Source organism: Enterobacter cloacae complex sp. 397G4, assembly GCF_050031515.1.
Classification (GTDB): domain Bacteria; phylum Pseudomonadota; class Gammaproteobacteria; order Enterobacterales; family Enterobacteriaceae; genus Enterobacter; species Enterobacter hormaechei_C.
This window is the reverse complement of record NZ_JBLGWE010000001.1, coordinates 4,566,422-4,913,743: the sequence shown is the minus strand read 5'-3', so window position 1 is coordinate 4,913,743 and position 347,322 is coordinate 4,566,422. Positions and strand designations below refer to the sequence as shown.

Sequence of the window (347,322 nt, the reverse complement as noted above, 5' to 3'; positions counted from 1 at the left end):
GGCGGACTCCACTCGAACAATAAAAGAAAACTATTGAATATTCATGATTGTTGGCGCACATCGACATGACCCCATCAGGGTGATGTGCGAACCGCTATCTGCGGTTATACACGCTATCGTTGATACAACCTGAACGATGTTGTGTTTATGCCCGACCAGGATCGCTGGATCCCGATCGGGACCGCGGATCATAGCCTAAACTGAGCCAGAGATCTTCTGTTTCTCACAGATTCTTCCCGATTTATCCACAGGAAGATCCGGAATCGGGTAAGTGTAAACGATCCTGACGCGAGTGCCTCGCGATTTAGGCCGCATATTGGAAAATTTAATGAGCACAGACAATTTTTGGCTTAAATGATCTAACGAAGATCCGGGACGATCCTTGCGCTTTATCGTTGAGCCCGTATAATCCTCGACCCGGCGCGTGATGCTCATCTTCCTGCGTCGTCCGCTGCTCATTTTCCACGCGAAAACGTGCGGAAATACACAGGGATTTAAGGAAAGAGAATTGACTCCGGAGTGTACAATTATTACAATCCGGCCTCTTTAATCACCCACGGCTTCGGCGTCCGTCATTCGAAACTCGGTCGGGCATCCGCAAAAGTCATGAATTTTTTCAAGTTTAGGTAGAAATCGCCATGAAACGCACTTTTCAACCGTCTGTACTGAAGCGCAACCGTTCTCACGGCTTCCGTGCTCGTATGGCTACTAAAAATGGTCGTCAGGTTCTGGCACGTCGTCGTGCTAAAGGCCGCGCTCGTCTGACCGTTTCCAAGTAATAAAGCTAACCCCTGAGTGGTTAAGCTCGCATTTCCCAGGGAGTTACGTTTGTTAACTCCCACTCATTTCACTTTCGTCTTCCAGCAGCCATTACGGGCTGGCACGCCGCAAATCACCATCCTCGGCCGCCAAAATTCGCTGGGGCATCCCCGCATCGGTCTCACAGTCGCCAAGAAAAACGTTAAGCGTGCGCATGAACGCAACCGGATTAAACGTCTGACGCGTGAAAGCTTCCGTTTACGTCAGCACGAACTGCCTTCAATGGATTTCGTGGTGGTGGCTAAAAAAGGGGTTGCCGACCTCGATAACCGTGCTCTCTCGGAAGCGTTGGAAAAATTATGGCGCCGCCACTGTCGCCTGGCTCGCGGGTCCTGATAGCCCTCATTCGGGTCTATCAACGCCTGATTAGTCCGCTACTCGGGCCACACTGCCGTTTCACGCCAACATGCTCAAGCTACGGAATTGAGGCATTGCGCAGGTTTGGAGTGATAAAAGGCAGTTGGTTGACGGTGAAACGCGTATTAAAATGCCACCCTTTACACCCAGGTGGAGACGACCCCGTCCCTCCAGGACCTTTTGATACCAGAGAACACTAACGATGGATTCGCAACGCAATCTTCTTATCATCGCTTTGTTGTTCGTGTCTTTCATGATCTGGCAGGCATGGGAGCAGGATAAAAATCCTCAACCCCAGCAGCAGACCACGCAGACCACGACCACCGCAGCGGGTAGCGCCGCCGACCAGGGCGTACCGGCCAGTGGCCAGGGGAAACAGATTACGGTTAAGACCGATGTGCTTGAGCTGACTATCAACACCCGTGGTGGTGATGTTGAGCAGGCGCTGCTGTTGACCTACCCGAAAGAGCTGAAGTCTACCGAACCGTTCCAGTTACTGGAAACTACGCCTGAATTTATCTACCAGGCGCAGAGCGGCCTGACCGGTCGTGATGGCCCGGATAACCCGGCTAACGGTGCGCGTCCACTGTATAACGTCGAGAATGACACGTTTGTGCTGGCTGATGGTCAGAACGAACTGGTTATCCCGATGACCTACACCGACGCGGCAGGCAACACCTTCACCAAAACCTTCACCCTGAAACGCGGTGAGTATGCGGTGAACGTGGGCTACAGCGTACAGAACGCCGGTGCGAAACCACTGGAAATCTCTACCTTTGGTCAGCTGAAGCAGTCCATCAATCTGCCGTCTCACCGTGACACCGGAAGCAGCAACTTTGCGCTGCATACCTTCCGTGGCGCGGCTTACTCCACGCCAGATACCAAGTACGAGAAATACAAATTCGACACCATTGCCGATAACGAAAACCTGAACGTCAGCTCTAAAGGCGGTTGGGTCGCAATGCTGCAACAGTATTTCGCGACGGCGTGGGTACCGAATAACGACGGTACGAACAACTTCTACACCGCGAACCTCGGCAACGGTATTGCAGCCATCGGCTACAAATCTCAGCCGGTTCTGGTGCAGCCGGGTCAAACCGGTAAACTGGCAAGCACCCTGTGGGTCGGCCCGGAAATCCAGGACAAAATGGCTGCCGTTGCGCCGCACCTGGATCTGACCGTCGATTACGGTTGGTTGTGGTTCATCTCTCAGCCGCTGTTTAAGCTGCTGAAGTTCATCCACAGCTTCCTGGGTAACTGGGGCTTCTCCATCATCGTTATCACCTTTATCGTTCGTGGCATCATGTACCCGCTGACTAAAGCGCAGTACACCTCCATGGCGAAGATGCGTATGCTACAGCCGAAGATTCAGGCTATGCGTGAGCGTCTGGGCGATGACAAACAGCGTCAGAGCCAGGAGATGATGGCCCTGTATAAAGCAGAGAAAGTGAACCCACTGGGTGGTTGCTTCCCGCTGCTGATTCAGATGCCAATCTTCCTTGCGCTGTACTACATGCTGATGGGTTCCGTTGAGCTGCGCCACGCACCGTTCGCTCTGTGGATCCATGACCTGTCCGCACAGGACCCGTACTACATCCTGCCGATCCTGATGGGCGTGACGATGTTCTTCATTCAGAAGATGTCTCCGACCACCGTGACCGACCCGATGCAGCAGAAGATCATGACCTTTATGCCGGTCATCTTCACCGTGTTCTTCCTGTGGTTCCCGTCAGGTCTGGTGCTGTACTATATCGTCAGCAACCTGGTGACCATCATCCAGCAGCAGCTGATTTACCGTGGTCTGGAAAAACGTGGCCTGCATAGCCGCGAAAAGAAAAAGTCCTGATTCGGTAACTTAACGCTAAAATAAGGGCGGTCGATTGACCGCCTTTTTTATTTGTATTGAACGAGAGCAACCATGAGCCATAACGACACTATCGTCGCCCAGGCAACCCCACCGGGACGCGGTGGTGTAGGCATTCTGCGCATCTCCGGCCTGAAGGCGCGTGAGGTGGCCGAAGCGGTGCTGGGTAAACTGCCAAAGCCGCGCTACGCTGATTATCTGCCGTTTAAGGATGCCGACGGCACACCGCTGGACCAGGGCATCGCGCTGTGGTTCCCCGGCCCAAACTCCTTTACCGGCGAAGATGTGCTGGAGCTTCAGGGTCACGGCGGCCCGGTGATCCTCGACCTGCTGTTAAAACGTATTCTGACCCTGCCTGGCCTGCGCATTGCAAAGCCGGGTGAGTTCTCCGAGCGTGCTTTCCTCAACGATAAGCTCGACCTGGCGCAGGCCGAGGCGATTGCCGACCTGATCGACGCCAGTTCCGAACAGGCAGCCCGCTCCGCGCTGAACTCGTTGCAGGGGGCATTTTCCGCACGCGTGAATCACCTTGTGGAAGCACTTACTCACCTGCGAATCTATGTCGAAGCGGCTATCGACTTCCCGGACGAGGAGATCGACTTCCTCTCAGACGGTAAAATTGAAGCTCAGCTCAATCAGGTGATGAACGATCTCGATGCCGTTCGCGCCGAAGCGCGCCAGGGCAGCCTGCTACGTGAAGGAATGAAGGTGGTGATTGCTGGTCGCCCCAATGCCGGAAAATCGAGCCTGCTGAACGCCCTGGCGGGCCGTGAAGCGGCGATCGTGACCGACATAGCCGGCACCACCCGCGATGTCCTGCGCGAGCATATCCATATCGACGGCATGCCGCTGCACATCATCGACACCGCTGGCCTGCGCGATGCGAGCGATGAAGTCGAGCGTATCGGTATCGAACGCGCCTGGCAGGAGATCGAGCAGGCCGACCGCGTGCTGTTTATGGTGGACGGCACGACAACCGACGCCGTTGACCCGGCTGAAATCTGGCCAGACTTTATCGCCCGTCTCCCGGCTAAACTGCCGATCACCGTGGTCCGCAACAAGGCCGACGTTACCGGCGAAACGCTGGGCATCAGCGATGTGAATGGTCACTCACTTATTCGCCTGTCGGCCCGTACCGGTGAAGGCGTGGAAGCCCTGCGTAGCCATCTCAAACAGAGCATGGGCTTCGACACCAGTATGGAGGGCGGCTTCCTGGCACGTCGTCGTCACTTGCAGGCGCTGGAAGAGGCGGCTCGCCACCTTGAGCAGGGTAAAGCCCAGCTGATCGGCGCGTGGGCCGGTGAACTGCTGGCGGAAGAGCTGCGTCTGGCGCAGCAGAACCTGAGCGAGATCACCGGGGAGTTTACGTCGGACGATCTGCTGGGACGGATTTTCTCGAGCTTCTGCATTGGTAAGTAATTCCCGTTAATACAGGGTGATTTCCTCCAGGGAAATCACCATTGTCCAAATGGCAACTCGCTTAATCCCTCCACGCCCCCTATCCTGCTTGCCTGCATCTATGGGGGATTTATGGCTCGTTTTCTGTTCTGTAGTTTTGCGCTGGTTCTGCTGTATCCGTCCGGCATTGATATGTATCTGGTGGGGCTACCGCATATTGCCCGCGATCTGGGCGCCAGCGAGGCGCAACTGCACATCGCGTTTTCGGCCTACCTCGCGGGAATGGCGTCGTCGATGGTATTTGCCGGGAAAATCGCGGATAAAGCAGGCCGTCAGCCCGTCGCCATTACGGGTGCAGTTATCTTTGCGCTGGCATCAGTACTGTCTTCAGTAGCTCAGGAAAGCACAATGTTCCTGTCAGGCCGTTTTATCCAGGGCATTGGCGCGGGTGGCTGTTACGTGGTGGCGTTTGCTATTCTTCGCGATACCTTAAGCGCCCAGCGCCGCGCTAAAGTGCTGTCGATGCTGAACGGCATTACCTGCATCATCCCGGTGCTGGCACCGGTTGTAGGCTACCTGATTATGCTTAAATTTCCGTGGCAGAGTCTTTTCTGGACCATGGCCGCAATGGGCGCCATCGTCTTTATCCTGTCCGTGACGGTGCTGAAAGAGACCCATCCCGGTTCGCAACAGCCATATCACACCGCAACCCTCCATCCGGCTGAAAAGCTGATGAATCGCTTTTTCCTGAGTCGGCTGACAATCACCACGCTTAGCGTGGCGGTGATCCTCACCTATGTAAACGTTTCCCCGGTGTTGCTGATGGAGACGATGGGCTTCGATCGCGGTGAGTATTCGACGGTGATGGCGCTAACCGCGATGGTGAGCATGGCGGTTTCATTCTCCACGCCCTTTGCGCTCAACATCTTCCGCCAGCGCACGCTGATGCTCACCTCACAGACGCTGTTCCTCGCCGCAGGCGTGATCCTGGCGACCGCCACCTCACACGCTGTAATGCTGGTGGGCATTACTCTGATCTGCGCCGGATTCTCCGTCGGCTTTGGTGTGGCGATGAGTCAGGCACTTGGCCCGTTTTCATTGCGGGCAGGCGTGGCAAGCTCGGTGCTGGGCATTGCGCAGGTCTGCGGTTCGTCACTATGGATTTGGCTGGCGGCGGTGATCGGCCTTAACGCGCTGAATATGCTGATCGGGGTTCTGATTGGCTGTAGCATACTCTGCATTACCTTACTTATGGTCATCCAGCCCGCGGCGCACTATGAAGAAGCCCATCAGCAGTCTCGATCTTAATCTTTTACTTTGCCTGCAACTTTTGTTGCAGGAGCGCAGCGTCACCAAAGCCGCGAAGCGGATGAACGTGACGCCGTCCGCGGTGAGTAAATCGCTGGCGAAGCTGCGCGACTGGTTCGACGATCCGCTGTTTGTGAAAACGCCTTTAGGGCTATTGCCCACGCCGCTGACGGTGAGTCTGGAACAGGATTTGGCCGACTGGATGCAGATTGGCAACCAGATCCTCGATAAATTCCACCATAGCTCTCCTGGCGGGCTTAAGTTTGTGCTCGCCGCCGAAACACCGCTGATGCTGATCCGCTTTAATACCCTGCTGGAGCAGGTGAATGAACGCTACCCACAGGCGACGGTGAAGCTGCGCCAATGGGATTACGATTCGCTGGACGCCATTACGCGCGGAGAAGTGGATCTGGGCTTCACCGGGCGTGAAACGCACCCTCGCTCGCGCGAACTGCTAAAGCTGATGCCATGGTTTATCGACTACGAAATCCTGTTCAGTGACCGTCCGTGCGTGTATTTGCGCGAGGATCATCCCGCGCTCCAGGAAGCATGGGATCTGGAGACGTTTCTGCGCTACCCGCATATCAGCATCTTCTGGGAACGCAGCGACACCTGGGCGCTCGATGAGGTGCTAAGAGAGATGGGTCGGGAGCGTAACATCGCCATGAGTTTGCCCGGTTTTGAACAGTCGATGTTTATGGCGGCCCAGCCGGATCACAACTACATTGCCACTGCGCCGCACTACTGCCATCACTACAATCAACTCCACCAGCGTAATCTGGTCTGTCTGCCCATTCCCATCGATGAGGCGCAGGCAGAAAAGCTCACCGTCCCCTTCACGCTGATCTGGCATAAACGGAACAGCCATAATCCGAAAATCCTCTGGCTGCGCGAGACGATCAAAGCGCTGTATACCGCACCAGGTCAGGTTTTTGCCTAAGATAATGTAAAGTTCGGTGCTCAGGCTTCTCTTATTTCCATTTACTGATTAAAACAGAAGCTGAGTTAAGCGATAATCATGTAACCGTTTAACCGACTACGACCATTATCAAGGAGCGAAAAATGGCTACGCACTTTGCACGAGGAACATTAACGGAAGGGCATCTCGTATCGGCCAGACTTTCTTCAGCCTGTCACAATGAGGCGCTCAAACTACCTGAACACCGCAGGACGCGGTTTTTAGCTTCCAGAGCGCTCCTCGCAGAACTGCTTTTTATGCTCTACGGCACCAGCGAATTACCGGACATACTCACCCAGCCAGAAGGTCGTCCGGTTTTTGCGGACCCGGCACTCCCCCATTTTTCCATTGCGTACACCGGCAACATTGTTGGCGTCGCGCTGACGACGGAAGGTGATTGCGGCCTGGATATGGAGCTACAACGCGTCACGCGCAGCTTCCATGGTGCTAACGCGCTCGATGAATACCCGCTCTCCAGCAATGAAAAGCTGTGGATACGTAACCAGAACGACCCCGTTGAAGCCAGAGCGCAGCTCATCACCCTTCGCCAGAGCATCCGCAAACTGAGCGGCGCGGCGTCAGACGACGCCAGCCTGTTGCAGCTGCTCCCCGGCTCCGGACGCCTGCGCGCGACAAAAGCCTCGCTGGTAGAGGCGCTCTGCGACGCTGAGGACGTACTGATCTGGTCCGTTGCGGTGACCCCCGCCATCGAACGGCTGAAAATCTGGGAGTTTGACAGCACTCGCGGTTGGCGTAGTCTTCCGGATGTACCTGAGCGCGCCAACGAGCCCGCCGCGCGCCTGATGCGATTAACCAGTTTACCGGCAGAAAAAGCATACACCCATAGCTGATCCGTCCAGGATCATCATGATGAAACAGGAGTAATCATGTCTGATACGTTGAAAGTTGTTACGTTACTGGGAAGCCTGCGCAAAGGTTCTTTTAACGGGATGGTTGCCCGTACGCTGCCGCAGCTGGCGCCTGCGGGAATGGAGATCAGTGCCCTGCCGTCCATTGGCGACATCCCGCTTTATGATGCTGACGTTCAGCAGGAAGAAGGGTTCCCGCAGAGTGTGGAAGCGATAGCCGAGCAAATCCGTCAGGCTGACGGCGTGGTGATTGTGACGCCTGAATATAACTACTCGGTGCCGGGTGGTCTGAAGAACGCCATTGACTGGCTGTCCCGTTTACCGGAGCAGCCGCTGTCTGGTAAACCTGTGCTGATCCAGACCAGCTCAATGGGCGCCATCGGCGGCGCGCGCTGCCAGTATCACCTGCGTCAGATCCTGGTGTTCCTGGATGCGATGGTGATGAACAAGCCGGAATTTATGGGCGGCGTGATTCAGAACAAGGTCGACCCGCAGACGGGTGAAGTGGTGGATCAGAGTACGCGTGACCATCTCTCTGGCCAGCTGACCGCGTTTGGGGATTATATTAAGCGGGTGAAGGCCTGATAAAAAAGCCCGGTGGCGCTAGCGCTTACCGGGCCTACACTCGTCAGTAGGTCAGGTAAGCGAAGCGCCACCTGACACCACCAGCATCTTAGTGTGCATCAATAAACACAATCTTCAGCACAAACAGCAGCGCCACAATAATCACGCACGGGCTAAGTTCGCGGAAGCGGCCGGTACCGATCTTCATCACGCAGTAAGAGATAAAGCCCAGCGCGATACCTTCGGTGATCGAGAAGCTGAACGGCATCATCACCGCGGTAATAAATGCCGGAACGGCTTCCGTCAGATCTTCCCACTTCACGCGCGCCAGGCTTGAGGTCATCAGCACGCCGACGTAGATCAGCGCGCCGGCTGCCGCGTATGGTGGCACCATCCCCGCCAGCGGAGAGAGGAAGATCACCAGCAGGAACAGCAGACCCACAACTACCGCAGTCAGGCCGGTACGACCGCCCACGGACACACCGGAAGAGGATTCAATGTAAGCGGTAACAGACGAGGTACCGATGAAAGAGCCAGCAACGGAAGAGATGCTATCCACATACAGCGCCTGCTTCATGCGCGGGAATTTGCCTTTTTCATCTGCCAGACCCGCTTTGTCGGTCACGCCAATCAGCGTACCGGAGGAGTCAAACAGGTTGACCAGCATGAAGGAGAAAATCACCCCGGCCAGTCCCAGGTTCAGCGAGCCCGCCAGATCAACGTGGCCAATCACGGTAGAGACGCTCGGTGGCGCAGAGACGATACCGCTGTAATGCACGTCACCCAGCATCCAGCCCAGCAGCGTGGTCACAATGATAGAGACCAGCACCGCAGCATGGATGTTGCGCGATGCCAGGATCGCGATGATAAAGAAGCCCAGCACGCCCAGCAGCACGCTGTGAGAGGTCAGGTTACCAATGCTCACCAGCGTTTCCGGGTTCGCCACGATAACGCCAGCGTTTTTCAGCCCCATCATGCCGATGAACAGACCGATACCGCTGGTGATGCCCACGCGCAGGCTCACGGGAATGTTCGCAATCATCCAGTAGCGCACGCGGAAGATGGTCAGCAGCAGCAGGCCGACCGCGCCCCAGAAAATAGCGCCCATCCCAACCTGCCACGGCAAGCCCATCGCCTGAACCACCACGAACGCAAAGAACGCATTCAGACCCATTGCCGGGGCCAGCGCCACGGGCAGATTAGCGAAAACGCCCATCAGGATGCTGCCAAGGGCCGCGATCAGACAGGTGGTTACAAAGACGGCGCTGGTGTCCATGCCAGCTACGCCCAGAATTTGCGGGTTAACGAAAACGATATAGACCATCGTCAGGAAGGTAGTAAAACCGGCGATCACTTCGGTGCGTGCCGTTGTGCCGTGCTCGCGCAGTTTGAACACGCGCTCAAGCAGCCCCTGACCAGATGTCTGGGTAGTGTGTTGTTGACTCATCATCAATTTCCGAACAAGGAGGGAAAATTCGTCGCTATCCTATACCAAAATGCGACAATAGTGGCGGTTACGGGATACTTTTTTCATTGATTTTGCTTATACGGCAACGATTGCGTCCCGGTGAACTGCCGTACGAAAACGTTAAACTTGTTAAAAGGGAAAGGCATGTCCGGAATTGAAGCGGTATTTTTCGACTGTGACGGTACGCTGGTCGACAGTGAGGTCATTTGTTCCCGCGCGTATGTCGCCATGTTCCATGAATTTGGTATTACGCTCGATCTCGAAGAGGTGTTCAAACGCTTTAAGGGCGTGAAGCTGTACGAGATCATCGACATCATTAACGAAGAGCACGGGGTGGATCTGGTGAAAGCGGATCTGGAACCGGTGTACCGCGCCGAGGTCGCACGCCTCTTCGACGCCGAGCTGGAAGTTATCGCCGGCGCTAACGCGCTGCTGGATGCGATGACGGTGCCAATCTGCGTGGTCTCTAACGGCCCGGTCAGCAAAATGCAGCACTCGCTCGGCAAGCTGGAGATGTTGCACCACTTCCCGGAAAAACTGTTCAGCGGCTACGATATCCAGCGCTGGAAGCCCGATCCGGCGCTGATGTTCCACGCGGCGAAGGCGATGAACGTCAACGTGGAGAACTGCATTCTGGTGGATGACTCATCTGCCGGCGCGCAGTCAGGGATTGATGCGGGGATGGAGGTGTTTTACTTCTGCGCCGATCCGCACAACAAGCCGATCGACCATCCAAAAGTGACAACCTTTACCGATCTGGCGCAGCTGCCAGCGTTGTGGAAGGCGCGCGGGTGGGATATTACGCGTTGAATTAACGTAGGGCGGGTAAGCGTTAGCGCCACCCGCCACACATATCACTCTTTCGGATCTTTACCCGCCAGCAGCTTGTCCAGCTCGTCGCCGCCCACGTGTCGGAAATCCTGCCCCTTCACGAAATAGAAAATGTATTCGCAAATGTTCTGGCAACGGTCACCGATACGCTCGATGGAGCGCGCACAGAACAGCGCGGTCAGTACGCTTGGAATGGTACGAGAATCTTCCATCATGTAGGTCATCAGCTGACGCACAATGCCTTCGTATTCCTGGTCAACTTTCTTGTCTTCACGGTAGATACGGACCGCTTCGTCCAGATCCATGCGCGCGAAAGCGTCCAGCACGTCGTGCAGCATCTGCACGGTGTGGCGCCCGAGAGACTCCAGGCTCACCAGCAGCGGCTGGTGCTGCTGGGAGAATTTCTCCAGCGCGGTACGGCAGATTTTATCCGCCACGTCACCGATACGCTCCAGCTCGGCGATGGTTTTGATGATCGCCATCACCAGACGCAGGTCGCTCGCCGTCGGCTGACGCTTCGCAATGATGCGCACGCAGGCTTCGTCGATGGCGACTTCCATCATATTGACGTTGTGGTCGCCTTCAATAACGCGCTTCGCCAGCTCGCTGTCCTGGTTGTGCATCGCCGTGATCGCGTCAGAAAGCTGCTGCTCGACCATGCCGCCCATGGTCATCACCTGGGTGCGAATGCTTTCCAGCTCTGCGTTAAACTGGCCGGAAATGTGTTTATTAAGATTGAGGTTGTCCATGGTTTCTCCACATGCACTAAGGCAAATCAACCGTAGCGGCCAGTAATATAATCTTCGGTTTGTTTCTTCGCCGGACGAGTGAACAGCGCGTCCGTATCGCTGAACTCAATCAACTCGCCCAGATACATAAACGCCGTGTGGTCAGAACAACGTGCAGCCTGCTGCATGTTGTGGGTCACGATCACCACGGTGTAATCCTGCTTCAGCTCGGTGATCAGCTCTTCGATACGCCCGGTTGAGATCGGGTCCAGGGCTGAGCACGGCTCATCCAGCAGCAAGACTTCCGGGCGAATGGCGATACCGCGCGCAATGCACAGACGCTGCTGCTGACCACCGGAGAGAGAGTACCCGCTCTGGTGAAGTTTATCTTTGGTTTCGTTCCATAATGCGGCCTTGGTCAATGCCCACTGCACGCGCTCGTCCATATCCGCACGGGAGAGCTTCTCAAACAGACGCACACCAAAGGCGATGTTGTCATAGATCGACATCGGGAACGGCGTGGGTTTCTGGAATACCATCCCCACTTTCGCACGCAGCAGGGCGATATCCTGGGTATTGGTCAGGATGTTGTCACCGTCCAGCAGAATTTCACCTTCTGCGCGCTGCTCCGGATAGAGCGAATACATTTTGTTAAAGGTGCGCAGCAGCGTGGATTTGCCACAGCCGGACGGACCGATGAATGCCGTTACCTGGTTCTTCGCGATATCCAGGTTGATATTCTTCAGGGCATGGAATTTGCCGTAGTAGAAGTTCAAATCACGAACCTGAATCTTACCCGGGGCAGTATCAACCATACTCATTGACTCATTTCCTCATTCGGCGCCGCGATGTGCCGCGCCGTAAAAATTTAACCGTGTTTCTTCTTCGCGAAAATGACGCGCGCCAGAATGTTCAGCAACAGTACGCAAAGGGTGATGATCAGCACCCCGGCCCAGGCCAGCTGCTGCCATTCCGCGAATGGGCTCATCGCAAATTTAAAGATCGTCACCGGCAGGTTGGCGATCGGCTGCATCATGTCCGTGCTCCAGAACTGATTGGAGAGGGCGGTAAACAGCAGCGGTGCGGTTTCACCGGCGATACGGGCGATAGCCAGCAGGATACCGGTCATGATCCCCGAGACGGACGCTTTCAGGGTGATAGCCGAAATCATCTTCCATTTAGGCGTACCCAGCGCGTAAGCCGCTTCACGCAGGCTGTCCGGCACCAGTTTCAGCATGTTTTCAGTGGTACGAATAACGATAGGCACCTGCAACAGCGCCAGCGCAATCACACCCGCCCAGCCGGAGAAGTGTTCCATTTGCGCCACCACGATGGTGTAAACAAACAGACCCACGACAATCGACGGGGCAGAAAGCAGAATGTCGTTAATGAAGCGGATGACTTCAGCGATCCAGGACTTGCGGCCATATTCCGCCAGATAGATACCCGCCATGATGCCCAACGGCGTACCGAAAACGGTCGCCCACAGGATCAGCAGGCCGCTGCCCGCCAGAGCGTTTGCCAGACCACCACCCGCCGTGTTCGGCGGCGGCGTCATCTCGGTGAACAGCGCCAGGGACATTCCATCAATACCCCGGGTGATGGTGGACATCAGGATCCAGATCAGCCAGAACAGGCCGAACGCCATCGTCGCCATGGAAAGCGTCAACGCAATGCGGTTTTTAATCCGGCGCTTTGACTGCATTTTGCGACGGGATTCCGCAAGCTGAGCGGTGTTTTGCATGTCGAGAGTCGCCATTAGCGTGCCCCCTCGTTTTTAGCCAGACGCATAATCATCAGCTTGGAGATAGCCAGCACAATAAAGGTGATAATAAACAGGATCAGACCCAGTTCCATCAGCGCGGCGACGTGCAGCCCGGATTCCGCTTCGGCAAATTCGTTCGCCAGCGCAGAGGTAATACTGTTCCCCGGCATATAAAGCGAGGCGCTGTCGAGCTGGTAGGTGTTGCCGATGATAAAGGTGACCGCCATGGTTTCACCCAGCGCGCGGCCTAAGCCCAGCATAATGCCGCCAATCACCCCATTTTTGGTGAACGGAAGGACGATGCGCCAGATAACTTCCCAAGTGGTGCAGCCGATGCCGTAGGCGGACTCTTTCATCATCACCGGGGTTTGTTCGAAGACATCGCGCATGACCGCCGCAATGTACGGAATAATCATGATGGCGAGGATCACACCTGCCGCCAGAATGCCGATACCGAATGCCGGGCCGGAGAACAGCGCCCCCACAAACGGAATGGCAGAGAGAACGTTACCGACCGGCTCCTGGAAGTACGTCGCAAACAGCGGCGCGAAGATAAACAGGCCCCACATGCCGTAAACGATACTTGGGATGGCCGCCAGCAGTTCAATGGCGATACCCAGCGGACGTCGCAGCCAGCCTGGCGCCAGTTCCGTCAGGAACAGGGCAATACCAAAGCTCACCGGAACCGCAATCAGCAGGGCGATAAAAGAGGTCACCAGCGTGCCGTAAATCGGCACCAGCGCACCATAAATATCGTTCGGCGCATCCCACTCTTTGGTCCACAGGAAGGCGAAACCAAATTTTTGAATGCTCGGCCAGGAGGAGAAAATCAGGGACACGATAATGCCGCCCAGCAGCAATAGCACAATCAGCGCAGCCAGTTTCACCAGCGCGCTGAAAATCATGTCACCTTTTTTACCCGGAGGGTTAAATGCAGGCTTGGTTGCAGCCATAAATTACTCTTCTGTTTGAGACGTTTTTACGAATATGCCCGGCGGCGCTGACGCTTACCGGGCCTACAGAGTAAACCGTAGGGCGGGTAAGCGCAGCGCCACCCGCCATCTTCGTTAAATATATCCTGTTAGTACAGCGCTTTACCGCTGCTGTCTTTCACGTTGGTTTTCCATGCAGCACGGATCTGCTCAACCACGCTGTCTGGCAGGCTGGCGTAATCCAGATCGTTAGCCTGTTTGCCGCCATTTTTATATGCCCAGTCGAAGAACTTCAGCACTTCAGCACCCTGCTCAGGCTTCTTCTGCTCTTTGTGGACCAGAATGAAGGTGGTAGACGTGATAGGCCATGCATCGTCGCCTTTCTGGTTGGTCAGGTCCTGCGCGAAGGATTTGCTCCAGTCAGCGCCTTTCGCGGCGTTGGCGAAGTTCTCTTCGGTCGGGCTAACCGGTTTGCCGTCGGCAGAAACCAGTTTGGTGTAAGCCAGGTTGTTCTGCTTAGCGTAAGCGTATTCTACGTAACCGATGGAGCCTGGCAGACGCTGTACGAAGGCTGCGATACCGTCGTTGCCTTTACCGCCCAGACCGGTTGGCCAGTTAACGGTAGAGCCGGAACCGACTTTAGATTTCCACTCTTCGTTCACTTTCGCCAGGTAGCTGGTGAACACGAAAGAGGTACCAGAGCCGTCAGCACGACGAACCACCGCGATATTCTGCGAAGGCAGCTTAACGCCCGGGTTCAGCTTAGTGATGGCTTCGTCATCCCATTTTTTGATTTTGCCCAGGTAGATGTCACCCAGGGTTTTGCCGTCCAGCACCAGCTCGCCTGATTTCAGGCCAGGGATGTTAACAGCCAGCACAACGCCGCCGATCACGGTCGGGAACTGGAACAGGCCTTCCTGATTCAGTTTCTCATCAGACAGCGGAGCGTCGGATGCGCCGAAATCAACGGTATTCGCGGTAATTTGTTTTACGCCACCGGAGGAGCCGATACCCTGATAGTTGACCTTGTTACCGGTCTCTTTCTGGTAGGTATCCGCCCATTTGGCATACACCGGCGCAGGGAAGGTTGCACCAGCGCCAGTCAGGCTTGCTGCTGCAAAGGCAGAGAAAGCGCTCATTGATAAGGTCGCGGCGACAACAGTTGCGACAGTGGTACGCATAACTTTCATAATGTCTCCTGCAAGGATTTCGTAAATCATTGTTTAAGTGGCTACGATGAGCAAAATAGGACAAACAGGTGACAGATAAATGTACGAAATATGACAGTTTTATGACAAAGCCAGCGATGGATGTAACCACATGAAAAATAAAGCCATTAATTCACAGCATGGTCATATTTTTGTCATCTTTTTTGCAATGAATCAGTTTTAGCGTAGCTGATATGACAACGGCTGTCATAAACAGCCGTTGTCATTTTAATGAGCGATTTCAATCGTCAGAGTTGCCGTTGCATTGAACTGGCCTGGTTTGGGTCTCGCTCCTGTCGCGCTGGCAGGCGCGCTTGAAAATGTCAGCGTGCCCAGCGTATCCCCCATGATGTCGGGAATTTTAGTCGTTTCCGCTTCAAGGGCACCGCCATTCGTATTCACTTCCCGATTATATTTATCGTAGACTTTAATTCCTACGTCTTCGTTGTCCGTCGCAATCATCGAATTATCAGAAGCCACGGCTGAGGCATGCAGGGTTGCGTCGAGCTTGTCGTAGAACATCATATTGGTGCATTTGATGTTCACGGTACGAGTGATTTTGCGATCGGTCAGCGCTTTCCCTTTCGTCGACGAAAACTCTGACGCCAGGATTTTATTGAAATCAAAAACAATGGCCTGCCCCTCGTCAATCTCACAAGATTGAGGAACCGTCACTGTTCCCTGAACAATCACATCAGAAATAATCTCATTCGAAACAGTACGCGGGTCGATCGTGGCATAGATATTCGCCACCAGCGTCGCCGGGATCGTCATCACCCCGGTAAAGGCTTTTTTTACGTACAAATAGACCAGCCCCGAGCCGCCACTATAAAACGAGGTGGCAGAACTCACGCCGTTATGACATTGATAGGGAGTACCGGTTTTATTCGGCAGATGATCAAAAGGCACGGCCGTATAACCGACACCGAGTATGTAAACAAGCAAGCCAATATCAACGTTTTCATTCAGGTTAAAATAGGCGACATTGTTCCTGCTTCCCGCTGGCTCCAGCGCCGGATTAACGACGCTGGTTATATAGGTGTGATCGTAACTCTGATTCGGCCCGGTCAGACAATAGCAAGTACCTTTAAACGAGGTATTGTTGTTATTCACATCAATAAGCGTTGTCGTCCCGGCTATATTGTCCGTAATGGAAAACTGCTCTGTAAAATTGAGGTAGTTATGATATTTGCCATTGTCTGGCACACAATAACCGGTTGGGGCCGCATGCGCATAAAAGACGCAGGTCAGTAAGGCTAAAAGCCAGTATTGCAGTTTCATTTTAATCCTTTATCGACACGTGACGGGCATCTGCACCAGTCCAGCGTCAGGCTGTTGTTGAAGCGTGTATTCCGCCCGACAGGTTGCGCCGTCGTTTAGCGTCAACGTAAATTGCCCCTTTTCCGGCAGGCCTGAGAGATAGAGTTCGCCCTCTTCTCCGACAATGCCCGTAACGCTTCCGGTGTCCAGCGTTGCCGATCCCGTTGCCCCAAAAGGCGCAGGTTTGCCATTGCTGAGATGAACGTTGAAAAGGATGCGGTAGCCGATATGCGTAACGAATTCCGCTTTTACTACCGCTCCACGGGTGGGAACCAGATTCTGGACGCTTTTTTCCAGTTCAACATTGCCAGAGGCAAAGTCGCTGTCGCCAATTGCGATACGATTTTCATCATAGGGTGACAGCTGCGTTTTTACGGTGTAGCCGCGCCAGTCCGTCGCGACACCGCTGCTGTTTTCCACCGCCAGGCCCGCCGCTCCTGGAGCTTTCACCAGCGCGACGGTTTCTCCCATTTCCTGTGAGAAGGTGACACCTTCTGAATGCAGTAGTATGCCGCCGCTGACGCCATAATTGAGACTTCGGGTTTCGTTGCTCCAGGCATAGTTACCTTTCATGGAGCCATAAGCCGCGTCCCATGCCAGTCCCGCATTCCCCCCCGTACTGCCGCCACTTTCATCAACGGATTGCTGTATGTTCCAGTTCAAGTTGTTGTTCTGAAGCAGCCTTCCGTTCAGGCCTACCTGATGGGAGACGCTGTTTTTATTGTTGCCAGTAACGTTATAGTTGGCGTAGGTGTTCGGTAACCACTGGGAGAGCGGAAGCGAGAGTGACAGCATGAAAACGTGTTCGTTTTCGCCATCCTTTTCCCAGTCCCCATCGTGATGATTCGCAGTATCGGTATAGTTCCATGACGCATTCCACGTCATCTGTTTCCAGCTGTTGCTGTAACCAATCTGGATCAGCCGTTCAACGCTATCCGTTCGCCAGTACTGTTCACGGCTCAGCGTCAGGTAAATATTTCCATACCCCTGCGCAAAAGGTTGTGTCCACGTTCCCTCCAGACGGCTTCTGCGGTTACCCGTTTGCCAGAACGACTCGCTATCGCTCCTGCGGGAAGCCCACTCATCCAGGGTATAAAATCCTTCCGTTGAATAGCGATAGCCTACTATTCGCAGGCTGGTATTACTTACATCGAACGTCTTGGAATAGAGAAAACGCCAGGATTGCCCCTGCTCCGTATCATCGACAAAACGAGACGCCGCATGGGTGACATCCATCGATATCGCCCCGATCTCGCCGAGATCCTGACCAATACCAGCCGCTATGGCAGTGTAATTCTCAGCTAACTGTGTGCCGCCATACAGCGTCATTCCCCCTTGCATGCCGCGTAAAAGCTGAGCCTGCAATAAATCAGGTGAATAGCGATCGCTGTTGTTCAGTTCGCCAATGCTGATATCAAAGTCCGTCTGGCCTTCCCGTCGCAATATTGCCAGGGAAGCATAAGGCTGCGTAAAATGCTGCTCACTACCATCCTTTTCTTTGATCGTAACGTCGAGATCGCCCCCACTGCTGGTGGTGTTGAGATCGGTCAGGGCAAACGGCCCCTGAGGAACAGCAGATTGATAGATAATGTAGCCATTCTGACGAATGGTGACGACGGCATTACTTTTAGCAATGCCCCGGACGACGGGTGCGAAGCCGTTCAGACTATCCGGCAGCATGTCATTATCGGTATACAGGCGCACGCCGCGCACCTGGCTGCTATCGAATAGATCATTTGCCGTCCAGGTATCCCCCATCATTATCTGGCTTCGCAGGCTGGCAATATCACGTTGTAAATACGTACTCGCAGAATGATAACTGCCGTTGCTGTTTACCGCATTGAGGGTGCTGTAGTTGCGAAGTCGCCAGCTGCCAAGGTTAATACCGCTACGCATGTTCAGATAATACAGATCGTCACTGTCATAGTCTGATTTCAACGTCTGGGTGGTTGAAAAATCATAATTCACCATCAGGGCATTAATACCCTGATCCCAGCGTGAAGGCGGAATGGCGTCACGCGCTGAAGAATCCATATAAATCTGCGGTATAGAGACCCGTAACGCGAGCTTTTCGTCATCCAGAACCCATGTAGCTCCCGCCAGCGGGGGAACGGGCTCGCAGCGGCTGGTGTTAATCGTAGCCAGTGCTTTTATGGCATCCACTTTTATGCCAAACGTAGCCAGCGTATTTTTTAAGTCGCGGAAACAGGGCTGGAGTGCGCTCTCGTTGTTTGTTCGAAAAAAATGGATTTCACGGCGCTCAAAAAAGCGCTCGTTGATATAAATATCAACCTGATAATCCCCTTCAGGGAGATTATCGGGCCGGCTAAACTGGCTGATATCAATGTCGACCGGATGTTCAAGTTCTAACAATCGTGAGTTAAAGGTTTCACCAGCAGCATGCCCGGAATACGTGCCGCTGACCCACAGCGACACCAGGGATAACATAAAATAGATGCGCTTCAACGTTAACCATCTCGCCTGAGTCAAAGGGGGTGTTTGATGGCGTCGCTTATCGCGCCATAATCATTGATGCTATGCCAGATGAGTGTCTTACTCGCGACACCAGCGGGTAAGGGAATGTTGAGCGTCTCAAAGGGCTTAATCATCGCCAAATCCAGCGGTTTGCCGTCTACAGCAACATCAATAACGTTGATATGGATAGCCGTAGGATTATTAACCACCAGGGTATTGCCTTGTTTGCGCCAGATGACTTTTAGGCTGGCGGTTTCAGGCTTTTCAGTAATGCTGGCAGGGCGCCAGAATAACTTAATGCGCGTTTTAATCGCGATTTCCAGCTTGCTGTTCTGTTTGTCCGGCGTTGGAGGGATATTCTTAACATTCAGCCAAAAGACAGATTCCCGCTCGGTGGGTAAATCGCCTTTTGTTTTAATAATGCGCAATACGCGCTCCTGTTTTGGCTCCAGCCTTGAAACAGGAGGAATAACGGTAAACGGTGGTTTCGTTTTCTCTGTGGCTAAAAAAGGATCAATCCATGCCTGAATCAGATAGGGTAAGGAAGTATCATTATTTATTACAGAAATAGTGGTATCTGTTTTATTGCTGGGGAAAATAATCCGCGTACCACCGATAATAATCCCACCCCATGAGGGAGAGGCACACACGACTAAAAAGAGAATAATAAAAATATCGATAAAACGCCTGCGCATATCATATCCTGTGACAGGCCTGCGAGGTTTCGCTGTCCATTAGACGTAAAGAAACCTGCCTTGCCAGGCCTGATTTTATTTCGGAAAGCTAGAGGTTAATTACTGTAAGTGATAGTAAATTCAGAATCCGCATTTGCCACACCTGGCGTTACGGTTGCGGAGGTAGCCATATAGCGAGCCATGAACGGCAGTGTCGCCTTGCCATCAGCGTCGATATCTGCACTGACTGACTGGTTGTAAAGCTTCAGCAAGCTGTTGTCAGCACGGTTGTAGATGGCAACGGCAACCCCTGTAGCTCCACCAGCGTTCAGTTTAAGGTAACCGTCTCCATCTTCTGTACCATCAAAGCGAGCGGTGGCTTTTTTATATGTATCAGGGCAATTTTCAAGATCGATCTGGAAAGCCTGTACGGAAGCCGTCGAGCCTGCACCAGAAAAGGCGGATTTATTGACTTTACCAAGGTCAACGGTTTGAGTTTGTGTTGGCGCAGTAACCTCACAGGTGCTGTCAATAATTTCGCCTGTAAAGTGTACAGTACCATTGCCGTTCCCCGCGTGCGCCTGCCAACCTAAAATCAAAGATGAGCAAACTAATGCGCTTTTAAAAAGTTTTCCATTCATTATGACATTATCCTGAAGTTATGAATAATCATGTTTCATTATTAAAACAAATATTGCCGAACCATCCCGGCCAGGAAATAGTAAACTGAAAAATGAAAATAACAAGGAGAAATAATATTGTATTAATTATTACTAATGGAATAAGAGAATAAATATAAGCGTTTTATTACTTAATATAATTTTATATCACACAGAAAAGTCGACACACTGTAATTAGTTTTTATTTAATAAGAAGTGGGAAACTTTATTTTTCAGAAAATATTTATGTTTTGATATAAAAATAACCCCGTAATCATAAATTAACGGGGTTATTCCTAAGTGATATATAATATTATTCTACGGTAACAGACTTCGCCAGATTTCGCGGCTGATCAACGTCGGTGCCTTTGATCAGCGCGACGTGATAAGCCAGCAGTTGCAGCGGAACGGTATAGAAGATCGGCGCAATCACCTCTTCCACATGCGGCATCTCGATGATGTGCATGTTGTCGCTGCTGGCGAAACCGGCATCTTTATCCGCAAAGACGTACAGAACACCACCACGGGCGCGCACTTCTTCGATGTTAGATTTCAGTTTTTCCAGCAGTTCGTTGTTCGGTGCCACCACGATAACCGGCATATCCGCGTCGATCAGCGCCAGCGGGCCATGTTTCAGTTCACCTGCCGCGTAAGCTTCAGCGTGAATGTAAGAGATCTCTTTCAGCTTCAGTGCGCCTTCCAGCGCAATCGGATACTGATCGCCACGCCCCAGGAACAGGGAGTGATGTTTGTCAGAGAAATCTTCCGCCAGCGCCTCAATGCGTTTGTCCTGAGACAGCATCTGCTCGATACGGCTCGGCAGCGCCTGAAGGCCATGCACAATGTCGTGTTCAACGGAGGCATCCAGACCTTTCAGACGCGCCAGTTTCGCCACCAGCATCAGCAGAACGGTTAACTGAGTGGTAAACGCCTTGGTGGAAGCCACGCCAATTTCAGTACCGGCTTTGGTCATCAGCGCCAGATCGGATTCACGTACCAGCGAAGAGCCCGGCACGTTACAGATGGCCAGCGAGCCCAGGTAACCCAACTCTTTAGACAGACGCAGCGCCGCCAGGGTATCAGCCGTTTCGCCAGACTGAGAAAGGGTGATCATCAGGCTGTTACGACGCACCGCAGATTTGCGGTAGCGGAACTCAGACGCGATTTCCACATCACACGGCACGCCCGCCAGGGATTCAAACCAGTAGCGCGAGACCATACCGGAGTTATAAGAGGTACCGCAGGCCACGATCTGAATGTGCTCGACTTTGCCCAGCAGTTCGTTGGCATTGGCGCCCAGCTCACTCAGATCCACTTCGCCGTGGCTGATGCGCCCGGTCAGGGTGTTTTTAATGGCGTTTGGCTGTTCGTAGATCTCTTTCTGCATGTAGTGACGGTAAGCACCTTTGTCGCCCGCGTCGTATTGCAGGTTTGATTCGATCTCCTGACGCTTAACCTGCTCGCCTTTCGTGTCGAATACGGTCACGCTGCGACGTGTCACCTCGGCAATGTCTCCCTCTTCCAGGAAGATAAAGCGACGGGTAACCGGCAGCAGCGCCAGCTGGTCGGAAGCGATAAAGTTTTCACCCATGCCCAGACCAATCACCATCGGACTACCGGAACGCGCGGCCAGCAGCGTGGACGGGTCGCGGGAATCCATGATCACCGTACCGTAAGCACCACGCAGCTGAGGGATAGCGCGCAGCACCGCATCACGCAGTGTACCGCCCTTTGCCAGCTCCCAGTGCACCAGGTGAGCAATCACTTCGGTGTCGGTTTCAGAGACGAAGGTATAGCCGCGCGCTTTCAGTTCTTCACGCAGCGGTTCGTGGTTTTCGATAATGCCGTTATGCACCACCACAATGTGTTCAGACACATGCGGGTGTGCGTTGCCTTCAGATGGCTCACCGTGGGTCGCCCAGCGGGTATGTGCAATACCGGTGCCACCGTGCAGCGGATGTTCTTCCGCAGCCTGGGCCAGCATCTGCACTTTACCGAGACGACGCAGACGGGTCATATGACCTTCTGCATCGACCACAGCCAGACCGGCTGAGTCGTAACCACGGTATTCCAGACGACGTAAACCTTCGAGAAGGATTTCAGCAATATCACGCTGCGCAACTGCGCCAACAATTCCACACATAGTTAGATTTCCTGATTATGGCGTTATGCCATGCGTTGTCGCTGACCTGTATTTGCCCTTTCCGGGCGCCCCGAGCCTTGTAGAGAGTGGGTGTATTTTTATGGGTACTGCTTGTGGGGGGAGATATATATTTATCTCCTCTCCCGGGTTTGCCTGATGTCGGCTACGCCTTATCAGGCCTACTCAATCGTAGGGCGGGTAAGCATAGCGCCACCCGCCTTGTTGTTACTTCTTCTTCACCGGGCGTTTCCAGCCCTGCTTGCTGACCTGCGGCACACGGCTTAACACCAGCTCGTTCTCGGCCACATCGCGCGTAACGGTTGTCCCGGCGGCAATGGTCACGCCTTTGCCCACGGTGACAGGCGCCACCAGCTGGGTATCGGAGCCTACAAACACATCATCACCGATGATGGTTTTAAACTTATTGGCACCGTCATAGTTACAGGTGATGGTTCCAGCACCGATGTTTACGTTGTCGCCAATTTCCGCATCGCCCAGATAGGTCAGATGACCGGCTTTCGAGCCCTTACCCAGACGCGCTTTTTTCATTTCCACAAAGTTACCTACGTGAGCGCCTTCCAGCAGCTCAGCGCCCGGGCGCAGACGCGCAAACGGGCCGATGGTACATGCCGCCTCAAGATGGGCATCTTCCACCACGCTGTACGGGCTGATTTCGCAGTCGTCACCGATCACGCTGTTTTTAATCACGCAGCCAGTGCCGATTTTGACGCGGTTGCCCAGCGTGACGTTACCTTCCAGGATAACGTTAGTATCTATTTCAACGTCGCGCCCGTGGGTCAGCGTGCCACGCAGATCGAAACGCGCCGGATCGCGCAGCATAACGCCCTTGAGCAACATCTTTTCTGCCTGCTCGGACTGGTAAATACGCTCCAGGCGAGAAAGCTGGAGACGGTTGTTTACCCCGTCCGTTTCGCTGATGCGAGCCGGGTGAACGGCGGCAATCTCACGCCCTTCCTGGTACGCCATCGCAATGATGTCGGTGATGTAGTATTCACCCTGCGCGTTGTTATTGTTGAGTCTGGACAGCCAGCGCTTCATATCCGCACCGTTCGCAATCAGGATGCCGGTGTTGATCTCCTGAATCTGGCGCTGTTCGTCAGTGGCATCTTTATGCTCAACAATCCCTGTTACCTTGCCGTTTTCACGCGTAATGCGGCCATAGCCGGTTGGATCGTCCAGCACGACGGTCAACAAACCGATGCCGCCCTGCGGTTTGGCTTCACGCAGGCGAGTGAGGGTTTCAACGGAGATCAGCGGGACGTCGCCGTAGAGCATCAGGATATCTTCATCATCAGCGAAGAAGGGTGCAGCCTGCTGCATCGCATGGCCTGTACCCAACTGTTCTGCCTGTAGCACCCAGTTGAGATTGTCGTCATGCAGCGTTTTTTTCAGCAGATCGCCGCCATGTCCATAAACCAGATGCACCTGGCTGGCGCCTAATTCATTCGCTGCATCAATAACATGCTGAACCATTGGCTTTCCTGCCAGCGTGTGGAGCACCTTAGGCAGATCGGAATACATGCGGGTACCTTTGCCTGCGGCAAGGATCACCACGCTCATCGCACTGTTTAACATACGCATCCTGACGGTAGTTTGTGTGAGAAGTAAAAACGTTTGATGCTTAAAATTCTACATCTTTTTCATCATGAATTAAGGCCGAAAAAAAAAGCCAGCCTGGGATCCAGACTGGCTTTTGTGCTTTTCAAGCCGGTGTTACATCGCTTTTTTGGTCAACTCGATAACGCGCAGTTTCGCGATCGCTTTGGCCAGCTCCGCAGACGCCTGAGCGTAATCCACGTCACCATGAGAGCTGCTAATGTGCTCTTCAGCCTTACGCTTCGATTCCAGGGCTCGCGCTTCGTCGAGATCCTGGCCACGAATAGCGGTATCGGCCAGAACGGTCACACTGCCTGGCTGCACTTCAAGAATGCCGCCGGACAGATAGATAAACTCTTCATGACCGAACTGTTTAACGATGCGGATCATACCAGGCTTAATGGCGGTGAGCAGCGGTGCGTGACCCGGGAAAATACCCAGTTCACCTTCACTACCCGTTACCTGGATTTTCTCGACCAGACCAGAGAACATTTGTTGCTCTGCGCTGACGACGTCCAGGTGGTAAGTCATTGCCATATCACCCTCCGATTAAGGCGTTAAAGTTTTTTGGCTTTTTCCACGGCTTCTTCGATGGAACCAACCATGTAGAACGCCTGCTCTGGCAGGTGATCGTATTCGCCTTCCATGATGCCTTTAAAGCCACGGATGGTGTCTTTCAGGGAAACGTATTTACCCGGAGCACCGGTGAATACTTCCGCAACGAAGAACGGCTGGGACAGGAAGCGCTGGATCTTACGCGCACGTGCTACCACCAGTTTGTCTTCTTCAGACAGTTCATCCATACCCAGGATGGCGATGATGTCTTTCAGTTCCTGATAACGTTGCAGCAGGGACTGTACGCCACGCGCGGTGTCGTAGTGCTCCTGGCCAACAACCAGTGGATCCAGCTGACGGCTGGTGGAGTCCAGCGGGTCAACGGCCGGGTAGATACCCAGAGACGCGATCTGACGGCTCAGTACCACGGTTGCATCTAAGTGAGCAAAGGTGGTGGCTGGGGATGGGTCAGTCAAGTCATCCGCAGGTACGTATACCGCCTGAACGGAGGTGATAGAACCGGTTTTGGTAGAGGTGATACGTTCCTGAAGAACACCCATCTCTTCCGCAAGCGTAGGCTGATAACCTACCGCTGAAGGCATACGACCCAGCAGTGCAGATACTTCAGTACCGGCCAGGGTGTAACGGTAGATGTTATCAACGAACAGCAGAACGTCACGACCTTCGTCACGGAACTTCTCAGCCATGGTCAGGCCGGTCAGCGCAACGCGCAGACGGTTTCCTGGTGGCTCGTTCATCTGGCCGTAAACCAGGGATACTTTATCCAGAACGTTGGAGTCGGTCATTTCGTGGTAGAAGTCGTTACCCTCACGAGTACGTTCACCCACGCCCGCAAACACGGAGTAACCGGAGTGCTCGATCGCGATGTTACGGATCAGCTCCATCATGTTTACGGTTTTACCTACACCCGCACCACCGAACAGACCGACTTTACCGCCCTTCGCGAACGGACACATCAGGTCGATAACTTTGATGCCGGTTTCCAGCAGTTCCTGAGAGCTGGACAGCTCTTCGTAGGAAGGTGCCGCGCGGTGGATAGCCCAACGCTCTTCTTCACCGATGTCGCCTTTCATGTCGATTGGCTGACCCAATACGTTCATGATACGACCCAGTGTTGCTTTACCTACCGGGACTTCGATCGGGTGCTCAAGGTCTTTTACTTCCAGACCACGACGCAGACCGTCGGAAGAACCCATGGCGATGGTACGCACGATACCGCCGCCGAGCTGCTGCTGAACTTCCAGCACCAGGCTCTCGTTACCATTCTGTACCTCAAGCGCGTCGTACACGCGTGGTACGGCGTCCTGAGGGAACTCGACGTCCACCACGGCGCCGATTACCTGGACAATCTTTCCAGTAGCCATCTTGAATCCTCTACGTAATTCGTAAACCTGGTTAAACCGCGGCGGCCCCCGAGACGATCTCGGTGAGTTCCTGAGTAATGCTGGCCTGACGAGCTTTGTTGTAAACCAACTGCAGCTCTTTAATCAGGCTGCCGCCATTATCGGTCGCGGCTTTCATCGCCACCATTCGTGCGGCCTGCTCGCTGGCCAGGTTTTCTACAACGCCCTGATAAACCTGAGATTCAACGTAACGACGCAGCAGGGTATCCAGCAGCGGTTTCGGATCGGGTTCATACAGGTAATCCCAGGCTTTCTGTTTCAGCTCGTCATCTTCTGATGCCGGTAACGGCAGCATCTGAGTGAGCGTAGGCACCTGAGACATGGTGTTAATAAATTTGTTGCTGACAACGTACAGTCTGTCCAGACGGCCTTCATCGTAGGCCTGCAACATCACTTTAACCGGGCCGATCAGTTCGGACAGGGACGGGTTATCACCCATACCGGTCACCTGAGCGACAATGTTGCCGCCAACGGAGTTAAAGAAAGAGACGCCTTTAGAGCCAATCAGTGCCAGATCGCACTGAACGCCTTTATCGGACCAGCCTTTCATATCCGCCAGCAGTTTTTTGAACAGGTTAATGTTCAAGCCGCCACACAGACCACGGTCAGTCGACACCACCAGGTAGCCCACGCGCTTAACGTCGCGTTCTTCCAGGTAAGGGTGCTTATATTCCAGATTACCGTTCGCAAGGTGACCAATCACTTTGCGCATGGTCTCTGCATAAGGACGGCTGGCCGCCATGCGATCCTGCGATTTACGCATTTTGGAAGCGGCGACCATCTCCATCGCTTTAGTGATCTTTTGCGTGTTCTGGACGCTTGCGATCTTACTACGTATCTCTTTTGCGCCGGCCATGAGCTTCTCCTCAATGCCAGACGGCTTGTCCTGAGACAAGCCGCCGGACGATTACCAGGATTGGGTTGCTTTGAAGGAATCGAGGATAGCTTTCAGCTTGCCTTCGATTTCGTCGTTATAGCCACCGGTCTGGTTGATCTCTTGCATCAGCGGAGCGTGATCACGGTCGACGTAAGCCAGCAGAGCGGCTTCGAAGCTACCGATTTTCGCCAGTTCCACATCTTCGAGGTAACCGCGTTCAGCCGCGAACAGTACCAGGCCCTGCTGAGCAACAGACATTGGCGCGTACTGTTTCTGCTTCAGCAGCTCGGTCACTTTCTGACCGTGGCTCAGCTGTTTACGGGTTGCTTCGTCCAGATCGGATGCGAACTGAGAGAACGCAGCCAGTTCACGATACTGTGCCAGCGCGGTACGGATACCACCGGACAGTTTCTTGATGATCTTGGTCTGAGCAGCACCACCCACACGGGATACGGAGATACCCGGGTTAACCGCCGGACGAATACCGGAGTTAAACAGGTTGGTTTCCAGGAAGATCTGACCATCGGTAATGGAGATTACGTTGGTCGGAACGAACGCAGAAACGTCACCCGCCTGGGTTTCAATGATCGGCAGAGCGGTCAGAGAACCTGTTTTACCCTTCACTTCACCTTTGGTGAAGTTCTCGACGTATTCCGCGTTAACGCGGGAAGCACGCTCCAGCAGACGAGAGTGGAGGTAGAATACGTCGCCCGGGAATGCTTCACGTCCAGGTGGACGACGGAGCAGCAGGGAAACCTGACGATAAGCAACGGCCTGTTTAGACAGGTCATCGTATACGATCAGCGCATCTTCACCGCGGTCACGGAAGTATTCGCCCATTGCGCAACCGGCGTATGGCGCCAGGTATTGCAGTGCAGCAGATTCAGACGCGGTTGCTACCACAACGATGGTGTTAGACAGTGCGCCGTGCTCTTCCAGTTTACGAACCACGTTGGAAATGGTGGACGCTTTCTGGCCGATAGCCACGTACACACATTTGATGCCGGAATCACGCTGGTTGATGATGGCGTCGATTGCCATCGCGGTTTTACCGGTCTGACGGTCACCGATGATCAGTTCACGCTGACCACGACCGATTGGGATCATGGCGTCAACGGACTTATAACCCGTCTGCACTGGCTGATCAACGGACTGACGGTCGATAACGCCTGGTGCGATAACTTCGATTGGGGAGAAGCCATCGTGCTCAACCGGACCTTTACCGTCGATTGGCGCACCCAGGGTGTTAACAACGCGACCCAGCAGGCCACGGCCAACCGGTACTTCCAGAATACGGCCAGTACACTTAACCTTCATGCCTTCGGCAAGGTCAGCGTATGGACCCATCACAACGGCACCTACGGAGTCGCGCTCCAGGTTCAGTGCGATAGCGTAACGGTTACCCGGCAGGGAAATCATCTCACCCTGCATACAATCGGCCAGGCCGTGGATGCGGATAACACCGTCACTTACAGAAACAATAGTACCTTCGTTGTGAGCTTCACTCACAACATTGAACTGAGCAATGCGCTGCTTGATCAGTTCGCTGATTTCGGTGGAATTCAGTTGCATGCTCCAGTCCCCTTAAGACTGCAAGACGTCTGCAAGGCGCTCAAGACGGCCGCGTACGCTGCCATCAATGACCATATCACCCGAGCGGATGATTACGCCTGCCATTACAGACTTATCGATTTTGCAATTCAGCTTAACTTTGCGTGACAGACGTTTTTCCATCGCGGCGGTGATTTTCGCAAGCTGTTCGTTACTCAGTTCAGTCGCAGAAGTTACTTCAACTTCAGCGGTAGCTTCACTAAGGGCACGTAAGTGCTCAAACTGCTCGAGAACATCCGGGAGCACACGGAGACGACCATTTTCCGCCATCACCTTAATCAGGTTCTGGCCGTTGGCATCCAGTTGCTCTCCGCACACGGCGATAAACGACGCGGCGAGGGTTTCAGGCGCTAACGCACCAGAAAGCAACTCGGCCATTTGTTCGTTTTTCGTCACCTCAGCGGCAAACGCCAGCATATTCTGCCAGCGATCGACATTTTGGTGTTCGACAGCAAAGTCAAAAGCTGCTTTGGCGTAGGGGCGAGCTACCGTAACAAATTCAGACATCAGCCCCTCCCTCCTTACAGTTCAGCGACAAGTTTGTCCACGATGTCGCTGTTAGCAGCTTCATCCACGGAACGTTCGATGATCTTCTCGGCGCCAGCAACAGCCAGAATCGCAACCTGCTTACGCAGTTCTTCACGAGCACGTTTACGCTCAGCTTCAATTTCAGCCTGAGCCTGTGTCACGATCTTAGTACGTTCCTGTTCTGCTTCAGCTTTGGCTTCGTCCAGGATCTGAGAACGGCGTTTGTTAGCCTGTTCAATGATTACCTGAGCTTCAGCTTTCGCTTTTTTCAGCTGGTCTGTCGCGTTGGCCTGTGCAAGGTCCAAATCTTTCTTAGCGCGTTCTGCGGAAGCCAGACCGTCAGCAATTTCTTTCTGACGTTTTTCGATGGCAGCCATTAAAGGCGGCCATACATACTTCATGCAGAACCAGACAAAGAGAATAAACGCGATGGCCTGGCCGAGGATTGTTGCGTTCATGTTCACAGCACAATACCTCTTAAATTTCTGTGGCTTGGGGTTTTAAAACAACTACTACGCGACAGCAAACATCACGTACAGACCCAGACCTACAGCGATCATTGGGATTGCATCCACCAGACCCATAACGATAAAGAACTGAGTACGCAGCAGAGGAATCAGATCAGGTTGACGCGCTGCGCCTTCCAGGAATTTGCCCCCGAGGATGCCGATACCGATCGCAGCACCGATAGCCGCCAGACCCATCATCACAGCGGCAGCCATGTACAGCAGATCCATATTCAGGTTTTCCATGACAGTCTCCAGTTTGTTTCAATTAAAACGTAGTAGTGTTGGTAAAAAATCAGTGCTCTTCAGACGCCATCGACAGATAGACGATCGTCAGAACCATGAAGATAAAGGCTTGCAGCGTAATGATCAGGATGTGGAAAATGGCCCATGGCACATTCAGAATCCACTGTGACCACCACGGCAGAAGACCCGCGATCAGAATGAAAATCAGCTCACCCGCATACATGTTGCCGAACAGTCGCAGACCCAGTGAAACAGGTTTGGACAGCAGGCTAACGCCTTCCAGGATCAGGTTGACCGGAATAAACGCCCAGTGGTTGAACGGCTGCAAGGTAAGCTCTTTCACAAAGCCGCTTACGCCTTTCATTTTGATGCTGTAGAACAGAATGAGGATAAATACGCCCAGCGCCATCGACAGGGTGATGTTCACGTCGGCAGACGGAACCACGCGCAGTGCAGGCAGGCCGAGTACGTGCTCACCGATCCAAGGTAAGAAATCGATAGGCAGGAGGTCCATCAGGTTCATCAGGAAGACCCAAACGAACACGGTCAGGGCCAGCGGAGCAATCAGTTTGCTCTTACCATGGTACATGTCTTTCACGCTGCCATGGACGAAGCCGATGATCATCTCGATGAACGTCTGGAATTTCCCTGGAACACCGCTGGTCGCCTTTTTAGCAACGCTGCGGAACATGGCCAGGAACAGAAGACCCAAAACCACCGAGAAGAACATGGAGTCGATGTTGATCGTCCAGAAGGTGGCCGGGGGGTTATGTGGATCCACCAGCGAGAATGTACGCAGGTCCAGCTGAAGGTTATTCAGATGGTGACCTATGTAATCCTGCGGCGTCATATTTTCTGAAGCCATGATGCCTTTTACCCTTTGTTATTGATTACAGCTGGAGCCAGAACTTGTACCACCAGCACCAAAACCCACGTTGCTATCAGCGGCATGAATACCACTTTCAAAACCGCCAGCGCCATCACCAGTAGAGCAAAGGTCAGCAACACCTTACACACTTCGCCGAGAGCGAAGGACCAGGCCACGCGGCCTTTGGCGGGTGTATGCGCCTGATGACGCCAGGCAAAAATCATAAACAACACGTTTGGCAGAACCACCGCCAAACCTCCGCACGCGGCGGAGATGCCCCAGAAGGGGTCTTTGAGGCTAAACAGCAGTCCACTTGCTATCACAGCCAGAAACTGAATGAACAGAAGCTTACGAGCAACGTTTCTACTCAAGAGCGACACAGACATCACGTTTTTACTCCTGCTCCCTTCGAGGTATGCCGCGTGTCGTATAAAACGTCCTTTAAGGCTCAGAGTCAAGCATCAAAAAGCGGTCAAATTATACGGTGCGTACCCGTGATTTCAAACATTAAGTAGCGAAAAGGTGAATAAATGTTTAAATATTTTTCCCCAGTCCTATTTTTCAACTTTTGACCTAAGTGCCGACCTTCAGGCAAAACTGCAAACAGCGCGGAAACGTTGGTGATAAAGCGTGCACGAGATCACAAAATACACATTTGCGATAAAGTGGTATTTATCAAAGACGTAAAACGATTTATTTCATCTGTATGAAATTAAAGCAAAAAAATCGCAACTATTTTTAAAACAGAGCCGTATACAACAAAAACCTTTTATTGACATTCTTAATAAATATTTAACATTCCATTCTTGTTGCCTTTACCCACTTTTAGCAGGCTGATATTTTCATGGTTGATTATCCTCAGAGTGAACAACTCACTTCAGGTTAACCATAAGAAAACCCATGGTAACAACAAGGTTAAATTAACAACGGACAAAACAGACGGGATGTGCTGCTTTTTAACACGATCAGAACAGCACAAATTCCACATTTTTTATTAATTTTTAAAAAGTGTTTGGCTTAATTATCACCAGATGACGCTCACCTTCGAGCTGAGGGATCTGAAGTTTCTCAATGGATTCGACAGCAAAACCGTCCGGAAGCTGCTCGATTTCGTCCCCCGGAAGTTGCCCTTTCAGCGCATAAAAACGCCCCTTCTCCGCCGGCAGGTGTTTGCACCAGCTCACCATGTCATTGAGTGACGCAAATGCGCGGCTGATAACGCCGTCAAACGGTGGCTCAGCCGGGAACTCCTCTACCCTGCTCTGCACGGGCGTGATGTTTTCCAGCTTCAGCTCATGCTGGACCTGGCGTAAAAAGCGTACGCGCTTACCCAGGCTGTCCAGCAGCGTGAATTGACTCTCCGGTCGAACAATAGACAACGGAACGCCCGGCAAGCCCGGGCCGGTGCCCACGTCGATAAAACGTTCCCCGTTCAGATATGGCGCCACGACGATGCTATCGAGAATATGGCGAATCAGCATCTCGTTGGGATCGCGTACGGAGGTGAGGTTGTACGCTTTATTCCATTTGTTCAGCATATCGACATAGGCCACCAGCTGATTTTTCTGGTGATCGGTGAGCGAAATACCTGCCTGTTCCAGCAGACGAGAGAGTTTATTGAGCACGGTGGATACCTGTTGAGAAACTTAAGTGGCGGGTGGCGCTTCGCTAACCCGCCCTACGGGTTCAGTAGGCCCGGTAAGCGCAGCGCCACCGGGCAATTTTCAGAGCATTACGCGCTGCGGCGCAGCATACCCTGCTTTTTCAGCCACACCAGCAGAATCGAAATCGCGGCAGGTGTGACGCCGGAGATACGTGAGGCCTGGCCAATCGACACAGGTTTGTGATCGTTCAGCTTAGCGATCACTTCGTTGGAAAGGCCCGTCACCTGACGATAGTCCAGCATTTCCGGCAGCAGCGTGTTTTCGTTGCGCTGCTGTTTTTCGATCTCATCCTGCTGACGCGCGATGTAGCCTTCGTATTTCACCTGGATCTCGACCTGTTCAGCCGCTTCCGCGTCTTCAAGGCCCGGCGCGAACGCGGTCAGTTTGACCAGATTCTCGTAAGTGACTTCAGGACGACGCAGCAGATCTTCCCCGCTGGCTTCGCGCGACAGCGGTGCTGTTAAGTGAGCGTTTACTTCGGCAGCGGTTTCCGCCTGCGGATTCACCCAGGTGGTTTTCAGGCGCTGACGTTCCTGTTCGATACGCTCCAGCTTCTCGTTGAAGCGCGCCCAGCGTTCGTCATCCACCAGACCCAATTCACGGCCCACCTCAGTCAGGCGCAGATCGGCATTGTCTTCGCGCAGCATCAGGCGATATTCCGCACGAGAAGTAAACATGCGGTACGGTTCTTTGGTCCCCAGCGTGCAGAGATCGTCGACCAGAACGCCCAGGTAAGCCTGAGAACGCGCCGGTGCCCAGCCCTCTTTCTCGGCAGAGAAGCGAGCGGCGTTCAGACCGGCCAGCAACCCTTGTGCGGCAGCTTCTTCGTACCCGGTGGTACCGTTAATCTGGCCTGCGAAGAACAGACCCTGGATGAATTTGCTTTCCAGCGTCGGCTTCAGGTCGCGCGGATCGAAGAAATCGTACTCAATAGCGTAGCCAGGGCGAACGATTCTTGCGTTCTCCATGCCCTGCATTGAGCGAACAATTTGCATCTGTACATCGAACGGCAGGCTGGTGGAGATGCCGTTCGGGTAAATTTCATTTGAGGTCAGCCCTTCCGGCTCCAGGAAGATCTGGTGCTGGTTACGATCGGCAAAGCGCATCACCTTGTCTTCGATCGACGGGCAGTAGCGCGGGCCGATCCCTTCGATCACGCCAGCATACATTGGGCTGCGATCGAGGTTATTGCGGATCACGTCATGGGTTTTCTCGTTGGTATGCGTGATGTAGCACGGTACCTGCTGCGGATGCTGAGCCGCATTGCCCATGAACGAGAACACCGGCATCGGGTTATCGCCGTGCTGTTGCGCCAGCACGCTGAAATCAATGGTGCGCGCGTCAATACGCGGCGGTGTACCGGTTTTCAGGCGGCTGACGCGCAGCGGCAGTTCACGCAGACGACGTGAAAGTGGGATAGACGGCGGATCGCCAGCACGGCCACCGCTGTAGTTATCCAGGCCGATATGAATTTTTCCGTCCAGGAATGTCCCGACGGTCAGCACAACCGCTTTTGCGCGGAACTTGAGCCCCATCTGGGTTACGGCACCCACGACGCGATCGTTCTCGACGATAAGATCTTCAACTGCCTGCTGGAAGATCATCAGGTTCGGCTGGTTCTCCAGCGCGGTGCGCACAGCCTGACGGTAAAGCACGCGGTCTGCCTGTGCGCGGGTCGCACGAACAGCAGGCCCTTTACTCGCGTTTAGTATCCTAAACTGGATGCCTGCATGATCGATCGCTTTCGCCATCAGGCCGCCAAGTGCATCCACTTCTTTTACCAGGTGTCCTTTCCCAATGCCGCCAATCGCCGGATTACAGGACATTTGTCCCAGCGTGTCGATATTGTGTGTCAAAAGCAGGGTCTGCTGACCCATTCGCGCTGCGGCCATTGCGGCCTCAGTGCCTGCGTGACCCCCGCCAATGATGATGACGTCAAAAGGATCCTGATAAAACATGGTGGTCTGCCTCGCGTAAAGCGGTATGAAAATGGATTGAAGCCCGGGCCGTGGATTCTACTCAACTTTAGTCTTTCGAGAAAGCATTGGGATCCTGGGCTATTAAAAAGAAGATCTTTTTATTTAGAGATCTGTTCTATTGTGATCTCTTATTAGGATCGCAGACCTCTGTGGATAAGTCCGATCCCATAAATAAGATCATGCAGTTAGGAAGGATCGTTTGCTGTGAATGATCGGTGATCCTGGACCGTATAAGCTGGGATCAGATCGCCACTTTATACACAGGTCAAAAACTAAACCAACGTTGTTCTTTGGATAACTACGGCTTAATACGAGCTTTTAACCAGAGTTATCCACATCTGATCGCACGATCTTTAATCGTTTTTGAGTAAATTTTTCCATTCCGCGAGCCAGATCTCGGCTGGATCTTCGGGAATGTCATGATCGAGGATGTTGATCTTCAGCGTTTCACCCAGCTGTTTTGCTCCGCAGGCGGTCACCGCAGCTTCTACTTTCTCTATGGCGCCACAGAAAGTGTCATATTCACGGCTGCCGATCCCCACAGCGCCAAACCGGACGTTTGACAGATCGGGCTGTTGTTCCAGCAGTTCGTCATATAAAGGTTGCAGGTTATCCGGCAGATCGCCCGCGCCGTGCGTGGAGGTGATCAGCAGCCAGACCCCGTCAGTCGGGAGATCTTCCAGCAGCGGTCCGTGCAGCGTTTGTGTTGAAAAGCCCGCATCTTCCAGCTTCTCAGCCAGATGTTCCGCTACATATTCCGCACCGCCCAGGGTGCTGCCGCTGATAAGAGTAATGTCCGCCATTGATCGCTCGCTCAGATAAAGAGGCGGCCATTGTACGCTGTGAACGAGCTGGGATCTACCTGTGGAAAATGTGGGAATGAAATTGCCCGATCACGGGCGGATAGTACGCATGATCGGGTTTTGCAGGGAGATCAGGGTTTCAGTGGACTGAATTTCATCGATTGTTTGGATCTTGTTGATAAGTACCTGCTGGAGGGCGTCAATGGATCGGCACATCACCTTTATAAAGATGCTGTAGTGCCCGGTGGTGTAGTACGCCTCGGTGACTTCATCCAGCGCGTTCAGTTTCTCCAGCGCGGAGGGGTAATCTTTGGCGCTTTTCAGAATAATGCCAATGAAGCAGCAGACGTCGTAGCCAAGTTGCTTCGGGCTGACATCAATGCGTGCGCCGGTGATGATCCCGGCCTGCTTCATTTTCTCGACGCGAACGTGAATGGTCCCCGGGCTGACGCCAAATTGTTTCGCCAGTTCGGCATACGCGGTGCGTGCGTTGGCCATTAGCGCTTCCAGAATGCCGCGGTCCAGATTGTCGATCTGATAATTTTCCATAGGTTTTTCTTATGAAGATTAATGATTCCCTCTATTCTAGCGTCTTATTTTAACGAATCAAAAGTGAAGGCGGCTTTTTGTTGATGGGTTATTGAATTAAGCGCCTGTTCTGTTGCTTAATCAGTATCAACAGGACGCAGGAGTATAAATAATGAAAACCGCTTACATCGCAAAACAACGCCAGATCAGTTTCGTAAAATCCCATTTTTCCCGCCAGCTGGAAGAGAAGCTTGGCCTTATTGAAGTTCAGGCGCCGATTCTGAGCCGCGTGGGTGACGGGACGCAGGATAACTTGTCTGGTTGCGAAAAAGCGGTACAGGTAAAAGTGAAAACACTGCCAGACGCCCAGTTCGAAGTGGTTCATTCCCTGGCGAAGTGGAAGCGTCAAACCCTGGGACAACACGACTTCAGCGCGGGCGAAGGGCTTTACACGCACATGAAAGCCCTTCGCCCCGATGAAGACCGCCTTTCCCCGATTCACTCTGTCTACGTTGACCAGTGGGACTGGGAGCGCGTAATGGGAGATGGCGAGCGTCACGTCGGTACGCTGAAATCCACTGTTGAGGCGATCTACGCCGGGATCAAAGCAACCGAAGCGGCCGTGAGCAAAGAGTTTGGTCTGGCACCGTTCCTGCCGGAAACGATCCACTTTGTTCACAGTCAGGAATTGCTGAGCCGTTTCCCGGATCTGGATGCCAAAGGCCGTGAACGCGCGATCGCCAAAGAGCTGGGCGCGGTATTCCTTATCGGCATTGGCGGGAAATTGTCTGATGGTAAACGTCACGACGTCCGTGCGCCGGATTACGATGACTGGAGCACCGTGGGCGAAAGCGAATATGCCGGTCTGAACGGCGATATTCTGGTCTGGAACCCGGTTCTGGAAGATGCGTTTGAACTCTCTTCGATGGGGATCCGCGTGGATGCTGAAGCACTGAAGCGTCAGCTGGCCGTGACCGGTGATGAAGATCGTCTGCAACTGGAGTGGCACCAGGCACTGCTGCGCGGTGAAATGCCGCAGACCATCGGCGGTGGGATTGGCCAGTCTCGTCTGACCATGCTGCTGCTGCAACTCTCTCACATTGGTCAGGTACAGTGTGGGGTCTGGCCGCAGCAGGTACGTGAGAGCGTCGGTTCTCTTCTTTAATTAACGTCGCCAGCGTCTGAGCAGGCGGCTACGCAACCCGGTATCAAAGCGCCAGATGTGATCGAAGATGCGCATGATGCCGGGTTTTCCATGTGCAGACATCGCCACGGCATGGAAACGGTGCTGGTGCACGCGCTGCATCTCCTTCACTTTATTCACGACGTCGTCCGGCAGCCGCTGGGCGATAAAATCGGAAATCACCACCGCATCCGCGTCGTACCAGTCTCCGCCCTGCATGCGCTCAATGATGCTGCGAAAACAGCTGGCCAGATCGGTGCCGCCGCGAAAGCGCTGGCTTAAAAAGCGGATCGCCTGCTCCAGCCCCTGTGGGCTGGTCAGTTCATACCCAACAACTTCGCTGGAAAAGAGCATGATGTAGCAGCGACGACGATCGGCAAGCGCCACGCGCATCAGAGCCAGGCAGAACGCTTTTGCACACTGTTCATTAAAGCCCCCCATCGATCCAGACGTATCGACGCAAACAATGAATGGGCCGCGCGGTTGCTCATCAAAATCCTGGTGTACCACCGGACGCTGGCTGATCTTCTCGCGCCAGGCTTCGCCATGCAGTCGATAGGTAATGAGCTGTTTTTCCACCAGCCGACGATAAAACTCATACTCCAGTTCGGTCATGCCCAGCGTGCTGAGTTCCGTAGGCAGCAGGCGCAGGATGTCATCGCTTTGCTGTAGCCCGTCCACCTGCTCCGGTACGGTGGAGGGTTCGCGTACCAGCGTACGGAAGGTCTCCATCGGCGCATCTTTCTTTGGGACCGACCGGGCCTCCCGGGAGCGGCCGAGCTGTTCTGCAAGCTTCATCAGCTCCGGCTGTTGCGCCAGAAAGTCGCCGTACTTCACGATCAGCTGATAATCGCCCCGCTTTAACTGGCCGGCACTCATATCCCAGAGTCGACCGGCGGCGTTTTCATTCTCCACCAGCACCTGTTCTAACTGGCCGCTCAGGGTCATTCGCTCCTGGACTTCACTGAGCAACTGTTCGCGCTCTTCGTCCAGCAACTGCTGATTAAGGGCCGTGGCCTGGACCACAAGGCTCAGACGCCAGCGCTGTAAAAACAGCGTATGCAGGGCGGGAGTAAAGCTGGGGTTGTCCGTGACCAGCGCTCTGGCCTGGCTGGCAAACGGGGAGTGAACGTTATCAAGCAGCGTCAGGGTTTGCTGTAGCTGGGCAATAAACTGCGGCGTTGAAAGCCGCTGGCACTGCTGGTAACCAGCCACTTCCTCTGTCAGTTCCGGCGGGACTTCCGTCTCCTTAAACTGCTGTCGCAGGTTATCGCGCCAGCGGGGCAGATCGTCCGTCATTGCTTTTCGGAGCTTCGGGAATTTTTCAAAGAAGGCCGCCAGCTGCGGTGAAGCGAGCAGGGTAATGACGACCTCTTCGATCAACCCTTCCTCGCTAACCGCCAGCATGACGTTGAGCGTGTCCAGCGTTAGCATTGACGCGCCTGTTTGATCTGCGCGCTGACATCCTGCAAGCTGGCTTCAATGCGACCTAACCAGTCGCTATGGATAAAGAGGCATTTCTGCTGCTCGCTGAAGCGCGTGTGCTGCTGATGCCATTCGTTATCCAGCGCGTCGAGCTGCTGTTTAATCTCCTCCGGAACAGTATCGGAGGCCGTGCCCGGCAGCGCCAGGCGCGATCCCTGAAGGCTGACGTCACGGATCACAAGGTGCTGGCTGCTGTCGACTTCCATCGACAGCGGCTGTGCAAAGCCTATACCGTTGAGTTTACCGCGGATCTCACCGCCTTTATCCAGCCACTGAACCAGCGCAACGCGTTCGATCGTCACGTGCACAACCTGCATATCATGAAGCTTCAGCGGTTGCTGAAGAAGAAGCGTGAGCGAGGCGTCAGTCAGCCCGGCGGGCAGTTCATAGTGCGGTTTACGGGCAAACATCCCGCCAAGACGGTTCACCTTCAGCGCGGTTTTGTCACTTTGCTGCTGCTGGAGCTGAAGGCGACGTTGGGCAATCGCGCCCAGTTGATTAAGCATGGATTGTTGACCCCACGCGTGTCCGGTCATCAAAACGTCCAGCTGCTGTTGCATCAGATTCATCCCTTCTGCGTCGTGCCACAGGCAGTCTTTCAGCAGGATCAGATCGATTGGGGCGACAGCATCGCGGCCGCTAAACAGCGCGCTTGCCTGGAGCAGGCGAATGGCTTTTTTCCAGCGACGATCGGAGACGTACGGCGCGGAAGGCAGCAAATCAAGCTGCTGGCGCAGCATAAAGATCAGCTCAAAAACGGGATCGGGCAGTTTTATCTTGCCGATCTCCTCCTGCCACTGGTGGTATTCCTCGTCCGTGACCTGCAATGACGCTGCCACCGGGTTTTCGTTTTCATCCTGCTGGCTTACCAGCATGGAACGGAAGTTTGATTTATCCTGGACTTTATCCAGCCACAGGCGGATCAGCATACGGTCATACAGCGCTTCCAGGCTGCTGTCGGCTTCGGGCAGTTCGTTAGATGCGGCCACCAGCAGGCGCATGGGGATCTTCTCTTCGCTGGCGCCGTTGCGGAAGCGGCGTTCGTTAATTGCCGTCAGCAGGGTATTCAGAATGGCCGGGCCGGCTTTCCAGATCTCATCAAGAAAGACAATTTCCGCTTCCGGAAGATAGCCCGCCGTCAGACGTTCATAGCGTCCCTCATCTTTTAACGCCTGAATGGAGAGTGGGCCGAAAACTTCTTCCGGCGTGGAGAAGCGCGTCATCAAATACTCGAATGCGCGCGCGTTCTGGAAAGCGAATTTGAGGCGGCGTGCGATCAGACTTTTGGCAATGCCCGGCGGGCCCAGCAGAAATACGCTTTCCCCACTCAGCGCCGCCAGTAAACAGAGGCGAATGGCGTGGCTACGCTCGTAAAGGCCTTTCTCCAGCGCACTGCTGAGGCGGGAAATTCTTTCTGCTAATAAATGTGAGTGAGCCATAATAGTTTTGCATCCTTTCGCCGTCGTGGCGGCTAATTGAAGCGAGTATAGACGTTTCGGTCTGGCCTGGTAATAGGCTGAAGTGCGGCGCTATTTTCTTTGCGCTACATTAATGCGGCTGCATTTAGGGGTACGATTTTGCATTGAATCGTGCATACTGTGCGCTTTTTGTGGGCCAAGGGACTAAGCACACATTTGTTATTCAAACGAAAAGACTAGTCTATGAGCACTGATAATAAGCAATCATTACCCGCAGTAACGCTTGCGGCGATCGGGGTTGTCTACGGTGATATCGGCACCAGCCCGCTTTATACGCTTCGTGAATGTCTGTCCGGTCAGTTTGGTTTTGGTGTAGAGCGTGACGCCGTATTTGGTTTCCTCTCGCTCATCTTCTGGCTGCTGATCCTGGTGGTCTCCCTTAAGTATCTCTCTTTCGTAATGCGGGCTGATAACGCGGGCGAGGGCGGTATTCTGACCCTGATGTCCCTTGCCGGGCGCAATACGTCCGCAAGAATGACCTCCGTGCTGGTCATCATTGGCCTGATTGGCGGCAGCTTCTTCTATGGAGAAGTCGTGATTACGCCGGCGATTTCTGTAATGTCGGCCATAGAGGGGCTGGAGATTGTCGCGCCACAGCTTGATACGTGGGTGGTGCCACTCGCTATTATCGTGCTGACGTTGCTGTTTGCCATACAAAAACACGGTACCGGGCTGGTGGGTAAGCTGTTCGCGCCTATTATGCTGGCCTGGTTCCTGATCCTGGCGGCGCTGGGCTTACGCAGTATTATCGCCAACCCGGATGTCCTGCACGCGCTGAACCCAATGTGGGCGGTGCATTTCTTCCTTGAATATAAAGTGGTGTCGTTTGTGGCGCTGGGCGCGGTGGTGCTGTCCATTACCGGTGTTGAAGCGCTGTATGCAGATATGGGCCACTTCGGGAAACTCCCTATTCGCGTCGCCTGGTTTAGCGTGGTCTTGCCTTCACTGGTGCTGAATTACTTCGGTCAGGGCGCGCTGCTGCTTGCACACCCTGAAGCTATTAAAAACCCGTTCTTCCTGCTGGCGCCGGACTGGGCGCTGGTTCCGATGCTGATCCTGGCGACGCTGGCGACGGTCATTGCCTCTCAGGCTGTCATTTCCGGCGTATTCTCCCTGACGCGTCAGGCCGTGCGTCTGGGATATCTCTCCCCAATGCGCATTATCCATACCTCGGAGATGGAGTCTGGCCAGATCTACATTCCGTTCGTCAACTGGCTGCTCTATTTCGCGGTGGTGATTGTTATCGTCAGCTTTGAGCACTCCAGTAATCTGGCGGCGGCGTACGGTATCGCGGTAACCGGAACGATGGTGTTGACCTCTATTCTCTCCACCACCGTGGCGTACCGTAACTGGCACTGGAATAAGTTCCTCGTGGGGCTGATCCTGGTTGGCTTCCTCTGCATCGACGTGCCGCTGTTCTCTGCGAACCTCGACAAGATTGTCTCCGGCGGCTGGCTGCCGCTGACGCTGGGTCTGGTGATGTTTATTGTGATGACGACGTGGAAGAGCGAACGTTTCCGCCTGCTGCGTCGTATGCACGAGCACGGTAACTCTCTTGAGGCGATGATCGCCTCGCTGGAGAAGTCCCCACCGGTGCGTGTGCCGGGCACGGCGGTGTATATGTCTCGCGCGCTGAACGTGATCCCGTTTGCGCTTATGCATAACCTCAAGCACAACAAAGTGCTGCACGAGCGCGTGATCCTGCTGACGCTGCGTACCGAAGATGCGCCGTACGTTCACAACGTGCGTCGCGTACAGATTGAACAGCTGTCGCCAACCTTCTGGCGCGTGGTGGCAAGCTACGGCTGGCGCGAAACGCCGAACGTGGAAGAGGTGTTCCACCGCTGCGGTCTGGAAGGCCTGAGTTGCCGCATGATGGAGACGTCGTTCTTTATGTCCCACGAGTCGCTGATCATCGGCAAGCGCCCATGGTATCTGCGCCTGCGCGGCAAGCTGTATCTCATTCTGCAACGTAACGCCCTGCGTGCGCCTGACCAGTTTGAGATCCCGCCTAACCGCGTGATTGAGCTGGGGACGCAGGTCGAGATTTAACCCTTCTGAATATGCCGGGTGGCGCTGCGCTTACCCGGCCTACCAGACCCGTAGGCCCGCGCAAGCGTAGCGCCGCCGGGCAATTTTCCTCTATTGCATTTCACTTAGCGAAACGTTTCGACGTTGATCACAAATCCGTTACGTCATGATGGTTTTCTGAACACTTCTGCGGCTACACTGTTTTTAGCGAAACGTTTCGCTAGTGGAGCAAAAAATGAAGAAATGCACAGTACTCAACTCAGAAATCTCATTGGTGATTTCCCGTCTTGGGCATACCGATACGCTGGTGGTTTGCGATGCAGGCTTACCGGTTCCGCGCAGCACAACCCGTATCGATATGGCGTTAACGCAGGGCGTACCCTCGTTCATGCAGGTACTGGAAGTGGTCACCGCGGAGATGCAGGTTGAGGCGGCCATTCTCGCGGCGGAAATCAAACAACATAATCCGCAACTCCACGAAACGTTGCTCAGCCACATTGAGCAACTGCAACAGCACCAGGGAAATACCATAGAAATTCGTTACACAACGCACGAGCAGTTCAAACAACAAACCGCAGACAGTCAGGCGGTGATTCGCAGCGGGGAGTGCTCCCCGTATGCGAATATCATTCTCTGTGCTGGCGTCACCTTCTGAGGCCATCATGGACGCATTACTGCAACTCAAAGGGATCGATAAGTCGTTCCCGGGCGTAAAAGCCCTCTCCGGTGCGGCGCTGAACGTCTATTCCGGGCGCGTCATGGCGCTGGTGGGCGAAAACGGCGCCGGCAAATCCACCATGATGAAAGTGCTGACCGGTATCTACCAACGCGATGCCGGTTCGCTGCTGTGGCTGGGTAAAGAGACCACCTTTAACGGCCCGAAATCCTCTCAGGAAGCGGGCATCGGCATCATCCACCAGGAGTTGAACCTGATCCCGCAGCTCACCATTGCGGAGAACATCTTCCTCGGCCGTGAGTTCGTGAACCGGTTTGGCAAAATCGACTGGAAAACCATGTATGCCGAAGCGGACAAACTGCTGGCGAAGCTGAATCTGCGCTTTAAGAGCGACCGACTGGTGGGCGACCTTTCCATCGGCGATCAGCAGATGGTGGAAATCGCGAAGGTGCTGAGCTTCGAGTCGAAGGTCATCATTATGGATGAACCGACCGACGCCCTGACCGATACCGAAACCGAATCCCTGTTCCGCGTGATCCGTGAGCTGAAATCCCAGGGCCGCGGCATTGTCTATATCTCACACCGCATGAAAGAGATCTTCGAGATCTGCGACGACGTCACCGTCTTTCGCGACGGGCAGTTTATTGCCGAGCGCGAAGTGGCAACCCTGACCGAAGATACCCTGATTGAAATGATGGTGGGACGTAAGCTCGAAGATCAGTATCCGCATCTGGAGAAAGCGCCGGGAGAAATCCGCCTGAAGGTGGATAACCTCTGTGGGCCGGGCGTGAATGACGTCTCCTTTACTCTGCGCAAGGGCGAGATCCTTGGCGTCGCGGGCCTGATGGGCGCGGGGCGCACCGAACTGATGAAAGTGCTCTATGGCGCACTGCCGCGCACCAGCGGCTACGTTACCCTCGACGGCCATGAGGTGGTCACCCGCTCGCCTCAGGATGGCCTGGCGAACGGCATTGTCTATATTTCCGAAGACCGTAAGCGCGACGGCTTAGTGCTGGGCATGTCGGTGAAAGAGAACATGTCCCTGACGGCGCTAGGCTATTTCAGCCGCAGCGGCGGCAGCCTGAAACACAAAGATGAGCAGCAGGCGGTCAGCGATTTTATCCGTCTCTTTAACGTTAAAACCCCATCGATGGAGCAGGCGATTGGCCTGTTGTCCGGCGGGAATCAGCAGAAAGTGGCGATTGCCCGCGGGCTGATGACGCGCCCAAAAGTGTTGATCCTGGATGAACCTACCCGCGGCGTGGACGTGGGCGCGAAGAAAGAGATATATCAGCTGATTAACCAGTTCAAGGCCGACGGTCTGAGCATCATTCTGGTCTCTTCCGAGATGCCAGAGGTATTAGGCATGAGCGATCGCATTATCGTCATGCATGAAGGGCATCTCGGCGGTGAATTCACTCGCGAGCAGGCCACCCAGGAAGTTCTGATGGCTGCCGCTGTGGGCAAGCTTAATCGCGTGAATCAGGAGTAAGAAGATGACTACCCAGGCTGTTTCTGGTCGCCGCTATTTCACAAAGGCATGGCTGATGGAACAAAAATCGCTGATTGCCCTGCTGGTGCTGATCGCGATTGTCTCGACCATGAGCCCGAACTTTTTTACCGTCAATAACCTGTTCAACATTCTTCAGCAGACCTCCGTCAACGCCATTATGGCGGTGGGGATGACGCTGGTGATTTTGACCTCGGGTATCGATTTGTCCGTCGGTTCCCTGCTGGCCCTCACCGGCGCGATCGCCGCGTCGATTGTTGGTATTGAGGTCAACGCGCTGGTGGCCGTTGCGGCTGCGCTGGCGGCAGGTGCGGCAATTGGCGCCGTAACCGGCGTGATTGTGGCGAAAGGTCGCGTTCAGGCGTTCATCGCCACGCTGGTGATGATGCTGCTGCTGCGCGGTGTGACCATGGTGTACACCAACGGCAGCCCGATTAATACCGGTTTTACCGATAACGCCGATCTGTTTGGCTGGTTCGGTATTGGTCGCCCGCTGGGTGTCCCGACCCCGGTCTGGATCATGGCTATCGTCTTCCTGGCGGCATGGTACATGCTGCACCATACCCGTCTGGGTCGTTATATCTATGCGCTGGGCGGTAACGAAGCGGCAACGCGCCTGTCCGGTATCAGCGTTAATAAAGTCAAAATTATCGTTTACTCCCTGTGCGGCCTGCTGGCGTCTCTGGCGGGCATCATCGAAGTGGCGCGCCTCTCTTCCGCGCAGCCAACGGCGGGTACGGGCTATGAGCTGGATGCCATCGCGGCAGTGGTTCTGGGCGGTACGAGCCTTGCGGGTGGTAAAGGTCGCATTGTTGGGACATTGATCGGCGCACTGATCCTCGGTTTCCTGAATAATGGTTTGAATTTGTTAGGTGTTTCCTCCTATTACCAGATGATCGTTAAGGCAGTGGTGATTTTGCTGGCGGTACTGGTAGACAACAAAAAACAGTAACTGACGACACTACAGGACATCTTAGATATGAACATGAAAAAACTGGCTACCCTGGTTTCTGCTGTCGCGCTGAGCGCAACCGTAAGTGCTAACGCCATGGCGAAGGACACCATCGCGCTGGTTGTCTCTACCCTGAACAACCCGTTCTTCGTCTCCATGAAGGATGGCGCGCAGAAAGAAGCAGATAAACTGGGCTACAACCTGGTGGTGCTGGATTCTCAGAACAACCCGGCGAAAGAGCTGGCTAACGTTCAGGACTTAACCGTTCGTGGTACCAAAATCCTGCTGATCAACCCAACCGATTCCGACGCGGTCGGTAATGCCGTGAAGATGGCAAACCAGGCGAAGATCCCGGTCATCACCCTTGACCGTCAGGCAACGAAAGGGGATGTGGTCAGCCACATTGCGTCTGATAACGTACTGGGCGGTAAAATCGCCGGTGACTACATCGCGAAGAAAGCAGGTGAAGGCGCGAAAGTGATCGAGTTGCAGGGTATCGCCGGGACTTCCGCAGCCCGTGAACGTGGTGAAGGCTTCCAGCAGGCTGTAGCGGCGCACAAATTCAACGTGCTGGCGAGCCAGCCGGCAGACTTCGACCGTACAAAGGGCCTGAACGTCATGCAGAACCTGCTGACCGCGCATCCTGATGTGCAGGCGGTATTCGCACAGAACGACGAAATGGCGCTCGGTGCGCTGCGTGCGCTCCAGACTGCGGGTAAATCAGATGTGATGGTTGTCGGATTTGACGGCACGCCGGATGGTGAAAAAGCAGTAAATGATGGCAAACTGGCTGCGACCATCGCTCAGCTGCCTGAGCAGATTGGCGCGACTGGCGTGCAAACTGCCGATAAAGTGCTGAAGGGCGAAAAAGTTCAGGCCAAATATCCTGTTGACCTGAAACTGGTCATTAAGCAGTAAAGGCGATTCAGGCAGTCGCTGGCTGCCTGAGGGACACCAAATAAAAGAAAAGTGTGGCATACGCCACCGGGTAAGACCGGTGGCGCTCTCAGATGGACACCTCAATACATGAAAACCGCAGGCAACCTCGTCGTCCTTGGCAGTATCAATGCCGATCACATTCTTAACCTTGAAACGTTCCCCACTCCGGGCGAAACCGTCACTGGTAATCAGTATCAGGTGGCGTTCGGCGGTAAGGGCGCAAACCAGGCGGTTGCCGCCGGACGCAGCGGGGCGAATATCGCGTTTATCGCCTGTACGGGTGATGACGATACCGGCGAGCGCGTACGCAAACAGCTGGCAAGCGACAACATCGACATTGCACCCGTCAGCGTGGTTGCAGGGGAATCTACCGGCGTGGCGCTGATTTTCGTCAATGCGGAAGGTGAGAATGTCATCGGTATTCATGCGGGGGCTAATGCCGCGTTAACGACTGAACGCGTCGAAGCGCAGCGTGGAATCATCGCCGGAGCGGAAGCCCTGCTGATGCAGCTGGAGTCACCGGTTGAAAGCGTGCTGGCCGCCGCGAAAATTGCGCATGAAAATCATACGTCTGTCGTACTTAACCCTGCGCCTGCCCGTGTATTATCAGATGAGCTGCTGGCGCTGGTGGATATCATCACCCCGAACGAAACCGAAGCGGAAAAGCTGACGGGTATCCGTGTCGAAAATGATGACGATGCCGCGCGTGCCGCGCTTGCACTGCATGAAAAAGGCATCGGCACCGTAATCATCACCCTCGGCAGCCGTGGGGTCTGGGCTAGCGTCAATGGCGAAGGCCGTCGCGTACCGGGCTTTAAGGTCAAAGCCATTGATACCATCGCCGCAGGAGACACCTTCAACGGTGCACTGGTAACGGCGCTGCTGGAAGGAAAAGCAATGGATGACGCGATCCGCTTCGCGCATGCCGCCGCTGCGATTGCGGTGACGCGTAAAGGCGCTCAGCCTTCTGTTCCATGGCGTAAAGAGATTGATGAATTCTTAAGTCAGCAGGGGTAACGCTTGGCCACAATGAAAGATGTCGCCCGTATGGCGGGCGTTTCTACCTCGACTGTTTCCCACGTTATCAATAACGATCGCTTCGTCAGCGAGGCGATTCGGGAGAAAGTTGACGCTGCAATTAAAGAACTCAACTATGCGCCGTCTGCGCTGGCCCGCAGCCTGAAGCTCAACCAGACGCGCACCATCGGTATGCTGATCACGGCCAGTACCAACCCTTTTTATTCTGAACTGGTGCGCGGCGTGGAGCGCAGCTGCTTCGAGCGCGGCTACAGCCTGGTGCTGTGCAATACCGAAGGCGATGAGCAGCGCATGAACCGTAACTTGGAAACGCTGATGCAAAAACGCGTCGACGGGCTGCTGCTGCTCTGTACCGAAACGCATCAACCTTCGAAAGAGATCATCCAGCGTTACCCTTCTATTCCCACGGTGATGATGGACTGGGCGCCGTTCGACGGCACCAGCGATCTAATCCAGGATAACTCGCTGCTGGGCGGCGATATGGCGACTCAGCATCTGATCGATAAAGGTCATACCCGCATTGCCTGTATTACCGGCCCGCTGGATAAAACCCCGGCGCGCCTGCGTCTGGAAGGCTATCTTTCGGCCATGGAACGGGCGGGGCTTGCCATTCCTGATGGCTATCGCATCACCGGCGATTTCGAATTTAACGGTGGATTTGAAGCAATGCAGAAACTGCTGGCGCAAGAGCCGCGTCCGCAGGCGGTGTTTATCGGTAACGATGCGATGGCATTCGGAGCTTATCAGGCGCTGTATCAGGCGGGATTACGTGTTCCGGACGACATGGCGATCGTCGGTTACGATGATATCGAACTGGCGCGCTACATGACGCCCCCACTGACCACCATCCATCAGCCGAAGGATGAACTGGGCGAGCTGGCCATCGATGTGTTGATCCACCGCATGGCCCAGCCCACGCTGCAACAGCAACGTTTGCAGCTTACTCCTGTTCTGATGGAACGCGGTTCGGTTTAGCCTTCTCTTTGTGACGCTCTTTAATCAGGTTCCGGCCGTCTTTTGGTTTTAACAACATAAAGACCACCGCCGATACCACGGTAAGCGCACCCATAGTGATAAAGGTATAGTGGAACTGCTCAACGGTATTAGTTCCCTCGAACCCTTCATAAAACCGCAGTACCGCCGCGCTCACGGCAACCCCGAGGCTGATCGACAGCTGTTGAGTGACCGCCAGTACGCTGTTGCCGCTGCTGGCATTCTCGTCGGTGAGGTCCGCAAGGGTGATAGTGTTCATCGACGTAAACTGCGTCGACATGGCCATACCCAGCACAAACAGCGGCAGGATCAGCATCCAGATTGGTAACGCCGCAGATTGCAGGGAGAACTGCGCAATCATCAATCCGATAAAGATCGTCACGCCAACCAGCGTCTTACGATAGCCAAACCAGCGCAGCACCTGCGTGACCGTCGATTTTGCCAGAATCGAGCCCATCGCCGTGGGCGCCATCATGCAGCCAGCAATCAGGGCCGGATAGCCGAAACCGACCTGGAGCATCAGCGGCATCAGGAACGGTACGCAGCCCGTGCCCAGACGCGAGGCAATATTGCCCGCGATCCCGACGGAGAACGTTCGGGTGTTAAACAGTGATAAAGAGATAAGCGGTGTCGGATGGCGACGCGCATGACGTATATATAGAAGGAACAGCAGAATACCGCTGAGGATGACGGCCAGCGCCAGCCACGTCGCTACGATTTTCTCGCCAAACAGCTCCATCCCGCTGGAGAACAGGACCAGGCTCAGGCCAAACAGGAAGAAACCACCCATATCGAAGCTGCGTCTTGGCGTGGTGAAGTTCGGCATATATTTGCGGGCATAAATCAGCCCTGCCACACCAATCGGAATATTAATCAGGAAGATCCAGTGCCAGCTAGCCCAGGTCACCAGTACGCCGCCGAGAACCGGGCCAAGTATCGGGCCGACCAGCCCCGGCATAGTCACAAAGTTGAGCACCGGGAGCAGTTCGCTGCGCGGATAGGCGCGTAATAACGCCAGACGCGCGACGGGCATCATCATCGCGCCGCCTATCCCCTGTAGAACGCGGAAGATAACCAGTTCCGTCAGAGAGGTGGAGAGGGCGCAAGCCAGAGAACCGAGCGTGAACAGCGTCACCGCCAGCATGAACACTTTGCGTGTGCCGAAACGATCGGCCAGCCAGCCGCTGACCGGAATAAGCATCGCCACTGTCAGGGTGTAGCTGATGATGGCGGATTGCATCGCCAGCGGGGAGCGGTTAAGGCTTTGGGCTATGGCGGGAAGGGCGGTATTGAGGATAGTGGCATCCAGTGCCTGCATAAAGAACGCCATGGCTGCAATCCACGGCAGTCCGGCCATACTGCGTGCTTTTTTCTCTGTCATTTATTTACCTGCTGGTGGGTTGGCGCGGCCAGCAACGCCTGGCACGCACTCAGGGCTCGCTGCCCGTCGCTCTCCTGAATGGCATCGACTATCGCCTGATGCAGATCCAGCTTCACCACCTCATCCTGCGTGATAGAGGTAAAGTAAGTGTGGTACACAGAATGGAATAAAGAAGCAAAGGAGGTCAGGAAAGGATTTCCGCTCATATTATAGATATGTTCATGCCAGGCCATATCGACCGCTATCCAGCGCTCGCGGTTAAAGTGCTTTTTCAGATCCACCATCTCTTCCATCAAAGTATTGAGCTGCGCTTTTTGCTCGGCTGTGCCGAGCGTGGCGGCAAGCAGGCAGGCCTGAGGCTCAAGACTGCTGCGCATGACCAGAAAGTGATCGACGACCTGATTAAAGTTATCTTCGGTCATCCACCAGGTGAGTAACTCCTGATCGAGAAAGTTCCAGTTTCCCTGAGGCATAACGCGGGTGCCAATGCGCGGGCGTGGAAGCACCATCCCTTTCGCCGTTAATGTTTTTACCGCTTCGCGAACGGCGGTACGGCTAACGCCAAACTGATCTCCCAGCTCCATCTCGCTGGGCAGGATGCTACCTGGAGCATATTTACCCGCTAAGATCAGCTGCGCCAGTTTCTCTGCCAGCACATAGGACAGGTTTTTTTGAGCTGCCAGCTGTTGTGCGCTTAATGGCATCGCTTTTATTCCTTAAATATTGATGCGGTTAATTATGCCATCTCAGGTGTGATTGTGGTTGCAGATACATCAAATAGAACAATTTGTAGCTTGAACTCATCGCTTTTGGTGAAAAAAAACACGGTCAGAAACTTTTTTTAAATTTCCTCTTGTCACTTCAGAAGAACTCCCTATAATGCGCCTCCACTGACACGGAACAACGGCACGCAAGCCGCCGGGTCAGCAGAGAAAAGCAAAACAAACGCTTGACTCTGAAGCGGGAAAGCGTAATATGCACACCCCGCGCCGCAGCGAAAACGAAGCGGCACTGCTCTTTAACAATTTATCAGACAATCTGTGTGGGCACTCAAAGTGACATGGATTCTTAATGTCCTCGGACACTAAATGAATACCAAGTCTCAACGAGTGAACACGTAATTCATTACGAAGTTTAATTCATTGAGCATCAAACTTTTAAATTGAAGAGTTTGATCATGGCTCAGATTGAACGCTGGCGGCAGGCCTAACACATGCAAGTCGAACGGTAACAGGAAGCAGCTTGCTGCTTCGCTGACGAGTGGCGGACGGGTGAGTAATGTCTGGGAAACTGCCTGATGGAGGGGGATAACTACTGGAAACGGTAGCTAATACCGCATAACGTCGCAAGACCAAAGAGGGGGACCTTCGGGCCTCTTGCCATCGGATGTGCCCAGATGGGATTAGCTAGTAGGTGGGGTAACGGCTCACCTAGGCGACGATCCCTAGCTGGTCTGAGAGGATGACCAGCCACACTGGAACTGAGACACGGTCCAGACTCCTACGGGAGGCAGCAGTGGGGAATATTGCACAATGGGCGCAAGCCTGATGCAGCCATGCCGCGTGTATGAAGAAGGCCTTCGGGTTGTAAAGTACTTTCAGCGGGGAGGAAGGTGTTGAGGTTAATAACCTCAGCAATTGACGTTACCCGCAGAAGAAGCACCGGCTAACTCCGTGCCAGCAGCCGCGGTAATACGGAGGGTGCAAGCGTTAATCGGAATTACTGGGCGTAAAGCGCACGCAGGCGGTCTGTCAAGTCGGATGTGAAATCCCCGGGCTCAACCTGGGAACTGCATTCGAAACTGGCAGGCTAGAGTCTTGTAGAGGGGGGTAGAATTCCAGGTGTAGCGGTGAAATGCGTAGAGATCTGGAGGAATACCGGTGGCGAAGGCGGCCCCCTGGACAAAGACTGACGCTCAGGTGCGAAAGCGTGGGGAGCAAACAGGATTAGATACCCTGGTAGTCCACGCCGTAAACGATGTCGACTTGGAGGTTGTGCCCTTGAGGCGTGGCTTCCGGAGCTAACGCGTTAAGTCGACCGCCTGGGGAGTACGGCCGCAAGGTTAAAACTCAAATGAATTGACGGGGGCCCGCACAAGCGGTGGAGCATGTGGTTTAATTCGATGCAACGCGAAGAACCTTACCTACTCTTGACATCCAGAGAACTTTCCAGAGATGGATTGGTGCCTTCGGGAACTCTGAGACAGGTGCTGCATGGCTGTCGTCAGCTCGTGTTGTGAAATGTTGGGTTAAGTCCCGCAACGAGCGCAACCCTTATCCTTTGTTGCCAGCGGTTAGGCCGGGAACTCAAAGGAGACTGCCAGTGATAAACTGGAGGAAGGTGGGGATGACGTCAAGTCATCATGGCCCTTACGAGTAGGGCTACACACGTGCTACAATGGCGCATACAAAGAGAAGCGACCTCGCGAGAGCAAGCGGACCTCATAAAGTGCGTCGTAGTCCGGATTGGAGTCTGCAACTCGACTCCATGAAGTCGGAATCGCTAGTAATCGTGGATCAGAATGCCACGGTGAATACGTTCCCGGGCCTTGTACACACCGCCCGTCACACCATGGGAGTGGGTTGCAAAAGAAGTAGGTAGCTTAACCTTCGGGAGGGCGCTTACCACTTTGTGATTCATGACTGGGGTGAAGTCGTAACAAGGTAACCGTAGGGGAACCTGCGGTTGGATCACCTCCTTACCTTAAAGAACCTGCCTTTGTAGTGCTCACACAGATTGTCTGATGAAAAGTAAATAGCAAGGCGTCTTGCGATTGAGACTGTACGTCCCCTTCGTCTAGAGGCCCAGGACACCGCCCTTTCACGGCGGTAACAGGGGTTCGAATCCCCTAGGGGACGCCACTTGCTGGTTCGTGAGTGAAAGTCACCTGCCGTCATATCTCAAAACTGACTTGCGAGTCATGTTTGAGATATTTGCTCTTTAAAAATCTGGATCAAGCTGAAAATTGAAACGACACACAGCTCATGTGTGTTCGAGTCTCTCAAATTTTCGCAAGTCGATGGTGAATCGAAAGAAACATCTTCGGGTTGTGAGGTTAAGCGACTAAGCGTACACGGTGGATGCCCTGGCAGTCAGAGGCGATGAAGGACGTGCTAATCTGCGAAAAGCGCCGGCGAGGTGATATGAACCCTTGACCCGGCGATGTCCGAATGGGGAAACCCAGTGCAATCCGTTGCACTATCGTTAACTGAATACATAGGTTAACGAGGCGAACCGGGGGAACTGAAACATCTAAGTACCCCGAGGAAAAGAAATCAACCGAGATTCCCCCAGTAGCGGCGAGCGAACGGGGAGCAGCCCGGAGTCTGAATCAGCTTGTGTGTTAGTGGAACGGTCTGGAAAGTCCGACGGTACAGGGTGATAGTCCCGTACACGAAAGCACACTTGCTGTGAACTCGAAGAGTAGGGCGGGACACGTGGTATCCTGTCTGAATATGGGGGGACCATCCTCCAAGGCTAAATACTCCTGACTGACCGATAGTGAACCAGTACCGTGAGGGAAAGGCGAAAAGAACCCCGGCGAGGGGAGTGAAAAAGAACCTGAAACCGTGTACGTACAAGCAGTGGGAGCCTCTTTATGGGGTGACTGCGTACCTTTTGTATAATGGGTCAGCGACTTATATTCTGTAGCAAGGTTAACCGTATAGGGGAGCCGAAGGGAAACCGAGTCTTAACTGGGCGTTAAGTTGCAGGGTATAGACCCGAAACCCGGTGATCTAGCCATGGGCAGGTTGAAGGTTGGGTAACACTAACTGGAGGACCGAACCGACTAATGTTGAAAAATTAGCGGATGACCTGTGGCTGGGGGTGAAAGGCCAATCAAACCGGGAGATAGCTGGTTCTCCCCGAAAGCTATTTAGGTAGCGCCTCGTGAACTCATCTTCGGGGGTAGAGCACTGTTTCGGCTAGGGGGCCATCCCGGCTTACCAACCCGATGCAAACTACGAATACCGAAGAATGTTATCACGGGAGACACACGGCGGGTGCTAACGTCCGTCGTGAAGAGGGAAACAACCCAGACCGCCAGCTAAGGTCCCAAAGTCATGGTTAAGTGGGAAACGATGTGGGAAGGCACAGACAGCCAGGATGTTGGCTTAGAAGCAGCCATCATTTAAAGAAAGCGTAATAGCTCACTGGTCGAGTCGGCCTGCGCGGAAGATGTAACGGGGCTAAACCATGCACCGAAGCTGCGGCAGCGACACTATGTGTTGTTGGGTAGGGGAGCGTTCTGTAAGCCGTTGAAGGTGTGCTGTGAGGCATGCTGGAGGTATCAGAAGTGCGAATGCTGACATAAGTAACGATAAAGCGGGTGAAAAGCCCGCTCGCCGGAAGACCAAGGGTTCCTGTCCAACGTTAATCGGGGCAGGGTGAGTCGACCCCTAAGGCGAGGCCGAAAGGCGTAGTCGATGGGAAACAGGTTAATATTCCTGTACTTGGTGTTACTGCGAAGGGGGGACGGAGAAGGCTATGTCAGCCGGGCGACGGTTGTCCCGGTTTAAGCATGTAGGCGGAGGTTCCAGGTAAATCCGGTACCTTATTAACGCTGAGGTGTGATGACGAGGCACTACGGTGCTGAAGTGATAAATGCCCTGCTTCCAGGAAAAGCCTCTAAGCATCAGGTAACACGAAATCGTACCCCAAACCGACACAGGTGGTCAGGTAGAGAATACCAAGGCGCTTGAGAGAACTCGGGTGAAGGAACTAGGCAAAATGGTGCCGTAACTTCGGGAGAAGGCACGCTGATATGTAGGTGAAGCCCCTGCGGGTGGAGCTGAAATCAGTCGAAGATACCAGCTGGCTGCAACTGTTTATTAAAAACACAGCACTGTGCAAACACGAAAGTGGACGTATACGGTGTGACGCCTGCCCGGTGCCGGAAGGTTAATTGATGGGGTTAGCGGCAACGCGAAGCTCTTGATCGAAGCCCCGGTAAACGGCGGCCGTAACTATAACGGTCCTAAGGTAGCGAAATTCCTTGTCGGGTAAGTTCCGACCTGCACGAATGGCGTAATGATGGCCAGGCTGTCTCCACCCGAGACTCAGTGAAATTGAACTCGCTGTGAAGATGCAGTGTACCCGCGGCAAGACGGAAAGACCCCGTGAACCTTTACTATAGCTTGACACTGAACACTGGTCCTTGATGTGTAGGATAGGTGGGAGGCTTTGAAGCGTGGACGCCAGTCTGCGTGGAGCCAACCTTGAAATACCACCCTTTAATGGCTGGTGTTCTAACGTAGACCCGTAATCCGGGTTGCGGACAGTGTCTGGTGGGTAGTTTGACTGGGGCGGTCTCCTCCCAAAGAGTAACGGAGGAGCACGAAGGTTGGCTAATCCTGGTCGGACATCAGGAGGTTAGTGCAATGGCATAAGCCAGCTTGACTGCGAGCGTGACGGCGCGAGCAGGTGCGAAAGCAGGTCATAGTGATCCGGTGGTTCTGAATGGAAGGGCCATCGCTCAACGGATAAAAGGTACTCCGGGGATAACAGGCTGATACCGCCCAAGAGTTCATATCGACGGCGGTGTTTGGCACCTCGATGTCGGCTCATCACATCCTGGGGCTGAAGTAGGTCCCAAGGGTATGGCTGTTCGCCATTTAAAGTGGTACGCGAGCTGGGTTTAGAACGTCGTGAGACAGTTCGGTCCCTATCTGCCGTGGGCGCTGGAGAATTGAGGGGGGCTGCTCCTAGTACGAGAGGACCGGAGTGGACGCATCACTGGTGTTCGGGTTGTCATGCCAATGGCACTGCCCGGTAGCTAAATGCGGAAGAGATAAGTGCTGAAAGCATCTAAGCACGAAACTTGCCCCGAGATGAGTTCTCCCTGAGACTTTAAGTCTCCTGAAGGAACGTTGAAGACGACGACGTTGATAGGTCGGGTGTGTAAGCGCAGCGATGCGTTGAGCTAACCGATACTAATGAACCGTGAGGCTTAACCTTACAACGCCGAAGGTGTTTTGGCGAAGAGACAGACACGATTTTCAGCCTGATACAGATTAACAGAATTTGCCTGGCGGCTTTAGCGCGGTGGTCCCACCTGACCCCATGCCGAACTCAGAAGTGAAACGCCGTAGCGCCGATGGTAGTGTGGGGTCTCCCCATGTGAGAGTAGGGAACTGCCAGGCATCAAACAAGTGAAGAGGCCATCCGGAAGGATGGCCTTTTTGCGTTGTACGTCGAAAAACGGCAGGCCGGGCAAGGCGAAGCCGCCACCCGGCAGATCTCAGACTGCACACCACGCCAAAATAAACGCTGCAATCCCCTCCACATTATTCAAATCCAGAACCGGTACTTCCAGCGACAACGCAACGTCACTGGCCACGGCAATCACATGCTCATCCAGCATTAGTTCGCTAACATCATGCCCGGCGCCGTTTCTGAACAGCAAGATCTTAGGCACGGCCTCATGCTTAAACCCCTCAACCAGCACCAGATCCAGCGTGGAGTGATCCATCCGGCTGACAAGATAAGCGAGATCCAGCGGTGCTTCATCTGGTGTTTCTGTCATTAACGCCCAGCGCTGGTTACTCGCCACCATCGTTTGTGCAGCGCCAGCCTTACGCAGCTCATAGCTATCTTTCCCGGGCTTATCGACATCCATATTATGGTGCGTATGCTTAATCAATCCGGGACGAATGCCTTTGGCGCAAAGTGCAGGTATTAGTTTTTTTAGCAGCGTAGTCTTCCCGGTGCCACTCCAGGCAGAGATCGCTAATACGGGTATCATTTCTTCTCCTGCATTATCTGCAAATCTTCCGTCGTGTTTACATTCACAAACGCCGATTTCATGTCGCTGAAATCAACGGAATGCCCTCCGGACTGACGCATAAATACCATGACGCGCCGCTCTCCTGCGGCCAGGTAATCTTCCAGCGCGGATATTAACGAGCGATTAATCAATGCGATCGTTGGATGGTCGCGTTCACCGTCGTGTACCCAGACGACGGGAGCACCACCGCGCCGCTGCACCAGACGTTCAACCAGGCAGGACGGGATGAAGGGCGTATCACATGAACAAAAGAGAAACCACTCTCCATGCGACTGCTGCATAACGGAAAGCATTCCCGCCAGCGGACCGGGATAGTCCAACAGGTTATCCTGATAAACCGGATACCCGCTGCGCTGATAAATATCAACATGTCGGTTAGCGCTGATCGCCATCGAGGACACCTGATCTGCAAGCGTATCAGCAACATGCTGCCATAATGGTGTGTTGTTCAGGAGCTGAAGCCCCTTATCCTTTCCGCCCATTCGCGTTGCCCTGCCCCCGGCCAGAACAACTCCGATGATTTCCTGGCATTGATTCACGAATATCGCCTCTTTTATTGTGGGATTGACCCTGCTAACGTGTCTCTCTAAATGAAAGGAGCACTACCATGAAATGTAAACGTCTTAATGAAGTCATTGAGCTTCTCCAGCCGGCCTGGCAAAAAGAGCCAGAGCTGAATCTGATGCAATTTTTACAGAAACTGGCGAAAGAGTCAGGTTTTGATGGCGAACTGGCAGACCTTTCTGACGACATCCTGATCTACCACCTGAAAATGCGTGACTCGGCTAAAGATGCTGTTATTCCTGGCATTCAGAAAGATTATGAAGAGGATTTTAAAACCGCATTACTGCGTGCCCGAGGCGTAATTAAAGAGTAAAAGCTTGTAAGCGGAGCCACCGAAATCGCCACAAGATGATATCCTGAATCATTCGTATAATTTCCGGATGATCGGATGAACGACCAGGCTTTTACTTTCCAGACACTACACCCGGATACCATTATGGATGCGCTGTTCGAACAGGGTATTCGGGTGGATTCCGGGTTAACCCCTTTAAACAGCTACGAAAACCGTGTCTACCAATTTCAGGACGAAGAGCGCCAGCGCTTTGTCGTAAAGTTTTACCGTCCACAGCGCTGGTCCGCAGAACAAATTCAGGAAGAGCATCAGTTTGCCCACGATCTGCTGGATGACGATGTTCCCGTTGCGGCACCCATTAAATTCAATAACCAAACGCTGCTGACCCATCAGGGCTTTTACTACGCGATATTTCCGAGCCTGGGCGGAAGACAGTTTGAGGCGGATAATATTGATCAGATGGAATGGGTTGCCCGCTATCTGGGGCGCATTCATCAGACGGGACGTAAAAAACCGTTTGTTGCCCGTCCGACGATTGGTGTTCAGGAATATCTTATTGAGCCGCGACAGGTATTCGAAACATCGGCGCTGATCCCGAATGCGCTAAAGGATAATTTCCTCACGGCGACCGATAAGCTTATTGATGCTGTAAAAGCCTGCTGGCGGGATGATATTACTACTCTGCGCCTGCACGGTGACTGCCACGCCGGGAATATTCTCTGGCGCGATGGCCCACTATTTGTCGATCTTGATGACGCACGTATGGGACCCGCGGTGCAGGATCTGTGGATGCTGCTCAACGGTGATAAAGCCGAGCAGCGCATGCAGCTTGAGACCATAATTGAAGCTTATGAAGAATTTAGCCCCTTTAATTCAGACGAAATTGCCTTGATAGAACCTTTACGTGCGATGCGATTTGTTTATTATCTCGCGTGGTTAATCAGGCGTTGGGAAGACCCGGCTTTTCCCCGAAATTTCCCCTGGCTTACCGGGGAGGATTACTGGCGCAACCAGATATCCACATTTACCGAGCAGGTTAAGGTTCTACAGGAACCCCCTTTGCAATTAACGCCGATGTATTAATTGGACACACCCAGGAGAGAGTTAATCATGAAAAAAATTTGGCTGGCGCTGGCTGGTATGATTCTGGCATTTAGCGCAACTGCTGCGCAGTTTACCGACGGCAAGCAGTACATTACGCTGGACAAGCCTGTTGCTGGCGAGCCTCAGGTGTTGGAGTTCTTCTCCTTCTACTGCCCGCACTGCTACGAGTTTGAGCAGGTACTTCATGTTTCTGACAACGTGAAGAAAAAGCTGCCGGAAGGCACCAAAATGACGAAATACCACGTTGAGTTCCTTGGCCCACTCGGTAAAGATCTGACTCAGGCATGGGCGGTCGCGATTGCGCTGGGTGTGGAAGATAAGATCACCGCGCCTCTGTTTGAAGCCGTACAGAAAACCCAGACCGTACAAACTACGGCAGATATCCGTAAAGTGTTCGTGGATGCCGGTGTTAAAGGTGAAGACTACGACGCTGCCTGGAACAGTTTCGTGGTGAAATCTCTCGTGGCACAGCAGGAAAAAGCTGCCGCTGACTTCCAGTTGCAGGGCGTGCCGGCGATGTATGTTAACGGCAAATACCAGGTGAATATGCGTGGTATGGACACGACCAGCATGGATATCTTCGTACAACAGTACGCTGATACCGTGAAATACCTGGTTGAGAAAAAGTAACAAACATAAAGAAAAACGCCGGTCACTGACCGGCGTTTTTGTATGAAGATTTAATCTTAGCTATCTGCTCGTCTTTCTCTTTCCAGAGTGTATTAAGCCAAAGCTGGAAACGACGTTTGAAGTTTTTATCGTTGACATAATCCCCGTGCAGTTCAGTGTTGACGGGCATCAGATCAACGCGGACAACGATACGCGTCAGCCTGCCGCTGAGCATATCGTAGAACGGCGTCCTGTCATTTTCCGGATAGCAGAGCGTTACGTTCAACAATTTATCGAACTGCTCACCCAGCACGTTGAGCGCCATTGCGATGCCCGCAGCCTTTGGCGGCAACAGGTTCCGATAAGGAGAACGAGTCTGCTGGCGCTTCTCTTCGGTAAAGCGTGATCCTTCGACGAAGTTAACAATGGTGGTGGGATGCGCGCGAAACTTCTCGCAAGAACGGCGCGTGGTTTCCACGTCCTTACCGCGGCGTTCCGGATGACGAATTAAATAGCTGCGTGAATAGCGTTTCATAAACGGCATATCCAGCGCCCAGCAGGCCAGTCCAATGAAAGGCACCCAGGCCAGCTGCTGTTTCAGAAAGTATTTGTTCATCGGAATGTGTTTGCGAAACAGTACGCACAATACAACGATGTCGGCCCAGCTGTGGTGATTGCAGATCAGCAGATACCAGTTCTTTTTGTTCAGCTTCTCCAGCCCCTGAACATCCCACTTCAGCCAGGGGTTCAGATGCAGCAGGATCGCCAGCCCTTCACACCAGCAGTACATCATAAAATTACAAAAAGCAGACACCGCGCGCCATACCGGAGGGACAGGCAGCAGAAGTTTAATTATTCCGGCAACGATGATTGGCACAGAACAGGCGATGGTAACCAGAATAGTTAAAATGACGCTTAACCATAATGTTATCGCTGCGAGTATTCTCGACATAATGAATTTATTCAGATAGTTAGCTGTAATTGAGCAGCCGGCTATCCGGTGCTGGGCGCCGATCTTATCAGAAATTCGCTCAGACCAGGGCGGTTTCACACCAGGAGGCTGCGGCTTTTACTGCCAGGCAGCGAATTTTTGCATATAGACAGAGTGCTTAAGTCTTATATCCACATAGACTAAATAAACATCAGTGAAGCGCGATCTTAAGTGATCTTATAGCAACACTTTGATTTTATTAGATAAGTAAGTTTTCAGTATCACTTTTATAAAGCTGTTATTCACCTGTATTAAAAATATGCACAAACTTATCCACAGTTTTGTTTTGCGAGCGATCTTCCCGATCGCAAAATCTTTTTCTGTATAAAGCGCTAAAACCTGATGTTTTCATCCTTCTGTGGCATCCTTTACCCATAAATTCATAAAAGGCACGGACATTATGGTTCAGATCCCAGAAAACCCACTTATACTCGTCGATGGCTCTTCTTACCTGTATCGGGCGTATCATGCGTTTCCTCCTCTGACCAACAGCGCAGGGGAACCTACCGGCGCAATGTACGGCGTGCTGAATATGCTTCGCAGCCTGATTCTGCAATACCACCCAACCCATGCGGCCGTGGTGTTTGATGCGAAGGGTAAAACCTTCCGCGATGAATTATTTGAGCATTACAAATCTCACCGTCCCCCTATGCCTGACGATCTGCGTGCGCAAATTGAACCGTTGCACGCTATGGTGAAAGCGATGGGGCTGCCACTGCTGGCGGTCTCAGGCGTTGAAGCTGATGACGTAATTGGTACCCTGGCGCGCGAAGCGGAAAAAGCAGGCCGCCCGGTTCTGATCAGTACCGGTGATAAAGACATGGCGCAGCTGGTAACGCGCGGGATCACGCTGATCAACACCATGACAAACACCATTCTTGGCCCGGAAGAAGTGGTCGCCAAATATGGCGTGCCGCCAGAGCTCATTATTGATTTCCTCGCCCTGATGGGCGATTCCTCGGATAACATTCCGGGCGTACCGGGCGTAGGCGAAAAAACAGCTCAGGCGCTGCTGCAAGGGCTGGGCGGGCTGGATACGCTGTATGCAGAACCCGACAAAATTGCCGGTCTTACCTTCCGTGGCGCAAAAACCATGGCCGGAAAGCTCGCCGATAACAAAGAGGTGGCTTATCTCTCCTATCAGTTGGCCACCATCAAAACTGACGTAGAGCTGGAGCTTACCTGCGAGCAGCTGGAAGTGCAGGAACCCGCCGCCGACGAACTGCTTGGCCTGTTCAGAAAATACGAATTTAAACGCTGGACCGCGGATGTTGAAGCCGGGAAATGGCTTCAGGCGAAAGGGGCTAAACCTGCGGCGAAGCCGAAAGAGACCATCGTTGTCAATGCCGAAGAGCAGGCAGAAGAAGAGGCGGTAGCGCTCTCCTTCGACAACTATGAAACCATCCTTGAAGAGCCACGGCTCATCGCCTGGATTGAAAAGCTGAAAAAAGCGCCAGTATTTGCTTTCGATACCGAAACGGACAGCCTTGATAACATTACGGCTAATATGGTGGGCCTGTCATTCGCAACGGAGCCGGGTATTGCAGCCTATGTTCCGGTGGCTCACGACTATCTGGATGCGCCGGAGCAAATCTCCCGCGAGCGCGCCTTAGAACTGCTGAAGCCGATTCTGGAAGACGAGAAAGTGCTGAAGGTTGGGCAAAACCTGAAGTACGACCGCGGTATTCTGCAAAACTACGGCATTGAGCTGCGTGGTATCGCTTTTGACACCATGCTGGAATCTTACATTCTGGACAGCGTGGCGGGCCGCCATGATATGGATTCCTTATCCGATCGCTGGCTGAAACACAAAACCATCACCTTTGAAGAAATTGCCGGTAAGGGCAAAAATCAGCTGACCTTTAACCAGATCGCGCTGGAAGAAGCAGGCCGCTACGCCGCGGAAGACGCTGACGTCACGCTACAGCTGCATCTCAAAATGTGGCCGAAATTGCAGAAGCACGAAGGGCCGCTGAATGTGTTCCAGAACATTGAGATGCCGCTGGTGCCTGTGCTGTCCCGCATTGAGCGCAATGGCGTTAAAATCGACCCAACGGTGCTGCATAACCACTCTGGTGAGCTGGCGCAGCGCCTGACCGAGCTTGAACAGAAAGCGCATGAGCTTGCTGGCGAGGCATTTAACCTGTCTTCACCGAAACAGCTGCAAACCATCCTGTTTGAAAAACAGGGTATCAAGCCGCTGAAGAAAACCCCGGGTGGCGCCCCTTCAACGTCTGAAGAGGTGCTGGAAGAGCTGGCGCTGGACTATCCGCTGCCAAAAGTTATTCTGCAATACCGTGGTCTGGCTAAGCTGAAATCGACCTATACCGACAAACTGCCGTTGATGATCAACCCGAAAACGGGCCGCGTGCACACCTCCTATCACCAGGCTGTGGCGGCGACCGGGCGACTTTCGTCAACCGATCCTAACCTTCAGAACATTCCGGTGCGTAATGAAGAGGGCCGCCGTATTCGCCAGGCTTTCATTGCGCCAGAGGATTATCTGATTGTCTCCGCGGACTACTCGCAAATCGAACTGCGTATTATGGCGCACCTGTCACGCGACAAAGGCCTGCTGACGGCCTTTGCCGAAGGGAAGGACATCCACCGGGCAACCGCTGCCGAAGTGTTTGGGCTGCCGCTGGAGAGCGTGACAAACGAGCAGCGTCGTAGTGCAAAAGCGATCAACTTCGGTCTGATTTACGGCATGAGTGCCTTTGGTCTTTCACGCCAGCTCAATATACCGCGTAAAGAGTCGCAGAAGTATATGGATCTCTACTTCGAGCGGTATCCGGGCGTGCTGGAATATATGGAACGTACCCGCGCACAGGCGAAAGAGAAAGGCTACGTTGAAACGCTGGATGGCCGTCGTCTCTACCTTCCGGACATCAAATCCAGCAACGCCGCGCGCCGGGCTGGTGCTGAACGTGCTGCGATCAACGCCCCTATGCAGGGCACTGCGGCGGACATCATTAAACGCGCAATGATTGCCGTCGATGCCTGGCTCGAAAAAGAGAAACCGCGCGTGAAAATGATCATGCAGGTACACGATGAACTGGTCTTTGAAGTTCATAAAGACGATCTGGAGACGGTCTCTCAGAAGATCCATGAACTGATGGAAAACAGCATGAAGCTGGACGTACCATTGCTGGTGGAAGTGGGTAGCGGCGAAAACTGGGATCAGGCTCACTAAGGGTTATCGGAATAACGCGCGTTTTATGTAAGTAAGCAACATAAGTACGCGCGTTTTGTGACGATCATTAGAATTCCCTATGTAAAGAATGAAAAAAAACTACAAAAAGTGCTTTGTCCAGCGATAAAAAAAGAGTAGAGTTAACGACGTAGGGTACAGAGGTAAGATGTTCTATCTTTCAGACCTTTTACTTCACGTAATCGGATTTGGCTGAATATTTTAGCCGCCCCAGTCAGTAATGACTGGGGCGTTTTTTATTGCGGCAAAGAAAGTTTCAGGCGAAAAAAAGCGCGGTCATCGCCGCGCCTGTTGTTACTCTGCTTCCGCTTCAGTCGCCGGTTCCAGATCGTTAAACCAGCTGTCGAGCTTCTGTCGCAGTTTATCCACGCCCTGCTTTTTCAGCGAGGAGAACGGTTCAACCTGTACATCACCGTTGAATGCCAGCACCGCTTCACGAACCTTGTTCACCTGCGCCTTGCGCGCGCCGCTTGCCAGCTTATCCGCTTTTGTCAGCAGCACCAGCACCGCAATATCGCTTGCCACCGCCCAGTCAATCATCTGCTGGTCGAGATCTTTTAGCGGATGACGAATATCCATCAGCACCACCAGACCTTTCAGACACATGCGTTTTTCCAGGTATTCACCCAGCGCACGCTGCCATTTGATCTTCATCTCTTCCGGTACCTGCGCGTAACCGTAGCCCGGTAAATCGACCAGGCGTTTGCCTTCAGCCACTTCAAACAGGTTAATCAGCTGAGTACGGCCAGGTGTTTTCGAGGTACGCGCCAGGTTTTTCTGATTGGTGAGCGTATTCAGGGCACTGGATTTTCCCGCATTGGAGCGGCCAGCAAATGCCACTTCAATCCCTGTGTCTGAGGGCAGGTGGCGAATATCGGGCGCACTGGTGACAAAATGCGTCTGTTGGTAGTTCCAGGTAGTCACGTGGTCGTCTCCAAAAATCGTAATCTGCGGGGATTATACCTGAATGCGGGCAAAAGGCTTTTCCCTTCGTCATTGACATGTAAGTGAAAGCCCTACGGAATGTAAGAGATCTGCCCTTAAGCGTATGAGAAATTTAAGAGAAATCGCAGGCGCTAAAAAACTCAAAATATTAAAATTCAAAGAGTTATTAATGAGTAATTATCTGAAAATCCGGTTTTGTACCTTTTCATAGCTTGTTAGTTTAAGGGAACAAGGTAAAGTGTGTGCCAGGGCGAGGATGCCAACAGGATAACGACTTAAGGATAAGGGTCAGGAGCGCCAGGAGGCGAAGACTCAGGATTGTCAGGACGACCGGCGCCTGGAGGCGTTTTTAACAGGAAACGGAACCGTATCACGGACGGTAGTAGCCAAGGGATAAACAGGGTTTGTTGCAGGCAAACAGGGAATGTCTGACCCGTTAAGGGTTGTGAGTCAGGAAAAAAGGCGACAGATTGCTCTGTCGCCTTTTTTCTTTGCTTGCTTTCTGCTAGATTTCGCCGCAATTCTATACTGAAGAAAACGACTTAAAGATAAAACATCATGAAAAAACCGACCTCCGCTGCGGGCGTGAAACGCCCTGCAAAAGCACGCCGCAAAACGCGCGAAGAACTGAATCAGGAAGCGCGCGATCGCAAACGCGATAAAAAACATCGTGGCCATGCTGCGGGTAGCCGTGCTAACGGTGGCGGTGCCGCAGGCGCTTCTGCAAAAGGCAAACAGCAGAAAGATCCTCGTATCGGCAGTAAAACTCCCATTCCACTGGGCGTGACAGACACGCCGGTCACTAAGCAGCACAAACCAAAGAGCGAGAAACCTATGCTTTCACCGCAGGCTGAGCTGGATATGCTGGAGAACGATGAGCGCCTGGATGCGCTGCTGGAACGTCTTGAAGAGGGTGAAACCCTGACCGCTGAAGAGCAGTCCTGGGTGGACGCCAAACTGGACCGCATTGATGAACTGATGCAGAAGCTGGGTCTGTCCTACGATGATGAAGAAGACGAAGAGGAAGACGAAAAGCAGGAAGATATGATGCGTCTGCTGAAAGGTGGAAACTAACATTTGCACCCGGCAGGTACACTCGTCCTGCTTATAACCCTTCCGGTTATATGTTATCTGGTGTGGTTATTCGTTAAACTACGGCGGTTGTCGCGGCGACAGAAGTGGCTGCGCACCCGAATGATGTCCCGCAACGGGACCAGAAGGGGCCGCCGTATACGAACGCGACACCAACGGAAGGAGTGAGCATGTCTGTACCATCTATCGACTGGGATTTGGCCCTGATCCAGAAATATAACTATTCCGGGCCGCGTTATACCTCATACCCCACCGCGCTGGAGTTTTCTGACGCTTTCGGCGAGGCGGATTTTCAGCAAGCTGTGGCGCGCTATCCCGAACGCCCGCTGTCGCTCTACGTCCATATTCCGTTCTGCCATAAGCTCTGCTACTTCTGCGGCTGCAATAAAATCGTTACCCGCCAGCAGCACAAAGCCGATCAATACCTCGATGCGCTCGAACAGGAAATTCTGCACCGCGCACCGCTGTTTAAAGGGCGTCACGTCAGCCAGCTTCACTGGGGCGGTGGTACGCCAACCTATCTGAATAAAGCGCAGATCAGCCGCCTGATGGCGCTGCTGCGCGGCAATTTTAGTTTTAACGACGACGCCGAAATTTCGATCGAGGTCGATCCGCGTGAAATCGAGCTGGATGTGCTGGATCATTTACGCGCCGAAGGTTTCAACCGCCTGAGTATGGGCGTACAGGACTTCAACAAAGAAGTACAGCGCCTGGTAAACCGCGAGCAGGACGAAGCGTTTATCTTTGCCTTACTCAACCATGCGCGTGAAATCGGCTTTACCTCAACGAATATAGACCTGATTTACGGCCTGCCGAAGCAGACGCCGGAGAGCTTCGCCTACACGCTTAAACGCGTGGCTGAGCTTAACCCGGACCGTCTGAGCGTCTTTAACTATGCGCACCTGCCGACGCTGTTCGCCGCTCAGCGCAAAATCAAAGATGCGGATCTGCCTTCCGCCCAGCAGAAGCTGGACATTTTGCAGGAGACCATCGCCTCGCTGACCGAAACCGGCTATCAGTTTATCGGAATGGATCACTTTGCCCGCCCTGACGATGAACTGGCGATTGCCCAGCGCGAAGGTGTTCTCCACCGTAACTTCCAGGGCTACACCACCCAGGGCGATACCGATCTGCTCGGAATGGGCGTCTCCGCCATCAGCATGATTGGCGACTGCTACGCCCAGAATCAGAAAGAGCTGAAGCTGTACTATCAGCAGATAGACGAAACCGGCAACGCGCTGTGGCGCGGCATTGCGCTAACGCGCGACGACTGCATCCGTCGGGACGTAATTAAGGCGCTTATCTGCAACTTCCGTCTCGAATTTCGCGAGGTGGAGTCGCAATGGGATCTGCAATTCAGCGATTACTTTGCCGAAGACCTGAAGCTTCTGGCGCCGCTGGCGAAAGACGGGCTGGTGGATGTGTCGGAGAGTGCGGTTGTCGTCACGCCGAAAGGACGTCTGTTGATTCGTAATATCTGCATGTGCTTCGATGCCTATCTGCGTCAGAAGGCGCGTTTACAGCAGTTCTCGCGGGTGATTTGAGCTGTAATGCCGGGTGGCGGCTTTGCCTTACCCGGCCTACTTAAGTGCGAGATGTAGGCCGGGTAAGCGAAGCGCCACCCGGCTTTTCATCGACAGCTCGTTAGCTAAACAGCCCAACCAGTGCCGCACACAATACCGCCGCAACGGCAGTTTGTGGCGTGTGGCTTTCTGCTGCTCCGCTCGAAAGCAAAGTCACTAATGATTCCAGCATGATGCTCCCCCCTGTTTCCGGGCACGATCATACAAAACTCATCGGAACAGTAAAGCGCAAAATAACGGCACTTTGCGCTCAATTAGTAACCTTTACACAGCGGAGTAAGATCACTCCATTCCCAGCTCTTTCAGCTTGCGCGTCAGGGTGTTTCGACCCCATCCCAACAGGCGAGCCGCTTCCTGTTTGTGGCCCTGGGTATGACGAAGCGCGGTAGTCAACAGCGTGCGCTCCATCTCAGGCTGCGCTTCGGAGAGCAGATTTTGATGACCGGAACGCAGCGCGCGATCTGCCCACTGCGCCAGCAGCGTCGCCCAGCTGTCCGGCAGCGCATGTCCGGCGGTGCTTTCGGGCACGGTGGCTTCAAACAGCTCGGCGGGGAGATCCTGAATCAACACTTCCTGTCCGGCGGCCATCACGGTCAGCCAGCGACAGGTGTTTTCCAGCTGACGCACGTTGCCCGGCCACGCCAGACGGGTGAGGGCGGCATCCGTTTCCGGATGAAGCTGCTTGGCTTCCACGCCCAGCTCGCGGGCCGCCACTTGCAGGAAATGGCGCGCCAGACGCGGGATATCTTCCCGACGCTCGCGCAGCGGCGGCAGGTGGACGCGGATCACGTTCAGACGATGGAATAAATCCTCACGGAATTTCCCCTCCTGCACGCGCAGCTCCAGGTTCTGGTGCGTCGCGGCAATAATACGCACGTCCACCTTCACCGGCGCATACCCGCCCACGCGGTAAAACTGGCCATCTGCCAGCACGCGCAGCAGTCGGGTCTGAACATCCAGCGGCATATCGCCGATTTCATCCAGGAATAGCGTTCCGCCGTCAGCCTGTTCAAAGCGTCCCTGACGAATGGTATTTGCCCCGGTAAACGCCCCTTTTTCGTGGCCGAACAGCTCAGATTCAATCAAATCTTTGGGGATCGCCGCCATGTTCAGGGCGATGAAAGGCGCTTTCGCCCGCGGGCTATGGCGATGCAGGGCGTGCGCAACCAGCTCTTTACCGGTCCCTGATTCACCGTTAATCAAGACGCTGATAGACGAGCGCGACAGACGCCCGATGATGCGAAACACGTCCTGCATGGCCGGCGCTTCACCGATGATGTCCGTCGTAGGCCCGAAATCCGGCGCGTGTCGGGGCTGCTGTTGCTCCTGATAGTGGCTGATGGCGCGTTCGACCAGGGCAACGGCTTCGTCGATATCAAACGGTTTTGGCAGATAATCAAACGCCCCCTGCTGGTAGGCGCTAACGGCGGCATCCAGGTCGGAGTGGGCGGTCATTATGATGACCGGAAGCATGGGGTGGCGCTGTTTGATCTGCTTTAAGAGCGCCAGTCCGTCCATGCCCGGCATGCGAATATCCGAGAGCAGAACGTCCGGCGTTTTGGTGGTGAGTGCGTCGAGCACTTCGCTGCCGCTCTCAAATGTCGTGCAGCTTAATCCCGCTCCTGTGAGCGCGCGTTCAAGCACCCAACGGATGGAGCTATCGTCATCGACTACCCAGACTATCCCTCGTTGCATAAACGTCACCTTTATTTTTTAATCGGCAGGAAAACCGAAAACTCGGTATGTCCCGGCCAACTGGTAAATTCAATTTTGCCGGAGTGTTGGTCAATCAAATTACGGGCTATGGATAACCCCAGCCCGGTGCCGCCTTCGCGACCGCTGACCATCGGGTAGAACAGGGTGTCCTGGAGATGCGGCGGGATCCCCGGCCCGTTATCTTCCACATCAATACGTGCCGCCAGACGATAACGCACGCCGTGCAGCGTCAGCTGGAACGCGGTGCGGGTACGCAGAATAATTTCGCCACCCTCCGGGCCCAGCGCCTGCAACGCGTTACGCACAATGTTCAACAGCACCTGTTCAATCTGGTCTGGATCGTGCGCCAGCTCCGGCAGGCTTGGGTCGTAATCACGCACCAGCATGACGTTATCCGGCAGCTCCATTGAGACGAGTTTCACCACCCGCTCCGCGACCTTGTGAATGCTTTCTGACACATGCATCCCCGGCTGCTGCGGCCCGAGCAGGCGATCGACCAGATTACGCAGACGGTCCGCCTGCTCGATAATGACGTTGGTATACTCCGCCAGGGCAGGGTCAGGCAGCGCTTTGGTCAAAAGCTGTGCCGCACCGCGTAAGCCGCCCAGCGGGTTTTTAATTTCATGAGCCAGCCCGCGTACCAGGTCGCGCGCCGCAATCTGCTGAGCATGCTGTAGCTGCTCCTGGCTGAGACGACGCTGGTTATCCATCGGCGCCATTTCCAGCAGAATCATGCCATCTGGCAGGCGCTGTGCGGTGAGGGACAAAATATGCGAGCGTCCGTCAATCACCAGCGTCACTTCGTTATCGGTGAAGCCCTGACCCGCCTGCAAACTCTCCTGCATCAGGCCAATATTAAGCGAGAAATAGCTCAGCAGTTCCGGCAGCGGCGTGCCAAACAGTTTACGGGCGCTTTGAGCGAGCAGCTGCTGCGCCGCCGGGTTGGCGTAATGCACCGCCAGCTCGTCGTCGACCAGCAAGATACTGTTAATCAAAGAATTGAGGATCTGCCCAGCATCGGGCAGCGTGCCAGTTGCCATTCAGCAGTCTCCTGGAGTCGTTGCACTATTTTAGTGCAGTATAGCGTTTTAGAGGTAAAAAGCGCGTGAGATCAGGTTGTTGGTGGAGAAAAAAGCCCATCCGAAGATGGGCTAAAGTTTCCACGGCAACTACTCCCGACGCGTATGCGCCGGGTAAAACAAATCAATTAAACGCTGTAGTACAGTTCGAACTCAACCGGGTGCGGCGTCATGCGAACGCGGTCGTTTTCTTCGGTACGCAGCGCGATGTAAGCGTCGATTGCTTCATCGGTGAACACGCCGCCAGCGGTCAGGAACTCACGGTCTGCGTCCAGCGCTTGCAGGGCTTCTTCCAGCGAGCCAGCGACCTGTGGGATCTCTTTCGCTTCTTCTGGCGGCAGGTCGTACAGGTTTTTGTCCATGGCTTCGCCCGGGTGGATCTTGTTCTTGATACCGTCCAGACCGGCCATCAGCAGTGCTGCGAAGCACAGGTATGGGTTAGCCGCCGGGTCCGGGAAGCGCACTTCGATACGACGCGCTTTCGGAGACGCCACCACCGGGATACGGATAGAAGCAGAACGGTTACGGGCAGAGTACGCCAGCATCACCGGTGCTTCGTAGCCTGGGACCAGACGCTTGTAGGAGTTGGTGGTCGGGTTCGCCAGGGCGTTGATCGCTTTAGCGTGTTTGATAACACCGCCGATGTAGTGCAGCGCCTGCTCAGACAGACCCGCGTATTTGTCGCCAGAGAACAGGTTGGTGCCGTTCTTGGACAGGGACATGTGGCAGTGCATGCCGGAACCGTTGTCGCCGAACATGGGTTTTGGCATGAAGGTCGCGGTTTTACCGAAACGGTGCGCAACGTTGTGCACAACGTATTTGTAGATCTGAATCTCATCCGCTTTTTTGGTCATGGTGTTGAAGCGGGTTGCGATTTCGTTCTGGCCAGCCGTTGCCACTTCGTGGTGGTGCGCTTCAACAACCAGGCCCATCTCTTCCATGATCAGACACATGGTAGAACGGATGTCCTGTGAAGAATCGACCGGAGGAACCGGGAAGTAACCGCCTTTCACGCCCGGACGGTGACCTTTGTTACCACCTTCGTATTTGGTGGAAGAGTTCCATGCGCCTTCGATGTCATCGATAGCGACGTGGGAACCAGAAATGGAAGCACCAAAACGGATGTCATCGAACAGGAAGAACTCTGGCTCTGGCCCGAACAGAACGGTGTCTGCGATACCGGTAGAACGCAGGTACTCTTCAGCGCGTTTTGCGATGGAGCGTGGGTCACGGTCATAGCCTTGCAGCGTGCCAGGTTCCAGGATATCGCAGCGGATGATCAGCGTAGGTTCTTCGTAGAACGGGTCAATGAGCGCAGTGGTTGCATCTGGCATCAGAACCATGTCGGATTCGTTAATGCCTTTCCAGCCGCCAATGGAGGAGCCGTCAAACATTTTGCCTTCTTCAAAGAATTCGGCGTTCACCTGATGAGCAGGGATCGTGACGTGCTGTTCTTTACCTTTGGTATCGGTGAAGCGCAGATCAACAAACTTCACTTCATGTTCGTTCAGCATCGTCAAAACGTGTTCAGCGGACATACTTAACTCTCCAGATTGGTCATTGTCGTCGTGGTAACGAGGTCTTCAAATCGGCTGGGCTGCCATATTTTTACTGTATTTCTGTAAAGCGAAATCTGTGCCAACTTTTAAAACACCCCAAAAAGGCGTTATCATGCGCACCATAGTGCAGAAGGGCTGCACCACATTGGATTTGTTGCACCATTATAGTGCTTCTGTGTGAACATCGAGCACCATATTGGTGCAATTTACGTTAAAGTGCCCTTTTACCGCTCCGTGAAAGCGATCACAAAGCATCTCTGCAATACTTGTTTGCGGGGGATGTTTGTGATCCTGTTTTGTAGTGCGATTAATCCGTGTACAATAACGCGCTATTTCTAAATGCCTGAGGCAAAGTTGTGATCGAAAAATTGCGTAATATCGCCATCATCGCGCACGTCGACCATGGTAAAACTACCCTGGTTGATAAGCTGCTACAGCAGTCCGGTACGTTTGATGCTCGTGCCGAAACTCAAGAGCGTGTGATGGACTCCAACGATTTGGAGAAAGAGCGTGGGATTACCATCCTCGCCAAAAACACCGCTATCAAATGGAATGACTACCGTATCAACATCGTTGATACCCCAGGGCACGCCGACTTCGGTGGTGAAGTTGAGCGCGTGATGTCCATGGTGGATTCCGTGCTGCTGGTGGTTGACGCATTTGATGGCCCTATGCCGCAAACGCGCTTCGTGACCAAAAAAGCATTTGCCCACGGCCTGAAACCTATCGTTGTGATCAACAAGGTTGACCGTCCTGGCGCGCGTCCTGACTGGGTTGTTGACCAGGTCTTCGACCTGTTCGTTAACCTCGACGCTACCGACGAACAGCTGGACTTCCCTATCGTTTATGCGTCTGCGCTGAACGGTATCGCCGGTCTGGATCACGAAGACATGGCGGAAGACATGACTCCGCTGTACCAGACGATTGTTGACCGCGTTCCTGCGCCAAACGTTGACCTGGAAGGCACCCTGCAAATGCAGATCTCTCAGCTCGACTACAACAACTACGTTGGCGTAATCGGTATTGGTCGTATCAAGCGCGGTAAAGTGAAGCCTAACCAACAGGTCACTATCATCGATAGCGAAGGCAAAACCCGTAACGGTAAAGTCGGTAAAGTTCTGACTCACCTGGGTCTTGAGCGTATCGAGAGCGACATCGCTGAAGCGGGCGACATCATCGCCATCACCGGTCTGGGTGAACTGAACATCTCCGACACCATCTGCGATCCGCAGAACGTCGAAGCGCTGCCAGCCCTGTCCGTTGATGAACCAACCGTATCCATGTTCTTCAACGTCAACACCTCTCCGTTCTGTGGTAAAGAGGGTAAGTTTGTTACCTCTCGTCAGATCCTTGACCGCCTGAACAAAGAGCTGGTGCACAACGTTGCGCTGCGCGTTGAAGAAACCGAAGACGCTGATGCATTCCGCGTTTCGGGTCGTGGTGAGCTGCACCTGTCTGTTCTGATCGAGAACATGCGTCGTGAAGGTTTCGAGATGGCGGTTTCCCGTCCGAAAGTTATCTTCCGCGAAATCGATGGCCGTAAACAAGAGCCATTCGAAAACGTAACGCTGGACGTTGAAGAGCAGCACCAGGGTTCTGTGATGCAGGCACTGGGTGAGCGTAAAGGCGACCTGAAAAACATGAATCCAGATGGCAAAGGCCGCGTACGTCTCGACTACGTGATCCCAAGCCGTGGCCTGATCGGCTTCCGTTCTGAGTTCATGACCATGACTTCCGGTACTGGTCTGCTGTACTCCACCTTCAGCCACTACGACGACGTTCGTCCGGGCGAAGTGGGCCAGCGTAACAACGGCGTGCTGATCTCCAACGGTCAGGGTAAAGCGGTTGCGTTTGCGCTGTTCGGTTTGCAGGATCGCGGTAAGCTGTTCCTGGGCCACGGTGCTGAAGTTTACGAAGGCCAGATCATCGGTATTCACAGCCGTTCTAACGACCTGACGGTAAACTGCCTGACCGGTAAGAAACTGACCAACATGCGTGCGTCCGGTACTGACGAAGCAACGGTTCTGGTTCCACCGATCAAGATGACGCTGGAGCAGGCTCTGGAATTCATCGATGATGACGAACTGGTCGAAGTGACGCCTCAGTCAATTCGTATCCGTAAACGTCACCTGACCGAGAACGATCGTAAACGTGCAATGCGCGGTGCGAAAGAAGAGTAATTCGGTTATGCCGTAGGCCGGGTAAGCGCATGCGCCACCCGGCAACGAAAAAGCCGCTGAGCGATCAGCGGCTTTTTTTATTAGAACGAATACCGCAACCCTAAACGGATCCGGTACTGCTCGCGGTTGTAATCATTCCATCGGTTCAGCCACTGTAGCTCAAGATACGGCAGCCAGTTTCTGTCGATCTTATAGCTGAATTTATTGGTAATTTCCCAGTGATGGTCTTTGCCATTTTTGCTGTGGTAATCATTCACCCGCTGGAAAAAGTGCGGCTCAAAGGTGTAGAAAAACGCATCCGTCACTTTGAAATTCCAGTAGTTGGCAAATTCATGTGTGTCGTTCTTATCCATCTGCCCGTTATAGTCCGGCGTATCGTAATTGTTATGGTTATAGCGATAGCGGAACGTCAGATTAAACCAGTCCGTAAATTTATAGTTAGTATCTAAATAAACCGCGCCACCTGATCCTGCGCTGCTGTCATTAATCAAGCCGCCGGGCTGGAAGGTCAGTTTGTCGGTCGGTTTGAAGAGTGGATACCACCCCTCAATTTCGTTATAGCTGTGCTTCAGTTCGTCCCATTTCCCCACGTTATAAGCGTTGGTGAACATCAGTCCCGCGCCCATATCTAAGTTATAGCCCGCACGCAGGATCACTTCGTGCAGCTCAGAGGCGGTGTTGTAGGCTTCGCGCGTTTCGACATAGGCCCCGGCAAAAACCGGGCAGGACACAGACGACACGATCAGTACGGTGATGATTCTTTTCATAATTTGTCCATGTATCAGGTACAGAAAGGCCTCCCTCCTGATAAACAGGAAGGACATACTGGCCGGATTTATTGTTATAAAGTGACTGCTGACGCTTTATTGTTGGTGGTTATCTCAGGGGTATTCGCGGTTTGTTTTTTCCGTTTTCCAATCTCCTCAATAATAAAGGCGAAGCGCGCTTCGTTGAGTTTATAAAACAACCCCATGGTCACGGCGGCCACGATTGCCAGACCGCACGGCCAGAGGAAAATAAGCTGGCGCAACCCAAGCAGCGTGCCTGCGCTCTGCACGGCATGGGGAATGTAGCCAATCTGGGTCAGCATAATCCCGGGCAGGAAACCGGCGAGCGCGGCGGAGATTTTGCGCGAGAAGGTATAGCCGGTATACACCGACCCTTCGGCGCGGATCCCGGTTTTCCACTCGCCGTAATCAACCGTATCCGGCACCAGCGCCCAGTTCAGGCTGTTCACAAACGCGGTGCCGAAAAAGGCCATGCAGGAAAACAGCACGAACAGCAGGGAGCTGGTTCCCCAGAAGAAGTTCAGCACGTCGCCCACTGCCCATAGCGTCAGCCCGCCCAGATAGACCGGCTTCTTGCCAAAGCGCTTCACCGCGCCAGGCACCAGAAACACGCCAATCAGAATGCAACCCATGCTGAAAAAGCCCATCCACGACAGGAGATGCAGATCGTTCAGCACGTACTGGGTGTAATAGACCTGAATCGCCAGCTTGATGTTAAACGCGGCGAGGGTACACAGGTTGGCGATGCACAGCACCAGCAGCGGCGGATTGCGGAAAATCGCGCAGAACGATTTCAGAATGCCGGGTTTATGGTGATCGGGCGTAAGCTCGACGTAGCGCTCTTTCACCCCGCTGTAGCACCACCACATGCAGAACAGTCCCCCGGTGACGAACATCAGCGCGGCCACCAGATAGCCGAGTGAGGGCTGGCTGACGAACAGCGCCTGAATCGGCATAAAGCCGACAGTGCAGAGCAACAGTCCTACCGTTGCGCCGCCCTGACGCCACGCCGCAAGCTGCGCGCGCTCGTTCGGGTTTTTGGTGATGGCCGGAACCATTGCACCGTAGGCGCAGTTCATCAGGCTGTAGCAGAGGCCAAACAACATGAAGAGCACGGTGGCGAGGGCCGTTTTCACCGTCAGGCTAAAGTCGTTGGCCATAAACTGCGCCGTGGCCACCAGCGCCACCGGAACGGAGGCGTAGAGAATGAATGGCCGGAATTTACCCCGCGCGCCGATATTACGCCGGGAGTCCAGCAGCACCCCGGTCAGCATGTCGGTAAACGCGGTAAAGAACTTGGCGACCAGAAAAATGATGCCGCCGTAGAACGCGGGCATGCCCAGCTCGTCCGTGTAAAACTTCAGCAGATACAGCGTGCCAATACACAGCATCAGGTTCGAGCCAAAATCACCCATCCCGTAGGCGCACTTCTCTCGCAGGCTCAATTTCAGGGTTAACGGATCAGTATTATGTGTCATGGTCGATCCTCAAAGCGCCCCGCAGGGCGCTCAATCACGTCATTTATGCCGTACGTTTGCGCAGCTCAATTTCTTCCACGATGCGCACATACATCTTCTCGTTAAGGTTGTAGAAGCAGCCCATCGCCACGATGGTGATGACTGCCAGCAGACTCGGATAGATAAATATCAGCTGCCGTAGCCCTTCAACCGTGCCGGCGGATTGAACCACGTTGGGCACATAGCCGATCTGCGTGAGCATGATCCCCGGGAAGAAGCCCGCCAGCGCCTGCGAGACCTTACGGAAGAAGGTAAAGCCGGTGTAGACCGTCCCCTCGGAGCGTACGCCGGTGCGCCACTCGCCGTATTCCACGGTATCGGACACCAGCGCCCAGTTCAGGCTGTTCACGAACGCGGAGCCGAAGAACGCCAGGCAGGAGAACGCCACGAAGCTCACCGAGCCGCCGCCGAAGAAGTAGTTAAGCAGATCGCCCGCCACCCAAATCATCAGCCCGCTGATGTAGACCTTTTTCTTACCGAAGCGCCGCACCGCGCCGGGCATCATAAAGACGCCGATAAAAATACAGCCCATGCTGAAGAAGCCCATGTACGACAGCAGGATCGGGTCGTTCAGTACGTACTGCGTGTAGTAGACCTGAATGGCGAGCTTAACGTTAAAGGCGCCCAGCGTGCACAGGTTAGCGATGCACAGGATAAACAGCGGACGGTTCCCGGCGATGGCGCGAAACGACTGCAACAGCCCCGGTTTCTGCGCCGGGTTAGCAGGCTGCGTCTCGACGTAACGCTCGGTTACGCCTTTATAGCACCACCACATAAAGAACAACCCGAACAGCGAGAAGAGGGTGGCGGCAAAGATGTAGCCAAGCTGGTCGTTGCCCTCAATCAGGTTCATCACCGGGACAAAGCCCACCGTACAGAGCAGCAGACCCAGCGTGGCGCCGCCCTGGCGCCAGGCGGCCAGCGAAGCACGCTCGTCCGGGTTTTTGGTAATGGCGGGCACCATCGCGCCGTAGGAGCAGTTCATCATGCTGAAGAACAGGCGTTACAGCATGAACAGCACCGTCGCCATCACCGTTTTACCGGTAATTTCAAACGGTGTGCCGACGAAGTTAGCTATCGCCAGCAACGTTACCGGGAAGGCTGCATACAGCACGAACGGGCGGAATTTCCCTTTCGGGCCGATCTTGCGCCGGGAATCGAGCATGATCCCGGTGCCCATGTCGGTGAAGGCGGTAAAAAACTTCGCAATCAGGAAGATAATCCCGCCGTAGGTGCCAGGCAGCCCCAGGACGTCGGTGTAGAACTTCAGCAGATACAGCGTGCCGATATCAAGCAGGATGTTAGAGCCGAGATCGCCCATCCCGTAGGCGAGTTTTTCTTTAAACGGCAGGCGCAGGGTTGCCGGATCAGAAGTATGTTGACTCATTATTGTTCTCCGTCTGCCCGCAGGTTTCCCCGCGGGCGAGCCTTATCAGATATGACGTAAGGTGCTAAACAGATCTGCCCATTCGCTGTGCTGGCGATAGAAGACCGGCGGTTTGCCGAGCGGGGCATCAACGGTGATGTCACCGTCCTGGCAGGTTTCCCCGGTCCACGCATTGACCCAGGTGTCCTGCGGCAGATAGAGCGACCAGTCGCGGCGTCCCTCTTCATGAACCGGCGCCACCAGCAGATCGCGGCCAAACAGGTACTGGTATTTCAGCGTGTAGGCGCGCGCGTCGTCCTCGTAGTGCAGGAACAGCGGGCGCATCACCGGTAGGCCGCTCTTCGCGTTCTGCGCTACCGCAGCTTTGATGTACGGCTTCAGAGTGGTGAAGACGGTGGTCATGCGCGCGAAGTGGGCGATGGTTTCCGCGTCGCCGTCGAACTGCCAGTTGTCGCCAGGGCGGTTGCCCTCGTGGGTACGCATCATCGGCGTAAAGGCGCTGAAGTCGCACCAGCGCAGCAGCAGCTCTTTGCTGCGCTTCATCTCGAAGAGGGTCGTATAGCCGCCAATGTCGCTGTGGTGCAGCCCGTGCCCGGTCATCGCCAGCGACAGCGCCGCCGGTACGACGGACGCCAGACCATCGTCCAGGCTCCAGTCGACGTTCTGATCCCCCGCCCACATCATCACCGAGTGCTTCTGGCTGCCGGTGTAGCCCGCGCGCATGAAGAACAGGATCTCCCCGAGCTTGCCGGTCTCCTCCAGCGCTTCGTAGTTACATTTCGCCCACAGGGCAGGCCAGGCGTTATGCATGATCTCCGCGCTCACGCCGTTGTGCAGGAAGGTATCGGTCGGCAGATATTCCCCGAAATCGGCCATCCAGCCGCCGCAGCCCAGTTCGATCAGGTTCTTTTTGATCACCTCTTTGTACCAGCTGTAGGCTTCCGGGTTAGTCAGGTCGATAACGCCCGCGTAGAACTCGCCGAACTCAACGTGGTAATCCTTGCCGTCGGCATCTTTGGTCAGATAGCCGCGCTTCGACGCCTCTTCGCAGAGATCTTTATCGCTGGCGACGTACGGGTTGATATAGGAGAGGAACTGCACACCTTCCTCTTTCCACTGCGCAATCCGCTCATCAAGCTGCGGATAGAGCGTGCTGTTCCACTTCCAGTTCCACATTACGCGTTTGCCGAAGGAGGTCATGCGGATGCCGGACCAGTCCTGCGCCCAGATGCCGTTCACCTTCACGCCGCCCTCGCGCATGGCGTCGAGCTTCTGCTGACACACCTCGGTGCCGCCCTGAATACCCAGCGTCACGCCGTCGTAAACCCAGTCCGGCAGTTCAGGCTGACGCCCCAGCAGGCCGGTCAGTTTTTCCAGCAGATCGACGTAGGTTTCTGCGCATTCGAAGCGCAGCGTGGCGTTATCTTCCCAGAATGCCAGCTCGTGGAAGTCCGGCGCGCTGAAGTCGAAGTTCATATAACAGCTGTTATCCACGTGGCAGTAGTACTTCTGGGTGCTCACGAAGGTAGGCTGTGGGAAGAAGGTCCAGTAGTAGTCGCCGCCCGCGTTCTCTTTGCAGTCGGCCTGCCAGGTGACGTAGGTCTGCTTATTGCGGCCCACGCCCTGCTCGCTGGTCCACAGCGGGAACGGCTTGCCGCGCAGATCGAAATACGAGAACTGCTCGCCGCAGCCGTAGATATGATCGTCAGGCTGAGCCGCCAGCCGCAGCCAGATGCGGTTATGGCTGGCGGCGTCATTTTTCAGCTTCAGCTCCAGACGGCCCTCACCATCCACGCCCACCAGCAGAGTCGCGCTCACCGCGTCGCCGCGGGTAAAGCGGATTGCCCAGCCCGCGCTTTGCTGCGTGACGGTCGCGTTCGTCAGGGCAATCTTTTCGTTAAGCTTGTCTTTGATGCTGAAATTGCCGCGAAACATCTCGATATCCGCTTCGCCTGCACCGATCCACAGGCAGGGGGCATCCGCAGAGTGGGATAAAATCAGACGGTCCTGCCAGCGCAGGGTGAAACCACTTTCGTTATTTTTCAGGTCAATATTGTGTAGGGTACGCATAAAAACTCCGTCTTTATTATTTGGCCAGGCTATCCAGTAATCCGGCGGCTACGGCAGGGGCTAAGCCCGGCGCCAGCGGCAGGCGGGGGATCACCAGGCAGTGCAGCAGGTGGTAAATATCCTGCTTGCCGTCCCAGACTTTGGTGGTCACTTCGTTATTGGTGTCCAGCTCCTGCCACCATGAACCGTTTTCGTAATCCATCAGGTACTTGATGCAGTAATCCCACCATTTCTGATACCAGGCTTCGTACTGCGCCTCGCCGGTGACGGTGTAGAGCGCGTAAGCCGTGCCCATCGCCTCGACGATTGGCCAGCGCACGCGTTCGCGCACGATAGGCTTGCCGTCCCAGCCCACGGAGTAGACAAAGCCGTCCGCCCCGTCGGGTGCCCAGGCGTCGCGAATAGTGGCGTGAAACAGGCCTTTCGCATCTTCCAGCAGCCACTCCGGCGGGGTTTCAAAGCGGGCTTCCAGCGCGGCACGCAGGTGCAGCATCAGGCGGCCCCACTCGATCCAGTGCCCCGGCGTGCCGCCGTAGGCGCGGAAGCGGTGGGCAGGGTTATCGATGTTGTAATCGCGGATCGGGTTCCAGCTGGTGTCGAAATGCTCGTTAACGCGGTACTCCCCTTTGCGCGCCACGTCGTGAATAATCACCGAGGCGATACGCAAGGCGCGGTCGAGCCATTTCCGGTCGTGGGTCACGTCATAGACGATGAGGAAGGCTTCCACGGCGTGCATATTGGCGTTACCGCCGCGATAGTCTTCCGTCTTGCTGAAGGCTTCGTCCCAGGACTCCAGGCACATCTGCTCCTGTTCGCTCCAGAAGTAGCGCTCAATCACCTCGATGGCATCGTCCAGCAGCTTGCGCGCCTCGGGGTGGCCGGTGGTGACGGCGCTCGCCGCGCCCAGCAGGACGAAGAAGTGCTGATAGCCCTGCTTGGACGCATCAATCACGCCTTCATCGTTTACGCAGGCGTACCAGCCGCCGTGCTGTTTATCGCGCAGCGGACCGTTCAGGGCATTAATGCCGTGCTCAACCAGCGCGTACGCGCCGGGGCGCCCCATGTTCGCCGCCACCGCGTAAACGTGCAGCATGCGGGCGGTGATCCACAGATGGGTGCCCATATCGCTGCGCACCTGCCCGTTATTGCCCAGCCAGCCAAAGCCGGTTGGTACGGCGGCGTTTTTGCCGAAATCGAAAATGCGGTCGGTCTCTTGTTCGAGCCAGCGGTTATGGCTCAGGGTGTTAAACCATTTCATGTTCGGGTCCTTTTTCAACGGCGAGCCATCATTTCGTCGACGATCTCACCCAGACGCTGAAGTTTTGGTACGGAAATATCACGCAGCATCAGCTCGGTGTCCGGCAGGCCAATCACCGATGACCAGACGGCGCGCCCGGCTAAAAAGCCCGATGCCCCCGCCTGCATGGCGACGCTTACGGCACGCGGGAATAACTTATCGTCCACACCGGAGGAGAGGATCACCCACGGCATGGCGATGTTCTCGTTCAGCTTCTGCGAGGCCGTCAGTAGCTCGTGCTGTGTGCCCTTACCAAACAGCGGCATTTCCACTTTGTAGAGGTCGGCGCCGCTGTCGCCCAGCTCTTTGGCCGCATCGATGATCGCCTGCTCGCGGTCAAACGCGGCGCCGCGGCGCGGGGGACGCACCACCGGCTCGATAATGCTCAGCAGCCCGTTGTCGTGGCACAGCGTATTGAACGCTTTCACCATTTCCAGGCGCTGCTGCGGATCTTCATCGCTGCGCCACAGCACTAGCAGCTTCAGCGCCTTACCGCCATCGCGTTTGACCGCCTGCGCGTCAACGTTCTTGTCGATCACCACGCTGTCGACCGGAATGCCGTTCCCCGGGATAAACTCGTCGGCGGCGACAATCATTGCGCAGCTTTTGGCCACGGCCTGCTGCTCGACAATCTGGCGGTAGCAGAACTGCTGGTCGACGAGGATCGCAGAGGCGTACGGCGACAGAATTTTCGCCGCATTGACCTTGAAATCCGTCAGGTGCTGGTCGGTTACCGGCACCGGCGCGCCTGCGGCAGCAAACATCAGGCGCATCGCTTCGCGCTGATCCACGGCCAGCATCGCAAAACCGCCGGAAGGTCGGGTGATATCTTTCAGGGTGTACATCGTCATTCCTCAGTCCTTTCGTATCAGTGTGTTTTTTTCAGCCCGGCAGATGCGCGAACCTGTTCAAGAATGGCTGTCCAGTCTTCGCGCCCGCGCCCGGCGGCGCGTGCCTGGTTGTAAACTTCGCGGGACGCCGCGCCCAGCGGCATCGGAACGTGGAGCTGGTTGGCCACGTCGAGGGCGATCCCCAGATCCTTATGCGCAAGGTCGATCATGAAGGCGGGTGAAAGATCCCCTTTCAGCACCTTGTTCGGCCAGGATGTCGTGAAGTGGCCTTTACCCGCCGGCGTGCCGCTCATCACCTTGAGCGCCACGTCAAAGGAGAGGCCGAGCGCTTCGCACAGCACGGCCGCCTCTGCCGACAGGGCGTTCAGGGCGATGCTCATGTAGTTATTGATGAGCTTCACGCGGATGCCCATTCCCGGCCCGCCGGCGTTAATCATTTCATTGCCCATCGCCATTAAAACGGGGGTGGCGCGCTCAACCTGCTGCGCCGTACCGCCCGCCAGCAGGAGCAGCGTACCGGCGATGGCATGATCAGAGGTGCGTCCGACGGGCACGTCCATCAGGCTGAAGCCTTGCTCAGCCATGTCGCGGATCAGTGCGTCGGTTTGCAGCGGGTGAATGGTGGACATATCAATGACCAGCGCGTCGCGGGATAACCCTTCGCATACGCCGTGCTCGCCGAACAGCACGCTGCGCACCAGGTCGCCGTTTGGCAGCATGGTAATGACGAATTCGGCCTCCGTTACGGCCTGCGCTGGCGTTCCCGCCGCCCGGGCGCCGCTCTCTACCAGCGCCAGAACCGCCTGCGGGTTCACATCAAAAACGTTAAGCTGGTGGCCCTGTTTCAACAGATTCTTCGCCATGGGCGCGCCCATCTGCCCTAAGCCGATAAATGCGATTGCTGACATGCCTCTCTCCTGTCACATCGTGTCAATTTTTGCGCGTTTGTGGTGTCTGTTTTTGATCGTATTTGTAATTTATAGTCAAAAAATTGACACGGGTCACTTTTTAAACATTTGGTGAAATTAAAATGAAGGCATCAGAAATCGCAGAAGGAATCACCATGACTCGCATCGTTTGTGTCGGCATTACCGTGCTGGATCGCATCTGGTATCTCGATGATTTACCGAAAGAAGGTGGGAAATATGTCGCAAAAGACTATACGGAAGTGGGCGGCGGCCCGGCGGCAACGGCGGCAGTGGCAGCCGCGAAACTGGGCGCGGAAGTGGATTTTATTGGCCGGGTGGGGGACGACGATACCGGCAGACGACTGCTTGCGGAGCTGGAATCCCTGGGGGTGAACACCCGCTATACGCGCATAGTTAAGGGAGCCCGATCGTCGCAATCGGCGGTGCTGGTGGACGCAAGCGGAGAGCGCGTTATTGCCAACTACCCCAGCCCCGATCTCCCTGCGGCGGCAGACTGGCTGCATGAAATCGACTTCTCTCAGTGGGACATTGTCTTAGCCGACGTGCGCTGGCATGACGGGGCAAAACAGGCATTTACCCTGGCCCGCCAGCAGGGCGTACCGACGCTGCTGGATGCGGATGTCACCCCGCAGGACATCGCGGATCTGATTGCCTTAAGCGACCACGCGGCCTTCTCCGCGCCAGGACTGCGGCGGTTAACGCAGCTGGATGAAACCGAAAACGCGCTGAAGAAAGCACAAACGCTCACAAATGGACATGTGTATGTCACACAGGGGCGAGACGGCTGTTTCTGGCTGGAAAACGACACGCTATGTCATCAGCCTGGTTTTGAAGTGAACGTCATTGATACCACCGGGGCGGGCGACGTGTTCCACGGTGCGCTGGCGGTCAGCCTGGGGCAGAAATTACCCGCCGCAGACGCCGTGCGTTTTGCCAGCGCCGTCGCAGCACTGAAATGTACAAAGCCCGGCGGGCGCGCGGGTATACCCGACTGTGATCAAACCCGCTCTTTTTTGTCACTTTTTGTATAAAATGCGGGGCGTGATGGTTTTCAGAGGACAGCCCATGAGCCTTACCGAACTGACCGGCAACCCGCGTCACGATCAGCTGCTGACGCTGATTGCCGATCGCGGCTATATGAACATTGATGAACTGGCGCAGCTGCTGGATGTCTCCACGCAAACCGTGCGCCGGGATATCCGCAAGCTCAGCGAGCAAGGGCTGATCACCCGTCATCACGGCGGCGCGGGCAGGGCATCCAGCGTGGTCAACACGGCGTTCGAACAGCGTGAAGTCTCGCTTACCGAAGAGAAACGGGCGATTGCCGAAGCGATTGCGGACTATATTCCCGACGGTTCGACCATTTTTATCACCATCGGGACGACCGTGGAGCACGTTGCCCGGGCACTGCTTAACCATAATCATCTGCGCATCATCACTAACAGCCTGCGGGTGGCGCACATTCTTTATAAGAATCCGCGCTTTGAGGTGATGGTGCCCGGCGGTACGCTGCGCCCGCATAACGGCGGCATTATCGGTCCTGCGGCAACGGCGTTCGTGTCAGGATTTCGCGCAGATTACCTGGTCACCAGCGTCGGGGCGATAGAGCACGACGGCGCGATGATGGAATTTGACGTTAACGAAGCCAGCGTGGTGAAAACCATGATCGCTCACTCCCGTCACATTTTACTGGCGGCCGATCATACGAAATACCACGCCTCCGCGGCGGTTGAAATTGGCAACGTGGCGCAGGCGACGGCGCTGTTCACCGATGAGCTGCCCGGCCCGGCGCTGCAAAATCACCTCAAATCCAGCAAGGTTGAGGTTGTCGAAGTCAATTCCGGAGAAGAGCAGCAGGCTGGCTGAAAATCCTATGGCCCGATATTGCGATTCGGGCCTTTCCTTTCTCTAGGCTGAATCTGGCGCATAGCTAAAGTTTCTCTTTCCCGCTACAGTTACTTTTCCACGGCGAAAGGAGATAAACATGCTTTATATCTTTGACTTAGGAAATGTAATCGTCGATATCGATTTTAACCGGGTGCTGGGCGCATGGAGCGATTTTAGCCGTGTTCCGCTGGCGACGTTAAAGCAGAATTTCGCGATGGGTGAGACTTTCCATCTGCACGAGCGCGGTGAGATCAGCGATGAAGCGTTCGCAGAGCGTTTCTGTCAGGAAATGGGTCTCTCGTTAAGCTACGAGCAGTTTTCCCACGGCTGGCAGGCCATATTTGTCGCGATCCGCCCCGAAGTGATCGACATCATGCACAAGCTGCGCGAGCAGGGGCATCGTGTCGTCGTCCTGTCGAATACCAACCGCCTGCATACCACCTTCTGGCCGGATGAATACCCGGAAATCCACGCGGCGGCAGATAAGGTGTATCTCTCCCAGGAGATGGGGATGCGTAAACCTGAGGCGCGCATCTATCAGGCGGTATTGCAGGAAGAAGGATTCACGGCGGCGGATGCGGTCTTTTTTGACGACAACGCCGATAATATAGAAGGGGCTAATCAGTTAGGTATCACCTCCATTCTGGTGACCGGAAAAGAGACGATACCGAACTACTTTGCGAAGCAGTTATGCTAAAAACCGTTCATCAAAAAGCCAATCACCACACGCGCCCGCTGAGGGCGTGGCTGAAACTCCTCTGGCATCGCATTGACGAGGACAACATGACCACGCTGGCGGGCAATCTCGCTTACGTGTCCTTGCTCTCGCTGGTGCCGCTGGTGGCGGTGATTTTTGCGCTTTTTTCGGCGTTTCCGATGTTTGCCGATGTGAGCATGCAGCTTCGCCATTTTGTTTTCGCGAACTTTATTCCTGCCACCGGCGATGTGATTCAGAACTACATTGAACAGTTTGTCGCAAACTCCAGCAAGATGACGGCGGTGGGGGCATGTGGGCTTATTGTTACCGCGCTGCTGCTGATGTACTCCATCGACAGTGCGCTCAACACCATCTGGCGGAGCAAAAAAGTCCGCCCGAAGGTTTACTCCTTTGCCGTCTACTGGATGATTTTAACCCTTGGCCCATTGCTGGCGGGGGCAAGCCTGGCGATCAGTTCCTACCTTCTTTCGCTGCGCTGGGCGACCGACTTAAACAGCGTGATCGATAACGTGCTGCGTATATTCCCGCTGATTTTATCGTGGCTTTCGTTCTGGCTGCTCTACAGCGTGGTACCAACCACGCGCGTACCCAACCGGGATGCCGTGGTGGGTGCGCTGGTCGCGGCGTTGCTCTTTGAGCTGGGCAAGAAAGGATTCGCGCTTTATATCACCATGTTCCCCTCTTATCAGCTGATTTACGGCGTGCTGGCGGTGATCCCCATTTTGTTTGTCTGGGTCTACTGGACGTGGTGTATCGTCTTGCTTGGCGCCGAAATAACTGTCACTCTCGGGGTCTACCGCGAACTCAAAAAAGCAGCAGAAGCTGAAAAACAACAAGAAGCAGACCAACCATGATTGCATTGATTCAGCGCGTAACCCGTGCCAGCGTCACCGTGGCGGATGAGGTGACGGGTGAAATTGGCCCAGGACTTTTGGTGCTCCTGGGTGTCGAAAAGGATGACGACGAACAAAAAGCCAACCGCTTGTGTGAGCGCGTACTGGGCTACCGCATTTTCAGCGATACGGAAGGCAAGATGAACCTGAACGTTCAGCAGGCGGGCGGCAGCGTGCTGGTGGTCTCCCAGTTTACGCTGGCCGCGGATACCGAACGCGGCATGCGCCCGAGTTTTTCGAAGGGCGCGGCACCGGATCGCGCAGAAGCCCTTTACGAGTACTTTGTTGAGCGCTGTCGCCAACAGGACATGAATACACAAACCGGACGATTCGCTGCGGATATGCAGGTTTCGCTGGTGAACGATGGCCCCGTCACATTCTGGCTCCAGGTATGAGCCAACTGGCGGCATGGCCGCGGGTAACAAGAGAGAGTACAGCTATGTATCACCTTCGAGTACCGCAAACGGAAGAAGAATTAGACGCTTATTACCATTTCCGCTGGGAAATGCTGCGCAAGCCACTGCATCAACCTAAAGGCTCTGAACGCGACGCCTGGGACGCGATGGCGCACCACCAGATGGTGGTTGATGAAGAGGGCAACCTCGTTGCCGTGGGACGTCTGTATATCAATGCCGACAACGAAGCTTCAATCCGCTTTATGGCCGTTCATCCCTCCGTGCAGGACAAAGGCCTTGGAACGCTGATGGCTATGACGCTGGAATCCGTTGCCCGTCAGGAAGGGGTCAAGCGTGTCACCTGTAGCGCCCGCGAAGATGCCGTTGAGTTCTTTGCCAAGCTTGGTTTCGTGAATCAGGGGGAAATCACCGCCCCGCAAACTACGCCGATTCGTCACTTTTTGATGATCAAACCCATCGCCACGCTGGACGATATTCTCCATCGCGCCGACTGGTGCGGGCAGCTCCAGCAGGCATGGTATCAGCATATTCCGCTCAGTGAAAAAATGGGTGTGCGTATTCAGCAATATACCGGGCAAAAATTTATTACCACCATGCCGGAAACCGGCAACCAGAACCCGCACCATACCCTGTTTGCCGGCAGCCTGTTTTCACTCGCCACGCTCACCGGCTGGGGACTGATCTGGCTAATGCTGCGCGAACGTCATCTCGGCGGCACCATTATTCTGGCCGATGCCCATATCCGCTACAGCGCCCCGATCAGCGGCAAGCCGAGCGCGGTTGCTGACCTGGGCGCACTGGGCGGCGATCTCGACCGTCTGGCGCGTGGACGTAAAGCACGCGTACAGATGCAGGTGGAGCTGTTCGGCGATGAAACGCCAGGCGCGGTGTTTGAAGGCACCTATATCGTTCTGCCTGCGAAGCCGTATGGCGCGTATGAAGAGGGCGGGAACGAGGAGGAGTAGTCTCCTTTACACTCTCGCCCGGCATGGTTAATGCGCCAGGCAATATCTCGCGTAACGTCTCGCGCTGACTGGCTAATTCCACCCAACTGGAAGAAGCCGTGAATTACACCCCGCCATCGTTGAGCGGTACACTTCACGCCTTGCTCCGTGAGGCGCTGATAAAGCGCCTCGCCTTCGTCGCGTAACGGATCATACTCCGCGGTAACAATATGGACCTTCGGCAGACCGCTAAAGTCGTTGCGCCACAGTGGGCTGACTTCAGGATGTTGACGGTCGGCTCCAGCCAGATACATTTCATAGCCGCTCAAAAGGGTATCGCGAGTAATCACGTAATCCATGCCATTGAGGGTATAGCTTTCAAAACTGGCCGTAGCGTCGAGCATGGGGTAGATAAGAATGAGCTGCGCGGGATCCCAGAGACCTTTGGCCTTAAGCCGCAATGACGTTACCAGCGCAAGATGACCTCCCGCGCTGTCTCCACAAAGTGTAATCCGGTTTTTATCCACACCTAATTGTTCTGCATTTTGCCAGACAAGATCTGCCGCTCTCTCTGCATCGTCATGCGCAGCGGGGAAAGTATTCTCGGGTGCGAGTCTGTACTGAACCGCAATGACCCGGCAGTTACCGTAAAACGCCAGTTGGCGAAGCTGATTATCATGGGTTTCAAACCCACCGCTGACAAAACAACCGCCATGATAGTAGAGGGCACAAGATAACGTTTCAGGGGCATTGAAAGGCGAAAATACCCGAAAGGTCATATCCTCAAGAACAAGCGTTTCAACCTGGACACGCGTTTCTGTTTCCCCGGCTAGCGCTGTGCTGGCAACATATCCGCTTCTCCGGTCATCAATACTCTGCTTTCGCGAGGAAGGTCGTCCTGCGGCAATAAACTCCTGTACCAGCTTATCAATACCCTTTTCCAGTGCCATGATTACGTCCTTTTACTGTGTTTTTATACAGTTTATAGCCTGGTTTACAGCAGATGAAAACAGAGAAATGTTGAGAGGTGCATGTTGTGGAAAGTGGCTCGCAAAATCGATCATTCCCTAAAAAACGTCCTTTCACCCTAAATTGATAAAGAGTATTTTGCCTGAAAATTAACCAAAGATGATATACTAAGGTGATATATGAGCGTTTTGGCGGAACTTGATATGGGCAGAATACTTATTGATTTGTCTGATGACGTGATTCAACGTTTGGATAATCTCAAGCAATTGCGAAATCAGCCACGTGCTGAACTGCTTCGGGAAGCGATAGAGCTGTATCTCGACCAGCAGAGTTCTTCTGTTATCCGAAATGCGCTTGGTCTGTGGGGAGACAGAAAAGAGGACGGGCTTGAGTATGAACGCAAGCTGCGTGAGGAGTGGTAATCATGGAGCACATGGCAGTGTTTGATACCAATATTCTCATTGATCTCTTCAACAACCGTATTGAAGCTGCGGATGCGATTGAGCATACCGCGTCGCATCGTGCCATCAGCTTAATTACCTGGATGGAAGTAATGGTGGGCGCTCGCAGGCATGGTCATGAAGCGAAAACGGCAGCCGTTATGGGCGCTTTTGAAATTATTGATGTGTCTCGGGATATTGCGGAAAGAAGCGTTTTACTACGTGAGAAGCATGGAATGAAACTGCCTGATGCTATCATTCTGGCCACAGCGCAGAGCAGAAAATGTCCGTTGATTTCTCGCAACACGAAAGATTTTGCGGGTATTGACGAGGTCCTTACGCCTTACCAGGTGTAGGCCGGGCAAGCTCGCGCCGCCCGGCACTCTCACAGGAGATTACTCCCCTTCACCCGGGAACAGGAACGGGTTGATCGAGCTGCGGGCAAAGCCCTCCTGCTCCATCTTCGCGTCCAGAATCAGCGAGGCGAGATCGTCGGCCACGGCTTCGACTTTCGGGTCTTTTTCCTGATACAGAATCTTCAGGTAGGTCCCGCAGTCGCCGCAGCTCTCCGCTTTCACCGCCGCGTCTTCATTTTCCAGCGACCAGTAGTTCAGATCGCGGGTCTGTTCGCAGTTGCTGCACTTGATGCGCACCACGTGCCACTCGGTTTCACACAGGTTGCAGTGCAGGTAGCGCAGCCCCTGAGTGGTGCCGATTTGCACCATGCTGGAGACCGGCATTGAACCACACACCGGGCAGAACTGGCGCGCTTCGCCGTATTCGGCGCGGGCTTTACCTGGAATCAGGCTCGCCATTTGCGCCCAGTAGAGAGACAGCGCAGCCCAGATGAACGGCGCTTTATCGCTGCTCACCAGTGAGAAGTCGGAAGCAAACAGCGCGCTCGCCATCTCTTCCAGCTCCTGATCGGAGGCTTTTTCCAGGTTCTCAATGACTGCCAGCGCCGTGCCGCTCATCTCGGGCTTCAGCTCGGCGATCAGGGAATGCAGCAGCTTATGCCAGTGCTTGTCGCGCGGCAGGACGTGAATATCCAGCGGCGGTTTGCCATGCTCATTGGCTTCTTTGATGCGTGCGGTCAGGTCCATTTGCAGCGGATGGTCGTACAGCACCACTTCCTGCGCATGGGCGACCAGCGCGGCAAAACGCAGAAAATCGCCCAGCGGGTTGTTCTCTGCCAGCTCGCGCAGACGCTCTGCGCGGCGGTTGTAGAGGTTCTTGAGTCTGGGGAATAACAACGGCGGAATATACTCCGCCGTACGTTTCTCGCTCGACCCCAGCTCATCTTGCGGGATTATGCGAATACTCATTCAGATGACTTTTCCTGTTTCTGGCGGACTTCTCGGTACCAGCGCGGGTGATGTTTCTTCGCCCACGTTTTGGTGACCCAGCCTTCCACCATCGCGGTAATGGTGCCTTTCACCCAGAGGGCGGCGTAAATATGCACCATGATAACCACAATTAACGCCACTGCGGCAAATGAATGCAGCATCAGCGCGAATCGGATCACCGGGATTGAGAAAGCAGGCGCAAAGTACGGACGCCAGATGATCACGCCGCTCACCAGCAACAGGACCAGGAAGATAATCGCCGCCCAGAATACGCATTTCTGGCCGAAGTTATAACGCCCGGTATCACCCACTTCCTCGTTGACGACGATCTTACGAATATTCTTCGCCCAAAAGATATCATCCCGATTGATTAGGTTATGGTGCCAGTAACGGAAAAACATGATGATGAACGACGCGAACATGATGACGCCCACAAACGGGTGCAGTATACGCGCCAGCTGTGGTGTCCCCATGATCTGCATCAGCCAGTTGAAGGACGGGAAGAAGAACCCCAGCCCGCTTATCGCCGCCAGCATGAAGCAGAAGGCGGTGACCCAGTGGTTGATGCGTTCCGGCGCGGTGTAGCGCACGATGGTGTCACGTTTTCTCATTTGCGCACCTCGTCTTTCTCTTCATGCAGGTTGTCGTCTTCCTCTTCCGCACGGTTCGGACCAACGCCGACGTAGTGGAAGATGCTCGCTGCGAAGGTGGCCGCAAAACCGACCGCGGCCAGCGGTTTCCAGATGCCTTTCCAGAACTTCACGGTCGCGCTGATTTCCGGGTTCTCCGGCAGGCCGTGATACAGATTCGGCTTGTCGGCGTGGTGCAGCACGTACATCACGTGCGTACCGCCAACCCCGGCCGGATCGTACAGGCCTGCGTTATCGTAACCACGGGTTTTCAGCTCGCCCACGCGCTCTGCCGCCAGCGTTTTCATATCCTCTTTGGAGCCAAAGTGGATAGCGCCAGTTGGACAGGTCTTCACGCACGCTGGCTCCTGGCCGACATTTACGCGGTCAACGCACAGCGTACATTTGTAGACGCGGTTGTCTTCCGGGTTCAGGCGCGGCACGTCAAACGGACAACCCGCGATGCAATAGCCGCAGCCAATACACTGCTCGGACTGGAAGTCGACGATGCCGTTGGCATACTGAATGATAGCCCCTTCTGACGGACACGCCTTCAGGCAGCCCGGATCCGCACAGTGCATACAGCCATCTTTGCGGATAAGCCATTCCAGTTTATCGTTCTGCTCCACTTCCGAGAAACGCATTACCGTCCAGGACTTGGCGGTCAGGTCCGCCGGGTTGTCGTACACCCCGACGTTGTGACCCACTTCGTCACGGATGTCGTTCCACTCTGAACAGGCCACCTGACAGGCTTTACAGCCGATACAGGTGGTCACGTCGATAAGCTTCGCCACTTCCTGCTGGTGGTCCCGCGCCTGAGGCGCGGGCGTGAAACCGTTAGTCGCGGAACGACGGATAATGTCTTGAGATTGATAAGCCATAAGTCGTCTCCGTTACACCTTTTCCACGTTCACGAGGAAGGCCTTAAACTCCGGCGTCTGCGTGTTCGCATCACCGACGAACGGCGTCAGGGTGTTCGCAATGAACCCTTTCTTCGCCACGCCCTCATAACCCCAGTGAATTGGGATGCCGATGGTATCCACCTGCTGACCGTGAACGTTCAGCGTGCGAATACGCTTGGTCACCACCGCCTTGGCTTTGATGTAGCCGCGGTTAGAGGAGACCTTCACGGTATCGCCATGGGCAATGCCGAGTTTGTTCGCCAGCTTCTCGCCGATCTCCACAAACTGCTCCGGCTGCGCGATGGCATTCAGCAGCGCGTGCTTGGTCCAGTAGTGGAAGTGCTCGGTCAGACGGTAAGTGGTGCCGACATAAGGGAACTTGTCCTTTTTACCCAGCGCTTCAAAATCGCCCTTGAAGATGCGGGCTGCCGGGTTAGAGACCACGTTCGGGTGCAGCGGGTTAGTACCCAGCGGCGTCTCAAACGGCTCGTAGTGTTCCGGGAACGGACCTTCCGCCATCTTATCGATAGCAAACAGGCGCCCCATCCCTTCAGGCTGCATGATAAACGGCCCGACATCGCTGCCTGGTGCGGCAGTGCTGTAGTCCGGAATATCCACGCCGCCCCATTTCGCGCCGTCCCACTTCAGTAGCTGACGCTTCGGATCCCACGGGTTGCCTTGCGGGTCAGCAGAGGCGCGGTTATAGAGGATGCGGCGGTTAAGCGGCCACGCCCATGCCCAGCCCAGCGTATTGCCGAGGCCCGACGGGTCGGCGTTATCGCGGTTGGCCATCTGGTTGCCTTTCGGCGTCCAGCTACCGGCAAAGATCCAGCAGCCGCTGGAGGTCGTACCGTCATCGCGCAGGTGCGCAAAGGTGCTGAGCTGATCGCCTTTCTTCGCCAGCACCGCACCGGTCGCCGGGTCGATAACGTCCGCCAGCGCCTTACCGTTGCTCTCCATCGCCACTTCTTCCGGAGACGGATTCTCTGGCGTCGAGTAGTTCCAGGTCATGTTCAGCACCGGCTCAGGCGTTGCGCCGCCTTCAGCCGCGTACATTTTACGCAGACGTAAGAAGATACCGGCCAGGATCTCGCCGTCGTTCAAGGCGATGCCCGGGGCATCCGCGCCTTTCCAGTGCCACTGCAACCAGCGGCCGGAGTTGACGATAGACCCGTTCTCTTCCGCGAAGCAGGTAGACGGCAGACGGAACACTTCGGTCTGAATCTTCGACGGATCGACATCGTTCGACTCACCGTGGTTCTGCCAGAACGTCGACGTTTCGGTATTGAGCGGGTCAATCGTCACCAGGAACTTCAGCTTCGACAGAGACTCGACAACCTTGTTCTTGTTCGGGAACGACGCCACCGGGTTAAAGCCCTGGCAGATATAGCCGTTGACCTGGCCCTGGTGCATCATTTCGAAGTACTGAAGTACGTCGTAACCTTTGTCCCACTTCGGCAGCCAGTCAAAGCCCCAGCTGTTTTCTGCCGTCGCCTTGTCGCCGTAGAAGGCTTTCATCAGCGAGACGAAGAACTTCGGATAGTTGCCCCAGTAGTTCACCTGGCCTTCGAGCAGCGGTTTTGGCGTGCTGGCCGTCAGGTAGGTTTGCAGGTCGGTCTGTTTCTCGCTCGGCAGGTTCATGTAACCCGTCAGGCTCTGAGACAGCAGGCCGAGGTCGGTCAGACCCTGAATGTTGGAGTGACCGCGCAGGGCGTTCACACCGCCGCCTGCCATCCCCATGTTGCCGAGGAGCAGCTGAACCATCGCCATGGTGCGGATGTTCTGCGCGCCGATGGAGTGCTGCGTCCAGCCGAGCGCATACAGGAACGACGCGGTTTTATCTTTCGCGCTGGTTTCCGCTATCAGCTCGCACACCTTCAGGAAATCCGCTTTCGGCGTCCCACAGATGTTTTCGACAACCTCCGGCGTGTAGCGGGAAACGTGCTCTTTCAGCAGGTTCCACACGCAGCGAGGGTGTTGCAGGGTGGTGTCGCGCTTCGCAAAGCCGTTTTCGTCCAGCTCGTAGTTCCAGCTGGTTTTGTCGTATTTGCGTTTTTCGGCGTCATAACCGCTGAACAGGCCATCTTCGAAGTGGTAATCCTCACGCACGATCAGGCTGGCGTTGGTATAGGCTTCGGTGTACTCGCGGTTATATTTTTCGTTGGTCATCAGGTACAGCAATACGCCTGACAGGAAAGTGATGTCAGTACCTGAACGAATAGGGGTGTAGAAATCCGCCACTGACGCTGTACGCGTAAAGCGGGGATCGATCACAATCAGCTTCGCGCCGTTGTGGATTTTGGCTTCCATCGCCCAGCGGAACCCGACAGGGTGCGCTTCAGCGGCGTTACCGCCCATCACCACAATGAGGTTGGCGTTTTTGATGTCGACCCAGTGGTTGGTCATCGCACCGCGACCAAATGTTGGAGCAAGACTTGCTACCGTTGGTCCGTGTCAGACACGCGCCTGGTTGTCGACCGCGAGCATACCGAGTGCGCGCGTAAATTTCTGGGTTAAATAGCCGGTTTCGTTACTGGACGCAGAAGCACACAGCATGCCAGTGGAGAGCCAGCGGTTAACGGTGGTGCCTTCGGCATTCTTCGCGATAAAGTTGGCATCGCGGTCTTCTTTCATCAGCTTAGCGATGCGATCGAACGCTTCCTCCCAGCTGATTTGCTGCCATTTGTCAGAGCCGGGAGCGCGATACTCAGGAAACTTCAGGCGGCTTTCGGAGTGGATAAAATCTACCAGACCGGCCCCTTTCGGACACAGCGCACCACGGTTGACCGGGTGATCCGGATCGCCTTCGATGTGGAAAATGGATGCTTTGGCGTTTTTCGCACCGTCGCCGAGGCTATACATTAACAGCCCACAGCCGACGGAGCAGTACGTACAGGTGTTACGGGTTTCGCGGGTGCGCAGCAGTTTATACTGCCGTGTTTCCGCCAGCGCTACACCGGGCGCAAAGCCCAGTGCCGCCGCCGTGGTGCCTGCCATACCGCCAGCGCAGATCTTAAAGAACTGCCTTCTGCTGACCTGCATGGGTCACTCCTTGGTTCATTACGACATTGCTATGTAGTTTTACTTTGCGGTTGAGAATTAACCGCAAAGGAGAAAAATTTGCATTAATCCCTCATTTCTCCGAGGGATAAGCCCAGAATACCACAATGTCGGTACGCCTGTTCTAACGGGGTTAAAACAAAGTGAACGTATTATCACGGCATTGATTATAAAATGTGATATCAATCACATTTTATCCTGTGCATGTTAAAGAGGTGTAGCAGCTGATCGGTTGCACCCCTCCGTATTGAGTAGGAGAATGGTTGCTGAAAAGTTGATCCATACTATGCGTAAGGCCTGCCGTTTGTGTTGCAATAGCAGGCTCACTTCCGTGGTTGTTCAGGAATACCGTTGTGTCTAAACAAAACCGTGCTGCCCACGTGTCGCCACTGCCTGCGGGCATTGTGGAACTGTCGGTACACAGACCGCCTCACATTTCACATGCCACGCCGGATTTTCTGGCGGAAGAGGTCCCCGTTGCCCTGGTTTACAACGGGATTTCGCATGTGGTGATGATGGCTTCGCCGAAAGATCTGGAACTGTTCGCCATAGGTTTTTCCCTCTCGGAAGGCATCATTGCGCATCCGCAGGAGATCTACGGTATGGATGTGGTTCAGGCCTGTAATGGCCTTGAAGTACAAATCGAACTCTCCAGTCGTCGCTTTATGGGGCTGAAAGAGCGCCGCCGGGCGCTGGCCGGACGCACCGGCTGCGGCGTGTGTGGCGTTGAACAGCTTAACGATATCGGTAAGCCCGTCGCGCCGCTGCCGTTTACCCAGACTTTCAACCTCGGTAACCTCGACAAAGCCCTGGAGCACCTCAATGATGTCCAGCCCATAGGTCAGCTGAGCGGCTGTACACATGCTGCGGCGTGGTTGCTCCCGTCGGGCGAGATCGTCGGAGGTCATGAAGATGTGGGCCGCCATGTGGCGCTGGATAAGCTGCTGGGCCGTCGCGCGCGTGAAGATGCCGTCTGGCAGCAAGGGGCCGCGCTCGTTTCCAGCCGCGCCAGCTATGAAATGGTGCAGAAAGCGGCCATGTGCGGCGTGGAGATCCTGTTTGCGGTGTCGGCTGCGACAACGCTGGCGGTCGAAGTGGCAGAGCGCTGCAACCTGACGCTGGTGGGGTTCTGCAAGCCGGGCAGGGCGACAATTTACACCCATCCGCAGCGATTAATTGTTAATCAGTAATTTTGAATGAGTATAGCAAAACCTTCCGCTTTTAGTTGTTCATGATGAGGGCTAGTATTTGTCTCATCAAGGTACGGTGCCTTATCTAAACAACTTAACGAAAAGGTTTATCTCATGAAAAGCATCAAAACTTTTGTCGCTTTAATCGCTCTGGCTACTTCTTTCGGTTCTTTCGCTGCGCAGACTGTGACTGCATCCGCCTCTACGCTGGATGGTGCAGAAGCTAAAATCGCCGCACAGGCTCAGGAAGCGGGCGCGTCATCCTACAAAATTACCCAGGCATTCACCGGTAACCGCGTACACATGACCGCTGAACTGAACAAATAAGTCATATAGCCGCTGTCCCTTGCTTTTCGGAGCAGGGACAGGTTTCATTCTTCTTCCTTCTGCTTAATTTTCTTTTGACTCCTCCCAAAACAGTCATATCCTCCTGGATAAACCTTATTAACTAAATAAAATAAGTAATAATCCGCTTTTTAATGTGACTTTTGTTTAAAAAACAACAATCCCATAAGTATATTAAATAAATGGTCTGGCCAGTTGATTCCTTGTATTTATTCAATGAATGTTTTTGGCGGTTGCATTCGGTTATTTTAAGTTTCATATATAAAATATTTATTATTGATCTTGAGATTTAAGGAATTCCTCAGGCTCTAATCCTAAAACGTTTTGGGGTTATTGATCTGAGCTATCTGTAATGCTACTTTCTAAAACAATGTTTAGTAGTACCCCCTTAGGCCAAATATTAATTATTTGGCATATTTTGTATTTCACTTTTATAAGGAAATTAAATGAACGCGATGTTTAAAAAAGGAATGCTGGCGTCCGCGCTGGCTGTCGTGGCGTCCTCTGCTCTGGCAGCTTCCAGTGTTGATATTCAGGTGACGGGTAAAATCGTCCCCTCTTCCTGTACGCCTACATTTATTAGCGGTGGTGGTATTGCCGATTATGGCACGATAAGTGCGTCTTCACTGAATTCCACTTCGGCTACACCATTGGCGGATGTTAAAATTATTCCTGTTTCCATTACCTGTGAAGAGGCCACCCGCATTGCAGTAACGTTTAATGATGCCCATGCAGACTCAGGACCAACTCAAGTTTTGCCGACCAGTTTTATTGATACGGAATTTGGGAGAGAGGCGTACCAAACCGCCGGGCTGGGTATGTACAATGGTAAGAAAATTGGTGCCTACTCATTAGGGATTCAGCTTACGAAAGGCGCTGTCACGAACGACGCAGGCGATGAACTGTATCCTACTGCATCGCGCGATAACGGAACAACGTGGGCAACAACAGGCGGACAGCGCTATTTAAAAGTAAACACAGACAAAAGCGAATTATATTCCTTCAGTGACACATTGGGCGGCACGCCTGTCGCACAAACCAAGGTTAACTTTAATGTGGGTGTCGCCGCGATGATTAACCCAACCGATGATTTAAATATCACGGATGAAGCCACCCTGGACGGCTTAACCAACGTTGAGCTGGTTTATCTGTAATCGCACCCACGCATCATGAAATACCTGACACCCCACTCCGGCGGGGTGTCATTACCAATATTAATGGACTAATATTATGCTGCTTTTAAAGAGAACGCTGATCTGTGCCTGCCTGCTGGCCTCATTTAACGGTATGGCTGCCGGGATGGTGCCGGATACCTCGCTGCTTATTGTCAATGAAGACAAGCAGGGGGCCAGCATGGATGTTAAAAACACGGATGCTGAAGCACAGCTGCTGTACACCAAAATTATTGATCTCCCGGACGACCCCAAGCCGGGCCTGTTTGCCACGCAGCCGGTTGTGCGCGTAGATGCGGGTAAAACCCAGCGCGTACGTTTTGTGCTGAAAAGCAGCGCTGAGCCGCTGAAGGTGGAACATTTCAAGCGTGTCATTTTTACCGCTATCCCTCAGCGTGAAAAAAATAAAGTTAAAGTGGTGTTTAGCCAGAACCTTCCCGTCATTATTCACCCGGCTGGCCTGGCGGTAAATATTGAACCCTGGAAGGCACTCACCTGGCAGATAAAAAATGGCAATGTCACGGTTGAGAATAATACGCCTTATGTCGTCCGACTGGAGCAAAAGGTGAAATTAATGGCCTCGGGTACGATCGCGACATTAGCTAAGACTTACATTCTTCCTGGCGAAAAAATGATGGCCAGCGCCCCAGCCAAAATATCAGCATCCGAAAAACAAATCGAAATCTATCCGGCAACGCGTTATGGCTATAAGGCAGGGAATTATATCGCCGACCTTCAGCAATAAAATCACTTAACAAACATGGAGTAGTTATGTTAAACGGTTCCTGTAAAAAGGGAATGCTCGTGTTTTGCCTTAGCGTGCTGGCATTTAATATTCGGGCTGAGATTTCCTCTAATGCGAATGAATCTCTGGAACTGGCGCGAGCCATATTTGACAGCGATGCTTTAAAAAATAACGGGCTTGATCCGGCCATTGCGGATTACTATTCCCTCACTCCCCGTTTTACCCCTGGCTACCATAATGTGACGGTTAATATTAATGGTAAGCAGCGCAATATTATGCCCGTGAAATTTGATGAGGAAGGAACGCCCTGTATTGATAAAGCGTTTCTGGAAAACGCGGGCCTGATTAAACAGACGAAAAGAGGCACCTGCCCGAAGATTTATCACTACTGGTCCGGATCAACGATTCAGACTTCGCCGGATATTGATGAAATATCGGTTGTTGTACCACCTGAAGCGATCGACCCTGATTATGGCCGACAGTTCGCCGAGGTGCGTGGCGGACGTGCAGCCATGCTGAATTACTCCATGTTTGGCACCCATAATCACTATGATGATGAGAACGCTGACCGTTTCCAGTCGACCTTTGAAATGGGCTTTAATGCCGGAGACTGGATTGTGCGCAGCACGCAGTTCATTAGCGACGGCAGCGATCAGGATTTTGAGGTTGACTCCCTCTACACCTATGCCCAGCGTACCTTTACCGATTATGGCGTGATGGTGCAGGGTGGCCAGATTAACATCGCCAACAGCCGCTTCAGTATTCCGGGAATTTACGGGGTCCAGATGATGCCGGATACCGCACTCACTCCTCAGGTGGGGACGGGCGTCGAAGTCAGCGGTATTGCCCGTAATCCGCAGGCGCGCGTCGATATCCGCCAGGGCGGACAGCTTATTTACTCAACGCTGGTTCCTGCCGGTCCGTTCAACCTGGATGACGTGCCGCTGGCGAACCTCAACACCGACCTGAACGTAACGGTCACCGAGACTGACGGCAGCGAAAACCGATTCACTGTCTCGGCAAGTACGTTCCGCAGCAATCATATAGGCCGTGCCCCGGGCTTTACGCTGGCTATGGGCCGCGTTGAAGACATGGACTCACGCTTTGAAAATCCGTGGGTGGTGTCCGCCAACAACGGCTGGTCTGTCAATAAGCGTGTCAATTTCCTGGCCGGTATGGTGATGGCGGATAACCACTATTATGGCTTCTCCGGCAACCTCGATACCATACCGATGCAGAACCTGTATGCCTCGTTGGGTTTTCTGGCGTCAATAGACAACCAGACGCAAACCGACGGCAACAAAACGACGCTGGATCTGGGTTACTCCCTGCCGTGGGGCATTGGGCTTTCGCTGGGCGGTAGCTATGGCACACCGGACTATCGCGAGATGGCGGAACTTTACGGCGACGATGACGATATGTCGCAAACCAAATACGACACCAGCGTCGGTATCAACTGGTCGAGTACCACGCTGGGCCGCTTTTCCCTCAGCTATTATCGCAACGAGAGCTGGAACAGCGACTATGACAGTCGCCGGTTTATCTCGTCGTGGTCACAGACTTTTAAATACTTCAACGTGAGCGTGAACTGGGAGTCGGATGTCAGCCGGCACGACAGCAGCGACAACGATCAGTTTTACGTAAACGTGTCGATCCCGCTGGGACGCTCAGGCGTGACAACCAGCTCCTGGTATCGCGAGAGCGAAGGTAAGCGTTCTTACGGCACGCGGGCGATGGGCTCGCTCAACGCTGAGAACCAGTACACGGTGGGGGTCACTCAGGACCAGGAAGAGAACACCACCAGCTGGGACAGCTCGCTGAACAGTAATCTGCATTACACCAACCTGGCGCTGGCGGCAGGAGGAGATAACGACAGCAATACCAACTACTCAGCAGCATTAAGCGGCGGGATTGTCGCCCACAGCGACGGGGTGACCTTCTCGCCTTACCGCGTGACCGATACGTACGCCATTGCCAGACTGGATAAACCGGTGGCTGGCATCGAGATAGGTACCCCGCGCGGCGCGGTATGGACCGATAAATGGGGCCAGGCGATTATTCCTGCGCTGTCGCCGTTCCGTGAAAGCACGATTGAGATCAACACGGAAAGCCTGCCAGGCAATCTGGACGTAAGAAATGGCAGAACAGCGATCAAAGCGTCTCACGGCGCTGTGGCGAAGTGGGAGTTTGCGACGTTAAGCCAGCGCCGCGTGCTGCTCAGTATACGCCGTGCGGACGGTACGCCGCTGCCGGAAGGTGTCTCGATTGTGGACGCGGCAGGGGAGTATGTGACGAGTGCGCCAGAAGACGGCGTGATCTTCCTGAACGATATCTCTGCCAGCCAGCAGCTGTATGCGAAGCTGGATGAAGGGCGTTGCAGGCTGACGTACACCCTGCCGGAGGCAGAACCGAATAAATTCTATGAAGAGGTGACAGGGAAATGTCTCTGAATAACGTTCGTCAATACGCGCTGATGCTTATGCTGCTCTGCGGCGCAGCGGGACTTTCGGGAATGGCGCAGGCCGATGACGGCGCCTGTGAAATGATGTCGGCGGTAAAGAAAGTCGATTACGGGCGCTACCGTAAACAGGATATGCGGCAAACGTCCGCTGAACATATTGGCAAAGTGTACAACGGTTATGCTTCTGTGATGCGTGAAGTTCAGGTTTCGGTGCTGTGTCCGGATGTGCGCAAAATGCGCATCTCCGTAGACGGGATTGCCCGACAGAACCTGGCGTATCGTTTTACGGACAGCGGCGCGATGAAAATCGAATTCAAAGATGGGCGGGTGGACGGGAACCCCGTGCAGCTGGCCGCGGTCGATATTGGCGCGGTAGCCGTTCAGGGAGGCGCTTCTCAGGTGACGCTGAAGCCGGAAAAAGCGCTGGCGGCGGTAAACGGTACAGAAGTGGCGGGCGAGCAGTTTGTCGCCACCATGATGATCACGACCTATCTCTCTGACAAGGCGTTTAGCGTTACTAACACCACGGATTTTGAAGAAACGCTGACGCTTAACGTCGATACGCTTCCTGCGCATTAACCCCTCAGATGCCCGGCAGCGCTGTTCTGTCGGGCATTTTTCTTAGTGGATCCCCGCCAGACGCAGCAGCGCCGTCACCACCGCCGCCGCGACGATCACCACAATTAACGGCATTTTGCGCCAGGCCAGAAACACCGCGAACCCCACCCCCAGTACGCGCGCCATCCCGGCAAAATGGTCCCCTTCATAAAACGTTGTTGCCAGCGCGACGGAGAACAACAAAACGGTTGCCGCGTCTGAAAGCAGCGCCTGCGACCGTTCAGAAAGCGCCAGCCGGCTACCGAGTTTCGCCCCGCCGAGACGCATCAGATAGGTTCCGGCAGAAAGAATGGCGATGCCGAGAATAAAGACCGTCATGTTTTCCATTATTTTTTCCTCGCGGCAAGGCCGAGCAAAGAGAGCAGCACCGGCAGGCCAACCGGCGCAAACGGTACGGCGGCCAGCGACAACACTGCGCCGCTACATGCGCGGATCAGCGTGGTACGGTTTTTAAATGCCGGCACCACTAACGCCAGCAGGATCGCCGGGAACACCGCGTCCAGCCCGATGGTTTCCGGATCTGGCAGCAGCTTGCCGACCATCGCGCCCAGCACCGCCCCCAGCGGCCAGATGATTGCCACGCCCAGGCCGCACAGCCAGTAGGCCGCTTTACGCTGCTCGGCGGTTTTTTGCGACAGGCCGAACACCACACTTTCATCATTCATGATATGACAGCCCAGAAAGCTCAGGCCGCGCTTGCCCACCAGTTCACGCACCGTAACGCCGAACGGCACATGGCGCGCGTTAACCAGTAAACCGGCCGCTGCCGCTGCCAGCGGATTGCCGCCGCTCGCCACGATGCCGATAAACATAAACTCGGATGCGCCTGCCAGCACCGTGAGGGAGAGGACAAACGGCACCCACAGCGGGAAACCGTAGGCCATCGCCAGTGAGCCATAAGACATGCCGACCACGCCCACCGCGAGGCAGACCAGGACGATCGCTTTTATCGTGTCGCCTTTCAGGCAAGAGAGGTGATTCTTCATACCATTTTAGCCATATCGAACGTATTTCCATTATAATGAACGCATCAGAAACGTTTTACAAGACGAACGATTCGTTCGTTATAGAGAGAAAGAGGCCGTTATTATGACGCAGCCAATCAGCGTGATCGCCAAAAGCCTGGTGCGAGAACGCTTGCGAACCGGGCTCTCACTGGCGGAAATTGCCCGCCGTGCCGGGATCGCCAAATCCACGCTTTCTCAACTGGAGTCTGGCAACGGCAATCCTAGCCTGGAAACGCTGTGGTCGCTTTGCGTGGCGCTGGATATTCCGTTTGCCCGGTTACTGGAGCCGCAGCAACCCGTCACGCAGGTGATCCGCCGCGGCGAGGGCACAAAAGTCGTCGCCGGGCAGGCGAACTACGAGGCGATTTTGCTCGCGGCGTGTCCGCCTGGCGCGCGTCGTGATATCTATCTGCTGCTGACTCAGCCGGGGGCAGACCGTATTTCCCAGCCCCATCCGCCTGGGTCGGTTGAGCATATTATCGTGACCCAGGGGCGGGCGGTGGTCGGTCTGATCGACGCGGCGGAAGAGCTCGGCCCGGGAGATTACATTTGCTACCCCGCTGACCAGCCGCATATCTTTAAGGCGCTGGAGCCAGATACGCACGCGCTGCTGGTGGCGGAACAAAACTAACAAAGATACGGAAAATCATGTCGCTTAAAGCCATTGCCAAAGAACTGGGGCTGTCTGTTACCACCGTCAGCCGCGCCCTCAACGGGTATGACGACGTTTCTGCTGAGACGCGCGCCCGCGTGGAAGCGGAGGCCCAGCGCCGTGGCTACCGACCAAATACCTTTGCCCGTCGCCTGAAGATGGGCAAAATCGACGCCGTCGGGCTGGTGTTTCCGGTGCATCCTGTTCCGCTCAATAACAGCGTTTTTATGGACATGGTCGGCGAAATTAGCCACGAACTGGCGCGACATGAGATTGACCTGCTGCTCATCGCTGACGACGATCTGGCGGACAAACACAGCTATATGCGCATGGTGCAGAGCCGACGCGTGGATGCGCTGATTGTGGCGCATACGCTGGATCACGATCCGCGTCTTGAGCAGCTACAGGCCGCCGGGTTCCCGTTCCTGGCGCTCGGCCGCAGCCAGCTCCCGCAGCCGTACGCGTGGTTCGATTTCGACAACTATGCCGGCACATATCAGGCCACCCGCTGGCTGATCGAGAAAGGCCATCAGCGCATTGCGCTGCTGGGCGAAAGCAACAACCAGGCATTCATCACCCAGCGCCGCCAGGGCTACCTGGACGCGCTGCGGGAAGCCGGACTTTCCAGCGAATGGCTGCGTGCCATGCCCCCTTCGCGTCGCGTGGGGTATGCCACCACGCAAGAACTTCTCTCCCTGCCGCAGCCGCCCACGGCCATCATTACCGACTGCAACACCCACGGCGACGGCGCAGCGATGGCCCTGGCGCAGATGGGGCGCTTAACCGGTGAAAATGCCGTTTCGCTGGTGGTCTATGACGGCTTACCGCAGGACAGCATTGTCGATATCGACGTCGCGGCGGTGATCCAGTCTACCCGTCAGGGTGTCGGGAAACAGATTGCCGATATGGTGCGCCAGCTGATTAATGGCGACGACATTGACACCCTTCAGGTGCTCTGGCAGCCAGAATTCTCCCCAGGCCAAACGGCCTGATTACACCAAAAATTTCAAACCCGATCACAGATCCGAAACGTTTTGGTTTGTATCCGAAACGTTTCGGATCAACACTCAGGACATCCCGATGACAGGAGATGTCTGATGCAAGATTCCATTTTTCGACTTGAAAGCAATACGGTTGACGTGGTGGTAAAAACCCACCCGTTCGCCGAAATTCTCTACTGGGGGGCACACCTTCAGCACTTTTCGCCGCAGGATGTGCTGAGTATTGCGCGCCCGGTTGCTAATGGCAGGCTGGACGTCGACTCCCCCGTCACGCTGATGGCAGAGCTGGGGCATGGGCTGTTTGGCTCGCCGGGCATCGAGGGGCACCGCCAGGGGCTGGACGGATCGCCGGTATTTAAAACCACGCAGGTGCAGCAGGCGTTAAACGCCCTGACAATCACTGCTGAAGACGAGCATGCAGGCCTGCGTCTGACCAGTGAAATAACGCTGGATGCCAGCGGCGTACTGGTGGTGCGTCATGGGTTAACCAACCTGAAAATGCAGGCGTGGCAGGTGGATCGCTTTGCCGTGACGCTGCCGGTGGCCGAACGCGCGCAGGAGGTGATGGCCTTCCACGGACGCTGGATCAGGGAGTTTCAGCCGCACCGCGTGATGCTTGAACATGACAGCTTTGTGATTGAAAACCGTCGGGGTAAAACCTCCCATGAACATTTCCCGGCGCTGATTTCAGGTACGCCGTCATTCAGTGAAATGCACGGCAACGTCTGGGGTATACATCTGGGCTGGAGTGGTAACCACCGCCTGCGCGCAGAGGCGAAAACCGATGGCCGCCGCTATGTGCAGGCCGAAGCGCTCTACCTGCCGGGTGAAATGGCGATTGAAGAGGGGGAAACGCTCTGGACGCCGCGCCTGTATGCCAGTCACTCCCCGCACGGGCTGAACGGCATGAGCCAGCAGTTCCACCGCTACCTGCGCGACAATGTTATCCGCTTCCCGGAAGATAAACCGCGCCCGGTGCACCTCAACACCTGGGAGGGGATCTACTTCAACCACGATCCGGACTACATCATGCGCATGGCCGACGAGGCCGCTGCGCTGGGCGTGGAGCGCTTTATTATCGACGACGGCTGGTTTAAAGGCCGCAACGACGACCACGCCGCGCTGGGCGACTGGTATCTGGACAAGAAAAAATACCCGAACGGCCTAAAGCCGGTAATCGATCACGTTAAACAGCTCAGCATGGAGTTTGGTATCTGGGTTGAGCCGGAGATGATTAACCCCGATTCCGATCTGTATCGCGCGCACCCTGACTGGGTGCTGGCGCTGCCGGGCTATGCCCAGGCGACCGGGCGACACCAGCTGGTCCTCAATCTCAATATTCCGCAGGCCTTTGAATATCTGGTCGAACGCATGAGCTGGCTGCTGGGCGAACACGCGGTCGACTACGTGAAATGGGATATGAACCGCGAGCTGGTGCAGCCAGGGCACAAGGGCAAAGCCGCCGCCGACGCCCAGACGCGCCAGTTTTACCGCCTGCTGGACGTGCTGGGCGAGCGCTTCCCGCACATTGAGTTTGAATCCTGCTCGTCCGGCGGCGGGCGAATCGATTATGAAGTGCTGACCCGCTGCCACCGCTTCTGGGCGTCCGACAACAACGACGCGCTGGAGCGCAACACTATCCAGCGCGGCATGAGCTACTTCTTCCCGCCGGAGGTGATGGGGGCGCATATCGGTCATCATAAATGTCACGCCACCTTCCGCCAGCACAGCATTCAGTTCCGCGGGCTAACAGCGCTGTTTGGTCACATGGGGCTGGAGCTGGATCCGCTCACCGTCGATGCGCAGGAGCGTGAAGGCTATCGCCATTACGCCGCGCTGCACAAGCGGTGGCGAGAGGTCATTCATCACGGCACCCAGTGGCGCGTGGATATGCCGGACGCCACCACCCTGGCGCAGGGTATAGTGAGCGAAGATAAGACGCAGGGGCTGTTTTTGGTCAGCCAGCTCGCGATGCCGGATTACACCCTGATGATGCCGCTGCGCATGCCGGGGTTAGACGCCAGCGCGCTGTACCGCATCACGCTGCTCGATCACCCGAACATCCAGATTACGGGCGAGGGCGGGCACACCATGCGTAAGCTGCCTTCGTGGATGGAAGCGCCGCAAACGGTAAGCGGTGAGTGGCTGATGCAGGCGGGTATTGCACTGCCGATTCTGGATCCGGAAACCGCCATTCTGATTGGTGTGGAACGCGTGTAAGGGTGACGGGCCGGGCAACCGGCCCTCCGTTGAGGATAAAAATAATGAACACAACAACCTGTACCCACAAAGACAACCCTAATTTCTGGATCTTCGGGCTGTTCTTCTTTCTCTACTTCTTCATCATGGCCACCTGCTTTCCGTTCCTGCCGATCTGGCTGTCGGACATCATCGGCCTGAACAAAACCCATACCGGGATTGTTTTCTCCTGCATCTCGCTGTCGGCCATTGCCTTCCAGCCGGTGCTGGGGGTCATTTCGGACAAGCTGGGGCTGAAAAAACACCTGCTTTGGATCATCTCGGTGCTGCTGTTCCTGTTCGCGCCGTTCTTCCTGTACGTCTTCGCCCCGCTGCTGAAAACCAATATCTGGCTGGGGGCGCTGAGCGGTGGGTTGTATATCGGCTTTGTCTTCTCAGCGGGGTCGGGGGCGATTGAGGCCTATATTGAGCGCGTAAGCCGCAACAGCTTTTTTGAGTACGGCAAGGCGCGTATGTTCGGCTGTCTCGGCTGGGGGCTGTGCGCCTCAACGGGCGGCATCCTGTTCGGCATCGATCCGTCGTACGTCTTCTGGATGGGGTCGGCCGCGGCGCTGTTGCTGATGCTGCTGCTGGTGGTCGCGAAACCGAAGCCTAACCAGACGGCGCAGGTGATGAACGCCCTGGGCGCGAATCAGCCGCAGATCACCGCTAAAACCGTTTTTACCCTGTTCCGCCAGCGCAGAATGTGGATGTTCATCCTGTACGTGATTGGCGTGGCCTGCGTGTATGACGTCTTCGACCAGCAGTTTGCCACCTTCTTCAAAACCTTCTTCGCCACGCCGCAGGAGGGGACCCGTGCCTTTGGTTTCGCCACCACGGCGGGGGAAATCTGTAACGCGATCATTATGTTCTGCTCGCCGTGGATCATTAACCGCATCGGCGCGAAAAACACGCTGCTGATTGCCGGGGTGATCATGGCGACGCGCATTATCGGCTCGTCGTTTGCCACCACCGCCGTGGAGGTGATTGCCCTGAAGATGCTGCACGCGCTGGAAGTCCCGTTCCTGCTGGTGGGGGCATTCAAGTACATCACCGGGGTGTTTGATACGCGCCTGTCGGCCACCATCTACCTGATTGGCTTCCAGTTTGCCAAACAGTCGGCGGCGATCTTCCTCTCCGCCTTTGCCGGAAATATGTATGACCGGGTCGGCTTCCAGGAGACGTATCTGATACTGGGCTGCTTCGTGCTGGCGATCACGGTGGTGTCGGCGTTTACGCTGAGTGGCAGGCGGGAGATTGCTGCCGCCTCGGGGGCAGCAGCGTTAACACATCAGTCCAGGTAAAACACCTCTTTCAGCGCCGAACTCACCGGGCTGTTATCCGGGTTCGACGGCATAAGGTCACCCATATATTTCCACCAGCGCTGGCAGACATCGGTGTTTGCCAGCGCGTTCCAGCGCTCTTCCGATTCAATCTCCACCGTCGCAAACAGCAGGTTGCGAGCTTTGTCGAGATAGATGGCGTAGTGGTGCGCGCCGTGGGCTTTCAGTACCGCCTCCAGCTCAGGCCAGATCGGGTTGTGGCGACGTGCGTACTCCTCGTGCGCGTCCGGGTTTACCTGCATCACAAACGCTTTGCGGATCATAAAGCCTCCAGGTACAGCTCGCGGACCTCATCGCGGCTGGCGGTGCGCGGGTTGCACGGCGCGCACGGGTCGGCGAGGGCTTTATCCAGCCAGCCTTCAATATCGGCTTTGGTGACGCCGAGCTGGCTAAATCCGGACGGAATGCCGACGCGAGCGCTCAGGTCGCGAATCGCCTGAATGGCCGACATGCTGGCCGCTTCATCGCTCATGCCGCGCGTGTCAACGCCCATCGCCTGCGCCACGCGGGCGAAACGTGCGACCGCGTTCGGGCGGTTAAAGTTTTCGATGATCGGCAGCAGAATGGCGTTGCACACGCCGTGTGGCAGGTTGTGCGTCGCGCCCGGCTGGTGCGCCAGGGCGTGCACCAGCCCCAGACCGGCGCTGTTAAACGCCATGCCCGCCAGATACTGACCAAAGGCCATCTGCTCGCGCGCTTCCAGGTTGTGACCATCGTCAACCGCTTTCGGCAGCCAGAGGTTGATCAGGCGAATCGCCTCCAGCGCGTTAGCATCGGTCAGCGGGTGCGCGCCGACGGACACGTAGGCTTCAATCGCATGGGTCAAGGCATCCATGCCGGTTGCGGCGGTCACGGAGGCCGGAATATCAAGCATCACGCTGGCATCGTCCACGGCGATATCCGGGATGATGTTCGGGTCGATAATCACCTCTTTCACCTGTCGCGCGGCGTCAATGATCACCGCGTTGCTGGTCATCTCCGCCGCCGTGCCTGCTGTGGTGTTGATCGCCACCAGCGGCACGCCCGCGTTTTTCACCTTGCCGACGCCGGAGTAATCGGTTGACGGACCTGGGTTGGCGGTGAGGATTTTGATCGCCTTGGCAGTATCAATCGGGCTGCCGCCGCCAAAGGCAATCAGGTAATCACACTCCGCATCCTGATATGCCGCATAGCCTTTTTGCACCAGCGCTTCCGTCGGATTCGGGAATACCTCATCGAACAGGTGATACGACATCTGATGGGCGTCGAGCGCGGAAAACAAACTGTCGAGCAGGCCAAGTTTCACCAGCTGGCCGTCGGTGACAATCAGCGCTTTTCCCCACTGTTTGTTTGCCACCAGATTGACCATATCGCCGATCGCGCCCGCGCCGTGCAGGCTGATTTTGGGGAGCGCCAACATAAAGCTCATGATAATTCTCCTTAATTGCTGTGATTTTTATGCCCGGCGGCGCTGCGCTTGCGCGGGCCTACGGTTAAGTAGGCCGGGTAAACGCAGTGCCACCCGGCTATGAGATCCGTCTTCGCTGCATCACCCGGCGGGTAATAATCGGCAGCGAAATCACCACGATCAGCATCGCGCCGATAATCACCGACATCACAATGCCGGGCACGTTGAGCAGGCTCAGGCCGAAGGTCACCAGCCCCATCAGGAAGGCGGCGATAATCACGCCCACCATGCTGCCGGACCCACCGAGAATATTGACGCCGCCGAGCACCGCCATCGTCACCACCGCCAGCTCCCAGCCCATCGCGATGGTCGGGCGGGTACTGCCCAGACGCGAGGTGAGTAGCACCGACGCCAGGCCGGACATCAGTCCTACCAGCGCAAACAGGATCAGGTTGTGGCGCTTCACGTTGATGCCGGAGTACCACGCGCCGGTCGGGTTGTTGCCGATGGCGTAGGTGCGGCGGCCAAAATTGGTGCGGTGCAGCACAAAGGCAAACAGAGCGGCCAGCACGATAAACAGCGCGAACTCAAACGACAGCGCACCCCAGACGTAGCCCTGGCCGAACCAGGCGAAGCTCTCCGGGTAGCTGTTCAGCGCCTGGTCCCCGAGCAGGATGTAGGTGATCCCGCGGTACAGGCTCATGGTGCCGATGGTGATGACGATGGACGACAGGTTAAAGCGCGTCACCAGAATACCGTTGAACAGCCCGCACAGTAGCCCGACGCCTAATCCCACGCACACCAGCAGTGGCGTATCGACGCCCGCTGCCGCGCAAAAGCCCATCACCGTGGAGCTGAGCGCGATGGTGGAGGCCACAGACAGGTCAATTTCCCGGGCGATAATCAGCATCGCCATCGGCAACACAATGATCGCTTTTTCCGTGAAGTTGAACGTCGCGTCGGAGAGGTTCCAGATATTGAGGAAGTAGGGCGAGGCGAGCGCGTTCACCACAAACACCGCCAGCGTCACCGCCAGCAGGAAGCCCTCCCAGCACAGCAGGCGCTGGAAGATGCCCGGCGCAGAAGTGGGTTTGAACTCTTCAGATGTCATCATTTTGCTCATGGTTTCACCGCCAGTTTCTGACGTGCCAGCGCCGCGTCGCGCAGGATCAGCCTGCCTTTGCGCTTGTTGCCGCGCTCGTTCAGCAGCACAGCGATGACAATGACCGAGCCGGAAATCGCCATCTGCCAGAACGGGGAGACGCCGATCACCGGCAGGGCGTTGTTGATGACGCCAAGGAACAGCGCCCCGAACAGACAGCCGAGCACGCGGCCGGTGCCGCCCATGGTGCTGATCCCGCCAATCACACAGGCTGCCACCACCTGCAATTCAAAACCGTTAGCGACGTCAACATACGCAACGGCAAAGCGTGATATCCACAGGTAGCCGCAGAACCCGGCCAGCAGACCGGAAAGGCAGAAGCTGATGAACTGCATTTTCCCGGCGTTGATCCCGGTGTAGTACGCTGCCGTGGCGTTCCCGCCGGCGGTGTAGAGCGCCCGTCCGGTGCGACTGTAGCGCAGGAAGTAGCCCACCAGCAGCAGTACGGCGATGGCGCACCAGCTCAGCACCGGCAGGCCCAGCACTGACGCACGCGGCAGGCCGAGGAAGTCTGCACCCATCTGGTTGGAGTTCACCCAGCCGCCGCCGGAGAGCAAAAAGATCATTCCGCGGTAGATGCTCATGGTGCCGAGCGTCACCACAATCGCCGGAATGCCCAGTTTCCACACCAGCAGGCCGTTTATTGCGCCCATCAGCAGCCCAAGCGCGCTGGCAAGGATCAGCAGCGCCCAGACGGGCACGTCCGGGTAATGGAAATTAATCAGGGCGACAATCATCCCGGTCAGGGCCAGATTAGCCGCCATCGACAGGTCGATGCCTTTAGTGAGCAGCACCAACATCTGCCCGAGCGCGAGGACGATCAGAATGGCGGTGTCGTTAAACATCTCCACCAGGTTTCCCGGTGCGATAAACGATGGCACGCGGCTGCCAATGGCGACGACCATCAGGACAATCACCGCGCCAAGCAGCGCCTCGCGGTGTTTTAAGAGTGAGCTAAGCATTTATGCCGCCTCCTGTTTTGCACCGCTGGCGGCGCTGACGATGGTTTCCGCCGTCGCGTCTCCCGCCTGGTATTCGGCCACCATCAGCCCCTCGTGCATGACGATAATGCGATCCGCCATGCCCATCACTTCCGGCAGTTCGGACGAGACCATAATCACCGCCAGCCCCTGACTGACCAGCTCGGACATAAACTGATGCACGGCTGCCTTTGAGCCGATATCGATGCCTTTTGTTGGCTCATCGAGGATGATCACGTCAGGGTGCGTCGCCAGCCATTTGCCGATCACCACCTTTTGCTGGTTGCCGCCAGAGAGGGTCTCCACCGCCTGCTTCCAGCTGAAGGCTTTCACTTGCAGGCGTTTGGCGTACTCGTCTGCCAGCTTCCATTCGCGGTTGTCGTGCAGTACGCCGTTCGGATTGAGCCTGCTGAGCTGAGGCAGGCTGATGTTCTGGGCAATCGGCAGGGCGATAATCGCCCCCTGTTTCTGCCTTTCTTCCGGCACGCAGACGATACCGGCCTTGATCGCATCCGCAGGCTGGCGGAAGCGCCGGGGCTGGCCATTAAGGATAATTTCCCCGGACGATGGCCGCGTGACGCCGGAAAGCGCCTGCATCAGCTCGGTACGCCCGGCACCCACCAGCCCGTAAAAGCCGAGGATTTCCCCTTTACGCAGGGAGAACGAGATATGCGCAAACTCGGTTGGATGGCAGAGGTTTTTCACCTCCAGCACCGTCTCGCCTTTTTCGCAGTCGATTTTCGGGAAGGTTTGGGTAATGGCGCGCCCGACCATCATCGACACCATCCGCTCCTCGGTGATCTCATTTATTGCCCCTGCACCGACGAACACGCCGTCGCGCAAAATGGTGTAGTGATCGGCCAGCTCAAAAATCTCGTCGAACTTGTGGGAGATAAACAGGATGGCTTTTCCCTCCTGCTTTAAGCGCTCCACAATCTGGTAAAACTCGAGGATTTCATGCTGTGACAGCGCCGCCGTGGGTTCATCGAGGATCACCACCTGCGCCTCAAACGACAGCGCGCGGGCAATCGCCACCATGTGACGCTGGGCGATGCTCAGGGTTTTCAGCGTTGCGCGCGGGTCGATTTGCACCTCAAGGCGGGCGAGAATAGCCTGCGCCCGGCGGTGCATTTCCGGCCAGTCGAGCTTTTTCAGGAAGCCTTTGTGAAGGTACTGACCGACAAAGATATTTTCGGTGACCGAGAGTTCATCGAACAGGACGGTTTCCTGGTGAATGGCGGTGATGCCCATTTTATGCGCCGACTCCGGCGTCGGAAGGTGAACGGGGATCGCCTTGTAGAGAATTTCGCCCTCGTCGGGCTGGTATATGCCGGTCATCACTTTGACCAGCGTCGACTTGCCCGCGCCGTTTTCGCCGATAAGCGCCGTCACTTTGCCGGGCCACAGCGCAAGCTGCACGTTCTCAAGAGCACGCACGCCGGGGAACACCTTGGTGATGCCAGAAAGCTGTAGCAATGGGGTCATGATAGTTCTCCTGGACAGGGGAATTTGTAGGGCGGGTAAGCGGCAGCGCCACCCGCCTTTTGCCGGATGGCGCTACGCTTATCCGGCCTACAAATCGCATCAAAAGATTTTTGAGAACTTATCAATATTGCTGGCATCGTAAACGAACGGCTCGGCCATCGCGCCGTTGCCGTCGGCATCCAGCTTCACTTTGCCCAGCTTGCCCATGCTGGCCTCGCCTTTCGTGGCGTTGCCTTTCACCAGGTCATCCGCCAGGTAGGTTGCGGCATAGCCCAGGTCAATCGGGTTCCAGATGGCAAAGCTCTTGCTTGCGCCGGACTTCACCGCGCCCGCCATCTCAGACGGCAGGCCTAAACCGGTGACGTACACTTTGCCAATCTTGCCCTGGTCCTTCACCGCCTGCGCGGCAGCCACAATGCCCACGGAAGAAGGCGAAACAATCACTTTCAGCTCCGGGTAGGTTTTCAGCAGGCCGACCGCTTCGCGGTAGCTCTTGTCAGAGAGATCGTCCCCGTAGGCCACGGTCACCAGATTGACGGACGGGTACTTCGGCAGCACCTTTTTCATCTCCGCAATCCAGGTGTTCTGGTTGGTGGAGGTTGGCGTGGCGCTCAGCACCGCCACATCGCCTTTCTCCACGTTCAGCGCTTTCAGGGCATCGGCGGCGAGCTTGACGTTAGTTTCGCCAATCAGGGCGTTATTGGACGGGTTGAGGTGGATCTGACGCCCGGCTTTCGCCACGCCGGAATCCCACGACACAACCTTGATGCCGCGCTGCATCGCTTTTTTCAGCACCGGCACGACGGCGTCCGGATCGTTCGCGGAAATCGCGATCGCATCCACGCCCTGGGCGATCAGCCCGTTCAGCACCTCGATCTGCGCTTCCGCCGTGGTGGTGGTCGGGCCGGTATAAATCACTTTTACATCGCCTAACTCTTTGGCCGCCTCCTGCGCGCCGACGTTCGCTGCCTCGAAGAATCCATTCCCTAAGGACTTCGCCACCAGGGCGATTTTCACTTCTGCTAAAGCGGAACCGGACAACGCCAGAGTGGCAACGGTGAGGATCAAGCTTGCTTTTATTTTCATTGCTTTTACTCCACTGACTTGAGTTAGTTGTAGGGATTGCAGGTGGTTTTCGCCCCGTCTCGGTGAGCGGGGCGCGATGTTGTTATTGGTACAAATCTAACGCCGACTGCATTGGGGTGACGCCAAAGCGTTTACCCAGGGCGATCAGTTCTTCCCGGGTGATGGTCTGCTTCATGCCGCCCATGGAATAGACCTTCACCAGCACTTCCGCGGATTTCTCGGCGGTGTCGATCAGGCCGAAGGTTTCATCCAGCGTCGGGCCGCTGCCGAAGACGCCATGGAACGGCCACAGCACCAGTGAATGTTTCTGCATGTCCGTCGCGGTTGCCTGGCCGATTTCGTCGGTGCCCGGCACCATCCACGGCAGAATGCCGACGCCGTCCGGGAACACCACCAGACACTCGGTGCTGCCTTCCCACAATTTGCGGGTGAAGAAATCAGAATTGTTTTCCAGCACGTAGGTCAGGGCGATCAGGTTGGTGGCGTGGCAGTGCATGATCACGCGGTCCTTGCCATTGGTCGCCTTGATGCGCTCGCAGTGGGAGAGGAAGTGCGCCGGCAGCTCAGAGGTTGGCACCGCCTCATCCGTCAGCCCCCACAGAATGTGGTAGCCCGCGCCGTCGCTATCCACTTTCACTACGCCGAGGTTGGCCTGCGGGTCGAGCTGAACGTTGCGGAAGAACTTCCCGGAACCGGTGACGATAAACGGCGTGTTGGCGAGCAGCGGCATCGGCTGGCTCAGGGCGATATAGCGCGGCTTCTGGTGGAAATCGGCGGCAAATGGCTCGATATCCGCGTCGTCCAGGCGTAGCGTCAGGTTGCCGCCGTTGCGCTCGTCCCAGCCCTTCAGCCAGGCATCGGAGGTGGCTTTGATCATGCCCTGGACGAACCAGGAGGTGGTGATGGTCTGCATACTGTGTTTCCTTTGAAAATGCCGGGTGGCGCGTTGCTTACCCGGCCTACTTTTACCTGTAGGCCCGGCAAGCAACGCGCCGCCGGGCAATGTTTTTTACTGACGAGCGGCAAGAACGTCTTTCTCATATGCCCGCACGTTGTCCAGCCACTGGCTGCCCGCAGGCGCATCGTGACGCTGGCAGTACATCTCCCACACCGCCTGCCACGGCAGGGATTTCTGCTCTTCCAGCAGCGCCAGGCGCGCGGTGTAGTCGCCGTTTTCTTCCAGCTGTTTCAGGGCGGCGACAGGCTCCAGCAGCGCGCGCAGCAGGGCTTTCTTCATGTTGCGGGTGCCGATAACCCACGCCGCGATGCGGTTGATGGAGGCGTCGAAGAAGTCGAGGCCAATGTGTACGCGGTCAAAGAGGTCGTGGCGGATGATTTCGCTGGCAATGGCCTGGGTTTCGTCATCCAGCAGCACTACGTGGTCGCTGTCCCAGCGCACCGGACGGCTGACGTGCAGCAGCAGGCGCGGGACGTAGAGCATGGCGGCGGAGATCTTGTCGGAGATCACCTCGGTTGGGTGGAAGTGGCCGGCATCCAGGCACAGCGCGGTCTGGCGGCTGGTGGCATAACCCATGTAGAACTCGTTCGAGCCGACGGTATAGCTCTCTGCGCCGATGCCGAACAGCTTGCTCTCGACGGCATCGATGTGGTGCGCCGGGTCCAGCTTCTCGCTGATGACCTCATCCAGCGCGGCCAGCAGGCGCTGGCGCGGAGCCAGACGGTCGACGGTGATGTCCTTCATACCGTCCGGGATCCAGATGTTCATCACCGACGGCGTGCCAAGCTGCTCGCCGAAATACGCAGAAACTCGGCGGCTGGCTTTGACATGGTCGATCCAGAACTGGCGGATTTCGTCGTTGGCGTGCGCAAGGGTAAAGCCGTCCGCGCTCAGCGGGTGCGAGAAGCAGGAGGGGTTAAAGTCCAGGCCCAGCTTGTTGGCTTTCGCCCACGCCACCCAGTTCGTAAAGTGCTCCGGTTTGATTTCATTACGCGCCACCGGCTCGTCGGATTCGAGATAAATGGCGTGCAGATTCAGGCGCTTTGGCCCGGGGATCAGGCTCAGCGCCAGCTCCAGATCCGCACGCAGTTCGGTGGCGTTGCGCGCTTTGCCCGGGTAGTTACCCGTGGCCTGAATACCCCCCGTCAGGGAACCGCCCGGGTTCTCGAAGCCAGCAACGTCATCACCCTGCCAGCAGTGCATGGAGACGGGCAGACGGTCGAGCTGGCGCAGCGCCTCTTCGACATCCACGCCGACGGCGGCGAAACGCTGTTTAGCCAGGTCCCAGGCTTGTTCAAGTTGAGTGGTCATGCGCAAAGCTCCTTAGTCAGTCGTTTTTGCTGAAACTGCGCCCGGTAGCGGGCAATTTCATGGCAGGGATGGGGGGTGAAGGTGGTCAGGCTGTTATTCGCCGTCACCACCGAACGGAAATCGTCGACGTTTGAAAGTTCGTCCAGGGTCATCAGCTGAATGCCGATATTGCCGAGCGTGGAGGCTTCAATCGGACCTGCCACCACGGTAATGCCGCAGGCATCCGCGCAGAGCTGGTTCAGTAGCTGGTTCTGGCAGCCGCCGCCCACGATATGCAGCTGCGTGAACGGTTTGCCGCGAAGGTCAGCCAGCTCGCTCAGGATGTCGGCATAGAGCAGGGCGAGACTGTCAAAAATGCAGCGCGCCAGCTCGGCGGGGCGGGAAGGTACCGGCTGCCCCGCTTCAAAACAGGCGGCCTGGATTTCAGCGCTCATGTGCGCCGGGTTGATAAAGCGGTCGTCGTTCGGGTTAATCAGGAAGGTGCAGGCCTTCAGCGTTTCGGTTTCCGCGATAAGCGCGGGCAGGTCGGTGATGTTCTGCTCTTTCAGCACCCGCTGGAGCAGCCACAGGCCCATGATGTTCTTCAGCACCCGGTAGCGCCCTTCGGCGCCACCTTCGTTAGTGATGTTCGCCGCCAGTGCGGCATCGCTGGTGTAGGGTGTTTTGCTCTCAAAGCCCATCAGCGACCAGGTGCCGGAAGAGAGGTACGCCGCGTCTTTGCCGGCGAGCGGCGAGGCAATGACCGCGCTCGCGGTGTCGTGACTGGCGACGGCGACAACAGGGATTTCATTCCCCTGCGGGCAAAGCCAGTGGCCGATCACATTGCCCGGATGGGTTGGCGCGCCGAACCAGGACGGCGAGGCGCCCGTCCAGGCCAGCAGATGTTCATCCCAGTTATCGGTGTTGATGTTAACCAGCTGCGTGGTGGTGGCGTTGGTGTATTCCCAGTTCATGTTGCCGGTCAGACGGTAGCTTAAGTAGTCCGGGATCAGCAGCGCATGCGCCACCTTTTCGACCAGCTCTGGCTGTTGCTCAACCAGCGCGCGCAGCTGATACAGCGTGTTAAACGGCAGAAACTGAATGCCGCTGCGACCATAGATGTTCTCCTTGCCAAGCTGGGCGATGGCGTGCGCCATTAGCCCATCGGTGCGGCTGTCGCGGTAGGAGACGGGCAGGCCGACGCGTTCGCCGTGACTGTCCAGCAGTACGTAATCCACACCCCAGGTATCAATGCCGATACTGTCGATGCGAATACCGTCTTCGCAGACGTTGTGAAGTCCGGTGCGGATCTCTGCTTCCAGGGCGTCGATATCCCAGGTAACAAAACCGTCCTGTTTTTGCAGACAATTGGCGAAACGGTGCATTTCGCGAAGCGTAAGGGTGTGCAGGTCGCAGTCCCAGGTGGCGAGCATTACACGGCCGCTGGATGCGCCTAAATCGACAGCCACACAATGGCGAAAAGTCATGGTCGGGTCCTTTCTTAAGTCATTAGCGAGGAGTGTAAGAAAGGGAAGAAATAGCCACCTTCTCGCCACTGACAGCCCAAATCTCGCGCTGGCAAGAAAGCAAAGATGAACGTGAGGGAGTTCACAGTTTCCAGTAATGGCGGGGTTTGCAGGCAGTGTGACGCTGACCGCATTTCCTGATCTTTCCGTCTGTTTCTTGAAAAACCGACAGCTTTTGCGCGGTTTGCTGTCAAAAATTTAAGGTGAGCGTGGAAGGCCTTAATTACTATTTTGAGAACTTTTCTCATTGGTGGGGGCCGTTATGACCGTACTGCACAGCGTCGATTTTTTTCCTTCGGGGGCTTCGCCGGTCGCGATTGAGCCACGGCTGCCTCAGGCTGCGTTCCCGGAGCATCATCATGATTTTCATGAAATTGTGATTGTTGAGCACGGAACGGGCATCCACGTGTTTAACGGTCAGCCGTATACCATCAGCGGCGGTACGGTGTGCTTCGTGCGCGATCACGACAGGCACCTGTATGAACATACCGACAACCTTTGCCTGACCAATGTGCTCTATCGTTCTCCGGATGCGTTCCAGTTTCTCTCCGGGCTGAATCAGCTGTTGCCGCAGGAGAAGGACGGTCACTACCCCTCGCACTGGCGGGTGAATCAGTCCACGTTGCAGCAGGTGCGTCAGCTGGTGAGCCAGATGGAGCAGAGCGAGGATGGACAGGAGACGCACGCCATTGCTACCCGCGAGCTGCTGTTTATGCAGCTGCTGGTGCTGCTGCGGCGCAGCAGCCTGGTGGAAGGGCTGGAAAATAACGACGCGCGCCTGAATCAGCTGATGGCCTGGCTGGAAGATCATTTTGCCGAAGATGTCTGCTGGGAAACGCTGGCGGATGACTTTTCGCTCTCGCTGCGCACGCTACATCGTCAGCTCAAGCAGCATACCGGGCTGACGCCGCAGCGCTACCTCAACCGTCTGCGCCTGATCAAAGCGCGGCACCTTTTACGTCATACCGACGAAAGCGTCACCGATATCGCCTATCGCTGCGGATTCGGCGACAGTAACCACTTTTCGACGCTTTTTCGCCGGGAGTTTAACTGGTCGCCGCGCGATATTCGTCAGGGGAAAGACGCGTTGCTTCAGTAACGCGAGGGCAGTCACCGTTTTTTTGCTGCAAAAAGGCTAATAATGTCCGGTTATTCGCCGTAGAGGTTGTGGTGTGGCTGCTCAGCTCATTCTTCGCAAAGATGATTTTTTTGCCTCCGCGAGTCAGGCCGTCGCGGTGGCCGACCGCTACCCGCAAAACGTCTTTGCCGAGCACACCCACGAGTTTTGCGAGCTGGTGCTGGTATGGCGAGGCAACGGCCTGCACGTCCTCAACGACCGCCCCTACCGCATCACGCGCGGAGACCTGTTCTACATCCGCGCTGAAGACAAACACTCCTACGCCTCGGTTAACGATCTGGTGTTGCAGAACGTCATCTACTGCCCCGACAGACTTAAACTGAATGTCGACTGGGCGGGCAATATCCCCGGTTTTCATGATGCCAGAGGCGAACCGCACTGGCGCTTAAGCAGCAACGGCATGGCTCAGGTGCGCCAGACGATTTCCCAGCTGGAGCAGGAGAGCCAGAAGAGCGATCCGGTGGCAAACCAGATGTCGGAGCTGCTTTTTGCCCAGCTGGTGATGACCCTGAAGCGGCATCGTTACGCTACGGATAATCCCTCTGCTACCACGCAGGAAGCGCTGCTGGATAAGCTCATCACCCGGCTTGCGGGCAGTCTGAACAAGAGTTTCGTGCTGGAAAAATTCTGCGAGCAGGAGCAGTGCAGCGAGCGCGCGCTGCGCCAGCAGTTCCGCACCCAGACGGGGATGACGGTCAACCACTATCTGCGCCAGCTGCGCATCTGCCACGCCCAGTACCTGTTACAGCATACGGAGCTGATGGTGAGTGAAGTGGCGATGCGCTGCGGCTTTGAGGACAGTAACTACTTTTCGGTGGTGTTTAACCGTGAGGTGGGGATGACGCCGGTTCAGTGGCGTCATCGCAGTCGAAAGGCAGCGTAATCAGTTCGCCATGCCGAGGCCGACGATATTGGCCGCAATGATAATCACCACACAGCCCAGGCTCAGCACGCCAACCGGACGACGCCCGGCATTGTTCCACTCTTTCAGCACCAGCCCAACCAGCCCGCCGCACAGCACGTAGAAGCTCATGTGCAGCATCCAGCTCATGTAGTCATACTGCGCCGGAATACTGGCGTGACCCCAGGCGTAGAAGAAGAATTGCAGATACCACATCAGACCGCCGAGGGCGGAGAGCAGGACGTTGGTGACGATCAGCGGTTTTGCCAGCGAGAAGTCGGCTTTTACCGACAGGTTCTTCACTTTTGCCAGACGAATGAAGCAGAAGCCGAGGTTTACCAGCGCGCCGCCGCCCATGATCACCACGTAGCTTGGCAGGGCAGCGTACAGCGGATCGACGCCCAGCGCCGCAGCGGCGTCGTGCATCGGTTTGGCGGCGTTCATGGCGAACGACATGCCCGCCGAGAATACGCCGCACATCACCGCCAGCAGCAGCCCTTTCTTCAGGTTGAACTCTTCGGCTTTGATGCCCATCTTGCGTTCTTTCAACTGGCCTGCGCGGGTGACGATGCCCACGCCGATCACCGCCACCAGCACGCCCAGCAGCGTCATTCGCCCGCCCTGAGTGTTGATCAGCACGTCGAAGTGGCCGTTGAGGATTGGCGTCATCAGGGTGCCAACAATCAGCGTAATGCCAATCGCGATGCCAATCCCCATCGACATGCCTAGGTAGCGCATGGTGAGGCCGTAGTTGATATTACCGATGCCCCACATCGCGCCGAACAGGAATACCGGCAGCAGGGTGGAGGCGTTGAAGGAGGAGAAGTAGCCCCAGAAATCGGGCAGCAGCATGGCGCTGATTGTCCACGGCAAAATCAGCCAGGACACGGTGCCGCCAACGGACCACATGGTTTCCCATGACCAGCCTTTCACCTTTTTAAACGGGGCATAGAAACAGGCTGCACTGGCCGCGCCTATCAAATGCCAGAAAATACCCATCGTAATCGCATGATTCATTTTTACATCCTCATCGTTTTTATAGCCGGAGGCTTCCCGCCGACTTGATGAGTGTAAAAATGAGGCGGTTTGGGAACCTTCAGAAGGTTGCCGCACTTTTGTTCAGGATGGCAATCAGCACGTTAAGCACGTGAGCAGACTCACAATTTTGTCATTTATCAAAAATCTAATAACCTTATAAAAACTGCGGCATTGATAATCATTTTCAATATCATTTAATTAACTATAATGAACCAACTGCTTACGCGGCATTAACAGCTGTGCCGCCCGACAATAATGGAGAGGATTATGAGTTATACACTGCCATCCCTGCCGTATGCCTACGACGCACTGGAACCGCATTTCGACAAGCAGACGATGGAAATCCATCACACTAAACACCACCAGACCTATGTGAACAACGCGAATGCTGCGCTGGAAAGCCTGCCAGAGTTCGCTAATCTGCCTGTTGAAGAGCTGATCACCAAACTGGACCAGCTGCCGGCAGACAAGAAAACCGTGCTGCGCAACAACGCGGGCGGTCACGCTAACCACAGCCTGTTCTGGAAAGGCCTGAAAACCGGCACCACCCTTCAGGGCGACCTGAAAGCGGCTATCGAGCGTGACTTCGGTTCCGTTGACAACTTCAAAGTGGAATTCGAAAAAGCCGCTGCAACCCGTTTCGGCTCTGGCTGGGCGTGGCTGGTCCTGAAAGGTGACAAACTGGCGGTCGTTTCTACCGCTAACCAGGACTCCCCGCTGATGGGTGAAGCTATCTCTGGCGCATCCGGCTTCCCAATTCTGGGTCTGGACGTGTGGGAACACGCTTACTACCTGAAGTTCCAGAACCGTCGCCCTGACTACATCAAAGCCTTCTGGGATGTAGTGAACTGGGACGAAGCAGCAGCGCGTTTCGCCGCTAAAAAATAAGGTTGCATTGACGCCTGTGAGAAGCGAGTCTGATGACTCGCTTTTTTTGTATCTGAAGGAGTGGAGATGCATTACCCGGTGAATGTGTTTACAGGCAAGGTAAGGGAGTACGAAGGCAGCCGCCCGAGCGCCATCGCCAAAGTGCAGGTCGACGGTGAGCTGACGTTGACCGATCTCGGGCTTGCGGGTGACCAGCAGGCTGAAAAGAAAATCCACGGCGGGCCCGATCGCGCGCTGTGCCACTATCCGCGCGAGCACTATCAGCACTGGAAAGCCGAATTTCCTGAACAGGCGGACCTCTTCGTCGCCCCCGCGTTTGGCGAAAATCTCTCAACGGAGGGGCTGACGGAGAAGAACGTCTTTATCGGCGACATTTACCGCTGGGGCGATGCTTTGATTCAGGTCACCCAGCCGCGCTCACCGTGCTTTAAGCTTAATTACCATTTCGGCATTCAGGATATGTCGGCCCAGCTGCAAAACGCGGGTAAAACCGGCTGGCTGTATCGCGTTGTGCAGGCGGGACAGGTTTCGGCGGATGCGCCGCTTGAGCTGGCTTCGCGCTTGAGTGAGGTGTCGGTATACGAGGCCTGCGCAATTGCCTGGCATATGCCGTTTGATGACGAGCAGTATCACCGCCTGCTGTCAGCGGCGGGATTATCCACCAGCTGGACCAGAACGATGCAGAAGCGGCGGTTAAGCGGCAAGATCGAGAGCAGTTCGCGGAGATTGTGGGGGAAAGAGATTCCGTAGAAAGTAGGCCGGGTAAGGCGAAGCCGCCACCCGGCACATACGGTTACGAACGCTTATACAGCGGCAGCCACAGCGTTAACCTCAGCCCGCCCAGCGGGCTGTCATCGGCTTTCACCCAGCCACGGTGCTGTTGCATGGCGGTTTCAACAATCGCCAGACCTAGCCCCGTACCACCAGATTCACGGTCGCGCGCCTCGTCGGTGCGGTAGAACGGACGGAAAATCTGCTCGCGATCTTCCGGGCTGACGCCAGGACCATCGTCATCGACAATGACGGTAATCCCGTCTTTATCCACCGAAAACGCCACTTCAATCTTCGTGTGCGAATAGCGCAGGGCGTTACGCACGATATTCTCCAGCGCGCTTTCCAGCGTGTTGGGGTTACCGTAGAGCGGCCACGGGCCCGGCGGGAAGTTGACGGTGAACGATTTGCCCATCTGCTCCGCTTCGAACGCCGCGTTGTCCAGCACCTCATGCCAGAGGTGATTGGCTTTCACCGTTTCGCTCACAAGCGCGTTTTTCTGCTGATTGCGAGACATCACCAGCAGATCGTTGATCATGCTGTCCAGGCGATGCGCTTCCGTCTCAATACGCTCCAGCTCTTTGCTCTCACCGCTGCGGCGGCGCAGCAGGGCGGTACCCAGCTGTAAGCGCGTGAGCGGCGTCCGCAGCTCGTGGGAGATATCCGACAGCAGGCGTTGCTGCGCGGTCATCATGCGGTCAAGAGCAGAGACCATCTGGTTAAAACTGGTTCCGGCGGCCAGGAACTCCTGCGGCCCGGATTCCAGCTCCGGATGCTGCCTCAGGTTGCCCTGCGCCACTTCGTCCGCCGCATTTTTCAGCTTACGCGCCGGTTTCGCCAGGCTCCACGCCAGCCATAACAGCAGCGGGGAACTGACCAGCATCGTGACAATCAACAGCAAAAGCGGACGGTCAAACAGCAGGTTGATAAAGTCGGACTGTGAACTGCTCGCAGGGCGAATCAGATAGAGCTGGTAATTGTCTTCCCCATCCCGCACCGAGAAAGGACCGACCATCTCTACCCGACCATATTTCTTTTTCTGTGGGTGATCGGCATTATCCGCTTGGCCAATAAAGTTGCGGATAATCTGCATTTCATTGCGATCGGCCCCAATCACGCGGCCTTCACTGGTGACCAGTAAAAGACGTTGTCCGGGGGGCGCCCACTTGTCGATAGCGCGAAACAACCTGCGCCACCACATTAAATCGTTCGGCGGATCGTTTGCCAGCTCCGCTTCCACGTGCTGCTCGATCATCACGCCCTGACGTTGCTCGCTGTCGAGTAGCTCCGTCATCTGGCGTGAGTCGAGTTTTGGCAACATCAAAACGAGCATTAAAACCAGTGCCAGCGTCAGCCAGAAGATGGCGAAGATGCGGGCGGTTAAGCTGCCTATCATGAAGCGGAAACCATCAGATAACCGCGACCACGCAGGGTTTTAAACCATGGGTGACCGTCTTTACGCTCCGGCAGCTTACGGCGCAGGTTAGAGATGTGCATGTCGATGGCGCGGTCAAACGGGGTGAGGCGTTTGCCGAGCACTTCCTGGCTTAAGTGTTCACGCGACACCACCTGGCCGAGATGCTGCGCCAGCAGATACAGCAGGGTGAACTCGGTGCCGGTTAGCTCCAGCGTTTCACCGTCGAAGCTCGCTTCCTGGCGGCCCGGGTTCAGGCTCAGGGAGTCCACTTCCAGCGTAGGTGAGCTGTTGTCGGTATTCTGCTGCTGCTCGCTCCAGTGAGAGCGGCGCAGGATCGCGCGAATACGGGCCACCAGTTCACGGTCGTTGAACGGCTTAGGTAAATAGTCATCCGCACCCAGCTCAAGGCCGAGTACGCGGTCAAGCTCGCTGCCGCGTGCAGTCAGCATAATGACGGGGGTCTGGTGTGTCTGGCGAAGCTCTTTCAACGTATCAATACCGTTTTTCTTCGGCATCATGACGTCGAGCAAAAGTAAATCGATGCTGTCGTCAAGGAGACTCAGCGCCTGCTCGCCATCATGGGCAACCAGGACGTTGAAACCTTCCATGTCGAGCAACTCCTTTAAAAGAGATGTGAGCTCTCGGTCATCATCAACTAACAGGATTTTATTCATTGTTTAAATACCTCCGAGGCAGAAATTACGACATCAAGGCTATCTAATCCATGACTTTACGTTGTTTTACACCCCCTGACGCATGTTTGCAGCCTGAATCGTAGACTGTCTCTCGTTGAATCGCGACACGAAAGATTTTGGGAGCAAGTGATGCGCAAAGTTACCGCTGCCGTCATGGCCTCAACGCTGGCCTTCAGTGCGTTTAGCCAGGCTGCTGTAGCTATCATCAGCGATAACGGTTCCTCAGCAGAGGGCGCAACGCAGCACAGCAGCCAAAGCCATATGTTTGACGGCATAAGTTTAACCGAACATCAGCGTCAACAGATGCGAGATCTGATGCAGAGGGCAAGACACGACCAGCCCCCTGTTAATGTTAGCGAAATGGAGACAATGCATCGCCTTGTCACCGCAGAAAATTTTGACGAAAGCGCTGTACGCGCTCAGGCCGAAAAAATGGCGCAGGAACAGGTTGCCCGCCAGGTAGAGATGGCGAAGGTTCGCAACCAGATGTTCCACCTGCTAACGCCCGAGCAGCAAGCGGTTTTGAATACCAAACATCAGCAACGTATGAATCAGTTGCGTGAGGTTGCACGGATGCAGCGAAGCTCAGATATGACGCTTTTCAGTAGCAATAGCAGTACCCGTAGTAACCAGTAAACCCTGTTTTCCTTGCCATAGACACCATCCCTGTCTTCCCCCACATGATGTGGGGGTTTTTTTTGCCCATTGTTCAGGTTTGTTAACGCTTTATTCATCCTTTCACTCCACCACCATCCGTTATACTAGCGCCATGGCATGACAGGAGTGTTTATGAATCAATCCTATGGACGGCTGGTAAGCCGGGCCGCAATAGCCGCGACGGTGATGGCGTCGTGTTTGCTGATCATTAAAATTTTCGCGTGGTGGTACACCGGGTCGGTCAGTATTCTGGCGGCACTGGTGGATTCACTGGTGGATATTGCCGCCTCGCTGACCAACCTGCTGGTGGTGCGCTACTCGCTGCAACCGGCGGATGAAGAGCATACGTTTGGCCACGGCAAAGCGGAATCGCTGGCCGCGCTGGCACAAAGCATGTTTATTTCGGGCTCTGCGCTTTTCCTGTTTTTGACCGGTATTCAGCATCTTATTTCGCCTTCTCCGATGAACGATCCGGGCGTTGGCGTGGTCGTAACGGTAGTTGCACTTATAAGCACACTTGTTCTTGTAACGTTCCAGCGCTGGGTTGTACGCAAAACACAAAGCCAGGCTGTACGGGCCGATATGCTTCATTATCAGTCTGATGTTATGATGAATGGGGCTATTCTTATTGCGCTTGGTCTGGCCTGGTATGGCTGGCATCGGGCCGATGCGTTGTTTGCGTTAGGGATAGGGATCTATATTTTATACAGCGCCTTGCGGATGGGGTATGAAGCGGTACAGTCGCTTCTTGACCGTGCGCTTCCGGATGCAGAACGTGATGAAATTTATGCCATTGTGACCAACTGGCCTGGCGTCAGTGGTGCTCACGATCTTCGTACGCGGCAGTCAGGGCCGACCCGCTTTATTCAGATTCATTTGGAAATGGAAGACAACCTGCCACTGGTTCAGGCGCATATGGTCGCTGAACAGGTGGAGCAGGCGATTTTGCAGCGTTTCCCTGGGTCAGACGTCATTATTCATCAGGATCCGTGCTCTGTCGTACCCAGGGCGTTTTGAGCTTTCGTAATTCGTTGTAAAAAAGTGAGCCAGAGCAGCATTTTGTGGATAAATTACCACCATATGGCCTGACCTGAATCAATTCAGCTGGAAGGGATTGATATACTATTTGCAGTATTCGACGGTTGAACAGTTTCTTCCGGCAGCAGATTTCAATTTTGCATTCCTAAGTTCAGAGGTAGTCATGATTAAGAAAATCGGTGTGTTGACAAGCGGCGGTGATGCGCCGGGCATGAACGCGGCAATCCGTGGGGTTGTCCGTGCAGCGCTGACGGAAGGTCTGGAAGTTTTTGGTATCTATGACGGTTACCTGGGTCTGTATGAAGACCGCATGGTTCAGCTCGACCGCTACAGCGTGTCTGACATGATCAACCGTGGCGGTACTTTCCTCGGTTCTGCACGCTTCCCGGAATTCCGTGACGAACACATCCGTGAAGTGGCTATCGAAAACATGAAAAAACGGGGTCTGGATGCGCTGGTGGTTATCGGCGGCGACGGCTCCTACATGGGTGCAAAACGTCTGACTGAAATGGGCTTCCCGTGCATCGGCCTGCCTGGCACCATCGACAATGACATCAAAGGCACCGACTACACCATCGGTTACTTCACCGCGCTGGGTACCGTTGTGGAAGCGATTGACCGCCTGCGTGACACCTCTTCCTCTCACCAGCGTATTTCTATTGTTGAAGTGATGGGCCGTTACTGCGGTGACCTGACTCTGGCGGCGGCAATTGCCGGTGGCTGTGAGTTCGTGGTGGTGCCGGAAGTGGAATTTAGCCGTGAAGATCTGGTCGCTGAAATCAAAGCCGGTATCGCGAAAGGTAAGAAACACGCCATCGTTGCTATCACCGAGCACATCTGTGACGTTGACGAGCTGGCGAAGTACATCGAAACCGAAACCAAACGCGAAACCCGCGCGACCGTTCTGGGTCACATTCAGCGTGGTGGTTCCCCAGGCCCGTACGACCGTATCCTGGCGTCCCGCATGGGCGCGTACGCGATCGAGCTACTGCTTCAGGGCCACGGCGGCCGCTGCGTCGGTATTCAGAACGAGAAACTGGTTCACCATGACATCATCGACGCCATTGAAAACATGAAGCGTCCGTTCAAAGGTGACTGGCTGGACTGCGCGAAAAAACTGTACTGATTGATTGACTCTGTTGCCCGGTGGCGCTGCGCTTACCGGGCCTACAAAAGCACGATTCGTAGGCCGGGTAAGGCGTAGCCGCCACCCGGCTTTTTTATGCGTGCACGCTTTTTTATTCCACTACGTTATAGCCAATCTTTTTTTATTCTTTAATCATCGGTTAGCTTTCTGGCACGCTGCATTCATCAAAACACTACACAAGAGAGCTGGGCGATGAATAAATGGGGCGTGGGGTTAACATTATTGCTGGCATCGACCAGCGTTCTGGCAAAGGACATTCAGTTACTGAACGTGTCGTACGATCCGACGCGTGAACTGTACGACCAGTACAACAAAGCTTTCGCGGCGCACTGGAAACAGGAAACCGGCGATAACGTGGTGGTTCGCCAGTCTCACGGTGGTTCTGGCAAGCAGGCGACCTCCGTCATCAACGGTATTGAAGCCGACGTGGTGACCCTGGCGCTGGCCTACGATGTTGACGCTATCGCCGAGCGTGGCCGTATCGACAAAAACTGGATCAAACGCCTGCCGGATAACTCCGCGCCATACACCTCGACCATTGTTTTCCTGGTGCGTAAAGGCAACCCGAAACAGATTAAGGACTGGAACGACCTGATTAAGCCAGGCGTGTCTGTCATTACCCCGAACCCAAAAAGCTCCGGCGGCGCACGCTGGAACTATCTGGCAGCCTGGGGCTACGCGCTGCACCACAACAACGGCGATCAGGCCAAAGCACAGGACTTCGTCAAAGCACTGTTTAAAAACGTCGAAGTGCTGGACTCCGGCGCGCGCGGCGCAACCAACACCTTCGTCGAACGCGGCATTGGCGACGTGCTGATCGCCTGGGAAAACGAAGCCCTGCTGGCGACCAACGAGCTGGGTAAAGACAAGTTCGAGATCGTCACCCCGAGCGAATCCATCCTCGCTGAGCCGACCGTCTCCGTCGTCGATAAGGTTGTTGATAAGAAGGGCACCAAAGCGGTGGCGGAAGCCTACCTGAAGTACCTCTACTCACCTGAAGGGCAGGAAATTGCGGCGAAAAACTTCTACCGCCCACGCGATGAGGCTGTCGCGAAGAAATACGAAAACGCCTTCCCGAAACTGAAGCTGTTCACTATTGATGAGGTTTTTGGCGGCTGGACCAAAGCGCAGAAAGAGCACTTCTCTAACGGCGGCACCTTCGACCAGATCAGCAAGCGCTAAGCGTTTTACAAAGAACGACACGGTAACCCGGTGTGAGAAATCCGCCGGGTTTTTTATTTGGTCATCATTTTGCGTTACTCTTTTGCCTCTATTGAAAACAGGGAACGCGTTGTGAAAAAAATTATCTTACTGATTCTGATCGTTATCGCCCTTGCCGCAGGGGGCGTGTACTGGATGAAAGCGGGTAATCCGAATGCGTTGCGTCATATCGTTCTCGACCAGTGTGTGCCCAACCAGCTGCATAACCGTAACCCGGCACCGTGTGCGCAGGTGAAGCCAGATGCGGGCTACGTGGTGTTCAAGGACCGCAACGGGCCGCTGCAATACCTGCTGATGCCCACGTACCGTATCAACGGCACCGAAAGCCCGCTGCTGACTGAGCCGCAGACACCGAATTTCTTCTGGCTGGCATGGCAGTCTCGCCATTTTATGAGTATGAAACGGGGGGCCGACGTGCCTGACAGCGCCGTTTCGCTGACCATCAACTCCCCGACCGGGCGCACGCAAAACCATTTTCATATCCACATCTCCTGTCTGCGCCCAGACGTGCGCGAGAAGCTGAACGCGTCGCAGGGGCAAATCAGCACCCAGTGGTTACCGCTTCCGGGCGGGCTGGAAGGGCATGAATACCTTGCCCGTCGGGTGACGGAGAACGAACTGGTGCAGCGCAGCCCGTTTATGATGCTGGCGGAAGAGCTGCCGGAAGCCCGCGATCATATGGGACGCTTCGCGCTGGCGATGGCACAGCAGTCGGACGGCTCGTTTGTATTGCTGGCGACAGAGCGTAACCTGCTTACCTTTAACCGCGCGTCGGCTGAGGAATTGCAGGATCATCAATGCGATATCCTGAAGTGACCCCACCATAAATAGCGTTTACTCGCCCTGCCTGTCGCCGTAGACTTGCTGAAAAATTCTACAGGAGACAGGTATGTCGCTCTGGTTAACGCATCCTCTGCTGCTTCCCTCGCTGATCGTCGGCGTCACCATCGTGCTGTGGGCGACGTCGCTGTTGCCGGAATTTATCACCGCGCTGTTGTTTTTCACGGCGGCGATGACCGCCAGAATCGCCCCGCCGGAAGTGATCTTCGGCGGCTTCGCCTCGTCTGCCTTCTGGCTGGTGTTCAGCGGCTTTGTGCTGGGCGTGGCGATTCGGAAAACCGGCCTGGCGGACAGGGCCGCCCGGGCGCTGTCGGCAAAGCTTACCGACTCCTGGGTGCTGATGGTGGCAAGCGTTGTGCTGCTGAGCTATGCCCTGGCATTCGTGATGCCGTCGAACATGGGACGTATTGCGCTGCTGATGCCGATTGTCGCCGCGATGGCGAAGCGGGCCGGCATCCCTGATGGCTCGCGGGCCTGGTTTGGCCTGGCGCTGGCGGTCGGGTTCGGCACCTTCCAGCTCTCGGCCACTATTTTGCCCGCCAACGTGCCCAACCTGGTGATGAGCGGCGCGGCGGAAGGCTCATACGGTATCCACCTCAACTATGTCCCGTATCTGCTGCTGCACACCCCGGTGCTGGGTATTCTCAAAGGCCTGATTCTGATTGGCCTGATCTGCTGGCTGTTCCCCGGCAACCCGAAACCGGCGAAGGATCTCACGCCATCGGAACCGATGGGGCGTGACGAAAAACGGCTCGCCTGGCTGCTGGCGGTGGTGTTGACGATGTGGGTGACGGAGAGCTGGCACGGCGTTGGGCCAGCGTGGACGGGGCTGGCGGCCTCGGTCATCGTTATGCTGCCGCGCATCGGTTTTATCACCGGGGAAGAGTTCTCGGCGGGGGTGAATATGCGCACCTGTATTTACGTCGCGGGTATACTCGGGCTGGCCATTACGGTGACGCAGACCGGTATCGGTGCGGCCGTAGGCGAGGCGTTGCTCCATATCATGCCGCTGGATGCAGACCGCCCGTTTACCAGCTTCCTGGCGCTGACGGGGATCACCACGGCGCTCAACTTCATTATGACCGCCAACGGCGTTCCTGCGCTGTACACCACGCTGGCGCAGAGCTTCTCCGACGCGACCGGCTTCCCGCTGCTGTCGGTGATCATGATTCAGGTGCTGGGGTATTCCACGCCGCTGCTGCCGTATCAGGCGTCGCCGATTGTAGTGGCGATGGGCTTAGGGAAAGTGCCTGCGAAGGCGGGGATGCTGCTTTGTCTGGCGCTGGCGATTGCGACGTATCTGGTGCTGCTGCCGCTGGATTATTTGTGGTTTAGCGTGTTAGGTCGTTTGTAGGGCGGGTTAGCGAAGCGCCACCCGCCACAAAGGCGATTACGCCTGCTTAGCCGCTTCTGCCGCTTTAACGATCACCGCGAAAGCGTCTGCTTTCAGGGATGCGCCGCCAACCAGTGCGCCATCGATGTCTGGCTGGGTGAACAGCTCAGCTGCGTTTGATGCGTTAACGGAACCGCCGTACTGGATGATGACCTGCTCAGCCACTTTCGCGTCTGCTTTTGCAATGTGGTCACGGATGAACTTGTGCACCGCCTGTGCCTGCGCTGGAGTTGCAGATTTGCCGGTACCGATCGCCCAGACTGGCTCGTAAGCGATAACCGCGCCTTCGAACGCTGCCGCGCCCTGGGTTTTCAGCACAGCGTCGATCTGACGTGCGCACACTTCTTCGGTTTTGCCTGCTTCGTTTTCTGCTTCGGTTTCACCGATGCACAGAACCGGGATCAGACCCTGCTCTTTCAGCACAGCGAATTTCTTCGCGATGAACTCATCGGATTCTTTGTGATAGGTGCGACGCTCGGAGTGGCCGATGATGATGTATTTCGCGCCGATATCTTTCAGCATTTCAGCGGAGGTTTCACCGGTGAACGCGCCAGACAGGTTAACGTCAACGTTCTGCGCGCCCAGAATGATGTGGCTGCCGTCAGCGGCACGTTTAGCCAGATCCAGGTACATATCCGGCGGAGCGATAGCAACAGCGCAGCCGGTCACGCCAGCCAGCTCTTTACGCAGGTTAGCAACCAGTTCGTTTACCATGTGGCGGCTGCCGTTCAGTTTCCAGTTACCCATCACTAAAGGATGTCGCATTTCAATTCTCCACGCTCAATAAGCGAATTAAGGAATATGGCCGCCCTGTCGGGCAGCATGGTCTGTGAATCAGTATAGAGATTTTCCCTCGAAAGGCTTTGCTTTTTGTCATTAATTCGCCCCCTCGAGTGCGTCTGATAGGGCCAGCTTAATCGGTTCAACCGCGAAGGTCAGCCCCTTTTCGCCGTTATCTGCGACGACATAGCGAACGGCACCTTCCGTATCGGCGTAATAGCGTTTGTTTTTCCCGGCGGTAAGCAGTTTTTGCAGCTTTTGCTGGCTTTGCGCTTTCGTGAAGGTGGGGGTAAAGGCGCGCAGAATAGCGCTCATGTACTCCAGCGCTTTCGCTTTCGCCGCTTTCTGCTCTGGCCCCTGAATCGGCAGCCAGGTGATCTGCATACTTTTGATTTTTAACGTTCCGCGCTCAAGGGCGGTAGAGGCATACAGATTCTCGTTAATTTTGCTGGCCGCGCGGGTCAGGGTCGGCGTATCGCGGGCGCTGTCAATCGCACGGAACTCTCCCAGCGGAAGTGAGGGGTTTTCTTTGTTGAAGGCTTCGCGGAACTGGCTGATAGATTGATCGAAAGAGGGGGCGCCCGCCAGAAGATAGGGGGCGGTGACCGGGGAAGCCGTTTCCGCGGCATACAGGGAAAAACTGGCGCTCAGCATCGCTAAACACAAATAAAGAGAGTGTGCCGAACTTTTCATCAACATTGCCCCTGGCCGTCATTGCCCATGATTAAAACGATATCTGGTCGGCTTGTCAAAAGGTCACAACTCCAGGGTAAAATGCGGGCTAAACAATAATAAGGAACCTTACATGACCATACAGCAGTGGCTGTTTTCATTCAAAGGGCGTATTGGACGCCGTGACTTCTGGATCTGGATTGCAACGTGGGTTGTCGCCATGCTGCTTCTGTTTTTTGTTGCCTACAACGCATGGCTGAGCACGCAAACGGCGGCATTTGCGCTGGTCTGTTTACTGTGGCCAACCGCTGCCGTAGTGGTGAAACGTCTGCACGATCGTGGCCGCTCCGGCGCATGGGCTTTCCTGATTATTCTGGCGTGGATGCTGGTGGCGGGGAACTGGTCAATGCTGCCCTCAATCCTCCCATGGGTGGTGGGCAGACTGCTGCCGACGGTTATCTTTGTAATGATGGTTGTCGAACTGGGCGCGTTTATCGGCACCCAGAGCGAGAACAAATATGGAAAAGATACCCTTGAGGTGAAGTACCGCTGATCACCAGTAGTGTTCGGCGGTCATGTGGCCCGGCCGGCGGCGAAGGTGCTTCGTCATCTGCCGGGTATCCTTCAGCAACTGCTGCGTATCGCGTACCATCTGCGGGTTACCGCACAGCATCACATGGCTGGTTTCGGTATTCATCGGTAAACCCACCGCTTCTTCCAGCGCGCCGCTTTCAATCAACGCCGGAACGCGACCGGTTAACGAGCCGGCTGCGGTTTCGCGGCTGACCACCGTCTGAATTTTTAACTTCCCGCCATATCGCTGTTCCAGCGCCTGCATCTGCGGCAAATAGCTCAGGTCTGCGGCGTAGCGCGCGGCGTGAACCAGCACGATATTTTTAAAGCGCTCCAGATTTTTGCCGTATTGCAGAATGGAGAGATACGGGCCGATGGCCGTGCCGGTCGCCAGCATCCAGAGCGTGTCACAGTCGGGGATTTCATCCAGCACGAAGAACCCCGCCGCGTCGGAGACAATCTGCACGTCATCGCCCGGCTTCAGCGCGGCGAGGCGCGGGCTGAGCTTACCGTCCGGGACGGTGACCAGATAGAACTCAAGGTCCGGGTTATCAGGCGCATTAACGTAAGAGTAGGCGCGCTGTACGCGTTCACCGTCGATATCCAGCCCGAGTTTGGCAAACTGCCCGGCAGTAAACGGATGAACGGGAGCGTGCAGCGTGAGGCTAAATAGCGCATCGGTCCAGAACTGTACCTTTGTGACTTTACCTGTTACCCAGTCCGCCATGATCTTCTCCTGTGCTGTTTCTCTCTTCTATCTTCCGTACTTGCGGGAAACATTTCCAGCCCATTCGGGCCGGAAAGCTCTATCGATCAAACGGTTTTACAGAATGTGCGTCTGTACGTCCGGATCTTTACGATCGAGATAATGAATGGACTTAATGCGACGAATGGTGCGGGATTTACCGCGGATCAGCAGGGTTTCAGTGGTGGCCATGTTGCCCTTGCGGGTGATGCCGTCCAGCAGATCGCCTTTGGTGATGCCGGTTGCGGAGAAGACCACGTTATCGCTGCGGGCCATCTCGTTCAGCGCGAGCACTTTATTGGCCTCGATGCCCATCGCCGCGCAGCGCGCCAGTTCGTCTGCTCCAATGCGAAGGTTCTCGTCGCTGTCGCCTTTGACCTCATGGCGTGGCAGCAAACGCGCCTGCATATCGCCGTCCAGCGCGCGGATCACTGCCGCAGAGACCACACCCTCCGGCGCGCCGCCGATGCCGTAAAGCACGTCGACTTCGCTGTCAGGCATGCAGGTCAGAATAGAGGCGGCAACGTCGCCATCCGGAATAGCAAACACGCGTACGCCGAGCGCTTGCAGGTACGCAATGGTGGCGTCGTGGCGCGGTTTCGCCAGAATGGTCACGGTGAGTTCGCTGAGCGCTTTATCCAGCGCCGCAGCGATATTGCGCAGGTTGGCGTCCAGCGGCAGGCTAAGGTCGATAGCGCCTTTAGCACCAGGACCGACGATCAGTTTTTCCATGTACATATCGGGCGCGTTGAGGAAGCAGCCCTTATCGCCCACCGCCAGTACCGCCAGCGCGTTGGCCTGGCCCATCGCCGTCATGCGCGTGCCTTCAATCGGGTCGACCGCGATATCCACGGCATCGCCTTTGCCCGTCCCGACTTTTTCACCGATGTAGAGCATCGGCGCTTCGTCGATTTCGCCTTCGCCAATGACGATAGTGCCATCGATATTGACCTGATTAAGCACAATGCGCATGGCGTGGACGGCTGCACCATCTGCGGTATTTTTGTCGCCACGGCCCAGCCACTTGTAGCCTGCGAGGGCGGCAGCTTCGGTGACGCGGGAAAACTCGATAGCAAGTTCACGTTTCATGAGGTACTCGTACAATCAAAAGGAATTGCACGAAGTTTATCACAGAGTGGGGAGGGGCGAAGGGACCGGTGCGGTCGGAGCCCCTCACCCTAACCCTCTCCCAGGGGAGAGGGAATATAGGTTTACTCGTCGTGCTCTTCCCACGCCAGGGCACGTTTCACCGCTTTCTTCCAGCCGCTGTAGCGGTAGTTGCGCTCGGTGGTTTCGATGCCAGGACGGAATTCGCGTTCGATAACCGCTTTTTCCTGAAGCTCGTCGAGGTTTTGCCAGAAGCCAACCGCCAGACCTGCCAGATACGCCGCGCCCAGCGCCGTCACTTCTCGCACCTCAGGACGTTCAACGCGGGTGCCCAGAATGTCGGACTGGAACTGCATCAGGAAGTTGTTGGCTACCGCACCGCCGTCCACGCGCAGGGCGTGCAGACGAATGCCGGAGTCAGCCTGCATCGCTTCCAGCACGTCGCGCGTCTGGTAGGCGATGGATTCCAGCGTCGCGCGAATGATGTGGTTTGAGTTCACGCCGCGCGTCAGGCCGAAAATCGCGCCGCGGGCATACGGATCCCAGTACGGTGCGCCCAGACCGGTGAACGCTGGCACCACGTACACGCCGTTGGTGTCTTTCACTTTGGTCGCGAAGTATTCGGAGTCAAACGCGTCGCTGATCAGCTTCATCTCGTCGCGCAGCCACTGAATGGAGGCACCCGCCATGAATACCGCGCCTTCCAGGGCATAGTTCACTTCGCCGCGCGGGCCGCAGGCGATGGTGGTCAGCAGACCGTTTTCTGATTTCACCGCTTTCTCGCCGGTGTTCATCAGCATAAAACAACCGGTGCCGTAGGTGTTCTTCGCCATCCCTTCCTTGACGCACAGCTGGCCGAACAGGGCCGCCTGCTGGTCACCGGCGATACCGGCGATAGGAATACGGGTGCCACCTTTACCGCCAATGTTGGTCTGGCCGTACACTTCTGAAGACTTACGGACTTCTGGCAGCATCGCGCGCGGAATGTCCAGCGCGTCCAGCATCTTGTCATCCCACTCAAGGGTGTTGATGTTGAACAGCATGGTGCGCGAGGCGTTGGTGTAGTCGGTGACGTGAACGCGTCCCTGAGTCATCTTCCAGATAAGCCAGGTATCGACGGTGCCGAACAGTAGCTCGCCACGTCGTGCGCGCTCGCGTGAACCTTCCACGTGGTCGAGGATCCACTTCACTTTGGTGCCGGAGAAATAGGGGTCAACCACCAGGCCGGTGGCGCTGCGCACGTACTCTTCCATTCCTTCGCGCTTCAACTGTTCGCAGATCTCTGACGTACGACGGCACTGCCAGACAATGGCGTTGTAGATGGGCTTACCGGTTTCGCGCTCCCAGACCACAGTCGTTTCACGCTGGTTGGTGATACCGATAGCGGCAATCTGGTCAGAACTGATGTCGGCTTTCGCCAGCACTTCCACCAGCGTGGAGCTTTGCGACGCCCAGATCTCCATCGGGTCGTGTTCTACCCAGCCTGGACGCGGGTAAATTTGCTCAAATTCGCGTTGAGACACGCTGACAATGTTCGCGTCATGATCCATTACGACAGCGCGGGAGCTGGTGGTGCCCTGGTCGAGCGCAACGATATATTTTTTTTCGGTCATGGTATGTGTCCCGTAGTCAGATTACAGCGAAGCTTTTTGTTGTGTGGTGGAAGCCGTCTCTTTCTCCTCTTCCACACAGGTGTCGCACGGTAAGTGGCGACCAATTAATTTGCGATAGCCGAATGCGCCCAGCGCCGCCCCTACGATTGGCCCGAACAGCGGAACCAGGAAGTAAGGAATGTCTTTGCCGCCCGTGAAGGCGACATCGCCCCATCCCGCAAAGAAGGCGAAGGTTTTTGGACCCAGGTCACGCGCCGGATTCATCGCAAAGCCGGTCAGCGGACCCATGGATGCGCCAATTACCGCAATCAGAAGGCCAATCAAAAGTGGCGCCAGCGGGCCGCGCGGAATGCCGTTTCCGTCGTCGCCCAGCGCCATGATGACGCCCATCAGAATAGCGGTAATCACCATCTCAACCGCGAACGCCTGCACAAAATTGATATGCGGATTCGGATACGTTGAGAAAATGCCTGCCAGATCCAGACTTTCGACACTGCCACGCACCATATGATGCGTCTGTTCGAAGTCGATGAAAAGATTGTAATAAAGCCCGTAAACTAACGCCGCTGCGCAAAAGGCGCCGGCAAATTGCGAAATGATGAAAGGAACAACTTTGCGTCCGTCAAAACACGCGAATAGCCACAACGCGATGGTCACCGCCGGGTTAAGATGTGCACCGGAAACCCCTGCGGTCAGGTAGATGGCCATCGCCACGCCCAGACCCCAGATAATACTGATTTCCCACTGACCAAAACTGGCACCCGCCACTTTCAGTGCTGCGACACAGCCTACTCCGAAGAATATCAACAACCCGGTACCCAGGAACTCGGCAATACACTGGCCTTTTAAGGTTGATGTCTGACTCATAATCGGAATCCTGCAAAAGAGTAATGTTTATTGTTTGCGTGACCGCCAGTGACAGTCACGATGCCCTGTAGACATAGTGTTAATTTATCGTTAACGAGCACAAACGAGAAATATCGAAATCTAAATGTGTGGTCTGCGTCAATAAAATGAGCGTTTTCGCGCCATAAAGCGCGTTTTTGCATCAGATAATGATTATGGGCTGAATCATTTCTTTAACTTATGGGTTAACAACTTAGGGGTATATGCGGCGAACGCACCAGGACGAGGCCGAAAAGTGTTGCAAACCGCGATCTGCGTGGCATGCCGCTGGACAGGGGCGACGGCGCTCCATACAATCGGAACATATGTTGTGCGCGTTTATGTTAAAGCGTCGCCTTGCAATTCAGGAGAGGTAGGATCATGTCTTTAGAAGTGTTTGAGAAACTGGAATCGAAAGTACAGCAGGCGATTGACACCATCACGCTGCTGCAAATGGAAATTGAAGAGCTGAAAGAAAAGAACAACTCCCTGTCACAGGAAGTTCAGAATGCTCAACACAGCCGTGAAGAACTGGAGCGCGAAAACAACCAGCTGCGCGAACAGCAGAACGGCTGGCAGGAACGCTTGCAGGCGCTGCTGGGACGTATGGAAGAAGTTTGATTTCCTTAGGGAATGCATTGAACAGGCCGGGTAAGGCGAAGCCGCCACCCGGCTTTTTTATGGTTTTCGCTAACCGATATCAAACCATAAAAAAGGCCGCCCCGGGCGGCCTTAACGCTACTTGTCCTGCGCTGTCGTAGCAAAAGCAACAAACCCAACAGGTTCATCGCTCTTTACAACGAGTACGCTGGCGACAATGAACGCGATACATAAATAGCGTTTCATTATGCGGTCCCTGCTGCTTACCGCTCCACCGTTCACCACCGGTGATAAGTCGGTGGACACAAGCCTTGATGTTAGCCTGCTTTACGGTAGTGAATACACCTTTCCCTGGACCGATGCCCATTTGCGAGATGGCGGAAAGGGACGCGGTATCATAATGAGCATCAACCAGGTAGTTAAGGTATTCACAAACAATTAGGATTTTATAAAGGTTACGAAGGGTTGCCCAAGGTTTGGGCGAGAGTATGATGAAGTTCCTTGGTGTTAGTCTGTAAGACGTCCCAACGGACCGCGAATCCCGAGGGACAAAAAAAACCGCCACATTGCTGTTGGCGGTTTTTTTATGCATCTCGCTTACCGATTAACTACTCAATATCCAGCGCATCCTCAGAAAGGATAATGCCGGTATTGTCAGCATAAAGGTGGTCGCCCGAGAAGAAGGTCACGCCGCCGAAATTGACGCGCACGTCGCTTTCGCCGATGCCGTCGCCCGCTGCGCCTACCGGTATGGCCGCGATGGCCTGAATCCCGATATCCAGGTCTTCGAGATCGTCCACCTGACGCACGGAACCGTACACCACAATGCCTTCCCACTCGTTCTGGACGGCAATTCCCGCCAGTTCAGCATCAATCAATGCACGGCGCACGGAACCGCCACCATCCACCAGCAGGACGCGACCACGACCGTTCTCTTCGAGCAGATCGTACAGCAACCCGTTGTCCTCGAAACATTTCACCGTGATGATTTGTCCGCCAAACGACGACCGTCCACCAAAGTTGGAGAACAGGGGTTCAACGACGTTGACATCTTCCTGGTAGATGTCACAAAGCTCGGAGGTATCGTATTTCATAGGTTTAACGCTCTGTTGCTGCGAATGTGTTCAGTATATCGTGCGAAATGCGTTGTTGGCAAAATCATCAATTGTTAATTGATATTTATCAGCTAACTCAGCGTCTGGCTTAAGACAATCCCGATGACGAACAGCAGGTTAGTCAACAGCGCGCCTTTTACCGTACGTTCCAGCATCGGTGGCATGGCGGCCGGGCTGAGTTCACGCATGACGTAGCGGGCCTGCTTAATCAGCAGCGGTGCGGCGAGCACAAACAGCCAGCCCCAGAGGCTGTGCAGCGAAATCAGATTGAACAGCGCCAGGCAGACCAGCGCGCCGATGAGCAGGCAGGCGTGATAGCGGCGTGCATTCACCGGACCCAGACGCACGGCCAGCGTGTTTTTACCGTTCTCGCGGTCGCTGTCGATGTCGCGCAGATTATTGATATTCAGCACCGCCGTCGCCAGCAGACCACAGGCGGTCGCCGGCAGGAACAGGGCAGGGATCACCGTGTGCGCCTGTAAGTACCAGCTTCCCATCACGCTCAGCCAGCCGAAGAACACCAGCACGGAGATGTCGCCCAGACCAATATACCCGTAAGGACGCGTCCCGACGGTATAGGTAATGGCTGCAATAATGGCGAGCAAGCCCAGCACCAGGAAGCCAATGAAATCACTGGTGGTTTTCGAGGCGACCGTCACCAGCGCCAGCCCGGACAGGCAAATCAACACCACGGTGATAATCAGCGCCCGCTTCATCTGTGCCTGGGTAATCACCCCTTTTTGCATGCCGCGCAGCGGCCCGATGCGGTCAGGCTTGTCGCTGCCTTTTACCGCATCGCCGTAATCATTGGCGAGATTAGAGAGGATTTGCAGCAGCCCGGCGGTGACAAGCGCCAGACCTGCTACCAGAGGATCGAAATGACCCTGCCACCAGGCAAGCGTGGTACCGACGATAATGGCGGCAAAAGCCAGAGGAAGCGTTTTAGGACGCAGACTTTCGAGCCACGCCTGTGTACGGCTGATATCAGTCATAGTTATTTAGCCAATAAAAATGGGGGCCATAGCCCCCATCAACAGTGATGAAAATGCATTGAACGCGATTATAGAATAAAACGGCTCAGATCTTCATCTGCCACTAACGCATCCAGGTGTTTGCCCACATAGTCTGCGTCAATGGTAATGCTTTGACCGTTAAGGTCGCTCGCATCATAAGAGATGTCTTCCATCAGGCGTTCCAGCACGGTGTGCAGACGACGCGCACCGATGTTCTCGGTGGTTTCGTTGACCTGCCACGCGGCCTGGGCGATGCGCTTGATACCGTCATCGGTAAATTCAATGTTCACGCCTTCGGTCGCCATCAGCGCTTTATACTGTACGGTCACAGAAGCGTTTGGCTCAGTCAGGATACGTTCGAAATCTTCGGTGGTCAGCGCCTGCAACTCGACGCGGATTGGCAGACGTCCCTGAAGTTCCGGGATCAGGTCAGACGGGCTGGCAATCTGGAACGCACCGGAGGCGATAAACAGAATGTGGTCAGTTTTAACCATGCCGTGCTTGGTGGAGACGGTGCAACCTTCCACCAGCGGCAGCAGGTCGCGCTGAACGCCTTCGCGTGAGACATCCGGGCCGGACGCGTTGCCGCGCTTACAGATCTTGTCGATTTCGTCGATAAACACGATACCGTGCTGCTCAACCGCGTCGATAGCATCCTGTTTCAGCTCTTCCGGGTTAACCAGCTTCGCGGCTTCTTCTTCAATCAGCAGCTTCATCGCGTCTTTGATTTTCAGCTTACGCGCTTTCTGCTTCTGCCCGCCCAGGTTCTGGAACATGGACTGCAACTGGCTGGTCATCTCTTCCATGCCCGGAGGTGCCATAATTTCCACGCCCATTGGCGCGGCAGCGAGATCGATCTCAATCTCTTTGTCGTCCAGCTCGCCTTCGCGCAGTTTTTTGCGGAATGCCTGACGCGCAGCAGAAGGTTCAGGCTGCTGTTCAGCCTGTCCCCAGTTGTTTTTTGCCGGTGGGATCAGCACGTCGAGAATACGCTCTTCGGCCATCTCTTCGGCGCGATAGCGGTTTTTCTCAATTGCCTGGACACGCACCATCTTAATCGCCGAGTCGGTCAGGTCGCGGATGATGGAGTCCACTTCTTTACCCACATAGCCCACTTCGGTGAACTTGGTGGCTTCAACTTTGATGAACGGCGCGTTAGCCAGTTTGGCCAGACGACGGGCGATTTCGGTTTTACCCACACCGGTCGGGCCGATCATCAGAATATTTTTTGGCGTCACTTCGTGGCGAAGCTCTTCGTCGAGCTGCATGCGACGCCAGCGGTTACGCAGTGCGATAGCCACGGAGCGCTTGGCGTCGTCCTGGCCGATAATGTGTTTGTTCAGTTCGCTGACAATTTCGCGTGGGGTCATTTCAGACATGGGCGATCCTTACGCTTTAGACGGTAATTCTTCGATGGTGTGATTGTGGTTGGTATAGATGCAGATATCACCTGCAATATCCAACGCTTTCACCGCGATATCGCGCGCGTTCATGTCGGTATTTTCCAACAGCGCACGGGCTGCGGCCTGGGCGTACGGGCCGCCAGAGCCGATGGCAATCAGGTCGTTTTCAGGCTGAACCACGTCGCCGTTACCGGTGATGATCAGCGAGGCGTTTTCGTCAGCCACGGCCAGCAGCGCTTCGAGCTTGCGCAGCATGCGGTCGGTACGCCAGTCTTTTGCCAGCTCAACGGCGGCTTTCACCAGATGACCCTGATGCATTTCCAGTTTGCGTTCAAACAGTTCAAACAGCGTGAAGGCATCAGCCGTGCCGCCTGCGAAACCGGCGATCACTTTGTCGTTATAAAGACGACGTACTTTCTTCACGTTGCCTTTCATGACGGTATTACCCAGCGTGGCCTGGCCATCACCGGCAATTACCACCTGGCCGTTACGGCGTACACTTACTATTGTTGTCACGAGCAGACCCCCTGGTTACAGATTCGGGAAACAGAAGCCCTGAGCCTGTGCTCAGGGCTGAATTAAATGATAGATGGGGGGGATTTTGGGGGTTTCAACCCCCGGAGGCGAGTCGAATGCAGTTTGTGTGGCCAGCCACTTTCAAACGGGAAATGGTGCCGTCTGCGTTTTCTTTGCCTTTGACCGGTCCAATCACTACGCGATTCCAGCCGTTGTTGGTGGTAATGCGAGAGTCAAATCCTTCAAATGCCAGCTGAGCACGCACCGTTTCTGCCTGTTCGGCGCCTTTAAACGAACCGCACTGAACCATCCAGCGGCGTTCATCTTTTTTCTCAGCCGTCTGCTTCGGTGCCTCGGTCTCTTTGGTGACCGGCGCAGCCTGCTGCGTTTTTGGCTGTTGCGCAGTGGTATGCGCAGGCGTCTGCAACAGATCCTGATACGGCTGTGCCGTTTGCTTCTGCGGCTGCGCCTTCGGTTGCTGCTGGACAGGCTGAGTTTGTACGGTACGCGTCTGCTGCTGCGGTTGTGTACGCGGCTGCTGTACCGGCTGCGTCTGCGTCCACTGCTGCTGTTGCGTTTGCTGCTGAGCCTGACGCTGGCGCTGCAACGTTTGCTGACGCTGCGCCGGGGTTTGTTCGTTCCACGGTACTTCGTTCAGCTGCGTAGGCTGCTGGCGCATGTCCGCCTGCATCTGAGCGAGCAATTGACGCTGTTCGTCCGTCAGCTGATCGGCATTCTTTACTTCACCCCCGGCAGAAGGCTCGGTAGGCGCACGTACGCCAGGCTGGCGGCTTTCCAGCTCTTTAATGTAGCGCCAGCGCTCTTCAGGCTTCGGCGGCAGGCCGTTGCCGACGACCTTATTACCCTGAAGGGCTTCAGACTCTTCTTTTTTATGATGCGTAATGAAGTAGAGGCCGCCAATAAAGGCCACCAGCACAGCCGCAGCAATGGCGACCATAGCTGGGGAGACAGCAGACAGGCTGCGTTGCTTGCTTTTTGAACTACTCTTTTTGCGTCGCGAAGGTGCCGGCTGGCCGCGACGTACATAATCTCGTTGTGCCACTATCGTTTCGCTGTATTTATTCGTTCGTCAGCCCGCCATGTTACTTAAGCGACGGGGCTTTGACCAGATAAGGGTGTCGAAAGGTATTTACTTTAAGTTAATGCCTGGGTAGAGCCGCGCACAATCAGCTCACAATCCAGTAGTCGTGACCCACTGCTAACTGATTGACCGTGCAGCTGATCCAGCAAAAGCAGCATCGCTTCACGGCCGATGTCATACCGCGGCTGTGCAACGGTCGAAAGCGGCGGATCGCAAAACTCCGAAAGTGAAATATTATCAAAACCGATTATCGACAGGTCCTGCGGCACGCGCAGGCCGTGACGTTTGGCGTAGGATAACGCCCCCAGCGCCATCACGTCGCTGTGGCAGAAGACCGCGGTGGGCGGTTCTGGCAAGGCCAGCAATTTTTCCAGCGCCTGCCCGCCCGCTTCAAAGGTGAAATCACCGCGCGCAATGTAGTGCGGATCGACGATAGCCCCGGTACGGCGCAGCGCCTGAACGTAGCCCTGCAAGCGGTAATGACACAGCGGCATCTCTTCTGGTCCGGCGATACAGCCGATACGCTTATGCCCCAGTTCCTGAAGATAGTTCACGGCGTTGAATGCGGCGGTGAGGTTATCGATATGAACGGTTGGCAGCTCCAGCTCCGGCGCGAATTCGTTCGCCATGACCATCGGCGGTAAATTGCGCTGTTCTTCAATGCTGGCATCAAACGGCAGGCGTGAGCCAAGCAGCAGCATGCCATCAATCTGCTTGGTGATGATCAGGTCGATGAACGTTTTTTCCTGCTGGTTCTGGTGAGCACAATCGCCAATCAGCACCAGATAGCCCTGGGCGGCGGCCGTGACCTCAATGCCGCGGATGATTTCGCTGAAGAAGGGATCGCAGATATCCGGCACGATCACCAGGATGGTGCGGGATTCGTTGCGTTTAACGTTGCGCCCCATGGCTTGCGGGAAATAACCGACCTCAAGCGCCGCCTTTTCAACCCGGTTTCGGGTCGCCTGGGAGACTTTGTCAGGGTTCATCAATGCGCGGGACACGGTTGCTGTTGAGACTTGTGCTTTCTCGGCAACGTCTTTCATGGTCGCCGAGGCAACCTCTTTCCTGGACTTCAACGTCTTCTCCTCGCCTGAACACCGAACTGCGGACAGCACCATTTTTACAGATAGTTAATGGAATCGGTTACAGAATTTTCATAAAAAGTGTGAGGCGCATTAAATTTTTCGATCCGTCTTCAGCCTTCAATCGGATCGACGTCAAGAACCCACTTCACTTTTCGCGCTTCCGGTAGGGTATTGATCAGCGCCAGCGTGCCGCTGACGATCTGCTGTAAACGGATACGCGAGGGGTGCTGAAGTAAGAGTTGCCAGCGGAAACGGCCCCCGCGTTTCGGGGCGAGCGCGGGTACCGGGCCTAAAATCCACAGCTGATTATCCACCAGCGGGCTGGCTTGCAGGAGGTTTCTCAGCTGTTGCAGGAACAGCGGCGCCTGCTGGTTATTATGATCTTCCGCACGGATGATAACGTGGCTGGTCCACGGGGGAAGCTGCATCGTCTGACGTTCGGCCAGCGCCTGGTCCGCGAAGGCGTCATAGCCTTTGTGCAGCAGAGTTTGCAGCAGCGGATGTTCAGGGTGGTGCGTTTGCAGCACCACCTCGCCCTGCTTACCCGCCCGACCAGCGCGACCGGCAACCTGGGTATAAAGCTGGGCGAAACGCTCGGCGGAGCGAAAATCCGCGGAGAACAGCGCGCCGTCGACGTCCAGCAGGGCGACCAGCGTCACGTCCGGGAAGTGGTGCCCTTTCGCCAGCATCTGAGTACCAATCAGGATGCGCGCGCCGCCGCGATGCACTTCCGCCAGCTGCTGCTCCAGCGCCCCTTTACGGCTGGTGGTATCCCTGTCTATACGGGAGATGGGCACGTCCGGGAAGAAGGGCGCGAGCGCCTGTTCAAGCTGTTCCGTTCCCAGACCGACCGGCACGATGTGCGTTGAGCCGCAGGACGGGCATTGACGGGGGACCGGACGCTGGCTGTCGCAGTGGTGGCAGCGTAAATGGCGCTGAGCCTGGTGGAAGGTGTAGTAGTGATCGCAGCGCGGGCACTCCGCGATCCAGCCGCAGTCGTGGCACAGCAGCGCAGGCGCGAAGCCGCGGCGGTTCAGGAACAGGATCACCTGGTTGCCCGCCTGCAAATGCTGGCGCATGCGGCTAATCAGCGCAGGCGCTAACCCGGCCTGCACCTGCTGGCCTTTCAGATCCAGCACATGCTGAATGGCCGGGCGAGCATTCCCCGCACGGCGCGTCAGGCGCAGCATGTGGTATTTACGCTGGCGAACGTTGTGCAGCGTTTCAAGCGCGGGGGTGGCGGACCCGAGAATAATGGGGATTTGTTCGCTGTGGGCGCGGTACACGGCTAAGTCGCGGGCGTGATAGCGCCAGCCTTCCTGCTGTTTATAGGAGCTGTCATGCTCTTCATCGATCACGATAACGCCGAGATTTTTAAACGGCGTAAACAGCGATGAACGGGTGCCGATCACAATCGCCGCTTCGCCGTTTTTCGCTTTCAGCCAGGCGCTGAGGCGCTCGCTGTCGTTCAGGCCGGAGTGCAGAACCTCAACTGGCGCATTAAAGCGTTCACGGAAACGCGCGATGGTTTGCGGCGTCAGGCCGATTTCCGGCACCATCACCAGCGCCTGTTTGCCCTGCGCGAGCACGTTTTCCAGCACGCTCAGATACACTTCGGTTTTACCGGAGCCGGTGACGCCCGCCAGCAGCCAGGCGGAAAAATGGTCGGCGGCGCTGTGAATCGCGCCCACGGCGGTGGCCTGCTCGGTATTCAGACGCAGGCGATCGCCCGAGACGGAAAAGCCGTCGCGCCAGTCGTGAAGGGCAGGGGCTTCACTGGCCAGCTCGCTCAACCCTTTCTTCCTTAATGCCTGCAACGCGGTTTCGCTTACCTCAAGCTCGTCGACCTGATGGCGCCAGATTTTTCCCTGGCGCAGCGCGGCCAGCGCCTGCTGCTGTTTCTGCGAGCGCTTCAGGCTGTTAATGTCCACAGCCTGGCCCTGCTCGGTGGCAAACCAGTACCACATTGGCGCGTGGCTGGCGCTCTTGCCCTGGCGCAGCATAATGGGCAGGGCATGGAACAGCACGTCGCCAATCGGATGATGATAATAATCTGCCGCCCACAGCAGCAGTCGCCAGGTGCTGGTGGAGTAAACCGGCTCGCTGTCCAGCACCTCAACAACCGATTTCAGCTCGTTAAGCGGCAGTTCGCTGTGTTCGCTGACGGACACCACGATCCCCACGCGCTGCTGTTTGCCAAACGGCACGGTCACGCGACAGCCCGCTTTGGCGCTCATGCTGTCGGGCAGCAGGTAGTCAAAGGTGCGGGGAAGCGGAACGGGCAGGGCAACGTGAGCGACGGGCATCGAATCTTCCTGACTTGAAAAGTGGCGCGTTAGTATACACATTAGTGAAAGCGGCGTGCGGATCAGTTTGCATACGTTGGTCAAATTCTGTATGATTCGCCGCCTTTGGTGTATTTTACGCCAAAGAACTTACATTCAACATCGCGTGGTGTCTGGCGTTAGGGCTGGAAGAGCGACGCGGCCTTAACTGAGGTTCTCCCATGAAAAAAGATATTCACCCGAAATACGAAATGATTACTGCAAACTGCTCTTGCGGTAACTCTATCCAGATCCGCTCTACCGTGGGTCACGATCTGAACCTGGACGTGTGCGGCAAATGCCACCCGTTCTACACTGGTAAGCAGCGTGATGTTGCAACCGGTGGCCGTGTTGACCGCTTCAACAAGCGTTTCAGCATCCCGGGCGCTAAATAAGTTTCCCGAAAAAAAGGCACCGCAAGGTGCCTTTTTTGTATCCGCTTATCAGTATTCCCACGTATCCGGGTCGATACCCAGTTCACGCATGATCACCTTCGCCTCTTCTGGAATTTCGTCACTGCGCTCTTTGCGCAGATCGTCATCGTTCGGCAACGGTTGGCCGGTAAACGCATGCAGGAACGCTTCGCACAGCAGTTCGCTGTTGGTGGCGTGACGCAGGTTGTTCACCTGACGACGCGTACGTTCATCGGTGAGGATCTTCAACACCTTCAGAGGAATGGACACCGTGATTTTCTTGACTTGCTCACTCTTCTTACCGTGCTCAGCGTATGGGCTGATATATTCGCCGCTCCATTCAGCCATGAGATACCTTTAATCCTCTCAGTCATTAATCTAAAGGTGCAAAACCGGTAACCATCAGTTTTGAACCGTAATCTTGCGTAGTTTACCGTAGAGACGATACCGAGGCACGGATATTGCCGCTGTAGCGTGTCCTAAAGCATATAATTTTAACGGCTATTTGCACATTGCTCAATCTATACGCAAAGAAGTTTAGATGTCCAGATGTATTGACGTCCATACTTTCAATGTTTACTCTGGTGCCTGACTTTTCACCTCATTCGCCAGGAAGCCTCACCATGACGCGTAAACAGGCCACCATCGCAGTGCGTAGCGGATTGAATGATGACGAGCAGTACGGCTGCGTTGTCCCGCCAATTCATCTCTCCAGCACCTATAATTTCACCGGATTTAATGAACCCCGCGCGCATGACTACTCGCGTCGCGGCAATCCTACGCGTGACGTCACCCAGCGCGCGCTGGCGGAACTGGAAGGCGGCGCGGGTGCGGTATTAACCAATACCGGCATGTCTGCCATTCACCTGGTGACTACGGTGTTCCTGAAACCTGGCGATCTGCTGGTGGCGCCGCACGACTGTTATGGCGGCAGCTATCGTCTGTTTGATAGCCTGGCGAAACGTGGCTGCTACCGTGTGCTGTTTGTCGATCAAAACGACGAACAGGCGCTGAAACAGGCGCTTGCCGAGCAGCCGAAGCTGGTGCTGGTGGAAAGTCCAAGCAATCCATTGTTGCGCGTAGTCGATATTGCGAAAATTTGTCAGCTCGCAAGGGATGCGGGAGCGATAAGTGTAGTGGATAATACGTTCCTCAGTCCGGCCCTTCAGAACCCACTGGCACTGGGTGCCGATCTGGTGTTGCATTCATGCACTAAATATCTGAACGGCCATTCTGACGTAGTAGCAGGTGTGGTGATTGCCAAAGATCCTGAGGTAGTCACCGAACTGGCATGGTGGGCCAATAACATTGGCGTCACCGCGGGCGCGTTCGACAGCTATTTGCTGTTGCGCGGCATCCGTACGCTGTCGCCGCGTATGGACGTGGCGCAGCGTAATGCCCAGGCGATCGTGGATTTCCTGAAAACCCAGCCGCTGGTGAAGAAGCTTTATCACCCGTCGCTGCCGGAAAATCAGGGGCACGAGATTGCCGCGCGCCAACAGAAAGGATTTGGCGCGATGTTAAGTTTTGAACTGGACGGTGACGAGCAAACGCTGCGTCGCTTCCTGAGCGGGTTGTCATTGTTTACGCTGGCGGAATCCTTAGGGGGAGTAGAAAGCTTGATCTCCCACGCCGCAACCATGACGCACGCAGGTATGGCACCCGAAGCACGTGCCGCCGCCGGGATTTCCGAGACGCTGCTGCGTATCTCGACCGGTATTGAAGATTCTGAAGATTTAATTGCCGATCTGGAAAATGGCTTCCGGGTCGCAGCCAAGGGGTAATCATGAGTGTGATAGCGCAGGCAGGGACGAAGGGTCGTCAGCTGCACAAGTTTGGTGGTAGTAGTCTTGCTGATGTGAAATGTTACCTGCGTGTCGCAGGGATCATGACCGAGTATTCACAGCCGGGGGACATGATGGTTGTCTCTGCGGCGGGCAGCACCACCAACCAGTTGATTAGCTGGCTGAAACTGAGCCAGACCGATCGCCTCTCTGCGCATCAGGTGCAACAGTCCTTACGTCGTTACCAGAGTGAACTGATTGCCGGTTTGCTGCCTGCGGACGTGGCGGACGGGCTGATTAGCGCTTTTACGCACGACCTTGAGCGTCTGGCCGCTCTGCTGGACAGCGGCATTACCGATGCAGTGTATGCGGAAGTGGTTGGCCACGGTGAAGTGTGGTCTGCGCGCCTGATGGCCGCCGTGCTGCAACATCTTGGTGTGGAAGCCGCCTGGCTCGACGCGCGTGATTTCCTGCGTGCAGAACGTGCCGCACAGCCGCAGGTGGACGAAGGGTTGTCTTACCCGCTGCTGCAACAGCTGCTGGTGCAACATCCTGGTAAACGTATTGTCGTCACCGGTTTTATCAGCCGCAGCAATGCTGGCGAAACCGTTCTGCTGGGCCGTAACGGCTCTGACTACTCGGCAACGCAGATTGGCGCCCTGGCGGGCGTGTCCCGCGTCACCATCTGGAGCGACGTGGCCGGTGTCTACAGCGCGGACCCGCGCAAAGTAAAAGATGCCTGCCTGCTGCCGCTGCTGCGTCTCGACGAAGCGAGCGAACTGGCGCGTCTGGCGGCCCCGGTGCTGCACGCGCGCACGCTACAGCCGGTTTCCGGCAGCGACATCGACCTGCAACTACGCTGTAGCTACACGCCGGATCAGGGTTCCACCCGCATTGAACGCGTGCTGGCATCCGGTACGGGCGCGCGCATTGTCACCAGCCATGATGACATCTGCCTGATTGAGTTCCAGGTGCCTGCGGGCCAGGATTTCAAACTGGCACACAAAGATATCGACACCATCCTGAAACGTGCCCAGGTGCGTCCGCTGGCCGTTGGCGTACATAACGATCGTCAGCTGTTGCAGTTCTGCTATACCGCTGAAGTGGTGGACAGCGCCCTGAAAATTCTGGATGAAGCGGGCCTGCCGGGCGAGCTTCGCCTGCGTCAGGGGCTGGCGCTGGTGGCGATGGTGGGCGCGGGCGTCACCCGTAACCCGCTCCACTGCCACCGCTTCTGGCAGCAACTGAAAGGTCAGCCGGTGGAGTTCACCTGGCAGTCGGAAGAGGGCATCAGTCTGGTTGCCGTGCTGCGTAAAGGGCCAACCGAAAGCCTGATTCAGGGTCTGCACACCTCCCTGTTCCGCGCGGAAAAACGCATCGGCCTGGTACTGTTCGGGAAAGGGAACATCGGTTCCCGCTGGCTGGAGCTGTTCGCCCGCGAGCAGGTAACGCTTTCGGCGCGTACCGGGTTTGAATTTATTCTGGCAGGGGTGGTGGACAGCCGCCGCAGCCTGCTGAACTACGAAGGGCTGGACGCCAGCCGGGCGCTGGCCTTCTTTAACGATGAAGCGGTTGAGCAGGATGAAGAGTCGCTGTTCCTGTGGATGCGCGCGCACCCGTACGACGATCTGGTGGTGCTGGATGTGACCGCCAGCGAACAGCTGGCCGATCAGTATCTGGATTTCGCCAGCCACGGTTTCCACGTCATCAGCGCCAACAAACTGGCGGGCGCGAGCAGCACTGATAAATACCGTCAGATCCATGACGCATTCGAAAAAACGGGCCGTCACTGGCTGTATAACGCCACCGTTGGCGCGGGCCTGCCGGTGAACCATACCGTGCGCGACCTGATTGAAAGCGGCGACAGCATTCTGGCGCTGAGCGGGATCTTCTCCGGCACGCTCTCCTGGCTGTTTTTGCAGTTTGACGGCACCGTTCCGTTCACCGACCTGGTGGATCAGGCGTGGCAGCAGGGCTTAACCGAGCCGGATCCGCGCGTTGACCTTGCCGGTAAAGATGTGATGCGTAAGCTGGTGATCCTGGCGCGTGAAGCCGGCTACGACATTGAGCCGGGTCAGGTACGCGTCGAGTCTCTGGTGCCTGCGGGCTGCGAGGAAGGGTCCGTCGATCACTTCTTCGAGAACGGTGACGAGCTGAACGAGCAGATGGTGCAACGTCTGGAAGCGGCTAACGAGATGGGCCTGGTGCTGCGTTACGTGGCGCGTTTCGAGGCGAACGGTAAAGCGCGCGTGGGCGTGGAGGCGGTGCGTCCTGAACATCCGCTGGCGGCGCTCCTGCCGTGCGACAACGTCTTCGCCATCGAAAGCCGCTGGTATCGCGATAACCCGCTGGTGATCCGTGGCCCGGGCGCGGGACGCGATGTCACCGCCGGAGCCATTCAGTCTGATATTAATCGTCTGGCTAAGCTGCTGTAATTTCGCTTGTTCCCTCTCCCCGTGGGAGAGGGTTAGGGTGAGGGCAGCAGACCGCACTCACCCCCATCATGAACGCCCTTCATCTTCCCTGAACAAACCTCACCGTTAATGTTGATTATTTCTGTTGACGTCATCTCGCTTTTCCGTCATTTTTACATCTGGACGTCTAAACGTATAGAAGTTCACAACACAACAAACAACGACACGCGAAAGATAGAGGTAAGGTATGAGCTTTTTTCACGCCAACCAGCGGGAAGCCCTGAATCAGAGCCTGGCCGAAGTAAACGGCCAGATTAACGTCTCTTTTGAATTTTTTCCGCCGCGCACCAGTGAAATGGAGCAAACCCTGTGGAGCTCTATCGATCGCCTGAGCAGCCTGAAGCCGAAGTTCGTCTCCGTAACCTACGGCGCCAACTCCGGTGAGCGTGACCGCACGCACAGCATCATTAAGGGCATTAAAGATCGAACCGGTCTGGAAGCGGCACCGCACCTGACCTGTATCGACGCCACCCGTGATGAACTGCGCGCCATTGCCCAGGACTACTGGAATAACGGCATTCGCCACATTGTGGCCCTGCGCGGCGACCTCCCGCCAGGCAGCGGCAAGCCGGAGATGTATGCCACCGATCTGGTCGGGCTGCTGAAAGACGTTGCCGACTTTGATATCTCCGTGGCTGCCTACCCTGAAGTTCACCCGGAAGCCAAAAGCGCCCAGGCGGATCTGCTCAACCTGAAGCGTAAAGTGGAGGCCGGTGCTAACCGCGCGATTACTCAGTTCTTCTTTGACGTGGAAAGCTACCTGCGCTTTCGCGACCGCTGCGTCTCGGCGGGTATTGATGTCGAAATCATTCCTGGCATTCTGCCGGTCTCGAACTTCAAACAGGCGAAGAAATTCGCAGATATGACCAACGTGCGCATTCCGCTGTGGATGTCCAAAATGTACGAAGGGCTGGACGACGATCCGGAAACACGTAAGCTGGTGGGGGCCAATATCGCGATGGACATGGTGAAGATTTTAAGTCGCGAAGGGGTGAAAGATTTCCATTTCTATACCCTGAACCGCGCGGAAATGAGCTACGCCATTTGCCATACGCTCGGTGTTCGCCCGGCGCTGTAAAGTAAAAAACCCTCATAAAATGAGGGTTTTTTAATCGAACGGAGAGTTAAAAGGTATTAGCTATCGAATCTGTGGATTAATTCAACTATCTCTTATCGCTAGTGGTGTATATCGTAACGGTAACACTGTAAAGGGAGCATAGCGATGAGCATGTCAGACGAGACCAATAACGCGGCATTCGCCGGCAAATGTCCGTTCCACCAGGGCGGCGTCGATCATAGCGCGGGTGCAGGTACCGGCAGCAAAGAATGGTGGCCTAAACAACTTCGCATCGATCTACTTAATCAACACTCCAGCCGTTCTAACCCTCTGGGTGAAGACTTCGACTACCGCAAAGAATTCAGCAAGCTCGACTATTCCGCCCTTAAGGGCGATCTCAAAGCACTGTTAACCGACTCACAACCGTGGTGGCCTGCCGACTGGGGCAGCTATGCGGGCCTGTTTATCCGTATGGCCTGGCACGGTGCGGGTACCTATCGCTCCGTTGACGGTCGCGGCGGCGCCGGACGCGGTCAGCAACGCTTTGCACCGCTGAACTCCTGGCCGGATAACGTCAGCCTGGATAAGGCTCGCCGCCTGCTGTGGCCAATTAAGCAAAAATACGGACAAAAAATCTCCTGGGCTGACCTCTTTATCCTCGCGGGTAACGTGGCGCTGGAGAACTCCGGCTTCCGCACCTTTGGTTTCGGTGCCGGGCGTGAAGACGTCTGGGAACCGGATCTGGACGTGAACTGGGGCGATGAAAAAGCCTGGCTGACCCACCGTGACCCGGAAGCGCTGGCGAAGCGCCCGCTTGCGGCCACCGAAATGGGCCTGATTTACGTGAACCCGGAAGGGCCGAACGCCAGCGGTGAACCGCTGTCTGCGGCGGCGGCGATCCGCGCTACCTTTGGCAACATGGGCATGAATGACGAAGAGACCGTCGCGCTGATTGCGGGCGGCCATACGCTCGGTAAAACGCACGGCGCAGGTGAAGCCACGCACGTGGGCACTGACCCGGAAGCGTCGCCGATTGAAGCGCAGGGCCTGGGCTGGGCCAGCACGCACGGCACCGGTATTGGCGCTGACGCCATCACCTCCGGGCTGGAAGTTATCTGGTCTCAAACCCCGACCCAGTGGAGCAATTACTTCTTCGAGAACCTGTTCAAATACGAATGGGTGCAGACGCGTAGCCCGGCGGGCGCCATTCAGTTTGAAGCCGTGGATGCGCCGGAAATTATGCCTGACCCGTTCGACCCGTCGAAAAAACGCAAGCCAACCATGCTGGTCACCGACCTGACGCTGCGTTTTGATCCGGAATTCGAGAAAATTTCCCGTCGCTTCCTGAACGATCCGCAGGCCTTCAACGAAGCCTTTGCGCGCGCGTGGTTCAAGCTGACCCACCGCGATATGGGGCCAAAAGCGCGGTACATCGGCCCGGAAGTACCGAAAGAAGATCTGATTTGGCAGGATCCGCTGCCTCAACCGGTGTTCCATCCGACGCAGGAAGATATTGAAAGCCTGAAAGCGGAAATCGCGGCCTCTGGTCTCTCCGTGAGCGAGCTGGTTTCCGTGGCCTGGGCGTCGGCATCGACCTTCCGCGGCGGCGACAAGCGCGGCGGTGCCAACGGCGCGCGTCTGGCGCTGGCGCCTCAGCGCGACTGGGATGTGAACGCCGCAGCGGTGCGGGCGTTACCGGCTCTGGAAGCCATCCAGCGCACCACCAACAAAGCTTCACTGGCCGATATCATCGTGCTGGCGGGTGTCGTAGGCGTTGAGCAGGCGGCGAAAGCCGCGGGCGTTTACGTCAACGTACCGTTCACCCCGGGCCGCGTGGATGCGCGTCAGGACCAGACGGACATCGAGATGTTTAACCTGCTCGAACCGGTTGCTGACGGTTTCCGCAACTACCGTGCGCAGGTGGATGTGTCCACTACGGAGTCGCTGCTGATCGACAAAGCCCAGCAGCTGACCCTGACCGCGCCGGAACTGACGGTGCTGATCGGCGGTCTGCGCGTACTGGGTGCAAACTTCGATGGCAGCAAGAATGGCGTGTTTACCAACCGCGAGGGCGTGCTGAGCAACGACTTCTTCGTTAATCTGCTGGATATGAACACCCAGTGGAAAGCGACCGACGACTCAAACGAGCTGTTTGCCGGTAGCGATCGCGCCAGCGGGGAAGTGAAATACACCGCGACCCGCGCCGATCTGGTCTTCGGTTCAAACGCCGTCCTGCGTGCGCTGGCCGAAGTTTACGCCAGCAGTGATGCACACGAGAAGTTCGTTCGTGATTTTGTTGCCGCGTGGGCGCGAGTGATGGATTTGGACCGGTTTGACGTGAAGTAGCCATTGTGCCGGGTGGCGGCTACGCCTTACCCGGCCTACAAATTAAAGTGCCATGTAGGCCGGGTAAGCGCAGCGCCACCCGGCTTTTTTATTACTCCCACTCCTGAAGGAAACGCTGTCCGTACTGGTCCGCCACCAGCAGCGCCGCATAGACCTGATCCGGCGTTACGCCGCCAGGCATGTTGTGAATGGTTTCCCCTTCGGCACAGGACGCCTCCGCGATCAGCCGCATTTTGGCCGGAATATCCTCTTTGATATTCAGCTGCGCCAGCGTGATCGGCAGCCCAACACTGTGGCAAAGCGCGGCGACGGTCTCAATTTCTTCAACCGGCGCGTTCTCCAGTACCAGTTGCGTCAGCGTGCCGAACGCGACCTTTTCACCATGGTAGAAATGATGCGCATCCGGCACCGCCGTCATGCCGTTGTGAATGGCATGCGCCGCCGCCAGCCCGCCGCTTTCAAAGCCCACGCCGCTGAGATAGGTGTTGGCTTCGATAATGCGTTCCAGAGCCGGTGTGACCACGTGCTGTTCCGCCGCCAGCATCGCTTTCTCGCCCTCTTCAACCAGCGTGTTGTAGCACAACTCTGCCAGCGCTAGCGCCGCCTGCGTGCACTTGCCGCCCGCCATGGTCGTGGCGCCACTGCGCGAACAGGCGCGCGCTTCAAACCAGGTTGCCAGGGCATCGCCAATCCCGGCGGCCAGCAGGCGCGCAGGTGCGCCCGCCACCACTTTGGTATCGACAATCACCATGTTCGGGTTGTGCGGTAGCATCAGGTAGCGATCGAACTCGCCGCTGTCGGTATAAATCACGGAAAGGGCGCTGCACGGCGCATCGGTGGAGGCAATGGTCGGGGCAATGGCCACCGGCACGTCCATAAAGTGGGCCAGCGCTTTGGCAGTATCCAGCGTTTTTCCGCCGCCGATACCCAGCACCGCCAGACAGTCAGCGCTGTCGGCCAGCTTTTTCAGGCGATCGATTTCATTTTGCGAACATTCGCCACCAAAGGGTGCAATTTCGGCATGGAGTCCGGCTTTTTTAAAACTCTGGCGCAGGGTTTCTTCAGCAAAACCCAGCACAAATTTATCGCCCACCACCAGCCAGCGATTTGCCAGCGGCTTCAGGTAGTCGCCGAGGCGAGTGAGAACATCTGCGCCCTGGATGTATTTTCCCGGGGATTGAATGACACGGTCCATAACATTACTCCCTTAGTGTTTGAGGTAAATTCTGTCCTGTTCGAACTGCACTAAGAGTGACTCTACTCCCGGCGTGCCGGTCATTTGTTGCGCTACGTCTAAGGGAAACGTGATTGCCTTACCGGTGGCAAAGATTGAGGGGGAGATCAGGGAAGGGGGAAGATCGAGAAGTGCCCGGCAAGCGTAGCGCTGCCGGGCACTGAGCATTAACCGGTGTTGCGCATACCTGCCGCAACGCCTGCTATCGTTACCATCAGCGCCTGTTCAACGCGCGGATCCGGCTCTTTACCTTCCTCCTCCGCCAGACGCGAACGGTGCAGCAGTTCAGCCTGTAAAACGTTCAGCGGGTCGGTGTAGATGTTACGCAGCTGGATAGACTCGGCGATCCACGGCAGGTCTTCCATCAGGTGGGAGTCATTAGCGATATCCAGCACCACTTTAATATCGCCTTCAAGCAGCTCGCGCAGCTCTTTACCCAGCGCCCACAGCTCTGGTTTCACCAGCCGCTGATCGTAGTATTCCGCCAGCCACAGGTCGGCTTTCGAGAAGACCATCTCCAGCATGCCCAGACGGGTAGAGAAGAACGGCCAGTCGCGGCACATGGTTTCCAGTTCGCTCTGCTTTCCGTCTTCCACCACTTTTTGCAGCGCCGCACCGGCACCCAGCCAGGCCGGCAGCATCAGACGGTTTTGCGTCCAGGCGAAGATCCACGGAATGGCGCGCAGGGATTCAACGCCGCCGGTCGGGCGACGCTTGGCCGGGCGCGAACCCAGCGGCAGTTTACCCAGCTCCTGCTCAGGCGTTGCTGAGCGGAAGTAAGGCACAAAGTCTTTGTTTTCACGCACGTAGCCGCGATAGAGGTCGCAGGAGATGTCAGACAGCTCGTCCATAATCCGGCACCAGGACTCTTTTGGCTCCGGCGGCGGCAGCAGGTTGGCTTCCAGGATCGCACTGGTATAGAGCGACAGGCTGCTGATGGTCACTTCCGGCAGGCCGTACTTGAAGCGGATCATCTCGCCCTGCTCGGTCACGCGCAGGCCGCCTTTCAGGCTTCCTGGTGGTTGAGAGAGCAGCGCTGCGTGTGCAGGCGCACCGCCACGACCAATGGAGCCGCCGCGTCCGTGGAACAGGGTCAGTTCAATACCGGCTTTTTCGCAGGTTTTGATTAGCGCATCCTGCGCCTGATACTGCGCCCAGGAGGCTGCCATCACGCCCGCATCTTTCGCGGAGTCGGAATAGCCAATCATCACCATCTGTTTGCCCTGAATAAAGCCGCGATACCAGTCGATGTTCAGCAACTGGGTCATCACGTCGTTAGCGTTGTTCAGGTCGTCGAGGGTCTCAAACAGCGGGGCCACTGGCAGGGCATAGTCAATGCCCGCTTCTTTCAGCAGAAGGTGAACGCCCAGCACGTCGGACGGGGTCTTCGCCATGGAGATCACATAGGCGGCCACCGATCCTTTCGGCGCATCCACGATCGCTTTACAGGTGTTGAGCACTTCGCGGGTGTCGTTGCTTGGCTCCCAGTTGCGCGGCAGCAGCGGGCGCTTGGAGTTCAGCTCGCGGATCAGGAACGCCTGTTTGTCGGCTTCTGACCAGCTTTCATAGTCGCCGATGCCGAGGTAGCGGGTCAGCTCGCCCAGTGCTTCGGTATGACGGGTACTTTCCTGACGAACGTCGATACGCACCAGCGGCACGCCGAAACACTTCACGCGGCGCAGGGTGTCGAGCAGTTCGCCGTTGGCAATGATGCCCATCCCACAGGCCTGGAGCGATTTATAGCAGGCGTACAGCGGCTCCCAAAGCTGTTCGTTCTGGCTCAGCAGACCTTCCGGCTTCGGCAGGCGCTGGCCTTTCAGGCGCGCTTCCAGCCAGACCTGAGTGGCCATCAGCTGACCGCGCAGTTTTTTCATCAGGAAACGGTACGGTTCGCTGGCGCCTTCTTCACCGGCCAGCGCGCGCAGTTCCGGCGTGGCTTCCACCATCGACAGCTCGGAGATCAGCACCTGAATATCTTTCAGGAACAGGTCGGTCGCTTTCCAGCGGCTCAGCAGCAGGACGTGACGGGTGATTTCCGCCGTCACGTTCGGGTTGCCGTCGCGGTCGCCGCCCATCCATGAGGTGAAGCGCACCGGAACAAAATCAACCGGCAAGCGGTAGCCCAGGTTCTCTTCCAGCTGTTCGTTCAGCTCGCGCAGGTAGTTGGGGACCCCTTCCCACAGGCTGTTTTCCACCACCGCAAAGCCCCATTTGGCTTCGTCGACCGGGCTTGGGCGATGCTTACGAATTTCATCGGTGTGCCAGGACTGGGCAATCAGCTGGCGCAGACGGCGCATAAGCTGGTTACGTTCGTAGTCGGCAATGTCTTTGTTATCCAGTTGCTTCAGACAGCTGTTCACTTCCACCATTTTGTGGATCAGCGTACGACGGGTGATTTCAGTTGGGTGTGCGGTCAGCACCAGCTCCAGCGAAAGGGATTCTACCGCTTTTTTGATGGTCGCTTCGTTGAGGTCGGGCTGGTCTTTGAGTTTACGAAGGGTGCGGGCAATGACTTCCGGGTTGCTGGCCGCTTCGCCTTTTGGCGAAATGCTGTGGTATTGCTCAGCGGTGTTTGCCAGGTTCAGAAACTGGCTGAAGGCGCGGGCAACGGGCAGCAGCTCATCGTTAGAGAGGTTCTGCAAGGTGGTGAGCAGCTCCTGACGATTGGCCTCGTTACCGGCGCGGGAAGATTTGGACAGCTTGCGGATGGTTTCAACGCGGTCGAGGATGTTCTCCCCCAGTGCGTCTTTGATGGTATCTCCAAGCACTTTGCCGAGCATACTGACATTACTACGCAACGCGGAATATTGTTCGTTCATAAAAACCCAGTCACCCCATCATTTTTGTTTATGCCCATGCGAAAATCTTCTGGACATTATTTTGTCATCTCCCTTTATAAAGCCACGTAAAACCCCCGTCGTCAATTGCTGCGAAAACGGTTCAGCAAACGAATAAATGTGGGCAATTTACGAAATTTAATTCGTATTGCGTCAGATAAGAGATGCTTATGGGAATGTGACGAAGATCATGCGATTTGTTGCCCTCACCCTAACCCTCTCCCACAGGGAGAGGGGACTGTTCGGTGCGTTTTTAATGCCAGCAGAAGTGATGCACAACCTGGGTAATGAGTTCGCGAGTGGGCTTGATGAAGCGGGTTTCGAGATATTCGTCCGGCTGGTGGGCCTGGTTGATGGAGCCAGGGCCCAGAACCAGCGTCGGGCACAGCGTCTGAATAAACGGCGCTTCGGTGCAGTAGTTCACCACGTCGGTTTTCTCGCCGAGCAGTTTTTCCACCACCTGAACCAGCTGATGGTCAGGCGGACATTCGTAGCCTGGAATCGGCGGATGCAGTTCGGAGACCGTCAGACGGCCCGGCCAGCGCTCGCTGACCGGTGCCAGCGCTTCGTTCAGTAAGCCATCCAGATCGCTTAGCGTCATGCCCGGCAGAGGACGGATATCCATATGCAGTTCGCAGCAGGCGCAGATACGGTTGGACGCATCACCGCCGTGCAGGCTGCCGAGGTTTAGCGTCGGATACGGCACGGTGAACGCCTCGTAGTGATAGCGCTCTTTCAGATCGTCGCGCAGGGTCATGATGCGGCCAATCGCGTCATGCATCAGCTCGATGGCGTTCACGCCGCGCGCCGGATCGCTGGAGTGGCCGGACTGTCCGAGCACGCGCACCGCGGTAGAAATATGGCCTTTGTGCGCCCGAATCGGTTGCAGAGAGGTCGGTTCGCCGATGATCGCGCAGTCAGGACGAATCGATGTGTTTTCAGAGAAATAACGTGCGCCCGCCATGCTGGTCTCTTCATCGGCGGTCGCCAGAATGTAGAGCGGCTTTTTCAGGGTTGTCACGTCTACGTCACGCAGCGCGTCGAGGATAAAGGCGAAAAAGCCTTTCATGTCGGCGGTGCCCAGACCATAAAGCTTGTTGTCATGCTCGGTCAGCGTGAACGGATCGCGCGTCCAGCGGCCATCATCAAACGGCACGGTGTCAGTGTGGCCAGCCAGCAGCAGGCCGCCCGCGCCATGTCCGGTACTGGCGAGCAGGTTAAATTTGTGGCGTGTTCCGGGGACGGGCTGAACCTCAACGTTAAACCCAAGATCGCTAAACCAACCCGCCAGCAGATTGATTAAAGACTCATTGCTCTGATCCAGGGCTTCTTCCGTCGCGCTGATGGAGGGTGTGGCAATCAGGGCGCGGTAAATCTCGATAAATGGCGGTAAGTTCATTTTCATTGTTGACACACCTTAGGTCGTGATAGTATCAATATTCATGCAATAAATGTGAATAAAAATACATTATCGTTGAGCATAAAGGAACCCGATGTTGAATACGCTGATTGTAGGCGCTAGCGGTTATGCGGGCGCAGAGCTTGTAAGCTACGTAAATCGCCACCCTCATATGACCATAACCGCTTTGACCGTGTCAGCGCAAAGCAATGATGCCGGAAAGTTAATTTCCGATTTGCATCCACAGCTTAAGGGCGTGGTTGATTTGCCTTTGCAGCCCATGTCTGACATCAGCGAGTTCATCGACGGCGTTGACGTTGTGTTTTTAGCCACGGCGCATGAAGTTAGCCACGACCTGGCACCGCAATTTTTAGCGGCCGGCTGCGTGGTCTTTGATCTCTCCGGCGCGTTTCGCGTTAACGACAGCGCGTTCTACGAAAAATATTATGGTTTCACCCATCAGCACCCGGATCTGCTCGAAAAAGCGGTGTACGGCCTGGCGGAGTGGAGCGCTGACAAACTGAAAGAAGCGGATCTGATTGCCGTGCCGGGCTGCTACCCGACGGCGGCGCAGCTTTCCCTGAAGCCGCTGATCGACGCCGGTCTGCTGGATCTGCATCAGTGGCCGGTGATCAACGCCACCAGTGGCGTGAGCGGCGCCGGGCGCAAAGCGGCGATCTCCAACAGCTTCTGCGAAGTGAGCCTTCAGCCGTATGGCGTGTTTAATCACCGTCATCACCCTGAAATCACCACCCATCTGGGCGCGGACGTGATTTTCACCCCGCACCTCGGCAGCTTCCCGCGTGGGATCCTCGAAACCATTACCTGCCGCCTGAAGCCGGGTGTGGCCAAAGAACAGGTGAGCGAGGTCTTCACGCAGGCGTATGCGGATAAACCGCTGGTGCGCCTGTATGACAAAGGCGTGCCGGCGTTGAAAAACGTGGTTGGCCTGCCGTTCTGCGACATCGGCTTTGCCGTGCAGGGCGAGCATCTGATTGTGGTCGCCGCAGAAGATAACTTACTCAAAGGCGCTGCCGCACAGGCAATGCAGTGTGCAAATATTCGTTTCGGCTTCCCTGAAACGCAGGCTCTTATTTAAGGTGTGATGATGAATCCATTAATTATCAAACTCGGTGGTGTACTGCTGGACAGCGAAGAAGCGCTGGAGCGCCTGTTTACCGCACTGGTGAACTATCGCGAATCACACCAACGTCCGCTGGTGATTGTGCACGGCGGCGGCTGCGTGGTGGATGAGCTGATGAAAGGGCTCAACCTGCCGGTGAAAAAGAAAAATGGCCTGCGCGTGACGCCTGCGGACCAGATTGACATCATTACCGGCGCGCTGGCGGGAACGGCGAACAAAACGCTGCTGGCGTGGGCGAAGAAACACCATATCGCCTCCGTTGGCCTCTTTCTGGGCGATGGCGATAGCGTAAAAGTGACCCAGCTCGACGAAGAGCTTGGCCATGTTGGACTGGCGCAGCCAGGTTCGCCTGAGCTGATTAACACCCTGCTAGAAGGCGGTTTCCTGCCGGTGGTGAGCTCAATCGGCGTGACCGAAGAGGGCAAACTGATGAACGTCAATGCGGACCAGGCGGCGACGGCGCTGGCGGCAACGCTGGGCGCAGACCTGATCCTGCTCTCCGACGTGAGCGGCATTCTGGACGGCAAAGGCCAGCGCATTGCGGAAATGACCGCCGCAAAAGCCGAGCAGCTGATCGATCAGGGCATTATCACCGACGGCATGATCGTTAAAGTTAACGCCGCGCTGGATGCGGCCCGCACGCTGGGCCGCCCGGTGGATATCGCCTCCTGGCGTCACGCAGAGCAGCTTCCGGCGCTGTTTAACGGTACGCCGATTGGCACGCGTATTCTGGCTTAAGATTCTGTGCCGGATGGCGCTTCGCTTATCCGGCCTACGTGAATTTTGTAGGCCCGGTAAGCGCAGCGCCACCGGGCAAAAATATCATCATTAAGGAAATTCGTTATGGCACTTTGGGGTGGGCGTTTTACACAGGCAGCGGATCAGCGGTTCAAACAGTTCAACGACTCTTTGCGCTTCGACTACCGCCTGGCCGAACAGGATATTGTCGGCTCTGTGGCCTGGTCCAAAGCGCTGGTGACCGTTGGCGTGCTGACCGCAGACGAACAGCAGCAGCTGGAAGAGGCGCTGAACAACCTGCTGGAAGAGGTGCGTCTGGATCCGGAGCAAATCCTCCAGAGCGATGCCGAAGATATTCACAGCTGGGTGGAAGGCAAACTGATCGACAAAGTCGGCCAGTTGGGTAAAAAGCTCCATACCGGGCGTAGCCGTAATGACCAGGTGGCGACCGACCTGAAGCTGTGGTGCAAAGAGACCGTCGGCGAACTGCTGGCGGCGAATCGTCAGTTGCAGAGCGCGCTGGTGGACACCGCGCAGAGCAATCAGGATGCGGTGATGCCGGGTTATACCCACCTGCAACGCGCGCAGCCGGTGACGTTCGCGCACTGGTGTCTGGCCTACGTTGAGATGCTGGCGCGTGATGAGAGCCGTTTACAGGATACCTTAAAGCGTCTGGACGTCAGCCCGCTGGGCAGCGGCGCGCTGGCCGGTACGGCGTATGAAATCGACCGTGAGCAGCTGGCAGGCTGGCTGGGCTTTGCCTCCGCCACCCGCAACAGCCTGGACAGCGTCTCTGACCGTGACCACGTGCTGGAGCTGCTCTCGAATGCCTCTATCGGGATGGTGCACCTGTCGCGCTTTGCCGAAGACCTGATCTTCTTTAACTCTGGCGAAGCGGGGTTTGTAGAGCTGTCCGACCGCGTGACGTCCGGCTCCTCCCTGATGCCGCAGAAGAAAAACCCGGATGCGCTGGAGCTGATCCGCGGCAAGTGTGGCCGTGTGCAGGGCGCGCTGACCGGTATGATGATGACCCTGAAAGGGCTGCCGCTGGCATACAACAAAGACATGCAGGAAGACAAAGAGGGGCTGTTCGACGCGCTCGACACCTGGCTGGACTGTCTGCATATGGGCGCGCTGGTGCTGGACGGCATTCAGGTGAAACGTCCGCGCTGCCAGGAAGCGGCGCAGCAGGGGTATGCTAACTCTACCGAGCTGGCGGACTACCTGGTGGCGAAAGGCGTACCGTTCCGCGAGGCGCACCATATTGTGGGTGAAGCGGTGGTGGAAGCGATTCGTCAGGGTAAAGCCCTTGAAGAGCTGGCGCTTGCCGACCTGCAAAAATTCAGCGCGGTTATCGGGGATGATGTCTACCCGATTCTGGCCCTGCAATCCTGCCTGGATAAGCGTGCAGCGAAAGGTGGCGTGTCGCCGAAGCAGGTAGCGCAGGCGATTGCGGATGCGAAAAACCGGTTGGTTTGAATAGTGCGGGCTGGTGCCCTCACCCCGGCCCTCTCCCACAGGGAGAGGGAGAAAAACGGAGCCTGGCTTAGTGCTGGGCTTTTTTTTACGCAAAAAAAAGCGGACCACGGGGTCCGCAAAAGTTCACGTTGGCTTTAGTTTTTCGAGTTTTGAGAGAAACTCGCTGACGGTGCGGGGACGTCAAGGGTCAAACACGTGCCGCCTCGTCTATGTGATGTATTATTCAACAGAATGCTTGATAGGGATAATCGTTCGTTGCTATGCTATCTATCGCCATGAACTATCGTGGCGACGGAGGATGAATAATGAATATTCGTGATCTTGAATACCTGGTAGCGTTAGCTGAGCATCGCCATTTTCGCCGCGCGGCAGACTCCTGCCACGTCAGCCAGCCAACGCTGAGCGGTCAGATCCGCAAGCTGGAAGATGAGCTGGGCGTGATGCTGCTGGAGCGCACCAGTCGTAAGGTACTGTTCACGCAGGCAGGTCTGCTGCTGGTGGATCAGGCGCGCACCGTACTGCGCGAGGTCAAAGTGCTCAAGGAAATGGCAAGCCAGCAGGGGGAAGCGATGTCCGGCCCGCTGCATATTGGCCTGATCCCAACCGTTGGCCCGTACCTGTTGCCGCAAATCATTCCGATGCTGCACCAGACGTTCCCGAAACTCGAAATGTACCTGCATGAAGCGCAAACCCATCAGCTGTTGGCGCAGTTAGACAGCGGCAAGCTCGACTGCGCGATCCTGGCGCTGGTCAAAGAGAGTGAAGCGTTTATTGAAGTACCGCTGTTCGATGAGCCGATGATGCTGGCGATCTATGAAGATCACCCGTGGGCGAACCGCGATCGCGTGCCGATGGCCGATCTGGCCGGTGAAAAACTGCTGATGCTGGAAGATGGCCACTGTCTGCGCGATCAGGCGATGGGCTTCTGCTTCGAAGCGGGTGCCGATGAAGATACCCATTTCCGCGCAACCAGCCTGGAAACGCTGCGTAATATGGTGGCGGCGGGAAGCGGTATTACGCTGCTGCCGGCGCTGGCGGTGCCGCACGAGCGTAAACGTGATGGCGTGGTCTATCTGCCCTGTATTAAGCCGGAGCCGCGTCGCACCATTGGTCTGGTTTATCGTCCGGGGTCACCGCTGCGCAGCCGCTATGAGCAGCTGGCAGAGGCCATCCGGGGTGCGATGGATGGCCATTTCGACAGCGCGTTAAAACAGGCGGTTTAAGCCGTTCAGCGCAGCTACCCGATAAGCTTCCGCCATGGTCGGGTAGTTAAAGGTGGTGTTAACGAAGTACTCAATGGTGTTGCCACCACCTTTTTGCTCCATGATCGCCTGGCCGATATGAATGATTTCCGCCGCGCGTTCACCGAAGCAGTGAATACCGAGGATCTCTTTCGTCTCGCGATGGAACAGGATCTTAAGCGTACCTACACTCATCCCCACGATTTGCGCCCGCGCCAGATGTTTAAACTGGGCACGACCCACCTCGTAAGGCACCTTCATGGCCGTCAGCTGCTGCTCGGTTTTGCCGACAGAACTGATTTCCGGAATGGTGTAGATGCCCGTCGGGATATCTTCAATCAGATGCGCCGTCGCTTCACCTTTCACCAGCGCCTGTGCGGCGATGCGGCCCTGATCGTACGCGGCGGAGGCCAGGCTTGGGTAACCAATCACGTCGCCCACCGCGTAAACGTGCGGCAGCGCAGTCTGGTACATGCTGTTGACCTTGAGCTGACCGCGGCTGTCGGTTTCAAGCCCGATATTCTCCAGCTGCAATGAATCCGTGTTGCCGGTACGGCCGTTGGCGTACAGCAGGCAGTCCGCCTTCAGCTTCTTACCAGATTTCAGGTGCATGATCACACCGTCGTCGCAGCCTTCGATTTTCTCGTACTCTTCGTTGTGGCGAATCACCACGCCGCTGTTCCAGAAGTGGTAGGAGAGGGAATCTGACATCTCCTGATCGAGGAACGCCAGCAGCCGGTCGCGGGTGTTGATCAGATCAACTTTGACCTCCATTCCCCGGAAAATCGACGCATATTCGCAGCCAATCACGCCCGCGCCGTAGATGATCACATGGCGTGGTTCGTGGTGCAGGCTGAGGATGGAGTCGCTGTCGTAAATGCGCGGGTGCGAGAAATCCACGTCTGCCGGATGGTAAGGACGGGAGCCGCAGGCGATCACAAATTTTTCAGCGGTGAGCGTCTCAACCGAACCGTCGTGGCACTCCAGCGCCAGGGTGTGTTCATCCACAAAATGCGCGTTCCCTTGCAGAATTTCACAGTGGTTGCGCTCATAGAAACCCTGACGCATGCGCGTCTGCTGGTTAATGACCGTGTCTGCGTGATTCAGGATATCGGCAAAGGAGGAGCGAAGAAGTCGGGAGTGGTCGCTGTAAAGAGGGTTCTGGTTAAATTCGATAATGCGGCTAACGGCGTGGCGGAGGGCTTTCGAAGGGATGGTGCCCCAGTGGGTGCAACCGCCGCCGACGTTATGGTAGCGCTCAATAACCGCTACTCTGGCTCCCTGTTTTACCAGACCCATAGCAGCACCTTCGCCGCCGGGGCCGGAACCAATAACTATTGCGTCGTAATCGTAGGAATGTGGCATGGCAAGGCTTACCTGTTCTTATACATAAAAGCAACAGAATCATAACATCATTGCCAGGGTAACCCAATTATCGTTGTGCTTTTTTCGGGCAGTGGAGCACAAACCGCCCGTAAACAATCATTCACAAAGCCAGGTAAACAGATTAATTTTATTCTCTGGTATAGTGCCAACGGGCCTTTGGAAGGATTCAACTATCGTGATGGGCGTAAGAGCACAACAAAAAGAGAAAACCCGGCGTTCGCTGGTGGAAGCCGCATTCAGTCAACTGAGTGCTGAGCGGAGTTTTGCCAGTTTGAGCCTGCGTGAAGTGGCGCGCGAGGCCGGGATTGCGCCAACGTCCTTCTATCGTCATTTCCGTGATGTGGATGAACTGGGCTTGACCATGGTCGACGAGAGCGGTTTGATGCTGCGCCAGCTTATGCGTCAGGCGCGTCAGCGTATCGCCAAAGGCGGCAGCGTGATCCGCACCTCCGTGTCGACATTTATGGAATTTATCGGCAATAACCCTAACGCGTTTCGCCTGCTGTTGCGTGAGCGTTCCGGAACGTCAGCCGCGTTTCGTGCCGCCGTCGCGCGTGAAATTCAGCATTTCATCGCGGAACTTGCCGACTATCTTGAACTCGAAAACCATATGCCGCGTGCGTTTACTGAAGCACAGGCCGAGGCGATGGTGACGATTGTTTTCAGCGCGGGTGCCGAAGCGCTGGATGTCAGCATTGAACAACGTAAGCAACTCGAAGAGCGACTGGTATTGCAGCTGCGGATGATTTCTAAAGGTGCGTACTACTGGTATCGCCGTGAACAAGAGAAGTTGGCACATCAAAACGATGAGTGAAGGTGAGTAATGAAACAGTCAGGTCAGGATAAAGGAACGCTGTTGCTGGCATTGATCGCTGGCTTATCCATTAATGGTACGTTTGCGGCGGTTTTTAGCTCAATTGTACCGTTCTCGATTTTCCCGATTATCGCGCTGGTGCTGACGGTGTACTGCCTGCATCAACGTTATCTGAACCGCACCATGCCAGTTGGGTTACCGGGACTGGCCGCAGCCTGTTTTATTCTGGGTGTACTGTTGTACAGCACCGTCGTGCGCGCGGAGTATCCGGATATTGGCTCTAACTTCCTGCCTGCGGTACTGTCTGTGGCGCTGGTGTTCTGGATTGGCTCGCGCATGCGTAGCCGCAAGAGCCAGTTACCGGAGTAATGAATTATTTGTAGGGCAGGTAAGCGAAGCGCCATCTGCCAAAAAATGCCGGATGGCGCTACGCTTATCCGGCCTACAGATCACCGTGCGGTAAGTAAAACGCCGCACTCCATATGGTGCGTATACGGGAACTGATCGAACAGCGCCAGACGTTCAACCTTGTGCGTCTGGCTTAATGTTTCCAGATTCTTGCACAGCGTCTCCGGGTTACAGGAGATGTACAAAATACGCGGGTACGCCTGCACCATCTTCTCGGTTTCGCTGTCCAGGCCACTGCGCGGCGGATCGACAAAAATTGTCTCACACTGGTAGCTCTTCAAATCAATCCCTTGCAGGCGGTTAAACTCGCGTACGCCGTTCATCGCCTGGGTAAATTCTTCTGCCGCCATACGAATAATTTGTACGTTATCAATATGGTTAGCGGCGATGTTGTACTGCGCGGCGGCCACCGACGGTTTGGCGATTTCCGTCGCCAGCACGCGCTCGAAATTACGCGCCAGCGCCAGCGAGAAGTTGCCGTTACCGCAGTAGAGCTCCAGCAGATCGCCCTTAGACCCTTCTGTCGCCTTCAGCGCCCACTCAAGCATCTGCACGTTCATGGCGGCGTTCGGCTGGGTGAAGCTGTTCTCTACCTGACGGTAAACCATCTCTTTACCTGCTACCGGCAGACGCTCGTCGATGTAATCCTGGTCCAGCATGATTTTGGTTTTGGTCGCGCGGCCAATCAGGTGCACGTTGATGTTCTGCGCGCGCAGCGCATCGCGCAGGGCTTCTGCCTGCTCGCGCCACTCGTCGGTCAGCGCTTTGTGATAGAGCAGAGAAACAATGGCCTGATTGCTTTGGGTGGTCAGGTAGTCAATCTGGAACAGCTTGTTGCGCAGCACCGGATTATTGCGTACACCGTCGATCATTAGCGTCATCAGCTGGTTGATGAGCTCACTCGCCGCCGGAAAACTGTCTACGCGAATGCGGGATTTCGTCTGCTGATCGAAAATGATGTGGTACAGGTCATCGCCATCGTGCCAGATGCGGAACTCAGCGCGCATACGGTAGTGGCTGACCGGAGAACGAAACACCTCGGGAACCGGCGCGTTGAAAGGCGTCATCATACTTTGCAGGCGGACAACTTTTTCTGCCAGCTGTGCGTCGTACTGTTCTGTCGGGAGGTGTTCGGGGGTCATGATGCGTCCTGAGTGATAAAGAATTACGCGGGGATTGTAGGGATTGTGCAGTGGATGTCCAGATTTAATGGCTAATAGCTATCTGGACATCTATACGTGTCTAATTGTAGCATTCTGTTTCCGGTCTCCTGAGAGTGAAAAGGGAATCCAGTGCAAATCTGGAGCTGACGCGCAGCGGTAAAGACTGGCGGGATGAGAGTTGTAGACACTGTGAAAATGGGAAGTCTTCATCCGTATAACGCCACCCAGCCCGAAGACCTGCCGGGATCACGTCGCATTTGGTTTCATCATCGCGTGCTATCGATGAGGCCTGCGGCATCCTTCTTATATTGTGGATGCTTTAACAATGATTAAAAAAGTATCGCTGTTGACGGCGTTTTCCGTCACGGCATTTTCGGGCTGGGCGCAGGAAAGCGCCGACTCGTTGGTGGTGACAGCAAACCGTTTCGAACAACCAGCAAAAACCGTTCTGGCTCCGACCTCCGTCGTGACCCGTGAGGATATTGAACGCTGGCAGGCAACGAGTGTTGTGGAAATCATGTCACGCCTGCCGGGTGTGGACATCGCACAAAGCGGCGGGATGGGGTCAACCTCTTCAACGTTTATTCGCGGTACGGAATCCCGCCATGTTCTGGTACTGATTGATGGTATCCCCCTGAATAATGCCGGGATCAGCAATGTTCCCGATTTAAGCCAAATTCCGACGTCGCTGATTCAGCGTATTGAGTACATTCGCGGCCCACGTTCGGCGCTGTATGGCTCCGACGCGATTGGCGGTGTGATTAACATCATTACCGGGCGCGACAAGCCGGGTGCAGAAATTTCTGCGGGTGTCGGTTCAAAGGGGTATCAAAACTATAACGGTGCCTTCCAGCAGGTGTTCGATAAAACCAAAATCACCATGGCCGGTGATTATACCTATACCCGTGGTTTTGATATTGCCGCAAAAGATGCCCCGCGCCAGCCAGACCGCGATGGTTTTATGAGTAAATCGCTGTTTGGCTCGGTGGAGCAGCAGTTTACCGACAGCGTCAGCGGATTCGTCCGTGGCTTTGGCTACGATAACCGCTCCGCGTATGACGGTTACGATCACTATGGCGCGACCGGCATTGATGGGCGGCCGGACACGCGTCAGGTTTACAGCCAGAACTGGGACACCGGGTTGCGCTATAACCAGGGTATTTTCCAGTCACAGCTGGTGGCAGGGTATGGCCGTAGCAAAGATCAGAACTATGATCCGAAAAAAGGCCGCTACGCTGACTCCGCAACCATGGATGACGTGAAGCAGTACACCACCCAGTGGCTGAATACGGTTGAAGTGGGTCACGGCAATATCGGCGCGGGTCTGGACTGGCAGAAGCAGAAAACCCAGGCGGGTACGGGCTACCTGGAAAAAGGTTACGAACAACGTAATACCGGCGTGTTCCTTTCGGCGATGCAGCAGTTCAACAGCGTGACGCTGGAAGCGGCGGCGCGTAATGACGATAACTCTAATTTTGGCAATCACGCCACCTGGCAGACCAGCGCCGCATGGGAGTTCATCGAGGGGTATCGCATCATCGGTTCTTACGGTACAGCGTATAAAGCACCGACCATGAGCCAGATCCACAGTAAAGATTACGGTAATCCGGATCTGAAGCCAGAAGAGAGTAAGCAGTGGGAAGGTGGCTTTGAAGGTCTGACGGGGCCGGTAAACTGGCGTGTGACGGGCTATCGTAATGATATCGATAACCTCATTAATAGCGACCCGCGGACTTACCGTTATTACAACGTCGATGAAGCCCGTATTAAAGGAATCGAGGCGACGGCCCAGTTCGACACTGGCCCGGTAGGGCATCAGATTTCTTACGACTACGTCGACCCGCGTAATGCGAAAACTAACGAAGTCCTGGCTCGTCGCTCAAAGCAACAGGTTAAGTATCAGCTTGACTGGCAGGTGTGGGATCTCGACTGGAATCTGGCGTACCGTTATCTGGGCACTCGCTATGATGTTGCCGTTGATCCGAATACCTACGCCACAGAACGCGTGAAAATGGGCGGCGTCAGCCTGTGGGACGTCGCGGTTTCATATCCTGTCACCTCTCATCTCACAGTTCGTGGTAAAATAGCCAACCTGTTCGATAAAGATTACGAGACAGTTTATGGCTACCAAACTGCAGGACGGGAATACACCTTGTCTGGCAGCTACACCTTCTGATCCGCGTCCCACCGTGCTGGTGTTTGATTCCGGCGTCGGTGGGCTTTCGGTCTATGATGAGATTCGGCAGCTCCTGCCGGATCTCCATTACATCTACGCCTTCGATAACGTCGCGTTCCCGTATGGGGAAAAGAGTGAAGACTTTATTGTTGAACGTGTGGTTGAAATCGTCACCGCGGTACAAAAGCGTTATCCCCTGGCGCTGGCGGTCATTGCCTGTAATACGGCAAGCACGGTCTCTCTTCCTGCCCTGCGCGAAAAATTCCCGTTCCCGGTTGTGGGCGTTGTTCCGGCAATCAAACCCGCGGCGCGTCTGACGGCGAACGGCATTGTGGGGTTGCTGGCTACGCGCGGTACGGTAAAACGTCCTTATACGCGTGAGCTTATTGAGCGCTTTGCCAATGAATGCCAGATCGCCATGCTCGGCTCCGCGGAGCTGGTGGAAATGGCGGAAGCAAAACTGCACGGCGAGACGGTATCGCTTGAAGAGCTGCGTCGTATTCTGCGTCCATGGCTGCGGATGCAGGAACCACCGGATACGGTTGTTCTTGGCTGCACCCATTTCCCGCTATTACAGGAAGAGCTGTTAAAGGTTCTGCCTGAAGGGACCCGGCTGGTGGATTCCGGTGCTGCAATTGCGCGTCGGACGGCCTGGCTGCTGGAACACGAGGCGCCGGATGCGAAATCAGCGGATGCGAACATCGCTTTCTGTATGGCGATAACAAAAGAAACCGAACAACTTTTGCCCGTTTTACGTCGTTATGGCTTCGAAACGCTCGAAAAACTGGCGCTGTAGCACGGTTTTGAGCAAAAAAGAGACGGTTGAACGTTTTTTTTCAAAGAGGGGTTGTCAACGTCGGAGAACTCCCTATAATGCGCCTCCACTGACACGGAACAACGGCTTACAAGCCGCCGGGACAGCGGGGTTCAGAGATGAACGCCAACAGAGAAAAGTGAAAATAATTGCTTGACTCTGAATGAGGAAAACGTAATATACGGGACCTCGCAACGATGAGCTGAAAGCCGCGTTGCAACTGCTCTTTAACAATTTATCAGACAATCTGTGTGGGCACTCAAAGTGACATGGATTCTTAACGTCGCAAGACGAAAAATGAATACCAAGTCTCAACGAGTGAACACGTAATTCATTACGAAGTTTAATTCATTGAGCATCAAACTTTTAAATTGAAGAGTTTGATCATGGCTCAGATTGAACGCTGGCGGCAGGCCTAACACATGCAAGTCGAACGGTAACAGGAAGCAGCTTGCTGCTTTGCTGACGAGTGGCGGACGGGTGAGTAATGTCTGGGAAACTGCCTGATGGAGGGGGATAACTACTGGAAACGGTAGCTAATACCGCATAACGTCGCAAGACCAAAGAGGGGGACCTTCGGGCCTCTTGCCATCGGATGTGCCCAGATGGGATTAGCTAGTAGGTGGGGTAACGGCTCACCTAGGCGACGATCCCTAGCTGGTCTGAGAGGATGACCAGCCACACTGGAACTGAGACACGGTCCAGACTCCTACGGGAGGCAGCAGTGGGGAATATTGCACAATGGGCGCAAGCCTGATGCAGCCATGCCGCGTGTATGAAGAAGGCCTTCGGGTTGTAAAGTACTTTCAGCGGGGAGGAAGGTGTTGAGGTTAATAACCTCAGCAATTGACGTTACCCGCAGAAGAAGCACCGGCTAACTCCGTGCCAGCAGCCGCGGTAATACGGAGGGTGCAAGCGTTAATCGGAATTACTGGGCGTAAAGCGCACGCAGGCGGTCTGTCAAGTCGGATGTGAAATCCCCGGGCTCAACCTGGGAACTGCATTCGAAACTGGCAGGCTAGAGTCTTGTAGAGGGGGGTAGAATTCCAGGTGTAGCGGTGAAATGCGTAGAGATCTGGAGGAATACCGGTGGCGAAGGCGGCCCCCTGGACAAAGACTGACGCTCAGGTGCGAAAGCGTGGGGAGCAAACAGGATTAGATACCCTGGTAGTCCACGCCGTAAACGATGTCGACTTGGAGGTTGTGCCCTTGAGGCGTGGCTTCCGGAGCTAACGCGTTAAGTCGACCGCCTGGGGAGTACGGCCGCAAGGTTAAAACTCAAATGAATTGACGGGGGCCCGCACAAGCGGTGGAGCATGTGGTTTAATTCGATGCAACGCGAAGAACCTTACCTACTCTTGACATCCAGAGAACTTTCCAGAGATGGATTGGTGCCTTCGGGAACTCTGAGACAGGTGCTGCATGGCTGTCGTCAGCTCGTGTTGTGAAATGTTGGGTTAAGTCCCGCAACGAGCGCAACCCTTATCCTTTGTTGCCAGCGGTTAGGCCGGGAACTCAAAGGAGACTGCCAGTGATAAACTGGAGGAAGGTGGGGATGACGTCAAGTCATCATGGCCCTTACGAGTAGGGCTACACACGTGCTACAATGGCGCATACAAAGAGAAGCGACCTCGCGAGAGCAAGCGGACCTCATAAAGTGCGTCGTAGTCCGGATTGGAGTCTGCAACTCGACTCCATGAAGTCGGAATCGCTAGTAATCGTGGATCAGAATGCCACGGTGAATACGTTCCCGGGCCTTGTACACACCGCCCGTCACACCATGGGAGTGGGTTGCAAAAGAAGTAGGTAGCTTAACCTTCGGGAGGGCGCTTACCACTTTGTGATTCATGACTGGGGTGAAGTCGTAACAAGGTAACCGTAGGGGAACCTGCGGTTGGATCACCTCCTTACCTTAAAGAACCTGCCTTTGTAGTGCTCACACAGATTGTCTGATGAAAAACAGCAGTAAAAAACCTCTACAGGCTTGTAGCTCAGGTGGTTAGAGCGCACCCCTGATAAGGGTGAGGTCGGTGGTTCAAGTCCACTCAGGCCTACCAAATTTTTGCTGATGCTGCGTTGCGGCGACACTCACATACATAAGTATGCTTCGTGTCACCACGCCTTGCCTCAACAAAAATTACCGGTACAGAGGTGACTACGATGGGGCTATAGCTCAGCTGGGAGAGCGCCTGCCTTGCACGCAGGAGGTCTGCGGTTCGATCCCGCATAGCTCCACCATCTTTTACTGCGAACACAAGAAAACTTCAGAGTGAACCTGAAAAGGTGCACTGCGAAGTTTTGCTCTTTAAAAATCTGGATCAAGCTGAAAATTGAAACGACACACAGCTCATGTGTGTTCGAGTCTCTCAAATTTTCGCAATCAGAAGTGAAACATCTTCGGGTTGTGAGGTTAAGCGACTAAGCGTACACGGTGGATGCCCTGGCAGTCAGAGGCGATGAAGGACGTGCTAATCTGCGAAAAGCGCCGGCGAGGTGATATGAACCCTTGACCCGGCGATGTCCGAATGGGGAAACCCAGTGCAATCCGTTGCACTATCGTTAACTGAATACATAGGTTAACGAGGCGAACCGGGGGAACTGAAACATCTAAGTACCCCGAGGAAAAGAAATCAACCGAGATTCCCCCAGTAGCGGCGAGCGAACGGGGAGCAGCCCGGAGTCTGAATCAGCTTGTGTGTTAGTGGAACGGTCTGGAAAGTCCGACGGTACAGGGTGATAGTCCCGTACACGAAAGCACACTTGCTGTGAACTCGAAGAGTAGGGCGGGACACGTGGTATCCTGTCTGAATATGGGGGGACCATCCTCCAAGGCTAAATACTCCTGACTGACCGATAGTGAACCAGTACCGTGAGGGAAAGGCGAAAAGAACCCCGGCGAGGGGAGTGAAAAAGAACCTGAAACCGTGTACGTACAAGCAGTGGGAGCCTCTTTATGGGGTGACTGCGTACCTTTTGTATAATGGGTCAGCGACTTATATTCTGTAGCAAGGTTAACCGTATAGGGGAGCCGAAGGGAAACCGAGTCTTAACTGGGCGTTAAGTTGCAGGGTATAGACCCGAAACCCGGTGATCTAGCCATGGGCAGGTTGAAGGTTGGGTAACACTAACTGGAGGACCGAACCGACTAATGTTGAAAAATTAGCGGATGACCTGTGGCTGGGGGTGAAAGGCCAATCAAACCGGGAGATAGCTGGTTCTCCCCGAAAGCTATTTAGGTAGCGCCTCGTGAACTCATCTTCGGGGGTAGAGCACTGTTTCGGCTAGGGGGCCATCCCGGCTTACCAACCCGATGCAAACTACGAATACCGAAGAATGTTATCACGGGAGACACACGGCGGGTGCTAACGTCCGTCGTGAAGAGGGAAACAACCCAGACCGCCAGCTAAGGTCCCAAAGTCATGGTTAAGTGGGAAACGATGTGGGAAGGCACAGACAGCCAGGATGTTGGCTTAGAAGCAGCCATCATTTAAAGAAAGCGTAATAGCTCACTGGTCGAGTCGGCCTGCGCGGAAGATGTAACGGGGCTAAACCATGCACCGAAGCTGCGGCAGCGACACTATGTGTTGTTGGGTAGGGGAGCGTTCTGTAAGCCGTTGAAGGTGTGCTGTGAGGCATGCTGGAGGTATCAGAAGTGCGAATGCTGACATAAGTAACGATAAAGCGGGTGAAAAGCCCGCTCGCCGAAAGACCAAGGGTTCCTGTCCAACGTTAATCGGGGCAGGGTGAGTCGACCCCTAAGGCGAGGCCGAAAGGCGTAGTCGATGGGAAACAGGTTAATATTCCTGTACTTGGTGTTACTGCGAAGGGGGGACGGAGAAGGCTATGTCAGCCGGGCGACGGTTGTCCCGGTTTAAGCATGTAGGCGGAGGTTCCAGGTAAATCCGGTACCTTGTTAACGCTGAGGTGTGATGACGAGGCACTACGGTGCTGAAGTGATAAATGCCCTGCTTCCAGGAAAAGCCTCTAAGCATCAGGTAACACGAAATCGTACCCCAAACCGACACAGGTGGTCAGGTAGAGAATACCAAGGCGCTTGAGAGAACTCGGGTGAAGGAACTAGGCAAAATGGTGCCGTAACTTCGGGAGAAGGCACGCTGATGTGTAGGTGAAGCCCCTGCGGGTGGAGCTGAAATCAGTCGAAGATACCAGCTGGCTGCAACTGTTTATTAAAAACACAGCACTGTGCAAACACGAAAGTGGACGTATACGGTGTGACGCCTGCCCGGTGCCGGAAGGTTAATTGATGGGGTTAGCGGCAACGCGAAGCTCTTGATCGAAGCCCCGGTAAACGGCGGCCGTAACTATAACGGTCCTAAGGTAGCGAAATTCCTTGTCGGGTAAGTTCCGACCTGCACGAATGGCGTAATGATGGCCAGGCTGTCTCCACCCGAGACTCAGTGAAATTGAACTCGCTGTGAAGATGCAGTGTACCCGCGGCAAGACGGAAAGACCCCGTGAACCTTTACTATAGCTTGACACTGAACACTGGTCCTTGATGTGTAGGATAGGTGGGAGGCTTTGAAGCGTGGACGCCAGTCTGCGTGGAGCCAACCTTGAAATACCACCCTTTAATGGCTGGTGTTCTAACGTAGACCCGTAATCCGGGTTGCGGACAGTGTCTGGTGGGTAGTTTGACTGGGGCGGTCTCCTCCCAAAGAGTAACGGAGGAGCACGAAGGTTGGCTAATCCTGGTCGGACATCAGGAGGTTAGTGCAATGGCATAAGCCAGCTTGACTGCGAGCGTGACGGCGCGAGCAGGTGCGAAAGCAGGTCATAGTGATCCGGTGGTTCTGAATGGAAGGGCCATCGCTCAACGGATAAAAGGTACTCCGGGGATAACAGGCTGATACCGCCCAAGAGTTCATATCGACGGCGGTGTTTGGCACCTCGATGTCGGCTCATCACATCCTGGGGCTGAAGTAGGTCCCAAGGGTATGGCTGTTCGCCATTTAAAGTGGTACGCGAGCTGGGTTTAGAACGTCGTGAGACAGTTCGGTCCCTATCTGCCGTGGGCGCTGGAGAATTGAGGGGGGCTGCTCCTAGTACGAGAGGACCGGAGTGGACGCATCACTGGTGTTCGGGTTGTCATGCCAATGGCACTGCCCGGTAGCTAAATGCGGAAGAGATAAGTGCTGAAAGCATCTAAGCACGAAACTTGCCCCGAGATGAGTTCTCCCTGAGACCTTGAGTCTCCTGAAGGAACGTTGAAGACGACGACGTTGATAGGTCGGGTGTGTAAGCGCAGCGATGCGTTGAGCTAACCGATACTAATGAACCGTGAGGCTTAACCTTACAACGCCGAAGGTGTTTTGGCGAAGAGACAGACGAAATTTTCAGCTTAGATTCAGAGTCCGAAGGATTTTGCGCTGAGACAAGGCGGCAAACGAAGGAAAGGAAGGAGCATACTGAGGTATGTGACTGACTTTACGAGAGCAGCCAACGCAGTATCAGTGCGAAAGACACAGGACAGAGCACAGGAATTTGCCTGGCGGCTTTAGCGCGGTGGTCCCACCTGACCCCATGCCGAACTCAGAAGTGAAACGCCGTAGCGCCGATGGTAGTGTGGGGTCTCCCCATGTGAGAGTAGGGAACTGCCAGGCATCAAATTAAGTAGTAAGCCGGTGCATTAATCCGGTGGTTACAGAAGTATTCGGTGGAGCGGTAGTTCAGTCGGTTAGAATACCTGCCTGTCACGCAGGGGGTCGCGGGTTCGAGTCCCGTCCGTTCCGCCACTTATTAAGACATTAAGCCTGCCCTTCCGGCAGGCTTAATGGCAAAAACTTTAGGGGCGTAGCTCAGTTGGTAGAGCACCGGTCTCCAAAACCGGGTGTCGCGAGTTCGAGTCTCTCCGCCCCTGCCATATAGAATCCTTTGCTTCGGCAAAGGATTTTTTTTGCCTGCAAAATAGCTCAACACCTTCCTGAAGAATAAGCAGCCTGCGTTTCCGCAGGCTTTTGCGTTAATCCAGTATGCTGGTTTTTAACAGATCTTTTATCTGCGACTGCTTATCGCTGTTTTGCAGCCAAATGGCATACAGCGGCCTGGAGAGCGTTGTCGAATCGGTGACAACATGGAGTGCGGGTTTATTATCCGCCCAGCGAACAGGTAACCAGGTACAGCCTTTCAATGCGGGAAGATGCTGGCATGCGATCTCCGCTGAGCTTGTCGTGAGCTGCGGGATATCATCGCTGGCAATTAACCCCGTCTCGTGTTGCTGAAAATCAGGCCCCCATTCCAGGCGTAAATAATTCAGGTCGGCCTTCATCATTGCAGGCTCCGATGCATAGAGCGCCAGGCTAAATTGTCCAACAATCTGGCTGCTAAATTCGTCCATCTTGGGTGCTTCTGTGGTGATCAGCAGATCAAGCTGCCGCTCGTGGAGTTGCTTAACCAGCGACTGACGTTGCGCAATCCTCGCCTCAAATTGCAGATGGTTGTGTGTGCGATATAGCCGCATAAGCCACTGGCTGAGCATGCATTCCCATAGTGAAGCGCTGGCACCGATCGAGAATTCATTATGCCGGGAGGTGTGCGCAACCTCCTTTCGCGCTGCCTGCCAGGTATTCATCAGGGTTTCTGCATAAGGCAACAACTTTTCACCAGCCGGAGTTAAACGAATATTGTTGCGATGGCGGGTAAAAAGGTTCACACCCAGTTGATTTTCCAGCTGTCGAATACGAAAACTGACTGCTGACTGCGTCAGGTAGAGGGCTTCAGCTGCTCGCCCAAAGTGTCGCGTTCTGCTCACTTCGAGGAAAGTTTTTAGCAATTCCGTATCCACATCTTTCTCCACAAAATTATTTGTCGTTATGATTTAAATGTTTTGTTTTACACTCTGTCAAGCGTAACTAATACTCCGCGCCATAAATAGCTCGGCCAAAGAATTAGGAGCGTGTAGGATGGCGGAAAGCTTTACGACGACTAATCGTTTTTTCGACAATAAACATTACCCGCGCGGGTTCTCTCGTCACGGCGATTTCACTATCAAAGAAGCTCAACTTCTTGAGCGCCATGGTTATGCCTTTAACGAGCTGGATCTGGGTAAACGTGAACCGGCAACCGAAGATGAAAAACAGTTTGTCTCTGTTTGCCGTGGTGAGCGTGAGCCGCAGTCTGATGCAGAACGTGTCTGGATCAAGTATATGGCTCGCATTAAGCGTCCTAAGCGTTTCCATACGCTGTCTGGCGGTAAGCCGCAGATGGAAGGTGCAGAAGACTACACCGAGTCTGACGATTAAGAAGAGAAGGGGCTACGGCCCCTTTTTTTACGCCAGCATTTTTTGCAGATGCAACAGCAGCCGATCGATCGCACGGTAACTTAATGCCTCCTGCAAATGCCGCCTCTCTATTCCGGGGCAGCCCTCCACGTCGGCGACCGTGCGCGCTACTTTCAACAAACGCTGCCACGCGCGAATGGATAGCCCAAACCGCGTCAGTGTCTCTTCCAGCCAGCCTGCATCTTCAGCGTTGAGAGAACAAAACTGTCGGATCCCGCTGTTATCCAGCCGGGCATTCAGCCTGTTCTGACGAGCATACTGCCGCGCCTGCGCCGCAATAACCCGTTCACGCACAGTTGCTGAGCTTTCGCCCCTAATACCGGTTTGCCTCAGCAGACCGGGCGGGGGCAGGGGGATCTCGAGAGATAAATCAAAACGGTCGAGGAAGGGGCCAGACAGCTTACTCAGATAGCGCAGCGTCTGCTCCGGCGTACAGCGGTTATGATTGCCCTGATAATGACCCGTAGGACTAGGGTTCATCGCCGCGACCAGCTGAAACTGCGCAGGGTAGCTTATTTTGGCCCGTGTACGAGACAAATGGATTTCGCCGGATTCAATCGGCTCCCGCAATGCATCCAGCACGCGGCGTTCAAACTCTGGCAATTCATCCAGAAACAAAATGCCGTTGTGCGCCAGTGAGATTTCACCCGGTCCGGGGATCGAACCCCCGCCCACCATCGCGGTAAGAGACGCACTGTGGTGTGGAGAGCGGAAAGGACGGCGGCGCCACTGTTTATGCAGCGAGGTAGAACTGACCAGGCTAAATATCGCGGCGCTTTCCAGTGCTTCATGATTATTGAGGGGTGGCAACAGGCCGCTCAATCTGCTCGCCAGCATCGTTTTCCCCGTGCCTGGCGGACCTATCAGTAACAGGTTATGCCCACCCGCGGCCGTTATCTCTAACGCCCGTTTACCCTGTTCCTGACCCATAATATCGCTGAGATCCTCGGGCGAAGCTGGCGACACCTCGTCATTCTCCTGCGGCTCGGCAAGCTCGTGTCGGCCTTCCAGCCAGGCGCAAACCTCTTGCAAATGTCCCGCGACAAGACACCCCTTTTCGGCGATAAGGCTTACTTCAGAGGCATTTTCATTGGCCACAATGATTTGTCTTCCCGCGCGTATGGCTTCAAGCGCACCCGAGATTGCTCCGGGAACGCCTCTTAACGCCCCTGTAAGCGCTAATTCACCCACGAACTCACACGAGCTTAGCCCTGGCGTATTGAGCTGTTCAGAAGCCGCGAGAAGCGCTATAGCAATAGGTAAATCATATCGCCCTCCCTCCTTTGGCAAATCGGCGGGCGCAAGGTTAATGGTGATCTTCTTCGCCGGAAAAGCATAACCGCTATTAATAATTGCGCTGCGCACGCGATCCCTCGCCTCTTTAACGGTCGTTTCTGGTAAGCCGACCAGCGTCAGTCCGGGCAGTCCATTACTTAAATGAACCTCTACAGAAATAAGCGGTGCCTTCACGCCGATGGCCGCGCGTGTATAAACAACTGACAGTGACATAAGCCCTCCTTGGCGGTGACTATGCCAGCATCATTTTTTCCTGTTTAGCACTAATTCACTGAATTACGGCACTCGTTCCAGCCTTTTAGCGGCAAAATGTAATCCTTACATGTCGGTGGAATCGGCCTCGCAGAAAAGAAATCATGCGCGCCTTGCCTGATGAAACAGGACAAAAAAATGAAAAATCTTCATTTCTGTTTTTTCCCTATATAAAACAACGATTTTGAAAGAAATAGTTCGCATGCTACAGATATAGGTCATAAAAAAATCTTGTGTCAGATGAAATATCTGTGGTAACTCTTTAGGTATTCCTTCGAACAAGATGCAAAAAGAACTGAAAATGACAGCCCTTCTACGAGTGATTAGCCTGGTCGTGATTAGCGTGGTGGTGATTATTATCCCACCGTGCGGGGCTGCACTTGGACGAGGAAAGGCTTAGAAATCAAGCCTTAACGAACTAAGACCCCCGCACCGAAAGGTCCGGGGGTTTTTTTATGACTAAAAAACTTAAATGAGGAGCAGAGAATGACGACTAGCATAAAATTCTGTTTCTCTAGATTTATGACGGGGAACTAACTATGAATGGGGCACAATGGGTAGTACATGCGTTGCGCGCGCAGGGAGTCGAAACCGTATTCGGTTATCCGGGTGGCGCAATTATGCCGATTTACGATGCACTGTATGACGGCGGCGTGGAACACCTGTTGTGCCGACACGAGCAGGGCGCAGCGATGGCCGCCATCGGTTATGCCCGTGCGACCGGTAAAACCGGCGTCTGTATGGCCACCTCCGGTCCGGGCGCAACGAACCTGATCACCGGCCTGGCTGACGCGCTGCTTGATTCCGTACCCGTGGTGGCGATCACCGGCCAGGTGGCCTCTCCGTTCATCGGCACCGATGCCTTCCAGGAAGTGGATGTGCTCGGTTTATCGCTGGCCTGCACCAAACACAGCTTCCTCGTTCAGTCTCTCGAAGAGCTGCCGCGGGTGATGGCCGAAGCGTTCGAGGTTGCCAGCTCTGGCCGTCCTGGCCCGGTTCTGGTTGATATCCCGAAAGATATCCAGGTTGCACTCGGCGAACTGGAGCCGCATTTCTCTACCGTGGAAAGCGATAATGCGTTCCCGCATGCAGAGGTGGAAGAGGCGCGTCAGATGATGGCGCAGGCCAAACAACCGATGCTGTACGTAGGCGGCGGCGTGGGCATGGCGCAGGCTGTTCCGGCGCTTCGCGCGTTCATTGCGACCACGCAAATGCCCGCCACCTGCACGCTGAAAGGTCTCGGTGCGGTAGAGGCAGATTACCCGTACTACCTCGGCATGCTGGGGATGCATGGTACCAAAGCGGCAAACCTGGCGGTGCAGGAATGCGACTTGCTTATCGCCGTCGGCGCCCGTTTTGACGACCGCGTTACCGGCAAGCTGAATACCTTCGCGCCGAACGCCAAAGTGATCCATATGGACATCGACCCGGCGGAGATGAGCAAACTGCGTCAGGCGCATGTCGCGTTGCAGGGCGATCTTAACGCGCTGTTACCGGCGCTGGAGCAGCCGCTGGATATCAACCCATGGCGTCAGCACACCGCTGATATGCGTACTGAACACGCGTGGCGTTACGATCACCCAGGCGACGCCATCTATGCGCCGCTGCTGTTGAAACAGCTGTCAGACCGTAAACCCGCAGACAGCGTGGTAACGACGGATGTCGGCCAGCATCAGATGTGGTCAGCCCAGCACATGACCTACACCCGCCCGGAGAACTTTATCACCTCGAGCGGGTTAGGGACGATGGGCTTCGGTCTGCCCGCTGCCGTGGGCGCACAGGTTGCCCGCCCGAACGATACCGTTATCTGTATCTCCGGTGACGGCTCCTTCATGATGAACGTCCAGGAGCTCGGCACCGTGAAGCGTAAGCAGTTACCGCTGAAGATCGTCTTGCTCGATAACCAGCGTTTAGGCATGGTTCGCCAGTGGCAGCAGCTGTTCTTCCAGGAGCGTTACAGCGAAACGACCCTGACCGATAACCCCGATTTCCTCACCCTGGCCAGCGCCTTTGGCATTCCTGGCCAGCACATCACCCGTAAAGACCAGGTTGAAGCGGCACTCGACACCATGCTGTCAAGCGAAGGGCCATACCTGCTTCATGTCTCAATCGACGAGCTTGAGAACGTCTGGCCGTTGGTACCGCCCGGTGCCAGTAACTCACAAATGCTGGAGAAATTATCATGATGCAACATCAGGTCGCCGTGCAGGCTCGCTTCAACCCGGAAACGTTAGAACGCGTATTGCGCGTGGTTCGCCACCGTGGCTTTCAGATTTGCTCTATGAATATGGAAACGGCCACCGACGCGCAGAACATCAGTATCGAATTAACCGTTGCCAGCCCGCGGCCGGTCGACTTACTGTTTAGTCAGTTATCAAAACTGGTAGACGTTGCCCATGTTGCCATCTGCCAGAGCACAACCACATCACAACAAATCCGCGCTTAAGCGTGACAGGACGAAAAAATGACGACAAAAAAAGCTGATTACATTTGGTTCAATGGTGAGATGGTTCGCTGGGAAGACGCGAAAGTTCACGTGATGTCCCACGCGCTGCACTACGGCACCTCCGTGTTTGAAGGGATCCGTTGCTACGATTCTCACAAAGGGCCAGTGGTGTTCCGCCATCGCGAACACATGCAGCGTCTGCATGACTCAGCCAAAATTTATCGTTTCCCGGTCTCCCAAAGCGTTGATGAGCTGATGGAAGCCTGCCGCGAGGTGATTCGCCAGAACAAACTGACCAGCGCCTATATTCGTCCGCTGGTGTTCGTGGGCGACGTTGGCATGGGCGTGAACCCGCCCGCCGGCTATAACACCGATGTGATCATTGCCGCGTTCCCGTGGGGCGCCTACCTGGGCGCGGAAGCGCTGGATCAGGGGATCGACGCAATGGTTTCTTCCTGGAACCGCGTGGCGCCAAACACTATCCCGACTGCGGCTAAAGCGGGCGGTAACTACCTTTCCTCACTGCTGGTCGGCAGCGAAGCGCGCCGTCACGGCTATCAGGAAGGTATCGCGCTGGATGTGAATGGCTACATCTCCGAAGGTGCGGGCGAAAACCTGTTTGAAGTGAAAGACGGCATTCTGTTCACCCCGCCGTTCACTTCGTCCGCGCTGCCGGGCATCACCCGCGACGCCATCATCAAGCTGGCAAAAGATCTGGGTATCGAAGTGCGCGAGCAGGTACTGTCCCGCGAATCCCTGTACCTGGCTGACGAAGTGTTCATGTCCGGTACCGCGGCTGAAATTACGCCGGTGCGTAGCGTAGACGGCATTCAGGTGGGCGAAGGCCGCTGTGGCCCGGTCACCAAACGCATTCAGCAAGCCTTCTTCGGCCTGTTCACCGGCGAAACAGAAGACAAATACGGCTGGTTGGATCAGGTTAATCACTAAATATAAATTTGGGACGGCACGCACCGTCCCATTAAATAGTCAGACGGGAGTAAATAAAGCATGCCTAAGTATCGTTCAGCCACCACCACCCACGGCCGTAATATGGCGGGTGCCCGCGCACTGTGGCGCGCCACCGGAATGACCGACGCCGATTTCGGCAAGCCAATTATCGCCGTGGTGAACTCCTTCACCCAGTTTGTACCGGGCCACGTGCACCTGCGCGATCTCGGCAAGCTGGTTGCCGAGCAAATCGAAGCCTCCGGCGGCGTGGCGAAAGAGTTCAACACCATTGCGGTGGATGACGGTATCGCAATGGGCCACGGGGGAATGCTCTATTCACTGCCGTCGCGCGAGCTGATCGCCGACTCGGTGGAGTACATGGTTAATGCCCACTGCGCCGATGCGATGGTCTGTATCTCCAACTGCGACAAAATCACCCCGGGGATGCTGATGGCTTCCCTGCGCCTGAACATTCCGGTGATCTTCGTTTCTGGTGGCCCAATGGAAGCGGGGAAAACCAAGCTCTCCGACAAAATCATCAAGCTCGACCTGGTCGATGCGATGATCCAGGGCGCGGATCCGAAAGTCACTGACGAGCAGAGCGACCAGGTGGAACGCTCCGCGTGCCCGACCTGCGGCTCCTGTTCCGGGATGTTCACCGCCAACTCCATGAACTGCCTGACCGAAGCGCTGGGTCTTTCTCAGCCGGGTAACGGCTCGCTGCTGGCGACCCACGCCGACCGTAAACAGCTGTTCCTTAACGCGGGCAAGCGCATCGTTGAGCTGACCAAACGCTACTACGAGCAGGACGACGCCAGCGCGCTGCCGCGTAACATCGCCAGCAAAGCGGCGTTCGAAAACGCCATGACGCTGGATATCGCCATGGGCGGTTCCACCAACACCGTTCTGCACCTGCTGGCCGCCGCGCAGGAAGCTGAAATCGACTTCACCATGAGCGACATCGACAAGCTCTCCCGCAAAGTGCCGCAGCTGTGTAAAGTCGCGCCGAGTACCCAGAAGTACCACATGGAAGATGTCCACCGTGCGGGTGGCGTGATTGGTATTCTCGGCGAGCTGGATCGCGCCGGGCTGCTGAACCGCGACGTGAAAAACGTGCTCGGCCTGACGCTGCCGGAGTCGCTGGAGCAGTACGACGTGATGCTGACCAAAGACGACGCGGTGAAAAACATGTATCGCGCCGGTCCGGCGGGCATCCGTACCACCCAGGCGTTCTCGCAGGATTGCCGCTGGGACACGCTGGATGACGATCGCGCCGAAGGCTGCATTCGCTCGCTGGAACATGCCTACAGCAAAGACGGCGGTTTGGCCGTGCTGTACGGTAACTTCGCGGAAAATGGCTGCATTGTGAAAACCGCAGGCGTGGACGACAGCATCCTGAAATTTACCGGCCCGGCAAAAGTGTATGAAAGCCAGGACGAAGCGGTAGACGCTATCCTCGGCGGCAAAGTGGTGGAAGGCGACGTGGTGGTCATTCGCTACGAAGGGCCGAAAGGCGGTCCGGGCATGCAGGAGATGCTCTACCCGACCACCTTCCTGAAATCGATGGGCCTCGGCAAAGCCTGCGCGCTGATCACCGATGGTCGATTCTCTGGCGGCACGTCAGGCCTCTCCATTGGTCACGTCTCGCCAGAAGCGGCAAGCGGCGGCAATATCGCGATCATCGAAGATGGCGACCTGATCGAAATCGACATTCCGAACCGCGGCATTCAGCTGAAGCTGAGTGACCAGGAGATTGCGGCCCGTCGTGAGGCGCAGGAAGCCCGCGGCGACAAAGCCTGGACGCCGAAAGATCGTCAGCGTGAAGTCTCCTTCGCCCTGCGCGCTTACGCGAGTCTTGCCACCAGTGCAGATAAAGGCGCGGTGCGCGATAAATCTAAACTGGGGGGCTAATGATGGCCGAGTCACAACCCTTATCCGCCGCCCCGGAGGGGGCGGAATACCTGAGAGCGGTACTACGCGCGCCGGTCTATGAAGCGGTGCAGGTCACGCCCCTGCAAAAAATGGACAAAATCTCTTCGCGTCTCGACAACGTCATTCTGGTGAAGCGTGAAGACAGGCAGCCGGTGCACAGCTTCAAGCTGCGCGGCGCCTACGCGATGATGGCCGGGCTGACGGACGAGCAGAAAGCGCGCGGGGTGATTACCGCCTCGGCGGGCAATCACGCGCAGGGCGTGGCGTTCTCCTCGGCGCGTCTGGGGCTGAAGGCGCTGATCGTGATGCCGGTCGCCACCGCAGATATCAAGGTCGACGCGGTGCGCGGGTTTGGCGGAGAAGTGCTGCTTCACGGCGCTAACTTTGACGAAGCCAAAGCCAAAGCGATTGAGCTGGCGCAGCAGCAGGGCTTCACCTGGGTGCCGCCGTTCGATCACCCGATGGTGATTGCCGGGCAGGGTACGCTGGCGCTGGAACTGTTGCAGCAGGACGCCCATCTCGACCGCGTTTTCGTCCCGGTGGGCGGCGGTGGCTTAGCCGCAGGTGTGGCGGTGCTGATCAAACAGCTGATGCCGCAGATCAAAGTGATTGCGGTTGAAGCGGAAGACTCTGCCTGCCTGAAGGCGGCGCTGGACGCCGGACATCCGGTAGATCTGCCGCGCGTCGGGCTGTTCGCCGAGGGCGTGGCGGTGAAGCGCATTGGCGACGAAACGTTCCGCCTGTGCCAGGAGTATCTCGACGATATCGTCACCGTCGACAGCGACGCTATCTGCGCGGCGATGAAAGATCTCTTCGAGGATGTGCGTGCGGTGGCGGAACCATCCGGCGCGCTGGCGCTGGCGGGAATGAAAAAATACATCGCCCAGCACAATATTCGCGGCGAGCGTCTGGCGCACGTGCTTTCCGGTGCCAACGTGAACTTCCACGGTCTGCGCTACGTTTCCGAGCGCTGTGAGCTGGGTGAGCAGCGTGAAGCGCTGCTGGCGGTGACCATTCCGGAAGAGAAGGGCAGCTTCCTGAAGTTCTGTCAGCTGCTGGGCGGTCGTTCGGTAACGGAGTTCAACTACCGCTTTGCCGATGCCAAAGATGCGTGCATTTTTGTCGGCGTGCGTCTGAGCCGTGGCGTGGAGGAGCGCAAAGAGATCCTCAGCCTGCTGCATGACGGCGGTTACAGCGTGGTCGATCTCTCCGACGACGAGATGGCGAAGCTGCACGTGCGTTACATGGTCGGCGGCCGTCCATCCAAGCCGCTCAAGGAACGCCTGTTCAGCTTCGAGTTCCCGGAATCGCCGGGCGCGCTGCTCAAGTTCCTGCACACGTTGGGCACGCACTGGAACATCTCTCTGTTCCACTACCGCAGCCACGGCACCGACTATGGCCGCGTACTGGCGGCGTTCGAGCTGGGCGAGCACGAGCCGGATTTCGAAACGCGCCTGAACGAGCTGGGCTATGAGTGCCATGACGAAACCCACAACCCGGCGTTCCGTTTCTTCCTGGCGGGTTAGGTTGTTCGGGAAAATGCCTGATGGCGCTGCGCTTATCAGGCCTACGTTCTAAGGTTTGAACTGCGTGTAGGCCGGGTAAGCGCAGCGCCACCCGGCTTTAGTGGTTCGGCAATATCGTCCAGAACGCATCAATAAGCGGCTCATGCAGCCGCTTTTTTTGTGCGCACACGCCTAGCTCGAACGGCGTTTTCTCGTCGCTGCGTTCTAAAATCATCACGCGATTGCGCACCGGCTCTGGGCTGTTTTCCAGCACCACTTCCGGTAGCAGCGCTACGCCGCAGCCGAGCGCCACCATCGATACCATCGCCTCATGGCCGCCGACCGTGGCGTAAATCGACGGGTTACTGATCTTCTGGCGGCGGAACCACAGCTCAATGCGGCGGCGCACCGGCCCCTGATCGGCCATGATAAACGGCACCGTGGACCAGTCCGGTTTCTCCACCGAAACCTGGTTGCGCACCGGGCAGGGCAGCGCCGGGGCAATCAGCACTACCGCCAGATTCTCCAGCATCGAGAACGCCACCGCCCCCGGCAGCGTTTCAGGTTTTCCGGCAATCGCCAGATCCGCTTCGCCCGTTACCACTTTTTCCATCGCGTCGGCGGCATCCCCGGTGGTGAGCTTAATTTCAACCGACGGATGTTCCGCGCGGAAGCGGTCGAGAATGGGGGGAAGATGGCTGTAGGCAGCGGTCACGGAACAGAAAATATGCAGCTCGCCGGAAAGCGACGGCCCCTGCTGGTCGATGGTGTGTCGCAGCTGCTGGTACTGCAACAAGGTCTGCTGGGCAAAGACGCGCAGTTCTTCACCGGCTTCCGTCAGCGTGACGGTGCGGTTATCGCGCACGAACAGCGGCTGGCCGAGGTCTTCCTCAAGGCGCTGGATCTGGCGCGACAGTGTGGAGGGGCTGACGTGCATCGCTCGGGCGCTACGGCCAAAGTGACGGCTTTCCGCCAGGTGCAGGAACATTTTCAGATCGCGTAAATCCACCGATTCCACTCCCTCTTTTTACATTGCATAAATTGCAATATGACGTTGTGAATATATCAATTTCCGCAATAAATTTCCTGTTGTAATGTGGGTACATTCTCGCTGAAACGCGAACCGAACAATAAGACACACAACATCACGAGGTATCACCCATGGCTAACTACTTTAATACACTGAACTTGCGCCAGCAGCTGGCGCAGCTGGGCAAATGCCGCTTCATGGCGCGCGATGAATTTGCTGATGGCGCGAGCTACCTTCAGGGTAAAAAAGTGGTCATTGTCGGCTGTGGCGCACAGGGTCTGAACCAGGGCCTGAACATGCGTGACTCCGGGCTGGATATCTCCTACGCCCTGCGTAAAGAAGCGATTGCCGAAAAGCGTGCTTCCTGGCGTAAAGCGACCGAAAACGGCTTCAAAGTGGGCACCTACGAAGAGCTGATCCCGCAGGCGGATCTGGTGGTTAACCTGACGCCGGACAAGCAGCACTCTGACGTTGTGCGTTCCGTACAGCCGCTGATGAAAGACGGCGCCGCGCTGGGTTACTCCCACGGCTTCAACATCGTTGAAGTGGGCGAGCAGATCCGTAAAGACATCACCGTGGTGATGGTGGCACCGAAGTGCCCGGGCACCGAAGTGCGCGAAGAGTACAAACGTGGCTTCGGCGTACCGACGCTGATCGCCGTTCACCCGGAAAACGATCCGAAAGGCGAAGGCATGGCGATTGCCAAAGCCTGGGCTGCGGCCACTGGCGGCCATCGTGCGGGCGTGCTGGAATCTTCCTTCGTTGCGGAAGTGAAATCTGACCTGATGGGCGAGCAGACCATCCTGTGTGGCATGCTCCAGGCCGGCTCTCTGCTGTGCTTCGACAAGCTGGTGGAAGAAGGCACCGATCCGGCATACGCGGAAAAACTGATTCAGTTCGGCTGGGAAACCATCACCGAAGCGCTGAAGCAGGGCGGCATTACGCTGATGATGGACCGTCTGTCCAACCCGGCAAAACTGCGCGCGTTCGCACTCTCTGAACAGCTGAAAACCATCATGGCGCCGCTGTTCCAGAAACATATGGACGACATCATCTCCGGCGAGTTCTCTTCCGGCATGATGGCGGACTGGGCGAATGACGATAAGAAACTGCTGACCTGGCGCGAAGAGACCGGTAAAACCGCGTTCGAAACCGCACCACAGTATGACGGCAAGATCACCGAGCAGGAGTACTTCGATAAAGGCGTCCTGATGATCGCGATGGTGAAAGCGGGCGTTGAGCTGGCGTTCGAAACCATGGTGGATTCGGGCATCATTGAAGAATCTGCGTACTACGAATCGCTGCACGAGCTGCCGCTGATCGCAAACACCATCGCCCGTAAACGTCTGTATGAGATGAACGTGGTGATCTCCGATACCGCCGAGTACGGTAACTACCTGTTCTCTTACGCCTGCGTACCGCTGCTGAAAGAGTTCATGACCACCCTGCAAGCGGGCGATCTGGGCCAGGCGATTGCGGAAGGAGCGGTTGATAACGCGCAGCTGCGTGACGTCAACGAAGCGATTCGCAGCCACGAAATCGAGAAAGTGGGCCAGAAACTGCGTGGCTACATGACCGATATGAAACGTATCGCGGTAGCAGGCTAAACACGACGAATCGGGTGGCGTAAGCCACCCGAACTGTTTTAGCTACGCAATATCGCGCCGGGATAACCCAGCTGGCGCCACGCCTCATACACCACCACCGACACCGCATTCGACAGGTTCATGCTGCGGCTGTCCGGCATCATCGGAATACGAATTTTCTGCTCAGCGGGCAGGGCATCCAGAATGGTGGCCGGCAGGCCGCGGGTTTCCGGACCAAACATCAGATAATCCCCGTCCTGATAGCTTACGGCGCTGTGCGCTGGCGTACCTTTGGTGGTCAGGGCGAACATGCGCTGTGGTTTTTCGGATCCCAGAAACGCGGCGTAATCGTGATGACGAACGACGGCGGTAAACTCATGGTAGTCCAGCCCCGCGCGGCGCAGACGTTTGTCGTCCCACGTAAAGCCCATCGGCTCAATGATGTGCAGACGAAAACCGGTGTTGGCGCACAGGCGGATAATATTGCCGGTGTTCGGCGGAATTTCTGGTTCGAATAAGACGATGTTAAGCATGCTGCCCCCTTAATTGCGGGGGCAGAATAGCAGAAAAGAGAGGGACTAGGCGACGCCCGGCTCCTGCGCGCGGCTATACAGCATTTTGTAGACGGTTGCCGCCGCAGCCACGAGAGCAGGTACGCTGAGGATCATTAAAATACTGTCCGCCTGCCACTGCATGGAAAGAAGCTGGGCGCTGGTCATGGTGCCCGCCACGCCGCCGAAGCGGCCGATCCCCTGCATCCAGGCGATACCCGTCGCACGGCACTCGGTAGGGTAAAAGGTGGCGGCCAGGGTCTGCATGCCCGACTGCGCGCCGTTCATCGCGATCCCCATCAGGAAAATTAACCCGCCAAACAGGGCGATATGGTTATGCTCAATGCCGAGTAAAAGAATCAGGCCCATCGTCAGCACGAAACCACACGCGACCACCTTGTGCGCTTCCCAGCGATCCATCATCCAGCCCGCGAGCAAAATGCCAGCGGTGCCGCCGAAGGTGAACAGCGAGGTAAGCCAGGCGGATTCCGCCAGCGCATATCCCATCCCCTGCATCAGCGTTGGCATCCAGCTCAGCAGGACGTAATAAATCACCAGCCCCATAAAATAGGTGACCCACAGCATTAGGGTGCCGGGCAGCCAGGGCATGGAAAACAGCTGCGACACGCTGCCTTTTTTCGACGCGACTTTCTCCTCCGCGAGGAAAAAGCCCGTGACGCTATCCAGCGTGCTGCGGGCGAACCGGCTGGCGATGCGGCGAACCTGGGCGACGTCTTTCCCGCGCTGCACCAGAAACTTCACCGACTCCGGCAACAGCAGCGCCAGCAGCACCGTTAAAATCAGCGGCGCAATCGCGCCGGTCAGCAGCACGCTTCGCCAGCCATGGTGAGGGATAAGCCAGGACGAGATTGCTCCGCCGCCCGCCGCACCCAGAGGGAAGCCGCAGTACATGGTGTTAATTGCCATGGCGCGGCAGCGCTGGGGGGCAAACTCGGAGATCAGCGTGATGGCGTTAGGCATGGCAGCGCCGAGGCCGAGGCCTGTCAGAAATCGCCATAGCGTCAGGGTATTCAGACTTTGCGCCCAGGCCGTGCCCAGGCTCGCCAGGCCGAAGAACAGACACGAAAAGACCAGCACGCGCTTGCGTCCCATCCTGTCCGATACCGGACCTGCAATAAGGGCTCCCAGCGACAGCCCCAGCAGCGCCGCACTCAGCACCGGCCCCAGATCCTGTTTATGTATTCCCCACTCCGTCGACAGCGTAGGCGCAATGTAACCCATCGCTGCGGTATCAAACCCATCGATCGCCAGCACCAGAAAGCCCAGCACAATAAGAAGCCAGTGAAACCCTGAAAAAGGACTTTCATCGATCACCTGCTGAATATCCACCTTACCTGAATACGCCATACGCTCCACTCCGATCTGATGTTGTTTTTGTGTTCTTGTATTTGCTTGTCTATACAATTGCGGACGGCAGGTGGATGTCAAATTTTATTATCCAGAATGTTACGCAGGTGTTATTTTCGACAAAAAAAGCGCCCGAGGGGGAAGTCGGGCGCGGAAGAAGGGGAGGCTAACCGGGGGAGATCAGGCCGCGTTTCCCTGAGAAAGAGGGGCCAGCGCCGCAGGCAGCTTACTGAGCTCCTGCACCAGCGAGTCTTTGCTGATTTCACCGATTGTTTTCGCACCGGTCAGCGTCATCGCCACCTTCATCTCTTTCTCGATCAGGTTCAGCAGATTCGCCACGCCCGCCTGGCCGCTGGTGGCCAGCGCGTACAGGTAAGCACGGCCCAGCAGCACGCTGTCCGCGCCCAGGGCGATCATGCGCACCACGTCCAGCCCGTTACGGATGCCGCTGTCGGCCAGGATCGCAATATCGCCCTTCACCGCATCGGCAATGGCCGGCAGGGCGCGGGCGGAGGAGAGCACCCCGTCAAGCTGGCGGCCACCGTGGTTAGAGACCACGATCCCATCGGCGCCAAAACGCACCGCGTCGCGGGCATCTTCCGGGTCGAGGATCCCTTTGATCACCATCGGGCCGTCCCAGAATTCGCGGATCCACTCCAGGTCTTTCCAGGAGATGGATGGATCGAAATTGTTCGCCAGCCAGCCGATGTAATCCTCCAGCCCGGTCGGTTTACCCAGGTAGGCCGAAATATTGCCCAGATCGTGCGGACGGCCGTTCAGCCCGACATCCCACGCCCACTGCGGGTGCGTCACCGCCTGCCAGTAACGGCGCAGGGCCGCGTTAGGGCCGCTCATGCCGGAGTGGGCGTCGCGGTAGCGCGCGCCGGGGGTCGGCATGTCGACGGTAAAGACCAGCGTTGAGCAGCCCGCCGCTTTGGCGCGCTCCAGCGCGTTGCGCATAAAACCGCGATCGCGCAGGACGTACAGCTGGAACCACATCGGGCGCTTGATGGTCGGGGCGACTTCTTCAATCGGGCAGACGGACACGGTGGAAAGGGTAAACGGAATGCCTTTGGCATCTGCGGCGGCGGCGGCCTGCACTTCACCGCGACGGGCATACATGCCGCATAAACCGACAGGTGCGAGCGCTACCGGCATGGAGAGCGTTTCGTTAAACAGCTTCGTCTCAAGGCTCAGGTCAGACATATTCTTCAGCACGCGCTGGCGCAGGGCCACCTCCGACAGGTCTTCCACGTTGCGGCGCAGGGTGTATTCGGCATACGCCCCGCCGTCAATGTAGTGGAACAGGAACGGGGGCAAAATGCGCTGCGCCGCGGCGCGATAATCACTGGCTGCTGAAATAATCATGCTTTGTTCTCCCTGGAAATATCACTCTCGCCAGGCAGACGGGTAATACGCGCCTGTCGGGCCTGATCTTCATCGAATCGTTTAATGGTGGTATGCACGAAGCCGAGATGCGCCATCATCGCCTTGCGCGCGGCCTCGGCATCACCGGCCAGAATGGCGTTGAGCACCGCCTCGTGCTGTTCGGTCAGCTGAGCAAACACCGGCGGGACCAGATACATGCGCTGGCGGCTCTGCTTCACGGAGGATTGCAGCAGGTCGAAGAACCCGCGCATGGTTTGCAGCAGTACCACGTTGTGCGAGGCCTCGGCAATCGCCAGATGGAACCGCACGTCCGCCTGGGAGGCGATGTCCGGGTCGCTGCTTTGCGTGGCCTCAAAACAGGCTTTGAGCTTCTCTTTGTCGGCGTCGGTTGCCCGCATCGCCGCGTGCCACGCTGTACTGGTTTCGATGGCGTGACGCGCTTCGAGGATGTCGAAGCTGTAGTCCGGGTCGTTTTCCATCAGCGTCTTCAGCGGCTGTACGATGTTTTGTTCGGACCAGTCGTCATGCTGCCAGCGCACGAAGGTGCCGCCGCCGCGACGGCTCAGCAGCACCCCTTCACTAACCAGCGTCGCCAGCGCCTCGCGCAGCGAGTTGCGCGACACGCCAAGCTGAGCGGCAAGCTGACGCTCGGCGGGCAATCTCATGCCCGCTTCCAGCTGTTGTTCTTCTATCAGCGCCCGTACGCGAGTGGCAATCTCGTCGGACAGGCGTCTGGGCATCACTATCATGGAATCATCCAGGTTAAGACATAGGCCTGCAAGGTGGTGATCACGCCCACCATGCAGGTAAATATCAGGCTGTGTTTAACGGTAAAGCGGAACAGGTCCGACTCTTTGCCTACCAGCCCCACCGCGGCACAGGCAATGGCGATGGACTGCGGCGAGATCATCTTCCCGGTCACGCCGCCGGTGGTGTTCGCGGCGACCAGCAGCACGTCCGAGACGCCAATCTGCTGCGCAGCCGTGGCCTGTAGGGCGGCAAACAGGGCGTTAGATGACGTATCTGAACCAGTCAGGAACACCCCCAGCCAGCCGAGGAACGGCGAGAAGAAGGTAAACGCGTGGCCGGTATGCGCCAGCGCTAACGCCAGCGTCGACGACAGGCCGGAGTAGTTCGAAATAAACGCGAACGCCAGCACCATGCCGATGGAGTAAATCGGCAGCATCAGCTCTTTAATCGTCGCCGCAAAGGTCTGCACCGCGGCGGCAGGCTTCATGCGCAGCCACACTACGGAAAGGATAGCGGCAAACAGGATGGCCGTGCCGGTGGCTGAGAACCAGTCGAACTTAAACACTGCCGCATATGGCGTGACGTCGTGCACCACCGGCGGCATACGGGCGACCATTTTGTCGAGGAACGGCACGGAGATATTAATCACCATGTCGTACAGCGCGCCGCCCGGGGCGAACAGGGCTTTAAACGGCGGAATGCTCCACAGCGTCACGGTGGCGGTCAGGAACAGGAACGGTGACCATGCGCGCACAATCTGTCCGGCGGTATAGCCGGTGCGCGCCAGCGTCTGATCCACATGTGAGGCACCCATATCGGCAAAGCGGAAGATGCGCACCGGCTGCCAGCGTTTCAGGAACAGCGTCAGACAGACCAGCGACACCAGGGAAGAGATGATGTCCGGCAGTTCCGGGCCGAGGAAGTTGGAGCTGAGATACTGGGCAATGGCGAACGAACCGCCCGCTACCATCACCGCAGGCCAGGTCTCCTTCACGCCGCGCCAGCCGTCCATAATCGCCATGATCCAGAACAGCACGATAATGGTCAGGAACGGCAGCTGGCGACCTACCATCTGGCCGATCTCGAAGCTGTCCAGCCCGGTCACCTGGCCCGCCACCAGAATCGGAATGCCCATCGCGCCAAACGCCACCGGGGCGGTGTTCACAATCAGGCACAGGCCAGCGGCATACAGCGGGTTAAAGCCCAGCCCGACCAGCAGAGCGGCGGTGATCGCCACCGGCGCGCCAAATCCTGCCGCCCCTTCAAGGAACGCCCCGAAGGAGAAACCGACAATCAGCATCTGTAAACGCTGGTCCGGTGTAATAGAGAGAATCGACGAGCGAATAATGTCGAACTGCCCGGTTTTGACCGAGATTTTGTAGACAAAGACGGCGGCGATGATGATCCACGCAATCGGCCACAGGCCGTAGAAGAAACCATACACCACGGAGGCCAGCGCGCGATCGACCGGCATTTTATAGAAGAACAGCGCCACCATCAGGGCGATGGCAACGGTGTACGTTGCGGCAAGGTAGCCCTTCAGCTTGAGCTTAATTAGCGCAAAGAAGAAGAACAGGATCGGTAGCGATGCGATCAGGCTCGACAGCCAGATATTCCCGGCCGGATCGTAGTTTTGTTGCCAGAGGCTCATGCAGGTCTCCTGAGGACCACACAGGTGTTCGTCGGGTGAGTCTCTGCTCATCTCAGCGTCACACTTAGTGTAAAAGTGGTCCATCCAATATTGTGATGTAGGGTTAATGGCAATAAATGGTTAACCAGGTGTTGCTATTCAGCAATGGTTTTGTGAAGTGGAGCATCAAAACTGTGAACGATGGATAGCTTTGCGCATGATTGGTAGGACCAAACCCGCAAAATTAACTCACCGTGTGCGTTGGGAGCGGTAGTCAGGTGGAGAGCATTACATTCGTTTTTGAGCAGATACGGCGCGTAAAAGATGTTGAATAAAATGGGGAGGTGATAATATTACGTGAATTGAATGAGGTTTGTTTGCTTTATTTGTGTTTTTGAAAAGCTGTATATATGTGAGCAGAGTGATTTATTTCCTATAAATAAAATTTTTTTTGGTTAAAAATGCGAAATCTAAGCTGTAGCAAAAAATTTTAATTAAGGTAAATTTCACATATAGATTTTAACAGTGTATTACAAACGATCAATTGCTGATCGATAAAGAAATATCCTGTTTAACCGTGATTTTTCAGGATAAAGGGCAAGAATTTTTTGCTGAAGTGACATTTTTTGGCTAATAATATTCTGAAATAAATTGATCAAACAATGATCAGTTGGCTCTCTTGTAATTTAGTTACGGTATTAAAAGCAAATTAATAATTATCAGGGCAATCGAAAGGGGTTAAATTTGTTAGCTGAGTGTTAATTCCAGAGTGTTTACAGACGCGGCGTACTGCTTTTCAATACGTAGACGCTAAAAGGCATATGATTTACTATTTATTCAGAAGCAACGTTACAGAAGATATTAAATTTATTACTAACCACAACGTATTCAGTGTTATTTTCGGCCAGAAGTCATTTCCTCAGTTGCAGGATATCTGTGTATGGCCTTCTGAAAATATACGGATTATCACCATGGGATGGACCCTGCTTTATTCTATAAGGTCGCGTCACCCATTCTGCTAAAACCCTTTTGGTGGCGTTTTTAAATCCTTATAGCGGTTATTGTACCTGGTACAACAAGTCTATATCTGTTTAATTTACAGAGGGGAAAGTGTTCCAAATGAAAATCAAAAATGTGGCGCTGGCGATTGCCGCGGCGGGGCTGCTGTTATCTTCTCAATCAGTACTGGCAAGCAGTGATTCTGGCGTTAATGCTTCCCTGGATACAGGCGCTGGCTCGCAGAGCACAGGCGGCGTGATCAACTTTACCGGGAAAATCACCCTTATTTCCTGTGATATTACCCCTGCGTCAAAAAGCAAAACGGTAGACCTCGGCGCGTGGGCGAAAAGCTACTTTGACGATCACAGCGAAACGACGCCGCGTGAGTTCAAAATCAACGTAGAGAACTGCCCGGAGACGGTTGAATCGGTTGCGGTACTGTTTGACGGAACCAAAGATACGGTGAATGACACACTGCTACAGGTTACGCCAGGCGAAGGTATGGCGACGGGCGTCGGCGTGAAGCTTTATAACAGCGATCGCAGCACCGCGATTAAACCGGGTACGGTATCTGAAACAACCGCACCGGATGCTGAAGGCAATGCTGAATTAACGTTTTATGCCTCTCTCGACAAAGACGGGTCGGAAATTAACGCGGGCGACGTCAATGCCGTTTCTAACTTCCTGATGGTTTATAACTGATTTCACTCTCAGCCACCTCCAGAGATAATAATGATGAAACGTTTATCGTATATTATGCTCACTGCATTAATGGTTAGTTCTGCGTCAGTTTCCGCTGGCGTTGTAATGGGGGGAACACGGATCGTATACCCACAACACAGCAAGGAGGTGGCATTCTCTGTTTCTAATATGGAAAGTGCGGTTCCCTATCTTATTCAGTCGTGGGTTGAAGGTGATGGGCAGGATAAAAATAACGCTGCGCCATTTATTGTCACACCACCTCTGTTCAGACTTGATCCGGAGCAGACCAACACGCTGCGTATTCAATATACCGGCGCTCCGCTGCCCACAGATCGTGAATCTGTATTCTGGCTCGATATTAAAGCGATTGCGCCAAAGCCAAAAGAGAGCAGCAACGAATTACAAGTTAACGTTAAATCGAAATTTAAAATTTTCTACCGCCCGGACAACCTTAAAGGGGACGCTGCCACTGCCTGGCAGAAAATAACGTTTTCGCGGACGGGAAAAGGGCTTAAGGCCGCCAACCCGACGCCATACTACGTCTCTTTTTATCGACTGTCCGTTGGCGGGCATAAAATTGAGCAGCCGGGCATGATCGGTCCAGGGGAAATCCGCGAATGGCCTGTGTCCGCCTCCGGGGGCGTAAGCTGGTCGGCTATTAATGATTTTGGTGCCATCACCGCCACCCACACCCAGCCTCTTTAAGACCATGTCTTTTCGCCTGTTTCGTTACGCGCCGCTTTCGGTGTTGCTGCTTAGCTTCAGCCGCGCGGGGATGGCCGAGGATTACTTTGATCCCGCCGCGCTGGAGCTTTCCTCTACCGAACAGAAAACGGCGGATCTGCACTATTTCTCTGAAAAGGGCGGGCAGATGCCAGGCACCTGGCTCGTGACGCTGGAGATTAACGGACGCGAGGAGCGGCATCAGGAGATCACCTTCGTCAATGAGAAAGGCAGCCTGCAACCCGTTTTTAGCGTATCGCTGCTGGAAGCGCTTGGGGTAAATGTCAGGGCCATTCCTGCATTCTCACGGTTGCGGGAGGGAGAAACGTTCACGCACCTCGCGGATTTCATTCCGGCAGCGCGAACCTCCTATGATTTCAACCAGCAGCGTCTCTTTCTCAGCCTGCCGCAGGCGGCGATGAAACACCGCAGCCGTGGCTACGTGCCGCAGTCGCAGTGGGACGATGGTATCCCGGCGGCCTTTACTGATTACAGTCTGTCGGGCGGCCAGGCACATCATCAGCGTGGCGTCACGACATCCAGCTATCTGAGCCTGCGTAACGGTATCAATCTGGGGGCGTGGCGGTTGCGCAACACCTCCGCCTGGAGCCACAGCGACGCGGGCGGCGACCATTTTCAGTCGCAAAGTAGCTGGCTGACCCGGGATATTCGCCGTCTTAACAGCCAGCTACGGATCGGCGATGCCTGGACCGCAGGCGACGTCTTCGATAGCGTGGCGTTTCGCGGGGTACAGCTTACATCAAGCGAAAGCATGTTGCCCGACAGCCAGCGCGGCTTCGCACCAACCATCCGCGGCGTCGCACACAGCTTCGCTAAAGTCTCCGTTTCGCAAAATGGCTATGTGATCTATGAAACCTGGGTGGCCGCCGGGCCATTTATCATTAACGATCTGTTCCCCGGCGCACAAAGTGGCGATCTACAGGTGACGGTCACGGAAAGTGACGGCTCAACGCGCGTCTTTACCCAACCCTATTCTGCGGTGCCGTTTATGCGACGCCTGGGCAGCCTGAAATACAGCCTCAACGCCGGACGATTTCACTCCGGCTCCGGCGATGCGCGTTCACCTGAGTTTGTTGAAGGCGCTTTCTTCTACGGCCTGCTCTCGAGGATGACGGTGTATGGCGGCTTTCGTACGGCGAGCAACTATCAGGCCGGTGCAATTGGCGTAGGCAGAGGGTTTGGCGCATTTGGCTCGCTGGGCATTGACGATACGCTGGCAAAAAGCCGTTTACCCAATGGCAAAAGCGCGATGGGGCAGGCGTGGCGCATTCAGTATCAGAAAGATTTCAGCGCTACCGGCACCGCCTTCAACCTGGCGAGTTATCGCTATGCCTCGCGCAATTACTATGAATTCAGTGAACTGAATCAGTCTGACAGCCAACAGCTGCAACTCAATAATCGCCGTAGCCGCTCGCAGGTCACCTTCTCACAGACGCTGGGTCAGTTCGGCAGCCTCAGCGTCTCGGCATGGATGCAGGATTACTGGCATACGTCCGGGCAGGATAAAACCATCCACATTGGCTGGTACACCAGCTGGCGAGGCATTACCTGGGGCGCGGGGTATGACTACACCGACTCAGCGCTTGAGCAGCATCCCGATCGTACCGTGTCGTTTAACGTCAATGTTCCGCTTGGTCACTGGTTACCGGACAGCTCGGTCAGTTACTTCATCAACCACAACAATCGTGGGATGACCACTCAGCAGGTGTCACTCAACGGCAGTGCGCTGGCGAATCGCAACCTTAATTACAGCGTTCAGCAGAGTAAGGCCAGCGAGGGACAAGCCGACAGTACCAGCCTGGCGCTGCAATACAACGGTGGCTACGGCAACGTCAGCCTCGGTTATGACCACAGCCGAAGCGGTAGCAACGCGAGCCTCGGACTCGCCGGAGGCGTTATCGCCACGCAGTATGGCGTCACGCTTAGCCAGCCGCTGGGCGATACCGTCGCACTGCTACGCGTGCCCGGCGCGGCGAACGTTGAGCCGGAGGGCTACAACGGGATCCATACCGACAGCCGCGGCTATGCGGTCATGCCAACGCTCTCGGCGTATCGCAAAAATACCGTCAGCCTTGATACGGCGACGCTGGGTGAGAACGTCGACGTTGAGCAGAGCGGTCTGACGCTCATTCCCACCAGCGGCGCGGTGGTGCTGGCCAATTACAAAACCCACATTGGTTATCGCGTTCTGTTTTCCCTGCGCTACCACGGCGAACCGTTGCCGTTTGGCGCGCAGGCTGAAGTGGTGGAGCAGAACCGCCATTCTGCAAACCGAAGCATGGTCGCTGACGGCGGTCAGGCCTACCTGAGCGGGGTACCAGAGCGCGGCACCCTGCGCGTCAGCTGGTATCAGGACGGGGAGCAGCAGCAATGCCAGACACCTTTCAGACTGGGGAAAGCTCATATGGCCCCCGGTATCGCCACGCTATCCGTTGAGTGCCATTAGAGGAATATCATGCGTCGTTTTATTCACTGGTTTTTCTATCTGAGCCTTCTTTCGCTTTTTGGCATGCTGAGTTTTCATGCCCATGCTCAGACCTCATCTTGCCGCACCACGCGCGATCAGTGGGTCGTTCAGGTGCCCTACGCCATAGGGTATGCGCCCGGCACGGCGGACTGGACGCCGATATCTGCGCCGATACAGTCTACCGGGGCGGATTTCTACAGCTGTGATGGCGGGAATGATGCCTGGCGTAGTATCGGCTTTGTCGACATGGATAACCCCGTCGGCACCGTGGTTGGTGAAGACGGCGCGTCACGTCACGTCTATAAAACTCAGATCGACGGCATCGGCTACGCGCTGGGGTTCCGGGAACAGCAGTACTGCGGCGCCGATGCGGTACGCTACATTGACGGCACAAGTCAGGTGAATGGCAATGAGTCCCGGCGCATTTGCGACGCATCGCAAAACCCCGCCTTTGCCAGCGCCTCAATGTATAAAATGCAGTTCTGGGTGGTGTTTTACAAAATTCCAACGACCAGCGCCATGCCTGACGATAACGCCAATTCCCAGGAGCAAAATGTCGGATCGCTGATATTGCAGGCGGGAGAAAATCAAGCCAGCGCCACCAACGTGGCGACACCGGTACAGATCCATCTCGCCAGCTTCACCGTCAGGCGTACCAGCTGTTCAGTGGGCTCTCGCAGCATTCTTGTTCCCATGGGGAGCGTGAGCCAGCGTGAATTTCATGGCATAGGCTCCCGCGCCGGAGGCGGACGCTTCAGCATTCCGGTGACCTGCGAAAATAACACGGCGGTGAAGATGGGTTTCTTTGGCGATACCACGCCGGGCAACGATCGGGCGCTGGCGTTGACGAAGCAGGAGGATAGCGCCAGCGGTGTCGGGATCGAACTGCTTTACGGTGACAATACCGGTTCGGTTCAGGGGCAGGTGGTACCGTGGAACACCCCACAGGTGTCAGCATTTGAGCAAGTGGGGGATAACCAGACGCAAACCTTCTGGTTTGATGCCCATTACCTTCAGACGGAAGAGAACGTGACGGCGGGAAAAGCGGATGCGATGGCGACGTTTAACCTGATTTACAACTGAGTTTCCCCTGCCGCAGCGGCAGGGGAGGACGATTAGAACGCGGTCTTACAAAAACCCGTCATCTCTTTCAGGCCCATTTCGCGACCAAGCTCAGTCATCGGGTGCACCACTACCAGGCCACGGACGCTTTTCTTCAGCTTGCCCATGTCGGCCTGCTCTTTTTTGGTGATCGCGCGGCGATGCGGCATGTTCATCAGCTTCTGCGCTTCTTTACTCAGCTTCTGGCCTTTCACTTCGCGCAGGCGTTCAATTTCCGCCTCCAGCTTCACGGACTCTTTTTCCAGCTCGGCATATTTCTCGGCGGAATCGACCAGGGAGAGGCCAGCCATCTGATGGCGGATCAGATCCAGACGGTCGCTCAGGCGTTTAATTTCGTTCTTTTCGACTTCTTTCATGACAAATAACTCTGAAAACGGGGAATTTACAGGGAAGGATACACCAATGTGTGCGGGCTTACTTCTGAAACGCTTTTTTTAAGCTGATTTTAGAAATCAGCTCAGTCAGGGAAAGCACCATGGTGGAGCGCACAACCTGTTGATAACGCAGCTTTTGCATCGCGTACAGCTCAGGGTCGCTGTTATCAAACTGAGGTGCGGGAGGGAGCGCGGATACGCAGTGCAGTTCGCCGAAGGGCCCCAGTATCTCATCATCGGTAAAGGTGTACTCATTACCGTCATGATTGAGCTCTTCGCGCAGCGCCATTAACAGCTCGGCGTCTTCATACTCCTGGCGGTTCAGCACGCCAAGACCGTAAATCAGCTTCAGCCGTACCGATAAATCGCCCAGCGGTCCGTCTCCGTCCAGTAACGGTTCTACAGCATACTTTACCGCGTAGTCGTCTTTGCGAAACACCTGAAGCACCAGAATGTTCACCGCCTCGGTTAACAGCTCGACGGCGGCAATCAGGAAACTTCGTACGGTTTTGCCAGCATTCAGACGCTCAAGCACACGATTTTCAAAGGCCTGGGTTTGTTCCATTATTGCCTGCATATCTGACAATCTGTTATTCGGGCGCAGGCTAACCTGCGCCGGACTCTGCATCATTTGGTTGCGTTGTATGCGCTGACCGCCTCCGCAACTACGTCACTGTTGGCATCCAGACCGGAGATCTGCGCCAGCGCAGCCTGCGCGCCTTTGTCATCAATCAGCTGAGCCAGCTCAATCGCCTGCGGGTCCTGCTCGCTGCGGTAGTGCATGGCGGCAGCGATGCCCTTCACCAGGTTTGCGTGCGGCAGGCCGTATTCCAGCGTGCCCAGCAGCGGTTTAATCAGGCGGTCGCCCGCGCTCAGTTTACGCAGCGGCTGACGACCCACGCGCTCAACGTCATCTTTCAGATACGGGTTTTCAAAACGACCGAGGATTTTCTGGATGTATGCTGCGTGTTTATCAGCATCAAAACCGTAGCGTTTGATCAGCACCGCGCCGCTCTCTTCCATTGCCCCTTTGACCACCGCACGGATGTTCTCATCGAGGATCGCGTCACGAATCGTCTGATGACCGGCCAATTTTCCGAGGTACGCGGTTATAGCATGCCCGGTGTTCAGCGTGAAGAGTTTACGTTCGACAAATGCCATCAGGTTATCGGTTAATTCCATTCCCGGAATGGTCGGCAGCGCGCCCTTAAACTGGGTTTTATCAACGATCCACTCGCTGAAGGTTTCCACGGTCACTTCCAGCGGATCGTTGGTGGCGGATGCTGACGGCGGAACGATGCGATCCACGGCGGAATCCACAAAACCTACGTGCGCTTCAACCCAGGCTTTATCTTCGTCTGCGACGGCCGCAAGAACGTGGCCTTTCAGCTGCGTGGTGCCGCGCACCATGTTTTCACAGGCGATGATGTTCAGCGGCGTTTCAACGCCCTGTGCTTTACGCTTCGCCAGGCCTTTCGCGACCGCCGGGGCGATACGCTCAAGCACCACCGGACCCACGGCGGTGGTGACCAGATCAACGCTCGCGATAAGGTCAATCACGTCGTCGCCAATGCTGCTTACCGCGTTGACGCCAGAGACCGTTTCAACCTGTTCGTTTTCACCCACCACGTGAACCTGATAGCTATGACGGGCATTCAGGGCATCCAGAACCACCTGATTCACATCGGCGAATGTCAGGGTAATGCCCGCGTCTGCCAGCAGTTTACCGATAAAGCCACGACCGATATTACCTGCGCCAAAATGTAATACTTTCATAGTGTTAACCTTCATCAATGTTTTTACCCGAGAGGGCTGGGGTGAGGAACGTTTTCCCCTCACCCTAGCCCTCTCCCCGGGGGGAGAGGGAAGAGGCGCTGTTATTTGTTCAGCAGGGCCAGAACTTCTTCAACGCTGGTGGTGTTGGCCAGACGCTCAATAACCGTTTCGTCATCCAGCGCGTTGGTCAGGCTGGTAATCACCTGGATATGCTCGTTGTTGCGAGCGGCGATACCAATCACCAGACGGGCGATGTCGTCCTCTTCTTCACCGAAGCGCACGCCATCAGGATACTGACAGAACACCACGCCGGTTTTCAGCACGCGGTCTTTGGCTTCCACCGTACCGTGCGGAACCGCGATGGATTCACCCAGGTAGGTTGGGGTCAGCTTTTCGCGTTCCAGCATCGCCTCAACGTACTCAGGCTGAACGTAGCCGCCTTTCACCAGCTGCTCACCGGCGAAGCGAATGGCCTCTTCTTTATTGGTCGCCGTGCGGCCAAGGAAGATGTTTTCAGCGCCCAGTTTGAACAGATGCGCGTTGCTCTCGTCGAAGCTGTCTTGCAGGCTGGTACGCACTTTCACTTCGTTATCTTCATGGCGCTGCGCCGCCACCAGGCGTTCGGTCAGGCTGGCGTACAGGCCGCTGTCGAGGAAGTTGGTCAGGGAAATGTGCTGTGCCTGCGGTACCTGACGCATAGCGCGTTCGGTCAGATCGCGGTGCGTGATCACCAGGTCAACGTCCGGCGGCAGGCTGTTAATCGCGCTGTTGGTGACGGAGATGTTGGTCAGACCCGCATCCTGCACTTTCTTCCGCAGTACGCCCGCACCCATTGCGCTGGAGCCCATACCGGCATCACAAGCCACGATGATTTTACGCACGTGGCTCAGGTCGTTAGAGACATCACCCGCCGCCAGCGGCGTTGCGCCTTTGGATTCGGCTTTCATGTCATGCATACGACGGGTTGCCGCTTCGATATCGTCGTCTTCTTTCACCTTGCTGGTTTTCAGCAGGATAGCGGAGGCCACGAAGGAGACCGCCATGGCCGCACAGATCGCCGCGATGTTCGCGAAGTAGGCGCCTTTCGGGGTCATCGCCAGCACCGCCAGGATAGAGCCTGGAGAAGCAGGAGACACCAGACCACCGCCCAGTACGCTCAGGGTGAACACGCCGGTCATACCGCCAAGGATAACGGCCAGGATCAGACGTGGGTTCATCAGCACATACGGGAAGTAAATTTCGTGAATACCGCCCAGGAAGTGAATGATCGCCGCGCCGCCAGCAGACTGTTTCGCGCTGCCGCGACCAAAGAACATGTATGCCAGCAGAACGCCCATACCCGGACCCGGGTTCGCTTCAATCAGGAAGAAGATGGACTTGCCGAGATCGTGTGACTGCTGAATACCCAGCGGTGAGAAGATACCGTGGTTGATGGCGTTGTTCAGGAACAGGATTTTCGCTGGTTCAACAAAGATAGACGCCAGTGGCAGCATGTCGTGCGCCACCATGAAGTTAACGCCCGCCGCCAGCAGCTTGGACAGCACTTCAACCGCCGGGCCAATGCCGAGGAACGCCAGAATCGCGAGGATCATCCCGATGATGCCCGCAGAGAAGTTGTTCACCAGCATTTCGAAGCCGGATTTGATCTTGCCATCAACCCAGACGTCAAATTTCTTGATCGCCCAGCCGCCCAGAGGACCGGCAATCATCGCACCGAGGAACATCGGCATATCCGCACCGACGATCACCCCCATGGTTGTGATGGCACCCACGACGCCACCGCGGTCACCGCCCACCAGACGACCACCGGTATAACCGATGAGCAGTGGCAGGAGATAGGTAATCATTGGGCCAACAAGTTTTGCCAGCGTTTCGTTAGGCAACCACCCTGTCGGAATAAATAATGCGGTGATAATACCCCACGCGATAAACGCGCCGATATTTGGCATCACCATGTTGCTGAGGAAACGACCAAAGCTTTGCACTTTGATCTTGAAATCGGATGACATAAAACACCCCTTCTTATGTTTACGCTTAGGCTTGTGGCCCGAGGTTTATCGTTAATGTGCGGCGGCAGAGGTAGCCGGGCCCTGTTCTGATGCTGTGAAATCTGGCACTGAATCGTTCAACTGTCCAGACAGTGAAATTTTGTGTGATCTGAATCACATGAATGTAGGGGGTGAGGATATTAATGAAGTGATCATGATCACAAAATGAGTGTGTAAAAAAAATACATCGCTCAGAAATACGCCATAATGGGCGGCGTTTTGTGATTTGCATCACAATGTTAAGTTGGTTGTTTGTTTCCAGATTGTGATTTGATTCACAAAATATTTTTATGCAGATTTCTCCCGTATCCCCTCATGGCAGGAATGCGATACGCACACCTGCCTTTTTCCACGGCTTGATCCATACTGACCTCTTTGTGGGCATTAAGGATAAGCAATGAAACTCATCGGCAGTTATACCAGTCCTTTCGTGCGTAAGATTTCGATTCTCCTGCTGGAGAAAGGGATTGAATTTGAATTCGTGAATGAACAGCCCTACAACGCAGAGAACGGCGTTGCGCAGTACAACCCGCTGGGGAAAGTCCCGGCGCTGGTAACGGACGAGGGCGACTACTGGTTTGATTCCCCGATCATTGCGGAGTACATCGAACTGCTTGGCGTTGCGCCAGCCATGCTGCCGGCGGACCCAAAAGCAGCGCTGGTGATGAAGCAAATTGAAGCCCTGGCGGATGGCATTATGGATGCGGCATTGACGTCCGTACGCGAGCAGGCAAGGCCCGCCGCCCAGCAGTCAGAAAATGAGCTGCTACGCCAGCGCGAAAAAATCAGCCGCAGCCTGGATATGTGCGAACAGCTGATCCGCGACGGGAAAATTCAGAGCGATAGCCTGAATCTGGCGACGATCGCCATCGCCTGCGCCATTGGCTACCTCAATTTCCGCCGCGTCTCGCCGGGCTGGTGCGTGGATCGTCCGCTGCTGGTCAAGCTGGCGGAGACGCTCTTCCAGCGCGAAAGTTTTGCCCGGACTGAACCGCCAAAGGCTTGATGCGGGTTATAACACTTCCTGGCGGGAGGCGGTACAATCCCCCCACATGTTAACTCCCTCTCCCGTCGGGAGGGGGGAAAATATTTACTCGCCAGGCGCATTCATGACTACTCATCATTCCCTCTACAGCCAGATCCCCGCTACCGATCGACTGCTTCGTGACCCGCGCATCACTGCGGTGCTGGAGCAGTTTGGCCATACTGCAACGGTCGACATGCTACGCCAGCTTCAGGACGATGCGCGTCGCCATATTCAGGCTGAGAACGCGCTACCCGGCTGGTGCGTGGCGTGGGAGCAGGAAGTTGAACGCAGGCTGAGCAAGCACGGGCAAAGCGCGTTGCGCCCGGTTATTAACCTGACAGGCACGGTTCTGCACACCAATCTGGGCCGGGCACAGCAGGCAGAAGAGGCAACAGAGGCCGTCACCCGTGCCATGCGCTCGCCGGTGACGCTGGAGTACGATCTGGACGGCGCCGGGCGTGGGCATCGCGATCGCGCACTGGCGGATCTTCTCTGCCAGATCACCGGCGCGGAAGATGCCTGCATTGTGAATAACAACGCGGCGGCGGTGCTGTTAATGCTGGCGGCCACCGCGAGCGGAAAAGAGGTTGTCGTCTCTCGCGGCGAGCTGGTGGAGATCGGCGGGGCGTTTCGTATTCCGGACGTCATGCGCCAGGCGGGCTGCACGCTGCATGAAGTGGGCACAACCAACCGTACCCATGCAAAAGATTATCGCGCGGCGGTGAATGAAAACACCGCCCTGCTGATGAAAGTGCATACCAGCAATTATCACATTGAGGGTTTCACCAAAACGGTGGAAGAGGCCGAACTGGCCGCCATTGGGCGCGAGCTAAACGTGCCGGTGATTGCCGATCTCGGCAGCGGGTCGCTGGTGGATATGCGCCAGTACGGTCTGCCGAAAGAGCCCATGGTGCAGGAAATGGTTGCCGCGGGCGTAAGCCTGGTCAGTTTCTCCGGTGATAAATTGCTGGGCGGGCCGCAGGCGGGGATTATCGTCGGCAGGCGCGAGCTGATTGCGCAGCTACAGCAGCACCCGCTGAAGCGCGCCCTGCGTGCCGATAAAATGACGCTGGCCGCGCTGGAAGCCACGCTGCGGCTCTATCTCCACCCGGAGAAACTGGCTGACCGCCTGCCCACGTTGCGTTTGCTGAGCCGTGATGCGGCCTCCATTCGCGCGCAGGCGGAAGCGCTACTGCCGCAGGTTGCTCCTCATTACCCTGAGTTTGACGTTCGTATCGAGCCTTGCCTGTCGCAAATTGGCAGCGGCTCGCTGCCGGTGGACAGGTTACCGAGCGAAGCGCTGACGTTCACCCCGCGCGACGGACGCGGAAGCCAGCTTGAGGCGCTGTCGGCGCGCTGGCGCGCATTACCGACGCCGGTGATTGGCCGGATCGGTGAGGGTCGCATGTGGCTGGATTTACGCTGTCTGGAAGATGAAGTGCGGTTTCTGGAGATGATGTTGAAATGATTATTGCCACCGCCGGTCATGTTGACCACGGCAAAACCACGTTATTGCAGGCCATTACGGGCGTGAATGCCGATCGCCTGCCGGAAGAGAAAAAGCGCGGCATGACCATTGACCTGGGTTACGCCTACTGGCCGCAGCCCGACGGTCGCGTGCTGGGCTTTATCGACGTGCCCGGCCACGAGAAGTTTCTTTCCAATATGCTCGCGGGCGTGGGCGGGATCGATCACGCCCTGCTGGTGGTCGCGTGCGATGACGGGGTGATGGCGCAAACGCGCGAGCATCTGGCGATCCTCCAGCTGACGGGAAACCCGCAGTTGACCGTCGCCCTCACCAAAGCGGACCGTGTGGATGAGGCGCGTATCGACGAGGTGCGTGAAGAGGTGCTGGCGGCGCTGAGTGAGTACGGTTTTAGGGATGCCGCACTGTTTGTCACCGTGGCGACAGAAGGCCGCGGTATCGACGCTCTTCGCGACCATTTGCAGCAGATCTCGTCTCGTGAACATGCCAGCCATCACCGCTTCCGTCTGGCGATCGACAGGGCATTTACCGTGAAAGGGGCTGGGCTGGTGGTGACCGGCACCGCGCTGAGCGGCGAAGTGAACGTGGGCGATACCCTGTGGCTGACGGGCGTGAACAAACCGATGCGCGTGCGCGGGCTTCACGCGCAAAACCAGCCGGTGGAACAGGCCCACGCCGGGCAGCGTATCGCGCTGAATATTGCCGGTGATGCCGAAAAAGACCAGCTTAACCGCGGCGACTGGCTGCTGGCCGACGCGCCGCCGGAGCCTTCTGAACGGATCATCGTTTCTCTCCAGACCCATACCCCGCTGACCCAGTGGCAGCCGCTGCATATCCACCACGCGGCCAGCCACATCACCGGACGCGTGTCGCTGCTGGAAAACGATCTCGCCGAACTGGTGTTCGACTCCCCGCTCTGGCTGGCGGATAACGACCGCCTGGTTCTGCGCGATATTTCGGCGCGGGAAACGCTGGCGGGCGCGCGCGTGGTCATGCTGGATCCGCCCCGTCGCGGCAAGCGTAAGCCCGAGTATTTACAGTGGCTGGCCGCACTGGCCCAGGCCCGCGATGATAAGTCTGCGTTAGATATCCACCTTGAGCGGGGTGCGGTGGATCTGGCGGCGTTCGCCTGGGCGCGCCAGCTCAGCGGCGAAGGATTGCGTCTTCTGACGCAGGAGCCAGGTTTTATTCAGGCCGGCAACAGCCTGCTGAACGCGCCGGTGGCGGCGAGCTGGCAGCGCAAAGTGCTGAGCACGCTGGCGACCTACCATGAACAGCATCAGGATGAGCCCGGTCCGGGTCGTGAACGTCTGCGGCGCATGGCGTTGCCCATGGAAGACGACGCGCTGGTGCTGTTGCTGATTGAAAACATGCGTGAAAGCGGCGTGATTGCAAGTCATCACGGCTGGCTGCACCTGCCGGCGCACAAGGCCGGTTTTACCGCTGAGCAGGACGCGGTCTGGCAAAAAGTGGCGGCGCTGTTTGGCGATGAACCGTGGTGGGTGCGCGATCTGGCGCGTGAAACCAATACCGATGAGCAGCTGATGCGTCAGGTACTGCGCCATGCGGCGCAGCAGGGGATGATTGTGGCGATCGTGAAAGATCGTTATTACCGCAACGATCGGATCGTGGCATTTGCGAACCTGATCCGGGAGCTGGATCAGGCGCGCGGATCAACCTGCGCCGCAGACTTCCGCGATCGGCTGAACGTAGGACGCAAACTGGCGATTCAGATCCTGGAGTATTTCAACCGCATCGGGTTTACGCGTCGTCGTGGCAATGACCATGTGCTACGCGACGCGCAGTTATTTCCCTAAGCGTTAAGCGCTGCGCGCCTGCTTCTGCTTAGCCAGCCAGACCGCGCCCAGCCTTCCCGCCTGGTTACCCAGCTCGCAGGGAAGGATGGGCACCCGGAGCGCTTCCCACTCCTCGAATCGCTGTAGGTATTTATCCAGCAGGAGATAGATTTTCTCCTGCTCGCTAATGCCGCCGCCAATCAGCACCGCCTGCGGATCAAACATGGAGATCACGCTGTAGATGCCCCGCGAGAGGAAATGCGCCCACTCTTCTATGGCCTCACGCAGATGCACGTCGCTGTCCATGCGTCTAAACAGCTCCTCACCATCAGGCATCTCATCTTCCGACACGGCCAGCGCACGGCGGCAGGCTTTCATCAGGCCGCTGGCGGACGCCACTTCGTGCATCGGCTCGCCGTTGTTGCCAACGGGCAGCACGCCAAACTCACCCGCCCGGTAGTGCGACCCACGGTAGAGATCGCCCTCCATGACGATACCGCCGCCGATGCCGGTGCCGATGGTGATGCAGACAAAATGCTCATAGTCCTTGCCGGCGCCCTGCCAGCGTTCGCCCAGCGCCGCGCAGTTGGCGTCATTTTCGGTTGTTACGGGGAGATCGGTCAGCTGTGCGAAAAGCTCGCACAGGTTTTCACCGTCAAGGTAATCCAGCGCCCCGGCCTTGGCCGCTTCGCCGGTATGATGATTGATGTGGCCCGGAAAACTCACGCCGATGCCGACGATCTCATGCTCCTGGCGGTACTTATCCACCACCGCTTTCCACTTCTGTTTGAAGGTGCTTTCATCGTCAGGCGTATCATATTCATCGGATGTCAGTTCTTCGCCGTTTTCGTTGATCACGCCGTGTTTGATGTGGGTTCCGCCCACGTCAAAGCCGATAAATAGCTGCATTGCATTGTTCCTCATGAGCCCCTGAGCTATTAAGTATGGCTCCGGCGGCAGAAACGAAACGTAAAGTACGGTAATCCGTGATACGGCTCGTAAACCCGTTACCGACTGGCGAGAAAATCACCAGCCGGAACTACCCTTGTTGTACACCTACTGCAAGGAGACGGTCATGACAAACAATCCTCCCTCATCGCGTATCCAGCCAGGCGAGTATGGTTTTCCTCTTAAGCTGAAGCCCCGCTATGACAACTTTATCGGCGGCGACTGGGTGGCGCCCGTCGACGGTGAATACTATTCCAACCTGACGCCCGTTACCGGCCAGCCGCTGTGTGAAATTGCCAGTTCGGGCAAGCGGGATATCGATTTAGCGCTGGATGCGGCGCATAAGGCGAAAGATAAGTGGGGACAAACGTCCGTTCAGGACAGAGCGGCCATTTTGTTCAAAATCGCCGATCGGATGGAGCAGAATCTGGAGCTGCTGGCGACCGCGGAAACGTGGGACAACGGCAAGCCGATCCGGGAAACCATGGCGGCGGACGTGCCGCTGGCGATTGACCATTTCCGCTATTTTGCGTCCTGCATTCGTGCCCAGGAGGGGGGAATAAGTGAAGTTGACAAAGATACCGTGGCGTATCACTTCCACGAGCCGCTCGGCGTGGTGGGGCAAATTATTCCGTGGAACTTCCCGCTGCTGATGGCGAGCTGGAAAATGGCGCCCGCGCTGGCGGCGGGTAACTGCGTGGTGCTGAAACCTGCACGCCTAACGCCGCTTTCGGTACTGCTGCTGATGGAGGTGATTGGCGACCTGTTGCCGCCGGGGGTCATTAACGTGGTCAACGGGGCCGGGGGAGAGATCGGCGAATATCTGGCTACTTCAAAGCGTATTGCTAAAGTGGCGTTTACCGGCTCAACGGAAGTGGGTCAGCAGATCATGCAGTACGCGACCCAGAACATCATTCCGGTCACCCTGGAGCTGGGCGGGAAATCGCCGAACATCTTCTTTGCCGACGTGATGGATGAAGAGGACGCCTTCTTCGACAAAGCGCTGGAAGGGTTTGCGCTGTTCGCGTTCAACCAGGGTGAAGTCTGCACCTGTCCGAGCCGCGCGCTGGTGCAGGAATCCATTTATGAGCGCTTTATGGAGCGGGCGATCCGGCGCGTGGAGTCGATTCGCAGCGGTAATCCGCTGGATAACGTCACCCAGATGGGAGCGCAGGTATCGCATGGCCAGCTGGAAACCATCCTCAACTATATTGATATCGGTAAAAAAGAGGGGGCCGATGTGTTGACCGGCGGTCGTCGTAAGGTGCTGGGCGGCGATTTGCAGGAGGGTTACTACCTTGAGCCGACCATCCTGTTCGGTAAGAACAACATGCGCGTTTTCCAGGAGGAAATTTTTGGACCGGTGCTGGCCGTCACCACGTTTAAAACCATGGACGAGGCGCTGGAGCTCGCCAACGACACGCAGTATGGCCTGGGGGCGGGCGTCTGGAGTCGTAACGGTAATCTGGCCTATAAAATGGGCCGCGGCATTCAGGCCGGACGCGTATGGACAAACTGCTATCACGCCTATCCGGCTCATGCGGCGTTTGGCGGCTACAAGCAGTCGGGCATCGGGCGTGAAACCCATAAGATGATGCTGGAGCACTACCAGCAAACGAAATGTCTGTTAGTCAGCTACTCCGATAAACCGCTGGGGCTGTTTTAATCTCCGGGCTCAGGTCGTCCCGGGTAGGGTGACCTGAGCCGGGTTAAAGCCGGGTGGTGGCTTCGCCTTACCCGGCCTACGAGAGTGTCCGCATTTTTATCTGCAACATGACATGCCTCCTTCTTCTTTTCTCGACGCCTCTTCCTGTTTCGACAAAGCCTGGCTGCACTGCCTTTTTTAATGCGCTAATGTCATTCAATCCAGTAGTGGTGGTGTGTATCATGTGTATAACCAGGGAAGGGTTGGGATGTGAAAAGTGCGGATATCATTGCTGTTCTGGTTAGCCATGGCTGGAAATGTGTAAGAACGAAGGGAAGCCATCATCAGTTTCGCCATCCAGTGCAAAAAGGGTTGGTAACCGTTCCGCATCCTAAAAAGGACATTAAACCGGGCACTCTCGCACAGATCTGGCGACAGGCGGGCATTAAACACTGATATCAGGAGTAGTTATGTTTTATCCGGCTTACATTCATTCTGATTCCGACGGTAGCGCCAGCGGTTTCTTCCCCGACGTTCCGGGATGTTTTTTTGCGGGGGATTCACTTGATGACGCTTTTCAGGATGCACGTGATGCGCTCACGGCGCACTTCGAAGCGCTGTTTGAAATGGATGAAGCATTGCCTCTCCCGGGTAGTGTCGAAGTGCACCTTGAAAATCAACCTGACGACTTCACAGGCGGGCAATGGTTGCTGGTGGATATTAATATGAAGCAATTCGACGGCAGAGCCGAACGCATCAACATCACGATGCCTCGACGTTTGCTGGTGAAGATTGATTCCTTTGTCAGCGAGCATCCTCAATTCGGCAATCGAAGCGCATTTCTGGCCGAGGCAGCACGTCGCGTGCTGCCTCGGTGAAGATTAGATGTAAAGAGCAGCAGTTGCTTTCAGGATATCTGCAAAGGAATAAATATCATCAACTGTAGAAATTGGGTGCCGTGTTTCATTTTTTTCGAGATCAAAGAGCCCGATGTATTTTTGAGTCCGATTAAAATGCAGCCGGCAAAGAGGCTTGCGGTTATTGTCGTCTACAAGAATGCCGCAATAGCTCTTTGTATCTCTATGGGTAATGCGAGGTGCCTCCAACACTGCTCGCGTGATTGCTTTAACAATATGAAAACCTTCCAACTCTTCTAAAGTCGTGATGATTTCACTCTCATCTTTTTGTTCATCATCTTCACTTTGCTGTGTTTCCGTTGGCGCTTCGACGACAGCCGGAGTAATACCTGTAATGGCAGACTTAAGCCTCTCATTAACTTGATCGTTTATGTACTGACTTGCTGCCTTTTTCGTGAGATTTTGAAAAGATTCTCTGACTTTTTGGGTTAGCATTCCGTCATATACTCGCGAAGCAAAAAACTTAACGAAATCGTCTTCTGGATTGTTAAGTTGAGTATGCAATATTCTCTTGATTTGACTAACGTATTTTAATTCTCCAGCCGCGTTTATGATGGATTCAAGATCAAAAGAAGATTTGGTGAGTTTTTTTAATTCAGGTATAACGTTTTCATCAATATCAAGCAGGTCTACTTCTAAAAAAGGTTTCTCATCCATTTTATTAGGAGCATCGAGGTCGGTATAAAATCTGTATATTTGCCCATTCGTTAAGATGGAGATCCTTGCATTTGTAACGTGAAAGTATCTGAAAAGTTGTGAAGCATGATTTATATGCAAAGGCTCACCAATTTTTTTACATTCGATGAGTATTTGCACATCGTTATTTTTCATTATCGCATAGTCAATTTTTTCACCTTTTTTTGTACCGATATCACAAACAAATTCAGGCGTAACCTCTGACGGATCAAATACGTCATAACCTAAAACATTATGAATAAAAGGCATTACAAATGCCGTTTTGGTTGCTTCTTCTGTATTAATTACTTCAATTTGCTGCCTAATTTTAGTAGATAACGCATTTAGTCTTTCTGTAAATTCCATGGGATATCCTTATTTCTTTGCTGTGTGCCTTGATGAAATATCATTAAAATGCATGCCATTCAATAAGCGCTTGTGGGTGGCACCAGTAAAAAAACGTTTCCGGGGTTTGGATCACAGAGTGATTTAAATCATTCAAAGAAAATAAACCCGACAACGCCGAGCTTATTGAGTATATTATATATATAACGATGTATTATTTTTTTAAATTATGCCCTCATCCATCCATATCCGCATTTCCCCTTCTCCCCGGTTTGCCCAGCTAAACCACGGAATAAAGGTCAGGGTCCGGGGCTGACGTTCTACCGGCGAGTGGTCGTACTGCCATAGGGCATCAGTGTCCTTCGCCTGACACCCGATCTCTTCCGCCTGTATCAGCATCTTGTGCGCGAAAATGCCTTTGCCTTCGAAGACCCGAAACGCGCTGTCCTGGGGCAAAGAAAGGTTATGCAGATTTGCGCCGTTATCGGCTTCTTCCAGGCAGTAAACCAGCGGTCCACGCTGCAATGCGACTTTCCTCGCCTGCTGGCGCACCTGCGGGTTGCCGTACACACGGCGGACCGGCATCGGTAACGTCAGCGTGGACTGCCCCTGTCCACTTCGCAGCTGGCAAAAGAGCTGCACTGCAACGCAGATTACCTGGGGCGAGTATTTCGTCGGACGTTTCATTTAACCCTGACGGAGGCAATTCACCGCCAGCGCGTCAGGGCCGCTGAAAAACTGCTGCTGAACGATGCGGCCTCATTAACTGAAGTGGCCGCCCGGTGCGGTTTTAATGACGTGGGTTATTTCCGGCAAATATTCTCAAAACATACCGGGTTAACGCCCGCCGTCTGGAAACGGCGGTACTGTAAAGAGCATATTAATTCCGGATGATCACTGGCCGTAATAGGCATTTGCGCCATGCTTGCGCAGGTAATGCTTATCCAGCAATTCCTGCTGCATAACCGGAAGCTGAGGTGCAAGCTGGCGCGAGAAAAGCCCCATATAGGCGCACTCTTCCAGCACCACGGCATTGTGTACCGCATCGGCAGCGTCTTTGCCCCAGGCAAACGGGCCGTGAGAATGAACCAGCACCGCCGGGACCTGCATCGGGCTTATGTCGCGCTCCTCGAAGGTTTTGATAATGACTTCCCCCGTCTGGTATTCATATTCACCCGCGATTTCAGCCGTGGTCATCAGCCGCGTGCAGGGGATCGCACCGTAAAAATAGTCCGCGTGCGTCGTTCCCCACGCGGGTAAATCTTGCCCCGCCTGCGACCAGATGGTGGCGTGGCGGGAATGGGTATGCACAATGCCGCCAATTTCCGGGTAACGACGATACAGCGCGAGATGGGTCGGGGTGTCGGAGGAGGGTTTTTTACTCCCCTCGACCACTTTACCCGTGGCGATATTTACCACCACCATATCTTCTGCGTTCATCACGTCGTACTCCACGCCGGATGGTTTGATCACCATCATGCCGCTGGCACGGTCAACCGCGCTGACGTTGCCCCAGGTGAACGTCACCAGCTGGTGGGCGGGCAGGGCGAGATTTGCCGCCAGCACCTCGGCTTTGAGTTGTTCTAACATGTCATGCCTCCTTCCTGCATTCGGGCTTCAATCCAGCGGCGCGCCTGGATGATCTCCAGCACCGGCTCTTTGGCTTTCTCGGTCCACATTTCAATCAGAAATGCGCCGCGATAATTAAGTTGATTCAGCGTGTTAAACACGCCAACGAAATCGACGCAGCCCTCGCCAAACGGCACGTCGCGGAACTGTCCGGGGCTTTGCTCGGTAACGGGCCGGGTATCTTTCAGGTGGATAGCGGCGATGCGGTCAATGCCCAGCGTCAGCTCGGCGGTGACGTCGTTGCCCCACGCGCTCAGGTTGCCGACGTCCGGGTAAACGCTGAACCACGGCGAGGCGAGCATGTCGTCCCACTTTTTCCACTTGCTGATGGAGTTCATAAACGCAGTGTCCATGATCTCTACCGCCAGCATTACCTGCGCGGCTGCAGCCTGCTCTACGGCCCACGCCAGCCCTTCGGCAAAGCGCTGTTGCGTGCCCTCGTCGTGCTCCTCGTAGTACACGTCATAACCCGCAAGCTGGATGGTGCGAATACCCAAATCACGGGCCAGCCGGATGGCTTTGGTCATGATCTCGCGGGCGCGTTCGCGCACGATTTCATCGCGGCTGCCAAACGGGAAGCGACGATGGGCAGATAAGCACATCGACGGGATGGCCACGCCGGTCTCCAGCATCGCTTCCACAAGAGAGGCGCGCTGCGTGGTACTCCATTCAAGGCGCGATAAACGCTCGTCGGTCTCATCCACCGACATCTCCACAAAATCGAAGCCGCAGCTTTTTGCCAGAACCAGGCGCTCCGGCCAGGAGAGATCTTTTGGCAGCGCTTTTTCGTAAATGCCTAACGGATGCTGACGCATGGTTACTCTCCCCAGATGTCGCGGATTTGCGAATGGAATGCCTGTGCCACCTGCGGCGGATTATCGGCGCCTGCCAGCGCGCGCCCGGCAATGAAGGCTTTGACGTTGATCTGCTTAAACAGCGACAGGTCAGCGGGGGTGATACCGCCAGTTATAGAAAGCTGCAAACCGATATCGGACAGCGCCTTCATTTTGCTGAGATCCGCCTCACCCCACTGCTGGCCGCTGGCCTGTGCGTCGCGCCCGCGGTGGTAAATCGCCTGCTTCACCCCGATGCGATGCCACGCGCGCGCGTCGTCCAGCGTCCAGTTGCCAAACAGCTCCATCTGGATCTCGCCGCCGCCGCGTAGTGCGACCTCGTGACCACGTTCAACGGTGGCCAGCGGGGCGGCACAGATGATGGTCATCCAGTTTGCGCCTGCGCCAAACGCCTGATCAGCCAGCGTTTCTCCGGCATCGGCGACTTTCCAGTCCGCCACGATAATTTTATCCGGACACTGCGCACGCAGGGCGCGAACGGCGTTTAGCCCTTCGGTCAGGCATAGAATGGTGCCGGCTTCGACGATGTCGACGTGATCGGAAAGCGTCGCGACATCGCGCTGCGCGGCCTGAAGCGAGGTGTGGTCGAGCGCCAGCTGCAATAATGGTCGGCTCATAGGTCGTACTCCTTAACACGGGCGTGATAGCCCTGTAATGCTGAAATCAGTAGCTGGTAACGGTTATATTTGCGCTGGTAGGCGGCATGGGCACGCATGTCAGGTTCAATCATCCGGATGTCATGCCTGAGGGCGCGCTGAGCGGCGTAAAAATCGGGATAAAGGCCTGTACCGACGAGCGCGGCCAGCGCCGCACCGGAACAGCCGGTCTCTTCCACCTGCGGGAGTTCAATCGCCAGGCCGCTGACGTCCGCGAGCATCTGCATCCACACGTCCGAATGGGTTGGGCCGCCCGTCACGCGCAGGGCCTGCACGTGGGGAAAGCGTTCGAGCATACGGTTGAGGTGGGTCATGTGGCTGAATACCACCCCTTCATAAACCGCCTGGAGGAGGTGCGCGCGGGTATGCAGCGCCTGCAAGCCATAGAAGCCGCTGGTCATCTCCAGCCCGGCGTTGCTGCCGTAGAGGAAAGGCAGGAAGAACACATCGCTTTCAGCTTTTGGCAGGCTGGCCACGGCGTGGTTAATCTCATCGAATGACATATCGCCCCATTGGGCCGTCAGCCATTCCAGGTTGCCGGACGACGTGGGGCTGGCTTCATGAACGATGAACTGCTGCGGATGGACGTAGCGGCCATAGACGTAGGGGAAAGGCTCGTTGTCGCGGATGCCGTGGACAATCCCACTGGTTACGGCCCAGGTCCCCATTACGGCATTCAGCGTATGTTCGTCATGCAGCCCGGCGCAGATCGCGGTGGAAACCACATCAAACAGTCCACCAACGACGGGAGTACCCGCCGTGAGACCGGTCAGTGCGGCTGCCTGAGCGGTGATTTCCCCGCAAATTTCTGCTGAACCGATAATAGGCGGCAGGGCACCGTCAATGTCGCTGATGCCGAGCCAGCGCGTGAGCTGCGGATCGTACTGCCCGGTATTCATGTTGTAGAGATTGGATTCCGAGATGTTGCTCTCTTCGCAGCCTTTGACCCCGGTCAGACACCAGCGCAGGTAATCGTGCGCCATCATCACGCTGCCAATTTGCTGATACCGCTGAGGCTCGTTCTCTTTAACCCAGCGCAGGAGTGAGGCCGGATGCCCCGTCCACAGCGTCTGGCGAGTATGCGGATAGAGCTTTTCGGGTATACCGTCCTGCTGCCAGCGTTGCACGATCTCCTGCGCACGGCGATCGGAGGAGAGAATGGCGTTACCCAGGGGGCGATCCTGTTTATCGAGCAGAAATAGCCCCTTGCCCTGGGCTGAAATGCCAACGCCTTTGATCTGACCGCCGTCAGCGCCTGAATTTTTGAGCAGCAGGGCGACGGTTTTGTGGCAGTGCTGCCAGAGCTGGTGCATATCCCGCTCGGCGTAGCCGGCGCGTGGGCTGAGCGTGGCCACTGAGCGGCGTTCAATACAGACTTCTTTGCCCTGGCTGTTGTATAAACCGGCTTTCAGATAAGTACCGCCACAATCGATACCCAGCCAGAAGGGCTCTTTTTCACTCATCTTCTTCTCGCTTAATTGCCGGGTGGCGCTTCGCTTACCCGGCCTACGGTTTGGTTTAGTGGGTCAGATGAGGGCCTCAGACCGCACGTTTATGTGGAGTTACCGTGGGGTTGGGCTCTGCTCCGGCATCGCATTTCGCCGGTAACAGCAGGGCCAGCAGCGATGCCAGCGCCAGCGAAACTGCCAGGCAGTAAACGCCTGCGTCTTTGCTGTACAGGGTGATCAGTACGCCTACCGCATAAGGACCGCAGAACCCGCCGAGGTTGCCCAGGGCATTAATCACGCCGCGAGCGCCGCCCGCCATCTCAGCGCTGAACAGACGCGCCGGGATGGTCCAGAACACCCCCGCTGCGGATTGCAGGAAGAAGCCACAGCCCACCAGCGCGGCATAGGCCAGCCAGGTGTGCTCTTTCAGCGCCACGGAGAGGAACATGCAGAGCGCAAAGCCAATCAATGGCAGGGAGACAAACAGCTTGCGCTTGCCGGTGCGGTCAGAGAGCGTAGAGAACAGGAACATGCCGGCAATGGCGCCGATGTAAGGCAGAATGGCGAGCATTCCCACCTGGCCGATGCTGGTGTGTGTCAGTTCTTTCAGAATGGTGGGCAGCCAGAGGGTGTAACCGTAAATGCCAGTCTGGTAGAAGAAGTTGAGGGCGATCAGCTGCCACATGGTTTTGTCAGACAGCACCGCGCTGAGCGAGGCGTTTTTCACCTCTTTACCCGCAATGGCCTGCTGCTCTGCCGCCAGGGTTTGTACCAGGTAGTTTTTCTCGGCCTCAGAGATCCAGCGTGCTTCCTGCGGCCGGTCGTAGACGGTGAACGCCCACAGCACCAGCACAACAACGGACATCAGACCTTCAATAATGAACAGCCAGCGCCAGTCGAGAGCGGTAATAATCCAGCCCGACAGCGGGGCGGTGATGATTCCGGCGATGGGCACGAACATGATCACAATCGCGTTGGCGCGGCCGCGCTCGGCATCCGGGAACCAGTTACTGATCATCGTGAGCACAACGGGCAGCATCCCACCTTCCGCCACGCCGAGTAAGAAGCGCAGTACCAGCAGCTGATACTGGTTGGTCACAAGCCCGGTCAGAACCGAGATCACCGCCCAGGCAACCAGCGACCAGCCGATAAACTTCTTACCGCTGCCGTGCACGGCAATTTTGCCGCCGGGAACTTGCAGGAACAAATAGCCGATAAAAAAGATCCCCCCCGCCAGGCCCGCCATCGTGGCGGAAATGCCCAGCTCTTCATCCATACCGCCGGGCATCGCAAAAGCTATATTTACGCGGTCCATATAGGAAATAATGCAGGCGATAAGAATAGGGGGAATGATCCTTAGCCAGCGCTGGCGCGGAATGTCCGCGTGTAGAGCATTAGAAGAAATATTCATAGTTAATATCTCATTGAAGGTAACCGGAAAATGTATTCTTTATTTTTATTGTGACGCTTTATTCATAGCGCTAATGCCGTCGCGCAAAATAGCGATGCGATGGCTGACGTCAGCATTAGCATTTATTTCCAGTAATTTAATACCGGAGAATTTCAATGTTGCGGCGCTCGCCGCAGTAAACAGCGTTTTTACATGTTCAGTGGACATGAGACTGTCGGCGCAGAACGAAGAAAACGGCGCGTGCAGATCCTGCCATTCTCCATACTCACCGTGAGGGGTCGTGCCCGAAAACATCAGCGCCCCCAGCTTCCCGGCAGCGAGTGCCGCCTGAACATGTTCCAGCGGAAGGGCGGTGTTGCGACCTTCGATGGCCGAACGTGCCCAGTTGATACAGACGCTGATATCGGTCTCTTTCACTACCTCCAGCACCTGCTCTAAGGGCAAGAACCCTTTACGCGGCGCCGGGCCATTCATCGCATCACAGTGTTCCAGCACCAGATCGCAGCCCCAGTCCCAGCTCGCGATTTCCCGTACCGAGCGGGAGAATGATTCTGTCGCTTGCTCGACAGAATCATTACCCGCCTGCGGTGCGGCCTGCATTTCCAGAGCGATCACTTTCCCGGGAAAGCGGGTGTTAACGGCATCAATCTTTTGATGCAGATGGCGGTAATATTCAATGCACGCTTTACGCTGTTCTTCGTCCGCGGACGCCAGGCCAAACGCGCCGTTGCTGCCGCGGCGGCGCATGGTTTCCATAACGGCTGTGACAACGATCTGCCAGTCGCCCGGCGTATGACGAAACAGCCATTCATCACCAAACGGATGGAGATTTTCAAGGCAAGGTTGTTCCAGCCCGCGAATATTTGGCGTGTCGGAAAGTTCCCGCCAGAAGGCGTATTCTTCCTGCTCCCCTTTCTGGTGAAATGAGGGTGCACAGGGGTACGCACCAATAATAAAACCGGTGTTGGTCATTTCGCATTCCTGTATTTATCAGAAAATTAATCTAATTCGCTGATGGCCACTTTCACCACAATTTTACGAATTGCGGATCCCTTGTTTTTAATACAGGCAGGACGGTGAACATCCTGCGGGAAAAATATGGCGTAACTGCCAGGTATCATTTCGATAAATGACTCATGTTCGCTGTCGTGATAAAAAATAATATCCCGTTGCTCCAGCAATGATTCGCTGATTTTGTTATTCCCGGTATCAATAGCAATACCGATTTTTTCTTCGCCCCAGGCCAGAAACTGGATATCCAGATAGCGGCGATGTACTTCAGGGCGGTTCTCGTGTTGTTCCTTTGTGGTGAGGTCGAGAACCTGGGCAAAAATGTTGCGGCCTTCAATTTCGATCACGCCCGGCGCCAGGGTGGTGAAATCCGTGGTACGCAGAAAATTAAGCGCCTTTTCTATCGCCAGCGGCAGGCGACATGGATTTGGCTGTGCAATATGTCCGAATATCATGACCCACTCCTTACAGAGACTGGATTTTCGCCCACACGCTGTCGTCAACCGTGATGCCGTTGCGGCGATTCTCCTCCAGCAGGCGTGTGAACTCATGGCCTGGCAGACGGACGGCGACATTTTCATCAGCGCGTTCTGCGGTGGTGATGAAGTCCATGATGCGCTGTAGTTTGGCATCGCGGGTTGGACCGTCGATCAGGCGATCCACTTCGATGGCGATAAAGATCTGCGATACGCCGTATTCGTCGCTGTTGTCCTGGGTCACTTCCGCGACGGACGCGCCGTCAGAGAGCAGGGTGGCGATCATGTCGAGCACAATCGACAAGCCGGAACCTTTCCAGTAGCCCATGGGCAGAATGCGACGGTTTTTCTCAATCACGCCCGGCTCTCTGGTCAGATTGCCTTCATCGTCAAAGCCGCCGTCGACCGGTAATTCGCGTCCGGCCAGGCGATTCACCTCCAGCATGCCGTAGGAGAACATCGACATCGACATATCGACCATGGTGATTGGATTCGACGGGATAGCGACGATCAGCGGGTTTGTGCCGATGCAGCATTCTTTTGATCCCCACGCGGGCATCACGGCAATAGAGTTGGTCCAGCAGATGCCGATATAGCCTTTCTCCGCCGCCTGCCAGCCGTAGCTGCCGCCGCGCATCCAGTGGTTAGCGTTACGCAGCGCCACCAGGCCGATCCCGTGATCGGACGCCAGCTCGGTAGCACGGTCCATCATCTTCTTCGCCGTCAGGTTGCCGATGGAACGCTGGGCATCCCACTGTTCGATGGCGCCTAATGTCGTTACGCGTTTCGGCTGGGCGTCAGGGATGATGTCGCCTGCGTCAAGCTGCTGAATAAATCGCGGGAAGCGGTTGACGCCGTGTGAATAAACGCCGGACTCCGTGGTGCGGGCGAACATCTCGGCGCAGGCGTCTGCGGTATCCGCTTTTACACCGCGATCGAGCAGAACCCGATTGAACGCCGCTTTCAACTCTTCGAAGGTCACTTTCATCCCTGTTCTCCTGTTTTTTTAGGGGCAAGTGCGAGTGCTTTTTTATCGCTAAATTTCACTATACGAAATCTGATTTCAAATATAACGATCAAATTTTGTCAGATCAACGACATTCACGTTTTTCAAAATCGATTAAAATCAAATGGTTGTGTTTTTTCTGTTGAGATCGTGAACTAAACCACACTTTGCGCTACCATCAGGGCGCGATAAACAGGAGCCATTTGATGAGCATAAAAGAGAGCGAAATGACGCAAGAAAAAGAGAGGCCAGCAGGTAGCCAGAGCTTGTTTCGCGGCCTGATGCTGATTGAAATCCTCAGTAACTATCCGAACGGGTGTCCGCTTGCGCATTTATCAGAACTGGCGGGGCTGAATAAAAGCACCGTGCACCGGTTATTGCAGGGGTTGCAGTCGTGCGGGTACGTGACGCCGGCGCCGGCGGCAGGGAGCTATCGTCTGACCACCAAATTTATCGCCGTCGGGCAAAAGGCGCTTTCATCGCTCAATATTATTCACGTGGCGGCGCCGCACCTCGAGGCGCTGAACATTGCCACCGGCGAAACGGTCAACTTCTCCAGCCGTGAAGATGATCACGCGATCCTGATTTATAAGCTTGAGCCGACAACCGGTATGCTGCGCACGCGCGCATATATCGGCCAGCATATGCCACTCTATTGTTCTGCGATGGGCAAAATCTATATGGCGTTTGGTCATCAGGATTACGTGGCGAGCTACTGGGAAAGCCACCAGGAACAGATCCAACCTTTGACCCGCAACACCATCACCGAACTGAGCGCGATGTATGATGAGCTGGCGGAAATTCGCGATCACAGTATGGCGATGGATAAAGAAGAGAACGAGCTGGGGGTGTCATGTATCGCCGTGCCGGTCTTTGATATTCACGGGCGCGTGCCCTATGCCATCTCCATTTCGCTGTCGACGTCGCGCATGAAGCAGGTGGGTGAGAAAAACTTGCTAAAACCGCTGCGTGGCACGGCGGAAGCTATCTCGAAAGAACTGGGGTTTAACGTGCGCGAGGCGTAACTGATGAACCGATTTATTCTGACGGATCCAGAAAAATGTATCGGGTGCCGCACCTGTGAGGTGGCGTGCATGATGTCGCATCAAAGCAGCGCCACGCCAGAAGCGCTTACGTCACGGATCCGCGTGGTTAAGGGGGGTACCTTCACCACGGCCGTGGGCTGCCACCAGTGTGAAGATGCGCCCTGCGCGAATGTCTGCCCGACGGGGGCCATTCACCGTGCTGCGGGAGCCTGGCTCGTTGAGCAGGCTCGCTGTATCGGCTGCAAAAGCTGTATGGTGGCGTGCCCGTTCGGGGCAATGCAGGTTCGGGTCGTGGAAGATCGCGTTCAGGCGCTGAAATGTGATTTGTGCGCGCATCGCGAGGGCGGTCCCGCCTGCGTCGAAGCCTGTCCCACCCACGCGCTGCGCTGCATAGACCCCGCCAGATTACGCGCGGAACGGCTGCGTAATCTGGCCTGAGGTTTTATTAACCGGCCTCGCGCCAGGCGTTCTCAATCTCTTCGGCGAGAATTTTCACACCCGCTTCGATTTTTTCCGGGTCCGGGACGTAGTTCATGCGCATGCACTGGTGCGTGTGCGGCCACGGCTTATCCAGCCCCGGGAAGAAGTAATCCCCTGGCACCATCAGTACGCCACGTTTTTTCAGACGCTGATAAAGCAGCTCTGTCGTAATGGGCAGATCCTTAAACCACAGCCACAGGAAAATTGCCCCTTCCGGTTTATGGATCAGGCAGCGTTCTTCCGGTAAGTAGCGGCGAAGGATGGCAATAGTTTCCTGAACGCGCTGAGAGTAAAACGGCTTAATCACCTCATTCGACAGGCGCAGCAGGTCGTTACGCCTGATCATCTCGCACATCATCGCCGGGCCGATGCCGCCAGGAGAAAGGCTAATAATGCCGTTCATGTTGGTAATGGCGGTGATGATTTTCTCGTTAGCAATGATAATGCCGCAGCGGCTGCCCGGCAGGCCCAGCTTGGAGAGGCTCATGCAGAGGATGATATTCGGGTTCCATAGCGGACGCGCTTCGCTGAAGATGATCCCCGGGAACGGTACGCCATAGGCGTTATCGATCACCAGCGGGATGCCGTGCTGATTCGCCAGCGCATCCAGCTTCATCAGCTCGTCGTCGGTGATCACGTTGCCCGTCGGGTTGGTGGGACGTGATACGCAGATCATGCCCGTCTCTTCACCGATATGCAGATGTTCAAAATCGACGTGATATTTGAACTGGCCCTCTGGCAGCAACTCGATATTCGGACGTGCGGAAACAAACAGGTCTTCTTCGAGGCCGGCATCGGCATAGCCGATATACTCCGGTGCCAGCGGGAACAGCACTTTTTTCGTGGTGCCGTCGGCGCGGCGTCCGGCGAACAGATTGAATAAGTAGAAAAACGCGCTCTGACTGCCGTTTGTCAGTGCAATATTCTGTGGTTCGATATCCCAACCCAGCGCTTCCCGCAGCATTGCCGCCAGAAGCGTCAGTAGTTCTGTTTTACCCTGAGGGCCGTCGTAATTACATAGCGCATCGGTTGCTTTACCGTTTTCCAGCATCTCTGCCAGCAGCGTCTGGAAGTAGGTGTTCATCTCCGGAATTTGAGCCGGGTTTCCGCCGCCAAGCATGATGGCGCCTGGGGTGCGCAGCCCGTCGTTGAGGTCCTCCATCAGGCGGGTAATGCCTGAATGGCGGGTAAATTTGTCGCCGAATAGTGAAAACGTCATAGCAGGTGATCTGTCGGGCTTAATATGAAAGGCAGTAACCATAACGCCAGCACCGTGTTGGTGCAAATCGGCGGATGTGGTCGGATTTGTTGTTTTATGTGGTAGGTTTGTATTTGTGTGGTGAATTGTTCTGGTGAACGCCCCTCACACCGGCCCTCTCCCCCTGAGGCTGAGAGTTCCCCACAAAATAATGCCTGCACAGACGGCCCCCTCTCCCTTGAGGGAGAGGGCTGGGGTGAGGGGGAACATACGGCTCTGGTGGTCATTCCGTTCACGTTATGTTCCTTGCTACTCTGTCACGACATGAGCGGTGAACGTGCCAGGGTGGCTCAGTCGCCACCACCCTGGCGACCCGGGCTTCCGGCGGAAAATCGCCGCTTCGCGGTGCCTTCGGCTTATTCCTTCCGGCTTATCGGGGACGGGCGGAGGTAACATCCCTGTAAAGCCCGCCCTCTCGGCGCATCCCTGCGCCTCGCCCCGGCCTACAGGAAACGCCTCAGCGATTTACAGCCGGACCGAGGCATCGCTGAAAGCCCTCAGTTATTCTGAGGCAACGTTATAGCTTTTGCTTTCAAATTACTGGGGATCCCTCAGCCCCTGGGGAGAGGGTTAGGGTGAGGGGGTCTATTGATTACCCGCCCACACCACCATCACCTTATCGCCCTTGTGCTCGCGCACAAAGCCGTAGCCCTCTTTCATTGACAGCGTTGTTTGCTTGCCTTCACCCACCGCCGGATGACGGGCGCGGAACTGCCCCAGAAGCTGCCAGTGGGCGACAGTTAACGCCTGTTTACCCGTGACGTCCTGCCAGTTCATATCCGAACGGGTTCCCTGTAGCGGATCGGAGCCCGTCGGGCCGAATGGACGCTCTGATTCATCGCCGTAATAGATCTGGACGCTTCCCGGTGCCAGTAGCAGTAACTCAGCGGCGCGCTGGCCCCCTTCACGGAACAGACGCGTATCATGGGAGGAGAGATAGCTCAGCACATTAAAACTTTGCAGCTTTTCTGCCATTTGCTGCCAGGTCAAATCCATATCGGCCAGACAGTCCACCGCTTTCGCCGCCTGCTCCTGATAGTCAAAGTTGATCATCGCATCGAAGCCGTGGCGGTAATAATCGCTCTGCATCACGCCGTGGCCCCAGGATTCACCGGTCATCCAGAATGGCGCATTGTCGAGTTTTTTGTCCGGGTTGGCGGCTTTCCACGCGGCCAGCGCCTGGCTGGCCTGGTTTTTCAGTTGCTGCCAGGCTTCAGGCTCAACGTGCTTAGCGGTATCGACCCGGAAGCCGTCGATGCCGTAGTCACGTACCCACTGGCTGAGCCAGTGGGTCAGGTAATCTCGCGGCGTGAAATTCGTCATCACTTTCGCGTTGGTGTCGGGCTTGTGTTGATAAAAGTTCGGCAAACCTGACGGGATCTTAGATTCCGTTTTCAGATCCGGCAGGAAGGCCAGCGACATGGTCAGATCGTCAAAGCCCGGGTTGTCATAATCACCGATATCGGTACGGATCCATTTTTTACCCCACCATTTTTCCCATGCGGCTTTGTCACTGAAGTTGATGTAATCGTTGAAGCTGTGCCAGCTTTGACCGGCGCCTGGCTTCCAGTCAGTCCAGCGCTCGCCGAGGGTTTTTTTCAGCTCATCGCCCTGCAAATAGAGCGCGCCAAACTGATACTCCTGCATATCTGCAAGCGTCGCATAACCCGCGTGGTTCATGACAATGTCAAACAGGACGCGGATACCACGCCTGTGCGCGTCGTCGACAAGCTGGCGTAAATCATCTTCGCTGCCCATGTTGGCGTCGAGTTTCGTCCAGTCCTGAGTGTAATAGCCGTGATAGGCGTAGTGGGGGAAATCCCCTTTGGTGCCGCCGCCAACCCAGCCGTGGATCTGCTCCAGCGGCGAGCTTATCCAGAGCGCATTCACGCCCAGCTGCTGAAGGTAATCCAGTTTGCTGGTAAGCCCTTTCAGATCGCCGCCGTGGAAAGTACCAATCTCCTGCATACCGTCTTTATGGCGGCCATAGCTGTTGTCGTTGGTGGGGTCGCCATTCACGAAGCGATCGGTCAGCACGAAATAGACGGTGGCGTTTTGCCAGCTGAACGGCGCGGGTTTGTCCGTCTCGGCGCGCTCAAGCAGTAGCAGACCATTGCTGTTGGCGGCTGGCTGAAGAATTACTTTGCCGTTTTGAACGGTCGCGGTCTGTTTGCTGTAAAAATCACGCACCACCGTGCCTTCCGGAAAGGTGTTAACGACATCGATCGTGAGCGGTTTGCCGTCCCACTTCGGGCACTGGCGGGTAACGTTTGCGACAGGCTGTGGCGCCGCACTTTGTACCGTCAACATCAGCGTCGGCGTTCCCGAGCGCGTATCAATACGCATCTGATAAACGCCGTCACGGAATAACCGCCACTGCGGTGGGGTCCCTTCGCAGGGTTTGAGCGACAGCATCTCGTTGAGTTTAATGGCACCTGTCGGCTGCCAGCACGCGTTATCAAGACTCAACGTCAGCGGGCGGGTACCCTTCGCAAGCGTTGCCTGGCTGGTAAAGACGCCGGTACCTTCAGCGCTAAACGCGTTAAATCCCGGCGATGACCAGTCGGCATGCGCGAATGCGGGTAACATCAGAACAGCTAATGCAGTGCGTTTCATTCCATTTTCCTGTCGCGGCATTTTTGACCAGTGTGCCACTCGGCTCAGGGGAAAAACTCCTCCTCTGAGGCTTTCTGCCAGGAGGACGCGAAGGGATGAGTGATCCCGCGCAAAATTAGGCAGTTATCTGCGATATCGCGCACATTTTTCCAGTGCTGGTGATTTAATGAGCATGTTCCGGATGACATAGTTTCGGAATTGGACTATTTGTATACGTGCTCTTGAGGACTATTTTTGGTATGATTTGAGATTCCGCTCTCAAATTTTTGAAGAAAATAAGGTGTTGGAATGTTTATATCCGACCAGGAGACCTAATGATATCGACTCCCATTCGACGATATGGGGCCGCGATACTCATGTTACTCACCATGGCATTTTCAGGTGAGGTGCTTGCAAAGACGCACGCGGATACAACGAGTAAGAAAGCCCACGTCTTAAAGACGACAAGCAGTAAGGTTAGCAGTAAACAAGAGTATTCTCGCAATAGTGCAAAGAGTAGTTCACTTCCTGATTTGCGAAAATACCCTTCCGGGACACCAAGGAAAAAAGCGTTTCTCCGGACGGTAATGCCTTACATTAAAAGTCAAAATGCCGCGATTACTGCGGATCGTAACTGGCTGATCTCCAAACAGTACGATAGCCGCTGGTCGCCGTCTGAGCGCACTCGCCTGAAAGACATCGCCAAACGCTATAAAGTGAAGTGGAGCGGGAACACGCGTCGTGTGCCGTGGAACACTCTGTTAGAGCGTGTGGACATTATTCCAGGCAGTATGGTCGCGACAATGGCCGCCGCCGAAAGCGGTTGGGGCACCTCGAAGCTGGCGCGCAACAACAACAATCTGTTTGGCATGAAATGCGCAAAAGGTCGTTGTACTAATGCACCCGGCAAGGTGAAAGGCTATTCACAGTTTGAATCGGTGAAAGATTCCGTGAATGCCTATGTGGTGAACCTGAACACCCACCCGGCCTACTCCTCGTTCCGTAAGTCACGCGCTCAGCTGCGTAAGGCGGATCAGGAAGTAACGGCTACGGCGATGATCCACAAGCTGAAAGGTTATTCCACTCAGGGACAGCGTTATAACAATTACCTGTTCTCCATGTACCAGGATAACCAGCGTCTGATTGCCGCACATATGTAATGAAAAACGCCTTCCACTGGAAGGCGTTCTTTTTTCTAGAGCAGGACTTCACTGTACCGTTCCCGGTACTCCTTCGGCGTGGTGTCATACTCTTTTCTGAACACCGAATAGAAATACTGAAGCGACGGATAGCCGCACATCTGTGAAATCTCGTTGATCGACAGCGAGGTGGAGATCAGCAGACTGCGCGCTTTCTCCAGCTTTTCCGCATGGATCACGGCGTGAATCGTCTCACCGACTTCCTCTTTGAACCGCTTCTCCAGATTCGAACGTGAAATGCCGACCGAATCGAGCACCTGATCGACCTTAATCCCTTTGCAGGCATGATTGCGAATGTAGTGCATCGCCTGAATCACGGCCGGATCGTTTAAGGAGCGGTAGTCAGTTGAGCGACGCTCGACCACGCGAACGGGCGGAACCAGCAGACGCTGGAGCGGCAGGGATTCGTTGGCTAACAGTCTGTGCAGCAGCTTTGCGGCCTGATAGCCCATCTGACGGGTACCCTGAGCCACGGATGAGAGCGCCACGCGCGACAGATAGCGCGTAAGCTCTTCGTTATCAATACCAATCACGCACAGCTTTTCAGGCACCGGAATATGCAAATGTTCGCACACCTGTAATACGTGGCGGGCGCGGGCGTCCGTCACGGCGATAATCCCTGTCTGGGGTGGCAGAGTTTGCAGCCAGTCAGCCAGGCGATTTTGTGCGTGCTGCCAGTTTTCTGGCGCGGTTTCCAGCCCCTGATAAACGACGCCGCGATACTTCTCCTGGGCAACCAGCTGGCAGAAGGCATATTCACGCTCCATCGCCCAGCGCTTTCCGCTGGTGGCGGGCAATCCGTAAAACGCAAAACGATGTACGCCTTTCTCCTTTAAATGGAGGAAGGCGGTCTCGACCAGAGCATGGTTATCCGTGGCGATGTAGTGAACGGGGGGGTAATGTTCCGGTGTATGGTAAGAGCCGCCAACGCCCACGATAGGCACGTCGACGCCACTCAGCAACTGTTCAATCACGGGGTCGTCAAAGTCAGCGATGACCCCGTCTCCCAGCCAGTCTTTGATGTTCTCCAGACGGGTACGAAAATCTTCTTCGATGAAAATATCCCATTCGGATTGCGACGCCTGCAAATATTCGCCAACCCCTTCAACCACCTGCCGGTCATAGGCTTTGTTGGCATTGAATAACAACGTAATGCGGTGACGCTTTTCAAACATGGCTCATTTCCCAAATTAGTCACGATAGTGTTATCAGGCGCGCCGCTTGGTGGCAGAGTCCATCCAGACTGCCAGCAAAAGAATGGCACCCTTGACGATATACTGCCAAAACGTCGGCACGTCCATCATACTCATCCCGTTATCCAGCGAAGCCATAATAAATGCGCCCATCACCGCCCCCGCCACGCTGCCAATGCCCCCGGCGAGGCTGGTCCCGCCAATCACGCAGGCGGCGATGGCGTCCAGCTCGGCAATGTTACCCGCAGACGGGGAGCCCGCCCCCAGTCGCGAACTGAGGATCAGCCCCGCGATGGCTACCATCAGGCCGTTGATGGCAAAGACGGCGAGTTTGGTGCGTTCTACGTTGATACCAGATAAACGCGCGGCTTCCAGATTGCCGCCGATGGCATAAATACGGCGACCGAATGCGGTACGTGTGGCCATAAACATCCCACCTAACAGCAACAGCGCCAGCAGCAGAACGGGCGTTGGGACACCGCGATAATCGTTTAACAGCCAGATGGCCCCCAGCACAATCACCGCAGTAAGCGCCTGACGGCCGACAACCGAGGTTGAGGCAGGCGAGGCCAGCCCCAGCGCCTGGCGACGCATGCGTCCTCGCCATTGCCACACGACAAACGCCATCAGCCCAATCACGCCGATCGTAAAACCGACGCCATCAGAGAGGTAGCTTTGGCCAATCTGGGACATCGAGGCGCTGGTCGGGGAGACGGTGGTGCCGTTGGTGATCCCAATCAGAATGCCGCGGAAGGCCAGCATCCCCGCTAAGGTGACGATAAACGACGGGACCTTACGGTAGGCCACCCACCAGCCATTCCACGCCCCCAGCAGCAGACCCAGCACCAGCGTGACCGCAATCGTCAGCGGCAGCGGCCAGCCGAGCCAGACGTCAAAAATTGCCGCCACGCCGCCGAGCAGACCCATCATCGACCCTACCGACAGGTCAATTTCCGCTGAGATAATCACAAAGACCATCCCCACCGCCAGGATCCCGGTGATGGCGGTCTGACGCAGCAGGTTAGAGACGTTACGTGCGCTCAAATAGGAGCCATCGGTCATCCAGGTAAAGAACAACATGATCACGATAATGGCGGCAATCATTACAAAAACTTGCAGATTCAGCGATTTAAGTCCTGCGAACGCACCGGGCGTCGGAACAGCGACTTTGATATCAGACGGGTTGCTTTTCGACATGGCGTTCGCTCCTTAAGGCAGCTTCCATCACCTGCTCTTGCGTCAGGTTCTGGTTGTTCAGGTTGGCTTTGAGTTTCCCTTCATGCATGACCAGCACGCGGTCGCTCAGCCCCAGCACTTCAGGCAATTCGGACGAGATAACAATGACGGCAATCCCTTGCTGCACAAGCTGGTTGATCAGCTTGTAGATTTCATACTTCGCGCCGATATCGATCCCGCGGGTGGGTTCGTCCAGAATTAAAATGCGCGGATTAAGCAGCAGGCAGCGCGCCAGAATCGCTTTCTGCTGGTTGCCGCCGCTCAGGCGTCCTATCGCCAGCTCCGGCGAGGAGGTTTTCACCTTAAGCCGGGCAAGCGACTGGAGAATACACTGCTGTTCTGCGGCATCATCCAGGCTGCTCAGCGCGCCGGAAAACTGGCTGAGCGCCGCCAGCGTGATATTTTTTCCCACCGCCATTACCGGCACGATGCCGTCTTTTTTGCGATCTTCTGGCACCATGGCAATGCCCTTAGCAATAGCCTGCTGGCAGTTGTCGATTTTTACCGGCTGACCGTCGATATAAATTTTGCCTTCCCAGCGCCCCGGCCAGACGCCAAAGAGACACTGCACGGCCTCGGTTCTTCCCGCACCCACTAAACCCGCAATGCCGAGAATTTCGCCGCGGTGCAGCGAGAAGGAGAGGTTATCCACGCGCTTGATATGGCGGTTAACGGGATGCCACGCCGTCAGGTTTTCCACGCGCAGGAGCTCTTCGCCGATGGTGTGCGGTTCGTTGGGATACAGCGCGGTGAGTTCGCGACCCACCATCATGGTGATGATGTCATCCTCGCTCATGCCTTCTGCTTCACGCGTGCCGATGTGCTGCCCGTCGCGGATGACGCAGATGGTGTCGGAAATGGCTTTCACCTCATTGAGCTTGTGCGAAATATAGATGCAGGCGATACCGTGGTTTTGCAGATCGCGGATGATATTGAGCAGTACGGCGGTTTCCTGTTCGGTGAGTGAGGCGGTTGGTTCGTCGAGGATCAGCAGGCGCACCTGTTTGTTCAGCGCCTTGGCGATCTCGACCAGCTGCTGCTGGCCTAAACCTAAGTCGCCCACGCGCGTATCCGGTGAGATAGCCAGGCTCACCTGAGCCAGCAGTTTTTCGCAGCGCAGCGTCATGGTGTCGTAATCCAGTACGCCGTGGCGTGAGAGTTCGGCACCGAGAAAGATATTTTCCAGCACGGTAAGGTGCTTCACCAGCGCCAGCTCCTGGTGAATGATAGCGATGCCTTTACGTTCGGTATCGCGAATGTGCGTGGCCTGGAGCACCTCACCGGCAAAAACGATTTCGCCCTCGTAGCTGCCGTGCGGGTAGATCCCGCACAACACTTTCATCAGCGTGGATTTTCCCGAGCCATTTTCGCCGCACAGCGACATCACTTCGCCGGGATTCAGCCGCAGGCTTACGTTATCGACTGCTTTCACCGCCCCGAAGGCTTTGGTGATGCTTTTCATTTCAAGTAAATAAGACATAACTGCTCCGCATAGCCCAACAGATGAACAGGGCAGGTCAATGCGCCCCTGCCGGGCAGGGGCTGCGCTGGATTACAGTTCACTCTTCTTATGGAAACCGTCTTTCACCACGGTGGCGTCAATATTCTCTTTGTTGACTTCGATAGGGGTAAGCAGGCGAGCAGGTACGTCTTTCAGGCCGTTATTTAACGTCGCGTCTGCTTTAGGTTGCTGGCCATTGCCCAGCTCAACGGCAATTTCGGCGGCCGTATTGGCAAGCTCGGTAATGGGCTTATACACCGTCATGGTCTGGGTACCCGCGATGATGCGTTTTACACCCGCAAGGTCGGCGTCCTGTCCGGAAATAGCGACTTTCCCGGCCAGACCCTGCGCGCTCAGCGCCTGAATGGCGCCACCCGCAGTGGCATCGTTAGAGGCCACCACCGCATCGATTTTGTTGTTATTTGCGGTCAACGCGTTTTCCATAATTTTCAGCGCGTTTTCCGGTAACCAACCGTCAGCCCACTGGTCGCCGACGACTTTAATTTTGCCCTCGTCGATATACGGCTTCAGCACTTTCATTTGTCCCTGGCGGAACAGTTTGGCGTTGTTATCCACAGGCGAGCCGCCCATCAGGAAATAATTCCCTTGTGGCACTTTTGCGACCAGGCTTTTAGCCTGTAATTCGCCCACCTTTTCATTGTCGAACGAAATATAATAATCAATATCGGCATTATTAATCATGCGGTCATAAGCCAGGACTTTTATCCCTTCCTGTTTCGCTTCTTTCACCACGTTGCTTAATACCTGGCCGTTATACGGGATAATGACCAGCACATCGACGCCACGGTTGATCATATTCTCGATTTGCGACATTTGCGTCTCTTCGTTGCCGTTAGCGGACTGAACGAACACCTCCGCGCCGAGAGATTCCGCTTTTTTAACAAAGATATCGCGATCTTTTTGCCAGCGCTCCAGGCGTAAGTCATCAATCGCCATGCCGATTTTGACCTCTTTGGCGTGTCCGGCAAAGCTTGCAAGCAGGAGAGTAGTGCAGAGCGTTAGGGTCAGGTTCTTTATCTTCATAATTATTAGGCCTTTTTGTAGGGGTATGTGTAGCTGAGATAAAAGAAACGTTCACTGCTGAGACGCAGCAAATTTTTAACGTGGAAAGGCCTGCTGGCAATTACAGATTTTTATCTTCTCATTACGATATTTGGTTTATTTCTGAATTTATGACCGCGATCGGATTTTAAAAAGCGTAACCTATTAATTACATTTGATTCTGGAATGCGCGCCGAAAAATAGTTTGTCTGCGCATTATTTTGCGAGCCAGCGCACAATTGCGCATTATCTCAATAGCAGTGTGAAATAACGTAATTGAGCAACCTCCAATGTCTATTCACTATTACTCCAGAAGCAAGACCACGCCGCATACCCTGATTATGGAGCTCAATATGCAAGCTTATTTCGACCAACTCGATCGCGTTCGTTTCGAAGGCACGAAAACGACCAATCCTTTAGCATTTCGTCACTACAACCCGGATGAGCTGGTGCTGGGTAAGCGCATGGAAGATCACTTGCGCTTTGCCGCCTGCTACTGGCACACCTTCTGCTGGAACGGTGCCGATATGTTCGGCGTGGGCTCTTTTGACCGTCCATGGCAACAGCCGGGCGAGGCCATTGAGCTGGCGAAGCGTAAAGCCGACGTCGCGTTCGAGTTCTTCCATAAGCTGAACGTGCCGTACTACTGTTTCCACGATGTGGACGTGTCGCCGGAAGGGGCATCGCTGAAAGAGTATCTGAACAATTTCGCGCAGATGGTCGACGTACTGGCTGAAAAACAGCAGCAAAGCGGCGTCAAGCTGCTCTGGGGTACGGCTAACTGCTTTACCAATCCTCGCTATGGCGCGGGTGCGGCAACCAACCCGGACCCGAAAGTCTTCAGCTGGGCGGCAACCCAGGTCGTGACCGCGATGAACGCCACGCATCAGCTGGGCGGTGAGAACTATGTACTCTGGGGTGGTCGTGAAGGCTATGAAACGCTGCTGAATACCGACCTGCGACAGGAGCGTGAGCAGATTGGTCGCTTTATGCAGATGGTTGTGGACCACAAACACAAAATCGGTTTCCGCGGCACGCTGCTGATTGAGCCAAAACCACAGGAGCCAACCAAGCATCAGTATGATTATGATGTCGCCACCGTGTATGGCTTCCTGAAGCAGTTTGGTCTGGAAAAAGAGATCAAAGTGAATATTGAGGCTAACCACGCTACCCTGGCGGGCCACTCGTTCCATCACGAAATTGCCTCTGCGATTGCGCTGGGCATCTTCGGCTCTGTCGATGCTAACCGTGGTGATCCACAGCTGGGCTGGGATACCGACCAGTTCCCGAACAGCGTAGAAGAGAATGCGCTGGTGATGTACGAGATCATCAAAGCGGGCGGTTTCACCACCGGCGGCCTGAACTTCGACGCCAAAGTGCGTCGCCAGAGCACCGACAAATATGATCTGTTCTACGGGCATATTGGCGCGATGGACACCATGGCGCTGGCGCTGAAAGTGGCGGCCCGTATGATTGAAGACGGTGAGCTGGATAAGCGCGTGGCGAAGCGCTACAGCGGCTGGAACAGTGAGCTGGGCCAGCAAATTTTGAAAGGTCAGTTATCGCTTGCGGAGATCGCGAAGTACGCTGAACAGCATCAGCTTGCGCCGCAGCATCAGAGTGGCCATCAGGAGCTGCTGGAAAACCTGGTCAATCACTACCTGTTCGATAAATAACAGCATCCAGGCCCGGTAAGCGCAGCGCCACCGGGCATTTTCGTCAAAGGAGCCACCACATGTATATCGGGATCGATCTTGGCACGTCGGGGGTGAAAGCCATCCTGTTAAGCGAGCAGGGCGATGTATTAGCCACGCAGACTGAAAAGTTGCAGGTTTCACGTCCGTATCCGCTTTGGTCGGAACAAGATCCGGAGCAGTGGTGGCAGGCGACAGAGCGTGCGATGAAAGCCTTAGGCGAGCAGCATAGCCTGCGCGACGTGAAAGCGCTGGGCATTGCCGGGCAAATGCATGGCGCAACGTTGCTGGATAGTCAGCATCGCGTTCTGCGCCCGGCTATTCTCTGGAACGATGGCCGCTGTGCGGAAGAGTGCGCGATCCTTGAGGAGCGTGTGCCTGCATCCCGTGAAATTACGGGCAACCTGATGATGCCCGGTTTTACCGCGCCAAAACTCCTGTGGGTGCAGCGCCATGAGCCTGAGATTTTTCGTCAGGTGGCGAAGGTTCTGTTGCCGAAAGACTACCTGCGTTTTCGCATGACGGGGGATTTTGCCAGCGACATGTCTGACGCCGCGGGCACGATGTGGCTCGACGTGGCGAAACGGGACTGGAGCGAGGCGATGCTGGATGCCTGCCAGCTGACGCGCGACCATATGCCTGCGCTGTTTGAAGGCAGTGAAATCACGGGGGCTTTACAGCCTTCTGTTGCTGAACGCTGGAACATGCCAGCCGTACCTGTCGTTGCCGGCGGCGGCGATAATGCGGCGGGTGCGGTCGGCGTGGGGATGGTCGAGGCAGGGCAGGCCATGCTCTCACTCGGTACCTCCGGCGTCTATTTTGCCGTCAGTGACGGGTATCGTAGCAACCCTGGAAGCGCCGTACACAGCTTCTGCCACGCGTTGCCGGGTAAATGGCATTTGATGTCGGTGATGCTGAGCGCGGCTTCCTGCCTCGACTGGGCGGCAAAGCTAACCGGAATGGCGGACGTCCCGGCGCTTATCACAGCGGCACAGCAGGCAGATGATAATGCCGGTGCGGTCTGGTTTTTACCGTACCTTTCCGGCGAGCGGACGCCGCATAACAACCCGGAAGCGAAAGGGGTGTTCTTCGGTCTTACCCATCAGCACGGCCCGGCAGAGCTTGCGCGCGCGGTGCTTGAAGGCGTTGGCTATGCTCTGGCGGACGGAATGGATGTCGTGCATGACTGTGGACTGACGCCATCCAGCATTACGTTAATTGGCGGCGGTGCACGAAGCAGCTACTGGCGGCAAATGCTTTCCGATATCAGCGGGTTGCAGCTGGACTATCGTACGGGAGGCGATGTCGGCCCGGCGCTCGGTGCGGCACGGCTGGCGCAAATTGCGCTGAACCCGGATAAACCACTGCACCAGCTTTTGCCCCAGCTGCCGCTTGAACGGCAGCATCGTCCTGATGCGAAAAATCATGCTCGCTATGCTGAAAGACGAGACGTGTTCCGCAAAATCTATCAGCAGCTTTTGCCGCTAATGTCATAAACAGGAGCCGGGTGGCGCTAACGCTTACCCGGCCTACCAGCCTTCAACCGGGTTAGCTTACAAACCTGCGCGTATCGATTCTTTGCAGCAACATTGACAGCAGCAGGCTGACAACCAGCGTAACGGTAAATATCCAGACAATATCCAGCACCGGCCAGCTTTTAAGCTCAACGCCGCGGGTGCGCAGGGCGTGGATCACCAGCGCGTGAAAACCGTAAATGCCCAGCGAGTGGCGAGAGATAAACCCCAGCACCGGAAGCGGGCGGGCATTCAGGGTGTTTTTAACCAGCGTCAGCAGAGAGATCGCGCAGATAAAGACCATCGGCCCGCAGTAGAGATACCAGGTATCGGCAAAGTTGCCGCGCCATTGCAGCTCATGCAGCGTCCCGCGAGAGATAATAAACACACCGACGAGAAACGCGGCCGCGCATAGCCAGTTTATTCCTCGCTTTTGCGTCTCCATCATGCCAATGGCGCGCCCCAGCATGCCGTACAGCACGTAATAAAACGTATCTCCGGTGATATAAAGGTTAACGGGCAGCCATTCAAAGCCATCAATTTTCTGTGAAACGGTATTCGGGTTGGCCACGATCCCGATTATTACCATCAAGGCCAGCAGCATTTTACCGCTGACGTTTTTTACCTGAATTAACGGTGACACCAGATAGATAACGATTATCGCGAAGAAAAACCACAGATGATAGAACACCGGTTTTTGCAACAAATTGAGCAGGGAACGTTCAGCGTTAATTGAAGTGAACAGGATGATATAGAGCAGCGAAATGGCGCTGTAAAACAGCAGACAGGAGACAATACGGATGAAATGTCTTGGCTGCGCGCTACGCTCGCCAAAAAAGAGAAAACCGGAAATCATAAAGAACAGCGGGACGCTCACGCGGGAGGCCGAGTTCAGAATATTGGCGACATCCCAGTTAACAGGGCTGATACTGTGCGCGTTCGTGACATACCAGGTCGTTGTGTGGATCATCACCACCATCAGACAGGCTATTCCCCGCAGGTTATCAATCCAGTTAATTTTTGACTGCATCAGTTCCTCTGTATTCCTGATAAAAAAAGTGTGACTGCGATTGTGTAAAACTTTTCCCTTGGAAAATTCTGAGTTTAGCCAGGCTAACTTGTAGGGAGCTGGCGAGATTCGCAGAATGACGGACTTTAATCTATAAACGTGTTGCTACTAAAAATAACAGCCACTGACCAGGGCGGTAATAAAAATGATGATGAAGCGTGGGGTGTCACTCTTTCTGCTGCTCTTATTAACAGGATGCAGTGCTTCTGAGGAGATACCTGTCCAAAAAGCGCAGCAGGGGAAAATGAGCCCGGAGCGTTCCCTGAATATGGAACAGCTGTGCAGGGATCAGGCGGCTCACCGCTATAATTCCGAAGCACAGAAAATTTATATAAACGGCTTCGAGCGCTTTCAGGGCAGCTATGAACTGAAAGGCTATACGGCGCGTAAAGAGGGCTTTGTCTGCTCTTTTGATGCAGACGGCCAGTTTTTACATCTCTCAATGCGTTAAATTGCTCGTATAAGCAGCAACCAGAGCCTTCGCAGGTTCTGGCTGTAGGGCTTATTCCCCAATTTTCCCTAAACAACCCCGTTTCGTACTGTATATCTTGCAGCCAGCGGGTATACTGATCCCTTCCATTTAAAACCACACGTATCCAGCACGAAATACTATGCAAAAGTTTGATACCAAGACCTTCCAGGGCCTGATCCTGACCTTACAGGATTACTGGGCTCGTCAGGGCTGCACCATTGTTCAACCTTTGGACATGGAAGTTGGCGCAGGCACCTCACACCCGATGACCAGCCTGCGCGCGTTAGGGCCAGAGCCAATGGCGACCGCCTATGTGCAGCCATCCCGTCGTCCGACCGATGGCCGTTACGGCGAAAACCCGAACCGTTTGCAGCACTACTATCAGTTCCAGGTGGTGATTAAGCCATCACCCGACAACATTCAGGAACTGTACCTCGGGTCACTGAAAGAGCTGGGTATGGATCCAACCATTCACGACATTCGTTTCGTGGAAGATAACTGGGAAAACCCAACGCTGGGTGCCTGGGGTCTGGGTTGGGAAGTGTGGCTGAACGGCATGGAAGTGACCCAGTTCACTTACTTCCAGCAGGTTGGCGGTCTGGAATGTAAACCGATTACCGGCGAAATCACCTATGGTCTGGAACGTCTGGCCATGTACATTCAGGGCGTAGACAGCGTTTACGACCTGGTCTGGAGCGACGGCCCGCTGGGTAAAACCACCTACGGCGACGTGTTCCATCAGAACGAAGTGGAGCAATCCACCTATAACTTCGAATACGCGGACGTGGACTTCCTGTTCACCTGCTTCGAGCAGTACGAGAAAGAAGCCCAGCAGCTGCTGGCGCTGGAGACTCCGCTGCCGCTGCCTGCCTACGAGCGTATTCTGAAGGCTGCCCACAGCTTCAACCTGCTGGATGCCCGCAAAGCGATCTCCGTGACTGAACGTCAGCGCTACATTCTGCGTATTCGTACCCTGACCAAAGCCGTTGCAGAAGCTTACTACGCGTCCCGTGAAGCCCTTGGCTTCCCGATGTGCAACCGAAACAAATAAGAGGCGGCCATGTCTGAGAAAACTTTCCTGGTGGAAATCGGCACTGAAGAGCTGCCACCAAAAGCCCTGCGCAGCCTGGCTGAATCTTTCGCTGCGAACGTCACTGCTGAGCTGGATAACGCTGGCCTGGCGCACGGTAAAATTGAGTGGTTTGCTGCGCCGCGTCGTCTGGCGCTGAAAGTGGCAAACCTGGCGGCGTCCCAGCCGGATCGCGAAGTTGAAAAACGTGGCCCGGCCATTGCTCAGGCGTTCGACGCGGAAGGCAAGCCGAGCAAAGCGGCAGAAGGCTGGGCGCGCGGCTGCGGCATCACCGTTGATCAGGCTGAGCGTCTGACCACCGACAAAGGTGAATGGCTGCTGTACCGTGCCCATGTGAAAGGCGAAAGCGCCGAAGCGCTGCTGCCTGACATGATCGCGACCTCGCTGGCAAAATTGCCGATTCCTAAGCTGATGCGTTGGGGCGCGTCCGACGTACACTTTGTGCGTCCGGTTCACACCGTGACCCTGCTGCTGGGCGATACCGTTATCCCGGCGACCATTCTGGGCGTGGCGTCCGATCGCGTGATCCGCGGCCATCGCTTTATGGGCGAGTCGGAGTTCACTATCGACAATGCTGACCAGTACCCGCAGATCCTGCTGGAGCGCGGCAAGGTCATTGCTGACTACGAACAGCGTAAAGCCAAAATCAAAGCGGACGCAGAAGACGCGGCGCGCAAAATTGGCGGTAATGCCGATCTGAGCGACAGCCTGCTGGAAGAGGTGACTTCGCTGGTCGAATGGCCGGTTGTACTGACCGCGAAATTCGAAGAGAAATTCCTGGCCGTTCCGGCAGAAGCGCTGGTTTACACCATGAAGGGTGACCAGAAGTACTTCCCGGTTTACGCCAACGACGGCAAGCTGCTGCCAAACTTCATCTTCGTGGCGAACATCGAATCGAAAGATCCGAGCCAGATTATCTCCGGTAACGAGAAAGTGGTGCGTCCGCGTCTGGCGGATGCCGAGTTCTTCTTCAATACCGACCGTAAAAAACGTCTGGAAGACAACCTGCCGCGTCTGCAAACCGTACTGTTCCAGCAGCAGCTGGGTACGCTACGCGACAAGACCGACCGTATCGCGGAGCTGTCCGGCTGGATTGCCCGTGAAATTGGCGCCGACGTTAACCACGCTACCCGTGCGGGCCTGCTCTCCAAGTGCGACCTGATGACCAACATGGTGTTCGAATTTACCGACACTCAGGGCGTGATGGGTATGCACTACGCGCGTCACGATGGCGAAGCGGAAGACGTGGCGGTAGCCCTGAACGAGCAGTATCAGCCGCGCTTTGCCGGTGACGATCTGCCGTCTAACCCGGTTGCCTGCGCCGTGGCGATTGCCGATAAGATGGACACCCTGGCGGGTATCTTCGGTATCGGTCAGCATCCGAAAGGCGATAAAGACCCGTTTGCGCTGCGTCGCGCTGCGCTGGGCGTGCTGCGAATCATCGTAGAGAAGAACCTCAACCTCGATCTGCAAACGCTGACCGAAGAAGCGGTACGTCTGTACGGCGATAAGCTGACCAACGCGAAGGTTGTGGATGATGTTATCGACTTTATGCTCGGTCGTTTCCGCGCGTGGTATCAGGACGAAGGTTACTCCGTTGATACCATTCAGGCGGTGCTGGCGCGTCGTCCGACCCGTCCGGCAGATTTCGATGCGCGTATGAAAGCGGTATCCCACTTCCGTACGCTGGAAGCGGCGTCTGCGCTGGCCGCGGCCAACAAGCGTGTATCCAACATCCTCGCGAAATCCGACGAAACGCTGAACGAGCGCGTCAACGCTGCAACCCTGAAAGAGCCGGAAGAGATTTCTCTGGCGATGCAGGTTGTGGTGCTGCGCGACAAGCTGGAGCCGTATTTCGCGGAAGGTCGCTACCAGGAAGCGCTGGTGGAGCTGGCAGAGCTGCGTGACGTCATCGACGCCTTCTTCGAGAAGGTGATGGTGAACGTGGAAGATAAAGAGCTGCGGATTAACCGTCTCTCGATGCTTGAGAAACTGCGTGAGCTGTTCCTGCGCGTGGCGGATATTTCGCTGCTGCAATAACGTAAAAAACCCGCCCCTGACAGGCGGGAAGAACGGCAACTAAACTGTCTCTCTTCGCCAATGGCGCCATAACTGCGTTGGCTGCGCTCGTTCACCCGAATCACTTACTAATGTAAGCTCATCGGGATTCGCTCGCTTGCCGCCTTGTTCTGACGTCATTGGCTTTGAGATACTTTTCCTTATTTACACCCTCTCAAACACCGTCGCGATCCCCTGACCCAACCCGATACACATCGTTGCCAGTCCGAACTGGGCATCTTTGCGTTCCATCAGGTTAATCAGCGTGGTACTGATACGCGCCCCGGAGCAGCCCAGCGGGTGACCGAGGGCGATCGCGCCGCCGTTGAGGTTAATCTTCTCGTCGATCTGATCCATCAGCCCCAGATCTTTAATGCACGGCAGGATCTGCGCGGCGAACGCTTCGTTCATCTCGAACAGGTCGATATCACTTGCGCTCAGCCCCGCTTTTTTCAGCGCCAGTTTTGACGCCGGAACCGGGCCGTAGCCCATGATGGAAGGATCGCAGCCCACGACCGCCATCGAACGCACGCGGGCGCGTGGCGTCAGGCCTAATTCGCGGGCGCGGCTTTCGCTCATTACCAGCATCGCGGCGGCACCGTCGGACAGGGCAGACGAGGTGCCCGCCGTTACCGTACCGGTGACCGGATCAAACGCCGGACGCAGGGTAGAAAGCGCTTCGACCGTGGTTTCCGGGCGGATAACTTCGTCGTAGCTGAACTGCTTCAGTACGCCGTCTGCGTCGTGACCGCCGGTTGGGATGATCTCATTCTTAAAGGCACCAGACTGCGTGGCGGCCCAGGCGCGGGCATGCGAGCGTGCGGCAAACGCATCCTGCATCTCACGGCTGATGCCGTGCAGACGGGAGAGCATCTCGGCGGTCAGGCCCATCATACCGGCGGCTTTCGCCACGTTGCGGCTCATGCCAGGATGGAAATCGACCCCGTGGCTCATCGGCACGTGGCCCATGTGCTCCACGCCGCCCACCAGACAGGCCTGCGCATCGCCGGTCATGATCATCCGCGCCGCGTCGTGCAGCGCCTGCATCGACGAACCGCAAAGACGGTTGACGGTGACGGCCGGAACCGAATGCGGGATCTCCGCCAGCAGGGACGCGTTACGGGCAATGTTGAAGCCCTGCTCCAGCGTCTGCTGGACGCAGCCCCAGTAGATATCGTCCAGCGCAGCAGGATCCAGCGCCGGGTTACGCGCCAGCAGGCTACGCATCAGGTGCGCGGAGAGATCTTCCGCACGCACGTTACGGAATGCACCGCCTTTTGAACGGCCCATCGGGGTGCGAATCGCATCAACAATGACAACCTTTTCCATTGTGACTCCTTAAGCCGTTTTCAGTTCGCCAACCGGACGGGCTGGCTCAACTGCTGGGTAGTAGGGTTCGTTATGGCGCGCTTTGTTACGCAGCCCTTCCGGCACCTCATAAAGCGGGCCGAGGTGCTGGTACTGCTGAGCCATATCGAGATAGCGGGCGCTGCCGAGCGTATCCAGCCAGCGGAACGCGCCTCCGTGGAACGGAGGGAAGCCGAGGCCGTACACCAGCGCCATATCCGCTTCTGCCGGGCTGGCGATAATGCCTTCTTCGAGGCAGCGCACCACTTCGTTGACCATCGGGATCATCATCCGGGCGATGATCTCATCGTCGGTGAAGTCGCGTTTTGGCTGACTGACGTCGGCCAGCAGGCCATCCACCGCCGGATCTTCTTCTTTCTTCGGTTTGCCTTTGCTGTCTTCTTTATAGCGCCAGAAGCCCAGACCGTTTTTCTGCCCGAAGCGGTTGGCGTCGAACAGGGCATCAATGGCGTCGCGATAATCTTTCTGCATGCGCTGCGGGAAGCCCGCCGCCATCACCGCCTGCGCGTGATGGGCAGTGTCGATGCCGACAACGTCCAGCAGATACGCCGGGCCCATCGGCCAGCCGAACTGTTTTTCCATCACTTTGTCGATTTTGCGGAAGTCTGCGCCGTCGCGCAGAAGCTGGCTGAAGCCGGCGAAGTACGGGAACAGCACGCGGTTAACGAAGAAGCCCGGGCAGTCGTTAACCACGATCGGCGTTTTGCCCATCTTGCTCGCCCACGCCACCACTTTGGCGATGGTTTCGTCGGAGGTTTTTTCCCCTCGGATCACTTCGACCAGCGGCATGCGGTGCACCGGGTTAAAGAAGTGCATCCCGCAGAAGTTTTCCGGACGCTTCAGCACGCTCGCCAGTTCGCTGATAGGAATGGTGGAGGTGTTAGAGGCCAGCACGGTTTCCGGACGCACCTTGTCTTCGGTTTCGGCCAGCACCGCTTTTTTCACTTTCGGGTTCTCGACGACCGCTTCAACCACCACGTCCACACGGTCGAAACCGCTGTATTCCAGCACTGGCTGGATGGTGGAGATCACGCCTGCAAGCTTCAGACCATCAATTTTGCCGCGCTCAAGCTGTTTATTCAGCAGCTTGGCCGCTTCGGTCATGCCCAACGTCAGGGATTTCTCGTTGATGTCCTTCATTACCACCGGCACGCCTTTCCAGGCAGACTGATAGGCGATGCCGCCCCCCATAATGCCCGCGCCGAGTACCGCCGCGTGTTTTGGCGTTTCAACGTTTTTGGTGAGTTGTTTGGCTTTGCCTTTCACGAACTGATCGTTAAGGAAGATACCAACCAGCGCGCGGGCTTCGTTGGTGTGCGCCAGCGGGACAAAGCTCTGGTTTTCAAGCTTCAGAGCGTCATCACGGCCCAGACGGGCTGCCGCTTCAATGGTTTTCACCGCCGTGATCGGCGCCGGGTAGTGTTTACCCGCCGTCTGCATCACCATGCCTTTGGCGATGGTGAAGCTCATGGTGGCTTCAATTTTGCTGAGCTTTAATGGCTCCAGCTTTGGCTGACGTTTGGCTTTCCAGTCGAGATCGCCGTTAATCGCCTGACGCAGAATGGCGACAGCGCCTTCAACCAGTTTTTCAGGCTTAACCACGCCGTCCACCAGGCCGATTTTCTGTGCCTGTTCCGCGCCCACATCTTTACCTGCGGCAATGATTTCCAGCGCGCTGTCGGCACCCAGCATGCGCGGCATACGCACGGAACCGCCAAAGCCCGGCATGATGCCCAGCTTGGTTTCCGGCAGGCCGATACGCAGGTCCGGCGTGGCGAGACGGTAATCGGTTGCTAATACACATTCACAGCCGCCGCCCAGCGCGTAACCGTTAACGGCGGAAAGGGTCGGGACAGGCAGATCTTCCAGACGATTAAAGACGCTGTTCGCGAAGTGCAACCACTGGCTCAGCTGTTCTTCGGGCACCAGGAACAGCGACAGGAATTCGGTGATATCCGCGCCAACGATAAAGGCCGCTTTGTTGGAGCGCAGCAGCAGCCCTTTTAAATCTGATTGCTTTTCAAGTACATCCAGCGCCTGGCCAAGACTGGCCACCGTCGCGGTATCAAGCTTGTTCACTGAGCCGGGGGCATCGAACACCAGTTCGGCAATGCCATCTTCCAGCCAGTCTACGTACAGGGTGTCACCTTTGTAGAGCATGTCGGTCTCCTGAATCCAGCAATTGGATCTGGTCATACCAGATGAAACGGAGTGTGGAATTTATGTTAATAAAATGCAAATTAGTCATTAAGAAATTGCTGCGCTGATCACGGTCGGTGGAAATCACGCAGCCGCAGTGAGGTGTGCTAAGATGCGATGACTTGAGGTCAATAAAACGAAAGGAAGAATGATGGACTCACTGGCTTCGCTTTATAAAAATCATATCGTTACCCTACAGGAACGTACCCGCGATGTACTGGCCCGCTTCAAGCTGGATGCCCTACTGATCCACTCCGGCGAGCTGATGAATACTTTTCTTGATGACCATGCTTATCCCTTCAAGGTTAACCCGCAGTTTAAAGCCTGGGTGCCTGTCACGCAGGTTCCAAATTGCTGGCTGCTGGTGGATGGCGTGAACAAGCCGAAACTGTGGTTCTACCTGCCGGTCGATTACTGGCACAACGTGGAGCCGCTGCCGACCTCATTCTGGACCGAAGAAATTGACGTGATTGCGCTGCCAAAAGCAGACGGCATTGGCAGCCAGCTGCCAGCGGCGCGCGGCAACATCGGCTACATTGGTCCGGTTCCTGAGCGTGCGCTGGGTCTGGATATTCCGGCAGATAAACTCAACCCGAAAGGCGTGCTGGATTATCTGCACTACTATCGCGCCTACAAGACCGACTACGAACTTTACTGCATGCGTGAAGCGCAAAAAACGGCGGTGAATGGCCACCGTGCGGCGCACGAAGCGTTCCAGTCCGGTATGAGCGAGTTCGATATTAATCAGGCCTACCTGACGGCGACCGGCCACCGCGATACCGACGTGCCGTACAGCAACATCGTGGCGCTGAATGAACATGCCTCGGTTCTGCACTACACCAAACTGGATCATCAGGTTCCGGCTGAGATGCGCAGCTTCCTGCTGGACGCGGGGGCTGAGTACAATGGTTATGTGGCAGACCTGACCCGTACCTGGGCGGCGAATGCGGACACCGATTTTGCGCAATTGATCAAAGATGTGAACGACGAACAGCTGGCGCTGATTGGCACCATGAAGGCCGGAACCAGCTACGTGGATTATCACATCCAGTTCCATCAGCGTATCGCTAAACTGCTGCGTAAGCATCAGATTGTCAAAGACATGAGCGAAGAGGCGATGGTTGAGAACGATCTGACCGGGCCATTTATGCCGCATGGTATCGGTCACCCGCTGGGTTTGCAGGTTCATGACGTCGCGGGCTTTATGCAGGATGATACCGGTACGCACCTGGCGGCACCGTCTAAATATCCTTATCTGCGCTGCACCCGCGTTCTGGCGCCGCGTATGGTATTGACCATCGAGCCGGGCATCTACTTTATTGAATCCCTGCTGGCGCCGTGGCGCGAAGGGCAATTCAGCAAGCACTTCAACTGGGAGAAAATTGAAGCGCTGAAGCCGTATGGCGGTATTCGTATCGAGGATAACGTGGTTATTCACGAGAACAGCATTGAGAACATGACGCGAGATCTGAAGCTGGCCTGATGGAAAGCTGGCTGATACCGGCCGAGCCGGTCACCTTTGTTGAGGAAATCAAGAAAAGCCGCTTTATCACGCTGCTGGCGCATACCGACGGCGTGGAGGCGGCGAAGGCGTTCGTCGAGTCCGTCCGCGCGCAGCACCCCGATGCCCGCCATCACTGTGTGGCGTGGGTCGCAGGGCCGCCAGACGACTCACAGCAGCTCGGGTTTTCTGACGACGGTGAACCGGCGGGTACGGCCGGAAAACCGATGCTATCCCAGTTGATGGGCAGCGGCGTGGGTGAAATCACCGCCGTTGTTGTCCGCTACTACGGGGGCATTTTGTTAGGCACCGGAGGGCTGGTTAAAGCCTACGGAGGTGGTGTCCAGCAAGCGCTTAATCTGCTGATAACAACCCGCAAAACGCCACTTACGGAATATACTTTGTTATGCGATTACGCCCAGCTATCGGGTATCGAAGCACTGCTTAAACAGTTTAACGGTGTCATCGCACACAGTGATTATCAGGCAATGGTGCAATTACGCGTGGCGCTTCCTCAGGCGGAACTGGCTGCTTTTTCAGCAAAACTCGCTGATTTTAGTCGCGGTTCATTGCAATTACTGCCGATTGAAGAATAATCCCCACCTCACAATTTTGAATACCTAAGGAAGCGGCAGAGATGCATTTTCGTGCCATTACCCGAATCGTTGGATTGCTGGTCATACTTTTCTCCGGGACAATGATCATTCCCGGACTGGTGGCGCTCATCTACCGGGACGGCGCGGGGCGTGCATTTACGCAAACCTTTTTTGTCGCGCTGACGATTGGCTCCCTGCTGTGGTGGCCAAACCGCCGTGAGAAAGGTGAACTGAAATCCCGGGAGGGGTTTCTGATTGTGGTCCTGTTCTGGACGGTACTGGGAAGCGTGGGTGCGCTGCCGTTTATCTTCTCCGAACAACCGAATCTCACCGTCACGGATGCGTTTTTTGAATCGTTCTCCGGATTAACGACCACCGGGGCTACCACGCTGGTGGGGCTGGATTCGCTCCCGCATGCGATTCTCTTTTACCGGCAGATGCTCCAGTGGTTCGGCGGTATGGGGATCATCGTCCTGGCGGTAGCTATCCTGCCGATTCTGGGCGTCGGGGGGATGCAGCTTTACCGGGCGGAGATGCCCGGCCCGCTGAAAGATAACAAGATGCGCCCGCGTATTGCGGAGACGGCGAAAACCCTGTGGCTTATCTATGTCCTGCTGACGGTGGCCTGCGCGCTGGCGCTGTGGTTTGCCGGGATGCCTGCGTTTGATGCCATTGGGCATAGCTTTGCGACTATTGCTATCGGCGGGTTCTCCACCCACGACGCCAGCGTCGGCTACTTCGACAGCCCGACAATCAATACCATCATTGCCATCTTTTTGCTGATCTCAGGCTGTAACTACGGTCTACACTTCTCGTTGCTTAGCGGACGGAGCCTGAAGGTGTACTGGCGCGACCCGGAGTTCCGGATGTTTATTGGCGTCCAGCTGACCCTGGTGGTTATCTGTACCCTGGTACTGTGGTTCCACGATGTTTATAACTCGGCGGTCACGACCCTGAACCAGGCCTTCTTCCAGGTGGTATCGATGGCGACAACCGCTGGTTTCACCACGGACAGTATTGCGCGTTGGCCATTGTTCCTGCCGGTGCTGCTGTTGTGCTCTGCGTTTATCGGCGGTTGCGCCGGGTCAACGGGCGGCGGTCTGAAGGTGATCCGCATCCTGCTGCTGTTCAAGCAGGGGAACCGTGAGCTGAAACGTCTGGTCCACCCGAATGCGGTTTACAGTATTAAGCTGGGGAACCGCGCGCTGCCGGAGCGCATCCTCGAAGCGGTGTGGGGATTCTTCTCCGCTTATGCGCTGGTCTTTATTGTCAGTATGCTGGCGATTATCGCCACGGGCGTGGATGATTTCTCTGCCTTCGCCTCTGTGGTGGCAACGTTAAACAACCTGGGGCCGGGGCTGGGCGTCGTGGCGGATAACTTCGCCAGTATGAACCCGGTGGCGAAGTGGATCTTAATCGCCAATATGCTGTTTGGGCGTCTTGAGGTCTTTACGCTGCTGGTGCTGTTTACCCCAACATTCTGGCGTGAGTAAGGAGACATTGGTGAAAACGTTAATTCTTTTCTCAACGCGTGACGGACAAACGCGTGAGATTGCTTCATATCTGGCTTCCGAACTCAAAGAGCTGGGCATTTATTCTGATGTGGTGAACCTGAATCGCACAGAGCAGATTGCCTGGCAGGATTACGACCGCGTGGTCATTGGCGCTTCAATTCGTTACGGCCATTTCCATCCGGCGCTGGATCGCTTTGTGAAAAAGCATACGGCGGAGCTCGCTCAACTGCCTGGCGCGTTTTACTCGGTCAACCTGGTTGCCCGTAAAGCGGAGAAGCGTACGCCGCAGACCAACAGCTATACGCGCAAGTTTTTGCTAAGTTCGCCATGGCAGCCCGATATCTGTTCTGTCTTTGCTGGCGCGCTGCGTTACCCGCGTTACCGCTGGTATGACCGCTTTATGATCCGCCTGATCATGAAAATGACGGGCGGGGAAACGGATACGCGTAAAGAAGTGGTTTATACCGACTGGGCCCAGGTCGCCAGTTTTGCCCGTGAAATTGCGCGTTTAACGGACGATGCGCGGGATAAATAAGCGTTGAGTTTGAAAAGTGAGCGAACGAAATTTTTTTTGTATTTAGTGCTTGTCACTTCAGAAGAACTCCCTATAATGCGCCTCCACTGACACGGAACAACGGCACGCAAGCCGCCGGGTCAGCAGAGAAAAGCAAAACAAACGCTTGACTCTGAAGCGGGAAAGCGTAATATGCACACCCCGCGCCGCAGCGAAAACGAAGCGGCACTGCTCTTTAACAATTTATCAGACAATCTGTGTGGGCACTCAAAGTGACATGGATTCTTAATGTCCTCGGACACTAAATGAATACCAAGTCTCAACGAGTGAACACGTAATTCATTACGAAGTTTAATTCATTGAGCATCAAACTTTTAAATTGAAGAGTTTGATCATGGCTCAGATTGAACGCTGGCGGCAGGCCTAACACATGCAAGTCGAACGGTAACAGGAAGCAGCTTGCTGCTTTGCTGACGAGTGGCGGACGGGTGAGTAATGTCTGGGAAACTGCCTGATGGAGGGGGATAACTACTGGAAACGGTAGCTAATACCGCATAACGTCGCAAGACCAAAGAGGGGGACCTTCGGGCCTCTTGCCATCGGATGTGCCCAGATGGGATTAGCTAGTAGGTGGGGTAACGGCTCACCTAGGCGACGATCCCTAGCTGGTCTGAGAGGATGACCAGCCACACTGGAACTGAGACACGGTCCAGACTCCTACGGGAGGCAGCAGTGGGGAATATTGCACAATGGGCGCAAGCCTGATGCAGCCATGCCGCGTGTATGAAGAAGGCCTTCGGGTTGTAAAGTACTTTCAGCGGGGAGGAAGGTGTTGAGGTTAATAACCTCAGCAATTGACGTTACCCGCAGAAGAAGCACCGGCTAACTCCGTGCCAGCAGCCGCGGTAATACGGAGGGTGCAAGCGTTAATCGGAATTACTGGGCGTAAAGCGCACGCAGGCGGTCTGTCAAGTCGGATGTGAAATCCCCGGGCTCAACCTGGGAACTGCATTCGAAACTGGCAGGCTAGAGTCTTGTAGAGGGGGGTAGAATTCCAGGTGTAGCGGTGAAATGCGTAGAGATCTGGAGGAATACCGGTGGCGAAGGCGGCCCCCTGGACAAAGACTGACGCTCAGGTGCGAAAGCGTGGGGAGCAAACAGGATTAGATACCCTGGTAGTCCACGCCGTAAACGATGTCGACTTGGAGGTTGTGCCCTTGAGGCGTGGCTTCCGGAGCTAACGCGTTAAGTCGACCGCCTGGGGAGTACGGCCGCAAGGTTAAAACTCAAATGAATTGACGGGGGCCCGCACAAGCGGTGGAGCATGTGGTTTAATTCGATGCAACGCGAAGAACCTTACCTACTCTTGACATCCAGAGAACTTTCCAGAGATGGATTGGTGCCTTCGGGAACTCTGAGACAGGTGCTGCATGGCTGTCGTCAGCTCGTGTTGTGAAATGTTGGGTTAAGTCCCGCAACGAGCGCAACCCTTATCCTTTGTTGCCAGCGGTTCGGCCGGGAACTCAAAGGAGACTGCCAGTGATAAACTGGAGGAAGGTGGGGATGACGTCAAGTCATCATGGCCCTTACGAGTAGGGCTACACACGTGCTACAATGGCGCATACAAAGAGAAGCGACCTCGCGAGAGCAAGCGGACCTCATAAAGTGCGTCGTAGTCCGGATTGGAGTCTGCAACTCGACTCCATGAAGTCGGAATCGCTAGTAATCGTGGATCAGAATGCCACGGTGAATACGTTCCCGGGCCTTGTACACACCGCCCGTCACACCATGGGAGTGGGTTGCAAAAGAAGTAGGTAGCTTAACCTTCGGGAGGGCGCTTACCACTTTGTGATTCATGACTGGGGTGAAGTCGTAACAAGGTAACCGTAGGGGAACCTGCGGTTGGATCACCTCCTTACCTTAAAGAACCTGCCTTTGCAGTGCTCACACAGATTGTCTGATGAAAAACAGCAGTAAAAAACCTCTACAGGCTTGTAGCTCAGGTGGTTAGAGCGCACCCCTGATAAGGGTGAGGTCGGTGGTTCAAGTCCACTCAGGCCTACCAAATTTGCGAAGCAAATTTGAAGAGGTTGTTTATACGATGGGGCTATAGCTCAGCTGGGAGAGCGCCTGCCTTGCACGCAGGAGGTCTGCGGTTCGATCCCGCATAGCTCCACCATCTTTTACTGCGAACACAAGAAAACTTCAGAGTGAACCTGAAAAGGTGCACTGCGAAGTTTTGCTCTTTAAAAATCTGGATCAAGCTGAAAATTGAAACGACACACAGCTCATGTGTGTTCGAGTCTCTCAAATTTTCGCAATCAGAAGTGAAACATCTTCGGGTTGTGAGGTTAAGCGACTAAGCGTACACGGTGGATGCCCTGGCAGTCAGAGGCGATGAAGGACGTGCTAATCTGCGAAAAGCGCCGGCGAGGTGATATGAACCCTTGACCCGGCGATGTCCGAATGGGGAAACCCAGTGCAATCCGTTGCACTATCGTTAACTGAATACATAGGTTAACGAGGCGAACCGGGGGAACTGAAACATCTAAGTACCCCGAGGAAAAGAAATCAACCGAGATTCCCCCAGTAGCGGCGAGCGAACGGGGAGCAGCCCGGAGTCTGAATCAGCTTGTGTGTTAGTGGAACGGTCTGGAAAGTCCGACGGTACAGGGTGATAGTCCCGTACACGAAAGCACACTTGCTGTGAACTCGAAGAGTAGGGCGGGACACGTGGTATCCTGTCTGAATATGGGGGGACCATCCTCCAAGGCTAAATACTCCTGACTGACCGATAGTGAACCAGTACCGTGAGGGAAAGGCGAAAAGAACCCCGGCGAGGGGAGTGAAAAAGAACCTGAAACCGTGTACGTACAAGCAGTGGGAGCCTCTTTATGGGGTGACTGCGTACCTTTTGTATAATGGGTCAGCGACTTATATTCTGTAGCAAGGTTAACCGTATAGGGGAGCCGAAGGGAAACCGAGTCTTAACTGGGCGTTAAGTTGCAGGGTATAGACCCGAAACCCGGTGATCTAGCCATGGGCAGGTTGAAGGTTGGGTAACACTAACTGGAGGACCGAACCGACTAATGTTGAAAAATTAGCGGATGACCTGTGGCTGGGGGTGAAAGGCCAATCAAACCGGGAGATAGCTGGTTCTCCCCGAAAGCTATTTAGGTAGCGCCTCGTGAACTCATCTTCGGGGGTAGAGCACTGTTTCGGCTAGGGGGCCATCCCGGCTTACCAACCCGATGCAAACTACGAATACCGAAGAATGTTATCACGGGAGACACACGGCGGGTGCTAACGTCCGTCGTGAAGAGGGAAACAACCCAGACCGCCAGCTAAGGTCCCAAAGTCATGGTTAAGTGGGAAACGATGTGGGAAGGCACAGACAGCCAGGATGTTGGCTTAGAAGCAGCCATCATTTAAAGAAAGCGTAATAGCTCACTGGTCGAGTCGGCCTGCGCGGAAGATGTAACGGGGCTAAACCATGCACCGAAGCTGCGGCAGCGACACTATGTGTTGTTGGGTAGGGGAGCGTTCTGTAAGCCGTTGAAGGTGTGCTGTGAGGCATGCTGGAGGTATCAGAAGTGCGAATGCTGACATAAGTAACGATAAAGCGGGTGAAAAGCCCGCTCGCCGAAAGACCAAGGGTTCCTGTCCAACGTTAATCGGGGCAGGGTGAGTCGACCCCTAAGGCGAGGCCGAAAGGCGTAGTCGATGGGAAACAGGTTAATATTCCTGTACTTGGTGTTACTGCGAAGGGGGGACGGAGAAGGCTATGTCAGCCGGGCGACGGTTGTCCCGGTTTAAGCATGTAGGCGGAGGTTCCAGGTAAATCCGGTACCTTGTTAACGCTGAGGTGTGATGACGAGGCACTACGGTGCTGAAGTGATAAATGCCCTGCTTCCAGGAAAAGCCTCTAAGCATCAGGTAACACGAAATCGTACCCCAAACCGACACAGGTGGTCAGGTAGAGAATACCAAGGCGCTTGAGAGAACTCGGGTGAAGGAACTAGGCAAAATGGTGCCGTAACTTCGGGAGAAGGCACGCTGATGTGTAGGTGAAGCCCCTGCGGGTGGAGCTGAAATCAGTCGAAGATACCAGCTGGCTGCAACTGTTTATTAAAAACACAGCACTGTGCAAACACGAAAGTGGACGTATACGGTGTGACGCCTGCCCGGTGCCGGAAGGTTAATTGATGGGGTTAGCGGCAACGCGAAGCTCTTGATCGAAGCCCCGGTAAACGGCGGCCGTAACTATAACGGTCCTAAGGTAGCGAAATTCCTTGTCGGGTAAGTTCCGACCTGCACGAATGGCGTAATGATGGCCAGGCTGTCTCCACCCGAGACTCAGTGAAATTGAACTCGCTGTGAAGATGCAGTGTACCCGCGGCAAGACGGAAAGACCCCGTGAACCTTTACTATAGCTTGACACTGAACACTGGTCCTTGATGTGTAGGATAGGTGGGAGGCTTTGAAGCGTGGACGCCAGTCTGCGTGGAGCCAACCTTGAAATACCACCCTTTAATGGCTGGTGTTCTAACGTAGACCCGTAATCCGGGTTGCGGACAGTGTCTGGTGGGTAGTTTGACTGGGGCGGTCTCCTCCCAAAGAGTAACGGAGGAGCACGAAGGTTGGCTAATCCTGGTCGGACATCAGGAGGTTAGTGCAATGGCATAAGCCAGCTTGACTGCGAGCGTGACGGCGCGAGCAGGTGCGAAAGCAGGTCATAGTGATCCGGTGGTTCTGAATGGAAGGGCCATCGCTCAACGGATAAAAGGTACTCCGGGGATAACAGGCTGATACCGCCCAAGAGTTCATATCGACGGCGGTGTTTGGCACCTCGATGTCGGCTCATCACATCCTGGGGCTGAAGTAGGTCCCAAGGGTATGGCTGTTCGCCATTTAAAGTGGTACGCGAGCTGGGTTTAGAACGTCGTGAGACAGTTCGGTCCCTATCTGCCGTGGGCGCTGGAGAATTGAGGGGGGCTGCTCCTAGTACGAGAGGACCGGAGTGGACGCATCACTGGTGTTCGGGTTGTCATGCCAATGGCACTGCCCGGTAGCTAAATGCGGAAGAGATAAGTGCTGAAAGCATCTAAGCACGAAACTTGCCCCGAGATGAGTTCTCCCTGAGACCTTGAGTCTCCTGAAGGAACGTTGAAGACGACGACGTTGATAGGTCGGGTGTGTAAGCGCAGCGATGCGTTGAGCTAACCGATACTAATGAACCGTGAGGCTTAACCTTACAACGCCGAAGGTGTTTTGGCGAAGAGACAGACACGATTTTCAGCCTGATACAGATTAACAGAATTTGCCTGGCGGCTTTAGCGCGGTGGTCCCACCTGACCCCATGCCGAACTCAGAAGTGAAACGCCGTAGCGCCGATGGTAGTGTGGGGTCTCCCCATGTGAGAGTAGGGAACTGCCAGGCATCAAACAAGTGAAGAGGCCATCCGGAAGGATGGCCTTTTTGCGTTTCTGCACCTGCTTCCTTTCCATAAACAAATCACCTATCCCCCCATATATACGGTAAACTATCCCGGTTTTTGCATCAGGATAGCGTCTATGAATCACTCCCTTAAGCCCTGGAATACCTTTGGTATTCAACGGAATGCTAATCAAATTGTACGTGCCGACAGTGCTCAGCAGTTGCTGAATGCATGGCAAAACGCAACAGAAAACGGTGAACCCGTACTTATTCTGGGCGAAGGAAGTAATGTCCTGTTTCTCGATGATTTTGCGGGGACGGTAATCGTCAATCGCATCATGGGGATTGAGCGTAAAGAGAGCGCTGACAGCTGGCATTTACACGTGGGTGCTGGCGAGAACTGGCACCATCTGGTGCAATATACCCTTGAAAAAGGGATGCCAGGGCTGGAAAACCTGGCTCTGATCCCGGGCTGTGCAGGATCATCTCCTATTCAAAACATCGGTGCCTACGGCATCGAACTGAAACACGTCTGCGAATATGTCGACTGCATCGAACTCGCGACTGGAACGGCGAAGCGCCTGACCGCAGAGCAGTGCCGCTTTGGCTATCGCGACAGCATTTTCAAGCACGACTATCAGGATCGTTTCGTCATTGTGGCCGTTGGCCTGCGCCTGGCGAAAGCCTGGAAACCCGTTCTGACTTACGGCGATCTGACCCGTCTCGACCCGGCTACCGTCACACCGCGTGAGGTATTTGATTCCGTATGCCACATGCGAATGACCAAGCTCCCGGACCCGAAAGTAAACGGAAATGCGGGCAGTTTCTTCAAAAACCCGGTGATCAGCAGCGAAAATGCAAAAGCGTTTCTCGCCGGCTGGCCAACGGCCCCGCATTATCCTCAGGCGGATGGTAGCGTGAAGCTGGCCGCAGGCTGGCTTATCGATCAGTGTGAATTAAAAGGTACGACTCTTGGTGGCGCTGCTGTTCATCGTCAGCAGGCGCTGGTACTGATCAACCAGTCCAACGCGACAAGTGAGGATGTCGTCAACCTGGCGCATCATGTTCGCCAGCGCGTGGGCGAAAAATTCAACGTCTGGCTGGAGCCTGAAGTTCGCTTTATTGGCCGAACGGGCGAAGTGAATGCCGTGGAGACCATTGCGTGAAGGACAATACTATCCCGTTAACTCTCATCGGTATCCTTGCCGATGGCGAGTTTCATTCTGGCGAGCAGCTGGGCGAACAGCTGGGCATGAGCCGTGCTGCGATCAATAAGCATATTCAAACGCTCCGCGACTGGGGCGTGGATGTGTTTACGGTGCCAGGAAAAGGCTACAGCCTGCCGGAACCGATCCAGTTACTGAATGAAGAGGTCATCCGCAGCCAGATTGGGCACGGTAACGTCGCGGTATTGCCGGTCATTGATTCGACGAACCAGTATCTGCTGGATCGCCTGAGCGAGCTGAAATCCGGTGATGCCTGCGTTGCCGAGTACCAACAGGCAGGACGTGGCCGCCGGGGGCGTAAGTGGTTCTCACCATTTGGCGCCAACCTCTACCTTTCCATGTACTGGCGGCTTGAACAGGGGCCAGCTGCGGCCATCGGGCTGAGCCTGGTCATCGGCATTGTGATGGCAGAGGTGCTGCACGATCTGGGTGCCGATCAGGTGCGGGTAAAATGGCCCAACGATCTGTATCTCAACGATCGAAAGCTGGCGGGGATCCTGGTTGAACTGACGGGAAAAACAGGCGATGCCGCACAGATCGTCATTGGGGCGGGACTGAACATGGTGATGCGAAACGTGCAGAACGATGTCGTGAACCAGGCCTGGACCAACTTGCAGGAAGCGGGGATCACCATCGATCGCAATACGCTTGCCGTCCGCATGATCAATGAGTTGCGTAGTTCGCTGACGCTCTTTGAACAAGAGGGGTTAGCGCCATTCCTGTCTCGCTGGGAAAAACTGGATAACTTTATTAACCGACCGGTGAAGCTGCTGATTGGGGATAAAGAGATTTACGGCACATCACGCGGCATTGACGCGCAGGGCGCGTTGCTTCTTGAACAGGATGGCGTGATTAAGCCCTGGGTGGGCGGTGAAATTTCGTTACGAAGTGCGGAGTAACCCTCTCCCCACAGGGGAGAGGGTGTAGCAGGTCATCACTGCGGATACGGCACCCAATCCCCGGCATTCAGTCGGACATAAGGCTTATTCTGATACTGGATCACCACCGCATTGGCGTTTTCCGATACCTCCGCCGTCTGCGGCAGCCCGCTGGTGAGCTGATCCCAGTTCACGCTATCTTCCACAAACAGCTTACCGTCTACAGCGCGAGCAACCAGTTCCGAGATAGCCAGATAGCTGCTCGGCTGGGTGATTTCAATGGGCGCTCCCTGATGCGGCGCCTTCATGCCAAAGAACTTAATCCCGGCCGGAACGTTAGTGATGGACGGGCTTGGGATATCGCGCAGACCAGACACCTGCATCCTGTCGCCTTTCAGCGCCCCTCCGTGTTCTGGTACCACCACCACCATCACTTTGCGACCTGATTTTTCCAGCTCGTTGAAGAACGCGTTCAGCTCGTCAAAGAACTTCTGAGCACGGGCCTTATAATCGGCCGTTTTACTCACGCCGGGATAATGGTTCCCGTCGTGCAGCGGCAGCGTGTTATAGAACGTCGCACTACGTGTCCCTTCCTCTTTGCCGACGGTATCTAACCAGCGCTGAAGCACGGCGGTATCGTCATACACCGGCGAGCCATCAAAGCCCAGCAACGTTACCGGCAGCCCTTTCTGGTCCATCAGCGGGGCCTGCATGCCACCCTGTTCACGCACTTCTTTCAGGAAGTTACCGAACTGACCGTTATGGCCCATCATCAGGTGCTGGGTAAAGCCCAGTTTTGCGAGGTTATCAAACAGATAACACTGGTTAGCTGCCGGCTGGTAGAGGTTCTTATGCGAAGGCTGTCCGCAGCTGGCGCGCAGCAGGCGGATAGCCGCCGGGCCGCTGTACGACGTGGCCGAGTTGAAGTCCTTAAACTGAATATCGAAATGCGACCACAGCGGGTGCGACATCAAACCAGCCGCGTCAACGTCAGCCCAGGACAGAGAACAGATGTTAATGACCAGCAGCTCAAACGGCTGAGCATCGGCAGGCAGCGCGTCCGGGAATTTCGTCTGACGCTTATCTTCCGCAACGTAAAAACTGGAGAGCCACGCGTTCAGGTTAGTGGATGTCGGCGGTGCAGTCTGCGCAGGAATATCCCCAACCACAGGCGTATCCCCTGCTGTCGCAACGGTCGCGGCGGCGGAACCGCCCGTGGTGGTCACGGTTGTCGTCGGCTGACCGGCTGGCCACAGCGAGAAGCTCGGGCCCGTCAGCGTCAGGACGTTAAGCCAGATCATAATCGCGACGACAAACACCGTCACCCGGATCCACTGAGACAGGAACAGCCAGGCGACCAGCAGGACAAATACCGCGCCAATCATCTGCCAGTTAATAAAGCGCTCAACCAGATCGAGCATATAGTCCGCACTGAAACCTGCGACCTGGGAGCCCTGGCTCATGATGCTTTCAGGGCCGGGCAGCCAGGTATCATGCCAGAACAGGGCGAAACCGATGGGGATAGCGACCCAGTGACGTATACGGTGCAGCCTGAGGTTCGGGATTGGCATCAGCAGGAATGCCATAAACACCAGGTTAAGCAGAGGGTGGAAATTAAGATAGCCTGCCCACAGCAGACCAAACTTCACCAGAAAGTAGAAATTCCAGCCGGACAGGCCGCGCCAGTATTGCCAGAGTGGCGAGGGCGCCGAAGAGGTATAGGTAGAATTAGTCATGTTTTCGGTTTGCCTTGACGTTCGGAGCGCGAGTCAGTGTTCCGGCGGGTTTAATATAGCGAGGTTTGACGAACAGTAATCTGATCGTATCGCGAATACGGCGCAGGGAATGGCGTGCATAGTAGCCAAGCGGCAAAAAAATCAGCGCGCACAGAACAACCAGTTGGATGATATCGCTGATATTCATAATGGCGCGCGCTCCTTGTTCTCATCCAGTAAGCGTAGCGGCTCGGGTACCCGTCGCCAGACATGCCCGTCATGTTTCGCGTTCAGAACCGGTTTGGCGCCGCTTGTGACAGGCAACGGTTTGGCCCACTTTTCAGGTGGCAGGGCACGCATCTGGACAAGCTCAGCCGCGATCAGGTTATCTTCAAACCAGACCATACGGTTCGAGAAGATATCCGCGGTAGGAAGCGGGAAGATATGGTTAAGTGCAGTATCCAGATCGTTCACCCGGCAGAAGGAGAGGAACAGCACCAGGCGGTTATCGCCAATGGTCATGATGTCCCCGATACGGTTAGGGCGGCACAGAGTGAGCGCCTGCTCAACGCGAATACCCGGCACGGGGCGCAGGGCAACCATCACCCCTTTTCCGTCTGCCGGTAACAGCGTATTGCTCATCATGTTGCCCACCGCATCGCAGAAGGTGTCCCATTTCTGGTAGCCGCGCAGTTTCATCGGCTGCGTCATTGAAAGCAGGGTGCTGATATCTTCCGGAACATGTCGATTAAACTGCTGGCCCTGGATGCTTTTGATCAGCGTCAGACAGCGCGACAGGGGAGCATTCCACGGAATGACCATATTCGCGCCGCAGCCCAGTAATAAGCGCTCATCGGTGGCGCGCAGGCTGGTATTATTTTCACGCACTACAATTTTTAACGCGCTGCCGCGCTGGCGACGTAATGTGTGAATGTGCCTTGCCAGCGTTTCGATTTGGTTATTCTGGATCAACGAGAAGATAATAGTCGCCGCCTGCGTGGTGCGCGCCTCATCAAATAAGGCTTCATTGGTATCGAACAGTGACCAGTGCTCAGACAGTGCAGGCGCACCTTCCAGTACCGCAATATGGCTCAGAACACGTTTTTCATCACTGCGTGGCTGAACTACCGTCTCTTCCTGTTGAGCAAGATGCCACTCATCCCCGACTTGTTTGAGTGTAAGTTGTTGTCGGGAGCTCACCCCTTTTTCATTGCACCAGAAAGCCACGTCGTAAAGATGGCTGTCGGTCTGGACCCGAATACTGGCCAGGCCATAGAGAGAACGGTATTCACTCATTAAAAGTGAAAAAAGCTTGTCATTATTACTGCCTGGGTTAACAACCAATAAGGTGCAATTTTGATTTTTTGCCCATCTGTTGATTCTTCCCAGCCATTTCAGAAGCTTTTCAGACGGTATATTTTGCAGGCCATCATTAGAGCATTTTAGAATCAGTAAATAGTGTTCAGGAACAATAGAACACTGAATATCGTGGGGTAAAAGTATAGACTGTCAGCCTCCGCAGGCATGGAAAATAATCGTACTGTCTGGGGTCCACGGTCACTGTCGAGTCTGATGATTGACTTCGGCTCTTCGCCCATCGTAATGACGGCCACGCGGGAATCCTTCCCCTGCGCCGCTATCGTCTGGTTTACCAGACTGATGGCATCTTCATTACGATCCGTATTAACCCACCAGACTCCTCCGACTGGCATGTGGCGCAATTCGTCCCATAATGACTGGATGCCAATAGAAAATATGGAGTCCACGGTGTCCCTCTTTTCGTCGAATTTCTATGTCTCTCAGTTTACTAGCGAAAGCGTAGAAATAAACCTAACATTGAAATTAAAGAACATCAGATTTAGCATGTAAATGAAATTTAATGGCAGGACGCCTCGCTGCATCTGAATCTTATGATTTTACTCAAAGGGATGAAAAAAGAATGCAAAATAACGAACCCGCAACCCCAGTCGACTCAAGTCTGGGTTACACATTCCAGAACGATTTTTTGGCACTCACGCAGGCTTTTTCTTTGCCTGAAATAGATTACACCGATATTTCCCAGCGTGAACAGTTGGCGGCGGCTATTAAACGTTGGCCGTTATTAGCTGAGTTTGCCCAACAACAATAAGGAAGCCATTGATGGCTGTACTAGGATTACAGGGCGTCCGTGGTGGGGTGGGTACAACTTCCGTTACCGCGGCGCTGGCGTGGTCATTGCAGGTATTAGGTGAATCGGTACTGGTCATTGATGCCTGTTCCGATAATTTGCTGCGCATGTCATTCAATGTCGACTTTACGCATGCAAACGGCTGGGGACGCGCGCTTCTGGACGATAAAGACTGGCGGGATGCGGGTTTGCGTTATACCTCCCAGCTCGATTTACTTCCCTTTGGTCAATTGACCGAAACCGAGCGCGGGAATGAAGCCGCGTACCAGCGCCTGTTCTCTCGCTTCATCACCGCATTGCAGAGCCTGAAAGAGAGCGGGCACTATCAGTGGATCCTGCTGGACCTGCCGCACGGTGCCGCGTCGCTGACCCGCCAGCTGCTGGCGCAGTGCGACTATGTGCTCTCCATCGCGAACGTAGATGCGAATTGTCATATCCGTCTGCATCAGCAGCCGATGCCTGCCAATGCCCATATTCTGATCAACGATCTGCGCATTGGCAGCCAGATCCAGGACGATCTCTACCAGGTCTGGCTCCAGAGTCAGCGCCGCCTGTTGCCGATGGTGATCCATCGTGACGAAGCGATGGCGGAGTGCCTCGCGTCCAAACAACCTCTCGGGGAGTACCGTAGCGATTCACTGGCGGCGGAAGAGATCCTGACGCTGGCCAACTGGTGTCTGCTGCACTTTGCTAAACGGCCGGAGCCTGCCGGGAGTTCAGTATGAGCCGCCTGACTAACTGGCTGCTCATTCCGCCGGTCAGTTCGCGCTTAAGTGAACGCTACCGCCATTACCGTCATCACGGCGCCTCGTCGCTGAGCGCTGCGCTGGGCTGTTTGTGGATGATTCTGGCGTGGATGTTCATCCTCCTCGAACATCCCCGCTGGCAACGCATTCGTGCGCGCCACGGTGAACTCTATCCGCATATCAACCCTGACAAGCCGCGTCCGCTGGTTCCCGCGCGCTACGCTATTCAGTCCATCTGGCTACTAACGACCTCAACGGGCGCGGAGAAAAAAACGTCCCGCTGGCGCAGCTTCGATCGTGTGCAGAACCTGCGTGAACACTACCACCAGTGGCTTGACCGGCTACCTGACCGGGTGGGCGACAAAACGGGTCATTTAGATAACCACAAAGAGCTCGGGCACCTACACCCGGGCTTGCGGCGTTTTATTCTCGGCGTGGTTGTGGTGTTCTCGCTGATTCTTGCGCTGGTCTGTATTACCCAGCCCTTCAACCCGCTGGCGCAGTTCACCTTCCTGATCCTGCTGTGGGGCGTGGCGCTGCTGGTGCGGCGCATACCAGGGCGTTTTTCTGCCCTGATGCTGATTGTGCTATCGCTGACCGTTTCCTGCCGCTACATCTGGTGGCGATATACCTCAACGCTGAACTGGGACGATCCGGTCAGCCTGGTGTGCGGCTTAGTCCTGCTGTTTGCTGAGACTTACGCCTGGATCGTGCTGGTGCTGGGTTACTTCCAGGTTATCTGGCCGCTAAATAGACAGCCGGTGCCGCTGCCAAAAGACACGACCCAGTGGCCTACGGTGGACCTCTTCGTGCCGACCTACAACGAAGATCTGTCGGTGGTAAAAAACACCATTTACGCCGCGCTGGGTATCGACTGGCCGAAGGATAAAATCAAAATCTGGATCCTCGATGACGGTGGCCGTGCCGAGTTCCGCCAGTTCGCGGACGAAGTGGGGGTAGAGTACATCGCCCGTACCACGCATGAACACGCGAAAGCCGGTAACATCAACAATGCGCTGAAATATGCCAAAGGGGAGTTCGTCTCTATTTTCGACTGCGACCACGTGCCAACGCGCTCGTTCCTGCAAATGACCATGGGCTGGTTCCTGAAGGAGAAAGAGCTGGCGATGATGCAGACGCCGCACCACTTCTTCTCGCCGGACCCGTTTGAACGTAACCTCGGCCGTTTTCGTAAAACCCCGAACGAGGGCACGCTGTTCTATGGACTCGTGCAGGACGGGAACGACATGTGGGACGCCACGTTTTTCTGCGGCTCCTGTGCGGTGATCCGCCGGAAACCGCTGGATGAAATTGGCGGGATCGCCGTCGAGACGGTCACGGAAGATGCGCACACCTCGCTGCGTCTGCACCGTCTTGGCTATACCTCCGCCTACATGCGTATTCCTCAGGCGGCGGGGCTGGCCACGGAATCCCTGTCGGCGCACATCGGCCAGCGTATTCGCTGGGCCCGCGGCATGGTGCAAATTTTCAGGCTCGATAACCCGCTGATGGGTAAAGGGCTGAAGCTGGCGCAACGGCTGTGCTACGTCAACGCCATGTTCCACTTCCTGTCCGGTATTCCACGGCTTATCTTCCTCACTGCGCCGCTGGCGTTCCTGCTCCTTCACGCTTACATCATCTATGCGCCTGCGCTGATGATTGCCTTGTTCGTTCTGCCGCACATGATCCACGCCAGCCTGACGAACTCGAAGATTCAGGGGAAATATCGCCACTCCTTCTGGAGTGAAATTTACGAAACGGTGCTGGCCTGGTACATCGCGCCGCCAACCATGGTGGCGCTGATTAACCCGCATAAAGGGAAATTCAACGTCACCGCGAAGGGCGGGCTGGTGGAAGAGGAGTATGTCGACTGGGTGATCTCCCGGCCCTATATCTTCCTGGTGCTGCTGAATATTGTGGGCGTGATTGTTGGGATCTGGCGCTACTTCTACGGCCCGGAAAACGAAATTCTGACGGTCTTCGTGAGTATGGCGTGGGTGTTTTATAACCTGATTATCCTCGGTGGCGCGGTGGCGGTATCGGTGGAGAGCAAACAGGTTCGCCGCGCGCATCGCGTCGAAATAAGCATGCCAGCGGCCATTGCCCGCGACGATGGACATCTCTTCTCCTGTACCGTACATGACTTTTCGGATGGCGGTCTGGGTATCAAGATCAACGGTCAGGCGAAGGTGCTGGAGGGGCAGAAGGTCAACCTACTGCTTAAGCGCGGCCAGCAGGAGTATGTCTTCCCGACGCAGGTGGTGCGTGTGAGAGGAAATGAAGTGGGTCTGCAACTGATGCCGCTGACCAAAAAGCAACACATTGATTTTGTGCAGTGTACGTTTGCCCGCGCGGATACGTGGGCTCTCTGGCAGGACAGCTTCCCTGAGGATAAGCCTCTGGAAAGCCTGCTGGATATTCTTAAGCTGGGGTTCCGTGGCTATCGTCACCTTGCAGAATTTGCCCCGTCGTCGGTGAAATTAATTTTCCGGTCACTTACTTCACTGGTTTCCTGGGTCGTGTCGTTCATTCCGCGTCGACCTGAGCGAGATGAAGCGAAGCAGGCGGACCCGGTTATGGCTCAACAATGATGATAACGCGATGAAAACAAAACTTTCCTGGTTATGTGCAGTGGCAATGGGGATGAGTGCGCTCCCTGCAACAGTGGCTAACGCAGCGCCTGATAACGCAGCGGCCACGCCCGCGCCAACGGTGCCTGTCGTCGCGCAAGCGACCGATCCGGTTGTGACGGCCGCGCCGGGGCAGACGGAAAACGTCGTCCCGAATCAGCCGACGACGGGGAATACGCTGCCCGCCGACAACCCGGTGGTTGGGCAGGTCATGCCTGGCGTGCCGGGAGCCAGTGCGCCGGTGGTTGCCGAAAATACGCCGTCGCGTGACGTTAAGCTGACGTTTGCCCAGATCGCACCTCCTCCGGGCAGCATGGTTCTGCGCGGCATCAACCCAAATGGCGGTATCGAATTCGGTATGCGCAGCGATGAAGTTGTGTCGAAAGCGATGCTCAACCTGGAATACACCCCATCGCCGTCGCTGTTGCCGGTGCAGTCCCAGCTTAAGGTCTATCTGAATGACGAGCTGATGGACGTCCTGCCCGTCACCAAAGAGCAACTGGGTAAGAAAACCCTGGCTCAGGTGCCGATTAATCCGCTGTTTATCACCGACTTTAACCGCGTGCGTCTGGAGTTTGTCGGCCACTACCGCGATGTCTGTGAAAACCCGGCCAGCAGCACCCTGTGGCTGGATGTCGGGCGTAACTCTTCGCTTCAGATGACCTATCAGCCGCTGGCGTTGAAAAACGATCTCTCCGCCTTCCCGGTGCCGTTCTTCGACCCGCGTGATAACCGTCCGCTGAACCTGCCGATGGTCTTTGCCGGCTCTCCCGATGTGACCGAACAGCTGGCGGCCTCTATCGTGGCATCCTGGTTTGGTTCCCGCTCCGGCTGGCGTGGTCAAAGTTTCCCGGTCATGTACGACAAAATGCCGGACAAAAACGCGATCGTGTTTGCCACCAACGCCAAACGTCCGGCTTTCCTGCGTGACCATCCGGAGGTGAAAGCGCCCACCATCGAGATGATCAGCCATCCGGACAATCCGTACGTGAAGCTGTTGGTGATCTTCGGCCGTGATGACAAAGATCTGGTGCAGGCGGCGAAAGGCATTGCGCAGGGGAATATCCTGTTCCGCGGTAACAGCGTTGTGGTGGACGAGGTGAAACCGCTGCTGGCACGTAAGCCTTATGATGCGCCGAACTGGGTACGTACCGACCGGGCCATCACCTTTGGCGAACTGAAAACCTATGAAGAGCAATTGCAGTCAACCGGGCTTGAACCTTCTCCTGTCAGCCTGTCGCTTAACCTGCCGCCGGATCTCTATCTGCTGCGCACCAACGGCATTGATATCAATCTGAACTACCGTTACACCGCGCCGGCGACCAAAGACAGCTCGCGCATGGATATCAGCCTCAACAACCAGTTCCTGCAATCGTTCAGCCTGACCAGCAGCCAGGAGACAAACCGGTTGATGCTTCGTCTGCCTGTATTACAGGGGCTGCTGGATGGCAAAACCGATGTGTCGATCCCGGCGCTGAAGCTCGGTGCGGTGAACCAGCTGCGGTTTAACTTCCAGTATATGAACCCCATGCCGGGTGGATCGGTGGAAAACTGTATTACCTTCCAGCCGGTGCAAAACCACGTGGTGATTGGTGATGATTCCACGATCGACTTCTCGAAGTATTACCACTTTATTGCGATGCCGGATCTGCGTGCCTTTGCTAACGCCAGCTTCCCGTTCAGCCGCATGGCAGACCTCTCTGAATCGATTGTCGTGATGCCAAAAGCGGCCAACGAAGGCCAGGTTACCACGCTGCTGGACACCATGGGCACCGTCGGGGCGCAAACCGGCTTGCCGGCGATCAACGTGACGGTGACGGATGACGGGAGCCAGATCCAGAACAAAGATGCCGATATCATGGTCATCGGCAACATTCCGGACAAGCTGAAAGACGAGAAGCGCGTCGATCTGCTGGTGCAGGCGGCTCAGTCGTGGGTTAACACGCCGCTGCGTCAGACCGAGTTCCCGAGCATCATGCCGGACAGCGGCGATCGTCAGGCCAATATCAGGACGACCGTAAGCTCAACGGGTCCGATGGCCGCGATTGTCGGCTTCCAGTCGCCGTATAACGACCAGCGCAGCGTTATCGCCCTGCTGGCGGACAGCCCGCGCGGGTATGAGCTACTCAACACGGCCATGAACGACAGCGGTAAACGGGCGGCAATGTTCGGTTCCGTCTCGGTGATCCGTGAGTCGGGGGTAAACAGCCTGCGCGTGGGGGATGTCTACTACGTCGGTCATCTGCCGTGGTTCGAACGCCTGTGGTACGCCCTGTCTAACCACCCGGTGCTGCTGGCCGTGCTGGCTGCGCTCAGCGTTGTACTGCTGGCGTCGGTACTGTGGCGTCTGCTGCGAATCATCAGCCGTCGTCGTCTTAACCCGGACCATGAGTAAGCGGTGATGAAAATCTTTCGCGGGTGTGTAGTCGCAGCGTTGATGCTGGCGGCGGCGAATCTTCACGCCGCCTGTCGCTGGCCTGCCTGGGAGACGTTCAAGCAGGATTATATGAGCGAAAGTGGACGCGTCATTGATCCCAGTGACGCGCGCAAAATCACCACCTCCGAAGGGCAAAGCTACGGACTGTTCTTTGCCCTCGCGGCAAACGATCGCAAGGCGTTCGATCTGCTGCTGGCATGGACGCGCGATAACCTTGCCGAGGGAGATTTAACCCAACATCTCCCGGCCTGGCTGTGGGGGAAAAAGGACGACGAAACCTGGGCGGTTATCGACCCTAACTCCGCGTCTGATGCCGATATCTGGATTGCCTGGTCGCTGCTGGAAGCCGGGCGGCTGTGGAAAAATCCCGATTACACGCGCACGGGTAAGGCGCTGTTGACGCGCATTGCCAGTGAGGAAGTGGTGAAGGTGCCGGGGCTGGGTTCTATGCTGCTGCCGGGTAAAGTCGGTTTTGCCGAAGAGAGCGTCTGGCGCTTCAACCCCAGCTACCTGCCGCCGCAGCTTGCGAGCTATTTCACCCGTTTTGGCGCGCCGTGGACGACGCTCCGTGAAACCAACCTGCGTCTGCTGCTGGAGACCGCGCCTAAAGGATTTTCCCCGAACTGGGTGAAATACCAGAAAAAGGGCGGCTGGCAGCTGTCGCAGGATGCATCCCTGATCGGCAGCTACGATGCGATTCGCGTCTATCTGTGGGTAGGGATGATGAACGATAACGATCCGCAGAAAGCCCGGCTACTGGCGCGTTTCAAGCCCATGGCGACCACCACAATCAAACAAGGCTTGCCGCCGGAGAAAGTGGACGTCGCGACCGGGAAACGCACCGGAGATGGGCCGGTAGGGTTTTCTGCCTCCCTCCTTCCGTTTTTACAAAACCGGGACGCGCAAGCGGTGCAACGCCAGCACGTCGCCGATCGTTTTCCCGATAACAATGCTTATTACAGCTACGTTCTGACCCTCTTTGGACAAGGGTGGGATCAGCATCGTTTTCGTTTCACCGTGCAAGGTGAATTACTACCGGACTGGGGCCAGGAATGCGCACGTTCACACTGAATCTACTCACCTTATCGCTTGGCCTGGCGCTAATGCCCCTGGCCCTGGCCGCCAACTCCCCGCAGCAGAGACAGCTGCTGGAACAGGTCCGTCTGGGGGAATCCACCCAGCGTGAGGATTTAGTGCGCCAGTCGCTCTATCGCCTTGAGCTGATCGACCCCAACAACCCGGACGTGATTGCCGCGCGCTTCCGCTACCTGTTACGACAGGGCGATACGGCGGGCGCGCAAAAAGAGCTGGATCGCCTGAAAGGAATGGCGCCCGATTCCAGTGCCTATCAGTCCTCCCGTACTACCATGCTGCTCTCCACGCCGGATGGTCGCCAGGCCCTCCAGCAGGCTCGCCTGCTTGCCACCACCGGGCACACCCAGGAAGCCATTGCCGCGTATGACAAACTGTTTGACGGTAAGCCGCCCAGTGGCGACATCGCGACGGAGTACTGGAACGTGGTGGCGAAAGAGCCAGCCCGCCGCAACCTGGCCATTAATCAGCTTAAGAAAATAAACGCCAGCAGTCCGGGCAACGTCCCGCTACAGTCCTCGCTGGCACAGCTTTTGTTCCAGAGCGGACGGCGTGATGAAGGGTTTGCGGTGTTACAGGAGATGGCCAAATCGAACAATGGCCGCAGTCAGGCGTCGGACATGTGGTACCAGCAGATCAAAGATCAACCGGCCAGCAGCGCCAGCGTTACCGCGCTGCAACAATACCTGAGCGTGTTCAGCGATGGCGATAACGTGACGGCGGCGCGCGCCCAGCTTGAAGCGCAGCAAAAACAGCTCGCCGATCCGGCGTTCCGCGCCAAAGCCGAAGGGTTAGCCGCAGTGGATGCCGGGCAGGGCAGTAAAGCGGTAACGGAGTTGCAAAAAGCAGTCAGCGCCAACCACGCCGACAGTGAAGCCGTAGGCGCGCTGGGGCAGGCCTATTCTCAGAAAGGCGATCGCGCGCGTGCGGTTGCGCAGTTTGAAAAGGCGATCGCCCTCGATCCGCAGAGCGATAACCGGGGCAAATGGGACAGCCTGCTGAAGGTCAACCGATACTGGCTGCTGATCCAGCAGGGGGATAACGCCCTGAAAGCCAACAATACGGCCCAGGCCGAACGCTATTACCAGCAGGCGCGCAATATCGACAATACCGACAGCTACGCGGTTCTGGGCCTCGGTGATGCGGCGGCGGCGCGCAAAGATAACGACGCGGCCGAGCGCTATTACCGCCAGACGTTGCGGATGGACAGCGGCAACAGCAACGCGGTACGCGGTCTCGCCAATATTTATCGCGCGCAGTCTCCGGAGAAGGCGACGCAGTTTATTCAGTCGCTCTCTGCCAGCCAGCGCCGCAGCATTGATGATATTGAACGTAGCCTGACGAACGAGCAGCTGTCAGCCCAGGCCGAACAGCTGGAAAGCGAGGGGAAATATGCGCAGGCCGCAGAAATTCAGCGCCGACGCCTTGCGCTTTCCCCGGGCGACGTGTGGATCACCTACCGACTGTCACGCGATCTGTATAGCGCGGGTCAGCGCAGCAAGGCGGATAACCTGATGCGTCAGCTGGCAAGCCAGAAACCGGGCGATCCGGATCAGGTTTACGCCAGCGGGCTGTACCTGTCCGGTAACGATCAGAACCGGGCGGCGCTGGCGCATCTGAACACGCTGCCGCGCGACAAGTGGAACGGCAACATTCAGGCGCTGGCGGACCGCCTGCAAAGTAACCAGGTGCTGGAAACCGCCAACCGCCTGCGCGACAGTGGAAAAGAGCAGGAGGCGGAAACGTTGCTTCGCCAGCAGCCTCCGTCCACCCGTATTGACCTGACGCTGGCGGACTGGGCTGAACAGCGTGGCGATCATGAGGCCGCGAAAACCGCCTACAACACCGTCCTGCAACGCGAACCGCAGAACGAAGACGCGATCCTCGGCCTGACCGAGGTCTATCTTGCCCAGGACAACAAGGACGCGGCGCGCGCGGCGCTGGCGAAACTGCCCGCGGCACAGAACGGCGAACCGCTCTCCATCAATATGCAGCGCCGGCTTGCCATGGCGCAGGCTGGCCTGGGTGATCATGCCGCGGCAGAAAAGACCTTCAACGCCATTCTTCCGCAGGCCAAATCGCAGCCGCCTTCGATGGAAAGTGCGCTGGTGATGCGCGATGCCGCCCGTTTCCAGGCACAAAATGGTCAGCCTCAGCAGGCGCTGGACACCTGGAAAGATGCGATGGTCTCATCGGGCATCACAACGACCCGTCCGACCGATAACGACAGCTTTACTCGGCTCACGCGTAACGATGAGAAAGATGACTGGCTGAAGCGCGGCGTGCGCAGCGATGCAGGCGATCTTTATCGTCAGCAGGATCTGAACGTCACGCTGCAACACGACTACTGGGGCTCCAGCGGCACGGGAGGCTATTCCGATCTGAAAGCGCACACCACCATGCTCCAGGTTGATGCGCCGCTGTCGGACGGACGTATGTTCTTCCGTAGCGATCTGGTCAATATGAACGCCGGTTCCTTTGCCACCGATAACGGAACCTACGATCCGACATGGGGTACCTGTGCCGAAACGCCATGTCACGGCAGCACGAACCAGTCGGCCAACGGCGCCAGCGTGGCCGTCGGCTGGCAGAACAAAACCTGGGCGTGGGATATCGGTACAACGCCGATGGGCTTCGACGTGGTCGATGTGGTGGGCAGCCTGAGCTACAGCAACGATTTAGGGCCGATTGGCTACACCCTGAACGCCCATCGCCGTCCGATTTCCAGCTCGGTGCTGGCCTTCGCCGGGCAAAAAGATCCCAATACCGACACCACCTGGGGCGGCGTGCGTGCCACCGGTGGCGGCGTGAGCATGAGCTACGACAAAGGCGAAGCTAACGGGATCTGGTCAAGCCTGAGTGCCGACAGCCTCACCGGGAAGAATGTCGAAGATAACTGGCGCGTCCGCTGGATGACCGGCTATTACTACAAGCTCATCAATCAGAACAACGAACGCCTGACGGTGGGCGTGTCCAACATGCTCTGGCATTACGATAAGGATTTAAGTGGCTATTCGCTGGGCCAGGGCGGTTACTACAGTCCCCAGGAGTATGTGTCGTTCGCCTTACCGGTGAACTGGCGTAAACGCACAGAGAACTGGTCATGGGAGCTGGGCGGCTCCGTCTCCTGGTCTCATTCAAAAACAAAAGATGTGATGCGTTATCCGTTACAGGGGCTGATCCCGGACAATGAGCCAGGCCGTTATACCGATAAAGGTGTAATGGAAACCGGAAGTAGCTCGTCAGGGACGGGTTATACCGCAAGGGCGATTGTTGAACGCCGCGTGACGTCCAACTGGTTTGTCGGACTGGGCGTCGATATTCAGGAAGCAAAAGACTATACCCCGAGCCATGCGCTGCTCTACGTTCGGTATTCTGCCGCGGGCTGGCAAGGTGATATGGACTTACCACCGGAACCGCTGGTGCCTTATGCAGACTGGTGATCGGATTTTTTCTTAATCTAATTGTAAGTCTCTCTTAAAAGTGCAGCTATCGGGTATACTCGGGCGCACCAGGTTTACACCCTGGTGCGCCCTGCGCTTCGAGTTTTGTGGAGAGTCATTTTGCGTGTCAGCCGTTCCTTAACGATCAAACAGATGGCGATGGTGTCTGCCGTCACAATGCTGTTTGTCTTCATCTTCTGCGTCATTTTGCTGTTTCACTCCGTACAGCAGAATCGCTATAACACGGCTTCGCAACTGGAAAGTATTGCCCGCTCGGTGCGGGAACCCCTGTCAGCCTCGATCCTGAAAGGGGATATCCCCGAGGCGGAATCCATCCTGAAGCGCATTCAGCCCGCCGGTATCGTGAGCCGCGCGGATGTCGTGCTGCCGAACCAGTTCCAGGCGCTGCGGATGAGTTTTATCCCGGAGCGTCCCGTCCCGATGATGGTGATGCGCCTGTTTGAACTGCCGGTGCAAATTTCCCTGCCTCTCTATTCCCTGGAAAGACCGGCTAACCCGCAGCCGCTGGCCTACCTGGTGCTACAGGCCGACTCGTACCGCATGTATAAATTCGTCATGAGTTGGGTTGCTACGTTAGTGACTACTTACTTACTTTTGACACTAATGCTGAGCGTGGCGCTGACGTGGTGTATCAACCGGTTAATTGTGCATCCGTTGCGCCGCATAGCCCGGGAGCTGAACGACCTCTCTCCACAGGAGCACATGGGGCATCAGCTTCCCTTGCCGCGCCTGCATCACGACGATGAAATTGGCATGCTGGTCCGGAGTTACAATATCAACCAGCAGCGTGTCCTGCGTCAGCAGGAAGAGCTCAGTAGCAACGCCACCCGTTTTCCGGTATCCGATCTGCCAAACAAAGCGTTTTTAATGGCCTTGCTGGAGCAGACCGTCGCCCGCCAGCAGACCACCGCGCTGATGGTGATTGCCTGCGAAACCTTGCAGGATACGGCGGGCGTGCTGAAAGAGAGCCAGCGCGAGATGCTGTTGCTGACGCTGGTGGAAAAGGTGAAATCCGTTCTGGCGCCGCGCATGGTGCTCACCCAGGTCAGCGGTTATGACCTGGTGGTGATCGCGCACGGTGTTAAAGAGCCGTGGCACGCCATTACGCTAGGTCAGCAAGTACTCACTGTCATTAATGAGCGGCTGCCCATTCAGGGTATCCAGCTTCGCCCGAGCGCCAGCATCGGTATTGCGATGTACTACGGGGGGCTGACCGCCGAGCAGCTTTATCGTCGGGCCTTCTCGGCCGCGTTCACCGCGCGCCGGAAAGGCAAAAACCAGATTCAGTTCTTTGATCCGGAGCAGATGGAAAAAGCCCAGCAGCGCCTGACGGAAGAGAGCGACATTCTGACGGCGATGGACAATCGCCAGTTTGCGCTCTGGCTACAGCCGCAGGTCAATTTGCGCACGGGTGAAGTGACCAGCGCCGAAGCGTTGCTGCGTATGCAACAGCCGGACGGCACGTGGGAGCTGCCTGAGGGGATGATCGAACGTATCGAGTCCTGCGGCCTGATGGTCACCGTCGGCTACTGGGTGCTGGAAGAGTCCTGCCGCCAGCTTGCGGCCTGGCAACAACGAGGCATCACGCTGCCGCTGTCGGTGAATCTCTCTGCGCTACAGCTGATGCACCCGACCATGGTGCCGGAGATGCTCGAGTTGATCCACCGCTACCGCATTCAGCCCCACACGTTGATCCTGGAAGTCACCGAGAGCCGTTGTATCGACAATCCTGACGATGCTGTCGCCATTCTGAAACCGCTGCGTAATGCCGGGATCCGCATTGCGCTGGACGATTTTGGTATGGGGTATTCCGGCCTGCGTCAGCTCCAGCACATGAAAACGTTGCCGGTGGACGTCCTGAAAATCGACAAAACCTTTGTGGAAGGGCTGCCGGAGGATTGCAGCCTGGTACAGGCCATTATTCAGATGGCGCACAGCCTGAATCTGCACGTAATTGCCGAGGGTATTGAAACCGACGCCCAGCGTGAGTGGCTGGCTGCGGCGGGCGTGGAGAGCGGACAGGGCTTCCTGTTTGACCGCGCCGTACCGACGGATATCTTTGAGAAACGCTATCTCGCTGACGCTGGCAATAACGCAAAAGTGTAATTTTGTTGCTGGCTTGTGCGAGCCAGCTCAAAGTTCTTAACATTTGTGTTTCAAATTTGAACCCCGTTTATTTCTGTCCTGTTATGTGGGTGTTATTTTAAAGCCGCAGGTTAACCATAACCTTACAAAGCCTGTAGTTTTTCTTTCCAGGGACACCCTATGAAAACCTCACTCTTCAAAAGTCTTTACTTCCAGGTCCTGACAGCCATCGCCATCGGTATTCTGCTCGGTCACTACTACCCGGAGCTGGGCGCGCAGATGAAACCGCTTGGCGACGCGTTCGTTAAGCTCATCAAAATGATCATCGCGCCGGTCATTTTCTGTACCGTGGTGACCGGTATCGCTGGCATGGAAAGCATGAAGGCGGTCGGGCGTACGGGGGCGGTTGCCCTGCTGTACTTCGAGATTGTCAGTACCATCGCGCTGATTATCGGCCTGATAATTGTCAACGTGGTACAGCCTGGCGCGGGCATGAACGTCGACCCGGCCACGCTGGATGCGAAAGCGGTGGCGGTTTACGCTGAACAGGCGAAAGATCAGGGGATTGTTGCCTTCCTGCTGGACGTGATCCCGAGCAGCGTGATTGGCGCGTTCGCCAGCGGAAACATCCTCCAGGTGCTGCTGTTTGCCGTACTTTTTGGCTTTGCCCTGCACCGTCTTGGCAGCAAAGGCCAGCTGATTTTTAACGTCATTGAAAGCTTCTCGCAGGTGATCTTCGGCATCATCAACATGATCATGCGTCTGGCCCCGATTGGCGCCTTTGGCGCGATGGCCTTCACCATCGGGAAATATGGCGTCGGCACGCTGGTACAGCTTGGCCAGCTGATCGTCTGTTTCTACATCACCTGTATTCTGTTTGTGGTGGTGGTGCTCGGCTCCATCGCCCGTGCGACCGGCTTCAGCATCTTCAAATTTATCCGTTACATTCGTGAAGAGCTGCTGATTGTCCTCGGCACATCCTCTTCGGAGTCCGCGCTGCCGCGTATGCTCGATAAAATGGAAAAGCTGGGCTGCCGTAAGTCAGTGGTGGGGCTGGTTATTCCTACGGGCTACTCCTTTAACCTGGACGGCACCTCGATATACCTGACGATGGCGGCGGTCTTTATTGCCCAGGCCACTAACAGCCACATGGATATCTTCCATCAGATTACGCTGCTGGTGGTGCTTCTGCTCTCTTCAAAAGGGGCGGCGGGCGTAACGGGCAGCGGATTTATCGTGCTGGCGGCCACCATTTCGGCGGTGGGCCATCTGCCGGTGGCGGGCCTGGCCCTGATCCTCGGTATTGACCGCTTTATGTCTGAAGCCCGTGCGTTAACCAACCTGGTCGGCAATGGCGTGGCGACGATTGTGGTGGCGAAGTGGGTGAAAGAGCTGGATCACAAGAAGCTTAACGATACGCTGAATAACCGCACATCTGAGGACAAAACCCCCGGTTTATCCTCTTAATCCCTCATAAATGCCCGTATTCCCTTGTGGGGATGCGGGCACCTGCGCATAATAACCGTTCATACCTGTCATAATTCGACAAGATTTTTTTTGGGTATATTTCACTTCCGCCCGTGACGTTTAGCCGAACACGCTGTCTAATCGGAAGGTTTTCATCGTCATCTTTGAGTGCTCACGTCGCGAGACACTCTCTTTAACCAGGAATGTTGATCAGGGGTTCACATGCAGGGCACAAAAATTCGACTCTTAACCGGCGGTTTGCTGATGATGGCAGCAGCCAGTTATGTGCAGGCAGATGCGCTCCAGCCAGACCCGGCCTGGCAACAGGGAACACTGGCGAATGGTTTCCAGTGGCAGGTATTATCCACTCCGCAACGTCCGAGCGATCGCATTGAAATCCGTCTTTCTGTGAATACCGGCTCCCTCACTGAAAGCACCCAGCAGACCGGCTTAAGCCACTTTATTCCTCGACTGGCGCTCACCCAGAGCGGCAGTTTGCAGGCGGTTCAGGTGCGTTCTTTATGGCAACAGGCCATCGATCCGAAACGCCCGCTGCCCCCGGCTGTGGTCTCCTATGACTACACCATGTTTAACCTGAGCCTGCCCAACAACCGTAACGATCTGCTTAAAGAAGCGCTGACCTACCTTTCCGATGCCACCGGCAAACTGGCGATTACGCCTGAGACCGTTAACTATGCGTTGAGCAACAGCGACATGGTGGCGACCTGGCCGACGGATACCAAAGAAGGCTGGTGGCGCTACCGCCTGAAAGGGTCAACGCTGCTTGGCCACGACCCGGCAGAGCCGCTGAAACAGCCGGTTGATGCCGCGCAGGTGAAATCTTTCTACCAGCAGTGGTACACCCCGGATGCCATGACCCTGATTGTGGTGGGCAACGTGGACAGCCGTGCGGTGATAGAACAGATCAACAAAGCATTTGGCGATCTGAAAGGGAAGCGTGAAACGCCCGCCCCTGTTCCTACCTTGTCCCCGCTGCGTCCTGAGACGGTCAGCATCATGACGGATACCGTGCGTCAGGATCGTCTTTCAATGATGTGGGATACGGCCTGGCAGCCGATCCGCGAGTCTTCTGCGCTGTTGCGTTACTGGCGTGCGGATCTCGCGCGTGAAGCGCTGTTCTGGCACGTTCAGCAGACGCTCAGCAAGAACAACGTGAAAGATATTGGCCTGGGCTTTGACTGCCGAGTGCTGTTCCAGCGCGCCCAGTGCGCCATTAACGTGGAATCGCCGGGCGATAAGCTGAATGCCAATCTCGGCGTGGTGGCGAAAGAGCTGGCTAAAGTGCGGAAACAGGGCCTGTCTGAAGAGGAGTTTAACGCGCTGGTGGCGCAGAAATCCCTCGAATTGCAGAAACTGTTCGCCACCTATGCCCGCGCCGATACCGATATCTTAATCAGCCAGCGCATTCGCTCCTTGCAGAATCAGGTGGTGGATATCGCGCCGGAGCAGTATCAGAAACTGCGTCAGGACTTCCTGAACGGTCTGACCGTGGAGATGCTGAATCAGGATCTGCGTCAGCAGCTGTCGCAGGATATGGCGTTGATTCTGTTGCAGCCGAAAGGTGAGCCGGAATATGACATGAAAGAGTTGAAGGCCACCTGGAGCGCCATCATGGCGACGCCGCCGCAGCCAGCGCAAACGGCAGCCGATGATTTACACCAGGATGCGAGCGATATTCCGCAGGGCCAGTAAGCTCTGCGTTCCCTCAGCCCTGAGGGAGAGGATTAGGGTGCGGGCATCAGCCCGCACAGTCCTTAAGCAGGCATCGCCTCGCGCGGAATAATCGCTCCGCGATACTGAATCACCGTGCTGGCCGTCAAGTGACCGCGCTGCGCCGCCGCTTCCGGCGTTCCCCCCGTCAGACGTACCGCCAGATACCCCGCGCTGAAAGAATCTCCCGCCGCCGTGGTATCGATTACCTTCTCTTTCGCCAGCTTCACCGCCGGCACCTCTGTCACGGCTTCACCTGCAACCGCCACCAGGCAAGACTCCGCCCCGCGCTTGATCACCACTTCGCTGACCCCGGCAGCCTGCGTCCGGGCAATGACCTCATCAACCGGTTTTTCGCCCCACAGAGCATCTTCATCATCCAGCGTCAGGAAGGCGATATCGGTGCATTCGAGCATCTGCTGGTAGACCTGCTGCGTCTCTTCGCGGCTGGCCCACAAACGCGGACGGTAGTTGTTATCGAAAATCACCTTACCGCCATTGGCCCGGCATTCGCGCAGCAGTGACAGCAGCTTTTTACGGCTCTCCTGGCTCAGGATCGCCAGGCTGATCCCGCTCAGGTAGAGATAATCGAAGGTCGCCAGTTCTTCGCAAATGGCAGCGGCGGCCTCGCTTTCCAGCCAGAATTTGGCGGCCGCTTCATTACGCCAGTAATAGAAGGTGCGCTCGCCGGTGCTGTCGGTTTCGATGTAGTACAAACCCGGCAGGCGGTTTTCCATTCGCTGGATCAGCGAGGTCCCAACGTTTTCACCCTGCCAGGCTTCCAGCATCTGCTGGCTGAAGCTGTCCGTTCCCAGCGCGGTAACGTAGCTCACGCTCAGCGCGTCGGGGGCGACCTGACGGGCAATGTAAACGGAGGTGTTCAATGTATCGCCACCAAAACCGCGGCTGACTTCCGCGCCTTTCTGGGACAGCTCAATCATGCATTCGCCAATCACGGCAATTTTTTTAGACATAGTCGTGAACCTGAACAAAGTAATTAAGGGTAGTGTGCGCTGTGTGTTTTTTATGGTCAACTATATTAAAACGACGTTCCATTATTTTTTTTGAGCCAGCGCGTATTCCGGCATATTTCTGTCATCTTAATTTCATTTTCCCGGTGAATTGAACATAAAGTTCTCACCTGGCGGGCCGATAACTCAGTGACGAGTCCAGAAAGGCTATCCCATACAACAGGACATCCGAAATGAAGTCAGAGCAGGTTATCCAGCGGCTGAGCACTACGCCTGAGGCAAGTATTGAGAACTTGCAGGAGCATCGCTACTGGCTGCAATGTGAGCGAGCGTACACCTATCAGCCCATCTACCGTACCGACGGTCGGTTAATGGCGATTGAGGTGTTAACGGTCGTCACTCATCCATCGAATCCTTCACAGCGTATTGCACCGGACCGCTATTTTGCGGAGGTTGCCGTGCGTCAGCGTATCGACGTGCTGGAAGAGCAGCTGAGAATGCTGGCGACGAAGCAGGCGTTCTTCGAGCAGCACGGTATTCTGGCGTCGGTGAACGTGGATGGCCCAACCCTGATGGCGTTACGTCAGAACGCGACATTGCAGGCGCTGATTGCCACCTTGCCGTGGATGCGCTTCGAGCTGGTTGAACATGTTCAGCTGCCGCAGGACTCCTCGTTTGCCTCGATGTGTGAGTTTGGCCCGCTGTGGCTGGATGATTTCGGTACCGGTATGGCCAACTTCTCCGCCCTGAGCGAAGTGCGTTATGACTACATCAAAGTGGCCCGCGATCTGTTTATCATGCTGCGCCAGACGCCGGAGGGACGGAACCTGTTTACGATGCTCCTGCAACTGATGAACCGCTATTGCCAGGGCGTCATTGTGGAAGGCGTAGAGACGCTGGAGGAGTGGCGCGACGTGCAAAATTCCCCGGCAGCGGCGGCACAGGGTTATTTCCTCTCTCGTCCTGTCCCCATGGATACCCTGGAAAAGGTGATAACCACCCTCTGATCTGCCCGCTTCCCTTTGTCTGAACTATAGTTTTAGAGGCAAGTTCATCAGGAAAGGGGACAACAATGACAAAAACAACCAGGGTGATTTCCTGGACAGCAGGGATTTTCTTGTTGCTGATCGTGGTCTTAATCATCATTATCGCCACGTTTGACTGGAACCGGCTCAAACCGACCATCAACCAGAAAGTCTCAACCGAGCTAAACCGCCCCTTCGCAATACGTGGCGATTTGGGTGTCGTGTGGGAGCGCCAGAAAGAGGAATCCGGCTGGCGAAGCTGGGTGCCATGGCCGCACGTTCACGCCGACGACATCATTCTCGGCAACCCGCCGGACATCCCCGAAGTGACCATGATCCACCTGCCGCGCGTGGAAGCCACGCTGGCGCCGTTAGCCCTGTTAACCAAAACGGTGTATCTGCCGTGGATCAAACTTCAGCAGCCCGACGCGCGGCTAATTCGCCTGTCAGAGAAAAACAACAACTGGACGTTCGATCTCGCCAGCAGCGGCGATAAAGATCAGAATGCGCAGCCCTCTTCGTGGTCTTTCCGCCTCGACAATATTCTGTTCGATCGGGGGAGGATCGCCATTGACGATAAGGTGAGTAAGGCTGACGTGGAGATCCTCGTCGATCCGCTGGGTAAGCCTCTGCCGTTTAGCGAAGTGACGGGCAGTAAAGCCAAAGGCGATGACAGCAAAGCGGGCGATTACGTCTTCGGCCTGACGGCGAAAGGGCGCTACAACGGCCAGCCGCTGACCGGTAAAGGCAAAATCGGCGGCATGCTGGCGCTCAGGAGTGAGGGCACGCCGTTCCCGGTGCAGGCGGATTTCCGCTCGGGCAACACCCGCGTGGCGTTCGTGGGCACGGTTAACGACCCGATGAACATGGGCGGCGTCGACCTCCAGCTTAAGTTTGCCGGGGATTCGCTGGGTGAACTGTACGATTTGACCGGCGTGCTGCTGCCGGATACCCCGCCGTTTGAAACGGACGGGCGCCTGGTTGCCAAAATCAACACCGAAAAATCGTCCGTCTTTGACTACCGGGGATTCAACGGCCGCATCGGCGACAGCGATATCCACGGCACGCTGACCTACACCACCGGTAAACCGCGCCCGAAACTGGAGGGGGACGTTGAATCCCGCCAGCTGCGTCTGGCCGATCTTGGTCCGCTGATTGGCGTAGATTCGGGCAAAGGCACGAAGTCTAAAGAGGTTAAAAAGGACGTTCAGCCTGCGGGTAAAGTGCTGCCCTATGACCGCTTCGAAACCGACAAATGGGACGTGATGGATGCGGATGTGCGCTTCAAAGGACGTAAAATTGAGCATGGCAGCACGCTGCCGCTGAGCAACCTCTCGACCCATATCATCCTGAAAAACGCCGACCTGCGCCTGCAACCGCTGAAGTTTGGCATGGCCGGGGGAACCATCTCATCGAATATCCACCTGGAGGGGGATAAAAAGCCAATGCAGGGAAGGGCGGAGATCCAGGCGCGTCGGCTGAAGCTGAAAGAGCTGATGCCGGACGTGGAGCTGATGCAGAAAACCCTCGGTGAGATGAACGGCGACGCGGATATTCGCGGCACGGGTAACTCGGTAGCGGCGCTGCTGGGTAGCGGAAACGGCAACCTGAAGCTGCTGATGAACGACGGGCTGGTGAGCCGTAACCTGATGGAGATCCTGGGGCTGAACGTCGGGAACTTTATCATCGGGCAAATCTTCGGTGACGACGAAGTACGCGTTAACTGCGCGGCGGCAAATCTGGATCTGGTCAACGGCGTGGCGCGTCCGCAGATCTTCGCTTTCGACACGGAAAACGCGGTTATCAACGTCACCGGTACCGCCAGCATGGCGTCCGAGCAGCTGGATTTAACCATCGATCCGGAAAGTAAAGGCATTCGTATCATCACCCTGCGCTCGCCGCTGTACGTTCGCGGGACCTTCAAAGATCCTCAGGCGGGCGTGAAGGCCGGGCCGTTGATTGCGCGTGGTGCGGTCGCCGCCGCGCTCGCTACGCTGGTCACCCCTGCGGCGGCGCTGCTGGCGTTGATTTCGCCGTCAGAAGGTGAAGCGAATCAGTGTCGGACGATTTTGTCGCAGATGAAGAAGTAGTCCCGTTTCTCCCTCTCCCTGTGGGGAGAGGGGGCTCCAGTAATTTGAAAGCAAAAGCTATAACGTTGCCTCAGAATAACTGAGGGCTTTCAGCGATGCCTCGGTCCGGCTGTAAATCGCTGAGGCGTTTCCTGTAGGCCGGGGCGAGGCGCAGGGATGCGCCGAGAGGGCGGGCTTTACAGGGATGTTACCTCCGCCCGTCCCCGATAAGCCGGAAGGAATAAGCCGAAGGCACCGCGAAGCGGCGATTTTCCGCCGGAAGCCCGGGTCGCCAGGGTGGTGGCGACTGAGCCACCCTGGCACGTTCACCGCTCATGTCGTGACAGAGTAGCAAGGAACATAAAGTGAACGGAATGACCACCTGAGCCGTATGTTCCCCCTCACCCCAGCCCTCTCCCTCAAGGGAGAGGGGGCCGTCTGTGCAGGCATTATTTTGTGGGGAGCCCTCAGCCCTGTGGGTGAGGGCTGAATCGTAGGCCGGGTAAGGCGTAGCCGCCACCCGGCATTCACTTACAGCGCCTGATGCTTCGTCTCGTGCGTCAGCAGCAGCGCAATCAGCGTCAGCGCTGCCATTGCCGCCAGATAGACACCCACATAGAACAGGCCATAGTTCGCCTGAAGCCATGTGGCGATATACGGAGCCACCGAGGCGCCCAGAATCGACGAAACGTTATAGGAGAACGACGCGCCGGTGTAACGCACTTCAGTCGGGAACAGCTCCGGCAGCAGCGCGCCCATTGGGCCAAAAGTCAGCCCCATCAGGCTCAGGCCAATCAGCAGATACGCCATCACCAGCGCAGGGCTACCTGAACCCAGCAGCGGCGGGAAGACAAACAGCGCGAACAGAATAATCAGCGAGGTGATGACGATCATGCTTGAACGACGGCCAAATTTATCCGCCAGCAGGCCCGCGATGGGCACCATCACACCAAATCCGATGACCGCCATCATCAGCATCCACAGCACTTCGTTACGCGGCAGGCCCAGGCCGACCGGCGCGGCGGCGGTACTGAAGGTCATGGAGTAAACGGTCATGATGTAGAACAGCGTGTAGGTCGCCAGCATGATGAACGTGCCCAGCACGGTCACGCGGAGGTGTTTGGTCAGCAGCGTCCCCAGCGGAACTTTAACCTGCTTTTTCGCCGCGGCGACTTTAGCGAAGACCGGCGTCTCGTGCAGCGACACGCGAACGTACAGGCCAATCAGCACCAGCACGGCGGAGAAGACGAATGGAATACGCCAGCCCCAGTTCATGAACTGTTCATCAGTCAGCAGCCAGGAGAGGAGCAGGAAGGTGCCGTTAGCAAAGAAGAACCCAATCGGTGCGCCCAGCTGCGGGAAAGAGCCATACAGGGCTCGTTTGCGCGCCGGGGCGTTCTCGGTCGCCAGCAGTGCCGCGCCGCCCCATTCCCCGCCCAGCCCCAGACCCTGCCCAAAGCGCGCCAGCGCCAGCAGCACAGGCGCCAGAATGCCAATAGTTTCATAGGTCGGCAGCAGGCCGATGGCGACGGTGGAGATCCCCATCGTCAGCAGCGAGGCAACCAGCGTCACTTTACGGCCGACGCGATCGCCAAAATGCCCAAAGACCGCTGAACCAATCGGACGCGCAACGAAGGCGATAGCAAAGGTGGCTAAAGACTGTAGCGTGGCTGCCGTCGGGTCGCCCTGAGGGAAGAAAATATGCGGAAAGACAATGACCGCAGCGGTGGCGTAAATATAAAAGTCGAAGAACTCAATGGCGGTGCCAATCAGCGATGCGACGACGACTTTATTGCGCGAGTTGACCGGAACGTGTTCCGCCCCTTCGTTAAGTGTGGTGGCTGTTGCTTGCATAATATTTTCTTATTTTTGGACGAACGAAGGGCCATATTAGGCATAGCAAAAGCGACATTTCAATCTGTAACAAAGGCGTGGTGTGGTCATAAAAGCAACAAAAAGCGGATAATTTTCAGACCAGCGAAAACACTTCTATGAAATGCTTCACACTTTTTAAATATCAGTCATTAAAACTGGTTTTGCGTTAAATAAAAGTTACGGCCTGGATTTATATGCTGAAATGGCGAATCGGGCTGAAATATCAGCCCGACATGATATCAGCGGTGGGTTTTACCCGGCATGCGCGGGTCATCTTTATACTCTGCCGTGGCGATCCACGCGGCGCAGAACAGCGTCAGGCGAGCGAAGAAATAGAAGAAAGCCATCAGCCCCAGCACCGAACCAAAGGCCGCGCCGGAGGGAGACTTCACCAGGGACGGCAGCGTATAGGTCATCACAATCTTGATCACCTCAAAACCAATGGCGGCAATCAATGTCCCGCGCATTAGCGCCTTCTTGCGCGGACGATGGCGGGGCAAACGCCAGAAGATCCAGAAGAACAGAAGGTAGTTAGCAAAGATAGAAATGGCCAGCCCAATGCCGCGCCAGGCCGGTTTCAGCCATTCAATGTAATCCAGGTACAGCGCGGAGATAATCATCTGCTGCGCGGAACCGGCGACCGAGGTGATGGAGAGCGTAATGACCAGCGCCACCAGCAGCCCAATCAGCGAAATAAAGTCGCGCAAATACTTCACCCATATCTTCTCCTGATCCTGCGGTCTACGCTCCCAGACGTCACGCGACTGGGCGCGAATAGCCTCACGCAGGTTGCCCATCCAGTTCACCCCGGAATAGAGCGCAATCAGCAACCCGACGATACCCACGGTGGTACGCTGCTGCACGGCGGTGTTGATGGTGCTTTTGAGCGTTGCGGCGAGCGTCTGGTCGCTGACGTTGGTCAGGATCTTATTGAAGATGTCCTGCAACAGCGTCGGGTGAGACGCCAGCACAAAACCGGCGGCGGCAAATGACACCATCAGGATGGGGATCATCGACAGGAACGAGAAATAGGTAATCGCTGCGCCAAACTGATTTCCCATGCGGTCGTTAAAGCGCTCAGCGGCGCGTATCAGGTGAGCAATCGCGGGTATCTGCTGAATTTTTTCGGCTATGCCGGTCACGGTGCCCAGCGCTTTGCTGGCCGTTCCAGGCTCTTTCGGCGCTTCAGGTTCGTTATCCATCTTTTTGATGGGTTCATAATCTAAATGTTGAGTCGGTCGTTGCGGGTTATTTTCCGGCGTCACGCGCATTTTCCTTTTCGTTGAGCTGGATGTTACTGAATTATAGCTTGTGACTAGTCGACGTAACCTTTTGTGAGTTCGGTAAGCCACTCCATAAACACATGCACCCGGCGGGAGAGGTTACGGCGGTGGGGATAAATGAGGGAGACGGGCATCGGTTCAGCCCGGTATTGCGGCAGGATCTCAACGAGTTTTTTCGTGCGCAGGGCATCACGCACCCCGACGCGCGGAACCTGAATAATGCCAAGCCCGGCGATACAGGCGGCCTGATAGGTTTCAGTGCTGTTAACCGTCAATACGCCTCCCGTTTTTACCCACTGGGTCGCGCTGCCGTTGTAATACTCAAAACCCTGCGGACGCGTGCCCAGCGTGGCGGAGTAGTGGATGAGGGCATGCGAAGCCAAATCGTCCAGCGTCTCAGGGTAGCCGAATCGCGTCAGATAATCCGGGCTGGCGCAGTTAATCACCGAGAGTTTCCCAAGCGGGCGGGCGATAAGCCCGGAGTCCTTTAAGTTTCCCACGCGAACCACACAGTCAAATCCTTCGCGGATGACATCGACCAGACGATCGCTGCTACTCAGCTCCAGCTCAATGCCGGGAAACTGTTGTAAAAATGCAGGCAGTTTCGGAATGACTACATTTCGCGCAATGGCAACGGGCATATCCACACGTAGCCGACCGCTGATGGTTGAAGGGTCGTGCAGGAACATGCCGTCCAGTTCGTCCAGATTCATCAGCAGATCTTTAGCGCGCTCGTAATAAACCATGCCGTCCTGCGTCAGGCTGACGCGGCGGGTAGTGCGGTGCAGCAGCTGCGTGCCCAGTGCGTTTTCCAGTGCCTGGATCTGTCGCGATACGCTCCCCTTCGGCAGGCTTAACGTCTCCGCCGCGCGGGAAAAACTTTCCAGTTCCGCGACCCGAAGGAAAAGCTGCATTGCGTGTATTTTATCCATAGATGTTGGTCAATGTTGTTATGAATGAAACAGTGAAGCGCTGACGGCACTATTTATTGATTTTCTACCATCTAATAAGCTCTTTCTCAATCTTCATCACAGCCGAAACGAGGTGAATTATGAGTGAACGTATTGCTTTAGTGACGGGCGGTAGCCGCGGCCTGGGGAAAAATGCCGTTTTGAAGCTGGCCGCGGAAGGGACAGGGATCATCCTGACCTGGAACAACAGCCAGCAGGAGGCGCAGGAAGTTGTGCGCGAAATCGAGGGAACAGGTGGAAAAGCGGCAGCATTGCAGCTTAACGTCGGCGATACGGTAAGCTTTTCGCGCTTTGCTCAGCAGGTGAAGGATACCCTCAAACACGTCTGGCAACGTGACACCTTTGACTATTTAGTGAACAACGCAGGTACAGGGTTATACGCACCCTATACCGAGACGACCGAGGCGCAGTTTGATGATGTGCTGAACATTCACTTCAAAGGGCCGTTTTTCCTCACGCAACAGCTGCTGCCGCTCATAAAAGACGGAGGGCGGATCCTGAACGTCTCCAGCGGACTGGCACGTTTTACTCAGCCCGGTTCAGGCACCTACGCGGCAATGAAAGGGGCGATGGAAGTGCTGACCCGCTATCAGGCAAAAGAGCTTGGTGCGCGTGGAATTTCCGTCAATATCATCGCGCCCGGCGCGATTGAAACCGACTTTGGGGGCGGACGCGTGCGGGATAATGCGGAGCTTAACCAGCTGCTGGCCTCGCAGACAGCGCTGGGACGCGTGGGCCTGCCCGATGATATTGGTGACGCCATTGCGGCGTTGCTCAGTGACAAACTGGGCTGGATGAATGCGCAACGTATTGAAGTTTCAGGCGGTATGTTCCTGTAATGTTCAGTCTTAAGGGGGAGGGAACCCTCTTAAGGAAATCCTTAAAACAGGTATGTCTAAATGCTGGAAGATATAAAGAGAGCTGGGTGATTTGTAACCTCTCCATTCATTGAGTTTTTTCTTAAAAAATGCCTCTGTAGAATCCCCCTTCGCTATTCTCAGAGGAGTAAAACGATGCGAGTAATCATGTTTGACAGGCAGTCATTATTTATTCATGGAGCGATGTACAGTTTGCAGAAGTTAATTCCGAAAATAGAGATGACAGGGGCTCGTCAGACTGATGAATTATGGGCGCAATTATCCGCGTCACCCTCCGCTATCGTCATGATAGATGGGTATTTAATTCGTGATAATGGTGTGGCTTTACTGGAAGAGATTATGGATCGTTTTCCAGCGTCGCGCGTGGTGTTGGTGTTAACGAAAAAAGAGCGACGTTGGGTTGAGCAAATGTTTCAGCGCAACGTGGTGGCGATAGTTCCCCGCAATGCGAATCCCGAACGCTTTTCCGCAGTGCTGGATTCCGTATCGCGTGGAATGGTCTGTTTTCCCGGCGAATGGCTGAAGCAGCACTCCTCTCAGGATGAACTGGCAGTGTTAAGCGAGCGCCAGCGTGAGGTATTGAAGTTACTGGCGGCCGGAGAGTCCAATAAAGAGATTGGTCGTAATCTCAATATCAGTGCGGCAACGGTAAAAGCCCATCTTGAGACGCTTTTCCGGCGTCTTGATGTCAAAAACCGGACGCAGGCCGCGATGTACTACACCCGGGCGACGGCCTGAAGGATCTTCTCAGGCAGAGGGGACTCTTCCCCAAAACTGAAGAGGGTTAATATCAGGGCGTCATGCTGCTGTTGGGTTAATGGGCGTTTGTTCATTTCCCGCAGCAGCGCCTCACATAATTGAATATCATTAAAAAGCAAATTCTCCGCCTCAATCGGCGTGATGAGACTGTTAAATTTTTCCCACTGGCGAATCACGTGACCATAACCAATAACCCATATACCCTTTTCGTCACGGTATTTCTCCAGGGAAAGACCCTGTTGTTTTTTAATTAATGCGATTGCAGCAGAAGATATCTGCATTGCATAACCCGTCATAAGCGTTTCCTCTTAGTGGCGCGACTATAGAGGAAACGCCGCCGGGGAAATATCCGCCAAATGGCTGTTGATCAGGTTTAACTGAACGGGAATTCCTTTTTCAGTAAACCGAATAGCCAGTCGTTATGCCATTGCCCTGAAAGGAAATAACTCTCACGCAACTCACCTTCCAGTTGAAAACCTGTTTTTTCCAGCAGTCGCCTTGAGGCGATATTTCCCGCCGTCACGGTGGCGGTGAGCCGACGGATATTACCCTGAGTCAGCGCGAAATCACACACAGCCCGCAGAGATTCAAAGCCGTAACCTTTCCCCTGCGCAGAGGGCGCAAATAGAAAACCGACTTCAGCACAATCTGCTTCCCGGTGCACATAGCCGGTTACGCCCAGCGGCGTCTGGCTGGCCGTCTCACGCACCACAAGGCAGAGCCAGTGCGAGCTGCCCGGCGTCCACGGCAACAGACGAGACTCAAAGGCTTCCCGAATGTCCGCCTCGCTACGCGCAGGGGCGACAAAACGCATCACCTCAGGATTTTGCTGTAGCGACAGAAAAAAGGGCCAGTCTTGCTCTTGCAGCGGCGAGCAGGTGAGACGCGCGGTGGTTAAGGTGGGCATGACGATCCTCCGGAGACATTGCAAATGATTATAAGGTTGTCACTTTATTTCAACAGAAAGTCAGGTATGTTTAACCTCATATAAATAAAAAGAAAAACGACTTTTAATGCCGCTTTAGCGGTACTCATTGTCTCAAGGAAAACAATGATGATTAGCTCATCGCATCATACCCGCGAACAGTTTGAACACTGTCTGGCAGCGATCCGTCAGGCGTCTGTTGAAATTTTACTTCTGTTGAATGTACATGTTTCTGAAGGAAAAGATCCACGCTGGTTTCTGGAGCAACTGGATAGTGCCCGCCTGGGGCTGGGCGGGTGGGGCGCCGTAGCCAGGAAGCTGAATCTGAATGATGCGGAAATGACGGCCTTTACGCTGCAATTACGCTTGCTTCAGCAGCGTGTTCCCCAGTATGAAAGCGGGCAGGATGTCAGCGAAAATCAGCTGATTGCGGCGATGCGCTTCGTCACCTCCCTTGAATATCTGCGTCTGCAACAGCCCCTCCTGACCTACGAAACAGGGAGGGTGCCAGAGAAGGAGAGCCAGCTTCAGGCGCAGAAACAGGTGCGTGCCATTGAGCTGATGATTAAAGGGCTGATACAGCAGGCGTGGCCCGATCCGGTGCGGCTGAATAATCATCTTAAGACCTTGTTTAACGCTGAACGCGTGCGTCGCTGGCTGAAAAACGGTGAGATTAATGATGTTCTGAGCGGCATGTTGTTCAGCGAACTGGCCCAGCTGCTGGTGGATAAAAAAGAATTTAGCCGCTACTACGCGCCGCTGTTTAACGCTCCGGACATGCTGACGCTGCTGGTAGAGCCCCGCAAAACCCTGCAAACCTTCCTCGAAGATATTCGACAAATCCGCAACAGCATCACCGTGCAGCAGCCGTTAAGCGGGGCGCAAATCCAGCTGCTCGACTGCTATTACACGCAGATCACCCGCTCCGTTCAGCGCGCGTTTGAGGAAGGGCGGACACGCGTTAACCCGGCGGCGCTGATGGCGGTGGACGAAAGCGAGCTGCACGCGTTCTGGGAAAAGGCGCAAAAAATGGACCGCACCACAGGCGGCGATCTTTTTGAAGTGCGCGACAGCATAGAAAAACCGACTCAGCGCGCCGCGCGTACGCCAGAGCAGCGCGAACAGCTGATTTCCGGCGTGCTGTGGGGAGCGGTTGGCGTGATGGTTATCGCGATTGTCGTGGGGGGATTCTGGCTGGTGACCAGCAGTAAACCGCAGCCGGCTGTGGCCAGTACGGCATCTCCCGCGCAGGTGCAGGAGATGCGCGAAACGCCTTCCTCACGCGAGACGTTAACCCGCATGGGTGTTACCTGGGATGAGAATAATTTCCGCTCGGCCATCAATCGCAATGACACCCGCGTGGCGCTCCTGTTTTTGCAGGGCGGGATGGACTGGAAAATGTCATGGACGGAGGAGGCGTTGTCGGCAGGCTACGACGATGTACTCGAAGTAATGTTGCGCTACCGCCTGCAAATGACAGAGCAAAAGCCCTGCCGACGCTTTATTAATACGCTTAGCCATGCGATGGCGAACGGCGAATCGCTGACGCCTATGCGTAAGCAGTACCTGGAAGCATTCTGTACCGTTCCCGCGGTGGTGAAACGCCAGCAGCACGACGCCGATATGGCAACGCGCCGCGCGAAGACGCAGCCCGATGCCAGCACAAAAAAATGGCAGTCCATCCAGACTGCCATTTATGAGGTGATCCGCTGATTATTTTTCCCCCTCATCCTGCCCCTCAGGGGAGAGGGGCAGGGTGAGGGGTGAGGCTCAGGGCTCCCCATACAGCCCAATCAACCGCCGCACCACGCCATTCGTCCAGCCGAAGCCATCCTGCAACGGATACTCACCCCCGCCACCTTCGCGTGGCGTGCTGCTGGCGATGTGGTACTTCTCAATCAGCTTATGATGGGTTTTGTAGTAATGGTTCACCGTGTGCAGCCAGCTCCAGGCGATCTCATCTCCCAGCGAGTCGTTGCCGTACTGCTTGAACCCCTGGATCGCCATCCACTGGAGCGGCGCCCAGCCGTTCGGCTTATCCCACTGCTCCCCGGTTTCATATTCGGTGGCGAGAATACCGCCCGGCGTGAGCAGACGGGCTTTAACGGCATCGGACAGCCGTTCAGCCTGCTCATGCGTCGCCATGCCCACATAGAGCGGCACAATGCTGGCCGCAGAGAACAGCGCCAGGGCTTCACGCCGCCAGTCGTAATCACGATAACAGCCGTTCTCTTCGTCCCACAGATAGCGGTTCACCGCCGCGCGCCGGTCGCTGGCTTTCTGGCGGAACAGATCAGCCGTCTCTTTATCCCCTTTCGACGCGGAGATATTGGCGATAGCGCTCTCCAGTTTAAACAGGAATGCGTTCAAATCAATGGGGATAAATTGTGTCGTGCGGATGCTGGCCAGCCGCGCAGGATCGCGCAGCCAGCGGGATGAGTAATCCCATCCTGAGGCTGCCCCGGCGCGCAGGTCGCGATACACCTCGTTCGGCGGACGACCGGAATGACGGGCGGTTTCCACGTCCTCAATCCACGATTCATCTCGCGGCGTGTCGCGATCGTCCCAGTAGCGGTTGAGCAATGAGCCATCCGGCATGCGAACCGCACTGCGATAGGCCTGATTGAGCAGCAGCGATTCCGCCCCGTCCATCCAGAAGGCGTACTCCATCTTAAGATGCTCAAGATAGCGCTTCGCCCCGCGCACGCCGTCCTCTTCAAACAGCTCCACCATCAGGGCAAAAACGGGCGGCTGGGAGCGGCTGAGATAGTAGGTACGGTTGCCGTTCGGGATATGGCCGTAGCGCTCAATCAGCCAGGCGAAGTTATCGGCCATACATTTCAGCAGATCGTTACGACCGCTTTCAGCAAGCCCCAGCATGGAGAAGTAAGAGTCCCAGTAGTAGGTCTCACTGAATCGCCCGCCGGGCACAATATAGGCCTGCGGCAGCGCCAGCAGCGACGACCACGGGATGTGATCCTGCGGTTCGCGCGTCAGCACCGGCCACAGATTATCAATATGTTCTTTCAGGGACAGGCCGGGGTCAGAGACGTACTCTTTGCTGTAGTCCTCCGGCAGCCAGAAGTGATTCTCCACAAAGCGCGCCAGGTCAAAATCACGGTGACGACGCACCTTGCGATAGCGGATCAAAATATCCAGCGGATCCATCTTCGGCGCGCAGTCGGGAAAGGTTTTGCTGTCCGCAAACAGCCGCGACGACTGGACGTGTTCAAACAGTTCAAGGTAGCGGTCTGCGGGCGTAAGGGCATCGGACGCCGGCAGCCCTTCAATCATTTCCGGTTCCGGCTCTGCCTCGATCATCTCATCCAGTTTTAACTCACAGGGATCGGTTTCGTAGCGCAGCTCTTCTGCAATCTCGAACTCGATATCCTCGGCAGTCTGTAGTTTCTGGTTGAACATGGTGTTCAGGACCTCCGGTTTTTGTCGTAACCAATACGGGTTTTTCCCGGCTATCTTTAAAGCGTAGACATTCGCTTCGGTTAGTGCGGTGCGAAGTGTGCGGTAGATCACGCTTTAAAAATGGATTTAAACACGCTGAAAATCAGATATCCCTTTGATTATGAAATTATTAAATCAGAATCTTTGGAAACAGAGCAGGAATAAAATTCAGAGCATTCGGTATTCTGCATATACGCAGGGATTAATGCGCCTGACGCGCATTGCCCTGAAGACTGTTGGCGGTTTGATTGGCTTTCTGGCTGGCGCCTTCGCTTTTATCCATCGCTTTGCTGGCCGCTTTTTCCGCATGGGCGGCGCTGTACGCAGCCAGATGGGAAATCACGATGGCGTAAATGCTCATTAACGACACCCACAGAATGCTGTTTTTCCACCACAGCAGGGTAGGAATAGTCAGTATCGCCCAAACCAGCGCGAGAACAAGGTGCATTTTGGCCATCAGTTTTGCGGTGATCTTTACGTGCATTTTCATATCTCTAATCTTTTTCCGTAGTAACAGGCGAACGCGTAGCGCTTTCTAAGATTAGTTAATTCCACCGCGGGTACCGGGTTATTTTGTTACCGTTTGTACACCCGTTGGGTTTACCTGCCCAGGGCATAAAAAAACCGGCCAGCTGGCCGGTTTTGTTGCGGATCAGACGGATCAGCGCATAGTCACAAACTCTTCCGCCGCAGTCGGGTGGATCGCCACGGTGTTATCGAAGTCTTTCTTCGTTGCGCCCATCTTCAGTGCCACCGCGAAGCCTTGCAGGATCTCGTCCATGCCGAAACCAATGCCGTGGATGCCGACGATCTTCTCCTCCGGGCCCACGCAGACCAGCTTCATGCGGCATGGCTGACGGTGCGAGGTGACCGCGGTATACATCGCGGTAAACGCCGATTTATACACTTTCACCTGGTCATCGCCGTACTGCTCACGCGCCTGCGGCTCGGTTAAGCCGACGGTACCGATTGGCGGGTGGCTGAAGACCACGGTCGGGATGTTGCTGTAGTCCAGATGTTCGTCCGGCTTGTTATTAAACAGACGCTCGGAAAGACGACGCCCCGCCGCCACGGCAACCGGCGTCAGCTCTACGGCGCCGGTGTTATCACCGACGGCATAAATGCCCGGTACGCTGGTGTTCTGGAATTTATCAACGACAATGTAGCCTTTTTCATTGGTTTTCACCCCGGTTGCGGCCAGGTTGAAGTTGTCGGTGGCCGGTTCACGACCAATCGCCCAGATCAGGCAATCAACGGTCTGGCTGCGGCCATCTTCCAGCTCCAGAGTCAGGCTACCGTCCGCATTTTTCACCACCGCTTTTGGCACGGCGTTGGTGTGCAGGGTTGGGCCTTCGGCGTTCATCACCTCGACCAGCGTGTCGACGATCAGCGGGTCAAAGCTGCGTAGCGGCGCGTGTTTACGCACGAACAGGTGCGCTTCCGCTCCCAGGCCGTTAATCACGCCGGCCAGCTCAACCGCGATGTAACCTGCGCCCACAATGGCAACGCGTTCTGGCAGAGCAGGCAGCTCGAAGAAACCGTCGGAGTCGATACCGTATTCCGCGCCCGGAATGTTCGGGTGGCTCGGACGGCCGCCGGTGGCGATCAGGATGTGATCGGCGGTGATCGTCTCGCCGTTCACTTCGATCGTCTTCGCATCCACGAAACGGGCGAAGCCGCGGATCACGTCGACGTTATTCTTGCCCAGCACGTTATCGTACGAGGTGTGAATACGGTCGATGTAGGCGGTACGGCTGGCGATCAGTTTATCCCAGTCGAAGTGGTTGATGGTGGTATCAAAGCCGTAGTCCGGACCATACATATGGATAGCTTCACGGATTTGCGCGGCATGCCACATCACTTTCTTCGGTACACAACCCACGTTCACGCAGGTGCCGCCGAGTTCTTTGGCTTCAATCAGCGCACACTTCTGGCCGTACATGGCCGCACGGTTGATGGAGGCGATGCCGCCGCTGCCGCCGCCGATTGCGATGTAGTCATAATGCTTAGTCATAGCGTTGTCCTTAATCGTGAATTGCCGCGATTGTATACCTGAAATCAATAGTTTCCACCGATGGCTGCGATTACTCCGGCACGATCCAGCTCACGGTGGCGTGACCCGTACCGGCTGGCACCAGCGTTTTGTGCAGCCACGGCAGCACGTTGTTCATCTGTGCTTCGAGCTTCCACGGCGGGTTAATGACGATCATGCCGGACGCGGTCATGCCGCGCTGGTCGCTGTCAGGGCGCACCGCCAGCTCAATTTGCAGGATTTTACGAATGCCGGTCGCTTCGAGGTCTTTGATCATGCGTTTAATTTGCGCGCGCAGCACTACCGGATACCACAGGGCATAGGTGCCGGTCGCAAAGCGTTTGTAACCTTCGTTAATGCCGGTCACCACCGCCTGATAGTCGGTTTTGATTTCGTACGGTGGGTCGATCAGCACCAGGCCGCGACGGGAAACCGGCGGCAGTTTGGCTTTCAGCTGCTGGTAGCCATCGGCTTTGTCCACGCGGGCGCGGTTATCTTTCTGAAACTCAGAACGCAGCAGCGGGAAGTCGCTCGGGTGCAGCTCTGTCAGCTGAAGGCTGTCCTGCTCACGCAGCAGCTGGCGGGCAATCAGTGGTGAACCCGGGTAGTAACGCAGTTGGCCGTTGCGGTTGAAGTGATTCACCACGCCAATGTACGGCTCCAGCTCGGCAGGCAGATCGTCCTGCTGCCAGATACGCGCAATCCCTTCCAGATATTCACCGGTACGCTCGGCATGCTCGCCGCTCAGCTGATAACGGCCCGCGCCCGCGTGGGTGTCCAGATAAAGGAACGGTTTATCCTTTTCTTTAAGCGATTCGATGATCAGGCTCTGAACGGTATGTTTGAGGACGTCGGCGTGGTTGCCTGCGTGGAAGCTGTGGCGATAACTGAGCATGGGTAATGATATTCCGCTGAATTGACGATTTGCCACAGTTTACAGCAGAACGGCACAGATTACCCGCAGGCCCGGTAAGCGCAGCGCCACCGGGCGTTTTTCGACAACCTTCGGCATTGAAATCCTCTACACTTAACCCCATTACTGAAAACAATATGCACAGCGCCGGATGCGCGCTTCATTCATCTATTTCAACAGGACAGCGTTTATGACCAATCCATTACTGACGCCTTTTTCGTTGCCACCGTTTTCTAAAATCCTCCCTGAGCATGTGGTTCCGGCCGTTACCCAGTCGCTGAACAACTGCCGTGCGGCGGTAGAAAGCGTGGTCGCGCAGGGCGCGCCGTACACCTGGGAAAATCTGTGTCAGCCGCTGGCCGAAGTGGACGACGTGCTGGGGCGTATCTTCTCCCCGGTGAGTCACCTGAACTCGGTGAAAAACAGCCCGGAGCTGCGTGAGGCCTACGAACAGACCCTGCCGCTGCTCTCTGAGTACAGCACCTGGGTCGGTCAGCATGAGGGGCTCTACAAAGCCTACCGCGACCTGCGCGACGGCGACCACTATGCCGAACTGAACACGGCGCAGAAAAAATCGGTCGATAACGCCCTGCGTGATTTCGAACTGTCCGGGATTGGCCTGCCAAAAGAAAAACAGGTTCGCTACGGCGAAATCGCCGCGCGCCTGTCCGAGCTGGGCAACCAGTACAGCAACAACGTCCTCGACGCCACCATGGGCTGGACGAAGCTGATTACCGATGAATCTGAACTGGCGGGTATGCCGGAAAGCGCGCTGGCGGCGGCAAAAGCCCAGGCCGAAGCGAAAGAGCAGGAAGGCTTCCTGTTAACGCTGGATATCCCAAGCTATCTGCCGGTGATGACCTACTGCGACAACCAGGCCCTGCGCGAAGAGATGTACCGCGCCTACAGCACCCGCGCCTCCGATCAGGGGCCGAATGCCGGTAAGTGGGACAACAGCCCGGTGATGGCGGAGATCCTCGCTCTGCGCCACGAACTGGCACAGCTGCTGGGCTTCGGCAGCTACGCGGATAAATCCCTCGCCACCAAAATGGCTGAGAACCCACAGCAGGTGCTCGACTTCCTGACCGATCTGGCGAAACGCGCCCGTCCTCAGGGTGAAAAAGAACTGGCTCAGCTGCGCGCCTTTGCGAAAGCGGAGTTCGGCGTGGACGAGCTTCAGCCGTGGGATATCGCGTACTACAGCGAAAAACAGAAACAGCATCTCTACAGCATCAGCGACGAACAGCTGCGTCCGTACTTCCCGGAAAACAAAGCCGTTAACGGCCTGTTCGAGGTGGTGAAACGCATCTACGGCATTACCGCGAAAGAGCGTACCGACATCGACGTCTGGCATCCGGACGTGCGCTTCTTCGAGCTGTATGACGAGAAAAACGAGCTGCGCGGCAGCTTCTATCTGGATCTTTACGCGCGTGAAAACAAACGTGGCGGGGCGTGGATGGACGACTGCGTGGGCCAGATGCGTAAAGCGGATGGTTCCCTGCAAAAACCGGTCGCCTACCTGACCTGTAACTTCAACCGCCCGGTGAGCGGCAAACCTGCGCTGTTTACCCACGATGAAGTGATCACCCTGTTCCACGAGTTCGGTCACGGCCTGCACCACATGCTGACCCGCATCGAAACCGCTGGCGTCGCCGGTATCAGCGGTGTGCCATGGGATGCGGTCGAGCTGCCAAGCCAGTTTATGGAAAACTGGTGCTGGGAGCCGGACGCGCTGGCATTTATCTCCGGCCATTACGAAACGGGCGAACCGCTGCCGAAAGAACTGCTGGATAAAATGCTGGCGGCGAAAAACTACCAGGCGGCGATGTTCATCCTGCGTCAGCTGGAGTTCGGCCTGTTCGACTTCCGCCTGCACGCCGAGTTCAGCCCGGAGCAGGGGGCGAAAATCCTCGAAACCCTGGCTGAGATTAAAAAGCAGGTCGCGGTTATTCCAGGCCCGACCTGGGGACGCTTCCCGCACGCGTTCAGCCATATCTTCGCAGGCGGGTACGCCGCAGGCTACTACAGCTACCTGTGGGCCGACGTGCTGGCGGCAGATGCCTTCTCGCGCTTCGAAGAAGAGGGGATTTTCAACCGCGAAACCGGTCAGTCGTTCCTTGATAACATCCTGACGCGCGGCGGTTCAGAAGAGCCTATGGAGCTGTTCAAACGCTTCCGTGGCCGCGAGCCGCAGCTGGATGCGATGCTGGAGCATTACGGAATCAAAGGCTGATTGCTACGTGAAGATCTGCTTAGTAGATGAAACAGGCGCCGGGGACGGCGCCTTATCTGTTCTGGCGGCCCGCTGGGGGCTGGAACATGATGAAGACAACCTGATGGCGCTGGTGATGACGCCGGAACATCTGGAGCTGCGCAAGAGCGATGAGCCAAAGCTTGGCGGGATTTTTGTCGATTTTGTCGGCGGCGCGATGGCGCACCGGCGTAAGTTTGGCGGCGGTCGCGGTGAAGCGGTGGCCAAAGCGGTCGGCATTAAAGGCAGCTATCTGCCGGACGTGGTGGATGCCACGGCGGGGCTGGGGCGCGATGCCTTTGTGCTGGCGTCTGTCGGCTGTCGGGTGCGGATGCTGGAGCGTAATCCGGTTGTCGCCGCGCTGCTCGACGACGGGCTGACGCGGGGCTACGCGGACCCGGAAATCGGCCCGTGGTTGCAGGAACGTTTGCAACTTATTCACGCCTCCAGCCTGACGGCGCTGACCGATATCACCCCGCGCCCGCAGGTAGTCTATCTCGACCCCATGTTCCCGCATAAGCAGAAAAGCGCGCTGGTGAAGAAAGAGATGCGGGTGTTTCAGTCTCTGGTGGGGCCAGATTTAGATGCCGATGGCCTGCTGGAGCCGGCTCGTCAGCTGGCGACGAAGCGGGTGGTGGTGAAGCGGCCGGACTATGCGCCGCCGCTGGCGGACGTTGCGACCACTAACGCGGTGACCACCAAAGGACACCGATTTGATATTTATTCGGGAACGCCAGAATAAAAAAGCCGGGTGGCGGCTTCGCCTTACCCGGCCTACATTCAGTGCCGCTTGTAGGCCCGGTAAGCGTTAGCGCCACCGGGCTTTTTTGCACTTACTCGTCTTCTTCGTCACGCAGTGGAACAATCAGCATATCCACGTGTACGGTGTTAATCAGCTGGCGCGCGGAAGACATCAGCTTGCTCCAGAAGTCCTGGTGATGACCGCATACCACCAGGTCCATATCGTATTTCTTAATCGCATCAACCAGCACCTGGCCCAGATCGCCGCTACCGCTTAAGGTTTCAGTGATTGGATAGCCCGCGTTGGTAGAAAGCTCGCTCAGCGCGTGGTGAGTCTCTTCGGAGATGCGTTTCTGCATATCGCCGAGATTCACGTCGATCAGACCGGTGTAGAGGTCGGAGTAATTCACATCAACGTGAATCAGCGAAACTTTCGCGTTGTAGGGACGTGCCATGGATACTGCTTTATCAACCAGCACTTTACTCTCCGGGGAGAGGTCTACCGCGATGAGAATGTGTTTGTAAGCCATAGTGTTACTCCTTCCTTAAGTTATCGATGACTAAATGGGAAAGCCGTCGTCTGATGCTTTCATTACGGCCCAGTTAAACATATTTTTCAAGCTTTGGTGTTGATAACGATTAACCTTGTGGCAAAAAAATTAACGGATCTCCTACACTATTTAATGAGCCGTTCGGATATTAAAACGCGAACCGGATCGACTTTTGGTCATTCTTTCACTGAACTGTCTGTCAGGGCATTGGGGTGCGGTAGCTCAGGAGCCTTGCTTCGTGGGCGGACGCCGGGGAGGATGTATGATTAGCACCGTCGCATTGTTTTGGGCGTTATGCGTGGTTTGCATAGTGAATATGGCGCGCTACTTCTCATCGTTACGTGCGCTGTTAGTGGTACTTCGTGGTTGCGATCCGTTGCTTTATCAGTATGTGGACGGTGGAGGGTTCTTCACCTCGCACGGACAGCCCAGCAAGCAGATGCGTCTGGTGGGGTATATCTACTACCAACGCTACCGCGATCACCACGATGAAGAGTTTATCCGTCGCTGCGAGCGCCTGCGTCGTCAGTTCATTTTGACCAGTGCCCTGTGCGGGCTGGTCGTGGTCAGTATGATTGCATTGATGATTTGGCACTGAGTACCACAGTAGGCGGGGAAAGCCCCGCCTTCTTTCCTCTGGCTCAGGGCTTAACTGAGAACCGGAGACTGGAGACATTGTTCTCAATCGAAATAACCTTTCCGCTATAGGCAATTTTCACTTCCCCGCTTGTATCAATACTGGCTGAGGTTATCGTGCCTGTACCTTCGATGACCGGATACTTCATAGCCAGCTGATGGATAATGTCAGTGTCTTTCCCTGCGAGCGCTCCAGAGAGATAGTATCGGTAAATTGGTGGTACGGTTGTGCCACCCTGATTGTTCACGGTCATATAGAGCCAGACGCTATCGGATAATTGATAAACGCGCTGTAGCTCATCGCTATTGCGCTGATTGGGTTGATGGTTTAACCAGAGAAATCCAATGACCAGAACCAGAAGCGAAACGGTAACAAGGCGATGAATCCATTTAATAGCCGTTTTGAATGGCATATTCTATTCCTTCTCTGATGTTGCGTTGGTCCGTTGGGTCGTCTCCGTAAGGAGGCTTTTCGTACCATTTTCCCCATTCCGGTTTTGAGGTACCTGCCCGGCCTTGAGCCCAGCCTGCGCCCATAAGAAGGATGTTTGCAGGGATACCTGCCGCAGTACCTGCGGCTCCGAAGTTGAAGTTACCAAATGCAGCAAAATAAGGGTCGAATTTTTTATAATCCCAGGGACCGCCATTTCGGACTTTTTGGTAGAACCAATAATACGTTGAGGGCGTGGCCATATTGTGTGACATTCCGTTAAGGCGAGCCTCGCGCATATTGTTCGCTATAACGATTGAACCCGGTCCTGAGAGAGGGACAGAAGCCATACATTCTCCTTTGTCTGGATTTTTCTTCTGGCCGCCATGATAGTTTTTTCTGTGTGTTAAAATTGAACAAAAAATGTTCAGAAAATCCTCATGTTATCAAATACTTCATGGCAAATAGCAGCCATAAAAAAAGCGGGCCAGTTTCCTGACCCGCTTTTTTGTCGCCTTCAGCCGATTAAATCAGCTTCAGCGAAATCCAGTACAGACCGCCAGACAGCAGGATGGACGCCGGGAGGGTGAACACCCAGGCCATCAGAATGTTGGTCACGGTTTTACGCTGCAAACCGCCGCCGTCAACAATCATGGTACCTGCCACGGACGAAGAGAGTACGTGGGTGGTGGAGACTGGCATACCGGTGTAGCTCGCCAGACCGATAGATACCGCTGCCGTCATCTGCGCGGACATACCCTGCGCATAGGTCATGCCTTTCTTACCGATCTTTTCACCGATGGTGGTCGCCACACGACGCCAGCCAATCATCGTACCGATACCCAGCGCCAGCGCGACCGCCATGATGATCCAGATTGGCGCGTACTCAATGGTGTTGAGCATATCGCCTTTCAGTTTCTTCAGCAGACGTTGGTCGTCAGCATTAACCTCTGGCAGCTTCGCGACTTTATCGGTCACGTCGGAGATACAGAGCATGATGCGACGCAGTTGACCACGCTGTTCAACAGCCAGTTTGTCATAGCTTTCGATATCGGCCAGCATGCCTTTCGCACGTTCCAGCGCGTTAATCGCGTTTGCCGGATGGCAATGGAACTCGCCCGGTGCCGTCGTTGCGCCTGACTCCGGAGAAGGAATCAGCTGGTCCACGCCGGTCGCTTTCTTCAGCAAATCAGGATGCTGCTGGAAGTAAGTCTCAACGTTGTTTACCGCATCACGGGTACGGGTGATTTCGTAACCGGAGGCGTTCATGTTAACCACGAAGCCCGCCGGTGCGACGCCAATTAGAACCAGCATCACCAGGCCGATACCTTTCTGACCATCGTTCGCGCCATGAGAGAAGGCGACGCCAATAGCGGAAATGATCAGCGCGATACGCGTCCAGAACGGCGGCTTTTTCTTGCCGTCTTTCTTCTCACGCTCTGCTGGCGTCAGATGGATACGCGCACGTTTTTTCGTGTTGCTCCAGTAGCGACGCAGGATGAAAATCAAGCCACCCGCCACCACCAGACCGACGATAGGGGAGATGATCAGAGAGCCGAAAATACCGAGAACTTTCGGGATATTCAGCGCATCAACGACGGAGGTCCCGGTCATCAGGGCATTGGTTAACCCGATACCGATAATCGCGCCGATGAGGGTGTGAGAGCTGGATGCCGGCAGGCCGAAATACCAGGTACCGAGGTTCCAGATAATCGCAGCAAGCAGCATTGAGAACACCATGGCCAGGCCATGACCGGAACTCACGTTAAGCAGCAGATCCGTTGGCAGCATATGCACAATGGCATACGCAACGCTCAGTCCGCCCAGGAGGACACCAAAAAAGTTAAATACCGCCGCCATCACGACCGCAAGCTGCGATCGCATTGCGCGAGTGTAGATAACCGTTGCTACTGCGTTTGCAGTGTCGTGGAAGCCGTTGATCGCTTCGTAAAACAGCACAAAAACCAGAGCAAGCAATAATAAAAGCCCGGTATGTAAATCCAGGCCGGCAAACAAATGTAGCATAGGACGTTACGCCATTTTGAGGACATGAACGCGGCGCATTATCCAGGACAAATGCGCAACGGGCAAAGTGAAATATAGACTTTTTTTGACATACCACCTGATTTGAGAAATGTGCCTGAAAGGATAATCTTTAAATATCAATGAAATGGCTTTGTAATATCTTTTTACGCTGGTGCGACCACTGAGGAAACTTTACAATCCGCGGCAGTTAACGAAGAGGATTTTGACGTGGAAAGGTTTGATGCCGTAGTAATTGGCGCCGGTGCGGCGGGTATGTTTTGTGCGGCGATGGCCGGACAAGCGGGTCGTCGCGTGCTGCTGCTGGATAACGGAAAAAAGCCTGGCCGCAAGATCCTGATGTCTGGCGGCGGGCGATGCAACTTTACTAATCTTTATGTCGAGCCTGCGGCCTATTTGAGCCAAAACCGTCATTTTTGCAAATCTGCGCTGGCGCGCTACACCCAGTGGGATTTTATCGAGCTGGTGGGTAAACACGGTATCGCGTGGCATGAGAAGACGCTGGGGCAGCTGTTCTGCGACGACTCCGCGCAGCAAATTGTCGATATGCTGGTGGCCGAGTGCGAGAATGGCGGCGTAGTTATGCGCCTGCGCACCGAAGTGCTGGACGTCGCCCGTGACGAGGAGGGCTACACGCTGCAACTCAACGGTGAAACCGTCAGCGCCGATAACCTGGTGATCGCCAGCGGCGGCCTCTCGATGCCGGGTCTGGGCGCCTCACCGTTCGGCTATAAAATTGCCGAGCAGTTTGGCCTGAAGGTACTGCCCACCCGCGCCGGGCTGGTACCGTTCACGCTGCATAAGCCCCTGCTGGAACAGCTTCAGACGCTCTCCGGCGTGTCTGTGCCGTCGGTCATTACGGCCGAAGACGGCACGGTGTTCCGCGAAAATCTGCTCTTTACCCATCGCGGACTCTCGGGCCCGGCGGTATTGCAGATCTCCAGCTACTGGCAGCCGGGGGAGTTTGTCTCCGTAAACCTGATGCCGGACTGCGATCTGGACGCCTTCCTCAACGAGCAACGCGCCGCGCACCCGAATCAAAGCCTGAAAAATACCCTGGCGATGCAGCTGCCGAAGCGTCTCGTGGAGTGCTTGCAGGTATTAGGGCAAATTCCGGATGTCGCGCTCAAGCAGCTCAACAGCCGCGAGCAGGAAACGCTGGTGGAGACGCTGACGAACTGGCGCGTACAGCCAAACGGCACCGAAGGCTACCGCACGGCGGAAGTGACGCTGGGCGGCGTGGATACAAACGAACTCTCATCCCGCACGATGGAAGCCCGCAACGTGCCGGGTCTTTATTTCATTGGTGAAGTGATGGACGTGACCGGCTGGCTCGGCGGGTATAACTTCCAGTGGGCGTGGGCCAGTGCCTGGGCATGCGCGCAGGCACTCGCTGAAAAGAACGGTTAATATTTATTTTTTTAGCGTGCTGCGTCCTTATCGGGTCCACGCTTTTTATTGTGTGCATGGTGTTTTGTCTTCTTAAAAGGGTTGTCTATGTCTGCTGCTCATCTCGGTTTCCCGACGGAAACCGTTGTTGTCTTCGTGGTGATGGCCGTTGGGGCGATGTTTATCGACCTCTTCATGCACCGTCACGATAAACCGATCTCGCTGAAAAGCGCGGTCATGTGGTCCATCTTCTGGGTCATGATGGCGATGGCCTTCGCCGGATTCTTATACGTGCACCACGGCGCGGAGATGGCCAGTCTGTTCCTGACCGGCTATGCGCTGGAAGAGGTGCTCTCCGTCGACAACCTGTTTGTGATGATGGCGATCTTCGCCTGGTTTGGCGTGCCGGATAGATATCGTCACCGCGTGCTCTACTGGGGCGTGCTCGGGGCGATTGTGTTCCGTGGTATTTTTGTTGCCATTGGCACCAGCCTGCTGAGCCTGGGACCGTATGTTGAGGTCATTTTTGCGCTGGTCGTCGGCTGGACGGCGGTGATGATGCTGAAACGCAATGAAGAGAGCGATGAAGTAGAAGATTACTCCAACCATCTGGCGTACCGCCTGGTGAAACGCTTCTACCCGGTGTGGCCAAAAATCAGCAGCCATGCGTTTATCCTGACCCAGAAAGAGGTGGATGCCGAACTGGAGAAACCTGAAAACAAGGATGTGATGGTAGGCCGCGTGAAGAAGGCGAAGCGCTACGCGACGCCGCTGCTGCTCTGCGTCGCGGTGGTGGAGCTGTCCGACGTGATGTTCGCCTTCGATTCCGTACCCGCAATCATTGCCGTCAGCCGTGAGCCGCTGATTATCTACAGCGCAATGATGTTCGCGATCCTCGGCCTGCGTACCCTCTACTTCGTGCTGGAAGCGCTGAAGCAGTATCTGGTGCATCTGGAGAAAGCGGTGGTGTTACTGCTGTTCTTCGTGGCGTTCAAGCTGGGGCTGAATGCGACCGACCACTTCTGGCATCACGGTTATAACATCGGCGCCACGGCAAGCCTGTTTGTGGTGCTGGGGGTACTGGCGCTGGGGATTATTGCGAGCGTGATGTTCCCGGGAAAACGTGAGGCCTGATGTACCGCTTTTCTCCCTCTCCCTGTGGGAGAGGGCCGGGGTGAGGGCACCGGGCCGCACCTAACCCTTAATTGGTGAATTTCGGCGCTTGCTCGGATGATGAAAATGCCGCCAGTGCGGATCCTGCGCCGCCGCCAGCAACTCGTGGTCGCCACGCGTGTCGCCCCAGGCGCGCAGGTGATACGCGTTCAAATCCCCATACACCTTCTCCAGCCTCGCCACCTTCTGGGCACAACGGCAGTTGTGGCCGGTGATCCGCCCGGTCAGCTTGCCGTCTTTCACTTCCAGCTGCGTGCCAATCAGCTTAATGCCGAGCTTATCGGCCCACGGCTGCAATACCAGCGCCGGGGAAGCAGAGCAAATCGTCACTTCCGCACCGGAATTGACCTCGTTGGCGACGGCCAGCACACCTTCCGGGCGCATCAGCTTGTTCCAGTATTTTTCACAGAAGGCTTCCGCCTGCTGACGTAACCAGTGCTCATCCACCCCCGTCAGGAAGGTTTTGATCAACACCTCTTTCAGCTCATCTCGCGTCAGCTTGCGGCGCACACAGTGCAGCGTAGGCAGGGCCATGCGCACCAGTCGGCCAGCAAAGTAGCGCTTGCCAAAGGCAAAGCGCAGGAACGGGATAAAACTGTCGTGGTGCGTCAACGTACCATCAAAGTCAAAGACAGAGAGCACGCTGGACTTCGCCACGGCTTCGTCGGCAATCATATTGGTCATAAATACGTCTTAGCTGAAATACACATTCTGTTCACTAGTTTACCTGCTTTACCTTCACAGTCCTTATATCAGGTCGCATTTTTTCCTGAACCTGTGGCCTGACGGGTCAAACAATGTCATCCACCACGCCGCCGTCAACGCGCAGCGCCGCGCCGGAAGTCGCGGAGGCCTGCATGGAACAGACATATACCACCATATTTGCCACTTCTTCCACCGTGGCGGCGCGCTGGATCACCGAGCTGGGGCGATTCGCCATCACGAACTCTTTCGCCAGCTGTTCCAGCGATTTACCGGTTCTTTCGATCTCGTCTTTCATCATCGCGGCAAAACCGTCCGACATTGTCGGGCCCGGCAGCACGCTGTTCACCGTCACGCCGCTGCCTGCCACGAACTTCGCCAGACCGCGCGCCAGCGAGAGCTGGGCGGTTTTTGTCACGCCATAGTGGATCATATCCGCAGGAATATTGCAGGCCGATTCTGACGAGATAAACACTACCCGACCCCAGCCCTTTTGTACCATGCCTGGCAGCAGGGCACGGGAGAGGCGCACGCCGGACATCACGTTGGTCTGCCAGTAGCGTTCCCAGGTCTCGTCGTCGGTGGAATAAAAATCCTGCTGGCCATAGATCCCGGCGTTATTCACCAGAATATCGACGTGCGTGGCAACCCTGAGCAGTTCGTCAACGCCCTCCTGCGAGCTCAGATCGGCGATGGCGGCACGGACCTGTACGCCAGGCACCACCTGCTGTAGCGCCTGAATGCCTTTGTTCACCGAGTCGACGCTGCGCCCGTTCACGATCACTTCCGCACCGCTCTCCGCCAGCCCGCGGGCGATGGCAAACCCAATACCGCCGGTGGACGCGGTCACCAGCGCTACTTTCCCCGTTAAATCAATTTTCATCATTCGCTCCTTGTCATCTTATGGTTCAAAACTTAAAGCGTAGCACTTGACGATGACGGCTCCTGTTTAAAAAGGCGCAACAGCGTCTCAACCTGCTCGTCCAGCGGGCTGAGGGAGCGTTTGACGATGAGGTGCAGCGGCGTGGCGCGACGTACGCCGTGGCTGAGCGGCAGCGTTTTAAGGATGCCCTGCTGGAGCGGGGTCTGAATGCGTTCTTCCGGTAACCAGCCGTATCCAACCTGATACATCACCGCTTCGATCGCGGCATCGATGGTGGAGAAGGTCCAAGACTCCCCGGTAGGGTGAGCGGTGGGCTGGCTGTCTGCGATCTGAATGCGCGGCCACGGTCGTAGCATCTCGTCGTTAAGCGGTGTATCCAGCGCAAACAGCGGGTGAGCGTGATGCGCGACGGCAACAAAATCGATATTCATCAGCCATTCGCCCAGGCCGGTAATGTCCTGGCGGCGGGTTAAGACCATCACGTCGGCTTCATCATTGAGCGCATCCGCGCGGCTGTTTTCCAGCACCTCGGTAAGCCGCACCTGCGTTTGCGGGTACAGCTGCTGAAACTGGCGCAAAATCGCGAACAGCCGGCTGCGCGGAAAAATACTGTCTACCATCAGGTCGACACGGGTTCGCATCCCGCTGCGCAGGGTCGCAGCGCGCGTTTCAACATAGGCGAAGGCTTTCAGCAGCGGTTTAACCTGATTCAGCAACAGCTCACCCGCCGGTGTCAGCACGGCACGCCGTCCCTCTGTCATCAGGAGCGCCACGCCCAGCCGCTCCTGCAACAGCGACAGGTTATAGCTGACCGAGGACTGGCTGCGGTGGGTCTCTTCCGCCGCCTTAGCGAAGCTGCCAGCCTCGATGACTCTCTCCAGCAAGGCCCACTGTTCGAGCGTCGTCTTGTGCATAATTAATCTAAATTTTGGATGAATTTGATTCAAACATAGCGTTATTCATTCATTTTTTGAAGGGGTACGATCGTCTCATCAAAACAAAGGAGACATCGTATGAGCACCTTCGATAAACATGATTTAAGCGGCTTCGTCGGCAAACATCTGGTATATACCTACGATAATGGCTGGAACTACGAAATTTACGTTAAAAACGAAAACACCCTGGACTACCGTATTCACAGCGGTCTGGTGGGCAACCGTTGGGTGAAAGATCAGCAGGCCTACATTGTTCGTGTTGGGGAGAGCATCTATAAAATTTCCTGGACGGAGCCAACCGGTACCGACGTGAGCCTGATCGTGAACCTGGGCGACAGCCTGTTCCACGGCACCATCTTCTTCCCGCGCTGGGTCATGAATAATCCGGAAAAAACCGTCTGCTTCCAGAACGATCACATTCCACTGATGAATAGCTACCGTGATGCCGGGCCAGCGTATCCAACCGAAGTGATTGATGAATTTGCCACCATCACCTTTGTGCGCGACTGCGGTGCGAATGACGATAGCGTTATTGCGTGCGCGGCCAGCGAGTTGCCAAAAAACTTTCCTGATAATTTAAAATAAGCGCGACAATTAACTAAAAAGAAAAGTTCCCGACTTATTTCATATTTATTGGAAATGGTCGGGGATTTTTTTATTTGTTGATGTTTGGTTTAGATAATTGACTTTAATACGGTGAGCGGAATCACATAATAAATAATTTATAATTACTTAACCTATTGTTTAATAATAAATTTATATCAATTCATTCCTCCTTTTTATCACCATCTTAATTTTTCCCTAAGAAATGAACGTTACCTTGAGATGAGTTTATGGTTCGTTGAAATAAACGCATCGGCATTTGGTTAATATCAAAAAGTTGCCATGCATAACTCAAGGAAATTAATAATGCGTGATTTTTTGCCTTTTTCCCGGCCCTCAATGGGCGCGGAGGAAATCGCCGCGGTACAGGAGGTAGTAACCTCCGGCTGGATCACCACCGGGCCGAAAAATCAGATGCTTGAAGAGGCGTTCTGTACGCTGACGGGAAACCGTCATGCGATTGCCGTCTCCTCTGCCACGGCGGGGATGCACGTCACCCTGATGGCGATGGGGATTGGTCCCGGCGATGAGGTGATTACGCCCTCCCTGACCTGGGTATCGACGCTGAATATGATCGTGCTGCTGGGTGCCATACCGGTGATGATCGACGTCGACAGAGACACGCTGATGGTGACGCCTGAAGCGGTCGACGCCGCCGTTACGCCTCGCACGAAAGCCATTGTGCCGGTTCATTATGCGGGCGCGCCGTGCGATATTGACGCCATCCGCGCCGTCGGTGAACGCCACGGTATTCCCGTCATTGAAGATGCCGCCCATGCCGCCGGAACCTACTACAAAAACCGTCACGTGGGCTGGCAGGGCACGGCCATCTTCTCCTTTCACGCCATCAAAAACATGACCTGCGCCGAAGGGGGCCTGGTGGTGACGGATGACGCACAGCTGGCGCAAAACATCCGTAGCCTGAAGTTCCACGGTCTGGGCGTTGATGCCTATGACCGCCAGACCCATGGCCGCGCGCCGCAGGCCGAGGTCATCACCCCGGGTTTTAAATACAACCTCGCGGATATCAACGCCGCGCTGGCGCTGGTGCAGCTCGGCAAGCTGGGCGAAGCCAACAGGCGCCGTCGCGACATTGCCGACCGCTACCTGCTTGAACTCTCGGATACCCCTTTCCAGCCGCTGCGCATTCCGTCCTGGCCGCATCTGCACGCCTGGCACCTGTTTATCATTCGCGTGGATGAGGCCCGGTGCGGCCTCTCGCGTGATGCCCTGATGGCCGCGCTGAAGGAGCAGGGCATCGGTACGGGCCTGCATTTCCGTGCGGCACATACGCAAAAATACTACCGCGAGCGTTTCCCTGATGTGTCGCTTCCGAACTCTGAATGGAACAGCGCGCGTATTTGTTCTCTCCCTCTTTTCCCGGACATGACCCATGACGACACAACCCGCGTCATTACCGCGCTCCATCAGCTTGCAGGACATTGATATGTTCAGTGCGCCGCCTGTACAAAAAGTTTCCGTGGTGATCCCGGTCTATAACGAGCAGGAGAGCCTGCCGGAACTGATCCGCCGCACGACTGCCGCCTGCGAGACGCTCGGCAAAGCTTATGAAATTCTGCTGGTTGACGACGGCAGCAGCGACAATTCCGCGCGGATGCTGACCGACACCGCGCAGGCGGAGGGCAGCCACATTGTTGCCGTACTGCTCAACCGTAACTACGGCCAGCACTCGGCAATTATGGCCGGGTTCAGCCACGTTACGGGAGATCTGGTGATTACCCTGGATGCTGATCTGCAAAACCCGCCGGAAGAGATCCCGCGTCTGGTCGCCAAAGCCGACGAAGGCTACGACGTGGTCGGCACCGTGCGGCAAAACCGCCAGGACAGCCTGTTCCGTAAGCTGGCGTCTCGCACCATCAACCGTCTGATCCAGCGCACCACCGGTAAAGCGATGGGCGACTACGGCTGCATGCTGCGCGCCTATCGCCGCCACATCGTCGACGCCATGCTGCACTGCCATGAGCGCAGCACCTTCATTCCGATTCTGGCGAACACCTTTGCCCGTAAAGCGACGGAGATCCCGGTGCTGCACGCCGAGCGCGAGCACGGGGAGTCAAAGTACAGCTTCATGCGTCTCATCAACCTGATGTACGACCTGATCACCTGCCTGACCACCACGCCGCTGCGCCTGCTGAGCGTGTTCGGCAGCGTTATCGCGCTGGCCGGGTTTGCGCTTTCCGTTCTGCTGGTCGTTCTGCGGCTGGTCTTTGGTCCCCAGTGGGCGGCGGAAGGGGTCTTTATGCTGTTTGCCGTGCTGTTCACGTTCATTGGCGCCCAGTTCATCGGTATGGGTCTGCTGGGTGAGTACATTGGCCGTATTTACAACGATGTTCGCGCGCGTCCGCGCTATTTTATTCAACGTGTTGTCCGTCAGGAGCACCTGGCATCTCAAGAGGAAAACCACCCATGAAAACCGTCGTCTTTGCCTATCACGATATGGGTTGCACGGGCACGCAAGCCTTGCTGGACGCAGGCTTCGACATTACCGCCATCTTCACCCATCCGGATGTTGCCGGGGAAAACCACTTCTTCGGCTCGGTGGCGCGTATTGCGGCTGAACACGGTATTCCGGTTTACGCCCCGGACGATGTGAACCATCCGCTGTGGGTGGATCGTATTCAGAAGCTTGCGCCGGACGTGATTTTCTCTTTCTACTACCGCAATCTGCTTTGCGACGACATCCTGAGCGTGGCGACAAAAGGCGCATTTAACCTGCACGGCTCGCTGCTGCCTGCCTACCGTGGCCGTGCGCCGCTGAACTGGGCGCTGGTTAACGGTGAAATGGAAACCGGCGTAACGCTGCACAAAATGGTACGCCGTGCCGATGCGGGCGGTATCGTGGCACAGCTGAAAGTGGGCATTGGCGCTGATGAAACGGCGCTGGAGCTGCACCACAAGCTCTGCATCGCCGCGCAAAGCCTGCTTCGCGACGCGCTGCCGACCATCCGTCAGGGGACTTTTACCGAAACCGCGCAGGACGAAAGCAAGGCAAGCAGTTTTGGTCGCCGCACGCCGGAGGACGGGCGACTGGACTGGGCGAAACCGGCGCGTCAGCTGCATAACCTGGTGCGCGCCGTGACCGACCCGTGGCCGGGCGCGTACAGCTTCGCCGGGGTCAGTAAATTTATCGTCTGGAAATCCCGCGTGCGTGAGGACATTCCGGCGGCAAAACCGGGCACCGTCGTCTCCGTCTCTCCGCTGATTGTGAGCTGCGGCGAGCAGGCGCTGGAGATCGTCACCGGACAAACGGATAACGGGCTGTACGTGCAGGGGGCGCAGCTGGCGCAGTCTCTGGGGCTGGTGGCGGGGGCGCTGATCACCAGCGCGCCGGTGGTGGCGATCAAACGCCGCACGCGCGTCTTAATCCTCGGCGTAAACGGGTTTATCGGTAACCATCTGACCGAACGGCTGCTGGAAGACGACAATTACGAGATCTACGGTCTCGATATCGGATCCGATGCGATCGGTCGATTCCTCACTAATCCCCGTTTCCACTTCGTTGAAGGGGACATCAGCATCCATTCCGAATGGATCGAGTACCACATCAAAAAATGTGACGTGGTGCTGCCGCTGGTGGCGATTGCCACCCCGATTGAATACACCCGTAACCCGCTGCGCGTGTTCGAACTCGATTTCGAAGAGAACCTGAAGATTATCCGCGACTGCGTGAAATACGATAAGCGCATCATCTTCCCGTCGACGTCGGAAGTGTACGGCATGTGTACCGACAATAACTTCGATGAAGACACCTCCAGTCTGGTGGTCGGGCCGATTAACAAGCAGCGCTGGATCTACTCCGTCTCCAAGCAGCTGCTGGATCGCGTGATTTGGGCCTACGGCGAGAAAGAGGGGCTACGCTTTACCCTGTTCCGTCCGTTTAACTGGATGGGGCCGCGCCTGGACAACCTGAACGCCGCGCGTATAGGCAGCTCCCGCGCCATCACCCAGCTGATCCTCAACCTGGTGGAAGGTTCGCCCATTAAGCTGATTGAAGGTGGCAAACAGAAACGTTGCTTCACCGATATCAGCGACGGTATTGAAGCGCTGTTCCGCATCATCGAAAACAAAGACGGCCGCTGTAACGGAGAGATCATCAACATCGGTAACCCGGACAACGAAGCGAGCATCCGCGAGCTGGCGGAAATGCTGCTGGCAAGCTTTGAACGTCACCCGCTGCGCAGCCAGTTCCCGCCGTTTGCCGGTTTCCGCGAAGTGGAGAGCAGCAGCTACTACGGCAAGGGTTATCAGGACGTTGAGCACCGCAAGCCGAGCATCCGCAATGCGAAGCGCTGCCTGAACTGGACGCCGACGGTGAAGATGGAGCAGACCATTGATGAAACGCTCGACTTCTTCCTGCGCACCGTGGAGCTGTCGGAACAGGCATCATGAAAAAGGTCGGTTTACGCATTGACGTCGACACCTTTCGCGGCACGCGTGAGGGTGTGCCGCGGCTGCTGGAACTGCTGAGCAAGCACGACGTGCGCGCGACGCTTTTCTTCAGCGTCGGGCCAGACAACATGGGGCGTCATCTGTGGCGCCTGGTTAAACCGGCCTTTCTGTACAAAATGCTGCGCTCGCGCGCGGCATCGCTCTACGGCTGGGATATCCTGTTGGCCGGAACCGCATGGCCCGGCAGGCGCATCGGCGCGGAAAATGAAGCGATCATCTGCAAGGCCGCGCAGCATCATGAAGTGGGGCTGCACGCCTGGGATCACCATGCCTGGCAGGCCTGGGCGGGCGTGTGGGATATCCCCCGCCTGGCGCGTGAGGTTGAGCGCGGCGTGCTGGAGCTGGAAGCCATTACCGGCCAGCCTGTGCGCTGTTCCGCCGTGGCGGGATGGCGGGCCGACCAGCGCGTGGTGAAGGCCAAAGAACACTTTGCCTTTCGCTACAACAGCGATTGCCGGGGCACCGGACCGTTTTTACCGCTGCTGGGGGAAAACCGAACCGGCACGGTGCAGATTCCGGTCACCCTTCCGACGTGGGATGAAGTGGTCGGGCGCGAGGTGAGTGCCGACAGGTTTAACCGTTACATTCTGGATGCGATGCACCGCGATGCCGGGCGCCGGTTTATACCATCCATGCCGAAGTGGAAGGCATTGCGTATCAGCAGGATTTCGACGCGTTGCTTGCGCTGGCGGCGCAGGAAGGCATTCAGTTCTGCCCGTTAAGCCAGCTGTTGCCGGAGGATCCTGGCACGCTGCCCCTGGGAAAAATCGTCCGTCGTGAAATGGCTGGCCGGGAAGGCTGGCTTGGCTATCAACAAACCGTGAGCCCGGCACTATGAAAACAGCCCGCTATGGCCTGACGCTTCTCGCCCTGTTTGTCGTTTACTACCTCCTTCCGGTCAACCTTCGCCTGTTATGGCAGCCAGATGAGACGCGCTATGCGGAAATCAGCCGCGAAATGCTGGCCTCCGGCGATTGGGTGGTCCCGCATTTCCTCGGGCTGCGTTACTTTGAAAAACCCATTGCCGGTTACTGGGTGAACAGCATCGGGCAATGGCTATTTGGACACACCAATTTTGCCGTTCGCGCGGGGGCGATATTCGGCACCGGGCTGACGGCGCTGCTGGTGATCTGGCTGGCCTGGCGTCTCTGGCAGGATAAGCGGGTGGCGATCTTCTCCGGCCTGATCTTCTTAACCCTGTTCCTGGTCTATGGCATCGGCACCTACGCCGTGCTGGATCCCATTATCACCCTCTGGCTGGTGGCGGCTATGTGCAGCTTCTGGCTGGCTTCGCAGGCGAAAACGATAGCCGGAAAAGCGGGGGGCTACATTCTGCTGGGGCTGGCCTGCGGCATGGGCGTCATGACCAAAGGCTTCCTGGCGCTGGCGGTACCGGTGATTGGCGTGCTGCCGTGGGTGATTGCGCAACGACGCTGGAAGGAGGTGCTGGTTTTCGGCTGGCTGGCGATCCTCAGCTGCGTACTTATCGTCCTCCCCTGGGGGCTGGCAATTGCTCAGCGTGAACCCGATTTCTGGCGTTACTTCTTCTGGGTGGAGCATATCCAGCGCTTTGCCCGGAGCGATGCCCAGCATAAAGCGCCGTTCTGGTACTATCTGCCGTTCCTCATCGCGGGAAGTCTGCCGTGGCTGGCGATGCTGCCGAGCGCGCTACGCCTGGGATGGCGAGACAGAGAAAACGAGAGGGCGGGGCTTTATCTGCTGGGCTGGATAGTGATGCCGCTGCTGTTCTTCAGCATCGCCAAAGGCAAGCTGCCGACCTATATCCTGCCGTGCTTTGCGCCGCTGGCGATCCTGATGGCGCGCTACGCCTGCACCGTCGCCGAAAAAGCGTTACGTATTAACGGTGGGATCAATATCGCGTTTGGCGTGCTTGGCATGCTGGCGGCGCTGGTAGCCTCGCCGTGGACATCGGTCGAGATGTACAAACTCTTCTGTGCGGTACTGGCTTTTCTTATCTGGGCCTCGGTGGGCTGGTTTACCCTTAAAAATCCGCAGCGCTGGTGGCTGGCGGCGCTTTGCCCTGCCGGGCTGGCCCTGCTGGTGGGTTTTGCGATCCCGGACCGGGTAGTGGATTCCAAACAGCCGCAGTCGCTGGTGGATTCCGTTCGCGAGCCATTGCAGATGAGTAAATTCGTCCTGGCGAACAACGTTGGTATAGCCTCCGGGCTGGCGTGGGAGCTTCAGCGTAATGACATCATTTTGTATGGGCAGAGCGGTGAGCTGAAATACGGTCTGGATTATCCGGACGCTAAGGGGCGTTTTGTGAGCAAAGATGATATCGCGCACTGGCTTGAAGCGCATCGTCAGCAGGGACCGGTGTCGCTGGTGATCCTGCTGTCGAAAAACGACGACCTGGCCCGCGCCGGGCTGCCAAAACCGGACAACCTGACGATTCAGGGGCGTCTGGCTTACCTGCAATATCTGCCGCAGTGATGGCCTGGATCTGGCTGGTGCTGGCAAGCCTGTTGAGCTGCGCAGGTCAACTGTGCCAGAAACAGGCGACCCGGGCAGGCGGCGGTCAGCAGGTCGCCCTGTGGCTTGGGCTGGCCCTGCTGATGCTGGGTGGCGGGATGGTTGCCTGGCTGGTGGTATTGCAGCATCTGCCCGTCGGGGTGGCGTACCCCATGCTGAGCCTTAACTTTGTCTGGGTAACGCTGGCGGCAAAAATCGTCTGGCATGAGCCTGTCCCGCTACGTCACTGGCTGGGCGTCGGGTTGATTATCGTCGGGGTTATTTTGCTGGGAGGAAGCCTGTGAACGGTGCGTGTTGGGCGTTATGCAGCGTAGTGTTAGTCAGCGTGGCGCAGCTGCTGCTGCGTCATGCGATGTTAACGCTGCCCCCGATGGGCGACGCTTTCTGGGCAGCCCTCTGGCATATAGCCCCCGGTACGGGCGCGCTGATGCTGGGGCTGACAGGCTATAGCGCCTCAATGGGCTGCTGGTATCTGGCATTGCATCGTATGGCGCTCAGCAGAGCGTATGCCTTGCTGAGCCTCAGTTACATCCTGGTGTGGAGTGCTGCAATTTTACTGCCCGGCTGGGGAGAACACTTTTCCTGGCGCGGGCTGGCGGGCGTCGGCTTGATTATACTCGGCGTGCTGGTCATTTTTATGCCGCAGAAATACCGGAGTAAGTAACCGCTTCCGCCGTTAAGGTGAAAGGCGTAGGGGTACAGACCGCCAGGCTCAGCGAGCCGAAGCGTAGCTGACTGACCGGGAGGGTCTGGGCGGTGCTGTCAATACTGACAATCTGCCACGCGCTGCCGCCACGCTGTTTGACGATTGCCTCTTTGCGCGTCCAGATGCGCCAGAATGCGGAAAGCTGCTCTTCCGGCGCTTCACGTTCCAGCTCGTCATGTTCGGTGAGGCTGAAAACGGCATTCGCCAGCGCCTGCCAGTTCTCCCGCGGGCGGATCACTTCGATATCGCAGCCCACTTCACCTTCATCGCTCATCAGCAGGGCAATGTCGTCCCCGCTGTGGCTCAGGTTAAACCACAGCGGATGGCCGTTAGCGAAGGCCGGTTTTCCCTGCTCGCCGTAAATTATCTCGGGAAGCGGTGACGGGGATAAGGTTCTGGCGAGCAGCGTCCGGCCTGCAAGCCAGGAAGCGTGTCGTGCACCCTGAGGTGCCATGTCTGCGAGCGTTGACGCCAGCGGGTCCGCGCTAAGGGTGGAGATCTTTCCCAGTACAAACTGGTACATAGTTACGCCCAGCGTTTAATGATTATCGAGGTATTGATGCCGCCAAAGGCAAAGTTATTGCTCTGAATAAATTCGCAATCAATCGGGCGGGTTTCCCCCATAATATAATCTAAAGCGCCGCATTGCTCATCCGGTTGTCTTAAATTGAGCGTTGGCGTGAACCAGCCCTCCCGCATCATGTGCAGACTCAGCAAGGCTTCCAGTGCGCCGCAGGCACCCAGGGTATGGCCGAAATAACTCTTTAAGGAAGAGATGGGCACGCTGTCGCCGAAAATGGCGGCGGTCGCCTGACTCTCGGCGATGTCCCCGCGATCGGTTGCCGTGCCGTGGGCAGAAATGTAGCCAATCTCCTGAGGGCCAAGGCCCGCCATCGCCAGCGACTGCGCCATACACACCTGCATGGTTTCACGCTGGGGCTGGGTGATGTGCGCCGCATCGCAGTTAGTGGCAAAGCCCACGATCTCGCCATAGATTGTCGCCCCGCGCGCTCTGGCGTGATCCAGCGCTTCCAGCACCAGCGTGCCCGCCCCTTCGCCAATCACCAGACCATCGCGCTGAACGTCAAACGGCGACGGCGTGGTTTTTGGCGCGTCGTTACGCTGGCTGGTGGCAAACAGGGTATCGAAAACCGCCGCTTCCGACGGGCACAGCTCTTCCGCGCCGCCTGCCACCATCACCGTCTGGTAGCCGTGACGAATCGCTTCCCAGGCGTAGCCAATCGCCTGGCTGCCAGAGGTACAGGCGCTCGAGGTGGGGATCACCCGTCCGCGCAGGCCAAAGAACAGCCCGGTATTCACCGCCGTGGTGTGCGGCATCATCTGCACGTAGGTGGTGCCGGTGATGTTGTGGGTGTGCTTTTCGGTGAGCATAGAGGCAAACTCGCTGACCGGCCCGGTGCTGCCGGTCGACGAGCCGTAGGCGATGCCGGTCTGACCGTTGGTCAGCACCGCGTCGTCGATCAGTCCCGCCTGCTCCAGCGCCAGCTCGGTGGCGCGGGTAGAGAGCAGCGACACCCGGCCCATGGCGCGAATGCGCTTACGGGTATAGTGAGCGGGGAGAGTGAAGTCTTCAATCGGCGCGGCGAGCAGGGTTTGCAGGCCGTCATACGCCTGCCACTCCGTCATGGTTCGCACCGCATTTTCATACTCGCGCAGACGGCGCGAGATGGTCGGCCAGTCCTCGCCGAACGCGGTGACGCCGCCCATGCCCGTAATCACTACCCGGCGGGTCATAGCATGCCTCCGTTAATCGAAATCACCTGACGCGTCACATAGCCTGCTTTATCCGACATCAGGTAACTCGCCAGCCCGGCGACCTCCTCGGCCTGGCCCATACGCTGCATCGGGATCATCGACATCGCCGCGTGCAGCGCGGCTTCGTCCATCTCGATCATGCCGGTATCGATCAGCCCCGGCGCGATGCAGTTGACGGTGATTTTGCGTTTTGCCAGCTCGGTGGCGAGCGCTTTGGTGGCGCCGATGATCCCGGCTTTCGCCGCGCTGTAGTTCACCTGCCCACGGTTGCCCATAATGCCTGACACCGACGACAGGGTGATGATCCGCCCGCCCTTGCGGGTGCCGATCATCGGCATAATGCAGGGATGAATGACGTTATAAAAACTGTCGAGATTGGTGTGGATCACGCTGTCCCAGTCATCGTCGCTGAGCGCCGGAAAAGCACCGTCGCGGGTAATACCGGCGTTACTGACCACGCCATACCACGCGCCGTGGTCAGCGATCTCCTGTTCCAGCACCGTGCGGCACTGCTCGCGGTTGCCCACGTCGAAGGTGAGTAAACGGCCCGCGCCGCCTGCCTGGACAATCGCTTCCAGCGTCTCCTGCGCGCCCGCTTCATCACGATGGTAATGCACGCCGACGGTGAAACCGTCCGCCGCAAGCTGAAGGGCGATAGCGCGGCCAATGCCTTTGCTGGCGCCGGTGACCAGTACGGATCTCATGATGGTGTTCCCTGGTTGAAAAGTGTGGTTAATTCTTCCTCGCTCGGCTGGAAGGTGTTCACGCGGCCCGTGGCGAGGGAGACACTATCCGCATGAATGGTGCACTCGAAGCTGCCAAAGCGTTCATCCTGCATCAGACGTTCGATGGTGATGATCAGCGTGCTGCCTGCGGCAAAATGCCCTGCGTCGCACACCAGCTCGCGCGCGCCCAGCACCATGCCCAGCGCACAGTGCGGCAGCCCTTTTTGCATCCGGTGCCATTCAGACCAGACGCCCACGGTCTGGGCCATCAGCTCCAGCGCAAACCAGCCAGGCAGGTTGCCGTCCGCGTCCAGGAACGGAGCCAGAACGCCCCGATCGTTCACCGTCACGCTGCAAACGGCGCGGTCATCGGTGACGTTTTCCACGCTCTCAAGCAGCAGCATCGGCGTGTCGTGAGGAAGATAATCCCCGGGAGGTAAGTAGCGCATCATACCCTCCCCAGCAGAAGGCTGGCGTTGTTGCCGCCAAACGCGAAGGAGTTTGACAGGATCGCCGGTTTATTCAGCGGTGCGCTCTGGTGCAGCAGGCCGAAGGCGGGCAGGGTGTCGTCTGGCGCGTAGCGGGAAAAATCCTGCGGCGGCAGCGGCAGGTCTCGGGTCAGGATCAGCCAGCTCAGGGCGGCCTCGGTGATCCCCGCTGCGCCCAGCGTGTGGCCGGTAAGATGTTTCGTGGAGCTGCACGGCACGCGGTCGCCAAAGAGATCGTGGATCACCTGCGCCTCAATGCGATCGTTCAGCGGCGTGGCGGTGCCGTGCAGGTTGATATAACCGACGTCCGCCGCCGTCATGCCCGCCTCGTTCAGCGCCTGGTTGATGGCGCGGATCGCCCCTTCGCCCTGCGGATGCGGGGCGGAAATATGGTACGCATCGCTGGATTCCCCCGCGCCCAGGAGCGCAACCTCGCCCGGCTCGCGGGTCAGCACCATCAGTGCCGCCGCTTCGCCAATGGTGATCCCCCGGCGGTTGCGGCCAAACGGTTCGCACAGGGTTGGGGAGAAGGACTCCAGGCTGTTGAAGCCGTTGACCGGCATGCGGCTCAGGCTGTCGGCCCCGCCGACGATGGCGACGTCCACCAGCCCGGCGTCGATCAGGCGCCGACCGCTGACGATCGCCCGCGCGCTGGAGGAGCAGGCGGTTGAGATAGTATACGCCGGGCCGTCCAGCGCTAGCCAGCGGGCGAGAAAGCGCGACGGATCGCCCAGCTCCTGCTGCGGATATTGCCACTGCGGGCTGCGCTCGCCGTTCTGCGCGCGGCGCACGTACTCATCACCCTCGTCCAGCCCGGAGGTGCTGGTGCCCAGCACAACCGCCACGCGGTCGCGTCCCACGCGCGCAATGGCCGCATCGACGGCGGGCCGGATTTGCGCCAGCGCCGCCAGCAGCAGCTGGTTGTTGCGGCTGCGATGGGCGGAAAAAGACTCGGGGACAGGGGGTAGTTCACCCTCCACGCCCCCCAGCACGGCCTCGGGTAAGCCCTGTAGCCAGCCCGCACGCTGGCGCATCCCGGGGGCCACGCCAGCGATCAGGTTCGCCGCTATTTCATCAGCCGAGTTGCCGAGCGCGTTGACCATGCCAACGGCAGAAAGGTAAATCATCTCAGTCACCCAGATATTGAATGGTGATGTGGTAGTGAAAAGCGTGCTGCACAATGCTAATCGGATCGCGCCTGCCGTTACGGTTCAGGTAGACAATTTCCGTGACCAGTTTGCCATCGGGGTTGCGCAGTTCGCGTCTGGTGTCAGTATCGTTCAGCGTCCAGCCTTTCGGCAACTGCGGCTGCCAGGCGCTGAGCGGCCAGTGGCTCAGCATCACGTCGGCCAGCACCTGGCTGGCGGGCGGCAGCTGCGGCATCACAACCGACTGCTCGGTGTGGATCCCGGTGTTGTCGTAGGTGGCGAGGAACAGGCGGATCCCGACGGAGGAGAGGCCGGCAAGCGTCACTTTATTTTCATCGGCGTTCAGCATTACCAGCAGCGACTGGGTCTGGCCTTTAAAACTGCCGGTAAGCAACTGCTGCGCGCGGATGGCAGGCGTGATGCCCGGCGGGGGCAGCGTGACGCGGGTGCCGGGCTGGAGCCAGGCCTGAGGGCTCGCGTCATCGCGGTTCGTCGTATGGCTACACCCCGCCAGCAACAGGGCCATCATCACTGCCGCCAGGCGAATGAAACGGGTCATGGTAAGTTCTCTTTGTTAGACGGCATCGCCAGCGGGGCGAGCAGGAACGCGGTGAAGATACCGCTCACCAGCACAATGCCAAAGCTGCTGATGGCCTGAGTGGTGCTGAACACCAGCATCCCCAGCGTCAGCAGGGTAGTCATCATGGCGAGGGTAATCGCCAGCATGGAGGTCAGCGGCGTGCCGCGCGGGTTGCTGAAAAACAGCGTGTAGTTAATGCCAATGCCGAGGACCAGCACCAGCGCCAGCAGGGAAAACAGGTTCACCGGATGGCCCGTCATGGCCAGCGCCGCCAGCCCGCCGGCCAGCGACAGCACGGACGGCACCAGCGCCACCAGCCCTTTTCGCCAGCCGAGGCGTAGCATCGCGCCGCAGGCAATCACCGCCAGCGCCACGCCCAGCAGCCCCGTCAGCAGCGAGCGGTAGAGCGCAAACAGGCTGTCGAAGCTGGCCTTACGGTCAACCCAGACGACCCCGGGATGGCGGGCGGCCAGCTCACCGAGCGCGGCGCTGTTTCTGACGCCATCGACCGGGACCAGCACACCGCTTTTGCCGTCCGGCAGCGTCAGCCACAGCAAACGCCAGCCCTCGCTGGCCGGGCTGGCGAGCCACGCTTCCACGCTGACAGGCATGGCGTTCAGGTTCGGTGGGACGGCGTTCAGCCCCGTGCTTTGCAGCATTTTCATCACCGTCGGTGCGGCGTTACGCAGAAGATGCAGATCGCTGTTCTGCCGCGCCAGCGAGTTCAGCCGCAGGGTGCGCCAGCGGGTTAATTCACCGGCTTTTTGCGCCTGCGCCAGCGCAGGGGTAAACGTTTCCAGCCGCTCCAGCGTTTCCTGAGCCGACGCGCCGTACACCACGAACCACTTCTGATCGACATTTTGCCCGGTCAGGGCGGTGATGGTTTTTTCCTGCGCCAGAATGTCCTGCGGCAGCGCCTGAAGCCGGGCGATATCGTCATCCACCCGCAGGCTGGCGATCCCGATGGCGGAGAGCAGCGCCAGCGCTACCGGCAGCCCGACAGAGAGGGCTTTACCGTCGCGCCAGGCGTTCAGCCAGCGCTGCATCATCCCGCTCAGGGGGACCGGGCGGACCGGCATGCCCCGGCACAGCCACGGATGCCAGAACATTACCGTCAGGCACGAGGCGCTCAGCCCTGCGGCGGCGAACACCGCCATCTGACGAATGCCGGGGAAGGGGGCCAGCATCATGAAGAGATACGCCACGACGGTGGTCAGCAGCGCCAGCAGCAGCGCGTTACGTACTTTCGCCAGGCTTTGCCAGGGCGAGTGTTCCGCGCCGTGCACCATCCGCTCCGTGAGGTAGTAAATCGTATAGTCCGCCGAGATGCCGATGATGCTCATGCTCATCACCAGCGTCATCAGGTGCAGTTCACCGAACAGCAGCAGCGTCACGACCGTCCCCGCCAGCGCGCCGATGGCAATGGAGAGCAGGCTCAGCAGCAGCGGACGCACGGAGCGAAACACCGACACAATCAGCAGGATCACCCCGAGCACCGTGGCGACGCCAAGCGTGGAAATATCCTTTTTAGCCTGCTGGCTGGCGTAATCGCTGTAGAACACCGTCCCGCGCGAGAGCAGCTGCGCCTGTGGATACTGGCTTTTCAGCGTCTGCTGCAACGCGTTAAGGGTGGTCACCAGCTGGTGGGTTTGCTGCATATCAAACGACGAGCCCGCCAGCTCGCCGTGCAGCAGATACCAGTAGTTCCCGGCCGCGTCTTTTGTCACCAGCCAGCCGTCCATCAGCTGCATCTTCTGGCTGTTTTTCGCCAGTGCGAGCTGCGCGCCGCGCATCAGCATCAGCGGATCGTTTTGCAGCTCCTTGCCGCTCACGCCGGAAAAGGCGGAGTAGAGCTGGGACAGGATCCACTGGGCCTGTGCTTGACCGCCGTTTTGCAGGCGGGCGCGGGTGGCCGGATCGACCAGGCCATTGCGGTGTTGCCAGAAGAAATCTCCCCAGGCCTGTTGCCCGGCGGCATCCAGCGGACCTTTTACGACACTCAGCGCCTGACTGCGTTGCAGCAGGGTTAACCACTGCTGCGCCACGCGCGGGTCCGGCTGTTTGCCGGGGCTGACCAGCCAGATGAGCTGGCGGTCGAGGCGCTGCATAAATCCGTCGTTGAGAGCGGGAGGGATCGCGCCGAGCGTCTGTTTCGGCAGCATGGCGAGCACGCTGATGTTCAGCCGCGCGCCGGGCAGCAGCGACAGCAGCACGCCCAGCAGGATCAGGCATACCGCGGCCCACAGCAGCGCCGGGCGCAGGGCGTTACGGTGCGGCAAAGCGCTGGCGTTCTGCATCGGTCAGGCGGGCGGGCGTCAGTTGGTGGCGGGAGAGGGCGATATCCGTCGTGTCGCCCTGCTTATCGTTCAGGCGAATGGATTCCAGATAGATCGCGCCCTTCAAATCAAGGGTGGAGAAAATCTTGTCCAGCGGCGTGGTGACGGGCGTCAGCACCAGTGACCAGCGGCCTTCACCCAGATCTTTGAAATCGACGCGGAAGTTCTCTTCCAGCACCTTGCGGTCGGCCTGGAACAGCGCCCGCAGCAGATGGTTGAACTGGAACATCTGCGGGTTAGTGTCGGCGGTAATGGTCTGCGGCGACTGACCGTTGACGATCTGCACCATCCGTTTGTCATCCAGCAGCAGCGTCATCGGGAACGGCGCTTTTTGATCCCACAGCAGGCCATTGTCACGGGCGATCAGCATCTCCCCCTGCGAGCGCAGGGGCTGGGGCATGTCCTTGATCGTGCGGGTCTGTTCGAAGTGTGCGCGCACCACCGGTTGCTCCGCAAACCGCTGTTGCAGTTCATCCAGCGTGATCGCGTTCACCAGCGGGCTTACCAGCAGCGCGAGTAGCGTTATCCATTTCATGGCGCGATCCCCATGCGTTCGAACAGAATGGCCGGGCTGACAAAGCACATCTCCCGGCTTGCTTCTTCCACCGCCACCTGAATGGTGTAGCCGGTGGTGGTGCGTTTCCCGGTTTGCGAGTCGAAGATTTGATAGGCGATGCGCAGACGGTTTTCAACCTCTTCAATGTGGGCGCGGACGCGAATGCGCTGCTCGAAGGTCACCGCGTCGCGGTATTTCACCCGGGTATCCACCACCGGCCAGACGTAGCCGGACGCTTTCATCTGGCGATAGCCGTAATCAAACTGGTTGAGCAGCGCTTCGCGGGCAATCTCAAAGTAGCGGAAGTAGTTGCCGTGCCACACCACGCCCATCATATCGACGTCGTGGAACGGAACGGTGATTTCAACTTCAGCCGTAAAGCGGGGATCGGTCAGCACCCTTTACTCCTTCTCGTTGACCTCTGGCAGCAGCCAGAAATCGAAAAAATTAAACCAGTCGAGCGGCGACAAGAGCGCGTAATGCTCCAGCCGCTGCGCATAGCGGTCGACGGTCTGCTGTAGCGCCTGCTGGCGTTCGCCGCGCGGCAGCAGCAGCGGGTCGGCAAACGGCTCGCAGTGCAGGGTCAGCTTTCCCTGCTGACAGAGGGCAAAAATCAGCACCACCGGGCAGCGCAAAATGGACGCCAGGATAAATGGCCCCTGCGGGAACGGCGCGGGCTGGCCCATAAATTCGCTCCATATCACCCGCCAGCTACCGCCGCGCTGCGGGGTGACGGCGATGCGATCGCCCACGATCGCCACCCATTCGCCGCGATCCAGCTTCTCTTTAATGAGGATGGCAGTCTCCGGGCCAATGTCGGTGACCGGCATCAGGTGAATGCCCGCCTGCGGTGCCATCTCCTCCATCACCTGCTTAAAGCGTCTGGCGTTGTCGCTGAAGACCAGCGCGTTGATGGTTTTCGCCCCTTCGCGCTGGGCCAGCGCCCGGCAGGCTTCCACATCGCCAAGATGCGACGCGAGCAGCAGTTTGCCCTGAGGATCGTCGAGCCCCAGCGCCTCCTGCGCGCCTGGCGCAAAGACCAGATCGCGATGGAGTTTCATTTCGCCGCGCCAGCTGGCCACTTTATTCAGCATGGCATGACCGAAGCGCAGGAAGTGGGAAAAACTGTTAAGCCGCGCGAGGGGCGGCATTTGCCGCTGTGCCATCACCGTTTTAACCCGCGCCAGCCACTGCTGCGACGCCTGACGCGCAGAGCGGGCGGTCAGCCAGTAGACGGCGGTAACCGGCCACAGCAGGGCGGTAAACGCCTTACGCCCCAGCAACTGCCAGACGCGCAGCATCAGGCGCATGCCTCATAATCCTTTTACCTCCTGCTGCTGCGCCCAGTGCTGTGAGCGGCGACGCATCAGCAGGGAAGGAATGCGCGGCAGCATGCCGAGAAACAGACGGGTATGCATCAACGAGATGCGCACGTTGTCTTTCAGGGCATCGAAATGGGATACCCCGTCCGGCGGATAGGTTACGCGGGTGGGCAGAAAATAGCTGGTGTTGCCCTGCCAGTAGAGGCGCACCATCACTTCGGTATCAAAATCCATTCGCCTGCCGAGCGGCGTGGTTGCTGCAAGGCGCAGAACCGGGGCTATCGGGTAAACGCGAAACCCGCACATGCTGTCTTTCAGTTGCAGGGAGAGGGTTTCAATCCAGACCCAGACGTGCGTTATCCAGCGCCCGTACAGGCGCGAACGGGGGATTGAGTCATCGTAAACGGGCTGCCCGGAAATGAGCGCATCGGGATGACGCCCGGCCAGCGCCAGCAGTTTGGGAATGTCCTCGATAGCGTGCTGGCCGTCAGCGTCCACCTGAACGGCGTGGGTGAAGCCGCGATCGGCGCAGGCTTTCAGCCCCTGCATCACCGCCGCGCCTTTGCCGCTGTTTTCGGCCAGCCGCAGCAGTGTCATCTGCGGACGATCCGCCGCCAGCGCTTCAAGCGTGCGGCGCGTGGTTTCATCGCTGCCGTCGTCCACCACCAGACAGGGCAGATCGAAAGGTGCCAGGCGCGCCAGCACCGAAGCCATCATCGCCCCGTGGTTGTAGCAGGGGATCAGCACGCAGGGACGGAAGGTTACTGACATAAGCGAATCTTCCCGCTGCTGGCGGTGTGGCGCTGGTTACCCGCATGGCGCTGGTAGCTAAAGGTCAGCAACTGGCGTTCAGGCTGCCAGGCAAGGAGCAGCGTGACCGTGTTCTCCGGCAACAGCGGGGCGGCGAACTTCACGTTCTGAATACTGTGAAAACGGTAGCCCGACGCCAGCGCGGCGGCGTAATGCATCACCCAGTCCAGCTGCGCCACGCCCGGCAGCAGCGGCTGTACGGCGAAATGTCCCTTAAACCAGAGCAGGTCAGGATCAAGATAAAAGGTTATCTCCAGATGCTGTGGATCGGGCTGGAGGCGCCCGATTTCAGGGATCTTCATGAAACAACTCCTGTAGCTGCGCAGTCACGCGCTTGTTCATGCTGTTGACCGGGATTTCATCAACGATCCGCCAGTAGCGCGGTACGGCAACCGGTTCAAGCCAGGGGCGAAGGGCGCGTCGCCAGGCGAGCTCCTGCGCTGTTTTGCTCTGTTCGTGTTGCTGACGCACCGCTTCATTCAGCACCAGCAATACGCCAATGCCCTGACGCCCGCCGCGCGTCACCGTCAGCGCGGCGGCCTCCCGGATGCCGTCCAGCGCCAGCAGGCGGTGCTCAATGTCATCGAGTGAAATGCGCTTATCTTCAATTTTGACCACCCGACCACGACGCCCGACGAGGCTGAACTGCCCGTCAGCCGTGAAGTGCAGGATATCATCCAGCACGATTCCCTCCGCCTCGGGGATCAGCGGCGACGTCACGCGATCGCCGTGAAACGTCACGCCGGGAAAAGGCTGCCAGCGCGTGCTTTCCTCCTGACGGTAGCGCCAGGCCATTACGCCCGTTTCCGTGCTGCCGTATATTTCATCCGGCCAGACGTTGAGCCAGGGCTGAACCGCGGCGACCTCCTGCCAGGGCAGCGCGCCGCCGGCGGAGACGAGCAGGTTGACGGGGGGCGGCGTCAGCGACGCGTCCAGCCGCTTGAGAAACGCCGGACTGCTGATGAAAAGGTAGCGTTTATCGTCGGGAAGGGCAGAGAGCTGCTCGGCATAGTTGAGCAGGCTGGCATGCAGCGGCAGGCCGAGCGCCATGGGTAAGACAACACGAAACGTCAGGCCATACAGGTGGTGCAGCACCACGGAAGCCACGACGTGACAGCCCGCCAGGCGCTCGCCAAAATGCGCCGCCAGCAGACGAGCCTCACGATCAAGGCTGACCACCGGCTTACTTACCCGCTGCGGCGTGCCGGTCGAGCCGGAGGTGTAAAGCTCGATCGTGCGCATCTCACCGATGGCAGGCAGCGGTGAAAAGGGATGGCCTGCCCGCTGCGCGGAAGCCACCCGCAGCTGTCGCCCCTGAAAATCGAGCGTGGTGTCGCTCAGGACGCCGCTGAACAGCGCCCGCTGTTCGTTAAGCTGCGCCGCCCGGCTGTGCCCGGGGAGGACCGGCGTTTTACCCGCATGCAGCGTCGCCAGCAGCGCGACAATAAACAGATAACCGTTTTCGATGCACAACGCCCAGCGTTCGCCATCTTCACGACGCAGCGTGTCGACCAGCTGAGTGACGTCGTGGCGCAGATCGCCAAGCGTCCAGAGGCGGTCGTCCTGCCAGGCGACAGGGGTGTTGTCAGGGCGGGGCGCACTGAGCCACTGGCTAAGCGGAAGAGGGTTAAGCATCGTTTTTCATCACCCGTTGTCGCACCAGCCACTCGCCAGCCATCAGCGTGCCCATCAGGAGATAGGCAATCATCCCATTCCACAGCGTCCACAGACGGATATCGGCGTGTAATACGGTAAACAGCGCGATCGCCCCGTTGATAATAAAAAAGCCGCACCAGACCTGGGTAACCCGGCGCGTGTAACGTACCCCGACGGGGGAGAGATCCGGTTCACGCAGGCGCGCCAGCCGTTCAACGACAGGCATTGCCGTCCACAGCGAACCGCCAAACACCACCAGCATCACCAGATTCACCACCACCGGATATAACAGCACCCACTGGTGAGCGTGCAGGACGTAGCTCGCCGCGCAAAGCGCTATGCCAGCCAGCGCCACGCTCACGAACAGATAACGCAGGGGGCCGCCCTGCCGACGGGCCTGGCAGACGCGCAACAGCAGCACCAGCGCCATCACGGGCAGTATCCCGTGCAGGCTATTATTCGCCAGCCCGAAGCCGATCAAAAACGGCCATGCCAGCAGCATCAGCCCCGTCAGGGCGGGAAGAACTGGAATCGAACGCACGTTACGCGTCGCGCTGAAGCTGTTCCACAACGTCCACGACGTCCTGCACCGTGCGCACCGCTTTGAAGGTTTCGGGCTTGATTTTATGGCCCGTTTTCTTTTGCAGGTGCACCACCATATCGACGGCATCAATGCTGTCGAGATCCAGATCCTCGTAAAGACGTGCCTCAGGGGTAATATCCTCCGGGGCGATTTCAAACAGCGTAATAAGAAGCGCAGAGACTTCCTGATAAATCGTTTGTTGTTCTGTCATAGCGGTCATTCTCAGGCGCGTTGTTGATGGATAAAAGCCGCGAGCGTGGCAACGGAATAGAAGTGCTGACGCATCTCGTCACTTTCGGCAGAAAGCACTACGCCGTACTGATTTTTTACCGCCAGACCCAGCTCAAGGGCGTCGATTGAGTCCAGACCGAGGCCGTCGCCAAAGAGCGCGGCGTCTGTATCAATATCCTCTGGGGTAAGTTCTTCCAGATTCAGCGTAGAGATAATGAGATTCTTAATTTCAAGATAGAGCGCTTGCATCTTTCGTTCCTGACAAAGATTGAAGACCGGTTATTAACTGATGCTGCATATGCCGGTTTAACTGCCTTGCTGCCAGCGCGGGTTCGTGCTGACTCGCATCATAAAAATCATGAATGTTGATGCGTTCGCGAACATCCACGGTGAAAACAGGTTTGTTGGGGGGCACGTTATACCAGCTGCTCTGTTTATCAAGCATCCGTTCGCTACAGTGGATCACCACCACGCGCACGGCGCTGTTGCAGCGAACGGCGATATTCGCCGCCCCACGTTGCAGGGTCATGGCTTCCCCCACCCGGGTGCGGGTGCCTTCAGGGAAGATAAGCAGGGTATCGCCCTGGGCCAGACGCTGCTGGCTTGCGGCAAGCAGCGTGTCGGCTTCGCTGTTAATCAGATAGTCAGCCGCGCGGATCACGCCGCTGACGAACGGGTTACGCAGCAACGCGCTTTTCACCAGACAGTCGGTTTCGTTCATCACCGACGCCAGCAGAACGTAGTCCAGCAGCGAGGGATGATTCGCAATCACCAGACAGCCCCGCTCGGCGCGCAGAACGTCCAGGTTGTTGAAACGGTAATCCAGTACCCCTGCACCGCGTACCACCGCGAGGAACAGGCGAAAACTGGCAGAAATAGTGCGGCGTGCCAGGCGGCGACGTTGAGTGCGGTCGCGCTGGAAAATCAGCAGCAGGTTAAACCACACCAGCGACAGCGTCAGCCCGCCGAGGCCGAACAGGACGAAGCACAATCCGGTCATCAGCATCCGCCATACCCGATCGAGGCGGGAACGTAACCCTCTCATTGGCGCGTCCATTGCCACAGCAGGCGCTCGCCCGGCAGGATAAACTGGCGCTCGTCCCGCAGGTAATGGCGCAGGAACTGGAGGCTTTGCGGCAGCGCGGGCTCTTCAGGCGTGCGGTTGACGTGCGTTTCACAGCTGAGCGTATTTCCCGCCTCAATCACCAGCGCCAGCGCGTAGGGCCAGACGGGCATCTGCGGCGGCAGCCCGGCGTGATAAAAATCAGGCAGCAGACCGTCGAAATCCACCAGCAACACGCGGGAGTAGCCCGCATGCAGCAGGCTCAGCACGTCGCACAAGCTCTGCTGGAAGGTATCCATACCGGCGGAAACCGACGAAGAGACAACAGGCTGACGCGCGGCGATAGTAAGATTGCCGACCGCCGAGTTGTGTACCGACATGGCAAAATCGGTGGGGGAAACGGGCTGTTCTGCCGCCAGGGCCTGGAGAATACGGAAATTGCGCTCCAGCTCCCCATGACGGCTGCTGTAGACGACGGCATCGATGCGGTGTTTGCGCAGCATCATCAGGCCAAGATCGACGGCCAGCCTGCTGCCTGAATTCAGGCGGCGGGCGGTCATCATCGGCAGATCGGTCAGTTTCGCCAGCGGTGCAGCGGGATCGATGGCGTCAGACCGGCGTGACCATGCCTGCCATTCGTCGGCATCGCTGAGTCCTGGCGCTCTTGCCTGCCAGTCGATAAGGGTAAGTGTAAATTTCATCTACGCGCGTCCGCGATAAACCTGTTTCTGTGACTTTTTCTTCGCCAGCGCGATTTGCTGCGCACATCGTACAATGTTGTCGTCGCGCTGGCGAATAAACGTCACTTTTGACCCTTTCCACCCGGTTATCCCGGCAAACGGCTTTTTGGCCGACCCGGACCCAGAAGAATGGCGAGTTTACTGCCTCCTTTCGTGGTTTCCATCCAGATTTTACAGACGCTGGTAAGCGGCACGGAGAGCAGCATGCCCACCGGACCCAGCAGCCATCCCCAGATCAGTAACGATAAAAACACCACCATCGTCGACATGCCCAGACGATGGCCCATCATGCGCGGCTCGAGAATGTTACCCAGCACCATATGCACGACGAGGAACAGCGCCCCTACCAGCATGCACTCGTAAAAACCGTTAAACAGGAACGCCTGGATCATCGGCGGAACGGCGGAAAGCACCGCGCCGATATTGGGTACGTAGTTCAGTAAAAAGGCCAGCACGCCCCACATCAGCGCGAACTGCACGTCCAGCAGTACCAGCCCCAGCCAGACGATCACGCCGGTCCACAGGCTTAACAGCGTTTTCAGAGCCAGATATTTTGATACGCCCTTCAGCGCACGGTGCAAGCCGGCAATGTGGATCTGAGGATTGTTCAGGGCAAAACGCAGTTTATACGGCACGTGGCGCACTTCGAACAGCATAAACACCACCGTCATCACCAGCAGCAGAATGCTGGCCATTGCCCCGGAAAGCCCGGTCATCAACGTGGTGGCGTAGGTCATCACCTTCTCGGAATCCATCCGACGCAGCATCCGTTCCGGTGAGATATGCAGATTCACGAACGGCAACATGCGCTGAAGATCGACCAGCTTGCGCGTCAGCTCTTTATTGTACTGCGGCAGCATGGTGGAAAATTCGCTCAGCGAGGCGGCGAGCACGCCGAACAGCGCCGTCAGGACAACCAGCATCACCATCACCACAATGGTAATCGCGACCGGGCGGCTGATGCCCCGGCGTAAAAACCATGTCACCAGCGGGTTGAGCACAATGGCGAAAAACAGCGCCAGCAGAAGCTGAACAATGATATCCGCCGCCGCGTGGATACCCGCAAGGATAACCACCAGGCAGGCAAGTTTTAATAAAATATGAAGTCCGGCTTTGTCGGGCGGGCTGGCAGTCATAAGAATTCCTTTTTCCGGGGGGCGTGTTAATTGTAGTGCGCCGGATGGGCTTCGTCTGGCGTGTTAGTCTGAAAGTCGTGGCAAAAAAATGGCCCCCGGCGCAAGCGACGGAGGCCACGGCATCCCGGTGAACGATTACTGGATCACAAGGGTGTTAATGATGTTTTCAGCGGCGGTCTGCGCTTTCTGCTGATTGTCTGCCGGCAAGGTGATCTGCATGGTCAGCAGTTTATTGTCCACCTTGCCGAGCACCACGGAGGAGTACGCGGTCTGGCCTTTGGCAGAGATGATGCTGTCCAGCTGTTGCAGCGTGTGGCCTTTCAGTTCAACAGACTTGTTGGTGACCACCTGAAGCTGCGGGTCGCGGCTGCGCTGCTGATCTTCCAGGCGTTTGGCCAGCACGCCCAGATCTTCGCTGGTATCGTCACCGACGATCACAATCACCGCTTTTTGGCCGGTGGCATCGGAATAGACGTGCATATTGTTCGCCTGGGTGCCCAGCTTACCGCTCTGGTCGGTCATGTCCGCAGGCAGAGAGAAACTGAGTTTGCCATCCATCAGGCTCACCGGCTGACCGGTGGCGTTGCTTTCTGCTGACGCGCCCTGAGCAGGCGTTTTGGTGTCGCTGTTATCACAGGCTGCAAGGCCAACAACCAGCAGGCCAATCCCGACATATTTAACCAGATTGCGCATTGACTTCTTCCTTTCGATAAACGGCCATAACGGCTCATTCGTTCATCTTATCACAACTGATAAAGCGAACCCTTAACCTGCCTGCAATGCGGAGATTTCAGATTTATCTGCCAGCCTTTTCAGCAGCATATTCAACAGTACGCCGTACATCGGCAGGAAGAAAACCAGGCTGATAAGCACCTTAAAGGCGTAGTCCACCAGAGCGATTTCCATCCAGTGTTCTGCCATGAAGGCGTCCGGGCTGCGCCAGAAGGCGATGAAGAAGAAGGCCAGCGTATCGCTCACGTTACCGAACAGCGTGGAGGCCGTTGGTGCCATCCACCAGCGATGGTTTTGACGCAGGCGGTTAAACACGTGGACATCGAGGATCTGCCCCAGGGCATAAGCCATAAAGCTGGCGGTGGCAATACGCGCGACGAACAGGTTGAAGTGCGTCAGCGCTTCGAAGCCCTGCCAGCTGCCCATGTAAAACAGCGAGGAGATGGCGTAGGAGACAAACAGTGCCGGGATCATCACCGCAAAAATAATCCGCCGCGCCAGCGGTGCGCCAAAAATACGCACGGTTAAATCCGTCGCGAGGAAAATAAACGGGAAACTGAACGCGCCCCAGGTGGTATGGAAACCAAAAATGGAGATGGGGAGCTGTACCAGATAGTTACTGGAGATGATCACCAGCAGATGAAATAGCGAAAGCCAGAACAACGCCTTGACGCGCTGCGATTGTGTAAAGGAGTTCATATTGTACCTTTTTGATTAATATTTGGGGTGAGGGAACCCAATAAAGCCGCCGCATGATACTGCTTTGACGACACTTTGCAATGGCTAATTTTCACGCAATCGTTAACCTGGTTTGCATTGGCGATAGCGGGGCGTAAACTACAGCCGTTTTTACCTGAACGAGAAGAAAATGACCGACCTGTTTTCCAGCCCAGACCACACGCTTGATGCTCAGGGCCTCCGCTGCCCGGAGCCGGTAATGATGGTGCGCAAAACCGTGCGCAACATGCAGACCGGCGAAACGCTGCTGATCGTCGCTGACGACCCGGCTACCACCCGTGATATCCCCGGCTTTTGTACCTTTATGGAACATGAACTGGTGGCGCAGCAAACCGAGACCTTGCCGTACCGGTATTTGATTCGTAAGGGGTAAGTGCGGCCTGACGCCCGGCGGCGCTTCGCTTGCACGGGCCTACGGGTGTAGTAGGTCGGGTAAGGCGCAGCCGCCACCCGACAAGTACTCATCACAATTTCGAACCATCGTTTCAAAATTTCGCGCTTTTGTGAGGCGCTTCACCCTCCCTTTTCCAGCCGTAGTCTAATTTTTAAGCGTCAAAAACTAAAACATCGTTTTAACGCTTATCTCACTACCCTGGAGTTGACTCAATGAAAACGACCCTCAAGCCGTTACTGGCCGCGCTGTGCCTGTCTGCTTTTGCCTGCTCCGTTTCTGCCCAGACCATCAAAGCCGCCGATGTGCATCCCGAAGGCTACCCGAACGTGGTGGCGGTTCAGCACATGGGTGAAAAACTCAAACAACAAACCGATGGCAAGCTGGAGATTAAGGTCTTCCCCGGCGGCGTGCTGGGGGATGAAAAGCAGATGATTGAGCAGGCGCAGATGGGGGCGATCGACATGATCCGCGTCTCTATGGCGCCGGTGGCTGCCATTCTGCCGGATATCGAAGTGTTTACGCTGCCCTACGTATTCCGCGATGAAGACCACATGCACAAGGTGATCGACGGGGATATCGGCAAGCAGATCGGCGACAAACTCACCGCCAACCCGAAATCGCGTCTGGTCTTCCTTGGCTGGATGGATTCCGGCACCCGTAACCTGATCACCAAAGAGCCGATCGTCAAACCGGACGATCTGAAAGGGAAGAAAATCCGCGTGCAGGGCAGCCCGGTGGCGCTGGCCACGCTGAAAGCGATGGGGGCGAACTCGGTGGCGATGGGCGTCAGCGAGGTTTACAGCGGCATGCAGACCGGGGTGATCGACGGCGCGGAGAACAACCCGCCAACCTTTATCGCCCACAACTATATGCCGGTCGCCAAAAACTACACGCTGAGCGGCCACTTCATCACCCCGGAAATGCTGCTCTATTCCAAAGTGAAATGGGACAAGCTCAGCGCTGACGAACAGCAAAAGATCCTGGCGCTGGCCCGCGAAGCGCAGTTCGAGCAGCGCAAGCTGTGGAATGCGTATAACGACCAGGCGCTGGCGAAAATGAAGGCCGGCGGGGTGCAGTTCCACGACATCGATAAAACGGTGTTTATCAAGGCGACAGAGCCGGTGCGCGCGCAGTATGGCGATAAGCATCAGGATCTGATGAAAGCCATCGCTGACGTCCAGTAAACCGGAGTACGTATGTCCGAACTCTACCTGAAGTGGATGGACCGTCTGTATCTGTTCGCCATGGCGGTGGCGGGTATTTCGCTGTTGGTGATGACGATTGTCATCCCCATCGGCATTTTTTCACGCTACGTGCTTAATCGCGGCGAATCCTGGCCGGAGCCGATCGCCATTATCTGCATGGTGACGTTTACCTTTATCGGCGCGGCGGTGAGCTACCGCGCCGGGTCGCATATTGCGGTCAACATGCTCACCGACCGCCTGCCCGCGTCGCTGCAAAGAGTGTGCGCGCGGATGGTGGATCTGCTGATGCTGATGATTTCAGGCCTGATGTGCTGGTACAGCTACTGGCTGTGCGTCGAGCTGTGGGAGCAGCCGGTGGCGGAGTTTCCGCTTCTGACCTCCGGCGAAAGCTATCTGCCGCTACCTGTCGGATCGGCCATTTTGATCCTGTTTGTGCTTGAACGCCTGCTGTTTGGCTCGCAGGAAAACCGTCCGGTCGTGCTGATCGGCAATCACAGTTAAGGGGTGAACAATGGATGCGTTTGTTTTGTTATTCACCCTCGCCATTTTGCTGGCGCTGGGGATGCCGGTGGCCTTCGCCGTCGGCTTAAGCGCCGTGGCGGGCGCGCTGTGGATTGACCTGCCGCTGGAGGCGCTGATGATCCAGATCACCAGCGGGGTGAATAAATTTACCCTGCTGGCGATCCCGTTCTTCATTCTTGCCGGGGCGATCATGGCGGAAGGGGGCATTGCCCGACGGCTGGTCAACTTCGCGTACGTTTTTGTCGGCTTTATTCGCGGCGGGCTGTCGCTGGTGAACATCGTGGCATCAACGTTCTTCGGCGCGATTTCCGGCTCGTCGGTGGCGGATACGGCGTCTATCGGCAGCGTGATGATCCCGGAGATGGAGAAGAAGGGCTATCCGCGCGAATACGCGGCGGCGGTGACGGCCAGCGGGTCGGTGCAGGCGATCCTGATCCCGCCCAGCCACAACTCGGTGATTTACTCCCTGGCGGCAGGGGGAACGGTTTCCATCGCCACGCTGTTTATCGCGGGCGTGCTGCCGGGCCTGCTGCTGGGCGTGAGCCTGATGGTGCTCTGCCTGTGCTTCGCCCGCAAGCGCGGCTATCCGAAGGGGGACAAAATCCCGTTCAGGCAGGCGCTGAAAATCATGCTCGATGCTCTGTGGGGGCTGATGACGGTGGTGATTATCCTCGGCGGGATCTTGTCCGGGATATTCACGGCGACCGAATCTGCCGCCGTGGCCTGCCTGTGGGCGTTCTTCGTCACCATGTTCATTTACCGCGATTACAAGTGGAATGAACTGCCGAAGCTAATGTGTCGCACGGTGAAAACCGTCACCATCGTGATGATTTTGATTGGCTTTGCCGCGGCGTTTGGCGCGGTAATGACCTACATGCAGCTGCCGATGCGCATCACCGAATTCTTCACGTCGCTGTCCGATAACAAATACGTGATCCTGATGTACCTCAACATCATGCTGCTGCTGATTGGCACGCTGATGGACATGGCGCCGATCATCCTGATCCTGACCCCGGTGCTGCTGCCGGTGACCAACTCGCTGGGGATCGATCCGGTGCATTTCGGGATGATCATGATGGTGAACCTGGGGATTGGGCTGATCACGCCGCCGGTCGGGTCGGTGCTGTTCGTGGCGAGCGCGGTGAGTAAGCAGAAGATCGAGCACGTGGTGCGGGCGATGCTGCCGTTTTACGGTATGTTGCTGGTGGTGCTGGGGATGGTGACGTACATCCCGGCGATATCATTGTGGTTGCCGGGGGTGCTAGGGATGCAGTGACGCCGTTTTATGCCGGGTGGCGGCTACGCCTTACCCGGCCTACGGTTACGGTTCGGAGATGTTGTAGGCCCGGTAAGGCGTAGCCGCCACCGGGCATTTTTACCGACGGCGCAACAGCCGCAACGCGTTCGCCGTCACCAGCACCGTCGCCCCCGTATCCGCCAGTACCGCCAGCCACAGTCCGGTCATGCCGAGCAGCGTGGTGACCAGGAAAATCCCCTTCAGACCCAGCGCAATGCCGATGTTCTGCCGAATATTGGCCCGCGTCGCCCGCGCAAGATCTATCATCTGCGCCAGCCCGGTCAGGCGGTTGTGCGTCAGCGCCGCGTCGGCGGTCTCCAGCGCCACGTCGGTGCCGCTGCCCATCGCAATGCCGATGGTGGAAGCCTTCATTGCCGGGGCATCGTTTATCCCGTCCCCGACCATCGCCAGCGGGGCATGACCGTTCAGCTCGGTTACCGCGCTGACTTTATCCACAGGCAACAATCCGGCCTTAAACTCCAGCCCCAGCTCGCCGGCAATCGCCGCCGCCGCGCGCGGGTTATCACCGGTCAGGATCACGCCCTGTACCCCCAGCTTGTGCAGCGCGTCGACGGCGTCTTTCGCATCGTCACGCAGGGTGTCGCGCAGCGCCAGCATGCCCATCGGTACACCGCCCTGCATCACGGCAACGACCGTCTGCCCGGCCTGCTCTAATGCCTCAACCTGTGGATTCGGGAACGCGCCTGCCGCGGCGATCAGCACTTTTTTGCCTTCGACCACAGCCTCAATCCCTGACCCGACCAGCGCTCGCTGGGCGGTTGCCGGAGGGATGGTCAGCCCGCGCCCCTTCGCTTCACGCACAATCGCCTGCGCCAGAGGGTGGGTGGAGCCCTGCTCCACGGCAGCGGCCAGCGTCAGCAGGGCGTCTTCACTGATGTCCTGCGGATACACGCCGGTCACCTGCGGCTTGCCGACGGTCAGCGTGCCGGTTTTATCGAAGGCGATGTGCTGAACCTGGCTCAGCTGTTCCAGCGCCGCGCCGCCCTTAATCAGCGCCCCGCGACGTGCCGCCGCCGCCAGCCCTGAGGTAATCGCCGCCGGGGTGGAGATCACCAGCGCACACGGACAGCCGATCAGCAGCAGCGTCAGCCCTTTGTAAATCCAGCCCTCCCACGGCGCGCCGAAGAACAGCGGCGGGACGACGGTGACCAGCAGCGCCACCAGCATGATGGCGGGGGTGTAAATCCGGCTGAAGCGATCGATAAAGCGTTCTACTGGCGCGCGGCGCTCCTCGGCTTCTTCTATCAGCCTGAGGATGCGGTCGATGGCGCTGTCGCCCGGTTCGGAAAGGACCGTCAGCAGCACCAGTCGGTCGACGCTGGTGGCGCCCGCAGGCACCTTTTCACCTGCCGCGCGCGCTACCGGGATGGATTCCCCGGTCAGGGCGCTTTCGTCAAAGCTCGCGGTGGCGGTAATGAGGGCCCCATCGGCTGGCAGACGTCCGCCTGCGGGCACTTCAATCACGTCGCCCGGGCGCAGGGTATTGATGGCGACCGTTTCACGCTGACCACGAATAACCCGCGTGGCGGTTTCCGGCTTCAGCGCCATCAGCGCGCTCACCCCTTTACGCGCCCGGCTCGCCGCCCAGCCCTCAAGGCGTTCGCCAATTAAGAACAGCAGCAGCACCATCGCCGCTTCGGCCGTCGCGCCAATAAACAGCGCCCCGATAGCCGCCACGCTCATCAGCGTTTCGATGGCAAACCAGCTGCCGCTTCTCATCAGACGCAGCGCCTGACGCGCAATAGGGAACAGGCCAACCAGCGTGGTGGCGATAAACGCCAGGTTGCCGAACGGGTGGTTGATTTGCTCCAGCCCCCAGCTCAGGGCCATCATGATGATGAGGGTAATGAGCGGCAGATTTTCTTTTAGCGGGGACGTTTTTTCTGCGAGCGCCGTTTCGCTGCGCAGGGTATAACCCGCTTTGCTGACGGCGGCTTCAACCTGTCTGCTGACGTCGTTTTCGGCGCTGACCAGCAGCTTTTCGGTAGCGAACAGCACCTGAACGTGTTTCACACCCGGCACCTGCTTCACCGCATTTTCCACTTTGCGGGCGCAGGCCGCGCAGTCCATGCCGTTGACCACCCAGCTGTAGTGATTGCCGTTTTCAGGCAGCGCTTCGGTCCGGGTTTCGCACGCGCCCTCGCAGCAGCAGTCCTCTTTTGGCGGAACCGGGCTGAGCTTAAGTGCCGAGAATTGGGGAACTTTTTTAGGTATTTCTGGAGTCGACATGGCAGTCTCCGGTAATGATAATTTTCTCATTAACCGCAGCATACACTCTGGAGTCGACTCCAGAGTCAAGCGTTATTTAGATATACAGCGAACGCACAATCAGGAAGTGTCCGGCAAAGTAACAGGCGGCGGAAATCGCATTATCCGCACGGAAGCGGCGACGATAGTGGCTGCCCAGCCAGACGATATTACCCAACAGCAACAGTGCGGCACCGAAGAACGCAGACATTGCCGGAGCGGTCGGACGGAAGAACCACAGCTCGCCCGCCAGCCACACCATCACCAGCGTCATGGCGATAAACGTACAGACCGGGAGACGCATCTCTTCCAGACGCGACCAGATCACCGCGATCAGCAGGGCGCCAATCACCAGCAGCACCAGCGGCAGCGGCCAGAAGAAGGAGAGCGTCATCTGGCTGGCAAAGTAGATGGTATAGAGCAGATGCGACAGGAAGAACGCCCCCACGGCGTACAGCAGGCGCTGGCGCGGCAGCAGGGTTAAGGCATCGCCAATCAGGGAAGCACACAGCCCCGCGAGGACAAGATAGCTAACGGCGTTAAACATCGGGGCCTGCCAGGCAAGCAACAGCAGGAGTAATAGCGTGACGGGTTTAAACAACCAGCGCTGCCAGGCTGGGCCACGGTAAGACGCATCGACGTAAAGCCATGCGGAAAAACAGACAGCGATAAATGACCAAAGCATATTAACTCCCTGTAACTGTTGAGGCTGAATGATCAGTTCCTGATCCAGTGTAGTGACGCGAGCGGGCGTTTGGCAATGCCGGGGCATGCGAGGTATCCTGAATTCCGCATAATCTGATGGGATTTTTCAATGAGCAAGATGCCGCTGTTTTTCATTATCGTGGTGGCGATTATCGTCATTGCCGCCTCGTTTCGCTTCGTGCAGCAGCGCCGTGAGAAGGCCGACAATGACGCCGCGCCGCTGATGCAAAAGCGCGTGGTGGTGACGAACAAGCGTGAGAAGCCGCTTAACGACCGCCGCTCCCGCCAGCAGCAGGTGACGCCAGCGGGCACAACGATGCGCTATGAAGCGAGCTTTAAGCCGGAAACCGGCGGGCTGGAGATGACCTTCCGCCTGGAGGCGCAGCAGTACCACCAGCTGACGGTGGGGGAGAAAGGCACGCTGAGTTACAAAGGGTCGCGGTTTGAAGGATTTGAACCGGAGCTGTAGTTTTCCCCTCACCCCGGCCCTCTCCCAAGGGGAGAGGGTGTAATCGTCCCCTCTCCCCTTGGGAGAGGGTTAGGGTGAGGGGCCTACTTCTTCACCAGCGCCTTAAACTTCTTCATCCACACCAGCAGCTCAAACACGCCGAAAATAAACACCCGCAGCTGCTGCCAGCCGGTCATCGGTGGGCCATCTTTCGGCAGACCGTTTTTCAGCATCACCATCTGCAAGGCATGCATGAACGCGGTAAAAATCAGCGCCACGTTAATAAAGATATTCAGCGGACGCGGGAACGGGTGCACCAGATTCAAAATCAAAAATGCCCAGACGCCCAGCATCAGCACGCGCCCTACGTTAATCAGTACTGGCATCGGATCCTCCTTGTGCCTGACGGTGATACAGACGATAAGCCACCTGGCCGGCGACCTTCTCGCGGTGCAGATCCCAGTGAACGGGAACGGGCGGCAGGCCATTTTCCACTTCGCTTTCAACGTAAATCAGCGCGTCGTCTGCCAGCCAGCCATTTTTTTCCAGCAACGATAATGTCTCTTCCAGCAGCCCTTTACGGAACGGCGGGTCAACAAACACCACGTTGAACGGCGTCCCCTGTTGGGCGAGGAAGCTCAGCGTGTTGGTATTCACCACTTTCGCGTTGGTTGCCTTCAGCGTAGCCAGATTTTGCTGCAATGTCTGTGCGACGCCGCGCTCCATCTCCAGCAGCGTGGCGCTGGCGGCATAACGCGACAGCGCTTCCAGCCCCAATGCACCGCTTCCGGCGAAGCAGTCCAGGCAGTTGGCGTCTACCATAGACGGGGCGAGCCAGTTAAACAGCGTCTCGCGAACGCGGTCCGTGGTGGGGCGTAAACCGGGGCTGTCCGGCACCGGTAATTTCCGGCCTCGCCACTGACCGCCGATAATGCGAATTTGACCGGCCGGGGCGCGGGTGGGTTTCTTCATCTCAGGAAAGCTCTGTTAACCATTGCCCTGCGATTGCGGGCGGTGATGTCAATTAAGTAAAGTGTTAGACTATTTCATCATTTTTTTAGCTTCCCTGTATATAGCGCCGCGAGGAGTGTAGTCGCAGATGGCAAAACAAAAAAAACGTGGCTTCTTTTCCTGGTTGGGTTTCGGTGAAAAAGAGCAAGAAACAGAACAGAAAACCGAAGAACAGCAGGTTGTAGAAGAGCCGTCACAGCCTGAAACGCCTGTCGAAACCGCTGCGGTTGTCGAAGCGGAAGAGCCAGCCCACAGCAAAGAAGAGATTGAATCCTTTGCCGAAGAGGTGGTTGAGGTTACTGAACAGGTTCAGGAGAGCGAAAAACCAGAGCCGGTTATCGTTGAAACCCTTAACGAAGCGCCGCAGGCCACTATCGAACACGAAGAGCTGCCGCTGCCGGAAGAGGTGAAAGCTGAAGAGGTTTCTGCCGAAGAGTGGCAGGCCGAAGCGGAAACCGTTGAAATTGTTGAGGCGGTGGAAGAAGAAGCGGCCCTTGAGCCAGAGCTGACCGACGAAGAGCTGGAAGCCCAGGCGCTGGCGGCGGAAGCGGCTGAAGAAGCGGTCATCGTCGTGCCGGTGGAAGCGCAGGCCGAAGAAGAGATCGTTCAGGAGCAAGAAAAACCGACTAAAGAAGGTTTCTTCGCGCGCCTGAAGCGCAGCCTGCTCAAAACCAAAGAAAATTTAGGTTCCGGATTTATCAGTCTGTTCCGCGGCAAAAAGATCGACGACGATCTGTTTGAGGAGCTGGAAGAGCAGCTGCTGATTGCGGACGTGGGCGTGGAAACCACCCGGAAGATCATCGCCAACCTGACCGAAGGGGCGAGCCGCAAACAGCTGCGTGACGCCGAGGCGCTGTACGGCCTGCTGAAAGACGAGATGGGTGAAATTCTCGCAAAAGTTGACGAACCGCTTAATATTGAAGGCAAAATGCCGTTTGTTATCCTGATGGTTGGCGTCAACGGCGTGGGCAAAACCACCACCATCGGCAAGCTGGCGCGCCAGTTTGAGCAGCAGGGCAAATCGGTGATGCTGGCGGCGGGCGATACCTTCCGTGCGGCAGCGGTGGAACAGCTTCAGGTGTGGGGCCAGCGCAACAATATTCCGGTTATTGCTCAGCACACCGGCGCGGATTCCGCGTCCGTGATTTTCGATGCCATCCAGGCGGCGAAGTCGCGTAACGTGGACGTGCTGATTGCGGATACCGCAGGGCGTTTGCAGAACAAATCGCACCTGATGGAAGAGCTGAAGAAAATCGTTCGCGTCATGAAGAAGCTGGACGAAGATGCACCGCATGAAATTATGCTGACTATCGACGCCAGCACCGGACAGAACGCCATCAGCCAGGCGAAACTGTTCCATGAAGCGGTAGGACTGACCGGGATCGCGCTGACCAAGCTGGACGGGACCGCGAAAGGCGGGGTGATCTTCTCCGTGGCCGACCAGTTCGGCATTCCTATCCGTTACATCGGTGTGGGCGAGCGTATTGAGGATTTACGTCCGTTTAAAGCGGACGACTTTATTGAGGCACTATTTGCCCGAGAGGACTAACAATGATTCGCTTTGAACACGTCAGCAAGGCCTATCTCGGCGGGAGACAAGCGCTACAGGGGGTGACATTCCACCTCCAGCCAGGCGAGATGGCATTCCTGACCGGCCATTCCGGCGCGGGGAAAAGTACCCTGCTCAAGCTGATCTGTGGGATCGAGCGGCCAAGCGCCGGGAAAATCTGGTTCAGCGGCCATGAAATTAGCCGTCTTAAGAACCGTGAAGTGCCGTTCCTGCGTCGTCAGATTGGCATGATTTTCCAGGATCACCACCTGCTGATGGATCGCACGGTTTTCGATAACGTCGCGATCCCGCTGATTATTGCTGGCGCCAGTTACGATGATATCCGCCGTCGCGTTTCGGCGGCGCTGGATAAGGTCGGGCTGCTGGACAAAGCGAAGAACTTCCCGATCCAGCTCTCCGGCGGTGAGCAGCAGCGCGTGGGTATCGCCCGCGCGGTAGTGAACAAGCCTGCCGTTTTGCTGGCGGATGAACCGACCGGTAACCTGGACGATGCCCTCTCTGAAGGGATCCTGCGTCTGTTTGAGGAATTTAACCGCGTGGGGGTCACGGTACTGATGGCGACGCACGACATGGGGCTGATCTCCCGCCGTTCGTACCGCATGCTGACCCTGAGCGACGGGCATTTGCACGGAGGCCACGGTGAATAAGCGTGATGCAATGAACCAGATTCGGCAGTTCAGCAACCGGTTTGACCGTTTCCGCAAGCCTCAGGGCGGCGGGGACGGCAATCGCAATGCGCCTAAGCGTGCCAAAGCGGCACCGAAACCGAACTCCCGCAAAACCAACGTCTTTAACGAGCAGGTGCGGTACGCCTTCCAGGGCGCGTTGCAGGATCTGAAAAGCAAACCGCTGGCGACGTTCCTGACGGTGATGGTGATTGCCATCTCCCTGACGCTGCCCAGCGTCTGCTACATGGTTTACAAAAACGTAAACCAGGCGGCGTCCCAGTACTATCCGTCGCCGCAGATCACCGTTTATCTGGATAAAGCCCTCGACGATAACGCGGCGGCTCAGGTGGTGGGGCAGATTCAGGCCGAGCAGGGCGTGGAGAAGGTGAACTATCTTTCCCGCGATGAAGCGCTGGGTGAGTTCCGCAACTGGTCCGGATTCGGCGGCGCGCTGGATATGCTTGAAGAGAACCCGCTGCCCGCGGTGGCGGTGGTGATCCCGAAACTCGATTTCCAGGGCACGGATTCGCTCAACACCCTGCGCGACCGCATTACCCGCATTAACGGGATTGATGAAGTGCGCATGGACGACAGCTGGTTTGCCCGTCTTGCCGCCCTGACCGGGCTGGTAGGACGCGTGTCGGCGATGATCGGCGTGCTGATGGTGGCGGCGGTGTTCCTCGTCATCGGTAATAGCGTGCGCCTGAGCATCTTCGCCCGTCGCGATACCATCAACGTGCAGAAACTGATTGGCGCAACGGATGGTTTCATCCTCCGCCCGTTCCTTTACGGCGGCGCGTTATTAGGTTTTTCTGGTGCATTTCTTTCATTGATATTGTCAGAAATTTTGGTGATGCGGCTGTCGTCTGCCGTGACTGAAGTGGCGCAGGTTTTCGGAACTAAGTTTGATATCAGTGGCTTAGGGTTAGATGAGTGCCTGCTGTTGCTGCTGGTGTGCTCCATGATCGGCTGGGTGGCGGCATGGCTGGCAACGGTTCAACATTTACGCCACTTTACTCCCGACTAATAAAAGCGTGATATAATCTTTCCCTGCACCGAGATGTTCGCTTGCAGGGAAAGCGTCCCTGTTGTCTCTTCCCCTGTAATCATCTTCATGTCACATTTTGTGCGTAATTTATTCACTGTTGCACCTGGAACTTGTGGATAAAATCACTGTCTGATAAAAGAGTGAATGCTAATCTCGTTGCTCAAACGCTTTGGCATGGTTGTTGCCTGACGGGGACAACCTGGACCAGAAGAAACATTGAGAGGAATGAATGACCAAAGAAATGCAAACTTTAGCTTTAGCCCCTGTTGGTAACCTGGAATCTTACATCCGGGCTGCGAACACCTGGCCGATGTTAACGGCTGAGGAAGAAAAGGAGCTTGCTGAAAAGCTGCATTACCAGGGCGATCTGGAAGCAGCTAAAACGCTGATCCTGTCTCACCTGCGCTTTGTTGTTCACGTTGCTCGTAATTATGCGGGCTACGGCCTGCCGCAGGCGGACCTGATTCAGGAAGGTAACATTGGCCTGATGAAGGCGGTACGTCGCTTTAACCCGGAAGTGGGTGTGCGACTCGTCTCCTTCGCCGTGCACTGGATCAAAGCGGAAATTCACGAATACGTCCTGCGTAACTGGCGTATTGTGAAAGTCGCCACGACGAAAGCGCAGCGCAAACTGTTCTTCAACCTGCGTAAAACCAAGCAGCGTCTGGGCTGGTTCAATCAGGATGAAGTGGAAATGGTGGCGCGCGAGCTGGGCGTTTCCAGCAAAGACGTCCGCGAGATGGAATCCCGTATGGCCGCGCAGGACATGACGTTTGATATGTCTGCCGACGATGACGCGTCCGACAGCCAGCCGATGGCCCCGGTTCTGTATCTACAGGACAAAACCTCTAACTTTGCTGACGGCATTGAAGAGGATAACTGGGAAGACCAGGCGGCGAACAAGCTGACCTTCGCGATGGAAGGCCTCGACGAGCGTAGCCAGGATATTATTCGTGCCCGCTGGCTGGACGAAGATAACAAGTCCACGTTGCAGGAACTGGCCGACCGCTACGGCGTCTCCGCTGAACGTGTGCGTCAGCTTGAGAAAAACGCCATGAAAAAACTTCGCGCCGCTATCGAAGCGTAATTTCCGCGAAGTACACCGAGAACCCTCGAATGCAAATTCGGGGGTTTTGTTTTTTTAGCGCCCGCTCTGGCGAATTTCTTCCCCCTGGCAAACACTTACTGATGCGCTAAGCAGGCGACTTTCAGAGGGTGACAGGGTGAAAAATAACGAACTGAACGACCGGCGTTTACAGGCGACGCCGCGCGGTATCGGCGTCATGTGTAACTTCTATGCCGATAAAGCCGAAAACGCCACGGTGTGGGACGTGGAAGGTAACGAGTATATTGATTTTGCCGCCGGGATCGCCGTGCTGAATACCGGGCATCGCCATCCTAAAGTTATCGCCGCCATCGAAAAACAGCTTCACGCCTTTACCCATACCGCTTATCAAATCGTCCCCTATGAAGGTTATGTGGCGCTTGCCGAGCGCATCAACCAGCGCGTACCCATAGAGGGGCCAGCCAAAACCGCCTTCTTCTCAACGGGGGCGGAAGCGGTCGAAAACGCGGTGAAAATCGCCCGCGCGTACACCAGACGTCCCGGCCTTATCACCTTCGGCGGCGCGTTCCACGGCCGTACCTTTATGACCATGGCGATGACCGGCAAAGTGGCGCCCTATAAGCTCGGCTTCGGCCCGTTCCCCGGCTCGGTGTACCACGCGCAATTCCCCAACAGCCTGCACGGGGTTAGTACCGCCGAAGCGCTAAAAAGCCTGGAGCGCATCTTCAAAGCCGATATCGCGCCCGATCAGGTGGCGGCAATCATTATTGAACCGGTTCAGGGCGAGGGCGGGTTCAACGTCGCGCCCGCTGATTTTATGCAGGCGCTGCGTGCCCTGTGCGATACCCACGGGATTTTACTGATTGCCGACGAAGTGCAAACCGGCTTCGCCCGTACCGGCAAGCTGTTCTCCATGGAAAACCACTGCGTGAAGCCCGATCTGATCACCATGGCGAAAAGCCTGGCGGGCGGGATGCCGCTCTCTGCCGTCTCTGGCCGGGCGGAGGTGATGGATGCGCCCGCCCCGGGCGGGCTGGGCGGAACCTACGCGGGTAACCCGCTGGCGATTGCGGCGGCCCATGCGGTGCTGGATGTGATTGACGAGGACGATCTCTGCACCCGCGCGGCGCATCTCGGGCATCATCTGGTCGAGGTGCTGAATAAAGCGAAGGATGGCTGTCCGTATATCGCCGATATCCGTGGGCAGGGCTCGATGGTGGCGGTAGAATTTACCGATCCGCAAACCGGACAGCCGTCGCCCGAATTTACCCGTCAGGTTCAGGAGCGCGCGTTGAACGAAGGGCTGCTGCTTTTGAGCTGCGGCGTTTACGGCAACGTTATTCGCTTCCTCTACCCGCTCACCATCCCCGAAGCGCAGTTCCGTAAAGCGCTGGATATTATTTCCGCCTCGCTGACACGATAAAGCCAAAAGCCCGGCTGAAATGACGGTCGGGCTTATCATATTTTCATTTCAAATTAGCTATTCCAAAAACATAAAAATGGGGTATGTTTTAGCAGAGTATGCTGAAAAAGCGCGAACAGCACGCCTATAATTGAAATAAAGCGCTACACAACAACATCACAACAATCGTTATAACCATAATAATGGGGAATCTCAGGATGAACATGAAGGGTAAAGCGTTACTGGCAGGATGTATCGCGTTGGCATTCAGCACTATGGCGCAGGCCGATATTAAAGTGGCCGTGGTGGGCGCGATGTCCGGTCCGGTAGCACAGTACGGCGACCAGGAATTTACCGGCGCGGAACAGGCGGTTGCAGACATTAATGCTAAGGGCGGCATCAAGGGCGAAAAGCTGCAAATCGTAAAATATGACGATGCCTGTGACCCGAAACAGGCGGTCGCGGTGGCGAACAAAGTGGTAAACGACGGGATCAAATACGTTATTGGTCACCTGTGCTCCTCTTCCACCCAGCCCGCGTCTGACATCTACGAAGACGAAGGCATTCTGATGATCACGCCGGCCGCGACGGCGCCAGAGCTGACCGCGCGCGGCTATAAGCTGATCCTGCGTACCACCGGTCTGGACTCCGATCAGGGGCCAACCGCCGCGAAATATATCGTGGAAAAAGTGAAGCCGCAGCGCATCGCGATTGTTCATGACAAACAGCAGTACGGCGAAGGCCTGGCCCGTGCGGTGCAGGATAACCTGAAAAAAGCGAACGCCAACGTGGTGTTCTTTGACGGTATCACCGCCGGTGAGAAAGACTTCTCGACCCTGGTCGCGCGTCTGAAGAAAGAAAATATCGATTTCGTTTACTACGGCGGCTACCACCCGGAAATGGGGCAGATCCTGCGCCAGGCGCGTGCGGCGGGTCTGAAGACGCAGTTCATGGGGCCAGAAGGTGTCGCGAACGTTTCCCTGTCTAATATCGCGGGTGAATCCGCTGAAGGGCTGCTGGTGACCAAACCGAAGAACTACGACCAGGTGCCTGCGAACAAACCTGTTGTCGATGCCATCAAGGCGAAGAAACAGGATCCAAGTGGTGCGTTCGTCTGGACCACCTACGCAGCGTTGCAGTCTCTGCAAGCGGGCCTGAACCAGTCAGCCGATCCGGCGGAGATTGCCACCTGGCTGAAAGCGAACTCGGTGGAAACCGTGATGGGGCCGCTGTCCTGGGATGAGAAGGGCGATTTGAAGGGCTTCGAGTTCGGCGTGTTTGACTGGCATGCCAACGGCACGGCGACTGACGCAAAATAAACGTAAAAAGGCAACGCAAGTTGCCTTTTTTAATGTTTTCTCCCTCTCCCCGTGGGAGAGGGCCGGGGTGAGGGCATCAGCCCGCTCAGCCCTCTTTTGCCCGGTGGCGCTTCGCTTGCCGGGCCTACAATGAGCACCTCGCAGCCGCCACCCGGCTTTCTTTTAGCGCTTCTCCCACCCGTTCGCCTGCGCCGTAAACCCTAACGCCTGCATAAACGCCGCCATCACGCCGCGATCCTCTACGCCCACGTCGGCCATCCACCAGGAGGTTACGCTCGGGTTTTCGCGGATCACCTCTTCAATCAAATACTGCCCGACCCCGCGACGACGGGTCACGTCGCGCACGCGCAGGGAGTCCAGCGCCCCTTCCGTGCCGCTCAGCGTTACGCGGACGGCGGCCAGCAGACGTTCATTAAAACGCGCGGCATAGATGCGGTGGTTTTCATCGACGGCCAGCGATGAAGGGGAATATTCCGGCCAGATCTTGCCCAGGTCGATACGATCCTGGTCGCTAAAGGTCACCAGACGCACGATAGTCAGTTTCATTAGCTGCTTGTCCAAATCAAAAAGAGTAGGGCCAGTGTACTCAATTTATTTGCTCAGGCGCTTTCTCTTTTTCTTCCCATTTACCAGGTGATTAGTTTTTTGGCAGCGCGATGGGCAGTTTGAAAACACATGGATCGAAAAATAAGCAGAATTTTAACCTGAAGGGCAGTGATTTATTCGGCGCTTTGTACCGTTATTTTATGCTGCAAACCGCGCTTTTATTTGTTTATCTCCGCCTGATTTCAGAATATTATCTTTGCTTAATCGCCTGAAAAATAGAGATTTTAGTCTGGTTTTTGACAAAAAACTGCGCTAAACCATTAAGGGCACTGGTAAAAATAGCGTTGTTCATTAAAAGTACAGAATGCTTTTTAACCATAATAAAACAAAATATAAACATGACATCACGAATGGGGATTCAGAGATGAAAAGGAACGCGAAGACGTTAATCGCGGGGATGGTCGCACTGTCGATCTCGCATGCCGCTATGGCAGACGACATTAAAGTTGCGGTAGTGGGGGCGATGTCCGGCCCTGTTGCCCAGTGGGGTGACATGGAGTTCAACGGCGCGCGTCAGGCCATCAAAGATATCAACGCCAAAGGCGGCATCAAAGGTGACAAGCTGGTAGGCGTGGAGTATGACGACGCCTGCGATCCTAAACAGGCCGTCGCGGTCGCCAACAAAATCGTTAACGACGGTATCCAGTACGTCATCGGGCACCTGTGTTCTTCCTCCACGCAGCCTGCGTCTGATATCTACGAAGACGAAGGCATTCTGATGATCACCCCGGGTGCCACCAACCCGGAACTGACCCAGCGCGGCTACCAGCACATCATGCGTACCGCCGGTCTGGACTCCTCTCAGGGGCCAACCGCCGCCAAATACATCCTCGAAACCGTTAAGCCGCAGCGTATCGCCATCATTCATGATAAGCAGCAGTACGGCGAAGGCCTGGCGCGTTCCGTGCAGGATGGCCTGAAAAAAGGCGGCGCAAACATCGTCTTCTTCGACGGCATTACCGCTGGTGAGAAAGACTTCTCCGCGCTGATCGCCCGCCTGCAAAAAGAGAATATCGACTTCGTTTACTACGGCGGCTACTACCCGGAAATGGGGCAGATGCTGCGCCAGGCGCGCGCCACCGGCCTGAAAACCCAGTTTATGGGGCCAGAGGGCGTCGGTAATGCCTCCCTGTCCAACATCGCGGGCGATTCTGCCGAAGGCATGCTGGTGACGATGCCAAAACGCTATGACCAGGATCCGGCGAATAAGGCTATCGTGGATGCGCTCAAGACGCAGAAGAAAGATCCGAGCGGTCCGTACGTCTGGATCACCTACGCGGCCGTGCAGTCTCTGGCCACCGCGCTGGACCGTACCGGCAGTAAAGAGCCGCTGGACCTGGTGAAAGATTTAAAAGCACACGGGGCGAACACCGTGATTGGGCCGCTGAACTGGGATGAGAAAGGCGATCTGAAGGGATTTGAGTTTGGTGTCTTTAAGTGGCACGCCGACGGGTCTTCCTCGGTCGCCAAATAATCATCCCACCGCCCGGCTCACCGGGCGGGTATAAAAAGGTTTTCTTATGTCCGAGCAGTTTCTCTACTTCTTGCAGCAGATGTTTAACGGCGTCACGCTGGGAAGCACCTACGCGCTGATCGCCATCGGCTACACGATGGTTTACGGCATTATCGGCATGATCAACTTCGCCCACGGCGAGGTGTACATGATCGGTAGCTACGTCTCCTTTATGATTATCGCCGCGCTGATGATGATGGGCATCGACAGCAGCTGGCTGCTGGTGGCCGCCGGGTTTGTCGGCGCGATTGTGATCGCCAGCGCCTACGGCTGGAGTATTGAACGGGTGGCCTACCGGCCGGTGCGCAGCTCCAAACGCCTGATCGCGCTGATCTCCGCCATCGGTATGTCCATTTTCCTGCAAAACTACGTCAGCCTGACCGAAGGTTCACGCGACGTAGCGCTGCCAAGCCTGTTTAACGGCCAGTGGATTGTAGGGGCCAGCGAAAACTTCTCTGCCACCATCACCACCATGCAGCTGGTTATCTGGGTTGTGACCTTTATTGCCATGCTGGCCC

Annotated in this window: 294 protein-coding genes, 7 tRNA genes, 9 rRNA genes, 7 pseudogenes and 1 riboswitch (1 of these 318 running past the window's edge); of the genes and pseudogenes, 158 read left to right on the top strand and 159 right to left on the bottom strand. The window is 56.0% G+C overall.

Annotated elements, in window-relative coordinates:
* Positions 1-638 precede the first annotated feature (638 nt).
* The 9 genes from rpmH to ACQG1Y_RS23585 all read left to right on the top strand — a co-directional run bounded on the left by rpmH (position 639) and on the right by ACQG1Y_RS23585 (position 8,158).
* Positions 639-779, top strand: coding sequence for a 50S ribosomal protein L34 (gene rpmH / locus ACQG1Y_RS23625; RefSeq protein ID WP_000831330.1), 141 nt, complete (start codon positions 639-641; stop codon positions 777-779).
* A gap of 16 nt (positions 780-795) precedes the next feature.
* Positions 796-1,155 (top strand): ribonuclease P protein component, encoded by a 360-nt coding sequence (gene rnpA / locus ACQG1Y_RS23620; RefSeq protein WP_006808764.1) that lies wholly within the window; start codon positions 796-798, stop codon positions 1,153-1,155.
* The gene (yidD, locus tag ACQG1Y_RS23615) at positions 1,119-1,376 is read left to right on the top strand and encodes a membrane protein insertion efficiency factor YidD (protein ID WP_001307474.1); all 258 of its coding nucleotides are present in this window, start codon (positions 1,119-1,121) and stop codon (positions 1,374-1,376) included. The genes rnpA and yidD overlap by 37 nt, the downstream gene beginning before the upstream one ends.
* A gap of 2 nt (positions 1,377-1,378) precedes the next feature.
* Positions 1,379-3,022 carry a membrane protein insertase YidC gene (gene yidC / locus ACQG1Y_RS23610; RefSeq protein ID WP_003861138.1) on the top strand — a complete coding sequence of 548 codons (1,644 nt, stop codon included), beginning with the start codon at positions 1,379-1,381 and terminating at the stop codon, positions 3,020-3,022.
* Between the two features lie 72 nt (positions 3,023-3,094).
* Positions 3,095-4,459, top strand: a complete 1,365-nt coding sequence (gene mnmE, locus ACQG1Y_RS23605) for a tRNA uridine-5-carboxymethylaminomethyl(34) synthesis GTPase MnmE (RefSeq protein ID WP_015570136.1) — start codon at positions 3,095-3,097, stop codon at positions 4,457-4,459.
* A gap of 111 nt (positions 4,460-4,570) precedes the next feature.
* Positions 4,571-5,746 (top strand): MFS transporter, encoded by a 1,176-nt coding sequence (locus ACQG1Y_RS23600; RefSeq protein ID WP_015570137.1) that lies wholly within the window; start codon positions 4,571-4,573, stop codon positions 5,744-5,746.
* On the top strand, positions 5,715-6,686 hold the full coding sequence (gene yidZ, locus ACQG1Y_RS23595) for an HTH-type transcriptional regulator YidZ (protein ID WP_017383702.1): 972 nt from the start codon (positions 5,715-5,717) through the stop codon (positions 6,684-6,686). The genes ACQG1Y_RS23600 and yidZ overlap by 32 nt, the downstream gene beginning before the upstream one ends.
* 122 nt (positions 6,687-6,808) lie before the next feature.
* Positions 6,809-7,555 carry a 4'-phosphopantetheinyl transferase family protein gene (locus tag ACQG1Y_RS23590; RefSeq protein WP_032103312.1) on the top strand — a complete coding sequence of 249 codons (747 nt, stop codon included), beginning with the start codon at positions 6,809-6,811 and terminating at the stop codon, positions 7,553-7,555.
* Between the two features lie 36 nt (positions 7,556-7,591).
* Positions 7,592-8,158: an NADPH-dependent FMN reductase gene (locus tag ACQG1Y_RS23585; protein WP_003861147.1), complete on the top strand. Its 567-nt coding sequence runs from the start codon at positions 7,592-7,594 to the stop codon at positions 8,156-8,158.
* A gap of 88 nt (positions 8,159-8,246) precedes the next feature.
* Here the strand turns inward: ACQG1Y_RS23585 and adeP are convergent, their stop codons facing one another.
* Positions 8,247-9,584: an adenine permease AdeP gene (gene adeP, locus ACQG1Y_RS23580; protein WP_137984248.1), complete on the bottom strand. Its 1,338-nt coding sequence runs from the start codon at positions 9,582-9,584 to the stop codon at positions 8,247-8,249.
* A gap of 165 nt (positions 9,585-9,749) precedes the next feature.
* On the opposite strand from adeP, the gene yieH reads away from it, so the two are divergent.
* Positions 9,750-10,415 carry a 6-phosphogluconate phosphatase gene (yieH, locus tag ACQG1Y_RS23575; RefSeq protein ID WP_023295655.1) on the top strand — a complete coding sequence of 222 codons (666 nt, stop codon included), beginning with the start codon at positions 9,750-9,752 and terminating at the stop codon, positions 10,413-10,415.
* 44 nt (positions 10,416-10,459) lie between these two features.
* Here the strand turns inward: yieH and phoU are convergent, their stop codons facing one another.
* The 24 genes from phoU to asnC all read right to left on the bottom strand — a co-directional run bounded on the left by phoU (position 10,460) and on the right by asnC (position 35,567).
* Complete coding sequence (gene phoU / locus ACQG1Y_RS23570) at positions 10,460-11,185, bottom strand: phosphate signaling complex protein PhoU (protein ID WP_003861153.1); 726 nt, start codon at positions 11,183-11,185, stop codon at positions 10,460-10,462.
* Positions 11,186-11,211: 26 nt separating this feature from the next.
* The gene (gene pstB, locus ACQG1Y_RS23565) at positions 11,212-11,985 is read right to left on the bottom strand and encodes a phosphate ABC transporter ATP-binding protein PstB (protein WP_003861154.1); all 774 of its coding nucleotides are present in this window, start codon (positions 11,983-11,985) and stop codon (positions 11,212-11,214) included.
* A 47-nt stretch (positions 11,986-12,032) separates the two neighbouring features.
* A complete protein-coding gene (pstA, locus tag ACQG1Y_RS23560) occupies positions 12,033-12,923 on the bottom strand; it encodes a phosphate ABC transporter permease PstA (protein WP_003861156.1) in 891 nt (296 codons plus the stop codon).
* The gene (gene pstC, locus ACQG1Y_RS23555) at positions 12,923-13,882 is read right to left on the bottom strand and encodes a phosphate ABC transporter permease PstC (RefSeq protein ID WP_047741025.1); all 960 of its coding nucleotides are present in this window, start codon (positions 13,880-13,882) and stop codon (positions 12,923-12,925) included. Before pstC ends, pstA begins: the two co-directional genes overlap by 1 nt.
* A 128-nt stretch (positions 13,883-14,010) precedes the next feature.
* On the bottom strand, positions 14,011-15,051 hold the full coding sequence (pstS, locus tag ACQG1Y_RS23550) for a phosphate ABC transporter substrate-binding protein PstS (protein ID WP_017383706.1): 1,041 nt from the start codon (positions 15,049-15,051) through the stop codon (positions 14,011-14,013).
* Positions 15,052-15,297: 246 nt separating this feature from the next.
* Positions 15,298-16,350, bottom strand: coding sequence for a fimbrial protein (locus tag ACQG1Y_RS23545; protein ID WP_033487043.1), 1,053 nt, complete (start codon positions 16,348-16,350; stop codon positions 15,298-15,300).
* Positions 16,351-16,359: 9 nt separating this feature from the next.
* A complete protein-coding gene (locus ACQG1Y_RS23540) occupies positions 16,360-18,837 on the bottom strand; it encodes a fimbria/pilus outer membrane usher protein (protein ID WP_426737212.1) in 2,478 nt (825 codons plus the stop codon).
* 38 nt (positions 18,838-18,875) lie between these two features.
* Entirely contained in the window at positions 18,876-19,559 is a 684-nt protein-coding gene (locus tag ACQG1Y_RS23535; protein WP_032672190.1) for a fimbrial chaperone, read from the bottom strand.
* Between the two features lie 95 nt (positions 19,560-19,654).
* Complete coding sequence (locus tag ACQG1Y_RS23530; RefSeq protein ID WP_032668932.1) at positions 19,655-20,179, bottom strand: fimbrial protein; 525 nt, start codon at positions 20,177-20,179, stop codon at positions 19,655-19,657.
* 331 nt (positions 20,180-20,510) lie between these two features.
* On the bottom strand, positions 20,511-22,340 hold the full coding sequence (gene glmS / locus ACQG1Y_RS23525; protein ID WP_015570148.1) for a glutamine--fructose-6-phosphate transaminase (isomerizing): 1,830 nt from the start codon (positions 22,338-22,340) through the stop codon (positions 20,511-20,513).
* 225 nt (positions 22,341-22,565) lie between these two features.
* Positions 22,566-23,936 carry a bifunctional UDP-N-acetylglucosamine diphosphorylase/glucosamine-1-phosphate N-acetyltransferase GlmU gene (gene glmU / locus ACQG1Y_RS23520; RefSeq protein WP_045333544.1) on the bottom strand — a complete coding sequence of 457 codons (1,371 nt, stop codon included), beginning with the start codon at positions 23,934-23,936 and terminating at the stop codon, positions 22,566-22,568.
* 138 nt (positions 23,937-24,074) lie between these two features.
* The gene (locus ACQG1Y_RS23515) at positions 24,075-24,494 is read right to left on the bottom strand and encodes a F0F1 ATP synthase subunit epsilon (RefSeq protein ID WP_006177560.1); all 420 of its coding nucleotides are present in this window, start codon (positions 24,492-24,494) and stop codon (positions 24,075-24,077) included.
* Between the two features lie 20 nt (positions 24,495-24,514).
* On the bottom strand, positions 24,515-25,897 hold the full coding sequence (gene atpD / locus ACQG1Y_RS23510; RefSeq protein ID WP_015570150.1) for a F0F1 ATP synthase subunit beta: 1,383 nt from the start codon (positions 25,895-25,897) through the stop codon (positions 24,515-24,517).
* A 31-nt stretch (positions 25,898-25,928) separates the two neighbouring features.
* Positions 25,929-26,792 (bottom strand): F0F1 ATP synthase subunit gamma, encoded by an 864-nt coding sequence (gene atpG, locus ACQG1Y_RS23505; protein ID WP_003862364.1) that lies wholly within the window; start codon positions 26,790-26,792, stop codon positions 25,929-25,931.
* Between the two features lie 51 nt (positions 26,793-26,843).
* Entirely contained in the window at positions 26,844-28,385 is a 1,542-nt protein-coding gene (gene atpA, locus ACQG1Y_RS23500; RefSeq protein ID WP_003862367.1) for a F0F1 ATP synthase subunit alpha, read from the bottom strand.
* 12 nt (positions 28,386-28,397) lie between these two features.
* Entirely contained in the window at positions 28,398-28,931 is a 534-nt protein-coding gene (gene atpH / locus ACQG1Y_RS23495; RefSeq protein ID WP_015570151.1) for a F0F1 ATP synthase subunit delta, read from the bottom strand.
* Between the two features lie 14 nt (positions 28,932-28,945).
* Positions 28,946-29,416: a F0F1 ATP synthase subunit B gene (gene atpF / locus ACQG1Y_RS23490; protein WP_003862370.1), complete on the bottom strand. Its 471-nt coding sequence runs from the start codon at positions 29,414-29,416 to the stop codon at positions 28,946-28,948.
* A gap of 48 nt (positions 29,417-29,464) precedes the next feature.
* Entirely contained in the window at positions 29,465-29,704 is a 240-nt protein-coding gene (atpE, locus tag ACQG1Y_RS23485) for a F0F1 ATP synthase subunit C (protein ID WP_000429386.1), read from the bottom strand.
* A gap of 49 nt (positions 29,705-29,753) precedes the next feature.
* The gene (gene atpB, locus ACQG1Y_RS23480) at positions 29,754-30,569 is read right to left on the bottom strand and encodes a F0F1 ATP synthase subunit A (protein WP_003862373.1); all 816 of its coding nucleotides are present in this window, start codon (positions 30,567-30,569) and stop codon (positions 29,754-29,756) included.
* 8 nt (positions 30,570-30,577) lie between these two features.
* Positions 30,578-30,958, bottom strand: coding sequence for a F0F1 ATP synthase subunit I (gene atpI, locus ACQG1Y_RS23475; protein WP_003862375.1), 381 nt, complete (start codon positions 30,956-30,958; stop codon positions 30,578-30,580).
* A 615-nt stretch (positions 30,959-31,573) separates the two neighbouring features.
* A complete protein-coding gene (gene rsmG / locus ACQG1Y_RS23470; RefSeq protein ID WP_017694037.1) occupies positions 31,574-32,197 on the bottom strand; it encodes a 16S rRNA (guanine(527)-N(7))-methyltransferase RsmG in 624 nt (207 codons plus the stop codon).
* A 107-nt stretch (positions 32,198-32,304) separates the two neighbouring features.
* A complete protein-coding gene (mnmG, locus tag ACQG1Y_RS23465) occupies positions 32,305-34,194 on the bottom strand; it encodes a tRNA uridine-5-carboxymethylaminomethyl(34) synthesis enzyme MnmG (RefSeq protein WP_032668933.1) in 1,890 nt (629 codons plus the stop codon).
* Between the two features lie 374 nt (positions 34,195-34,568).
* Positions 34,569-35,018, bottom strand: a complete 450-nt coding sequence (gene mioC, locus ACQG1Y_RS23460) for an FMN-binding protein MioC (RefSeq protein WP_003862381.1) — start codon at positions 35,016-35,018, stop codon at positions 34,569-34,571.
* 90 nt (positions 35,019-35,108) lie between these two features.
* Positions 35,109-35,567 (bottom strand): transcriptional regulator AsnC, encoded by a 459-nt coding sequence (asnC, locus tag ACQG1Y_RS23455; RefSeq protein WP_003862383.1) that lies wholly within the window; start codon positions 35,565-35,567, stop codon positions 35,109-35,111.
* Between the two features lie 151 nt (positions 35,568-35,718).
* Here asnC and asnA point away from each other — a divergent pair, with 151 nt between their 5' ends.
* Positions 35,719-36,711 carry an aspartate--ammonia ligase gene (gene asnA / locus ACQG1Y_RS23450; RefSeq protein WP_003862385.1) on the top strand — a complete coding sequence of 331 codons (993 nt, stop codon included), beginning with the start codon at positions 35,719-35,721 and terminating at the stop codon, positions 36,709-36,711.
* Here the strand turns inward: asnA and viaA are convergent, their stop codons facing one another.
* Together viaA and ravA are read right to left on the bottom strand one after the other, a co-directional pair.
* On the bottom strand, positions 36,712-38,163 hold the full coding sequence (viaA, locus tag ACQG1Y_RS23445; protein ID WP_368740446.1) for an ATPase RavA stimulator ViaA: 1,452 nt from the start codon (positions 38,161-38,163) through the stop codon (positions 36,712-36,714). It lies immediately after the preceding gene.
* Positions 38,157-39,653 carry an ATPase RavA gene (gene ravA / locus ACQG1Y_RS23440; protein WP_003862389.1) on the bottom strand — a complete coding sequence of 499 codons (1,497 nt, stop codon included), beginning with the start codon at positions 39,651-39,653 and terminating at the stop codon, positions 38,157-38,159. The genes viaA and ravA overlap by 7 nt, the downstream gene beginning before the upstream one ends.
* 222 nt (positions 39,654-39,875) lie before the next feature.
* Between ravA and kup the strand changes: the two genes are divergently transcribed.
* From kup to rbsR, 7 genes are all read left to right on the top strand, one after another.
* Positions 39,876-41,744: a low affinity potassium transporter Kup gene (gene kup, locus ACQG1Y_RS23435; RefSeq protein ID WP_006808744.1), complete on the top strand. Its 1,869-nt coding sequence runs from the start codon at positions 39,876-39,878 to the stop codon at positions 41,742-41,744.
* 214 nt (positions 41,745-41,958) lie between these two features.
* Entirely contained in the window at positions 41,959-42,378 is a 420-nt protein-coding gene (rbsD, locus tag ACQG1Y_RS23430) for a D-ribose pyranase (RefSeq protein WP_368740443.1), read from the top strand.
* Between the two features lie 7 nt (positions 42,379-42,385).
* Positions 42,386-43,891: a ribose ABC transporter ATP-binding protein RbsA gene (rbsA, locus tag ACQG1Y_RS23425; protein WP_015570154.1), complete on the top strand. Its 1,506-nt coding sequence runs from the start codon at positions 42,386-42,388 to the stop codon at positions 43,889-43,891.
* 4 nt (positions 43,892-43,895) lie between these two features.
* The gene (rbsC, locus tag ACQG1Y_RS23420; protein ID WP_003862395.1) at positions 43,896-44,861 is read left to right on the top strand and encodes a ribose ABC transporter permease; all 966 of its coding nucleotides are present in this window, start codon (positions 43,896-43,898) and stop codon (positions 44,859-44,861) included.
* A 27-nt stretch (positions 44,862-44,888) separates the two neighbouring features.
* Positions 44,889-45,779: a ribose ABC transporter substrate-binding protein RbsB gene (gene rbsB, locus ACQG1Y_RS23415; protein ID WP_426737126.1), complete on the top strand. Its 891-nt coding sequence runs from the start codon at positions 44,889-44,891 to the stop codon at positions 45,777-45,779.
* 108 nt (positions 45,780-45,887) lie between these two features.
* Positions 45,888-46,817 carry a ribokinase gene (gene rbsK, locus ACQG1Y_RS23410; RefSeq protein WP_015570155.1) on the top strand — a complete coding sequence of 310 codons (930 nt, stop codon included), beginning with the start codon at positions 45,888-45,890 and terminating at the stop codon, positions 46,815-46,817.
* Positions 46,818-46,820: 3 nt separating this feature from the next.
* Positions 46,821-47,813 (top strand): ribose operon transcriptional repressor RbsR, encoded by a 993-nt coding sequence (gene rbsR, locus ACQG1Y_RS23405; protein WP_003862402.1) that lies wholly within the window; start codon positions 46,821-46,823, stop codon positions 47,811-47,813.
* On the opposite strand, the gene mdtD is transcribed toward rbsR, so the two are convergent.
* Both mdtD and ACQG1Y_RS23395 read right to left on the bottom strand, forming a co-directional pair.
* On the bottom strand, positions 47,779-49,212 hold the full coding sequence (gene mdtD, locus ACQG1Y_RS23400) for a multidrug transporter subunit MdtD (protein ID WP_015570156.1): 1,434 nt from the start codon (positions 49,210-49,212) through the stop codon (positions 47,779-47,781). The genes rbsR and mdtD overlap by 35 nt on opposite strands.
* Positions 49,209-49,916: a FadR/GntR family transcriptional regulator gene (locus ACQG1Y_RS23395; RefSeq protein ID WP_003862405.1), complete on the bottom strand. Its 708-nt coding sequence runs from the start codon at positions 49,914-49,916 to the stop codon at positions 49,209-49,211. The genes mdtD and ACQG1Y_RS23395 overlap by 4 nt, the downstream gene beginning before the upstream one ends.
* A 455-nt stretch (positions 49,917-50,371) precedes the next feature.
* Between ACQG1Y_RS23395 and ACQG1Y_RS23390 the strand changes: the two genes are divergently transcribed.
* The 4 genes from ACQG1Y_RS23390 (at position 50,372) to rrf (ACQG1Y_RS23375) (ending at position 55,355) form a co-directional block, all read left to right on the top strand.
* Positions 50,372-51,913, top strand: a 16S ribosomal RNA gene (locus ACQG1Y_RS23390).
* Between the two features lie 84 nt (positions 51,914-51,997).
* Positions 51,998-52,073, top strand: a tRNA-Glu gene (locus ACQG1Y_RS23385).
* A 192-nt stretch (positions 52,074-52,265) separates the two neighbouring features.
* Positions 52,266-55,170: ribosomal RNA gene (locus tag ACQG1Y_RS23380) — 23S ribosomal RNA — on the top strand.
* A gap of 69 nt (positions 55,171-55,239) precedes the next feature.
* Positions 55,240-55,355: ribosomal RNA gene (gene rrf, locus ACQG1Y_RS23375) — 5S ribosomal RNA — on the top strand.
* The 16S, 23S and 5S rRNA genes sit together here with 1 tRNA gene alongside, the layout of an rRNA operon.
* Before the next feature lie 98 nt (positions 55,356-55,453).
* Here the strand turns inward: rrf (ACQG1Y_RS23375) and mobB are convergent.
* Both mobB and mobA read right to left on the bottom strand, forming a co-directional pair.
* Positions 55,454-55,957 carry a molybdopterin-guanine dinucleotide biosynthesis protein MobB gene (gene mobB, locus ACQG1Y_RS23370; RefSeq protein ID WP_017694039.1) on the bottom strand — a complete coding sequence of 168 codons (504 nt, stop codon included), beginning with the start codon at positions 55,955-55,957 and terminating at the stop codon, positions 55,454-55,456.
* The gene (gene mobA, locus ACQG1Y_RS23365) at positions 55,954-56,538 is read right to left on the bottom strand and encodes a molybdenum cofactor guanylyltransferase MobA (protein WP_254309472.1); all 585 of its coding nucleotides are present in this window, start codon (positions 56,536-56,538) and stop codon (positions 55,954-55,956) included. Before mobA ends, mobB begins: the two co-directional genes overlap by 4 nt.
* Before the next feature lie 68 nt (positions 56,539-56,606).
* Here mobA and ACQG1Y_RS23360 point away from each other — a divergent pair, with 68 nt between their 5' ends.
* The 3 genes from ACQG1Y_RS23360 to dsbA all read left to right on the top strand — a co-directional run bounded on the left by ACQG1Y_RS23360 (position 56,607) and on the right by dsbA (position 58,589).
* Positions 56,607-56,876, top strand: a complete 270-nt coding sequence (locus ACQG1Y_RS23360) for a YihD family protein (RefSeq protein WP_003861904.1) — start codon at positions 56,607-56,609, stop codon at positions 56,874-56,876.
* A 75-nt stretch (positions 56,877-56,951) separates the two neighbouring features.
* On the top strand, positions 56,952-57,938 hold the full coding sequence (locus ACQG1Y_RS23355; RefSeq protein WP_049012780.1) for a serine/threonine protein kinase: 987 nt from the start codon (positions 56,952-56,954) through the stop codon (positions 57,936-57,938).
* Positions 57,939-57,965: 27 nt separating this feature from the next.
* Positions 57,966-58,589: a thiol:disulfide interchange protein DsbA gene (dsbA, locus tag ACQG1Y_RS23350; RefSeq protein WP_015569896.1), complete on the top strand. Its 624-nt coding sequence runs from the start codon at positions 57,966-57,968 to the stop codon at positions 58,587-58,589.
* A 22-nt stretch (positions 58,590-58,611) separates the two neighbouring features.
* On the opposite strand, the gene ACQG1Y_RS23345 is transcribed toward dsbA, so the two are convergent.
* The gene (locus ACQG1Y_RS23345) at positions 58,612-59,520 is read right to left on the bottom strand and encodes an acyltransferase (protein ID WP_049012784.1); all 909 of its coding nucleotides are present in this window, start codon (positions 59,518-59,520) and stop codon (positions 58,612-58,614) included.
* 439 nt (positions 59,521-59,959) lie between these two features.
* Between ACQG1Y_RS23345 and polA the strand changes: the two genes are divergently transcribed.
* Positions 59,960-62,752: a DNA polymerase I gene (polA, locus tag ACQG1Y_RS23340; protein WP_062938420.1), complete on the top strand. Its 2,793-nt coding sequence runs from the start codon at positions 59,960-59,962 to the stop codon at positions 62,750-62,752.
* Positions 62,753-63,064: 312 nt separating this feature from the next.
* Here the strand turns inward: polA and yihA are convergent, their stop codons facing one another.
* Entirely contained in the window at positions 63,065-63,694 is a 630-nt protein-coding gene (gene yihA, locus ACQG1Y_RS23335) for a ribosome biogenesis GTP-binding protein YihA/YsxC (RefSeq protein WP_003861913.1), read from the bottom strand.
* Positions 63,695-64,273: 579 nt separating this feature from the next.
* On the opposite strand from yihA, the gene yihI reads away from it, so the two are divergent.
* Positions 64,274-64,789 carry a Der GTPase-activating protein YihI gene (gene yihI / locus ACQG1Y_RS23330; RefSeq protein ID WP_015569898.1) on the top strand — a complete coding sequence of 172 codons (516 nt, stop codon included), beginning with the start codon at positions 64,274-64,276 and terminating at the stop codon, positions 64,787-64,789.
* Positions 64,790-64,977: 188 nt separating this feature from the next.
* Positions 64,978-66,351 (top strand): oxygen-independent coproporphyrinogen III oxidase, encoded by a 1,374-nt coding sequence (hemN, locus tag ACQG1Y_RS23325; RefSeq protein ID WP_015569899.1) that lies wholly within the window; start codon positions 64,978-64,980, stop codon positions 66,349-66,351.
* A 100-nt stretch (positions 66,352-66,451) separates the two neighbouring features.
* Here hemN and ACQG1Y_RS23320 read toward each other — a convergent pair whose 3' ends face one another.
* The 4 genes from ACQG1Y_RS23320 to glnA form a co-directional block, all read right to left on the bottom strand.
* Entirely contained in the window at positions 66,452-66,562 is a 111-nt protein-coding gene (locus ACQG1Y_RS23320; RefSeq protein WP_017382667.1) for a YshB family small membrane protein, read from the bottom strand.
* A 110-nt stretch (positions 66,563-66,672) separates the two neighbouring features.
* Positions 66,673-68,085, bottom strand: coding sequence for a nitrogen regulation protein NR(I) (gene glnG, locus ACQG1Y_RS23315; RefSeq protein WP_003861919.1), 1,413 nt, complete (start codon positions 68,083-68,085; stop codon positions 66,673-66,675).
* Positions 68,086-68,096: 11 nt separating this feature from the next.
* Positions 68,097-69,146, bottom strand: coding sequence for a nitrogen regulation protein NR(II) (gene glnL / locus ACQG1Y_RS23310; protein WP_063138947.1), 1,050 nt, complete (start codon positions 69,144-69,146; stop codon positions 68,097-68,099).
* Between the two features lie 167 nt (positions 69,147-69,313).
* The gene (gene glnA / locus ACQG1Y_RS23305; RefSeq protein WP_003861925.1) at positions 69,314-70,723 is read right to left on the bottom strand and encodes a glutamate--ammonia ligase; all 1,410 of its coding nucleotides are present in this window, start codon (positions 70,721-70,723) and stop codon (positions 69,314-69,316) included.
* Positions 70,724-71,100: 377 nt separating this feature from the next.
* Between glnA and typA the strand changes: the two genes are divergently transcribed.
* Positions 71,101-72,924 carry a ribosome-dependent GTPase TypA gene (typA, locus tag ACQG1Y_RS23300; RefSeq protein ID WP_006808726.1) on the top strand — a complete coding sequence of 608 codons (1,824 nt, stop codon included), beginning with the start codon at positions 71,101-71,103 and terminating at the stop codon, positions 72,922-72,924.
* A gap of 80 nt (positions 72,925-73,004) precedes the next feature.
* On the opposite strand, the gene ompL is transcribed toward typA, so the two are convergent.
* The 7 genes and pseudogenes from ompL to yihU form a co-directional block, all read right to left on the bottom strand.
* Complete coding sequence (gene ompL / locus ACQG1Y_RS23295) at positions 73,005-73,691, bottom strand: porin OmpL (RefSeq protein ID WP_368740795.1); 687 nt, start codon at positions 73,689-73,691, stop codon at positions 73,005-73,007.
* A 74-nt stretch (positions 73,692-73,765) separates the two neighbouring features.
* A complete protein-coding gene (locus ACQG1Y_RS23290) occupies positions 73,766-75,190 on the bottom strand; it encodes an MFS transporter (RefSeq protein ID WP_062938422.1) in 1,425 nt (474 codons plus the stop codon).
* Positions 75,191-75,233: 43 nt separating this feature from the next.
* Positions 75,234-76,616: pseudogene (locus tag ACQG1Y_RS23285) on the bottom strand (MFS transporter).
* A 45-nt stretch (positions 76,617-76,661) separates the two neighbouring features.
* Entirely contained in the window at positions 76,662-78,686 is a 2,025-nt protein-coding gene (locus ACQG1Y_RS23280; RefSeq protein WP_149604221.1) for an alpha-glucosidase, read from the bottom strand.
* A gap of 16 nt (positions 78,687-78,702) precedes the next feature.
* Entirely contained in the window at positions 78,703-79,944 is a 1,242-nt protein-coding gene (yihS, locus tag ACQG1Y_RS23275; protein ID WP_063135439.1) for a sulfoquinovose isomerase, read from the bottom strand.
* 14 nt (positions 79,945-79,958) lie between these two features.
* The gene (gene yihT, locus ACQG1Y_RS23270) at positions 79,959-80,834 is read right to left on the bottom strand and encodes a sulfofructosephosphate aldolase (protein ID WP_015569905.1); all 876 of its coding nucleotides are present in this window, start codon (positions 80,832-80,834) and stop codon (positions 79,959-79,961) included.
* Positions 80,835-80,851: 17 nt separating this feature from the next.
* Positions 80,852-81,742 carry a sulfolactaldehyde 3-reductase gene (gene yihU / locus ACQG1Y_RS23265; protein WP_332999533.1) on the bottom strand — a complete coding sequence of 297 codons (891 nt, stop codon included), beginning with the start codon at positions 81,740-81,742 and terminating at the stop codon, positions 80,852-80,854.
* A gap of 155 nt (positions 81,743-81,897) precedes the next feature.
* Between yihU and ACQG1Y_RS23260 the strand changes: the two genes are divergently transcribed.
* The 6 genes from ACQG1Y_RS23260 (at position 81,898) to fabY (ending at position 86,642) form a co-directional block, all read left to right on the top strand.
* Entirely contained in the window at positions 81,898-82,794 is an 897-nt protein-coding gene (locus tag ACQG1Y_RS23260) for a sugar kinase (RefSeq protein ID WP_026080563.1), read from the top strand.
* Positions 82,795-82,828: 34 nt separating this feature from the next.
* Complete coding sequence (locus ACQG1Y_RS23255) at positions 82,829-83,629, top strand: DeoR/GlpR family DNA-binding transcription regulator (RefSeq protein ID WP_003861944.1); 801 nt, start codon at positions 82,829-82,831, stop codon at positions 83,627-83,629.
* Between the two features lie 118 nt (positions 83,630-83,747).
* Positions 83,748-84,347, top strand: a complete 600-nt coding sequence (yihX, locus tag ACQG1Y_RS23250; RefSeq protein ID WP_003861947.1) for a glucose-1-phosphatase — start codon at positions 83,748-83,750, stop codon at positions 84,345-84,347.
* The gene (locus tag ACQG1Y_RS23245) at positions 84,341-85,222 is read left to right on the top strand and encodes a virulence factor BrkB family protein (protein WP_003861949.1); all 882 of its coding nucleotides are present in this window, start codon (positions 84,341-84,343) and stop codon (positions 85,220-85,222) included. The genes yihX and ACQG1Y_RS23245 overlap by 7 nt, the downstream gene beginning before the upstream one ends.
* Complete coding sequence (gene dtd / locus ACQG1Y_RS23240) at positions 85,219-85,656, top strand: D-aminoacyl-tRNA deacylase (protein ID WP_032668943.1); 438 nt, start codon at positions 85,219-85,221, stop codon at positions 85,654-85,656. Before ACQG1Y_RS23245 ends, dtd begins: the two co-directional genes overlap by 4 nt.
* Positions 85,657-85,700: 44 nt before the next feature.
* On the top strand, positions 85,701-86,642 hold the full coding sequence (gene fabY / locus ACQG1Y_RS23235; RefSeq protein ID WP_015569910.1) for a fatty acid biosynthesis protein FabY: 942 nt from the start codon (positions 85,701-85,703) through the stop codon (positions 86,640-86,642).
* A gap of 14 nt (positions 86,643-86,656) precedes the next feature.
* Here fabY and ACQG1Y_RS23230 read toward each other — a convergent pair.
* Positions 86,657-87,571: pseudogene (locus ACQG1Y_RS23230) on the bottom strand (alpha/beta hydrolase); the annotation flags it as partial.
* Positions 87,572-87,769: 198 nt separating this feature from the next.
* On the opposite strand from ACQG1Y_RS23230, the gene ACQG1Y_RS23225 reads away from it, so the two are divergent.
* Positions 87,770-88,012, top strand: coding sequence for a ribbon-helix-helix domain-containing protein (locus ACQG1Y_RS23225; RefSeq protein ID WP_015569912.1), 243 nt, complete (start codon positions 87,770-87,772; stop codon positions 88,010-88,012).
* Positions 88,013-88,014: 2 nt separating this feature from the next.
* Positions 88,015-88,386, top strand: coding sequence for a type II toxin-antitoxin system VapC family toxin (locus ACQG1Y_RS23220; RefSeq protein WP_017382676.1), 372 nt, complete (start codon positions 88,015-88,017; stop codon positions 88,384-88,386).
* 39 nt (positions 88,387-88,425) lie between these two features.
* On the opposite strand, the gene fdhE is transcribed toward ACQG1Y_RS23220, so the two are convergent.
* Genes fdhE through fdnG form a run of 4 tightly spaced genes read right to left on the bottom strand, consistent with a single transcriptional unit; the run spans position 88,426 to position 93,949 of the window.
* On the bottom strand, positions 88,426-89,355 hold the full coding sequence (fdhE, locus tag ACQG1Y_RS23215; protein WP_149121140.1) for a formate dehydrogenase accessory protein FdhE: 930 nt from the start codon (positions 89,353-89,355) through the stop codon (positions 88,426-88,428).
* Complete coding sequence (gene fdoI, locus ACQG1Y_RS23210) at positions 89,352-89,987, bottom strand: formate dehydrogenase cytochrome b556 subunit (RefSeq protein ID WP_003861958.1); 636 nt, start codon at positions 89,985-89,987, stop codon at positions 89,352-89,354. The genes fdhE and fdoI overlap by 4 nt, the downstream gene beginning before the upstream one ends.
* Positions 89,984-90,886, bottom strand: a complete 903-nt coding sequence (gene fdxH, locus ACQG1Y_RS23205) for a formate dehydrogenase subunit beta (RefSeq protein ID WP_014072386.1) — start codon at positions 90,884-90,886, stop codon at positions 89,984-89,986. Before fdxH ends, fdoI begins: the two co-directional genes overlap by 4 nt.
* A 12-nt stretch (positions 90,887-90,898) precedes the next feature.
* A complete protein-coding gene (gene fdnG, locus ACQG1Y_RS23200; protein WP_085929672.1) occupies positions 90,899-93,949 on the bottom strand; it encodes a formate dehydrogenase-N subunit alpha in 3,051 nt (1,016 codons plus the stop codon).
* 371 nt (positions 93,950-94,320) lie between these two features.
* On the opposite strand from fdnG, the gene fdhD reads away from it, so the two are divergent.
* The 6 genes from fdhD to ACQG1Y_RS23170 all read left to right on the top strand — a co-directional run bounded on the left by fdhD (position 94,321) and on the right by ACQG1Y_RS23170 (position 100,459).
* Positions 94,321-95,157, top strand: coding sequence for a formate dehydrogenase accessory sulfurtransferase FdhD (fdhD, locus tag ACQG1Y_RS23195; RefSeq protein WP_023295636.1), 837 nt, complete (start codon positions 94,321-94,323; stop codon positions 95,155-95,157).
* Between the two features lie 114 nt (positions 95,158-95,271).
* Positions 95,272-95,484: a DUF1471 domain-containing protein gene (locus ACQG1Y_RS23190; RefSeq protein ID WP_032651998.1), complete on the top strand. Its 213-nt coding sequence runs from the start codon at positions 95,272-95,274 to the stop codon at positions 95,482-95,484.
* A 464-nt stretch (positions 95,485-95,948) separates the two neighbouring features.
* Positions 95,949-96,656 carry a DUF1120 domain-containing protein gene (locus tag ACQG1Y_RS23185; protein WP_032651996.1) on the top strand — a complete coding sequence of 236 codons (708 nt, stop codon included), beginning with the start codon at positions 95,949-95,951 and terminating at the stop codon, positions 96,654-96,656.
* A 76-nt stretch (positions 96,657-96,732) separates the two neighbouring features.
* Entirely contained in the window at positions 96,733-97,419 is a 687-nt protein-coding gene (locus ACQG1Y_RS23180) for a fimbria/pilus chaperone family protein (RefSeq protein ID WP_032668945.1), read from the top strand.
* Between the two features lie 26 nt (positions 97,420-97,445).
* Positions 97,446-99,869: a fimbrial biogenesis usher protein gene (locus tag ACQG1Y_RS23175; protein ID WP_023295634.1), complete on the top strand. Its 2,424-nt coding sequence runs from the start codon at positions 97,446-97,448 to the stop codon at positions 99,867-99,869.
* Entirely contained in the window at positions 99,860-100,459 is a 600-nt protein-coding gene (locus tag ACQG1Y_RS23170; RefSeq protein WP_426737115.1) for a hypothetical protein, read from the top strand. Before ACQG1Y_RS23175 ends, ACQG1Y_RS23170 begins: the two co-directional genes overlap by 10 nt.
* Positions 100,460-100,501: 42 nt before the next feature.
* Here the strand turns inward: ACQG1Y_RS23170 and ACQG1Y_RS23165 are convergent, their stop codons facing one another.
* A complete protein-coding gene (locus ACQG1Y_RS23165; RefSeq protein ID WP_015569921.1) occupies positions 100,502-100,825 on the bottom strand; it encodes an AzlD domain-containing protein in 324 nt (107 codons plus the stop codon).
* Positions 100,825-101,484: an AzlC family ABC transporter permease gene (locus tag ACQG1Y_RS23160; RefSeq protein WP_015569922.1), complete on the bottom strand. Its 660-nt coding sequence runs from the start codon at positions 101,482-101,484 to the stop codon at positions 100,825-100,827. Before ACQG1Y_RS23160 ends, ACQG1Y_RS23165 begins: the two co-directional genes overlap by 1 nt.
* A 103-nt stretch (positions 101,485-101,587) precedes the next feature.
* Between ACQG1Y_RS23160 and ACQG1Y_RS23155 the strand changes: the two genes are divergently transcribed.
* The 4 genes from ACQG1Y_RS23155 to ACQG1Y_RS23140 all read left to right on the top strand — a co-directional run bounded on the left by ACQG1Y_RS23155 (position 101,588) and on the right by ACQG1Y_RS23140 (position 106,700).
* The gene (locus ACQG1Y_RS23155) at positions 101,588-102,136 is read left to right on the top strand and encodes a helix-turn-helix domain-containing protein (protein ID WP_032649886.1); all 549 of its coding nucleotides are present in this window, start codon (positions 101,588-101,590) and stop codon (positions 102,134-102,136) included.
* A gap of 17 nt (positions 102,137-102,153) precedes the next feature.
* Positions 102,154-103,149 carry a LacI family DNA-binding transcriptional regulator gene (locus ACQG1Y_RS23150; RefSeq protein ID WP_003861974.1) on the top strand — a complete coding sequence of 332 codons (996 nt, stop codon included), beginning with the start codon at positions 102,154-102,156 and terminating at the stop codon, positions 103,147-103,149.
* A gap of 105 nt (positions 103,150-103,254) precedes the next feature.
* Positions 103,255-105,378, top strand: coding sequence for an alpha-galactosidase (locus ACQG1Y_RS23145; RefSeq protein ID WP_368740794.1), 2,124 nt, complete (start codon positions 103,255-103,257; stop codon positions 105,376-105,378).
* Positions 105,379-105,422: 44 nt separating this feature from the next.
* Positions 105,423-106,700: an MFS transporter gene (locus ACQG1Y_RS23140; RefSeq protein WP_015569924.1), complete on the top strand. Its 1,278-nt coding sequence runs from the start codon at positions 105,423-105,425 to the stop codon at positions 106,698-106,700.
* On the opposite strand, the gene rhaM is transcribed toward ACQG1Y_RS23140, so the two are convergent.
* The 9 genes from rhaM to rhaB form a co-directional block, all read right to left on the bottom strand.
* Positions 106,688-107,002: an L-rhamnose mutarotase gene (rhaM, locus tag ACQG1Y_RS23135; RefSeq protein ID WP_160177247.1), complete on the bottom strand. Its 315-nt coding sequence runs from the start codon at positions 107,000-107,002 to the stop codon at positions 106,688-106,690. The genes ACQG1Y_RS23140 and rhaM overlap by 13 nt on opposite strands.
* On the bottom strand, positions 106,999-108,147 hold the full coding sequence (gene fucO / locus ACQG1Y_RS23130; RefSeq protein ID WP_003861980.1) for a lactaldehyde reductase: 1,149 nt from the start codon (positions 108,145-108,147) through the stop codon (positions 106,999-107,001). Before fucO ends, rhaM begins: the two co-directional genes overlap by 4 nt.
* A gap of 97 nt (positions 108,148-108,244) precedes the next feature.
* Complete coding sequence (locus tag ACQG1Y_RS23125; RefSeq protein WP_015569926.1) at positions 108,245-109,249, bottom strand: ABC transporter permease; 1,005 nt, start codon at positions 109,247-109,249, stop codon at positions 108,245-108,247.
* A complete protein-coding gene (locus ACQG1Y_RS23120) occupies positions 109,246-110,250 on the bottom strand; it encodes an ABC transporter permease (protein ID WP_234095454.1) in 1,005 nt (334 codons plus the stop codon). Before ACQG1Y_RS23120 ends, ACQG1Y_RS23125 begins: the two co-directional genes overlap by 4 nt.
* Entirely contained in the window at positions 110,251-111,753 is a 1,503-nt protein-coding gene (locus ACQG1Y_RS23115; RefSeq protein WP_368740793.1) for a sugar ABC transporter ATP-binding protein, read from the bottom strand.
* 99 nt (positions 111,754-111,852) lie between these two features.
* Positions 111,853-112,839 carry a rhamnose ABC transporter substrate-binding protein gene (gene rhaS, locus ACQG1Y_RS23110; RefSeq protein WP_203453102.1) on the bottom strand — a complete coding sequence of 329 codons (987 nt, stop codon included), beginning with the start codon at positions 112,837-112,839 and terminating at the stop codon, positions 111,853-111,855.
* Positions 112,840-112,921: 82 nt separating this feature from the next.
* On the bottom strand, positions 112,922-113,752 hold the full coding sequence (rhaD, locus tag ACQG1Y_RS23105) for a rhamnulose-1-phosphate aldolase (protein ID WP_015569930.1): 831 nt from the start codon (positions 113,750-113,752) through the stop codon (positions 112,922-112,924).
* A 96-nt stretch (positions 113,753-113,848) separates the two neighbouring features.
* Positions 113,849-115,108, bottom strand: a complete 1,260-nt coding sequence (rhaA, locus tag ACQG1Y_RS23100) for an L-rhamnose isomerase (RefSeq protein WP_047062221.1) — start codon at positions 115,106-115,108, stop codon at positions 113,849-113,851.
* Positions 115,105-116,574 (bottom strand): rhamnulokinase, encoded by a 1,470-nt coding sequence (gene rhaB / locus ACQG1Y_RS23095; protein ID WP_045341579.1) that lies wholly within the window; start codon positions 116,572-116,574, stop codon positions 115,105-115,107. The genes rhaA and rhaB overlap by 4 nt, the downstream gene beginning before the upstream one ends.
* A 301-nt stretch (positions 116,575-116,875) precedes the next feature.
* On the opposite strand from rhaB, the gene rhaS (ACQG1Y_RS23090) reads away from it, so the two are divergent.
* Positions 116,876-117,712: an HTH-type transcriptional activator RhaS gene (gene rhaS, locus ACQG1Y_RS23090; RefSeq protein WP_015569934.1), complete on the top strand. Its 837-nt coding sequence runs from the start codon at positions 116,876-116,878 to the stop codon at positions 117,710-117,712.
* A 73-nt stretch (positions 117,713-117,785) separates the two neighbouring features.
* Positions 117,786-118,634: an HTH-type transcriptional activator RhaR gene (gene rhaR / locus ACQG1Y_RS23085; RefSeq protein WP_017382695.1), complete on the top strand. Its 849-nt coding sequence runs from the start codon at positions 117,786-117,788 to the stop codon at positions 118,632-118,634.
* On the opposite strand, the gene rhaT is transcribed toward rhaR, so the two are convergent.
* A complete protein-coding gene (gene rhaT, locus ACQG1Y_RS23080; RefSeq protein ID WP_017694058.1) occupies positions 118,635-119,669 on the bottom strand; it encodes an L-rhamnose/proton symporter RhaT in 1,035 nt (344 codons plus the stop codon). It lies immediately after the preceding gene.
* Positions 119,670-119,957: 288 nt separating this feature from the next.
* Here rhaT and sodA point away from each other — a divergent pair, with 288 nt between their 5' ends.
* Entirely contained in the window at positions 119,958-120,578 is a 621-nt protein-coding gene (gene sodA / locus ACQG1Y_RS23075) for a superoxide dismutase [Mn] (protein ID WP_368740792.1), read from the top strand.
* 66 nt (positions 120,579-120,644) lie between these two features.
* Positions 120,645-121,328 (top strand): 6-hydroxyaminopurine reductase, encoded by a 684-nt coding sequence (gene yiiM / locus ACQG1Y_RS23070; RefSeq protein ID WP_063135449.1) that lies wholly within the window; start codon positions 120,645-120,647, stop codon positions 121,326-121,328.
* Positions 121,329-121,371: 43 nt separating this feature from the next.
* Here yiiM and cpxA read toward each other — a convergent pair whose 3' ends face one another.
* Both cpxA and cpxR read right to left on the bottom strand, forming a co-directional pair.
* The gene (gene cpxA / locus ACQG1Y_RS23065; RefSeq protein WP_015569937.1) at positions 121,372-122,745 is read right to left on the bottom strand and encodes an envelope stress sensor histidine kinase CpxA; all 1,374 of its coding nucleotides are present in this window, start codon (positions 122,743-122,745) and stop codon (positions 121,372-121,374) included.
* A complete protein-coding gene (cpxR, locus tag ACQG1Y_RS23060) occupies positions 122,742-123,440 on the bottom strand; it encodes an envelope stress response regulator transcription factor CpxR (protein ID WP_003862004.1) in 699 nt (232 codons plus the stop codon). The genes cpxA and cpxR overlap by 4 nt, the downstream gene beginning before the upstream one ends.
* A gap of 150 nt (positions 123,441-123,590) precedes the next feature.
* On the opposite strand from cpxR, the gene cpxP reads away from it, so the two are divergent.
* From cpxP to ACQG1Y_RS23030, 6 genes are all read left to right on the top strand, one after another.
* Positions 123,591-124,097, top strand: a complete 507-nt coding sequence (gene cpxP / locus ACQG1Y_RS23055; protein ID WP_003862006.1) for a cell-envelope stress modulator CpxP — start codon at positions 123,591-123,593, stop codon at positions 124,095-124,097.
* Positions 124,098-124,250: 153 nt separating this feature from the next.
* Entirely contained in the window at positions 124,251-125,135 is an 885-nt protein-coding gene (gene fieF / locus ACQG1Y_RS23050; protein WP_017382698.1) for a CDF family cation-efflux transporter FieF, read from the top strand.
* 184 nt (positions 125,136-125,319) lie between these two features.
* Complete coding sequence (pfkA, locus tag ACQG1Y_RS23045) at positions 125,320-126,282, top strand: 6-phosphofructokinase (protein WP_003862009.1); 963 nt, start codon at positions 125,320-125,322, stop codon at positions 126,280-126,282.
* Positions 126,283-126,495: 213 nt separating this feature from the next.
* Positions 126,496-127,485, top strand: a complete 990-nt coding sequence (locus tag ACQG1Y_RS23040) for a sulfate ABC transporter substrate-binding protein (RefSeq protein ID WP_032660777.1) — start codon at positions 126,496-126,498, stop codon at positions 127,483-127,485.
* 111 nt (positions 127,486-127,596) lie between these two features.
* Complete coding sequence (locus ACQG1Y_RS23035; RefSeq protein WP_003862014.1) at positions 127,597-128,340, top strand: CDP-diacylglycerol diphosphatase; 744 nt, start codon at positions 127,597-127,599, stop codon at positions 128,338-128,340.
* 73 nt (positions 128,341-128,413) lie between these two features.
* Positions 128,414-129,718 carry an SLC13 family permease gene (locus tag ACQG1Y_RS23030; RefSeq protein WP_023304636.1) on the top strand — a complete coding sequence of 435 codons (1,305 nt, stop codon included), beginning with the start codon at positions 128,414-128,416 and terminating at the stop codon, positions 129,716-129,718.
* 36 nt (positions 129,719-129,754) lie between these two features.
* On the opposite strand, the gene tpiA is transcribed toward ACQG1Y_RS23030, so the two are convergent.
* Together tpiA and ACQG1Y_RS23020 are read right to left on the bottom strand one after the other, a co-directional pair.
* Positions 129,755-130,522 (bottom strand): triose-phosphate isomerase, encoded by a 768-nt coding sequence (gene tpiA / locus ACQG1Y_RS23025; protein ID WP_003862019.1) that lies wholly within the window; start codon positions 130,520-130,522, stop codon positions 129,755-129,757.
* A 111-nt stretch (positions 130,523-130,633) separates the two neighbouring features.
* Positions 130,634-131,230 carry a DUF1454 family protein gene (locus tag ACQG1Y_RS23020; RefSeq protein WP_017383094.1) on the bottom strand — a complete coding sequence of 199 codons (597 nt, stop codon included), beginning with the start codon at positions 131,228-131,230 and terminating at the stop codon, positions 130,634-130,636.
* A 112-nt stretch (positions 131,231-131,342) separates the two neighbouring features.
* Between ACQG1Y_RS23020 and ACQG1Y_RS23015 the strand changes: the two genes are divergently transcribed.
* A complete protein-coding gene (locus ACQG1Y_RS23015) occupies positions 131,343-131,762 on the top strand; it encodes a DUF805 domain-containing protein (RefSeq protein ID WP_006808672.1) in 420 nt (139 codons plus the stop codon).
* Here ACQG1Y_RS23015 and fpr read toward each other — a convergent pair whose 3' ends face one another.
* From fpr to ACQG1Y_RS22995, 4 genes are all read right to left on the bottom strand, one after another.
* Positions 131,763-132,509: a ferredoxin--NADP(+) reductase gene (gene fpr / locus ACQG1Y_RS23010; RefSeq protein WP_193361320.1), complete on the bottom strand. Its 747-nt coding sequence runs from the start codon at positions 132,507-132,509 to the stop codon at positions 131,763-131,765. It lies immediately after the preceding gene.
* A gap of 96 nt (positions 132,510-132,605) precedes the next feature.
* On the bottom strand, positions 132,606-133,616 hold the full coding sequence (glpX, locus tag ACQG1Y_RS23005; RefSeq protein ID WP_047638134.1) for a class II fructose-bisphosphatase: 1,011 nt from the start codon (positions 133,614-133,616) through the stop codon (positions 132,606-132,608).
* Positions 133,617-133,738: 122 nt separating this feature from the next.
* Positions 133,739-135,247 (bottom strand): glycerol kinase GlpK, encoded by a 1,509-nt coding sequence (glpK, locus tag ACQG1Y_RS23000; RefSeq protein WP_006808669.1) that lies wholly within the window; start codon positions 135,245-135,247, stop codon positions 133,739-133,741.
* 21 nt (positions 135,248-135,268) lie between these two features.
* Positions 135,269-136,114, bottom strand: a complete 846-nt coding sequence (locus tag ACQG1Y_RS22995; RefSeq protein WP_015569943.1) for an MIP/aquaporin family protein — start codon at positions 136,112-136,114, stop codon at positions 135,269-135,271.
* A gap of 399 nt (positions 136,115-136,513) precedes the next feature.
* On the opposite strand from ACQG1Y_RS22995, the gene zapB reads away from it, so the two are divergent.
* Entirely contained in the window at positions 136,514-136,753 is a 240-nt protein-coding gene (gene zapB / locus ACQG1Y_RS22990; protein WP_003862031.1) for a septal ring assembly protein ZapB, read from the top strand.
* A 587-nt stretch (positions 136,754-137,340) separates the two neighbouring features.
* On the opposite strand, the gene rraA is transcribed toward zapB, so the two are convergent.
* The 7 genes from rraA to priA all read right to left on the bottom strand — a co-directional run bounded on the left by rraA (position 137,341) and on the right by priA (position 145,275).
* The gene (gene rraA / locus ACQG1Y_RS22985; RefSeq protein ID WP_033487969.1) at positions 137,341-137,826 is read right to left on the bottom strand and encodes a ribonuclease E activity regulator RraA; all 486 of its coding nucleotides are present in this window, start codon (positions 137,824-137,826) and stop codon (positions 137,341-137,343) included.
* Positions 137,827-137,918: 92 nt separating this feature from the next.
* Positions 137,919-138,845: a 1,4-dihydroxy-2-naphthoate polyprenyltransferase gene (gene menA, locus ACQG1Y_RS22980; protein ID WP_087924327.1), complete on the bottom strand. Its 927-nt coding sequence runs from the start codon at positions 138,843-138,845 to the stop codon at positions 137,919-137,921.
* Positions 138,846-138,907: 62 nt separating this feature from the next.
* Positions 138,908-140,239 carry an HslU--HslV peptidase ATPase subunit gene (gene hslU, locus ACQG1Y_RS22975; protein ID WP_015569947.1) on the bottom strand — a complete coding sequence of 444 codons (1,332 nt, stop codon included), beginning with the start codon at positions 140,237-140,239 and terminating at the stop codon, positions 138,908-138,910.
* Between the two features lie 9 nt (positions 140,240-140,248).
* A complete protein-coding gene (gene hslV, locus ACQG1Y_RS22970) occupies positions 140,249-140,779 on the bottom strand; it encodes an ATP-dependent protease subunit HslV (RefSeq protein WP_003862036.1) in 531 nt (176 codons plus the stop codon).
* Positions 140,780-140,873: 94 nt separating this feature from the next.
* Positions 140,874-141,842 carry a cell division protein FtsN gene (ftsN, locus tag ACQG1Y_RS22965; RefSeq protein WP_017383099.1) on the bottom strand — a complete coding sequence of 323 codons (969 nt, stop codon included), beginning with the start codon at positions 141,840-141,842 and terminating at the stop codon, positions 140,874-140,876.
* A 92-nt stretch (positions 141,843-141,934) separates the two neighbouring features.
* Positions 141,935-142,960, bottom strand: a complete 1,026-nt coding sequence (cytR, locus tag ACQG1Y_RS22960) for a DNA-binding transcriptional regulator CytR (protein WP_017383100.1) — start codon at positions 142,958-142,960, stop codon at positions 141,935-141,937.
* Between the two features lie 119 nt (positions 142,961-143,079).
* A complete protein-coding gene (priA, locus tag ACQG1Y_RS22955; protein ID WP_032104298.1) occupies positions 143,080-145,275 on the bottom strand; it encodes a primosomal protein N' in 2,196 nt (731 codons plus the stop codon).
* 200 nt (positions 145,276-145,475) lie between these two features.
* Between priA and rpmE the strand changes: the two genes are divergently transcribed.
* Complete coding sequence (gene rpmE / locus ACQG1Y_RS22950) at positions 145,476-145,688, top strand: 50S ribosomal protein L31 (protein WP_003862040.1); 213 nt, start codon at positions 145,476-145,478, stop codon at positions 145,686-145,688.
* Between the two features lie 48 nt (positions 145,689-145,736).
* Here the strand turns inward: rpmE and metJ are convergent, their stop codons facing one another.
* Complete coding sequence (gene metJ / locus ACQG1Y_RS22945; RefSeq protein ID WP_006179183.1) at positions 145,737-146,054, bottom strand: met regulon transcriptional regulator MetJ; 318 nt, start codon at positions 146,052-146,054, stop codon at positions 145,737-145,739.
* A gap of 275 nt (positions 146,055-146,329) precedes the next feature.
* Between metJ and metB the strand changes: the two genes are divergently transcribed.
* The 4 genes from metB to katG all read left to right on the top strand — a co-directional run bounded on the left by metB (position 146,330) and on the right by katG (position 153,367).
* Positions 146,330-147,490 carry a cystathionine gamma-synthase gene (metB, locus tag ACQG1Y_RS22940; RefSeq protein ID WP_015569951.1) on the top strand — a complete coding sequence of 387 codons (1,161 nt, stop codon included), beginning with the start codon at positions 146,330-146,332 and terminating at the stop codon, positions 147,488-147,490.
* 2 nt (positions 147,491-147,492) lie between these two features.
* The gene (locus ACQG1Y_RS22935) at positions 147,493-149,925 is read left to right on the top strand and encodes a bifunctional aspartate kinase/homoserine dehydrogenase II (RefSeq protein WP_017383103.1); all 2,433 of its coding nucleotides are present in this window, start codon (positions 147,493-147,495) and stop codon (positions 149,923-149,925) included.
* Positions 149,926-150,151: 226 nt separating this feature from the next.
* Positions 150,152-151,042, top strand: coding sequence for a methylenetetrahydrofolate reductase (gene metF / locus ACQG1Y_RS22930; RefSeq protein WP_032104303.1), 891 nt, complete (start codon positions 150,152-150,154; stop codon positions 151,040-151,042).
* Positions 151,043-151,186: 144 nt separating this feature from the next.
* Positions 151,187-153,367 (top strand): catalase/peroxidase HPI, encoded by a 2,181-nt coding sequence (katG, locus tag ACQG1Y_RS22925; RefSeq protein WP_368740791.1) that lies wholly within the window; start codon positions 151,187-151,189, stop codon positions 153,365-153,367.
* 91 nt (positions 153,368-153,458) lie between these two features.
* On the opposite strand, the gene gldA is transcribed toward katG, so the two are convergent.
* From gldA to argE, 3 genes are all read right to left on the bottom strand, one after another.
* Positions 153,459-154,562, bottom strand: coding sequence for a bifunctional L-1,2-propanediol dehydrogenase/glycerol dehydrogenase (gene gldA / locus ACQG1Y_RS22920; protein WP_003862047.1), 1,104 nt, complete (start codon positions 154,560-154,562; stop codon positions 153,459-153,461).
* Between the two features lie 206 nt (positions 154,563-154,768).
* Entirely contained in the window at positions 154,769-157,420 is a 2,652-nt protein-coding gene (gene ppc / locus ACQG1Y_RS22915; protein ID WP_047055741.1) for a phosphoenolpyruvate carboxylase, read from the bottom strand.
* Positions 157,421-157,691: 271 nt separating this feature from the next.
* Positions 157,692-158,843: an acetylornithine deacetylase gene (gene argE, locus ACQG1Y_RS22910; RefSeq protein WP_015569956.1), complete on the bottom strand. Its 1,152-nt coding sequence runs from the start codon at positions 158,841-158,843 to the stop codon at positions 157,692-157,694.
* Positions 158,844-158,931: 88 nt separating this feature from the next.
* Between argE and argC the strand changes: the two genes are divergently transcribed.
* From argC to oxyR, 4 genes are all read left to right on the top strand, one after another.
* The gene (gene argC / locus ACQG1Y_RS22905) at positions 158,932-159,936 is read left to right on the top strand and encodes an N-acetyl-gamma-glutamyl-phosphate reductase (RefSeq protein ID WP_368740934.1); all 1,005 of its coding nucleotides are present in this window, start codon (positions 158,932-158,934) and stop codon (positions 159,934-159,936) included.
* A gap of 6 nt (positions 159,937-159,942) precedes the next feature.
* A complete protein-coding gene (gene argB / locus ACQG1Y_RS22900; protein WP_086626605.1) occupies positions 159,943-160,719 on the top strand; it encodes an acetylglutamate kinase in 777 nt (258 codons plus the stop codon).
* 105 nt (positions 160,720-160,824) lie between these two features.
* Positions 160,825-162,198, top strand: coding sequence for an argininosuccinate lyase (argH, locus tag ACQG1Y_RS22895; protein WP_032104309.1), 1,374 nt, complete (start codon positions 160,825-160,827; stop codon positions 162,196-162,198).
* 305 nt (positions 162,199-162,503) lie between these two features.
* Positions 162,504-163,421 carry a DNA-binding transcriptional regulator OxyR gene (gene oxyR, locus ACQG1Y_RS22890; protein ID WP_003862055.1) on the top strand — a complete coding sequence of 306 codons (918 nt, stop codon included), beginning with the start codon at positions 162,504-162,506 and terminating at the stop codon, positions 163,419-163,421.
* On the opposite strand, the gene sthA is transcribed toward oxyR, so the two are convergent.
* The gene (sthA, locus tag ACQG1Y_RS22885; protein ID WP_003862057.1) at positions 163,404-164,804 is read right to left on the bottom strand and encodes a Si-specific NAD(P)(+) transhydrogenase; all 1,401 of its coding nucleotides are present in this window, start codon (positions 164,802-164,804) and stop codon (positions 163,404-163,406) included. The genes oxyR and sthA overlap by 18 nt on opposite strands.
* A 196-nt stretch (positions 164,805-165,000) precedes the next feature.
* On the opposite strand from sthA, the gene fabR reads away from it, so the two are divergent.
* Both fabR and ACQG1Y_RS22875 read left to right on the top strand, forming a co-directional pair.
* On the top strand, positions 165,001-165,639 hold the full coding sequence (gene fabR / locus ACQG1Y_RS22880; RefSeq protein ID WP_003862059.1) for an HTH-type transcriptional repressor FabR: 639 nt from the start codon (positions 165,001-165,003) through the stop codon (positions 165,637-165,639).
* A 9-nt stretch (positions 165,640-165,648) separates the two neighbouring features.
* The gene (locus tag ACQG1Y_RS22875; RefSeq protein ID WP_017383113.1) at positions 165,649-166,008 is read left to right on the top strand and encodes a YijD family membrane protein; all 360 of its coding nucleotides are present in this window, start codon (positions 165,649-165,651) and stop codon (positions 166,006-166,008) included.
* Positions 166,009-166,088: 80 nt separating this feature from the next.
* Here ACQG1Y_RS22875 and trmA read toward each other — a convergent pair whose 3' ends face one another.
* Entirely contained in the window at positions 166,089-167,189 is a 1,101-nt protein-coding gene (gene trmA, locus ACQG1Y_RS22870; RefSeq protein WP_003862063.1) for a tRNA (uridine(54)-C5)-methyltransferase TrmA, read from the bottom strand.
* A gap of 104 nt (positions 167,190-167,293) precedes the next feature.
* A riboswitch (cobalamin riboswitch) is annotated at positions 167,294-167,469 on the top strand.
* A gap of 66 nt (positions 167,470-167,535) precedes the next feature.
* On the opposite strand from trmA, the gene btuB reads away from it, so the two are divergent.
* The 9 genes from btuB (at position 167,536) to ACQG1Y_RS22825 (ending at position 176,081) form a co-directional block, all read left to right on the top strand.
* Positions 167,536-169,386, top strand: coding sequence for a TonB-dependent vitamin B12 receptor BtuB (gene btuB / locus ACQG1Y_RS22865; RefSeq protein WP_017694253.1), 1,851 nt, complete (start codon positions 167,536-167,538; stop codon positions 169,384-169,386).
* A complete protein-coding gene (gene murI / locus ACQG1Y_RS22860; protein ID WP_003862067.1) occupies positions 169,331-170,182 on the top strand; it encodes a glutamate racemase in 852 nt (283 codons plus the stop codon). Before btuB ends, murI begins: the two co-directional genes overlap by 56 nt.
* Before the next feature lie 386 nt (positions 170,183-170,568).
* Positions 170,569-172,110: ribosomal RNA gene (locus ACQG1Y_RS22855) — 16S ribosomal RNA — on the top strand.
* Between the two features lie 70 nt (positions 172,111-172,180).
* A tRNA-Ile gene (locus tag ACQG1Y_RS22850) sits at positions 172,181-172,257 on the top strand.
* A 105-nt stretch (positions 172,258-172,362) separates the two neighbouring features.
* Positions 172,363-172,438 (top strand) — tRNA-Ala (locus ACQG1Y_RS22845).
* A gap of 170 nt (positions 172,439-172,608) precedes the next feature.
* Positions 172,609-175,513 (top strand): 23S ribosomal RNA (locus ACQG1Y_RS22840).
* Positions 175,514-175,705: 192 nt separating this feature from the next.
* Positions 175,706-175,821 (top strand): 5S ribosomal RNA (gene rrf, locus ACQG1Y_RS22835).
* 55 nt (positions 175,822-175,876) lie between these two features.
* Positions 175,877-175,953 (top strand) — tRNA-Asp (locus tag ACQG1Y_RS22830).
* Between the two features lie 52 nt (positions 175,954-176,005).
* Positions 176,006-176,081 (top strand) — tRNA-Trp (locus tag ACQG1Y_RS22825).
* A gap of 99 nt (positions 176,082-176,180) precedes the next feature.
* Here ACQG1Y_RS22825 and hdfR read toward each other — a convergent pair.
* Positions 176,181-177,002, bottom strand: coding sequence for an HTH-type transcriptional regulator HdfR (gene hdfR, locus ACQG1Y_RS22820; protein WP_017693775.1), 822 nt, complete (start codon positions 177,000-177,002; stop codon positions 176,181-176,183).
* Between the two features lie 118 nt (positions 177,003-177,120).
* Here hdfR and ACQG1Y_RS22815 point away from each other — a divergent pair, with 118 nt between their 5' ends.
* Positions 177,121-177,459: a DUF413 domain-containing protein gene (locus ACQG1Y_RS22815; protein ID WP_006808641.1), complete on the top strand. Its 339-nt coding sequence runs from the start codon at positions 177,121-177,123 to the stop codon at positions 177,457-177,459.
* Between the two features lie 27 nt (positions 177,460-177,486).
* Here the strand turns inward: ACQG1Y_RS22815 and ACQG1Y_RS22810 are convergent, their stop codons facing one another.
* Positions 177,487-179,007 carry a YifB family Mg chelatase-like AAA ATPase gene (locus tag ACQG1Y_RS22810; protein WP_368740870.1) on the bottom strand — a complete coding sequence of 507 codons (1,521 nt, stop codon included), beginning with the start codon at positions 179,005-179,007 and terminating at the stop codon, positions 177,487-177,489.
* A gap of 340 nt (positions 179,008-179,347) precedes the next feature.
* Between ACQG1Y_RS22810 and ilvL the strand changes: the two genes are divergently transcribed.
* From ilvL to ilvA, 7 genes are all read left to right on the top strand, one after another.
* Complete coding sequence (ilvL, locus tag ACQG1Y_RS22805; RefSeq protein ID WP_001311244.1) at positions 179,348-179,446, top strand: ilv operon leader peptide; 99 nt, start codon at positions 179,348-179,350, stop codon at positions 179,444-179,446.
* Between the two features lie 86 nt (positions 179,447-179,532).
* On the top strand, positions 179,533-179,583 hold the full coding sequence (gene ilvX, locus ACQG1Y_RS22800; protein WP_201405605.1) for a peptide IlvX: 51 nt from the start codon (positions 179,533-179,535) through the stop codon (positions 179,581-179,583).
* A 2-nt stretch (positions 179,584-179,585) separates the two neighbouring features.
* On the top strand, positions 179,586-181,232 hold the full coding sequence (gene ilvG / locus ACQG1Y_RS22795) for an acetolactate synthase 2 catalytic subunit (RefSeq protein ID WP_033488020.1): 1,647 nt from the start codon (positions 179,586-179,588) through the stop codon (positions 181,230-181,232).
* Positions 181,229-181,492 carry an acetolactate synthase 2 small subunit gene (gene ilvM / locus ACQG1Y_RS22790; protein ID WP_003860184.1) on the top strand — a complete coding sequence of 88 codons (264 nt, stop codon included), beginning with the start codon at positions 181,229-181,231 and terminating at the stop codon, positions 181,490-181,492. Before ilvG ends, ilvM begins: the two co-directional genes overlap by 4 nt.
* Positions 181,493-181,510: 18 nt before the next feature.
* A complete protein-coding gene (gene ilvE, locus ACQG1Y_RS22785; RefSeq protein WP_003860182.1) occupies positions 181,511-182,440 on the top strand; it encodes a branched-chain-amino-acid transaminase in 930 nt (309 codons plus the stop codon).
* A gap of 60 nt (positions 182,441-182,500) precedes the next feature.
* Positions 182,501-184,351, top strand: a complete 1,851-nt coding sequence (gene ilvD / locus ACQG1Y_RS22780) for a dihydroxy-acid dehydratase (protein WP_033488021.1) — start codon at positions 182,501-182,503, stop codon at positions 184,349-184,351.
* 2 nt (positions 184,352-184,353) lie between these two features.
* Entirely contained in the window at positions 184,354-185,898 is a 1,545-nt protein-coding gene (ilvA, locus tag ACQG1Y_RS22775; RefSeq protein WP_086524719.1) for a threonine ammonia-lyase, biosynthetic, read from the top strand.
* 97 nt (positions 185,899-185,995) lie between these two features.
* Here the strand turns inward: ilvA and ilvY are convergent, their stop codons facing one another.
* A complete protein-coding gene (ilvY, locus tag ACQG1Y_RS22770) occupies positions 185,996-186,886 on the bottom strand; it encodes an HTH-type transcriptional activator IlvY (protein WP_047062393.1) in 891 nt (296 codons plus the stop codon).
* A 152-nt stretch (positions 186,887-187,038) separates the two neighbouring features.
* Between ilvY and ilvC the strand changes: the two genes are divergently transcribed.
* A complete protein-coding gene (ilvC, locus tag ACQG1Y_RS22765; protein WP_006808634.1) occupies positions 187,039-188,514 on the top strand; it encodes a ketol-acid reductoisomerase in 1,476 nt (491 codons plus the stop codon).
* A 38-nt stretch (positions 188,515-188,552) separates the two neighbouring features.
* On the opposite strand, the gene trmL is transcribed toward ilvC, so the two are convergent.
* From trmL to lldP, 5 genes are all read right to left on the bottom strand, one after another.
* Positions 188,553-189,026, bottom strand: a complete 474-nt coding sequence (gene trmL, locus ACQG1Y_RS22760; RefSeq protein WP_003860178.1) for a tRNA (uridine(34)/cytosine(34)/5-carboxymethylaminomethyluridine(34)-2'-O)-methyltransferase TrmL — start codon at positions 189,024-189,026, stop codon at positions 188,553-188,555.
* 45 nt (positions 189,027-189,071) lie between these two features.
* On the bottom strand, positions 189,072-190,412 hold the full coding sequence (locus ACQG1Y_RS22755; protein WP_032651952.1) for an MFS transporter: 1,341 nt from the start codon (positions 190,410-190,412) through the stop codon (positions 189,072-189,074).
* Positions 190,413-190,592: 180 nt separating this feature from the next.
* On the bottom strand, positions 190,593-191,780 hold the full coding sequence (gene lldD / locus ACQG1Y_RS22750; protein ID WP_017382576.1) for an FMN-dependent L-lactate dehydrogenase LldD: 1,188 nt from the start codon (positions 191,778-191,780) through the stop codon (positions 190,593-190,595).
* Entirely contained in the window at positions 191,777-192,550 is a 774-nt protein-coding gene (lldR, locus tag ACQG1Y_RS22745; RefSeq protein ID WP_006808630.1) for a transcriptional regulator LldR, read from the bottom strand. The genes lldD and lldR overlap by 4 nt, the downstream gene beginning before the upstream one ends.
* A complete protein-coding gene (gene lldP, locus ACQG1Y_RS22740; RefSeq protein WP_426737099.1) occupies positions 192,547-194,202 on the bottom strand; it encodes an L-lactate permease in 1,656 nt (551 codons plus the stop codon). The genes lldR and lldP overlap by 4 nt, the downstream gene beginning before the upstream one ends.
* Before the next feature lie 1,098 nt (positions 194,203-195,300).
* On the opposite strand from lldP, the gene ACQG1Y_RS22735 reads away from it, so the two are divergent.
* From ACQG1Y_RS22735 to ACQG1Y_RS22720, 4 genes are read left to right on the top strand one after another with little or no spacing between them, the layout of a single operon-like run.
* Positions 195,301-195,882 (top strand): fimbrial protein, encoded by a 582-nt coding sequence (locus ACQG1Y_RS22735; RefSeq protein ID WP_015572771.1) that lies wholly within the window; start codon positions 195,301-195,303, stop codon positions 195,880-195,882.
* 30 nt (positions 195,883-195,912) lie between these two features.
* Positions 195,913-196,587: a fimbrial biogenesis chaperone gene (locus ACQG1Y_RS22730; RefSeq protein ID WP_023295610.1), complete on the top strand. Its 675-nt coding sequence runs from the start codon at positions 195,913-195,915 to the stop codon at positions 196,585-196,587.
* A gap of 4 nt (positions 196,588-196,591) precedes the next feature.
* Positions 196,592-199,072 carry a fimbria/pilus outer membrane usher protein gene (locus ACQG1Y_RS22725; protein WP_032651950.1) on the top strand — a complete coding sequence of 827 codons (2,481 nt, stop codon included), beginning with the start codon at positions 196,592-196,594 and terminating at the stop codon, positions 199,070-199,072.
* A gap of 9 nt (positions 199,073-199,081) precedes the next feature.
* On the top strand, positions 199,082-200,176 hold the full coding sequence (locus tag ACQG1Y_RS22720) for a fimbrial protein (protein WP_047638151.1): 1,095 nt from the start codon (positions 199,082-199,084) through the stop codon (positions 200,174-200,176).
* Between the two features lie 32 nt (positions 200,177-200,208).
* Here ACQG1Y_RS22720 and ACQG1Y_RS22715 read toward each other — a convergent pair whose 3' ends face one another.
* The 4 genes from ACQG1Y_RS22715 to ACQG1Y_RS22700 form a co-directional block, all read right to left on the bottom strand.
* The gene (locus ACQG1Y_RS22715) at positions 200,209-200,571 is read right to left on the bottom strand and encodes a YibL family ribosome-associated protein (protein ID WP_015572767.1); all 363 of its coding nucleotides are present in this window, start codon (positions 200,569-200,571) and stop codon (positions 200,209-200,211) included.
* 58 nt (positions 200,572-200,629) lie between these two features.
* Positions 200,630-201,220 (bottom strand): mannitol operon repressor MtlR, encoded by a 591-nt coding sequence (gene mtlR / locus ACQG1Y_RS22710; RefSeq protein ID WP_015572766.1) that lies wholly within the window; start codon positions 201,218-201,220, stop codon positions 200,630-200,632.
* Positions 201,217-202,365 (bottom strand): mannitol-1-phosphate 5-dehydrogenase, encoded by a 1,149-nt coding sequence (gene mtlD / locus ACQG1Y_RS22705; protein ID WP_368740872.1) that lies wholly within the window; start codon positions 202,363-202,365, stop codon positions 201,217-201,219. Before mtlD ends, mtlR begins: the two co-directional genes overlap by 4 nt.
* A gap of 101 nt (positions 202,366-202,466) precedes the next feature.
* Complete coding sequence (locus ACQG1Y_RS22700) at positions 202,467-204,374, bottom strand: PTS mannitol transporter subunit IICBA (protein ID WP_015572764.1); 1,908 nt, start codon at positions 204,372-204,374, stop codon at positions 202,467-202,469.
* Between the two features lie 436 nt (positions 204,375-204,810).
* On the opposite strand from ACQG1Y_RS22700, the gene ACQG1Y_RS22695 reads away from it, so the two are divergent.
* From ACQG1Y_RS22695 to selB, 3 genes are all read left to right on the top strand, one after another.
* Entirely contained in the window at positions 204,811-205,419 is a 609-nt protein-coding gene (locus ACQG1Y_RS22695; protein ID WP_045339422.1) for a glutathione S-transferase, read from the top strand.
* Between the two features lie 103 nt (positions 205,420-205,522).
* A complete protein-coding gene (gene selA / locus ACQG1Y_RS22690) occupies positions 205,523-206,908 on the top strand; it encodes an L-seryl-tRNA(Sec) selenium transferase (protein WP_047062390.1) in 1,386 nt (461 codons plus the stop codon).
* Positions 206,905-208,743, top strand: coding sequence for a selenocysteine-specific translation elongation factor (selB, locus tag ACQG1Y_RS22685; protein WP_368740873.1), 1,839 nt, complete (start codon positions 206,905-206,907; stop codon positions 208,741-208,743). The genes selA and selB overlap by 4 nt, the downstream gene beginning before the upstream one ends.
* 3 nt (positions 208,744-208,746) lie before the next feature.
* Here the strand turns inward: selB and ACQG1Y_RS22680 are convergent, their stop codons facing one another.
* Complete coding sequence (locus ACQG1Y_RS22680) at positions 208,747-209,631, bottom strand: ROK family protein (protein WP_015572761.1); 885 nt, start codon at positions 209,629-209,631, stop codon at positions 208,747-208,749.
* 166 nt (positions 209,632-209,797) lie between these two features.
* On the opposite strand from ACQG1Y_RS22680, the gene aldB reads away from it, so the two are divergent.
* The 3 genes from aldB (at position 209,798) to ACQG1Y_RS22665 (ending at position 212,193) form a co-directional block, all read left to right on the top strand.
* Positions 209,798-211,336, top strand: coding sequence for an aldehyde dehydrogenase AldB (aldB, locus tag ACQG1Y_RS22675; RefSeq protein WP_006808612.1), 1,539 nt, complete (start codon positions 209,798-209,800; stop codon positions 211,334-211,336).
* A gap of 249 nt (positions 211,337-211,585) precedes the next feature.
* Positions 211,586-211,771: a type II toxin-antitoxin system HicA family toxin gene (locus ACQG1Y_RS22670; RefSeq protein ID WP_071788668.1), complete on the top strand. Its 186-nt coding sequence runs from the start codon at positions 211,586-211,588 to the stop codon at positions 211,769-211,771.
* A gap of 14 nt (positions 211,772-211,785) precedes the next feature.
* Positions 211,786-212,193 carry a type II toxin-antitoxin system HicB family antitoxin gene (locus ACQG1Y_RS22665; RefSeq protein WP_032651934.1) on the top strand — a complete coding sequence of 136 codons (408 nt, stop codon included), beginning with the start codon at positions 211,786-211,788 and terminating at the stop codon, positions 212,191-212,193.
* A 3-nt stretch (positions 212,194-212,196) separates the two neighbouring features.
* Here the strand turns inward: ACQG1Y_RS22665 and ACQG1Y_RS22660 are convergent, their stop codons facing one another.
* Positions 212,197-213,273, bottom strand: a complete 1,077-nt coding sequence (locus tag ACQG1Y_RS22660) for a type I restriction endonuclease (RefSeq protein WP_047354172.1) — start codon at positions 213,271-213,273, stop codon at positions 212,197-212,199.
* A gap of 201 nt (positions 213,274-213,474) precedes the next feature.
* A pseudogene (locus tag ACQG1Y_RS22655) lies at positions 213,475-213,852 on the bottom strand (glycoside hydrolase family 127 protein); the annotation flags it as partial.
* Positions 213,853-213,858: 6 nt separating this feature from the next.
* Between ACQG1Y_RS22655 and ACQG1Y_RS22650 the strand changes: the two are divergent.
* A pseudogene (locus ACQG1Y_RS22650) lies at positions 213,859-214,146 on the top strand (helix-turn-helix transcriptional regulator); the annotation flags it as partial.
* On the opposite strand, the gene araD reads toward ACQG1Y_RS22650, so the two are convergent.
* From araD to yiaK, 8 genes are all read right to left on the bottom strand, one after another.
* Entirely contained in the window at positions 214,147-214,842 is a 696-nt protein-coding gene (araD, locus tag ACQG1Y_RS22645; protein WP_015572759.1) for an L-ribulose-5-phosphate 4-epimerase, read from the bottom strand.
* The gene (locus tag ACQG1Y_RS22640) at positions 214,836-215,696 is read right to left on the bottom strand and encodes an L-ribulose-5-phosphate 3-epimerase (RefSeq protein ID WP_017693794.1); all 861 of its coding nucleotides are present in this window, start codon (positions 215,694-215,696) and stop codon (positions 214,836-214,838) included. Before ACQG1Y_RS22640 ends, araD begins: the two co-directional genes overlap by 7 nt.
* 2 nt (positions 215,697-215,698) lie before the next feature.
* A complete protein-coding gene (gene ulaD, locus ACQG1Y_RS22635) occupies positions 215,699-216,352 on the bottom strand; it encodes a 3-keto-L-gulonate-6-phosphate decarboxylase UlaD (protein WP_015572757.1) in 654 nt (217 codons plus the stop codon).
* Positions 216,349-217,854 carry an FGGY-family carbohydrate kinase gene (locus ACQG1Y_RS22630; RefSeq protein ID WP_368740875.1) on the bottom strand — a complete coding sequence of 502 codons (1,506 nt, stop codon included), beginning with the start codon at positions 217,852-217,854 and terminating at the stop codon, positions 216,349-216,351. The genes ulaD and ACQG1Y_RS22630 overlap by 4 nt, the downstream gene beginning before the upstream one ends.
* A gap of 76 nt (positions 217,855-217,930) precedes the next feature.
* Positions 217,931-219,250, bottom strand: a complete 1,320-nt coding sequence (locus tag ACQG1Y_RS22625) for an MFS transporter (RefSeq protein WP_045334691.1) — start codon at positions 219,248-219,250, stop codon at positions 217,931-217,933.
* Positions 219,251-219,295: 45 nt separating this feature from the next.
* Entirely contained in the window at positions 219,296-220,222 is a 927-nt protein-coding gene (locus tag ACQG1Y_RS22620; RefSeq protein WP_032103938.1) for a DUF4862 family protein, read from the bottom strand.
* 26 nt (positions 220,223-220,248) lie between these two features.
* On the bottom strand, positions 220,249-220,716 hold the full coding sequence (locus tag ACQG1Y_RS22615; RefSeq protein WP_015572753.1) for a YhcH/YjgK/YiaL family protein: 468 nt from the start codon (positions 220,714-220,716) through the stop codon (positions 220,249-220,251).
* A 10-nt stretch (positions 220,717-220,726) separates the two neighbouring features.
* On the bottom strand, positions 220,727-221,725 hold the full coding sequence (yiaK, locus tag ACQG1Y_RS22610) for a 3-dehydro-L-gulonate 2-dehydrogenase (protein ID WP_015572752.1): 999 nt from the start codon (positions 221,723-221,725) through the stop codon (positions 220,727-220,729).
* A 224-nt stretch (positions 221,726-221,949) separates the two neighbouring features.
* Here yiaK and yiaJ point away from each other — a divergent pair, with 224 nt between their 5' ends.
* Both yiaJ and ACQG1Y_RS22600 read left to right on the top strand, forming a co-directional pair.
* Positions 221,950-222,768 carry an IclR family transcriptional regulator YiaJ gene (yiaJ, locus tag ACQG1Y_RS22605; RefSeq protein ID WP_032651920.1) on the top strand — a complete coding sequence of 273 codons (819 nt, stop codon included), beginning with the start codon at positions 221,950-221,952 and terminating at the stop codon, positions 222,766-222,768.
* Between the two features lie 3 nt (positions 222,769-222,771).
* The gene (locus tag ACQG1Y_RS22600) at positions 222,772-223,227 is read left to right on the top strand and encodes a 4Fe-4S dicluster domain-containing protein (protein ID WP_023295598.1); all 456 of its coding nucleotides are present in this window, start codon (positions 222,772-222,774) and stop codon (positions 223,225-223,227) included.
* Between the two features lie 7 nt (positions 223,228-223,234).
* Here the strand turns inward: ACQG1Y_RS22600 and avtA are convergent, their stop codons facing one another.
* Both avtA and ACQG1Y_RS22590 read right to left on the bottom strand, forming a co-directional pair.
* A complete protein-coding gene (avtA, locus tag ACQG1Y_RS22595; RefSeq protein ID WP_015572749.1) occupies positions 223,235-224,488 on the bottom strand; it encodes a valine--pyruvate transaminase in 1,254 nt (417 codons plus the stop codon).
* Positions 224,489-225,112: 624 nt separating this feature from the next.
* A complete protein-coding gene (locus ACQG1Y_RS22590) occupies positions 225,113-227,143 on the bottom strand; it encodes an alpha-amylase (RefSeq protein WP_015572748.1) in 2,031 nt (676 codons plus the stop codon).
* A gap of 314 nt (positions 227,144-227,457) precedes the next feature.
* Here ACQG1Y_RS22590 and ACQG1Y_RS22585 point away from each other — a divergent pair, with 314 nt between their 5' ends.
* Entirely contained in the window at positions 227,458-228,282 is an 825-nt protein-coding gene (locus ACQG1Y_RS22585) for a protein bax (RefSeq protein WP_071964006.1), read from the top strand.
* A 35-nt stretch (positions 228,283-228,317) separates the two neighbouring features.
* Here the strand turns inward: ACQG1Y_RS22585 and xylR are convergent, their stop codons facing one another.
* The 4 genes from xylR to xylF all read right to left on the bottom strand — a co-directional run bounded on the left by xylR (position 228,318) and on the right by xylF (position 233,295).
* A complete protein-coding gene (gene xylR / locus ACQG1Y_RS22580) occupies positions 228,318-229,496 on the bottom strand; it encodes a D-xylose utilization transcriptional activator XylR (RefSeq protein ID WP_032620462.1) in 1,179 nt (392 codons plus the stop codon).
* A gap of 33 nt (positions 229,497-229,529) precedes the next feature.
* A complete protein-coding gene (gene xylH / locus ACQG1Y_RS22575; RefSeq protein ID WP_063135492.1) occupies positions 229,530-230,711 on the bottom strand; it encodes a xylose ABC transporter permease XylH in 1,182 nt (393 codons plus the stop codon).
* Entirely contained in the window at positions 230,689-232,230 is a 1,542-nt protein-coding gene (locus ACQG1Y_RS22570; RefSeq protein ID WP_015572746.1) for a xylose ABC transporter ATP-binding protein, read from the bottom strand. The genes xylH and ACQG1Y_RS22570 overlap by 23 nt, the downstream gene beginning before the upstream one ends.
* Before the next feature lie 72 nt (positions 232,231-232,302).
* Positions 232,303-233,295 (bottom strand): D-xylose ABC transporter substrate-binding protein, encoded by a 993-nt coding sequence (xylF, locus tag ACQG1Y_RS22565; RefSeq protein WP_006808602.1) that lies wholly within the window; start codon positions 233,293-233,295, stop codon positions 232,303-232,305.
* A gap of 371 nt (positions 233,296-233,666) precedes the next feature.
* On the opposite strand from xylF, the gene xylA reads away from it, so the two are divergent.
* Both xylA and xylB read left to right on the top strand, forming a co-directional pair.
* Positions 233,667-234,989, top strand: coding sequence for a xylose isomerase (gene xylA, locus ACQG1Y_RS22560; protein WP_368740924.1), 1,323 nt, complete (start codon positions 233,667-233,669; stop codon positions 234,987-234,989).
* Positions 234,990-235,048: 59 nt separating this feature from the next.
* Positions 235,049-236,503: a xylulokinase gene (gene xylB, locus ACQG1Y_RS22555; RefSeq protein WP_032669007.1), complete on the top strand. Its 1,455-nt coding sequence runs from the start codon at positions 235,049-235,051 to the stop codon at positions 236,501-236,503.
* 52 nt (positions 236,504-236,555) lie between these two features.
* Here the strand turns inward: xylB and ACQG1Y_RS22550 are convergent, their stop codons facing one another.
* On the bottom strand, positions 236,556-237,551 hold the full coding sequence (locus ACQG1Y_RS22550; protein ID WP_023304607.1) for an acyltransferase: 996 nt from the start codon (positions 237,549-237,551) through the stop codon (positions 236,556-236,558).
* Between the two features lie 184 nt (positions 237,552-237,735).
* Here ACQG1Y_RS22550 and ACQG1Y_RS22545 point away from each other — a divergent pair, with 184 nt between their 5' ends.
* The 3 genes from ACQG1Y_RS22545 (at position 237,736) to glyS (ending at position 241,192) form a co-directional block, all read left to right on the top strand.
* Complete coding sequence (locus tag ACQG1Y_RS22545; protein WP_063135494.1) at positions 237,736-238,041, top strand: YsaB family lipoprotein; 306 nt, start codon at positions 237,736-237,738, stop codon at positions 238,039-238,041.
* A 160-nt stretch (positions 238,042-238,201) separates the two neighbouring features.
* Complete coding sequence (glyQ, locus tag ACQG1Y_RS22540) at positions 238,202-239,113, top strand: glycine--tRNA ligase subunit alpha (RefSeq protein WP_003860141.1); 912 nt, start codon at positions 238,202-238,204, stop codon at positions 239,111-239,113.
* A 9-nt stretch (positions 239,114-239,122) separates the two neighbouring features.
* Positions 239,123-241,192, top strand: a complete 2,070-nt coding sequence (glyS, locus tag ACQG1Y_RS22535) for a glycine--tRNA ligase subunit beta (RefSeq protein WP_015572740.1) — start codon at positions 239,123-239,125, stop codon at positions 241,190-241,192.
* 183 nt (positions 241,193-241,375) lie between these two features.
* On the opposite strand, the gene fadA is transcribed toward glyS, so the two are convergent.
* Together fadA and fadB are read right to left on the bottom strand one after the other, a co-directional pair.
* Positions 241,376-242,539 carry an acetyl-CoA C-acyltransferase FadA gene (fadA, locus tag ACQG1Y_RS22530; RefSeq protein ID WP_000416981.1) on the bottom strand — a complete coding sequence of 388 codons (1,164 nt, stop codon included), beginning with the start codon at positions 242,537-242,539 and terminating at the stop codon, positions 241,376-241,378.
* Positions 242,540-242,548: 9 nt separating this feature from the next.
* A complete protein-coding gene (gene fadB / locus ACQG1Y_RS22525) occupies positions 242,549-244,738 on the bottom strand; it encodes a fatty acid oxidation complex subunit alpha FadB (protein WP_032669010.1) in 2,190 nt (729 codons plus the stop codon).
* Between the two features lie 190 nt (positions 244,739-244,928).
* On the opposite strand from fadB, the gene pepQ reads away from it, so the two are divergent.
* From pepQ to birA, 11 genes are all read left to right on the top strand, one after another.
* Positions 244,929-246,260 carry a Xaa-Pro dipeptidase gene (gene pepQ / locus ACQG1Y_RS22520; RefSeq protein WP_368740923.1) on the top strand — a complete coding sequence of 444 codons (1,332 nt, stop codon included), beginning with the start codon at positions 244,929-244,931 and terminating at the stop codon, positions 246,258-246,260.
* The gene (locus ACQG1Y_RS22515) at positions 246,260-246,874 is read left to right on the top strand and encodes an IMPACT family protein (protein WP_015572737.1); all 615 of its coding nucleotides are present in this window, start codon (positions 246,260-246,262) and stop codon (positions 246,872-246,874) included. The genes pepQ and ACQG1Y_RS22515 overlap by 1 nt, the downstream gene beginning before the upstream one ends.
* 41 nt (positions 246,875-246,915) lie before the next feature.
* Positions 246,916-248,367, top strand: a complete 1,452-nt coding sequence (trkH, locus tag ACQG1Y_RS22510; RefSeq protein WP_006808591.1) for a Trk system potassium transporter TrkH — start codon at positions 246,916-246,918, stop codon at positions 248,365-248,367.
* A 10-nt stretch (positions 248,368-248,377) separates the two neighbouring features.
* Entirely contained in the window at positions 248,378-248,923 is a 546-nt protein-coding gene (gene hemG / locus ACQG1Y_RS22505; RefSeq protein WP_017382603.1) for a menaquinone-dependent protoporphyrinogen IX dehydrogenase, read from the top strand.
* Between the two features lie 355 nt (positions 248,924-249,278).
* Positions 249,279-250,820: ribosomal RNA gene (locus ACQG1Y_RS22500) — 16S ribosomal RNA — on the top strand.
* Between the two features lie 70 nt (positions 250,821-250,890).
* A tRNA-Ile gene (locus ACQG1Y_RS22495) sits at positions 250,891-250,967 on the top strand.
* A gap of 38 nt (positions 250,968-251,005) precedes the next feature.
* A tRNA-Ala gene (locus ACQG1Y_RS22490) sits at positions 251,006-251,081 on the top strand.
* Between the two features lie 170 nt (positions 251,082-251,251).
* Positions 251,252-254,156: ribosomal RNA gene (locus tag ACQG1Y_RS22485) — 23S ribosomal RNA — on the top strand.
* Positions 254,157-254,225: 69 nt separating this feature from the next.
* Positions 254,226-254,341 (top strand): 5S ribosomal RNA (rrf, locus tag ACQG1Y_RS22480).
* Positions 254,342-254,475: 134 nt separating this feature from the next.
* Positions 254,476-255,504, top strand: coding sequence for a UDP-N-acetylmuramate dehydrogenase (gene murB, locus ACQG1Y_RS22475; protein WP_032672220.1), 1,029 nt, complete (start codon positions 254,476-254,478; stop codon positions 255,502-255,504).
* A complete protein-coding gene (gene birA / locus ACQG1Y_RS22470) occupies positions 255,501-256,463 on the top strand; it encodes a bifunctional biotin--[acetyl-CoA-carboxylase] ligase/biotin operon repressor BirA (protein WP_017384195.1) in 963 nt (320 codons plus the stop codon). Before murB ends, birA begins: the two co-directional genes overlap by 4 nt.
* A gap of 35 nt (positions 256,464-256,498) precedes the next feature.
* Here the strand turns inward: birA and bcsG are convergent, their stop codons facing one another.
* The 3 genes and pseudogenes from bcsG to bcsE form a co-directional block, all read right to left on the bottom strand.
* Positions 256,499-258,178: a cellulose biosynthesis protein BcsG gene (gene bcsG, locus ACQG1Y_RS22465; RefSeq protein WP_047740909.1), complete on the bottom strand. Its 1,680-nt coding sequence runs from the start codon at positions 258,176-258,178 to the stop codon at positions 256,499-256,501.
* Entirely contained in the window at positions 258,171-258,365 is a 195-nt protein-coding gene (gene bcsF / locus ACQG1Y_RS22460; RefSeq protein WP_017384193.1) for a cellulose biosynthesis protein BcsF, read from the bottom strand. The genes bcsG and bcsF overlap by 8 nt, the downstream gene beginning before the upstream one ends.
* Positions 258,362-259,923 (bottom strand): annotated as a pseudogene (bcsE, locus tag ACQG1Y_RS22455) (cellulose biosynthesis c-di-GMP-binding protein BcsE). The gene bcsF and the pseudogene bcsE overlap by 4 nt, the downstream one beginning before the upstream one ends.
* A 173-nt stretch (positions 259,924-260,096) precedes the next feature.
* Here bcsE and bcsR point away from each other — a divergent pair.
* From bcsR to ACQG1Y_RS22410, 9 genes are all read left to right on the top strand, one after another.
* Complete coding sequence (gene bcsR / locus ACQG1Y_RS22450) at positions 260,097-260,285, top strand: cellulose biosynthesis protein BcsR (RefSeq protein WP_003861175.1); 189 nt, start codon at positions 260,097-260,099, stop codon at positions 260,283-260,285.
* 11 nt (positions 260,286-260,296) lie between these two features.
* The gene (bcsQ, locus tag ACQG1Y_RS22445; RefSeq protein WP_368740920.1) at positions 260,297-261,049 is read left to right on the top strand and encodes a cellulose biosynthesis protein BcsQ; all 753 of its coding nucleotides are present in this window, start codon (positions 260,297-260,299) and stop codon (positions 261,047-261,049) included.
* Complete coding sequence (gene bcsA / locus ACQG1Y_RS22440) at positions 261,046-263,661, top strand: UDP-forming cellulose synthase catalytic subunit (protein WP_426737084.1); 2,616 nt, start codon at positions 261,046-261,048, stop codon at positions 263,659-263,661. The genes bcsQ and bcsA overlap by 4 nt, the downstream gene beginning before the upstream one ends.
* 10 nt (positions 263,662-263,671) lie before the next feature.
* Positions 263,672-266,095, top strand: coding sequence for a cellulose biosynthesis cyclic di-GMP-binding regulatory protein BcsB (bcsB, locus tag ACQG1Y_RS22435; RefSeq protein ID WP_368740919.1), 2,424 nt, complete (start codon positions 263,672-263,674; stop codon positions 266,093-266,095).
* 6 nt (positions 266,096-266,101) lie between these two features.
* Positions 266,102-267,208, top strand: a complete 1,107-nt coding sequence (gene bcsZ, locus ACQG1Y_RS22430; protein ID WP_017384189.1) for a cellulose synthase complex periplasmic endoglucanase BcsZ — start codon at positions 266,102-266,104, stop codon at positions 267,206-267,208.
* Positions 267,190-270,672, top strand: coding sequence for a cellulose synthase complex outer membrane protein BcsC (gene bcsC / locus ACQG1Y_RS22425; RefSeq protein WP_203453096.1), 3,483 nt, complete (start codon positions 267,190-267,192; stop codon positions 270,670-270,672). Before bcsZ ends, bcsC begins: the two co-directional genes overlap by 19 nt.
* A 120-nt stretch (positions 270,673-270,792) precedes the next feature.
* Positions 270,793-272,799, top strand: coding sequence for a biofilm formation regulator HmsP (gene hmsP, locus ACQG1Y_RS22420; protein WP_017693810.1), 2,007 nt, complete (start codon positions 270,793-270,795; stop codon positions 272,797-272,799).
* Positions 272,800-272,958: 159 nt separating this feature from the next.
* The gene (gene dctA / locus ACQG1Y_RS22415) at positions 272,959-274,245 is read left to right on the top strand and encodes a C4-dicarboxylate transporter DctC (RefSeq protein ID WP_015571524.1); all 1,287 of its coding nucleotides are present in this window, start codon (positions 272,959-272,961) and stop codon (positions 274,243-274,245) included.
* 222 nt (positions 274,246-274,467) lie between these two features.
* The gene (locus ACQG1Y_RS22410; RefSeq protein ID WP_033488102.1) at positions 274,468-275,958 is read left to right on the top strand and encodes a M16 family metallopeptidase; all 1,491 of its coding nucleotides are present in this window, start codon (positions 274,468-274,470) and stop codon (positions 275,956-275,958) included.
* Between the two features lie 62 nt (positions 275,959-276,020).
* On the opposite strand, the gene ACQG1Y_RS22405 is transcribed toward ACQG1Y_RS22410, so the two are convergent.
* Positions 276,021-276,950: a sugar kinase gene (locus ACQG1Y_RS22405; RefSeq protein WP_032655468.1), complete on the bottom strand. Its 930-nt coding sequence runs from the start codon at positions 276,948-276,950 to the stop codon at positions 276,021-276,023.
* A gap of 230 nt (positions 276,951-277,180) precedes the next feature.
* Here ACQG1Y_RS22405 and pdeH point away from each other — a divergent pair, with 230 nt between their 5' ends.
* Both pdeH and ACQG1Y_RS22395 read left to right on the top strand, forming a co-directional pair.
* Complete coding sequence (pdeH, locus tag ACQG1Y_RS22400) at positions 277,181-277,954, top strand: cyclic-guanylate-specific phosphodiesterase (protein WP_015571521.1); 774 nt, start codon at positions 277,181-277,183, stop codon at positions 277,952-277,954.
* A gap of 65 nt (positions 277,955-278,019) precedes the next feature.
* Positions 278,020-280,062, top strand: coding sequence for an AsmA family protein (locus tag ACQG1Y_RS22395; protein WP_048973937.1), 2,043 nt, complete (start codon positions 278,020-278,022; stop codon positions 280,060-280,062).
* A gap of 510 nt (positions 280,063-280,572) precedes the next feature.
* Here ACQG1Y_RS22395 and ACQG1Y_RS22390 read toward each other — a convergent pair.
* From ACQG1Y_RS22390 to ACQG1Y_RS22380, 3 genes are all read right to left on the bottom strand, one after another.
* The gene (locus tag ACQG1Y_RS22390; protein ID WP_015571519.1) at positions 280,573-281,895 is read right to left on the bottom strand and encodes an MFS transporter; all 1,323 of its coding nucleotides are present in this window, start codon (positions 281,893-281,895) and stop codon (positions 280,573-280,575) included.
* A gap of 260 nt (positions 281,896-282,155) precedes the next feature.
* Positions 282,156-283,181: an inner membrane protein YhjD gene (gene yhjD, locus ACQG1Y_RS22385; RefSeq protein ID WP_023295574.1), complete on the bottom strand. Its 1,026-nt coding sequence runs from the start codon at positions 283,179-283,181 to the stop codon at positions 282,156-282,158.
* Between the two features lie 50 nt (positions 283,182-283,231).
* Positions 283,232-284,131, bottom strand: coding sequence for a LysR family transcriptional regulator (locus ACQG1Y_RS22380; RefSeq protein WP_017384184.1), 900 nt, complete (start codon positions 284,129-284,131; stop codon positions 283,232-283,234).
* A gap of 119 nt (positions 284,132-284,250) precedes the next feature.
* Between ACQG1Y_RS22380 and ACQG1Y_RS22375 the strand changes: the two genes are divergently transcribed.
* The gene (locus ACQG1Y_RS22375; protein ID WP_103269740.1) at positions 284,251-285,009 is read left to right on the top strand and encodes an SDR family NAD(P)-dependent oxidoreductase; all 759 of its coding nucleotides are present in this window, start codon (positions 284,251-284,253) and stop codon (positions 285,007-285,009) included.
* A 174-nt stretch (positions 285,010-285,183) separates the two neighbouring features.
* The gene (locus ACQG1Y_RS22370; protein WP_032104620.1) at positions 285,184-285,786 is read left to right on the top strand and encodes a response regulator transcription factor; all 603 of its coding nucleotides are present in this window, start codon (positions 285,184-285,186) and stop codon (positions 285,784-285,786) included.
* Here the strand turns inward: ACQG1Y_RS22370 and ACQG1Y_RS22365 are convergent.
* On the bottom strand, positions 285,765-286,103 hold the full coding sequence (locus tag ACQG1Y_RS22365; RefSeq protein ID WP_015571514.1) for a lysozyme: 339 nt from the start codon (positions 286,101-286,103) through the stop codon (positions 285,765-285,767). The two genes, ACQG1Y_RS22370 and ACQG1Y_RS22365, sit on opposite strands and share 22 nt — an antisense overlap.
* Positions 286,104-286,180: 77 nt before the next feature.
* Positions 286,181-286,714: a GNAT family N-acetyltransferase gene (locus tag ACQG1Y_RS22360; RefSeq protein ID WP_426737078.1), complete on the bottom strand. Its 534-nt coding sequence runs from the start codon at positions 286,712-286,714 to the stop codon at positions 286,181-286,183.
* 144 nt (positions 286,715-286,858) lie between these two features.
* Here ACQG1Y_RS22360 and ACQG1Y_RS22355 point away from each other — a divergent pair, with 144 nt between their 5' ends.
* Positions 286,859-288,445, top strand: coding sequence for an STY4199 family HEPN domain-containing protein (locus tag ACQG1Y_RS22355; protein ID WP_023304591.1), 1,587 nt, complete (start codon positions 286,859-286,861; stop codon positions 288,443-288,445).
* Between the two features lie 57 nt (positions 288,446-288,502).
* Here the strand turns inward: ACQG1Y_RS22355 and ACQG1Y_RS22350 are convergent, their stop codons facing one another.
* The 4 genes from ACQG1Y_RS22350 to ACQG1Y_RS22335 form a co-directional block, all read right to left on the bottom strand.
* Positions 288,503-290,152, bottom strand: a complete 1,650-nt coding sequence (locus tag ACQG1Y_RS22350; protein WP_015571511.1) for an alpha,alpha-trehalase — start codon at positions 290,150-290,152, stop codon at positions 288,503-288,505.
* 241 nt (positions 290,153-290,393) lie between these two features.
* Positions 290,394-290,681 (bottom strand): hypothetical protein, encoded by a 288-nt coding sequence (locus ACQG1Y_RS22345; protein ID WP_003861213.1) that lies wholly within the window; start codon positions 290,679-290,681, stop codon positions 290,394-290,396.
* Between the two features lie 171 nt (positions 290,682-290,852).
* Positions 290,853-292,205: a glutathione-disulfide reductase gene (gorA, locus tag ACQG1Y_RS22340; RefSeq protein WP_017384179.1), complete on the bottom strand. Its 1,353-nt coding sequence runs from the start codon at positions 292,203-292,205 to the stop codon at positions 290,853-290,855.
* A 70-nt stretch (positions 292,206-292,275) separates the two neighbouring features.
* A complete protein-coding gene (locus ACQG1Y_RS22335) occupies positions 292,276-293,118 on the bottom strand; it encodes a 23S rRNA (adenine(2030)-N(6))-methyltransferase RlmJ (RefSeq protein ID WP_006808562.1) in 843 nt (280 codons plus the stop codon).
* Positions 293,119-293,326: 208 nt separating this feature from the next.
* On the opposite strand from ACQG1Y_RS22335, the gene prlC reads away from it, so the two are divergent.
* Entirely contained in the window at positions 293,327-295,369 is a 2,043-nt protein-coding gene (prlC, locus tag ACQG1Y_RS22330) for an oligopeptidase A (RefSeq protein WP_033488098.1), read from the top strand.
* Between the two features lie 7 nt (positions 295,370-295,376).
* Complete coding sequence (gene rsmJ / locus ACQG1Y_RS22325) at positions 295,377-296,129, top strand: 16S rRNA (guanine(1516)-N(2))-methyltransferase RsmJ (protein WP_368740862.1); 753 nt, start codon at positions 295,377-295,379, stop codon at positions 296,127-296,129.
* Positions 296,130-296,220: 91 nt separating this feature from the next.
* Here the strand turns inward: rsmJ and uspA are convergent, their stop codons facing one another.
* Positions 296,221-296,658, bottom strand: coding sequence for a universal stress protein UspA (gene uspA / locus ACQG1Y_RS22320; RefSeq protein ID WP_003861223.1), 438 nt, complete (start codon positions 296,656-296,658; stop codon positions 296,221-296,223).
* A gap of 283 nt (positions 296,659-296,941) precedes the next feature.
* On the opposite strand from uspA, the gene uspB reads away from it, so the two are divergent.
* Entirely contained in the window at positions 296,942-297,277 is a 336-nt protein-coding gene (gene uspB / locus ACQG1Y_RS22315; RefSeq protein ID WP_003861224.1) for a universal stress protein UspB, read from the top strand.
* Between the two features lie 43 nt (positions 297,278-297,320).
* Here the strand turns inward: uspB and ACQG1Y_RS22310 are convergent, their stop codons facing one another.
* From ACQG1Y_RS22310 to pitA, 3 genes are all read right to left on the bottom strand, one after another.
* Positions 297,321-297,728, bottom strand: a complete 408-nt coding sequence (locus ACQG1Y_RS22310) for a hypothetical protein (RefSeq protein WP_033488097.1) — start codon at positions 297,726-297,728, stop codon at positions 297,321-297,323.
* Positions 297,706-298,095: a polymorphic toxin type 44 domain-containing protein gene (locus tag ACQG1Y_RS22305; RefSeq protein ID WP_047740725.1), complete on the bottom strand. Its 390-nt coding sequence runs from the start codon at positions 298,093-298,095 to the stop codon at positions 297,706-297,708. The genes ACQG1Y_RS22310 and ACQG1Y_RS22305 overlap by 23 nt, the downstream gene beginning before the upstream one ends.
* 175 nt (positions 298,096-298,270) lie before the next feature.
* Positions 298,271-299,770 carry an inorganic phosphate transporter PitA gene (gene pitA / locus ACQG1Y_RS22300; RefSeq protein ID WP_003861225.1) on the bottom strand — a complete coding sequence of 500 codons (1,500 nt, stop codon included), beginning with the start codon at positions 299,768-299,770 and terminating at the stop codon, positions 298,271-298,273.
* Between the two features lie 228 nt (positions 299,771-299,998).
* On the opposite strand from pitA, the gene ACQG1Y_RS22295 reads away from it, so the two are divergent.
* Together ACQG1Y_RS22295 and ACQG1Y_RS22290 are read left to right on the top strand one after the other, a co-directional pair.
* The gene (locus ACQG1Y_RS22295) at positions 299,999-301,198 is read left to right on the top strand and encodes an NAD(P)/FAD-dependent oxidoreductase (protein ID WP_368740863.1); all 1,200 of its coding nucleotides are present in this window, start codon (positions 299,999-300,001) and stop codon (positions 301,196-301,198) included.
* An 87-nt stretch (positions 301,199-301,285) separates the two neighbouring features.
* Positions 301,286-302,311, top strand: a complete 1,026-nt coding sequence (locus tag ACQG1Y_RS22290; protein WP_015571505.1) for a TerC/Alx family metal homeostasis membrane protein — start codon at positions 301,286-301,288, stop codon at positions 302,309-302,311.
* Positions 302,312-302,371: 60 nt separating this feature from the next.
* Here the strand turns inward: ACQG1Y_RS22290 and ACQG1Y_RS22285 are convergent, their stop codons facing one another.
* The 3 genes from ACQG1Y_RS22285 to ACQG1Y_RS22275 form a co-directional block, all read right to left on the bottom strand.
* Positions 302,372-303,034, bottom strand: coding sequence for an HAD family hydrolase (locus ACQG1Y_RS22285; RefSeq protein ID WP_003861228.1), 663 nt, complete (start codon positions 303,032-303,034; stop codon positions 302,372-302,374).
* A gap of 106 nt (positions 303,035-303,140) precedes the next feature.
* Positions 303,141-303,935: an SDR family NAD(P)-dependent oxidoreductase gene (locus tag ACQG1Y_RS22280; RefSeq protein WP_032649780.1), complete on the bottom strand. Its 795-nt coding sequence runs from the start codon at positions 303,933-303,935 to the stop codon at positions 303,141-303,143.
* 32 nt (positions 303,936-303,967) lie between these two features.
* Positions 303,968-304,849: a LysR family transcriptional regulator gene (locus ACQG1Y_RS22275; protein ID WP_368740864.1), complete on the bottom strand. Its 882-nt coding sequence runs from the start codon at positions 304,847-304,849 to the stop codon at positions 303,968-303,970.
* 99 nt (positions 304,850-304,948) lie between these two features.
* Between ACQG1Y_RS22275 and ACQG1Y_RS22270 the strand changes: the two genes are divergently transcribed.
* From ACQG1Y_RS22270 to arnF, 8 genes and pseudogenes are all read left to right on the top strand, one after another.
* Positions 304,949-305,455, top strand: a complete 507-nt coding sequence (locus ACQG1Y_RS22270; protein WP_017384099.1) for a phenolic acid decarboxylase — start codon at positions 304,949-304,951, stop codon at positions 305,453-305,455.
* A 324-nt stretch (positions 305,456-305,779) separates the two neighbouring features.
* Positions 305,780-306,919 carry a UDP-4-amino-4-deoxy-L-arabinose aminotransferase gene (gene arnB, locus ACQG1Y_RS22265; RefSeq protein ID WP_047056061.1) on the top strand — a complete coding sequence of 380 codons (1,140 nt, stop codon included), beginning with the start codon at positions 305,780-305,782 and terminating at the stop codon, positions 306,917-306,919.
* A 1-nt stretch (position 306,920) separates the two neighbouring features.
* The gene (arnC, locus tag ACQG1Y_RS22260; RefSeq protein WP_045348748.1) at positions 306,921-307,904 is read left to right on the top strand and encodes an undecaprenyl-phosphate 4-deoxy-4-formamido-L-arabinose transferase; all 984 of its coding nucleotides are present in this window, start codon (positions 306,921-306,923) and stop codon (positions 307,902-307,904) included.
* Positions 307,901-309,883 carry a bifunctional UDP-4-amino-4-deoxy-L-arabinose formyltransferase/UDP-glucuronic acid oxidase ArnA gene (arnA, locus tag ACQG1Y_RS22255; RefSeq protein WP_033488086.1) on the top strand — a complete coding sequence of 661 codons (1,983 nt, stop codon included), beginning with the start codon at positions 307,901-307,903 and terminating at the stop codon, positions 309,881-309,883. Before arnC ends, arnA begins: the two co-directional genes overlap by 4 nt.
* Positions 309,880-310,781 (top strand): annotated as a pseudogene (gene arnD, locus ACQG1Y_RS22250) (4-deoxy-4-formamido-L-arabinose-phosphoundecaprenol deformylase). The gene arnA and the pseudogene arnD overlap by 4 nt, the downstream one beginning before the upstream one ends.
* Positions 310,778-312,397, top strand: a complete 1,620-nt coding sequence (gene arnT / locus ACQG1Y_RS22245; protein WP_368740865.1) for a lipid IV(A) 4-amino-4-deoxy-L-arabinosyltransferase — start codon at positions 310,778-310,780, stop codon at positions 312,395-312,397. The pseudogene arnD and the gene arnT overlap by 4 nt, the downstream one beginning before the upstream one ends.
* Positions 312,397-312,720, top strand: coding sequence for a 4-amino-4-deoxy-L-arabinose-phosphoundecaprenol flippase subunit ArnE (gene arnE, locus ACQG1Y_RS22240; protein WP_015571497.1), 324 nt, complete (start codon positions 312,397-312,399; stop codon positions 312,718-312,720). The genes arnT and arnE overlap by 1 nt, the downstream gene beginning before the upstream one ends.
* Positions 312,717-313,100, top strand: a complete 384-nt coding sequence (arnF, locus tag ACQG1Y_RS22235; protein WP_368740866.1) for a 4-amino-4-deoxy-L-arabinose-phosphoundecaprenol flippase subunit ArnF — start codon at positions 312,717-312,719, stop codon at positions 313,098-313,100. Before arnE ends, arnF begins: the two co-directional genes overlap by 4 nt.
* Here arnF and acpT read toward each other — a convergent pair.
* The 20 genes and pseudogenes from acpT to ACQG1Y_RS22135 form a co-directional block, all read right to left on the bottom strand.
* On the bottom strand, positions 313,072-313,665 hold the full coding sequence (gene acpT, locus ACQG1Y_RS22230; protein ID WP_015571496.1) for a 4'-phosphopantetheinyl transferase AcpT: 594 nt from the start codon (positions 313,663-313,665) through the stop codon (positions 313,072-313,074). The two genes, arnF and acpT, sit on opposite strands and share 29 nt — an antisense overlap.
* 2 nt (positions 313,666-313,667) lie before the next feature.
* Positions 313,668-314,897, bottom strand: a complete 1,230-nt coding sequence (locus tag ACQG1Y_RS22225; RefSeq protein WP_017384107.1) for a beta-ketoacyl-ACP synthase — start codon at positions 314,895-314,897, stop codon at positions 313,668-313,670.
* On the bottom strand, positions 314,894-315,625 hold the full coding sequence (locus ACQG1Y_RS22220; RefSeq protein ID WP_026094333.1) for a 3-ketoacyl-ACP reductase FabG2: 732 nt from the start codon (positions 315,623-315,625) through the stop codon (positions 314,894-314,896). The genes ACQG1Y_RS22225 and ACQG1Y_RS22220 overlap by 4 nt, the downstream gene beginning before the upstream one ends.
* Positions 315,619-316,095, bottom strand: coding sequence for a 3-hydroxy-fatty acyl-ACP dehydratase (locus tag ACQG1Y_RS22215; protein WP_100160639.1), 477 nt, complete (start codon positions 316,093-316,095; stop codon positions 315,619-315,621). Before ACQG1Y_RS22215 ends, ACQG1Y_RS22220 begins: the two co-directional genes overlap by 7 nt.
* Complete coding sequence (locus ACQG1Y_RS22210) at positions 316,092-317,258, bottom strand: beta-ketoacyl-[acyl-carrier-protein] synthase family protein (protein WP_252000541.1); 1,167 nt, start codon at positions 317,256-317,258, stop codon at positions 316,092-316,094. The genes ACQG1Y_RS22215 and ACQG1Y_RS22210 overlap by 4 nt, the downstream gene beginning before the upstream one ends.
* 1 nt (position 317,259) lies before the next feature.
* Positions 317,260-317,838, bottom strand: coding sequence for a DUF3261 domain-containing protein (locus tag ACQG1Y_RS22205; RefSeq protein ID WP_368740867.1), 579 nt, complete (start codon positions 317,836-317,838; stop codon positions 317,260-317,262).
* Entirely contained in the window at positions 317,835-320,156 is a 2,322-nt protein-coding gene (locus ACQG1Y_RS22200; protein WP_368740868.1) for an MMPL family transporter, read from the bottom strand. Before ACQG1Y_RS22200 ends, ACQG1Y_RS22205 begins: the two co-directional genes overlap by 4 nt.
* Entirely contained in the window at positions 320,125-320,730 is a 606-nt protein-coding gene (locus tag ACQG1Y_RS22195; RefSeq protein WP_015571489.1) for an outer membrane lipoprotein carrier protein LolA, read from the bottom strand. The genes ACQG1Y_RS22200 and ACQG1Y_RS22195 overlap by 32 nt, the downstream gene beginning before the upstream one ends.
* Positions 320,727-321,149 carry an acyl-CoA thioesterase gene (locus ACQG1Y_RS22190; protein WP_045344696.1) on the bottom strand — a complete coding sequence of 141 codons (423 nt, stop codon included), beginning with the start codon at positions 321,147-321,149 and terminating at the stop codon, positions 320,727-320,729. The genes ACQG1Y_RS22195 and ACQG1Y_RS22190 overlap by 4 nt, the downstream gene beginning before the upstream one ends.
* 3 nt (positions 321,150-321,152) lie before the next feature.
* Positions 321,153-322,844 (bottom strand): annotated as a pseudogene (locus tag ACQG1Y_RS22185) (glycosyltransferase family 2 protein).
* Positions 322,835-323,185 (bottom strand): hydroxymyristoyl-ACP dehydratase, encoded by a 351-nt coding sequence (locus ACQG1Y_RS22180; protein WP_033488080.1) that lies wholly within the window; start codon positions 323,183-323,185, stop codon positions 322,835-322,837. Before ACQG1Y_RS22180 ends, ACQG1Y_RS22185 begins: the two are co-directional and overlap by 10 nt.
* Entirely contained in the window at positions 323,172-324,518 is a 1,347-nt protein-coding gene (locus ACQG1Y_RS22175; RefSeq protein WP_368740869.1) for an AMP-binding protein, read from the bottom strand. The genes ACQG1Y_RS22180 and ACQG1Y_RS22175 overlap by 14 nt, the downstream gene beginning before the upstream one ends.
* Positions 324,511-325,110, bottom strand: coding sequence for a hypothetical protein (locus ACQG1Y_RS22170; RefSeq protein ID WP_017693837.1), 600 nt, complete (start codon positions 325,108-325,110; stop codon positions 324,511-324,513). Before ACQG1Y_RS22170 ends, ACQG1Y_RS22175 begins: the two co-directional genes overlap by 8 nt.
* Positions 325,082-325,333 carry an acyl carrier protein gene (locus ACQG1Y_RS22165; protein ID WP_003861262.1) on the bottom strand — a complete coding sequence of 84 codons (252 nt, stop codon included), beginning with the start codon at positions 325,331-325,333 and terminating at the stop codon, positions 325,082-325,084. The genes ACQG1Y_RS22170 and ACQG1Y_RS22165 overlap by 29 nt, the downstream gene beginning before the upstream one ends.
* Before the next feature lie 11 nt (positions 325,334-325,344).
* Positions 325,345-325,602: a phosphopantetheine-binding protein gene (locus tag ACQG1Y_RS22160; protein ID WP_003861263.1), complete on the bottom strand. Its 258-nt coding sequence runs from the start codon at positions 325,600-325,602 to the stop codon at positions 325,345-325,347.
* A complete protein-coding gene (locus ACQG1Y_RS22155) occupies positions 325,583-326,398 on the bottom strand; it encodes a lysophospholipid acyltransferase family protein (RefSeq protein ID WP_047736885.1) in 816 nt (271 codons plus the stop codon). Before ACQG1Y_RS22155 ends, ACQG1Y_RS22160 begins: the two co-directional genes overlap by 20 nt.
* Entirely contained in the window at positions 326,395-327,117 is a 723-nt protein-coding gene (locus ACQG1Y_RS22150; protein WP_045614166.1) for a beta-ketoacyl synthase chain length factor, read from the bottom strand. Before ACQG1Y_RS22150 ends, ACQG1Y_RS22155 begins: the two co-directional genes overlap by 4 nt.
* A 125-nt stretch (positions 327,118-327,242) precedes the next feature.
* Positions 327,243-328,292: an AI-2E family transporter gene (locus ACQG1Y_RS22145; RefSeq protein WP_003861270.1), complete on the bottom strand. Its 1,050-nt coding sequence runs from the start codon at positions 328,290-328,292 to the stop codon at positions 327,243-327,245.
* Between the two features lie 135 nt (positions 328,293-328,427).
* A complete protein-coding gene (locus ACQG1Y_RS22140; protein WP_003861272.1) occupies positions 328,428-328,985 on the bottom strand; it encodes a DcrB family lipoprotein in 558 nt (185 codons plus the stop codon).
* A 72-nt stretch (positions 328,986-329,057) separates the two neighbouring features.
* Positions 329,058-329,723 carry a 7-cyano-7-deazaguanine/7-aminomethyl-7-deazaguanine transporter gene (locus ACQG1Y_RS22135; protein ID WP_003861274.1) on the bottom strand — a complete coding sequence of 222 codons (666 nt, stop codon included), beginning with the start codon at positions 329,721-329,723 and terminating at the stop codon, positions 329,058-329,060.
* Positions 329,724-329,892: 169 nt separating this feature from the next.
* Here ACQG1Y_RS22135 and tusA point away from each other — a divergent pair, with 169 nt between their 5' ends.
* From tusA to ACQG1Y_RS22115, 4 genes are all read left to right on the top strand, one after another.
* Positions 329,893-330,135, top strand: coding sequence for a sulfurtransferase TusA (gene tusA, locus ACQG1Y_RS22130; protein WP_017693840.1), 243 nt, complete (start codon positions 329,893-329,895; stop codon positions 330,133-330,135).
* A 233-nt stretch (positions 330,136-330,368) separates the two neighbouring features.
* Positions 330,369-331,340, top strand: coding sequence for a TRAP transporter substrate-binding protein (locus ACQG1Y_RS22125; protein WP_047056087.1), 972 nt, complete (start codon positions 330,369-330,371; stop codon positions 331,338-331,340).
* Positions 331,341-331,352: 12 nt separating this feature from the next.
* Positions 331,353-331,862, top strand: coding sequence for a TRAP transporter small permease (locus tag ACQG1Y_RS22120; protein ID WP_023295550.1), 510 nt, complete (start codon positions 331,353-331,355; stop codon positions 331,860-331,862).
* Positions 331,863-331,872: 10 nt separating this feature from the next.
* On the top strand, positions 331,873-333,159 hold the full coding sequence (locus ACQG1Y_RS22115) for a TRAP transporter large permease (protein ID WP_015571481.1): 1,287 nt from the start codon (positions 331,873-331,875) through the stop codon (positions 333,157-333,159).
* A 99-nt stretch (positions 333,160-333,258) separates the two neighbouring features.
* On the opposite strand, the gene zntA is transcribed toward ACQG1Y_RS22115, so the two are convergent.
* The gene (gene zntA / locus ACQG1Y_RS22110) at positions 333,259-335,430 is read right to left on the bottom strand and encodes a Zn(II)/Cd(II)/Pb(II) translocating P-type ATPase ZntA (protein WP_368740842.1); all 2,172 of its coding nucleotides are present in this window, start codon (positions 335,428-335,430) and stop codon (positions 333,259-333,261) included.
* Positions 335,431-335,506: 76 nt separating this feature from the next.
* Positions 335,507-336,133, bottom strand: coding sequence for a lysoplasmalogenase (locus ACQG1Y_RS22105; RefSeq protein WP_003861515.1), 627 nt, complete (start codon positions 336,131-336,133; stop codon positions 335,507-335,509).
* Positions 336,134-336,262: 129 nt separating this feature from the next.
* On the opposite strand from ACQG1Y_RS22105, the gene ACQG1Y_RS22100 reads away from it, so the two are divergent.
* Complete coding sequence (locus ACQG1Y_RS22100; RefSeq protein WP_017384123.1) at positions 336,263-336,622, top strand: DUF2500 domain-containing protein; 360 nt, start codon at positions 336,263-336,265, stop codon at positions 336,620-336,622.
* 83 nt (positions 336,623-336,705) lie between these two features.
* Here the strand turns inward: ACQG1Y_RS22100 and ACQG1Y_RS22095 are convergent, their stop codons facing one another.
* Both ACQG1Y_RS22095 and rsmD read right to left on the bottom strand, forming a co-directional pair.
* The gene (locus ACQG1Y_RS22095; RefSeq protein WP_033488075.1) at positions 336,706-336,987 is read right to left on the bottom strand and encodes a DUF1145 family protein; all 282 of its coding nucleotides are present in this window, start codon (positions 336,985-336,987) and stop codon (positions 336,706-336,708) included.
* On the bottom strand, positions 336,971-337,573 hold the full coding sequence (gene rsmD, locus ACQG1Y_RS22090; RefSeq protein WP_015571477.1) for a 16S rRNA (guanine(966)-N(2))-methyltransferase: 603 nt from the start codon (positions 337,571-337,573) through the stop codon (positions 336,971-336,973). The genes ACQG1Y_RS22095 and rsmD overlap by 17 nt, the downstream gene beginning before the upstream one ends.
* Before the next feature lie 127 nt (positions 337,574-337,700).
* Here rsmD and ftsY point away from each other — a divergent pair, with 127 nt between their 5' ends.
* From ftsY to livJ, 6 genes are all read left to right on the top strand, one after another.
* Entirely contained in the window at positions 337,701-339,161 is a 1,461-nt protein-coding gene (ftsY, locus tag ACQG1Y_RS22085) for a signal recognition particle-docking protein FtsY (protein WP_015571476.1), read from the top strand.
* Positions 339,162-339,163: 2 nt separating this feature from the next.
* Positions 339,164-339,829, top strand: coding sequence for a cell division ATP-binding protein FtsE (gene ftsE, locus ACQG1Y_RS22080; protein WP_006812284.1), 666 nt, complete (start codon positions 339,164-339,166; stop codon positions 339,827-339,829).
* A complete protein-coding gene (gene ftsX, locus ACQG1Y_RS22075) occupies positions 339,822-340,877 on the top strand; it encodes a permease-like cell division protein FtsX (RefSeq protein WP_063158282.1) in 1,056 nt (351 codons plus the stop codon). The genes ftsE and ftsX overlap by 8 nt, the downstream gene beginning before the upstream one ends.
* A 250-nt stretch (positions 340,878-341,127) precedes the next feature.
* Positions 341,128-341,985: an RNA polymerase sigma factor RpoH gene (gene rpoH, locus ACQG1Y_RS22070; protein WP_000159624.1), complete on the top strand. Its 858-nt coding sequence runs from the start codon at positions 341,128-341,130 to the stop codon at positions 341,983-341,985.
* A 136-nt stretch (positions 341,986-342,121) separates the two neighbouring features.
* Entirely contained in the window at positions 342,122-343,387 is a 1,266-nt protein-coding gene (locus ACQG1Y_RS22065) for a 4-aminobutyrate--2-oxoglutarate transaminase (protein ID WP_017384127.1), read from the top strand.
* 197 nt (positions 343,388-343,584) lie between these two features.
* Positions 343,585-344,685 carry a branched chain amino acid ABC transporter substrate-binding protein LivJ gene (livJ, locus tag ACQG1Y_RS22060; RefSeq protein WP_015571474.1) on the top strand — a complete coding sequence of 367 codons (1,101 nt, stop codon included), beginning with the start codon at positions 343,585-343,587 and terminating at the stop codon, positions 344,683-344,685.
* A gap of 162 nt (positions 344,686-344,847) precedes the next feature.
* Here the strand turns inward: livJ and panM are convergent, their stop codons facing one another.
* Positions 344,848-345,231 carry an aspartate 1-decarboxylase autocleavage activator PanM gene (gene panM / locus ACQG1Y_RS22055; RefSeq protein ID WP_015571473.1) on the bottom strand — a complete coding sequence of 128 codons (384 nt, stop codon included), beginning with the start codon at positions 345,229-345,231 and terminating at the stop codon, positions 344,848-344,850.
* A gap of 424 nt (positions 345,232-345,655) precedes the next feature.
* Here panM and livK point away from each other — a divergent pair, with 424 nt between their 5' ends.
* Entirely contained in the window at positions 345,656-346,765 is a 1,110-nt protein-coding gene (livK, locus tag ACQG1Y_RS22050; RefSeq protein WP_063660130.1) for a high-affinity branched-chain amino acid ABC transporter substrate-binding protein LivK, read from the top strand.
* 46 nt (positions 346,766-346,811) lie between these two features.
* A protein-coding gene (gene livH, locus ACQG1Y_RS22045; protein WP_426737064.1) for a high-affinity branched-chain amino acid ABC transporter permease LivH crosses the window boundary here: on the top strand, positions 346,812-347,322 show its 5' portion. Its footprint extends 416 nt past the window's final position; the window shows 511 of its 927 coding nt (coding positions 1-511); it begins with the start codon at positions 346,812-346,814; the stop codon falls past the right edge of the window.

What these genes read in the sequence shown, in the direction of transcription:
- aldB (WP_006808612.1), top strand. Translation starts at nt 209,798, where the DNA reads ATGACAAACAATCCTCCCTCATCGCGTATCCAGCCAGGCGAGTATGGT.
- bcsC (WP_203453096.1), top strand. Translation starts at nt 267,190, where the DNA reads ATGCGCACGTTCACACTGAATCTACTCACCTTATCGCTTGGCCTGGCG.
- ACQG1Y_RS22310 (WP_033488097.1), bottom strand. Translation starts at nt 297,728, where the DNA reads ATGCCATTCAAAACGGCTATTAAATGGATTCATCGCCTTGTTACCGTT.
- ACQG1Y_RS23255 (WP_003861944.1), top strand. Translation starts at nt 82,829, where the DNA reads ATGAGCCTTACCGAACTGACCGGCAACCCGCGTCACGATCAGCTGCTG.
- ilvE (WP_003860182.1), top strand. Translation starts at nt 181,511, where the DNA reads ATGACGACAAAAAAAGCTGATTACATTTGGTTCAATGGTGAGATGGTT.
- yieH (WP_023295655.1), top strand. Translation starts at nt 9,750, where the DNA reads ATGTCCGGAATTGAAGCGGTATTTTTCGACTGTGACGGTACGCTGGTC.
- fucO (WP_003861980.1), bottom strand. Translation starts at nt 108,147, where the DNA reads ATGAGCTTTATGTTGGCGCTCCCCAAAATCAGCCTGCACGGCGCGGGC.
- ACQG1Y_RS22345 (WP_003861213.1), bottom strand. Translation starts at nt 290,681, where the DNA reads ATGAAAATGCACGTAAAGATCACCGCAAAACTGATGGCCAAAATGCAC.
- avtA (WP_015572749.1), bottom strand. Translation starts at nt 224,488, where the DNA reads ATGACGTTTTCACTATTCGGCGACAAATTTACCCGCCATTCAGGCATT.
- ACQG1Y_RS23180 (WP_032668945.1), top strand. Translation starts at nt 96,733, where the DNA reads ATGCTGCTTTTAAAGAGAACGCTGATCTGTGCCTGCCTGCTGGCCTCA.
- ACQG1Y_RS22380 (WP_017384184.1), bottom strand. Translation starts at nt 284,131, where the DNA reads ATGGATAAAATACACGCAATGCAGCTTTTCCTTCGGGTCGCGGAACTG.
- ACQG1Y_RS22175 (WP_368740869.1), bottom strand. Translation starts at nt 324,518, where the DNA reads ATGCTTAACCCTCTTCCGCTTAGCCAGTGGCTCAGTGCGCCCCGCCCT.
- ACQG1Y_RS22550 (WP_023304607.1), bottom strand. Translation starts at nt 237,551, where the DNA reads ATGCAGTCAAAAATTAACTGGATTGATAACCTGCGGGGAATAGCCTGT.
- ACQG1Y_RS22125 (WP_047056087.1), top strand. Translation starts at nt 330,369, where the DNA reads ATGAAAACGACCCTCAAGCCGTTACTGGCCGCGCTGTGCCTGTCTGCT.
- yidC (WP_003861138.1), top strand. Translation starts at nt 1,379, where the DNA reads ATGGATTCGCAACGCAATCTTCTTATCATCGCTTTGTTGTTCGTGTCT.
- ACQG1Y_RS23360 (WP_003861904.1), top strand. Translation starts at nt 56,607, where the DNA reads ATGAAATGTAAACGTCTTAATGAAGTCATTGAGCTTCTCCAGCCGGCC.
- lldP (WP_426737099.1), bottom strand. Translation starts at nt 194,202, where the DNA reads ATGAGCCTCTGGCAACAAAACTACGATCCGGCCGGGAATATCTGGCTG.
- ACQG1Y_RS22160 (WP_003861263.1), bottom strand. Translation starts at nt 325,602, where the DNA reads ATGCAAGCGCTCTATCTTGAAATTAAGAATCTCATTATCTCTACGCTG.
- ACQG1Y_RS23185 (WP_032651996.1), top strand. Translation starts at nt 95,949, where the DNA reads ATGAACGCGATGTTTAAAAAAGGAATGCTGGCGTCCGCGCTGGCTGTC.
- ilvL (WP_001311244.1), top strand. Translation starts at nt 179,348, where the DNA reads ATGACAGCCCTTCTACGAGTGATTAGCCTGGTCGTGATTAGCGTGGTG.
- bcsB (WP_368740919.1), top strand. Translation starts at nt 263,672, where the DNA reads ATGAAAACAAAACTTTCCTGGTTATGTGCAGTGGCAATGGGGATGAGT.
- ACQG1Y_RS23165 (WP_015569921.1), bottom strand. Translation starts at nt 100,825, where the DNA reads ATGGAAAACATGACGGTCTTTATTCTCGGCATCGCCATTCTTTCTGCC.
- rhaB (WP_045341579.1), bottom strand. Translation starts at nt 116,574, where the DNA reads ATGACTTTTCGCCATTGTGTGGCTGTCGATTTAGGCGCATCCAGCGGC.
- bcsF (WP_017384193.1), bottom strand. Translation starts at nt 258,365, where the DNA reads ATGAATATCAGCGATATCATCCAACTGGTTGTTCTGTGCGCGCTGATT.
- argE (WP_015569956.1), bottom strand. Translation starts at nt 158,843, where the DNA reads ATGAAAATGAACTTACCGCCATTTATCGAGATTTACCGCGCCCTGATT.
- atpI (WP_003862375.1), bottom strand. Translation starts at nt 30,958, where the DNA reads ATGTCTGTGTCGCTCTTGAGTAGAAACGTTGCTCGTAAGCTTCTGTTC.
- pstB (WP_003861154.1), bottom strand. Translation starts at nt 11,985, where the DNA reads ATGAGTATGGTTGATACTGCCCCGGGTAAGATTCAGGTTCGTGATTTG.
- ACQG1Y_RS22410 (WP_033488102.1), top strand. Translation starts at nt 274,468, where the DNA reads ATGCAGGGCACAAAAATTCGACTCTTAACCGGCGGTTTGCTGATGATG.
- fdxH (WP_014072386.1), bottom strand. Translation starts at nt 90,886, where the DNA reads ATGGCTTATCAATCTCAAGACATTATCCGTCGTTCCGCGACTAACGGT.
- ACQG1Y_RS22405 (WP_032655468.1), bottom strand. Translation starts at nt 276,950, where the DNA reads ATGTCTAAAAAAATTGCCGTGATTGGCGAATGCATGATTGAGCTGTCC.
- fadA (WP_000416981.1), bottom strand. Translation starts at nt 242,539, where the DNA reads ATGGAAAAGGTTGTCATTGTTGATGCGATTCGCACCCCGATGGGCCGT.
- fieF (WP_017382698.1), top strand. Translation starts at nt 124,251, where the DNA reads ATGAATCAATCCTATGGACGGCTGGTAAGCCGGGCCGCAATAGCCGCG.
- zapB (WP_003862031.1), top strand. Translation starts at nt 136,514, where the DNA reads ATGTCTTTAGAAGTGTTTGAGAAACTGGAATCGAAAGTACAGCAGGCG.
- murB (WP_032672220.1), top strand. Translation starts at nt 254,476, where the DNA reads ATGAATCACTCCCTTAAGCCCTGGAATACCTTTGGTATTCAACGGAAT.
- gorA (WP_017384179.1), bottom strand. Translation starts at nt 292,205, where the DNA reads ATGACTAAGCATTATGACTACATCGCAATCGGCGGCGGCAGCGGCGGC.
- pstS (WP_017383706.1), bottom strand. Translation starts at nt 15,051, where the DNA reads ATGAAAGTTATGCGTACCACTGTCGCAACTGTTGTCGCCGCGACCTTA.
- ACQG1Y_RS22120 (WP_023295550.1), top strand. Translation starts at nt 331,353, where the DNA reads ATGTCCGAACTCTACCTGAAGTGGATGGACCGTCTGTATCTGTTCGCC.
- mtlD (WP_368740872.1), bottom strand. Translation starts at nt 202,365, where the DNA reads ATGAAAGTATTACATTTTGGCGCAGGTAATATCGGTCGTGGCTTTATC.
- rbsC (WP_003862395.1), top strand. Translation starts at nt 43,896, where the DNA reads ATGACTACCCAGGCTGTTTCTGGTCGCCGCTATTTCACAAAGGCATGG.
- ftsE (WP_006812284.1), top strand. Translation starts at nt 339,164, where the DNA reads ATGATTCGCTTTGAACACGTCAGCAAGGCCTATCTCGGCGGGAGACAA.
- mdtD (WP_015570156.1), bottom strand. Translation starts at nt 49,212, where the DNA reads ATGACAGAGAAAAAAGCACGCAGTATGGCCGGACTGCCGTGGATTGCA.
- rsmD (WP_015571477.1), bottom strand. Translation starts at nt 337,573, where the DNA reads ATGAAGAAACCCACCCGCGCCCCGGCCGGTCAAATTCGCATTATCGGC.
- ACQG1Y_RS23175 (WP_023295634.1), top strand. Translation starts at nt 97,446, where the DNA reads ATGTTAAACGGTTCCTGTAAAAAGGGAATGCTCGTGTTTTGCCTTAGC.
- ACQG1Y_RS22390 (WP_015571519.1), bottom strand. Translation starts at nt 281,895, where the DNA reads ATGCAAGCAACAGCCACCACACTTAACGAAGGGGCGGAACACGTTCCG.
- tpiA (WP_003862019.1), bottom strand. Translation starts at nt 130,522, where the DNA reads ATGCGACATCCTTTAGTGATGGGTAACTGGAAACTGAACGGCAGCCGC.
- atpE (WP_000429386.1), bottom strand. Translation starts at nt 29,704, where the DNA reads ATGGAAAACCTGAATATGGATCTGCTGTACATGGCTGCCGCTGTGATG.
- xylH (WP_063135492.1), bottom strand. Translation starts at nt 230,711, where the DNA reads ATGTCGAAAAGCAACCCGTCTGATATCAAAGTCGCTGTTCCGACGCCC.
- ilvA (WP_086524719.1), top strand. Translation starts at nt 184,354, where the DNA reads ATGGCCGAGTCACAACCCTTATCCGCCGCCCCGGAGGGGGCGGAATAC.
- rpoH (WP_000159624.1), top strand. Translation starts at nt 341,128, where the DNA reads ATGACCAAAGAAATGCAAACTTTAGCTTTAGCCCCTGTTGGTAACCTG.
- yiaJ (WP_032651920.1), top strand. Translation starts at nt 221,950, where the DNA reads ATGAGCATAAAAGAGAGCGAAATGACGCAAGAAAAAGAGAGGCCAGCA.
- cpxA (WP_015569937.1), bottom strand. Translation starts at nt 122,745, where the DNA reads ATGATAGGCAGCTTAACCGCCCGCATCTTCGCCATCTTCTGGCTGACG.
- ACQG1Y_RS22730 (WP_023295610.1), top strand. Translation starts at nt 195,913, where the DNA reads ATGATGAAACGTTTATCGTATATTATGCTCACTGCATTAATGGTTAGT.
- ACQG1Y_RS23245 (WP_003861949.1), top strand. Translation starts at nt 84,341, where the DNA reads ATGCTAAAAACCGTTCATCAAAAAGCCAATCACCACACGCGCCCGCTG.
- ACQG1Y_RS22360 (WP_426737078.1), bottom strand. Translation starts at nt 286,714, where the DNA reads ATGCCCACCTTAACCACCGCGCGTCTCACCTGCTCGCCGCTGCAAGAG.
- ACQG1Y_RS23030 (WP_023304636.1), top strand. Translation starts at nt 128,414, where the DNA reads ATGTCGCTCTGGTTAACGCATCCTCTGCTGCTTCCCTCGCTGATCGTC.
- ACQG1Y_RS23535 (WP_032672190.1), bottom strand. Translation starts at nt 19,559, where the DNA reads ATGCGCAGGCGTTTTATCGATATTTTTATTATTCTCTTTTTAGTCGTG.
- bcsQ (WP_368740920.1), top strand. Translation starts at nt 260,297, where the DNA reads ATGGCTGTACTAGGATTACAGGGCGTCCGTGGTGGGGTGGGTACAACT.
- xylR (WP_032620462.1), bottom strand. Translation starts at nt 229,496, where the DNA reads ATGTTTGAAAAGCGTCACCGCATTACGTTGTTATTCAATGCCAACAAA.
- ACQG1Y_RS22225 (WP_017384107.1), bottom strand. Translation starts at nt 314,897, where the DNA reads ATGACCCGCCGGGTAGTGATTACGGGCATGGGCGGCGTCACCGCGTTC.
- ACQG1Y_RS23015 (WP_006808672.1), top strand. Translation starts at nt 131,343, where the DNA reads ATGACCATACAGCAGTGGCTGTTTTCATTCAAAGGGCGTATTGGACGC.
- bcsG (WP_047740909.1), bottom strand. Translation starts at nt 258,178, where the DNA reads ATGACTAATTCTACCTATACCTCTTCGGCGCCCTCGCCACTCTGGCAA.
- phoU (WP_003861153.1), bottom strand. Translation starts at nt 11,185, where the DNA reads ATGGACAACCTCAATCTTAATAAACACATTTCCGGCCAGTTTAACGCA.
- pfkA (WP_003862009.1), top strand. Translation starts at nt 125,320, where the DNA reads ATGATTAAGAAAATCGGTGTGTTGACAAGCGGCGGTGATGCGCCGGGC.
- ACQG1Y_RS22615 (WP_015572753.1), bottom strand. Translation starts at nt 220,716, where the DNA reads ATGATATTCGGACATATTGCACAGCCAAATCCATGTCGCCTGCCGCTG.
- gldA (WP_003862047.1), bottom strand. Translation starts at nt 154,562, where the DNA reads ATGGACCGTGTCATTCAATCCCCGGGAAAATACATCCAGGGCGCAGAT.
- ppc (WP_047055741.1), bottom strand. Translation starts at nt 157,420, where the DNA reads ATGAACGAACAATATTCCGCGTTGCGTAGTAATGTCAGTATGCTCGGC.
- atpB (WP_003862373.1), bottom strand. Translation starts at nt 30,569, where the DNA reads ATGGCTTCAGAAAATATGACGCCGCAGGATTACATAGGTCACCATCTG.
- ACQG1Y_RS23220 (WP_017382676.1), top strand. Translation starts at nt 88,015, where the DNA reads ATGGAGCACATGGCAGTGTTTGATACCAATATTCTCATTGATCTCTTC.
- ACQG1Y_RS23545 (WP_033487043.1), bottom strand. Translation starts at nt 16,350, where the DNA reads ATGAAACTGCAATACTGGCTTTTAGCCTTACTGACCTGCGTCTTTTAT.
- argB (WP_086626605.1), top strand. Translation starts at nt 159,943, where the DNA reads ATGATGAATCCATTAATTATCAAACTCGGTGGTGTACTGCTGGACAGC.
- ACQG1Y_RS22200 (WP_368740868.1), bottom strand. Translation starts at nt 320,156, where the DNA reads ATGCAGAACGCCAGCGCTTTGCCGCACCGTAACGCCCTGCGCCCGGCG.
- ACQG1Y_RS22165 (WP_003861262.1), bottom strand. Translation starts at nt 325,333, where the DNA reads ATGACAGAACAACAAACGATTTATCAGGAAGTCTCTGCGCTTCTTATT.
- pepQ (WP_368740923.1), top strand. Translation starts at nt 244,929, where the DNA reads ATGGACTCACTGGCTTCGCTTTATAAAAATCATATCGTTACCCTACAG.
- mioC (WP_003862381.1), bottom strand. Translation starts at nt 35,018, where the DNA reads ATGGCGGACATTACTCTTATCAGCGGCAGCACCCTGGGCGGTGCGGAA.
- rhaA (WP_047062221.1), bottom strand. Translation starts at nt 115,108, where the DNA reads ATGACCACTCAACTTGAACAAGCCTGGGACCTGGCTAAACAGCGTTTC.
- glyQ (WP_003860141.1), top strand. Translation starts at nt 238,202, where the DNA reads ATGCAAAAGTTTGATACCAAGACCTTCCAGGGCCTGATCCTGACCTTA.
- xylF (WP_006808602.1), bottom strand. Translation starts at nt 233,295, where the DNA reads ATGAAGATAAAGAACCTGACCCTAACGCTCTGCACTACTCTCCTGCTT.
- ACQG1Y_RS22545 (WP_063135494.1), top strand. Translation starts at nt 237,736, where the DNA reads ATGATGATGAAGCGTGGGGTGTCACTCTTTCTGCTGCTCTTATTAACA.
- ACQG1Y_RS22600 (WP_023295598.1), top strand. Translation starts at nt 222,772, where the DNA reads ATGAACCGATTTATTCTGACGGATCCAGAAAAATGTATCGGGTGCCGC.
- rbsA (WP_015570154.1), top strand. Translation starts at nt 42,386, where the DNA reads ATGGACGCATTACTGCAACTCAAAGGGATCGATAAGTCGTTCCCGGGC.
- ACQG1Y_RS22370 (WP_032104620.1), top strand. Translation starts at nt 285,184, where the DNA reads ATGCGAGTAATCATGTTTGACAGGCAGTCATTATTTATTCATGGAGCG.
- ACQG1Y_RS22355 (WP_023304591.1), top strand. Translation starts at nt 286,859, where the DNA reads ATGATGATTAGCTCATCGCATCATACCCGCGAACAGTTTGAACACTGT.
- trkH (WP_006808591.1), top strand. Translation starts at nt 246,916, where the DNA reads ATGCATTTTCGTGCCATTACCCGAATCGTTGGATTGCTGGTCATACTT.
- ACQG1Y_RS22270 (WP_017384099.1), top strand. Translation starts at nt 304,949, where the DNA reads ATGAGCACCTTCGATAAACATGATTTAAGCGGCTTCGTCGGCAAACAT.
- ACQG1Y_RS22680 (WP_015572761.1), bottom strand. Translation starts at nt 209,631, where the DNA reads ATGCAGCTATTTATCGGCTTTGACGTGGGCGGAACCCACATCAAACAC.
- glpX (WP_047638134.1), bottom strand. Translation starts at nt 133,616, where the DNA reads ATGAAACGTGAACTTGCTATCGAGTTTTCCCGCGTCACCGAAGCTGCC.
- ACQG1Y_RS22180 (WP_033488080.1), bottom strand. Translation starts at nt 323,185, where the DNA reads ATGAAGATCCCTGAAATCGGGCGCCTCCAGCCCGATCCACAGCATCTG.
- ACQG1Y_RS23150 (WP_003861974.1), top strand. Translation starts at nt 102,154, where the DNA reads ATGTCGCTTAAAGCCATTGCCAAAGAACTGGGGCTGTCTGTTACCACC.
- sthA (WP_003862057.1), bottom strand. Translation starts at nt 164,804, where the DNA reads ATGCCACATTCCTACGATTACGACGCAATAGTTATTGGTTCCGGCCCC.
- rbsK (WP_015570155.1), top strand. Translation starts at nt 45,888, where the DNA reads ATGAAAACCGCAGGCAACCTCGTCGTCCTTGGCAGTATCAATGCCGAT.
- ACQG1Y_RS22640 (WP_017693794.1), bottom strand. Translation starts at nt 215,696, where the DNA reads ATGCGTCAGCATCCGTTAGGCATTTACGAAAAAGCGCTGCCAAAAGAT.
- pstA (WP_003861156.1), bottom strand. Translation starts at nt 12,923, where the DNA reads ATGGCGACTCTCGACATGCAAAACACCGCTCAGCTTGCGGAATCCCGT.
- ACQG1Y_RS22215 (WP_100160639.1), bottom strand. Translation starts at nt 316,095, where the DNA reads ATGATGCGCTACTTACCTCCCGGGGATTATCTTCCTCACGACACGCCG.
- fdoI (WP_003861958.1), bottom strand. Translation starts at nt 89,987, where the DNA reads ATGAGAAAACGTGACACCATCGTGCGCTACACCGCGCCGGAACGCATC.
- ACQG1Y_RS22105 (WP_003861515.1), bottom strand. Translation starts at nt 336,133, where the DNA reads ATGCTTTGGTCATTTATCGCTGTCTGTTTTTCCGCATGGCTTTACGTC.
- ACQG1Y_RS22395 (WP_048973937.1), top strand. Translation starts at nt 278,020, where the DNA reads ATGACAAAAACAACCAGGGTGATTTCCTGGACAGCAGGGATTTTCTTG.
- viaA (WP_368740446.1), bottom strand. Translation starts at nt 38,163, where the DNA reads ATGCTAACGCTGGACACGCTCAACGTCATGCTGGCGGTTAGCGAGGAA.
- rhaD (WP_015569930.1), bottom strand. Translation starts at nt 113,752, where the DNA reads ATGCAGACCATCACCACCTCCTGGTTCGTCCAGGGCATGATCAAAGCC.
- ilvG (WP_033488020.1), top strand. Translation starts at nt 179,586, where the DNA reads ATGAATGGGGCACAATGGGTAGTACATGCGTTGCGCGCGCAGGGAGTC.
- ACQG1Y_RS22365 (WP_015571514.1), bottom strand. Translation starts at nt 286,103, where the DNA reads ATGACGGGTTATGCAATGCAGATATCTTCTGCTGCAATCGCATTAATT.
- ACQG1Y_RS22720 (WP_047638151.1), top strand. Translation starts at nt 199,082, where the DNA reads ATGCGTCGTTTTATTCACTGGTTTTTCTATCTGAGCCTTCTTTCGCTT.
- ACQG1Y_RS22155 (WP_047736885.1), bottom strand. Translation starts at nt 326,398, where the DNA reads ATGAGAGGGTTACGTTCCCGCCTCGATCGGGTATGGCGGATGCTGATG.
- zntA (WP_368740842.1), bottom strand. Translation starts at nt 335,430, where the DNA reads ATGTCGACTCCAGAAATACCTAAAAAAGTTCCCCAATTCTCGGCACTT.
- adeP (WP_137984248.1), bottom strand. Translation starts at nt 9,584, where the DNA reads ATGAGTCAACAACACACTACCCAGACATCTGGTCAGGGGCTGCTTGAG.
- metF (WP_032104303.1), top strand. Translation starts at nt 150,152, where the DNA reads ATGAGCTTTTTTCACGCCAACCAGCGGGAAGCCCTGAATCAGAGCCTG.
- ACQG1Y_RS22285 (WP_003861228.1), bottom strand. Translation starts at nt 303,034, where the DNA reads ATGACCAATATGATTGCCGACGAAGCCGTGGCGAAGTCCAGCGTGCTC.
- ompL (WP_368740795.1), bottom strand. Translation starts at nt 73,691, where the DNA reads ATGAAAAGAATCATCACCGTACTGATCGTGTCGTCTGTGTCCTGCCCG.
- fpr (WP_193361320.1), bottom strand. Translation starts at nt 132,509, where the DNA reads ATGGCGGACTGGGTAACAGGTAAAGTCACAAAGGTACAGTTCTGGACC.
- rbsB (WP_426737126.1), top strand. Translation starts at nt 44,889, where the DNA reads ATGAACATGAAAAAACTGGCTACCCTGGTTTCTGCTGTCGCGCTGAGC.
- arnC (WP_045348748.1), top strand. Translation starts at nt 306,921, where the DNA reads ATGTTCAGTGCGCCGCCTGTACAAAAAGTTTCCGTGGTGATCCCGGTC.
- livK (WP_063660130.1), top strand. Translation starts at nt 345,656, where the DNA reads ATGAAAAGGAACGCGAAGACGTTAATCGCGGGGATGGTCGCACTGTCG.
- fadB (WP_032669010.1), bottom strand. Translation starts at nt 244,738, where the DNA reads ATGCTCTACAAAGGTGACACCCTGTACGTAGACTGGCTGGAAGATGGC.
- ACQG1Y_RS22210 (WP_252000541.1), bottom strand. Translation starts at nt 317,258, where the DNA reads ATGATTTACCTTTCTGCCGTTGGCATGGTCAACGCGCTCGGCAACTCG.
- ilvD (WP_033488021.1), top strand. Translation starts at nt 182,501, where the DNA reads ATGCCTAAGTATCGTTCAGCCACCACCACCCACGGCCGTAATATGGCG.
- bcsZ (WP_017384189.1), top strand. Translation starts at nt 266,102, where the DNA reads ATGAAAATCTTTCGCGGGTGTGTAGTCGCAGCGTTGATGCTGGCGGCG.
- sodA (WP_368740792.1), top strand. Translation starts at nt 119,958, where the DNA reads ATGAGTTATACACTGCCATCCCTGCCGTATGCCTACGACGCACTGGAA.
- mnmE (WP_015570136.1), top strand. Translation starts at nt 3,095, where the DNA reads ATGAGCCATAACGACACTATCGTCGCCCAGGCAACCCCACCGGGACGC.
- arnA (WP_033488086.1), top strand. Translation starts at nt 307,901, where the DNA reads ATGAAAACCGTCGTCTTTGCCTATCACGATATGGGTTGCACGGGCACG.
- yiaK (WP_015572752.1), bottom strand. Translation starts at nt 221,725, where the DNA reads ATGAAAGTGACCTTCGAAGAGTTGAAAGCGGCGTTCAATCGGGTTCTG.
- yihS (WP_063135439.1), bottom strand. Translation starts at nt 79,944, where the DNA reads ATGAAATGGTTTAACACCCTGAGCCATAACCGCTGGCTCGAACAAGAG.
- ACQG1Y_RS22515 (WP_015572737.1), top strand. Translation starts at nt 246,260, where the DNA reads ATGGAAAGCTGGCTGATACCGGCCGAGCCGGTCACCTTTGTTGAGGAA.
- glmU (WP_045333544.1), bottom strand. Translation starts at nt 23,936, where the DNA reads ATGTTAAACAGTGCGATGAGCGTGGTGATCCTTGCCGCAGGCAAAGGT.
- lldD (WP_017382576.1), bottom strand. Translation starts at nt 191,780, where the DNA reads ATGATTATTTCAGCAGCCAGTGATTATCGCGCCGCGGCGCAGCGCATT.
- pstC (WP_047741025.1), bottom strand. Translation starts at nt 13,882, where the DNA reads ATGGCTGCAACCAAGCCTGCATTTAACCCTCCGGGTAAAAAAGGTGAC.
- ACQG1Y_RS23115 (WP_368740793.1), bottom strand. Translation starts at nt 111,753, where the DNA reads ATGACCCCATTGCTACAGCTTTCTGGCATCACCAAGGTGTTCCCCGGC.
- glnG (WP_003861919.1), bottom strand. Translation starts at nt 68,085, where the DNA reads ATGCAACGAGGGATAGTCTGGGTAGTCGATGACGATAGCTCCATCCGT.
- yidZ (WP_017383702.1), top strand. Translation starts at nt 5,715, where the DNA reads ATGAAGAAGCCCATCAGCAGTCTCGATCTTAATCTTTTACTTTGCCTG.
- ACQG1Y_RS23515 (WP_006177560.1), bottom strand. Translation starts at nt 24,494, where the DNA reads ATGGCAATGACTTACCACCTGGACGTCGTCAGCGCAGAGCAACAAATG.
- cpxR (WP_003862004.1), bottom strand. Translation starts at nt 123,440, where the DNA reads ATGAATAAAATCCTGTTAGTTGATGATGACCGAGAGCTCACATCTCTT.
- ACQG1Y_RS23040 (WP_032660777.1), top strand. Translation starts at nt 126,496, where the DNA reads ATGAATAAATGGGGCGTGGGGTTAACATTATTGCTGGCATCGACCAGC.
- ACQG1Y_RS22280 (WP_032649780.1), bottom strand. Translation starts at nt 303,935, where the DNA reads ATGAAAATTGATTTAACGGGGAAAGTAGCGCTGGTGACCGCGTCCACC.
- ACQG1Y_RS23145 (WP_368740794.1), top strand. Translation starts at nt 103,255, where the DNA reads ATGCAAGATTCCATTTTTCGACTTGAAAGCAATACGGTTGACGTGGTG.
- ACQG1Y_RS22570 (WP_015572746.1), bottom strand. Translation starts at nt 232,230, where the DNA reads ATGTCTTATTTACTTGAAATGAAAAGCATCACCAAAGCCTTCGGGGCG.
- ACQG1Y_RS22665 (WP_032651934.1), top strand. Translation starts at nt 211,786, where the DNA reads ATGTTTTATCCGGCTTACATTCATTCTGATTCCGACGGTAGCGCCAGC.
- bcsR (WP_003861175.1), top strand. Translation starts at nt 260,097, where the DNA reads ATGCAAAATAACGAACCCGCAACCCCAGTCGACTCAAGTCTGGGTTAC.
- ACQG1Y_RS23260 (WP_026080563.1), top strand. Translation starts at nt 81,898, where the DNA reads ATGACTCGCATCGTTTGTGTCGGCATTACCGTGCTGGATCGCATCTGG.
- ACQG1Y_RS22735 (WP_015572771.1), top strand. Translation starts at nt 195,301, where the DNA reads ATGAAAATCAAAAATGTGGCGCTGGCGATTGCCGCGGCGGGGCTGCTG.
- yihT (WP_015569905.1), bottom strand. Translation starts at nt 80,834, where the DNA reads ATGACGATGTACACCCTGAAAGATATCACCCGACCTTCCGGCGGTTTT.
- yihU (WP_332999533.1), bottom strand. Translation starts at nt 81,742, where the DNA reads ATGTCAGCAATCGCATTTATCGGCTTAGGGCAGATGGGCGCGCCCATG.
- ACQG1Y_RS22095 (WP_033488075.1), bottom strand. Translation starts at nt 336,987, where the DNA reads ATGCCAGTACTGATTAACGTAGGGCGCGTGCTGATGCTGGGCGTCTGG.
- ACQG1Y_RS22205 (WP_368740867.1), bottom strand. Translation starts at nt 317,838, where the DNA reads ATGACCCGTTTCATTCGCCTGGCGGCAGTGATGATGGCCCTGTTGCTG.
- pitA (WP_003861225.1), bottom strand. Translation starts at nt 299,770, where the DNA reads ATGCTACATTTGTTTGCCGGCCTGGATTTACATACCGGGCTTTTATTA.
- ACQG1Y_RS22995 (WP_015569943.1), bottom strand. Translation starts at nt 136,114, where the DNA reads ATGAGTCAGACATCAACCTTAAAAGGCCAGTGTATTGCCGAGTTCCTG.
- asnC (WP_003862383.1), bottom strand. Translation starts at nt 35,567, where the DNA reads ATGGAAAATTATCAGATCGACAATCTGGACCGCGGCATTCTGGAAGCG.
- trmL (WP_003860178.1), bottom strand. Translation starts at nt 189,026, where the DNA reads ATGCTTAACATCGTCTTATTCGAACCAGAAATTCCGCCGAACACCGGC.
- yiiM (WP_063135449.1), top strand. Translation starts at nt 120,645, where the DNA reads ATGCATTACCCGGTGAATGTGTTTACAGGCAAGGTAAGGGAGTACGAA.
- ACQG1Y_RS23170 (WP_426737115.1), top strand. Translation starts at nt 99,860, where the DNA reads ATGTCTCTGAATAACGTTCGTCAATACGCGCTGATGCTTATGCTGCTC.
- ACQG1Y_RS23225 (WP_015569912.1), top strand. Translation starts at nt 87,770, where the DNA reads ATGAGCGTTTTGGCGGAACTTGATATGGGCAGAATACTTATTGATTTG.
- ACQG1Y_RS22590 (WP_015572748.1), bottom strand. Translation starts at nt 227,143, where the DNA reads ATGAAACGCACTGCATTAGCTGTTCTGATGTTACCCGCATTCGCGCAT.
- dsbA (WP_015569896.1), top strand. Translation starts at nt 57,966, where the DNA reads ATGAAAAAAATTTGGCTGGCGCTGGCTGGTATGATTCTGGCATTTAGC.
- atpA (WP_003862367.1), bottom strand. Translation starts at nt 28,385, where the DNA reads ATGCAACTGAATTCCACCGAAATCAGCGAACTGATCAAGCAGCGCATT.
- metB (WP_015569951.1), top strand. Translation starts at nt 146,330, where the DNA reads ATGACGCGTAAACAGGCCACCATCGCAGTGCGTAGCGGATTGAATGAT.
- ACQG1Y_RS23345 (WP_049012784.1), bottom strand. Translation starts at nt 59,520, where the DNA reads ATGTCGAGAATACTCGCAGCGATAACATTATGGTTAAGCGTCATTTTA.
- hemN (WP_015569899.1), top strand. Translation starts at nt 64,978, where the DNA reads ATGTCTGTACCATCTATCGACTGGGATTTGGCCCTGATCCAGAAATAT.
- ftsY (WP_015571476.1), top strand. Translation starts at nt 337,701, where the DNA reads ATGGCAAAACAAAAAAAACGTGGCTTCTTTTCCTGGTTGGGTTTCGGT.
- pdeH (WP_015571521.1), top strand. Translation starts at nt 277,181, where the DNA reads ATGAAGTCAGAGCAGGTTATCCAGCGGCTGAGCACTACGCCTGAGGCA.
- araD (WP_015572759.1), bottom strand. Translation starts at nt 214,842, where the DNA reads ATGTTAGAACAACTCAAAGCCGAGGTGCTGGCGGCAAATCTCGCCCTG.
- dtd (WP_032668943.1), top strand. Translation starts at nt 85,219, where the DNA reads ATGATTGCATTGATTCAGCGCGTAACCCGTGCCAGCGTCACCGTGGCG.
- ACQG1Y_RS23190 (WP_032651998.1), top strand. Translation starts at nt 95,272, where the DNA reads ATGAAAAGCATCAAAACTTTTGTCGCTTTAATCGCTCTGGCTACTTCT.
- uspB (WP_003861224.1), top strand. Translation starts at nt 296,942, where the DNA reads ATGATTAGCACCGTCGCATTGTTTTGGGCGTTATGCGTGGTTTGCATA.
- ACQG1Y_RS23290 (WP_062938422.1), bottom strand. Translation starts at nt 75,190, where the DNA reads ATGACACATAATACTGATCCGTTAACCCTGAAATTGAGCCTGCGAGAG.
- ACQG1Y_RS23540 (WP_426737212.1), bottom strand. Translation starts at nt 18,837, where the DNA reads ATGTTATCCCTGGTGTCGCTGTGGGTCAGCGGCACGTATTCCGGGCAT.
- rpmH (WP_000831330.1), top strand. Translation starts at nt 639, where the DNA reads ATGAAACGCACTTTTCAACCGTCTGTACTGAAGCGCAACCGTTCTCAC.
- ACQG1Y_RS23530 (WP_032668932.1), bottom strand. Translation starts at nt 20,179, where the DNA reads ATGAATGGAAAACTTTTTAAAAGCGCATTAGTTTGCTCATCTTTGATT.
- ACQG1Y_RS23600 (WP_015570137.1), top strand. Translation starts at nt 4,571, where the DNA reads ATGGCTCGTTTTCTGTTCTGTAGTTTTGCGCTGGTTCTGCTGTATCCG.
- dctA (WP_015571524.1), top strand. Translation starts at nt 272,959, where the DNA reads ATGAAAACCTCACTCTTCAAAAGTCTTTACTTCCAGGTCCTGACAGCC.
- ilvM (WP_003860184.1), top strand. Translation starts at nt 181,229, where the DNA reads ATGATGCAACATCAGGTCGCCGTGCAGGCTCGCTTCAACCCGGAAACG.
- arnE (WP_015571497.1), top strand. Translation starts at nt 312,397, where the DNA reads ATGGCCTGGATCTGGCTGGTGCTGGCAAGCCTGTTGAGCTGCGCAGGT.
- tusA (WP_017693840.1), top strand. Translation starts at nt 329,893, where the DNA reads ATGACCGACCTGTTTTCCAGCCCAGACCACACGCTTGATGCTCAGGGC.
- arnT (WP_368740865.1), top strand. Translation starts at nt 310,778, where the DNA reads ATGAAAACAGCCCGCTATGGCCTGACGCTTCTCGCCCTGTTTGTCGTT.
- ACQG1Y_RS22275 (WP_368740864.1), bottom strand. Translation starts at nt 304,849, where the DNA reads ATGCACAAGACGACGCTCGAACAGTGGGCCTTGCTGGAGAGAGTCATC.
- rhaS (WP_203453102.1), bottom strand. Translation starts at nt 112,839, where the DNA reads ATGAAAATAAAAGCAAGCTTGATCCTCACCGTTGCCACTCTGGCGTTG.
- atpD (WP_015570150.1), bottom strand. Translation starts at nt 25,897, where the DNA reads ATGGCTACTGGAAAGATTGTCCAGGTAATCGGCGCCGTGGTGGACGTC.
- ACQG1Y_RS23140 (WP_015569924.1), top strand. Translation starts at nt 105,423, where the DNA reads ATGAACACAACAACCTGTACCCACAAAGACAACCCTAATTTCTGGATC.
- ilvC (WP_006808634.1), top strand. Translation starts at nt 187,039, where the DNA reads ATGGCTAACTACTTTAATACACTGAACTTGCGCCAGCAGCTGGCGCAG.
- cpxP (WP_003862006.1), top strand. Translation starts at nt 123,591, where the DNA reads ATGCGCAAAGTTACCGCTGCCGTCATGGCCTCAACGCTGGCCTTCAGT.
- mnmG (WP_032668933.1), bottom strand. Translation starts at nt 34,194, where the DNA reads ATGTTTTATCAGGATCCTTTTGACGTCATCATCATTGGCGGGGGTCAC.
- ACQG1Y_RS22725 (WP_032651950.1), top strand. Translation starts at nt 196,592, where the DNA reads ATGTCTTTTCGCCTGTTTCGTTACGCGCCGCTTTCGGTGTTGCTGCTT.
- rbsD (WP_368740443.1), top strand. Translation starts at nt 41,959, where the DNA reads ATGAAGAAATGCACAGTACTCAACTCAGAAATCTCATTGGTGATTTCC.
- hslU (WP_015569947.1), bottom strand. Translation starts at nt 140,239, where the DNA reads ATGTCTGAAATGACCCCACGCGAAATTGTCAGCGAACTGAACAAACAC.
- glpK (WP_006808669.1), bottom strand. Translation starts at nt 135,247, where the DNA reads ATGACCGAAAAAAAATATATCGTTGCGCTCGACCAGGGCACCACCAGC.
- ACQG1Y_RS22935 (WP_017383103.1), top strand. Translation starts at nt 147,493, where the DNA reads ATGAGTGTGATAGCGCAGGCAGGGACGAAGGGTCGTCAGCTGCACAAG.
- ACQG1Y_RS23395 (WP_003862405.1), bottom strand. Translation starts at nt 49,916, where the DNA reads ATGCCATTAAGCGCACAACAGCTGGCAGCTCAAAAAAACCTGTCCTAT.
- atpG (WP_003862364.1), bottom strand. Translation starts at nt 26,792, where the DNA reads ATGGCCGGCGCAAAAGAGATACGTAGTAAGATCGCAAGCGTCCAGAAC.
- glnA (WP_003861925.1), bottom strand. Translation starts at nt 70,723, where the DNA reads ATGTCCGCTGAACACGTTTTGACGATGCTGAACGAACATGAAGTGAAG.
- argC (WP_368740934.1), top strand. Translation starts at nt 158,932, where the DNA reads ATGTTGAATACGCTGATTGTAGGCGCTAGCGGTTATGCGGGCGCAGAG.
- ACQG1Y_RS22700 (WP_015572764.1), bottom strand. Translation starts at nt 204,374, where the DNA reads ATGTCATCCGATTTCAAGATCAAAGTGCAAAGCTTTGGTCGTTTCCTC.
- trmA (WP_003862063.1), bottom strand. Translation starts at nt 167,189, where the DNA reads ATGACCCCCGAACACCTCCCGACAGAACAGTACGACGCACAGCTGGCA.
- ACQG1Y_RS22660 (WP_047354172.1), bottom strand. Translation starts at nt 213,273, where the DNA reads ATGGAATTTACAGAAAGACTAAATGCGTTATCTACTAAAATTAGGCAG.
- acpT (WP_015571496.1), bottom strand. Translation starts at nt 313,665, where the DNA reads ATGTACCAGTTTGTACTGGGAAAGATCTCCACCCTTAGCGCGGACCCG.
- xylA (WP_368740924.1), top strand. Translation starts at nt 233,667, where the DNA reads ATGCAAGCTTATTTCGACCAACTCGATCGCGTTCGTTTCGAAGGCACG.
- mtlR (WP_015572766.1), bottom strand. Translation starts at nt 201,220, where the DNA reads ATGATGCAGAGTCCGGCGCAGGTTAGCCTGCGCCCGAATAACAGATTG.
- ACQG1Y_RS23320 (WP_017382667.1), bottom strand. Translation starts at nt 66,562, where the DNA reads ATGCTGGAATCATTAGTGACTTTGCTTTCGAGCGGAGCAGCAGAAAGC.
- ACQG1Y_RS22585 (WP_071964006.1), top strand. Translation starts at nt 227,458, where the DNA reads ATGATATCGACTCCCATTCGACGATATGGGGCCGCGATACTCATGTTA.
- selA (WP_047062390.1), top strand. Translation starts at nt 205,523, where the DNA reads ATGACTACTCATCATTCCCTCTACAGCCAGATCCCCGCTACCGATCGA.
- oxyR (WP_003862055.1), top strand. Translation starts at nt 162,504, where the DNA reads ATGAATATTCGTGATCTTGAATACCTGGTAGCGTTAGCTGAGCATCGC.
- argH (WP_032104309.1), top strand. Translation starts at nt 160,825, where the DNA reads ATGGCACTTTGGGGTGGGCGTTTTACACAGGCAGCGGATCAGCGGTTC.
- ACQG1Y_RS22145 (WP_003861270.1), bottom strand. Translation starts at nt 328,292, where the DNA reads ATGACTGCCAGCCCGCCCGACAAAGCCGGACTTCATATTTTATTAAAA.
- ACQG1Y_RS22305 (WP_047740725.1), bottom strand. Translation starts at nt 298,095, where the DNA reads ATGGCTTCTGTCCCTCTCTCAGGACCGGGTTCAATCGTTATAGCGAAC.
- kup (WP_006808744.1), top strand. Translation starts at nt 39,876, where the DNA reads ATGAGCACTGATAATAAGCAATCATTACCCGCAGTAACGCTTGCGGCG.
- glmS (WP_015570148.1), bottom strand. Translation starts at nt 22,340, where the DNA reads ATGTGTGGAATTGTTGGCGCAGTTGCGCAGCGTGATATTGCTGAAATC.
- ravA (WP_003862389.1), bottom strand. Translation starts at nt 39,653, where the DNA reads ATGGCTCACTCACATTTATTAGCAGAAAGAATTTCCCGCCTCAGCAGT.
- murI (WP_003862067.1), top strand. Translation starts at nt 169,331, where the DNA reads ATGGCTACCAAACTGCAGGACGGGAATACACCTTGTCTGGCAGCTACA.
- ACQG1Y_RS22290 (WP_015571505.1), top strand. Translation starts at nt 301,286, where the DNA reads ATGTCTGCTGCTCATCTCGGTTTCCCGACGGAAACCGTTGTTGTCTTC.
- ACQG1Y_RS23125 (WP_015569926.1), bottom strand. Translation starts at nt 109,249, where the DNA reads ATGAGCAAAATGATGACATCTGAAGAGTTCAAACCCACTTCTGCGCCG.
- katG (WP_368740791.1), top strand. Translation starts at nt 151,187, where the DNA reads ATGAGCATGTCAGACGAGACCAATAACGCGGCATTCGCCGGCAAATGT.
- ACQG1Y_RS22810 (WP_368740870.1), bottom strand. Translation starts at nt 179,007, where the DNA reads ATGTCACTGTCAGTTGTTTATACACGCGCGGCCATCGGCGTGAAGGCA.
- fabY (WP_015569910.1), top strand. Translation starts at nt 85,701, where the DNA reads ATGTATCACCTTCGAGTACCGCAAACGGAAGAAGAATTAGACGCTTAT.
- metJ (WP_006179183.1), bottom strand. Translation starts at nt 146,054, where the DNA reads ATGGCTGAATGGAGCGGCGAATATATCAGCCCATACGCTGAGCACGGT.
- ACQG1Y_RS22115 (WP_015571481.1), top strand. Translation starts at nt 331,873, where the DNA reads ATGGATGCGTTTGTTTTGTTATTCACCCTCGCCATTTTGCTGGCGCTG.
- ACQG1Y_RS22140 (WP_003861272.1), bottom strand. Translation starts at nt 328,985, where the DNA reads ATGCGCAATCTGGTTAAATATGTCGGGATTGGCCTGCTGGTTGTTGGC.
- uspA (WP_003861223.1), bottom strand. Translation starts at nt 296,658, where the DNA reads ATGGCTTACAAACACATTCTCATCGCGGTAGACCTCTCCCCGGAGAGT.
- rhaT (WP_017694058.1), bottom strand. Translation starts at nt 119,669, where the DNA reads ATGAATCATGCGATTACGATGGGTATTTTCTGGCATTTGATAGGCGCG.
- rraA (WP_033487969.1), bottom strand. Translation starts at nt 137,826, where the DNA reads ATGAAATACGATACCTCCGAGCTTTGTGACATCTACCAGGAAGATGTC.
- ACQG1Y_RS22875 (WP_017383113.1), top strand. Translation starts at nt 165,649, where the DNA reads ATGAAACAGTCAGGTCAGGATAAAGGAACGCTGTTGCTGGCATTGATC.
- priA (WP_032104298.1), bottom strand. Translation starts at nt 145,275, where the DNA reads ATGCCCGTCGCTCACGTTGCCCTGCCCGTTCCGCTTCCCCGCACCTTT.
- xylB (WP_032669007.1), top strand. Translation starts at nt 235,049, where the DNA reads ATGTATATCGGGATCGATCTTGGCACGTCGGGGGTGAAAGCCATCCTG.
- ACQG1Y_RS22695 (WP_045339422.1), top strand. Translation starts at nt 204,811, where the DNA reads ATGAAACTCATCGGCAGTTATACCAGTCCTTTCGTGCGTAAGATTTCG.
- atpH (WP_015570151.1), bottom strand. Translation starts at nt 28,931, where the DNA reads ATGTCTGAATTTGTTACGGTAGCTCGCCCCTACGCCAAAGCAGCTTTT.
- btuB (WP_017694253.1), top strand. Translation starts at nt 167,536, where the DNA reads ATGATTAAAAAAGTATCGCTGTTGACGGCGTTTTCCGTCACGGCATTT.
- ACQG1Y_RS22625 (WP_045334691.1), bottom strand. Translation starts at nt 219,250, where the DNA reads ATGAATATTTCTTCTAATGCTCTACACGCGGACATTCCGCGCCAGCGC.
- ACQG1Y_RS23155 (WP_032649886.1), top strand. Translation starts at nt 101,588, where the DNA reads ATGACGCAGCCAATCAGCGTGATCGCCAAAAGCCTGGTGCGAGAACGC.
- ACQG1Y_RS23120 (WP_234095454.1), bottom strand. Translation starts at nt 110,250, where the DNA reads ATGCTTAGCTCACTCTTAAAACACCGCGAGGCGCTGCTTGGCGCGGTG.
- rhaS (WP_015569934.1), top strand. Translation starts at nt 116,876, where the DNA reads ATGACCGTACTGCACAGCGTCGATTTTTTTCCTTCGGGGGCTTCGCCG.
- ACQG1Y_RS23020 (WP_017383094.1), bottom strand. Translation starts at nt 131,230, where the DNA reads ATGAAAAGTTCGGCACACTCTCTTTATTTGTGTTTAGCGATGCTGAGC.
- yihI (WP_015569898.1), top strand. Translation starts at nt 64,274, where the DNA reads ATGAAAAAACCGACCTCCGCTGCGGGCGTGAAACGCCCTGCAAAAGCA.
- mobB (WP_017694039.1), bottom strand. Translation starts at nt 55,957, where the DNA reads ATGATACCCGTATTAGCGATCTCTGCCTGGAGTGGCACCGGGAAGACT.
- prlC (WP_033488098.1), top strand. Translation starts at nt 293,327, where the DNA reads ATGACCAATCCATTACTGACGCCTTTTTCGTTGCCACCGTTTTCTAAA.
- ACQG1Y_RS22375 (WP_103269740.1), top strand. Translation starts at nt 284,251, where the DNA reads ATGAGTGAACGTATTGCTTTAGTGACGGGCGGTAGCCGCGGCCTGGGG.
- ACQG1Y_RS22335 (WP_006808562.1), bottom strand. Translation starts at nt 293,118, where the DNA reads ATGCTCAGTTATCGCCACAGCTTCCACGCAGGCAACCACGCCGACGTC.
- lldR (WP_006808630.1), bottom strand. Translation starts at nt 192,550, where the DNA reads ATGATAGTGATGCCCAGACGCCTGTCCGACGAGATTGCCACTCGCGTA.
- selB (WP_368740873.1), top strand. Translation starts at nt 206,905, where the DNA reads ATGATTATTGCCACCGCCGGTCATGTTGACCACGGCAAAACCACGTTA.
- ulaD (WP_015572757.1), bottom strand. Translation starts at nt 216,352, where the DNA reads ATGAGCCGACCATTATTGCAGCTGGCGCTCGACCACACCTCGCTTCAG.
- ACQG1Y_RS22630 (WP_368740875.1), bottom strand. Translation starts at nt 217,854, where the DNA reads ATGAGTGAAAAAGAGCCCTTCTGGCTGGGTATCGATTGTGGCGGTACT.
- ACQG1Y_RS22195 (WP_015571489.1), bottom strand. Translation starts at nt 320,730, where the DNA reads ATGAAATGGATAACGCTACTCGCGCTGCTGGTAAGCCCGCTGGTGAAC.
- ACQG1Y_RS22715 (WP_015572767.1), bottom strand. Translation starts at nt 200,571, where the DNA reads ATGAAAGAAGTCGAAAAGAACGAAATTAAACGCCTGAGCGACCGTCTG.
- ACQG1Y_RS22150 (WP_045614166.1), bottom strand. Translation starts at nt 327,117, where the DNA reads ATGAAATTTACACTTACCCTTATCGACTGGCAGGCAAGAGCGCCAGGA.
- ACQG1Y_RS23355 (WP_049012780.1), top strand. Translation starts at nt 56,952, where the DNA reads ATGAACGACCAGGCTTTTACTTTCCAGACACTACACCCGGATACCATT.
- yihX (WP_003861947.1), top strand. Translation starts at nt 83,748, where the DNA reads ATGCTTTATATCTTTGACTTAGGAAATGTAATCGTCGATATCGATTTT.
- yidD (WP_001307474.1), top strand. Translation starts at nt 1,119, where the DNA reads ATGGCGCCGCCACTGTCGCCTGGCTCGCGGGTCCTGATAGCCCTCATT.
- livJ (WP_015571474.1), top strand. Translation starts at nt 343,585, where the DNA reads ATGAACATGAAGGGTAAAGCGTTACTGGCAGGATGTATCGCGTTGGCA.
- ACQG1Y_RS23280 (WP_149604221.1), bottom strand. Translation starts at nt 78,686, where the DNA reads ATGCGTACCCTACACAATATTGACCTGAAAAATAACGAAAGTGGTTTC.
- glyS (WP_015572740.1), top strand. Translation starts at nt 239,123, where the DNA reads ATGTCTGAGAAAACTTTCCTGGTGGAAATCGGCACTGAAGAGCTGCCA.
- bcsA (WP_426737084.1), top strand. Translation starts at nt 261,046, where the DNA reads ATGAGCCGCCTGACTAACTGGCTGCTCATTCCGCCGGTCAGTTCGCGC.
- ACQG1Y_RS22815 (WP_006808641.1), top strand. Translation starts at nt 177,121, where the DNA reads ATGGCGGAAAGCTTTACGACGACTAATCGTTTTTTCGACAATAAACAT.
- ACQG1Y_RS22135 (WP_003861274.1), bottom strand. Translation starts at nt 329,723, where the DNA reads ATGAACTCCTTTACACAATCGCAGCGCGTCAAGGCGTTGTTCTGGCTT.
- rpmE (WP_003862040.1), top strand. Translation starts at nt 145,476, where the DNA reads ATGAAAAAAGATATTCACCCGAAATACGAAATGATTACTGCAAACTGC.
- ACQG1Y_RS23585 (WP_003861147.1), top strand. Translation starts at nt 7,592, where the DNA reads ATGTCTGATACGTTGAAAGTTGTTACGTTACTGGGAAGCCTGCGCAAA.
- panM (WP_015571473.1), bottom strand. Translation starts at nt 345,231, where the DNA reads ATGAAACTGACTATCGTGCGTCTGGTGACCTTTAGCGACCAGGATCGT.
- rhaM (WP_160177247.1), bottom strand. Translation starts at nt 107,002, where the DNA reads ATGATCCGCAAAGCGTTTGTGATGCAGGTAAACCCGGACGCGCACGAG.
- ACQG1Y_RS22350 (WP_015571511.1), bottom strand. Translation starts at nt 290,152, where the DNA reads ATGTTCAACCAGAAACTACAGACTGCCGAGGATATCGAGTTCGAGATT.
- ACQG1Y_RS23590 (WP_032103312.1), top strand. Translation starts at nt 6,809, where the DNA reads ATGGCTACGCACTTTGCACGAGGAACATTAACGGAAGGGCATCTCGTA.
- glnL (WP_063138947.1), bottom strand. Translation starts at nt 69,146, where the DNA reads ATGGCAACTGGCACGCTGCCCGATGCTGGGCAGATCCTCAATTCTTTG.
- fdhE (WP_149121140.1), bottom strand. Translation starts at nt 89,355, where the DNA reads ATGAGTATTCGCATAATCCCGCAAGATGAGCTGGGGTCGAGCGAGAAA.
- ACQG1Y_RS23160 (WP_015569922.1), bottom strand. Translation starts at nt 101,484, where the DNA reads ATGAAGAATCACCTCTCTTGCCTGAAAGGCGACACGATAAAAGCGATC.
- ACQG1Y_RS22620 (WP_032103938.1), bottom strand. Translation starts at nt 220,222, where the DNA reads ATGACCAACACCGGTTTTATTATTGGTGCGTACCCCTGTGCACCCTCA.
- arnB (WP_047056061.1), top strand. Translation starts at nt 305,780, where the DNA reads ATGCGTGATTTTTTGCCTTTTTCCCGGCCCTCAATGGGCGCGGAGGAA.
- asnA (WP_003862385.1), top strand. Translation starts at nt 35,719, where the DNA reads ATGAAAACCGCTTACATCGCAAAACAACGCCAGATCAGTTTCGTAAAA.
- ACQG1Y_RS22755 (WP_032651952.1), bottom strand. Translation starts at nt 190,412, where the DNA reads ATGGCGTATTCAGGTAAGGTGGATATTCAGCAGGTGATCGATGAAAGT.
- polA (WP_062938420.1), top strand. Translation starts at nt 59,960, where the DNA reads ATGGTTCAGATCCCAGAAAACCCACTTATACTCGTCGATGGCTCTTCT.
- ACQG1Y_RS22100 (WP_017384123.1), top strand. Translation starts at nt 336,263, where the DNA reads ATGAGCAAGATGCCGCTGTTTTTCATTATCGTGGTGGCGATTATCGTC.